A 397,001-nucleotide genomic window follows, 5' to 3' on the forward strand; every position below is an offset into this window, starting at 1 on the left:
TGGTCAGGAAACCATGGAACTTACCGTGCAGGATGATATGCGGCCCCTTGGCTCTCCTGTCGGGTGCGCCAAACCTCGAAAATCGTCGGAATCAGAGCATCTTAAAGGTGCGGGTGGAATTTCGCGTGGCACAGGCGAGGCACACGAGGACCAATCTCAAGATAGTCTTTCCGATTGTCTTCAAGAGGATGGGGCAGATGGTCGTCGTCGCCTTACACATGAGGGACGAGATCAGTCGTCCCTCTCGATTATCAACGGCGCGAGAGCAGGCACAGGATACTCTACCCTCGTAATCGCTTCGTAGAGAGCAGAAATTGGAAACCCACTTCCATAGAAATCACCTACCGAAGCACCACCAGAACCACCTCCCGTCCAACCTCCGAGGGTATAAGTAAGCTCCCGGTCAACACGACCAGCGCGCATGGCATCGCGAAAGTTGTGTCGAAAGCTATGAAAGGCTGTTCGATCCTGCTTCGCGCCCACCTTGATAAGGTATCGCGCGAACCACTTCGAGAAGTAGGCCGACGCGTAGCCAAATCTGTCGAGAGGAAGCTCTGGCCATAAGCGGCTTTCATTCGCTCTCTTCGTTCTGTGCCAGTGTTCAAGGAGGCGGGCTCGGATCAGCGCAGGGTGGATCGGAATGACGCGCTCGCTGGATGCGGTTTTAACCCGCTTGCCGAGTGCGGTATCTGCCTTAACGACGAAGCAGTGCACACCATCGATCTCAACGATGTCATCCACCGTCTGTTGGCAGATTTCGTTCTGCCGTTGGCCGCTGAACAACGCGATCAACGGAACATAGAAGTGCGCCGGAGACTCTGGCCTTGTGCGACCTGCAATGATGGAGAGCAAATCGGCGTAGGGTTCTCCTTGGAAGATGGCGTCCAATTGGTCGATTGAGAATGGCAGCCGCTTTTCTCTGGCCGGAATGGGGTCTGCTATGCGGAGGCCGCGCACCGGATTCCGGGTGGCAAACTCCTCTTTCACGAGCCAGTTCATCATTCCAGCCCAACGCGTCAGATACCCATTGCAATTGGACGCGGCCATTTTTTGAACGGCGTGTTTCTGTCCCAGTTCTATCGCCTCAAAAGGCGTCGCACCGGGCCAACGCCGTTCGTAGTGTCTCGGCAACTGCTGCAACACTTCCATCACCCGACGACAGTCCTGCCGAGCGATGTCAGTAACCAGCTTGTCCTTGCCGAGGACGGCAACCACAAGATTTCTCACAGTCTCGTAAGCCAGCATCGTCTTTCGGGTCCGGGCACTACCGGGATCGGATAGATACCGGTTCCACGCGTCGTAGATCGTCAAACTGTTGGTTGGAGCGATGAATACGCTTGGCGCCATACTGGCCGAAGGTGGCCCATGCGCTGACCAAGTCGCTGCGCCGTCCCGCCGTGCGGATTCGAATGCTTCTGCAATCTCGAACGCCATTGCTCGACCCCTTGGGAGAGCTTCCGGATAGGAGGCGGTCTTCAACGACCGATTGATGTGAGTCTTTCCGACAATGGCCACGAGATCGGATGGGACACGAACTCTGAATTGATAGATTCCGCCTCGGCGCCAAAGACCAGACAGCCGCTTGTGATACACGGTAAGGCGACGACGACCATCTGCCCCATCCTCTTGAAGACAATCGGAAAGACTATCTTGAGATTGGTCCTCGTGTGCCTCGCCTGTGCCACGCGAAATTCCACCCGCACCTTTAAGATGCTCTGATTCCGACGATTTTCGAGGTTTGGCGCACCCGACAATGCTAAAACTTCTGTCGCAGGCAGTGTCGGGACGTCCCTAACTACTCTGTAAAATCAGGGATTTGTCTTCTACCGTGTTCACGGTTGATCGCCCCCGTTTGCCTGTATTTCGTGTCCCATGTGGGGTCGAAAGTTGGAACAATTTTATGGTGTGTAGAACCTATGGCACTGACAGCATTGAAGGTGAAGAACGCCAAGCCTGGTCGCTACGTCGATGGCCGTGGTTTGTGCCTCTTCGTGAAGGAAAGCGGCTCGCGCAGCTGGGTCTTGCGGATGCAGCACAACGGCAGGCGGCGCGACTACGGATTGGGATCAGCACTCGATGTGACGCTTTCCGAGGCGCGGGACGCCGCAGCCGCATTACGCCGCCAGGTTCGCGCCGGGATCGATCCTGTTGCCGAGCGACGGAAGTCGCGCAAGATAGTGCCGAGCTTCGAAACCGCAGCGCGCGAATGCTACGAGGCGTTGAAGGACGGCTGGAAGAACCAGAACTATCGAAACTGGATTTCCAGCATGGAAAACCACGTCTTCCCGCTGATCGGCAGGAAGCCCGTCGATCAGGTGGACAACACCCACGTCGTCGAGGTGCTCACGCCCATCTGGCTCGAGATCCCCGACACCGCCCGCAAGGTTTTGCAGCGCATCGGGGCCGTGCTCGACTTCGCGCATATTAAGGGATGGCGGGAAGAAGAGGCCGCGCTGCGCTCTGTCCGCAAGGGATTGCCGCGCCAGACCGACAAGGTCGAACACTTCAAGGCCATGCCCTATGCAGAGATTACGGCGTTCATGAAGAAACTGGCGACCGCATCACCCACCACTGGCCGCGATGCCCTGCGTTTCACCATCTACAACGCTGTTCGGTCGAGCGAGACGCGAAAGGCCGTCTGGACTGAGATCGACCTCGACAAGGCGGTCTGGACCATCCCCGGCGAGCGCATGAAGGCAAAGGAAACGCATGTGGTGCCGCTCTCTAAGGCAGCGGTTTCCATTCTGCGTCGACGCTGGAAATTGCGCACGAGCGACGAAGGCCTCGTCTTCTCGAACAATGGCGAGAAGCCCATCAGCGACATGACAATGACCAAGCTGTTGCGCGATGCCGGGATCAAGGGCGCAACCGTCCACGGCTTCCGCTCTGCCTTCACCGATTGGGTCGCAGAGAAGACCGACTTTCCGAAGGAAGTGGCCGACAAGGCCTTGGCGCACAAGCTGAGCAACCAGGTCGAAGCAGCCTATCGCCGCACCGACTTCTTCGACAAACGACGTGAGCTGATGGCGATGTGGGCAGAATTTTTGCGTTCCAATGAACCTTACACGAATTGACCTGCGCACATTACTCTGTTGCACAGAGTTTACTCTGTGATATAGAGTCATCATGGATCAAGAGATTGCAAGGGCCGGGCTAGATGAGGTTTCTGCTGCACGGCGGAAGTCCGCTGAGCTTCGAGGCTATCGAGAGATTGGGTCTATTGTATCCGCCTGGGGGGCGGTCTGGCTGAGCGGGTTTGCGGCGCAACAGTTTCTTTCTGAAAGAGCAGAGCTTGTCTGGGCATTCGGCTGGCTCTTTGCTCTTGGCTGGACCTTCACTCGCCCAAAACGTGCCTCTGACAACAGGTCATTTGCATCGTGGCTGATTGCAGTTTCGTTCGTGGTGTTCTTGCTTGCCATCATTCGCCCCGACGTGCGCACAGCGAGTATGGTTTGTGCCATTGTTCTCACCGCAAGCTACGCGTTGCTTGGCGTATGGCTGGGCAGGCGCTTTCTGGTGCTTGCTGCCGTGGTGCTCATTTTTGCCTGCATTGGTTGGTGGCTACTTCCAGGATGGCTTTCGCTTTGTTTGGCGTTTGGTGGTGGTGCATCGCTGATCGTGGGTGGATTCTGGATTCGCCGACCATGACCCTGGGTAACGAGATTATCCATCAGCAACATCGATTGCGCATCATGGCGGCGCTCGATGGTGACCCTGAGCCTCTGGATTTCGCCACTCTCAAGTCAATTAGTGGGGCTACTGATGGCAACCTTGGGGCTCACCTCCAGACACTGGAGAAGGCCGGATACATTTCATTGGAGAAGGAAGCGGTCGGACGACGAAATCGCACGTGGGCCTCTTTGACACCTGAGGGCAAACGAGCTTTCCGAGATCACGTCGCCTTTCTTGAAGACATCCTGAATTTCAACACCGCAAGCGGGAGCAGCAAACCATGAATGCATGGATCTTTCTTGGAATGGCAATTGCGCTGGAAGTGACCGGCACGTTTCTGCTCAAACTCTCAAATGGCTTTGAGAAGTGGCATTGGGGCGCACTTTCAATATTCTGTTACTCGGCCTGCTTCTGGGTGCTTGCCCCGGCGATGAAGGCGCTCCCTGTGGGCGTCGTATATGCCATTTGGGCCGGTGTCGGAATCGTTGCGGCGACAGCGATTGGCGTATTCGCATTCAACGAAAGGCTTGGTGCCATTCAATATATCTGCATTGTTATGGTCTTGATCGGGGCGGTCGGATTGAGGGTAACGACAACCGCTTGAATCCTCCGCTTGCAGATTCTGCTACCGTAAGAGCATCCGTCGCCTCACAAGCTTGCGAAGGCTGGCAGTGGTAACGCGCGTTGCGTTGCCAATCTTTACCGCTTCCAGTTCACCGCTGGAGATCAATTCGTAGAGCTTCGTGCGCCCAACGCCGATCATGCGAGCCGCGTCATTGATCCTGACGCAGATCGGCTCGACAGGTTTATGGCCGCTCATTCCGCCGGTTCCTCTTCACGATAGTGGGCGGGATCGGCAATCCAGCGATTGATGGCAGACTCGTGCCAGCCCGCGCCGTGGATGCTGATCTTGACCTGCGACGGAAACGTGCCCTCTGCGATCTTGCGATAAATGGTGGAGCGGGAAAGGCCGGTGCGGTCGAGCACGGTCTTGAGGCGGATGATGCGTTCGGTATTCGACATAGGGCATTCTCACTTTGATACTGGCGGCCCCTCGCCGGAACATAATGAGAACTTTTCAACGCAACTCAAGGATGTTGGGCAAACAGAACGGGCTTCACGCGCACCCAAATGCAGCTGTAGTTTGGGAAGCAGGACAACTACGCATCTTTCGGGACAACCACGGACTTGAGATCGGGCAAGCTGATCAGACGCAAGATTTTTCTCACCCGGTCCCGGAACTCAATCCGCTGGCTATGCTCGATGGTTGGCGGCGGTATCGTTGCTGAAAAATGCGTGAGGTCAAACCTACATGATTCGCGCTTCCATCCAGGAGTTAGGGTGCGGCTGGTTTGCGAAAGTGCCAAGACGCATAGCCTCGCTTAGTGTTCTGCCGAATCTGTAAACTAGGTCCAAAAGTTCAGCATCAATTCGATTGATGCACCAAGAATTGACAGAACCGCCACTTTGGAGCAAGCGGCTCGCATGAAGCGGTTTGACGCATATGATTCGGATTTGCTTGTTGCCCTAGCGTCGATTTCGGCGGGCTATCCATTCCGTGGCAAGATCGACGCCCTCCCCTCAGGCGACGTTGCCGTGATTCAAATGCGCAACGCCAATCCCGAAACCGGGATCGATTGGGAGGGTCTTGCGCGTGTCGAACTGCCACGAGAATCTGCGAAAGCATTTCTGCGGCCTGGTGACGTCATCCTCTCCACACGCGGTGGACGCAACTTCCCCTATTACATCGAGGAGCGCGACGAGCAGGTGGTCTGCTCGCCGCATTTCTTCGTGATCTGCGTCAGGACCGACGCGATCCTCCCCCAATTCCTAGCTTGGCAGATGATGCAGAAGCCTGCGCAGGACTACTTCGCGGCGGGCGCGACCGGCTCCTACATCCTGAATCTCAAGCGGGAGGTGGTCGAAAATCTTCCGATCGCCATTCCACCGCTCCCACAACAGCAGCATATCGCCGACCTTGATTTGGCTGTGCGCGGCGAACGCGCGATCCTGACTCAACTTATCGACAACAGAGCCGCCGAAATGACGGCCATTGCCCAAGAGCTGCTTGCACCTGCCTTTCAGCGCCCGGAACAGAGAGCATCATGAACGACCAGATCAAACAGGACGAAGTGAACAAGGCCGTATGGGCCGCCTGCGACACCTTTCGCGGGACGGTCTCTGCCGACGTTTACAAGGACTACGTCCTAACCATGCTGTTCCTGAAGTACCTGTCGGATGTGTGGCAGGACCACTACGACGAATACAAGAAGCAGTATGGCGACACGCCCGAGCTGATCGCGGAGCTGATGACGAATGAGCGCTTCATCCTTCCGGACTCCGCGAACTTCACCACGCTCTACAAGGCGCGGCACGAGCCGGGGAATGGCGAGCGGATCGACAAGGCGCTGCACGCCATCGAAGAGGCGAATGTCGGCAAGCTGCGCGACGTGTTCCAGGATATCAGCTTCAACTCCAACAAGCTGGGCGAGGAGAAGCAGAAGAACGACATCCTGCGCCACCTGCTGGAAGACTTCTCGCGCCCCGAACTGAACATGCGCCCGTCGCGCATCGGCAATCTCGATGTGATCGGGAACGCCTACGAATTCCTGATCAAGAACTTTGCCGCCGACGCGGGCCGCAAGGCGGGCGAATTTTACACCCCACCCGAAGTCTCCGAGCTGATGGCCGAGATCATGGACATGGCCGAGGGCGAGGAAGCCTGTGACCCCACCTGCGGTTCCGGCTCGCTTCTCATGAAGTGCGGACGCCGCGTGCAGGCCAAGTTCGGCGGTTCGAAGAAATACGCTCTCTACGGCCAGGAATCGATCGGCAGCACTTGGGCGCTCGCCAAGATGAACATGTTCCTCCACGGCGAGGACAATCACCGCATTGAATGGGGCGACACCATTCGCAACCCCAAGTTGCTCGATGCCGAGGACCGGCTGAAGCACTTCGACGTGGTCGTCGCCAACCCGCCCTTCAGCCTCGACAAGTGGGGCGTCGATACGGCGGAGAATGACAGGTTCGGACGCTTCCGGCGCGGCGTGCCGCCCAAGACCAAGGGTGACTACGCCTTCATCCTGCACATGATCGAGACGATGAAGCCGAAGACCGGACGCATGGCCGTGGTCGCGCCGCATGGCGTGCTGTTCCGGGGATCGAGCGAGGGCAGGATCAGGCAGAAGCTGATCGAGGAGAACCTGCTCGAAGCGGTGATCGGCTTGCCCGAAAAACTGTTCTACGGCACCGGCATTCCGGCCTGCATCCTGATCTTCCGCAAGACCAAGGCGGACGACAAGGTGCTGTTCATCGATGCGAGCCGCGAGTTCAAGTCGGGCAAGAACCAGAACCAGCTCGAACAAGGCCACATCACGAAGATCGTCGAAACCTATCGCAAGCGCGAGAGCGTCGACAAATACGCCTATCTCGCCACGCCCGAGGAGCTGGCCGAGAACGACTACAACCTCAACATCCCGCGCTACGTCGACACCTTCGAGGAGGAGGAGGAGATTGACCTGGTCGCCGTCCGCGCCGAGCGGCTGAAGCTCAAGGCCGAGCTGGCCGCGCTGGAAGAGAAGATGGACGGCTACCTCAAGGAGCTTGGCTACTGATGGCGGGCGAGATCATTCAGTACCAGACGGAGGACGGCGTCACTGTCATTCGCCTTCAGGCGAGTGATGGCAGCGTGTCGCTGAGCCAGGCCGATATGGCCGAGCTGTTTCAGGTTACACCGCAGGCGATCACCCAGCACATCCGGGCAATCTACGAGGATGGCGAGCTCGATCAGGACGCAACCTGTAACGATTACTTACAAGTTCGAACCGAGGGCAAACGCGAGGTTTCCCGCCAGATTGCGCACTACAACCTGCAAATGATCCTCGCGGTCGGCTTCCGCGTGCGGTCGCTGCGGGGCATGCAGTTCCGGCGCTGGGCATCGGAGGCGTTGAGCGAATATCTGGTCAAGGGCTTCGTCATGGATGACGAGCGCCTGAAGGAGCCGGACAACGACTATTTCGAAGAGCTGCTCGCCCGGATCCGCGACATTCGCGCGTCGGAAAAGCTGTTCTACAAGAAGGTGCTCGATATCTACGCCACCGCCGTGGACTATGATCCCAGGGCGGAGGCGAGCACGCAGTTCTTCCAGACGGTGCAGAACAAGATGCACCATGCCGCCCACGGCCAGACGGCAGCGGAAACCAAGCTTGCGCGCGCTGACAGCGCCAAGCCGATGATGGGGCTGACCAGCTGGACCGGCGAGAAGAAGGGCCGCTTGCCCACCAAGCAGGACGCGCAGGTGGCGAAGAACTATCTCGAAACCGACGAGATGGAGACGCTGAACCGCATCACCGTCGCCTTCCTCGAATTTGCCGAGGCGATGGCGAAGAACCGCAAGCCGATGCACATGGCCGACTGGATCGCCAAGCTGGACGACTTCCTGAAGCTGGGCGATCATGAGCTTTTGAGCGGCGCGGGTAAAGTGTCCGCAAAACGCGCAAGCAAGCATGTCGATGCCGAATATGACCGCTGGCACACCCGTGCGATCAACGCGCCAAGCGCGGTCGAGCAGCATTTCATCGAGGCGACCGCCAAGGTGAAGAAGCTCGCCGCTGACGAGCCCGCCAAGGGTAAAGGCCGTGCGAAATGATTCCGGAGGGATGGAAAGAGGCTCGCCTTTCGGACTTGGCGACAATTCGGAGGGGAGCTGGTTCCCAATACCTCAATTACGTGGAACAACCCGAGGACGGAATTCGCCTGATCCGTATCGGCGACTTCCTAGGCAATGATCCGGTCTATGTTCAGCATTCTCGTCACATTGAACGCTTTATACTGACCGCAGGGGACATCCTGATTGCGGGCACCGGCGCAACCGCTGGGATAGTTTTTGAAGTGCCAGATGAGTTTGAAGGCCTCGCGTTTTCATACAATGCACCGCTTATCCAAGTGGCCGACCAAGCCTCCAAGCGGTATATCTACTATGTGCTCACCTCGAACTTGATGAAGCGCCAGCAAGAAGCGTTGTTCACAGGCAATGCCCAACCATTTTTAGATACGAAGGCAATCGGCGGGTTCAGAGTTCCGCTTCCCAAACGTGAAGAGCGCATACGCATTGCCGAAGTGCTTGAAACATGGGACCGCGCTATCGAGACGGTCGAGGCGCTGATCGCCAACGCCCGCGCGCAGAAGCAGGCGCTGATGCAGCAGCTGCTCCCGCAAGGCACCACCCCACCCAAAAAACGCCTCCCCGGCTTCTCGGGGCAGTGGAAGCAGGCTGCTCTTGGGGAGATTGGAGCAATCTCATCGGCAGGGGTCGATAAGAAAATCGTTGAAGGTGAAACGGGGGTTCGTCTCCTCAATTTCCTCGACGCCTACAAACGCGAGTTCATTCATGACGCTGATCTCGAGCACGTCGTCACCGCACCGAAGGCAAAAATTCAGGGCTGTAGCGTAAACAAGGGAGACGTGTTCTTCACGCCGTCCTCAGAAACACGGGATGATATCGCTCTCGCAGCCGTTGCGGCTGAAGACATGCCGGGCGTGGTCTATAGCTATCATGTTGTGCGCTTTCGGCCGACCAAGAGACTCGATCTGAATTTCAGCGCGTTCCTGTTTCAGACCGACGACTTCAAGCGACAAGCTTATCGGTTGGGGGATGGCAGCGGGCAACGCTACGTCATCTCGCAGTCCAACTTCCGCAAGATGCAGGTTTCACTCCCAGATATTGAGGAGCAAGCCGCCATCGGCTCGCTACTTGCTGAGCATTCGAAAAGCATTGCCGAATACGAAACACAGCTGAGCGCCCTCCGCCAGGAAAAGGCCGCGCTGATGCAGCAACTGCTCACCGGAAAACGGCGGGTCAAAGCCCCGGAAAGCGAGGTGGCCTGATGCCGCTGATGACTTTCGCAGAAGCAATCGAGGATTCCGACCAGTACTCTAAGCGGCACCTGCTGCTCGGCAACGGCTTCAGCATCGCTTGCCGTGCTGACATCTTTCACTACGGATCGCTCTTCGCGCAGGCTGATTTCACCCAAGTTCCCGAAGTCGAAGCCGTCTTCGCCGCACTCGGCACCCAAGATTTTGAGCAAGCGATCCGCTCACTGGAAAATGCGGCCAGAATCTTGCCGCCCTATATCGCACATGGTGATGAGGCCATCGCCAAGATGCTCGAGCACGCTGAGGCACTGAAGGAGATTCTCCTCCAGACAATCGCAGGCAATCATCCCCATGTTCCGCCAGATATTCCCGACGAGAAGTTCTGGGCATGCCGTCAATTCCTCGCGAATTTTCTCGCCGGCAACAAGGCAGGTACGGTTTTCACGCTCAACTACGACCTGTTGCTATATTGGACGTTGATGCATGATGACATGCCGTTCGACGATCCGATCAACTTGGCGATAAATGATGGTTTCGGGAACGACGAGGACGAACCCGATGCGGAATACGTTGTCTGGCAGGGAGAAACGAACGCACACAGTGCCTCCGTCATGTTTCTTCACGGCGCGCTCCATCTTTTCGATTCCGGCAAGGAGCTACAGAAGTACACTTGGATCAGGAAAGGTGTCCCGCTGATCGAGCAAGCACGGGCCGCGATCGCGCGTGACGCCTACCCTCTGTTCGTCGCAGAAGGGACTAGTGCTCAGAAGAAGGCCAAAATCCGGCACAATGCCTACCTCTACCAGGGCTTCAAGCAATTCACCGCAAACGTCCAGCAAGGAAAGCACTGCCTGTTCGTTTACGGTCATTCATTGGCCGAGAATGACGATCACATCCTCAAGCGCATTGGGAAGGGTCGATTCAGAAAGCTCTACGTCGGCATCTATGGCGATCCGCTGACGGACGACAATCAAAGGATCATGAACCGCGCGCATGAGTTGGCTGCGATGCGACCTGACCGTTGGCCGCTCGAAGTAGCATTTTACGACGCCGCTTCGGCCAACGTGTGGGGGGTATGAGTATGAGTTGGAATGCACGACGCGAAGGCTGGACACCCCAAGCCGAGGATGCTCGCGAGGATGGGGACATCGATTATGCGCGGGTAATCCATTCAGCTTCTTTCCGGCGCTTGCAGGGCAAGACCCAAATCCTCAATCTTGGCGATAGCGATTTCTATCGCACCCGCCTGACTCATTCCTTGGAAGTGGCGCAGATTGCTGGCGGGCTTGCCAAGCAACTGGCCAAGAGCTTCCCCAAACACCCTGCCACGGAGCATCTGCCTGACCGAAGCATGATCCAGGCGATCGGCTGCACCCACGATCTCGGTCACCCACCTTTCGGCCATGGTGGTGAGGTCGCGCTCAACTACTGCATGCGGTCGCATGGCGGCTTCGAAGGCAACGGCCAAACCTTGCGTATCCTGTCACGGCTTGAGAGCTTTTCGGCCAGCGCCGGAGCAAACCTGTCTCGCCGCACACTGCTGGGTGTTCTGAAATACCCCGTTGCCTTCTCGCAGGCGCGCAATCCTGCCATTGCACCCAAACTTTTCAGCGGTCCAACGACGCTGGACATTATCGACGATCAAGCCAGCAAGCCGCCAAAATGCTACCTCGATTGCGAACGCGATGTGGTGGATTGGATTATCAACCCGCTGTCCGAAGCCGAACGCGAGGAATTTCAGGCCTGCGATCCGAAGAACGGCAAGCATCACGTACCGCGCCACAAGTCCCTCGATTGCAGCATCATGGATGCCGCTGATGACATCGCCTACGGCGTACATGATCTTGAGGACGCGATCGCGCTTTGCCTGATCGACAAGGAAGCGCTGGCAGCAGCCTTGCAAGATAAGTGTCCCTCGTTTCTGGATGCCCTCAAGGAGAAATATCCCGACGAAAGCGCAAACGACGTTTTCACGCACATGGTCGAAGGCCTGTTCGCCAACAGCGGTACACGCAAACGCTTCATCAGCAGGCTGGTGCACCACTTCATCACCGCTGCTGAGTACGAAGAGAAGGAAGTCTTTTCCGAACCCCTCATTCGCTACCGCGTGGTTTTGCAGCAGCCCCAACGCGATTTCCTGAAGGCTCTAAAAGACCTTGTAGCGGGCGAAGTCATCCTCAGCCCCAGTGTCCAGCATCTGGAATTCAAGGGGCAGACAATGGTGGTTTCGGTATTTGAAGCGTTGCAAGCTGACCCGAAGCGCCTGTTGCCGCGCGACGCCTACGCAAAATTCACGGCTGCCAATGATGATCCGCGCATCATCTGCGATCATGTCGCTGGCATGACGGACATCTATCTCCTGCGTACCTATGAGCGGCTCTTCAGCCCCCGCATGGGTTCGGTGTTCGACAAGCTGTGACCGTGAACATCACCCCCAACACCGCCGAGCTTTACAGCTCCCATATCCCAGCCCTCGCAACGCTGGTTTCGCTGGGCTGGGATTATCTCTCACCCGAGGAATGCCTTGCTGCGCGCGGCGGCAATCAGGGTGTGGTGCTGCGCGATGTGCTGGTCGAGCAGCTGCGGCGGCGGACGTTCGACTACAAGGGGCGGACCTATCCGCTTTCAACCAACGCGATCGACCAGATCGTTCGCGAGCTGACTTCCCCGGCTCTCAACGAAGGGCTGATCACCGCCAACGAGAAGCTCTACAACGCCATCACGCTGGGCATCACCGTCACCGAATTCGTCGATGGCAAGAAGCACAGCGTCACCGTGCCGATCATCGACTGGGCGCATCCGCTGGCGAACAGCTTTGTCGCCAGCGAGGAGATGGAAGTGCTTGCCGTGCCGGGCACCCACACGCGGCGGCCCGATATAGTCGGCTTCGTCAATGGAATCCCGTTGCTGGTGATCGAGGCCAAGCGGCCCGACAGCGGCAATCCCAACAAGTCGATGGTGGATGAAGGCATCAGCCAGACGATCCGCAACCAGGGGCAGGAGGAAATCCCGCACCTGTTCGCCTATGCCCATCTTCTGCTGTCCATCGGCATGACAGATGGCCGATATGGCACCACCAAGACCCCGCGCAAATTCTGGGCGCAGTGGCGGGAAGAAGAGTTTCCCGAGGATCACTTCCGCCAGCTCAAGAACGCCGCAAAGGAAATCGATCCGCGCGCGGCGATCCTGAAGAACCATGTGCGTGAGGTGCGCGACCACTTCCAGCATCTGTGGAGCGACGAGCAGGCCGTGACCGCGCAGGACCGCCTTTTGATCGGCCTCTGCACCCCGGAGCGCCTGCTCGAATTCGTCCGCTCCTACGTCCTGTTCGACCGCAAGGTGGACAAGATCGTCGCGCGCCATCAGCAGTTCTTCGGCATCCGCGCGTTGCTCGACCAGATCAGCCGGATCAAGCCCGATGGCGCGCGCGAGGGCGGGGTAATCTGGCACACCACCGGTTCGGGCAAGAGCTTCACGATGGTGATGCTATGCAAGGCGCTGCTGCTGCACGAGAAGCTGAAGGCCTGCCGCCTGGTTGTGGTGACCGACCGCCGCGATCTGGAAAAGCAGCTGGCAGGCAACTTCCTGACCGGCGGAGCCTTCGGCTCGGACATTGGCTCGAAAGATGCAGGGAAGGCCAAGGCGCAATCGGGCCGCGATCTTGCCAAGCGCATCGGCAAGGGCACCGAGCGGATCATCTTCACGATCATCAACAAGTTCGGCAGCGCGGCGCGCCACGCCGAATGCCGCAACGACAGCGCGGACATGATCGTGCTGGTCGATGAAGGCCACCGCAGCCAGGGCGGCGAGAACCACGAGCGGATGCGCAAGGCCCTGCCCAACGCGGCCTATGTTGCGTTCACCGGCACACCGTTGCTGAAGGACGACAAGACGGCCAACAAGTTTGGTAGGATCGTCCACGCCTACACGATGAAGGACGCCGTTTCCGATGGCACGGTGACGCCGTTGCTCTACGAGGAACGCAAGCCGATCCTCGACGTGAACGAACGAGCGATCGACAACTGGTTCGAGAAGGTCACCGCTGGCCTTTCCGATGAGCAGAGGGGCGATCTCAAGAAGAAGTTCGGTACCAAGGGCGCGGTTTATGGCTCAGGTGATCGGATCAATCTGATCGCACTCGATATCGCGACCCACTTCAAGGAGAACTTCAAGGATCTCGATCTCGGCCTGAAGGGTCAGCTGGCAACTGATTCCAAGCGCTCAGCCATCCGCTACAAGAAGGCGCTGGATGCAACCGGACTGGTCAGCAGCGCCATCGTCATTTCGCCCCCTGATACCCGTGAAGGCCATTCGGAGGTCGACGAGGCAGAGCTTCCCGAGGTGCTGCAATGGTGGAAGGAGAATGTCAAAGGCGACGCCGAAGATTACGAGCGCCAGGTGATCGAGGATTTCTCGACAGAGGGCCGACCTGACATTTTAATCGTGGTCGATAAGCTGCTCACCGGATTTGATGAGCCGCGCAACGCGGTCCTCTACATCGACAAGAAGCTCGAACAGCACAATCTGATCCAGGCAATTGCTCGCGTGAACCGGCTGCATGAGCAGAAGAAATATGGTTTGCTCATCGACTATCGGGGCATTCTGAAGGCGCTGGATACCGCGCTCACGGAATATCAGGACCTCGCCGAACGGACTCAGGGCGGCTTCGATCTCGACGACATTGACGAACTCTATGCCGATGTCAGCACCGAGTATAAGCGATTGCCCAGCCTCCACGCCGACCTCTGGGCAATCTTCAAACCGGTCAAGAACAAGGCCGATATCGAGCAGTACCGGCAGTTGCTGGTTCCGCAGACCCGCGAGAGCGAGGACGGAACACCTATCGACCTGAACCAGAAGCTCAGGGAAGATTTCTACGAGGCTCTGACAGCCTACGGCATGTGCCTGAAGATTGCTCTGGGATCGCGTTCGTTCTTCGAAGACACATCAATCACCGAAGGACAGATTGCGGAATACAAACGAGACCTCAAGTTCTTCACTAACCTGCGCAAGATCGTGAAGCAGGACGCACAGGAAACCGTCGACTACAGCGCCTACGAGGATCAGATCAGGAGACTGGTCGATCGCTATGTCGTGGGCGAGGATGTGGAGAACGTGGACGGAGTTCTGATCGTCAACGAGCTTGGAAATCAGCAGGCCGCCGAAACCTGGTCCCCTGAGAAAACACGCAACGAAACTGACATCATCCGATCCAGAGTCCGCAAGACGATCGAGCAGGAACTGGCCGACGATCCCTATGCGCAGCTGTTCTTTTCCGATCTGCTCAAGCGGGCCATTGCGGAAGCATCTGCGCTTTTCGACCACCCTTACAAGCAATACATCTTGTTCAAGGATTTGGAGGAAAAGCTCGCCTCCAAGTCCATCGATGACCTGCCTAAACGCCTCGCAGGTCACCGCCATGCGAGCGCCTATTTCGGGATTATCCGGTTGGAGATAGGGGACGAGCTCGCAAAGGGGGATGAGCAAGAAGAATTCATCCAGGCAGCGCTGGACATGGAGAAGTCCGTCGAGAGTGCCATTGCAGAAAACTCGTTGAACCCGGCAAACATTGAAGCGGCTATCCGAAAAGCTTTGTTGCCGCGCCTGTTCGGCCTGACCGGCTTGGACAAGGCAAAGATTATTACCGAGAAGGTTGTCGAGGTAACCCGCATTGGCCTTGCTCGTGGAAGTGGCGCAAAAGCATGATTGTGCGATACGGCGATCAAGAGGTGTCGTGCCTCGTTCGACAAACCGCAGCTGTCACGGGCCGCATCCGCATCCATGTTTACCCCAATGGTGATGTCGAAATCGAAGCGCCCAGCGATAAGGAAACGGGTCAGATCAGGGCGGCGGCCCAGCGACGCGCAAGATGGATATTCCAGCACCGAAACGCAGCGATCGCCGCGCAGCGAATAGCGCTACCGCGTGAATATGTGAGCGGCGAGACACACTTCTATCTAGGGCGGCGGCATAAGCTTATCGTCAATGAAAGCAGCGTGCAGCCATCTGAAGTCAAACTTTTGCGAGGCAAGCTCGTTGTAACCTTGCCAGTGGCTGATCGAGCCGCCGTCAGACGCAGGTTGAATGCATGGTATGGTGCGCGCGCAGAGGAATACCTGAGCGACAAATTTTCGGAAATCTCAGGCCGGTTGAATTGGATCGAAGCACGCCCACCGCTGAAACTTATGCGCATGAGGACGCAATGGGGCAGCTGTTCCCCGGACGGGGTGATTTACTTGAACCCCGCACTCATACGCGCACCACGTCATTGCATTGAATACGTCATTTTCCACGAACTCTGTCATCTAGTCGAACACAACCACAGCAAGCGCTTCTTCGGCTTGCTCACCAAGCAGATGCCCACATGGGAGGGCGCAAAACGGGAGCTGGACTCGCTCGCCGAATTGGTCCTCGCGGGACACGAACCAGCGTTTGATCGGACGGTATTGCATCAATAGCTCAACCTCTGCGCTTATGGGTTTTCAGCTTCGAACGCCCGTTTGCCCTTGCGCCGGAACAGCACCAGCGCCTGCGCTCCGTCAGGCCCGCGCAACTTGGCGGCGACAGTGAGAAACGCGCCGTAGAGTGCGGCGCGATCATCGTCGGTCAGCTCGACCAGATCGGCTTTTGAAACGAGGCCACCCAGCTCGATCAGTTGCCGGGTCCGTTCGCGTCGTTTGACCTGCCATTCGCGCATGTCGGTTCTTGCCTTTGCCGCCTCAAGCCGATGCCGCGCCGCCGTCGAGCGGAAGAGTGCCTTCCGGCTGCTGGCGAGGTCCGCCCGAAGTGTTGCGTTGTTTGCCCTGAAAGAAGGCCGCGCCGCGCTTGCGCCAGCCCTCCCCTGTCGCCTTGTCTGCATTTGCGGCAGCTTCAAGCAGCGCGCCCGCAAGGGTCTCGACATCGAGCGTGTCGGCACCGGTCGCCGTAACAAGCGCGCCGAGGTCGCGCACGCGACGTTCCTTCAACTGCTTTGCCTTGTCGGCAAGGGCCTTCAGTTCGGAATCAAAATCGCGGGGTTTGCGCATGTGTTGTCTCCATCATTGGTGTGATGGAGCCATGATAATCGTGACCATAATCCAATGCAGTAAGGTCGCCGGGACAGTGTGAAACCGCCTAGTCCCGATCAGGATTTTATCATGAGAGGGCGCGCTTATACGTCGTGCCGACGCAGGCTTTGGGGTGTAACTGGATTGCCGACATGGCAATCTTTCACTTCAGCGCAAAGGTCATCGGACGGTCGAGCGGACGCAGTGCCGTTGCGGCTGCGGCCTATCGTGCAGGCGAGCGGCTCCACGATGAACGCATCGATAGAACCCATGATTTCACCAACAAGGCAGGCGTACTCCATTCCGAAGTGATGTTGCCCAAAGGCGCGCCCGAAGCCTTCGCCGACCGGGCGACTTTGTGGAACGCGGTCGAGGCCGCCGAGAAGCGCAAGGATGCCCAGCTTGCACGCGAGGTCGAGTTTGCCCTGCCGCGTGAGCTGGCGAAGAAGGACAACATCAAGCTGGCGCGCGAGTTCGTCAAAGCCGAGTTCGTCGAGAAAGGCATGATCGCCGATCTCAATGTCCATTGGGATATCGGCGAGGACGGCAAGGCCAAGCCTCACGCGCATGTCATGCTCACGATGCGCGAAGTCACGAAGGACGGCTTTGGCGCAAAAGTCCGCGACTGGAACAAGACCACGCTCATCGAACAATGGCGCGAGCGCTGGGCCGATCATGTCAACCGCGCTCTGGCGGAACGCGACATTGATGCGCGCATCGATCACCGCAGCCTGGAAGCGCAGGGCATTGCGCTGGAGCCGCAGGACAAGATCGGCCCCGCAGCCTCACGCATTCGCGGGCGCGGGCTGGAAGCCGAACGGATCGAGGAACACCGCGCAATCGCCCAGCGCAATGGCCAGCGGATCATCGCCAACCCTGCGCTCGCCTTGGATGCGATCACGCACCAGCAAGCGACGTTCACCAAGCGCGACCTTGCCGCATTCGTTCACCGCCACAGCGACGGCAAGGAACAGTTCGACGCGGCCTACAATGCGGTGCGCGGCTCCACCAATTTGATTGCCCTTGGCCAGGATGGGCGCGGGCAGGACCGCTTCACTTCGCGCGCGATGATCGAGACCGAACAGCGCCTGCACCGCGCCGCCGACGCGATGGCCCAGCGCACCGGTCACGCCGTCAATGATGTGCAGCGGTACGCCGCTTTCGCCAATGCTGCGAAGCGCGGCCTCGTGCTTTCAGGCGAGCAGAAATCTGCCTTCGAGCACGTCACTAAGAAGAGCGGCCTTGCCGTGGTCGTCGGCTATGCCGGGACCGGCAAAAGCGCGATGCTGGGCGTAGCGCGCGAGGCATGGGAAAGCGCGGGCTACACTGTACGCGGCGCAGCACTGTCCGGCATTGCCGCCGAGGGGTTGGAAAACGGCTCCGGCATCGCATCGCGCACCATTGCCAGCTTGGAACATCAATGGGGCAAAGGGCGCGAGCAGCTCACTTCCCGCGACGTGCTCGTCATCGACGAAGCGGGCATGGTCGGCACGCGCCAGATGGAGCGCGTGCTTTCCCATGCCGCCAGAGCGGGGGCGAAAGTTGTCCTAGTTGGCGACCAGCAGCAGCTTCAGGCTATCGAAGCAGGCGCAGCCTTCCGGGCAATCCACGAACGCCACGGTGGTGTCGAGATCACCGAGGTCCGCCGCCAGCTTTCGGCCTGGCAGCAGGATGCAACCCGGCATCTCGCCACGGGCCGAACCGGCGAAGCGGTCCGCACCTATGAAGAATACGGCATGGTCCATGCCGCCGACACGCGCGAGACCGCGCGGGCAGTACTGATCGAGCGCTGGGATCGGGAACGCCAGAACAGCCCTGACGACAGCCGGATCATTCTCACCCACACCAATGGCGAGGTGCGCGAGCTGAACGAGATGGCGCGCGAAAAGATGCGCGAGGCTGGCGCACTGGGTGCCGAGGCCGCGATCAAGGCGGCGCGCGGCGAACGCCAGTTTGCATCGGGCGACCGCATTATCTTCCTGCGCAACGAGCGCGGGCTTGGGGTCAAGAACGGGTCGCTGGGCACGGTCGAAATGGCCAATCCCCAGAGCATGTCCGTGCGCACCGATGATGGCTGCGAGGTTGCCTTCGACACCAAGGACTATGCCCATATCGATCATGGCTACGCGGCCACGATCCATAAGGCGCAGGGCATGACGGTGGATCGTGCACATGTCCTCGCCACGCCGGGGATGGACAGCCATTCTGCCTATGTCGCCATGTCGCGCCACCGCGAAGGGCTGGCTCTGCATTACGGGCGCGATGATTTTGCCGACCAGTCGAAATTGGTTCGCACGCTGAGCCGTGAGCGCGGGAAGGACATGGCTGGCGACTACAAGCCCGAGCAGGCATTCGCCGAACTACGCGGCATCAGCTTCCGCGATCGGATCATGGAGATGGTTCGGCAGGTGCCTGAGAAGGCCAAGTCGATATTTGGAAACTTCCGTCCGCAGTCGCGTCAGCTTGAGCCAATCCTGGTGCAGATGAACACGCAGAACGAGCAGCGCCGTGCGGTCGAACGCTATGCCCGTGCGCTTGGCGATATCGGCACAATGCACGCCCAGGGCTTGCCCGTCTTGCCGCACCAGAAGGCAGCGCTGCAGAAGGCAGGAAAGGCTCTCGAAGCGATCCGGCCCCTTGCTGCCGCCGATCTTGCCAAAACGCTGGAGCGGCGTCCTGAGCTGATTGCAGAGACCGCTAGCGGACGCAGCCAAGAAGTCATGAGCGCCATGCAGCACGAAGCCGCCGCGCGCACCGATCCGACGCTGCGATCCGAACGCTTTGTCAGCGACTGGCAGGAACTGAGCGCGGCCCGCAAGCAGCTTGAGCAGCAAGGCGACCGTGCGGGCGCTGCCCGCGTCTCTGCAAAGCTGAACGAACTGGCAAAGGGGCTTGAACGCGATCCGCAGGTCGAAGGCCTGCTGCGCGGCAAGACCCGTGAACTTGGCATCGATCCGAAGCCCGAACGCAGCATCGCAAACGAACTCACCGCAACCCTCACCCGCGAGCGCTCCCGCGCTTTCGACATAGGCATTTAGGAGAAACGACATGCAAGACGACCACATCGAAGAAGTGCAGCTGGACCTCGAAGTCGAGGAACCGCCCGCGCCGGACCCGGAACCGGAGACCGTGACGGAAACCGATCCCGCGACTGAAGCCTTCTCCCGCCTCGAAGGCGAGATGGCGATGGTGCGCCATACGGTCCGGAACATGGCCAGGGAGCGAGCCGACATCGTGATCCCGGACTACACGGCAACGCTCGGCCAGATGGCCGATCAGCTGGCACAGATCTCCAAGACGTTGACCGCAATCGGCAGCAAGCCTGCCATCGAGCTGACGCCGGAAGACATCGCGGTTCAGATCAAGCGCGCCTCGCTCGATATGCTGCGCGACAGCAGCGACCTGCTCCGGCAGGGACGTAGGGACTTCGACAGCGCAACCGGGCAGCTCAGTGCGATGGTGGGGCGTGTCCGCGCCGAGGCCGAGCAGAAGCGGCAGACCTGGCACTTTGCAAGTATGGGGTTGGTTGCCGGCATCCTGCTGTGGTCGATTCTTCCCGGCACCATCGCCCGCGCCATGCCCGAAAGCTGGCAATGGCCCGAAAGGATCGCTCGCAAGGCGGTTGGCGAACCGACCATTTTGGAAGCGGGCATACGGTTGATCCGGTCACAGAACCCGGAAGCGTGGGAAGAATTGGCGGCCGCGCAGCGCATCTTCAGCGCAAATCGTGAAGCCTTCGAACGCTGCATTGAAAAAGCGGGAAAGGTTGAACGTTCGGTCGGTTGCGAGTTTCAGATCGAGCCGCAAGGACGCCCATGAAATTCCTATCCATTGGTTTCTATCCGGTCTCGAAATCTTGCTCGATCCCTTCTCCAGATAGGCTATAGCGCCTCCATTCGCAGGTAAGGCAGGCAAATCGCCTCTATGGTCGCAATTGACGTGTCAATCGCATCCGACACCTCGTTTTCCTCGCCCGCGGTGCGCTTGTTGGTGGCAAACAATGCCCGGCGAATCTTGACCGTGAAATCGCGGTCGGTGCCGTTGTAATCGTCAACGTAGGCGTCGGCGTATGTCCGCACGATATGGAATTGATGGTGCAGCGTCTCGATCGCGTTTTCCAAGTCCTCGCCGAAGAGCGCGCGCGCCATCGGCAGGCAGTCCTCTAGCTTCGTCCGATCATCGAGCAATTGACTGGCCCGCATGTAATAGGCTTGAGCGGTGATGAGACGCTTTTGCTTTTCCTCGACGATGCTGTTTCGCCATGTCGGCTCACTGCTGTTCAATTTTTCTTCTGCTGCCGCCAGCTCCCCTCCAGACATCCATGGCGATCGAAGGTATCCCAGCGCACGCCTCGCGTTGTAGGCCGCGTGCAGGATGACCTCGGCTTGATCCCGATTCCGCTCTGCCAGCTTTTGACGCTTCCAAGCTGACAAGCCCATCCTTGCGGCAGCATAGACGGCGACCGCCCCGCCAAGCGTTCCCACACCTTGCATCATCGTCCCGGTGGCGGCCCAATCAATATTCGTTGAAGATTCCACAAGGCACATCGTCACTCGCCCCTGATTTGATCGCCTGATTGCAGCTCTAGCCTCAATTCAACGATTGAAGAAAGTTTAGCGCTTGATCGACATCGTTCGTCACCACGCATCTATAGAGCTGATCGAGCCTGAGCCTCTGATGTCTAATAGACCGGGTAATTGCAGCCTCGGTGAAAAACGCATCGCAATAGCCCAGCGCCGCAGCCACATGGCCAAAATCGAATAGATCATTTCCGGTCATCGCCTTGCTGCGATAATCCCAACGAAAGAGGGCATTCAGGCAGGCGTGCACATGGATTGTCGGCAGTCGGCTCCGATGTTCCCCGCCTAGCATGGCGTGCACGAGATTGACGGCCATCTGGCTGTTCTGTTCGGAGCGCTCCACATCAGGTCCGAAATTGCCTAGCCGAGCGATAATCTGCCCAAGAATGGGCTCAGCCACCTCAGCGACGCCTCGCAGCTCATCCGACAGCACGGATTCGAACGATGTCATTTCCGCCTGATGGACACGATTGCCCTCATTGAGCTTGTCGGCCAGCGCGGCCATGTCGCGGGTCATATCGAATTCGGTGCGATCAAGGCTTCCAGCGACGGCGGCGAGCGGCTGCTGCCAGACATGATCGAAGAACGCCTTTTGGATGGCCAACTGCGCTTCAGGCGGGAATCGATCGTCGCTCACATGGAAATTGCCCATGGTGTAGGCGAGGCGCGTCCACACGCGCGGCAGGGCTGTCGCGTTCGGTGCAAGCGACCAGTGAATGACAGCCTCAAGCTCATCCTCGGTTCGCTCCGGCTCGGGCATCAATGACACGCCCAAGCTCAATTCCTCGATGACCTCCAAAGTGGCCTGGCGACGGGCATAATCACCGATTTTCATCAGCTCCAAGAATGTCGTCGCTGAGATCGGGCAAAAGATGCGACCTTGGCGTGCCAGTCGCTCTAGATGATGGACTAGCTTTCTCTCGCGCGGGTCGGTGCGGATGCCGCTGCGGACCTCGCGGGCAATTACCCAAAATCGAAGGTCGAGATAGACCGGCGTGCGCTCGGCAAGGTCATCGCTCAGCGCTTGGCAGCATTTCCCAATGTGCGCCTCGATCGAGACATCGGGATGCGCCATGTGATGCTCTATGGAGGCCATCAAGAGCGAATATCACGAACGGAAAGGTGCAACTAACCTTCTCAGTTGGAAGGTAGAGGCGAATCCTACTCGATCTCCTGCTATGACCGAAAATTGTCTCTCAATTTGACTCCCGGGTTCGGGCCAAGATGTCTCGAACGGCCCCAGAATGTGCTGGAAAAGCCCGCACATTGTGTGGGGTCAATCGTAGGAACGCTTTCTCCAAATCTGCCAAAATTTGTTTGAAAGCAATGCACTAAAGCAGTTGACTGGCGCACCCGACAGGATTCGAACCTGTGGCCTCTGCCTTCGGAGTGCAGAGTTTCCGCACAATGCGGGACAACGTGAAACACTGAACCCCCTGAAATAGCAGCGTTTCCTATCTCTGCTTGTTTCCGATAATCCCTGTATGTATTCCATACGCATTCCATACGGAACGGAATGAGGGAATTGGCAGTGGCATTGGACCTAAGCAAAGTCGGCAACCGGGAGCGATTGAAAGTGCAACGCGAGCCGCACTGGCAGCGGCTTCGCGCAGGATGCTTTCTTGGCTTCAGGCCCTCCAAGCGTGGGGGCAAGGGCACATGGATTGCCCGCGTCTATGACGAGGATTCCAGCCGCTATCAGGTGAAGTCGCTAGGCGATTTCGGCACGCTCCCGGGAAACGAGATGTTCGCAGCGGCCAAGAAGGAAGCCGAGAAGCTTGCCGAGCTTGTGGAATCTGGCGGCGAAATCCGCGCCAAGATCGAGACGGTCGCCGATGCCTGCCGTGAATATGCCAAGGACCGCCCGGAAGCCGAGCAACGCTTCAAGCGCTACGTCTATGAGGATTCAATCGCCAAGGTGAAACTGGACAAGCTGCGTCGCCGTCACGTCAAGGAATGGCGCGAGCGGCTAGAGGCACAACCCGCACTGGTGAGCCGGCGCAAGAAGGGCGATCCGGTCGAGCGCGAGCGGGCACCGTCAACCGTCAATCGCGACATGGCCGTGCTGCGAGCGGCATTGAGCAAGGTCCTGTCTCCCGGCGCACCGAATAGCGAAGCCGCATGGCACGAAGCCTTGAAGGCCATTCCCAACGCCAATGGACGCCGTACGCTCTATCTGGACCGCAAGCAGCGCAAAAAACTGATCGAAAGCACCGACGCAGAGGCCGCGCCCTTTGTCCGCGCCCTGTGCCTCTTGCCGCTTCGTCCCGGCGCTATGGCAGCGCTCACGGCTGGCGACTTCGACAGGCGCACTGCGGAACTCACCATCGGCAAGGACAAGACTGGGAAACCGCGCCGCATTCAGTTGCCGCAGGAGGCAGCTCAACTGCTCGCCAAGCAGGCCAAAAACAAGTTGCCAGGCGCACCGCTCTTCATGCGCGCCAACGGCAAGGCATGGGACAAGGATAGCTGGAAGCGGCCAATCGCAACCGCTGTGTCGGCTGCCGAGCTGCCAGCCGATGCCACTGCCTACACCTTGCGGCACAGCACCATAACGGACCTTGTGAGCGCGGGATTGCCGCTACTCACCATCGCACAGATTTCCGGCACCAGCGCTGAAATGATCGAGCGCCACTATGGGCACCTTGCCAGCGATGCAGCGGTCAAGGCGCTTGGGGAGCTCGCGCTGTGAGCGAAGATGCACCCTACCGAGGGAATGGCCCTACCGGGGGAATGAAAGGGAAGGTCGAGGAAAGCGAAGACCTCAAGGCCATTCGCCGAGACAGAGAGATACATCGCCTCGTTCAGGAATCTTGGCAGGATCTCTATCCTGCTGGTGATAGCTTTCGGCGCGACTTTGAAGCGGTGGCAATTGCCGCACAAGATTGGGATGCGGCCACTTCCTTGGAGAGATTTCGCGCATTGCGCATTCTCGTGAAACGCTTCGGCAGGTTGGACACACTGACCCTGACGCTACTGGCGGCCACCAAGTCGATGCAGGACTGGACCCTAAGCGTTCGCAGACGGAAGCGCTCCGAAAAGTCGGATGGCGGGAAACGTGACCGTGAATTTGAGCGCGAGTTTCTTGCTCAGAAAATCGGCAGGGAAGTCTATCAACGGATGGCCGCTGGCCAATCGAAGTCGGAGGCAATTGAGGCGGTTAAGTATGACTACCGCACCGGCGCACCGTACCCCCAGATTGGCAGCTTCCCAGTCTTCTACCGGCCAAAATTGAATCTTCCTGACATGGATGGAATCGAGAAGCTACTTGCCATCTTTCGTCGCAATGCCCGAATGCGCGGCTATGTCGATCCGTCTGCCCCGTACAGCTTAGGCGTTCTGCGAGAACCTGATTTAAGGCTCAGCGACATCCCCACTCGAGGGCGACCACCCAAGAAATAGGCCGCCAGCGGTTCGTCAGGATTCCATTTTTTGGGCTCCGACTGCGGGGCATCCCTAGCTGTGCCCTGAAGCACGGCGGCATTGGGTTCCGCTCCTGCATGGGCATGGAAAGCACCATGACCACACTCTTGACTGTGGCGGAGTTCAAGAACCGCTACAAAATCAGCCATTCCGCTTTTTATCGCGAGGTGGCCGCCAATCGCATCCCCATCAAGAAAATCGGCCGCGCAACGCGCATCGCACTTGCCGATGCTGAAGCGTGGGCATCGAGCCTTCCGACACAAGGCGGGGAGGCTTCCAATGGATGACCGCAAGAAAGATGCCCCCAGCGCCGCTGCAACGGCTCTGGGGGCGGATGTCGAAGGCGACGAAGCCATTGGACAGGCCGAACCTTACCATTCGCCCAGAACCCCTCGCAAGCGCATTGTCGTGAAGGCAATCGGGCCCAGCGGCCAGCCGTTCACAGTGTCGGGTCAAATTGCGAAGGTACTGTTGGCGCTCATGGAGGCAGGCGAAGAGGGGATCACGCCACTTGCGCCTGAAACTTGGTCGCTTCGGCTCTCTCATCATGTGCGCGAGCTCGAAACACGGCAGAGCCTCGTGATCGCAAGAATGTGGGGAACGCATGATGAAGGGCGCCATGCCCGCTACGTCCTGCGGTCGACAGTGACCATCATCGAAGTGATTTCCAACTGACAAAGCGGATGCAGGCGGGGCGGCTGATAACGGTCGCCCTGTTTCCGTTCGCAGGATCAATCCCGCACATGGGAGTGACTTGCCGTGCGCAAGCGAAACAGAAACAAGCCCAACCAGAAAGGCCGCAACCCTACCTCGCGTTTTGCTAGGCTGGATCATCGCCTTTTGAACTCACCTGCGTATCGTGCGCTCAGCACCGCAGCGCGTGCCCTGCTGGTGGAGCTCACCATGCTGGACAATGGCGAGAACAACGGGAGCCTCTACCTCAGCATCCGTGACGCGGCAGGGCGGCTGGGTATGGCCGACCTTACAGCCGTGCGGAGCGCCTTCGATGAATTGCAGGGACTGGGGCTCATCGAGATGACCGAGAGCGCTTCGTTTCACGTCAAAGCAGCTGAAAAATCCCGCGCTCGATGCTGGCGATTGACTTGGCTCGCTGGTCCAGGTCGCAAAGGCCCTTCTATGGCATTCATGAGTTGCCAGCCGGAACCCGGCACGAAAGCGCACAAACGGATGGAACGCGGAACGCGGGCTTTGAAGGCATTTCGGAAGGCGAGGGATTCTGGCCGATTGCCGGTATTGGATTCCGACACATAGGGCTGAAACAGTGCCAAACTGAAAGTGAAAGCGGTGTTGGTTTCCAATACGCCGAGAGGCCGAAACGGCGGAATTCAGCCATTTCGCTTTGTGTCGGATTCCTACGCACACATAGCTGCCACCATGGGTGGTCTTCCATAACATTGCTCGATCGATGTGCTTCTACAGGCTCTCGAGCGTTTCAGAAGTCAGGTGCAATGATGGACTTTTCGGTCTCCGAGAGACCGTAAGCGCGTGCGACTACGTCCCAAAGTTCCTCCCGCAGCATGTCTGATTTTAACTTCAATCGGCGCCGGTGGGACTCAACTCTTGCTGCCCCTTCCTCGTCAATAACCTCAGTCAATGCATCCACCAGTCCGGCAATCTCACTTGAGCTGGGCAGCATTGGAAACTCTTCAAGCTGCTTCTTTGTGTACCAAGGATGCAATCTATCGTAGATCGCATACTTCGTTCGAAGATACCAAGCACCTAAGGGGCTTGTTAAAACGCCAAGGGCGGTCTTGAGTACTTGGGTGTCATCACTCTTGCTAATTGCAATGTAGAGCGCTTGGTCAATGGCAGCGGACTCTTCAATGTACGCGGCTGATAGAATAGGCCCGAGAGTCTTCCGGAAAACGGCCTTGGGTTTATGCATGAAGTCCGGATCGCGAGGCTCTGCTAACCAGTCGCCATAGGAGACGTATTGGCCCGAATACCGATAGGTTAGCCAGAAGACGTCTCTGCCTCTGACTTCAGGCAGGTAGGTCTTATCCATGGGACTATCGGCATGGTAAGACCGCTCGTCCTTGTCTCGCTTTGTTTGCGGCCCTTTACCGTACGCCGAAGCACCATAGCCGTCAGTGCGGTACGCGTGCAGACCGCGATTCAGTCGAACAAGGGACCCGAAGTTGGCAAACCCCTTGTCTAGTCGAGAGATGATCTTCTCTGCACGCTTCTCATAGTGAGGGTTTATCAATCCTACTCTGTTGATGTCGCTGACATTCAGAGAGTTCACCTGACCGTATTCGACAGGTGACTTGAACTTGATGACGTCGAGGGCCTTCAACGGGGGCGCATTGCGAGTGAAGAATACGGTGTTCTCGATATTCGCATCTTTGAAGACCTTGTAGTCAAAGATGCTCACGCTCTCAGTCGCCCAGTCGTTCAGCAAAGTATGGCGTACGCGTGAAAAATTAGCAGAATTGAGCCATGAGTCGGGAACGATATACGAGATAATGCCGCCATCTTTCAGAAGGTTAATACCCCTTTCAATGAAGTATACATAGAAATCCGTTTGGTACTCCGTAAGCTCGTATCGGTCTTGGTAGTAGAGCGCCTGATCCTTCCCTGCTGAAAAGAGATATGGAGGGTTTCCAATCACGCAGTCGAACCCGCCTGCCCTTTTAAGAAACGGAAATTCGGCTTCCCAGTCGAAGACATTCATCGCGATGTGGTCGTCGTCTGAAAAGAGCGAGTAGGAATATGTCCCATAAAAGTCGCTACCGATAAGCGAATTGCCGCACCTGATATTATGCCCGAGATCAGGTAGCGCCCTTATATGGAAGAAATCCATCTGCCTGGCCATTGCATCTGCTGTTTCGCCTTCCAGAACCTTCAAGAGGAGCGACAATTTCGTGACTTCAACAGCCTGCGTGTCGATGTCCACACCGTAAATGTGGGTGAGCAGGATTCTTCGGCGTTCCGCAATTGTCAGGCGCCAATCGTCCTTTCCGGTCTGCATCAACTTTGGCTCTTTGCCACCAGCATGCTTTGCAGGACCATCGGCGACATACGCGTCGCGGTACCATTCGAGCAAAAACTGGTAGGCGCCAATTAGGAATGAGCCCGACCCGCATGCCGGATCCAGAACGCGAATTGGCGAACGGTCTTTGGCGCGGCCATCTTCTCCTGACGCTTGAGAGGGGGTTTTGCCTTCGAGCAGTTTTCCAAGCGTGTTGTTCACAATGTAATCAACAATGTAAGCTGGCGTATAGTAAACGCCGCCGGCCTTCTTGACCTCAGGTTTCTCTTCAATGATCGCACGAGTTCCTGCGAGCCGAATTACCTTGCCTAAGAAGCGCTCGTAGACTTGACCCAGTATGTCTGCGGGCAGAACTGAGAACTCGTAGGGGCTATCAGGGTAATACAGGCTCTTCAGGATCGACTTTAGAACTTTGTCATCGATCTCAAGGTCGAGCGTGAACGTGTCTAAGGTTTCTGGGGACCCGTCTCCTTTTCGGAAATGAAAGAGACCAGAGTTGTAGCGGTCATCTGCCTTGCGGAACAGGGAGGCGAGCCCTTCGTAAACCTCTTTGCCTGAAGTAAGTGCTTGCAGCTGGCCGTATCTCTCGATCCCTCTGTCTTCCGCGATACGGAGGAAAACGATCCGATCGATTGTTCTCTGAACGGCAGCATTAAGCTCCCGAACATCTAAGTCCTGGTTACGTAGCGCGATGTTACGCGCAAGTGCCGCTCGCCACGACTCGATTTCTTCTAGGAAGGCATCGTCGACCTCTGCTGTTCCTCGCTTGCGCCGATTGTCAGCCGCGTACTTGTCGAACGATCCCTTAAGGACCGCCTCACGAGAGAAGATTGCTTCGATCTCGTCCCATTTGTCGAGATAGTCCTCGAACGTATAGTAGACGGTGCGAGCGACGCTTGCCTTGTCAGTCCTCTCAGGTTTGACCCGGCAATCGTAGACTGCGAACTCTTCAAAATCGGTGAGTATAGATAGGGGTAGCTTGGCGCTCCATGCATACCTGCGAAGTTGGAAGGCTGGTCCAACATCCTGTTTAATGTTTACCGATGGCTTTTTCGCTTCCAGAAAAAACTTTCGCGTGCCTCCGATACGGAAGGCATAGTCGGGGGCCTTGGTATTCCCGCCGATCTTGAGCGCGTCTTCATGCACCACATCCTTGTACGCTTCGGCATAGCCTTGCTCGTTGTCGATGTCCCAACCAAGAGCCTTGAAGAACGGATCGATAAACTCCCTACGGACCTGAGTTTCGTTGTAGGAGCTGGCTTGGTAAGCATCTTTGTGAAGGCGAAAGCGTTCAACTAGATCACTGATTATCTTTGGCGCGGGCATGCATCTCCTATTGCACGCTGCCGGTAAGCCGAAAAGTGACTTCGGCATCAGTCCGGTGGCGGGACGGTACGGTTGGCTAGTGAAAGGCTCCCAATCTCATGCCGCAACCCATTCGCTCGCGCTCCATTGGCAAGAATTCGACTGATCTCCATGGATCACGGGTCAGGTCACACCGGTCTACGCGTCGCAGCTGGGAAATTTGGCAAGCACACCCTACCCCGCGATTTCGGGATGTAAGGCTTTCTAAACCTTCAAGAATAGTGGTTTGGGCGAAAGTCACCCGCCTGCGAGTTGAGCGGGTTTGCGCCGATCCGTAGCCAACTCATTGCGCGACAAGATTCTGAAATCGTGATTGAAATTCGTCAATGTCCGCGAGTTGTCTGCGATCCATACAATTCGCCTGCCTCAAGCTGCCTAGCCGCCGTGGCTCAGACTGTAACTTCTAACTGAACCTAATGCGTCGAAACGGCCCAGCCGGACAAAAAGCGGTCAGCTAGCGCTTCATGCGAGCGCAATAGGCAGGTAGGACCCGCGATTATCTGGACTGCCAGCCGCGCCAAGATTGTCGGATTGCGAGCTCGGCAGGGCATCCGGAAGCTGGGCAAGCCAGACCCCCTGTTTTCCATACTCATTCCATACGGAGCGAGTGGTGCTTCCCTAAGTCATTGAAAAGCTGGCGCACCCGACAGGATTCGAACCTGTGGCCTCTGCCTTCGGAGGGCAGCGCTCTATCCAGCTGAGCTACGGGTGCCAGTCGCCACTGTTGGCAGCGGCGCGCCCGTAGCAATGGCACGCGGCATCGCCAAGCGCAATCTCGCCTTTCGCTGTCCGACCGCGATTATTGGGAACGGGGCAATTGCACCAGTTCGGTGCCGTCTTCCTTGATCACGCGCACGTTGAAGCCGCCGCGGCGCCCGTCGCGCAAGGGATAGTAGCCCACGGTAATCACCTCGCCCGGTGCCAGCGAGCGGCGGTTCCAGCCGAAGCGGCTCAGCGTGTTGGGCGTCATCCCCTCGAACGACCAGCGCCGGTCGCGCGAATCGCGGGCGTAGATGAAGGTGTGCGGATTGGTCCACACCCAGCGCTCCACCGTCATCTGCTCCAGCGTGCTCTCCGATCCCCATTCGAACATGGCGGTGGAATGGTGCGCCGAACCGGGCACGGCCATGCCTGCGACCACGGCCAGGGCAGCCCCTGCGGCCAGCACGGTGCGGCGGAACGGTTTCGTGGTCATGTGTCTCACTCTCTCCGCAAATGGGCAGCCGATCTGCGCCGGTCGCCTCTTGTCGGGAAAGATCATGCCAGCAAGAACCGGACAAAATCAACCCGTCGCTTGACTTGGCCCCGCAAAGCACCGCAACCTCATGCCAAACAGGATCAACATGGGTGAGGAAAACCGGATGAAACTCAACGTAGGATTCCTGCGCGCGGCAGCTGTAACCGCGCTTGCCACGCTGGCCATTCCGGCCGCTGCACAGGAGGGCGACTACACGCCCCCGCGCGCCGAGGGCTATGCGGAGCTGGCGGACCTGCCCGACTGGACCGGCACCTGGCATCAGGACTGGGAACGCCTGTTCGGCGTTACCGTCGCCCCCGTCGTGCTGACGCCAGAGGCGCAGGCGGTGCAGGACGAGTTCGAGGCGCGCTATGCCGAAACCGGGCCGCCGCTGGAAGCCGAGGCGCGCTGCCTGCCGCCGGGCGTGCCGCTGATCATGAGCGTGGGCGGAATGCCGATCGAAGTGCTCTACTCACCCGGCCGCGTGACCATCCTGACAGAGGCATACGGCCAGGCGCGGCGCATTTTCACCGACGGGCGCGACTTGCCGGACGATCCCGAACCCTTCTTCAACGGCAATTCGGTGGGTCACTGGGAAGGTGACGCGCTGGTGGTGGAAACCGTGGGCCTGCACGAGATGAACGGCATCGCGCGCGGCATCTACGTGCCGCATTCGGACCAGATGCGGGTGAGCGAACGGATCTACATGCCGGCCGAAGGCGAACTGGCGGTGGAAATCACCGTCACCGATCCGCCCGTGCTGGCAGAGCCGCACGTGATGCACCTGTTCTACAAGCGGCAGAACGAATTCCCGATCCGTGAATACGTGTGCGAGAACAACCGCCTCGTTACCGGGGAGGACGGCGCCAACATCGACCTAGGGCTGGATGACGAGGGCGACCCCTTCGGACCACCGGTTTCGGAAGATGAGCCCGGCGAGGGCATGGGTGAACCGACCGAGGACTGAGCGCGCTCTATCCGCTTGGATCGCTAACCGATTGGCAACCAGCGCGGCGCTACGGCGTGGGGCATGAATGCACCCTCGGTCAATTTTGCCAATTCCCATTTTCGCTCCACCATCGATGCCAGCAGCACCTCGATGCGCTGGGCCGCGCTTGGCGAGGCGGGACAGGTGGTGGCCATGCTGGCCGGAATGGAACCGGAGCGGCCGAGCAAGGAGATTCGCGACTTCCCCGCCCTCATCCGGAATACGGAGAAGTGGCGGCGCGATCTTGTCGAGAATGGCTGCGCCGATCTTGCCGCGGTAATGGAGCCGGGGATTACCGCGCTGCTGGCCGTGAACGCGCGCGGGGCCAATTGCAGGCCCGCCGCCCTCGCCCTTTGGCGCGAATTCGCGGCTGCGCGCTCCGCCCTGCTTGCACTGCTTCCTTCCACTGGAGAGCACGGCCCGCGCCGCAGCGCCTGAGCGCAAAAGAGTGCCAGCACGGCTTGACCGTGTTCGCTTTTCGTTCCAGTTTCGGGACATGGCCGATTCGCTGATCCAACCCTCCGCACCTGGCGCCGCGCACGATGCGGGCGACGATCCCTTCACCCTTCGCTCTCGTGCCGTGTGCCGGGGCATTTCCCGCCTGTTCGCGCGCAACAATGTCTGGGCCTTGCCAGAAATGCCGCTGCGCAATGGCAGGCGGGCAGACCTGATGGGCATCGATGCCAAGGGCAAGATCGTGATCGTCGAGGTGAAGACCGCGCGCGGAGACCTGATGGGGGACGGCAAGTGGCCCGACTATCTCGACTTCTGCGACCGCTTCTACTGGGGCCTCCCGCCCGAGCTTGACCGCGCCTGCCTCGACGGGCCGGACTTCCGCCCGGAATGCTGCGGCGTGATCGTGGCCGACGAATACGATGCCGAGATCGTCCGCCCCGCCCCCAGCCACCCGCTCGCCGCCGCGCGTCGGCGGGTGGAGGTGGAGCGGTTGTCGCGAACGGCCCTGCGCCGTTTGCAGGTGGCGGCGGACCCGCATTGCAACACCTGGGGCGCGGAACTGGCAGGTTGAACCGCGACTTACGCGGGCCCTGCAACGGGTAATGGAATAATTACGCGGCTTGCGCCATAAGCCTCGCCCAATGCTTCTCGCGATCATCCTTTCGGCCCTTGCCATGACGGCAATCGTCGCCGTGCGCTACCTGCTCACCAGCGGGGGCTTCGCCCTCGCCACGCGTGCCGTGCGTCCCGGTCTCTACAACGGGCTGAACCCGCAGATTCGCAAGGAAATCGGCTGGTCGATGGTGTCGGCGGCGATTTACGGCATACCCGCGGGCGTGGTGGCCTGGGGCTGGCAGGAACTGGGCTGGACGCGCATCTATACCGACCTTGCGGCCTATCCGCTGTGGTACCTGCCGCTCTCGCTGTTTCTCTACCTGTTCGCGCACGACACCTGGTTCTACTGGACCCACCGCTGGATGCACAAACCCAAGTGGTTCCGCATCGCCCACGCCGTGCACCATGCCAGCCGCCCGCCGACGGCATGGGCAGCGATGAGCTTCCACCCGATCGAGGCGATCACCGGCGCGGTGGTGATACCGTTCCTGGTGTTCTTCATCCCCGTTCACGTGGGGGTGCTGGGGCTGGTACTGGCGATCATGACGGTGATGGGCGTCACCAATCACATGGGCTGGGAAATGTTTCCGAAATGGCTTGTTCATTCCCGCGCAGGGAATTGGGTGATAACAGCCAGCCATCACCAGCGGCACCATGACGAGTATCGCTGCAATTACGGCCTCTATTTCAGGTTCTGGGATCGCTTGTGCAAAACGGATCGCGGGCTGGCAAAGCCCTCCTCGCCCTAATGACCGCAGCCATGCTGGGCGCGCCTGCCGCGCAGCTTTCGGCGCAGACTGCCCCTGCCCTGCGCGGCACGCAGGTGGTGATCGAGGTTGCCAACCTGCGCAACACCGATGGCGTGGTGCGCGCCTGCATGACGCGCGATTCGCAGCGTTTCCCGCGCTGCCAGAATTCGGCGCAGGGTTATCGCACGGTCGTGCCCGCCGGTGAGGCCACCACCCTTCGCTTCGCCAACGTGCAGCCCGGCACCTATGCCATCGCGCTGCTGCATGACGAGAACGACAATGGCAAGGCGGACCGCGTGCTGGGCATGATGCCGCGCGAGGGGTTCGGCTTTTCCAACGATGCGCCCGTGAACATGGGGCCGCCCTCGTTCGGCGATGCCGCCATACAGGTGGGCGCGCGCGAACTGCACCAGACGATCCGCATGCGCTACATGCTGTAAAGGCTTGCAGATTTAACGGGCTCAGGCCCGTTTCGTGGGGAATATCCGCCGAAAAGCCCGGCACAACTTCACACAATTTTTACCAAAAATGGCCAAAGGTGTCTTTGTCACAAGGACACATGAAAAGGCGATTTTGGCATGGATACTTTGCGCGGCAGCTTCGAAGCGCTCGACACGGCAGACCTGGGCCCCGGGCTCGATGCCATGGATTACGAGTACGACGACGCGGTGGACAACACCCCGCCGCCGGCCATCGGCACGGACGAGCGCCGGATGCAGGTGCGCGCCTACAATTTCTGGGCCAGCCTGCTCGACAATCGCAATTTTCCGGCCATCGACGATCTCGATCCCGAGGCCCTGCCCGACTTCGGCCCCAACTCGGTGCTGCTGGATTTCTCGCGCGGGCTGGAAAATCCCGAAGTCGCCTATCTCGGTGCCAGCCTGGCGCTGGAATGCGACAGCAATTCCGCCGAGATCAACCAGCTTTCCGACGTGCCTGCCCGCTCGCTGCTGAGCCGCATCACCGACCATTACATGCAGATCATCGCCAACCAGGCACCGATCGGGTTCGAGGCCGAATTCGTCAACCAGCGCGGGGCGACGATCCTCTATCGCGGCATCCTGCTGCCGTTTTCCAGCGACGATGAGACCATCGACTTCATCTACGGCGTCATCAACTGGAAGGAGATGGCGAGCAGCGAGGTATCGGACGAACTCGTGCTGGAAATGGGCCAGGCGCTGGACCACGAAGAGGCCGAGGACGACGCCTGGGCCTCCGAAGCGCGTCGCCCGGCGACGGACGAAATGGTCGACTGGGCCGATGGCCCGGCAAGCCCGGACTTCACGGCAGGCGACATCGCCGAGCCTGAAATTGCGCCTTCCGCCACGCTCGATCCCGCGCAGATGGAACTGGCCGACTGGCTGGCCGCCGCGCGCGAGATGGCGCAGACGGCGCAGAGCAGCGAGGAGCGCACCCGCACCTCGCTCTACGAAGCGGTCAGCCGCGCCTACGATTTCGCCATCGCCGCGCTCGATGCACCGGCCGATTTCTCAGAACTGCTGCGCGATTCGGGCCTGACCATGCAGGAACGCGCGCCCATGACGCCGGTGGTGAAGCTGGTCTTCGGCGTGGATTACGACAAGACGCGCCTCACCGAATATGCTGCCGTGCTGAGCTGGGCGAAGCGCACTGGCGTGGAACGCGGCGCGTTGGCCGAACACCTGAAGACGGCCGAGGGTGGCCTCAAGGGCATCATTGCTGCCGAGCGTGCCTGGCGCCGCGAACAGGACGGCAAGCCCGTCGCCCCCAAGGCCAAGGGGCCGAAGAAGTCCGTCGTGCGCAAGCTGCGCGCCATGGAACCGCGCCGGTTCGAATCGCTGGCGGGCGAAGGCGAGGAACTCGGACTGGTGATGATCCGCCGCACCGAGGATGGCGACGTGGTGATGCTGGGCGAAGTGCCCGCCAACGCCTCGCTCATCGAAAAGGCTGCGCGCGGCCTGTTCGACTGACGGTTCCTGCCGCGAGGCGGAACCGACAGGCTGACATTGCGGTTGGGAAAGGCATGCCCCTTTTCCCGACCCGGCCGCTCCGCATCCAGCCCTATTTCGGCCACCGCAGCCGTTCCCGGCTCGTCCTTTCCGCCCGCGCGCTGCGGGTGAAGGAAGCCAATTTCGACAGGCAGAGCACGCTCGGCGCCATCGGCACGATGCTCGGCCAGTTCATCAGTCACGAAGTGGCGGGCGTTGCCGTCACCCTGGTGGTTCACGGCAAGGACGGCCCGATCCTTTCGCAAGAGATGGAAAGCGACGAGGAAGGCTTCGTGCATTTCGACGTGCCGCTGGAGCCGGAGTGGGACCTGCCCGAACATCCGGCCTGGGAAGTGGTGCACCTGCACTGGAACGCGCCCGACGGCGTGCAGGAGGTGGAGGCGCACGTGCTGGCGCCCGGCTGCGACGGCAGGCTGGCCGTCATCTCCGACATCGACGACACCATCATAGAGACCGGCATCACCGGCGGCATCGGCTCCGTCGCCCGCAACTGGGACCGCGTGTTCGCGCAGATGCCCGGCCAGCGCACCGTGGTGCCTGGCGCGGCCACCTTCTACAGCGAACTGGGCGGCGCTGGCGATAGCGGTAAGGCGGACAAGCCCAGCGAGGCCCTCGTCGCCACGCGGCGGCCGTTCTTCTACGTCTCCTCCAGCCCGTGGAACCTGTTCACCTACCTCGTCGCCTTCCAGCAGATGCGCGGCCTGCCACTGGGGCCGATCAAGCTGCGGGACTGGGGCTTCAACCGCCAGACGTTCGGCAAGTCCAGCCACGGCAGCCACAAGGTGGAGGCGATCGCCGGTATCCTCGCGATGTATCCCGACATGCAGTTCGCGCTGATCGGGGACGATACGCAAGGCGACCTGCCCGCTTTCGCCAATGCGGCAAAGGCGTTCCCCGGCCAGATCGCCGCCGTCTTCATGCGCACGGTCTCGACCGAGGCGCTTTCCGCGAAAGAACAGGACGCCATCGACGCGATCCGTGCCGCGCAGATACCGCTGTGGATGGGCGAGGATTACGAGACCGGGCTGGAATTCCTCGCCGCCAACGGCTTCACTCCCAGCGGAGAGACCCAGCAGATCGTCAAGACGGTCGACCGGGTCGACGATGATGCCGCCGATGCCGAAGGGCAGGCGAGCGGCTAAATCTTCAGTTCCGGTTCATGGCGCAAGCCGCTAGGCTGCGGCCCTCATGGCCATGATAAAAACCCTCGCCGCCCGCCTGCTGGCCCTGCTGGCCGCCATTGCCGTAACCGTGCAGCCTGCTGCCGCGCAAAGTCTCTCCATCCTGCGCGATGCCGAGACGGAACAGTTGCTGCAGGACATGGTCGATCCGCTGGCCGAAGCCGCCGGGCTTGGCGAGGGCGCGGTGGAAGTGGTGCTGATCAACGACAATTCGATCAACGCTTTCGTCGCGGGCGGACAGCGCATCTTCGTGCATTCCGGCCTCATCAACGCCGCCGACAGCGCCAACGAGGTGCAGGGCGTGCTGGCGCACGAACTGGGTCACATCACCGGCGGCCATATCAACCGCTTCTCCGAAGGCGCGGGCAATGCAACGCGCATCACCCTGCTTTCCGCGCTGCTGGCCGTCGGTGCGGCGCTGGCCGGTGGCGGCGAAGCGGCGATGGGCGTGCTGGGCGCGGGGCAGCAGGCCGCAATGGGCAGTTTCCTCGCCTTCAGCCGCGTGCAGGAAGCCAGCGCCGATGCCGCCAGCGTGGAATATATTGAATGCGCCGGGATCGACGGCGCGGGCCTCATCACGTTCTTCGGCAAATTGCAGAACATGGAATACCGCCGCCACATCCCGCAGGACGAGAGCGCAGGCTATTCGCGCACCCACCCGCTGACGGGCGACCGCATCGCCAGGCTGACGGATGCCATCAACAACGGGTCGGGCGGTCCTGAGGCCGATCTTTACGCCGAAGTGCAGGAAGCGCCGTCCGTATCGGGCGGGCAGGTGATCTCGCGCGATCCGGGCATCTGCGCCACCGCTCCCGTCGACACGACCGAGCTGGAAGAGCGGTTCCAGCGGGTGAAGGCCAAGCTCTACGGCTACCTCGCCCCGCCGGAGCGGACGCTGAACAACTACCCCTCCTACATGACCGGCGCGCCCGCCCGTTATGCCCGCGCCTATGCCTACCACCAGCAGGCCAAGGTGGACGAGGCGCTGGCGGAAGTGGACGCGCTGATCGCGATGGACCCGCAGGATCCCTATTTCCTCGAATTGAAAGGGCAGATTCTGCTCGAATCGGGCCGGGTGGAAGATGCCCTTCCCCCGCTGCGCGAGGCCACGCGTCTTACCGGGTCCAACCCGCTGATTGCCGGCAGCCTCGGCCATGCGCTGATCGCCACGGAAAATCCCGCCAATCTCGACGAAGCGGAAAGCGTGCTGCGCGCTGCCGTGGGACGCGACCACGAGAACCCCTTCGCCTGGTACCAGCTGGGCGTGGTCTACGGCCAGCGCGGCGACACGCCGCGCGCCCGTCTCGCCAGTGCGGAACAGCAGGTGATGCAGGGCAATTTCCAGGGTGCGCTGGTGAACGCGCAGGCAGCGGAGAGCAACCTGCCCGTGGGTTCGCCCGACTGGATCCGCGCGCAGGACGTGGCGCTGCAGGCGCGCGGACTGCTTGAACGCCAGCGGGATCGCCAGTAACCCTTTTGCCATGCGCTGGATCATCACCACTGTCGTCGCCGTAATCGCCGGTTTTGCCGGAGCTGCGGCATGGGACTATTCGGGCCTTGCTCCCGACCGGACCCGCGAATCCATCATGGCCAACCCGGAAATGCTGCCCGAAGCGATCGAGGAGCTGCAACGCCGCGAAACCGTAGCCCGGCTGGAGCCGATGCGCTCGGAAATCGAGACGCCCTTCCCCGGCGCCGTGCTGGGTAACCCGAATGGTGAAATCACGCTGGTTGAATTCTCCGATTACGCCTGTGGCTACTGCCGCATGAGCGTCGACCACGTAAACCAGCTGATCGCTGCAAATCCCGACCTGCGTGTGGTCATTCGTGAATACCCCATCCTTTCCGCAGGCAGCGCCGATGCCGCGCGCATGGCACTGGCCGCCGCGCAGCAAGGCAAGTTCGAGGAATTTCACAACGCCATGTTCTCGTTCGAGGGGCTGACGCCCGAGAATATCGAGCAGGCTGCGCAGCAGTCCGGTGTCGACATGGAGCAGGCACGCGCATCCATCGAATCAGGCGCCTTCGAGAGCCAGTTGCAGAACAACGTCTTCCTCGCCCGCAACATGGGCCTTTCCGGCACGCCTGCCTGGGTGGTGGGCGACCAGGTGCTTTCCGGCGCGGTCGGCGTGGCCACGCTGAGCGCAGCGATCGAAGAGGCGCGCGATTCCTGAGGCAAGCCGCCTTGCACGGGAGACAAATCCCGCACGGCAGCCGATGGCAAGCGGCGCGGGCGATACCAGATTGGGCGGCATGAACATGCTGCCGATCAGCCCCCGGCCTTTCTTCGCCGACAAGAACAAGGCGTTCTGGCGGCTGCAATTGCTGGGTTGGGGCGGCGCTTTCGTGTTCCGTTCCGCCACCACCATCGCCAACGAACGGCCGCTCGACTTCCTCATCACCGTGCTAATCACCGCCATCGCGGGCTTTTCCATCAGCACCGTCCTGAGCGTGATCTATTCCAACCTCATCAATCGCCGCCCGTTGATCACCTGGACTTTCACCGCCGTGGTGCTGCTGATGGCCGTGGGCGTTTCCGCTTTCATCAACGCCTGGACGCTCGACGTGTACCAGGGCGGCGCGGAATCGAGCTTTCTCCAGCTGATGCTGGGCGTGGCCTACATCGACATGACGCTGCTCGGCGCGTGGTCGGCGCTGTACTATGCCATCAACTTCTTCCTGCAGGTTGAACAGCAGGCGGACCGGCTCGAGCGGCTGGAAACGCAGGCGACCAGCGCGCAGCTGGCCATGCTGCGTTACCAGCTCAACCCGCACTTCCTGTTCAACACGCTGAATTCCATCTCCACCCTCGTGCTGCTGGGTGAGACGAAGCCCGCCAACGCCATGCTCACCCGCCTGTCCAGCTTCCTGCGGCACACGCTGGTGAACACGCCGGGCGGAAAGGTGACGGTGGCACAGGAAGTGGAGACGCTGAAACTCTACCTCGATATCGAGCGAATGCGTTTCGAGGAGCGGCTGCGCACCGATTTCGAGATCGGCGAACGCGCCGCGCGCGGCTGCATCCCCTCGTTCCTGCTCCAGCCACTGATCGAGAACGCCATCAAGTACGGCGTTTCCGCGCAGGAGGAAGGCGCGCGCATCAGCCTGTCCGCCCACGTGATCGGCAACATGCTGCGGATGATCGTGTCCGACACCGGCCCCGGCTTGCAGGGCGCACAGCGCAACGCCGAATCGCTGGTGCACACGCCCTCGTCCACCGGCGTGGGGCTTGCCAATATTCGCGACAGGCTGGCCCAGGCTTACGGCGAGAACAGTCGCTTCGAGATTGAAACCCCGCCCGATGGCGGCTTTACAGTGATTATCGAACTGCCCTTCGAACCGGCGGAGGCAGAGCAGGAACAGCAAGGCAGGGCGAAACTTCCCCGCGCCTCGCGTGTTTCACACTCACCGGCTGCAACAGGGAACGCACAACCTAACGAAAGCGACGGTGAAACCGTCCCAGCCCCCCGAACCGGAGCCAATGCATGAGCATCCGCACAATCATCGTCGATGACGAAAAACTGGCCATCCAGGGCCTGCAATTGCGCCTGGAACCCTTCACCGATATCGAGGTGATCGAAACCTGCGCCAACGGGCGCGAAGCGATCCGCGCGATCAAGACGCAGAAACCCGACCTCGTCTTCCTCGACATTCAGATGCCGGGGTTCGACGGGTTTTCCGTGGTGAAAGGCGTGATGGACGTCGATCCGCCGCTGTTCGTCTTCGTCACCGCCTACCAGGAACACGCCATCCGCGCGTTCGAGGCGAACGCGGTGAACTACCTGATGAAGCCGGTGGACGAGGACAAGCTGGCCGACACCGTGGAACGCGTACGCCAGCGCCTGGCAGAAATGCGCAGCGCCGAGGAAGCGGAGAAGCTGAAGGACGTGCTGGCCGAAGTCAGCCCCGACAGCCTCGAGGCGATTTCCGAGGGCGAGGATGCCACGGGCCGCTACGAAAAGATGATCAACGTGAAGGACCGCGGCCAGATCTTCCGCGTCGATGTCGACACCATCGAGCATATCGAGGCCGCCGGCGACTACATGTGCATCTACACCGGCGACAACTCGCTGATCCTGCGCGAGACGATGAAGGACCTGGAACGCCGGCTGGACCCCAAGAACTTCCAGCGCGTCCACCGCTCCACCATCGTCAATCTCGACCAGGTGCGACAGGTGAAGCCGCACACCAACGGCGAATGCTTCCTCGTGCTGGATAGCGGCGCCGAGGTGAAAGTCAGCCGCTCGTACAGGGATGTGGTAGCGCGGTTCGTGCATTAGTTTGCAGTGCGAACCCGCCTCCGCGGGTTCGTCCTCGCCAGGCGCGCAGCAAGCTGCGCCCTTGCGGTCGCTGCGCGACCGATGCAGGGACTGCTAATGACCGACTTCCAGATCGAAGGCTTCGACCTTCACGCATTCGTCCGCGAAACGCTCGCCGAAGACCTTGGCGAAGGGCTGCCCGGTGGCGGGGTGGACGTGACGGCCACCAGCGTCATCCCGGCGGACGCACGCTTCCAGGGCGTGATGGACAGCCGCGATGCGATCACTGTCGCGGGCCTGCCCATCGCCGTTGCCTTCTTCCGACACCTCGATCCCGACATGGCGATCGACCTGCTGGTGGAGGAAGGCGCGCAAGTCCAACCCGGCACGGATCTGATGCGCCTGTCCGGTAACGCGCGCGCCATGCTGACAGCGGAGCGAAGCGCGTTGAACACGGTGCAGCACCTCTCCGGCATCGCCACGCTGGTGCGCCAGTATGTCGATGCGATGAGAGATGGGGGAGGCAACGCCGATTGCACGCTGCTCGATACCCGCAAGACCATTCCCGGCCTCAGGCACATCGAGAAATACGCCGTGCGCATGGGCGGCGGCAGCAACCACCGCATGGGCCTGTGGGATGCAGCGATGATCAAGGACAACCACATCCTCGTTGCCGGAAACGTGGGCGAAGCGGTGCGCCGCGCGCGCGATGCAGGCGTCACGAACATCATCTGCGAAGTCGACCGGCTCGACCAAATCGAACCGGCACTCAGCGCAGGGGCGGACCATATCCTGCTCGACAACATGAGCCCCGAAATCCTGCGGGAAGCGGTGGCCATGATTGCCGGTCGCGCGAAGACCGAGGCGAGCGGCGGCATCGATCTCGACACGATCAGGGCGAAGGCCGCGACGGGCGTGGACTACGTCTCCGTAGGCCGCCTGACGCAAAGCGCGCCCGCTGCCGATATCGGACTGGACTTTACTGTAGAATGACATTGGCCAAAGGCCCGCGTCCCTGGCCCATTCGTCTATTCGCCGCTCTTTTTCTCGCGTCTGCGTTTGCAAGACTAGTTCGCGACCTTGGCGAAATCGATCTTGTCATGATCGACTTGGCGAACTGGCTGCCACCGCATCTGGTGACGCCAGACAGTGCCATCATCTGGTCGTTTGCCCAGCTGACGATCGCCTGTATTCCCGTTGCCTTGATCTGGTACTGGGCTAGCCGACTGGCGCGAATCCTCGTCGGGGTCATGGTTGGCCTGTCGCTTGCCACAATTCCCGATCTGTTGTTCGGCTGGCGGGTCTACGGCGTGCTCGATCCACTGGCTCCCGTCCTTATCGCCGCTTCGCTGCTTGGGGCCAGCCTTCTGTTCATACCGCCTGCTCAGCGCTGGTTCAGTCTGCGCGGAAGGCGTGAAGCCGATGCTTTCGAATAGCTTTCGCGCCATCGCCGGACTGGCGCTTACCCTTATGGCGACCACCGCCCACGCCCAAGCCTACCAGTGCCGCGTGCCGAGCGGCCCCGTCTCCCTCCCCCCGGTCGAACGCGACGGCCCGGTGCGCGAATCGCGCGTCACCGGCTACACGCTGGCACTCAGCTGGAGCCCTGAATTCTGCCGCTTCCGCGACGAGCAGCCGCGCCACGCGCGCCAGTGCGGCGGGCGGGCCGGGCGTTTCGCCTTCGTGGTCCACGGCCTGTGGCCCGAAAGCGGACCCGGCCGCTGGCCGCAATGGTGCCCCGCGCCGCGCCAACCGAGTGCGGCTGAGGTGCGCGCCAGCATGTGCATGACGCCGGACCTGTCGCTGCTCGCCCGTCAGTGGGAGAAGCACGGCGCCTGCATGACGCGCGACCCGGACACCTACCTGCGCGTCACCCGCATCCTGTGGAACTCCCTGCGCTGGCCCGACTTCGACCGCCTCTCCCGCCGCGACGGCCTGACGGCGGGGGCGATCCGCGCGACCTTTGCCGAGGCTAATCCCTACTGGGATGCCGAGGACGTAGGACTCGTCGTCAACGAACGCGGCTGGCTGCGCGAAATGCGCCTGTGCTACGATGCGGACTTCATGCCGACCGCGTGCGACCGGCAGCGGTTCGGGCCGGGGGACGGCGAGCGGGTGCGGATCTGGCGGGGGCTTTAGGTTCTCGCGTCACCCCGGATCAAGTCCGGGGTGACGTTCCAACGAATCTAACGCCGCTCCCCAAAAAACGTCCGCAGCAATTCTGCCGCCTCGCCCTCGCCCAGCCCGCTGTAGACCTCCGGCCTGTGCAGGCACTGCACCTGCTGGAACACCCTACTCCCGTGTTCCACCGCGCCGCCCTTGGGGTCGCTCGCGCCGTAGTAGAGCCGCCCGATCCGCGCGTGGCTGATCGCGCCCGCGCACATCGGGCACGGCTCCAGCGTCACGTAGAGGTCGCAGGCGCTCAGCCGTTCGTCGCCCAGCTTCTCCGCCGCCGCGCGAATCGCCACCATCTCGGCGTGGGCCGTGGGATCGTGATGGGTGCGGGTGAGGTTGTGGCCCTCGCCCACCACCACGCCCTCCTTGACCACGACCGCGCCGACGGGCACTTCGCCCGCCGCAGCCGCCTCGTGCGCCAGTTGCAGGGCGCGCCGCATCGGTTCGGGAGTGGACCATTTCGCCATGCGGCAGGGCTACCGCGAAGCTTGACGAATCTCCACCCCCCCTGTATGCGCGCGCCTTTCCCAGCCTAAAAGCTGTTTCGAACAACCGTTGTAAACGAGAGAATTCGCCATGTCGCGCATCTGCGAACTTACCGGCAAGGGCCGCCAGGTCGGCCACAATGTCAGCCACGCCAACAACAAGACCAAGAAGGTCTTCCTGCCGAACCTGCAGAACGTCACGCTGATCAGCGAGAAGCTGGATCGCAGCTTCAAGTTCCGCGTGTCGACCCACGGCCTGCGCTCGGTGGAGCACAACGGCGGTCTCGACAACTGGCTGCTGAAGACCCGCGACGACAAGCTTTCCGGCAACGCGCTGAAAGTGAAGCGCGAGCTGAAGAAGGCAATGGCTTCCAGCGAAGCCGCCTGATCGGCGCTTTCCAGCACTGAAAATCGCGAAAAGCGCGCCCAAAAGCGCGCGGGGTTACGGTTCCTCGCGCGCTTTTTCGTGCGCGTCACGCAGGCTGATCCTTGCCAGCAAGGTCCGCTGGAAGGCAGAAAAGTTGTCGTCCGATATGAGCCAGATTGCCGATGGTCCGCCGCGCCGCGCCTGAACGGCCATTCCTTCGTAATTCTCGCTCGGCAAGATGGCGTCCAGGTTCGCCAGCACTTCGGGCGACCATCGCGCTCCCGGCTCGATGGCGCCCCCCTCCCCGATAGCCAGCACCGTGCGAAACTTCGGCGGGAGCGTCATATCCACTGCCCGCAGCAGGACCAGCACACGTCCGTCGGGCAACAGGGCTGCATCGGTTACGCCGTGATCGCGCACCGGCCAGTCGAGTTCGAACGTCTGCCACCGCGCCCCTTCCACGGGATCGCCGGAAAAGATCAGCCCCTCGTCCGCCCATTCGGGAAACAGCACGAAACGGCCATCGGGCATGCGCAACATGCCTTCGGCGCCGGCGTTCGCGGCCCAGTTCACCTCCTTTTCAAGGTCACGCACCCCGTCAGGGATACCGGCCGCAGTGAAGCGCTGCAGGCCGTGATGGTTTTCGAAGCCAAGCCAGTATTCGCCGCGGGGCGCGGAGACGGCCGATTCGATATCGAAGAAGCGTAGGCCATATCCCGGCTCTACTTCGATCTCGTGCAGGCGAAACTGCGGTCGGGGCCTTGAAGGATCGTCGAAGGCAAGCGTCCAACCCCGGTCGGAGAAGGCGCGGAGCCCATCATCGCTGGACAGCAACGCCGAAAAGCCGCCGAAACCGATGCCTCGCGCCTCGATCTCCCACAAGGCCTCGACCACGACGCCGCTTTGCTCCGCCGATTGCGGAATCGTCAGGGGCTCGGCCAGCAAGGGGCCCGCGTTTTCGATTGGCGTCGAGGTTCGGACCAGCGTGCCTGGCGCTGTTCCCAGGACAAGTAGCAGGGCTGCTGCGACGCGGCTTCTCTTCACGCCCGGCCAGCCGCGATCAGGGCATGGGGCCGGTGAACAGGATGGGGTCGAGGCGGGTGAGATGCCATTTCAGGCTCCAGTGCAGGTGCGGCCCCGTCGCTCGGCCGGAGGAACCGATACGGCCCAGCATCTGCCCCTGCTCCACCCGGTCGCCTTCCTCCACGGCGATGTCCGACAGGTGCAGGAACGCACTGTTGAGGCCCGCTCCGTGGTCGATGATGAGGAGATTGCCCTCGAGGCTGAAGCCCTCCACCGCGAGCGTCACCACGCCGCTGGCTGGCGCCACGAAGGGGTTGCCGCTGCCGCCCGTCGCGATATCGATACCCGAATGGTAGCTGCCCGGTTCGCCGCGATAGATGCGCTGCGATCCGAAACGGCCCGAGATGCGACCGGTCAGCGGCCAGATGAAATCCTCTTTCCACCCGTCGACAGGCGAATCGGCGGTGCGCGCATCCCAGATGGCGTCGAGTTCTGGCTGGCGGCGGCGCATGAAGCTCTCGCTCGAGCCGCCTGCACGGCGCGCCACGTTGACGCGCTCGATTTCCCAGTCGCGCGGGGAGACGGCCAGTTCCTCGGTCACGATGGAGCCATCGGCCATGGTGGCGACCAGCATTTCCGACGTTCCGGCATCCCGGTCGAACGCGGCGAAGAACCTGCCTTGGGCGTCCAGCTTCACCGGCGTCTCGCCCAGCGTGGCGGATACCGCGCCGCTGGGGGCCTTCCCGCGGATCCAGCCGCCCTGCGTCAGTTCCCCGGCGTAGGAGAAATCGTCCTGCACGGCGGGATCAGCCGCAGGGGCAGCAGGGGCGCTGGCACTGACAATATTCTCGGCCTGCGTAGGCTCGTCACCGGCATGGGCGGGCTGCGATGCGCAACCGGCGAGGGCCAGCGCGCAGGCAATGGTGGAAGGAAACCGCGGGGCCTTGATCACAGGTCCTCAAGCGCGCGGCGCGTGGAAAATTCCGCGCTGGCATAGGCTTCCTGCCGCTCCACGCTCCAGTAGCGCAGTTCCTCCAGCGGGACGGGCACGCCGCTCATCGCGCAGACCACGAAGTGGCCGGGTTTCACGACGCGAAAGCCGTTGGGGCCGTACATCAGGGTGGCGGCTTTATCGGATGATGACATCAACATGGTTGCCTATGTAGTGCGTGGAGCCTGTCGGCGCAATTTACAGCAGTTTCGGTTGACCGCTCTCGGGCGCTTCCTTCGGGCGCTTGGGCGTCTTCTTCGGCGCGGAGCCGGGCACCACCTGCAGCGAGCCGTCGGCGAATTCCAGCGTCAGCAGCGGCTGCGCGGCGGCCACCGCCTGCGATTTCACCACCGGATGCCCCTCCGCGCTCACCAGCGCATAGCCGCGCTTGAGCGGAGCCTTGGGGTCGAGCTGGAGCCGCAAGCGTTCCAGCGCCGCGAGGCGTTCGCGGCGCTCAGCTATCGGACGGGTGACAAGGGCAGGGGAGAGCCGCGCGGAAGCGAGCCGCTGGCGCGAATCGCGCAAGGCACCGCGCAGGATCGCGGGCGAGAGGCGCAGGTCGGCGAGCTTCTCGCGGCCCTTCGCCGCCCGGTCCACCAGCCCGCGGCGCAGGCGTTCGCCAAACTCGTCCAGCCGCTGCGCATGGGGTTGCAGCAATTGCTCCAGCCTGGGCAGCCGGTCCGCCCGCGCGGCCAAGCGTTCGCGGCCAAGCTGCACCGGGCGCAGCGCGCACTTGCGCTGGCGCAGGGCGAGGTCGTCTATCGTCGCTTCCAGTTCGCGCAGCACCGGCACGGCGATCTCGGCAGCGGCGGTGGGCGTGGGCGCGCGGCGGTCTGCGGCATAGTCGCACAGGGTCGTGTCGGTTTCGTGCCCCACCGCGCTGATCACGGGGATCGGCGATTCGGCCACGGCGCGAACGACGATCTCCTCGTTGAAACTCCACAGGTCCTCGATGGAGCCGCCCCCGCGCGCCACGATCAACAGGTCCGGCCTCGGAACAGACCCATCCGGTTCAAGCGCGCCAAATCCGCGAACCGCATTGGCGACCTGCTTTGCCGCACCGTCGCCCTGCACCAGCACGGGCCACACGATAACGCGGGTGGGGAAGCGATCCTCCAGCCGGTGCAGGATATCGCGGATCACCGCGCCCGTGGGCGACGTCACGACGCCGATTATGCGCGGGGCGAAGGGCAGGGCGCGCTTGCGGGCAGGGTCGAACAATCCCTCGGCCTCCAGCCGCGCCTTGGTCTTTTCCAGCAGCGCCAGCAGCGCGCCTTCGCCCGCGATCTCCATCCGCTCGATCACGATCTGGTACTTGCTGCGCCCCGGATAGGTGGTCAGCTTGCCGGTCGCGACCACCTCGATCCCGTCCTCGGGCTGGAACGCCAGGCGCGGCACGGCGCTGCGCCACATCACGCCGTCGAGCACCGCCTTCTCGTCCTTCAGCGCGAGGTAGAGATGGCCCGAGGCCGCCCGCTTCACGCCCGATAGCTCACCGCGCAGCCGCACGTAGCCGAAACGATCCTCCACCGTGCGCTTCAGCGCCTGCGAAATCTCGGTGATCGTCAGCGGTGCGGAATTGTCCCCCGCCTCGCTGGTCGCTAGGAGCCTGTCGTCACCTGTATCGTCGTAGGGAGTGTTGGCGGCCATGAATATCCTTGTGCTGGGCGGAGGCGGCCGTGAACATGCCCTGTGCTGGAAGCTGGCGCAATCCGCAGCGATCGCAAAAGAGGGCGGCAAGCTATTCGCCGCGCCCGGAAATCCCGGCATTGCCGAATGCGCAGAGTTGGTGACGCTGGACGAGAAGGACCACGGCGCGGTCGCGGCCTTCTGCTCGGAAAACAAGATCGGTCTCGTCGTGATCGGACCGGAGGCACCGCTGGTCGATGGCCTTGCCGATTCCCTGCGCGCCGCCGACATCGCCGTGTTCGGCCCGTCGAAAGCCGCCGCGCAGCTGGAAGGCAGCAAGAACTTCACCAAGGCGCTGTGCGACCGGGCGAACATTCCCACCGCGGGCTATGTCCACTGCACCTCGCTGGAGCAGGCGAAGCAGGCGCTTTCCACCTTCTCCCCGCCCTTCGTGCTGAAGGCCGATGGCCTCGCGGCGGGCAAGGGCGTGGTGATCGCCGAGAGCGAGGAACACGCACACGAAGCGCTGGAGGACATGTTCGGCGGCGCTTTCGGGTCCGCAGGCGCGGAAGTGGTGATCGAGGAATTCATGGAAGGCGAGGAAGCCAGCTTCTTCGCCCTGACCGACGGCGAGACCGTGATCCCCTTCGGCACCGCGCAGGATCACAAGCGCGTGGGCGAGGGCGACACCGGCCCCAACACCGGCGGCATGGGCGCCTACAGCCCGGCGCGCGTTCTGACGGAGGAACTGGTGGCCGAGACGCTGGAGCGGATCGTTTTCCCCACCGTGCGGCAGATGCGCAAGGACGGCACACCCTATGTCGGCGTGCTCTATGCGGGCCTGATGCTGACGGGCGAGGGCGTGAAGCTGGTGGAATACAACTGCCGCTTCGGCGATCCGGAATGCCAGGTGCTGATGATGCGGCTGGAAAGCGACCTTGCCGAATACACGCTTGCCTGCGCGAGCGGCACGCTCGCCGCGCTGCCGGAACCCACCTTTGCCGAGGATACCGCGATGACCGTGGTGATGGCGGCGAAGGGCTATCCCGGCACGCCGGAGAAGGGCGGGGCAATCGTGCTGGACGATGCCGAGGGGGAGGGCGCCAAGGTCTTCCACGCGGGCACGAAAATGGATGGCGAGACGCTGGTGGCAAACGGCGGGCGCGTGCTGAACGTCACCGCCACCGGCGCAGATACCCGCGCCGCACAGGCCGCTGCCTATGCCGCGGTGGAAAAGGTGGACTTCCCCAGCGGGTTTTACCGCAGCGATATCGGCTGGCGCGAGATCGCGCGCGAGGGGTAAGGGGGTAGGGCGCCTTCAACGGTGTTGGGTTAATTGCCAAGAAGCGACCCAGATTCCTGTCTTGCCAAATCCTAGGAATTAAACTCGCGATTAGTGAGAATCATGAGGCATTCGAAAGGACCGGTTGCAGGATTTAGTCTCGGATCGATTTGCACTCCAACCCAATCGCTCGGAATGTCTCCCGCGTAGATATCTTGCCGTGCTGGTGGACCATCCGTGAGCCGCACGCCTTTGGCTTCGCACGATTCCGCAATGGCGATCATCGGTTCCATTTCATTGCGTGGGCCAACACCGATAATTTGCTTCTCGTCGACCTCGATCCAATTCCCTTCGTAAAAACTGGACGAGAGATCGCAGCCCGCTGGTTCAGCGCTTCTCGGCACCGATGAAAGTGCTGTGGCGACAGGCGAAAGTTCTTTCCAGACCGCGTCATTGGATGACTTCCACGGCAGAAAGCCCGGCGTCATTCGCAGGACAGTCATACTGCCGGAGGTTCCCTCGCAATCTACTGTCCAGCCGTTGTCAGAAGCGACCTCGCGCATCAAATCTATCTGCGACTGCATTCCAAGCGCCATGATTGCGCCATCATCCCCGGTCGCACCGTTTTCCCAAGTTCCTGTCCTCGACACCCACTGGCTTGCGCCCACTAAGACCAATGCAACGATAGCCAGTGCCCAAAACGGCCTGCTCATTGAGTCAAAGTTTCTCATAGCAAATGCTAACACACACTCGTTCTGTCGCAAGGCGTAGTCGCACTAGTAAACGTTGGTAACCCAAAGCGTTTTTGCCGCCGCCCTCAACACCATCGGCTCGGACTAGAAAGGCCGCACCTTTCCTACAACGGACTGGCCTGACACAGCCGGGTCCGCTCTTTCTCGCCGTCCGCTCCCCTCCAGACCGCGTCCTTCCGAACGCGCGAAAAAGGCACGCCTATGGAAGCAGGCGAAACCCCGCGCCTAGCATGTGTTTCATCAACTAAAGTCGCCGCCGCCCGCTCAGCCGAGCTTTTCGGCCATCAGTTTCGCAAGGTCCGTTTCCGGTCGTGCGCCGTAGTGGCTGATGATCTCGGCCGCTGCGATGGCGCCGCGCTTCAGGCAGCGGTTCGGTTCCTCGCCGCGCACGTGGCCGAACAGGAAGCCCGCAGCGAACAGGTCGCCCGCGCCGGTGGTGTCCACCACCTTGTCGATCGGCTCTGCTGCCACCTTGTAGAACTCGCCGCCGGTCGCGCAGACCGCGCCCTTCTCGCTGCGGGTCACGACTAGCGTGGGCACCTTGTCCTTCAGCGCGTCGATCCCCGCGTCGAAATCCTTCTCGCCCGTCAGTGCGCCCAGTTCCACCTCGTTGGCAAAGAGGATGTCGATCAGGCCATCGTCGATCAGTGCGCGGAAATCATCGCCGTAGCGTTCGATCACGAAAGCGTCGGACAGGGTGAAGGCCACCTTGCGGCCCGCCTGCTTTGCCGTCGCGATGGCAGAGCGCATGGCCTTGCGCGGCTCTTCCGGATCCCACAGGTAGCCCTCGAGATAGAGAATCTCCGCACCGCCGATGGCTTCCTCGTTCAGCGCGCCCGCTGGCAGGAACTGCGTTGCGCCGAGGAAGGTGTTCATCGTGCGCTGCCCGTCGGGCGTCACGAAGATGAGGCAGCGCGCGGTCGGCGGTTCGCCCTCGCGGGCGGGCACGTCGAAGTCGATGCCCACGGCGCGAATGTCGTGCGCGAAGACGTTGCCCAGCTGGTCGTCCGCCACCTGCCCCACGAAAGCGCACTGCGCGCCCATGCCGGAAAGGCCCGCCAGCGTATTGGCCGCCGAACCGCCCGAGATTTCCTTCGCCGGGCCCATCGCGTCGTAGAGTTCCTTCGCCTGGTCGGCATCAACCAGCGTCATGCCGCCCTTGGTCATGCCCAGCTCCTCCACCAGTTCGTCCGAAGCGGGGGCCATCACGTCGACAATGGCGTTACCGATGGCAATTACGTCGTAACGGGGGGCAGTCATGCATTCTCCTGAACAATCTACGGCGCGTTTTCCGGTGCGGGCGCGCCACGCGGCGTTGACTTGGCCGATAGGGCGCGCAATCGCAAGGATTGATGGGTTCACTTGCAACTTCCCTGGCACTGGGCCTTCGCCAGATCGCGGACGGCGCGGTGCTGCGCATCCTGCTGAAGAGCCTGGGCGTGACGATCGTCGTGTTCCTTGTCGTTGCCACATGCGGTTGGTTCGCGCTCGACTGGCTGCTGGCCTGGGGCGGGCTGGAGGACGGCCTGTTTGCAGGGGCGGGCGCGGTGCGCGGTGCCGTTTCCGCGCTGCTGGCGGTGATCGGCCTGTGGCTCACCTGGCGCATCGTCGCCATGGCAGTGATCCAGTTCTACGCCGACGAGGTGGTGCAGGCGGTGGAAGCCCGGCACTATCCGCAGCAGGCCGAGATGGCGCGCGACCTGCCTTTCGCAGAGCAGTTGCGCAACGCCCTCTCCGCCGCCGGGCGCGCCCTGCTGGCGAACCTCGTTGCGCTGCCGTTCGCGCTGGTCCTGCTATTCACCGGCGCCGGCACTTTCGCCCTGTTCCTGCTGGTGAACGCCGTGCTGCTGGGGCGCGAGTTGCAGGACATGGTCTGGCTGCGCCATTGCCACGCCGCTGGCGACTGCGCGCCGGTCAGCCGCATGCAGCGTTTCCTGCTGGGCGGCGTAATCGCGGCCATGCTGGCCGTGCCGTTTGCCAATTTCCTCGCGCCGGTGCTGGGGGCGGCATCGGCAACCCACCTCGTCCATCGCAATTCCCGCAATCGGTCCAATCCGTAGAAAGTCGCCTCCTATGCGCCTGAGTGCCGCTCTCCTGCTGGCCGCCACCCTTTCCGCCTGTGTTTCCGCGCCTCGGCAACAGGCACCTGCTCCGCCGCCGATCACGGTCGACCCGAGGCAGGTTCCGCCGACCGATCCCGTGTCTGTACCGCCGCCCACTTCGGGCTTCCGGATGCCGGAAATCATGGAAGGGCCGGGGCTGGCGGGACTTATCCGCGAGCCTGCCTCCACGCTCGTCTCGCGCTTCGGCCAGCCACGACTGGACACGCCGGAGGGCGACATGCGCAAGCTGCAGTTCCGGGGCGAAGCCTGCGTGCTCGACTTCTACCTCTATCCCTTGTCGCTCGGCGCGGAGCCGGTGGCGACCTGGGTGGAAGCGCGACGCTCCAGCGACGGGGCAGCGGTCGACCGCCTCGCCTGCATCCAGGCGCTTTCACGGCGGCGCTGAGGGGCCACTTCGGGCCTCGGTAACGCGAATTTAAGCCTGTTGCGGCATGACCTTCACCGCACAGGAGGATTTGCCCCGATGAGTTTTGAATTCGCCGAGATCGCCCGGAACGCCGCTGCCGATCGCACGATCAGTTCGGAAGAAGTGATGGCCCTGCGCCGCGAAGGCTGGGGCGATGGCCGGATGAGCCGCGAGGAAGCCGAAATGGTCTTCGCCACGCAGCACGCCATCGACGATCCCTCGCGCGAATGGTCCGACTTCTTCGTGGAGGCGATCCGCAACTATGTGCTGAACGGCACCGATCCGCGCGGTTTCGCCAGCGCCGAGGAAGCCGAATGGCTGATCGCACAGGTGGAAGCCGACGGTGCCGTCTGCTCCATGACCGAGCTTGAACTGCTGACCTCCATCATCGAGCGCGCGCAGAACGTGCCCGAAACGCTGAAGAGCTATGTGCTCGGCGTCATGGAACGCGAAGTGCTGGAAGGCACCGGCCCGACCCGCTGCGGCGGCGAACTGTCCGACACCCACGTCAGCCAGGCTGAGTGCCGCATCATGCGCCGCGTGATCTTCGGCCAAGCCAGCGATCGTCCCGCAGCGGTCAGCCGCCGAGAAGCCGAAGTCATGTTCCGCATCAAGGACGCTGTGGCCGGCAACGACAACGCTCCGGAATTCAAGCGGTTGTTCGTGCAGTGCGTCGGCAACTACCTGATGGGTTTTGCCCATACCAGCGGCCAGATCAGCCGCGAGCGGATGCTGGAGCTGGAAGCCTTCGTGGCCGACAACAAGGCGAATATGGGCCGCTTCATGGGCCGCATGGCAAAGCAGGCGCCCAACGCCTTTGGCGTGGTTTTCGGCAAGAAGGAAGCCACCCCCGACCGTGCAGAGCAGGTGGCCGCTGAAGCCGAGGTTACGGGTTACGAACAGGACTGGCTCGACGCCCAGATCGCCCGGAGCGGCGAAGTGGACGAATACGACCAGGCTTTGCTGGAATTCATCGCCGAGGAAACCGGCGAGGCCTGAGCCTTACGGACTTCTTGGCCGGCGAAAAGCCTCAAACCATGAAGCTTTCGCCGCAGCCGCAGGCACCCTTGGCGTTGGGGTTCTCGAACACGAAACCGGCGGTGAAGTCGTCCTCCACCCAGTCCATCGTGCTGCCTACCAGGTAGAGCACGCTGGCACCGTCGATGTAGAAAATGCCGCCGGGCGTCTCGATCTTCTCGTCGAACGCCTGTTCCTCGGTCACGTAGTCGACCGAATAGGCGAGGCCCGAGCATCCGCGGCGCGGAGTTGAAAGCTTCACACCGATCGCATCTTCGGGCGCTTTCGCCATCAGATCGGCCACGCGCTGCTCGGCAGCGGGCGTCAGCACGACGGCGGCTTTCGGGGCGGGGCGGGTCTTGGTTTCGGTCATCACAGCATCCCCAGTTCAAGACGGGCTTCGTCGCTCATCTTGGAGGGGTCCCACGGCGGATCCCACTTCACCACGACCTCGGCATCGCGCACGCCGGGAAGGCCCATCACGCGCATCTCGATTTCGTTGGGCATGGTCTCGGCGACAGGACAGTGCGGCGTGGTGAGCGTCATGGTGACTTTCACGTCAGCATCTTCCGCGACCTCGACATTATAGATCAAGCCAAGGTCATAGATGTTCACCGGGATTTCGGGATCGTAGATGTCCTTCAGCGCATCGATCACCGACTGGTGCAGTTCGCCGCCCGGCTCGCCCGCGGGCACGCCCTCGGGTTTCTTTTGCAAGAAGCCTTCCAGATAGTCGCGCTTGCGCTCCAGCTTTTCGCCAGCAGTTTCCTCTTCGGGCAAGGGCGCGTCGGACACACGGGCACGCGGCGGCTTCTCGACCACGTTCTCGGTGGGCGAGGGCGCTGCCACGAAATCCTTGTCGTCGTTCTGGGTCATGTCTTCGTGATTTGACATCAGCCGAAAATCCTCTTGGTGCGTTCGATGCCGCGGATCAGCGCGGCGACGTCTTCCTCGTCGGAGTAGATCCCGAAGCTGGCACGCGCGGTGGCGGGAATGCCCAGCTTCTCCATCAGCGGCTGCGCGCAGTGATGGCCTGCGCGAATGGCCACGTTCTCTTCATCCAATATGGTGCCCAGATCGTGCGGGTGAACCCCGTCCATCATGAAACTGACGATCCCGGCGCTGTCGTCCGGCCCGTAAAGCGTCACGTCGTTCATGCCGCGAAGGGCCTCACGAGTCTGGCGCACGAGTTCCGCTTCGTGGGCATGGATCGCTTCGAGGCCGAGCTCCGCCACGTATTCGCAGGCGGCCGCAAAGCCGATTGCCTCGACGATGGCAGGCGTGCCCGCCTCGAACCGCTGGGGCGCGGGGGCATAGGTGGTCTTTTCGAAAGTCACCTTGTCGATCATCGCCCCGCCGCCCTGCCAGGGGGCCATGGTGGCAAGCAGATCCGCCCGGCCCCACAACGCACCGATCCCGGTCGGGCCGTAGAGCTTGTGCGAGGAAAAGGCGTAGAAGTCGCAATCGAGTGCGGTCACGTCTACCGGCACGCGGGGCACCGCCTGGCAGCCGTCGAGCAGCAGCTTCGCGCCCACGGCATGCGCAAGGTCGGCGGCGCGTTTTCCGTCCACTACGCTGCCCAGCACGTTGGAAACGTGGGCGAAAGCAACCATCGTATGCTCGCGCGTCAGCATGGCCTCGGCAGCATCGAGGTCGATCCGTCCGTCGTCCGTGATCGGGCACACGTCCACCTGCCACCCGGCTAACTGCCACGGCACGATGTTGGAGTGGTGCTCCAGCTCGCTCAGCAGCACGCGACCCTTTTCAGGGTAACTGTAAGCGAGCAGGTTGATCGCCTCGGTCGCGCCGCGGGTGAAGACGATCTCGTCCTCCTTCCCACCAATGAATTCCGCAACCCGGCGACGCGCTGCCTCGTAACCCAGCGTCATCTCGGCGGAGCGCGAATAGACGCCGCGATGGACCGTTGCGTAGTCGGCACCCAGCGCGCGCGACACCGCGTCGATCACCACCTGCGGCTTCTGCGCCGTCGCGGCGGAGTCGAGGTAGTGCCACGGCTGGCCATCGGCAGTGACCATGCCGGGGAAATCGGTCTTGCGGGACTTCGTGGCAGCGTCAATCAGGCTCATGCGATGCGGTCTCCTGCATCGTCCAGAACATCGAGCGCCGCTTCCAGCAAACGCTCGGCCTCGCCTTCATCTTCCAGCGCGGCAAGCGCATCGGCGATGAAAGCGCGCACCAGCAGCTTCTTGGCGAGGTCTGGCGAAATACCGCGGCTGGCCATGTAATAGCGCGCCATCTCGTCCATCTGGCCGATGGCGGCGCCGTGAGCGCATTTCACATCGTCGGCAAAGATTTCCAGTTCCGGCTTGGCATTGGCGATGGCACCCTTTTCCAGCACCAAGGCCTTGAAATCCTGTGCCGCGTCGGTCCGCTGGCCACCCCGGCCCACGTTGATCGCGCCGAGGAAATTGCCCGTCGCCTCGCCCCAATGGACGGCGCGCACGACCTGGTTGGACGTGGCTTCGGGCAGGTCGTGCGTCGTGCGGGTCACGAATTCACGCACGGCATCGCCGCCGCCAATGGTGACGCCGCCGAATTCGAAATGCGCACCTTCGGCAAGCTCGGTTTCCACTTCGACGCGGGCGTAGTCATTGCCCACGATGACGACGAACAACTCTGCCCGCGCGCCTTCACCCGCCTTGATGCGGATGCGGTGCAGTTCGGGCGCGTCGCCGCCCACGATCATGCAGTGGCGCTTTGTCTCGCCAGCGGCGAGAGTGATCTCTTTCCACTGATCGAGCGCCGCCGCGCCCAGTTTCTCGACTGCGGCGATATCGGAATAGCGCCAGGCTTCGTCTCTGGTTGTCGGCAGATCCGTCATGCCGCCATCACCTCGTCATAGCCCTCGTCCTCCAGCTTCTTCGCGAGGTCCGCTCCGCCCGTCTTCACGATGCGGCCGGCGGAAAGGATGTGCACGAAATCGGGCTGCACGTAGTCGAGCAGGCGCTGGTAGTGGGTGATCAGCAGCACGGCCTTGTCCGGCTTGCGCATGATGGCGTTGATGCCTTCGCCCACCACTTTCAACGCGTCGATGTCGAGGCCGGAATCGGTCTCGTCGAGGACGGCGAAGGCAGGATCGAGGATGCCCATCTGCACCATCTCGTTGCGCTTCTTCTCACCGCCGGAGAAGCCGACGTTCACGTTTCGCTTGAGCATTTCCATGTCGAGCTTCAGCAGCCCGGCCTTTTCCTTGGCGAGCTTCAGGAATTCGCCGCCGGTCAGCGGTTCTTGCCCACGCGCCTTGCGCTGCGAATTCAGAGCTTCGCGCAGGAATTGCACGTTGGAGACGCCGGGAATCTCGACCGGGTATTGGAAGCCCAGGAACATGCCTGCCGCCGCGCGTTCGTGCGGCTCCATGTCCATCAGGTCCTCGCCGTCGAACGTAACGGAGCCTTGCGTGACTTCGTAGCCCGGACGACCGCCAAGCACGTAGGCGAGCGTGGACTTACCAGCGCCGTTCGGCCCCATGATGGCGTGGACTTCGCCCGCGTCCACTTCGAGCGAGAGGCCCTTCAAGATTTCCTTGCCGTCAATCTCGGCGTGGAGGTTTTCAATTTTCAGCATCGTCATTTTCCTGTCTGTCGAACGAGATCGCGACCTTGGCCGCGCCGTCGATAAATCCCTTGTCTGCCCGGTGCGGCCCGTTCGCCGCTTGCCAGAAATAGTCCAGCGCCGGGTCGGCCGTGCCGGCCAGCATGATGTCTGCGGGCATTTCGCCCTCGAAAGTCCACACGTCGGCTTTCGACCAGTGGACCAGCTTTCCGGTCATGCCCTGGCCCTGCGCCAGCGCTACGAGTTTCTCGATGGCCGCACTCATGGCTCACCTGTCGCCCCGGTCCCTGCGCGGCGGACCGTTGCCCGCGCGGTCGTAGCGCGGCTTGGTCTGCCGGGGGTTTTCGGCTTCGTGGCGGCGGCGCGCTTCGCCCTTGTCGGCGATGCGCTGGCGCATTCCGGCGGTGATGCGCTTCAGCACGTCGTCCATGTTCTCGAGAATGTCGGTGGCCTTGAGGTGCATCACCTTCACGCCGACCGCGTCCAGCGACTTGTCGCGGCGGCGATTCAATGCCGGGTCGTCGCCTTCCTCGTCGATCACGATGGCCATGCCGAGGTTGTGGCAATTGAAATCGACAATCGCACTGCCGACCACGGCGAACCGCTTGAAAGTATACTTGCCAAGGTCCGCCTTGGCGAATCGCTCGGCCAGCGCCTTGTGCGCTTCGGAGGCATGGCGCTTCATGTCGCGCGCCTGGTCGTGCAGCGCGTCGAGCCGCTTCTCGGAAATTTCCCAACCGCGCCCACGCTTCTTAAGCGCAGGGGCTTCGGTGGTTTCCGAAGGGTCGCGGAGCTGGAGTTTCTTGCGGTCAGTCATTGAGTAGTTCCGACAATCGCTGCAAGTCAGCCTTTCTTGTCCAACTTGTGTTCCAAATCTCGGCCATAAGTTCCTGGGCAGCCTCGCTTGAATCTTGATGAAATAGTTCTCGAGCCTTCGCTGATCCGGCGAAGAGCTTTTCGAGCACTGCCGCAGGAACACGCTTTGAGTGTTCTCGAAGCCCACTCTCGAAGGAGTCAAAGTGCCAGTCGATATCGTACAGCCAACTGAATTCCTTCGCGATTACCGGCCTCGTAACGGGGCGTGGAAGAAGCAGCATCATCAGACCCCAGAATTCTTTGACATCTTTCAGTCGCCTGAGCGCCGCGCCCCTACTCGCACGTTGCTTTTCTGCCTCATATTCTTGCGTAAAGAACCGCTCTTGCCGCTCGGTCATCTCCCGCGAAACCTTGAGATTCCTAATGAACTGGTCAAATTCTTGATCGACTGCGCGGCTCACCCCACGCTCCCCTCAAGCGAGATCGCCAGCAGCTTCTGCGCTTCGACGGCGAATTCCATCGGCAGTTCCTTCAGCACTTCCTTGGCGAAACCGTTGACGATCAGGGCCACGGCCTCTTCCTCGTCCAGGCCGCGCTGCATGGCGTAGAACAGTTGGTCGTCGCTGATCTTGCTGGTGGTGGCCTCGTGCTCGATCTGGGCACTGGGATTCTTCACCTCGATGTAGGGCACGGTGTGCGCGCCGCACTGGTCGCCCAGCAGCAGGCTGTCGCACTCGGTGCGGTTGCGCACGCCGTCGGCATTGGCCGCCACGCGAACGAGCCCGCGATAGGTGTTGTTCGATTTGCCCGCGCTGATGCCCTTGGAAATGATCGTGGAGCGCGAGCCCTTGCCGTTGTGAACCATTTTGGTTCCCGTGTCGGCCTGCTGGTGGTTATTTGTAACCGCCACCGAGTAGAACTCACCCACGGAATTCTCGCCATTCAGCACGCAAGACGGATACTTCCACGTCACCGCAGAGCCGGTTTCCACCTGCGTCCACGAAATCTTGGAGCGATCGCCCTGGCACAGGCCGCGCTTGGTAACGAAGTTGTAGATCCCGCCGACGCCTTCGGAATTGCCGGGATACCAGTTCTGCACGGTGGAATACTTGATCTCGGCATCTTCCATCGCGACAAGCTCCACCACGGCGGCGTGCAGCTGGTTCTCGTCGCGCATGGGCGCGGTGCAGCCTTCAAGGTAGCTGACATAGCTGCCCTTTTCGGCAACGATCAGCGTGCGTTCGAACTGGCCGGTATTCTCGGCATTGATGCGGAAATAGGTGGAAAGCTCCATCGGGCAGCGCACGCCCTCGGGAACGTAGACGAAGGTGCCATCAGAAAAGACCGCAGCGTTGAGACACGCGAAATAGTTGTCGCGCTGCGGCACGACCTTGCCGAGCCACTTCTTCACGAGGTCCGGGTGCTTCTTCAGCGCCTCGGAAATCGAGAGGAAGATGACGCCCGCGGATTCCAGTTCCTTGCGGAAGGTGGTGGCGACGCTGACCGAGTCGAACACGGCATCGACGGCCACCTTGCGCGCGCCCTTCACCCCGGCGAGCACTTCCTGCTCCGCAATCGGGATGCCCAGCTTGTCGTAGACGGACTTGATCTCGGGATCGAGCTCGTCGAGCGATTCGAGCTGCTCCTTCTTCTTCGGAGCGGCGTAGTAATAGGCATCCTGGTAATCGATTTCGGGGTAGCCGAGCTTGGCCCAGTTCGGCTCCTCCATCTCCTGCCAGATGCGGAAAGCCTTCAGCCGCCAGTCGAGCATCCATTCCGGCTCACCCTTCTTGGCCGAGATGAAGCGGACGGTATCCTCGGTGAGACCCTTCTCCGCAAACTCGGTCTCGATGTCGGAGGACCAGCCGTGTTCGTACTCGGCAGCCTTCTCGGCGGCTTCGCGCGCTTCCCGGTCCATTTCTGGGCGGTCTTTGATGTCGACTTGTTCGTTCATGCCATTTCTTCCGTTCTTGCCAGCTGCACCAGCGAGATATCCGCCAGCGCGCCGCGCAAAGCATTGTTCACGATCGGCCAGTGCGGCTGGACCGCGCAGGTGCCTTCGAGCGCGCAATCGTGCCGCCCTTCGTCGACGCAGGAGGTGAGCGCGATCGGCCCCTCCACCGCCTCGACGATATCGGCCAGGCTGATCGCCGCCGCCGGCCTGGCCAGCTGCAATCCGCCGCCCGCGCCCCTTGCCGACCGCAACAGGCCCGCTGCCGTCAACTTGCTGACCACTTTCTGCACCGTGGGCGCGGGCAGGCCGGTTTCCTCGGCCAGTTCCGCCGCAGACGTGCGCCCGCCGCCACAATGGCGCGCGGCCTGGCTCATCGTGACGACGGCGTAATCTGCAAGATTCGACAATCTCATTTTGGGCGCAATAGCTTAATCAGACCAATTTGTTCCAATTGGCCACCTATGCGTAAATCAGCCGGAATCAACCCATTTCCGCCTGTTGCGAGTCGTTAGCAATTATGCCCGGAGAGCTCAGCCCAATTCGCGCAGGTTCTTCGCGTCGATCAATTCGCGCAGGTACGGCGCATCGCTGTCTGCAAGGCGCGCCGGGGTGCGGCCCACGAACTCGCGGATTTCGTGGATCATGTGCGGCTGGTCGTAGAAGGTATCCTCGATCATCGCCGCTTCCTCAGGTGCCAACTGGGGTTTCGAGAACGCAGCGGCAGCGCGCAGCGCGCGGTATTTCCGGCGCAGGGCGACGGGCGATACGCCGTAATACTGCTGCACCAGCCGCTGTGTCTGTCGGCGGGAGAAACTGCTGGCCGCGTAGAGATCCTCGATATCGGGAAGCAGACTCTGCGAAAGCCAGCGCCCGACCTCGGCAATCAGTTCGAGGTGCGGCGAGCGTGGCAGCTTCGCGTGGGCGAGGATCAGGGCCGCGATATCCTCGACCATCTCCTCTGCGGTGAGCTCCCCGTCGCGATACCCCCGGCACAGCTCCTTGCCGCGCTCGGCAATCTGCGGGGGAAGCCAGTCAGCGGCATTATATAGCCGATTCGCATGCTCTTGCGCATGAAGGCCCGTCAGCGCGGCCCAACCAAGTGGTGTGAGCGCCGCACCGATGGCATGGAACGGCCCTTCCACTTCGATGTGCAAGGCGCACGCGAGCGGCGTCAGCAAGTTAACCTCGTGCGACCAGTCATATTCGCCGTCCGGAAGACTCATGCGCCCCTTTCCGCGCGGGAACAGCGAGAGGTGGCCAATGGCCGCGGGCTGGATATCGCGGATGAGCGAATCGTCGCAGCGGAAGTGATAGAAAGTGGTCACGAATTGCGCCACGTCGCCTTCGGGCGCGAGATAGTCGATCTCGAAACGGCTGGGCGGGGTCAGCTCCCCGATGCCAGGATTTTCCCTCTTCATTGCCGCTTCCCCATCAACAGCCCACTCATCCTGACCGTTATCCAGCCATCGCACCAGCCTTTCGATACGGACGGAAGGTCAGGATAGCGCATATATCGCCCGAGCGAAAAACAGCCGGACGACGAAGCTGGTTCCGGCAACACTGGCAATCGCCACAAGAACAGAGTCTCAATTTCTTGTCGAATTGCCGAAATACAAAAAAAGGGCGGCCCGAACCAGAAGGTTGGCCGCCCTGTTTGAGTAGAGGTCTCGTTGCGACAAACGCATCGAGCCCTTCGGGTCGCGGATGCTGCCTAGCCATTTCTTGCGTTCGGCGCTTGTAAGAAGACGACATTTGCATGGCCCGCGTGTCGTCCCGTGAAATTAAGGGGCAGTCTGTTCGCTTCACCCGGATGGATTGGCGCTGGAAAGCGTTGCGCAAGACGGCCTGCTGCTGCCAAGGGCGTATCCATGCTTTATTCGCTCATCCGCCCGGCCCTCTTCACTCTCGATGCAGAACGTGCCCATGGCCTTGCCATAAAGGCACTGAAGGCCTTGCCGCGCGGCAGGCCGGAGCCCTTGGGAGGCCCGCTTGAGACAGAGGTGGCAGGCATTCGTTTCCCCAACCCTGTCGGCATGGCCGCCGGGTTCGACAAGGATGCCGAAGTGGCAGACGCGCTGCTGGGGCGTGGCTTCGGCTTCGTCGAGGTCGGCTCCATCACCCCGCTGCCGCAACCGGGCAATCCGAAACCCCGCCTGTTCCGGCTGGAGGAGGACCGCGCGGTCATCAATCGCATGGGGTTCAACAATGGCGGTGCCGAGGCCGCTGCCGTGCGCGTCGCCTCTCGCGGGACCCGCCCCGGCGTGCTGGGAATCAACATCGGCGCCAACAAGGACAGCGCGGATCGCATCGCCGACTATGCCGCGATGACACGTATCATGGCGCCTTACGCCGCCTATCTTGCCGTGAATATCTCCAGCCCGAACACACCGGGACTGCGCGCCCTTCAGGACGAAGGCGCGCTGGTGGAACTGCTCGACGGCGTGCTGGAAGCGCGCGGGGCACAGGGCCCGCCGGTGTTCCTGAAGGTCGCGCCCGACCTGCAGAATGCAGACGTCGACGCCATCACCCGCATCGCGATGGACAAGGCGCTGGGTGCGCTGATCGTTGCCAACACCACGATCTCCCGGCCCGAACTTGCATCCGAGCACCGGGGCGAAACCGGCGGCCTGTCGGGCGCTCCGCTGAAGCCGCTGGCGCTGGAAATGGTCCGCGCCTTCCGCAAGGCCTCGGGCGGGGCGATCCCGCTGGTGGGCGTGGGGGGCATCGCGACGGCAGAAGACGCATGGGAGCGCATCCGTGCAGGCGCCAGCCTGGTACAGCTCTACAGCGCAATGACCTATCGCGGGCCAAGCATTGCCCGGCAAATCACCAAGGGTCTCACGAAGCTGATGAAGCGCGACGGCTTCGCCAGCATTGCCGAGGCGGTGGGCAGCGAAGAGGCCTAGGGCTCTCCCACGAGCACCACGCCTTCGCGCCGCGGATCGTAACCGCCGTCGACCTCGCCATCGCGGATCAGCACCGCGTGAACGCCGGAGTCCTCGCCCTGGCCGGGCTGCAGGTCGATACCCCGCTCGGCAAGGCCTGCGATGATCGCCGGATCGAATCGGCTCACCTCGCCGCCGATGCGGTTGCCGCGCGCGACGAGGTTGGGCTGTGCGAGTGCCTCCTGCACGGAAAGCCCCCAGTCGACCGCCGCGACAAGCGTCTTGCCGACATAGGCGGGAATGGAGTTGCCCCCGGCAGAGCCGATCGCTCCGGCAAACTGGCCATCGGCATCCAGCAGGATCAGCGGTACCATCGAAGAGCGGGGCCGCTTGCCGGGTGCCACGGCATTGGGTGCCTCGTCGCCGTCGGGCTGGAGCGGGTTGAAGGAAAAATCGGTCAGCTGGTTATTGAGGAAGAAACCGTCGACCATTCGGCCAGTGCCGAAAATGGATTCAACCGTGGTGGTGATCGAAAGGACATTGCCGCGGGCGTCTCGCACGATGAAGTGCGAGGTGCCCGCAGGCTCCAGCGTCAGGTCTTCGATGGCCAGATCCGCACCCGCTGGCCGTCCCGGCTCCACGTTCTCGGCCGCCACCGGGCCGATCAGCGATGCGCGCGCGTCGAGGTAAGCCGTGTCGAGCAGGCCCTCGACAGGCACGTCGACGAAATCGCCATCGCCGAAGTAGGCATCGCGGTCGGCGTACATCAGGCGGCTGGCTTCGGCGAAGAGATACCAGGCCTGCGGGTCGTCCGGGCCACGCTCGGCAATATCGGTCCGCTCCAGCAGGGCGAGCAGTTCGAGCATCGCGGCCCCGCTCGACGGTGGCGGCGGGGCGCAGACACGGTATTCGCGCCACGGATTGCAGACGGGCTCTCGCCTGATCGGGCGGTAATTGGCGAGGTCCGCCATCGTCATGGTGCCGCCCCGCGGCGCGGCGCGCGTGCGCTGGACGATCTCGGCAGCGGTGCTGCCCTCGTAAAGTGCGGAGATACCGTTGGCGGCCAGCCGCCTGAGGAAATCGGCATATTCTGGGTTTTCCAGCCGGTCCCCCGCGCCCTTGCGCGTGCCATCGGGCCTCGCGAAGTAGGCGGCAGCATCGGGCTGGGCCAGTTGCGGGAAATCGATGCCGAGGAACCGCCCGAGACGCGGGCTGATGATGAAGCCCCGCTCTGCCGTAGCGATAGCAGCGTCGAACAGCCCGTCCCAAGGGAGTGCGCCGTGCTCCTCGTGCAGCATTGCCAGTGCCGCCACCGCGCCGGGGACGCCCGTCGCCCGTCCGCTGACCACGGCTTCGCGATAGCCCAGCGGCTCCCCGTCGGCGTCGAGGAACATCGTGCGGCTGGCCTGTGCCGGAGCCGTCTCGCGTCCGTCGTAGATGATGACGCTGTCGCTCGAGGCATCGTAGTAATTGAGGAACGCGCCGCCGCCCATGCCGGAACTTTGCGGCTCCACGAGCGAGAGCATCGCCTGCACCGCCAGCGCCGCGTCCGCCGCACTGCCGCCGCGCTCCAGCACATCCATGCCGGCCTGCGCCGCCAGCGGGTTGGCCGCGATCACGAACGGGGCGACCTCCTGCTGCGCGACGGGAGCCGATGCCGGCGTTTCGACCGTGGCAGGAACAGGGGCACAGGAGGCGAGAGTCAGCGCGGCGAGAGCGGCGCAAATGCGTGTGAGGACCATGGCGCAAGCCTTAGGCATCAAGCCCGGCGCTGGCAATGAAGCAGGCTTGCCCCCCGCGCGCCTGCCGCCTAACTCCTGTTTTCAAGTCACTGTCCCGGCCAGAAAACAACCAAGGCCGGTCGCAAGGGAGAGCACCGCGCATGCAACTCGCCGATATCGACAATGCCAGCAGCCTCGTCGCGCTGTTCCTGCAGCGCGCCGACGAGCGCGGCGACAAGCCGTTCCTGACGGCGAAGAAGGACGGCGAGTGGGTGTCCATGTCCTATGCCGAGGCGGCCGAGAAGGTCTGCCTGATGGCGGAGAACCTGCGCAAGCTGGGCCTGCGCGATGGCGACAGGGTGGTGATCGTGGCGGAAAATCGCCCGGAATGGTGCATCGCCGACCTTGCCATCATGGCCGCAGGCTGCATCACCACGCCGGCCTACACTACGAATACAGAGCGCGATCACTGCCATATCCTCGATGATTCCGGTGCAAGCGGCGTGGTGCTGGGCAATGCGAAACTGGCAGGGCCACTGTTCCGCGCCATCATGAAAACGGGACGCGGCAAGCAGGTGATCGCGGTCGATCCGGTTTCCTCCTCGCAAAGCGGCAGTATCGAACTCACCAGCTGGGACTCGATTACCGAGGGAGACCCGGTGGCAGCGCGCAAGGCCGTGGACGCGCGCATCGCCGGCTTCAAGCGCGACGACATGGCCTGCATCATCTACACCAGCGGCACCAGTGGCGCGCCGCGCGGGGTGATGCTGCACCACGGCGCGATCCTGCACAACGTCGCAGCCGCGGCCCATGTGATCGAGAACGATTTCGGCTGGGAAGAGGAACGCTTCCTGTCCTTCCTGCCGCTGAGCCACGCGTTCGAGCACACGGCCGGTTTCTACCTGCCGCTGGGGCTGGGCGCGGACATCTGGTTTTCCGAAGGGCTCGACAAGCTTTCCAGCAACCTGGAGGAAGCGAGGCCCACGATCATGGTCGTCGTGCCGCGCCTGTTCGAAGTGCTGCGATCGAAGATGATGAAAGCGATCGAGAAGCAGGGCAAGCTCGCCCGCTTCCTGCTGGGTCGCGCACTTGTGCTGGGCGAGAAGCAGGTGAAGGGCACCACCGGCCTCATCAGCGCGGCGGACGAGGCTCTGCTCTCCGCCACCCTGCGCCCCAAGATCAAGGATCGCTTCGGCGGCCGGGTGAAAGCCCTCGTTTCCGGCGGCGCCCCGCTCAACCCGGAAGTCGGCGGGTTCTTCCAGGCCATGGGTCTCACCATGCTGCAAGGCTACGGCCAGACGGAGAGCGCACCGGTCATTGCGTGCAACTATCCCAGCGCCGGGATCAAGCTCGACACCGTCGGCCCGCCCCTGCGCGGCGTGGAAGTGAAGATCGCCGAGGACGGCGAGATCCTGGTGCGCGGCGAGCTGGTGATGATGGGTTACTGGCAGCGGCCCGACGATACCGAGAGGACACTGGAAGGCGGCTGGCTGCATACCGGCGACGTGGGCCACATCGACGACAAGGGCCGAATCAAGATCACCGACCGCAAGAAGGACATCATCGTCAACGACAAGGGCGACAATGTCGCTCCGCAGAAGCTGGAAGGCATGCTGACGCTGCAACCCGAAATCAGCCAGGCGATGGTCTCGGGCGACAAGAAACCCTACATGGTCGCGCTGATCGTGCCCGATGCCGAATGGGCCGTGGCCTGGGCGCGGGAGAACGACGAGAAGTTCGACATGGCCGCGCTCCAGGACCTGCCCGCCTTCCGCGCCGCCATCAAGGCAGCGATAGACCGCACGAACGAGGATCTCTCGGTGATCGAGAAGGTGCGCAAGTTTGTGCTGGCGGACGAACCGTTCACCGTCGACAACAACATGATGACGCCGACGATGAAGATCCGGAGGATGCAGATCCGCGAGAATTACCAGGATCGCCTGGACGCGCTTTACTGAGACACGGCGGGAGTCAGGCGGCTTCGGCCTCGATCTTTTCCGGATAGAAAGCCGGCTCCTTGCTCGACCATGCGGGCGCAGTGGCGGCTGCCTCGCTCAGCGATTGCAGCAGCATCCGGCGCCGTTCCGGGCGGATCTGGGGAAGGGCGGCCGCAGCGCAGAACGCCGCGGGAAGGAAGGGCCGCACTGCGGCGCCCAGCAGACGCTCGTACAGGAAACGATAGGCAGAGAAGCTGTCGAGCCGTTCCATGGCAAGGTCCTGCGCCGAAATCCGCAGCAGGGTGCCCATCAGGCTTTCGACCCCGTCGAACGACTCCCCTTCGGGAATCAGCGTCCGCAGGTGCTTCAGTTCGCGATAGGCAAGGTACTGGCCGCGGATCGCGCGCTTGTCCTCGGGGCATACGCTCCAGGTCTTGAAGGCATCGCAGCGTCCCAGTGCGATATCGAGCGAGCGTTCGATGAACTCCTGCTCGTATTCGGCAAAGCCTGCAAACTCGCGCATCTCGGCGATGGTGAGAGAGAACGTCTTCGATTCGTGACCCATGATCGGCCCTTCCCTTGCGGTGTCAGGGAAAGGTGTGCGCTCGTATGGTTAATATATTGTTTGCTTCGCGCTGGCCCTGAACGGGCGAGCGAAGTCCTAACTAGATCAATCCCGCCAATGGCGAACTCGGATCGGCATATTTGCGCCGTCCCATTCGGCCGGCAAGGTACGCTTCGCGACCTGCTTCGACAGCCAGCTTCATTGCGCGGGCCATGCGGATGGGGTCTTTCGCCTCGGCGATGGCGGTGTTCATCAGCACGCCGTCACAGCCCAGTTCCATGGCAACGGCCGCATCGGACGCCGTGCCCACGCCAGCATCCACCAGCACCGGCACTTTCGCGCCTTCCACGATCAGGCGGATGGTCACTTGGTTCTGGATGCCGAGCCCCGAACCGATCGGCGCGCCCAGCGGCATGATCGCCACGGCGCCTGCCTCTTCCAGCTGCTGCGCCGCGATGGGATCGTCAGTGCAGTAGACCATCGGCTTGAAACCTTCCTTGGCCAGCACTTCGCAAGCGCGGATGGTTTCCACCATGTTGGGATAGAGTGTCTTCGCCTCGCCCAGCACTTCCAGCTTCACCAGGTCCCAGCCGCCCGCCTCGCGCGCAAGGCGCAGGGTCCGGATGGCATCTTCCGCCGTAAAGCACCCCGCGGTGTTGGGCAGGTACGTGACCTTCTTCGGGTCGATATGGTCCATCAGCACGGGCTGGTTCGGATCGGAAATGTTCACTCGGCGCACGGCCACGGTGACGATCTCGGCCCCGGCAGCCTCCACCGCAGCGGCATTCTGGGCGAAGTCCTTGTACTTGCCCGTGCCCACGATCAGGCGCGAGGTGAAGCGATGGCCGGCAACTTCCCAGCTGTCGTCCTGCGAGTCCGGCGAAATGGTCTGCATCTGCGTCATGCGCGCGGCGGTATCGGCCCGATGACGCAGTGGCAAGGCCGTTGCTGCGCCGATGGCGCGCTCATTTCAGCCACCGCCGACGAAGTGGACGATTTCCAGCTGGTCGCCGTCCGTCAGGGCAACGTCCTCCAGCGTGGAGCGCGGGGCTATCTCGCCGTTGTGCTCCACGGCCACCTTTTCCGGCTTAAGGCCCAGTTCGCGCACCAGTGCGGCAATGGTGGCGGCTTCGGTCCGGCGGGTATCGCCATTGACGGTAATGGAAATCGGCTGGGTCATCACCAGCGGCACATAGGGCCTGTCAGCCGTGGCGCAAGTTGAGGATATGGCCCGCGGCCACCAGTGTCACGCCGATCATGGTCAGCACCGCTTCCTCGAACCCGTGGCCGACGGCCAGCGCGCCGCCCATGAAGGTGAGGCCCGTCATCGCCACGACGAAGGGCTTTGCCCGGCGATGTCTGATCGCTCCCACACCGATGGCGACACCGGCGATGATCGTCGCCAGCAAGAGACCCCAGCGATGGATATCGGGATCGAGCAGGAAGGCACCGCCAAGCCCCATCCCGGCAACCAGCACGAGGCCGAGTACGCAGTGCACGAGACACAGCGCAGACAGCATGACGCCGACACGGTCCAACCGGCCGCGAATCCAGGGGGTGATCGAGCCCATGCGCACCCATCTATGTAACGTCATAACATTGCGCAAGGGCCAGATGGCAATTTCACAGTCGCAAGCGATAGCCTGTGGGATACCTGCACCAAGGTGGGTGCTTGCGTATCCCGCCCTAAAGTTGCAAATCGCCCCCACCATGGTCGCCGCAACCCTATCCGATACCCCGTCCGCCACTGGCACGCCCCGTCCGCTCGCCCTCGCGCGCTGGTTGTTCGCGGTCGCTGCGCTGGTGCTGGTCATGGTCGCAGTGGGAGGCATCACGCGGCTGACCGAAAGCGGGCTTTCCATCACGCACTGGAGCCCAGTCAGCGGCACGCTACCGCCTTTGAGCGAGGCGGACTGGCAGACAGAGTTCGATCTCTACAAACAGACGGGTGAATACCGGAACGTCACCGGTCCAGCCGGGATGGACCTGGCCGCGTTCAAGTTCATCTTCTTCTGGGAGTGGTTCCACCGCCTGCTGGGCCGCGTGATCGGCCTTGCCTTTGCCGTGCCACTAGCGTGGTTCTGGCTGCGCGGCGCCATTCCCGCTGGATACAAGCCGCGTCTCCTCGCGCTGCTGGCGCTGGGCGGCCTGCAAGGGGCGTTCGGCTGGTTCATGGTCCGCTCCGGCCTCGGTGCCGAAATGACGGACGTCTCGCACTTCTGGCTTTCCATCCACCTGCTCACCGCGTTCTTCACGCTGGGTGGCCTTGTCTGGACGGCGCTCGATCTGCGACAGCTCGACGCAAGTGGGCGCGGGAAGCCTGCGCGCTTCACCGGGCTTACTTTCGTCGTGGCGGTGATCCTGTTCCTGCAACTCCTGCTCGGCGCGTGGGTCGCCGGGCTGAACGCGGGGCTTGCCTCCAACACCTGGCCGCTGATGAACGGGCGCCTCGTCCCGGAGGCAAACTGGTCGCAAGGCATCTGGTGGACGTTCACCCACGATCCGTTCTGGCTGCATTTTCTCCACCGCTGGTGGGCCTGGGTGGCCGTGGCGGCGCTGATCGTCATGGCCCGCAAGGTGAAGCCCTTGGACCGGCGCGCCTCGATTGCCATCCACTCGGCGTTCGGCATCCAGATCCTGCTCGGCATCGCGACGGTGCTGACGGGGGTCGATCTCTGGCTTGCCGTGGCTCACCAGGTCGTGGGCGCACTTCTGGTGGGTGCATTCGCCTGGGGTGCGCACGTGCTTGGCAGGCGCTCCTGATGGCGGCGGACGCCAGCAAGGCGGCCTTGATCTGGAGCCCGTTCGGCTCGGTCGAGGAGGGTCGGGAAGTGGCCGATGTCCTGTTGCGGGAAAATCTCGTGGCTTGCGCAAATATTCTCCCGCAGATGACCTCCGTCTTTCGCTATGAGGGACAGGTGCAATCGGCGAGCGAAGTCGGCGTTCTGTTCAAGACCCATGGCAACCTGCTCGCCAGGGCCACAAGACGGCTTACCGAGCTTCACCCATATGATACTCCCGCGATCTGCGGCTGGCTGGCGGACAGCGCCCCGCCAGCCACGCGCAATTGGCTCGCCGGCTTGCTGACCGAGGAACGATCATGACCGCGAGCACCGACAGGAGGGGCACGCTGGTGCTGGGCCTTGCAGCAGCCGTCACGCCTGCTGTGGTCAGTACGCGGGCCCTTGCCCTGCCGGTGGAACGCCTGATCGATCCGCCGGAAGGCCCCATGCGCTACAGCCGCAGCGTGACGCGCGATCTGATCGACGGGACACCCTTCACGGTGACGCGGGATTTCAGCATCGAGTTCCGCCGCTTTTCCGAGGGTTTCATGCTGCGCGGAGAGCAACAGGATGTGCGCATCGACGCGCCCGAAGTTCTGGCGCCGTTTGCCGAACTGGAACGTGCGCGGGACGAAAGCGGACTGTTTCCGATTGCGCTCAATGCCTTCGGCCAGATACTCTCATCGCAGATCGCACGGCAGGACGGCCCATACCTGCGCGAGGCCGTCGACGAAGCGGTTGCCGAGATCGCCTCCCATCCCATCGGCGAAGACGAGCGCGAGCAGGTGGTGCAGTTTCTCCGCGCCCTCCAGCAGGTCGGAAACCGCGTAACGGCGCACCTGCCACCGGACCTATTCGCCCCCGCTTCGCAATCGCGCCACGATGAGCGCGACATAGCCTTGCCGGGTGGCGTCGCAGGCAAGGTAGAAACCGTGTTCGAGGCCGAGCGCGATGAGCGGACAGGGCTGATGCGCGCGGCCAACCGCACGGTGCTGACACGCGTCGCGCAGACCACCCGTGGCACCCGCGAACGCTGGAGCCTGACCGCTTCCTGAGACCCGGCGCGAACCGTCCCGATTCCGGCACGGTATTATTTTACCTCTCCGGTATCGCCCGGATTTGCTTGACTTGCGGCACCCGAAGCGACAAATGCGCGCCTTCGCTGGCCCGCCAGCACGGTGATTCTCCACCACAGTCGGGACGGCGGCGAATTTTCGCACTGATTTGAGGAATTTCAGCCATGAAGGCTCTGACGAAGACCACCCGGTCGATCAAGCCGGCCGAGGTCGAAAAGAAGTGGCACATCATCGACGCCGAAGGTCTCGTCGTCGGGCGCCTGGCTTCGATCATCGCCAATATCCTGCGCGGCAAGCACAAGCCGAGCTTCACCCCGCACGTCGATTGCGGAGACCACGTCGTCGTGATCAACGCCGACAAGGTGAAGTTCACCAGCAACAAGGCTGCCAAGAAGGTCTACTACAAGCACACCGGCTATGCCGGCGGCCTGAAAGAAACCACTGCCGAGAAGATCCTCGACGGTCGTTATCCCGAGCGCGTGCTGGAGAAGGCCGTGGAGCGTATGATCCCCACGGGTCCGCTGGGCCGCGCCCAGATGAAGGCGCTGCACCTCTACAATGGCACCGAGCACCCGCATGACGGCCAGAAGCCCGAAGTGCTCGACGTTGCCTCGATGAACCGCAAGAACAAGGTGTCCGCATAATGGCTACCGAAGAAAACAACACCGCCAACGACCTGTCCGACCTGAAGGACGTGGTGGGCGATGCGCCTGCTGCCGATGCCGGTGAAGGTGAAACCGCCGCTCCCACCGCGCCGCTGCGCGAGCAGGAACTCGACGAGCATGGCCGCGCCTATGCCACCGGTCGCCGCAAGGACGCCACGGCCCGCGTGTGGATCAAGCCCGGCACCGGCAAAGTCACCGTCAACGGCAAGGACCAGGAAGTGTACTTCGCCCGTCCGACGCTGCGCCTCGTGATCAACCAGCCGTTCACGATCTCCGATCGTGAAGGTCAGTACGACGTGATCGCCACCTGTTCCGGCGGCGGCCTCTCCGGCCAGGCCGGCGCGGTGAAGCACGGCATCAGCCAGGCGCTGAGCAAGTTCGAGCCTGCCCTGCGCAGCACGATCAAGGCCGCCGGCTTCCTCACCCGCGACAGCCGCGTGGTAGAGCGCAAGAAGTACGGCCGTGCCAAGGCACGCCGCAGCTTCCAGTTCAGCAAGCGCTAAGTTTCGGCGCGCTACAGCGCGCCTCAAGAGTTTCCTCGACGGAGGAAAATGCGAAGGGCGGCCCCCACGAAGGGTCGCCCTTTTTGCATTGGGGAATGCGATCGGGTCCTAGTGGACCTTCTGGCCTTCGAGCAGCGCGTCGACCTCGCCAAGCAGGCTGTCGATGCTGAGAGGCTTGGCAAGATAACCACCCGCTCCCGCGCGGCGAATACCTTCCTCGTCCAGCTTACCGGCGTAGGCGGTGATTGCCAGGATCGGGATATGCTGCGTGCGCGGATTCTTCTTGATCTCGCGAATCAGCTTGCGGCCCGATACGTGCGGCAGGTGGATATCCATGGTGATGATATCGGGTGAGAAAGTGTCCACCGCGTCCAGCACGCGGGCGCCATCGTCCACGAGCATCAGTTCGTAGCCGCGCTGCTTGAAGACGGCCTCGTAGAACATCCTGTTCAGCAGGTCGTCTTCGACGATAAGGACTTTGGTGGTCATGACGGCAATCTACGATGAATAAGCAGATTCGATCCTGTCGCTGCGACAAAATGGCCCGAAAAGGCGGCGGGCTGACTTTCATCAGTGCTTTTTTGTCGCCATAAACCTTTAGAACTAGGGGATTATGACTAAGCTTTGGAGCTAATTCCCGGCACCATTTGCTATCAATGGACAGGGGGATCGGTACGGGGAACCTTGCCGACAGGCGCCACGGGTTCTCCTTTTTCGCGCGGCGGCATGGCGTCTTCTGGCACATCGCCGATCATCATGTCGCGGGTGCGCACATCTTCCAGGTTGCGCACGCGTACACTCAGGTTATCGCCATCCCAGGTCAGTTCGTTGAAGCTGGGAGGTGTCGAGCGAACCCGCTGCGACAAGGTGCCTGCGCCGATCATGCGAACCTCGCCGTGGACCGTCTCCTCCATGATATCGAATGCGTCGTGCACGTGGCCGGACAAGACTGCGAGCACCGGACGCTGCGCAAGTTCGTTCAGCGCATTCTGTCCGTTCTTCGTCAGCGCCGTTCCCTGGGTGCCGACCTCGCGCAAGGGATGGTGCACGGCCACCAGCGCGCGCACTCCGCTAGGCAGCTTGTCGATCGCTGTCAGGCATCGTTCCAGCGCGGCATCCGTTACCCAGCCTTTCGACCAGTTCAGGCGCGGCTGCCAGCGGCGCACCGTCTTCAGCGGCACGATGGCAAGGCCGGGCAGGTCGATCTCGGCTTCCACCTTGTCGGCAATGCCGCGGATTCGCTTGTACGGATCGAAGAACCGTTCGATCGGATTGAAATAGGGCAAGTCGTGGTTGCCCACTTCCACCGTCACCGGCGCGTCGAGCGACTTGATCCAGCGGCAGGCCGCATCGAATTCCCGGTGCCGTGCGCGCATGGTCAGATCGCCCGTTATGGCAACCGCGTCGGGCTGCCGCTCGGCGATTTCCTGTTTCACCCAGTCGAGCGCGCGGTTGTCCTCCAGACCGAAGTGAATGTCGGAGAGGTGGAAGAGCAGCTTGCGATCAGTCATCGGAGGGCTTCGCTAGCAGGTCCACTTCGCATGTTGCCAGCCGGAACTGCGTTGGACCTGCCGCCTCGGCCGGTTCGCCATCCAGCAGAACGCCGAATTTTTCTGCCCCCACGCTTGCCAGCACAAGATCGTCGGCCTCGCCGATGTGATCGTGCGGCCCCTGGCGAAAATCGTGCTTCGCCAGTGCCAGCAACTGGTCGACGAATTCGGCAGTCGTCTCGGCATGATAGGCATAGAGCGCGACAGTCGCGTCGTGCGGCTCCAGCAGCAGGAGCGGATAGCCCTCGGACCGACCAAGAGGCGGCTCGACGCATCTGAGCGGCTCGTCCTGCAAGGTGCGGGCGAAAGCCTCTTTCGACTCGGTCGCCATGGCCAGAACGTCAGCGTTGCGCATGGCTTCGCGCACGTCGTTCCAGCTGGTGCCAGGCCCGGCGAGCAGCCCGGCGTAGGCATCGCCCAGCGCACTGCGGATTATGCCTGGGCGGCGCACCTGCAGATCGCCTTTGCCCGCAAGGCTCAGCACGCCCTCCAGCTCCATGTCCCCAAACAGGCGATGATAAAGCAGGTTCATTGTTCCGCCGGGCAGCACCAGCACCTGCCCTCCCCAGCCCGACAGGGCGTTGAGCGCGGCATTCACCGTTCCGTCGCCGGCAAAGATGGCCACGAGGTCTATTCCGCCTGCGTCCAGCATCGCAGGCGTGGGCAGGTCGTCGGAGGGGAAGCTGCTGCGATAGGCGGCGCGCAGCCCGCAATCGGCGCAACCGGAGCTCATCCGCTCCAGCGCCTCGCGATCGTTCGAACCGCTGGCATCGTTGTGCACCAGCCAGAGCGCGCGTTCCTGTCCCCTAGCACCTTCCATGTGTCTGAAAGCGCAGCATCGACCGCACGGTTCCCGCTAGAGCCGGCCTGACACGATGGACCACGCCGCGCCCAGGTTGACGAGGAAGTATCCGCCATAGAGCCAGACCCAGTGCACCGCACCGGCCTCGGCAGCATAGAGAGCACCGCACAGCAGCACGAATTCCAGCGCAAGACTTGCCGCGCGGGCACCCTGCAAGGCCCGCGGCGGCATTTCGGAGAGCATCCGGTGCCCGCTGGCGATAACCGCGCGGTGACAGGCAAAATTGCCCATTCCAAGCAGGAAGGTGATGATCAGCGCCATGACTCCGGATGTGCCTGAAGCGCGCAACATTCGCAATGCGTGTGCCGGGATGCTTTCGCAATCTGTCGTTGGTGGAGCGGCATCGACGCTTCGTCGGCCAAGGCACCTGCTGGTCGATTGGGAACGCGTGCAGGTCGACCTGTTGCAGCGCCGAGGCCCGGCCGGGCCTAGATAGGTAATCGCACCGCAGCTGTTCCAGTCCCACCGGCTGCGGTGCGACCCCCCGATGAGGAATTTCAGGGACTTGAGGAGGAGGAGAGAAGACCATGAAGACCCCGAAGATCACTTTCGCCCTGGCCCTTGCCGCTGCAGGAATGGCCGCTGCCCCCACGATGGCGAGCGCCGAAGACAGCCAGACCGTTCGCGTCACTTACGAAGATCTCGATCTCAGCACCCAGTACGGTATCGACGAGCTGGAGAAGCGCATCGAGCGCGCGGCAAGGCAGATTTGCGGCAACGACATCCGCACCGGCACCAATATCCGCAGCCGTGACGCCCGTGCGTGCGTCTATGAGACTAAGCAGCAGATCAGCGAGCAGTTCGCCGAGGTGGTCGCCAACGCCCAGCGCGGTGGCTGACAAGCCCACCAGCGATAACGCAGAAATGAAAAGGGCGCTTTCCCCGGGAAAGCGCCCTTTTTCGATTGTCTCGCGGGGTTGGCAGGAGCGCCGCACGCTAACGTCCGGCCATCGCCTTCACTTGCTTGAGATAGGTGCGCCCGATCCGCAGTTCTTCTCCGTCGGCAAGTTCCGCGCACCAGACACCCAGGCCTTCGTGCTTGAGGCCGGTAATGAAATCCTTGCGCAGGATGGTGGAGCGGTGGATGCGGATGAACTTCTCCGGGTCGAGCTTTTCCTCGAGGCCGGCGATGGTCTGCAGCAGCAGGTAGCTTGTCTCCCCCACGTGCAGGCGCACGTAGTCGCGCTCTGCATCGATGCGATAGACTTCGGCGGCATCGATGCGCAACAGTTCCGAGCGATGCGGCACCCAGAACTCGGCGAGCCACTCACTCTCGTCCTGTGCGCCTCCGGCACCACGCGACTTGCGCGACAGGGCGCGCTCTATCGCTCGCTCCAGCCGTTCTGTCGCGACGGGTTTCAGCACGTAGTCCACCGCTTCGAGGTCGAACGCCTCGACGGCGAAGTTTTCATGGGCGGTGACGAAGATGACGGCGGGCGGCGTTTCCAATTTGCCCGCCTCGGCGGCAACCTGCAATCCGTCCTTGCCCGGCATCGTCATGTCGAGCAGCAGCAAGTCGGGGTTGAGTTTTTCGGACAGGCGCAGGGCGGACTCGCCATCGTTCGCCGTGCCGATCACCTGCAACTGCGGCAGTTCCGCGCACAGCACCTGCATCCGCTCGATCGCGAGAGGTTCGTCATCCACGATCAGCGTGCGCAATGCGCCGTTATCGTTGCTGTTCACGCTGCCACCCTTTCCTTGATGCGTTTCAATGGCATCCGCAGGTGCGTGGCATAGCCGCCGGGTACCTGGCCGGATACGACCGTCGCCTCGTTGCCGAACCGCGCTTCAAGCCGCTGCCTTACGTTGGTGAGGCCGATGCCGAAACCGGGGCGGGTGTCGTCGCGGTCTTCCGCGCTCTGGCCGTCGTCGGAAATTGTCACCACCAGCCGGTCGTATTCCTCGCGCGCGGCAAGGGTGATCGTCACCTGGCCCGAAGAAGGCGCCACGGCGTGCTTCACCGAATTCTCGATCAGCGGTTGCAGGATCATGCCGGGGATCAGCGCATTCTCCAGATCTGCCGGGATGTCATAATGCGTCCGCAGGCGCAGCGGGAAGCGCACGGCCTCGATCTCGAGATAGAGCTTCTGCAAGTGGATTTCCTCGCGCAGCGTCACGTCGGACGTGGTGTCGTCGGCCAGGCTGCGGCGATAGAACGTGCTGATCGTCTGGATCATGCGCTCGGCCGCTTCGGTCTTGCCGGTCAACACGAGCGCGGAGAGCGAATTCAGCGTATTGAACAGGAAATGCGGATTCACCTGGTAACGCAGGGATCGCAGCTCCGCGGCCTTGGCAGCGTTGCGGAACTGCTGCTCGCGCCGTTCGGCATCGCGGGCCTTCTCGCCCGTCAGCAAGGCAAGGTAGAGCGCGCACCACGCCAGCAGCAGGAAGTACCGGCTGAAGGCAATTTCGATCAGCTGCTGGTACGTGCCGATCGTCACCAGTTCGGAAAGGTCTGTCAGCAACGCCTCCCGGCCGCTGTCCGCGTCCAGCCCGCGCGCCTCGGCGAATTCCTGCAACACCTTGTCGTTCAGCGCATTCTGCATGTCGGCGAAGATCACCGTGTTGGCCTGCGCGCACAGCAGGGCGGCCGGCATGGCAAGCAACAGCGCAGCGGCGATCTTCACCCATAAGGGCTTGCCATCGAACGGGCGCAGCACGATCCAAAGGCCCATGGTGATGAGAATGCCGACGGACACCGACAGTACGCGCAACCAGATGATCTGGTCGGCAAAGTCCATGTCCAGCAATTCCGCCCGCAGCGTGACGATGACGAAATAGGTCGCCCACAATCCGAAGATCGAGGCGAGCACGGTCTTGAAAGGCACGCGCGACGTGTGCTTTTCCGGTTTTGCCGCAATTTCCATGCAGCCGGTCTAGCCCAGAGGCGTTACGGCAACCAGTGCGGATAGCGGTTTCCATCGAAGGCCCTGTGTCATTGGTCGAACACGAGCGATGGAAACCGGCCTATTTCGCGCCCAGCAGTTGCTCCTCACGGATTTTTTCGCGCCAGTGCAGAGGGGCGAGGGTGTGGACGTTGTTACCCTGCGAATCGACGGCGACGGTGACCGGCATGTCCTTCACCGTGAATTCGTAGATGGCTTCCATGCCCAGTTCCTCGAAGGCGACGACCTTCGATTCCTTGATGGCACGGGCCACTAGATACGCCGCACCGCCGGTCGCCATGAGGTAGGCGACCTTGAAGCGGCTGATGACTTCCACCGCATCCGCCCCCCGCTCGGCCTTGCCGATCATCGCCAGCAGGCCCTGGTCGAGCATCATCTCGGTGAACTTGTCCATGCGCGTGGCCGTGGTCGGGCCTGCCGGGCCGACGACTTCGCCCATCACCGGGTCAACGGGGCCGACGTAATAGATGGCGCGGCCCTTGAAATCGACAGGCAGTTCCTCGCCTGCATCCAGCATGTCCTTGATCTTCTTGTGCGCGGCATCGCGCCCGGTCAGCATCTTGCCGTTGAGCAGCAGGCGATCGCCGTGCTGCCAACTCGCCACTTCCTCGGGCGTCAGGTTGTCGAGGTCGACACGCCTGGCCTCGGCATCCGGCTCCCAGTGCACGTCGGGCCAGGCGTCGAGATCGGGCTGCGGCAGGTAGGCCGGGCCGCTACCGTCGAGCGTCACGTGTGCATGACGCGTGGCGGCGCAGTTGGGAATCATCGCCACCGGCTTTCCTGCGGCATGGCAGGGCCAATCGAGGATCTTCACGTCCAGCACGGTGGAAAGCCCGCCAAGACCCTGCGCACCCACCCCTTGCGCATTCACCGCGTCGAAGATGTCGATCCGCAACTGCTCGATATCGGTCTGCGCGCCGCGCTGCTTCAGCTGGGCCATGTCGATCGGATCCATCAGGCTCTGCTTGGCGAGCTTCATGCAATGCTCCGCCGTGCCGCCGATGCCGATGCCCAGCATCCCCGGCGGGCACCAGCCTGCGCCCATCGAGGGGATCTGTTCCAGCACCCAGTCGACGATATTGTCGCTGGGGTTCATCATCTTGAACTTGGACTTGTTCTCGCTGCCGCCACCCTTCGCGGCGACATCCACGCCCACTGTCCTGCCCGGCACCATCTCTACCGAGAGGACACAGGGCGTATTGTCGCGCGTGTTGCGGCGCGTGAACGCGGGATCGGCGAGGATCGAGGCGCGCAGCTTGTTGTTCTCGTTGTTGTAGGCGCGGCGCACGCCTTCATCGACCACTTCCTGCAGGCTCTTGTCCGATTCAAGGCGGCAGTCCTGCCCCCATTTCAGGAACACGTTGACGATGCCGGTGTCCTGGCAGATCGGGCGGTGCCCTTCGGCGCACATGCGGCTGTTGGTCAGGATCTGGGCGATGGCATCCTTGGCCGCCGGACCCTGCTCCGCCTTGTAGGCTTCGCCCAGCGCCTGGATGTAATCCATGGGGTGATAGTAGGAGATGTATTGCAGCGCGTCGGCGATCGTTTCGACCAGGTCTTCCTCGCGGATCGTAATCATGTCGCTCATCGCTTGTGCACTCCTCTTGATCGGCCCTTTTCGCCGGCTCGCCCATAGGCGCGGGCTGGCCCGTTCGTCAAAACGCTTTCGTCGACCCTGGATTGCAGCGTGACGAATTGCGACAACCGGGCCATTGCCCGCATCGCCTGCAATCCCTAAGGCACTTTTCGTCCACCAAACGCGAGAGATTCCAGCCGTGATTTCCGATCCGCTTGATTCAGCAGAAGCCGCCAACTCCACGCAGCACCGCGCCCGCCGCGCGATGATCGACAGCCAGTTGCGCACCAGCGGGGTCAACACGCCCTTTGTCATCCGCCGCATGGGGGAGGTTTCGCGCGAGGATTTCGTGCCCGCTGCCAGCAAGGGCGTCGCCTATGTCGACCGCGCGATCAAGCTGGAGAACGGCAGCTGGCTTCCCGCGCCACTGGTGCAGGGCAAAATGCTGGAAGAAGCCGCGCCCAGTGGTGACGAGAAGGCCATCGTTGTCGATGCAGGCTCGGGCTACCTGGCCGAACTGTTTCGCCCGCTGGTGGCCGAACTCACCGTGATCAGCCCCGAGGAAGCCGTGGGCAAGGGCACCAAGGGCAAAGGCGCCGACCTGCTGGTGATCGACGGCGCCGTAGAGGAAATCCCTGCCGCCCTCGCCAGGCGGTTGGCCGATGGTGCAAAGATCGTCACCGGCATGGTCAGCAAGGGCGTGACCCGCGTAGCGGTGGGCCGCAAATCCGAAAGCGGCGTATCCCTGATGCCCGTCTACGATATCGGCATCCCGCAACTGCACGAATTCGACAAGCCGAAGGGCTGGAGCTTCTGACAATGCGCAACTCCCTTCGGCTGGCGACCGCGCTTGCGGGCGTCTGCCTGCTTGCCGCGCCCGCTTCCGCCGATACGCTGAAGGAAGCGCTGACCCGCGCCTACCAGGACAATCCGACGCTCGAAGCCGCGCGGGCCCAGCTTCGCGCGACCGACGAAAACGTGGTGATCCAGCGCGCCCAGGGCCTGCCGAGCGTCAATACCACCACGACCTACAGCGAATTCCTGGTCCAGAACTCCACGAGCTTTATCGCGCCCGAGCGGCAGCTGAATGCCAGCGTCGACCTGGGCGTGCCACTGTATCAGGGCGGCGCGGTGAAGAACGGGGTGCTCGCAGCCGAGAACCGCGTGGATGCCGGCCGGGCAGACCTGCGCGGCACCGAAAGCAGCGTCTTTGCCGACGTCGTGGCGATCTACATGGACGTGATCCTCAACGAGGCTCTCGTCAGCCTCTCGGCCAACAACGTCGAGGTGCTGTCGATCAACCTCGAGGCGACCAGCGACCGCTTCGAGATCGGGGACCTGACGCGCACCGACGTGGCCCAGTCGGAAAGTCGCCTCGCCGTGGCGCGCGGCGATCTGCAGACCGCCGAGGCCAACCTCGTCAACGCCCGCGAACGGTACATCGCGCTGGTCGGCACCGCGCCCACGGACCTGCAGCCGCCGCCGCCGCTGCCCGGCCTGCCTGACAGCGTGCAGATGGCGGTGGACGTGGCGCTGGAAAGCAACCCGGACCTCATCGCCGCGAAAGAGCGGGCCGATGCCGCGGGTTACGATATCGAGGTTGCCGGGGCCGGACGCCTGCCAACCTTCAGCGCTTTCACCAACGGCGGATACCAGAACTTTCTCGGCACGCTTGGCGCCGTTCCCGGTGCAACGGCAGACCAGACTGCCACCAGCGCGACTGCCGGGGTGCGCATGACATTGCCGCTGTTCCAGGGTGGCCGCGTCGCGGCGCAACAGCGCCAGGCAACGGCCCAGGCAGAGGCGGCGCTGGAACAGGTCATCGCGACGGAGCGCAGCGTGATCGCCCAGACCCGCGCGATCTATTCCAGCTGGCGCGCAGCCAACGCCATCATAGCTTCCAGCCAGGCCGCGGTGGATGCTGCAGCGCTCAGCCTGGAGGGCGTGCGGGCAGAGAACACCGTGGGCAACCGGACGATCCTCGACATCCTCGATGCACAGCAGGAATTGCTGCGAGCCCAGGTGCAACTCGTCACCGCGCGGCGCAATGCCTATGTCGCAGGTTTCAATCTGCTGGCGATCATGGGGAAAGCGGAAGCGCGAGACCTGGGGCTGGGCGACGAGGGACTGCTTTACGATCCTGTCGTCAATTATGACCGCGTGCGTGGCATCATCTGGGACTGGCAGCGCGACCCAGAGCCGGAAGCCGACAGTTCACGCACCGTTGACATCCCGCCTGCCGACGGGGAAGTTCCCGACGAAGATCCTCTCGATGAATTCGGGACCGAGATCATCGACTATTCCGATACGGCTCCACCGCCGTTAGAAACGCCCGAGAGCAATCCGTAAGGGGGGACACAATGCGGCAGGAAGGCGAACCGTCGGTCGAGGAGATCCTCGATTCGATCAAGCGGGTGATTGCGCGCGACAATTCCGAGGCCGCAGCACAGGCAACCAAGGCGCGCCGCCGTGAAAACCTGGTCTCCCGCAACGAGGAAAGCCAGCCGCAGGAAGAGGATGTCCTCGACCTCAGCGTTATCGGGTCGGCCCTTCACGAGGATGGTGCTCACGAGGATAGCGCCGAAGACGCCCTGATCGAAGATGATGAGAGCGAGGAAGAGAGCCTCACCACCGATCGCGCCGCCGAAGCCATGCGGCAGTCCCTCGCCGCGCTTGCCATGCTGTCCGATCCCCCCGCGAAGCCGCAGATCGTCCGCTCCGGCGAGACCTCTCTCGAAGGCATGGTGCGCGAGATGATGCGGCCGATGCTGGCGCAGTGGCTTGATGCCAATCTGCCGGAAATCGTCGAACGGCTGGTGAAGGCGGAGATTGCTCGCATCGCCGGGAAAAACCGCTGACAAAGCCGCCGTCCGTGAAGGAAATCGCCAAGGCCGAACGCACGCTGGCCAAGATGGGCGGCGACGGAATCGAGCGGCACATCTTCATCTGCGCCATGTCCGAGAAGGGCAAATGCTGTAAGCGCGACGTGGGCGAGCAGTCGTGGAAGTATCTGAAAAGGCGGCTGAAGGAACTGGGTCTTGCCGGGAAGGGTGGGGTACAGCGAACGAAGGCCGATTGCCTTCAGGTGTGCGACGCGGGGCCGGTCGCTGTCGTCTGGCCGGATGGTGTCTGGTACCGCTCCTGCACGCCCGAAGTGTTGGAACAGATCATCCAGCATCACCTGATCGGCGGGGAGCCCTTGGAAGAATTCCGGCTGCGACCGAAGTCCTGACAGGCCACGGGATCAGCGCTCCGCGCCGTCCTTCCAGCCCATCGTGCGCCGGTCCGCCGGCTTTTTCGACAGGTCGAGCGAATCGAGATCGTTGTCGACCGAGGCGTCGTGGCCAGTCCCACTGGAAAGGAACACCAGCCCCATCAGCGCGCTCATCAGCAGCATCGAGAACCCGATGCCAAGCGCCGTCGCAATGAAGAAGTGCGGCGATACGTTTTCGGTCTGGTTGTAGATGACCGCCATGGCGATGATCACCGTGCCCAGCGTAATACCCATCATCAGCCGCATCAGACGGCGGTATCGCGCCCACGCGAAGGCGGCGTTTTCCGGATTATCGAGCGGAGACGGGTTGGCCATAGGTGCCACATGCCCATCGCACCGGCCGTTTGCAACGTCCCTTTGTACCATGATTTGCCCAGACTCGCTTTCTCGTGGCACAATCGGGACGAAAGCATTCCCGCGTGAGAAATGCCTGGGTGGTCAAACCGGAGGAGAACCTGAATGTCCGTAGCGAAGATTATCGCGAGTCGCGATCACACGATCGTTTCTTGCACGCCGCAAGACAGTGTTTTGCTGGCGGCGAAGCTGCTGGCGGACAAGCGCATCGGCGCTCTGCCTGTCATGGACGGCGACGGGATAGCCGGCATCTTCTCCGAACGCGACCTGCTCTACTGCGTCGCCCGCGACGGTGCGGCGATCCTCGATCGTGCCGTAGGCGATGTGATGACCTCTCCCGCCATCACGATCGACCGCGATACCGATGCCCTTAAGGCCCTTTCGCTGATGACGCGCCGCCGCATTCGTCACCTGCCGGTGATGGAGGGGGAGAAGATGGTAGGCTTCGTCTCGATCGGAGATCTGGTGAAGCATCGCATGGAAATCATCGAGGCCGAGGCGCAGCAGATGCGCGATTACATTACCACGGCTTGAGAGAGCGGCGGCGGAGCACTACATCGACACCCATGACCAGTTCGCTGACCCTTACCGAAGCCGCGGCGTCCCGCGTCGGCCTGATTGCCCAGAAGCAGGGCAAGCCCGCAATCCTGCGCCTCTCCGTGGAAGGCGGGGGCTGCTCGGGCTTCCAGTACAAGTTCGATCTGGACGATGCACCCGAAGCGGACGATGCCGTGAGCGAGACAGATGGTGTCAAGCTGGTGGTCGATCCCGTCAGCCTCGACCTGGTGAACGGCTGCACCGTCGATTATGTCGAATCGCTGGGCGGCGCGGCGTTCCGGGTGGAAAATCCGAACGCGGCGGCAGGTTGCGGTTGCGGTTCCAGCTTCGGCATATAGTGTCCGGGCGATGAAAATCGCCAGCTTCAACATCAACGGTATCAAGGCGCGCCTGCCGCGTCTCAAGGAATGGCTGGAGGAAACCCGTCCAACCGTCGCGTGCCTGCAGGAAATCAAGACCCAGGACGAGGGCTTCCCGGCCTCCGAATTCGAGGACATCGGTTACAAGGCCATCTGGCACGGCCAGAAGAGCTTCAACGGCGTTGCCATCCTTGCCGATGGCGTGGAGCCGGTGGAGATCCATCGCGGTCTTGGCATCGACGGGCCGAAGGATGGCGAGGGCGAACAGTCCCGCTACATCGAGGCCGAGGTCAACGGTGTGCGAATCTGCAACCTCTACCTGCCCAACGGCAACCCGCATCCGGGGCCCAAATTCGATTACAAGCTGGCGTGGATGAAGAAGCTGCGCGCGCGCATGGCGGAACTGTCCGCACTGGAACAGCCCACCGTCGTGCTGGGTGATTTCAACGTTATCCCTCAGGACAAGGACGTCTGGTCGGTGAAGGCGATGCAGGACGATGCCCTGATGCAGCCCGAATCGCGCGATGCCTATGCCCGCCTGCTGGCCGATGGCTGGACCGACGCGATCGATACCCTCAACCCGCGCGGCGGAGTGTGGACCTACTGGGATTACCAGGCCGGCGCCTGGCAGCGCGACCACGGCTTCCGCATCGATCACCTGCTCCTGTCACCCGAAGCGGCAGACCGGATGGTCGCCGCCGGGGTCGACAAGGAATACCGTGGCCGGGAAAAGGCCAGCGACCACACCCCCGTCTGGGTGGAATTGAGGTGATTTTTTTTCATGCGCCCACATCCGTGGGCGCGTCCTCGGTGCTATTCGCTCCGTCCTACGGACTGCGCGGCATCTGCGGGCGGCCCTTCGGCCTGGCGGTCCGCTAGTCGCGGACCGAGCCTGTTCCAGCCTGTCAAGGGTCGCGAGCGGAATCGGATGCGTAGCAACCGCAAGGGCGACCGCCCGCCCGCAGCGGGTGCGGAGCGGAGCGCGTCTAGCGAGGACGAAGCCGCGGAGGCAGCTTCGCAAAACCTACTACCTATCTATAGAACACGTGCCGGTTGATCGTAGCGCGGGCCGTCATCCGGCCGGCCCAGCGCGGGCGCACGTGCGTCGCGTGGAAATACAGCGCGTCGTCGGCAGGGCTTTCCCACAGTTCGCGGTGCGCGATGCGAGCGATGGCCTTGGCGCGGGTCCAGGCGGATGATCCGTGGTTCGGCTCCGGGATGCGGCCACCGCGCACGAAGGAGAACTGCGCGCGCTGGGTGACGACCGAGCAGTAATCGTCGGGGAACGTGTTGCTCTCGGCGCGGTTGATAACCACGCGGGCCACGGCCAGCTGACCATCGAGCGGTTCGCCGCGCGATTCGAAATAGACAGCCTGGGCAAGGCACATCAACTCGCGCGACATCTGGTCGCTGGTGTCGACGGAGCCCACCAGTTCGCGCAGGGATGCGGCGTCGCTGGCGGAGGCTTCGGGTTCTTCCGGCTGCTCGGGGAGCTCCTGCACCACTTCGTTCATGACGAAGCGGACCTGCGGAGCGGCATCCGGAGCCTGAGTGGAATTCTGTTCTTCCTGGACGGCTTCGAGCGCTGCGGGCTCTGCGTCCTGGGCAACGGCACCATTGAGAGCGGTGCCAAAACTCGCGGCGAAAATCACCGTGGCCAGGGCGAGAGCCCCGGTCCGCTTGCTGATAAACGTCATTGAACCTGTTACTCACGGCGGTGAGAGACACGATACAGGCTGGCGGACGCGGCGTTTACCAGTGCCGTCTGTCGCCCGCGTTCCGCACGATGCGGACCTGCCGGTCGTCCCCCCGTCTGCGCATCGAAAACCACCGCGTCATTGCGGTGCCATTCGATCGGCGCTGTGGGAAAGTCGAGGGGGCAGATAGCCGTCGAAGTTCAGATGTCAACTATTGTGCGGTGCAACATCGATGAAGCGTTCCGCATTTTCGATATCCAGCTCGACGATCCAAAGGTCGTCGTCCTGCTCTCCGCGACGCCTGTACCATGCCATGAATTCATGCGGGTTTTCAGGGTCTTGTTCCTTGGAAAGCACCCATTTCCGGGTCCCGTCCAGCTGCGGCATCCGCTCGTAGGCGCGGGCAGGAGTGGCACGATTACAACAGATTACCATCAGTGTGCCGGCCGTGCGTTCACCTTTCGAGATAACCATACCGAAGCCGCCTTCGGCTTCGACGGCGCGGATAAGGCCGCTCACTTCGAGGTGCGCAGGAAGGCGATCGTCGATCATCGCATCAGTCCGGCTGGCGGTAGCCGTCGAGTCCGGAGAGCGCGATGTGCGAGCGCATGAAAGTGCCCGTCCCGCGCCCGATCTCGTCACCTTCCTCGTCCATCAGGTGCGCCTCTGCAATGAACACGCGGCGTTTGCCGCTGATCCACTTGCCCTCGGCGATCACCTTCCCCGTGCGCAACGGCTTGGTGAAATGGAGGTTGAACCCGGTGGTGAGCAGGAAGCGATCCGACACCAGCGAATTGGCAGCATAGAACGCCGCATCGTCCAGCATCTTGAAATATAGCGTGCCGTGGGTTGCCCCGGCGGCATGGAAGTACCGCTCGTTGGCAATGAAGGTAATCCGCGCACGCCCTGCTTCGATGATTTCCAGCTGCGACTGGAACAGGGCGTTCACCGGCGCTGCGGCGTAGAGGCTTTCCAGCGCACGAAAGTGACCGGAAGCTGCGCTTTCGTCGGCCGACTTGGCCGCGCCGCTGCTGCCTTCAGGCGACGTCACGATCCGTCACGTTGGTGAGCACACCATAGAGCGCTTCGGCATCGGGGGCATCGCTGAGCGCGTCGTGCACACCCTCGTCGCGCACCAGTCGGGAGATGGCGGCCAGCGCATGAAGATGCGTCGCGCCGCTGTTGGCGGGCGACAGGAGGCCGAATACCAGGTCCACCGGCAGGCCATCGGCAGCGGCAAAATCGACGGGCTTTTCGAGCTTCATCAGGGCTGCCACGGGGCGCGTGAGGCCTGGCATGCGGGCATGGGGTATGGCCACGCCGCGACCGAAGCCGGTGCTGCCCAGCTTCTCCCGCTCTTCCAGATGCTCCAGCACGGTCGAGGGATCGAGCGCAAACGCGCTGGCGAACATCTCCGCCAGCTGGCGCAGGATATCGTCCTTGCCATCGGCCTGCGCGACGCAAACCGATTCGGGCTTCATCAGAAAAATCGAATCCATGATCTCAGAAAACTCAAACTATCCCGTTCGCGGCGCGGCGCGCGACCAGGCGCGCCGTCCGGTGCTTTTCAACACCTCTCCCCTAGAGGGATCGCCACGAATGCGCGATGCGCGCGGAGGGCGATCAGGACGGTTCGACCCACCCGATTGAACCGTCTTCGCGGCGGTAGACCATATTATGCCTTCCGGTGCCAGCATTTTTGAAAAACAGCGCGTTGGTATGGCGCAAATCAAGCAGCATGACGGCGTCGGAAACGCTTACTTCGGGCACATCGATCCGCGTTTCCGCGATGATCGGCGGCGATTCCTCGCCCGCTTCCTCTTCGGTCGCAGGCTCTTCCGATGCGAAGATGGTGTAGGCCGCTTCCTCTTCCTTGGCGGCGTGGCTGGCCTGCTCGTGGCGATCCTTCAGCCGGCGCTTGTACCGGCGCAGCTGCTTCTCGATCTTCTCGGCGGCCTGGTCGAAAGCGAGGTGCGCGTCCTGCGCCTGGCCATGGCTTTTCAGGATCAGCCCGTGGTTTACGTGAAGGACAATATCGGCCGCGAAGCTGCTGGCCGGGCCCTTGCCGAAGGTAACCGTGGATGAAAGTGCCCGGCTGAAGTGCTTCTCGACGATGTTCTCAAGTCGGTCGGAAGCATGCTCCTGCAGTGCTGATCCTGTATCGACCTGGTGACCGGACACGCGAATATCCATGGGGCGTTGCTCCTTCTTTATCGTTCGCTCAACCCCTCATGTGGGACCTAAGTCTCAAGAGGTCCAGAGGGGAGATTCCAACGATTCGAGAAAGGCTTTGTGCCGCGCCAATTCCTCCGCACTTGCAGCATGGTGGCGCGGTGCGCGGTATTCGCCTGTTTTCGGGACGAAACGTGTCTGCACGGCGGTTTCCGAGGCCGTATTGTCGACCGCCAGTTGCAGGCCGATCTGCCGTCCGCCGGTGAGTTCGACATAGACCTGCGCCAGCAATTCCGCGTCGAGCAGTGCCCCGTGCAAGGTGCGATGACTCCGGTCGACTCCGTAACGCGAGCACAAAGCGTCAAGCGAGTGCTTGGCACCGGGATGACGGCGGCGGGCGAGCACGAGGGTATCGACCATGCGATCGTTACCGATCGCGAGGTGCCCGCACTGACCCAGTTCGAAATTCAGGAAGCCGAAGTCGAACTGCGCGTTGTGCGCAACCAGCGGCGAGTCGCCGAGGAATTCCAGCAGCGCTTCCACTTTCTCGGCAAAGCGCGGCTTGTCCGACAGGAAACTGGCGGAAAGGCCGTGCACCTTTTCCGCCTCCATCGGCATGTCGCGATCGGGATTGAAATACTCGTGGAACGTGCGCCCGGTCGCGACGCGGTTCACCATCTCGATGCAGCCGATCTCCACCATCCGGTCTCCGGTGTTGGGATCAAGGCCGGTGGTTTCGGTATCGAAGATAATCTCGCGCATGGCCACCTTATCGCGCGTGAGGCCTCAAACGCGCAAGTCGGCTTCCAGCTTGTCCACCAATGCCTGAACCTGCGCAGCCGTTTCCTCCAGCGAGGTGCCGGTATCGATCACAAAGTCCGCCCGTGCGCGCTTCTCCGCGTCCGGCAGTTGCAGGGCGAGGATATCCGCGAACTTCTCAGGCGTCATGCCCTTGCGCGCCATCACCCGCGCGCGCTGCATTTCCGCAGGAGCGGAAACCACGACCACGGTATCGACGAATGCTGCGCCGCCTTTTTCGAACAGCAGCGGGATATCGAACACCACCAGCGGCCTGTCGGCATGGTCCTCCAGAAACCGTTCGCGCATTCGGGCGACAGCAGGGTGCACAATCATTTCCAGCCGGGCCAGCGCATCGGCATCGGCAAACACGATTTCGCCAAGCTTTTCGCGCAGCACGCCTTCGGGGCCTGTCGAGCCGGGAAAGACTGCCTCGATCTGCGGCAACAATTCGCCGCCGGGGCCCTGCATGCGGCGAACTTCGGCATCGGCATCGAACACCGGAACACCGGCTGCCTCGAACATCTTCGCGACGGTACTCTTGCCCATTGCGATGGAGCCTGTGAGGCCGATGATATGCGGTCGCGAGTTGCTCACTCGGCCAGGATCCTGCGCAATTCCGCGTCGCCATCGCTGCGCGGCGCAGGCACGCCGAAGAATTTTTCGAATGCCACCGCAGCTTGCCCGATCAGCATGGACAAACCGTCCACCGTGCGAAAGCCCCTGTCCCGCGCCTCGCGCAGAAGCGGCGTTTCGAGCGGTGCAGTCACGATATCGTAGACTAGGCTGCCGGGGGGGACGTGGCTGAAATCGAGCTCTAGGGGCGGCTGCCCTATCATGCCGAGCGGGCTGGCATTGACCACGAGATCGAAACATCCCTCGCGGTCGTCGAATTCGAAATCGGTCGCATCGGAAAAATGATCGAGCGGGGCGACATGGTGTTGTCCATCGGGATCGAGTTCGTCCAGCATGGCGCGCGCCTTCGCCGGATCGCGTCCGGCAAGGACCACGGTGATGCCATGCTCCAACAGCCCCGCGACAATGGCCCGCGCCGCGCCTCCCGTGCCAAGAACCCTCGCCATCCGGAAATATTGCTGCTGCGCGAGATCTTCTGCCAGCGGTTCGAGAAAACCCGCAGCATCGGTGTTGTAACCGGCGAGAGAGCCGTCCGCCTCCCGTACCACCGTGTTCACTGCGCCGATCTGCTTCGCCAGCGGATCAAGCGTGTCCAGATGCTCCATCACCGATAGCTTGTGCGGCATGGTGACGTTGCAGCCTGCCCATTGCGGATCGTCCGCGCGGCGTGCGATGTAATCCGCCAGCGCGTCAGCCCTCACGTGCTCACGGTCGTAATGCGCGTCGATGCCCAGCTGCTTGATCCAGTGATTGTGGATCGCGGGCGACTTCGATTGCGCGATAGGATCGCCGATAACTTCCGCATAGCGTGTCATCGCGGCAATTCCCCCAGATCGCGCAGCGCGCCGAGCACCGGCAGGAGGGGCATGCCCAGCACGGTGAACTGGTCGCCTTCGATGCGCTCGAAGAGTTGTGGCCCGCGCGCCTCGATGCGGAACACACCGACGCAGTGGCCGACCTCGGGCCATTCCGCGTCGAGGTAATTCTCGATGAAAGCATCCGAAAGGTCCCGCACTTTCAGATGCGCGACGGCGGCGTGACGCCAGACCACGACGCCCCCGCGCGCCAGCGCTGCGGCAGAATGGAGATGCATCGTCTTGCCAGAAAAGAACCGCAGGTGCTCGGCAGCCTCGTCCCGGCTCCCCGGTTTGTCGAACCGCTTGCCGCCTGCCACCACGAGTGAATCGCTGCCGAGCACGGGCCGCGAAGGTTCGGCGATGGCCAGAGCCTTGGCCTCGGCCAGCGCGATGGCGACCGCCTCGGGCGCCGCACCTTCCATCCGCGCCTCCAGCGCGCGCTCGTCGAGATCGGCCGCTTCGGCTTCAAAAGCCACACCGGCGGCATCGAGCATCGCCCGGCGCGATGCGGACTTGCTTGCCAGGACAATCATATCGGTTTCGTGCCACTCTGCCGGTCGCGGCTCGTCGCGCGGCGGGCTTCGCGCTCCTGGTATAGCTTGATGATGGCCGCAGCGGTCTCCTCGATCGAGCGGCGCGTGACATCGATCACCGGCCAGCCGTTGTCGGCGAACATGCGCCGGGCGAAGGCGATTTCCTTGGCCACCTTCTCCTCGTCGACATAGGAAGTTTCGGTCTTCTCGTTCAAGGAAAGGAGCCGGTTGCGGCGGATCTGGATCAGGCGGGCAGGGGCCGTGGTGAGGCCCACGACCATCGGCCTTTTCAACTTGAACAGGAGATCGGGCGGGGGGCTTTCCACCACCAGCGGGATATTGGCGACCTTGTAGCCGCGGTTGGCGAGATAGATGCTGGTCGGCGTTTTGGAGGTGCGCGAGACGCCGGCGAGGACGATGTCGGCCTGTTCCCAGTTGTCCCAGGAAATTCCGTCGTCATGGGCGATAGTGAACTGGATGGCATCAACGCGTTCGAAATAGGCTTCGTCCATCTTGTTCTTGCCGCCGGGGCGGCCGTGGGCTTCCTGCCCCAGCCGTTCCTCCAGCGCCTCGACCACAGGGTCGAGCGCAGCGACGTGCGGCAGGCCTTCCTGGCGGCAGAAGTCTTCGAGGCGATCTCGCGTGGCCTCGTTGCTGAGCGTGTAGAGAACGAGGCCCGGATTGGCCTTGAAGTCGTCCACGATCCGCTCGAGATGCTGGACCGAGCGCACCATCGGCCAGAAATGCCGCTGCACTTGGGCATCGCCGAACTGGGCAAGGGCGGCCTTGGCCAGCATTTCCAGCGTTTCGCCGGTGGAATCGGACAGGAGATGGAGGTGCAGTGTCGCCATGTGGATATCTGCTGGCATAAACCACGGGAGCCTTTCGGGGACAAGGTGTTGGTGGACTTAGCCCCCGGTCCGAACCGGAATCGCAAGCCGAGTCATGGACAGGGCGACCGAGTTCTGGACAGGCTGGGGATATCGTGGAGAAGTCTCGTTTGACTCGGCAACATCCATGAGTCGCACTCGCGCAAATGGGTTCTCAAGTCGGGAGAATTCAGGCAAGGGCGCGCAATCCCCGTAATCCACAGGGCCAACAACGTCCTGAATCCTTCTTAATATATATATTTATTGTTTGATTGGACTCTTCGATGCCCGGATGTCTCCTCGATACGCTAGTCGGCCAGCCGAGCGAAAGGCGCCCCGTGTGGTTCATGCGTCAGGCCGGACGATACCTTCCTGAATATCGCGAGTTGCGGGCGGAGAAGGGCGGATTTCTCGAACTGGTCTACGACAGCGAGGCGGCGGCCGAGGTGACAATCCAGCCGATCGACCGCTTCGGCTTCGACGGCGCGATCCTGTTTTCCGACATCCTGATCGTACCCTATGCCCTGGGGCAGGACCTGTGGTTCGAAGCAGGCGAAGGACCGCGGCTGGCCCCTCCACTGGTCGATGGGGCCTGGGAGGGGCTGGAACAGGCCTTCCAGCGCTTTGATGCCGTGTACCGGACCGTGGCCCTGGTGAAAGAGCGTCTGGGCCCTCAGACCACGCTGCTGGGCTTTGCGGGCTCGCCCTGGACCGTGGCGACCTACATGGTGGCGGGGCAGGGGTCGAAAGACCATCATGCAGCGCGCAAGCTTGCCTACCGCGATCCGGCGGCGTTCGCATCGCTGATCGACGCGATCGAGGCGGCGACCATCGAGTACCTGATCGGCCAGATCGACGCGGGCGCGGAAGCCGTGCAACTGTTCGACAGCTGGGCGGGTTCGCTTTCCCCGGCGCAGTTCGAGCAGTGGGTGATAGCGCCCAACGCCCGCATCACCGCGGCCCTGCACGAGAAGCGACCCGGGACGCCGGTGATCGGTTTCCCGAAGGGCGCGGGTGCGAAACTGCCTGCCTACGCCCGCGAGACTGGCGTGGACGGACTGGGGATCGACGAGACGCAGGATCCGGGGTGGATTCACGCGCAGCTACCCGCCGACCTGCCGGTACAGGGCAATCTCGATCCGTTGCTGCTGCTGGCGGGCGGCGATGCGCTGAGTGCCTCTGTGAGCCACATCCTCTCCGCCTTTGCGGAGCGGCCGCACATCTTCAATCTCGGCCACGGGATCGACAAGCAAACGCCGATCGCCCATGTCGAACAGGTTCTGAAACTGGTGCGCGGCTGAGGGGTGACGAAATCGCCTCGCGCTCCTAGATACGTTGCATGCAGGAAGCCCTAGCCATGACCTATCTCTGGCTGAAAGCCGGCCACATCATCTTCGTGATCTTCTGGATGGCCGGGCTGTTCATGCTGCCGCGGCTGTTCGTCTATCACCAGGAGGCACCCGAAGGCTCCGAGGAAGCAGCGAAATTCGCCGAGCGCGAGCAAAAGTTGCTCAAGATCATCCTTTTACCCTCGATCATCGTTGTCTGGGTTCTGGGTATAGCGCTGGCAATCGTGCTGGACGCGTGGAGCCAGGGCTGGCTGCACGCCAAGCTGCTGCTGGTGCTGATCCTGTCGGGCTATCACGGTTACATGTCGGCATACGCGAAGAAACTGGCACACGGAGAGCGGTCGCTGTCGGGCAAGCAATTGCGGTTGCTGAACGAAGTGCCGGGCTTGGCCGTCGCGATCATCGTGGTGCTGGTGATCGTCAAGCCGTTCTGATTCTCCGGCGGGCGACGGGGCCTGCTGATTTTGCGAATTGACCGGGCATGGCGAAAGCCATATTTGCGTTGGCACTCCAACGGCAAAGAGTCGCCTTTCCCATGCGCGACACGGTCTGCTTTCTCCAAGCCCATAAAGGCCAGCCGGCATCCCAACCTACTGGAATACAACGAAAATGCATCTGAAAGAACTCAAGAAGAAGGCGCCGGCAGAGCTGGTCTCGATGGCCGAGGAACTGGGCGTCGAGGGCGCTTCAACGCTGCGCCGCCAGGAACTGATGTTCGCCATTCTCAAGGAAGTGGCGGAAGAAGGCGAGGAAATCCTCGGTATCGGCACGATCGAAGTGCTGCAGGACGGCTTCGGTTTCCTGCGCTCTCCGGAAGCGAACTACCTTGCCGGGCCGGACGATATCTACGTCTCGCCCAACCAGGTCCGCAAGTGGGGCCTGCGCACGGGTGACACCGTGGAAGGCGAAATCCGCGCACCCAAGGATGGCGAGCGATATTTCGCGCTGACGAAGCTGAAGGAGGTCAACTACGAAGACCCCGAGGCCGTGCGTCACCGCACCAATTTCGATAACCTGACGCCGCTCTATCCGGACGAGCGCCTGAATCTCGACACCAAGGATCCGACGGTCAAGGACAAGTCGGCCCGTGTGATCGATCTGATCAGCCCGCAGGGGAAGGGCCAGCGTTCGCTGATCGTGGCGCCGCCGCGCACCGGTAAGACCGTGCTGCTGCAGAACATCGCCAAGGCAATCACCGACAATCATCCGGAAGTGTTCCTGCTGGTGCTGCTGGTGGACGAGCGTCCGGAAGAAGTCACCGACATGCAGCGCAGCGTGAACGGCGAGGTGATTTCCTCGACCTTCGACGAGCCTGCCTCGCGCCACGTGCAGGTCGCGGAAATGGTGATCGAGAAGGCCAAGCGCCTGGTGGAACACAAGAAAGACGTCGTGATCCTGCTCGACTCGATCACGCGCCTGGGCCGTGCCTACAACACCGTGGTTCCGTCGTCGGGCAAGGTTCTCACCGGTGGTGTGGACGCCAACGCGCTACAGCGCCCGAAGCGCTTCTTTGGTGCCGCGCGCAACATCGAGGAGGGCGGCTCGCTATCCATCATCGCAACTGCACTGATCGATACCGGCAGCCGCATGGACGAAGTGATCTTCGAAGAGTTCAAGGGCACCGGCAACAGCGAAATCCAGCTCGATCGCAAGGTCGCTGACAAGCGCATTTTCCCGGCGCTGGATGTCGGCAAGTCCGGCACTCGCAAGGAAGAACTGCTGGTGGATCAGGCGACGCTCAGCAAGATGTACGTGCTGCGCCGCATCCTCATGCAGATGGGCACCGTCGACGCGATGGAATTCCTGCTCGACAAGATGAAGGACTCGAAGACCAACGAGGACTTCTTCGAAACGATGAACCAGTAGGAGTTTTGCCTAAGTTCCTGATCGGAAATGAAAAAGGGGGCCAGAAAGCCCCCTTTTTTGCATCCAGCGATGACCTGTTCAAGACAAGTGTTTTGCGAAGAATTCTGCCGTTCGCCTGTCGGCCAGCGTCGCCGCTTCCTCGTTGCGGCGTTTGCCGAATTCGGTCGCGAAGCCGTGATCCAGTCCTTGGTAGTCGTAGAGCGTGACCTTGGGATGGTCGTCCAGCGCTTCATGCATCTTTGCCTGCGTTTCCTTGGCGACGAAGCCATCCTCGGTCGGGATATGCAGCATGAGAGGGTGGGCAATGGCGTCCTTCTCGCGAAGCAGCTCGTCGATCCCGACGCCGTAGTAGCCCACTGTCGCGTTGGCATCGGTGCGCGCGGCGGTCATGTAGGCGAGACGGCCGCCCAGGCAGTATCCGACTGCTCCGACCTTGCCTGTCGACACTACCGTGCGCGCATACTTGATCGTTGCTTCGATATCGCGGATTGCCGCGTCCTGATTCAGTTTACCCATCAAGTCTAGGGCGCGCTGAAATTCCGGCTCGATGTCGGGATCGAGTTCAACGCCGCGCTCAATCCGCCAGAACAGGTCCGGGGCGAGCGCGAGGTAGCCTTCCTCGGCCAGCTTGTCGCACTTGCGGCGGATTCCGGCGTTCACGCCGAAGATCTCTTGGATTACGATGATCGCCGATTTTGGCTCGCCTTCGGGGCGGGCGATGTAGGCGTCGAACGCGTCGGGACCTTCGAGGGTGGTAATCCGGACTGTCTCACTCATATTATGATCTCCTGGGCGTTGAATTGGTTTATGCATATTCTACGTGCGCAAGCGAGAAAGGTGTCCGCAATGAAGGTCAATATCGAAATCGATTGCTCGCCCGAGGAGGCACGCCGCTTCATGGGCTTGCCCGATATGGAGCAGGCGAATGCCATATACGTCGATTCGATTGCGAACGCGATGAAAGGTGTATCGAACACCGAACAACTTGAGCAATATGCGAAGCAGCTTGCTCCGATGGGGCTGAAAATGTTCCAGAACTTCATGGAAGGAGCTGCCAAGAACGCAGGCACTTCCGGCGGCGCGAAACCGGGCAAGGATAACGCGGACTAACTCATGGATACCATTTTTGCGCTATCCAGCGGGCAGCCGCCTGCCGGGATCGGCGTGATCCGAATGACGGGTCCAAAAGTACGCGCTGCGCTGGAAGCGATCGTCGGCAAAGTGCCGGAACCGCGCCGGGCAACGCGGGCAATGTTCCGCAATGTTTCACGTGAAACACTGGATGACGGCCTCGTGGTATTCTTCCCCGGCCCCAAGTCGGTGACGGGTGAAGACCTCGCCGAGTTTCACTGCCACGGCGGGCGCGCCGTGATTGCCGCTGTCGAAAACAGCCTCGCCGAAATCGACGGATGCAGGCGAGCGGAACCCGGTGAATTCACCCGACGTGCCTTCGCGAATGGCCGGATCGACTTGTCGGAGGCTGAGGGTCTTGCAGACCTGCTGTCTGCCGAGACGGAAATTCAACGTCGAAGCGCCATGGCCATGATGGGCGGAGCTCTGTCACAAAAAGTGGAGTGCTGGCGGGAGGACCTGCTTCAGCTTTCTGCGCAGGTCGAGGCGGTGCTTGACTTCGACGACGAGGATGACGTTGCGGCCTTGCCTGAAGCTTTCGACCAGTCGCTGGCTGCCCTATATTCGTCACTGCTCGAAGCGCTCGATGCGCCTTATGCCGAAACCCTTCGCGAGGGGTTTCGTGTGGCTCTGGCAGGCCCACCAAACGCAGGCAAGTCCACGTTATTCAACGCGTTGGTAGAGAGCGAGGCGGCTATTACTGCGGATATCGCTGGGACGACCCGCGACATCCTGACCCAATCGGTTGCAATTTCCGGAGTGCCATTTACCTTTGTCGATATGGCAGGGCTCCGCGCGGAAGGCGGAGACCAGATCGAAAGCATAGGCATCGCCCGGGCCCATGAGGAGATCGTAAGGGCCGATCTCGTCCTTTGGTTGGGTCCGGAGGGTGAGGGGCCAGAGGGATCGTGGGAAATTGCCGCCCAGGTCGACTGTGATGGGTCCATGAAAAGCGCAGCCGATCTTCGTGTGTCCGCTGTTACGGGGGAGGGTATGGCCCAATTGCGCTCGGCTCTCTTACAGGAGGCCCGCGCTGCCATGCCGCAACCGGGCTCCGCCGCGCTCAACGCGCGCCAGCGAGAGCGTCTGCGTGAAGCGGCACTTTCATTGAAGAAAGCCCAACAGGAGAGCGACCCGCTCTTGATAGCGGAAAACTTGCGCCGCACGCGCCAGGCCTTCGATGCCTTGGTCGGCCGGACTTCGACGGAAGATGTGCTCGATGCTCTTTTTGGTCGCTTTTGCATCGGGAAATAGCCTGTTCCACGTGGAACAGATGAGTTAGAGGCCGTCTCGAAATGCAGCAATTCGATGTAATAGTTGTCGGCGGCGGGCATGCAGGTGCGGAGGCAGCCGCCGCTTCGGCGCGCGCGGGCGCGAGAACGGCGCTCGTCACTTTCGACGTGAGGGCCGTGGGTGCCATGAGCTGCAACCCTGCAATCGGTGGGTTGGGGAAGGGCCACCTGGTCCGCGAGGTAGACGCGTTTGATGGGCTTCTCGGCCGTGCCGCCGATGCAGGAGCAATTCACTATCGGATGCTCAACCGTTCAAAGGGGAGTGCTGTGCAAGGCCCGCGCGTCCAGGCCGATCGCAAGCGTTTTCGCGCGGCTGTTCAGGCAATGCTGGCCAAGCAGGACAATCTCCATATCATCGCAGGCGAGGCTGCAGCGCTCATCCTGCGGAATGATCTTGTCGAGGGAATTCGTCTCGCTGACGGGTCCGAAATGTTTGGCAAGGCGGTTGTCCTTTGCACTGGCACATTCCTTGGTGGAACGCTCTTTAGGGGTGAGGAGCGTTTTGAAGGCGGTCGGATCGGTGAGAATGCGGCGAAGAAGCTCGCAGAGCAGCTGCGCGGTGCGGACTTGCCGATGGCCAGATTGAAGACGGGCACACCGCCGCGTCTCGATGGCAGGACGATCGACTGGGCATGTCTGGAGGAGCAACCCTCCGATGCGGAAGAGTGGACCATGTCCCCGCTGACAGAACGACGCATGAATCCGCAGGTCTTCTGCGCTATTACACGCACCAACGCGAAGTCTCACGAAATCATCGCGCAGAACCTCCATCGCTCGCCTTTGTTCACGGGCGCGATCGGGGCAGCCGGGCCACGCTATTGCCCCTCGATCGAAGACAAGATCCATCGTTTCGCGGATCGTGATGCACACCAGGTTTTCCTGGAGCCGGAAGGGCTGGATACGCACCTTGTCTATCCCAATGGCATCAGCACATCCCTTCCTGTCGATGTTCAGGAAGCCATGCTTCGAACGATGGCAGGGCTAGAAAATGTCGTGATGGAAGTGCCGGGTTATGCGGTGGAATACGACCACATCGATCCCCGCGCCCTGGGGGCTGATCTTCAGTTGAAGGCTATCCCCGGCCTCTACTGTGCCGGACAGATAAATGGCACTACGGGTTATGAAGAGGCCGCGGCACAAGGTTTGATCGCAGGCTTGAACGCGGCGTGCAAAATCCTTGACCGCGCGCCGCCCGCAATCGATCGGGCGAATAGCTATATGGCGGTGATGGTCGATGATCTCACTCTGCACGGTGTAAGCGAACCGTATCGGATGCTCACGGCGCGCGCCGAGTATCGCCTTCGTCTGCGCGCCAACAATGCGACTACGCGGCTTACTCCCCTAGCGCTGAACGCCGGTGCCGTTGGTGCGGAGAGGGCGGACTGGTTCGCGCGACGCGAAGATGAGCGTTCCACGTGGAACACGGACCTTGAGAAGACTGTTGCCGCGACCGACATGGCGAACGCCGGGCTCGCCGTAAAACGTGACGCTGGCCGCAAGACGTTGAAGGAGTGGCTCACCCTGCCAGACCTCCGAATGGCAGATCTATCTCCGTGGCTCTCGACGAACTGCGATCCGTTCTCGCCATTGGCAGAGGAGCTGACCGAGGACGCGGCATACGCACCCTATCTCGCGCGCCAGGAGGCTGAGTTGCGCGACCTGCGCAGTAGCGAAGGACTTGAGCTCGCTGTCGATTTCCCCTTCGCCGAGGTTCCAGGACTGTCGAACGAAATGGTCGAGCGTCTGTCTGCGGCGCAGCCGCGAAACCTGGCTGCGGCTGGCCGGATTCGCGGAATTACGCCCGCTGCTCTTGCGGCCTTGCTTGTCCACGCCAAACGTCGCAATCAGGCTGCATGATAGAGAGCGAAGAGGAGGCCCGGGTGTTCAGCGCTGAGCGTTGCGAATCCGGAGGGATAGAACGCCTCGAGCAATTCATACCCATGCTTGCCGCCGAGAACGATCGGCAAAACCTGGTGTCGAAACCCAGCTTGCAAAGCGTCTGGACTCGTCACATCGCCGACAGTCTGCAACTCCTCGACCACGTTCCACGTGGAACAACGATGCCGTGGCTCGACCTGGGAACGGGTGCAGGCTTCCCCGGCCTGGCACTCGCGCTTGCGCGTCCGTCCTTGTGGATCGTTCTGGTCGAATCGCGCAAACGGCGCGTCGAGTGGCTGCAAGGCGTGACCGATCGATTTCAGCTCGAAAATTGCCGCGTGGTCGGCTCGCGGCTGGAAAGTGTGGAAACTCTCGAAGCGGGCGTAATCACAGCGCGTGCCTTCGCTCCGCTTGGTAAACTCCTCGAGTTATCCGCGCGCTTTTCCACACGCTCTACCACATGGTTGTTGCCGAAAGGACGTTCGGGCGCGATTGAATTGTCAGAGCAACCGCCGGCGATTCGGGCGATGTTCCACGTGGAACAATCTGCCACCGATCCATCCGCCGGTATTCTGGTCGGCAAAGGGAGGCCCGCACTTCGATGATTGTCATAGCCATAGCCAACCAGAAGGGCGGGGTCGGCAAGACCACCAGCGCTATCAACATAGCAACGGCCATGGCTGCCAGCGGCTGGCGCACACTTTTGATCGACCTTGATCCGCAAGGAAATGCCTCGACCGGAGTCGGGATCGCCGCTGCCCAGCGAGATATGTCCAGCTACGATGTGCTGGTGGACGAAGCCTCCGTCGCCGATTGCGCGGTCTCTTCCACCATTCCGGGCCTCGACCTGCTGCCAGCGACCGTCGATCTCAGCGGTGCCGAGGTCGAGCTTGTCGGTGTGGAGGATCGCACCAACAGGTTGCGCAAGGCTCTCGCCAATCACCAGGGGCACGACATCTGCTTCATCGATTGTCCGCCCTCCCTGGGTCTCCTTACATTGAACGCGCTTTGCGCTGCCGATACGCTGCTGGTGCCTCTGCAATGCGAGTTTTTTGCGCTTGAGGGTCTCAGTCAGCTTCTTCAGACGGTCGAGCAGGTACAGCAGCGCTTCAATCCCGACCTGGGCATCATCGGCATTGCCCTCACCATGTTCGACCGGCGCAACCGCCTCACGGATCAGGTTTCCGATGATGTTCGCGAGTGCCTGGGTGATCTGGTGTTCGAATCGGTTATCCCGCGCAACGTGCGCCTGTCGGAGGCACCCAGCCATGGATTGCCTGCATTGATTTACGACCATTCTTGTCCCGGCAGCCGCGCCTACATGGCGCTGGCGCGGGAGCTGATCGGTCGATTGCCGGAAGAAAGGAAAGCGGCATGAGCGAAGCCAAGAAAGCTGCCAACGACGCTGCAACGCGTTCGCCTGCCAATCGTCGCAAGCTTGGCCGTGGACTCGGCGCGCTGATGGGCGACATGAAGCGGGAAGAGCCGCTGGTATCTCCGCGCACCTCGGCAACCGACGGCAACTCGGGCAAGGCTGGCGAGTCCATCGCAGCTTCGCGGACCGACGGACTGGCGATGCTGGCGATCGCCGATATCAAGCCGCATCCCGATCAGCCCCGCCGGTATTTCGACGACGAAGCTCTGGCGGAGCTTGCGGCTTCGATCGCTTCGCGCGGCGTTATCCAGCCCGTCATTGTGCGCCCCATGGCCGCAGGCAAGTACCAGTTGGTGGCTGGGGAGCGCCGTTGGCGTGCTTCCCAAAAGGCGCAACTCCATGAAATTCCTGCGATAATCCGCGACCTCGAAGAGCGCGACGTCATGGCGTTTGCGCTCATCGAGAATATCCAGCGCGAAGACCTGAACCCGGTCGAGGAAGCGCGGGCCTACCAGCGCCTGTCCGAGCTGGAAGACATGACGCAGGCCGAGATCGCCGGACTTGTCGAGAAGTCGCGCAGCCATGTCGCGAACCTCCAGCGCCTGCTTTCCTTGCCGGACAATGTCCTCGACCATCTCGAAGCCGGACGGTTGGACATGGGTCATGGCCGCGCGCTGATCGGGCTTGAGAACGCCGGAGAGCTGGCCGAAAAGGCTGTGAAGGAAAAGCTTTCGGTCCGCGAGGTCGAGAAGCTGGCGCGCAAAGCTCGCAACGGAGGAGAGGCTCCGGTGCGCCGCAAGGCCCGCCCGCCTCGCGATTCGGCCCAGGACGCGGATATTGCGGCTGTCGAGAACCACCTGGAGGAGTTCCTCGGCCTGCCGGTAAAGATTGCCACCGATGAAGACCCGCGCTCTGGTACCGTCACCGTACGCTTCCGCACGCTGGACCAGCTTGACCTGATCTGCCAGCGCCTGACCGGAGGCGGTATTTAAAGAGATTTCAGTGGGTTGGGTCTGCGCGGCTGTTCGAGAACCGTGTAACCCCTTCGTCTAGGCGAGCATTACACGCGGCGAGAAAGCATCGCGGCCAGCGCTTCGATACCTGCCTGGTCGTCGGCGTCGAAACGGGCAAGATCAGGGCTGTCGAGATCAATGACGCCGATGACTACGCCGTCCCGCACGATCGGCACCACCAGTTCGGAGCGGCTCAACGCATCGCAGGCGATGTGCCCGGGAAAGGCGTGTACGTCCTCCACCCGCTGCGTCTCGCCGCTCTTGGCCGCCACGCCGCACACGCCCACGCCAAGCGGGATACGGATGCAGGCCGGCCTCCCGGCAAACGGGCCGAGCACGAGTTCGCCGTCCACCATGCGATAGAAGCCGGTCCAGTTGCAGTCCGGCAGGAATTCGGCCAGCAGGGCGGCGACGTTGGCCATGTTGGCCACACCGTCGCTCTCGCCGCTCGTCAGTGCGTCGGCAGCTGCCAGCAGGTCCTTGTAAAGGTCGGCCTTCGGGGCCGCGGGATCGGGTTTGAAATCGAACATGGCCGCGCTGATAGCGGGCAAAGAGATTGCCGCATAGCCATGGCTAGCCTAATCCTTGCCACATGAGCACATTCAAGAAGATCCTGATCGCAATCCTCGTCCTGCTGCTGATTGCGGGGGGCGTTGTCTGGTACTTGTTGCAGGGCGACCCTGCGCAGTACTCGCTGGAGGAAACCACCGGCACCGACCCTGTCCTGGCGGAACCCGATCCGCAGACGGTGCCGACGGTGGAGATTGCATCGCCCATCGGCTGGCCCGATGGTGCCGCACCCACGCCGGCGGAGGGGCTTTCGGTCAATCGTTTCGCGGAAGGTCTGGACCATCCCCGCGTGGTCTACGCGATGCCAAACGGCGATGTGCTGGTGACACTGACCCGGGCACCCGAATCCGAAGTGACCGGTGGCTGGCTGACGAATTTCGTGGCCGGTATCCTGTTCAGCGAAGCGGGCTCTGCGGGGCCTTCGCCAAACCAGCTTGTTTTACTGCGCGATACCGATGGAGACGGCGTTTCCGACGAGCGCCACGTGCTGCGGGAGGAAGACCTCGATTCCCCCTCCGGCATCGCCTGGGGCGACGGCAAGCTTTACATCGCCAACCACGATGCCCTGCTGCGCTTCGATTACGAAGAGGGGGCCAATGCCGTGACCGGGCAGCCGGAGAAGCTCGCTGACCTGCCGCCCGCGGGCAACCACTGGATGCGCAACATCATCCTCTCCCCGGACGGCGAGCGGCTCTACATCGCCGTTGGGTCTGCCTCCAACGTTGCCGAAGGCGGCATGGAAATCGAGCAAGGCCGCGCTGCCATTCACGAACTGGACCTGGAGACAGGCTCTGCCCGACTGTTCGCTGCGGGGCTGCGCAATCCCAACGGCATGGCATTCAACCCTTGGACCGGCGAATTGTGGACCACGGTGAACGAGCGCGACATGCTGGGATCAGACCTGGTGCCCGATTACCTGTCGAACGTGCCCATCGGCGTGCATTACGGCTGGCCGTGGTTCTACTACGGCGACACCGAGGATACGCGGGTGAAGGGCCGCTTCGGCATCAATCCGGATTACGTTCGCGTGCCCCGCTATGCGCTGGGTGCCCACGTCGCCGCGCTCGGCCTCGTCTTTACCGAGGAAGGCACGACCATGGGCGCTGGTTACGGGCAGGGGGCGTTCATCGCACGCCACGGCTCCTGGAACCGCCTGCCGCCTGCCGGCTATGATGTGGTTTTCGTGGAGTTCGACGATCGCGGCAATCCCGTCGGCGCGCCGCGCACCGTGCTGGAGCCGTTCCTTGCGGGCGAGGGCGAGACCTATGGCCGCCCGACCTGGGTCGAATGGGACAGCACCGGCGCGCTGCTGGTGAGCGACGATACCGCCGGGATCATCTGGCGCGTTACCGCTCCCGGTGTGCAGGGTGCCGCCGCGATCGAACGGGTGCAGAGCGAGCGACTGCCGCCGCGCCGACGCCTGGTGGACGATCCGGCCCGCGCATTCGAGGAAGGTGCGCTGGGCCCCGGCGATATCGGGATGTAGCTGCGCGTCAGCCGAGCGTTTTGCCCGCGCGGCCCGCGAGTTCGGTAATGAAATGCCAGGCGATGCGGCCAGACCTTGCGCCGCGCCGCTTGGCCCATTCCAGCGCTTCCGCCTCGTCGAGGTCCAGTGCGTACTGCTTTGCATAGCCGCGCACGATATCGAGGTATTCGTCTTGGCTGGCATTGTGGAATCCCAGCGACAGGCCGAACCGGTCTGCCAGAGCCAGATTGTCGTCCACCGCGTCGCGCGGGTTGATGGGATCGTCCTGCTCGCTGCCGTGACGCGGCAGGATCGCGCGGCGGTTCGATGTGACGGCAAGACGCACATTGGCGGGCCGGGCCTCGACCCCGCCATCCAGCCAGCTTCGCAAGTGTCGCGGCGTGGTCGAATCGCCCTCGGCAAAGCCAAGATCGTCGATGAAGACGAGGAAGTTGCGCTCTACTTGCGAAAGCTGCGTGAACAGTGCGGGCAGGGTGGCCACGGCATCGGTCGCCACCTGCACCAGAGCGATTGCGCCGCCGGTCTCTTGCGCTGCGGCCACGCTGGCGCGCAGCAGGGCGGACTTGCCCATGCCGCGGGCGCCCCACAGCAGCATGTCGTGCGCCGGATTACCCTTCGCCAACCGGGCGACATTGCCGGTGACGGCGCGCTTCTGCTTGTCGATCCCGCGCAGCAGGTCGAGCGAGGGAGCTTCGATCCGGCCAATGCCGCGCGCGCCCTTTGCGTCCCACACATAGGCCGGGTGTGCCCGCCAGTCCGTGGCGGCGCGGCTATCGGGCGCCAGCTTTTCCAGCGCGGCTGCGATGCGGGCGAGGAGTTCGGCTTGGTCTTCCATCACATTCGTCACTATAGGCGAGGGCGATGAGCGGCAAGCAGACCCTGATTGCGCCCGACGATGCCGGGCTGGCCCGCGCGGCGGAAATCCTGCGCGGAGGTGGTCTTGTCGCCATGCCGACGGAGACGGTCTATGGTCTGGCTGCGCGTGCCGACAGTGCTGAAGCCGTCGCCCGGATCTATCGCACCAAGGGCAGGCCCGATTTCAATCCGCTGATCGTGCACGTCGCGTCGCTGGATCAGGCGCGCGAGTTCGCAGTGTTCGACGAGGCGGCAGAGAAACTTGCGGCGCGCTTCTGGGCAGGGCCTCTGACCTTGGTGCTGCCCTTGCGCAGCGGCGCGGCGATCACGCCTGCGGTGACGGCGGGATTGGGCACGATTGCCTTGCGCCAGCCGGGCCATCCGATTGCGGCGCGCCTGCTGGCGGAAACCGGTCTGCCGCTCGCTGCGCCCTCGGCCAACCGCAGCAACGCGGTCAGCCCGACCCAGCCTAGGCACGTGCTGGAATCGTTCGGTGACACAGCGCCCCCGGTGATCGACGGCGGAGCCTGCGAAGCGGGCTTGGAATCGACCATCGTCGCGCTCGATCCCGAAGGCGGGTGGCGTTTGCTACGGCCCGGTCCGGTGACGGCGGAGGACATAGCGGTGCCACTGGGACCGGAAGCGAAGTCGCGCGGCGCAACTATCGAGGCGCCCGGCCAGCTGGCAAAGCACTACTCGCCCGGAAAGCCGGTGCTGCTGGAGCAGTCGGCGCCTGATGAGGCGGCATTCGTGATCGGGTTCGGCGATGTGCCGGGCGATGTGAACCTCTCGCCCTCAGGCGATCTGGCGGAGGCTGCAGCACACCTTTACGCGGCGCTCCATGCCGGTGCCGCATCCGACAAGCCTGTCATTGCCGTGGCCCCGATCCCGACGCAGGGCATGGGCCGTGCGATCAACGATCGCCTGCAAAGGGCAGCGGCGCGCTAGTCTCTTTCGGGCTCAACAGGGACCATCGGCCGCAGCGCGTCGATTTCCCGGCAAGTAGCCGCGGCTTCGCGACAAGCCTCGTCGTCGCCACCGAGGCAATCGTCTTCCAATTCCGCCAGCTCTTCGTGCAATTCGCCGAGCCGTTCCTCGCGGCGACGAATCTCCCGACCGCGCTCCCTGTCCGCTTCGTCCTGGCTCGTGGTAGCCCAATCGACGACCTGCGATCCAGCCCGGACCGGCGCCGTCACGACGTCAAACGCCGTCTTCGCGACGCAACCCGTCAGCGCAAGCGACGCGGCGGGAAGGAAAATCAGCGCTCTTGCGTGCATTTTGCGAGCCCATGATGGAGGAATCTCTCGCATCATGGACCCGCTCGAATGTGCTGGCAATGAACGAAGGGAGGCGGCGGTCAGGCTTCCTCTTCGGTAGCCTCCACCACCGGCTCCTCGCAGACGAGTTCGCCCGAACCGACCGTGTTCACTTCACAACTGGCGGAGCCCAGCACGCGAACGTCGCCGGAGCCTACGATCGATGCTTCCACGCTGCCGTTCGAAGCGAAGGTCGCATCGCCCGATCCGGCAACGGTGACTTCCGCTCGTTCTGCCTCGAGGCCCTCCATATCGGCGCTGCCACTGCCGGCCACGGTAAGTTCCAGCCGCTCGGCCGTGCCGCTTGCCGAAACCGTGCCGCTGCCTGCCACGGTCACTTCCATGCGCTCTGCCGCGATTCCGTCGGCAGTGATCGTGCCCGAACCCGCCATGGTGATTTCGGCCGTGCTGGCCATCGCATCGACGGTCATGGAGCCCGAACCTGCCATGACAAGCGATTCGGGAGCGGGCATCGTCACGTTGATGGTGGCCACGTCGCCCTCGGCCCAATCACCACCGGCGCGGTGGATCGCGAGCGAATCGTCATCCAGGGCGAACCGCATCCGCTCGCGCGCCTCGGCGCTGCCTTCGACATCGATGGTGAAGTCGTCACCCGTCGTCACGTTCACGCTGTCCGGCGATGCCAGCACCAGGGCGGGCGGCGCCTCGCCGCTCAGGTCCAGTTCGGAAAGGGGTACGCCCTCGTTGTCACCGAACTGCACGTTCACATTGTCGCATCCCGAAAGCCCGGCCGCCGCCACCAGCGCCACGACCGGCGCGATCTTGCCGAGTATCTTCCCCATCCGCATTCCCAACTCCTGTTTCCAACGCGTGTTACAGGTGCAATACAGCAACGCAGACGTTTTCGCAAAGCCGCTGGTCGAGCGAACTCGATGGCCTGCAGAGCAGGCAGCAAAAAGGGCCGCCCGCGTGTTGCGAACGGCCCCTTGCTGTTCCTTGCGGGACCCTTGCAGGCCCACGCGGTACACTTACGCGTCTTCGGTGTTCTCGTAGTACTGCGGAGCATGTTCCTTCAGCACATCGAGGATCTTGGTCAGCGCGGTCGGCTCGTCGGTCTTTTCCATCGCCGCCAGCTCACGGGCGAGACGGCTGGACGCAGCCTCGAAAATCTGGCGTTCGGAGTAGGATTGTTCCGGCTGGTCTTCCGGGCGGAACAGGTCGCGCGTCACTTCGGCAATCGAGACGAGGTCGCCCGAGTTGATCTTGGCTTCGTATTCCTGCGCGCGGCGGCTCCACATGGTGCGCTTTACCTTGGGCTTGCCCTTCAGCGTTTCCATCGCTTCCTTCAGCGTCTTGTCGCTGGACAACTTGCGCATGCCGATCGATTCCACCTTGTTGGTGGGGACGCGCAGGGTCATGCGCTCTTTTTCAAAACGGAGAACGTAGAGTTCGAGCTGCATTCCGGCGATTTCCTCGCTCTGCAGTTCGATGACACGGCCCACGCCGTGCTTGGGGTAAACAACATAATCGCCTACATCGAAGGCGGGCGCATTCGCAGCCATGGACATTCCTTTCTTTGGCAGTGACCGCAGCGAAAAAGCTCTCCACGCCGCAAAGCGAAGCGGCGTCTCAAGAAGAACCATTCCTGTAGCTAAAAGCGGGGACCTGCCTTCCTATCCGCCTGCATATCCGTAAAGAACCATGCAGTTGTCTTATTATATAGCAGATTCGAAGGCTAATTGCGAGTCTTGCAATTGCTCAGCCCCGACTACGGCTCAAGCATCGTCGGCCTGAACCCCGACTGCCGCGATTTCTGCGCCCAGCAGAAGGACATAGGCCGACAGCCACAGCCAGGTCAGCAACACGATCACGGCGCCCAGCGAGCCATAAGTGGCGTTGTAGCTGCCGAAATTCGCTACGTAGAACCCGAAGGCGAGGGTAAGCACCACAAGGCCGATGCTGGCGAAAACCGCGCCCGGCAGCACCTCGCGAAAGTCGGGCGAAACACTGTTTGGCACCCGGCGATACAGCAGCGCGGCGCCAAGTGTCCCCAGCACGCCCAGAACCCCGTAACCCAGCGCCTTGGCCGCGAACTGGCCAGCGCCGGACAGGTCGGGAACAATCTCGGCAAGGGATGCCGTGACGGTGAGAACGACGATCACGATACCCATGCCGAGGATGGCCCCGACGGTGATCGCCAGGGCCAGGGCGTTTCCGCGCAGGAAGCCGCGCTGTTCCTCGTCGTTGTAAGCCAGCGAGATCGCGGTGATGAGAGCACCTGCCCCATTGCGCGCCCCGAAGAGGGCAACCGCAAGCGCAACCGCCAGGCCCAGCCCCTTGGCGGTACCCGACGTTTCCACCATCGATTCAAGTTGTCCGCCGATCAGCTCCGCAGCCGACTGCGGCAATTCCTGCGCCAGGCTGGAAATGTGCGAGGCCACCATCGCCGGGTCCGCGAACAAGCCATAGCTGAGCACGATTGCGCCCAGCAGCGGTACCATGGCGAGAAAGGCGTAATAGGCCACGCCCGCCGCAAGAATGGGAATGTTATCCTCGCCTGCGGCGGCGAAAGCGCGTTTCAGTCTGTCGATAATGCCCATGTCCCGCCAACGCAGTGAGCGGGATATGGTTCAAAATACTTGCCGTGCAGGATGGCCGATCAGTCGCCTTCGCCGGGCTCTTCGGAGAAATACTTCTCGAACTTGCCCTCTTCGCCCTTGTGCTCGTCTGCGTCGGCGGGCGGATCCTTTTTCTCCGTGATGTTCGGCCACTCGGCGGAGAACTTGGTGTTTACTTCCAGCCACTTTTCCAGGCCGCCTTCGGTGTCCGGCAGGATGGCTTCGGCCGGACATTCGGGCTCGCACACGCCGCAGTCGATGCATTCGGAAGGGTTGATGACGAGCATGTTCTCGCCTTCGTAGAAACAGTCCACCGGGCAGACTTCGACACAGTCTGTGTACTTGCACTTGATGCAGGCGTCGGTGACGACATAGGTCATGGTAGCGATTGTCCTTCATGTTCGGCCGGTCGTGGCCGCGTTTGCGCCCCTGCTATGGCGATAGGAGGGTGAGCGTCAAGCTTGCGATAGCACGATTGCGCTTCCGCTGCCGGACCGCGTCGCTCCGGTAAAGCAAGGATTTCTATCACCTGCACATGACGGCCAAGGGGAAGGGTGAGAACGTCGCCCTCCGCCACGGCATGCTGGGCGCGCGAAATCCGCACGCGGTTGCAGCGCATGTGCCCTTCCTCGATCCAGCGTTGCGCGATCGAACGGCTCTTCGAGAAGCGTAGCCGCACGAGGAGCAGGTCGAGCCGCATCAGCCCTTCTTGAGCAGGTCCGCCAGGCCGGCAAATGCCTGTCCGCCGTCGCCCTTGGGTTCGGGCCGACGCGTTGGCGGAGCACCCTTGCGGGGTTTGCCACCGGCCTTCTTACCGCCATCGGCGCGAGGCTTGCGCTGTCCGCCGCGCGGGGTGCCCCTGGCTGGGACGAAGTCCTTGCGCGGGGCACGCCAGGTCCATGGAACGGGGCGAGGCGGGCCGAAGGCGCCCTCGGCGAGTTCCACCGGCTGGCCGGGACGGAACCCTGCGTCCTTCATCAGGCTGCGAAAGCTTTCCGGCAGCAAGCCCATGCTGGTGGCAAGCGCGGTATCGACCGGGAAGCCCCGCACGTCCTTGCTCTGCGGAGCCTTGGCACGCTGCTCGTGCGCGGCGCGGAACAGCTTTTCCGCCATGTCGATGCGGATCGCCTGCTTGCCCGCGCGGCGATATCCGGCAGGCGGCCTGTCCTCGAGGTCGATGACGGCTTCCATGCCCTCACGCACTGGGCGCGAGTCCAGACCGAGCTTTTTCAGCAGGATCCGCGGCGCGGGCTTCAGCAGCGCAGGCACGAACACATCGAGCGAGCCGATGCTGACGCCAAGGCGGCGCAGGAACGGTCGCTTCTCCTTGGGCACGTGGGCAAGGCCTGCATCCTCGCGCCGCGTGGTGCCGTTGCGGTCCGCCAGTGTCAGCAGCAGCGCGCGCACTTCCGTCCCGGCCTCGGGATCGGTCGCCGCGTCCTCCAGCGCCCGCAGCGGAGCGAGCGGGGCAAGCTGCTCCTCCAGCCAGAGTTCCAGCGCGTCCTGCAGGCGGGCGCGGTGCGCCGGGTCGAGCTGGCCCAGTTCCTTCGCCATCACGATCCGCGGGCGGCTGGGGCTCTTGCCCTTTTCCAGCACGGCAACGGGCTGCTCTCCGCGAAGGATCTGCCCGCCAGAGATGCTCAGGTCGCCCAGTTCGTCGGCCACCAGCTTCTGCGCCTTCTGCGCCAGCAGGCTCGCCATGTGCTTCTCGGCAGCGGCAAGCATCAGCTTGCGCTCCTCGCTGGAAGCGTCGGCATCGACCACGAAGCGAAAACCTTCGAGGTGGCCGATCGGCTGGTCTTCCACCGTCACCTGGCCATCGTCCTTCAATTCAACGCGCAAGAGGCCTGCATCCTTTCCCATACCCTTCATCAATACCGAGGTTCGCCGATTTACGAAACGCTCCGTCAATTTCTGGTGCAGGGCGTCGGATAGTTTCGCCTCCGCCTGCCGTGCCCGCGCGGCCATTTCGTCGCGCGCCAGCACCCAGTCGGGCCTCTGGCAGATATAGGCCCAGCTGCGAATACCTGAAAGGCGTCCCTGCAGCGTATCGATATCGCCCGACGTATTGCCGAGCTCGGAAATCCGCGCCGCCACGAAATCCGCGCCGATATGGCCGTTCTTCAGGTCGCTCCACAGGCGTGCGACGAAGCGGGCGTGGGCATCCGGGCCCTGCTGGCGGAAATCGGGGAGCTGGCACGCTTCCCAGAAGCGACGCACGTTGCCCGGTGTCCTGACGTCATCGGCAATGTCGGGCTGCTCGGCCAGACGTTTGAGCACGGCAAGGTCTATCGCCTCGGGTGCGGCGGTGAGGCCGTCCTGCATCGGACGCGCTTCAAGGTCGCCGATCAGCACGCCGAGATTGTCGAAACGGGGATTCGGCTCGCGCCAGTAGAGTTTCGTGATCGGCGCGAAGCGGTGGTTCTCGATCGCGTAGATTTCGTCCTCGGTCAGTTCCAGCGGCGCGCCGCGGCGATTGCCGGAGAGCGTGCCGAAAGTCCCGTCGGTCTGGTGACGCCCAGCTCGGCCAGCGATCTGCGCCATTTCGGCAGGCGTGAGCCTGCGCTGGCGCACGCCGTCGAACTTGGAGAGCGCGGCAAAGGCGACATGATGGACGTCGAGGTTGAGGCCCATGCCGATAGCATCGGTGGCTACGATGTAATCCACTTCACCGGACTGGAACAATTCCACCTGCCGGTTTCGCGTTTGCGGTGAAAGCGCTCCCATAACGACAGCCGCCCCGCCGCGGAACCGCCGGAGCAGCTCGGCCACCTGGTAAACCTGTTCTATCGAAAAGGCGACGATAGCGCTGCGGGGTGGCAGGCGCGAAAGCTTGGCGCTTCCGGAGTAGGTGAGGGTGGAGAAGCGCGGGCGTTCCTCGATTTCAATACCCGGCAGGAGCTTGCGCGCCAGCGGCTCCAGCGTGGCGGAGCCGAGCAGCATCGTCTCTTCCCGGCCGCGTGCATTCAGCAGCCTGTCGGTGAAGATATGCCCACGTTCGCGGTCCGCGCCGAGTTGCGCCTCGTCCAGCGCCACAAAGGCGTGTCCGCCGCCGTCGCGCGGCATGGCTTCTGCCGTGCACATGAAATAGCGCGCGTTCGGCGGCTCGATTCGCTCCTCGCCGGTAATCAGCGCGCAGGCGGCCTCGCCCTTGATCCGGCAGACCTTGTCGTAGACCTCGCGCGCCAGCAGCCGCAGCGGGAACCCGATCGCGCCGCTGGAATGGCCGCACATGCGTTCGATCGCGAGGTGGGTCTTGCCGGTGTTGGTCGGGCCGAGAACGGCGCGAATCCGGCTATCAGTGCGTGGCCTAGTCACAGTGCCTCAGACATGGCCTTTCCCCCGGCGCGGCGCAACCGATGGCCCCGGCTTACCCCCGCCATCACGGTTCGGCGCTGGAGAGACTCGACTCATCGCCGTTAAGTGCAAATTTACTTTATTGCGGCACGCTTTCGGACAATTACAGCGGCCTGAAGTGCAGGCCCGGCATGCCCCTGGACACGGCATGCCATTTTCGCGGCCATCGAAGGAGGGCGCGTTGTTTACCGAACGCGGCAGAGAACGACAGGGATTGACGCAGGGCGACTATCCGCCCGCCGACCTGTCGCTCGCGCATGTGGCAGTCGAAGGGGCATCCAAACCCAAACGTCGCAAACGCAAGGCCTCTACTCTCGGAGAAACTTACGGTGACTGGCGCACCGCGCTCTCGGTCAGGCTTTCTCGGGCAGACCTCGCGCCCGACCTGGGCAGCGATATCGGTTCGCGCCGTTGGCTGCGCGGCGTGGCCACGCTGGTGGGCCTCTCCGCCGTCGCCATCGCCGCATTCCCCGGCTTCTCCGCCGTGGAAGCTGCCCCTGCCATGCGTATCGACGACCGGGTACGCGACGAATTTCGCAGCCAGATGATCCAGCCGCTCGCGCTGGGTGCAGACAGCGGCCGACGCATGGGCGCCACGCTCGCGGTGCAGCCGCTCGCCAGCGCGCCCGAACGCCCGAGCCTCGAACTGGTCGCGACGCTGGCACGAGGCGATGGCTTCGACAGGATGCTCCAGCGCGCCGGGGTAAGCCGCGAAGAGGCCCAACTTATTGCCGGGATGGTGGGCGAAGCGGTTGACCTCGAAAGCATCGCGCCCGGCACGCCTGTCGACATCACCCTTGGCCGCCGCCTCGCACCCGATGCGCCGCGCCCGGTCGATGCCCTTTCCTTCCGCGCCCGGTTCGACCTGGAGCTGGCCGTGGAGCGGCGCGGCGGGAAGCTCACTCTCGATCCGCGCCCGATCATGGTCGACACCACGCCGCTGCGCATCCGCGCGCGCGTGGGAGACAGCCTCTATCGCTCCGCCCGTGCCGCAGGCGCTCCGCCCAGCGCGGTGCAGCAGTTCCTGCGCACCATCGGGCAGGACATGAACGTCAACAGCGACATCGGCGCGGACGACGAGTTCGACCTGATCGTGGACTACCGCCGCGCCGCCACCGGAGAGGTGGAAGTGGGCGATCTGCTCTATGCCGCTATCATTCGCGACAACCGCCCGAAAAAGCAGCTGATGCGCTTCGGGCGCGAGGGCAAGTTCTACGATGCCTCGGGCGAAGGCGTGCAGCAGGACGGGCTCATCGCGCCGGTGCCGGGCGCGATTTCCTCGCGCTACGGGATGCGCCGCCACCCGATCCTGGGCTATCGCCGGATGCACTCCGGCCTCGATTTCCGCGCCCGCCACGGCACGCCGATCTACGCCGTTACCGACGGCACTGTGAACTTCGCCGGGCGAAACGGCGGCTACGGCAATTTCGTGCGCATCCGCCACGGCGGCAACCTGTCGACCGGCTATGCGCACATGAGCCGCATCGCCGTGCGCAACGGCGAATCCGTGCGGCGCGGGCAGGTTATCGGTTATGTCGGATCGACCGGCCTCTCCACCGGGCCGCACCTGCATTACGAGATGTATCGCGGCGGGCAGAAGATTGACCCTGCCAGCGTCCGTTTCGTGACCCGTGCCCAGCTTTCCGGGCAGGAACTGGTGAATTTCCGCGAGCAACTGGTGCGCCTGCAACTGGTAGAGCCCGGCGCTGCGCTGTCCGAGCTCGCGCCCGATCCGAGCCGGGTCGAGGAACCGGTGCGCGAGATCGACCGGATCGAGAGCCGCCAGAAAATCGGCTAGGAAAGCCGGCCAGGCAATAGATTGCCCGGATGGCGCTTTTCCGGCACAGGAACGCCATGAACCGCAGCTATCCCAACACCCGCCTCCGCCGCTCTCGAGCAAGCAGCTGGAGCCGCGCCATGCACCGCGAGACGGTGTTGACCCCGGCAGACCTGATCTGGCCGCTGTTCGTCACCGATGGGAAGGGCGTCGAGGATCCTGTCGCCAGCCTGCCCGGCGTCTCCCGCTGGTCGGTTGACGGGATCGCGAACCGCGCAAAGGAAGCGGTCGACCTCTCCATTCCCTGCATTGCTCTCTTCCCCAACACCCAAGCCGAGCTGCGTAGCGAGAAAGGCGACGAGGCGCTCAATCCCGACAACCTGATGTGCCGCGCGATCAAGGCGATCCGCGATGCCTGCGGCGACGATATCGGCATCCTGACCGACGTGGCGCTCGACCCCTACACCACCCACGGACAGGATGGGCTCGTGAACGAGGGGGGCTATGTCGTGAACGACGATACCGTGGCCGTGCTGGTGGACCAGGCCCTGAACCAGGCCGAGGCGGGCGCCGACATCATTGCCCCGTCGGACATGATGGATGGCCGGGTGCGGGCGATCCGCATGGCGCTGGAAATGGGCGGGCACCACAACGTCCAGATCATGAGCTATGCCGCGAAGTACGCAAGCGCGTTCTATGGCCCGTTTCGCGATGCTGTGGGGTCCAGCGGCGTCCTGAAAGGCGACAAGAAAACCTACCAGATGGACCCAGCCAACGCCTCGGAGGCGCTGGCCGAGGTGGCGCTCGACATTGCCGAGGGTGCGGACAGCGTGATGGTGAAGCCGGGCCTCGCCTACCTCGACATCATCTGGCGGGTGAAGCAGCGCTTCGAAGTGCCCGTGTTCGCCTATCAGGTGAGCGGCGAATATGCCCTGATCGAGGCAGGCGCGGCGGCAGGCGTGGCGGACCGCGATGCGCTGCTGATGGAGAAGCTCGTCGGCTTCAAGCGCGCAGGCTGCTCGGGCGTTCTCACCTATCACGCCCCGGCTGCGGCACGCATCCTGAACGGCTGAAGGACATGAGCGAATTCCGCCACGAAACAGAGCGACTGATCCTGCGCGACTGGCGCGAGGAGGACTGGCCGCGCTTCTGGGAATTGACCAACACGCCAGCCGTCATGCGCTGGCTGGGCGGCGTTGCTAGCGAGGAAACGAAAGCCGCGGCCCGCGCACGGCTGGAAGGCTATCGCGCCAATTTCGGCCACACGTTCTGGGTGCTGGAGCGCAAGGACGATGACGGTCATCTCTCGGGCGAAATGCTGGGATTCTGCGGCCTCAAACGGGCGAACGTGAAAGGCACGCCGGTGTTCGACATGGTCGAGGTGGGCTGGCGCATGCGGGAGGATGCCTGGGGTCACGGTTACGCCAGGGAAGCCGCCATCGCCTCGCTCGATCTGGCCTTCGATCGCTTCGCGGCGGAGCAGGTGATCGCGCTGACGGTGGAAGGCAACGCCGCGAGCTGGGGTCTGATGCGCAGGCTCGGCATGACCCGGCGCGAGGATCTCGATTACCTCGACGACAACTGGCCAGCCGAACTCAATCCCACCATCGTCCACCTGATCACCGCGCAGGAGTGGGCGCAGCGCCACAATGGCTGACCTTGCCGGACCACCGCGCCGCTGGCTGTTCACGCTGGCGATCTTTGCCGGCAGCTTCCTGCTCTTCCTCGTCCAGCCGATGGTCGCGCGCATGGCCCTGCCGCAACTGGGCGGCGCGCCAAACGTCTGGAACAGCGCCATGCTCGTCTACCAGGCGCTGCTGCTGGCGGGGTATGGCTACGCCCATGCAATCGGACGCTTCTCGCTGCGGAGGCAGGGCCTGATCCACTTGGGCGTACTGGTGCTAGCAGGCCTCACACTTCCGCTGGCCTTGGCGCCGGTTTCCGAACCGCAAAGCGGCTGGGAAGTGGTGTGGGTGCCATGGCTGTTCCTGCTGACCGTCGGCCCGGCCTTCTTCGCCGTTTCCGCGCAGGCCCCGCTGATCCAGCGCTGGTTCGCCGCCCATCCGCAGGCGGGCAACCCCTATCCGCTCTATGCCGCTTCCAACCTCGGCAGCTTTGCCGGCCTGCTGGCTTACCCGCTGCTCGCGGAGCCGTTGCTGAGCCTCGGTGCGCAGAGCTGGGGGTGGACGCTGGGCTACGTGGCCATGCTGGGCCTGATCGCTTGGGCGGTGTTCAGCCGCCGGGACGCCTCTATCAATGTAGCTGCCGAGCCTGTCGATAGCGAACAGGTCGGATGGCGGCGGCGGGCGATGTGGCTGCTGTTGCCCGCCGTGCCTTCGGGCCTGATGCTGTCGACGACGACATTCCTCACGACCGACATCATGGCGATTCCGCTGCTGTGGGTGATACCTCTCGGTCTTTACCTGCTCAGCTACACCGTCGGTTTTGCCGAGAACCGCAGCGCGGCGCAGATCTTCCTGTTCCTCGCCCCGCTGGTACTGCTGGTGGATGGCGGCATCGCAATTTTCGCCGCCGGGCGGGCCGACCTGCTGGCCGCCGTTGCCAGCGTGATGCTGCTGTTCGTGGTGGCGACGGCGTTGCACGCGCGCCTCTACGATCTGCGGCCCGGCACCGCACGTCTGTCGCAATTCTATCTCTACATGGCCGCAGGCGGCGCGCTGGGTGGCGTGTTCACCGGCCTGCTGGCGCCCGTGCTGTTCGACTGGACATGGGAGCATCCGCTGCTGATCCTTGCTGCCGCCGCACTGGTGCCGCTGGGCGCATGGCGCGGGCTGATGCGGCTGGTCTCGAAAGACCGCCAGACGACGCGCGTCGTGCTGATCGTCGGCCTGTTCGTTGTCTTCAATGCGGCCCTGCTGCTCTACGCGCGTGTGCAGGCCGAAACGCAGCTTGTGTGGATCGACTGGCTGGCGCTGCTGGTAATCCTGTGCCTTGCCATGGTGCTGGCTGCGCGGCGACTTTCGTTCGTGCTGGCCTGCGCCGCGCTGCTGATGGCGCTGGGCGGTCTCAGCAACCTGCTTGCCAGCATCGACGGGCAGCGCGAGCGCAGCTACTTCGGCACCTATTCGATCACACAGCGCGACGATGGCGACCGCATCCTGATGCACGGTACGACGATCCACGGCATCCAGCGTGGCGGAGAGGATTCACGCGAACCGACCGCCTATTACGGACCCACTTCCGGCGTCGGCCTCGCGCTTGCCAATGCGCAGGCCATCGTCGGCCCCGACGCCCGTATCGGTGCCGTGGGCCTCGGTGTGGGAACACTTGCCTGCTATCGCGAGCCGGGGCAGCAGTGGACCTTCTTCGAGATCGATCCGACCGTGGTGGAATTCTCGCGTGGCGGTGAATTCACGTTCCTCCACCAGTGTACGCCAGATGCGTACCTGCAAATGGGCGACGCGCGCCTGCGCTTGGCCGATCTGCCGCCTGCCAGTTTCGATGTGCTGGTGATCGACGCATTCTCGTCAGATGCCATTCCGCTGCACCTGCTGACGGTCGAGGCCATGGCGATCTACGAACGTGCGCTTGCACCCGGCGGGCTCTTGCTGCTGCATACATCCAACCGCTATGTCCGGCTGGAACCCGTGGTGGCGCGTCTCGCCGAAGTGCGTGGTCTCCACGCCATGGTATGGCAAGACGAGCCGGTGCGGCGGAACGATCTGTATTCATCCACCTGGATCGCCCTTGCCCCTACGCGCGCGCCACTGGATGCGTTATCCTCCACGGCGGACTGGCGCCTGCTGGTGGAACCCGAAGGCCCTGTGTGGACCGACGACTACGCATCCGTCCTGCCCTATCTCGTCTGGGAGAATTTCCTGTGACCATGAACAGCCGCATCAACTCCGACCCCCGCTTCCCGGGCGCGACCATCCTGCCCTTCGATGGCAAGATGCCGCAAATCCACGAGACAGCCTTCGTCGCGCCCGGCGCGCGTATCATCGGCGACGTAACGATCGGACCGGAGGCGAGCGTCTGGTACAATTGCGTGCTGCGTGGTGACATCCACCGCATCGAAGTGGGCGCGCGCAGCAACGTGCAGGACGGCAGCGTCTTCCACGTCGAAGGACCGCGCCCCGATACGGATGGCGAACCGACGATCATCGGGGAAGACTGCGTGATCGGTCACAAGGCAGTGGTCCACGGTTGCCAGTTGGAAGACCGCGCCTTCGTCGGCATGGGCGCCGTCGCCATGGACGGGGCGCGCATTGCGGAAGGGGGCATGCTGGGAGCGGGCGCGCTGCTCAGCCCCGGCAAGACAATCGGCAAGGGCGAGATCTGGATCGGTCGCCCGGCCAAGTATTACCGTACGCAGGACGAGGCGCAGATCGCCAAGATCAGGTTCCAGACGGAACGTTATTGCAAGCTGGCACAAAAGCACCTGGCAGAAGTGCATGCCGCGCCCAAGGATTGACCTGCCCTCGGGCGATGCGATCCGCGCGTTGGCCGATGATCATGGGCGGCTGCCCGTCCGCGTCACCCCCGGCGCAAGGAGTGAGGGGATCGCGATCGAGGCGGGCAGGGTGCTGGTGAAGACTCGCGTGAAACCGCAGGACGGGGCGGCGAACATGGCGGTCATCGCATTGCTGGCAAAGGCGCTGGGCTGCGCGCCTTCTCACATCGAATTGTTGCGCGGCGCAACTTCCCGGGAGAAGGTGTTCGCACTCGGCAGCTAGGCCGAACCGCTCCGGCGCGCCATAACCTCGCTCGCCAGCAGCAGCAGCGCGGCATAGGTCACTGCGATCCACAGTGCGGCCGAAGGAACCTGCTGCGTAGCCATCGCGCCAAGGAAGGCGCCGGCCAGCAGCGCGCCCCACAGCCAAACGAAGGGAGACCAACCGCTTGCCCTGGTGCCATTGATCCGGTCGCCCAGCGCCTGCCCGACGCGGACCAGCGCGCCAGTCATGTAAGTCAGCCCCACGGGATTCCTGCGATTACCGCTAAGGGTCGTGTTGAGCGCGCCCATTGCCAGAACGAGGCAGGCCAAAGAGGGCGCTTGCCAACCCGAAGCGCGCGCGCTCGCGGCACCTACCAGCAAGGCTATGACAGCGGACAGGACGCGGCGTTTGCGATGGGTCTGGCGAAAATCGCCGAGCCACGTGCCCAGCGCAACTCCCAGAACGAAACCGGCAATCAGCAAGGCCGGAACAAGGACACGGCGCGCGCCCGAAGCGATATCCAGCGCCAGCAGCGTCGTGTTCCCTGTCATGAACGACACGTAGTATCCATCGACCTGCAAGAACCCCGTCGCATCGACGAAGCCTGCCAGCAACGCGATGCCGATGGCCATGCGGCGCCGGGGTGGGTCAAACCGATCCATCCCCGGGCAGTAATACCAGGCTAGTCGCGGATCAACGCACGAAGCGCGGCGAGCCTGTCGGCCTCGTGCACCGGCTTGTCCCAGCGGATGCGGTGGATGCGCGGGAAACGCATGGCGAGGCCGCTCTTGTGGCGCTTGCTGGAATGGACCGAATCGAACGCGACTTCGAAAACCAGCGTCCGCTCCACCTCCCGGACCGGGCCGAAGCGGTTGAGAGTGTTTTGCCGCACGAGTTTATCGAGCTTCTTGAGTTCGGCATCGGTAAACCCGGAATAGGCCTTGCCCACGGGCAGCAGTTCCGCCCCCTTGTCGGGGTCTCCGTCCCAGCAGCCGAAGGTGTAATCGGAATAGAAGCTGGAGCGCTTCCCGCTGCCGCGCTGGGCATACATAAGCACGCAATCGATCAGCAGCGGATCGCGCTTCCACTTGTACCACAGACCCGTCTTGCGGCCCGGCACGTAAGGGCTGTCGCGTCGCTTCAGCATCAGGCCCTCGATGGCATCGTCACGCGCGCCCTCTCGGACTTGCGCCAGGTGTTCGAAATCCCGCGCCCCGACCAGTTGGCTGAGATCGAAGTGACTGTCGGGCAACCGCGGCACCAGTTTCTCGAGGCGTTCGCGCCGGGCTTCCCACGGCAGGCCGCGCAGGTCTTCGCCTTCCAGCATCAGCACGTCGTAGAGCCTTACGAAGGCGGGGCTTTCGGTGAGCATCTTCTTGCTCACGGTCTTGCGTCCGAGCCGCTGCTGCAGCGCATTGAAACTCGCCGCACCACCCGCTTCGCCGCCCTGGTGGGCTCCGCGCACCAGCAATTCGCCGTCGAGCACGGCGGGCACATCCAGCGCGTCGACCATTTCGGGGAAGGTCGCGCTGATATCGTCGCCGCTGCGCGAATAGACTCGTGTTTCGCCCGCAACATGAACGAGCTGGACGCGGATGCCGTCCCATTTCCATTCCGCTGCGTAGTCGGCGAGATCGACCACCGTTTCCTCCAGCGGATGGGCCAGCATGAAAGGGCGGAACAGCGGCAGGTTCTCGGTATCGGGCGGATCGGCGCCGTCCGCGCCCCAGGCAAACAGGTCGGCATAGGGCGGCTCCAGCGCGTGCCAGTATTCCTCCACGTCATCCACCGGCACGTCGAAAGCCTGCGCGAAGGCGACCTTGGCGAGGCGGCTGGAAACGCCCACGCGCATGCCGCCCGTCGCCAGCTTGAGCAGGGCGTATCGTCCGGCGGAATCGAGCCGGTCCAGCAAGCGCGGCAGTTCGGTCATCACGGTGGCGCGGGTCATCGCGCCCAGTGCATCCACGGCTTCGCTGACCGTTGGCGGCGGCCCTGCTTCACCCAGTCGTTCCGGCCAGAGGAGCGCGGCGGTTTCGGCGGTATCGCCCACAAAATCGCGGCTGAGGCTCCACAGCACCGGGTCGACCCGCTCTTTCAGCAGGCCGCGGATGGTCGAGCTTTTCACCGCCTTGAAATCGAGCCCGTCAGTCAGCGCCGCAAGCGCCCAGCCACGGTCGGGGTCCGGGGTGTCGCGCAGATACTCCGCGATCAGGCGCAACTTCTCGTTGCGGCTGCGCGTGTAGATCAGCGCGTCGATAAGGGCGGCGAACTCTTCCACCGCTAGTCGTCCTCATCCTCGTAGCCGACCAGTGCGAGGGCGCGGGCGCTGCGCTGGTGGAGCTGGTGCCAGCGCAGCAGCGCTTCCTCTCGCCCGTGCGTGATCCATGTCTCGTGCGGGTTTACTTCCTCGATGGTGCGGGTCAGCTCGTTCCAGTCGGCGTGGTCGGAGATCACCAGCGGCAGTTCGACATTGCGCTGCCGCGCCCGCTGGCGAACGCGCATCCATCCGCTCGCCATGGCGGTGATGGGGTCGGGAAGGCGCCGGCTCCACCGGTCGTTCAGCGCGGATGGCGGACACACGACGATAGATCCGCGCATGTCGTCCTTCTCGTGATCGGAGACGAGCCGCAATTCGCCGAGATCGACGCCGAATTCCTCGTAAAGCCGGCACATCTTCTCCATCGCACCGTGCAGGTAGATGGGCTGCTTGTGCCCGGCCGCGCGCAGTTCCGCGATTACGCGCTGCGCCTTGCCCAGGGCATAGGCTCCCACGAGGACGCAGGAATCCGGATGCGCTTGCAGGCGGCCGAGCAGCTTGGCCATCTCGTCCTCGATCGGGGGGTGGGTGAACAGCGGCAGGCCGAAAGTCGCCTCGGTAATGAAGATGTCGCAGGGCGTTACCTGGAACGGCGGGCAGGTGGGATCGGCGCGGCGCTTGTAATCGCCGGTAATGACAACGCGCTCCCCTGCGTGTTCCAGCAGGATCTGCGCGCTGCCCAGCACGTGCCCCGCCGGAATGTACGTGGCATCGACACCGCCCTTCAGCCGGATCGTCTCGCCATATTCGACCGGGGTCGCACCCTCGCGCGTGTTGTAGCGCAGTTCCATGATCGCCAGCGTTTCCGGCGTGGCGACGGTTGTGCCGTGGCCGCCACGCGCATGGTCGGCATGGCCGTGGGTGACGAGCGCAGTGTCGACCGCTCTCGACGGATCGATCCAGACGTCGGCCGGCACGATGTGAACGCCGTGCGGTTCGGGCCGGATCCATGAGAAAGGTGCTGCCATTGTAGTGGATAAATAATCGATTTCTGTGGAGTTCCCCTTGAGCCGGATTCTTGACACAAGGATTTCCAACAACCGGCGGTCTTGAATACGTGAATCATATGTGCATAGATTCTGTACGACGGACCACCAAAAGGTGGCCGTGCGACCGAGGGATTGTTCTAGTTAGAAGTTGAACGAATACTGGCGTGGCCATCGGCGGGTATGCTCACATACGCTTTCCCACCGACCAAAACGCCAGCGACGATAGGCACGGACAAATACCCGTGGCTCCATAGTCGCCTCCTTTGATCTGAAAGTCGGTGTTAAGGACCGACGCCTCCGAGGGGCCTCGTGCCCCTCGGGCGGCATCAAGAAGCGCCGAGGTTCGGAGGTTCAGAAAAAAGGTGGCCGCACGGCCATCTGCAGATCAGCCTAACGAGGCCGATTCGGTCAAGCGAGGGGCGGACTTATCCCCGACCAGCGGGAGTTGCGCCGCGCGACATTCGTTCCGGGCTAGTTCTCTGTTTCCCGGTTTTGCCAGGCATCGACAGCGGCATCGTATTTCAGGATGCGGTTGTCCGGGTCGGCGAGGAAATGCGCGTCGGCGCTGGGCAGGGTGATCACGCCCCGGCCGCCCGTCATCATCAGCGTGCGGTTGCTGCCGCCCACGCGCACCTCGAGCGGCATTTGGAACGGCAGGTCCGAAGGCGTGATCCATTCGAAAGACACCTTTGCGCCGTCCTGCCTCATGTCGAGCCGGGGCAGGTCTGCCTCATGGAAGTAAGCATCGAAGAACCAGCCGAGGTCCTCGGCGGTGATGTCTTCGAGGATTGCGCGGAAATCATCGGTTGTACGGGTCAGCGGATGAATTTCTCCAGGGACCGGTTGGCTCGTGCCGTAGGTCAGCCGGGTAATGGCCGGGAACAGTGCCCCGTCGCCGACGAGGTAGCGCAGCGTGTGCATGATCCACGCGCCCTTGAAGTAGATGTCGTCACCCCACATCGCCTCGCGGTCGTTGTAGTCGGGCAGTTCGCCTTCGGGCGGCACCAGCGGCACGCGGCTCCAAACGCGCTGGCGCAGCTTCCACATTTCCGCGTCATAGAACATCCGGCCACGCGCGTGTTCGAGATAAAGCGGCTGGGTCCAGGTGGTGATCCCCTCGGCCAGCCACATGTGGTTGACCGAGGCGTTGCGAAGCTGGTTGGCGAACCATTCGTGTGCGAACTCGTGCTGGAGCAGCCAGTCGTGGCCGTAGGCTTCGGGCCGGAAGCCGTTGCCGTAGGCGTTGATGGTCTGGTGCTCCATGCCGAGGTGCGGGGTCTCGACGACGCCTGCCTTTTCGTCACCGAAGGGATAGGGGCCGAACGTCGCTTCCATGAAAGCGATCTGATCGGCCATTTCGCCAAGCAGGCGCTGTGCGCCCTCGGCATTGCCCGGCAAGTGCCAGAAGGCGAGCGGGATCGTATTGCCATAGCTACTGCGATAGTCGCGCCGCGCGACTTCATAGGGGCCGATCTGCAGGGCGACGCCGTAATTACTCGGATCGCGCGCCTGCCAGCGGAAGGTGGTCGTGCCGTTACCATTGGCGTACGTGCCGATCTGGCGACCGTTGCCCGCCGCGACCAACCCATCCGGCACTGTTACCATCAGGTCCAGCGTGTCGATGCGGTGCGAGGAATGATCGATGCAGGGCCACATGAGGTCGCACCCCTCGCCCTGCACCGCGGTGGCGATCCAGGGTTGCCCGTCTTCGGTCTGCGACCACACGAAGCCGCCCTCCCAAGGTGGGTTGATCGCTTCGTGCGGCATCCCTCCGAAATCGATCGAGACCATGACCGGCTCGTTGGCCGAAACAGGCTGGGGCAGGGTGATCGTCAGCAGGCCATCGGGATTGCGCCACTCGCTGCCCGCAAGCTCGACGTTGTCGAATTCCACCCGGCTTACGTTGAAGCGCGGATCGAGATCGAATTGCAATTCGGACAGGTCGGCCTGTGGAACCATGCGGTAAAACCCCGTCCCCTCGATGCGCCTTTGCGAAGGATGCACGGCGATCGAGAGCGAAACGTGTTCGATCTGCATCGCGCCGCGCGGACCTTCGAGCGGAAGGTCGCTCTGCGCGGTTCGTTCGGCCAGCGGCGGCGGATTGTCCTGCGCCCAAACGGAAACGGCGGGAGCGAGAGCCCCCGCCGCCACTATCGCGATTGCGGATTTCAGCTTCATGGCGCGAGATTACCCCGCAGCCATCGCTCCGACTAGTCCTCGGTATCCTTGCTGCCGTCCTTGTCGGCGGCAGGGGTTTCCGGCTTCTTGGTATCCGCCTTTTTTGCCGCAGCCTTGCGCTTGCCCTTCGGCTTGGTCTTGGGCGGAGCGGGCGTCAGCTCGAAAGCGAGCTTCTCGTCCTTCACGGTGACATGAACCTCGCCGCCTGCCGCCAGCTTGCCGAACAGCAGTTCCTCGGCCAGCGGCTGCTTGACCTTCTCCTGGATCAGGCGCGCCATCGGACGAGCACCCATCAGCTTGTCGTAACCGCGCTTGCCCAGCCATTCGCGTGCGTCGCCGTCGAACTGTATGTGCACGTTCTGCTCGGCCAGCTGAAGTTCCAGCTGCAGGATGAACTTGTCGACCACGCGGCTGATCGTTTCCGGGCCGAGATAGCCGAACGGCACAACGGCATCGAGACGGTTGCGGAATTCGGGGGTGAACATCTTCTTCACCGCCTCTTCCGATGCTTCCGTCTTCTGCCCGGCACCGAAGCCGATACCCTGCTTGGCAGCGTCCGCCGCGCCCGCGTTGGTCGTCATGATGAGGACCACGTTGCGGAAATCGACGGTCTTGCCGTGATGGTCGGTCAGCTTGCCGTTATCCATAACCTGCAGCAGGATATTGAACAGGTCCGGGTGCGCCTTCTCGATCTCGTCGAGCAGCAGGACGCAGTGCGGGTGCTGGTCGATGGCATCGGTCAGCAGACCGCCCTGGTCGTAACCGACGTAGCCCGGAGGCGCGCCGATCAGGCGGGAGACGCTGTGCCGCTCCATGTATTCCGACATGTCGAAGCGCTTCAGCTCGATACCCATGATCGAGGCGAGTTGGCGCGCGACCTCCGTCTTGCCGACGCCGGTGGGGCCGGAGAACAGGAACGAGCCGATGGGCTTGTCCGCCTCGCGAAGCCCTGCGCGGCTCAACTTCATGGCGACGGACAGGCGTTCGATCGCCTCGTCCTGGCCGTAGACGACCCGCTTCAGGTCCTTGTCGAGATTGCCGAGAGCCTTCTTGTCGTCCTTGGAAACGGATTTGGGCGGGATGCGCGCCATCGTCGCCACGACCTTCTCGATCTCCTTGGCGGTGATCGTCTTGCGGCGGCGGCTGGGCGGAACCAGCATCTGCATCGCGCCCACTTCGTCGACCACGTCGATAGCCTTGTCGGGCAGCTTGCGGTCGTTGATGTAGCGCGCGCTCATTTCCACGGCGGTCTTCAGCGCATCGGGCGTGTACTTTACGCCGTGATGCTCCTCGAAGGCGCTTTTCAGGCCCTTGAGGATCTTGATCGTGTCCTCGATCGTCGGCTCGTTCACGTCGATCTTCTGGAAGCGGCGCAGCAGGGCGCGGTCCTTTTCGAAGTGGTTGCGGAATTCCTTGTAGGTGGTGGAGCCGATGCAGCGGATCGTTCCGCCCGACAGGGCAGGCTTCAGCAGGTTGGAGGCGTCCATCGCCCCGCCGCTGGTGGCGCCGGCACCGATCACGGTGTGAATTTCGTCAATGAAAAGAATGGCATCGGGCATCTTTTCGAGCTCGTTGACGACCTGCTTCAGTCGCTCCTCGAAATCGCCGCGATAGCGCGTACCGGCGAGCAGCGCGCCCATGTCGAGCGCGTAGATAACCGCAGGCTCGAGCACTTCGGGCACGTCGCCTTCCACGATCTTGCGCGCCAGGCCTTCGGCGATGGCCGTCTTGCCCACGCCCGGATCGCCCACGTAGAGCGGGTTGTTCTTCGAGCGGCGGCAGAGGATCTGTACGGTGCGGTCCACTTCCGGGCCACGCCCGATCAGCGGGTCAATCTTACCGTCCAGCGCCTTCTGGTTGAGGTTCACGCAGAACTGGTCGAGCGCGGAATCCTTCTTGTTCTTGTCCGGCTTCTCTTCGCCGCGCGCCTGCGATTCTTCCTCGCTGCCGGTAGGGGAGCGGTCTTCCAGCTGCCGGCCACCCTTGCCTATGCCGTGGCTGATGAAGCTGACGGCGTCGAGGCGGCTCATGTCCTGCTGTTGCAGGAAATAGACTGCGTAGGAATCGCGTTCGGAGAACAGGGCCACCAGCACGTTTGCACCGGTGACGGTATCCTTGCCGCTGGACTGCACGTGCAGGATGGCGCGCTGGATCACCCGCTGGAACCCGGCGGTGGGCTGCGGATCGGCGTCCTCGTCGGTCTTCAGCGACTGGTATTCTTGGTCGAGATACTGGCGCACCACGCCGCCCAGCTCTTCCATGTCGACACCGCAGGCGTTCATCACCTCTCCGGCGTCCTCATCCTCCACCAACGCGAGCAGCAGGTGTTCGAGCGTGGCATATTCGTGCGCACGATCGATCGCGTGCTGGATCGCAGTGTGGAGGGTCTTTTCGAGGTTTTGCGCGAAACTTGGCATGGTCTTCCTTGGGCGGCCTCAGGCCATTGCGGGAACGGTTGAGAAGGGTGCGTCCGGCTTGGTGAACATCGACCTAACGCGGCGGGTTAACTCGCACGCGGAACGGCCTGCAAGCGGGTGTAACAGGGATATGGTGCGCGTCTGCGCGATTTCGAGGGGTACGAAGGGCCGGGTCCGGCCCATCAGTCCGTCTCTCGCGGCTTGAACAGCGCGTCGGCAAACTTCCGGTGCTGGTCTGCCTTGCTGTGGTGCGCCTTTACGCGCGCGATTTCCGCTTCGAGCAACTGGATACGCGCCATCAGCTCGTCCTGCGAATAGCTGTCGAGGCTTTCTCCGGCCAGCTGGCCGGCGGCGTCGGAACGCATCCGGGGAAGGTCATCTTCCATTGCGATGCAACATCACCATGCAGGCGCTTGCTGTCAATGGTGGGCATCCCTAGGACTGTGCATCACCAGGGCGTTGAACAGGGGGGCTTCTTGGCTGACGAATTGCCGCAAACCATGTCCGTTGTCGCGATCAGCGAGCCGGGCGGGCCGGACGTGTTGCAGATCGAATCGCGCGATGTGCCGGAACCGGCGCAGGGCGAGGTGCTGGTGCGCGTCAGCCATGCGGGCGTGAACCGTCCCGATTGCCTGCAGCGGGCAGGCTCCTATCCGCCGCCCAAGGGCGCGAGCGACCTGCCGGGGCTGGAAATCGCGGGCGAGGTCGTGGCGCTTGGCGAAGGTGTCGATCCGGGCGAACTGGGCAAGAGGGTATGCGCTCTCACCAACGGTGGCGGCTACGCCGAATATTGCATTGCCCGGCCGGAGCACTGCCTGCCGGTGCCTCCCGGCCTTTCCATGGCGGAAGCCGCGGCGATTCCCGAAACGCTGTTTACCGTGTGGCACAACGTGTTCCAGCGTGGTTATGCCCGCGATGGGGAGACGATCCTGATCCACGGCGGCACGTCGGGCATTGGCACGATGGCGACGATGCTGGCCAAGCTGTTCGGCATGACCGTCATCACCACCAGCGGCTCCGAAGAGAAGTGCGCCGCCTCGCGCAAGGTGGGGGCGGACCTGGCGATCAATTACAAGACGCAGGATTTCGTCGAGCACGTGAAGGCCTTCACCGACGGCAAGGGCGCGGAACTGGTGCTGGACGTGGTGGCCGGCGACTATACCCAGCGCAATCTCGACGCACTGGGAGAGGACGGCCGCCTCGTCGTTATCGCGGTGCTGGGCGGGCCGAAGTCCGAGATTAACGTGGCGAAAATGATGGTTCGACGTCAATCCATCACCGGTTCCACGCTGCGCCCACGCTCCAACGTTTTCAAGGGGATGCTGGCGGACGAACTGTTCCGCGAGGTCTGGCCGCTGGTCGAGAACGGAGAGCTGCGCCCGGTGATGGACAAGACCTTCCCACTCTCCGAAGCGGCCGAGGCGCACCAGCGCATGGAAGCGGGCGAGCATGTCGGCAAGATCGTGCTCGACGTGGCCGGGGGTGCGAACTGATGGCCAATTCGCTGCCTGCCACCGCGCACACGCGCGGCGAACTCTGCGCCCGGATGGATGCCTTTCTCGATGCGCTGTCGGCGCGGGATGCCTCGCAAGTAGCATGGGCCGAGCATGTCGTCTTTACCGAGAACAACGTGCAACTGGCCGTTGGCGACGGCATCTGGAACACAGTGACGGCTATCCCGCGCGACTACGACCTGAAGGCAGCCGACCCGGCGACCGGTCAGGTCAGCTGGTTCGGCTTCGTTACGGAAGGGCCGGATACCGCCGTAATGGGCCTGCGCCTGAAAATCGAAGCAGGGCGCGTTGCCGAGGCCGAGGCGATCATCTGCCGCCCGCACGAGCTTGGCCCGTTCCCCGTGATCGACCTCGATCGCCGCCCGCGCGAGAGCCTGCTCGCCGACGTGCCGCAGGAGCAGCGCACCGCGCGCGAGCGGATGATCGCGCTTGCCAACGGCTATTTCGACACGCTGCAACTGAACGACGGCAAGCTGTTCACCCATTTCACCGACAACTGCGACCGGATCGAGAACGGCCTGCAGACGACGAACGTGGAGATCGAGGGCTATCCCATCGCTGCAATGGGCACGGGGGACCAGTTCCGCCTTGGTCAGTACAAGTATGACGACCGCCTGCGCGACCGCCGTTTTCCGCTGGTGGACGAGCAGAAGGGCCTGGTGATCGCCGCCGGTTTCATCGACCATTCGGGCCGCATAACCGAAGTGACATGGACCGACGGCAGCACGCACGATTCCATCTTCCATTTCCCGCACAGCTTCGCCTTGCTGGAAATGTTCAAGATCGTGGACGGCAAGATCGCCGACGTGGAAGCGGTGTTCATCACCGTGCCTTACAACATGCCTTCGCCGTGGATCGCGCCGCAGCCCTACGTGGTGCGCTGACCAAAGGGCGCTGACTCGAAAGCGTCACACTGTCGTCGAAATGCCTCCAAACTGTGGCCAGCGTGTAACATCCTTGAATCATAGGCTGATAGCCAAACAGGCAGCGACGAGGCGCGCATCATGTTTGGCAACTATCTCGACGGTGAATTCGGCAACGGGGGCGGCGTAGGCTGGCGGCTGAAAAGGAAGTTCTACTGGCCCGACGCCCATAACGACATCGTCTGGCGCATCATGAAGCGCGCCAAGCGCGGCACCAGGGTCGTCTACATTCCGGGCAACCACGATGAAATGTTCCGGCAGTTCACCGGCCTCAACTTCGGCGGCATCGAGATCAGGCGAGCAGCTTTCCACGATACGGCGGACGGGCGGCGGCTGATGGTGCTGCACGGCGACGAATTCGATGCCGTCATGCTGTCGCACCGCTGGCTCGCTTTCGTGGGGGACGCGCTCTACCACTTCATGATGGGCGTGAACCACTGGGTGAACGCCGTGCGCCGCAAGCTGGACCTGCCCTACTGGTCGCTTTCAAAGATGGCGAAGCACAAGGTGAAGAACGCCGTCGAATTTATCGGCAAGTACGAGGAAGTGGTTGCCCGGGCTGCGGGAGAGCGCGGCGTGGACGGAGTGGTCTGTGGCCACATCCACACCGCCGAGCACCGTATGTTCACCCACGATGGGAAGCGCGCCGAATACTGGAACGACGGCGACTGGGTGGAAGGCTGCAATGCGCTGGTGGAGCACGCCGACGGCCGCATGGAAATCCTCCACTGGCCCGAGGAAGTCGCGCGGCGCGAAGAGCGAATGCGGCAGGCGGACAGCGCCATTGCCGAAGCAGCGTGACCGGAACAGCCGCATGAAGATCGCTCTCGTCACCGATGCCTGGCACCCGCAGGTAAACGGCGTGGTCCGCACGCTGGAGACCGTGATCAGCGAACTGCGCCAGGGCGGGCACGAAGTCGACGTGACCTCGCCAGACCAGTTCCCTTCGATGCCGGCGCCGTCCTACCCGGAAATCCGGCTGGCATTCACCGGGATGCGCGGCCTGGCCACCCGTTTGGAGCGGTTCGCGCCCGATACGATCCACATCGCGACCGAGGGGCCGCTTGGCTGGGCGGCGCGGCATTACTGCCTGCGCCGAAAGCTGCCTTTCACCACCGCCTATCACACGCAGTTTCCGGACTACGTGGCGCGGCGCACCGGCATGCCCGCCAGCCTATTCTGGCCGATGATCCGCCGCTTTCATGCGCCCGCCGTGCGAACGATGGTGGCGACCGAGACGATTCGTGCAGAGCTGACCGCGCAGGGTATCGGCCCGCTGCATCACTGGAGCCGCGGCGTGGACGTGGGGACGTTCCATCCGGACCATGCGCCGCCCGACCTGTTCTTCACCCTGCCGCGCCCGATACAGCTCTATGTAGGCCGTGTCGCGGTGGAGAAGAACATCGAGGAATTTCTCTCCAACACGCATCCCGGTTCCAAGGTCGTTGTCGGGTGCGGCCCGGCGCTGGAGAGGTTGCAGGCGCAATTCCCGCAGGCACATTTCCTCGGTAAGCAGAGCGGGCACGCGCTGGCCGCCTGTTACGCCGGGGCGGACGTGTTCGTCTTTCCCAGCAAGACCGACACCTTCGGCCTCGTGATGATCGAATCGCTCGCCTGCGGAACGCCGGTCGCCGCCTATCCGGTTCCCGGCCCGCTCGACGTCTTGCAGCCCCAAAGCGGTGCCATGGCGGAGCGGCTGGAAGACGCGATTGCGGAAGCGCTTCGGCTCGATCGCCGCCGTTGCCACGCGCTGGGTCGTGCATTCACCTGGGCTGCCAGCGCAGACCAGTTCCTGGATGGACTGGCCCCCATGGCGCGCGCGATGATACCCGAAGAGCTTGTTCGCGCGTCCGCCTGAGCAGCGCTCCCTACGGCTGGAATCGCCAAAAGCTTGCCGATTGCCCGTAACTGCTCTACATCATCGGGCGACGATGGCCGTCCCGTGAGGGGCGGCCCTTTTATTTTCAGTTTTGGAGAACTGCTGTGGCTAACCAGCCCACGCCCCTGATGCCTCATGCCACCGCCAGCTGGCTGGTGGACAACACCGCATTGAGCTTCACCCAGATCGCCGATTTCTGCGGCCTTCATATCCTCGAAGTGCAGGCGATGGCAGATGACCTGGCGGGTGCCAAGTACACCGGCCGCGATCCCGTGCATTCGGGTGAACTGACGCACGAGGAGATCGAGCGCGGACAGGCGGATCCCAGCTATTCGCTCAAGATGCAGAAGGCTCCCGTCGATGTCAGCCGCACCAAGGGCCCGCGTTACACCCCGGTGTCCAAGCGGCAGGACAAGCCCGACGGCATCGCCTGGATCCTGCGCAACCACCCGGAAATCTCCGACGCGCAGATCGGCCGCCTGATCGGCACCACGCGCAACACGATCAACGCGATTCGCGAGCGCAGTCACTGGAACATCGCCAACATCCAGCCCAAGGATCCGGTGACGCTGGGCCTGTGCTCGCAGCGTGAACTTGATGCTGCCGTGGCCAAGGCCGCCAAGCGCGTTGCTGCCGCCGAACCGGCTGCCGAAGGCGAGGAAATGGTCGAAACCGCCGCACCCTCCGCACCGCGTGACGACAAGCAGGAACTGATCGCCGAACTGCGCCGCGAACGCGAGGAAGCGGCCAAGGCGGCTGCCGAAGCGGCGCAGGAAGCCGAGGCCGAAGCATGGCTGACGGCCAAGCGCGCGGCAGAGGAACAGGGCGAGGGCTAACCTCGCCAATTCGCGCTTCATGAGACGAGGCGCGGACCTGAAGCCCTGAACGAGTTGGGGCGGCCCATCGGACCGCCCCATCCCCTCCACAAACTTGTAAGCCCGGATCAGCCCGCCAGCGTCAGGCCGGGCTGTTTGCCTTCGCCCTGCGCGCCATCGGTGGCGGGCTTGGCCTGGGCCTTGCCGCGCAACGGTGCGAAACGGCCATCGACCGATGCACCCTGCTCGATCGTCAGCGTGTCGTAGCTCACATCGCCCTCGATCTGCGCGCTTTTCAGCACCACCAGGTGCCGCACTTCGATCGTGCCCTTGATCTCGCCGGACAGGCGGGCGCTCTCGGCCTTGATCTCGCCTTCGATCCGGCTGGATTCGCCCTGCACCAGGCTGGCGCATTCGATGTTGCCGATGATCTTCCCGTCGACATGCAGGTCTACCGATGCCTCGATGTCGCCACGGATGGTGACGTCGGGGCCGATTACCGAAAAGGTGCCGCCGGGATTAGCCATCGACTTTGCTTTCGTCGGAGTCGGGGGCGAACTCGGCCCGGACTTGCTCGAGAACATGGGGGGCTGTCTCCAGGAAAGGACGCGGGTTTACCGCGCGGTTGTTGATGCGCACTTCGAAATGCAGGTGCGGGCCCGTGGAACGGCCGGTGCTGCCGATGGCGCCGATCACGTCGCCGGCATCGACAGTGGCACCCACCTGCGCATTAAAGCGCGACATGTGGGCGTAACGGGTAGCGAGGCCCGCGCCATGGTCGATCTCCACCACCTTGCCGTAGCCACCCTTGGTGCCGACGAACGTCACACGGCCATCGGCGGCAGCGTGGATGGGCGAACCCATCGGGGCGCGGAAATCGAGACCGGAATGCATGGCCGCCGTTCCACGAAACGGGTCACGACGATAGCCGAAGCCCGACGAAATCGAATTGAGATCGGCAGGCATGACCTGCGGGATCTGGTCCAGCCCGCGCTCCAGCGCGCTCATCCGCGCAAGGCTGAGGCCCAGGCGCTCGAAACGCGGATCGAGCGAGCCGTCGCTTTCCGATGCGAGACTTTCAAGCGGACCACCCATCGCGCTCTCGTTGGCGCGTTCCACGGCGCGCGGATCGAGACCCAGCTGGCGGATCGCTTCCTCGGCGCGTTCGGCGCGGCGATCCGCGTAGCGGGTGAGCCGCTCCGCGAAAGCGAGCTGCCGCGCTTCCATGCGGGTCAGGCCTTCCGCTTCGGGGAAGACATTGCGGATCATGCTGATGAGCTCTTCGCTCTCGGCAGCGGAATCGGTGACGGTGTCGCCACCTTCGGCCAGAACGTCTTCGGGAAGCATCTCGACAATACCGTCGAGCAACTGCTGCCGCGCTTCGAGGTCGGCCACCGTGGCGGCGATATCGTCGGAGTAGGCGGAGAAGCGGTCTTCGGCGGTGGCCACCTGCGCTTCGCGCTCCAGCAGCGATGCGCGCTCCGTGCTCGCCTGCCACTGGCTGACCGCCATGACGCCCATCGAGACAGCCCAGCCCAGCGTTACCGCCGCAACTGTGCCGGCCGCTGCCATCTGCATTTTCGTGGTTATGGTAAGGAAGCGCACCTGCCCCTGCGAGCGCATGAAGAACTCACGCTCCGGAAACCATGTGCGCAGGCGGTCAAGAATTCCGCCCGTCGATTGCTGTGCCAAAACGACCCCGTCCGTCCGCTTGTTTTGTGTGGCAGCAGGGATACCCAACACTCGCGCGAGGCCAAGCCAGAACGTTAACCTATGGGGCGAGTTGAACCTATCGCGGGATGAAACGTTACATACATGAGAAAAAATTGTGCCGTGCCGGGAACTATTCGGAGGATCGGGCTTTGCGAGCCGCTCTTGCCCCTTCCCGCGATTCGTCCTGACAGGCACGCGCACTCATGTTAGAAGGCGACCCATGACTACAGACACACTGGAAAAAACCGACTACACCCAACTCATTGAAGACCTTGCGAAAAAGGGTCGAGCCGCGCAGCGAAAGCTGGCCCGCGCCAGTGATGCGGAGAAAGCCGCCGGCCTGCGCGCCGCTGCCAAGGCAATCCGTGCCGATTCGGCCAACATCCTGGAAGCCAACGCGAAAGACATGGCCGCTGGCGAAAAGCGTGGCCTGACGGGTGCCATGCTCGACCGGCTGAAGCTTGACGAGGACCGGCTGGAAGCCATCGCCGGTGCCATCGAGAATGTCGCCAAGCTGCCGGACCCGGTCGGCGAAGTGATCGACAACCGCAGCTCGCCCTCCGGCTTCGGGCTGGAGCGCGTGCGCATTCCCATCGGCCTGATCGGCATCATCTACGAAAGCCGCCCCAATGTGACCGCCGACGCCGCAGCCCTGTGCCTGCGTTCCGGCAACGCCGCCCTCCTGCGCGGCGGCAGCGAGGCTATCCATTCCAACCGCGCGCTGCATGCTGCCTTCGCCAAGGGCCTGGAAGAAGCGGGCCTTCCCGCCGATGCCATCCAGCTGATGCCGACGCAGGACCGCGAAGCCGTGGGCGCCATGCTGAAGGCGGCTGGCCTTGTCGACATGATCGTACCGCGCGGCGGCAAGGGACTGGTGGCCCGCGTGCAGGAAGATGCCCGTGTCCCCGTGCTCGCCCACCTTGACGGCATCTGCCACACTTATATCCATGCTGACGCCAACCCGGACATGGCGCGCGAGATCGCAGTCAACGCGAAGATGCGCCGCACCGGCATCTGCGGCGCGATGGAAACGCTGCTGATCGACTCCGGCTTCGCCGAAGGGGACAAGGTGCTCGCGGCCATCGCCGATGCAGGTTGCGAACTACGCGGAGACGAGCGCGCGCAAAAACTCGATACGCGCGTGAAGCCGGCAACGGCTGAGGATTGGGACACCGAATACCTCGATGCCATCCTCTCGGTGGCCGTGGTCGATAACATCGACGAGGCGATGGAGCATATCGCCGCGCATTCCTCGGGTCACACCGAAGCCATCATCACCGACAACGACGAGGCGGCCGAGCGCTTCCTTGCCGAAGTCGACAGCGCCATCGTGATGCACAACGCCTCCACCCAGTTCGCCGACGGCGGCGAGTTCGGGCTGGGCGCAGAAATCGGCATTGCGACCGGCCGCTTGCACGCTCGCGGCCCGGTGGCGCTGGAAGGCCTCACCACCTACAAGTGGCAGGTGAAGGGCAAGGGGCAGGCTCGCCCGTAACAATAGCCCGAGGGGAGGGGCAGGCATGCGCTACAACAGGCTCGGCTATTCCGGCCTCGTGGTTTCCGAACTGTGCCTTGGCACGATGACGTTCGGCACTGCCCCTTCCGGCATTTTCCAGCACGACCTGGATCAGGCGGGCTCCACCGCGCTGGTGAAGCAGGCGCTGGATGCCGGCGTCAATTTCATCGACACGGCGAACCTTTATTCGGCGGGTCAGAGCGAGGCATACCTCGGCCAGGCGCTGCGCGATACCGGCGTGGCGCGCGACCAGGTGGTGATCGCCACCAAGGGCATGGGGCCGATGGGCGAGGGGCCGAACGACAGCGGCTATTCGCGCTATCATCTGCTGAACCAGATCGACGCCAGCCTGGAGCGGCTCGGCCTCGACCATGTCGATCTCTATCAGATCCATGGCTGGGACCCGAACGCGCCGATGGAAGAGGGCCTGCGCGCGGTGGAAGACATCGTGCGTTCGGGCCGCGCGCGCTATATCGGCGTGTCCAACTGGGCCGCCTGGCAGATCGCCAAGGCCCTGGGCATTGCCGAGCGTCGCGGGTGGGACAAGTTCATTTCCAACCAGGCGCTCTATGCCGTGACGGGGCGCGAGCTTGAGCGCGAGCTGGTGCCGATGATGCTGTCCGAAGGCCTGGGGCTCATGGTCTGGAGCCCGCTGCTGGGCGGTTTGCTTTCCGGCAAGTACCAGTTCGAGGACGGCGACGTCAGCGGCGAGGGCCGCCGCGCCAAGCTGGATTTCCCGAGGGCGGACAAGCACTTGGCGGCAAAGGCCGTCGAGGCCATGCGCCCCATGGCGGAGCGGCACGGCGTCACGGTGCCTGCCATTGCGCTCGCCTGGTTACTCCACCAGCCTGTAACCTCTTCGGTTATTGTTGGAGCAAAACGACAGGAGCAATTGGCACAAAACCTTGCTGCGACCGATGTGGAGCTTTCGTCGAAAGAGCTGGCCACGCTGAATGAGATCGGCGCGCTCGAGGACGAATACCCGGCCTGGGCGATCAAGTCGCAGGACAGGCGCCACGGGTTCCGCGTGTCGCCACGACGCAAGCCGAGTTGATGGTGGGCCCCGTTACCGGCCTGCTGGGCGGCAGTTTCAACCCGGCCCACGCGGGCCACCGCCGGATCACCCTGTTCGCCATGGCCGCGCTGGGGCTGGACGAGGTGTGGTGGATGGTCTCCCCCGGAAATCCGCTCAAACCCAGGAAGGGCATGGCCCCGCTCGCCGCCCGCGTCCGCTCCGCCAAAGCCGCCAGCAGGCGTGCCCCGATCAAGGTGACGGCCATCGAGCGCGAGCTGGGCACCCGCTACACCGTCGACACCCTGCGCGCGCTGAAACGCCGCTATCCGCGCCGCCGTTTCGTGTGGCTGATGGGCAGCGACAACCTCGCGCAATTTCACAAGTGGCGGAATTGGCGACAGATCGCGCGGGAAATGCCCATTGCCGTTATCGCGCGTCCGGGGTATGACGATGCTGCTCTTGCGAGCCCCGCAAGAGCCTGGCTGCGCGATTACCGGTTATCCGCAGCCGGACTACGCAACCGGGGCGAATGGAGCGCACCCGCGCTGATAGAGCTGCGTTTCGATCCCGATCCGCGTTCGGCCACACAGATACGCCGGGCGGATCCTCACTGGGCGGAAGACCACGCCGGTCCGCCGCCAAGGGACGAAGTGACGCATTCCCTCATCCATGAAAGTCTCAAGGGGGCGGACGCGTGAGGCGTGCAGCCCTTTACGCTTTTGTCCTTCACCCCATATACGGAGCATGACCTTTCGCGATGAGCCAAGCCGACACAGGAACGCCGCCGCGTTCCGCCGACACGGGCAACCGCCGCGCAACTGCAACCATCCTTTCCATGCCTGATCTAGAAACAACAATTCACGCCGAACCCGGCACGCTCCACGCACTGATCCTCGAACAGCTCGATGACGACCAGGCGCAGGACATCGTCTCCATCCCGCTCGAAGGCAAAAGCTCGATCGCCGATCACATGGTCGTCGCCTCGGGCCGCTCGACCCGGCAGGTCGCCGCAATGGCGATGAAGCTGGCCGAGAAGCTGAAGCAGGCGGGCGAGCCGAGCCCGCGCATCGAGGGTCTTCCCGCTGCCGACTGGGTGCTGATCGATGCGGGCGACGTCGTCGTCCACCTGTTCCGCCCCGAAGTGCGCAGCTTCTACAACCTGGAGAGGATGTGGGGCTTCGGCGAGGACGGCCAGACGCGGCAGATGGGGTCGGCTTGATTTTATCAAGCCCTCAAGCGCCGGGCGCAGCGCGTCCGCGCTGCTTGGCTTTCCTCGCATAAGCTCGGGCGCGCGTTCGCGCTTGCGGTTGCCGCGCAACCGTGTCCCGCGCAGACATCGGCCAATCTCTCTGGCTCGGTCCGCGACCAGCGGATCGCAAGGCCGAACGGCCGCCCGCAGGTGCCGCGCAGCGAAGCGGAGCGAACAGCACCGAGGACGCGCGCGGAGGCGCTTGCGGAAAACAAACTAATCGCGGAAAGCCAATTCAGAGTATCAGGCAGGAGCCGCAACCATTCTTCTTCACATCATCGCCCGCGGCAAGATCGCCCGCTCTCCCGAGCAAGAACTGGTGGAGCGCTATGCCAGGCGCATCCAGTGGCCGCTGAAGCTCACCGAACTGCCCGATACCGGCGGGCGCATTCCCGATCCGCAGACGCCGTTCAAGACCGTCCTGCTTGACGAACGCGGCAAGAACCTCGGCTCCGAGGAGTTTGCGCGCATCCTCGAACGCTGGCGCGACGACGGAATGCGGGAATGTCGCTTCGTGATCGGGGCGGCCGATGGCCATTCGAAGCAGGAGCGCGACGAGGCGGACCTGCTGATATCCTTCGGCAAGGCCACCTGGCCGCACCTGCTGGCCCGCGCCATGCTGGCCGAGCAACTGTTCCGCGCCACCTCCATTCTTGCAGGCCATCCCTATCATCGGGCAGGATAGAGCGCGATGCACCGCGCCGTCCTCCTCCTTGGCTCGATAGCCTTCTGCGCCGCTGCGGCATTCGCCCAACGCGCGCCCGTCAGTCAGAGCCCGGAGGACATGCGCGCCGCCCTCGCCGAAGCGCTGGCCGAACGGGAAAATGCCGAAGCGCGCAGCCAGCGGTTCGAGGAAGAGGCGCAGGAGGCCCAGGACGCCGCCGAACGCGCCGCCCGCGAAGCCGCCGCGCTCGCCGCCCGCGTGCAGCAGGCCGAGGCCGGAATTACCGCCGCCCGCGCCCGCATCGCCATGATCGACCGCGAACAGGCCGTCCTGCGCGAGGAACTTGGGCGCGAACAGCAGCCGGTGGTCGAACTCACCGCCGCGCTCCAGCAATTTTCCCGCCGCCCGCTGGTGCTTTCCGTGATGCGCCCCGGCTCTGTGAAGGACGTGGTGTACCTGCGCGCCATGCTGCACGACACCGTTCCGCAAGTGCAGGCGGGCACCCGCGACCTGCGCAACCGCCTCGACCGTGCCCGCGAGTTGCGGCGAGAGGCTTTCGCCGCCGCGCAGGTGCTGGAGGCGGAAGAAATCGCGCTGGCCGAGCGGCGCGAGGAACTGGTCGAGATAGAGACACGCCAGCGACTCGCCGCACGCGCCGCCGGAGGCGCGGCGAACCGGGAGGCGGATCGCGTGCTGGCGCTGGCCGAGGAGGCGCGCGATCTCGACAGCCTGGTGAGCGAACTCGACAGGGCAGCGGACCTGCGACAGCGTCTTGCCGCCCTGCCGGGGCCGCGTCTTCGCCCTTCGCAACCGGGCGAAGCGCAGCGGGTCAGCCCGCCGTCTCCCACGCCGTCGCAAACGCAGGCACCGGGTGCACCAAGTCCGTACATGCTGCCGGTTTCGGGCCGCACGGTGACCGGCTTCGGCGCACCGCAGGCCTCGGGTCTCAGCCGGGGGCTGACGCTGGCGCCGATCGGCGGGGCACAGGTGGTCGCGCCCGCCGCAGGCCGCATAGCCTTTGCCGGGCCCTATCGTGGCTACGGCAGCATCGTGATCATCGAACACGGCGGCGGCTGGACCAGCCTGGTCACCGGTCTCGCCCGCAGCGACGTGGACGTTGGCGAAACCGTCCAGGCAGGCTCCCCCCTCGGCATTGCCGCGCCGACCGATCCAAGCGTGACGCTGGAACTGCGCCGCGATGGCGAACCCGTGAACCCGATCGCCAACATTCGCTGATTGTCCCTGCCAAGGACGCATTCGTGCCGCAATTCGCCCTCATCTGGCGTTAAGCCGCGCCATGCGATAGATAAGTGACTGGGACTCCCTCCTTGCCGAGGACGATACGTATATGAAATTCGCACCCGCCATCCGCGCTGCCGCCCTTTGCACGGCCGTTGCGCTCGTGCCCGCCACCACTGCCGCCATCGCGCAGGTGGAAGGCCGCGCCTCTCCCGAGTTCGCCAAGCTTTTCGCCACCTACCAGCGGATCAAGGCGAGCTACGTGGAGCCGGTGGAGGACGAGGTGCTGATTCGCGGTGCGATCGACGGCATGCTTGCCTCGCTCGATCCGCATTCGGCCTATCTCGACGGTACGGCGCTGGAACGCCTGACCACGATGATCGACGGCAATTACCAGGGTCTCGGCATTTCGGTACAGATGGAAGACGGCGCGGTGAAGGTCATCTCGCCCTTCCGGGGCAGCCCGGCCGATGCCGCGGGGATCAAGGCCGGCGACTACATCACCCATATCAACGGCGATCTTATCTACGGCATGGAACTGAACGATGCCGTGGCGCAGATGCGCGGGCCTGCGGGCACCGACATCGAGGTGACGATTTTCCGTCCCGGTCGCGAAGACAGTTTCGAGGTTCAGGTTACGCGCGGCGTGATCGAGCTGGAGCCCGTCACCTGGGAACTGGTGGACGGCAACATCGGTCACATCAGCGTGAACGAATTCTCCGCGGATGTGGGTGCCGATGTGCGCCGGGGCCTGCGCGAATTGCAGGAACAGGCGACCGGCCGCCTTGGCGGGCTGGTGCTGGACCTGCGCCGCAATCCCGGCGGCTCGCTGGACGAGGCCGTGGCCCTGTCCGACCTGTTCCTTACCGACGGGCAGATCGTGTCGCAGCGCGGTCGTTCGCGGCGCGAGACGATCTACTACGATGCCGAAACCGTCTATCGCGGCGACGTGGCCGAAGGCCTGCCGATCATCGTGCTGATCGACGAAGGCTCCGCCTCAGCCAGCGAGATCGTGGCAGGTGCATTGCAGGACCATCGCCGCGCGCTGGTGATGGGCGAACGCAGCTTCGGCAAGGGCAGCGTGCAGACGCTGCTGCCGCTCAGCCGCGATTCGGCTCTGAAGCTTACCACCGCGCGGTATTACACGCCTGCTGGTCGCAGCGTGCAGGAAGGCGGGATCGAACCCGATATCCGCGTGCCGCAGTTGTCCGACCCCGATGCCGAGCGTCGCCAGCGCATGGCATTGCGCGAAAGCGACCTGCGTGGGCATCTCGTGGGCGAAATCGGCGTGGAGGACGAGAACCTCGAGCGCGACCGCCTCGACGATCCGCGTTTCCAGCTCACCGCTGCCGAACTGGAAGAGCAGGGTATCGACGACTTCCAGCTCGACTATGCCGTGCGCACCCTGCGCCGGACGTCCGGCGTGAACATGGCCGTCCGTGGCGAGAACGGATCCCGGCGCTGAAAGGCAACTGGGCTTCGACAAGTCCGGGATGAGCCACTAGGGAAAGAAGGATGAGCACACCGCTTTCCCGTTCCGACAGGCTTGCCCAGCGACTGGCGCTCGGCATTCCCGCCATCCTGCTCGCCGGAGCCTACATCTCCGAATACGGCTTCGGCCTGTTCCCGTGCGAGATGTGCTGGTGGCAGCGCTATCCGCATTTCGTGGCCGTGGCACTGGCGTTCGTTTCCTATACGGCCCCGCCAAAGCGCGTGTGGATCGGCCTTGCCGCGCTTGCCATAGCGGTTTCAGGCGCAATCGGCGTGTTTCACGCGGGCGTGGAATACGGCTGGTGGGAAAGCCCCCTGGGCTGCACCTCAACCGATCCCTTCTCCCTGGAATTCGTGCGCTGTGACGAGCCGGCATGGACGCTGATGGGCATTTCTCTGGCGGGCTTCAACGCGCTCCTTTCCATCGGCAGCGCCGTTGCCATATGGATACTGTTGCTGGCCAGGGACAGGCAGATTGGAGAGAAGGCATGACCGACGTTTTCAGGAAAGACCGGTCCGAAATGATCCGCGTGGACCAGGCCGGCGAATTCGGCGCTACGCGCATCTATGCCGGGCAACTGGCGGTGATGGGCGATCGCGGACCGCACTCGGCAGAAATTCGCGGCATGGCGGAGCAGGAAGCGGGCCACCGTGCCGAATTCGACGCGCTGATGGCGAGGCGCGGCGTGCGGCCGACCGCGCTGCAACCGTTCTGGAACCTTGCCGGTTACGCGCTGGGCGCTGGCACCGCACTGATCGGCCCTGAGGCGGCCATGGCCTGCACCGCCGCAGTCGAGACCGAGATCGACAGGCACTATTCACAGCAACTCGACGAGCTTGAGGCGGACGGCGACGATCCGGAACTCGCCGACATGATCCACCGCTTCCGCGAGGACGAACGAGAGCACCGCGATGCCGCGCTCGATGCCGGTGCCGAGAATGCCCCTGCCTACCCGCTGCTATCCGCCGCAATCCGGCTGGGATGCCGGGCGGCGATCAGGATTTCCGAGAAAATTTGACACAAACCAACTTCATCATGCGTTCAACCGGTAAGATGCCATATGCGCCGGAACGCAAAACCGAAGGATCGACCATGACACGCCTGCTAGCCCTGACTGCCGCCTCCGCCATCGCCGCGGCATTGGCCACAACGCCAGCCGCTGCGCAGGACGATGCCGGAGACCGCGTCAACCAGGTCATCATCTACGGCGATGACGAGTGTCCGGAATCGACCGATGACATGATCACCGTCTGCGCCCGTCTCGACGAAAGCGAGCGCTATCGCATTCCGCCGAACCTGCGCACCAGCAGCTCGCCCCAGAACGAAAGCTGGACCCAGCGCGCGCTGGCGCTGGAGGCGGTGGGTGATTTCGGTCCGCTCAGTTGTACCCCGGTGGGTGCCGGCGGCGACCTTGGCTGCACCATGGAAATGATCGAGGCGGCTTATGAAGAGCGCGCCAATTCGAGCGATGTCCGCTTCGCAGAACTGATCGCCGAAGAACGCGCCGAACGCCTCGCTGCCATCGACGCCGATGCGGCCGCGACGCAGGCCCGTGTCGAGGAACTGGAAGAGGCCGAGTTGCAGCGCCGCCGCGAGGCGCAAGGCCAGCCGATCCCCGGCGAGGAAGTGGACCCGTCCGCCCCTCCCGCGACCATCGTCGACCCCGACCGCGTGCCGCCGCGCGACGTGCCGCCGCCCAGCTTCGACGATGACGAGGATCAGGTGCCGCTGGACGCCGCACCCCCCGCAGAAGTGCCCAATTAAGCAACCTGCGCTGGCCTCAGGTCAGCGCGATATCCGGCGCGTCTTCCTGCTTCATGCCGACGACGTGGTAGCCCGCATCGACGTGATGGGTTTCGCCCGTCACCCCCGATGACAGGTCCGAACAGAAATACAGGCCCGCGCCGCCCACGTCCTCGATCGTGACATTGCGCCGCAGCGGCGAATTGAGTTCGTTCCATTTGAGGATGTAGCGGAAATCGCCGATGCCGCTGGCCGCCAATGTCTTGATCGGCCCGGCGCTGATAGCGTTCACCCGGATGTTGTCCGGCCCAAGATCGTTCGCCAGGTATTGCACGCTGGTCTCCAGCGCGGCCTTGGCAACGCCCATCACGTTGTAGTGGGGCACGACCTTTTCAGCGCCGTAGTAGGTCAGCGTGACGATGGACCCGCCCTCGGTCATCAGCGGCGCGGCGCGCTTGGCGGCGGCGACCAGCGAATAGGCCGAGATGTTCATCGTCATCAGGAAGTTGTCGAGGCTGGTGTCGACATACTTGCCGCGCAGTTCGCTCTTGTCGGAAAAGCCGATGGCGTGGACGAGGAAATCCAGCTTGCCCCATTTCGCCTCGATCTCGGCAAAGGCGGTGTCCATCGCGGCCATGCTGGAAACGTCGCACTCGATCAGGAAATCGCTGCCCACCTGCTCCGCCAGCGGGCCGACGCGCTTCTTCAATGCTTCTCCCTGATAGGAAAAAGCCATTTCCGCGCCCTGCTCGTGCAGCTTCTTCGCAATGCCCCAGGCCAGTGACTTGTCGTTCGCCAGGCCCATGATCAGGCCCTTCTTGCCTGCCATCAGTCCAGTCATCGGGCAGTTTCCTCCATTGTCTCTTGCGTACCGCCACGTCCGCTCGCCTCTTGCGCCAGCCGATCTTCCTCCTCCTCGGGCGTTTCGGACAGCGCGGCGTTCAGTTCGGCACCTGCCACAATCCCTAAGCCCACCAGCCAGAAAAAGAAAAGCGTGATCATCACCCCGGCCAGCGATCCGTAGGTCAGGTCATAGGCAAAAACCGTGCGCAGGATCGGTGGGAAGGCGAGCGCGACGAGCGTCCACCAGCCGGTGACAAGCAAGGCTCCCGGCCACTTGCGATACCGCCTGCTGCGATATTCGTGGGGCGTCAGGGCGACAAACAGCATCCAGATCGAGAAGAACAGGCCGACGGCTGTCACTATGCGCGAATAGGACAGGTTGCCCAGCGCGTGGCCGAATTGCGGGAAATTTTCCTGGATGACGTTCTGCGCGGCAGAAATCGTGACCTGCGCAACCAGCGAGAGAATCAGCAGCAAGACGGCGGCAACGATGATCCCGATCGAGCTGATACGGTATTTCCAGAAGGCCTTCGTCGCCCTTGTTCCGTAGGATCGGCGCAGGATGTCGCGAATGGTTTCCACCAGGCTGCCCGCCGTCCACAACCCGAAGAGCGCGCCGATCCACAGCAGCCATCCCGTGCGCGCCTCAATCACCGTGCGGGCCACCGGCTCGATCACGTTGGCGACGGTCGGCGGCAGGGCGGAGACGATGGCGGCAATCGTGGCCAGCCGCTCGCTCTCGTTGCCGATAGCAGAAAGGATCGCGGTCGCCGTGATGAAGAAGGGGAAAATCGCCAGCAGCGACATGTAGGCAAGGTTGCCTGCATGGATGGTACCGTCGTTGAAACAGCCCACGACGACCCTGCGGATGACTTCAAACGCGCGTGTGCTGATCCCGAAGCGACCCCGGAAGGCGGGCGAGTGTCCGCCTGCCAGCACTGTGCGCCGCCGCGCCTCTGGCGAGACATCTGCAGGCTGGCCGTCTTCGGTGTCGACCTCGTGAGCTGCGGATTGCTCCATCACCGGCCGCTTCTAGCACCCCCAGCCTTGCTGTCGAGCGGGGGTTTGGCAAACCTCTGGAATCAAAGGTCCATCTGCTCGCGCGGGTTGCCGCTGTCCTTCCAGCCGTTCAGCTTTTCGGCCAGCTCGGTCACGTCCTCGGGAAGCTGGATTTCCAGCGTCACCAGCTGGTCGCCACGGGAGCCGTCCTTCTTGCTGAAGCCCTTGCCCTTCATGCGCAGGACCTTGCCCGAGCTGGAACCCGCGCCGATCGTCAACATGACCGGACCATCCACCGTCGGCACCTTGACCTTGGCCCCGTTCACGGCCTCGTCCAGCGTGATCGGCAGCTCCACCCGCACGTCGTCGCCTTCGCGGTAGAAGAACGGGTGCGACTGGATATCGACCACCACGATGCCATCGCCGTTGCCGCCGGGGCCCTTGTGGCCCTTGCCTTTCAGCCGCATCGTGGTGCCATCCTCCACGCCTGCGGGCAGGGAGAGGTCGATGGTCTTGCCATCGGCCAGCGTGATGCGCTGCTTGGCGCGCGTTGCCGCATCGACGAACGGCACGGACAGCTTGTAGCGTATATCGGCGCCCTTCTGCGGCGGCGGAGGGGGCGGGCGCCGGAACCCTTGTGAGCCGCCACCCATGCCGCCCATTCCAGCACCGCGCGCGCTGCTGCGCTGGTTGCCGCGTCCGAACAGCCCCTCGAACAGGTCGCCAAGATCAAGGTCTTCCGCGCCGCCGAAGCCTTGGAAATCGCGCGAGGAATAGCTGCCGCTGCCGCCGGGCCGCGCGCCGCCGAAACCGCCGCCGCCCATGCCGAAGGGGCTGGTGGGATTGCCGTCGGCGTCGATCTCGCCCCGGTCGAACTGGGCGCGCTTGTCCTTGTTGGACAGCAGGTCGTAAGCCTGCGTGACCTTGCCGAACTTTTCCGCGGCCTGCGGATTGTCCTTGTTGCGGTCCGGGTGCAGTTCCTTGGCGAGCTTGCGATAGGCGGACTTGATGTCCTGCTCGCTCGCGGAACGGCTCACGCCGAGAGTGGAATAGGGATCAGCCATGGTGTGTTAGCTAGGTAAGGCAATGATATTTGGCAAGCAGGGCCTTTCATACGGCCCAAAGCGGGATTACTCGTCTTCCCATGAGCGACACGGCAAATGCAATCCCCGTCACCGATCCCTTCGCGCTGTTCGATGAATGGTTCACCGAGGCACAGGCGAGCGAGCCCAACGATCCCAATGCCATGGCGCTGGCAACCGCGTCGCCCGATGCAGCGCCCTCGGTGCGGATGGTGCTGCTGAAAGGCCATGATGCGCGCGGTTTCGTGTTCTACACCAACGCGCAAAGCCGCAAGGGTGGGGAAATTCTCGCCAATCCGCAGGCCGCGCTGCTGTTTCACTGGAAGAGCCTGCGCCGCCAGATCCGCATCGAGGGCCCGCTGGAAGAGGTCAGCGAGGAAGAGGCCGACGCCTATTTCCACTCGCGCCCCTTCGTCAGCCAGGTCGGTTCCGCCGCCAGTGATCAGTCGCGCCCGCTGGACAACCGCGCCACATACGATGCGCGGGTGAACGAACTGCGCGCCGTCTATGAAGACGCAGGCGAAGTGCCGCGCCCGCCGCACTGGACAGGCTTCCGCCTTGCTCCGCAGGCCATCGAGTTCTGGCTCGACCGGCCCAACCGTCTGCACGAACGCCGCCGGTTCACGAGCGAAGGCGCGGGCGGATGGTCCAGCACGCTGCTCTATCCATGAGCGATACCCGCGCCTCCCTCACCCGCAGCGCGGCCATGGCATCCATGGTCACGGCCCTGTTCCTGGGCGCGATAAAGGCCTGGGCTGTCTGGCAGACCAGTTCCACCGCCATGCTCGGCAGCCTCGCCGATACGGCGCTCGATTTTGTGGCCAGTATGGCGACATTCGTTGGCGTGTGGGTGGCGGCCCAGCCGGCGGACGAGGAGCACCGCTTCGGCCACGGCAAGGCGGAATCGCTGGCGGCCATGTTCCAGATCATCCTGATCGTCCTGTCTGCCAGCGCGATCGCCTTTCGCGCCGTTCTGCACCTGGTGGAAGGCGGGGAGACGCAGGCGGCGGAGCAGGGGATCATCGTCTCGGTGATCGCCATTCTCGCCACCTTCGCGCTGATCGCGTGGCAGCGCCATGTCGTGCGGCGCACGGGTTCATTGGCGATCAAGACCGACAGCGTCCACTACCAGTCGGACCTGTTCCTGAATCTCGCGGTGATCGCCGCCCTCGTGATCGACCAGTACCTAGGCTTTTCGGAGGCCGACCCGCTGTTCGGCCTGGCCATCGCGGCGTGGCTTTTATGGAACGCGTGGCAGGCCGCGACCGAGGCGATCGATCACCTGATGGACCGCGAATGGCCGGAAGAGAAACGCCGCGCTTTCGTGGAAGCAGCCGCCGTCCATCCGGAGCTGAGCAACCTGCACGACCTGCGCACCCGCACCAGCGGCAGCCACGATTTCGCGCAGTTCCACGTCGACCTGCCCGGCACGATGACTGTGGAACAAGCGCACGACATCATCGAGCGGGTGGAGGAAGACCTGTGCGCCCGCTTCCCAGGCCTCGAATTGCTGATCCACATCGATCCGCTCGGCCATGTGGACGAGCCGGGTAACCCGCTCGCCGAAACCAATGAGTTCGAGCAATTGAAGGATACCCCATGACCCGCAAGTCTATCCGTTACTGGCACGTCGATGCCTTTGCCGAGAAGCCCTTCGCGGGAAACCAGGCGGCGGTGGTGATGGTCGACAAGTGGCCGGATGACGACATTATGCGGGCCATCGCGGACGAGAACATGTTCGCCGAGACCGCCTTCCTGATCGAGACGCCCGAAGGCGATGCCGACTATGCCCTGCGGTGGTTCACGCCCACGGTGGAAGTGGCGCTGTGCGGCCACGCCACGCTGGCTTCCGGCCACGTGCTGCTGAGCGAAAACGAAGGGCGCGATGCCGTCACTTTTTCCACCCGCAAGGCCGGCATACTCGAAGTGCGCCGCGCCGATGCGGGCTACGAGCTGGCGCTGCCCGCGATCCCCACGACGCGGGGAGAATATCCCGAGGCGGTTGCCCTGCTGGGGGCGGAGCCGAAGGAAGTCTGGCGCAATCCCGATGGCTACAACGTGTTTCTGTTCGAGGATGGTGCCGCGATCCGCGCGCTCGATCCGGACCTGCGCGGCCTTGCAAAGCTGGGCGATGAGCAGTTCATCTGCACCGCGCCGGGCAAGGAAACCGACGTGATCAGCCGCAATTTCGTCCCCGGCGACGGTGTGGACGAGGACAGCTTCACCGGCTCCGCCCACGCCGTGCTGACTCCGTTCTGGACAGAACGGCTGGGGCGCGAGAGCTTTACCGCCTACCAGGCTTCCCGGCGCGGCGGCCATGCCACTTGTCGGCTGGAAGGCGATCGCGCCGTGCTGTCGGGTGACTGCGTGACCGTGGTGGAGGGCCGCTTCTACCTGGACGGGTAGAGCGCCACGATATCTTCCAGTTCCTCGACCAGCCGATCACGGTTCTCGTCATCGGTCTTGCCGAGGCGCACCACGGTCAGGCGGCGCTGGGGCGATACCACGATATACTGGCCGAGGTGGCCCACGGCGGCGAAGATATCCTCGCCCAGCGCGCCGCCGAACAGCACGTCCCGCTCTTCGCCGGAGGGGCGATTGAGCCACAATTGCGCGCCATAATCCGGTGAGGCCGGGCTGGCGCGGCGCATGAACTCGATCCACCCGCGCGGGACAATCTGCGCGCCGCGCACCGAACCGTAATTGCGCAGGAACTCGCCGAACTTCGCCCAGTCGCGCGCCGTCGCCCAGAGGTGGCTGCCGCCCACCAGCGTGCCTTGCGCATCGTATTCGCCCACCAGCGAATCCATGCCGAGCGGCACGGCAAGCCGGGCCTCGACATATTCCGCCATCGCCCGCTGGCGCGCATCGGCGCTCTCGCCTTCCGCAATGGTATCGGTGGCAATGTCGGACAGGATTACCGAGGTCGCGGTCGAATACCGGAAGGTCGTGCCGGGCTCATGCTCCAGCGGCTGCGCTTCGGCCCAGCCAGACATGTTGTCGCGCCCATCCAGGAACAGCATCCGTACTTCGGACGATTCGTAGGCCGGATCGCCCCCTTCGGCGTGGCGCAGGCCGGAGCGCATCTGCAACAGGTGGCGCAGGGTCACGCCGCTGCGAGGGTCTCCGGGCCGCTGCCAGTGGGGGACGGGGGCCGGATCGTCCAGCCGCAGGCGACCGTCGGCCACCATCATGCCCAGCAGCACGGCCGTTACGCTTTTCGACATAGACCAACCGGTGTGGCGAATCTCGGCATCGTAACCCTCGCCGTAACGCTCGGCCACGATCTCTCCGCCTTGCAGCACCAGCAGCGCGCGGGTTTCGCCGATGTCGTCTGCCGTGAACAGGTCGTCCACGGCGCGGGCCAGGCTTTCGCGCGGGACGCCGGGATCGTCCACCACGGCGGCCATGGCCTCTTCCGGCACGGGCGGTTCGGGCGGCGGTCCATCCTGCGAACAGGCGGAAAGCAGGGCAATCGCCACAATGCCAGACAGCAGGCTCGACAACGCACTTGGCGAGCGGGCAGGCAGGCGGCTAGGGGAGGATCGAAGCGTCATCGGCGCACACCCTTTCCTGCAGGACTTGGCAAATGGCAACCGCTAAAAAGGCTGGCGACAAACGCGGCACCCCGTGGCTCAAGCTGCTCGCCGTCGTGGTGCTGATCGGTGGCGGGATCGCCTGGTATTATGGCGATATCATAGATGGTTACGCGAAAGCCGGCACCGGATACGCGGCGAAGACGGCCTGCTCGTGCCGTTTCATCGGCGGGCGCGAGATGGGCCAGTGCAAGGACGACCTGATGCCTGGCATGGCAGCGATCTGGCTGAGCGAGGACGATGCCGCGCGAAGCGTGACGGCAAGCGTGCCGCTGGTGGAAAGCACGACCGCGACCTACCGCGATGGCTACGGCTGCGTGCTGGAGCGCTGGGACGGCTAGGAAAGCGACGCAGGGGCCTTTTCTGTCCCCTCGATCCAGCCGCCGCCAACCACCCGGTCTCCGGCATAGATCACCGCGGCCTGGCCCGGTGCGACGCCGAATTCTGGCTCCGCAAAGCGGATTGTCACCTCGGCGCCCTCGCCGAGAGGGCCTTCCAGCGTGATCGGCACCGGCTTCGCCATCGAGCGGACCTTTGCCGTCAGCGGCATGTCGGGCAGGGGGCCAATGCGGTTGGTCTCGATTACCCGCGCGGCGTCCACCGCCAGCATCCGCTTCGGGCCCACCAGCACCTGCGCCGCTTCGGGATCGAGGCCGACGACATAGAGCGGCTCCGGCTGGCCGCCGATTTCCAGCCCGCGTCGCTGGCCCACGGTGTAGTGAATGATTCCGGGGTGCTGGCCCAGCACGTCCCCGGTTTCGGCGTGGACGATCTCGCCCGCGCGCCCGCCCTCGGGGCGCATGGCCTTCACGATCTTGGCATAGTCGCCATCGGGCACGAAGCAGATGTCCTGGCTGTCGGGCTTGTTCGCCACGACGAGGCCGAATTCCTCGGCAATCGCGCGCACTTCGCTCTTGGGCAGGCCGCCCAGGGGGAAGCGCAGGAAATCGAGCTGCGCCTCCGTCGTGGCATAGAGGAAGTAGGACTGGTCCCGCGCCGGATCGAGCGCGCGGTGCAGTTCCGGCCCATGCTCCGTCGGCACGCGGCGCACGTAATGGCCGGTGGCCAGGCAATCCGCGCCCAGTTCCTTTGCCATGCGCAGAAGGTCCGTGAACTTGGGGCCCATGTTGCAGCGGATGCAGGGGATGGGGGTGCGGCCCGCCAGGTATTCGTCGGCGAATGTCTCGACCACTTCCTCGCGAAAGCTGCTCTCGTGGTCGAACACGTAATGCGCGATGCCGAGACGGTCCGCCACCATCTGCGCGTCGCGAATGTCGTCGCCCGCGCAGCAGGCACCCTTGCGTCCGGTGGCCGCTCCGTAATCGTAAAGTTGCAGGGTGATGCCCACCACTTCTGCTCCGCTGCGCGCGGCAAGCGCCGCCACGACGGAGGAATCGACGCCGCCCGACATGGCCACCACGATGCGGCACTCGGGCGCGGGGCGTGGCAGGTCGAAAAGCTGCTCGGCATTAACCGAGACGGGAAGGTCTGCGATGCGGGACATGGTGGCCGCGCCCATACACCAGCATGCGTCCGGGCAAAACCCCGCAGTCGCCTCAACGTTCGGTTAAGGACGGCTTTACCGGTTCTTGACGCTTGTTGGGCTAAGCCTCTCTCCCATGTTCGAAGGCAAACCCATCCCCGCGCCCGACTCGCGCATTTCCGCCGCTGACGAGACGGTGGAGAGCACGCTGTGCGAATTGAGCTGGGCTGACCTCACGGCTCGGCTTTCCGCCGCCCGCGAATTGCGCGCCGAACTTGCGCAGAGCGACGAGGCCGTGCTTGCCAGCTTCAATGCTCACTCGGCGCGTCACATCGCGTCACAACACGAAGGCTTCCGGCACGACGATGGCCAACGGGATGTTAACCCTGATGATTTAGGCAATGGCAAAGGCCACGCGGCAGAACACGAACCACGCGCTGACCGCGAGACACCGGCCACCCGAGGAAATACATGATCGAGAACCAGAAAATCCGCCCGGCGCAAGTCATCGGCCCCCTCGGAGAGCCGCTGACCATCGATGATCTTCCCTCGCCCAAGACAAAGCGCTGGGTCGTACGCCGCAAGGCCGAGGTCGTGGCTGCGGTGAACGGCGGCCTGCTGACCATCGACGAGGTGCTGGAGCGCTACAACCTGACGCTGGAGGAATTCGCCGGCTGGCAGCGGGCAGTCGATCGTTCCGGCATGGCTGGTCTGCGCGTCACGCGCATCCAGCATTATCGCGATCTTTACGAGCGCCAGCTAAAATATTGACCCCTTACAGAGCGCGCGAAATGGCTGTTTGAGCTACATTTCACGCCTGGCCGCAAAGATGGCCCGGAACGTCGCCCTTGTGGCGGCGTTTTCTCTTTCGTAACCCTGATCGTTGGGGGAACTCGAAGGAGGTATGTAATGGGTTGGATTATTGCACTGATCGTGGGCGGTATCGCCGGTTGGCTCGCCAGCATGGTGATGAACCGCGATGCTTCGATGGGAATTTTCTGGAACATCGTTGTCGGTTGCATCGGCTCCGTCATCGGCAACCTGATCGCCGGGCCCTTGCTCGGTGTGAGCGGGAGCGTGCAGGAATTCTCGCTGACCGGCCTCATCATCGCTATCGTGGGTGCCATCGTGCTGCTGGGCATTGTCAATCTCATCCAGCGTGGCCGCGTGCGTTAAACACCGCGCACGACAAAATGATACAATTTGCCCAAAGGGGCGGGAGGCCAAGGCTTTCCGCCCCTTTGGAGCGCTTGGGCCGGACGTTTCATCGGAGACTATCGTGCCTTGGCAGAAGGCTGCATTGCGCGCCGCACCATTAAAGGGCTATGGCGCGCGGGCATGGTCAAAGGGGCCGGTCGCGCGGGTTATCCTGATGTTATAAAGCCCGGCGCGCGCTTAAAGAGGCATGATGCCGATGAATTATGAAACACGAGTCGACATGAGCGACACCGAAGATCGCGTAGAGCTGGATGAGGTATCCGGCCCCGATGCCGCGCGCGAGCGTCGCAAGAAGATGTGGATCGTGATCGCCGTTCTGGTTGCAGGGGCGCTGATCGCTGCCCTGATGCTTTCGGGCGGCGAGGAAGAGGTGCCCTTCGCCGCGCCCGAAAGCGCGACTGCGCCTGCGGTGACGGTGCTGGCACCGGGTGCCGGCACGGTGCAGGGTGCGATCAATGCCACCGGCACGCTGGCTGCGCGGCGAGAATTGCCCGTCGGCGTGGTGGGCGAAGGTGGCCGCGTCGTCTCCGTCAACGTGGAGCCGGGCGATTGGGTCGGCGCCGGGCAGGTGCTCGCCGTGATTGATCGTTCGGTGCAGAGCCAGCAGGAATCCGCGCAGGCGGCGCAGATCGAAGTGGCGCAGGCCGATGCCGATCTCGCCCAGGCTAACCTCGACCGCGCTCTGCAACTGGTGGAGCGCGGCTTCATCAGCCAGGCCGATATCGACCGGCTGACCGCCACCCGCGATGCTGCCGTCGCGCGCGTGCAGGTCGCCCGCGCCCAGTTGGCAGAGCGCCGCGCGCGCAACGCCCAGCTCAACATCGTCGCCCCCGCAGCCGGTCTCGTGCTCACCCGTAACGTGGAGCCGGGCCAGGTCGTCAGCCCCGGTTCGGGTACGCTGTTCAGCATTGCACGCGGCGGGGAGATGGAGCTGCTCGCCCGCATCGGCGAGGTCGAGCTGGACTCGGTTTCCGTCGGCGCGATCGGCACGGTTACTCCGGTCGGGACGGACCAGCAGTTCCAGTGCACCGTCTGGCAGAAGAGCCCGGTGATCGACGAACAGACGCGGCAGGGTACGGCTCGCTGCGCGCTGGGCTATGACCCGGCGCTGCGCCCCGGCGGCTTTGCCAGCATCGAACTGGCGAGCGAAACCGTGGTGGCCCCGCGCCTGCCGGAAAGCGCCATCCTGTCCGATGATCGCGGCAGCTATGTCTACATCGTAGATGAAGACAACACCGTGGTGCGCCGCCCGATCGAGGTCGGATCGATCAGCGACGAGGGCATCGTCGTGGCATCGGGCCTGCAGGGTAACGAGCGCGTCGTGCTGCGCGCCGGTGGCTTCCTGACCGAGGGCGAGACTGTGCGACCCGTTACCCAGGGCCAGGCCGAGTAAAGACATGGATTTCTCGCAGATCTCTGCATGGTCGATCCGTAACCCGATCGTCCCCATCCTGGCCTTCATCGGCCTGATGCTGGCCGGCATCTTCGCGTTCCAGGACATGGAAGTGCAGAACCAGCCGGATATCGAGTTCCCGGTGGTCATCATCTCGATCTCGCAACCGGGCGCAGCCCCGCCCGAAGTCGAGAACCAGATCACCCAGCGCGTGGAAGCCGCCGTTCAGACGCTGGACGGCGTGGAAACCATCCGCTCCACCGCAAGCGAGGGCAATTCGCAGACCGTCATCGAGTTCGCCATCGGCACCGACATCGCCGAGGCCACGAACGAGGTGAAGAGCGAGATCGACAACATCCGCGGCGAACTTCCCGACGGCATCCTCGAACCGCGCGTGTTCAAGCAGCAGACCAGTTCGCAGCCCATCGTCTCTTTCGGCGTGGCTGCGGACGACATGACGCTGGAGCAGCTGAGCTGGTTCATCGACGATACCGTCACCAAGCAATTGCTGACCGTCGAGGGCCTTGCCGAAGTCAACCGCAGTGGCGGCGTCGACCGCGAAATCCTCGTCATTCTCGATCCGGGCCGGATGCAGTCGCTGGGCGTCACCGCCAGCCAGGTGAACAGCGCCCTGCGCCAGCTCAACGTGAACGCCGCGGGCGGGCAGGCGGAAATCGCCGGATCGCGCCAGTCGGTGCGGGTGCTGGGCAACGCCGCAGATGCCTACGAGCTTTCGCAGACGCAGATTTCGCTGGGCGGTGGCCGCTCGGTGAAGCTGTCGGACATTGCCACCGTGCGCGATTCCTATGGCGAGGTGCGCACGCTGGCGAAGCTGAACGGCAAGCAGGTCGTCACCTTCTCCATCACCCGCGCCCGCGGCGCGAGCGACGTGAGCGTTTATGACGACGCCGTCGAGGTGCTGCAGCAGATCGAGGATGCCAATCCCGGCATCACCTTCACCCGCCTCTTCACCGAGGTGGACTATACGCGCGGCGAGTACGAAAGCTCGATGGCGCTGCTGGTGGAAGGCGCATTGCTGGCAGTGGTCGTCGTGTTCCTGTTCCTGCGCGACTGGCGCGCCACGATCATCGCCGCGCTCGCCATCCCGCTCTCCGCCATCCCCACCTTCTGGTTCATCGACATGCTCGGCTTCACGCTGAACACCATGTCCCTGCTCGCACTCGGACTGGTGGCAGGCGTCCTTGTCGACGATGCCATCGTGGAGATCGAGAACATCGTGCGCCATATGCGCATGGGCAAGAGCGCCTACCAGGCATCTATCGACGCGGCGGACGAAATCGGCCTGCCGGTGGTGGCGACCACCTTCTGTATCGTCGCCGTATTCCTGCCGGTCGCGCTGATGCCGGGCATTTCGGGCGAGTTCTTCAAGAATTTCGGCCTTACCGTGGTGGCCGCCGTGCTGGTCAGCCTGGCGGTGGCGCGCATGATCACGCCGATGGCGGCGGCCTATTTCCTGAAGGCGAAGGGCCACGCCAACCACGGCGAGGGCCGGGCGATGGACACCTACATGAAGGTGCTGCGCTGGTCGCTGGATACCACGAACTTCCAGAAGAAGCGGGCGGAAATGGGCCGTGTGAAGACCCGCTGGTTCTACCACCTGCTCGCGCTGGCCGTGGGTTTCTTCGTGCTGCTGGTATTGCCGTCCCTGTTCGGTCTGGTATCCGGCGGGGAGGGTGCAGAGGGTGCTGCGGTCGCTGGCGAGGCGGAACAGGGGCTGTCGCTGCCTTCGTTCGGCACGCTCGTTCTGCTGGCGATCCCGGCCTATCTCGTCGGCGGCATCATCAACCTCGGCATCGGGTTGATCGTCGGCCGGATGAGTGGATTTTCGAACCATTTCAGCCAGCGCTCGCGCTACATCGCAGCGCGCTTTCTCGACCACCGCGTGTGGATGATGCTGATCGGGTTCCTCGCGCTGATCTTTACCGTCCTTATCGCATCCAGCATCCCGCAGCAGTTCTTCCCCGATGGCGACAGCGATTTCTCGCGCGTCTCGATCTCCATGGTGCCCGGCACCACGCTGGAGCAGACCGAGGCCGTGGTTGACGAGATTTCCGCGCGCCTGAGCGAGGAACAGGAAGTCGCGCTGGCGCTGGGAATTGCGCGCGAAGGGTCCGGCAACATCAGCCTGGTGCTGCGCGACGACCGCGAACGCACGAGCCTCGATTTCGAACGCGAACTCACGCCCGTGTTGCAGGACATTCCCGATGCGCGCGTGAACTTCCAGAACAACCAGGGCGGCGGAGGCGGCACGGGCCGTGCCATTTCGATCATGCTTTCGGGTTCGGACCCCGAACTGCTGTACGATACCGCGGCGACGCTGGTGGAACAGATGGAAACGGTCGAGGGCGCGGTCGCTCCGCGTATCGACTACGACCTTCAGCGCCCCGAACTGCTGATCGAACCGCGCGAGGACCTGGCCTCCAGCCTCGGCGTCAGCACCAGTGCTCTGAGTCAGGCGATCCGTATCGCGACATTGGGCGATATCGACCAGAACGCGGCCAAGTTCTCCTTGTCGGACCGCCAGATCCCCATCCGCGTGCGACTGGCGGAGAACGACCGGCGCAGCCTTTCGACCATCGAGAACCTGCCGGTGCCCACCGCAACGGGCGGCTCCGTGCCGCTTAGCCGCGTGGCCGATATCACGCTCGGCATGGGGCCGACCTCGATCCAACGCTACAACCAGAACCGCCGCGTCTTCGTGGGCGTGGACGTTGCGCAGGGCGTTGCCCGCGGCACGGTGCGGACCGCCATCGATGCCTTGCCCATCATGCAGAACCTGCCGACCGGCGTCTCCAACGCGCCCGTGGGTGCAGACGAATGGCAGGGCGACCTGATCAACAATTTCATCACCGCCGTGATCACCGGCCTGCTGCTCGTTTTCTCGGTGCTGGTCCTGCTTTATCGCCGCGTCGTCTCGCCGCTGGTGAACATGAGCTCCCTGGCGCTCGCGCCGCTGGGTGGGTTCCTCGCGCTCTATATCGCCGGCATCGTGGCGACCGGGCAGCCTTACCCGCTTTCGCTGCCGGTGTTCATCGGCATGCTGATGCTGCTGGGCATCGTGGCGAAGAACTCGATCCTGCTGATCGACTTCGCGATCGAGGAGATGGATGCAGGGGCAAGCAAGCTCGCCGCCATCCTGGAAGCAGGGCACAAGCGTGCGCAGCCCATCGTGATGACCACCGTCGCCATGACGGCGGGCATGGTGCCCACCGCACTTTCGCTCTCGGGCGACGGGGCGTGGCGCCAGCCTATGGGCATCGTGGTGATCGGGGGCCTCACGCTTTCCACCTTCCTCACCCTGCTGATCGTGCCCGCGGGGTTCAGCCTGGCGGACGGTCTGGAGAAGAAGCTCGGCCCGTGGCTGCGCGATCGCCTGCTGACCTACAAGCCGGGCGACGAGACCCCCGGCGGCCGGGAGGTTCAGCCTGCCGAGTAAGGGCAGCCTGACGATGCAGGGCGGCGCCCCCCTGCCGCCCGATCGCGCGCGCCGGATGCGAGTCACTGCCACGCTGCTGCTGGTGGCGATGGCGGGGATTTTCCTGCTCGCCCACAACATGCTGACGGTCCACCCGGCCTGGGGTTATGTCCATGCCTTTGCGGAGGCCGCGATGGTGGGCGGGCTGGCCGACTGGTTCGCGGTGACCGCGCTGTTCCGGCACCCGATGGGCATTCCCATTCCGCACACGGCGATCATCCCTGAAAACAAGGACCGGATCGCCGACACCATGGCGCAATTCCTGCGCTCCAATTTCCTCACGCCCGTCGTGGTGGCGCGGCGAATGCGGGACATGAACGTGGCGAAGGCGGCGGGCGATTTCCTGGTCAAACGCGGCGACGATACCGAGGGACGCCTGCGCGCGGGCGCAGCTGGCCTGTTCGTCGAACTGCTCGAATCGCTCGACCCCGAAAGGCTGGGGCTGCAGGTGAAAGCGGGCCTCGCGCGGCAGGCGGAGAAGCTGGATGTTGCGCCGCTGCTGGGCAAGATGCTGGACGCCGCGATTGCCGACGGGCGGCACAAGCCGCTGATGGATTCGATGATCCGCTGGGCCGGGCTCACGCTGGAAGACAACGAGGACATGGTCCGCGACATGGTGCAGGAACGCGCCAATTCGATCATCCGCTGGACCGGGCTGGACGGGCGGCTGGCCAATTCCGTGCTCGACGGGCTTTACCGGCTGCTGGCCGAGATCCTCGTCGATCCCAACCATCCCTTGCGCGGCAAGGTGCAGGAAGGGCTGGAGAAGCTGGCGAACGACCTGCAGCACGACCCGGAGACCCGTGCGAAGGTCGAGCGCATGAAAGTCGACTTGCTCAACAATCCCGCCGTCGCCGACTGGTGGATGGGCGTCTGGGAACGCCTGCGCCGCTCGCTGATCGACAATATCCGCGATCCTGGAAAGGGCATGAGCGGTGAGGTCAGCCACTCGCTGGCGGAACTGGGCAAGACGCTGCAGGGCGATCCGGGGCTGCAACTTCAGGTGAACCGTTTTGCCCGGCGCACGCTGGTGGGCGTGGTCAATCGCTACGGCGAGCAGATCGTCAGCCTTGTCTCGACCACGGTGAGAAGCTGGGACGCCAGCACCATCACCATGCGGATCGAACGCGCCGTGGGCCGCGACCTGCAATTCATCCGCATCAACGGCACACTGGTGGGCGGGCTGGTCGGCCTCACGATCCATTTCTTCGTCGAAGTTTTCTAACTGCCCTCGAACGAAAAACGCCCCCGCGCGATTTCTCGAGCGGAGGCGCTTTTGGTGTCCGGCCGTCAGGGCCGTGCGTTCAGAGCTTCTCGGTCAACTCCGGCACGGCGTTGAACAGGTCTGCGACCAGGCCGATGTCCGCCACCTGGAAGATGGGTGCGTCGGGGTCCTTGTTGATGGCGACGATGGTCTTGCTATCCTTCATCCCGGCAAGGTGCTGGATCGCGCCCGAGATGCCGATGGCGATGTAGACTTCCGGCGCCACGATCTTGCCGGTCTGGCCGACCTGGTAATCGTTAGGCACGTAGCCTGCGTCCACTGCGGCACGGCTTGCGCCAATGGCGGCGCCCAGCTTGTCTGCCAGCGGCGTGATATACTGCTCGAACGTCTCGCCGTCCTTCAGCGCGCGGCCGCCCGATACGACGATGCCTGCGCTGGTGAGTTCGGGACGTTCGCTCTCGACCGCGTCCAGCTTCACGAACTGCGAGAGACCGGCATCGCCGGGGCCGCTCACGGTTTCGGTGCCGGCGCTGCCGCCGGTGGCCTCGGCCTTGTCGAAGGCCGTGGTGCGCACGGTGATCACCAGCTTGGGATCGCTGCTCTCGACGGTCGCGATGGCGTTACCGGCGTAAATTGGGCGAGTGAAGGTCTTGGGCCCTTCAACGCTGATGATGTCGGACACCTGCATCACGTCGAGCAGCGCGGCGACGCGCGGCAGCACGTTCTTGCCGGTGGTGGTGGCAGGGGCCAGCACGGCGTCGTAGCCGTCCATCAGCCTGGCGATCAGCGGGGCGAGGTTCTCGGCCAGGCCATTGGCGTAGGCGGCATCGTCCGCCACCAGCACCTTTTCGACACTGGCGATAGCAGCGTGCGCGTCGCCAGCGGCGGTGGTGAGCACGTGCACCGGGCCGCCAAGAGCGGCAGCGGCAGTGACGGTGGCGAGGGTTGCGTCGGCAACCGCGTCGCCGTGCGGTTCAGCAAATACGAGCGTCGTCATCAGGCAACTCCCAGAGCTTTGAGCTTCGCGACCAGCGCATCCACGTCTTCGACGATTTCGCCTGCCTGGCGAACCGGCGGTTCGGAAACGTTCGTGGTGGTGAGGCGCGGGGCCACGTCGACGCCGTAATCGGCAGGCGTCTTGGTATCGAGCGGCTTCTTCTTCGCCTTCATGATGTTCGGCAGCGAGGCATAGCGCGGCTCGTTCAGGCGAAGGTCGGTGGTGACGATGGCGGGCAGCGTGAGCTTCACCGTTTCAAGGCCGCCGTCGACTTCGCGCGTGACGGACACGGCATCAACGTCGATCTCCACCTTGCTGGCAAAGGTGCCCTGCGGGCGCTCCATCAGCGCGGCGAGCATCTGGCCGGTCTGGTTCGAATCGTCATCGATCGCCTGCTTGCCCAGCATCACGATGCCCGGCTCTTCCTCGGCCGCGATGGCCTTGAGGATCTTGGCGACGGCCAGCGGTTCGACCTGCTCATCGGTCTCGACCAGGATTGCGCGGTCCGCACCCATGGCGAGCGCGGTGCGCAGCGTTTCCTGCGCCTTGGCCGGGCCAATAGACACGGCGATCACTTCCTCGGCCTTGCCCGATTCCTTCAACCGCAGGGCTTCTTCCACCGCGATCTCGTCGAACGGGTTCATGCTCATCTTGACGTTGGCAAGATCGACGCCGGAGCCGTCGCTCTTCACGCGCGGCTTCACGTTGTAATCAATCACCCGCTTCACGGGCACGAGAATTTTCATGGGAATCGCCCTCTCGTTGGTTTCGTGTTCTGCCGCTTATGTAAACTGCTTTACGTATAGGTCAAGCAGGCCCTTTTTGTGACGGTCTTACGCAATCAACAACGGGCTTGGGGCTGCGTTCCGGATCATCGGTTCCGCGCGATCCGACGATGGCAGCGAAACCAGATAGTCGCCAGACGATTTTCTTGTCAGGAGAAACGTTACATGGCCCCATCCGCACCAACGACACCGCGCAGCGTCGGCGACATTCTCGGTGCACTGGACGATCTTGCCGCGAAAAACGAGTCCGTCTCGGCCGGGCAGGTGCTGCAGACTTTTGGTACCCGCACCTTCGGTCCGGCCATCATGGTACCGGCCCTGCTGGAGATCACGCCAATTGGTGCGATTCCCGGAGTGCCGACTTTCCTCGCTGTAGTGGTGATCCTGGTGGCGGCGCAGAAGATGATCGGTCGCAAGACACTGTGGCTGCCGGGGATCATCGCCAACCGCTGCGTGTCGGGTGAAAAGCTCGGCAAATCCGCCGACGAGCTGCGACCCATCGCGCGGTTCATGGACCGGCATTTTCACGGACGCTGGAAACGCATCACCCGCGCGCCGTTCTCGCAAATCGCTGCGGGGATGGTGTGCCTGCTGTGCCTGACCGTACCGTTCCTGGAAGTGCTGCCGTTCGCCAGCAGCGTGCCGATGCTGGCCATCGCGGGTTTCGGCCTCGCGGTGCTGGTACGCGACGGCGTGCTTATGGTGGCGGCGCTCGCGGCCAGCATGATCGCGCTGGGGTTCGGCCTCGATTACTGGAACGGCGGAATGAGCGACACCGAGCAGACCGACGGCATGGTCAGCGAGGAAACGATGGATGCCGCCAAAGAAAAGGCGGAAGAGGCTGGCGATGCCGTGCGCAAGGCCAGCGAAAGTGCTGCCGAGGCGGTGAAAGGCGAATAGCCCGTCAGCGCCCCGGCGCGCTATCAAGGGATCAGGCGGCTTCCTTTACTTCGGCGACGATCTTCTTCGCCGCATCGCCAAGATCGTCTGCCGGGATAATCGGCAGGCCGGAATTGGCGAGTATGTCCTTGCCCTGCTGCACGTTCGTGCCTTCCAGGCGCACGACCAGCGGCACCTGCAGGTTCACTTCCTTCGCCGCGGCAACGATGCCGTCGGCGATGATGTCGCACTTCATGATGCCGCCGAAAATGTTGACGAGGATGCCCTCGACAGCCGGGTCCGACAGGATGATCTTGAAGGCCGCGGTCACTTTCTCGGTGGTGGCGCCGCCGCCAACGTCGAGGAAGTTTGCCGGGAAGGCACCGTTCAGCTTGATGATGTCCATCGTCGCCATGGCAAGGCCTGCGCCGTTCACCATGCAGCCGATGTTGCCGTCCAGCTTGATGTAGGCGAGGTCGTGCTTGCCGGCCTCGACTTCCATCGGGTCTTCCTCGGTCTCGTCGCGCATTTCCTCCACGTCGGGGTGGCGATAGAGCGCGTTCGAATCGAAGCTCATCTTGGTGTCGAGCACCAGCAGTTCGCCGCCTTCGGTTTCCACCAGCGGGTTGATCTCCAGCATGGCGCAGTCGAGCTTGGTGAAGGCCTCGTAGAGCTTCTTCGACAGCTTCTGCGCTTCCTTGGCGAGACCGCCCTCCAGCTTCAGCGCGAAAGCCACGGCCCGGCCGTGGTGCGGCATGAAGCCGGTGGCCGGGTCGATGGTGATGGTGGTGATCTTTTCGGGCGTGTTGTGCGCCACGTCCTCGATATCCATGCCGCCTTCGGTGGAGACGATCATGGCAACGCGGCTCGTCTCGCGGTCGATCACCATGGAGAGGTAGTATTCCTTGGCGATATCCACGCCGTCGGTCACGTAGAGGCGGTTCACCTGCTTGCCGGCATCGCCCGTCTGCACGGTGACGAGGGTGTTGCCGAGCATGTCCTTCGCGTCCTGCTCCACATCATCGATGGACTTCGCAAGCCGCACGCCGCCCTTGGCATCGGCGGGCAGCTCGGAGAACTTGCCCTTGCCGCGGCCACCGGCATGGATCTGCGCCTTCACCACGTAGAGCGGCCCCGGCAGCTTCTTCGCGCCTTCCACGGCTTCTTCCACGGTCATGGCCGGATAGCCGGTGGGCACGCCGATGCCGAATTTCGCGAGCAGTTCCTTGGCCTGGTATTCGTGGATGTTCATGGGTGAGCTGACCTTCGTTCAAAAAATGAGAGTCGGGAGGGGATTTTGCTGGGCGCTAAAGCATTATCGCGCGGCGCTTGCAATCGGTTCCGGCCCGTCGCAAATGCCTTTGCATCCATGATCGACAGCATGAAACTTGAACAGATCTGCCGCGAGGCAGGTTACATGGCGCTTCGCAAGTGGCCGGCGCACGGGCATGACCTTGAAACCTGGGAGAAATCTCCCGGCAGCCCGGTGTGCGAGGCGGACCTGGAAGTGGACGCATTCCTGCGCCGCGAGCTGGGCGCGCTGCTTCCCGCCGCCGGGTGGCTATCCGAAGAAACCGCCGATAGTCCGGAGCGACTCGAAAAGGGCCTCATCTGGCTGGTCGACCCCATCGATGGGACTCGCGACTACATTCGCGGACGCGAGGGCTGGGCGATCTCGGTTGCCCTCATTTCCGGGGGGCGGCCCCTGATCGGTTCGCTGGTGGCTCCGGCGCGCGAGGAAGTGTGGTCGGCCGTCGCGGGCAAGGGCGCCTGGCTCAACGGGCAAAGGCTGAAAGCGAGCACGCGGACGCGGTTTCCCGGTGCGCGCGTGCCTGCGCACGATCTTCCGAAGGAAGACGGCGATCTCACCAAGGTGGAGCAGCCAAACTCGATTGCCCTGCGGGTGGCCATGGTGGCCGATGACCGGGCGGACCTGGTGGCCACCGTGCGGTGGGGGTTCGAATGGGATATCGCCGCCGCCGCCCTGATCGCCCGCGAAGCAGGTGCTGCTGTTACCGACGCCTTCGGCAAGCCGCTGGCTTACAACAAGCGCGACCCACGGGCCTTCGGGTTGCTCGCCAGCGCTCCCGGCATCCACCGCGCGGCGGTCGAGCGGCTGAGCGAGAGGGCCGCGCGGCTGGTGAAGGGATAAGAAAAGGGCGCCCCAAGCGGAGCGCCCTCTCGATCTTCATATTCAAGAGCCAGATCAGTACGCGTCTTCCACGTCGTCCTGTGTAATCGGCGTGATGCGGATTTCCACGCGGCGGTTCTGCGAACGGCCGCTTTCGGTGGAGTTGTCGGCGATCGGGTACTGCTCGCCATAACCGATCGTCTCGATACGAGCGCGGGATACGCCGCGCGAAACGAGGTAGTTGGCAACCGATTCGGCGCGCCTGCGCGACAGGTCGAGGTTGTACTGCTCGCTGCCGGTGGAATCGGTGTGGCCCATCACGTCGATCAGCGACTGCGGGTAGTCGATCATCGACTGTGCCACGCCGTCCAGCGTGTCGCGCATCTGCGGCGAGATGGTGGTGGAATCGACCGCGAAGGTAACGTCGGGGAAATTCACCAGGATGCCGTCACCCTCGGGCGTTTCGCTCACGTCAACGCCGGTGCCGGCGGTGACTTCTTCCAGTTCGCGGATCTGCTCGTCCATGCGATAGCCGACGTATCCGCCCGCTGCCGCACCGATGCCGGCGCCGACGATACGGGCCGTCTTGCCGCCGATCAGGCCGCCCAGCAGGTAGCCGAGGCCAGCGCCGCCGATGCCGCCAATGGCCGTGCGCGAGGCGTATTGTTCGCCCGTATTCGGGTCCGTCACACAGGCGGTGGTGGTGCCGACGAGCGCGAGGGCTGCCGTGGTCGAGACGAGCATCTTGTTGATTTTCATAACGTCCTTCCTCAATTTGCAAGCGGCATGACACATCCCTTGCCGCAGTATTTGCTCCCATCAACGCCAGTGTGTGAAGCCTGTTCCGTGAACGCCAGCTTTCTGGGGCTTTCCCCATCGCTGCGAAACCTGCTAGCGGCAAAGGTCTGATGGACCCGTTTCCCTGGCACTACCTTGCCGCGCTCGCCCTCCTGATCGTGCTCAACGGCGTATTTGCCATGTCGGAGCTGGCGATTGTCTCTGCCCGCACCGCGCGGTTGCGCATGGCGGCGGAGAAAGGCAGCAAGGGCGCCGCCGTTGCCATGCGGCTGGCGGCGGATCCGGGCAAGTTCCTGTCCACCGTACAGATCGGCATTACCCTGATCGGCATCATCGCCGGTGCGGTTTCGGGCGCGACGCTGGGTGAACCGGTCGGCCAGCGGATCGCCGCGCTGGGCGTCGATCCCGACCTTGCCGACAATCTCGGCATTGCCCTGATGATCGGTCTGACGACCTATTTTACCCTCGTGGTGGGCGAACTGGTGCCCAAGCAGCTGGCGCTGCGCGCGGCAGAGCCGATCTCGATGATCATGGCCGTGCCGATGGACCTGCTGGCGCGGGCGACCGCGCCGTTCGTCTGGTTGCTCGACAAGTCGTCCGGGCTGATGCTGTCTGCCCTCGGCATTCGCCACAAGGGCGATCACAACCTGACATCCGAAGAATTGCGCATGATCCTGGCCGACGCCACGCGCACCGGGGTGATCGAGGAGCAGGAGCACGCCATCCTCGCGGGCATCATGAGGTTGCAGGAACGTCCCGTGCGCGAATTGATGACGCCGCGCACAGAGATCGACTGGCTCGATATCGACGCTGACGAATCGGAAATTCGCCTGACCATCGCCGAGTCGCCGCATTCGCTGTTGCCGGTGGCAGAAGGCACGCCGGACAAGGTGCTGGGCGTGGTGAAAGTGCGCGAGGTGCTGACGCTGCTGATGACGGGACAGGCCGTCGTGCTGGATGAAATGCTGCGCAAGAGCGAGGTGATCCCCGACCAGCTCGATGCCATGGATGCGCTGCGCGTCCTGCAGCAATCGGGCACGGGCATGGCCATGGTGCACGACGAATACGGCCATCTCGACGGGATCGTGACGACGGCAGACCTGCTTTCCGCCATTGCCGGCGATTTCGCCAGCCACCAGGACGAAGGCGACACGCCGATGTTCACGGAGCGCGAGGACGGCAGCTATCTCGTCTCTGGCGCGCTGGCGGCGGACGCGCTGGCCGAGCGGCTGGATATCGAGTTTCCCGAGCACAAGGAATTCGCGACGGCGGCGGGTTACGTGCTCTATGTCTTGAAACACCTTCCGGCGGAGGGCGAGCACTTCACGGATCAGGGCTGGCGCTTCGAGATCGTCGACATGGACGGTCGCAAGATCGATAAATTGCTGGTGAGCAAGGCAGGGGACTAGCGCCCGCACGGTAGCGCCAGGGTTCCGCGAGATTGTTTGTTTCGCGAAGCCGCCTCCACGGCTTCGTCCTCGGTGCTATTCGCTCCGCTTCGCTACGCGGCACCTGCGGGCGGCCGTTCGGCCTTGCGGCCCGCTAGTCGCGGACCGTTTCTCGACCTCTCAATCAGAGGGCGGCTAAAGTCTCGGTCGCGATCAGCGACCGCAAGCGCGAATGCGCGCCCGAGCTCATGCGGGGAAAGCCAAGCGGGCCGGACGGCTCGCGCCCGGCGCTTGAGGGACTAAACAAGCAATCAGCCCGGAATTACCGCCCGCGCGGCCTGACCGTCACCCTCGGGCGCGGCGATGATGGCCTGGACTGCCGTGCCCTTGTCCACCGTGTAGGTGTCGACATCGCCAATCGAGGAGCGGATGCCGGGGGCCGCTTCACCGGCCTGGTCCAGCGCGGAGGTTTCCACGTTGCTGCGCGGCGCGCTGCCGCCGAACAGGGCTTCCAGCGCCTGCTGCGAGGCGGTGCCTTCGGCGGGGCGCGGAGCGCCGGGCTGCGGGGGCACGAGGTGGAAATCGGGCGGAACCACCAGCGGGGCCTGGCGCTGCACGGCGAATTCATCGGGACGCTCGCGGTCGATGCTGATGCCACCGCAGGCGGCAAGGCCGAGCACGGCGGTGCAGGCAATGATGGAGCGGGTAAGGTTGCGCATAATTCTCAAGTCTCCGGGCCGGTGGCGGCCATCGGTGTTCTGGCGGTGTTATTCGGTAGCAGCGTCCTGCTCATTGGACGGTTTCTCGCGCATGAACAAGGCGCGGGCAAGGATAATCACGACGCCGATGGTGATCGCCGCATCGGCCACGTTGAAAATCAGGAACGGGCGGAACGTGCCGATGTGGAAATCGGCGTAGTCGACCACGTAGCCGAAACGATATCGATCGACGATGTTGCCCAAGGCCCCGCCCAGCACCAGCGACAGCGCGAGGATTTCGCCCAGCAGCTTCTCGCGCATCATCCACACCAGCACCACCAGCGCGATCAGCGCGGTTACGCCGACGAGGATCCAGCGCATCTCCATGCTAGTCGCCTCGAACATGCCCAGCGACACGCCGTAATTGTTGGTGCGGGTGAAATCGAAGAACGGCAGCAGCGGATAGTGGTCGCCCACGCGGGTGAGCCCCAGCGTGTTCACCACGTAGTCCTTCATCCACTGGTCGGCGGCAAAGATCGCCAGCGCCAGCAGTATGCCGTAAAGGCGGAATTTCGCGAGCGTGCTCATTCGGCAGCATCCATCTGGGCCACGACGTCCTCGCAGCGGTTGCACAGGTCGCCGTCTTCGTCGACTTCCGGCAGCAGGCGCCAGCAGCGGCCGCACTTGGCGTCGTCGGACTTGGCAACGCTAACCGCGTCTCCATCGCCCAGCGTCACTGTGCCGGTGATGAACAGCGTGGCGAGATCGTCCGCCGAGAAACCTTCCGGCACGGCGCTGGCGGGCACCGTCACTTCGGCTTCGAGGCCGGAGCGGATCACCTTTTCGCGGCGCAGCGGCTCGATGGCTTCCATCACCCGTTCGCGCAGCGACCGCAGTGCTTCCCAGCGATCCGCATTCGCATCGGCAGCAGGAATTTCCGGCCATTCGAGCAGGTGGACAGAGCCACCTTCGGGATGGCGCGTGGACCATACCTCTTCCGCCGTGAACACCAGCACCGGCGCGGCGTAGCGGATAAGCGCATTGAACAGCGTATCGAGCACGGTTCGATAGGCGCGGCGTTCCATGCTGCCGGGCGCATCGCAATAGAGCCGATCCTTGCGGATATCGAAGAAGAAGGCCGAGAGGTCCTCGTTCATGAAATCCACCAGCGCGCGGGTGTAGGCGTCGAAATCGTAATTGGCGACGTGGGCGCGCAGCTTGCCGTCGAGTTCGCCCAGCAGCGCCAGCACGTAGCGCTCCAGCTCCGGCATCTGCTCGACGCCGACGCGCTCGTCCTCGCTGAATTCGCCCAGCGCGCCCAGCATGTAGCGGAAGGTGTTGCGCAGCTTGCGATATTGGTCGGCGACGCCCTTGAGGATTTCCGGCCCGATCCGGTGGTCCTCGGTATAGTCGACCGAGAGTGCCCACAGGCGGATGATGTCGGCGCCGTATTCCTCCATCACCTTCAACGGGTCGATCGTGTTGCCAAGGCTCTTCGACATCTTGCGACCGTCGGCGGCCATGGTGAAGCCGTGGGTCAGCACCTGCTTGTAAGGCGCGCGGCCACGGGTGGCGCAGGATTCGAGCAGTGAGGACTGGAACCAGCCGCGGTGCTGGTCACTGCCTTCGAGGTAGAGGTCTGCAGGCGATTGCAGATCGGGCCAGTTGTCGCTTTCCAGCACGAAGGCGTGGGTGGAACCCGAATCGAACCACACGTCGAGAATGTCTGTGACCATCTCGTAGTCCTCGACCGCGTAGTCGGGGCCGAGAAGCTGCGCGGCGTTCTCCTGCGTCCACGCATCGACGCCGTCCTGCCTGATCGCCTCGACGATGCGAGCGTTCACGGCCTTGTCGACGAGATATTCGCCAGAATCGCGGTTCACGAACAGCGTGATCGGCACGCCCCAGGCGCGCTGGCGGGAGAGCACCCAGTCGGGACGACCCTCGACCATCGAACCGATACGGTTCTTGCCCTTGGCGGGAGCGAACCGGGTTTCTTCGATCGCCTGCATCGCGGTCTGGCGCAAAGTGGCGGTGTTGTCGCCCTGCGTGCCCAGCGCAACCGCGCCGCCCAGCGGGCCTGCATCGGCCAGGGCATAGTCGAACGTGCCCAGCGGCTTGTCCATCGGCACGAACCACTGCGGCGTGCAGCGGAAGATCACCTTGGCTTTGGAGCGCCAGCTGTGTGGATAAGAGTGTTGATAGTCCGTGGATGCGCTGAGCAAAGCGCCCGCTTCCTTGAGGTCCGAGCAGATCGGCCCGTCGGGCGCGTTGAACTTGGGGTTGATGACCGAACCGCTACGCTCGTCGGTGCGCGGCAGCCAGCCCCAGTCCTCGCGGTAGCGCCCGTCGTCGTCGACCACGAATTTCGGCGTGATGCCGTTGGCCTTGCACAGGTCGAAATCGTCCTCGCCGTGGTCGGGCGCCATGTGGACCACGCCCGTACCCGCATCGGTGGTGACGAAGTCGCCTGCCAGCATCGGACGCGGCTCCGCGAAGAAGCCGCCGAGATGGTGCATCGGGTGGCGGACCTTGGTTCCGGCGAGGTCGGAGCCTTTGCCGGTCCATACAGGCTCATCGAGTGTGACGCTTGATCGATCTGCGAGCTGATCGATCAAGCCCTTCTCGGCGAGAATCGTCTTTCCAGCCAATCCTGTGACTTCCGGTCCAACATGAACCGAGGAAATGATGCGCCTTGCAGCATACTCAACATCAGGCCCATAAGCCAAAGCCTGGTTCACCGGGATCGTCCACGGCGTGGTCGTCCAGATCACCGCGTGCGCGCCGACCAGGTCCTCGATCGGGCTTTCGACAATCTCGAAGGCCACGTCGATCTGGGTCGAGACGATGTCCTCGTACTCGACCTCGGCCTCGGCCAGCGCGGTCTTCTCGACCGGGCTCCACATCACCGGCTTCGCGCCGCGATAGAGCATGTCGTTTTCGGCGAACTTCAGCAGTTCGGCGACGATGCCCGCCTCGGCCTCGGGCGCCATGGTGAGGTAGGGCTTGTCCCATTCGCCCATCACGCCCAGCCGCTTGAACTGCTCGGACTGCACAGCCACCCATTCGGCGGCGTATTCGCGGCATTCCTGGCGAAATTCGGCGGGCGGAACCTCGTCCTTGTTCTTCTTCTTCTTGCGGTAGGCTTCCTCGATCTTCCACTCGATCGGCAGACCGTGGCAGTCCCAGCCCGGAACGTAGGGCGCATCCTTGCCCAGCAGCGTCTGCGTGCGCACCACCGCGTCCTTCAGCACCTTGTTCAGCGCGTGGCCGATGTGGATGTTGCCGTTGGCGTAGGGCGGGCCATCGTGGAGGATGAACTTCTCGCGCCCTTTGCGCGCCTCGCGCAGCTGCTTGTAGAGGCCCTGCTCTTCCCAGCGCGCAAGGATGCCCGGCTCCTTCGCGGGGAGCCCGGCTTTCATCGGAAAATCGGTCTTGGGCAGGAAGACGGTGTCCCGGTAATCCCGCTTGGCTGTTTCGTCGGTCATCGCGCGGTCAATCCTTTGGGCGGCCACCTAGTAGGTCGCGCGCCCGCGCACAATCCTCTTCCATCTGGCGCTTCAGCGCGTCCAGATCGTCGAACTTCGCCTCGGGCCGCAGGAAGTGGTGGAAGGCGACGTCGATCTCCTGATCGTAGAGGTCGCCGGAGAAATCGAAGAAATAGGGCTCCAGCAGCTCCTTGGGCGGATTGAAACTGGGCCGCACGCCAAGGTTCGCCGCGCCCTGCAAGTGCTGGCCTGTGGCAAGCACGCGGCCCGTCACGGCATAGATGCCGAAACGCGGGCGCAGGTATGCGCCCATATCGATGTTGGCGGTGGGGTAGCCGAGGTCGCGCCCGCGCTTGTCGCCGTGGATCACTGTGCCGCGCACGGTGAAGGGGCGGGTGAGCAATCTTGCGGCAACATCGCATTCGCCCGCCTTCAGTGCATCGCGGATGCGGCTGGAGGAGACGACCTGGCCGCTTTCGCCAACAGGGCCAATGGCGCGGGCCTCAATCCCGCAGGTCGCGCCGACTTCGCGCAGCACCTTCACGTTGCCGCCGCGTCCCTTGCCAAAGGTGAAGTCCTCCCCCGTCACCACGCCGCTCGCGCCGATGTGACCCGCCAGCAGGTCGCGCACGAAGCTTTCCGCGCTCATGGCGGCGAGATCGTCGTCGAAGTCGAACACAAGCATGGCGTCCGCGCCTGCCGCGCGGAACAACTCGTGCCGCTGCTCCAGCGAGGTGAGGCGGAACGGCGGCACGTGCGGCGCGAAATGGCGGACAGGGTGGGGGTCGAAAGTGGCGACGATGGCCGGGCGGCCTTCGGCTCTGGCCCACTCCACCGCTTCGCGCACGACGTGCTGGTGGCCGACGTGGAACCCGTCGAAATTACCGAGTGCGACGACTGCTCCTCGCAGCGCGTGGGGCATGGGATCGCGGTGGGAGAGGCGCGTCATGCCGTAGCACCCGGCAGAGGCTCCAGCCCCATTTCCAGCACGCGCAGGGCGTTGCCGCCCATCACTGCGCGGATTTCCTCTTCGGTAAAGCCTGCATCGATCAGCCCTTGCGTCACGTTGACCAGCCCCGCCGTGTCGAACCGGGTGGTAACCGTGCCGTCGAAATCGCTGCCGAGCGCGACGTGTTCGATGCCGACGAGATCGCGGATATGCGCCATGGCGGCAACGATGGCGGTGGGCGAGGTATCGCACACGGCGCCCTCCCAGTAGCCCACGCCGATCACGCCGCCGGTCGCGGCAAGCCCGCGAATCTCGGCGTCGGTCAGGTTGCGGTTCACCGGACACGTCGCCTGCACGCCGCCGTGGCTGGAGACGACGGGGCGCTGGGCTACGGCTAGCACATCGCCGACGCATGTGTGGCTGCAATGGGCAATGTCGACCACCATGCCCATCGCTTCCATCCGCCGCACGGCCTCGCGGCCCATGTCAGTCAGCCCGCCCTTGTCGACGCCGTGCATCGAGCCTGCGAGTTCGTTGTCGAAGAAGTGCACCAGCCCCGCCATCCGCACGCCTGCGTCGTAGAGCTTGTCCAGATTAGCGAGATCGCCTTCGAGGTTATGCAGCCCCTCGACCGACAGCATCGCTGCCACCGGCGCGCTGCTGGCATCCGGTGCTCGGACCGGCACGATATCGGCGGGCGTGCGCACCAAGGCGAGCTCGCCGTCCGATTCGGCGGCGGCGCGTTCCAGCCGCTCGCCGTGCCACAGCGTGCGCTCCAAGAGCGAGGTCCAGGTGCGCAGCGGCTGCAACTGGCCGATGGCGAGCAGGGTGATGTTGTCGGTCTCGGCGGTGTTGTTGTCGTAGTTCTGGTCGCGCGGGGTCTTGGTGACGCTGGAGAACACCTGCAGCGCGACGTTGCCTTCCTTGAGGCGCGGCAGGTCGATGTGGCCGCGGTGCGCCGCTTCCAGCATGTCGCGCTTCCACAGCAGGGTATCGCCGTGCAGGTCCACGATGGTCAGCGTTTCGTGGAGCGCGCGCGCCTCGTCCGAAACGGGCGGCAGCGGCAGGCCGTCGACCACGTTCATGTCCCGCTCGACGTAACCGGGCGCGAAGATGAAGAAAGCGGCCAGCGCCGCCAGCAGCACGCCGCCGAAGCCGATGGCGAAACGCTTCATGCGGGGCGATGCCTCTCGCCAACTCGCTCGAAGGTCACGAAGTCGTAGGGTGGCCAGCCGTCCTTCGCCGGGCGGCTCTCGCGCGCCACCTCGCGCCAGGTGGGATCGTCCGCCGGATCGCGCATGGTGACCTCGCCCTCGGTATCCTCGAACACCTCGGTCAGTTCGAAAGTCGTGCCCCGGTCCCAGAACAGGTCGAAGATTTCGGCTCCGCCGATCACCGCCACATCGCCATCGCCCGCCATCGCCATGGCCTCGTCAGGCGAGGATGCCACTTCCGCGCCCTCTGCCTGCCAGTCGTCCTGCCGGGTCAGCACGATATGGCGGCGGCCGGGCAGCAGGCCGGGCAGGCTTTCGAAGGTCTTGCGGCCCATGATCATGGGCTTGCCCATGGTGAGGCGCTTGAATCGCTTCAGGTCCTCGCTGATCGCCCACGGTACGTCGCCGTCCTTCGCGATGACGCCGTTGGTCGCCCGCGCGACGATGAAGAGCACGTCGGCGCCCATTTACCAGACCCGCGTGATGTGGCCCATTTTGCGGCCCTTGCGCGCCTCGGCCTTGCCATAGAGATGCACGTGGGCGCGGCCGTCCGACAGGTGGCGGACAAGGTCCAGCGCTTCCTCGCCGATCAGGTTGTCCATCACCATCGAGCCGGAGACGCTGGCGGTGTCGCCCAGCGGCAGGCCGCAGATGGCGCGAATGTGGTTCTCGAACTGGCTGGTGACGGCACCCTCGATGGTCCAGTGGCCGGAATTGTGCACCCGCGGGGCCATTTCGTTGAAGACCGGGCCATTCGGCGTGGCGAAGAATTCCAGCGTCAGCACGCCGACGTACCCCAGCGCGTCGGCCACCTTCCTCGCCATGTCGCGCGCCTTGTCGAGCTGCTGCGCCACGATGGCGGGCGCGGGCAGTTCGCAATGGGCGAGGATGCCGTTCTCGTGGCGGTTGCGGCTGGAATCCCAGAAGCGCACCTCGCCATCGCGGCCACGTACGAGGATGACCGAGAATTCGCATTCGAACGTCAGCCGCGCTTCGTAGACGCAGCCGGTCTCGGGTATGCGCACGCCCTGTGCGTCGGCCCGCTCGTTGATCGCCCACTGGCCCTTGCCATCGTAGCCGTCGCGCCGGGTCTTCAGGATGCCGGGAACGCCGATCCGCTCCACCGCGTCGGCCAGTTCGCTGTCATGGTCGACCACGGCGAAATCGGCCGGCGTGCCGCCCGCGTCCTGCATGAAGCGCTTCTCGCGCACCCGGTCCTGCGCCACTTCCAGCGCGCGGGTGCCAGGTGCCAGCTTGTCCTGCGGCAGGTTGGCGAGGGGGCCGACCGGTACGTTCTCGAATTCGTAGGTGATGACGTCGCAGTCGCGCGCGAAGGCAGCCAGCGCATCGCCGTCGTGCCACGGGGCGCAGGTATAGGCTGCCGCGACATGGGCGGCCACGTTGTCACCCTCGGGCGCGTAGATGTGGCAGCGATAGCCGAGCTGCGCGGCCGACATGGCCATCATGCGGCCCAGCTGCCCGCCGCCGAGGATGCCGATGGTGGAACCGGGAGGAAGCGCGCTCATGGATTGTCGACCGGTTTCTCTGCAACCTTGTCCGTCTGCGCCTGGCGAAAGGCCTTGAGGCGCTCTGCCAGCGCTTCGTCTTCCAGCGCGAGGATCGACGCGGCGAAGATCCCGGCGTTGGTCGCGCCCGCATCGCCGATGGCCAGCGTGCCCGTGGGAACACCTGCGGGCATCTGCACGATGGAGAGCAGGCTATCCATGCCCGAGAGCGCCTTGCTCTGCACCGGCACGCCGAGGACGGGCAGGTGGGTGAGCGCGGCGATCATGCCGGGCAGGTGCGCCGCGCCGCCCGCGCCCGCGATGATGACCTTGAAGCCTTCGTCCGCCGCGCCCTTGCCGAAGGAATGCAGCCGGTCGGGCGTGCGGTGGGCGGAGACGATGCGCGCGTCGTATTGAACGCCAAGCTCTTCCAGCACGGCTGCGGCCTTGGTCATGGTGGGCCAGTCCGACTGGCTGCCCATCACGATTGCGACAGGAGCGCCCATGTCTCAGCTATCCTTCAGGTAGTAGCGCTCGCCCACGGGGGAGGCGCCTTCAAATTCGTAGATGATCGGCTGGCCCGTGGGGATCTCCAGCCCGGTGATCTCGTCGTCCGAGATGTTGGAGAGGTGCTTCACCAGTGCGCGCAGGGAATTGCCGTGGGCGGAGATAATCACCGTCTCGCCCGCCACCAGCTTGGGCAGGATATCGCTTTCCCAGTAGGGCAGGACGCGCTCGATGGTCAGCTTCAGGCTCTCGGTCTGCGGCACGTCGATGCCTTCGTACCGCGGATCGTTGCCGGGATCGTACTCGTCGCCCTTTTCCATCGGCGGGGGCGGCACGTCGAAGCTGCGGCGCCAGATGTGCACCTGCTCGTCACCGTGCTTGTCGCGCGTTTCCTGCTTGTTGAGGCCCGTCAGGCCGCCGTAGTGCCGCTCGTTCAGGCGCCAGTCCTTGGTTTCCGGGATCCACAGCCGGTCGCAATATTCCAGCGCGAGGTGCAGTGTCTTGATTGCGCGCTTCTGCACGCTGGTGAAGGCGATGGTGGGGAACACCCCCTTTTCCTTCAGCAGGCGGCCGGCTTCCTTCGCTTCCTCGACACCTTTTTCGGTGACGTCGACATCCCACCAGCCGGTGAAACGGTTGGCGAGGTTCCATTCGGACTGGCCATGGCGGACGAGGATAAGCTTGGGCACTGTCAGACTCTCCGGTTGCGGGAGGAATGGCGGGAAAGCGCGCCCTAGCCTTCACCGGCGCGATTGGAAAGGCCCGGAGAAGCATGGTCCGAATCGGCGTCGGGCCTGGACGCCTCATCGCTGGCCATCGCCTTCTTCTGCGCCTTGCGTCGTTTCAGGTTCGCACGCAATTGTGCGGCGAGACGTTCCTCGCGGGACAAATCCTTGCTCATGGACACTATATTTGGCCCAAGCGGCGTGTTCACTCAAGCTTGGCTTGACTTTCGCACCTTTGGCGACAATAGCGCGCGCCTGCCCGGCGACACTTGCTTCGCCTTCGGGCCCGGACGCTGCTGTAGCTCAGTGGTAGAGCGCACCCTTGGTAAGGGTGAGGCCGGGAGTTCAATCCTCCCCAGCAGCACCATTTCCCCTACACAATTTGCAGAACGGGACGCTGGCGCGTCGTCGCGTTTCGACGTGACAAAAAAAGGGCGCTTCTTTCGAAGCGCCCTCTTGTTTGCAGCGATCAGTAGTTGAACGCGACTGTCGCGCCGAAAGTGCGCGGCGGCAGCCAGGTGTTGCCGATCAGGCGACCCGTGGCCAGCGCGAAGGTGCTCGACTTGCGATCGACGTCGAACAGGTTCTTCGCCCAGAGCTGCACGCTGAACCGGTCGTCCGCATCGCGGAAGATCGCGCTCGCATCCACCATCGTATAGGCGGCCGAGCTTTCGATCTCGCGCTCGTACTCGGTGAAGTAGACGCGGCTGCGGTGCGTCACGTCGCCCTGCAGCGTCACTTCGGAACCGTTCGCGAAGGGGATGTCGTACTCCGCGTGCACGTTGAACGCCCATTCCGGCGTGTTGCGAACCGCGTTGCCGGCAAGCTGGATCTCGCAGGTCGGCGTGGCGGGATCGAGATCGCCGCTGCAGGGCGCGCCGAAGGCCGTGGGATCGGGGTTGGTCACAGGATCGTAGGCCGGCACGCCGGGCGTTGCCACGTTGCGCGGGTCAAGCGGATCGAGCGTTTCGAAGTCGGCATATTCGGCATCGGTGTAGGACAGCGATCCGCTGAGGCGGAACGTGTCCGTCACGCGCCCGAAGATATCCAGTTCGAGCCCGCGGGCCTCGATGGCTGCCGCGTTTTCGAAGATAGTCTGGTAGCCGCTCGGGCCCCCGGCAATCGTCTTGTTGAGCTGCGCCCCTTCGAGATCGTAGCTGTAGACCGCGAGGTTCACGGAAATGTCGTCAAGCACGGTCGCCTTGATGCCGGCCTCGTGGTTCTGGATCTGCTCCGGGTCCACGATGGTGGTGCTGCCGGCGGAGTTCTCGCCCGAGCCTGCCTTGAAGCCTTCGGCGTAGGTGTAATAGACCAGCACATCCGGGTTGGGCTGCCATTCCAGGCCCACTTCAGGGGTGAAATCGCTGAAGCTGCGCTCCGTGAAAGTGCCTTCCGTCGTGAAGCGGATCACCGGGCCGAGGCCGCCGCGGGCGATGATGATCGCGGGGTTGGCCGAATCGACGTCTTCCTCGCTGTAGCGGCCGCCCAGCTTGAGCGTGAAGGCATCAAGCGCCGGGGTCAACATGCCCAGCCCGATGTTGGCCTGGCCGAAGATCGCCCAGGCATCGGTGCCGAGGTTGGAACGGATGCAGACACGCTTCGGCGCGATCTGCGAGGAGCCGCCCACAACCGTGTCGGGCGAATAGCCGCACAGCGCATAGGCATCGGCCAGGTTGACGCCGGCATCCTGCAACACGTCGATGTTCTGCGCCTGTCCGTTCCTGCGCGCCAGGCCCACGTTGTCGATCGGGCGCTGGCGTTCGTGGAAGTAGAAGCCGCCGACGATGAGATCGAAGTTGTCGAGCGCGACGTTGAACTGCAACTCGTTGGAGTACTGCTCGGAGTCGATACGGCGTTCCTGCACCGTGGTCGACTGGCCGGTGGTGGCAAGGCTGTTGACCACTGCGGACAGGTCGAGATCCTGGAACAGCGAGGATTCGAAGCTGCGATAGTTGGCGATGTTGGTGATGGAAACCACGTCGCTCAGCTCGCTGCGCAGGGTGCCGGTGAAGGCGTAGGTCTCGGTCTTGGTGCCGACGTCGGTTTCCGACGCCAGGTCGCGCGGGTCCTCAGCATAGCCGCCGATGCCCAGCGGCGCGAGGCGCGGCACGTCGGGGAAGGATGCGCGCAGGTAGTGAATCGCGCCGGAGTTGTCGTTCTGGCGGAAGTACTCGCCCGACAGCAGCAGGTCGGTCGTATCCGAGATGTTGAACTGCAGCATGCCGCGAATCATGCGGCGGCTGAGGTCGTCCACCTCGGAGCCGGTGACGGGATTGTCGCCGAAGCCGTCGCGGTTCTCGATCTTGCTGGCCACGCGGAACAGCACCGAATCGGTGATCGGGCCGCTGATCGCCCCTTCGGCGACGATGGCATTGTAATTGCCGTAGGTGAGGCGGCCGTAGCCGGACAGGTAGCTGGTCGGCTTCGCGGTGATGAGGTTGATCGAACCGCCGGTGGCGTTGCGGCCATAGAGCGTGCCCTGCGGACCGCGCAGCACCTCCACCCGCTCGAGGTCGAACAGGCTGGTAAGCTGGGCTTCGGCGCGCGATACCACGGCACCGTCGACGTGCAGCGCCACGCCGGTCGCGTTGCCGGTGGTGGAAGTGTTGGCGCCGACGCCGCGGATGAAGATCTTCGCCTGGTTGAAGTCGTTGCCGAAGCTGACGCTGGGAACGATGGTCTGCAGGTCCTGCAGGCCGTTGACCTGCGAGGTCTGCAGGCGATCGGTGCCGAGCGCGATGACCGAGGCGCTGACATCCTGCAGCGTCTGTTCGCGGCGCTGGGCCGTCACGACGATGGCATTGCCGTCGACCGGCGAGGTCGTGGGATCGGTCACGCCTTCCTGGGCGAAATCACTGGCGGGTGCCTGGGGCGTTTCGGCGGGATCAAGCTGCGAATCCTGCGGCGAAGGGGCATCCGTCTCGGCGGTGCCGGGAGCGTTCTGCGCAAGCGCGGGGAACGACGTGCCGGCCAGCATAAGTGACGCAAAAAGTGCAGTTTTCGATTTCATGGGGTACCTCTCCAGGTTGGACAGTTGCAATTTTGCGCGCGCATTATTCCGATGTTTCCTACCGCGCAATCTTCCCCAAAGGCGGTGATTGAAATTTTCACACAGGTTCCAGGAAGTCGGCTCGGATGGCTGCGAGTGAACGGCCCGGCGATCAAAGCCCCTTTCCAAACGGTGTATCACCCGTATAAGTCACCCTCATGGACACCGAACCGCTCACCAAGCTCGATCCGGCCTATGCCACGGTCATGCGCATCGAAGGCACGCTCACGGTCCTGCCGTTCCTGATCGCTGCGCTGGTCATGGGCGTGGCCGGCGCGCTTCCGGCCCCGTGGACGTGGGCGCCGATGATCGTGCCGCTGCTGGTGGCGCTGGTGATGGTGCTGCTGATCCCGATGAAGCGCTATCGCAGCCGCGGCTACCATATCAGCGATGACAGGCTGCGAGTGGTGAAGGGGGTGATGTTCCATGCCGATACCGTCGTGCCGTTCAGCCGTGTGCAGCATCTCGACGTGGAGCAGGGACCGCTGGAGCGCGCGTTCGGGATTTCCCGGCTGATCCTGCATACGGCGGGCACGCACAATTCGTCGGTAACGCTGCCGGGCCTGCGGCACGCCGATGCCGTGGCGATGCGCGAGGAAATCCGCCAGCACGTGAAACGCGAATCGCTGTGAGCGAGGGCGCTCTGGAGCCTCCGGTAACGCCGGACGTCGAAATTGACGAATGGCAGCGCGTCAATCCGCTCACCATGATGGTGCAGATGGCGCGCACGCTGGCGCAGGCCATCATTCCGGCCATCGCCGTGCTGTATGGCGCCGCCTCCAGCGAACCCGACAGCGAGGGGCTGGCGGCGATCGCACCGTTCTTCGTCCCGATCCTGGGCGCGATCATCGGCATCAACCTGCTGGGCGCGTGGCTATCGTGGCGGCGGCTGCGTTACCGCGTTGGCGAGACGGACGTGCGGGTAGAGCAGGGCATCATCAGCCGCTCCGCCCGCTCGGTTCCCTACGAACGCATCCAGGACGTGAGCCTCGAACAGAAGCTGATCCCGCGCCTGCTGGGCCTTGTCGAAGTGAAATTCGAGACCGGGGCGGGCGGCAAGGAAGAGCTGAAGCTTTCCTACGTATCCGAAGCCGAAGGCGAGAAACTGCGCGAGACGGTGCGGGCCCTGGTGGACGGCGAGGCGGCGAAACCGGCAACGCCCGGCGATGCAGGGGAAGCCAGCCAGCCGGTAGCCGAGCCCGCCGGGCGAACGCTGTTCGCGATGGATACGAAACGGCTGTTCCTGTTCGGCCTGTTCAACTTCTCGCTGGTGGTCTTCGCGGTGCTGCTGGGCGCCTTGCAGCAATTGGAATTCCTGCTGCCGTTCGACCTTTGGGAATACATCGCCGATATCTTCCGCGACGACCGTATCGCCGAGGCGGGCGAACTGGTGAACGGGTACAGCACTGTCGCGCAGGTTCTCGCCATCCTCTATGCCGTGGGGGCCGTAGTCGTGGTGGGCATGGCCAGCGGCGTGGTGCGCACCTTTGTGCGCGACTGGGAATTCCGGCTGGAGCGCACGCCAAAGGGCTTTCGCCGCCGCCGCGGGCTGCTGACGAAGACCGACGTGGTGATGCCGGTGCACCGGGTGCAGGCACTGGTGGTGAAGACCGGCTGGCTGCGTCGCCGGTTCGGCTGGCACGGTCTTTCCTTCATCAGCCTGGCGCAGGATGCGGGCGGCGCGAATCACGACGTGGCACCTTTCGCGCAGATGGAGGAGATCGCCCCCATCGCGCGCGAGGCGGGTTTCTCCCTGCCCGACGACAGCGCCGACTGGCGAAGGGCGAGCGAGGATTACTACTTCGACAGGGCCGTGATGTTCGCATTCGTGCCCGTCGTTGCGGCGATTGTCTTCGCCTTGCAGGGCCACTGGGTATTGACCGTGCTCCTCCTAGGCCTCGCCGCCTTCCTGGCCGCGGGCGAATACTATCGCTGGCGGTTCGTGCGACACGCGCTGGACCCGCAGCAGGTGCTCTCGCGCCGCGGCTGGCTGGCACCGGGCTATCGCATAGCCAGCAGGGTGAAGCTGCATTCGGTGGAGATCAGCCAGAACCCGCTGGCACGCTGGCGCGGCTATTGCACATTGCGCTTCGGCCTGGCGGGTGGCCGCCTCGCCTTTCCCGGCCTGTCGCTGGAGGATGCGCGCGAGATGCGCGCTGCGGCATTGGAGTCCATCGCCGCCGTCGATTTCGCGAAACTGCCGCGCTGAAATGCGAAAGGCCCCGGTTCGCACCGGAGCCTGTCGCTTTGTCAGTGGTGATGACGAGGATCAGTACATCACGCCGTAATAGGCGTAGACGTTCTCCCCATAGTCCCGGTCGAACTCGGGCTGATCGTTACGGCCATAGGAAGGCGCGTCCTTCAGGCGGCCCTTGTCGATGTTGACGATATAGCCGCCGCGCCTCGTGTCATAGTCGAGCGCGTCCCACGGAACGGGATGATACTGCTCGCCGATGCCCAGGAATCCGCCAAAGCTCATTACCGAATATTCGACGCGGCCTGAGCGCTTGCCGATCATCAGGTGATCGATGGTGCCCAGCTTCTCGCCATCGGTCGAATAGACTGCGGTCCCTTCCACCTTGTCCGAGGAAATCAGGTCGTTCGTCTCGTCTCGTTCGAGCGGGCGGGAGCGGTCGAACTGGCTTCTTCGTTCGAGCTCGGCATCGGAATAGGTCGTTCTGTTCTGCATCTGCTGGTCGTGTGCCATTGGCTCTCTCCTCTTGGTCGAACCGGCGGCACGATTTTTTCGGTTTGTGGAAGATCGGCGAACTTTCGCTTCAACCCGCTCTCGTGCGGGGCGCGAGCCGCCGGTGCCACCGGCATTCATACCAGACCAACGAGGGCGGGACCGCCAATGTTCCGAAAAATCCTGATTTTTCAATGGCAGCCGTGAGGTCCGGTGTCAGCTCTCGATATCGGCGCGCACGTCGGCCCATTCGGGGTGCTTGCGGAATTGCACCGCGACATAGGGGCACTGCGGCACGATGGTGAAACCCTTGTCGCGTGCGTCCTGCACCATGAATTCGACGAGGTCGAAAGCGATGCCCTTCCCGCGCGCGGCGGGCGGAGTGAAGGTGTGGTCTGCAATGCGCGCCTCGCCGCGCGCTTTCCACGTCAGCTCCGCCGGGCGATCGCTGCCCTCCACGTCCACGCGGTAGGCGCCGTGAGTGGTTTCATCGGTGACTTCGATCTTCGCCATGAATTTCTCCTTCTTGCGCTGAACGCCGCCCACGGCCATGGCGTTCCGCGATGCAGTTCCTGTCCGACAATGCAGCGCCCGTCCATCCCAAGCTGTGGGAGGCGATGCGCGCTGCCGATGCGCCCGACACCCCTTACGATACCGATGCGCTCAGCCGGGAGCTGGACGCGCGGTTTTCCGCGATGTTCGGGCGCGAGTGCGCGGCGCTGTGGGTGGCGACCGGCACGGCGGCGAACTGCCTTGCGCTCGCCACGATGGTCGATCCCCACGGCGGCGTCGTCTGCCACGAGGAAGCGCACATCGAGATGGACGAATGCGGCGCGCCCGGCTTCTACCTGCACGGCGCGAAGCTGTTGCTGGCGAGCGGCGCGGGCGCGAAGCTGACGGCTGGCTCGATCACCGAGGTGCTGTCCGGCATCACGCGCGGTGTGCACCAGGTTCCGGCGCAGGCCGTCTCCATCACGCAGGCAAGCGAATACGGGCTCTGCTACGCGCCCGACGAGCTGGCGGCGATCGGCGCCCTTGCGAAAGAGCACGGCCTTGGCCTGCACATGGACGGCGCGCGCTTCGGCAACGCCTGCGCCTTCCTCGATATGTCCCCTGCCGAAGTGGCAGGTCCGGTCGACGCGCTCAGCTTCGGCTTCGTGAAGAACGGCGGGATGGGGGCCGAGGCCATGATCCTGTTCGACACCGAAAAGGCCGACATGATCCGCTTCCGCCGCAAGCGCGCCGGGCACCTGCAAAGCAAGGGCCGCTTCCTCGCCGCGCAGATCCACGCCATGCTGGATGACGACCTGTGGCTGGAAAACGCCCGCGCCGCCAACGAAGCGGCGGCCATCATCGCACAGGCGGCAGGCGAGCGCTTGGTCTACCCCGCCCAGATCAACGAGCTGTTCGTTACAATGAGTGCCGAAGAACGTGCCGCGGTGCGCGCGCAGGGCTTCTCGTTTTACGACTGGGACGACACCTGCGTGCGCCTGGTGACGCACTGGGCCACCGATCACGACCACGCGCGCGCGCTGGGCAAGGCCATCGCTTCGCTGTGAGCGCCGCCCCCAACCCGATCCAGGCCGGTATCCTGAGCTGGCGCGTGATCGTGCCCTTCGTGCTGACCGGCACGATCTGGGGTTCGACGTGGTTCGTCATCACCGGGCAGATCGACGGCGTGCCTGCCGCGTGGTCGGTGTTCTACCGCTTCGCGCTCGCCACACCCGCGCTCTTCCTTGTCGCCATGCTGATGAAGCGGCGCCTGCGGCTGACCCGGCCCGAGCAGGTGCTGGCGCTGGGCGTGGGGATCGCGCAGTTCAGCGGCAATTTCCTCTTTGTCTATCACTCGGAGCTTTACGTCACTTCCGGCATCGTCGCGATGATGTTCGGCCTGCTGATGGTGCCCAACGCGCTATTCGCCCGTATCTTCCTGGGCGAGCGCGTGCAGGGCGGCTTCATCCTCGGCAGCGCGGTCGCCATCGTCGGCGTGTCGTTCCTGCTGTGGCACGAATGGCAGGCCAATCCCGATGCGGGCGTGATCGGCGGCAACGTGGGGCTGGGTATCGTGCTGGCGGTGATCGGCATCCTTGCCGCATCGGTCGCCAATGTGATCCAGGCCAACCCCACCGGCCGCGGCGTACCGATGGTAAGCCTGCTGGCCTGGGCCATGCTCTACGGCACGGTGTTCGACCTTGCCTTTGCCTGGATAACAGCCGGACCGCCGCCGCTGCCGACCGGTGCGGCCTACTGGGGCGGCATTGTCTACCTCGCGCTGATAGGGTCGGTGGTGACATTCCCGCTGCACTACAATCTGGTGCGCGAGATCGGTGCGGGCCGCGCGGCCTACAATTCGATCATCACCATCTCCGTCGCCATGCTGCTGTCGACCCTGTTCGAGGGTTACAAGTGGACGTGGCTGACCGCGAGCGGGATGGTGCTGGCCGTCATCGGCATGGTGCTGGCGCTCCGGGCGAGGAAGCAGAAGGGCGTGCAGGTCCAGCAATCGGCGCGCCTTCGTCACGATGCGCCTTCAGAGCAGGGCGAGTAGCCCTTCGCGATAGGTGGGATAGGAAGGCTCCCACTCCAGAATCCGCTTCGCCTTGCCGTTCGCGACACGGCGGTTCTCGGCATAGAAGCCGCGCGCCATTGGAGAGAGGCCCGCTTCCTCGATGGTCTGGAGCGGCGGCGGTTCGACCTGCAACAGTTCACAGGCGAATTCGATCAGCGTATTCTGGCTGCATGGGAGATCGTCGGACAGATTGTAGGCACCCGGCGGTGCGTCGCTCTCCAGCGCCGCCATCACGCCGCTGGCGATATCGTCCACGTGGACCCGGCTGAACACCTGGCCGGGCAGGTCGATCCGGTGTGCCTTGCCCGCCCTGATGCGGTCGAAGGCGCTGCGCCCCGGCCCGTAGATGCCCGGCAGGCGGAACACCCGCGCGCCGCGCTCCAGCCAGTCCGCATCGCATTCGGCTCGCGCGGTGCGCCTTCCGTCGCCGGTGGGCGAAGCCTCGTCCACCCACGCGCCTTGCGCATCGCCGTAGACGCCGGTGGAGGACAGGTAGCCGAGCCAGTGCCCGCCTAGTGCATCGCCGTAGCTATCCAGCACCGGGTCAAGTCCGCTTTCCCGGTCGGGCGGAACGGAGGAGAGGACATGGCTCGCCCGCTCCAGCGTCGCCAGCACCGAGTCGCGATCGGCGAAGTCCACATCGCCGTCCGATCCGGTTGCGGAAACGGTCCATCCCGCAGTCTTTGCCGAGGCCGCAATGCGTTTGGCACTATAGCCGAGCCCGAATATGAACAGATGCGCCATCTCGTGCGTTCTAACCACTCGACGCGGCAACGGAAGAAAATTAGGTCAATCATCATGGATATCGCCCGCACACCCTCGACGCCCGACGGCAACCCCGAACTCGCGGATGCCGCACCCAGCCCGCACGAACCGCCGACCATCCGGCGCGAGGATTACCGGCCGTTCCCGTGGCTGGTGCCCGAGGTGGCTCTCGATTTCGATCTCGGCCTCGATGCGACACGCGTGGTCTCCACGCTGACGGTGGCGCGAAATGCCAAGGCCGATCACTCGTCAACGATCCGCCTCAACGGCGACGGGCTGGAAGTGCTGTCGGTGAAAGTCGACGGCGAGATGTCGAACAGCTGGACGATGGACGGCGACGACCTGTTGGTGACGCTGCCCGGCGACGCGCACGAGATCGCCGTGGCGACCGAGATCGACCCCTCGGCCAACACCCAGCTCATGGGGCTCTATGCCTCCGACGGGATGCTTTGCACCCAGTGCGAGGCGGAAGGTTTCCGCCGCATTACCTTCTTCCCGGACAGGCCCGACGTGCTTTCGACCTACCGCGTGCGGATGACCGGCGATGCGGAGACATTCCCGGTCCTGCTGTGCAACGGCAACCTCGAAGCGAGCGGCAAGAACGACGACGACACGCACTGGGCCGAGTGGCACGATCCCTGGCCGAAGCCGAGCTACCTGTTCGCACTGGTGGCAGGCCAACTCGTCGCCAACACCGACAGCTTCACCACCATGAGCGGGCGCGAAGTCACGCTGAACATCTACGTGCGCGAGGGCGACCTGGATCGCACGGGCCACGCGATGGAATCGCTCAAGAAGAGCATGGAGTGGGACGAGGAGACATTCGGCCGGGAATACGATCTCGACCTGTTCAACATCGTCGCCGTGTCCGATTTCAACATGGGCGCGATGGAGAACAAGGGCCTCAACGTGTTCAACACGAAATACGTGCTGGCGGACGAGGACACCGCAACCGATGGCGATTTCGACGGCGTGGAAGGCGTGATCGCGCACGAATACTTCCACAACTGGTCGGGCAACCGCGTGACCTGCCGCGACTGGTTCCAGCTTTCGCTGAAGGAGGGCTTCACCGTGCTGCGCGACCAGCTGTTCTCGCAGGACATGGGCAGCGAGCCGGTCAAGCGCATCGAGGATGTGCGCGTGCTGCGCGGGGCGCAGTTCCCGGAAGACAGCGGCCCGCTGGCGCACCCGATCCGGCCCGACAGCTACCGCGAGATCAGCAATTTCTACACCGCCACGGTCTACAACAAGGGCGCCGAAGTCATTCGCATGATGCGGACGATGTGCGGGCCGGAACGGTTCCGCAAAGGCACGGACCTCTACTTCGAGCGCCATGACGGCGAGGCCGCGACCTGCGAGGATTTCGTCAAGGCGATCGAGGACGGCGCGGGGCTGGATCTCAAGCAGTTCCGCCTGTGGTACTCGCAGGCCGGCACGCCGAGGGTTTCCGTCCGGGTTGAGCACGAAGGCGACACGGCCACGCTGCGCCTGTCGCAGGTCGTGCCCGCAACGCCGGGCCAGCCCGACAAGCAGCCGATGCCGATCCCGCTGAAAGTGGCCCTGTTCGACCGGGCAAACGGCCAGCATAAGGGCGAGGAACTCGTGATACTCGACAAGGCGGAAGACAGCGTCACCTTCTCGGGTTTTGTCGAAAAGCCCGTCCTCTCGATCAACCGCGGCTTCTCCGCGCCCGTTACCATAGAGCGCGACATTCCCGCTGAAGACCTCGTTTTCCTCGCTGCCAACGACGACGACCCCTTCGCGCGGTACGAGGCCTTGCAGGATCTCGTTGTCCGGCATCTCAAGCAGGCCGTCGAGGGCGAACTGGACGATGCTGACCGGGCCGAGGCGCGCGAGGCCATTGCCGGGGCTTTCCGTGCAGTGCTGGCCGACGAATCGCTCGATGACCTGATGCGCGGCGAACTGCTGGTCCTGCCGACCGAGACCTATCTTGCCGAGACCATGCTGGTCGCCGATCCGGGGCGCATCCATGCGGAACGCCAGGCCCTGCGCGCTGCCATCGGCTCTGCGCTGGAAGAGGAATTTGCCGCCCTGCACACCCGTGCTTCCGCCGTGCCCTACAGCCTTTCGGCAGAGGCCCGCGGCGCGCGCAAGGTGAAGACGCAGGCGCTGCTCTATCTCGCGGCAGGCAACGCGGATCGCGGGCGCGATCTCGCGTGGTCGCAATATTCGGGCGCGGACAACATGACCGACCGGCAGGGCGCGCTGATGGTGCTTGCCGGCATGTCCGGCATCGAGCGGACCGATGCGCTGCTCGACTTCTACAACCGCTACAAGGGCAATGCGCTGGTGGTGGACAAGTGGTTCACCCTGCAGGCAAGTTCGATGCACCCCGATGTGCTGGAGCATGTGAAGGCGCTGGCGGACCACCCGCAGTTCACGATGAAGAACCCCAACCGCGTGCGCTCGCTCTACATGGCCTTTGCCTACAACCCGCACGCTTTCCACGCCGAGGACGGCGAGGGATACAAGCTGGTGGCCGACGTGATCCTGGCGCTCGACCCGATCAATCCGCAAACGGCGGCGCGTTTCGTGCCGCAACTGGGCCGCTGGCGGCGGATCGAGCCGAAGCGTTCGGCCATGATGAAAGCGCAGCTCGAACGGATCGCCGCAGCGCCAAAGCTCTCGCGCGATACCTACGAACAGGTGAGCCGCAGCCTTGGGTAACCCGGCAAAGGTCATCCGCGCGGAGAATATTGCGCTCCCGCACGGCTTCCTCGATGCCGCGCAGAGCGATGCCCATGCGCACGGCCTTGCAGTGGGCGGGGCGGACGTGGTGTTCGTCAAGCAGGTGCATTCTGCCGATGCGATTGCGGTGAGCAAGCCCCTGGCCGAGAGCGACCGGCCCGAGGTCGACGGCATGGCCACGGCCACGCCCGGCCTCGCGCTGGCCATCGTCACCGCCGACTGCGCGCCGATCCTGCTGGCTGACGAAGCCGCAGGCGTGATCGGCGCCGCCCACGCGGGCTGGCGCGGAGCGCAAAGCGGCGTGATCGAGGCGACGGTCGCCCGGATGGAAGAGCTGGGCGCGCAGCGCGACCGGATCGCCGCAGCCATCGGTCCGTGTATCGCGCAGGACAGTTACGAGGTGGGCGCGGACATGCGGGCGAATTTTGCCGCGGCCGAACACCGGTTTTTCGAAGCGACCGGACCGGGAAAGTGGCATTTCGACCTCGAAGGCGTCGTCGCGGCGCGGCTCCTGTCTGCGGGAATCGCGTCGATCTGCCCGCTGGAAATGGACACTTACGCCGCCGCGCGCCGGTTCCATTCCTATCGCCGTGCGACCCATCGCGGGGAACCGACCACCGGCCGCCAGGTTTCACTCATCGCCCTTCCGGGTCAGGGGCCGGGTTAGGCGCGAGCGCCTCAATCCGGAGTGCCGCCGGGCCGCCAGTGGGCCGCTTGTCACATTACCGCTAAAAGGCGGGTTGGCAGCGCGGCATTGCTCGTCTATCAGCCGCGCCAAGCCGCCGCCCGGCAACGGTTCGTCGTGCGGCTTTTTTGGACGAATCTTTTCGCCGCCGGGACTTTGTTCCAAGGGATTTCCGGCAGCGACAGGCAAGGCAAGGGTATGGCATCCACCACTGGCAATGCTGAAGCGACTCCGGAAGTGACCGGCGCAGTCGAAGACGGCGACGGCGTTCGTCGCCGCGATTTCATCAACATCGCTGCCGTTTCCGCGGCAGGCGTGGGCGGTCTCGCCGTGGTCTATCCGCTGGTCAGCCAGATGGCCCCGTCGGCAGACGTGCTGGCCGAGAGCACGACCGAGCTGGACATCTCCACGCTGGAGGCCGGCCAGTCGATCAAGGCCGTCTTCCGCAAGCAGCCTGTCTTCGTCCGTCACCTGACGCAGCGCGAGATCGACGAGGCCAACGCGGTCGACGTCTCCTCGCTGCGCGATCCGGCGACGCTGGACGAAATCACCCAGCCCGGCCACGGCAACATCCTCGTCGTGATGGGCGTGTGCACCCACCTCGGCTGCGTCCCGCTGGGCGCGCAGGAAGGCGAGAACAAGGGCGAGTTCGGCGGGTATTTCTGCCCGTGCCACGGTTCGCACTACGACACCGCCGCGCGCATCCGCAAAGGTCCGGCACCGACCAACCTGGCCGTGCCCGAGTATCAATTCACGTCCGACACGACCATCGTGATCGGCTGAGGCGAGAGAGAAGAACATGAGCTTTCCCTGGGCCAAGGAATACCAGCCGCAGAACGGCGTCACGAAGTTCCTCGACGAGAAGCTTCCGCTGCCGCGCCTCGTCTACAACGCCGTGGGCGCAGGCTATCCGGTGCCGCGCAACCTCTCCTACTTCTGGAATTTCGGCGTTCTTGCCGGGTTCTTCCTGGTGGTGCAGATCGTCACTGGCGTCGTGCTGGCCATGCACTATGCCGCCAACACGCAGGTTGCCTTCGCCTCTGTCGAGCACATCATGCGCGACGTGAACTGGGGCTGGCTGATGCGTTACACGCACGCCAACGGCGCCAGCTTCTTCTTCGTCGTCGTCTACATCCACATCTTCCGCGGCCTGTTCTACGCTTCGTACAAGCCGCCGCGTGAAATGATCTGGCTGCTGGGCGTCACCATCTTCCTGTTGATGATGGCCACCGCCTTCATGGGGTACGTGCTGCCGTGGGGCCAGATGAGCTTCTGGGGTGCGCAGGTTATCACCGGCCTGTTCGAGGCCATCCCGCTGGTCGGCCCGCCGCTGAAGACCTGGCTGCTGGGCGGCTTCGCGCCGGACAACGCCGCGCTGAACCGCTTCTTCTCGCTGCACTTCCTGCTGCCCTTCGTCATCCTGGGCTGCGTGATCCTGCACATCTGGGCGCTGCACATCCCGGGTTCCAGCAACCCGACCGGCGTCGAAGTGAAGAGCGAAAGCGACACGCTGCCGTTCCACCCCTATTACACCGCGAAGGACGGCTTCGGCCTGGGCGTGGCCCTGATTATCTTCATGGCATTCGTGTTCTTCCTGCCGAACCAGCTGGGCCACCCCGATAACTATATCGAGGCGAACCCGCTCTCTACGCCTGCGCACATCGTGCCCGAATGGTATTTCTACCCGTTCTACGCGATCCTGCGTGCGTTCACCTTCGACTTCATCCTGCCTGCGAAGCTGTGGGGCGTGCTCGCCATGTTCAGCTCGATCCTGGTGTGGTTCTTCCTGCCGTGGCTGGACAAGTCGCCGGTTCGCTCGGGCCACTACCGTCCGCTGTTCCGCAAGTTCTTCTGGTTCGGCCTGATCCCGGTCATGGCGGTGCTGTTCTACTGCGGCGGCGCTCCGGCTGAAGAGCCCTACGTGATGATCAGCCAGATCGCGACCGCCTACTACTTCCTGCACTTCCTGGTGATCCTGCCGATCATCTCCTCGATCGAACGGCCCGATCCGCTGCCGTTCTCCATCACCGAGGCCGTGCTGGGCTCCGACAAGAAGGCCGTGCTGGGCGAAAACGCCGAGCCCGCAGTCTGAAAAGCCGAGATTAAGGGAAAGACAAAAACATGATCCGCCTTGTTGGTATCCTGATCGGTCTTGGCTTCACCTTCGTGGTGCTGCTTGCCTTCGTCACCGGCGCCTACACCGCCGCGACCGAGGACGTCGCCCCGACCGCCGAGTACGTCTTCCACGAGGAGAGCCACGGCCCCGAAGCCGGCTATTCCTTCGATGGTCCTTTCGGAAAGTGGGACCTGGCCCAGCTGCAGCGCGGCTACCAGGTTTACAAGGAAGTGTGCGCCGCCTGCCACTCGCTGAATTACGTCGCCATCCGCGATCTCGAAGAGCTCGGCTATTCCGAAGCCCAGGTGAAGGCGGAAGCCGCCAGCTACATGGTGCCCGGCGTCAACCCCGACACCGGCGAAGCCGAGCTGCGCCAGGCGTTGCCGACCGACTACTTCCCCTCGCCCTATCCCAACGACGTAGCCGCGGCTGCTGCCAACGGCGGCAAGATTCCGCCCGACCTCTCGCTGATGACCAAGGCGCGTCACCATGGCAGCGACTACATGTACAACCTGCTGGTCGGGTATCAGGAACCGCCGGCCGAACTGGCCGAACAGTTCCCCGATTTCGCCATCCCCGCTGGCGGCTACTACAACCCGTACTTCGCCTCGCTCGTCATCGGCATGCCTCCGCCACTCACCACCGAAGGCCAGGTGACCTATGCCGACGGAACCGACGCCACGATCTCGCAGATGTCGCAGGACGTTTCGGCATTCCTGACCTGGACGGCAGAGCCCAAGCTGATCGAGCGCAAGGCGACCGGCTGGCCGGTGCTGGGCTTCCTGCTCTTCGCCACCATCCTCGCATGGCTCGCGAAGAAGCAGATCTGGGCGGCCGCCAAGCCGCGCCGTGAAGACTGAGCAGCCTTTTGACGGATCACGGTCCGGGACTGTCGCGCGACGAGCTCAAGCAGCTCGTGCGCACGGTCCCGGATTTTCCGTCTTCGGGCATCCAGTTCCGCGACATCACCACGCTCCTCGCTCACGGTGAGGGGCTTTCTGCATCCGTCGACATGCTGGCCGGAATGGCCGCCGACCTCGGCGCGACCAAGGTTGCCGGGATCGAGGCGCGCGGCTTCATCTTCGGCACGGCGCTCGCCCTGCGCCTGGGCGTGGGCTTCGTGCCCATCCGCAAGGCGGGCAAGCTGCCGGTTGAATGCATCGGCGAGGACTACGCGCTCGAATATGGCGAGGCTCGCGTCGAGCTTGACCCCTCGATCATCGGTTCTGATGACAAGGTGCTGGTGGTGGACGATCTCCTCGCCACGGGAGGCACCGCACTGGCTGCCGTTCGCCTTCTGCGCCGGGCGGGCGCGGAGGTTTCCCACGCGCTGTTCGTGATAGACCTCCCCGAACTTGGCGGGGCCGGGGCGTTGGCGGAAGAAGGCATCACGACACACGCACTCATCGATTTCGCCGGGCATTGAACAAACCCGCATGGGGCCGACCTTGGTCCCGGTGGGAAAGCTTTGTCGCCTCGCGCATTGTTGATCTGTAGACGGGGTATCAGGAAAGCAGGAGACGGATGGAAGAACAGGCGCTAGTCATCGCGCTCGTCGGTGTTCTTGGCATCGGTGCGCAATGGGTTGCCTGGCGAACAGGGTGGCCTGCCATCGTGCTGATGCTGGCGGCCGGTTTCCTTGCCGGACCCGTGCTGGGCATCATGGATCCGGAAAGCGCCTTCGGCGACCTGCTGGAGCCGATGATTTCCATCGGTGTGGCCCTGATCCTGTTCGAAGGCGGCCTGAGCCTCGATTTCCGTGAATTCCGCAAGTACGGCGGCGGCGTGTGGCGCCTCGTTGTCTTTGGCGTGCCGCTGGGATGGTTCTTCGGCTCGCTGGCGGGCTACTACGTCGCTGGCCTCGTCTGGCCCGTCGCCATCCTGTTCGCCGGTATTCTCGTCGTCACCGGCCCTACCGTCGTTATCCCCCTTCTGCGGCAGAGCGCGGTGCAGCAGCGGCCCGCTGCGCTCCTGAAGTGGGAAGCCATCGTCAACGATCCCTTCGGCGCGCTGTGCGCCGTGATCGCCTATGAATATTTCCGCAGCACCGCGACAGGAGGAGGCACCGCCTACGACGTGGTGCCCGAGATCGCCATTGCCGCGGGCATCTCCGGCCTCATCGGCTTTGCTGCGGCATATGTGATCGCGTGGAGCTTCCCGCGCGGACTGGTGCCCGAATTCCTCAAGGTGCCCGTCCTGCTTGTCGCCGTGGTCGGTACATTCGTGCTGTGCAACAAGATCGAGCATGAGGCGGGACTGCTGGCCGTAACCGTCATGGGGATCGCGCTTGCCAACATGCACGTCTCGTCGCTGCGATCCATCCACCCCTTCAAGCAGAACATCGCCGTGCTGCTGGTCTCGGGCATCTTCATCCTGCTCTCGGCAGGACTGGACATCGAACAGTTGCGGCAATTCGAATGGCAGTTCGGCCTGTTCCTGCTCGCCCTCCTGTTCCTCGTCCGTCCGGCCACGGTGCTGCTCAGCTTGCTGTTCTCCGACGTGCCCTGGAACGAGCGGCTGTTCCTGGCCTGGATTGCCCCGCGCGGCATCGTGCTGGTGGCCATCTGCGGTCTGTTCGCCCTCAGGCTGGAGGACCTTGGCTATGCCGACGGCACTATCCTCGTCGGCCTCAGCTTTGCCGTCGTCGTCACGACAATCGTGGCCCACGGCTTCACCGTCGATCTCGTCGCGCGCCTGCTGAAGGTGAAGGGTTTCTCGAGGCCCGGCATGCTGATCGTCGGCTGCACGCCGTGGACCGTGGCGCTGGCGAAACAGATGCACGACCTGGATACGCCAGTGATGATCGTCGATTCCAGCTGGCAGCGGCTGAAGCCCGCGCGGGCCGCCGGGCTGCCGACCTATCACGGCGAGATCCTGAACGAGGCGACCGAGCACAATATCGACCTCACGCCCTACCAGGCATTGATCGCTGCGACGGATAACGAGGCGTACAACACTCTCGTGTGCTCCGAATTCGCGCCGGAGATCGGGACGGACCGGGTCTACCAGCTCGGCGAGAGCGAGCCGGACGACGATCACCGCGCCATTCCCGCCAGCCTGCGTGGCCGTTCGCTGTTCCGCTCCGGCTTCGGCGTGGACGACGTGCAGCAACGGCAGAACGAGGGCTGGGTGTTCCGCCGCACCAAGCTCTCCGACAAGTTCAACGTGGACGATGCCCGCGAAACCCTGCCCGAGGCGACCAGCATGCTACTGCTGATCGAACCCGATGGCGAAATGCGCTTCTTCACCCACGCCTCCGCACCCGAACCGGAGCCGGGCGACACGATCATTTCCTACTCGCCGCCGCGCACCAAGACGCCCGAAGAGCAGGCCGCCAAGCGGGCTGGCAAAGGCGGCCAGAAGCCGAAACCCGCATGAGGATGCAGGACATGAAACCATTTCTTACATTGGCTGGCAGCCTGGCCCTGGCGCTGACGCTGTCGGCTTGCGAAATGCGCCGCGATGGCGAAGCGGAAGAACCCGTTCCGCAGGAAGGTGCCGAAGCGCCCGCCGGCACCGCGACTCCCACGCCTTCCCAGAGCGCATCCCCGGTAGCATCGATCATCCGCGACGCCGCCGCCCCCCTGGCAGAAGATATCGAACTGCCCGTGCAGCCGGTCGAACTGACGTTGCCGTTCCCGGACGGAACGGACATCAGCGCAGCCGTCGAACGCAGGCTCGCCGGGTTGATGGAACGCCGCGCAATCGAGGAGGACTGGCCGGTGATCCTCGCCGGACACACCGATTCGGGCGGTAACGACCAGGCCAACCTGCGCGCTTCGCGGGCGCGGGCAGAGGCCGTTGCGGCATGGCTGGTGGAGCGCGGCGTGGATGACGACCGGATCGAGGTGATCGCGTTCGGCGAACAGAACCCGATCGAACCCAACGCCCTGCCCGATGGAAGCCCCAATGAAGAAGGCCGCCGCGCCAACCGCAGGGTCGAGATTCGCATCGCTCCGCCTGAAGATGAGGCGTCCGAAACCGAGGACGAGAGCGCGACTGCCGATCAGGACGCTTGACGAAAGCCCCGCTCCGGTGGCAAGCGCGGCGAACGGAGCCAAGCGGGTATAGCTTAGTGGTAAAGCCCCAGCCTTCCAAGCTGGTTATGCGGGTTCGATTCCCGCTACCCGCTCCAGCTTCTTCCTTCACTTTCGCATCGCGCCACGCCTGATCCACCGTAGCGCGACTGCGCATTCACGGCTTGAACCGCCCGCCGCGAATATGGGTGAAACGTTTGCCGCTCTCGTCCAGCTCGTACCAGGCGATGGTCTCCACCTCGCGCACGTCGCCTTTCACTGTCGCGCCGAATTCGTAATCCGGCCAGTCAACCAGCGTGGTGAACGTGGTGCGGCAATACATGGCGACGTTGCGCGCCCCGATCAGGACGCCGCGCAACTCGATATGTTCGTCGAGGTGCGCACGCACCTGGCGATAGAAGGCGAGGATGTTCTCGCGCCCTTCTATCCGTTTGCGACTGCCCAGTTCGAACACGACGTCGTCTGCGTAAAAGCGCCCGAAGCCATCGAAATCGGCGCGGTTGAAAGCATCCACGTAAGCGCGGAAATCGTCTTCGGTCATGCTTATACCGCCTTGTTGTCGATAAGCCGGGTGCCGCCGATGCGCGCAGCGACGAACAGGCGGGCATTACCATTATCGCCGTCCAGCAAGGCGATGGAGTCGGCATCGCGCAATTCGGCGTAGTCCACGCTGGAAAATCCAGCGCCGAGCAATTCGTCCTCCAGCATGGCGAGCGTGGGCGCTGCCTCCTGTCCGTCGCGGATGCGGGCAATCGCCTCGTCCATCGCGCGCGGCAGGGTGGCCGCAGCAGCGCGTTGCTCGGGCGAGAGGTAGGCGTTGCGGCTGCTCATCGCCAGGCCATCGGGATCGCGCACGATGGGCACGCCGTGGATCGCGTCAACGTGCGGCTGCGTCAGGTCCAGGTCGCGCGCCATGCGGCGGATGACGGCGAGTTGCTGCCAGTCCTTCTCCCCGAACAGCGCCACATCGGGGCGCACCTGGTTGAACAGCTTGCACACCACCGTCGCCACGCCGTCGAAATGGCCGGGACGATCCGCCCCGCACAGCCCGTCGCTGACGCCCGACACGCTGATATTGGTGGCGTAGCCCTGCGGATACATCGCCTCCGGCCCCGGTGCCCACAGCAAGGCCACGCCTTCCGCCTTCAGCTTGGCGGAATCCTCTGCCAATTGGCGCGGATAGGCATCCAGGTCCTCGTTGGGGCCGAACTGGCGCGGGTTCACGAAGATGGAAACCGCCACGTGATCGGCCAGCCTGGCCGCCTCGCGCACCAGTGTCAGGTGTCCCTCGTGCAGCGCGCCCATCGTCGGGACGAGCGCCAGGGTGTCCCGTTTCGAGTCGCGCGCACGCAATTCATCCACAGCTTGGCGCAGGTGGGGCAGGGTGGTGACTGTTTGCATGGGCGCGAGGCTCCGGTAGACTGGTGTCCACTGGCCTAGCGTCACTCGCCATATGGAGAAAGCCCGCTCGTGACTGCCCCGCATCGTATCGTCTTCGCCAACGAAAAGGGCGGCACCGGGAAAAGCACCACCGCCGTGCACGTTGCCGTGGCGCTCGCCTACCAGGGGGCGAAAGTCGCCGCGCTCGATCTCGACGTGCGCCAGCGCACCTTCTACCGCTATTGCGAGAACCGCGCCGAAACCCAGCGCCGCCGCGACGTGGCCCTGCCGGGCCCGGTGTTCGACGTGTGCCACGGCGACAGCGTGGAGGCGCTGGAGGCAGAGGCCGCGCGCATCGGCGAGGGGATGGATTTCCTTCTGTTCGACACGCCCGGCCGTGACGACCCCTTCGCCCGCCACGTGGCCGCCAGCGCCGATACGCTGGTGACGCCGATGAACGACAGCTTCGTCGATTTCGACCTGATCGGACAGGTGGAGGCGGAGAGTTTCAAGGTCCGCAAGCTGAGCTTCTACGCCGAACTGATCTGGGAAGCGCGCATCAAGCGCAGCCGCGCCACGATCGAGCAGCAGAAGCGCGAGATGGACTGGGTCGTCGTACGCAACCGCACCGGCTACACCGACGCGCGCAACCAGCGCCGCATCGACGAGGCACTGACAGAGCTGTCCAAGCGCGTGGGCTTCCGCGCGGTGCAGGGCCTCTCGGAACGCGTGATCTACCGCGAACTGTTCCCCTCGGGCCTCACGCTGCTGGACAAGGGGCACCTGGGTGAGCTGGGCACCAGCCACCTCGTCGCGCGGCAGGAACTGCGCAACCTGATCGGCAACCTCAACCTGCGCGTGCCCGAACGCGAGGATGCGCCGAGCAAGCCGGTGACGACCCCCGTGGCCGAGCCCGCCTGATCCGTCATGGGCAAGGTCATCGTCATCATCGGGGCGGTGATCCTGCTCTATTATTTCCTGTTCAAGCGCTGGCCGTGGCAGCCGAAGGTGTCTGCCCACGATCAGGCGATGGAAAATGCGCGCAAGGTGCTGGGCGTCTCCCGATTTGCCAGCAGAACTGACATAATTGCCGCGCATAAGCGGCTTGTCGCGATGGTCCACCCTGACCGGGGCGGCACCAGCGCACAGGTGCACGAGGCGAATGCCGCGCGTGACCTGTTGCTGGCGCAATTGCCTGACGACAGACAATAACCGCTGCGCTAGGTTCTCCGGAACCCCAAGGAGCTGTAATGACACACACTTTCGATCCCACCGTGCTGCGCGAATACGACATTCGCGGCATCATCGGGGAAACGCTGGGCGCCGACGATGCGCGGGCCATCGGGCGCGGGTTCGGTACGCTGCTGCGCCGCGACCTGGGAGAGGGCGAGGACGCGCCGATGGTGGCCGTCGGCTACGATGGCCGCGTCAGTTCACCGATGCTGGAACATGCTCTGGTGGAAGGCCTTACCTCCAGTGGCTGCAACGTGCGGCGGATCGGCATGGGACCGACGCCGATGCTCTATTACGCGGAAGCCTCAGCCGAAGATGTACAGGGCGGCATTCAGATAACTGGCAGCCACAATCCCGCCAATTACAATGGCTTCAAGATGGTATTTCGGGGAAGGCCGTTCTTCGGCGCCGATATCGCCCGGCTTGGGGAACTTGGCACCGGGGGCGACTGGCTGGACGGTGCGGGGCGCGTCGAGAGCGTCGACATCCTGGAAGAGTATGTCGAGCGTCTCCTGGCTGCACTCGCGGGGGTGGACACGGCCTCGTTGGCGAGCCTGAAAGTCGGCTGGGACGCCGGCAACGGCGCGGCCGGGCCTGCGCTGGAACTCCTCGCGCAGCGCCTTCCGGGAGAGCACCACCTGCTGTTCACTGACGTCGACGGTAATTTTCCCAATCATCATCCTGATCCCACTGTCGAGGCCAACCTTGCCGACCTCGCGAAGCTTGTCGCCGAGAAGAACCTCGACTTCGGAGTGGCATTCGACGGCGACGGCGACCGGATCGGCGCGATCGACGGCGAAGGCCGGATCATCTGGGGGGATCAACTACTGATGATTTACGCCGAGGACCTCCTCGGAAGACTACCTAGCGCCACGATTATCGCCGATGTAAAGGCCAGCCGCGCGCTGTTCGAGGCCGTGGAAAGGCACGGCGGGAAGCCGCTGATGTGGAAGACCGGGCACTCTCTGATTAAGTCCAAAATGAAAGAAATTTCCTCGCCGCTGGCGGGTGAAATGAGCGGACACGTGTTTTTTGCCGACGATTACTACGGCTTCGACGATGCGCTTTATGCCGGCGTGCGCCTGATCGCAGCAGCGGCAAGGCTGGGCAAGTCGGTGACGCAGCTGCGCGGCGATATGCCGGCCATGCTCAACACGCCCGAATTGCGTTTCCAGGTGGACGAGAGCCGCAAGTTCGCCGCCATCGGCGAGATCGCCGATCGCATTGCCGCCAGCGACGCGGTGGCCGACACCACCGACGGCGTGCGCGTGACCACCGATGACGGCTGGTGGCTGCTGCGCGCCTCCAACACGCAGGACGTGCTGGTCGCCCGCGCCGAGAGCGACAGCGAGGCAGGACTGGAGCGGCTGCTCAGGCAGATCGACGAGCAACTGGCGCTGAGCGGCCTCGAACGCGGCGAGAGCGTGGGGCACTGAGGAAGGAGATGACAGGTATGGTTCGCAAGTCTCTGATCGCGCTTTGCGGCGCTGCCACCATCGCCCTGATGCCTGCCTCCGCCACGGCGCAGCAGGAGCCGGGAGCTGACGAATTTGCCGCCTTTGCCGCCATGTTCGAAGTCGAACCGCTGACGCAGGAGCAGGAGGCCCGCCTGCCGCTCGCCTCACAGATCGTCGCCAGGGTGATGCCCGAAGGCGCGGTGATGGAAGTGATGGGTTCCACCTTCGACAGGATGCTTGGCCCGATCATGGAAATGGCCAATGCCGACACGGGCGCCGCCATGTTTGGCGCGCTTGGCTATTCCGCCGAGGAACTGGCCGTGGACGATGAAGCAAGCGAAGAGATACTCGCCATTGTCGATCCCGCGTGGCGCGAGCGTAACGAGGTTTCGGCCACGATAACGCAGACGATGATGACCGAGATGATGACCGCGATGGAGCCGCTGATGCGCGATGTGATGGCAGAGCTTTACGCGATCCATTTCGACGAGACCGAACTTGCCGATATCGACGCGTTCTTCTCCACCCCCAGCGGCCTTCGCTTTGCGCGCCAGTCCTACGCCATGGCAGGCGATCCCAGGATCATGTCGGTCATGTTCTCCAACCCCGAAGTGGTGTTCGGCGCGATTGGCGAAATGCCCGCCAAGATGGAGCAGGCGCTGGCCGATGTTCCCGCGGCTCGCGGTTTCGACGAACTCTCGTCGGACGAACAGGCGCGGGTGATGGCGCTGACGGGCCTCTCCAAGGCCGAACTGCGCGACGGCATGGCCGCTGCCCCCCAGATGCACGAAGGAGGTATGTAGCAGCGAAACGTATCGCCGGCGCGAGCGATTGTCTGGGGCCCGTCGTTCCCCGACGCAGCCCTCGATGGCTCTTGAACAAAGAGAGTTCCCGCGAATACAGTGCCTTGTGCCTGCGGCTCGACAAGCGATGAAAATAAGTCATACTTTCGCCAGTTCCGGGGGGAATCGATGGCGACAACAGCACCCGCAGGCTTCAGCCTCGTATTGACTGAGAACAAGCTGCTACGGCTGCTAACTCTCCTGCTGTTTTACTTTACGCAGGGCTTTCCCGTCGGACTGTTTTTTTATGCCGTGCCGACCTGGATGGCCGCGAACGGCAGCGGAACGGCGGAGATTGCTTCGGTCGTCGGCATCTCGGCGCTTCCCTGGTCGCTCAAGATTATCAATGGCTTCCTCATCGATCGCTACACCTTTCTGCCGATGGGCAGGCGGCGCGTGTGGATCATCGGAGCGCAAGGCTGCATCGTCCTCGCCTTGCTGGCAGGCGCGGTGGCCTATCCGGAGGCGAGCGATGTCATGCTGCTCTCGGTCCTGGGCTTTGCCGCCAATGCCGCGGTCACGTTCCAGGACGTGGGGATAGACAGCCTCGCCGTAGACATCATGCCGGAGGAGGAGCGGGCCCACGCAGGCGGCGTGATGGGCGGTGCGCAGTTGATCGGTATTGCCGCGACTACGGCAGTGGGCGGCTGGCTGCTTGCCAGCTACGGCATCGCCGTGTGCCTGACGATCGCAGGCATCGTGCCGGGCCTGGTGATGCTTTACGGCGTGGTCATCCGCGAACGCCCGGGAGAGCGCCAACTGCCGTGGACCAGCGGGACAAGCCATCCGCGCAATCTCGACATCCAGGTGGAGGCGTGGTGGCCGCTGCTGAAGAACTCATTTCGCGCCATCGTCATGCCGATCAGCCTGCTGTTCGTGCCGCTGATCCTGGCGCGTGCCGTTCCGTGGGGCGGGTTCGAGGCTTTCCATCCGGTGCTGTTCCAGGAAACCGGCGGCTGGGAACTGACCGAGTACACCAGCTTCATCTCCACCATGGGCTTCATCGCGGGGGTCCTGGGCCTCGTGGCGGGCGGCTGGCTGGTCGAGAAGATCGGGGCGCAGCGGACTGTCGTCTACTGCCTGCTGGTGGGCATGGTGGCCATGACGGCGATGGGCTTTGCGCAAGACCACTGGTCGGATTCGCGCGTGCTTGTCGGCTTCATGGTGGCGATGGAGCTGATGCAGATCTTCTACTTCATCGCCGGCATCACGATGGCCATGCGGCTGTGCAGCCCCGCCGTCGCGGCAACGCAGTTCACCATCTACATGGCGAGCGGGAATTTCGGCCGCCCGATGGGCGCGTGGCTGGCGGCGGAGACCGCGGGGGCAGGCAATCCGCAATGGTTCTACTGGTCGCTGGCGGCAACCTGGGCGGTGGTTCTGGTGATCGCTGTGCTGGTGACGTTCCCGGGAGAGAACCGCGCGCAGCACGAAGTGGCGGAAGGACTGCCGCAGGGTGAGGGACCTGCCCCTCGCGTGAATTAGGCGCGCGTCAACTGGCCGGTTGACGGAACCGGGGCGAAGGGCGAACGCTTTTCCCTGCAGTGACAGACGCGGCCATCCCCCATGAAATCAGCGAATGGTTCGCCAGCCGCGACTGGCGCGTGCGGCGGCACCAGGCGGACATGCTGGCCGCAGCCGACGCGGGCAAGCACGCGATGCTGGTGGCCGATACCGGCGCGGGAAAGACGCTGGCAGGCTTCCTGCCGACGCTTGCCGACTTCTGCCCCTCGCGCATCGGCGATGGAATGCCCCCCGAGGGCCTGCATACGCTTTACGTCTCGCCGCTGAAGGCGCTGGCGCACGACGTGCAGCGCAACCTCGTCATGCCGGTGGAGGAGATGGGCCTCGATGTGCGGATCGAGACGCGCAGCGGAGACACGCCTTCCGATCGCAAGAAACGCCAGCGCACCCGCCCGCCCAATGTCCTGCTGACCACGCCCGAAAGCCTCTCGCTGCTGCTCAGCTACGAGGACAGCTTCACCCTGTTCGCGGGGCTGAAACGCGTGGTGGTGGACGAGATCCACGCCTTCGCCACGCAGAAGCGCGGCGACCTGCTGGCGCTGGCGCTCTCCCGCCTTCAGGCAATAGCGCCGGACATGCAGCGTGCGGCCCTTTCCGCCACCGTGGCCGATCCCGAGGGCTACCGCGCGTGGATCGCCCCTTGGGGTGACATTGACTCCGTGGAGCTTGTGCAAGGCGAAAAAGGCGCGGAGCCGCAGGTGGAAATTCTGCTGCCCGAGGAAGAGCGCGTGCCGTGGGGCGGCCACGCGGCCACGTGGTCCATCCCCCAGCTTTACGAGCGCATTCGCGCCAACAACACCACGCTGGTCTTCACCAACACCCGCTTCCTGGCCGAGTACATCTTCCAGAACCTGTGGGACGCGAACGAGGACAACCTGCCCATCGGTATCCACCACGGCAGCCTTTCGAAAGAGGCGCGGCGAAAGGTGGAAGGGGCCATGGCGCGCGGCGAACTGCGCGCACTGGTGTGTACCGCCAGCCTCGATCTCGGCGTCGACTGGGGCGATATCGACATGGTCGTGCAGATGGGCGCGCCGAAGGGATCCAGCCGTCTCCTCCAGCGCATAGGCCGCGCCAACCACCGGCTCGACCAGCCCAGCCGCGCGCTGCTGGTGCCGGGCAACCGGTTCGAATTCCTCGAGGCGACCGCCGCCATGCAGGCGGTGGACGAAGGCCAGCGCGACGGGGAGGACTTTCGCCCCGGCGGACTCGACGTGCTGGCCCAGCACGTGATGGCCTGCGCCTGCGCCGCCCCGTTCCGGGAGGACGAACTGCTGAACGAGGTCCGCTCCTGCTGGCCCTATGCCATGATCGATGCGGAGCAGTTCGGCCGGGTTCTCGAATTCGTGGCGACGGGGGGATACGCGCTCAAGGCCTACGACAAGTTCAAGCGGATCACGCGCGACAGGGACGGCGTCTGGCGGCTCACCCATCCCGAGCAGGCGTACCGCCACCGCATGAACGCCGGGATCATAGTCGATTCCGAAATGCTCGAAGTGCGCTTTCGCAATGGCCGCTCGCTGGGCAAGGTGGAGGAACGCTTCGCCGCCTCGCTCCGCCCCGGCGACACCTTCCAGTTCGGCGGCGTGAACGTGGAAGTGGAGCAGTTGAAGGACATGGAGCTGATCGTGCGCGGCAGTTCGAAATCCGCAATGATCCCCAGCTATGGCGGTCTGCGCCTGCCGCTCACCACCCACCTTGCGGACAGGGTGCGCGCGCTGCTGGTGGATAGGGCGGGCTGGGCCCGCTTCCCCGACGACGTGCGCGAATGGCTGGAAGTACAGGACTGGCGCAGCCATCTGCCGGGACCGGACAACCTGCTGGTGGAAAGCTTTCCCCACGCGAAGCGGCACTACACCGTCTACTACACCTTCACCGGCTGGAACGCGAACCAGTCGCTCGGCATGCTGATTACGGCGCGGATGGAGGCGATGGGCCTGATGCCGGGCGGCTTCGTGGCGAACGACTATTCGCTGGCGGTCTGGGGCCTGAAGCCGGTCGAAGACCCGCGCCCGCTGCTCTCGCCCGATATCCTGACCGAGGAATTCATCGACTGGGTGCAGGATTCGCACCTGCTGCGCCGCGCTTTCCGCGAAGTGGCGGTGATCGGCGGGCTGGTGGAGCGCCAGCACCCCGGCAAGCGCAAGAGCGGGCGGCAGGTGACTTTCAGCACCGACCTGATCTACGACGTGCTGCGCAAGTACGAGCCCGACCACGTGCTGATCGAGGCCGCATGGGCCGACGCCCGCGCGCGCATGACCGACATCGGCCGCCTCGGCGACCTGCTCGATACCGCGGCCGAACGACTGGACCACGTGAAGCTCGACCGCGTCAGCCCGCTCGCCGTGCCGGTCATGGTGATGATCGGGCGCGAAAGCGTGCCGCAGGGCGCGCAGGACGACGAATTGCTGCTGGAGGCGGAGACGCTGGCGGGCGCGGCGATGCGGGCGGATGGTTTCCCGGAGGGGCTGGAGGATTAGGGCTTTACATGGGAAGCCATTGCAGCGGTTCGGGCAAGTCGTCCGCAGAATAGTCGACCTGAAGAACGCGGCGATGCCCGGATGAATTCGAGCTCTGGGTGGCATGAAGTATCGGGGTTGAATAGCACCATATATCGCCTGCCTTCGCGAGGCAGACGACCCTGCCGCACCGGGCGACTACGTCAGCGATCTGCCTTTCCGGGATAAGGCCGAGCAGATGAGAGCCGGGGGCTACCATCAGCGGGGCATTGTCTTCGCCTACGTCATCGAGATGAAGCCGCAGAGTTACCATGCGCGACAACAGCCGAATTGGCGGTTTGGCGTGTTGGGCACCCAGCTTTTGCACCCGAGAAGAGCTGAAATCCACCGGATCGAAAAGCCGCGTCGTCGTGCATCGGCATGCAGTGCAACAGGCGACGGGAAGGCGCAACCACGACCAGCTGCAGGCCCTCCAGATCGTAGTCCGCGGATTTTGTTCTCGACGGGTATCGCCTAGTCGGCGGCGAATTCGCGGTAGCGTTCGTTGCCGACGAAGGCGAACTTGTCGAGCCGGGCATCGGCGACCGCGTTGATGACACCGACGCTGGCTTCGTAGCTGGCGTTGGCTTCGGGTTCGAAGCGGATGACGGGCATTTCGGGCTGCGATGCGGCGGCGGTGAGGCGGGTGGTCAGCTCGTCCCCGGAGACCGCCTCGCCGTTCCAAAGCACTGCGCCATCCTGCTGCACGACCAGAGCGACGCTTTCGTAGTCGGATGCGGCAGCGGGGCCGGGGCCAGGCAGGTCCACGTCCAGCCGATGCGCGGCGATGGGGATCGAGAGGATCAGCATCACGAGCAGCACGAGCAGGACGTCGATCAGCGGCGTGATGTTGAGCGCGCTCATCGGCTCGGGCTGGCGGTTGAAGCTGCGGTCGAGCAACCTGGAGCGAATGGCCATGGCAATCTCCTCTTCCCCACATTCACGAGAATGAAGGTAATACAATAACATCACACCAGCCCTTATCGGTCAAGTCACGGGACTTCCAGGCACGTTCCCGGCGGATTGCAGGCACAAAAAAGGGGCGGATCGCTCCGCCCCTGATTTGTTCAGATTGCGAGGGAAGGATTACTCCTTGCCGAAGCTGCGATACTTCTCGTTGCCGACGAAGCCGAACTTCGTGACGCCGCTGGCCTTGATGATGTTGAGCACCTTTGCCGACAGGTCATAGCTGGCGTTGGCTTCCGGCTCGAACTGCAGCTCCGGCTCCACCGCGAAGGTGAGCGACTGCTGCAGGTTGCCGACCAGTTCGCCCTGGCTGATGGGCGTGGCGTTCCACAGGATCTGGCCGTTCGGGGTCAGCACGATCTTGTTCTTGATCGGGTCGACGTCCGGCGTGTCCGGGTTATTGGTGGGCGAGGGCAGATCGATGTTGATCGCGTGTGTCGCCACCGGGATGGTGATGATGAACATGATGAGCAGCACGAGCAAGACGTCGATCAACGGCGTCATGTTCATGTCCATCATCGGTTCGCCATCATCGCTGCCGCCTGACATTGCCATGGTAGCTTACTCCTTAAAGTCTATCGTCCGCGTCGTGACCGAGGGCCGGATCAGCCGTTCGGGTCGACGGGGTTGGAAATGAACCCGACGGTGGGATAGCCAGCCGCCTGGACGTTGAAGATCGTGCCGGCAACGCAGCGCCACGGGGCATTCACGTCACCGCGGATGTGCACCTGCGGGATCAGTTCCGGGTTCTGCATGATCGCCTCGGGGCCACCGGCGTTGGTCACGATGGTATCGAGACGCTCGAACGCGCGGTCGTAGAGTTCGCCCGAATCGACCAGCGTGGTGTTGTTGAGGAAGATCCGGCATTCGCCGTCGCGCGTCGCACCCGTGTAAGCGGTGTTCAGCGTGCTCGGCGTGCGGCCTTCCGGGTCGGTGGTGGTCACGGTGATCAGCAGGTTCTCGACCTTGTCATCCGATTCGACCGACTCGAAGATCGGGATCTCGAGCTCTTCGACCGTCTGGATGGCAACCGGAACCGCGATCAGGAAGATGATCAGCAGCACCAGCATGACGTCCACCAACGGCGTGGTGTTGATGTCCGACATGGGCGTTTCGCCGCCGCCGTCTCCCATCGATATGGCCATGTCTCTAGTCCTATCTCAGAATTCGTATCTGGTGGCGGGCGCTCGCATGCGAAAGCGCCCGCCCGGTTCTATGACGTCGCTCGCCTTATGCCTTGGGGGCGTTCGGCGTGGTCGACGTGGCCGTTGCACCTGCCTTGGTGGTGGCGGGCTTGGCAGCGGCCGTCTTCGAGCCAGCGGCCGGAGCCAGCGACGGCTTCACGGCGCCGTTCGAGGTGATGTTCGCCTGCAGATCGGTCGAGAAGCCCGAGAGCATCGACTGGATCTTGCGGTTGCGGCTCATCAGGTAGTTGTAGGCGAACACCGCGGGCACGGCCACGAGCAGACCGATGGCGGTCATGATCAGGGCCTCACCCACCGGGCCTGCAACCTTGTCGATCGAGGCCGAGCCGGACATGCCGATGTTGATGAGAGCGCGGTAGATGCCGATCACGGTGCCGAGCAGGCCCACGAACGGTGCGGTTGCGCCCACGGTGGCGAGGAACGGCAGGCCGCCGTTCAGCTTGGCCATGATGGCGCTTTCCGAACGGGCGAGGGTGCCGTGCAGCCAGTCATGCGATTCCAGGCTGTCGTGCATCTTGGCCGACTCGTCGCCGGCACGGATGCCGTCGTCGACCAGCTGGCGCCATGCGCTGTTCTTGTCGAACTTGGTGGCACCTTCCTTGATGGAACCGGCGCGCCAGAAAGCGGCACGGTTGGTGCGGTATTCCTTCATCACCTTGTTCTGCTCGAAGATCTTGGTGAACAGGATGTAGAACGAACCGACCGACTGGATCACCAGAATCGCCAGGATCGACCAGGCGACGGGGCCGCCCTGTTCCATGGCTTCCATGAAGCCGAACTGCTGGGCTCCAACTTCGGCACCCGTGGGGGCGAGAATTTCGATAAGCATGCGTTTGTGTCCTCTTCCTAGAGAATGTCTGTGTGATCAGTTGATCTGGTAAACAATGTTGGTGGACCAGCTGCCCGTAGTCGGGTTGCCGGCATCGTTCAGGGCCGGATTGAAGCGTGCGTAACGCGTGATGTCGGAACACGCAGCTTCGTCCAGGATCGGATCGGCGGACCGCGTGACGCGGCAGCCCGATACGCGGCCGTCGGGGCCGACAGTCACCGAAACACCGACCGTACCCTCGATTTCGCGGCGAAGGGCACGCGACGGGTAGTTCTCGATGATGCGGCGGGTCCAGCGAGCCTGGCCGTCCGGGGTCGCCGGGCGTGCCTGCGAAGGCGGCGGCGGGGGCGGTGCAGGCGGCGCGGGAGGCGCCGGCGGCGGAACGATCAGCGCAGGCGGCGCGGGCGGCGGAATGTTCGCCTGCGTCCGGATCGGCGGCGGGGCCGGCGCGATGCTGATCGGCGGAGGCGGCGCAACCGGCGGCGGCGGCGCAACTTCCTGTTCGGGCGGCGGTGGCGGTGGCTCCTCCTCCGGCTCCGGCACTTCTTCCTCAATGTCCACGGTGGTCACTCGCTCAGCGATTTCCTTCACCGCCGACATGGCGAGTCCGGAAATGAGCAAATAGCCCACTGCCACGTGGATGAGGGCAACGATGACAATCGAGATAACTCGACTGCCGCTCATTTCTTGGTCAGCGTAAGCCATCCAGTCCCTTCACTCCGTTTCTCAACCGGCCGGATCGAACGATCCAGCCCTCCTGAGACTACCCGGATAGGCTCCGAGCGATCCCGCATGAATGTTTTGCCTATCGCTTGATAACTAGTGACGCGGACCCGGCACAACCAAAAATGTGCCAAAAACGTCACAGCGGGAAATTTTCTATCTTTCTCCCGGACAGACTTGGGCGGCTCTTAACGGGCCATTACGGATGGGGCAAACCCTTTGTTGATTAAGCCCGGATTCAGCGACACCGCGCTGCACTGTTGAAGATGCCGGACCCCTCGCCGGTTCTGGCGCGTTATTGCAATGATCGCCCGCGCGCATATGGCCTGCCCGAGATGGCTCGCCCAAGAAGGAATGACATGCCGACTTCAACCCGCCCCGCCCCTCTACGCGCCTTGCTCGTCGGCCTGCTCGGTACGGCCGCTGCCGCTTGTGCCACCACAGGTCCGGCCATGTCGCAGGACATGCCGGCGGCCGAATTGCCGGCCTCCCAGGCGCCGACCTATGTCGACCTTGTGACGATGGCGATGGCTGCCGATACCGTGGCCATCGTGACGGTGGAGGAGCAGATTCCCTTCCCCCCCGAACGCGCGCCGAACCTCGCACCCTCGAAGGTGCGCCTGTACATCGAGGCGCTGACGCAGAGCCTGCTGGTCGCCCCGCAGGGTGTTGGCGCCGAACTGGTTTACGTGGTGGACCAGGGGCGTGACGACGATGGTGATGCGCCCGACCTGGAAGACCGCACCTTCCTCATCTTCGGGGATCTTTCGCGCAGCCAGCCCGGAGCGATCCAGCTGCTTTCGTCCGATTCCATGCTGCCCGCAGGACCGCAGATCGAATCGCGGGTGCGCCGGGTGCTGACCCAGCTTGCCGCAGCAGACGCGCCGCCGGCGATCACCGGCGTGCGCGACGTGATCTCGGTGCCGGGCAACCTCGCGGGCGAATCGGAAACGCAGATGTTCGTCGAGACCGAGAGCGGCGCGCCCGTATCGCTGTCGGTGATCCGCCGCCCCGGCATGGCACCGGAATGGGGCGTATCGCTGGGCGAGCTGGTGGATGCCTCCGCCACCCCGCCGCAGCCCGAATCGCTCGAATGGTTCCAGTTCGCCTGCTTCCTGCCGCGCGAACTGCCGGCCGATTCGTTCCTGCAGACGGATCGTGCCTCGCAGGAACGCGCGCGCGAGGACTATGCCTTCATCCTCGCCGAACTGGGGCCGTGCGAGCGGCGCTTTACCGGATAGAAGCACGACTGGTCTGGCCAAGCGAGCGCTGCATGCCTAACGGTCCCGCCCCGAACGTAATTGCGAACGTATCAGGACGGGGAATGCAATGGCTGACAATCTGCGAATCGCCTTGGCGGGTCTGGGAACCGTGGGCGCGGGCGTGCTGCGCCTGCTGGCCGAGAACGGCGACCTGATCGCCGCGCGCGCGGGCCGCGCGATCGAGGTGGTGGCGGTCTCCGCGCGCGATCGCGGCAAGGATCGCGGCGTGGACCTGTCGCCCTACGCCTGGGAAGACGACATGACCGCCTTCGCCGCGCGCGACGATGTCGACGTGGTGGTGGAGCTGGTCGGCGGCTCCGATGGCCCTGCGCTGGCCCTGGCACGCAAGGCGCTGGGCGGCGGCAAGGGCCTCGTCACCGCCAACAAGGCGATGGTGGCGCATCACGGGCTGGAACTGGCGCAGCTGGCCGAGGGCAATGATGCGCCGCTGCGCTACGAGGCGGCGGTGGCGGGCGGCATCCCGGTGATCAAAGGACTGGCGGAAGGTGCGGCGGCCAACCGGATCGAGCGCATCTACGGCATCCTCAACGGCACCAGCAATTACATCCTGTCCGAAATGGAGACCACGGGCCGCGATTTCGGCGACGTGCTGAAGGACGCGCAGGCACTGGGCTATGCCGAGGCCGATCCGACATTCGATATCGAGGGCGTGGACGCGGCGCACAAGCTCTCCATCCTCGCCAGCATCGCCTACGGGACTCAGCTGGATTTCGCGGCGGTCGACACCAATGGCATCAGCAAGATCCGCGCGGCCGACATCGCCCAGGCGCGTGCGCTTGGTTACGTCATCCGCCTGATCGGGCTGTCCGATTGCAAGCAGGAGGGCGGCGAGCGCCACCTGTTCCAGCGCGTTGCGCCCTACCTCGTGCCGGTGCGCCACCCGCTTGCCGCCGTGGACGGGCCGACCAACGCCGTGGTGGCGGAAGGCAATCATGTCGGTCGCCTGCTGTTCCAGGGCGCGGGCGCGGGGGATGGCCCGACGGCCAGCGCCGTCGTGGCGGACCTTGTCGACATTGCGCGCGGCACGCGCATGGCGCCGTTCTCGCAGCCGGTGGAGACGCTGGTGGCCAGCACGCCGGCCGATCCCGGCAACCGCCGCAACCGCGCCTACGTGCGCTTCACCGTGGCCGACCGCCCCGGCGTGCTGGCGGAGATCACCGCCGCCATGCGCGATGCGGGCGTCTCCATCGAGAGCATGATCCAGCACGGCCATCCGGACGACGGCAACGAGGAACCGGTGCTGGTGGCGCTCGTCACCCACGAAGGCCCGGAAAGCGGCGTCACCCGTGCGCTGGAATTGCTGGAAGGCTCGCCCGCGCTGGTGGAAGAGCCGCTGGTGATGCGCCTGATCGGTTAGTCTTATTCCGAAAGGTCGATCGGCACGCGCTCGCCGCTCGGCACCGGACTGGTCGGCGTATCGTCAGCCTCGACAGCGGAAACCGCTGCCGCCTCTTCTTCGCTCAGCGGTTCAGGGAAAGCGGACACGTCGATCAGCGGCGGATAGGGCGGGACATAGCCCACGCGCATGCAGGCGAGCGATTCGCCCTGCGTCACCCAGCACGGCGGGTCCGTCAGGCCGGGAACGTGCCGCCTGTCGGACTGCACCGGGCGCGGCAGGGGCGACAGGTAACGCTCCGCCTCGTCCAGTTCGCGGCACACGACGATAGCCCCGTCCTCGCGGACCTCTTCCTCGCAAGGTTTTGCCTCCATCAGCGGCACCGGCTCGTCGCTGTCCGCTTCGCTTTCGAAGTCGCTGGGGCCATAAACCTGCTGCGCCCCGGCGGGCGCGCAGATGGTCAGAGGGGCGAAAAACAGGGCCAGCCGCCTCGACATTGTCATCCCCCCGACCTAAGCGCCCTAGCCAATCATGGTCCGACATTCAGATGGGAGCCTGAATTACCTATGAATTCCGCGAAATCCGCCGACAGCGTGCTCGACCGCGTCCTCGTCATGGAGATGGTGCGCGTCACCGAAGCCGCCGCCATCGCCGCATCGGACCTCGTCGGCCGGGGTGACGAGAAGGCCGCCGATGCCGCCGCCGTCGAGGCAATGCGCAAGAGCTTCGACACGCTCTACATCGACGGCACCGTGGTGATCGGCGAGGGCGAGCGGGACGAGGCGCCCATGCTCTACATCGGCGAAAAGGTGGGTGGAGCGCCGGGCAAAGGTCCCAGGATCGACATCGCATTGGACCCGCTGGAAGGCACCACCATCACCGCCAAGGCCGGGCCCAACGCGCTGGCCGTACTGGCCGCCGCGGAAGAGGGCTGCCTGCTGAACGCGCCCGACGTCTACATGGACAAGATCGCCGTGGGGCCGGGCTATCCCGAGGACGTGATCGACCTTGCAAAAACGCCGACGCAGAACGTGGAGGCCGTGGCCGCCGCGAAGGGTGTGCAGCCCAAGGACATCATCGTCTGCGTGCTCGACCGTCCGCGCCATGCCGAGCTCATCGCGGAACTGCGCGGCATCGGCTGCGGCGTGGTGCTGATCGGTGACGGCGACGTGGCGGGCGTGATCGCCACCACCGACCAGGACACCACCATCGATATGTACATGGGTTCGGGCGGCGCACCCGAAGGCGTGCTGGCCGCCGCCGCCCTGCGCTGCGTGGGCGGGCAGTTCAACGGCCGCCTGCTGTTCCGCAACGACGACGAACGCCGCCGCGCGCACAAGTGGGGCATCGAGGATCTCGACCGCATCTACAAGCTGCACGACCTGGCGAAAGGCGACTGCATCTTCGCCGCCACCGGCGTCACCAGCGGCTCCCTGCTGGACGGCGTGAAGCGCATCAAGCGCCCCAACGGCGAACGCATCATGACGACCGAGAGCGTGGTGATGCGGGCGAGTTCGGGCACCGTGCGCTGGGTGCGGGGCGAACACCGGATCGACTGATGAGCGCACCGCTGCTCCGCGAATTGCCCGGCGCAGCAGGGCAGATGGCGGAAAGGCTGCGCGCGCGATCCCTTTCGGCTGGACGCGCACAATTCCGCCAGAGCGGCACGCTGCGCAATCTGGGCAGCCGGAGATGGATGCGCTTCAGCGCAAGGCAGTGGATGGACCTTGCCGGGTGCAACTTCGATTGGCGCGCGCGGGTCGGTCCGCTCGGCCTCGTACAGGTGCAGGATTCGCTGGTGGAAGGGCACCCCACGGGCGCGGTCAATGTGCTGGGCATCGTGCCGCTCGCCCGGGCCGATGCGTCCGCGCAACTGCTGAAGGGCGAGCTGATGCGCTATCTGGCGGAACTGCCCTGGTGCCCGGACGCCATCCTGTCCAACCCGGCGCTGCAATGGGAGACCGTCGATGACCGCCGCCTCCGCGTGTCGGCATCTCTTGGCGATGCGACGGGCGCAATCGTCGTTACGCACGACGGGGAAGGTTTGCCGCTGGCTATTGCCGGCCAGAGGCCCGCGAAAGAAGGGCAGACCTTCGTGGAGCGTGAATGGCACGGCAGCTTTGCCGACTGGCGCGATTTCGATGGCCGCTGGATCCCGCAATCGGGCCGTGTCTGGTGGATCGTCGATGGAGCGCCATTCGACGTGTGGCGCGGCCGGATCGCGCAATGGCAGGCCCCGCCGGGGTAAACCGGCGGACGCGGAAAAGCCGCCTCCTCACGTTGCAATTCCATGACGCTCCGCTAGGGCGAAGCCATCCGCACCGCCTGAGGGATTCGCATCCATGAAAATCATGTCCGGCAATTCCAACCTGCCGCTCGCCCGTGCCATTGCCGGCTATCTCGAAGTCCCCCTCACCGATGCCAGCGTTCGCCGCTTCGCCGATGAAGAGGTGTTCATCGAGATTCACGAGAACGTGCGCGGGGAGGACGTGTTCATCGTCCAGTCCACCAGCTTCCCGGCGAACGACAACCTGATGGAACTGCTGATCGGGATCGACGCGCTGCGCCGCGCCTCTGCCAAGCGCATCACCGCCGTCGTGCCCTACTTCGGCTATGCCCGGCAGGACCGGAAGCCCGGCCCGCGCACGCCGATCAGTGCCAAGCTGGTCGCCAACCTCATCACCGAGGCAGGGGCCGACCGGGTGCTGGCGGTGGACCTGCACGCGGGCCAGATCCAGGGCTTCTTCGATATCCCGACCGACAACCTCTACGCCGCGCCCACGATGGCCGCCGATATCCAGGCGCGCTACGGCGACAAGGACCTGATGGTCGTCTCCCCTGACGTTGGCGGCGTGGTGCGCGCCCGCGCGCTGGCCAAGCGCCTCGACAACGCGCCGCTGGCCATCGTCGACAAGCGCCGCGATCGCCCTGGCGAGAGCGAGGTGATGAACATCATCGGCGACGTGAAGGGCCGCTGCTGCATCCTGATTGACGATATCATCGATTCGGGCGGCACCTTGTGCAACGCGGCGCAGGCGCTGATGGACCAGGGCGCGAAATCGGTGACGGCCTACATCACCCACGGCGTGCTGTCGGGCGGCGCGGTGGCGCGCATCAACAAGTCCGCGCTGGAAGAACTGGTGATCTCCGATTCCATCCAGCCGACCGATGCCGCCAAGGACTCCGACAATATCCGTATCCTGCCGATAGCGCCCCTGCTGGGCGAGGCGATCCGCCGCATCGCGGACGAAAGCTCGGTCTCGAGCCTGTTCGACTGATGGAAGCGGGGCGGAACGGGTGAACAAGAGAGGGGTTGAGTGCGCATGAACCTCGACGCTGAAATCGCCCTTGCCCACCGCCTTGCCGACGCTGCGCGCAAGGAAATCGTGCCGCTGTTTCGCACAGGCGTGGACAGCGAGGCGAAGGGCGATGCCACGCCCGTCACCATCGCCGACCGCAATGCCGAAGAGGCGATGCGCAGGCTGATCGAGGCGGAGTTTTCCGCCGACGGCATCCACGGCGAGGAGTTCGGGGTGAAGGACGGGGTATCGGGCCGCCAGTGGGTGCTCGATCCGATCGACGGCACCACGGCCTTCCTGGCGGGTCGACCGATCTTCGGCACGTTGATCGCGCTCTTGGTGGAAGGCTTCCCGGTGCTGGGCATGATCGACCAGCCGATTGCGGGCGAACGCTGGCTCGGCATCGCCGGGCAGGGCACCACCTATAATGGCAAGCGCGTGGAGACGCGGCGCTGCCGCGAACTTTCGTCCGCCAGCCTTGCTACCACCGGGCCGCAATACTTCAGCCAGACCGAAGGCGATATCTTCATGATGCTGGCCGCGAAGACCGATCACAAGCGCATGGTGATGGGCGGCGATTGCTACAATTACGCCTGCCTCGCCTCGGGCCACCTCGACATCGTGTGCGAGGCGGGGCTGAAGCTGCACGACTACGCGGCGCTCGTCCCGATCGTCGAAGGCGCGGGCGGGATGATGTGCGACTGGCAGGGCGAGCCGCTTCATGCCGACAGCGACGGCTCCGTGCTGGCGCTGGGCGATCCGGCGCGGCTGGAAGACGTGCTGGAAGCGATGGGCGGCAACTGATGAACCTGTTCGTCTACGGCGTGCTGATCCGCAAGCTGGCGCAGGGCCGCGCCGCCGAACTGGTCGCCGCGCTGGACGACGGTCTGCCCGCCACCACGCGCGGGGCCCTCTACGGCGTGGAAGGCAAGGACGGCGGCTGGTATCCGATCCTGCTGCCCGATCCCGACGGTGACGAAATTCACGGCGTGGTGCACGAGGCAGGCGCAGTCGAATGGCAGGCGATGGACGAATTCGAGGACGCGCATTACGGTCCCGACGCAGAATATCGCCGCGAGACCATCCCGGTCATGCTGCCCAACGCGCTGGTGGTGGACGCACAGGCCTATTGCTATGCCCGCGCCGTTCCCCCCGATGCCGTGCGGATCGAGGGCGGCAGCTTCGCCGCATGGCTGGAGGAGACGGGTCGCAGGCCGATCGCCTCGCGCTAGGCTTTCCTACACAGCCCGGAGCAGGCATGCCCGCCAGTTGCTCTTTCCCGTCACCGGCCCCTTTCGCAGGCAATCACCCCTTCCACCCGGATGTGTTTCATCAACTAACTTGCATTCTTGCGCAGAATCGCTAGATGCGCGCCCTTCACTGACACGTGATTATCTTCCGGTCTGGCTGAAAGGGCTGCCAGGGCTGGTTGGACGTGTTTCTGACAAAGGAGACGAAAATGCCCAAGCTGAAGACCAAGAGCGGCGTGAAGAAGCGCTTCAAGCTCACCGCCACCGGCAAGGTCAAGCATGGTGTCGCCGGCAAGCGCCACCGCCTGATCAGCCACAATGCCAAGTATATCCGCCAGCAGCGCGGCACCAAGGTTCTGGCCAAGGCCGACCAGGCTGCCGTGAAGAAGTGGGCGCCCTACGGCCTCGATTGAGCCGGGTTTACAGGAGATAAGATATGCCTCGCATTAAACGTGGTGTGACCACCCGCCAGAAGCACAAGCGTATTCTCGACCAGGCCAAGGGTTACCGCGGCCGTCGCAAGAACACGATCCGCGTCGCCCGTCAGGCCGTCGAAAAGGCCGGCCAGTACGCCTATCGCGACCGCAAGGTTAAGAAGCGCAACTTCCGCGCCCTGTGGATCCAGCGCATCAACGCCGCCGTGCGTCCCGAAGGCCTGACCTACTCGCAGTTCATGCACGGCGTGAAGCTTGCCGGTATCGAGCTGGACCGCAAGGTGATGGCCGACCTCGCGATGAACGAAGCCGAAGCGTTCGGCCTGATCATCAAGCAGGCCAAGGAAGCGCTGCCCGCCTAAATCGGCAGGCCGCTTCCCGGCACAGCAGAAGGGCGCGGATGGCAATGGCCGTCCGCGCCCTTCGCTTGTGCGGGTCCGGCAAGCGCCAACCGGGATCGCAAACGAGGGCGCCTGCGGGTGTCCCGCTCGGACTATTGCAAGTCCTCGACAGATACCCAGCCGCTGGTCCCGAAATTGTCGGACACCTCGATCCACAGGCCGTCGCGCTGGCCTGAAGGTGTCAGCTGCGTCCCTTCGCGCAGCGACCGGACTTCCGCACTGGCGGCATCGGGCCGTTCTCGCATTACCGTGTCCACGGCCACGACGGCGCCCGGTTCATCGCCCGCTGGCGCGGTAGCGGTCGGCGAGGCTTGCAGCGCCGCACGCTGCTCCACCAGCTGGTTGAACGCGACGATGAAGGCCTCGGTCAGCTTGCGTCCATTGCCGCTCTCGCTGTAGCCGGCGGTATCCGCCAGGCCGCGGTTGTAGGCCCCGTCGGAGCCGCGAAAGCTAAGGCTGGAACGGTTGACAGAGCCGGTGCCTGCAGCCAGCGGCTGTCCCGTAGCCGGGCTTACCACGGTCAATGCGGCAGAAACCGTCGTCCGCCGTCCGCCAAGGCCGCCAAGCATGCCGAGCGCGGCACCGCCGAACGGTACGCGCGAGAGGATGCCCGTCGCCGCGCCGGAGCGCCACAGCGCCTCCTTGGCAACGCCCGTGGCCATGTTGATGCCTTCGTCGACCTCCTCTTGCGATCCGGCAATCGCCGTTACCAGGAAGTTTGCGGCACTGCCATCAGCCCCGGTGTGCGGGGTAAAGCATCCCGACTCCGTGGCCAGCCGGGAGACGAGCATTCGCGGACTGCCGAGGTCCCACTGGCTCCAGCCCGCGGAGGGGCTGTCGACCAGGGCAATCGAGCCGAGGCTCTGCTCGCATCGCACCAGTTCCACGTCATCGTCGTCCGCCAGGGCGGGCGCAGGCGCAAGCGCCACTGCCACTCCCAGAAGCACTGCATTTCTCATAAACGTCATCGGCTTTCCCCCGCTTGTTGCGTCGGGCGTGAGGGAGCCGCAATTGCCGCGCCGAACAAGAGGCAGAACGCAACCTAACAGCGCTTGTCATGTAGCTAACGGCGCTTGTCACGATTTGACCGCCGGATCCCCTGATATTGGTGTCGACCACGCAAGAAACGGTAGCGCTGACTTTGATGCCATTTCGCAACTGGCTTTAAGTGCAGTTGATTTATGGCCAAATCGGATAGAATCGTCCGATCTGGAGTTATTGCCTTGTAGAATGTCGTGAACTTTGGTTTTGGGGCCGCGCTCGCCGGACCTTGCCGGCGAATGGGGGCCAGTATTTCGACAATGCCGGAATTGCACGAAGCGGTTGGAGTTCGGATCTACAGCCTGGGCTCCCGGTTGCAGGATTACTTCACTGCGCTCTATTGCTTCTCCGTCGAGGCCGCCGACGGGGTCGAGGTCGTCGATTGCCATTATCCGGACTGGGCAGCGGTCCATTTCCTCGCCGGAGGTGAGCCGCATCGGGTATCCCTGTGGGGCGAAACGCCGCAGGAGAGGGCCCCTTTCACGGCAAACGGGCCTACCAGCCGCGCTCTCAGCGTCCGCCTGCGCTCGAGCCAGTTCTGGAGCCTCGGGCTCAATCCGGTTGGTTGGTCCCGTTACGCCGAAAGCCCGGCGAGCGGTGTCGCCAACACTATTGTCGATGGCCAGGACCACGCCGCTTTCGCGCGACTGGCACCAATTCTCGAGATCGTTCGCGAAAATCCAGGTGATCCCGACGGCACCGCGCGCCAGATCGAGGACTTCTTGTGCACGGCCCGTTCGACTCGCAGTCCGCACGAGGTGCAGGTCATTGCGCTGCACGAAGCGCTGCGAGACCCGGCAATCGGCGATGTAGAGGGGCTTGTGGACCGCGTCGGCGTCAGCCGCAGGACGCTGGAGCGGCTCGCATCGCGCTATTTCGGCTTCTCGCCAAAGCTGCTGCTGCGCCGCCAGCGTTTCCTGCGCAGCCTCGGCAAGTACACGCGCAGTTCCGATAGCAACTGGAGCACGTCACTCGACGGGCACTACGTCGACCAGGCCCATTTCGTCCGCGATTTTCGCGCCTTCATGGGCATGACGCCGAGCGAATACGTGCAGATGCCACACCCTTTGCTGGAAAGTATTTTCACCCCCCGGCTGGCCGAACAGGGCGCGCACCAGGGCTGACGGAGCACCGTCACGGCGAATTAGGGCTTGGGCACCGGGCGACAGGCGGCTAACAGGCGCGGCCTGACCGTAAGTCATCCCGTCCGTAAATCAAATCGAAGCACCATGTCCGATCACGATCAAACCGCCCGAGAGGCGAGCACCCGCATTGCCGAAGCGGCAGACCTGAACGCGCTGGAAGCGCTGCGCGTCGAATATCTCGGCAAGCAGGGCAGCATTTCCGGCCTGCTGAAGACGCTGGGTAAGATGAGCCCGGAAGAGCGGCAGGAGAAAGCGCCCGCGATCCAGGCGTTGCGCCAGTCGGTTGCCGACGCGCTGGCCGCGCGCAAGGACGAGCTTGAGGCCGCCGAACTCGAAGCGCGCCTCGCCACCGAAACGATCGACCTCACCCTTCCCGCGCCGCAAGCGCCGAAGGGCAGCGTCCATCCGGTCAGCCAGGTGATGGACGAGCTGGCGGAAGTGTTTGCCGACCTCGGCTTCGCTGTCGCCACAGGGCCGGAGATCGAGGACGACTGGTACAACTTCACCGCGCTCAACATGCCCGAAAGTCATCCGGCGCGCGCGATGCACGACACTTTCTATTTCCCGGATACGGCGCCCAAGGGCGGCAAGATGCTGCTGCGCACGCACACCAGCCCGGTGCAGGTGCGCACCATGATGGCGGAAGGCGCCCCGCTGCGCATCATCGCGCCCGGCCGCGTCTATCGGTCGGACAGCGATGCAACGCACACGCCGATGTTCCACCAGATCGAAGGTCTGGTGATCGATAAGGACATCCATCTCGGCCACTTGAAATGGACGCTGGAAACCTTCCTCAAGGCCTTTTTCGAGACGGAGGACATCGTCCTGCGCCTGCGCCCCAGCTACTTCCCCTTCACCGAACCGAGCGTCGAAGTCGACGTCGGCTTCGCTATCGAGAACGGGAAGCGCATCCTTGGCGGCAGCGGCGACGAGCCGGGCCACGGCTGGATGGAACTGCTGGGCAGCGGCATGGTCAATCGCCGTGTGATCGAATTCGCAGGGCTGGACCCCGACGAATGGCAGGGCTTTGCCTTCGGCGTCGGCGTCGATCGCCTCGCCATGCTGAAATACGGGATGGACGACCTGCGCGCCTTCTTCGACGGCGATACCCGCTGGCTGTCGCACTATGGCTTCAGCCCGTTCGACCAGCCCACCCTTTCTGCCGGCGTAGGAGCGAAGGCATGAAGTTCTCGCTCGAATGGCTGACCTATTTCCTCGAGACCGAGGCCAGCGTCGCCGAAATCGCCGCAAAGCTGAATGCCATCGGCATCGAAGTGGAAGATATCGAGGACCCGGCAGAGAAGCTGGAAGGCTTCCGCGTGGCCGAAGTTCTCACCGCCTCGCCGCATCCCGATGCCGACAAGCTGCAGGTTCTCACCGTCTCGACTGGAGAGGGCGATCCGCTCACCGTGGTGTGCGGCGCGCCCAATGCCCGTGCAGGCATGAAGGGCGTGCTGGGCGTGGCAGGCGCCGTGGTGCCCGCCAACGGCATGAAGCTGCGCAAGTCGGAAATTCGCGGCGTCGAATCGAACGGCATGATGTGCTCGGTGCGCGAACTGGAGCTTGGTGACGCGCACGAAGGTATCATCGAACTGCCCGAAGATGCGCCGGTTGGCGAAGACTTCGCCACCTACCACGGGGCATCGCCCGTGTTCGACGTGGCGATCACGCCCAACCGTCCCGATTGCATGGGCGTCTACGGCATTGCCCGCGATCTTGCGGCGGCAGGCATGGGCACGCTGAAGCCACTGCGCGAGCATGACATTGCCGCCACGTTCCCCTGCCCGGTGGAAATCTGCACGGACGATCCCGAGGGCTGCCCTGCGTTCTATGGCCGCGTTATCAAGGGCGTGCCCAATGGCGAAAGTCCTGAATGGATGCAGCAGCGCCTGTTGGCGGCGGGCCAACGCCCGATCAGCGCGCTGGTGGACATCACCAATTACATGATGCTGGCTTTCGGTCGCCCGGCGCACGTCTATGACCTTGCCAAGCTTTCCGGCCCGGTCGTCGCCCGCCGCGCGAAGAATGGCGAGCAGGTGCTGGCGCTGAACGAGAAGACTTACACGCTCGATCCCAGCATGACCGTGATCGCCGACGACAACGGTGTGCACGATATCGCCGGGATCATGGGCGGAGAGCATTCGTCCGTGCAGCCCGAGACAACCGACGTGCTGCTGGAAATTGCGTACTTCGATCCCGAGGCCATCGGCGTGACGGGCCGCAAGCTGGGCCTTGCCACCGATGCCCGGACACGGTTCGAGCGCGGGGTGGACCCGGCCTGGCTGGACGAGGGGCTGGAAAGCCTCACTAGCCTGATCCAGCGTTTCTGCGGCGGCGAGGCGAGCGAGATCGTTCGCGCCGGATCGCCGCCGACCGAGCCGAAGGTGATCGCTTTCGATCCGGCCCTGACCGCGCGCCTTGGCGGTGTCGATGTTCCCGAGGCCGAGCAGAAGCGCATCCTCGAAGCGCTCGACTTCGGTGTTGGCGCGGACTGGAGCGTCACTTGCCCGCTGCGTCGGCATGACATCGAAGGCGCTGCCGATCTCGTCGAGGAAGTGGTGCGTATCCATGGCCTGGATAACGTGGCCAGCGTGGCCCTGCCGCGTGCCGAAGGCGTTGCCAGGCCCACCGCTACGCGGATGCAGGCGCTGGAACGGCGCCTGCGCCGCGGTGCTGCCGCACGCGGCCTGAACGAGGCCGTGACGTGGTCCTTCCTGCCCACCCAGCAGGCAGAGCATTTCGCCGATGGCGAAGCGCTGTGGGTGCTCGACAACCCCATCAGCGAGGACATGAAGGCCATGCGCCCCTCGCTCATCCCCGGCCTGCTGAGTGCGGCCAAGCGCAACGCCGATCGCGGCGCTGCCGCCTCGCGCCTGTTCGAGATCGGTCGCCGTTACCTGCGCGCGAAGGACGGGTCGAGCGACGAACATGCCACTCTCGCTGTCGTACTGGCGGGGGAGAAGACCCCGCGCGGCTGGGCCAATGGCAAGGCTGCGAAGTTCGATGCTTTCGATGCCAAGGCCGAGGCCGAGGCGCTTCTTGCCGAGGCTGGCGCTCCGGTCGACAAGCTGATGGTGATGGGTGGGGCCGGTGGCCAGTTCCACCCCGGCCAGTCCGCCACCCTGCGGCTCGGCCCCAAGAACGTGCTCGCCCGCTTCGGCGCGCTGCATCCCGCAACGCTCGATGCCTTCGATATCGACGGGCCGGTGGTGGCCGTGGAAATCTATCTCGACGCGATCCCTGCCAAGAAGGGCCAAAAGAAAGGTGGGGCCGGGTTCGAGAAGCCGGACTTCGCCCCGCCCGCACTGCAATCGGTGGAGCGCGACTTCGCCTTCCTCGTGCCGCAGGAGCTTGCCGCCGCAGACCTGTTGCGCGCTGTAAGGGGCGCGGACAAGGCGAACATCGTGGATGCCCGTGTGTTCGATGTGTTCGAGGGACAGGGCGTGCCCGAGGGCAAGAAGTCCGTCGCCATCGAAGTGACGCTGCAACCGGGCGAGAAATCGTTCAAGGACGAGGAACTGAAAGCGATCAGCGACAAGGTCGTCGCCGCTGCTGCCAAGCAGGGCGCGGAGCTGCGCGGCTGATCCATGACGTCCAACCGCCGAACTTTCGCGATCATCTCGCACCCCGACGCCGGTAAGACCACGCTGACGGAAAAGCTGCTGCTGCAAGGCGGCGCGATCCATCAGGCAGGGCTTGTGAAGGCGCGCGGTGCCGCGCGGCGGGCGCGGTCGGACTGGATGAAGATCGAGCAGCAGCGCGGCATCTCGGTCACCTCGTCCGTGATGACGTTCGAAAAGGAATACGCCGAACTCAACGGGGGTGAGACCATCACCTTCAACCTGCTCGACACGCCGGGGCACGAGGATTTCTCGGAAGACACCTACCGCACGCTGACCGCAGTCGACTCCGCCATCATGGTGATCGACGCGGCCAAGGGTATCGAGCCGCAGACCCGCAAGCTGTTCGAGGTGTGCCGCCTGCGCTCCGTGCCGATCATCACTTTCGTCAACAAGGTGGACCGCGAAGGTCGCGATCCGTTCGAGACGCTGGACGAAGTGGCCGACATGCTCGCGCTGGACGTGTCTCCGCAGATGTGGCCCATCGGCATGGGCGGCCTGTTCGAGGGGCTGCTGGATTTCAAGACCGGCGAAGTGGCGCGGCCCGAAGGCGATTCGAAGGAATATCTCGGTAAGCGCGAGGCGAATGCCGACATCCCCGAACAGTATGCGGAGGAAGCCGAGCTTGCGCAGGCGGGCTATCCCGAGTTCGACCTCGAAGCCTATCGCAACGGCGACCTGACACCTGTCTACTTCGGCTCCGCGCTGAAGAACTTCGGGGTCGAGGAACTGATAGATGCCATCGCCCATATCGCCCCGCCGCCGCGCCCGCAGCCCGCTGGCGAGACGAAGATCGGCCCGGAGCATGACGAGGTTTCCGGCTTCATCTTCAAGGTGCAGGCGAACATGGACCCCAACCACCGTGACCGCATTGCCTTCATGCGGCAGGTGTCTGGCACCTTCAAACGCGGCATGAAGCTGACCCCCTCGGGCCTCGGCAAGCCCATTGCCGTCCATTCCCCGATCCTGTTCTTCGCGCAGGACCGCGAGATCGCCGACACGGCTGAGCCGGGCGATATCATCGGCATCCCCAACCACGGCACATTGCGCGTGGGCGATACGCTGTCCGAAAAGAACGAGATCCGCTTCACCGGCCTGCCCAATTTCGCGCCGGAAATCCTGCGCCGCGTGCAGTTGAAGGACCCGACCAAGACCAAGCAGTTGCGCAAGGCGCTGGACGACCTTTCGGAAGAGGGCGTGATCCAGGTGTTCTACCCGGAAATCGGCGGCAGCAGCATCGTGGGCGTGGTGGGCCAGTTGCAGTTGGACGTGCTCGTTTCGCGGCTTGGTGCGGAATACAAGGTGGGTGCCGGGCTGGAGGCCTCGCCCTTTGCCACCGCGCGCTGGCTGAAGGGATCGGACGCCGCTCTGCGCGAATTCGAGAGGTTCAATCAGGGCAACCTGGCGCGCGACCGCGACGGTGATCTTGTCTTTATGGCAAAGAGCGCGTGGGACGTGGGCTATCAGGAAGAGAAGAACCCGGACCTGACCTTCTCCGCCACCAAGGAACGGTGACAGGGTGCGGCCTCTCGCGTAGGCTGCCTCTATGTCCGACTTTTTCGACGAGCTGAACTTCAAGCATATCGAGATGATCGAGGACCAGCCGGTCTTCTTCGTCGCGACTGCTGCCGCCGATGCGCGGATCAACCTCTCGCCCAAAGGGCTGCGCGATACCTTCCGCGTGCTCTCTCCCGACCGCGTCGCCTATCTCGATCTTGGTGGATCGGGCAACGAGACGAACGCGCACCTGCTGGCGGACGGGCGGATCACGCTCATGTTCTGCAATTTCCAGCAACCCGCGCTGATCCTGCGCATCTACGGCAAGGGCAAACCCGTGCTGCCGTGGGAAAGCGGCTGGGACGAGATCGCCCAGCACTTCATCCTCCTGCCCGGCACGCGGCAGATCTTCGATATCGAGGTGGAAAGCGTGCAGACAAGCTGCGGCTGGGGCGTGCCCTTCATGGAATACGAGCGGGAGCGCAAGACGCTGCTGAAAGCGCATACCAATGCCGACCCGCAGGAATGGGCAGGCAAGTACAAGCGCCGCCGCGAAAGCATCGACGGCCTGCCGACGCGCACCACGGACCGCTATATCGCCGGGGACGTGCCGCAGGACGGCTGATGCAGCTCACTTTCGCCAGCTACAATATTCACAAGGGCGTGGGGCTGGACCGGCGCCGCGATCCCGATCGCATCCTCTCGGTGATCGAGGAGCTGGATGCCGATGTCATCGCTCTGCAGGAAGTGGACGAGCGGTTCGGCGCCCGGCGCGCCGTGCTCGATCAGGAGGAACTCAGCGAAAACGGCTGGCAGATCGTCGCCCATTCCACCAAGCCTGCCAGCATGGGTTGGCATGGCAACGCCCTGCTGGTGCGCGACAGGCTGGAGGTGCTGGAGGTTGAAGCCGAGACGCTCCCCCAGCTGGAACCGCGCGGAGCGGTGCGGGCGCAATTGCTTTCCCAGGGCCAGCAGATCTGCGTCACCTCGATGCACCTCGACCTCTCCGGCCTCCTGCGCAAGCGACAGTTCGCACACCTGTGCAACAACTCGCGCGCGCCGGGCCTGCCAGCTGTGATGCTGGGCGATTGCAACGAGTGGATACGCCCCATCGGCGGCGAACGCGGCCTGGCAGCACACTGGGACATGGTGGAACCCGGCAAGAGTTTCCCGGCGCGCAGGCCACTGCTGGCGCTGGACCGGCTGATGCACACGCCGCACTGGAAACTGCAAAAGGCCGAGGTCCACGCCAGCCCGCTGGCCCGGCAGGCATCCGACCACTTGCCCATAAAAGTGACATTGAGCCTATCGTAGGCTCGACGCTGCTTAAAAATTAGGCGCGCTGCCTGCGAATTGGGCGCTGGCGGAGCGCCGCATCGCCGAGCATCCCGCCAAGTTCCCGAAAACATTCACGTCCCTCCATTTGGCACGGCTGTTGCAATGCAGCATCTGCGGCCGGGAGCGACCCGGCAAGTCATAGGGGTCAGGGATGAAATTCGTCATCGCCATCATCAAACCATTCAAGCTCGACGAAGTGCGTGAAGCACTCGCCGGCCTGGGCGTCGCCGGCATGACCGTGTCGGAAGTGAAGGGTTTCGGTCGCCAGAAGGGGCAGACCGAGATCTACCGCGGTGCCGAGTACTCGGTGAACATGCTTCCCAAGGTGAAGCTCGAAATCGCTGTCAGCGACGAGCTCATGCCGAAGGTCGTCGAGACCATCCAAGAAACCGCCAGCACGCAAAGCATCGGCGACGGGAAGATCTTCGTGCTCGAACTCGCTTCGACCACGCGCATCCGCACCGGCGAAACCGACGAAACCGCGTTGTGATCAGGGGGTCAGACAAAATGAAATCTGCAATTCTCAAGACTGGCGCCGTCGCTGTGACCGCGCTGCTTGCATCCAGCCCGGCCTTCGCGGCCCCGGCTGCCGATGCCGCCGCCGAAGTGGCGGCCGATGCCGTATCAGGCGGTACGGCCTATATCTTCAACACGCTGCTGTTCCTTATCGGCGGCTTCCTGGTGATGTGGATGGCGGCAGGCTTCGCCATGCTCGAAGCGGGCCTCGTGCGCGCCAAGAACACCTCCACCCAGTGTCTCAAGAACATCGGCCTATATTCCATTGCCGGCCTGATGTTCTGGATTATCGGCTACAACATTGCCTATCCCGGCTTTGCCGAAGGCAGCTCCGGCCTGTTCGGCATGGCTGGCACGGCCTACGGCATGCAGGGCGTGGGCGAGGCGGACCTGGAAACGGGTTACTCGGTTGCCTCCGACTGGTTCTTCCAGATGGTCTTCTGCGCCACCACCGCCTCGATCGTCTCGGGCACGCTGGCCGAACGCATCAAGATCGTTCCGTTCTTCATCTTCGTGACCGTGCTGACCGGCGTCATCTATCCGGTGGTCGTCAGCTGGGAATGGGGCGGCGGCTACCTCGACAGCGCATGGGGCTTCTCCGACTTCGCAGGTTCCACCCTGGTCCACTCGACCGGCGGCTGGGCTGCCCTCGTCGGTGCCATCATTCTCGGCGCGCGCCTCGGCCGCTATACCGATGGCAAGGTCAACGTGTTCCCCGGCACCAACATCCCGCTGGCAACGCTGGGCACCTTCATCCTCTGGCTCGGCTGGTTCGGCTTCAACGGCGCCTCGCAGCTTGCGATGGGCACCGTGGGTGACGTGTCGGACGTGTCGAAGATTTTCGTGAACACCAACATGGCTGCCTGTGGCGGCGTGGTGATCGCGATCATCCTGACGCAGCTTCGCTACAAGAAGGCCGACGTGACGATGGCCATGAACGGCGCGCTGGCCGGCCTCGTGTCGATCACCGCGGAGCCGCTGGCTCCGACCGTAGGTCAGTCGATCCTGATCGGCATGATCGGCGGCGCCATCGTGGTCTTCACCGTTCCGCTGCTCGACAAGTTCAAGATCGACGACGTCGTCGGCGCCATCCCGGTCCACCTGTTTGCCGGTATCTGGGGCACGCTGATCGTGGCCTGGACGGGCGATGCGACCTTCATGGGCCAGCTCGTGGGCGTCCTGCTCACCGCAGTCTGGGTCTCGGTTGCCTCGGCCATCGTGTGGTTCATTCTCAAGGCGACCATGGGCCTGCGTCCCTCCGCCGAGATCGAGACCGCTGGCCTCGATGTCCACGAAACCGGCGTGGAAGCCTATCCGGATCTCGCCCGCCAGGCCTGATCCTTCACCGAATTGGCGGGGGCGGGAACCACCTCTCCTCTCCCACCCGACCCCGCCAACACTCGTTCCTCCTGCGAACGTACAACTTAGCAAGGGCCGGAGCCGTAAAGCTCCGGCCCATTTTTTTGTTGCACGTGGGGGCCGGTGTCCGGTTACAAGGCCGCCGTGTCCCGCCCGGCGTGGCGGGGATCAGAACCTACAGGGGAACCGCGCATGAAAATGGTCGTCGCAGTCATCAAGCCGTTCAAGCTGGAAGAGGTGCGCGAAGCGCTGGCCGTTATCGGCGTCGCGGGCATGACCGTGTGCGAGGCCAAGGGCTTTGGCCGCCAGAAGGGGCAGACGGAGATCTACCGCGGCGCGGAGTATGCCGTGAACATGCTGCCGAAGGTGCGGCTCGAAATCGTCGCCAGCGACGAGATCGCCCCCAAGATCGTCGAGACCATTCGCGAGGCAGCCAACACCGGGTCGATCGGCGACGGCAAGATATTCGTCCTGGAAGTCGGCGATGTAACCCGCATAAGGACCGGTGAAACCGGCGAACTTGCAGTTTGATTTCAAGGGGATTGATCGCTCTGTTGACCGGGGGAGACATGCGGCGAAAAAATTTCACCTCATGTAGTCTTTTTACAACTGCAATCCGCCAACCAAATCTCCTTGCCGCTTAAGCATCTGATAATCGGATGAAATTCCCAGAAGGCGCGCGCGGGCTTCGTTGGCCGGTATGCGAATACTTCGGTTTGCGGGTCGGGATATTTTCGTTTGTTGCTGCATTGGCGCAATCGATGATCTAGTATTGTCAGTCTTACAGCGAGAGGTAGATCAACAAATGAAGAAGCTTCTTATCAGCGCCTCGATGGTAGCGCTTGCCATCCCGGCGACCGCCCATGCTCAGGTATACATCGGTGTCAGTGGGGGTGTTGCCGCCAATGAAAACGCCGAGAACGAGGGTGAGTTCACTGCGACCCTCCCGGCCCAGGGCCCGGTTGCGGCCGTTCCGACCGGGACAGAATATGAATTCGAAACCAATGTCGGCGTGGGCTGGACGGCCGGCGCGCAGCTTGGTTACGCGTTCGACAACGGCTTCCGTGTCGAACTGGACGGCAACTACCAGGCGATGGATATCGAATACCATCGCGGCCTGACTGTCGGCGGCGCCAACATCGATGACAGCGATCTTGGCCGCGTGCTGCTGCGCCAGGAACCCACCAACAGTTCGATCGGCGCCTTCCTTGCCGATGGCACGGGCGACGTGGAAACCTACGGTGTCTTCGCGAACGTCCTGTACGATATCCAGCTGGGCAACATCGAACCATACCTCGGCGTCGGGGCGGGTCTTTTCTGGGTCGATCTCGACTATGCGCCGAGCGGCGTGGAGCTGGTGAACGACAATGACGCGACCTGGGCCTACCAGGGCATCGCTGGTGTTTCGGGCAACATTGCCGACAACGTGCAGCTGTTTGCCGAGTACAAGTATCGCCGGATTTTTGCTGATTCCGACAGCTATGATGTCTCGGTCCTCCCGATTACGCTGACGACCGATTTCGCCCAGCACTCGGGCACGATGGGCCTGCGGTTCATGTTCGGTGGCGAAGAAGCGCCGCCGCCGCCTCCCCCGCCGCCGCCGCCCCCGCCGCCGCCTCCTCCGCCCCCGCCGCCTCCGCCGCCGCCGCCTCCGCCGCCGGCTCCGGTCTGCGAGCAGGGCCCCTACATCGTGTTCTTCGATTGGGACGAGTCCACCATCACTCCGGAAGCAGCCACCGTGCTCAACTCCGCCATCACCGCCTACGGCGATTGCGGCACCGCAGCCATCATGCTAGCCGGCCACACCGACCGTTCCGGCTCGGTGGAATACAACATGGGCCTGGCAGAGCGTCGTAACGCATCGGTCCGCGAATACCTCACCGGTCGCGGCATCCCGGGCGGTCGCATCTCCAGCGAAGCATTCGGCGAAAGCATGCCCCGCGTGCCCACCGCCGACGGCGTGCGCGAACTGCAGAACCGCCGCGTGGAAATCACTTACGGTCCGGGCTCGGGCATGTAAGCGGTTTCACACCGACACATACGAAAAGGGCCGGGAGCAATCCCGGCCCTTTTTGTTTGCCTATTGTCCGTCCCGACCCTCCAGCCAGCGCCGCCTAATCATTTCAGACGTTTCGCGGCTGCCATCGTGACTCCAGCCCGGCTCTCGCCATAGGTAGGAGAGCTTGTGGCGCCACGGCGCTTTCCAGACGTCGCTGGCGATGCCGATCCATTCGTGGAAGACGGCATAGAAGAGGTTGAATGTGCCCAGCTGGCTGACGATGCCATAACGGATACGCTCCTCGTCGTCCTCGGGCGTGAAGGTGCCGAACAGCTTGTCCCACACGATGAAAGTGCCCGCATAATTCCGGTCGAGGTAGCGGGCATTCACGGCATGGTGGACCCGGTGGTGCGACGGCGTGTTCATCACCGCTTCGAACCATCGCGGCAGGCGCTTCACCGTCTCGGTATGGATCCAGAACTGGTAGACGAGGTTCACTCCCGCGCAGACGAGGATCATCCCCGGCTCGAACCCCACCAAGGCGAGCGGCAGGCGAAAGATGAAGGACAGGGCGACGAAGCCAGTCCAGCTCTGTCGCAGCGCGGTGGAGAGGTTGTAGTGCTGGCTGGAGTGATGATTGACGTGGCTCGCCCAGAACCACCGCACCCGGTGGGCGCTGCGATGAAAAACGTAGTACGCCAGGTCATCCAGTATGAAGCACAGCGGCCAGGCCCACCACGCCCACCCGATCGAAAGCGGCGCGAACCCGTGGACCCACCCCAGCAGGGCAGCCGTCAAACCGCCCGTGATTGCGCCTGCCACGGTGCTGCCGAGGCCTATGGCGAGTGACGTGCCGGTATCTCGCCACTCATATGCGCGGGCATCACCGGCAAAGCGCGTCCAGAGCAGCTCGCCAAGAATGAGCGCCACGAATACGGGAATTGCATAGGCGACAGGGTCGAAAGGCATCAGGCGCTATTATCACCACTGTCAGCAGTGGCCCAGACCCCCACGCCTTCGCCGATGGTGATCCGCATTCCTGGCAGGCACGCTATGACTAGCGAATCACCCTTCGCCTCGATTGCTATGCCCGGGGGGAGCAGCCTGAAGACGAACTGGTTGCCATGCGGCATCAATATGGCCAGCCGCCCATCAGCATCGCGGGCAATCGCCGCGCCGCCTTGGGTGTCCAGGGCTAGATCGACCGGCTCGAAACCTCCGGGCGCCAGCCTGAACAGTTCGCGCGCTTCCTTCTCGTCGGAAAGGTGTGCGCCTTGTCGGGAGCCGACGAGCCAGGCGAGGGCGACGATTGCCGCGACGGCTGCCAGAGAGCCGAGGAATTGCAGCAGCGCGGCCGGCACCGGGTCAGTCGTGGCTGTTCGCGGAGAGCATTTCCAGTGTCGGCCTGATGCCGCTGATATCGTATCCGGCGGCAGCGGCTGCGCGCGTCAACGCATCCGGATCCTTGCCCCGATGCGCTTCTGCCAACGCCCAGAGGAATGTCGAACGGGTGCCGGAACGGCAATATGCAAGGACCTTTCCATTCGCCTTTTCAATCGCCTGCGCCATGGCTTCGACCTGTGGCTGGCTGAAGCCGGAATGGTCCACGGGGATGGCGGCATAGTCCATCCCCCTGTCGCGCGCCGCCTCCTCTATCGCCTGGCCATCGGGCTGGCCTTCGGATTCGCCGTCCGGCCTGTTGTTGACTATCAGGCCGAATCCCTGCGCGGCCGCCTCGCTTACATCGTCAACACTGAGCTGCGGACTGGCCCACACGGTATCGGTCAGTCGCTTGAATTCGGCCATTGCGTGTCCCTTGCTGGCGAGCGGCACGTGCCGCGTTATCCTCGGGAAGGGAATGCGATAACCTGTGCTGAAGGGCAAGAGCAGGCCGTTGCAGCAGTGTCACAGTGGCGTAATCTTAAATCGTTCGCGTCGGGGCGCTTTCTCCGTTATACATGCACGCAGGAGCGACAGGGCAGGTCCGTCGCACCCGGTCGATGGAAAGTTCGCTCGCGCCATCGGCTGCAATTTTCGACGAGGGCGGGATTGAAGGTTTTACGTATACATGGGTTATGATCGAGGGCGTCGCGGTCGGGGGCGCGACAAGCGGGACAATATCGGCGAAGAAGGTTTCGATCCCTTCATGGACGGACCTCCGCCCATGGAAGGCGGCGGCTGGCGCGATGGCGGGAATGACCGCTTTGGCGGCGGTGGCCGCTTCAACGATGATCGTGGCGGCGGCTACGGCGGCGGAGACCGCGGTGGTTTCGGCGGCGGCAACCGGGGCGGTGGCTTCGGTGGCGGCGGTGGCCGTGGCGGTCCGCGCGGCGGCGGTGGCGGCATGCCCGCCCAGGTCGTCGGCACGGGCCAGGGCAAGGTAAAGTTCTTCAACGCCCAGAAAGGCTTCGGCTTCATCCAGCGCGATGAGGGCGGCGAGGATGTGTTCGTCCACATCAGTCAGGTCGAACGCGCCGGGCTGGAAGGGCTGGCCGAAGGGCAGGAATTGCAGTTCAACCTCGTGGATCGTGGCGGTAAGGTTTCTGCTGCCGATCTCCAGGTGGTTGGCGATGTGATCGAAGTGCAGTCCGCACCCAAGGGCCCGCAGCGCGAGCTGACCGGTGAAAAGGCCGTGGGCACGGTGAAGTTCTTCAACACCATGAAGGGCTTTGGCTTCATTACGCGCGACGATGGCAAGGAAGACGCTTTCGTGCACATCAGCGCGGTAGAACGTTCGGGCCTCCCCGGCATTGCCGAAGGAGGCCGATTCGAATTCGATCTCGAAGTCGATCGACGAGGCAAGTACTCGGCCGTCAACCTGGTGCCGGTGCAGGGCTGAGCCCGCGCCCACCAGCCAAGGTAGTGGCGGCCGTGTATGTTTGACCGGTCGCCACCACCCTCCTAGATGAGAGCTATTGGCGGTCCGGCGAGGCCGCTTTTTTGATTGCACGCTTGCTCAAGGAAAATCCCAATGTCCATCACTCCGCTGATGCCCGTCTATCCACGGTGCGGCGTCCGGCCCGTCGAGGGCGACAATTGCCACCTGATCGACGAAGACGGCACCCGCTACCTCGATTTCGCCGCCGGCATCGCAGTGAACCTGCTCGGCCATTCGCATCCCGGCCTGATCGGGGCGATCCAGCAGCAGGCCGCCAAGCTGATGCACGTTTCGAACCTCTACGGCAGTCCGCAGGGTGAGGAACTGGCGCAAAAGCTGGTCGACACCACCTTCGCCGATACGGTGTTCTTCACAAACTCCGGCGCCGAAGCGGTCGAGTGCGCGATCAAGACAGCGCGCGCCTATCACCAGCATGCGGGGAACGAAGAGAAGTACGAACTGATCACGTTCAAGAACGCCTTCCACGGCCGCACGATGGCCACGATCAGTGCGTCGAACCAGGAGAAGATGCACAAGGGTTTCAACCCGCTTCTGCCCGGTTTCAAGTACGTCGAGTTCAACGATCTGGAAGCTGCAAAGGCGGCAATCGGGCCGCACACGGCAGGCTTCCTGGTCGAGCCTATCCAGGGCGAAGGCGGCATCCGCCCGGCCACGCAGGAATTCATGACCGGCCTGCGCCAGCTGTGCGACGAGCATGACCTGATGCTTGTACTGGACGAAGTCCAGTGCGGTGTGGCGCGCACCGGTACCCTCTATGCTTACGAGCAGTACGGCATCGAGCCGGATGTGCTCGCGACAGCGAAGGGTATCGGCGGCGGCTTCCCGCTTGGTGCGTGCCTCGCCACGGAAAAGGCAGCGCGCGGCATGGTGATCGGCACACATGGTTCCACCTATGGCGGCAATCCGCTGGCCATGGCGGCAGGCAATGCGGTGATGGATACCGTTGCCAACGAGGAATTCCTGGCCGAAGTGCGTGCTAAGGGCGAGCGGCTGCGCAGCAGGCTGGAGCAGTTTATCGGCAACTATCCCGAACTGTTCGAAAGCGTGCGCGGCATGGGTTTGATGCTGGGCATCAAGATGAAGGTAGAGCCGAGACCGTTCATGGTTCACCTGCGTGACAATCACCAGTTGCTTACCGTGGCCGCGGGCGATTCCACGTTGCGGCTGCTGCCGCCCCTCGTGATCGAGGATGCCGAGATCGACGAGTTCTTCGAGAAGCTTTCCGCAGCCGCTGCAGATTTCGAGGTTCCGTCAGACTCATGACCGACAAGCCCCCGCTCGACGTTGCGCCGGTGGTGCGCAATTTTCTCGACCTGTCGGATGCCGGTGGCCACGCCATCGCGGCGATGATCAACGATGCGCAGGATCGCAAGCGCGCCCGGCGTGGCTGGCCCAGAGGCATGCCCGACACGGACCAGCCGCTCGCGGGCCATGTATTGGCGATGGTGTTTGAGAAAAGCTCCACCCGCACGCGGGTCAGCTTCGATATCGCCATGCGTCAGCTTGGCGGTTCGGCCTTGATCCTGGACGCAGGCACGTCGCAACTCGGGCGGGGGGAATCGATTGCCGATACGGCGCGTGTGCTAAGCCGGATGGCCGATGCCATCATGGTTCGCACCGACGATCACGGCAAGATCGAGGAAATGGCGCAATATGCGCATGTGCCGGTCATCAACGGCCTGACGGATCGCTCGCACCCTTGCCAGATTGTCGCCGACCTGCTGACCGTGATCGAGCATCGCAAGGCGCTACCGGGCCTCGAGGTGGCGTGGTTCGGCGATGGCAACAACGTGCTGCATTCGATTCTCGAGGCAGCGGCCTTGATGAAGTTCAACGTGCGGGTGGCAACGCCGGCAGGTTTCGAACCCGAAGCGGAATTCGTGCAGATGGCGCGTTCCGCCGGCTCGAGGGTCACCCTGACGCAGGACGCTGCCGAAGCGGCTTCAGGAGCCGACGTCATCGTCACGGACACGTGGATCTCGATGGGTCAGGCGCACGCCGAGGAAAAGCTGGCGGCAATGGAGCCGTACCGGGTGGATGGGGCATTGATGGCCAGGGCCAAGCGCGATGCCATCTTTCTGCACTGCCTTCCCGCCCACGTCGGCGACGAGGTGAGTGCGGATGTCTTCGAGGGGCCGCAATCCGTTGTCTTCGACGAGGCGGAGAATCGCATCCACGCGCAGAAGTCTGTCTTGCTGTGGTGTTTCGGAAAGCTGGGCTGAGCGCGCTTCACAAAGCCACACCGCGCCCCATATGAGGCGCATGAGCGATACCCAATCCGAGACATTCTCCGACGAACTGCTGGGCTTCTCCATCCCCTCGCGCGATTCGCGCGGGCGGGCTGTGCGGCTTGGCCCCGTCCTGGAAGACGTGCTGTCCGCGCATGATTATCCTCCCGCGCTCAAGCACGTGCTGGCGGAGGCTCTTGTTCTGGTAACATTGATGGGTGGGCTGCTGAAGGACGAGGGCGACCAGCTTACCATGCAGGCGCAAGGCGAGGGCGGTATCGTAAGCCTTTTGGTGTGCGATTACCGCGACGGCCAGATCCGCGGTTACGTGGAGCACGACGAGGAACAGATGGCAGCCGAGGGCGCCAATCCCTCGCTCGAGGCGCTGTTCGGCAAGGCGCATCTTGCCATCACTTTCGATATCGCGAAGACCGGCAAGCGTTACCAGGGCATCGTTCCGCTGGAAGGCAACTCGCTTTCGGCGGCCGTGGAGAGCTATTTCGCCCAGAGCGAGCAAATTCCCACGCTGATCCGCACGGCCATTACTTCCGGTTCAGGACGAACGACTGCGGCAGGATTGCTGGTCCAGCACCTGCCGGAGGGTGAGGAAGGACGCGAACGCCTCCATGTTCGCATGGACGATCCCGAGTGGGAGCACGTGTCCGTGATGGCGGAGAGCCTGCGGCACGAGGAACTGGTCGAGGCCGGTCTGTCGCTCGAGGAAATGATCTGGCGTCTCTATCACGAAGAGGAAAAGGTGTTGATCAGCCCGGGGGCGTCCCTTTCCAAGGGTTGTCGCTGTACCGTCGAGCATTTCGAAGATGTACTGTCGCGGTTCCCCAAGGAAGATCGCCGCGACATGGCCGACGAGGATGGGATAATACTCGTCGATTGTGCGTTCTGCTCGAAAGTCTTCCCAATTCTGGACTAACAGTTCGTCGTAACTGCAGTGCAATTGGTCGTTCATCTAATTCGTGCTACACAGCCTGTTGAAGGAGCAGAATACCGTGTCAGGCATCAAGGGCAGGTTTGGTATTGCGAGCGCGGCAGTGGCGACTGCCATGGCGCTGACCCCTGCCTCTGCCCAGGCGCCCGAACTGGCGATGCTCAATTCCCTCGACAAGGGCGCGTGGGAATTGCGTCTGCGTCCCGAAGGGACAACTCAGCGAATCTGCCTGCGCACTGGCCGGGAATTCATCCAGTTGCGCCATCGCCAGCCGAATTGCGATCGCTTCGTTGTGCAGGATGAGCGGAACGAAGTCACGGTACAGTATACGTGTCGGGGCAACGGGTATGGCCGCACGACCATTCGCCGCGAAGGACCCGACGTGGTGCAGATACGCAGCCAGGGTATCCACGGCGGCGCGCCGTTTTCCATTGAAGGCGAGGCTCGGCACGTCGGCTCCTGTTGACAGGCGGCTTCCGCTTGCCCGCGGCAGCTTGAATGCCTAGCGCGCAGACATGACCGATAACACGAAGATCGCCGTCGTCCTTCTCTCGGGCGGACTGGATTCCATGGTGACGGGCGCTCTGGCCCGTGAGCAGGGCTACCGGCTTCATGCGCTATCGATCGACTATGGCCAGCGCCACCGGCGGGAGCTGGAAAGCGCGAGGGTTATTGCCGAGAAGCTCGGGGTAGAGCGGCACGTGCAGTTGCCGCTGGACCTGCGCCAGTTCGGCGCCTCGGCTCTTACGGACGATATCGATGTTCCCAAGGGCGGCCTGGGAGAGGATATCCCTGTCACCTATGTCCCGGCGCGCAACTTGTTGTTCCTGGCCCTGACAACGGCCTTTGCCGAGAGTTCGGGTTCCAGCGACATCTTCATCGGAGTGAACGCGCTCGACTATTCGGGCTACCCGGATTGCCGACCCGAGTTCATTGCCAGCTTCGCGGAAACCGCGCGTCTGGGTACGAAGCAGGGCGTGGAAGGCCGTCCCTTCGAAATACACGCGCCCCTTCAGCATATGACGAAAGCGGATATCGCCAGCGAATGCGACCGGCTCGGCCTGAACCCGGCATGGAGCTGGTCTTGCTATGATCCCACGCCTGACGGGCAAGCCTGCGGACTTTGCGACAGTTGCCGCCTTCGCCTGAAAGGCTTTGCCGAAGCGGGCGTGCAGGACACGACCCGCTACGCCTCCAAGCCTGATTGAGCGACCTCAGCTGCGGGAGAAGACGCCGCACGCCACGCGGCTGCCCGCTGCGCCTGCCGGGTCGCTCATGTAGTCGTCCGCGCCTTCGTGGACTACCAGGGCGGTGCCATCGGCGTCGAATATCTGCGGGATCACGGTTGCGCTGGAACCGCGCAGTGTCGTGCTGACCGTCCCGATGCCCGCGCTGGAGACTTCGGCGTTGGGCAAGTCGCCAAGGTGCGCGCCTTGCGGGTTCTGCGTACCGTGCTGGTTGCCCATCGGGTTCAGGTGGCCGCCGGCGGATGTGAAATCGCTGGCGCTGCAATCGCCGGTCGTGTGCAGGTGGACGGCGTGGGTACCTTCGGAAAGGCCCTCGAGCGAAACGGACACCATTACCTCGCCATTCTGCGAATAGAGCATGGCCGTGCCGACATCGTTGCCCGAACGATCCTGGATCATGGCGCTGCCGATTTCCGTGGCTTCCTGCTCGTAGGGAGTGGCGCAGGCAGCGGTGGCGAGAACGGCAATTGCGGCGAGGGGGAAGGTATGGCGGTGCATGGCGTTTCCTTTGGACTGTATTCCCCTGTCTTACGCATCAGGCGCCCAAAGTTTCCATTACGAATCGGGCAGGATGCCCAGCGATTCGAGAGCGCCGACAATATCGGCAATTGCTGTACGCGCTTCCGCGTCGATCGTGCTGCCGCCATCGGGAAGGGCGACCGGAGTTGCCCGGTGCCAACCGTCGGCAAAGCGCACCGTGCAGCCGGCGGCCTTGTCGAACAGGGTGAGACCTTCGGAGGGCATGAGGAACAACCAGGTGCCCCCCTGCCGACAGGCGATCGCACCTGCTTGGCCGGACCATTCGCCGGATGGTTCCGCGCCCACGATCCAGCATTCGCCATCTGCGGGAGAGGCGGGCGGCTCGCTCGCCTCGCCTTCGGCGGCGATGTGGAGAAGGGCATCGATGAGGGCGAAGGCCTCGTTCACGGTAAATTCCTTCTGCGCCTGTGCGGCAGGCGTAACCATGTTGCGGACCGCGCAGGCTTTCCGGCTCGCTGGCGGAATAAAGCGTTGCCTGCGCGCCATTGGGCCAGGTCAGTCGCCGCAGCGAGGGCTCGAATTCCGGCCCGTCCGGGTAGAGGTGGCAGGCGAGAATGCCGCTTTCGCCTTCCACCATCACCGCCCGTGCTTCCGCGATGGATCGGGTGACGAGGGCGATGCGGGCATCGGGGTTATCCTCCGCCACGTGGCGCACCCATTCGGCCCCGGCGCGGGTCTTGCCGAAGCCGCGACCGGCACAGATCAGCCACAGCCGCCAGCTATCGGCAGGAGGCATCTGCTCGCGCCGAGCCCACAGGGGCCAGTGGTATTCCAGCAGGTCGCGTTCTGCCGCGTTCAGTTCGTCGAGGAAATCATAGCGTTCCGGGTCTTCCGCCTTGGCGAGCGCTTTGCCGCGCTCAATTTCCTCCATTGGCTCCAACTTCGCTAACACCCTTCACGACGCCATCCTCCTTCAACAGCTTTTCCGCCGCGGCACGGCGTGCGCGCATCCGGTCCAGCTTGGCATTCAGGCTGGCGAGCACGGTGGCCTTGTCGCGCTTGCCCTGCCGGGCCTTTTCCTTGGCCGCTGCCTCGCGGTGAGCGGTCAGCAGGCGCAGGGCATTGGCGATATCGAATTTCGTTTCGCCCGGCGGCGTGCCGAAGCGCAGCCGCTCAAGCGTTTCCATTTCAAGGTGCTCGTAACCCTCCAGCAGCGCCGCGCTCCACTGGGCGCGGAATTCCGGGTTTTCCCGGCGCCACTTGTAGACGTAGGACGTCATGGCTCCGGCCTTCTGCGCTGCCTTCGTGACGTTCGAGGTTTCGGCCAGCTCTTCCAGGAAGACGTGCTTCCAGTTCTGTTTCAGGTTCTGGCCCCGCTGTTCCTTGCGCGGTTTTACGCGTTTCGACATGTGATCCCGCCCTTGTCCTGAGCGATTGCCGAGCGCGGCGTGCGGGCACGAAAAAGGGCGGCTCCCGTAACGGGACCGCCCTTGAAGCGCCTCCTCAATGGGTCGGCGCCGACTCGGTTTATCGCGATGTTCCGTTTCTCTAACCAAACAGTGTGACGATGTCAATATGAAAGTGCCAAATAGGTTATTTTGTTGGAATGTCCTTGCACTTGCGGGGCGGGTGAACCTGCCGTAGATGCCGCGAAACCTTCAGGGATCTTCCATGCTTCGCGGACTGTACAACTGGACGATGGCCAAGGCCGCGCATCCCCACGCGCAGTGGTGGCTGGCGTTCTTCTCGTTCATCGAATCGAGTTTCTTCCCCATTCCGCCGCACCCGCTGCTGGGCCTGATGTGCCTGGCAGAGCCGAAGCGGGCGATCCGGTTCGCGCTGATCTGTACCATTGCCTCGGTGCTGGGCGGCCTGTTCGGCTACCTCATCGGATACTTTCTCTACGAGGCGGTGGGCGAATGGCTGATCGGCGTGCTGGGCCTGACCGACAGCTTCCCCAAGGCCGCCTGCTATATCCGAGAACAGGGCGCGGCCGCGGTGTTCCTGGCGGCAGGCACGCCGATACCGTTCAAGCTGATGACCATCACCGCCGGGTTCATCGAGATGAACCTCGTCACCTTCATCCTCGCCGCGATCGCGGGCCGGGCGCTGATCTTCATGGTGGTGGGCGTGCTGTTCCAGTTCTTCGGCGCGCCGATCAAGGCGATTATCGACAAGTACCTGGGCACCGTCACCACGGTGTTCGTCGTACTGGTGGTGGCCGGTTTCATCGCCATCACCCAGCTGGGCGGCCACGAGGGCGAGGCGGATTCGTCCGATCCATGCGCCAACGTCACGTCGATGGAACAAATTTAATTCGATAGTAGTCGAAATAACGCTTGCGCTGGCGGGCTGATATTTCGATAAGCGTCGAAATGAAGCAGCAAGACGTTATCGCGGCCCTTGGGGCGCTCGCGCAGGATTCGCGGCTGGAGGTGTTCCGCCTGCTCGTGCGCACGGGCAAGGATGGACTGGCCGCAGGCGATATTGCGCAGCGGCTGGGTATCCCTGCATCCTCGCTATCGTTCCACCTTTCACAGTTGCACGAGGCCGGGCTTGTTACACAACGGCGAGAGGGTCGCTCGCTGATCTACAGCGCGGACTACCCACGCATGAACGCGCTGATGGCATTCCTCACAGAGAACTGCTGCGAGGGGGAGGGCTGCGAAGCCAATGACGGCCTTCGCTCTGGCGACCCGCGCACTGCCGGAGCCTGCTGACTCCATGCGCAACGTGCTGTTCCTTTGCACCGCCAACTCGGCCCGCTCGATCCTTGCCGAGGCGATCCTCCGCGATGCCGCACCGGGGCGCTTCGCCGCGTTTTCCGCCGGCAGCACACCGCGCGGCGTGCCCAACCCGCTGGCGCTGGAATTGCTGGCGGCGAAGGGGCACGCGGTGGACGGCCTCTCGTCCAAGAGCTGGGATGTCTTCGCACGACAGGGCGCGCCGGCCATGCACGCCGTCATTACCGTGTGCGACAATGCAAAAGGGGAGAGTTGTCCGGTATGGCCCATGAATCCGGAATTTGGCCATCCGGTGCAGGCACACTGGGGCATCCCCGATCCCGCCAGCGTGGCGGCGGACGGCACGCATATCGACGGTGACTTGTCCGGTTTCGAAACCGCCTATGCGCGCCTCACCCAGCGGGTCGAGGCGATGCTGGCGCTGGACGAAGATTCGATGACGGCGCGCGAATGGCGCGATGCACTGATCGACATCGGCAAGCAAAGCGAGGGGGCGACCTGATGGCATCGTTCGAACGCTACCTGTCCGTCTGGGTCGCACTCGCCATAGCTGCGGGCGTGACGCTCGGCCTGATCGCGCCCGGAGTGGCGGCGGGCCTTGCGGGGCTGGAATATGCCTCGGTCAATCTCGTCGTCGCGGTGCTGATCTGGGCGATGATCTACCCGATGATGGTGGCCGTCGATTTCGGCGCGATCCGCGATGTCGGCACGAAACCCAAGGGACTGATCATCACCTTGGCGGTAAACTGGCTGGTCAAGCCTTTCACGATGGCGGCCCTTGCGGTGCTGTTCTTCGATTACCTGTATTCCGGCCTGATCGCGCAGGACGAGGCGCAGCAGTACATTGCCGGGCTGATCCTGCTGGGAGCCGCGCCGTGCACCGCGATGGTGTTCGTGTGGTCACAGCTCACGAAGGGCGATCCGGCCTATACGCTCGTGCAGGTGTCGGTGAACGACCTGATCATGATCGTCGCTTTCGCGCCTATTGTTGCTCTGCTGCTGGGCGTTACGGACATCGTGGTACCTTGGGATACGCTGCTGCTGTCTGTCGTGCTCTACGTTGCCATACCGCTGCTGGCCGGCTGGCTGACGCGCCGGGCGATCACCGCGCGGGCGAAAGGCGACGCGCACGCTGTCGAGGCATTTACGGCGCGCCTGAAACCGTTCTCGATCCTCGGATTGCTCGCCACCGTCGTGCTGCTGTTCGCCTTCCAGGCAGAGACGATCGTCGGCCAGCCAGTGCTGATCGTGCTGATCGCCATCCCGATCATCATCCAGTCCTACGGCATCTTTGCCGTGGCCTACGCCGCGGCCTGGGCGTGGCGCGTGCCGCACGCCATCGCGGCGCCTTGCGCGCTGATCGGCACGTCGAACTTCTTCGAGCTGGCCGTGGCGGTGGCCATCGGCCTGTTCGGGCTTTCCAGCGGGGCCGCGCTGGCCACGGTGGTCGGCGTGCTGGTGGAGGTTCCGGTGATGCTGTCGCTGGTGGCGCTTGCCAACCGGTCGCGGGACAAGTTTCCCGGCTGACCGATTGGCAAAGCCCGATCAGCCCTCGAACTTCGTCTCCAGGGTAATCTCGGTATCGAGCAGGCGGGAGATCGGGCAGCCTTCCTTGGCCTCCTTCGCCAGTTCCTCGAACTTCGCCTGGTCCAGCCCCGGCACCTTGCCCTTGGCGCTCAGCGCCGACTTCGTCACCTTGAAACCGGCATCGTCCTTTTCCAGCGTGACTTCGGCATGGGTGACGACCGAACCATCGGTATGCCCGGCCTCTGCCAGCTTGAAACTCAGCGCCATGGTGAAGCAGCTGGCATGGGCCGCCGCGATCAGTTCTTCCGGGTTGGTGCCGGGCTCGTCCTCGAACCGGGTCTGGAACCCGTAGGGCTGCGCGGGGAGCGCGCCGGAGCCGGTGGACACGTGACCCTTGCCGCCTTTGCCAAGGCCCTCGTAAGTCGCGCTGCCGGTGTTGGTCGTCTTCATGGGAAAATCTCCTTTCCCGATCAAGACGAGCAGTTCGCGGCACCGTTCCGGATCAGATGATACCCACGGCCTTCCCGGCGCGTTCGAACATGCCGAGAATGGTTTCCACCTCTTCGTCCGAATGTTCGGCGCACAGCGAACAGCGCAGCAGCGTCATGTTGGCGGGCGTGGCCGGCGGGCGGGCGAGGTTGACGTAGAGCCCCTCGGTCAGCAGCGCGCTCCACATGGCCGCGCCCTTTTCCAGGTCCGGCATGATGACCGCGACGATGGCGCTCTGCGGCTCGTCGGTGCCCAGCTTGAAGCCGAGCTCGGTCAAACCGGAGTGCAGCCGCTGCGAGTTCTTCCACAGGTGCTCGCGCTTGTCCTTCGCCGTCATCAGCTTGCGGATCGATGTTGCCGCCGTGGCCACCACGCTGGGCGGCAGGCTGGCGGTGAAGACGTAAGGGCGGCACACCAGGCGCATGATCTCGAACTTTGGATGGTTGGAGACGCAGAAGCCGCCCACCGTGCCCACGCTTTTCGAGAACGTGCCGATGATGAAATCGACATCGTCGATGACGCCTGCCTGCTCCACCACGCCGCGACCGTGTTCGCCGATGAAGCCCATCGAGTGCGCCTCGTCCACCAGCACCATCGCGCCGTTGTCCTTGGCGATCTTCACCATTTCCTTCAGCGGGGCGATGTCGCCCAGCATCGAGTAGACGCCTTCCAGCACCACCAGCTTGCCCGCGCCCTCGGGAATGCGCTTCAGGCGCTTTTCCATCGCGGCAATGTCGTTGTGCTTGAACGGCACGATCTCGGCGTTGCCCATCGCGCAGCCATCCCAGATGGAGGCGTGGCTATCGATGTCGAGCACGACGTAGTCGCCCTTGCCCGCGATAGTGGAAATGATGCCGAGGTTCGCCTGGTAGCCGGTGGAGAAGACCATCGCGTGGTCCATGTCGTAGAACTCGCGCAGCGCGTCCTCGCACTCCTTGTGGCCCTGGTAGGTGCCGTTCAGAACGCGGCTGCCGGTGGTGCCGGAGCCGAAATCGGCCAGCGCCTTCTGCCCGGCGGCCACCACGTCCGGATCGAACGTCATGCCCATGTAGTTGTAGGTGCCCAGCAGGATCGTGTCGCGCCCGTTGCAGATCGCGCGGGTGGGAGAGAGAACTCGCTCCATAACCAGCGAGAACGGGTCTTCCACGCCGCTGGCGAGCAGATCCTCGCGCAGCTTGATGGTGTCGTCGAACTTGCTGAACAGGTCGGGCGTGTCGCCCGTGCGCTCGGGCGGCTGGTCCGCCTGCATGATGCCTTCGCTCATAGTGTCCTCAGCTGCTCACCAGTTCGTGCACGGCATCGACGAGCTGGCCGTACTTCTCGATCTCGGCCTGCTGGTTCATCGAGATGATGATGTCGAATTCGTCCTCGATCTCGGCGACGAAGTCCATCACCGTCAGGCTGTCGAATTCCAGGTCGCCGGCGAAGGTCGTGTCCTCGGTGATGGCGATGCCCTTCTTGTTGAAGGGCTCTATAATCTTGCGAATGCGGGAGTCGACTTCGGCGCGGTCCATGCAGGAAATGTCCTCAAAGGCTACTGTTGTTGCGCCCCCCTATAGGGGAGGCGAACGCCCGCGGCAAAGCTTTCGCGCCGCTGCTTGTCAAGCCGTTTGGCTCTTGGCAGGTTCACGAGGAGCGCCGCAGTTAGGCGGCCGCAATGGCGGGGGCACGATGAACGAGACGAAAACCGGCGAGCCGCGCAAGTTTGCCGCCAATTCGGTGCAGATGTTGCGCACGGTGCAATCGAACACGCTGGCCCTGTCGCAGATGGCGGACCAGAAGGCCTCGATCCTGATGGGTGCGACCTTCGTGGTGTTCTCCATCGCGATTGGCCGCGCGCTGGAAGGGGAGATGCCGTGGTCGCTCACGATCCTCGCCGTCTTCGCGTTCCTCAGCTCGCTGTCGGCAGCGTGGGCGGTGATGCCGTCTATCCTCAGGCCGCCGCAGGTGCCGAACGGGCAGCAGAACCCGCTGTTCTTCGGCCACTTCACCTTTCGCGACGAGGAGGAGTGGGCGGACGAATTCCTCGGCCGGATGCAGGACGAGGAAACGATGTTCCGCATGATGCTGCGCGATCTCTACCAGAACGGGCTGGTGCTGCAGCGGCGCAAGTATCGCTACCTGACCTATGCCTACAGGCTGTTCATCGCCGGGATGGTGCTGACGCTGGCGGTGGCCGCCATCGAATACACTGTCTGACGCAGGCTAGCTGGCAACCGCCTTGGGCGTGCCATCGACGAGGCCCCTTACTGCCGCCATGAAGGGCCCGATGGAGACAGGCTTCGCAAGGTAGCCCTCGGCCCCGGATTCGCGGATGCGCTGCTCATCGCCCTTGCCGGCATAGGCCGTGACCGCCAGCACTGGCACTTCGCACAGGTCGGCATCGTGCTTGAGAATGGATATGAGGTCGAGGCCGGAGACATCCTGCAACTGGATATCCATGACGACCAGGTTGGGCGTGAAAGCGCGGGCGGCCTCGATGGCGAGATTGCCATCGGCCACCGGCTCGACGGAAAAGCCACCTGCCTGCAGCACGTCGCAGAAAAGTTTCCGGTTAAGATCGTTGTCCTCGACAACGAGGATACGCTTCGTCATTTAGCCCCCGAACCCCTCCGACCCGATGGAGGGACAACCAAACACTTATATTTATTTACGGACTGCCAACCATTCTTAACACAGGTGAAGATTACGTAAAGGATGCTTCGGCATTGGCCCTTGCCGCCCTCGGCTGGGTTCTGGCGGACGAGCGCCGGGCGCACCGCTTTCTCGATCTGACTGGCCTTTCCCCCGATGGCCTGCGCGAATCGATCGGCGAGATTTCCACGCACCGCGCCGTGCTCGATTTCCTCAGCCAGCACGAGCCGGACCTGCTGGGCGCGGCAGAGGCGCTGGACGTGCCGCCTGAAACGCTTGTGGCTGCCCGAAAGGACCTGCGCCGATGACCCCACTTTCCAACACTGGTCGCCCCCTCGTCGTCACCGATTGCGATGAAGTGCTGCTGCACATGGTCCGGCATTTCCGCGACTGGCTGGATGCCGAGCATGATATCGAGTTCCAGCTGGAAGGCGATCCCTTCGTCCAGTCCATGCGCCGTCGCGGCAGCGAGCAGGCGATGGAGGAGAAGGAGGTCTGGTCCCTGCTGGGCGGTTTCTTCGATACGCAGATGGACAGGCAGGAGCCAATCGAAGGCTCGATAAACGCGATCCAGGAATTGCAGCGCGAGGCCGACGTGGTGGTGCTCACCAACCTCGTCGACGAACGCAACGAGGCGCGCCGCCGCCAGCTGGAATCGCTCGGCATCACAGCGCCGGTCTACACCAACCAGGGGCCGAAAGGCGGGGCACTGTCGCGCATCGTGGAAGAGCACGGATCGCAGCGGATCGTCTTCGTGGACGATATCGCCAAGCACCACGAATCGGCGATGGAGACGATCCCCCACGTCCATCGCCTGCATTTCGTGGGCGAACCGGCCATTGCCCCGCATGTGCCCTGCGCGCACAAGGCCGGCCACGCCCACGCGCGGATAGACAAGTGGACGGATGCCCTGCCATGGATCATGGAAACCCTGCACGGAGAGAAACAATGAGCATCGAGGCGCGCCTTCAGGAACTCGGTATCGAACTGCCGGAAGTCTCTCCTCCGCTGGCCAGCTACGTGCCGGTGATGGTGCAGGGCGATCTCGCTTTCGTGTCGGGGCAGCTCCCTTTCATCGATGGCGAGGTGGTGACCGGCACGCTGGGCAAGGACGTCGATCTCGACAAGGCAATTGCCGCCGCGCGGGCCTGCGGCCTGATGATCCTGGCGCAGCTTCGCCACGAGATCGGCTCGCTCGACCGGGTGGAGCGGATCGTCAAGCTGGGCGGCTTCGTCGCCTGCACGCCCGATTTCACGGACCAGCACAAGGTGGTGAACGGCGCGTCCGACCTGATGGCCGAGGTTTTCGACGACAAGGGCCGCCACGCCCGCGCCGCCGTGGGCGTACCCAGCCTGCCGGTGGGTGCGGCGGTGGAAGTGGACGCGGTGATCGCCATTGGGCCACGCTGACCTCGAACGGCCTGGCAAACTCGCCGCGCTGCATTCGGGCGCCTACGCCCATCGCGGGCTGCACGATACCGGTGTGCCGGAAAACTCGCTGGCAGCATTCAGGGCGGCCAGCGCGGCGGGCCTCGGCATCGAGTGCGATATCCGCAAGAGCAGCGACGGGCGTGCCATGGTTTTCCACGATGCGGACCTTGCGCGGCTGACGGGGCGGGAAGGGGCCATGGGCGCTCTTCCCGTCGGCGAGCTTACCGCCATAACGCTGACCGGCAGCGAAGAAACCATCCCCACGCTGCGCGACCTGCTGGATCTCGTCGACGGGAAAGTGCCGCTGCTGCTGGAACTCAAGAGCGACGACCGTCGCCCCGTCGCTGCCTTGTGCCGCGCCGTGCGCCGCGATCTCGACGGGTACACGGGCGCGGTAGGCGTGATGAGCTTCGACCCGCGCATCCCGCGCTGGTTCGCCGGCAAGGAGCCGGAAGTGCTGCGCGGGCTGGTGGTGACAGAGCAAAATGCGCGCACGTTGATCGACAGCATCAAGCGCCGCCTGTCGGTGTCCCATGCGAAGCCCGATTTCCTCGCCCTCGACATTCGCGACCTGCCCAGCGGCCTCGCAAAGACGCAAACGCGCAAGGGCCGGGCGCTGTTCACATGGACCGTGCGCAGCGCCGCCCACGTGGAAACCGCCTTGCAGGCAGGGGCGGTGCCCATAGCCGAAGGTCCGGGGGTGGCAGCATGGGAGGCGGGTGCCTAGATTAAGGCCGATGGCCGAATCCTCCCTCACCGCCAGAGTAGCCCCGGCAGTCGGCGACGTTCCCGCCGCCCAGTGGGACGCGCTGGCGGGCAAGGACAACCCCTTCACTAGCCATGCCTTCCTCTCCCTGCTCGAGGAATCGGGCAGCGTCGGTCCCGGCACGGGCTGGCAGGCCGCCCCGCTGCTGCTGGAGGATGCCTCGGGCAAGCTGGTGGGCGCACTTCCCAGCTACCTGAAGGGCCACAGCCAGGGCGAATACGTGTTCGACTACGCCTGGGCCGATGCCTGGCACCGCGCGGGCGGGGAATACTATCCCAAGCTTCAGGTGAGCGTGCCGTTCACGCCCGGCACGGGGCCGCGCCTGCTGCTGGCGGACGATAGCTACGCCCCGCTGCTGCTGGGCGCGGCGGAGCAACTGGTGCAGCAGAACGGCTGGTCGAGCGCGCACGCGACGTTCATCGAGCCTGCCCAGCAACAATTGTTCGAGGATGCCGGCTGGCTGCGGCGCGAGGATATCCAGTTCCACTGGTACAACCGCGATTACGACAGCTTCGAGGCGTTCCTCGCCGATCTCACCAGCCGCAAGCGCAAGGACCTGCGCAAGGAACGGCGCGCCGCGAACGAGGGGCTGGAGGTAAAGGCGCTGACGGGCGACGACATCCGACCCGAGCACTGGGACGCTTTCTGGCTGTTCTACCAGGATACCGGCGCGCGCAAATGGGGCACGCCCTACCTGACGCGCGCGGCGTTCGACCTGATGGGAGAGCGCATGGCGGACCGCCTGCTGCTGCTGCTGGCCTACGAAGACGGCAGGCCCATTGCGGGTGCGCTCAATTTCATTGGCGGGCAGGCGCTCTATGGCCGGTACTGGGGCTGCCTGTCGGACAGGCGCTTCCTGCATTTCGAGCTGTGCTACTACCGCGCCATCGACGCGGCGATAGAACTGGGGCTGGACCGCGTGGAAGCGGGCGCGCAGGGCGGGCACAAGCTGGCCCGCGGGTATGAACCGGTGGCGACGGTGTCGATGCACTACCTCGCCGATCCGGGGTTTCGCGACGCGGTGGAGGATTTCCTTTCCCGCGAGCGCATGGGCGTGGGCATGGACCAGCTTCACCTGGCCCAGCGTACGCCGTTCAAGAAAGGTTAGGCAGCGTCAGCCTCGCCGCGCAGCCACTCGCGCGCACGGCGCTGGGCTTCGGCGATCTCGCGGGCGGTCATCTCGTCCGACACGTCGGCGCGGCACCAGCAGGCAGCTTCGTGCCCCTGCGCCGCGGCAAGGTTGAACCACTTGTGCGCCTCGACCAGATCGCAGTCCACGCCGTGGCTGCCGGTGGAATAGGCCACGCCCAGGTCGTAGTAGACATTGGTATCGCCTTCTGCGGCGGCGGCCAGGCAGCGCGCCACCAGCATGTCGGCTCCCGACACGTCGGCCGGTTCGATCTTTGCAAAAGTCTCGATCTTGGCAAGTTCCATGATCGTTCGTCCCCATGTTGCTGTGCCGGACCAATGCCCGGACAGGGCGATGTTTTGATGAACGTGGTCAAGAAATGGTTAACACGGCGGCAGAATTGTTGATTCTGCCCTTGGCGGTGGGCTTCTCGAGATTGCCGCTTGTGCCGACTTTGCGTGAGCCCTATAGGCGCGCCGGACGACGGCTTCAGCAGCCGGGGGGATAGATCCCGCTTCAAAGACGGGACGGTCGCCGGGTGCAGCAGGGGAAGCTTTCACCAATCCGTTTTTCGGAGTGACTGAATGGCCACCGCCACCCATGACGATATCGACATCCTAGCCAAGGCGAAGCGCGCCCTGCCCGCTGATTACTCGCCCAGCGAAGATGAAGAGTACATGTCGGAAAAGCAGCTGAACTACTTTCGCGTCCTCTTGCTGGAGTGGAAGCGCAGCATCGTGCAGGCATCGGAGGGGACCCTGCAAAGCCTGCAGGACGGCCCCATCCGCGAACCCGACCTCAACGATCGGGCCTCGAGCGAAACCGACTGGGGCATCGAGCTGCGCACGCGCGACCGGCAGCGCAAGCTGATTTCCAAGATCGATGCCGCGCTGCGCCGTATCGACGAGGGCGAATACGGCTGGTGCGACAAGACGGGTGAACCCATCGGCATCAACCGCCTGATCGCGCGTCCTATCGCCACAATGACCGTGGAAGCGCAGCAGGCGCACGAGCGGCGCGAGAAGGTTTCCCGCGACAACTGAGACCCTGACTGTCCCGGATCGGGGCAGGCGGAACCTTGGTTGCAGGTCTTTACAACTCGTTAGGCAATTGCGCTGCATCCCGTGCGCGTCATCCGCTCGAGGGGCCCATGATCGTGTCGCAACGGTAACGAAGAGCAACCAGCCATGAGCAATATCGATACCCGCCAGGTCGATCGCGACAGCCTGTTCCTGCTCGCGCAACTGCGCGTCGACGGGCGCGACGAGATGTACCGTGTTAAGGTGCGCAACCTGTCGGCGGGCGGCATGATGGCGGAAGGCGACGTGAAAGTGATGCGCGGCGCGCTCGTGGAAGTGGAACTGCGCAACATCGGCTGGGTCGATGGCACTGTCGCCTGGAAGCAGGACAACCGCTTCGGCATCGCTTTCGTGGACGAGATCGACCCCAGGCGCGCCCGCGCGTCGGTCAGCGGCTCTACCGTCAATCACGGGGCCGGCCCGAAACAGGTGTTCGGCACCGACGGCAAGCGCGTGCTCAAGCTCTAGGCCTGTTACCAAGCCCGGTTGAAGAGGCCCGCGACCGGGCCTATCGCAGCGGGCATGGTCGCCCGGCGATTCCTCCCTCTTGCAGCACTTTGCGCAGCCCTTGCCGCCTGCGGTTCGGCGGACGATGGCGCCGTGGACGTGGCGCTGATCGGTTCACCGGAAAGCGTGCTGACCACCAGCCTGCGCCTTTCCGCTTCCGCCCAGCACGTGCGGGCCGCCACGCAGTCGGGCCTCGTCGCCCTCAACCCGCAGGGCGAGACCGTGCCCGCGCTGGCGGAACGCTGGATCGTGACCGACGACGGGCGCAGCTTCATCTTCCGCCTCCGCGAGGGCACCTGGCCCGATGGCTCCGAACTCACCGCCGCCAGCGCGCGCGATGCGTTGGAGGATGCGATCGAGGGGCTTGAGGGGACGTCCCTCGCGCAGGACCTCGCTCCTGTGGAGGAAGTGCGCGCCATGGCCGGACGGGTGATCGAACTGCGGCTCTCCACGCCCGAGCCATACCTGTTGCAGATCCTCGCCCAGCCGGAGCTGGCGCTGCGCCAGCCGGGCGGGGAAACCGGTCCCATGACGATGCAGCGCGAAGGCGATGCCATCACGCTGAATTTCAAGCCGCCGCTGGAACGCGGCCTGCCCGACGACGAGGAATGGCAGGAAAGTGTGCGCGAAATCCGCCTGCATCCCCTTCCGGCGGAAGAGGCCATCGCCATGTTCGACAGCGGCGAGGCGGAAACCGTGATCGGCGGCACGCTGGGCAACTTTCCGCTTGTGGAAACGGGCCCGCTGTCATCGGGCACCCTGCGGCTGGACACCACCTACGGCCTGTTCGGCCTGCAGGTGCGCGCCGATGGCGGCCTTTTGTCCAACACCGGGGTGCGCGAGGGGCTGGCGATGGCGATTGATCGCCCGGCGCTGATGGCGCGCTACAACATCAGCGGCTGGGTGCCCACCACGCGGCCCGTTTCCCCCGGCCTGCCGGGCGATCCGGGCTTGGTGAACGAACGCTGGGTGGACCAGCCCATCGAGGAGCGGCGCGAGGAAGCCGCCGCGCGCATTTCCGCCTGGCGCGCCCAGTTCGACGAGGGCGACCTGTCGCAGCCTGCCACGATCAGCCTCGCCATCGGCGATGCTCCCGGCTGGGAGCTGCTCTACCGCGACCTTGCGGCCCAGCTTGCCACAGTGGGCCTGCGGCTGGAGCGGGCGGATGACGCGCGCGATGCGGACCTTGTCCTGGTAGACCGCGTGGCCCGCTATCCCGCGCCGCGCTGGTTCCTCAACCAGTTCCACTGCAGCCTTGGCCGCGGCCTGTGCGACGAGAACGTGGACACCCTGGTGGAGATCGCGCTGGCCGAAACCGATCCCGTCGCCCGCGCCCGCACACTGGCGCAGGCGGAGGCGGAACTGACGCTGGCCAATGTCTATATCCCCATCGGCGCGCCGCTGCGCTGGTCGCTGGTGCGCGGCAGCGTGGATGCCTTCCTGCCCAACCCCTACGCCTTCCATCCCTTGCCGGAGATGGCGCAAATCCCCAGATAGAGGCCAAGGAGATGCCTCTTCATGGCCGACAAGCCGGAAACGAACCTGACTGCCCTGCAGCCCAAGACCGAGGGCGAGCGCGGGCGTGCGCGCCGCATGAACACCATGCAGGACTTGCCCATCGGTAACGATCCCGCCTCCATCCGCCGCCGGATAGAGGCGATGGAAATGGTGCTGGAGCGCAGCTTCGTGATCCCCGGCATCAATCGTCCCGTCGGCCTCGACGCGATCATCGGCCTGGTGCCGGTGGTGGGCGATATCATCGCCATGGGGCTGGGCGCGTGGATCGTGTGGGAAGCGCGCAACCTCGGCCTGCCCAAGTGGAAGCTGTGGCGCATGGCCGGCAACGTGGCGTTCGACAGCGCGGTGGGCGCGGTTCCGGTGGCGGGCGACCTGTTCGACTTCATGTTCCGCTCCAACACGCGCAACCTCAGAATCGTGAAGAAGCACCTCGACAAGCATCACCCCGCGTCGAAGGTGATCGACCAGTAGTTTCTTTCGTGACCGCTTTGGCGTAGGCGAGGGCATGGCCAAGAGCGACGTCACTTACTCATCCTACCTCGATCTCGAGCGTATCCTGTCGGCGCAGCATCCTGCGTCCGATGCGCACGACGAGTTCCTGTTCATCATCGTCCACCAGGCCAGCGAGCTGTGGCTGAAGCTGTGCCTGCACGAGCTGGAGGCCGCCCGCGAACTGGTGATCGCGGACAATCTCGGCCCTGCCTTCAAGATGCTGGCCCGCGTGGCGCAGGCGCAGCGGCAGCTGATCTCCAGCTGGGACGTGCTTTCCACCATGACGCCGCACGACTATTCACTCGTGCGCCCGCACCTCGGCAATTCCAGCGGCTTCCAGTCGGCACAGTACCGGCTGATGGAATTCATCCTCGGCGGCCGCAATCCCGACATGGTGACCATGCACGAGGCGACGCCCGAAGTGGCGGACAAGCTGAAGGCCGAACTAGCACGGCCCAGCCTCTATGGCGAGGTGCTGCGCCTGCTCCAGCGGCGCGGGTTCGACCTACCGGACGATATCTTCGACCGCGACCTGAAAGCTCCGCACGAACCGCTGGACGTCGTGATCGAGACATGGGCCAAGGTCTACCGCGACCCGCAGCAATACTGGGACCTCTACGAACTGGCGGAAAAGCTGGTGGACCTCGAATACCACTTCCAGCGCTGGCGTTTCGGCCACCTGAAGACGGTGGAGCGGGTGATCGGCTTCAAGCGCGGCACCGGCGGCACGGCGGGGGTGCCCTACCTCGAAAGCGTGCTGAAGCTGGGCTTTTTCCCCGAACTGCTGGCCGTGAGGACGCAGATTTGACCCGCTGGCAGGAAGAAGCCGCGCGCCTCGATGCCGCTGATCCGCTGGCCGATTTCCGCGCGCATTTCCTGATCGACGACGATCTTGCTTACCTCGACGGCAATTCGCTGGGCGCCTTGCCCAAGGCGACGCCCGATCGGGTGGCCGAAGTGGTGCGCGCAGAATGGGGCGAGGGGCTGATTTCCAGCTGGAACGCGGCGGGCTGGATAGACCTGCCGCAACGCATCGGGGCGAAGATCGCACCGCTGGTGGGCGCGCAGCCGCACGAGGTGGTCGTGGCGGATTCGGTTTCGGTGAACCTGTTCAAGCTCATCAGCGCGGCGCTGGCCATGCGACCGGGGCGCAAGGTGGTGCTGAGCGAACCCGGCAACTTCCCCACCGATCTCTACATGATCGAGGGGCTGGAGAAGCAGGGCCTTGCCGAGCGGCGGCTGGCGGAGCGGGACGGCATCGAAAGCGCGCTGGGTGGCGACGTTGCACTGCTGCTACTCACACATGTGCATTACAAGACCGGCGAAATGTTCGACATGGCGCGCCTGACGAAGGCGGCGCACGATGCGGGCGCGCTGGTGCTGTGGGACCTGTCGCACTCGGTCGGCGCGGTGCCGGTGGACCTGGATGGCGCGGACGCGGATTTCGCTGTCGGCTGCGGCTACAAGTACCTGAACGGCGGCCCCGGTGCCCCGGCCTTCGCCTTCGTGGCGGAGCGGCATCAGGCAGATTTGCAGCAACCCCTGAGCGGCTGGATGGGCCATGCGAAGCCGTTCGAGTTTTCCGACGATTACGAACCCGCGCCGGGCGTCGACCAGCTGCTGTGCGGCACCCCGCCCATCGTGTCGATGAGCGCGCTGGAAGTGGGCGTCGACCTGATGGCAGGCATCGGGATTGCGGCACTGGTGGCAAAATCGCGCAAGCTTTCCGAATTCACCCGCGCAGCCATGGCGGACATGGTGCCGGAACTGCCGTGCATTTCGCCGGATGATCCGGAAGTGCGCGGCAGCCAGCTCTCCTTTCGTGCGCGAAACGCCTACGAATTGTGCCAGGCCCTGATCGCGCGCCGGGTGGTGGGCGATTTCCGCGCGCCCGATGTGCTGCGCCTTGGCTTCGCACCTGCCTACGTCCGCTTTGCCGATTGCTGGCGCGCGGTGCAGACCCTGCGCGATATTCTCGATAGCGGGGAATGGCGGAAGGCCGAATTCGCCGAGCGTTCGGCAGTTACCTGACGGGTCAGATATCGAAGCCCGGTTGCGGCGTGACCTCGGCAAGGTCGATGCGGATGATGGCGGTGCTCTCGGGATTGAACTCGCGCGTCAGGAACGTGCCCAGCACCGCGGCGCTCGCCACCATCACCAGCAGCATCAGCGCGCACCATGCCCGCCCGGCCATGCCGAGTCCTTCGCGCTCTTCCGGTCCGATGGAGTCCCGATCACCCATGGAGGGAAGCCTAGGAATTGCGGGTTTAGGAGCCGTTAAGACGGATCGGCACCTTTCCTACGCTGGCGAGTTCGCGCCACGTTTCGGGAATGATTGCCAAGGCCCGAACACGACCCGCAAACGAAAGGTTACAGGTCCAGCGCCGGATGCGACTGCAAACCGTTGTCTTTTCTTGTGTAATTGCCCGGCCGAAGTTTTTGAAAACGCCCCTGTCGGCGTTCCACATTACCGTCTTACTCTTCCAGCTCGATGTCCCAGTACAACCAGTCGCGCCAGGTTTCGTGGAGGTAATTGGGCGGAAAGGCCTTGCCGTGCTGCTGCAATTGCCAGCTCGTGGGGCGGATGGGCTTCACGTAAAGCTGCATCCCAGCCTCTTTCGGCGTGCGCCCGCCCTTCTTCATGTTGCACGGCGCGCAGGCGGTTGCGATGTTCTCCCACGTGGTCTTGCCGCCCTGTCGGCGCGGGATCACGTGATCGTAGGTGAGGTGCTGCTGGCTGCCGCAGTACTGGCAGGTGAACTTGTCGCGCAGGAACAGGTTGAAGCGGGTGAAGGCCGGGAACTCGCTGGTCTTCACATATTGCCGCAGCGCGATGACGCTGGGCACCTTCATGTCCAGCGATTGCGAATGCACCGCCCGGTCGTAGCTGGCGACGATATCGACGCGCTCGAGGAACACTGCCTTGATCGCGGTCTGCCAGGGCCAGAGGCTGAGGGGGTAGTAGGAGAGCGGAGTGTAATCCGCATTGAGCACGAGCGCCGGGCAGCTCTCCAGCGTCCGGGTCGGGTCTTCTGCCGCGCTCCGGAATCTCGCGGCCCGTTCGATCAGTTCGGCTTTGAACACGCCTGTGTCCTCCCTGATACGCCTAGAAATGCACTTGCACGCGGATGCGTCAACCCTGTTACAGACAGGCTATCCACAGTGATATTCACAAGGCGCTGCCTAATGTCCTATGCGGATCGCGCATGATCGTTACCCGTTTCGCCCCCAGTCCCAATGGCCCGCTGCACCTCGGCCACGCCTATTCCGCCGTGGTAGCGCACGATCTGGCGCGGGAGCGGGGCGGACGGTTCCTGCTCAGGATCGAGGATATCGACGGGGCCCGGTCCCGCCCCGAGCTGACGGACGACTTTCGCCGGGATCTCGAATGGCTGGGGCTGGAATGGGACGAGGTGCCCGCGCAGTCTACCCGGCTGGACAGCTACGAAGCGGCGGCGCGGCGCCTGATGGACGATGGCCTGCTGTACCGCTGCACCTGCACGCGGGCGGAGATCCAGGCACTGGAACCGCGCATGGGGCCGGAAGGGCTGGTCTATCCCGGCACCTGCAAGGGCCGGCACCTCGACCTTGCGCGTCCTAGCGCCCTGCGGCTGGATATGGACGCCGCCATGGCCCGCGCCGGCGAGATTTTCTGGGAGGACGAGACCGCAGGCCGCATCGCCGCCGATCCGCGCGAACTGGGAGACGTCGTTCTGGTGCGGAAGGATGCGCCCGCCAGCTACCACCTTGCGGCGACGCTCGACGATGCGGCAGACGGCGTCACGCTGGTCACGCGCGGGGCGGACCTTTTCTTCGCCAGCCACATCCATCGCCTGTTGCAGGAACTTCTGTGCCTTCCGGTGCCCACCTGGCACCACCATGCGCTGCTGCTGGAGGAGGACGGGAAGAAGCTGGCGAAAAGCCGCCGGTCGGGCGAGCGCGGACTGGGCCTGAAAGAGATGCGCGAAGCGGGAGAAGACGGCAGCGCGCTTGCCCAAAACCTGCGCATGGGCCAAATGCCGTGTGGCATTGCCCTGTCACGCTTCCCACATGGTGAAACATGAATACATTCCTCATCATCCTTCTCGCCATCTTCGCCATTCTGGCGGTCATCTCGCTGGTGCGCGGCATCGTCGCCTTCCTGCAGACCACCAAGCTGGACCTTGAAAGCGGCGGAGAAAACTCCAAGGAATTGATGGAGCGCCAGAACAAGGCCATGTTCGCGCGCATCAAGTACCAGGCGCTGGCGATCGTCGTCGTCGCGGTGCTGCTGATGGTGAACAGCTGAACGCCTGCGGTTGACCGGAGGCGCGGCAGATCGGCGTGGACTGGGGGGCATGATGGTGAAGTTGAACAAGATCTACACCCGCACGGGTGACGACGGGACAACTGGCCTTGTTGATGGCTCTCGCCTGCCCAAGCATGCGCCGCGGATGCAGGCGGTGGGCGAAGTGGACGAGGCGAACGCCGCGCTCGGTCTCGCCGTGGTCGTCGCCGACGGTTACATAAAATCCGACCTCGTGCGCTTCCAGAACGCCCTGTTCGATCTCGGCGCAGATCTGGCGACGCCGCTTGGCGAAGTTGGCGGTGAAGACTTCGAGCCTTCGGAAATGGTCCTGCGTATCGTCGCCTCGCAGGTCGAACACGTGGAAAACCGTATCGACGGCCTCAACTCGGGTCTTCCGCCACTGACCAGCTTCGTGCTTCCCGGCGGCAGCGAACTCGCCGCGCGGCTGCACCTGGCGCGCACCGTGGCCCGCCGCGCAGAGCGTGCGATGACGGCGCTGGCCGAGGTGGAGCCGGTGAACCCCGCTGCGCTCGCCTTCATCAACCGGCTGTCGGATTACCTGTTCGTCGCCGCCAGGATCGCGAACCACAGCGGCAGGGGCGATGTCCACTGGGTGCCCGGCGCAAATCGCTAGCCAGCGGTTCGGAACCTGCCCCCTTTGCCGCCCGTTATCATGGCAAAGGAGATTTCCATGACCGAGAAGAATTCCGAATCGAAAGAAGAACGCATGGCCGACCTCGCGCCGGAGATGCATAACGACGAGCAGGACGACCATCGCATGCAAGCACAGGAAGTGTCCGAGGAAGCCCGTCGCACCACGGTGACGACGCGGATGCCGACCGAAAGCGAACGCGATCCGAACGGCACCGGCATTTTCGGCAACCCGACGCAGGACACGGTCGATCGGATGCGCGACATGGAAAGCAGCGGCCGCATCGACATGAACGCCTTTGCCGGCGAGGCCAATCACGATGACAACGTCGACAAGTTCGGCAAGGACGCAAAGCCCGATGGCCTGCGCGGTGACGGCACCTGATCGCCTAGCCGATGCCGGAGGCGGTAGCCTCGTCGAGTACCCAGAGGGCAGCGATCAGCAGCCCCGCACCAAAGCTGATGGCGTAAGCGATCAGCTTGATGTGCGGCAGTTTCGGAGTGTCGACGCTGTGTGACGACAATCTCTCAAGCGCACGGGTGGCGCGCCGTTCGGCGCCGATTGCAAAGACGATGGACAGCGCGATGAACCCCGTGGCGATTGCTCGTGCCAGCCACGGTGGTTCGAACTCGCCGAACAAGGCATTGAAACCGATCCCTATGGCGATCGCTGCAAACGAAGTGCGCATCCAGCCGGCAAAGGTCCGCTCCAGCGCCATGATCGTGCGATCTTCGGCCCAGTCGGTGCGGTTCTCGGCCCACTCCGTGCTGGGATCATCCTTATCTTGCGGATCGTCTTGCGCCATTAACGAAGTCTAGGACTCAAATTCTGGCTTGCCAATGCCTTAGCTGTCCCCGGCCTCCCGCTTCAGCTGGTACAGCAGGTCCAGCGCATCGCGTGGCGAGAGGGCGTCAACGTCCGTCTCTCGCAGTTTTTCCCGCAAGGTGTCGCACTGCTCCTCTTCGGCAGCGATGCTGGCGGCGAACAGCGGCAGGTCGCCGAGACCCGCTGCCAAACCGCCCGTTTCGGCGCGTCCCTTCTCCAGCTTGTCGAGCACGCTGCGGGCGCGTTTCACAACGGGCGCAGGCACGCCCGCCAGCTTGGCGACGGCAAGACCATAGGACCGGTCCGCCGCGCCTTCCGCCAGTTCGTGGAGGAGCACGAGATCGCCTTTCCATTCCTTGGCGCGGACGTGATGCAGCGAGAGCGCTTCGCACGTTTCGGCCAATCGCGCCATCTCGTGATAGTGAGTCGCGAACAGGCAGCGGCTGCGGTTGGCTTCGTGGATCGCCTCGGCCACGGCCCAGGCCAGCGCCAGCCCGTCGTAAGTGCTCGTGCCGCGACCGACCTCGTCGAGGATCACGAAGCTTCGCTCTGTCGCCTGGCTGAGTATCGCCGCAGTCTCGACCATTTCGACCATGAAAGTCGAGCGTCCGCGGGCGAGATTGTCCGACGCGCCGACACGGCTGAAAAGCTGGTCGACGAGGCCGATGCGAGCGGCCCGTGCGGGGACGAAGCCGCCAGCCTGCGCCATCAGCACGATCAGCGCATTCTGGCGCAGGAAGGTCGATTTGCCGCCCATGTTCGGCCCGCCGACCAGCCACAGCCTGTCCTCTTCGGCCAAGGCACAGTCGTTGGCCACGAACCGTTCGCCGTTGGCGGCCAGCGCCGCTTCCACCACCGGGTGGCGGCCCGCTTCGATCGCCAGCATCGGCTCGTCGGACATGGCCGGGCGACACCATTCGCCATCGCTCGCCCGTTCGGCCTGCCCCGCCGCCACGTCCAGCCGTGCCAGCGCGGCGGCGGTTGCTGCAATGGCTTCGCGCCGGGCGGCGACGCGCTCGGTCAGTCCCTCAAAATGCGCTTCTTCGGCTGCCAGAGCGCGGCCACCGGCTTCGGCAATGCGGTTGGCTTCCTCATGCAGGGTGAGCGAGTTGAAGCGCACGGCGTTGGCCATCGTCTGGCGATGGGTGAAGCCGCTTTCGGGCGACATCAGCTTGTCGGCGTGCTTGCTCGGCACCTCGATGAAATAGCCGAGCACGCCGTTGTGCCTGATCTTGAGCGATGGCGTGCCGGTCTCTTCCCGGTAGCGCGCTTCCATCGCTGCGATCGCGCGCCGAGCATTGCCCGACACTTCACGCAGATCGTCGAGCGCCGCGTCGTAGCCCTCGGCGATATAGCCGCCCGATTGCCGCTCCGTCGGCGGGGAAGGGACCAGCGCGCGGGCTAAGAGATCGGTCAGTTCACCGTGCCCCCTGAAGTGCGGCAGCAGGGAATCCAGCAGGGGCGGCCGGTCAGCCTTGCCTTGCAGCAGGTCGTGGATACGGCGCGCCTCGGAAAGGCCATCGCGTATCTGGCCCAAGTCGCGCGGTGAGCCGCGTCCGGCAACCAACCGACCAAGCGCACGGCCGATGTCGGGCAGGCTGCGCAGCATGGCGCGCAGGTCCGATCGCAGCAGTGGATCGCGCAGGATGTAGTCGACCAGCGCCAGCCGTGCCTCGATTGCGTGCCGGTCGGCCAGCGGCGCGGAAAGGTCCTCGGCCAGTTGCCGCGCGCCAGCGCCTGTCACGCAGCGATCGATCGCGGCAATGAGGCTGCCGCTGCGCCCGCCCTGCTGGCTGGCGAGGATTTCCAGCGAGGCGCGCGTAGCCTCGTCCATGGCCATATGCTCTCCACTCGCCCGCGCCGTGGGAGGCAGCAGGAGCGGCAAGGTCCCGCGCCCCGCGTGTTCGAGATAGGCCACCATACCGCCCGCTGCTGCCAGCATGGCGCGACTGAACTGGCCGAACCCGTCGAGCGTGGCGACGCCGTGAATCTTCTTCAGCCGCGCCTCGCCATTATCGCTGGAGAAATCACCGCGCGGGCGCATCACGGCATCGAACGGGGCATCGTCCCATCCCTCCGGGGCGACAACCTCGCTCGCGCCGATGCGCGCCAGCACGGCGGGCAGGCGTTCGGGCGCGCAGTCCTCCAGCGTCATCGAGCCGGTCGAAATGTCGCACGCCGCGACGCCGCAGGTGCCGCGCACATCGCACACGGCGGCCAGCATGTTCGCGCGGCGAGGTTCCAGCAGCGCTTCCTCGGTAAGCGTGCCGGCCGTGACGAAGCGCACGATGTCGCGCTTCACCAGCGCTTTCGACACGGGCGATCCTTCGCGCCTGGCGCGCTCCTTGGCCTCGTCCGGGGTTTCCACTTGCTCGGCAATGGCGACGCGGCATCCGGCGCGGATCAGCCTGGCGAGGTAGTTCTCCGCTGAATGCACGGGCACGCCGCACATCGGCACGGGATCGCCGCCGTGTTCCCCGCGTGTGGTCAGCGCGATATCGAGGACTCCCGCCGCCGTCTTCGCATCGTCGAAGAACAGTTCGAAGAAGTCACCCATGCGGTAGAACAGCAGGCAGTCGCCGGCCTCGGCCTTGAGGTCGAAATACTGCTGCATCATCGGGGTTGCTGCGTTGGCCATGAAGCGGCGGGGTTACAGCCACGCGCGCCGATTCGGGAAGAGCGGACGTGCCGCTTTCCCCTATCGCGGAGGACAATCGGCCTCTATGGCGGGGGCCAATAGGGAGAAATCGCTTGGCCGACGAAACGAATACCAGCTTCACCGCCCGAGAGGCGCTGTTCTACCACGAGACGATCCGCCCCGGTAAGATCGAGATCATCGCCTCCAAGCCGATGACGACGCAGCGCGACCTGAGCCTGGCCTACTCGCCCGGCGTCGCCGTGCCGGTAGAGGAGATCGCGCGCGATCCGGCTCTTGCCGCGCGCTACACCGCCCGCTCCAACCTCGTCGCCGTCATCTCCAACGGCACCGCCATCCTTGGCCTCGGCAACCTCGGCGCGCTGGCATCGAAGCCGGTGATGGAAGGCAAGGCCGTGCTGTTCAAGCGCTTCGCCGATGTCGATTCCATCGATATCGAGCTTGATACCGAAGACCCCGATGCCTTTATCGAGGCAGTCGCGCTGATGGAGCCGAGCTTCGGCGGCATCAACCTCGAAGACATCAAGGCGCCCGAATGCTTCATCATCGAGCAGGCCCTGCGCGAACGCATGAACATCCCGATCATGCACGACGACCAGCACGGCACCGCGATCATCGCCGCGGCCGGCCTGATCAACGCCTGCCACCTGACGGGACGCGACCTGAAGGACGTGAAAATGGTGGTGAACGGCGCGGGCGCATCGGCGCTGGCCTGTACCGCGCTGATCAAGTCCGTCGGTGTGCCGCATGAAAACGTGATCGTGTGCGACCGATCCGGCCCGATCTATCCCGGTCGTACCGACGTCGACCAGTGGAAGAGCGCCCATGCCGTTCCCACCGAGGCGCGCAGTCTGGAGGAGGCGCTGGAGGGCGCCGACATCTTCCTCGGCCTGTCCGCCGCAGGTGCGCTGAAGCCGGAATGGGTGGAGAAGATGGCCGACAGTCCGATCATCTTCGCAATGGCGAACCCCGTTCCCGAGATCATGCCGGACGAGGCCAAGAAGGTCCGGCCCGACGCGATCATCGCGACCGGGCGCAGCGATTTTCCCAACCAGGTCAACAACGTGCTGGGCTTCCCCTTCATCTTCCGCGGCGCGCTGGACGTGCGCGCAACCGCGATCAACGAGGAAATGAAGGTCGCTGCCGCCCGCGCCATCGCGGAGCTGGCGCGCGAGCGGGTGCCCGAGGAAGTGGCCGCCGCCTATGGCATGAACCACCAGTTCGGCCGCGAGTACATCATTCCCGCCCCGTTCGATCCGCGCCTGATGGAACGGGTGTCCTGCGCGGTTGCCAAGGCCGCGATGGATTCGGGCGTTGCGCAAGATACGATCGAGGACTTCGACGAATATACCCTGCGCCTGCGCAGCCGCCTGAACCCCACCACGGCAGCGCTCACCCGCGTGTACGAAGATGCCAAGGCCAATCCCAAGCGGATGGTCTTTGCCGAGGGCGAGGAGGACGTGTCGCTGCGCGCCGCGATCCAGTTCCGCGATTTCGGCTACGGCACGCCGATCCTGGTGGGCCGCACCGAGCGGGTGCTCGAGAAGCTGCGCGAACTCAAGGTCGACGACCCCGAAAGCTACGAGATCGCCAACTCGGCGAACTACGACGAGATCGAGCCGATGGTGGACTATCTCTACAAGCGGCTTCAGCGGCGCGGTTATACCGAGCGCGACGTTCGCCGGATGGTGAACCAGGAACGCAACGTCTTCGCCGCCCTGCTGGTGGCGCTGGGCAAGGGCGATGGCATGATCACCGGTCTTACCCGGCCTTTCAGCCAGTCCGCGCGCGACGTTGCCAAGGTGCTCGATGCCAAGGAAGGGGCGACGCCTTTCGGCATCCACATGGTGCTTGGCAAGAACCACACTACGTTCCTCGCCGATACCACGATCAACGAACGCCCGACGTCGGAGCAACTGGCGCACATCGCGAAGGAAACCGCCGCCGTCGCCCGACGCATGGGGCACGAGCCGCGCGTGGCCTTCCTGTCATACTCCACTTTCGGCAACCCGTCGGGCCAGTGGCTGGGCAACATCCGCGATGCCGTGGCCATCCTCGATGCCGACGAAAGCGTGAACTTCGAATACGAAGGCGAGATGGCGCCCGATGCCGCACTTAACTCCAAGGTGATGGCGCTCTATCCCTTCAGCCGCCTGTCTGGCCCTGCCAACGTGCTGATCATGCCGGGCCTGCAATCGGCCAACCTCTCGGCAAAGCTGCTGCGCGAGCTTTCCGGCGACGCGGTTATCGGGCCGATGATGATCGGTTCGGAAAAGCCGGTGCAGATCGCTCCGATGACGTCACTGGCGCCGGACGTCCTGACGCTGGCGGTCCTGGCGAGCGCGGGCATCGTGGGCTGACCATCCGGGGCGGTTCGCCAGTTTGCCGGCCCCTCGTTCGGCGTGCCCGTGCCGGCATGGGGCTGACGGCCTGCGCTTCGGCGGTGGCTTGCCAGTTCAACTGCCGGAACCGCTCGAGGCGCGCCTCGAGTACCGTCGTTCGCGATACGACGACGTTGCCGACAGCGATTTCGGTCACGCAAAAACCGATCAGGTGATCGCGGGCCTCCGCTTCTGGTTCTTGAACATAGGTCTGGGCTGCCTCGCGGTAGGCGGCCCAGCCTATTTCCGCCGGTAGCGGAAGTACCAGACTTCGTGGCCCATCTTGGTCCGGGCCTTGTGCTCGTATCGCGTCTCGCACCAGCCCGACGGACGGTTGCGGAAATCGTCCGGACCTTCTGCCACCCATTCGAACAGGTGTGTAAAGCGGCGCATCACCATTAGCGCGTGACGCACGTAGACCGGGTGATCGGTGCCGAAACGGAACTCGCCGCCCGGTTTCAGCTTGTCGGCGATCATCTGCACCGGCCCGTCGTTCATCATGCGCCGCTTCGCGTGCTTCGCCTTGGGCCACGGATCGGGATGGAGCAGGTAGGCCATCGTCAGCGCGCCATCGGGAATGCGCGCCAGCACCTGCAGCGCATCGCCGTTATGCAGCCGGACATTCTCCAGCGAACCGTCGCGCACGTGCGTCAGCGCCTGGGCCACGCCGTTGAGGAACGGCTCTGCGCCGATGAAGCCGTGGTCCGGCAGCAGGTCCGCGCGGTAGGCAAGGTGCTCCCCGCCGCCGAAGCCGATCTCGAAATGCAGCGGGCGATCGTCGCCAAACAGGCGCTCCGCCGTGACCGGGCCTTCCTCCGGTACAGCGATGCGCGGAAGCAGGGTATCGACCAGCTCCTGCTGGGCCGCGCGCAGGGGTTTGCCGACAGAGCGGCCGTAAAGCCGGTTGAGAGTGGTGGGATCGCCGTCCTTGTATGCCGTCATGGCAGGCTCGCTAGAGCGGCAGGGGGCGGGTTGTCCAGCACCGGCTTTGCGTTTAGGCGCACCCGCCATGGAACAGGCACTCGCTCTTTTCGACGCGCAGCCGGCTTGGGCACAGGCCGCGATCGGCCTTGCCGTGCTGGCGCTGGTGGCGCTGCTGATCAATTTCCTGCTCAAGAAAGTGATCCTGCGGCTTGCCGCGCCCTTCCTCGACACCCGCACGAAGACTGCGGACAAGGCCGCCGCGCGCCTCGCCACGGTTGCCCCGCTGCTGATCGTGGCCAACGGCATCGAACTGGTGCCCCACCTGCCCGAGGCGGTGTGGCTGCTGATCCAGAACATTGCCGAAGCCAGCATCGTGCTGAGCGTAGCCATGGCGATCAGCAAGGCGCTCGATTACGTCGAGGAGCTCTACCGCCGCCGCCCCGATGCCCACATGCGCCCGATCAAGGGCTATGTGCAGGTGCTGAAGATCCTCGTCTACTGCGGCGCGGTCATCCTCGGAATTTCGGCCCTGATAGAGCAATCGCCGCTTCTCCTCCTCTCCGGCCTCGGCGCGATGGCCGCGGTGCTGCTGCTGGTGTTCAAGGACACCATCCTCTCGCTCGTCGCCTCGGTCCAGCTCACCAGCAACGACATGCTGCGCGTCGGCGACTGGATCGAGATGCCATCGATGGACGCCGACGGCGACGTGATCGACATCGCCCTGCACACGGTGAAGGTGCAGAACTTCGACAAGACCATCACCACCATTCCCACGTACAAGCTGATCGCCGAGAGCTATCGCAACTGGCGCGGCATGAACGATGCCGGGGGGCGGCGGATCAAGCGGGCTTTGCCGCTGGACCAGAACTCGGTGCGGTTCCTGGCGAAGGAGGAAGTCGACGACCTGCGCCGCTTCCGATTGCTGACCGACTATCTTGTAGGCAAGGACGAAGAGCTGGCCGAATGGAACGCGCGCGAACTGGCAGGCGATGCGAACCCGGTGAACGCCCGGCGGATCACCAATATCGGCACCTTCCGCGCCTACGTGATCGCCTACCTGAAGGCGCATCCGGAACTGACCGACAAGGGCTTCACCCTGCTGGTGCGCCAGTTGCAGCCGACCCCGCAGGGGCTGCCGCTAGAGGTCTACACCTTCACCAACACCACCGAATGGGCGGAGTATGAGCGTATCCAGGCCGACGTGTTCGATCACCTGATCGCCATCCTGCCCGAGTTCGGCCTGCGCCTGTTCCAGGAGCCGAGCGGGCTGGACCTGCAGGGCCTCAAGCTCGGCTGAAAAGACGACAACGCCCCGGCAGGCGATCCATCCTGCCGGGGCGCTGGTCCCCCCGCTATTGGCGGGTGCGTTCTTACTCTTCCATCAGGCGGCTTCCGTTTCCTCGACTGCATCGGGATCACGCAGCACGTAGCCGCGGCCCCATACCGTCTCGATGTAGTTGTCGCCGCCGCAGGCGCTGGAAAGCTTCTTGCGCAGCTTGCAGATGAACACGTCGATGATCTTGAGTTCGGGTTCGTCCATGCCGCCATAGAGGTGGTTGAGGAACATTTCCTTCGTCAGCGTGGTGCCCTTGCGCAAGCTGAGCAGCTCCAGCATCGCGTATTCCTTGCCCGTCAGGTGGACGCGCGCACCGTCGACTTCAACGGTCTTGGCATCGAGGTTCACCGCCAGCTTGCCGGTGCGGATGACCGACTGGCTGTGCCCCTTCGAACGGCGCACCACGGCGTGGATGCGGGCCACCAGTTCGTCGCGGTGGAAGGGCTTGGTCACGTAGTCGTCCGCGCCGAAGCCGAAGGAGCGGATCTTCGAATCCATCTCGGCAATGCCGGACAGGATCAGCACCGGCGTCTGCACCTTGGCGACGCGCAGCTTCTTCAGCACGTCGTAGCCGTGCATGTCGGGCAGGTTCAGGTCGAGCAGGATGATGTCGTAATCATACAGCTTGCCCAGATCCAGGCCTTCCTCGCCCAGGTCCGTCTGGTAGACGTTGAACCCCTCGGTCGTGAGCATCAGCTCGATCGCCTTGGCGGTCGTCGGCTCGTCTTCGATAAGCAGAACGCGCATCGTATTACCCCTTCGTGTGTCCCCGCAGGCCTGCCCCGTTCGGAGATATGACCCGGTATTAACCACGCAATTTCTCACCGAAAAAGGTTAACAAAGCGTTTCGGGCGTTAAGACTTTCTGGGTGAGTCCTTTGGGTTACAGTGTTTTTTGAGGCCTCAAGCGCCGGCGGTCGCGTCCGCTCCCTTGGCTTTCCTCGCTTCCGGGCAGGCAAGCTGCCCACGCTGCGGGCGGCCGTTCGGCCTTGCACTCGCTTCGCTCGCGTTTGGGGCGACCGGTCGCTTGGGCGCTGCTCGTTAAGAGGTTTGCAGCAAGGTCTTAACATCGTGGTTCCAACTAACCTGGAACACATGGAACAGTGTCCAGGGGCAAAAACCGCGATTGTGTCACCTTGGGCAGGGGAAGTGTGACCTTCGAACGCGAAGTGTGACCTTGCAGGCGGAGAAGTGTCCTTCTCGTAGGGATTGATGGGCAGGTGGTCGGCAGGCTGGGTCATGACGGAGTGAGAGGCACGGAACGGTGCTTGTAGGAAAGGGAGAGAGCCTAGGCGCGCGCCAGGATGGCCCGCCGCTAATCACCACGTCCGCTCAGCCTGAGCTTGTCGAAGGCCACGCGCTGAGGCTGGCCGAACCCGATGAACTTTCACGCCTACCTCCTGCGCTGCTACGACGGCAGCTACTACGCAGGTCACTCTGACAATCTCGAATTCCGCATGGCCCAGCACGCGAGCGGCGCGCTGGGCGGTTATACTGCGCAGCGTCTGCCCGTCGCCCTGGTTTGGTCCGAAAGCTTCCCCCGCGCGACGTGGCTCTCGCCGCCGAACGCCGGATCAAGGGCTGGAGCCGGGCGAAGAAGGAGGCTCTGATTGCGGGCGACTGGGAGCTGGTATCGCGGTCGGCGCGTAACCGTCAGGGGTAGTTGGTGCTTGGGGTTGGCGGGTGTGCGGGCCTTCGACTGGCTCACGCTGAGCGGGGTTTGGATTTTGGCAAAGCTGCCAGTCCGCTTCTAGGCGGGTCGCCCTCCTCCCCAAACGTCTGATTATGGGTGGTTAGCTGCCGTCCTGACTTTCGGACTTATTTTCATCCAGCCGCATTTGAGCGCGCCTGCGATTGCTTCGCCGGGTAACGCGTTCCGAACGAGAAGTAGAGAACGCTCCCAAACCATTCAGCCGACGAAGATGTATCCAGATGATCAAGATTGCGTAGGCAACCAAGCCAACCACAAGCGTCGATACGCCCAGAGCATACGACAACTGTTCTAAAATCATCGCGGGCACAAGCAAGATGAAGACGGGCACAAAGGCGATCAGGTGATGGCGCAGCGTGGGCATTCCTGCCCATCCCACTCTGATCCATTCCTTGTCTATAGCGGCACGAAGACTTTGGATTGGACCTTTCATTTTTCCAACTTGCAGGAGGTTCCCAATGTCCGCAACCGGGTCGTTCGCGGAATGGCAGCTTTTTGATCGTCAACCCGCATAAACAGACGAACCCCGTTCACCCCATGGCCGCCAGCTTCTTCGCTCGCCGCCGCTGCACACTCGATCCGATCCCGATGGCCTCGCGGTATTTCGCCACGGTGCGCCGGGCGAGGTCGAAGCCTTCGGCCTTCAGCAGTTCCACCAGCTTGTCGTCCGAGAGGATTTTCTTCGGGTCTTCGGCATCGGTCAGCGCCTTGATGCGGGCCTTCACCGCTTCCGCGCTCGCGCCCTCGCCGTCCGCGCCCCCGCCGACGCCGCTGGTGAAGAAGTACTTCAGCTCGAACGTACCGCGTTCGCAGTGAAGGAACTTGTTCGATGTGACGCGCGATACCGTCGACTCGTGCATATCGATCGCTTCGGCCACGGTCCTCAGCGTCAGCGGGCGCAGCTCGCTCACGCCCCTTCTGAAAAACCCGTCCTGCTGTTTCACGATCTCGGCGGCGACCTTGAGGATGGTCTTCTGCCGCTGGTCCAGCGCCTTGATCAGCCAGTTGGCATCGGCCAGCTTCTCGCTCAGCCAGCCTTTCGCGTCCTTGCTGGTCGCGCCTGCGCGCAGTTCGACATAGTAGCTGCGGTTCACCACCAGGCGGGGGAGGGTGTCTTCGTTCAGCTGGATATCCCAGCCATTGTCCTTGGCGCGCAGCAGCACGTCGGGTACTACCGCGCCGCTGGGAGAGCCGCCGAATTTCAGGCCCGGCTTTGGATCGTAGCCGCGCAATTCGGACAGCATTTCGGCAAAGTCCTCGTCGTCCACGCGGCAGATGCGCTTGAGGTGCGCGACCGCGCCCTTGGCGACGAGTTCGAGGTTGTCGATCAGCACTTCCATGCACGGATCGTAACGGTCCGCCTCGCGCGCCTGGAGGGCGAGGCATTCGGACAGGGTGCGCGCGCCGACGCCCGTGGGGTCGAGCGACTGGACCACGCCAAGCGCCTCCTCCACCCGCGCCAGTGGCACGCCCAGGCTCACGGCAATGTCGCGCAGGTCCGTGCTGAGGTAGCCCGCCTCGTCGAGCAGGCCGATGATGTGGCGGGCGATGAACTCGGTGACGGCATCGAGCGAGGCCGGGCCGACCTGCGCTTCGAGGTGGTCGGCCAGCGAGAGGTCTTCGTTGCTGCGGTTTTCCAGATCCGGCGCTTCGCCCGCCGCGCCAGCGCCGGAATGTTCGGCGGACCAGTCCCCGGTATCGCGATCGGTATCGAGCGAGCCGGGATCGATATCCAGTGCCTCGTCGCCGCCGCCCGGTGTGGCATCGTGGATTTCCGGCTGGTCGCTTTCCGCCGGTGGATCGCGATCCTCGGCGCGCACTTCGCCCGCTTCCAGCAGCGGGTTGGCTTCCAGCGCCTCGCCCACGAAAGTCTCGATCTCGAGGTTCGACAGCGCCAGCAGCTTGATCGCCTGCTGCAACTGCGGCGTCATCACCAGCGATTGCGATTGCCTGAGGTCTAGTCTTGGCCCCAGAGCCATGTCAGACCTCCCGATACGAATTCCCCCTCCCGAAAAATCATTGTCGGAAAGGCATCACAGTTCGAAACCCTCGCCAAGGTAGAGGCGGCGCACGTTCTCGTCCGCCACCAGTTCCTGCGGGGAGCCTGCAAACAGCACCTGCCCGCCGTAGATGATGCAGGCACGGTCGACGATATCCAGCGTCTCGCGGACATTGTGATCGGTTATCAGCACGCCGATGCCGCGTCGCTTCAGGTCTTTCACGAGGTCGCGGATGTCGCTGATCGAGAGCGGGTCGATCCCGGCGAAGGGTTCGTCCAGCAGCATGATGCTGGGCTTCGCCGCCAGCGCGCGGGCGATTTCGCAGCGGCGCCGTTCACCGCCGGACAGCGCCATCGCCGGGCTGTCGCGCAGGCGGGTGATGTGGAATTCCTCCAGCAGCCGCTCCAGCTCCTGCTGGCGGACTTCCTTGTTGGGCTCCACCATTTCCAGCACGCAGTTGATGTTCTGCTCCACCGTCATGCCGCGGAAAATGCTGGTTTCCTGCGGCAGGTAGCCAAGTCCCAGGATCGCGCGGCGATACATCGGCAGCTTGGTAACATCGACGCCGTCCATCAGGATGCGGCCGCTGTCGGGCTTCACCAGTCCCATGATGGAATAGAAGCACGTGGTCTTGCCCGCGCCGTTGGGGCCGAGCAGGCCCAGCACCTCGCCCTTGGCGACGGTGAGGGAGATATCGGTCAGCACCGCGCGCTTGTCGTAGCTCTTGGCGATGGAGACCACTTCCAACCCGCCGCTTTCCGGCAGGTCGGGCGCGGCGTTGCTCGGCGCATCGGCCATTGCTTCTGCCAGGGCCTCCTCGTCGAGGAATTCGTCGTCCAGCGCGCTCATGCCTGATCCTTCGTCATGCAGGCCATCTAGCACGAAAGTGCGTGGAATGAAGGGTGCTTGGCAAGATTCGTGCATGTGCCCCGTACACGTGCCGTTCGCACCGGCTTGCATCGGGCCGCACGAAGTGGAATACTTCGACTCGGGACTGGAACAGAGAGGGAAGCCTGATGAACAAGGCACTCGAACAGACAGAGCAGGCTCGCGAAGAGACTGCCCGCAAGATCGACTGGCGTCGCCGCATCAGCGATCACGTCGCCTATGGCCTGCTGATCTACACCGGCCTGCACATCTTCCTTACCCTGACGCAACTGAAGTCCGGCAACGGCTCCATGCTGCCTTACCTTGCGCTGGTCGTGCTGGTGGCGGCGATCATTCCCGCCTGCCGCTGGTTCGAAATGCGCTGGAGCGACCTGCCCGATGTGAAGGCGCACGATCCGGCACTTGCACCTGCTTTCCGGCGCGAGGTGGCGCTGATGTGGCTGGCCGTGTTTGGCCTCCCGGTGCTGCTGACACTCGGCTTCAAGGCCGGCTCCACACTCTTCTGACAAGCACCCTGCGCCTGCTTGCCGCGCTGCTGCTGGCACTGTTGCCGGCCTCTGCGCACGCGAGCGCGCTGCTGCCCGAAGCTGCCCCTGCCGAAGGGGCACCTGCGACACCTGCGCCCACCGCCGGTTCGATAGAGATCGACCAGGCCGCCGGGCAGGACGAACGCATCGCCGCGCGCCTGTCCGACATCTTCGCCAACGTGCCCAGCCTCTCGCAGGTGGAGGTCTCCGTTCGCCAGGGCGTCGTCACGCTCACCGGCACCGCGCCCGACGATGCCGCGCTGGCGCGGGCGGAGGCGATTGCGGGCGGCGTGGAAGGCGTCGCCACGGTGGAGAACGATATCGAGCGCGACGTGTCCGTCGATATCGGGGAGGGCATCGGCGGCCTGGGCGACCGGATCGAGCAGATCACCCGGATGCTGCCGCTGGTGGGCCTCGCGCTCCTGGTGGCGCTGGCGATTTCCGCGATCGGCTACCTGCTCGCCTCGTTCACCGGGCTGTGGCGGCGGGTGGCGACCAATACCTTCCTTGCAGAACTGATCGCCAGCGCCCTGCGCTTCGTCTTCGTGATCGCGGGCGTGGTGATCGCGCTCGACATGATCGGGGCCGGCGCGCTGATGGGCGCGGTGCTGGGCGGGGCAGGCGTGATCGGCATCGCGCTGGGCTTTGCCATGCGCGACACGGTGGAGAACTACGTCGCCAGCCTGATGCTGAGCCTGCGCCAGCCCTTCCGCGCCAACGATCACGTGGTGATCGACCAGCACGAGGGCCGGGTGATCCGCCTTACCAGCCGTGCCACCGTGCTGATGACGCTGGAAGGCAACCACCTGCGAATTCCCAATTCCACGGTCTTCAAGGCGGTGATCGTCAATTACACCCGCAACCCGCAGCGCCGCTTCGATTTCGAGCTGGGGGTGGACGCGGACGACGATGCCGAGGCCGCGCGCCAGCTAGGCCGCGACACGCTGGCTTCGCTGGACTTCGTGCTGGACGATCCCGCGCCCGAAGTGCGGATAGACCGGGTGGGCGATTCCAACGTGGTGCTGGTGTTCCTGGGCTGGATCGACCAGCGCGAGGCCGATTTCTTCAAGGCCCGCAGCCGCGCCATCGCCGCCAGCAAGCGGGCGCTGGAAGACGGCGGCTTCGCCCTGCCGGAGCCGATCTATCGCCTGCGTTTCGATCAGCGCACCGTGCCGCTGCCGTTCGAGAATGTGGGGGAAGGCCGCGCTGCTCCCGCGCCATCCGCGCCGCCGGCACCGCCGCGACCTTCGCCGGCGCCTGCTCCGGTCGCCACGGATGCGCAGGACGTCGCACCCGAAGACGAGATTGCGAAGATGGTGGACGAGGAGCGGGCGAACACGCCTGGGCAGGAAAAGGACCTGCTGGATAGCGGACGACCCGTCGAGTGAATCCATAGCCCCCCACATCGGGCGGCTTCAGGCGGGATCCATTCTTTCAGACTTGCGGCGATCGACGCTTGATCGCCTCTCGGACACGCGCCTTTCCGCGCCATCGTAGGACGCCCGGCTGTCGCTTCGCTGATCGGCAATCCTGCGGTCGCTGCCAGAGCGGCGGTTTCCTGCCTCCATCGACCCTCTCCTCCCTGTTCAATCGCGAATGGCGCGCAACCCGCGGATGGGCGGGAGTTCGCGCCCGAACCGATCCCTCGGCACGAAATCCTCCATTCTGCCCGCGACGGGCCTGAAGCCCATCTGCAGCACGACGGCAGGGTGCAGTTCGCTTGAAAACTTGATGCCCGCGTACCGGTCGCTATTCCACACCACTGTCCCTTCGGTGCCTACGCCGTTGAGGAACTTCAGGTAAACCTTCTCTCCGGGAGATATTCGGGCATTGCCGGTGTCGATGCAGCAGCCATCGACGCAGATATCATAGATCTTGAGGGAGATGCTTTCACCCTGCACGAAGCATTCGACCTGCACTTCTACTACGTGCCTTTCGTGCCGTCGCTCGTGGCGTTCGCTATCAACTTCGTGATCCATGACAAATATTTGCCATCGACTCGTGAAAATATAATAAAACTGCGGCCCAGAACCATTGAGACAAGTCGGTCGCAGGCTGGCCGGAGTCGATTGTACGAAGAAGCGTAGTGGCTAGAGGCCGTTGTTCCAGTCGGCCCTGGCGCGGATCATGTCCGGGTTCAGTCCCAGGCTCCGCGCTTCTTCTGCGACTTCGCGGAACTCGGCCACTTCTTCATCGGTCATGCGGTCATCGAACGCCAGGCCGCATTCGTGGCCTTCTCGCCAGACAATGGACGCGAACATGGTCGATCCGCCGATGGTCAGCCGGACGAATTCGCCGATAGGGGGAAGACCGGTGCCGGACACTCTTGCGCCCGCGGCCGAGATGTCCTCGAACACCACGGACTGGCTGTTGAAGGGTGTCGCGAGCTTACCGGGCAGCGACACGTGCGAGCGCGGCCTGCCGCGCTTTCCCGTCCGGATGCCTCGACCGTCATTCCTGCTGGCGGCAAAACGTTTCACTGCGCCTCTCCAATCGTTACCAATAGATATGGCAGGAAATCATAAACACGCGGTTTAGCTATTCGTACGGGTCTTGTTAGGTTCTTGTGAACCCTGATTTGAAACAGCCTTCACAAGAGACTTGTTGTCCGCGGTTCTTTGCTGAACCTTCCCGCTACTGATTTCAGGGGGAGAGAACCGATGGAATTCGTTCAGCAATCGCGGTGCGAGGCGGCCGCCCTGCGCGCCGAGGCAGAGCTCGCGACGGCAGCGGCCGTTCGCCAATCGAAGCTTGTTGCCGCGCGCGAGCTTGAAGCGAGGGCCAGGGAAGTGGAGATCGTCATCGGTCCGAGCGGAGAGTCCGCAATCGGCGACTGGCTCGACTAGGTCAGCCGGGCCGGACGGGCGATTGCCACGGCCCGTTCCCTCCAACCGCAAGAACGCCACACCGGAACTACCACCCAGGAACAAGGCAGGCATGGAACGGCGACACTTCAAGCGTCACGACGCAAGGGCACCCGTAGATGTGCTTGTGCGCGGTGGCAGGGTGAGGGCCGAGATGGACAACCTCTCCGTCAGTGGATGCCGGGTTGCCTATCGGCTGGGCTGGCTCGCGCCGGGAGAGCCGGTTACCGTGCGCCTGTCCGGCAAGGTGAATGTCGACGGGGAGATCGCCTGGATCTTCCGGGATTGCGTGGGGGTGCGTTTCGCAGAGCCCCTGTCGCCGGCAATCGTGCTGGATGCGCGCTTGCCATAGGCTGCGGCTTCCTGGCGACCCGATCCAGACCGGCTGCAAAGGGCGGCGCGACCCGATCAGGCCGCGCCCGGCACCTTACTTATTGTTGACCCTTATTTCTTGTTGGCTTCGTAGCGCTCGATCGCTTCCAGCGTGATGCGCTTGGCTTCCGCCGCATCACCCCAGGCGCCGATACGCACCCACTTTTCCTTCTCCAGGTCCTTGTAGTGGGTGAAGAAGTGCTCGATCTGCTGGAAGATGATCGAGGGCAGGTCCTTCGTTTCGCCCACGTCGGAATAGTAGGGGAAGGTGGTGTCCACCGGCACGCAGACCAGCTTCTCGTCGCCGCCGTGCTCGTCTTCCAGGTTCAGAACGCCGATGGGGCGCGCGCGAACAACGCAGCCGGGGATGAAGGGGGAACGGGCGATCACCAGTGCATCCAGCGGGTCGCCGTCGGGCGACAGCGTGTGCGGCACGAAGCCGTAGTTCGCCGGGTAACGCATGGGCGTGTGCAGGATGCGGTCGACGAACAGCGCGCCGCTTTCCTTGTCGAACTCGTATTTCACCGGCTCCCCGCCGGTGGGAACTTCGATGATGACGTTCAGGCTTTCCGGCGGATTGTCGCCCGTCGGCACATATTCGATACGCATGGATGCTTTATCCTCTTGCGGGTTTGACGCACCCTCTCCCAGAAACTCAGCGGCGCGCCTAGCGCACGTGGCCGCGCTTGCCCAGACCAATTGTCTTTGTTTGCGAACAGGGGCACAGTTCGCGCACCTGACGCAAAGAGAGTCGCGAAAAGGCTCCGACGTGATCGAGAGGAGAGGGACAATGCATGTAGGCTTGGCAAGCGGGTTCGCGCACCAGGGTGGGTATACCGGCACAGATGCGGATTTCGTCCGGCAGGAGGTGGACCTGCTGGTGATGGCGGAGGACCTGGGGTTCGATTCGGTGTGGATCACCGAACACCATTTCTCCGACTATTCGATGTCGAACGATCCGCTGCAATTGCTCACCTACATCGCGGCGAAGACCAGCCACGTGAAGCTGGGCACCCAGTGCATCATCGTGCCGTGGCACAACCCCGTGCGGCTGGCGGAGAAGATCGTCAATCTCGATATCCTGTCGGGCGGGCGCGCGATCCTGGGCTTCGGCGGCGGGCTGGGCGCGCACGAATTTGCCGGTCTGGGCGTGGACCAGTCCGATAGCCGCGCGCTCTATAACGAGGTGCTGGACCTGCTGATCCCGGCGCTGGAAACCGGCGTGATCGAGGGCGAGGGGACATACGGCACAATCGCCCGCAGCGAGCTGCGCCCGCGCCCGGAGCGCAGCTTTGCCGGGCGCAAGTTCTGCGGTTCGCTTTCGGGTTCCTCGATGTATTCCGCCGCGCGGCACGGCTTTGGCAACATGGTGCTGATGCTGCCGCAGCGCGGGGCGGAAGCGCCGCCCAACCAGTACCGCGAGGTATGGCAGGAAGTTCACGGCGACGGCAGCGAGCCGCCCCCGCCCATGCTTTCCGGCAATTTCTATATCCACGAGGATGCCGATTACGCAGCCGAGCAGGGGGAGAAATACCTCGCCCACACGATGCGCGCGGCGGTGAAGAACTACCACCTCGATACGCCCGGCACCTATGCGAACGTCGAGGGCTACGAACAGTACGAGAAGATGATGCTCGATAGCCCCGAGGCGATTGACGACTATTGCACCAAGTTCGGCAAGTCCGCCGTCACCGGCACGCCGCAGATGATCCTGGAGCGGTTGTGGGAGCTGAAGGAAATCTACAACCCGCAGGGATTTTTCCCGCACCTCTACTTCGGCGGGATGCCGCGTGATGATGCCGTGCGGGCGATGCGGCTGTTCGCCAGGGAAGTGCTGCCCGAGCTGAAAAGCTGGGAAGCGGAAACCAGCATCGACGAGCGGTTCCTGGAAGCGGCGGAATAGTTGCGCGCTTGCGGGGCGCGGCCTAAGGGCTGCGTCCCATGAGCAAGACCAAGACTCCGCAGGCGATCCGCGGCACGCAGGACATTTTCGGACCCGACGCGGAAGCCTTCGCTTTCGTCGTCGAAACCTTCGAGCGCGTGCGCAAGCTCTACCGCTTTCGCCGGGTGGAAATGCCCGTGTTCGAGAAGACCGAGGTGTTCAGCCGCGCCATCGGCGAGACGACCGACGTGGTCTCGAAGGAAATGTACTCGTTCGAGGACCGCGGCGGGGAATCGCTGACGCTGCGCCCGGAATTCACCGCCGGGATCGCGCGCGCCTTCCTGACGAACGGCTGGCAGCAGCACGCCCCGCTGAAGGTGGCGACGCACGGCCCGCTGTTCCGCTACGAGCGGCCGCAGAAGGGCCGCTATCGCCAGTTCCATCAGATCGACGCCGAAATCATCGGCGCGGCCGAACCGCAGGCGGACGTGGAACTGCTGGCCATGGCCGACCAGGTTATCCGCGAACTGGGCATCGCGGACGTGACCCTGCATCTCAACACGCTGGGAGACGGCGACAGCCGCGAGGCGTGGCGCGCGGCGCTGATCGAATATTTCGGCGCGGTGCGCGGAGAATTGTCCGAGGATTCGCAGGAGCGGTTGGACAAGAACCCGCTCCGCATCCTCGATTCCAAGGACCCGCGCGATCGCAAGTTCGTAGGAGACGCGCCGAAGATCGACGCTTTCCTCTCGGACGACGCACAGCGGTTCTTCGACGATGTCACCAGCGGGCTGGACGCGGCGGGCGTGAAATGGACCCGCGCCGAAAGCCTCGTGCGCGGGCTGGACTACTACCGCCACACGGCGTTCGAATTCATCCCGGACGAAGGCTCCGCAGCGGCTGGCGCCTTGGGTTCGCAGAGTACGATCCTTGGCGGCGGGCGCTACGACGGGCTGATGGAATCGCTCGGCGGCGCGCCGACGCCTGCCGTTGGCTGGGCTGCGGGGATCGAGCGACTGGCGATGCTGGTGGGCGAGAAGGGCGAGGCCAACGCCGATGTCATTGTCGTGGTCGAGGACGATACTCCCATAGCTCAAACCCATGCTTGGCACGTGCTGAGCGTTCTTCGAGGGGAAGGTTTCAAGGCCGAAATGATTGCGACGGGATCGCCGCGCAAGCGCTATGATAAAGCCGTGAAGCGCGGAGCTGATGCAATCTTCAAATGCGCGGAAAATGGGCACGGTATCAGCGTTGATGGCGCAACTGATTCTGATCTTATCGCATTGTTGGAACGTCTAAGTTGACCATCCCAGCCGAACGCCTTCGCCAGATCGCCAATCGCTTCGCCGAACTGGAAGCCCGCATGGCGTCGGGGCAGCTCGAGGGCGAGGAGTTCGTCCAGGCCAGCCGCGACTATGCCGAGCTCGAGCCGGTGGCGAAGATCGCCGCCGAAGTCTCCGCCATGCGTGAGGAGATCGCAGGGCTGGGCGACATGCTCTCCGATCCCGAAATGCGCGCCATGGCGGAGGAGGAGCTCGCCAGCCTCAAGAAGCAGTTGCCCGAGGCCGAGCGCAAGCTGGCGCTCGCCATGCTGCCGCGCGATGCCGCCGATCAGCGCCCCGCCATGCTGGAAATCCGCGCCGGCACCGGCGGTGACGAGGCGGCGCTGTTCGCAGGCGACCTGTTCCGCATGTACGAGAAATACGCCGCAGAGCAGGGCTGGAAGGTCGAGCCGGTCAGCGTGGCCGCCGCCGAAGTGGGCGGCTACAAGGAGATCGTCGCCAATGTCACCGGCACCGGCGTGTTCGCCAAGCTGAAGTTCGAGAGCGGCGTCCACCGCGTTCAGCGCGTGCCCGTGACCGAGAGCGGCGGGCGCATCCACACCAGTGCGGCGACCGTGGCGGTGCTGCCGGAGCCGACGGAAGTCGACGTCTCCATCGACGAGAACGACCTGCGCATCGACATCTACCGCTCCAGCGGGGCGGGCGGACAGCACGTCAACACCACCGATTCCGCCGTCCGCATTACCCACGTGCCCACCGGCATCGTGGTGGCGATGCAGGACGAGCGCAGCCAGCACAAGAACCGCGACAAGGCGATGAAAGTGCTGCGTGCGCGCCTCTATGAAAAGCGCCGCGAGGAAGCCCACGGGGCCGAGGCCGAGGCGCGCAAGGCGATGGTGGGCAGCGGCGACCGCTCCGAACGCATCCGCACCTACAATTTCCCGCAGGGCCGCGTGACCGATCACCGCATCGGCCTGACCCTGCACAAGCTGCCCGAAGTGCTGGAAGGCACCGGCCTTGGCGAACTGATCGACGCGCTGATTGCCGAGGACGAGGCGAAGCGCCTCGCGGCGATGGATGCGTGACAGTAGCTGAGGCCATCCGCAAGGCGGTGCAGCGCCTTGCCGCCACCAGCGATACAGCGCGGCTGGATGCCGAATTGCTGATGGCCCACGCGCTGGGCTGCTCGCGCTCCGACGTGCTGCTGCGTCACATGCAGGGCGACGCGCCCGCAGCTTTCGCCGCGCTGGTGGATCGCCGGGCCACGCGCGAGCCTGTCGCCTACATCCTCGGCACGCAGGAGTTCTACGGCCTCGATCTCGCCGTTTCGCCCGCCGTGCTGATCCCGCGCGGGGACAGCGAGGCCATCGTGCGCGCCGCCTTGGCTGCCGCGCCGGAAGCGAAGCGCGCGCTGGACCTCGGTACCGGTTCGGGCGCGCTGCTGCTGGCGGTGCTGAGCGAACTGCCCCTGGCGCAGGGAGTCGGCATCGACGCCTCCGCTGCCGCTCTCGAAATCGCGCGCCGGAATGCGGACAGCCTCGGCCTTGCGGACAGGGCGGTGATGCAGGCGGGCGACTGGACCAGGCCCGGCTGGGCGGACGACCTGGGCCTGTTCGACCTCGTGATCGCCAACCCGCCCTATGTCGAGGATGATGCGCGGCTCGACCCCGACGTGCGCGATTACGAACCTGCCAGCGCGCTCTTTTCCGGTCCCGAAGGGCTGGACGATTACCGCATAATCATCCCCCAATTGCCGGGACTGTTGACAGAAACGGGCGTCGCCGTGCTCGAAATCGGCGCCACGCAGGCAAGTGAAGTCACCGAAATCGCACGCGAACACGGCTTTACCGCGACTGCACATCGGGACCTTGGAGGGCGCGACAGGGCGCTGGAATTGCGATTAACACTTGGCAAAGGCGAATCGAGTAGCTAACTCTTGCATCAGGTCGACAGCGCAGGGCGCTGGACCGAACTCCAACATTTGCCATTCCAGCGGGACGGTTCCCGCTCGCAAGCATGCAGATGATGGGACGTAAATGCCTCGTGACGGGGGTGTAACCACGAGGGGTCATATGGCGATGCGGCACGAAGTCGCAGCCAGATTGAGGAAGCGAAGTTCCCTTGAATAGCAATCGAAACAACAATCGTCGTCGCGGCCGCGGTAGCAATCGTGGTGGAGGCGGTGGTGGTGGAAACCAGTCCAACCGGATCGATTCCCGCGCCCGGGGCAATGCCCCGCAGATGCTGGACAAGTACAAGAAGCTGGCTCACGAAGCCTCCTTGAACGACGACCGGGTGCAGACCGAGTACTACCTGCAGTTCGCCGATCACTACTTCCGCGTGATCGCGGATGCCAAGGCGCAGAAGGAAGAGGCCCAGGCCAAGCGCAACGCAGAGCGCGGGCAGGACAATTCCGACGATGACGACGATGACGACAACGACGATCGCGACAACCGTTCGCAGGATCGGCAGAAGGGTCGCCAGGATCGCCGTGGCAAGAGCGGCAGCCGCCGCAACGATTCCGATCCGGAGGAAGGCCACGAAGGCCAGCCGGGCGATCAGGAAGACGACGACAATCCCTTCATCAAGCAGGACAAGCCCAAGAAAGCGCGCAAACCTGCTGCCCGCAAGCGCAAGTCCGACAGCGAAGATGCCGTGAACGACGACGGCGGTCTCGATCCGGACATGCTGCCGCCCGCCATCGCGCGCGGTTCGCACGGCGACGATGATGACGGCGAGGCGGAAGAAAAGCCGCGCCGCAAGACGACGCGTGCGCGCCGCAAGCCTTCGGACGATAGCAATAACGACGGCAGCGAAGACGGCGGGGAAGCGCTCGAAGCGGTCAACTGACCGTTCAAGTACCGGGACGGAATTCTACGCGGCAGGAAGCGACAGCAATGGCCAGCGGGCGTTCCGTCTTGACCCTTATCGAAAATCATCCGCGCCTCGCCGCGCTTGCGCTCGGCCTGCTGGCAGCGACCGGGTTCCAGCCGCTCGGGCTCTGGCCTGTCGCCCTGCTGGCCATCGGGCTGTTCGCCGTTCTTGCCGCCCGCGCCGCCACGCCGCTGCGCGCGCTTGGCCTTGGCTGGCTGTTCGGCTTCACCCATTTCACGCTGGGCAACAACTGGATTGCCTCGGCCTTCACCCACCAGTCGGAAATGCCTGCCATACTCGGCTGGGCGGCCGTGCCGCTGCTGGCGGTGTACCTCGCGGTCTATCCCGCGCTGGCGGCCATGCTGGCGCGGCTGCTGGTGCGAAACGGCGGGGCGTGGGCGTTTGCGCTGATGTTCTCCGGCGCGTGGATCGTGACCGAGTGGATGCGCGGCTGGGTGTTCACCGGCTATTCGTGGAACCCGCTGGGCATGGTGCTGCTCGGCCCGTTCGACCGGCCCGGCATCGCCGCGCTTTCACCCCTCATGGGCACCTATGCCCTGTCCGGCCTCGCCGTGCTGCTGGGATGCGGCATCGTGCTGCTGCTGCGTGAGCGCAACTGGCTGGCGAGCGGCGCGGTGGCCGTGCTGCTGGCGCTGGCGATGTACTGGCCCGCAGGCGCGGCGCGCGAGGGCACCTTGCCCGTCACCATCGCCAAGCCCGATATCCCGCAGGACGCGATCAGCGATCCGCGCTTCTACGAGGCCAATTACGCACGCCTCGCGCAGCTCTCCCCGCGTCTTGACGACAGCAGCGACCCGCGACTGGTGCTGTGGCCCGAATCGGGCATGGCGGACTACCTGCGAGAAGGATATCCGCAGCGATACTACGATCGCACCACGGCGCTGGGCGATCCTCTCTACGCGCGGCGCCGCCTGGGCGCGACCGTGGGCGAGAACAGCGCACTGATGACGGGCGCGGTGGACCTGGAGATCGGCGCCGACGAGACAGGGTTCGTGCGCGCGCTGGGCGCCCGCAACGCGGTGACGGCACTGAGCGCGGAGGGCGAGATCATCGGCAGCTATGCCAAGGCGCACCTCGTGCCTTACGGCGAATACCTGCCCCTGCGCGGCATTCTCGAACCGCTTGGCCTGTCGCGACTGGTGGCGGGCACGATAGACTTCTGGCCCGGCCCCGGCCCGCGCACGCTGGACCTTGGCCGGTTCGGCCGGGCAGGCATCCAGGTCTGCTACGAGATCGCCTTCCCCGGACAGGTGGTGGACCGCGAGGACCGGCCCGAGTTCATCTTCAATCCGTCGAGCGAGGCATGGTTCGGGACTTTCGCGCCGCCGCAGTTCATGGCGCAGTCCCGCATGCGCGCGATCGAGGAAGGGCTGCCCGTCCTTCGCGCCACGAACAGCGGTATCAGCGGGGTGATCGACGCGCGCGGCGTCGTGCGGGAATACCTTGGCCGCGAAGAGCCGGGCCGGATCGATGCCGTGGTGCCTCCGGCAGCGGGCCCCACGCTGTTCGCGCGGCTGGGCAACATGCTGTCGCTTGTCTGGGCCGGTTTGTTTCTTCTCGCCGGTTTTGTTGCAACGCGGCAGCGGGCCAGATAGAGCCGGGTAACAGAAATCCCCTACGAGTTTTTACGAGAAGGCAATCTCCAACATGCGCCAATCCTACCTGTTCACGTCCGAATCCGTCTCCGAAGGCCATCCGGACAAGGTTTCCGACCAGATTTCCGACGCCATTGTCGACCTGTTCCTTTCCAAGGATCCCGAAGCACGTGTCGCCTGCGAAACGCTGACGACGACGCAGCGCGTTGTGCTGGCCGGCGAAATCCGTGGCAAGGGCATCATCGAAGGTGACGAGTGGGCACCGGGTATCGAGCAGGAAATCGAGGACACCGTGCGCGGCGTGGTGAAGGACATCGGTTACGCGCAGGAAGGCTTCCACTGGGAAACGCTGACTTTCGAGAATTTCCTTCACGGCCAGAGCGTCCACATCGCGCAGGGCGTGGATGCCAGCGGCAACAAGGATGAAGGCGCGGGCGACCAGGGCATCATGTTCGGCTTTGCCTGCGACGAGACGCCGGACCTGATGCCGGCGACCATCGATTACAGCCACAAGATCCTCCAGCAGATGGCAACCGACCGCAAGAACGGCACCGCCTCGTTCCTGGAGCCGGACAGCAAAAGCCAGGTCACGCTGCGTTACGAGAACGGCAAGCCCGTTGCATGCACTGCCGTCGTCGTCTCCACCCAGCACGCGCCGGGCTATGACGAGGGCGAGAAGGAAGCCGAGCTGCACGAATACGTGAAGGGCGTTGTCGGCAAGATCCTGCCCGAAGGGTTCATCACGGACGAGACCCAGTGGCACATCAACCCCACCGGCAGCTTCGTGATCGGTGGCCCCGATGGCGACGCCGGCCTCACCGGGCGCAAGATCATCGTCGATACCTATGGCGGCGCGGCACCGCACGGCGGCGGCGCGTTCAGCGGCAAGGACCCGACCAAGGTTGATCGCAGCGCGGCCTACATCACCCGCTACCTGGCGAAGAACGTCGTCGCGGCGGGCCTTGCCACCAAGTGCACGATCCAGATTGCCTACGCCATCGGCGTGTCTCAGCCGCTTTCGCTCTATGTCGACACCCACGGCACCGGCACCGTGGCCGACGACAAGATCGAAGATGCCATTCGCGGGATCGAGAAGCTGGGCGGGCTGACCCCGCGCGGCATCCGCACGCACCTTGGCCTCAACAAGCCGATCTACCGCGGCAGCGCCGCCTACGGCCACTTCGGCCGGACGGCAGAGGGCGACCTGTTCCCGTGGGAACGCACCGACCTTGCCGCCGACCTGAAGGCGGCGCTTTCGTAAGGGCATGACGGCGTGAGCGTTTCGGGCACCGCCCTTACCGCCGCGCCTTCTTCCCGAAAGCGCATTACCGCGCTCGACGCATTGAGAGGCGTGGCGGTCATCGGCATCGTGCCGATGAACGTCATCGCCTTTTCGATGCCCGCCAACGCCTATTTGAACCCGCGCGTCTGGGGCGGCACCGGGGAGTTGGAGGTGGCGCTCTGGGCGATCAGCTCCGTCCTTGTCGAAGACAAGTTCCGTGCGCTGTTCGCGATGATGTTCGGCGCCGGCATCGCGATCCTGCTGGGCAAGAAGAGCGACCACCCGCTGCGCGCGCACACCGCTCGCATGGCGGTGCTGCTCGCCATCGGACTGGCCCACGCAATCGTGCTCGCCAACAACGACGTGCTGCGCATCTATGCGGTGTGCGGCCTGCTGCTGCCGCTGGCGGTGAACTGGCCGGTAAGGCGCTTGCTGTGGGCGGCAGGGCTGCTGATCGCCGGGCAGCTCGCCGTGTCGGGCTATTACGCGTGGGGCTGGCTGGATTACTGGTATCAGCGGGTGAGCGGCCTCACGATCGATCTCGCGCCGTTGGACATGGCGGAACGCACCTACGGCGGCCATCCCGATACCACCGCCGCCTCGCTGGCGCGCGGGCAGGAGGGGCTTTCCGAACGGCTGGTGCGGCGCGTGTCCGATCCGATGCTGCAAGTCCGCTTCATCGTCGCCTCCATTCCATCGGCGCTCGCCTCGATGCTGCTGGGCGTGGCGCTTTGGCGCGGCGGCCTGCTGGCAGGCGAGTGGGAGCCACGCCGCGCCCTGCGGCTGACGCGGGCCTGTGCGCTGGCTGGCATTCCCGTGCTGATCGCGCTCATGGCGTGGTCGATCCTTTCCGGCTTCGACCCCATCGTCACCGCAGCCAACGCGCTGGTGTGGTCCGCCCCGTTCGATATCGTGCTGGGCACCGGCTACGCCGCGCTCGCCATGGCTTTGTTCGGCGGGGCTATGAAAGACCATCGAGCCACTCGCCTGTTCGCCGCCGCCGGGCGAATGGCGCTGACGAACTACCTCGCCAGCAGCGTGATCTTCGCCGCGCTGTTCGCGGGCTGGGGCCTCGGCCTGTTCGGAGAGGTGTCGCGCGGCAAGGCGCTGCTCCTCGCGCTCATTCCCATCGCCGCCATGCTGGCATGGTCGCCACCCTGGCTCGCCCGTTTCCGGCAAGGGCCGGCGGAGTGGGCGTGGCGCAGCCTTTCTGGCCTCAAGCGCCTTCCGCTGCTGCGGGATCGGGGGCGGGAACGGGCACCCTGACCCGTTCCATGTCGCCCGCCAGCTTGCGCGCGGCGAGGAAATAGTGCGCCGAGGCCCAGACGTAGGCGAGGCCGGTGATCGCCATTGCCGTCGCCAGCCCGCGTGCGGGCCCTTGCGTGATGGCGAAGCTGTCGCTCATCCAGCCCAGCAGTAGCGGGCCAAGGCCACCGGCAATGCCGTAGACCACGTTCAGCAGTGCCACCGTGGTGGCGCGCATGCGCGGGTGCATCAGGTTCTGGATGGTGGCGAAGGTGATGCCGAGGTAGCCGAAGTTGAGGAACGTCGCCACGCTCACCAGCGCCAGCAGCAGCGTCAGCCCCTCCTGCCAGATGGCGAGCGCGTAGATCGGTCCGCCCACCAGCAGCATCGCTCCGGGAATGAGGGCGTAGGCGGCAGGATTGCCCGGCCCCCAGCAGTCCCCCATCCAGCCGCAGGCGACGACGGATAGCGCGGCGGGCAGGCTGGCGATCAGTCCGGTGTAGAGCCCGGCCTCTCCCAGCGCGAGATCGAACTCGCGGATCATCAGCGAGGTGAAGAAGTAGTTGAGGCCGAAGCCGAACATGGCCGCCAGCGCCGAGCCGATCACCAGGTTGCGCGCGCTCGGTAATACGAACAGGCGATAGAGCACGGCGGAGATCGGCGGCACGTCGTCGCCCGCGCCCGGATCGTGCTGGCCGCGTCGTGGCTCCGCCACGAACAGGTAGGCGATGACGGAAAGAATGAGGCCTGGCACGGCGGCGATCAGGAAGGTCGTGCGCCAGTTGAACTCCTGCGCGATCCACCCGCCGCCCACGAAGCCGACGAAAGCCCCCACCGGCGGGGCCAGCATCAGCACGGAGAGCGCGAGGCCGCGTTTCGTGGCCGGGAAATAATCCGCCAGCACCGATTGGTTGCCGGGCAGGCCGACGACTTCGCCAAATCCCACGCCCACTCGCGCCACCAGCAATTGCGCCCAGCTTCCCGCCAGCCCGCAGGCGGCGGTGGCGACGGACCAGACCGCGGTGCCGAGCGAGATGAGAGTAAGACGGCGCTTGCGCTCCGCCAGCCGCGCGGCGGCTATGCCCACCCCGATGTACATGAGCGCAAAGGCCATGCCCATCAGCGAGACCTGCGTGTCCGACAGGCCGAACTCGGCCTTCACCGGCTCCACCAGCACGTTCACCACGATGCGGTCGATAAAGCCCACGGTGCTGACCCCGGTCAGGACGACCAGGGCCAGCCACGGCGATGTGCTGCGTGATTTCATGTCCTCTCCCGGCAAAGAGGCATAAACGAAAATGGCGGCCCCGCAATGGAGCCGCCATTTCAACGCGGTGAAGTTTGCCCGTCAGGCGATCTTCGCGCCGTGGTTCTCCCGCACCCAGCGGCCCACCTTGCGGCCGTAGCGGGCGATCATCTGCATGTTGAAGAAGTGCCAGCAGCCCAGCACCAGCACGGCGAGCCCCACCTTGGTGGCGACGAAGCGGATGGCTTCGGCCAGCGTCGTCGGCTCGCTGCCGAGGCTGATCGTCAGCAGGATGAAGCCCACGTTGACGAGGTAGAACCCCACCACCAGAAGGTGATTGGTGCTGCGCGCCAGCACCTCGTCATGGCCGAAGCAATCGACCAGGAACACCTCCCCGTTCACGCTCAACGTGCGCGCCACCCAGCCGGTGGGGGCAATGGCGATGAGGAGGTAGGCGAAATAGCTCAGTTCGGTCATCGTGCTTCTCCTGCTTAGTAAATCATGTCGTGATAGGGGTTGGTTGGGTGTTCGGGATCGGTGGCCTGACGGACCCGTTCTTCGCGATGGGCACCCCAGACTCCGCCAGCAACCGCACCGGCAAACGCGCAAAACAGACCGGGAAACAGGGCGGCGAAAAAGAGGCTGCTATTGAAGCCGCCCATAAGCCAAGCGGAGAACAGCACGCATTCGAGTATGCCCCCGACTATTCCTGCACCGGCATAGATAGAGGCTTCCTCACGCCCGAAGTGGCGCAACAAGAAGGTGACGAGCAGGCCAAAGGCGAGCATCCCCAGAAGGGTGCCCGCCAGAGCTAGACCCAAAGGAAGGAAGGCGACGACCAGCCCGCCGGGTTCGCCATCGCCGATAAGCATCGCCAACCCGATGGGCACGGTAAAGATGAGCAGGAATCCGCCTCCCGCCAATGCGCCCCATCCGATTGCGCGGAAGAACGCTCCGATCATCATTGCAAGCTCTCTGTCAGTCATTTCTGTAAAATCAGAAACCAGTTCGTGTGGATCGGCAGTCATGGCATGTGATCCTTCCTGAGGGTGGTCAGTCCCGTGGGTTGCGGGCGGGGATGAAGCGGGCGACCTTGCTGCCCAGCTTCATCAGCGAGACTAGCGTGCCCTTGGGCAACTTGCGGACATCGTCGAACCAGCCGGTCAGCGTGCCCATGAATTCGTGCATGCGCCCGATGCGCTGGGCGATGTGCGGGGGCACGTCCTTGCGGCCTTCGAGCCTGGCCGACAGGTCCGACAGCACTTGCAGCGTAGGGTCGATCTCGCGCTTCTTGCGCTCCACCGTGATGCGCATCAGCATTTCCCACAGGTCCGTCTCGGCCACGAAGTGATCGCGCCGGTCGCCGATCACGTGCTGGCGGCGCACGATGCCGTAGCCCTGCAATTCCTTCAGCGCGGTGGAGACGTTGGAGCGGGCGAGGCCCAGCGTGTCGCAGATTTCCTCTGCATGGAGCGGCCGATCGCTGAGATAGAGCAGCGCGTGAACCTGGCTGACCGAGCGGTTCACCCCCCAGTGCGAACCCATCTCCCCCCAATGGAGGATGAACTGTTCGGCTTCGGGGATATCGGTGACTTTCACGGCGCTTCCGACTCGCATTCCTCAATTTCTGTAATTTCAGAAATAGCAGCACGAGCGGACGAGTCAAGTCGCCTTGCATTGCCAGCCGTGCGGGTGCGATAGTGTGCGAGGTCGCGCAGCATCAAAGGGGGGAAGCTGGATGACCATTACCGATTTCGCCGGAACCATCGTCACCCGCGAGGACGAGGATTTCGAGACTGCTCGCTTCGGCTGGAACGGCATGATCGACCGCGAGCCGGCGATGATTGCGCGCTGCGCCAGCACGGCGGACGTGGCGGCGGCGGTTCGCCATGCTGCGGAAAACGGTCTGACAGCGGTGGCGCGCTGCGGCGGGCACTCGGTCTCGGGGGCCTCGCTGCCGCAGGGCGGGTTGCTGGTCGACCTCTCCGGCCTCAAGGACATCCACGTAGATCCCGGAACGCGCATGGCCCGCGTCGGCGGCGGTGTGCTGCTGGGCGAACTCGACGCCGCCTTGCAGGCGCATGGCCTGGCGGTGACGGCGGGCGTCGAACCGGAAACCGGCGTGGGCGGCCTGACGCTGGGCGGCGGCATCGGTTTCCTCGCCCGCAAGCTCGGCCTGACCATCGACAGCCTGGTGGGGGCCGAAGTCGTGCTGGCGGACGGCTCCGTGGTCGAAGCCAGCGAGGACAATCACCCCGACCTCTTCTGGGCTCTGCGCGGCGGGGGCGGGCAGTTCGGCATCGTCACCCGCTTCGATTTCCGCGCGACGCCGGTGGGGCCGGAAGTGGTCGTGGCGCAGGCCTTCTATCCGCTGGACAAGGCGCGTGACGTGATGCGTTTCGTGCGCGAGTTCATGCACGATGCGCCGGACGACCTGACCATGGTGCCGGTGTTGATGACGGTGCCGCCCATCGATCCGTTCCCGGCCGAATGGCAGGGCAAGCACACGGTGGCGATCATCGCCTGCCATGCGGGCGAACAGGAGGCCGCCAAGGTGCAGGTGCAGCCGATGCTGGAACTGGGCGACATGATCCTCGGCTTCGTCGCCCCGCAACCCTATGTCGAATTCCAGAAGACCTTCGGTGGGGCATCCCCCCACGGCGGGCGCTATTACTGGAAGTCGGTCTTCGTCGACGACCTGAGCGACGAACTGACCGACGTGCTGGTGGAGGGCCTGAAATCGCTGCCGGGCGAATATTCGCAGATCTTCATGGAATCGCTGGGCGGCGCGGTTTCGCGGGTAGGGGTGGAGGACACCGCCTTCGCCAATCGCAAGGCGCGCTACAACCTCGGCATCTCTGCCGGGTGGTCAGACCCTGCGCGCGATGACGAGATCATGGGCGCGGCGCGGGCGACCTATGACAAGCTCAAGCAGTTCTCCGACGGCACCGTATACCTGAACTATCTCGACCGCGACGAACTGGGGCGCGCAAGGGAAGGCTTCGGCCCCAATTTCGCGCGCCTTCAGCAGATGAAGCAGCGGTACGATCCGGACAACGTGTTCGGCGGTGTGCTTGGCGCAGCAGGCTGAACCCTAGTCGGTGACGTAGTGGGCCGTGGTCTTTTCGGCCACTTCCTCCGCCGTTACGCCGGGAGCCAACTCGACCAGCCTGAACGGGCTGTCGTGGTCCGGACGCTGGAACACGGCGAGGTCGGTGATGATCATGTCGACCACGTTGGTGCCGGTCAGCGGCAGGGTGCATTCCGGGATGAACTTGGGATCGCCGTGCTTGCTGGTGTGCTCCATCACCACGATGATCTTCTTCACGCCCGCGACGAGGTCCATCGCGCCGCCCATTCCCTTCACCATCTTGCCCGGAATCATCCAGTTGGCAATGTCGCCATTCTCGGCCACTTCCATCGCGCCCAGCACGGTAAGGTCGATATGGCCGCCGCGGATCATGGAGAAACTGGTGGCGCTGTCGAAATAGGCGGAGTGCGGCAGTTCGCTGATGGTCTGCTTGCCGGCGTTGATCAGGTCGGCATCCTCCTCGCCCTCGTAGGGGAACGGGCCAATCCCGAGCATGCCGTTCTCGCTCTGCAGCGTCACCTGCATGCCTTCGGGGATGTGGTTCGCCACCAGCGTGGGGATCCCGATGCCGAGATTGACGTAAAAGCCGTCCTCCAGCTCGTTCGCAGCGCGGGCGGCCATTTCGTCGCGGGTCCAGGGCATAAGAGGTGTTCTCCTTGGAGGAATGGGGGTGGGGCGGGGGTTAGCCGCCGACAGGGTTTTCGATCAGGAACCAGCCATTGCCGAGCAGCAGCTCGAGATTGCGGGCATCGCCGGGTTCGCGGATGTAGTTGTAGAGATCGTCGAAGTCCGAACGCTCGTCTCCGGCCAGCGCAATCACGCACTGGGTTTGCGCCAGCGCCGCGCGGCGGGCCTGCTTGGTCTCGCCCGGATAACGCTCGACATAGAGGGAATCCTGCGAGTTCGGGTCGAGGCCGGAGGCAACGAGGCGATCACGCACGGCGCGCGCGTCGATCGGGCCGCGATCGGTGATCCAGGCGATCTGCACGTCGCGCAGGCGAAGGTCCGCCAGGATGCGAGCGAGATCGGTGTTCACCGGCAACGGGCCGACGATCGGCACCACGCCGCCTTGCGGATCGAGATCGATCACCACGGTCGGCGTGTTTTCCTGGCAGTCGCGCCGCACGGGTTGCAGGCTGGTGGGATCGGCCAGCATGGCTGACGGCAGCGGGAGGCCGCCGCCAAGCGTGCGCAGCGCATAACCGCGCAGGCTGTCATAGCCACCGAGGCCGCCACTCGCCTGGGCACTGGCCGTGACGGCAGGCGCTGGCGGTTCGGCCACGGACGGAGCTGCGCTGGCAGAAGCGGCGAGCGCCTCCGTTTCCGGTTCTTCGCTGCGCGCGGGTGCGGCAGGTTCGAGCGCCTCGGGCTGTACCTGCGCAGGCCGGGCGGGTGCGAGGCTGGCGGCCGTTTCCCGGGCCGCTGCCCAGGCATCCGATACCGCGCTGCCTGCGGCCGGTTCCCCGGCGGGTGCTGCCGCCAGAGCCGCATTATCCTGCGGCGGCGTTTGCCGCGAAGCGGTCGGCTCTGCTGCGGGTGTCGCAGCGGCGACGGCTGGCGCAGGGGTCGTGGTCGGCGAGGGGGTTGCAGCCGGCGCAGGAGCAGCGCGGCTGTCGTCCAGTGTGGAAACGATGACGGGTTCTGCAGCGCCCAGCGCCAGTTGCGCCTGTTCCGTAGTGGCGGAAGGAGCGGGCGCTGGAGCTGGAGCGGCGGTGCTCACCAGCTCGGTAGGCCGGGTTGCCGCGAGTGCGGGCGTGGGCGTGGGCGCAGGCGTCGGCGTGGCAGCGGGCGGAGGGATCACCGCCGCCTGTTCGCGCCGGCCCGAGCGGGCATCGTCCGAGACCGTGTCGCGCACCAGCGCCCCGCCCCCTGCCACGATGGGTATCGCCGCAGCGGCGATGCAGCCCTGTAGAGCGATGGAGGAAAGGCCAAGAAGCAATAGGTTACGAGGGGTCATCGGTTCTCAAATCCTGCAACGTTTCCACTGCGTTGGTATTGCCTGTGCGCGGCGAGTCGAGGGTTTTTCCGGAATTTGCATTCCTGCAGGCCCTCGCAGCCTCGCATCAGGCGTTCTCGCGCTGCCGGGTCGTGACGAATTCGATCTTCTTGTCGTAGGGCGCGCCCACCACCATGCGGTTGATGAAGACGCCGGGCAGGTGGATGCAATCGGGATCGAGCGAGCCTGCAGGCACCACCTCTTCCACTTCGGCCACGCAGATCTTGCCGCAAGTGGCGGCGGGCTGGTTGAAATTGCGCGCGGTCTTGCGGAATACTAGGTTGCCGGTCTCGTCGGCCTTCCATGCCTTGATGATGGAAAGGTCGGCGAAGATGCCTTTTTCGAGGATGTAGTCCTCCGGCCCGTCGCCGGTGTCGAACTGCTTCACTTCCTTGCCCTCGGCCACCTGGGTGCCGACGCCGGTCTTGGTGTAGAAGCCGGGAATGCCCGCGCCGCCTGCGCGCATGCGCTCTGCCAAGGTCCCTTGCGGGCAGAATTCCACTTCCAGCTCGCCGGAAAGGTACTGCCTCTCGAACTCCTTGTTCTCGCCCACGTAGCTGGAGATCATCTTCTTCACCTGCTTGGAACGCAGCAGCATGCCGATGCCTTCGTTATCGATCCCGGCGTTGTTGCTGGCGAAGGTGAGGTTCTTCACGCCCGAATCCTGGATAGCCTTCAGCAGTCGCTCGGGAATGCCGCACAGGCCAAAGCCGCCGCTGGCAATCAGCATGTCGTCCCGCAGCACGCCTTCCAGGGCGGCTTCGGCGGAAGGATAAAGTTTCTGCATGGCGGCTCCTCGATTCAGGTTCGGTCGATCTGGTGTCGTTTGAGACTATGGCGTGAGGCATTAGAGCCCCGCGCCCGTGATGTCACCAGCACAGGCTCTATACCGCGTCGCGGGAGAATGCGTCAAAAAAGGTGAATGACCATTCAATTTCGTGAAACGCTGACAAGCGTGTCAGCTAGAAAAGAGCGCAGATTCAGGGTCAAAGCGCCTATGTTGCGTCCAGTGCAACATCCTGTGCTCTTTTCGCACTTGCGAGATAGGGCGGATTCGAACATATCTCTCCCTGCCTTTCAGGCATCCTCTCCCAAAACTTCCAAGGCCCGGTCGGCAACGACCGGGCCTATTTTTTTGCCCGCTCTGCATGCTGCCGCTGCGGTCGCATTTTTCGGCACGTTTCCCCCTCCGGCAGGTTTGCAATAATGGCGGGCGCTTCCTAGTTCCGCTGTACAAGAGGATTCCAAGAGGAAACGACAGGCATGGCCGAAGCGGATGCAGCGAAAGTCGAAGAAGGCACGGTAAGGCTGCAGGTGGCCGCCGCCAGGCAGGAGGAATCGGGACGCGGCGTCGTGCGCATGCCGCGCAGCGCGTTCCAGAAGCTTGGCATTACGGAGGGCGACGCGGTCGAGATCGAAGGCAAGCGATCCACCCTTGCCGTGGCCGTGCCCAGCTATGACGAGGACGAGGCGCTCGACGTGATCCGCCTCGATGGCCTGCAGCGCGGCAATGCCGAGACGTCCAGCGGAGAGCACGTGCTGGTTCGCCGCGCGGAGACCAAGCCTGCCACACGCGTCGTCTTCGCGCCCGCGCGCCGCGAGATGCGCCTGCATGGCCCCAGCGAGGCGCTGAAGCGCGTGTTCTTCAAGCAGCCGCTGACCACGGGCGATCTCGTCGCCACCCACGGCCAGCAGCCGGTGCAGAACGTGCCGCCCGAAGTGCGCCGCATGTTCAACGCGCCCGCCTATGCGCTCACCCAGATCCGCCTGCAGGTCGTCTCCACCAGCCCCAAGGGCTTCGTCCATATCGATGAGAATACGGAAGTGGAGCTGCGCACCGAGTTCGAGGAGCCGCGCGATGCGCGCGGGCTCATCAACTACGACGACGTTGGCGGCATGGAAGAAACCATCAAGGCCCTGCGCGAGATGGTGGAACTGCCGCTGCGCTATCCCGAACTGTTCACCCGCCTCGGCGTCGATCCGCCCAAGGGCGTGCTGCTGCACGGCCCTCCCGGCACCGGCAAGACCCGACTGGCGCAGGCCGTGGCGAACGAATCGGACGCAGAGTTCTTCACCATCAACGGCCCGGAAATCATGGGCAGCGCCTATGGCGAATCGGAAAAGCGCCTGCGCGAGGTGTTCGAGGAAGCCGAGCGCAGCCAGCCTGCCATCGTCTTCATCGACGAGATCGATTCGATCGCTCCCAAGCGTGAGCGGGTGCAGGGCGAGGCGGAGAAGCGGCTCGTCGCCCAATTGCTCACCCTGATGGACGGCCTGCAGGCCCGCTCCAACCTCGTCGTCATCGCCGCCACCAACCGGCCCGACGCCATCGACGAGGCATTGCGCCGCCCCGGCCGGTTCGATCGCGAGATCGTGATCGGCGTGCCGGACGAGAGCGGCAGGCGCGAGATCCTTGCCATCCACACCCGCGGAATGCCGCTGGGCGAAGGCGTGGACCTTGGCGAGCTGTCGCGCTCCACCCACGGTTTCGTCGGCGCGGACATTGCCGCGCTGGCGCGCGAGGCCGCCATCGAGGCGGTGCGCCGCATCATGCCACGGCTCGATCTCGACGCGCGCGAAATCCCCGCCGAAGTGCTGGAGGAACTCTGCGTCGAGAAGCAGGACTTCCGCGAGGCGCTGAAGCGCGTGCAGCCGAGCGCCATGCGCGAGGTGATGGTGCAGGCTCCGACCGTGGGCTGGGAAGACCTGGGCGGCCTTGATGAAGCAATCTCTTCGCTCAAGGAAGGCGTCGAACTGCCGCTGAAGAACCCGCGTGCATTCGAATCACTGGGTATTCGCCCGGCCAAGGGCTTCCTGCTCTACGGCCCTCCCGGCACCGGCAAGACCCTGTTGGCAAAGGCGGTGGCCAAGGAGGCGGAAGCCAACTTCATCTCGATCAAGTCGAGCGACCTTCTTTCGAAGTGGTACGGCGAGAGCGAGCAGCAGATTGCCCGCATGTTCGCCCGCGCCCGCGCGGTGGCACCTTGCGTCATCTTCATCGACGAGATCGACTCGCTGGTCCCCGCGCGCGGTTCGTCCATGAACGAGCCACAGGTAACGGCGCGCGTGGTGAACACCATCCTTGCCGAAATGGACGGGATGGAGGAGCTGTCTTCCATCGTGGTGATCGGCGCGACCAACCGCCCGACGCTGGTCGATCCGGCATTGCTGCGACCAGGGCGGTTCGACGAACTCGTCTATGTCGGCGCGCCCGACCAGGCGGGCCGCGAGCACATCCTCAAGATCCACACTTCCGCCATGCCGATGGCGGCTGACGTGAACCTTGCGGCAGTAGCTAAGGAAGCCGAACGCTTCACCGGCGCGGACCTGGAGGACGTTGTCCGCCGTGCGGGCCTCAACGCCATCCGCCGCACGCAGGGCTCGCCCGACGCAGTGACGAAGGCCGACTTCGAGCAGGCTCTGAAGGATTCGCGACCCACCGTCACCCCGCAGATGGAAACCGAGTACCGGAAGATGAAAGGCGAGCTGAAGAAGCGCGCGCTGGAAGTGAACCCCATCGGCTTCATCACCGAGGGCATGGTGGAATCGACCCGCGACTCCAAACACTAGTCGCGGTTCGAGGTCTTCCCCGGCTCGCCAGCTTCCCAGATCGCTTCGGCTGCCGAAGCCACGCGGCGAACGGCGATCGCTTCGGGCATGTTCTCGCGGATGAAAGCAAGCATGCCCTCGCGGATCTGGCATCTCAGGTCGAACGCGGTGGGCGCATCCTTCGCGCTCATCAGCAGGCGCAGTTCCATCGAATCGAGCGTCGTTTCCGTGACCTGGACGGCCTTCACGCGCTTGTCCCAGTTCTCGTTCGCCTCCACCTGCCGTTCGAACTCCGCGCGCAGGCGGTCCACGTCGGCGAGTGGGTCCAGGTGCAGGAAGACGGTGCCCAGTAATTCGGACCCCTTGCGCGTCCAGTTCTGGAAAGTCTCTTCCAGGAACTTGTTCACCGGCACCACCAGCCGCCGCTCGTCCCAGATGCGGACCACGACATAGGTCGTGCGGATATCCTCGATCTTGCCCCATTCGCCGTCGATGATGACGACGTCGTCGATGCGGATCGGCTCGGTCAGGGCCATTTGCAGGCCGCCGATGAGAGCCTTCAGCGCAGGCTGCGCGGCGGCACCCACCGCCAGCGCGGCGAGGCCGGCGGACGCCATCAGCGTTACCCCGATATCGCGCACGCCGGGGATGGACAGCAGCATCAGGCCAATGGTGATGAACACGATCACGAAAGTGCCGATGCGGCTGAAGATGGCGAGGCGCGTGCGGCGCCGACGGGCGGACAGGTTGTCCGCCACGTCGATATCGGCGCGCAGTTCCATCGCCGCCACCAGCGCGCGCATGATGGCAAGAGCGATCCAGCCGATCAGCGCGGGCATCACGAAGCCTGCGATTTTCTCCCACCCGGCCTCCAGCGCGGGCACCTCCCGCGCGGCAAGGACGATGCCGAGCGCCACCATCGCCCACTTGCTGGGGCGGGCGAGATGCCGCACCACGATGTTGTCGGCATCGTTGTCGCTCGAACTGGCGAGTTTCTTGAGGATGCGAAAGACGATGTGGTGGACGACCAGCGCCACCAGCACGCCGACACCGGCGGCTAGCGCCGCCACGAACCACGTTTCCCAGCCTTCGGGAATGGTCTCGCGCAGCGGGTTCACCCAGTCAGCCATCAGTGCGCCGCGTCCCAGCTTGCCCCGGTGCCGATTTCGATACCCAGCGGCACGCTGAGCTCGACAGCGGGAAGGGCGGCTTCCGCCATGACTTTCTCGATCACCGGAGAGGCAGCCTCCACGTCGCCTTCGGGCAGTTCAAAGACCAATTCGTCATGCACTTGCAGCAGCATCCGCACATCGGGCAGGCCCGCTTCGGCAAGCGCGGGGAGCATCCGGGTCATGGCGCGCTTGATGATGTCGGCGCTGGTGCCCTGGATCGGCGCGTTGATCGCGGCGCGTTCACTGCCCTGTCGCTCCGCCTGGTTCTTCGAATTGATGCGCGGGAACCACGTCTTGCGCCCGAACAGCGTTTCCGAATAGCCCTTGGCGCGCACGGTCTCCAGCGTCTGGTGGATGTAGTTCTGGATGCCGGGGAAGCGCTTGAAATAGGTGTCGATCACTTCCTGCGCCTCGTCCGGTTCCACGCCCAGGCGGCCCGCAAGGCCCCAGCGCGAAATGCCGTAGAGGATGGCGAAGTTGATGGTCTTGGCCTTGGCGCGCGTGTCACGGTCGACTTCGCCGTACATTTCCTTCGCGGTGCGCGCGTGGATGTCCTCGCCCGCTTCGAAGGCCTCTTTCAACTGCGGGACGTCGGCCATGTGCGCGGCAAGGCGCAATTCGATCTGGCTGTAGTCCGCCGCCAGCAGCACGTTGCCATCGTCAGGGACGAAAGCCTTGCGAATCTCGCGCCCGATCTCGGTGCGGATGGGGATGTTCTGCAGGTTGGGATCGGTGGAGGACAGACGCCCGGTTTGCGCGCCGACCAGCGAATAGCTGGTGTGGACGCGGCTGGTGTTGGGATTGATCGCCTGTTGCAGCGCGTCGGTATAGGTGGATTTCAGCTTCGAGAGCTGGCGGTATTCCAGCACCTTGTCGGCAATGGTCGCGCCCTGCTGCGAAAGCTTCTCCAGCACCGACTGGTCGGTGGAATACTGGCCGCTCTTGCCCTTCTTCCCGCCCTTGTAGCCCATCTTCTCGAACAGGACGTCGCCAAGCTGCTTGGGGCTGCCGATGGTGAATTCCTCGCCCGCTTCGGCATGGATTTCCTTTTCGATGCGCGCGGTCGTCTCGGCGAACTGTTCGGACAGGCGCGATAGCGCGGCGCGGTCCACCTTGATGCCTTCGCGCTCGATGCCCGCCACCACCGGGATCAGCGGCCGGTCGACCCGCTCGTAGATGCGCGTCGCGCCTTCCAGCGGCAGGCGGCGGTGGAGGTGCTGGTAGAGCCGCCAGGTCACGTCCGCATCCTCGGCCGCGTATTCGGTGGCCTTGTCCAGCGGCACCTGGCCAAAGGGGATTGCCTTCTTGCCGGTGCCGCAGATGTCTTTGAACTTGAGGCAGGTGTGGCCGAGGTGACGCTCTGCCAGTTCGTCCATCCCGTGGCCGCCGCCGATGCCGCTTTCCTCGCGGCCCGCGTCCATCGCGAAGCTGATGACCATTGTATCGTGAATGGGCGCGACGTGGATGCCGTGGCGGGCCAGCACGTTGAGGTCGTACTTGATGTTCTGGCCGACTTTCAGCACCGCGTCGCTTTCCAGCAGCGGCTTGATCGCGGCGAGCGCGGTCTCCCGCGCGATCTGTTCCGGCTTCTCGTCGAACATGTCGCCGGTGCCGTGGGCGAGCGGCACGTAGCACGCATCGTTCGGACCGAGCGCGAGGCTGAAGCCGACGAGGTCGCACAACATGCAGTCGAGATCGCTCGTCTCGGTATCGAAAGCGACCAGCCGCGCGGCGAAGGCGCGCTCGATCCAGTGCTCCAGCCGTTCCAGAGTCTGCACGCATTCGTAGGTGCTGCGATCGACATCCGGCCATTCGGGCAGCGGCTGGCTGTTGCCGTCGGGCGAGGCGTCGGCCCCCTTGTTGTCGGCCTTGGCGGGATTGAGATCGTTGGGCTTGTCCGGGCTGCCCGTTCCGGCATCGAGGCGGCGCAGCAGGCTGGCGAACCCATGCGTTTCGAGAAACTTTGCCAGCGGTTCGGGCGGTACTCCGTCGAGCCTGAAATCCTCCAGGGGCTGGGGAAGCGCGCAGTCCTCCTTCAGCGTCAACAGCACGCGGCTGAGTTCGGCATCGGCGCGATGCTCGATCAGGCGCTCTTTCAGCTTGGACTTCTTCATGCCCTCCGCCGCGTCGAGTGCGGCGGTCAGGTCGCCGTGTTCGGCAATCAGCTTGCTGGCGGTCTTGGGGCCGACGCCGAAGATGCCGGGGATGTTGTCCACCGAATCGCCCATCAGCGCGAGAACGTCTCCCACCTTTTCCGGCGGGACGCCGAATTTCTCCTCGACCTCGTCGATGTAAATGCGCGCGTTCTTCATCGTGTCGAGCATGTCGATGCGGGCGCCGTCGACTTCGCCCACCAGCTGCATCAGGTCCTTGTCGCTGGAGACGATGGTCACGTCCCACCCCTGCCGCTGCGCGGCGCGGGCATAGGTCGCGATCATGTCGTCCGCCTCCACGTCGGGTTCCTCGATGCAGGGCAGGCTGAAGGCGCGGGTGGCATCGCGAATCAGGGGGAACTGCGGCACCAGGTCTTCCGGCGGATCGGGCCGGTGGGCCTTGTATTCGCTGTAGATCTCGTTGCGGAAGCTCCGGCTCGACTTGTCGAGAATCACGGCAAGGTGCGTGGGGCCTTCCGCCTTGTCGAGATCCTCGGCCAGCTTCCACAGCATCGTGGTATAGCCGTAGACCGCGCCGACCGGGGTCCCTTCAGGGTTGGTAAGCGGCGGCAGGCGATGGTAAGCGCGGAAAATATAGGCCGAACCATCGACCAGGTAGAGATGCTGTTTTTCGGCCATTTGCGCCTGCTAGCACGCCCTTCAGCCGCCTGTAAGCACCAAACATTCTGCCTTATTCTCGCCCTCGCTTCGCCGCATTGTCGCCACAATATGCTTGCGTGGGCCCAAATGTGGCATTATTTAGGCATCAGAGCCGGGGGGAAAACCGGCTTCGGGACAGGCGCCACGCCTTTTCCAACATTATGCAATTCAAGGATTTGTACCTATGCGTAAGATCGCTCTCGTCGCTGCCGCTGCTGCTGGCGCCCTGACCCTGGCCGCTTGCTCGGAAGGCACCGAAGACGCCGCAGAAGCCACCGCTGAAAGCGCTGCAGCCGACACCGAAGCCAACATGGAAGCCATGGGCGAAGCTGCTGAAGACGCCACCATGGAAGCTGAAGCTACCATGGAAGAAGGCATGGCCGAAGCTGGTGAAGAAATGCAGGAAGCCGGCGCCGAAATGGAAGCCGAAGCTGCCGAAGCCGAGTAATCGGTTCAGCCTTCACGGCTTACAGAACAAAGGGCGTGGCCAGCGATGGCTGCGCCCTTTTTCTTTGTCCTTACGGCTATAGGCTAATCAGCGCGCCGCCGCGGCCGACTGGTGCTGTGCGCTGGCATACTGGCGCGCATTCGCACGCTCGGCATAGCCATCGTAAAGCGCGCGGGCGATGGAAGCGATGCGGGCATCGCGCAGGCGGCGTGCCTCGGACTTGTTGGCGTTCTCGTGTGCCTGAGATGCACTTTGACCGGTCACGAAAATTGCCATGGCAATCGCGCGGCCATCGGGCATTTCGACAATGCCGATATCGCCAGCCATGCGATTGAGCGTACCGGTCTTGTGCGACACCGTGACGCCCGCAGGCATCATGCCGCGGATACGATTGCGACCGGTGCGGGTTCGCTCCATCGCATTGAGGATCACGTCGCGGCTTTCCGCGCTCAGCCATTCACCCTGATAGATGCCCGCCAGCAACCGGACCATAGTTTCCGGAGTAGCAGCGTCACGCGGGTCGATATGGTAGGTGGGGTCGAACTCGCCGTCGTCGCGCACCAGCGTGGCGATATCGCGGTCGAGGCTGAAACCGGTGAGGCCGGCACGCCGTGCCCAGTCGTTCACCGCAGACGGGCCGCCCACCGCCGCCAGCAGGGCGTCGGTCGCGGGGTTGGAACTGCGGGTAATCATCAGGTCGATGAGCTGGCTCGCGGGCAGGTATTCGCCTTCGCGAACCGGCGCGACGCGGGTGGAGAAGCGCTGGGAGCGCACGGCCCACAGCAGCGGGAACTCGCTCGTCAGGCTCCAGCGGCCCTGGTCAACGCCTTCCAGGAAAGTCGCGGCAATGGCGATCTTGCTGGTGGAGGCCATGGGGAACAACTGGTCCCCCAGCACCGATACCTGCTCGCCCGTGGCGAGATCGATGGCGGCGACACCGATACGACCGTCGCGGCCATTGGCGATCTGCGCAATCCGCCGTTCCAGCGGGCTGTCCGGGTCGGGAAGGAACTGCTCGGGCTCGCGCACCTCGGTGCCGAATGCGGAGTCGAACGCGCTTTCCAGATCCTGCGCCTGTGCAGGCGCGCTTGCGAAGGGGGCCAGTGCCAGCGCCAGCGGCGCAACAATACGAGTAAGTGCCGATCTGTTCATATGTCTCACGCTGCCAGAAACGTGCTTATTAATTGCTTAATATCACAACTGCTGGCGAATCCCGCGCGATGAATCGCGCGGGATTGACGACGTGATGAGCCTGGATTGCCGATTGCGGCGCAAAAAAGGCGCAAAATCAGGCGTTGGCGAGCACCTTTTCGATGCGGTCGAGCGGTTCGTGCGTCAGGGCCTTGTCCAGTTCACCCACGAGGCGCTTTTCCAGTTCGACGTGATAGTGCCTGCGCATTTCGCCAAGGGTCTTGGGGTCGGCGATCACCACGAGTTCCTCGAATTCGCCCGCAATCGCCTTGCTGTTGAGCCATTCCGCCGCGGCGGCCCCGTGGGCCAGTTCGTTGAGATCGGTGTTGCCGCTCATCTGGCTGCCGCTGTCCTGGTGCTTCACGCCGGCGCTGAAATTGGTGGCGTCGAGGTCCGGCTCGGCGACCTTGGACAGCTTCGGCTCGAAAATCTGTCCGTCGTTGCGCAGCAGCACGAAACGCTCTCCATCGACCAGCGCGACATGGGCCTTGTGCGGAACTTTCATGTGGGTTCTCTCCTGCCAATTGGTGTTCTCTCAAGGGAACGGGCAACAGCCCGTTTGGTGCCGCAAAACCGCTCCTATTCGGGCTTTTTCAGGCGCCAGGCGAACTGGTCCGTCATGCCGCGAATGGAATCGTCGAAGACGTTGGCGGTGCGCGGGTCGTCGGGCCGGGCGTAAAGGTCTGATTCCTCTTCCAGCTCGAAGCCCACGCCGGTCAGGGCGTCGAGCGCCAGCTGGCTGTCCATTCGGTGCACGGTGTTGGCCGCCTCGACCCCGCCGCCTTCGACAGCCCGGTGATCGACCACCACCAGCGTGCCGCCGGGTTTCAGGGAATCGTAAAGCATCTGCACCGCCTCGTCCGCCGTGCCCTCGGGAAAATCGGTCAGGTAAAGGTCGTGGAAGTTCATTACCGTGATGATGGTATCGAGCGGTTCGGGCCAGCCCGGCTGCGCAATCGGGCCGCGCAGGGGGAAGACGTTGACCGGGTTGCCATCGTTATCGGCGTAGGGAGCGACAGCGGCATCCTGCTCCTCCGCGTACTCCGGCCGGAAGGCGATGAATTCCTCCGGCTGGAACGCGTAGACCTTGCCGTTTGCGCCCACGGCTGTCGCCAGCAGGCGGGTGAGGTATCCGCCGCCCATGATGTAGTCGCCGACGACCTCGCCCTTGTCGATCTGCGCGAAGGCCAGCAATTCGGCGGGCTGCCGTGTTTCGTCGAACTCCCTGTCGTCGATGCGCGCAATGTCGTTGACGGCCTGCATGTACTGGCGTGCGGAATAGCTGGCGTTTTCGCTTTCGACAGGCTCCGTCTCGCTGCCGCAGGCCGCAAGGCCGATCAGCAGGGCGCCCGCGATGATGGCGTTGCGCATCATGCAATTCTCCCCTCGTTGCTCCGTGAGGGCAAGCTATCGCCATGCGCCTTGCCCGGCAAGTGGCACCCGCCGCCCTGCATGGGCCAATGTCCACGCTTGACGCGGGCGGAGTTTCCGGTCCCTATAGGTGCGAATGAAACCAGTCCCGGGAATCGCTTTTACATGAATGATCGCAACCGCTTCGCTGCGGGCGTCTCGCTCGCCGCCCTCCTGCTTGCCAGTGCCACCGGCGTCGCCGCGCAGGACGTGTCCATCGTACAGCCCGGCCCCATCGGGGCAGAACCGCGCACGCTGAGCGAGGAGGAGGCGACGCAGCTGGCGCGCAACGGCTATTCCCCGGCGGACGTTGCTTTCATGCAGGGCATGATCGTGCACCACCAGCAGGCGGTCGACATGGCCGCGCTGGTGGCAGACCGCACCAACACGCCGGAAGTGCTGGCCGTCGCCCGGCGCATCGACGCCTCGCAGGAAGACGAGATCGAATTCATGGAAAGCTGGCTTACCGAGCGCGGCGAGCTGGTGGAAATGGCAGGGATGGGCCACGCCGCCCATTCCGGCATGGAAGGCATGGCCACCCCCGAACAGCTCGAGGCGCTGGCCGCCGCGCGCGGCACCAATTTCGACCGCTATTTCCTCGAACTGATGGTGCGCCACCACCAGGGCGCGATCACCATGGTGAACGAACTGCACAACCAGCGGGGCACGGCGGCGGACCCGGTGATGTACGAATTCACCAGTGAAGTGGTGAACGACCAGAATGCCGAGATCGAGCGGATGAACGCTTTTCTCGCCAGCTTGTCGGACGATCCGCGCGCCACGCTGGCCGCAGGCGTGTTCGATGCGGGCGAGGCGATCAGCAACCTTCGCCACGTCGCATTCCTGCGCAAGCCTGCCGGTTTCTTCGACCCCGAAAACCCGGCATCCCTGCGCCCGCGCATCGATGCCGAAGAAGAGGAAGCTGAAACCGGCGAAGAAGCCGGCGAAATGGACCATTCCCAGCACGCCGGGCACGCCGGGCATGGGGGCCAAGCGATGGCGTCTGCCGACCCGCGCGATGAAGACGAAGAGGAAGCCGAGCCCCGCTTTGCCGAGCGTGGCGGCCTGCTGGACTTTGCCAACACCGACATTGCCTTCTCCGGCGACCTGATGGTGGCGGGCAACTATCACGGCTTCAACGCCTATCGCCTCGGCGCCGATGGCGTGCCGCAACTGGTCAGCTCCGTGGTGTGCCCCGGCGGCCAGGGCGACGTGTCCATCGCGGGCGACCTGCTGATCATGAGCGTGGAGGAAACGCGGGGCCGCACCGATTGCGGCCTTGAGGGCGTGACCGACCGCGTGAGCGAGGAGCGCTTCCGCGGTCTTCGCATCTTCGACATTTCCGATGTCACCCGCCCGCGCCAGGTCGGCCAGGTGCAGACCTGCCGGGGCAGTCACACCCACTCCATCGTCACCGAGACCGATTCGAGCCTGATCGTCTACAACTCGGGCACCGGCTCCGTGCGCGAGACCGAGGAACTGGAATTCTGCATCGGCGACGTGCCGGGCGACGAGCGCACGGCGCTGTTCAGTATCGACGTGATCGAGATCCCGCTCGCCAATCCGGGCGACGCGCGCATCGTCTCCAGCCCGCGCGTTTTCGCCGATCCGGAAACCGGGCGCCTTGCCGGCCTGTGGCTGGGCGGGGATCACGGCGAGCAGACGCAGGACACCCGCCGCACCGACCAGTGCCACGACATCACCGTGTTCCCGGCGCGCAACATCGCGGCGGGCGCGTGTTCTGGCAACGGCATCATCTTCGACATCTCCGACCCGATGAACCCTGTCCGCATGGACGAGGTGGTCGATCCCGGTTTCGCCTACTGGCACTCGGCCACGTTCAACAACACCGGCGACATCGTGCTGTTCACCGACGAATGGGGCGGCGGCGGTCGTCCGCGCTGCCAGGCCAGCGACCCGCGCGAATGGGGCGCCAACGCCTTCTACGCCATCGAGGACGGCGAGCTGGAATATCGCGGCACCTTCAAGCTGCCCGCACCGCAGGGCGACACCGAGAACTGCGTCGCGCACAATGGCTCGATCATTCCCGTCCCCGGGCGCAATATCTTCGTCCAGGCGTGGTACCAGGGCGGGGTTTCCGTGATCGACTTCACCGATCCGGCGAACCCTTACGAAATCGCCTTTTTCGACCGTGGACCGATCGACAAGGACCAGCTCGTCACCGGCGGTTACTGGTCGGCCTACTGGTACAACGGGCGCATCTACGCGACGGAGATCGCGCGCGGGATCGACGTCTTCGCGCTGGAGCCGAGCGAGCACCTGACCGCTGCCGAGATCGCGGCGGCGGAAGCTGCCAGCTTCCAGGACGGCGTGTTCAACCCGCAGACGCAGTATCCGGTCATCTGGAGCGAGGACGTACTGGAAGCGGTCGAGGAAAGCAGGATGGGCGGGTAACGCCCCCGGCTTGGCTATCTAGAACCAGAAACGCAGGCCAAGCAGCACGGTCACGCCGTCGGGGTCTTCCCCGGCGGCGCGGATGTAGTCCGCCGTCTGCCCGGTCGCCGCTTCGTATTCCACGCCGATGTAGGGGGCGAATTCGGGCAAGAATTCATAGCGCAACCGGGCGCCCACCTCGACCTTCGACAGGCCCGCGCCCACGCCGCGCTCGGGAATGTCCTGCGCAGACAGTTCCGCCTCGATGCGCGGTTGCAGGATCAGCTTCTGCGTGAACTTCATGTCATGCTCGGCCTCGATCCGTGCAGTCAAGTCACCTTCGTCGGACACGAAGGCCGCGGCATCGAAATGGATCATGTAGGGGGCAAGGCCCGCAACGCCCACGGCGAGGTGGGCCGTGGTTTCCGGCTCCACGTCCAAGCGCACCCCGGCCTGCAAATCGATGAACGGGCCGATGGCGTGGCCCCACAACAGCTGCATCTCGGCATCCTCCACGGCGCCGCCGTCAAGTTCCCCTTCCCCTTCGGTCTTGAATACGACCTTGTCGACGGACGTGCCGTACCATGCGCTGACGTCCCACAGGTAGGCGTCGTGCCCGTCAGAAAGCCGCGCTTCCAGCCGTTCGGCCAGCACCGTGCCGGTGGTCATGTTGCCGTGGGAGACGTGGTTGTATGCGCGGGCGGCGGCCATGCGTTCGCGGTCGAAGAACAGTTCGGCGGCGTGGGCAGGCCCCTCGAAAGCGCGCGGCGGAGGCGGTCCTTCGGGGATTTTCATGTCGCCATGGTCCATCTGGGAATGGTCCATCTGCGAATGGTCCATCTCGCCGTGGTCCATCCGGGAGTGATCCATCTCGCCGTGGTTCATGGACGAGTGGTCCATCCCTTCGTGCTGCGAGTGGTCCATTTCGCCGTGCGAGGAATGGTCTTCCTGCGCCGGGACGTCGTGGCCTTCGTGCGCGGAATGGTCCTGCGCGGCGGCGGGTGCGCCGATCAGCGCGGCGGTCGCGAAAAGCAGGGCGCGCATCAGGCGTCTCCCTCTTCGGGGAAGGGGCGTACTGTCACGGTCTGCATCATGCCTGCGTGCATGTGGTAGAGCAGGTGGCAGTGGAAAGCCCAGTCGCCCGGCTCGTTCGCGGTGAGGTCGAACGTCGCCGTACCGCCCGGCTGCACGATCACGGTGTGCTTCAAAGGCTGGTTCATCATGCCGGCACCATTCACCAGTTCGAAGAAGTGTCCGTGCAGGTGAATGGGGTGGGCCATCATGGTGTCGTTCACCAGCTTCACCCGCACCCGCTCGTCAAAACCGAAGCGGATCGGATCGTCGGTGACGGCGCTGAACTGCTTGCCGTCGAACGACCACATGTAGCGTTCCATGTTGCCGGTGAGATGGATTTCAATGCTGCGCGTGGGCATCCGGTGCGGGTTGGCGTTCTTCGCCTTAAGGTCGGTATAGCGCAGCACGCGGTGGTCGACGGCGTTGAGGCCGAGGCCGGGAAAGTCCATCCGGTCTATTGGCATGGGGGCAACCATGTCGACGCCGGGGCCGACCTTTACGTCGGGCGGCAGCAGCGAGGTGTCGCGCATGGAGTGATCCATGCTGCCACCTGAATCGGTCGAGCCGTTGGCCATGCCTTCCATGTTTCCGTGGCCCGAATGGTCCATCCCGCCCATGCCCATGTCGGCCATGGTCAGCGTCACCGGCTCGCGCAGCGGTGGGGCTTCGGCCTTGTGGCCCGCATGCGAGGTGAGGCTGGCGATCCCCATGCCGGAGCGGTCCATCGCCTCTGCCACGAAAGCGTGGCTGCCATCGGTGGGCTCGACAATCACGTCGTATGTCTCGGCAACGCCGATCTGGAACTCGTCCACCGGCACCGGGTCCACCTCCTGCCCGTCGGCGGCGATCACGGTCATTTCCACGCCGGGAATGCGCACGTTGAAGAACGTCATGGCGGACCCGTTGATGATGCGCAGGCGCACGCGCTCGCCCGGCTCGAACAGGAATTCGAGATCGTCAGCGGGGCCGTGTCCGTTGACGAGGAAGGTGTAGGTCGCGCCCGTCACGTCCGAGATATCGCGCGGGTTCATCCGCATTGCGCCCCACATCAGGCGATCCTCAAGGCTCATCTCGCCGCTGCCGACTGTCATCATCTGGCGGTTGAAGTAGTGTTCGCCCACCTGGAGCATCCGCGCGATCTCGTGCGGGTGGCGCGGGGTGAACTCGCTCAGCAGGACAACGTAGTCACGGTCATAGCGCGGGTCCGGCATGTGGTGGGCGTGCTCGCCCTCGATCACGATGGGGCCGTAATGCCCCGCCTGTTCCTGCAGTCCGGAATGGCTATGCCACCAGTAGGTGCCGGTCTGGCGCACGGGAAAGCGGTAGGTGAACGTCTCGCCCGGACGGATGCCAGGAAAGCTGACGCCGGGCACGCCGTCGAACTGGAACGGCAGCAGCAGGCCGTGCCAGTGGATCGAGCTGTCCTCGTCCAGGTTGTTGGTGACGTTCAGCGTCACGTCCTGCCCTTCGCGCAGGCGGATCAGGGGGCTGGGAACCGTGCCGTTGACGGCAATGGCATGGCCGCTTCGCCCGCCGGTGCTGAAGTGGTGGTTGCCGATGGAAAGGTCGATCATGTCGCCCGAAAGCTCGCCGAAACCCTGCCGCGCATGGGTGAGCGACTGTCCGCGCGCCCACGATGGAATGGCGAGACCTGCGGCCGCCAGTGCGCCGGTACCCAGCAGGCCTCGCCGGGAGATGAGGGGCCGGGAAATCAGGGGTTGTTTCATGCGCTTTAACTACATACCCTAGGGGGGTATTTCAAGGGGACGAAAGAACGTGGTCCAGCAAACGAAGTCACTGATAAACCGCCTCGGCCGGATCGAGGGGCAGGTGCGCGGGGTGCGCGCCATGGTGGAGCAGGATCGCTACTGTATCGACATCCTGCACCAGATCCAGGCGGTGAAGGCAGCGCTGGCCAAGGCCGAGGACGAGATCCTCAAGACCCACGCCTCGCACTGCGTGGCAGAGGCCATCGCCTCCGGCGATGAAGAGGAACAGCGCGCCAAGTTCGGGGAGCTGGTGGACCTTTTCGCAAAGGCGAAGCGTTAAGGGCAGCGGAAGGAGGCACAATGCAGAACGAAGGAAACTACAAGCGCTTCATGGCGATGGTGGGCACCTCCACGCTCATCATGCTGGGGCTGATGTATCTCAACACCTACGTGATCGACCATGTTTTCTGGAGCGAGACGCGCTTCTGGATGATGTTCGTGATGGGCGCCGTCATGGCCGTGGTCATGCTGACTTTCATGTGGGGCATGTACAAGAACAAGGTGAAGAACTGGTTCATCATCGGGGTGGCCGTGGTGACATTCGCGCTCTCGCTGTTCCTCGTGCGCAGCCAGACGACGATTGACGACAGCGACTACATGTCGGCCATGATCCCGCACCACTCCATCGCGATTCTTACCAGCGAACGCGCCGGGATCGAAGACGTGCGCGTGCGCAAGCTGGCGAACGACATCATCCGCGCCCAGCGCCGCGAGATCGACGAGATGCGCTGGCTGCTGAACGATATCGACGCAAACGGCATCGCCGCGACGCAGGCCGAGGCCGAAGCGCGCGCCGTTCCCGAGTTCGAAGCCCAGGTGAACCCGGGCACGCCGACGCCGGGCGAATAACGGCCAGCCAGGGAACTGCCGCGATCTGGACCGCGCCCGATGCCACCGCCCGCCAATAATTGACATCTACCGGCTGCACCTTAGGGCGCTTCGCAACGATGCACCGCCAGTTGCCCTTGGTCCTGCAAGTCATGCTCCTTGTCTCGCTCGCTGTCCGGCTGGCGGTCGGTGCGCCGTGCTGCCTTTCGATGGACGAGCGGGTTTCTGCCACTGAGCCTGCGGCAATGGAGCACGGACCGGGAAAGCATCACATGGCGATGGGCGAGGAGGAAGCTCCGTCCGGCCATGACGATCACGAGGGCGACAACACCGCCAATCCATGTTGCAGTGCCTGTGGCCCCACGCTGCCGCAACAGCCGCCCAGTCTGGCGCGCGTTGCCGCCCCGCCTGCGGTCTTCGTCTCCGCTCCGGAGCATCCGGCTCCCTCGCTGGAGGCCATTCGTGCCTATCTCGCCACGGGGCCACCCTCCCGCGTCTGAATTCCATCACATTCAGACAAACGGAGATATTCATGAAAACCTTTACGAAGGCGGCGCTCGGCGCTGCCTGTTCGCTCGTATGCGTGCCGGTAGCGGCCCATGCGAATGAACCGAACGGCGGTGCCGAACAGGACGCGGCGCTGGCCGATCTCATCCTTGTCACGGGCAAGCGGCGAACCACGGAAATGGCCGACGAACTTGCCCCTCCGCCGGGTATTGCCCTGCCAGCAGACACGGCCGCCATTGCCGCCCGAATTCCCGGTGGTGCGCTGGTCGGCAATGGTGCCCTGTCGGGCCAGCTGTCATATCGAGGACTGACCGGGGAGCGCGTGCTGGGCCGCATCAACGGCCAGCGTTTCGCAACAGGCGGACCCAACGCGATGGACCCGCCGCTTCACTATGCGCCCTCCGTGCTGGTGGATCGCGTGCTCGTCGCTCGCGGCGTTGCGCCGGTATCGCAGGGCCCTTCGCTCGCCGGGGCCACGGATGCGCAGCTTGTGCAGGCCCGGTTCGCACAAGGTAGCAGCCTGGAGCCGCAGGCACACTTCGCGGCGCAGTACCGAAGCGTGGACGACAGCTATGCCGTGGGCGCCATGCTTGGCCTCGCGTCAGGCGACTGGCGCTTGGGCGTCATCGGCAGCCGCGAGGAGGGTGAGGACTACGATTTCCCCGGCGGTACGGCGGGTGGCACGTCTTTCGAGCGAGACCTCTATGGCGCGCACGCTGGCTACCGCATCGGCGATGGCGAAGTGTTCCTCGAATACCGGCGCAGCGAGACAGGCCCGACCGGCAATCCGCCCTTCGCCCTCGATATCGTCTATTTCGATACCGACTTTCTGCAAGGCGGATACACCGGCGAGGTTGTCCCGAACGTGACGCTTGACTTGCGCCTCGGGCACGTCGCCGTGCGTCACTTGATGGACAACCAGACGACGCGCCTTCCCGCCGCTCCCGCGATGATGGCACGGGCCACCTTTGCCGATGCCGACACCACGACGGCCGAGGCTTCGCTGCGCTTCGGATCGCAGGCGTCCTATCTGCAGGTCGGCGGAGACGTGGAACTGGTCGAGAAGTTCGTCACGATCACCAACCCGGCAAATGCGGCCTTCTTCATCGAGGCGCAGCCCGATTTGCAGTCCGACAGGTATGGCGCATTCGTGCAATGGCGCGGCTCCGCCGGAGCGGCCCGGTTCGAACTGGGCGCGCGGATCGACAGGACGGAGCAATCGGCGGGCATTCCGCAACTGGGCGCTGCCATACCCATGGGGCCGCGCCCGCTGGCGGCGGCTTTCGCGGCAGCGGACCGGGAGCGCCGGGCCACGACGGTGGACGCGGTGGCGCGCTTCTGGGCTCCCATGGGAGCGATCACGCCGCGCCTGACACTGGCGCGCAAGGAGCGCGTGCCGAGCCTGCTGGAACGCTTCGGCTGGCTGCCGACCGAGGCCAGCTTCGGACTGGCGGACGGCAACATCTATGTCGGCAACCTCGACCTCGAGCCGGAGACCGCCCTCATGGCAGAGGCAGGCTTCGATCTCGCCGCTGACGGATTCTCGATAAGACCGACGGTCTACTATCGGCGCGTCGACAACTTCATCCAGGGCGTGCCTTACGATGATACCGTCGGCGTGGTCGACAGCCCGGTGGAGATGGTTGCCGCGATGAACGGCGATCCCACTCCCCTGCGTTTCGACAACACGGATGCGGAGCTGATCGGGGCCGACCTGGACTTCGCGCTTCGGCCCGCCGATCGGCTGGAGATTGCCGGCACGGCCAGCTTCGTGCGCGCGCGTCGCCGGGATATCGACGACGATCTTTACCGGATTCCTCCTGCGAACCTGCGACTGTCCGCGGTGTGGAGCGAGGATCGCTTCTCCTTCGGTACGGAGTTGCTCGCGGCATCCGGCCAAGGCAGGGTCTCCGTCTCGAACGACGAGCAGCCGAGCGATGGCTACGCGGTCGTCGGCGTGTTCGGGCGGTATCGCCTTGGCGAAGGCGTCATGCTGGTGGCCGGTCTCGAGAACCTGTTCGATGCATACTACCAGCCGCACCTTTCCGGCCGCAGCCGGGTGGGTGCTTCCGATGTGCCTGTCACAGAGCGGTTGCCCGGTCCCGGCCGCGATGCCTGGGTCAGGATGAGCGCGCGGTTCTAGGCTGGCGGGGAATGGCGGAAGGCAAGCCGGTGGTCCCGGCTTGCCTTCCGTATCCTCTTCACACCTGCCGGACGCGGATCGCCTCCACGTCGGTGCCGGATCGGCGAGCCAGCAGGTACGCGATCCCGCCTGCTGCCAGGATGCCGAGCGTCGGCAGGGCGGCGCTCCACGGGACTTGCGCCAGAAGCCACAGGTTGAAGACCAGTGCAGAGGCGACAATTGCCGCCCATCCGGGGCCAAGTTCCCCGGCGATTTCGCCGACATTGCGCTGCCACATGACGGCGAACGCGACGATCGAAGCGACGATCACCAGCGTCTCTGCAGCCACCAGGAGGGTGGCCAGCGACTGGAATGTGCCCGTGAGGGCAAGCAAGGCGACAACCGCGGCGTAAATGGAAATCGCGAACCAGGGCGTCTCGAAACGAGGCGACAGGCGGGCGAAGCGGGCAGGCAGGAGGCCGCGTCGACCCATGCCGTAAAGCAGGCGTGGCATGGTCACGAAATAGCCCAGTTGCCCGGTCCCGATGGAGAAGATGGCGGCGACCGCGATCAGGCTGCCGCCCCACGATCCGAACACGGTTTCCCCCGCCGCCGCCAGCGGCGTGTCGACACTGGCCGCCTCGGGCGCGATGGCGACGTAGGCCAGCAGCACCAGCGCATAGAGCGCGGCGACGATGGCAAGATTGATGTACATCGAGAGAAACACGGTGCGATGCGGGTTCTTCGTCTCCCCCGCCGATATCGTGGCCACGCCCCCACCGGAGAAGGCATAGGCCAGCAGCAGCGCGGTCGCTTCCACTTCGCTGAACTGCGGTGCGACGTAAGTCGACGGCAGCCCGTTCACCAGCAGTCCCGCGAAGCAGAGTAGCAGGATCGGGGTTATCTTCAGCGCGGTGCCTGCCCACAGGGCGCTGATGGATCGCCGGGTGCCCCAGATTGCGAGGGCGGAAAACATGACGATCAGCGCGAGGATCGTCAGCAGCCGCAGCACGGGATCACCGAACACCGGGAAAATCGCGGCGAGGTAGGACGCGATGACATGGAAGTTCGCCGCCCGCGCCGCGATATTCGCGCCCAGCATGCACCATCCGGCCTCGAACCCGGCGAAACGGCCGAAGGCGGTTTCCACGTAAAGCTGCGGGCCGCCAGACTGTTCGAACAGCGTGCTCAGCTTGCCGAAAACGCCCAGCGTGGTCGCGGTCAGCAATGCGAAGGCAAGTATGGCCAGTGGGGCAAGGCTGCCGGCACCGGCATACAGCAGCGCGGGCAGCGCGAAGATCCCGGCTCCCACCACGCCGTTGAGATTCAGCAGCACGGCTCCGCCAAGGCCGATGGCGCGCGGCGGCCTTTTGCCTGTGTCCATGTCCTGTGCCCCCCCCCTGTGTGGCCCCAGAGGACGCGAACGCGGCAGGCTTGTCAAATGCGCAGCCGGAGAGGGCAAAGAAAAGGGCCGGAAGGATTGCTCCTCCCGGCCCCGTTTCTGTTCGTCGGTATGACGGTGGGGGTCAGGCTTAGAAGCCCATGCCGCCCATGCCGCCCATGCCGCCCATGTCGGGCATGCCGCCGCCGCCAGCGGGCTTGTCTTCGGGGATTTCCGAGATAGCCGCTTCGGTGGTGATCAGCAGGCCGGCAACCGAAGCTGCATCCTGCAGGGCAGTGCGCACGACCTTGGTCGGGTCGATCACGCCGGCAGCCACCAGGTTTTCGTAGGTGTCGGTGGCAGCGTTGAAGCCCATGGTCTCGTCATTGCCGTCGATCAGCTTGCCTGCGACGACAGCGCCGTCGTGGCCAGCGTTCTGGGCGATCTGACGGATCGGGGCCTGCAGAGCACGGCGCACGATGTCGACGCCGCGGGTCTGGTCATCGTTCGCGCCCGAAACGCCTTTCAGCGCCTTGGTGGCGTAGAGCAGCGCGGTACCGCCGCCCGGAACGATGCCTTCTTCCACGGCAGCGCGGGTGGCGTGCAGAGCATCGTCCACACGGTCCTTGCGCTCCTTCACTTCGACTTCGGTGGCACCGCCGACCTTGATCACGGCAACGCCGCCAGCAAGCTTGGCGAGGCGTTCCTGCAGCTTTTCCTTGTCGTAGTCGGACGAGGTCGTCTCGATCTGCGCACGGATCTGCTCGACGCGGGCCTTGATGGCTTCGCCGTCACCGGCGCCGTCGACGATCGTCGTGTTGTCCTTGTCGATGGTGACGCTCTTGGCTTCACCCAGCATCGACAGGCCGACGTTCTCCAGCTTGATGCCGAGATCTTCGGAGATCATCTCGCCGTTGGTGAGGATGGCGATGTCCTGCAGCATGGCCTTGCGACGATCGCCGAAGCCCGGTGCCTTCACGGCAGCAACCTTCAGGCCGCCACGCAGCTTGTTCACCACGAGGGTAGCCAGCGCTTCGCCTTCGATGTCTTCGGCGATGATGAGGAGCGGACGCCCGGCCTGCACCACGGCTTCCAGCACGGGCAGCATGGCCTGCAGGTTGGAAAGCTTCTTCTCGTGGATCAGGATGTAGGGGTTTTCCAGCTCGACCGTCATCTTCTCCGGGTTGGTGACGAAGTAGGGCGAGAGGTAGCCGCGGTCGAACTGCATGCCTTCGACGGTTTCGAGCTCGAATTCGAGACCCTTGCTCTCGTCGACGGTGATCACGCCTTCCTTGCCGACCTTGTCCATGGCTTCAGCGATCTTCTCGCCGACTTCACGGTCGCCGTTGGCGGAGATGATGCCGACCTGGGCGATCTCGCCCGAGCCGGACACGTCCTTCGAACGAGCCTTCAGGTCCGCGATGACCTTTTCCACGGCGAGGTCGATGCCGCGCTTCAGGTCCATCGGGTTCATGCCGGCAGCAACCGACTTCATGCCCTCGCGGACGATGGCCTGGCCCAGCACCGTGGCGGTGGTGGTGCCGTCACCGGCGGAATCGTTGGCCTTGCTGGCGACTTCGCGCAGCATCTGCGCGCCCATGTTCTCGAACTTGTCCTTTAGTTCGATGTCCTTGGCGACGGTCACGCCGTCCTTGGTGATGCGCGGTGCGCCGAAGCTCTTGTCGAGCACGACGTTGCGGCCCTTGGGGCCCAGCGTCACCTTCACGGCGTTGGCGAGCGTGTCCACGCCCTTCAGGATGCGCTCGCGCGCATCACGGCCGAACTGTACGTCCTTTGCAGCCATAATAGTTTCTCCTCGAATATCGTTGTGCTGGGAAAGCGGTCGGGGGAGGGGCTATCAGCCCAGCACACCCATGATGTCGCTTTCCTTCATGATGATCAGGTCTTCACCGTCGATCTTCACCTCGGTGCCGGACCACTTGCCGAACAGCACGCGGTCGCCGGCCTTCACGTCGAGGGCGGTGACGGTGCCGTCTTCGGCCTTGGAGCCGTTGCCGACGGCGACGACTTCGCCTTCGCTCGGCTTTTCCTTGGCGCTATCGGGAATGATGATGCCACCGGCCGTCTTTTCTTCGGCTTCGAGGCGGCGGACCAGTACGCGGTCGTGCAGCGGACGGAATGCCATGTCTATGACCTCTTCCTAATATGAGTGTTGTTACGATTGGCACTCTCTTGCGGGGAGTGCCAGCGGCGCGCATTTGGGAGTGCGTTCACACGGAGTCAATGGGCGCGGGGAAGAAAAAGTATGTCTTCGCGGCAGGGCGAGCGGCTGACGCGCTACTTTACTCCGCGCGCGGTGAGGCCGAGGTCCTCGCGCCGATGCCAGCGCCACAGCAGCAGGACCGCGGCAAAGGTAAGGCCCGTGGCGAGCCCGATCCAGACGCCTTTCCCGGCGAGCGGCGTGCCAAGCCCCAAGCCCGCGGCCAGACCGAATCCGGGCACCCAGTAGGAAAACACCGCGATCCACATTGGCACGCGCGTATCCTTCAGCCCGCGCAGCGCGCCAGCCGCCACAGCCTGCACCCCGTCCGACAGCTGGAACGCGGCGGCGATGGCGAGAAAGCCGGTGGCGATCACGATCAGTTGGCCGTTCGCCGGGTCGGTGGGATCAATGTAGAGCGACAGCAGCGCTTCGGGGGCGACGATCATCGCCGTGGCGGTCAGCACCATGAAGCCCGTTCCCATGGCGACGCCCATCCACCCCGCGCGGGCAATCCCCTGCGGATCGCGCGAGCCGAAGAAGTAGCCCACCCGGATGGTCGCAGCCTGTCCCACGCCGAACGGCACCTGGAACGCGAATGCCGCCAGGTTCAGCGCCACGGTGTGCGCGGCCAGCTCCAGTCCGCCCACGCGTCCCATCAGGAAGGCGGCTGCACCGAACACGCCCGCTTCTGCCAGCACGGTGATGGCGATGGGCGTCCCGATGCGCAGGATTTCGACGAAACGCGACCAGTCGGGTCGCCAGAAGAAGCCCATGATCCGGTAGCGGTGCAGGCGCGGGTCGAACCGGATGGCGGCGGCATACATGGCGGCAACCGCGACGGACGTTATGAAAGTGGCGACGGCGGCGCCGGGCAGGCCCATCTCCGGCGCACCCAGATTACCGAAGATAAAGGCATAGTTCCCCAGCGCGTTCACGCCGATGCCGAGGGCGGTAATCACGGTGGCGAAGATCGGTCGCCCCAGCGCGGCGACGAAGTTGCGCTGTACGCCTGCCACGATCATCAGTGGGGCAGACCACACCAGCACGTCCATGTAACCGCTCGCCAGCGCCGCGATGTGCGGCTCCTGCCCGGTCAGCTGCATCAGCGGGCCGATCATCATGCACACGCCCATACCCGCGACCGAGACGATCCCGGCGAGCCAAAGCGCCATGCGCGTTGCCCGCCGCACGGGCCTCAGCGCCGGACCGCGCGCGCCCAGTTCTGCAGCGATGATCGGAGCGACTGCTCCGGTCAGGCTTTGCAGCGACCACAGGACGAGGCCGAACAGCGCCACGGCCAGCGCGGATGCGGCCAGTTCGTCCGGCCCCAGCCGCGCGATGAACATCACGTCGATGGCGTAGGTCAGCATCTGCAGCAGGTTGGCGAGCGCCAGCGGCCCCGCGAGGCGGAGCGTTTCGCGACCCTCGGCTTTCCAGCCGGGCGTGGGGGGATGGGCGACAGGGCGCATATGGTTTCTGCCGAAAGCAGCCGGACCGGATAGGCGCAGCGGCGCAGTCGGGGAAGAGCGAAGCGCGCTCGCCGTCGAATTTGCGAAGCGGGTGCGGCCAAGCGGTAACAAGTCTTGCCGAATGTGATGCTCGGCGACTAAAGGACATTGTCAACGTTTCATGGGAGTGTTCCTTTGCGTATCCATATTGCCCTCGCTACGAGTACCGCGCTCGCCCTCGCGCTTTCCGCTTGCGGTGGCCCGCCCGAGAGTAATGACGCAGGCGATACCGCCGCGACGGAGGAAGAGGTCGAGGTCGAAGTTCCCGAGACCATGCCGGAAGGCGATGCCGACTCCGTCGACGGCGCTGCTGTCGAAGACGAGACAGAGGCCGAAGAGGCCGAGGCGCCCGAGCCTGTCGCCAGCGCCTCGCCCACTCCGACGCCCACGGCCACGCGCACGCCCACACCGACCCCGACACAGGTTGCCGCAGCCACGCCGCCGCAGTCCTTCACCACTTGCGGCGTGTGCCACTCGGTAGAGCCGGGGCAGAACATGATCGGCCCGTCCCTGGCTGGCGTTGTCGGTCGCCGCGCGGGCAGCGTGGCTGGCGCGAATTACAGCCCGGCCATGAAGAGCGCCAACATCACCTGGACCGAGGCGAACCTGCGTCGCTATATCGTGGATCCCAATGCCGTCGTGCCGGGTGGCACGATGCCCGCGCCCGGCGTGAACGCTGCACAGGCGCAGGCCATCGTAAACTACCTGAAGACGCTTTAGGCGATCCGGAATTACTGGCGGGCGATGATCGCGTCCGCCAGCCAATCCAGCACCGCACGGTGGCCCGCAACAGGGTCGCTTTGCGGGAAGACTTCCGCAGGCCAGTGCGGGGCGATCCCCCTGCCTTCGTAAAGGGTGCCGTCGGGCGCGCGGAAAGCCTCGTTCGAAAGCTCCAGATACCAGCCGTTCGGCAGCGGTTTGGGCAACGGCGTCGAGAAAGCGCCGCGCGTCGTCCCGCCGACCTGCACGACATTCGGGTTCTGCCGCAGGGCGAGCGTTGCCAGTTCGCCGCCCGACACGGTCACGTCGCTGGTGAGCAGGTAGACCGGGCCTTCGAACCGCGGCTGGGGCGCGACGTCCACGAAATAGGGGACCGGCTCTCTGCCGCCCCTGTTGGTTACGGTATAGCCGAGATAGGCGCTGCCCGTCAGGCGGGAGGCCAGGCGACGGGCGATCACATCGTACCCACCGCGATTGTTAGACAGGTCGAGGATCAGCGCCTTCACCCCGGCATCCGCGAAACCTGCCAGGATCGTGTCGAAAGCCTGATCGAAGGCGGCGACTTCGGCGTCGGCCCATTCCTGGGTTCCCGGCGCAAAGCTCTCGTCAAAACCACCCATGGTGAAGACCTGCACGTAACCGATGCGTCCGTCCGCCAGCGTTCCCTGCACGATCCGCCCGTTGGCGAGCATCGAGGAGCCGGGATCAAGCACCTCGTCCTGCAATTGCGTGACGAGACCCTGCAGCCATGCGCCTTCGCCGATACCCGCGCGCACCATCGGCAGGGTTGTGCCGAGGCCGCCCTGGGCTCGCTGGCGTTCATCGTCGATTTGCGCGGTGAGCTTGGTGTGCGAATCGCCCAGTGCCTCGATCATCGCGCCCAGCACGTCGAACAGCGCGGCCTCGCCCATTCCGTCGCGGACGCGGGGACGGGCTTCGTCCACCAGCGCTCGCCAGTCGATGCCGCGCTCTTCGAAGAAGCCGTAGTGGCGTTCCATGACCGCGGCGAAGGTTTCAAACGCGTCCGACTCGCCGGCCAGGTCGCTTGCGCCGCAATTCGTCGGAAGCTGATCGAGCCGCTCGAAGCGCATGGGGGTGTCGCCGTCGATATACTGGAAGATGGCTTCATCGCGCCCTAGCGGTGTCATCAGCCGGAATTCGATCTGGCCCATCAGGCCCGCGGCGCCGTCACCCTGGTCTGCGCGGTAGCAGCCGGTCGGAGCGTCCTGCCATCGGGCGATACCGCCTTCATCGATTTCGAGAATCCAGCCATTGGCGCGCGAGTGCCATACGCCGCGCGCTTCAGTTATCACCGCGCCGTCCTGCACGATCAGCAGCGGCTCATCGGGCAGGTCCGCCGACGCGGGAGGGGCAAAGAGCGCGGCCAGCGCAAGAAGTGGCAGTGTGCGAGCGATCATCGGATTCCCTGCAAATCCACATACGAAAAGGGCGGCTCCCTCAATAGAGAACCGCCCTTCGCGAAATCAATCGGTGAGGTGAACCGGAAACCGATCCGCCTCGACAGATTACTTCAGCTCGACCGTGCCGCCAGCGGCTTCGATCTTGCTCTTGATTTCTTCGGCTTCTGCCTTGTTCACGCCTTCCTTGATGGCCTTGGGCGCGCCTTCGACGAGAGCCTTGGCTTCGGTCAGGCCGAGGCCGGTGATGCCGCGGACTTCCTTGATGACCTGGATCTTCTTGCCACCGTCGCCGGTCAGGATGACGTCGAATTCGTCCTTCTCTTCGGCAGCGGCTTCACCAGCGCCACCGCCGGCGGGGCCAGCGACAGCAACAGCAGCAGCGGCGCTAACGCCCCACTCTTCTTCCAGGGCCTTGGCGAGTTCGGCCGCTTCCATGACGGTCAGCGACGACAGTTCTTCAACAAGCTTGGCAATGTCAGCCATGATGTATCACTCCAATTTGGGCGGGGCGGTTCAAAATGCCCCTCTAATGTTTCGTCTCGTGTGTGCGAGAAAGCGTCTGTTACGCCTGATGAAATCAGGCGGCGTCCTTGGCGCCATAGGCACCGAAGACACGGGCAAGCTTGGCTGCCGGCTCGTTGACGACGCGGGCGATCTTCGTCGCCGGCGCGTTGACGAGGCCAACGATCGTGCCGCGCAGTTCGTCGAGGCTGGGCATCGAGGCCAGGGACCTGATACCGGCTTCGTCGAGAACCTGCGTGCCCATCGAACCACCGACGATTTCCAGCTTGTCGTTCGACTTCGCGAAATCGACAGCAACCTTGGCGGCTGCGACCGGGTCTTCCGACCAGGCCAGCGCGGTCGGGCCGACGAGATATTCGTCGATCCCGGTGTAATCGGTGTCCTTCAGGGCGAGCTTGGCCAGACGGTTCTTCGCAACCTTGTAGGACGCTCCAGCTTCACGCATCTTCGTGCGCAGTTCGGTGGACTGGGCCACCGACAGGCCGAGGTTACGGGTGACAACCACCACGCCGACCTCTTTGAAGACGTTGTTCAGCTCGGCGACCGCTTCGGTTTTCTGCGAACGATCCATGCCGTACTCCTTCACTATGGCCGACCGCGTCTTCGTGCGGACGACCGGCTCAAGTTGCCATGCCGCTCATGCGACATGGCATAGGTGTTGCCAGATGCGCTCACCGCGATCTGGCGTGTCCATTGATGGGGAAGGAGGTGCGTGACGCATCACGCTGGAAGCGCGCCGCATGAGCGGAGCGCGAAAACTCTTTTCCCCGTCTAGGCTGGAAATTAAGACCGGCACATTCCGGTCACCAACTGTCTCGGACGGATGACTGCAAAAGCAATCGGGGCGGGCAGATAGCTGCCACGCCCCGAAAGTCAAGCCGAAAGCGCGCGGGTTGGGCGCGCCCGGCAGGAAGAAATGCCGATCAGATTTCGTCGGCGGTTTCTTCGAGCACTTCGGCTTCTGCTTCGAGATCGGCCTCGGCAGCTTCGTCGCCCATTTCGTCGGCCAGTTCGGCTTCGGCTTCGGCAACGCCTGCTTCGGCGTCCATCACTTCGGCTTCCATCTCGGCGATGTCGTCGGCCTGTTCGCCAGCTTCTTCAGCCGGGCCGCCGCAGGCGGTGAGGGCGAAAGCGAGGGGAGCGGCGACGAGCATGATCTTCTTCATAATGATTTCCTGTCCTTGAACCCTGAAATCCGGGCGCCCAGCGATTGCCACACTGTCGCCACAATTCCAAGAGCCTACTTTCCCTCGTAGCCCAGCAGGTCGCCCGGCTGGCACTGCAGTTCCCGGCAGATCGCCTCCAGCGTGGAGAAGCGGATGGCCTTGGCCTTGCCGGTCTTCAGGATGGAGAGGTTGGCAAGCGTGAGGCCCACGCGTTCGGCCAGTTCGGTGAGGGTCATGCGGCGATCGTGCAGCAGGTCGTCCAGCCGGATCACGATCCCGGTTCCTTCGGCATCGGCACCCATCACACGGTTCCTTCCAAGTCTTCGCGCATCGCGGCACCGTGACGGAACACGCGGGCGAGGATGAACAGGATGACGACCAGGAGGATCCCGGTGAGGTCGAACCCGCCATCGACGGTAAAGTTCGCGTCATCCAGTTCGTCGGCGAATTGCGCCAGGCGGATGCCCAGGGCGACGGCCGGGATCAGCGCCAGTTGTACGCCGAGCATGAGCCAGCCCATCAGAGAGAGTCTGTCTGCATTGGCGGGCGCGAAGGGATCGCCCTCGCCAACCGTGCCGATAATTCTCCGCAGCGTTCCGAAGAAGACGAACAGCATGGCGACGATCGCGAGGCCGATCAGCATGACCCCAAGCAGGGTGAAGACCGGGAAGACGGCATTCGGATCGCCCGCCTCTGCCGCATATTCGGCAATGATCGTGCCTCGCCAGAACAGCATTGCGGCAGATGCGACGATAAGCGCAAAGGCCCCGATGGCCATGGCTGCCTGCATGAACAGGCAGAGCACTTTCCCGGCCAGCAGCAAGATATCGTTGGGGCGGTGTAAAGCCTGGGTCATCGCTTGTCCTCCTTTGCGGTGTGCGCCGATCAGGCCAGCGCCGGAGCGGCGATGGCGATACCCTGCTGCGTCGGCACGGTGGTGATGGCGCCCAGCGAACTGATCGCGATGACGATGGCAGCAAATGCAGCGAGCGAATTGTTGAGCAGACGGTTCATTTATCGATCTCCTTGAATGGGGTTATTGAAAATCGATATGGCCGAGTCGGGGCATATTGTCAATCGATAATATCGAAAAACAATATGGCCCTTATCGTTTCCCGTCCAAAGGAAGTGGGAGGGTGCTCGAGCAGGTGTAAGGGCCTGCGGCATCGCCCCCGAGGTTTCGGCCTCCGGGGAGCTTCATTATCGTCATTGCCGAAAGCTCAATGCTCTTCGAGGTAACTACCCATCGCGAGCACGCCCTTGTCGGTGAGACTGAGGAAGGAAACGCGCCTGTCCGAGGGCGATCGCTCCCGGCGGATAAGGTCCAGCCTCTCCAGTTCGTCGATATAGCGCAGCGCGGTGGTGGCCGGGGCGTGCGAGGCATGGCAGAGGCTCTTCACGGAAACCTTGGCGCCGCCGGCATACTGCATGAACAATTCCAGCAGCATGTCCCAGGCCGGTTCGGCAAGCAGAGCGGCTGGAACGAAGTTTCTCCGCTTCTCGCGATTCTGATGAATGCATTTTGCCTTCCACGCGAGGTTCACCGCGTTTCGCTCGATGCGATGCAATCTGTTGGGCCATCTGAAAATGGACTGGCTGTTGGAGCCGTCCCAGCCTTGCTCGATCGAATCGGCAAGGCGAAACAGGGTAGCTGCGAGATCCCTGATTTGTGCGGGTTTCCAATCCTCGGCGAGGGAGTCGAGGATTGTCCGTGTTTCTCTACTCAGGGTGGTCCCCATTCGATTATGCCCTTCTCCGCACGATGCCGACTCTGGTGCTGAGCGGCTCCCGCTCTTTTCGCCCGACAGCATCGCCTGCATTTTGTCAAAATCTGCGAAGGAGATTCCCTATACTCTGAGGTAATGTACAGATAAGACTTGGTTAATCGTGCGAGACAGAGGTATTTATCCTGCATTATCGAGGTAATTTTCCTATTTGCGGTGTTGGTCGGAGCGGCGTGGGCCTGATTTCTCGATGGCGCTGCCCCCATTGACCCGACTCGGAGCCTTACCTATACGGCTGCCATCGCCGGAATGGCTTCGAGCAAGGTGTGCCTTACGCGGGGGCGCATCACAGGACGGAAGCTTCCGGCATCTGCGTGAGACACGGATGAACAAGGCTGCGGTGGCAGAACCCCTCGGGGCGTGCCCTCCTGCGGTCGTTTTTGCGTCTCACGTCCCTCCCGCTTGTGAACATTTCTCGGCGCTCCTCATCCGCAAGAGGGGCGCGCACACGCGAAGATAAGGCCAAGGGCTCTATAATATGGCGAACAAGTCTCTCCCGGCGACTGCTGGCACGAAGAAGAAGCGCATCCGCAAGATTTTCGGCGACATTCACGAAGTCGTGCAGATGCCGAACCTGATCGAGGTGCAGCGCGAAAGCTACGAGCAGTTCCTGCGCTCCGATCCCTCGATCGGCTATGTCTCCGGCCTGGAAAAGACGCTGCGCAGCGTCTTCCCGATCCGCGACTTCGCCGGCACGGCGGAGCTGGACTTCGTTCATTACGAGCTGGAAGAGCCCAAGTACGACACCACCGAGTGCCGCCAGCGCGGCATCACCTATGCCGCCCCGATGAAGGTGACGCTGCGCCTTATCGTGTTCGAGGTGGACCAGGAAACCGAGACCCGCTCCGTGCTCGATATCAAGGAGCAGGACGTCTACATGGGCGACATGCCCCTGATGACGGGCAACGGCACCTTCCTCATCAACGGCACCGAGCGCGTGATCGTGTCGCAGATGCACCGTTCGCCCGGCGTGCTGTTCGACCACGACCGTGGCAAGACGCACTCCAGCGGCAAGTTCCTGTTCGCCGCCCGCGTGATTCCGTACCGCGGCTCGTGGCTGGACTTCGAATTCGACGCCAAGGACATCGTGAACGTGCGTATCGACCGCAAGCGCAAGCTGCCGGTCACCGCGCTGCTCTATGCCCTGGGCCTCGATAGCGAGGACATCCTCGACTACTTCTACGACAAGGTCACCTGGAGGCGTTCGACCGGCAAGTCCGGCGAAGGCTGGGAAATCCCCTTCGTCGCCGAGAACTGGCGCGGTGCAAAGCCCGCCTTCGCCCTGGTTGACGCCAAGACCGGCGAGGAAGTGTTCCCCGCTGGCCAGAAGGTTTCGCCCCGTGCTGCCAACAAGGCGGCCAAGGACGGGCTTGAAACCCTGCTGATCCCGACCGAGGAAATCTTCGGCCGCTATGCCAGCGCCGACCTTATCGACGAGAAGACCGGCCGCATCTATATCGAGGCGGGCGACGAAGTGTCGCCGGAAAACCTCGAGAAGCTGGACGCTGCCGGTATCGACCAGCTCGACCTGCTGGATATCGACCACGTCACCACCGGCCCGTGGATCCGGAACACGATGGAAGCCGACAAGGCCGAAAACCGTGACGAGGGCCTGGAGGCGATCTACAAGGTCATGCGTCCCGGCGAACCGCCGACCAAGGAAACCGCCGAAGCGCTGTTCGAAGGCCTGTTCTTCGACGCCGAGCGTTACGACCTGTCCGCCGTGGGCCGTGTGAAGCTGAACATGCGCCTCGGCCTCGACGCCGAAGACACCGTCACTACCCTGCGCAAGGAAGACATCCTCGCCGTGGTGAAGGAACTTATCGACCTGAAGGATGGCAAGGGCGAAGTCGACGACATCGACAACCTCGGCAACCGCCGCGTGCGTTCGGTGGGCGAACTGCTGGAAAATCAGTACCGCGTCGGCCTGCTGCGCATGGAGCGCGCCGTGAAGGAGCGCATGAGCTCCGTCGACGTCAGCACCGTGATGCCGAACGACCTGATCAACGCCAAGCCCGCCGTGGCTGCCGTGCGCGAGTTCTTCGGCTCCAGCCAGCTGTCGCAGTTCATGGACCAGACCAACCCGCTGTCCGAAGTCACCCACAAGCGCCGCGTTTCGGCGCTTGGGCCGGGCGGCCTCACGCGTGAGCGCGCAGGCTTCGAAGTCCGCGACGTTCACCCGACGCACTATGGCCGTATCTGCCCGATTGAAACGCCGGAAGGCCCGAACATCGGCCTGATCAACTCGCTGTCGACCTTCGCGCGTGTGAACAAGTACGGCTTCATCGAAACGCCCTACCGTTCCGTGAAGGATGGCAAGGTCTCGGGCGAGGTGAACTACCTCTCCGCGATGGAAGAGCAGAAGCACACCGTTGCCCAGGCATCGGCTGCGCTCGATTCAGAAGGCCGCTTCGTGGAAGAGCTGGTCTCGACCCGCGAGAACGGCGAATTCGCGATGAGCCCGAACGAGAACGTCACGCTGATGGACGTCTCGCCCAAGCAGCTCGTCTCGGTCGCCGCATCGCTCATCCCGTTCCTGGAAAACGATGACGCCAACCGCGCACTGATGGGCTCGAACATGCAGCGCCAGGCCGTGCCGCTGGTAAAGGCCGAGGCCCCGTGGGTGGGCACCGGCATGGAAGAAACCGTGGCCCGCGACTCCGGCGCCGCGATTGCCGCCAAGCGTGCCGGCATCGTCGACCAGGTCGACGCTGGCCGTATCGTGATCCGTGCCTCGGGCGAAGTCGACACGACGAACCCGGGCGTCGACATCTACACGCTGCAGAAGTTCCAGCGTTCCAACCAGAACACCTGCGTCAACCAGCGTCCGCTGGTGAAGGTGGGCGAGACCGTGAACGAAGGCGATATCATCGCCGACGGTCCCTCGACCGACCTTGGTGAACTGGCGCTGGGCAAGAACGCGCTCGTCGCCTTCATGCCCTGGAACGGCTACAACTACGAGGACTCCATCCTCATCTCCGAGCGTATCGTGAAGGACGACGTCTTCACCTCGATCCACATCGAGGAATTCGAAGTCATGGCGCGCGACACTAAGCTGGGCCCGGAAGACATCACCCGCGACATTCCCAACGTCGGCGAGGAAGCCCTGCGCAACCTCGACGAGGCGGGCATCGTCTACATCGGTGCAGAAGTGCATCCGGGCGATATCCTGGCCGGCAAGATCACGCCGAAGGGCGAAAGCCCGATGACGCCGGAAGAAAAGCTGCTGCGCGCCATCTTCGGCGAAAAGGCCAGCGACGTGCGTGACACCTCGCTCCGCCTGCCGCCGGGCGTTGCCGGTACCGTTGTCGAGGTGCGTGTGTTCAACCGCCACGGCATCGAGATCGACGACCGTACCCGCGCCATCCAGAACGAGGAAATCGAACGCCTCAAGAAGGATAGCGAGGACGAGCGCGCCATCCTCAACCGTGCCACCTACAACCGCCTGCGCGACATGCTGGTGGGCCAGACCGCTTCGGCAGCGCCCAAGGGCGTGAAGAAGGGCACGGAAATCACCGACGAAGTGCTCGACAACGTCGATCGCAACGACTGGTTCAAGTTTGCCGTCGCCGACGACAACATGCAGAGCCAGCTGGAAGCGGTGAAGGGCCAGTACGACGAGGCCGTGAAGGCCATCAAGGACAAGTTCGAGGACCGCAAGGAGAAGCTCGAACGCGGTGACGAACTGGCACCGGGCGTGCTCAAGATGGTCAAGGTGTTCGTGGCGGTGAAGCGCAAGCTGCAGCCGGGCGACAAGATGGCCGGCCGTCACGGCAACAAGGGCGTGATCTCGCGCATTCTGCCGGAAGAGGACATGCCGTTCCTCGAGGACGGTACGCCGGTCGACATCGTGCTGAACCCGCTGGGCGTGCCTTCGCGCATGAACGTAGGGCAGATCTTCGAGACGCACCTGGGCTTTGCCGCGCGTGGCCTCGGCCACCAGATTGCCGAGCAGCTTGACGAATGGCGGGCGAACAACCCGGACATCACCGCGGGCAAGCCGCCCGAGGCGCTGATGAGCAAGCTGAAGGACGTCTACGGCGAGAACTACTACGACGATCTCGACAGCCGTACGAACGAGGAAGTGGCCGAACTGGCCGAGAACCTGCGTCGCGGCGTTCCGATGGGCACCCCGGTGTTCGACGGTGCGCGTGAAAGCGACGTGACCGATATGCTGCTGAAGGCTGGCTACGACGCATCGGGTCAGTCCACGCTGTATGACGGCCGCACGGGCGAGGCGTTCGACCGCAAGGTGACCGTGGGCATCATATACATGCTGAAGCTGCACCACCTGGTCGACGACAAGATCCACGCCCGTTCGATCGGCCCGTACTCGCTCGTCACCCAGCAGCCGCTGGGCGGCAAGGCGCAGTTCGGCGGACAGCGTTTCGGCGAAATGGAAGTCTGGGCGCTGCAGGCCTACGGCGCGGCCTACACCTTGCAGGAGATGCTGACGGTGAAGTCCGACGACGTGGTCGGCCGCACCAAGGTCTACGAAGCCATCGTCAAGGGCGACGACACCTTCGAGGCCGGCATTCCGGAAAGCTTCAACGTGCTCGTCAAGGAAATGCGCTCGCTGGGCCTCAACGTCGAACTGTCCTCGCTGTCCGACGGCGAAGACGAGGACGAGGACGGCTTCGGCCAGATCGCTGCTGAATAACAGGGGCCGGCGGCCTTCAGCGGGCCGTCTCCCCGCCAACCCCTGTTAATCCCCCCAAGGGAAGTGAAGACATGAACGAACTGACCAAATTCACCAACCAGCTGGCCAAGCCGGAAACCTTCGACCAGATCCAGATCGGCATTGCCTCGCCCGAGCGCATCCGCTCGTGGTCGTTCGGCGAGATCAAGAAGCCGGAAACCATCAACTACCGCACGTTCAAGCCCGAGCGTGACGGCCTGTTCTGCGCCCGCATCTTCGGTCCGGTGAAGGACTACGAGTGCCTGTGCGGCAAGTACAAGCGCATGAAGTACAAGGGCGTCGTCTGCGAAAAGTGCGGCGTCGAAGTCACCGTCACCAAGGTTCGTCGTGAGCGCATGGGCCACATCGAACTGGCCGCGCCCGTCGCGCACATCTGGTTCCTGAAGTCGCTGCCCAGCCGCATCGGCCTGCTGCTCGACATGCAGCTGAAGCAGCTCGAGCGAGTGTTGTACTTCGAAAGCTACATCGTCACCGAGCCGGGCCTCACGCCGCTGGAGAAGTTCCAGCTGCTGACCGAGGACGAACTGCTCGAAGCGCAGGACGAATACGGCGAAGACGCCTTCACCGCCGGCATCGGTGCCGAAGCGGTGAAGATCATGCTGATGGATCTGGACCTCGAACAGGAGCGTGCGGACCTGCTGGAAGAGCTGGAAACCACGAAGTCCAAGCTGAAGCCCGCCAAGATCATCAAGCGCCTGAAGGTCGTCGAAAGCTTCATCGACTCCGGCAACCGCCCGGAATGGATGATCCTCGAAGTCGTGCCGGTCATCCCGCCCGAACTGCGCCCGCTGGTGCCGCTGGACGGTGGCCGCTTCGCGACGTCGGACCTCAACGATCTCTATCGCCGCGTCATCAACCGTAACAACCGCCTGAAGCGCCTGATGGAACTGCGCGCGCCCGACATCATCGTGCGCAACGAAAAGCGCATGCTGCAGGAATCGGTCGATGCGCTGTTCGACAACGGCCGCCGTGGCCGCGTGATCACGGGTGCTAACAAGCGCCCGCTGAAATCGCTGTCCGACATGCTGAAGGGCAAGCAGGGCCGCTTCCGTCAGAACCTGCTCGGCAAGCGCGTCGACTATTCGGGCCGTTCGGTCATCGTGACCGGCCCGGAGCTGAAGCTGCACCAGTGCGGCCTGCCCAAGAAGATGGCGCTCGAACTGTTCAAGCCGTTCATCTACGCCCGTCTCGATGCCAAGGGTCTCTCCATGACTCTGAAGCAGGCGAAGAAGTGGGTGGAGAAGGAGCGCAAGGAAGTCTGGGACATCCTCGACGAAGTGATCCGCGAGCACCCGGTTCTGCTGAACCGCGCGCCGACGCTTCACCGTCTCGGCATCCAGGCGTTCGAGCCGGTCCTCATCGAAGGCAAGGCCATCCAGCTGCACCCGCTCGTCTGCTCGGCCTTCAACGCCGACTTCGACGGTGACCAGATGGCCGTCCACGTGCCGCTTTCGCTGGAAGCCCAGCTGGAAGCGCGCGTGCTGATGATGTCGACCAACAACATCCTCTCGCCCGCAAACGGCAAGCCGATCATCGTGCCCTCGCAGGACATGGTGCTGGGCCTCTACTACCTCTCCATGGACCGCGAAGGCGAGCCGGGCGAGGGCCGCGTGCTGGCCGACATCGACGAGGTGCACCAGGCGCTTCACGTCGGTGCCGTCACCTATCACTCGAAGATCACCACCCGCGTCCCGCAGACGGACGAGGACGGCAACACCTACATGCAGCGCGTGGATACGACGCCCGGCCGCATGCTGATCGCCGAGTGCCTGCCGAAGAGCCACAAGGTGCCCTTCGAGGTGGTGAACCGCCTGCTGACGAAGAAGGACATCGGCGACGTGATCGACGAAGTCTATCGTCACACCGGCCAGAAGGACACGGTGCTGTTCGCCGATGCCATCATGTCGCTCGGTTTCCGTCACGCGTTCAAGGCCGGCATCTCGTTCGGCAAGGACGACATGATCATTCCCGACAGCAAGGAAGGGATGATCGAGGAGACCAAGGCGCTGGTTGCCGATTACGAGCAGCAGTACCAGGATGGCTTCATCACCCAGCAGGAAAAGTACAACAAGGTCATCGACGCTTGGTCGCGTTGCGGTGACCAGGTTGCCGCTGCCATGATGGAAGAGATCAAGGCCACACCCAAGGACGAGAACGGTCGCGAGGCGCAGGTCAACTCGATCTACATGATGAGCCACTCCGGCGCCCGTGGTAGCCCGGCCCAGATGAAGCAGCTGGCCGGTATGCGCGGCCTGATGGCCAAGCCTTCGGGCGAGATCATCGAGACGCCGATCATCTCGAACTTCAAGGAAGGTCTGACCGTTCTTGAATACTTCAACTCCACCCACGGCGCGCGCAAGGGCCTGGCGGATACGGCGCTGAAGACGGCCAACTCGGGTTACCTGACCCGCCGTCTGGTCGACGTGTCGCAGGACTGCACGATCGTGGAGACGGACTGCAAGACCGAGAACGCGCTGGAAATGCGCGCCATCGTTCAGGGCGGTTCGGTCATCGCATCCCTGGGCGAGCGTATCCTGGGCCGCACCGTGGCCGAGGACATCGTGAACGTCTCCACCGACGAGGTGATCGTGAAGGCCGGTGAGATGGTGGACGAGCCTATGGCCGCCGCCATCGAGGCAGCCGAAGTGCAGCAGGCAAAGATCCGCTCTCCGCTGGTCTGCGAAGCCGAACAGGGCGTTTGCGCCACCTGCTACGGCCGCGACCTTGCTCGCGGTACGCCGGTGAACATCGGTGAGGCCGTCGGCGTGATCGCCGCACAGTCCATCGGTGAGCCGGGCACGCAGCTGACCATGCGTACCTTCCACATCGGCGGCGCGGCGCAGGTGAACGAAACCTCGCACCTCGAATCCATCTCGGACGGCAAGGTCGTGTACCGCGACATGCCGACCATCATGGACAAGAAGGGCCGTCGCCTGTCGCTGGCTCGCAACGGCGAAATGGTCGTGGTCGACGCCGAAGGGCGCGAGCGCGCCATCCACCGCGTGCCTTACGGTACGGTCCTCATGTTCGAGGACGGTGCCGAGGTGAAGGAAGGCGATCGTCTGGCCGAGTGGGACCCGTTCACCCTGCCGATCATCACCGAGCAGGCCGGTATCGTGCGTTACCAGGACCTCGCCGAAGGCAAGACCCTGGAAGAGCGCGTGGACGAAGCCACCGGCATCGCGCAGCGCGTTGTCACCGAATATCGTGCCGCGGGCCGTTCGAAGAAGGAAGACCTGCGTCCGCGCATGACTCTCTTTAACGAAGCCGGGGACGAGAGCGAAGCCGCGCGCTACATGCTGGCGCCGGGCACCACGCTCTCGGTCGAGGACGGTCAGGAAGTGCAGGCAGGTGACATCCTTGCCCGTGCTTCGCGTGAAGCCGCCAAGACCCGCGACATCACCGGTGGTCTGCCGCGTGTGGCCGAACTGTTCGAGGCCCGCGTGCCGAAGGACGCTGCCGTGATCGCCAAGATCAGCGGCCGGATGGAATTCATCCGCGACTACAAGGCCAAGCGCAAGATCGCGATCGTTCCGGAAGAGGGCGATCCGGTGGAGTACCTGGTGCCGAAGACCAAGGTGATCGACGTCCAGGAAGGCGACTTCGTCAAGAAGGGCGACACGCTGATCTCGGGCAGCCCCAACCCGCACGACATCCTTGACGTGCTGGGCGTGGAAGCCCTGGCCGAGTACCTCGTGAACGAGATCCAGGAAGTCTATCGACTCCAGGGCGTGAAGATCAACGACAAGCACATCGAGGTGATCGTTCGCCAGATGCTGCAGAAGGTCGAGATCACCGACGGCGGCGACACCACTCTGCTGCCGGGCGAACAGGTCGACCTTGCCGAGATGAACGAAGTGAATGCCAAGCTGTCCAAGGGCAAGGACCCTGCCAAGGGCACTCCGATCCTGCTGGGCATCACCAAGGCATCGCTGCAGACGCGTTCGTTCATCTCTGCCGCTTCGTTCCAGGAAACCACCCGCGTACTGACGCAGGCGGCGGTCGAAGGGAAGAAGGACACGCTCGTTGGCCTGAAGGAAAACGTGATCGTGGGTCGCCTGATCCCGGCGGGCACGGGTGCGGGTATGAACCGCATGCGCGTGACGGCTTCTTCGCGTGATGCTGCGCTGCGTGCACAGTACAAGAAGATGCAGGATGCCCTGGTCGCGGCCGAGGAAGCCAAGGCTGCGGAGAAGGAAGAAGCTGTCGTTGCAGCCGATTCCGCCACCGAGCAGCACGAGGCTGAACTGGCCCGTGATCCGGCAGATGCCGCCACCGGCGATGCCACCATGGCAACCATGGTGGACAGCGGCGAAGGCACCGATGCCGACGCTGGCGAATACAAGCGCGACGACGAAGGCGAAGAGCCCGAAGCCATCGCCAAGAAGGACGATGCCGAGGATTGATCGGTAAAGTCCTGATCGCAATTGAAGAGGCCCCGGCGGAGCGATCCGCCGGGGCTTTTTCGTGTCTTGTGCGTTGTGATGGCATGAGGCTTGCTGCTCTTGTCGTCATGCTGGCGCTCCCAGCCTGCACTCCGGAACCGGAGGGCGAGGGCGAGCAACTGACGACCCTGCCCGCGAAAGAGGGGGTGGAGAATTCCGCACCGCCGCCACCCACCACCGCCATTTCACCTATCGATACGCTTGCCGGAGAATGGCGCGTTGCCGGGATCGACGGGGAGCCCTTCGACGAACCTTACGGGCTGGCGCTGAGCGCAGACGCGGAAGAAATCTGGTGGGAGCCGCGCTGCGCGAACTTCGCTTTCAGCTATCGGATCGAGGGACTTCGCATAACCACCGGTGAGGGCAGGCCGAGCAATCCGGTCGAACCGGGCGCACCGCCGCCGCCGGTCTGCACGGTGGGCATCCCGCCGCGACTGGACGAAGTGGCCCGTGCGCTGGACCTTGCCGATACCGTTGGTCGCCTGCCCTCGAACGGTATCCTGATCGAAGGTGGCGGGCACAGCGTTACCCTGTTCTCCCAGTAGGCGAACAGAAGCGCTAATGCGAATGAGTTGCAATTAGATTGCAGCACGTTAGGCTGGTTCTCGAATCGCCGCCACAAAAGGTCCGCCCATGTCCCGCTCCAACGCTCCCATCGCCGCCGCCCTGCTGCCGAAAACCTCCCGCGCAATGCTGGTCGATGCCTTGCAGCGGCCCGTCGTCGCCAGCCAGTTCCCCGCCCACGCCGTAACCTTGGTACTGAGCGTTCGCCTGCTGGCTGGCAGCATTGCTGCAAAGCGCGATCCGTTGGTGGACCTGTCGCAGCGCCTGAACTCTTTCACGGCTGCGCGCGCCGTGCTGGATTTCTCGCAAGCCTGCTCCCGCGCCTGGCCAGAAAACGCCATGGTCAGCCGGCCCTGCTGTCATGCGCTGACGCCGGACGAGACCGTATTCGCCCAGATGGCCGAAGCGGCGCGCGGCGGCGACCGGCAGGCATTCGCGGCGGTGCTCGACGGGCTGGTTCGCCGCGAACGCCATGAACGCCTCTATGAGATAACCAGCCACGCCGTAGCGGAACTCTCCGCCGCCGACCCGACCATTTGAACCGCGTCGCTAAGCTGGGGGCAGCGTATCGCTTGTGAGCAATCGCCAAGCGGGCTAACCGCCTTGGCCATGACCACGATTACCCGCTTCGCTCCTTCGCCCACGGGCCGGCTGCACGTCGGCAATATCCGCACCGCGCTGCACAACTGGATGCTGGCGCGCAAGGCGGGCGGGCGCTTCGTGCTGCGGATCGACGATACCGATGCCGAGCGTTCCAAAGAGGAATACGTCGAGGCTATCCGCGAGGACCTGGATTGGCTGGACCTCGCCCCCGATGTCGAGGAGCGCCAGTCGGCACGACTTGCCCTTTACGAAGATGCATTCGAAAAACTGCGTGCTGCGGGGCGGATCTACCCGGCATACGAAACGCAGCAGGAGCTGGAGCTCAAGCGCAAGATTCAGCTCGGGCGCGGGTTGCCCCCGATCTACGATCGTGCGGCATTGAAACTGACAGACGATGAACGCGCCGCGAAAGAGGCAGAAGGCATCGCCCCGCACTGGCGCTTCATGCTCGACCATGAGGAAGCCATCACCTGGGAAGACGGCGTGCGCGGCCCGCAGAAGTTCGACTCGAGCCAGCTTTCGGACCCGGTGATCCGCCGCGCCGATGGTTCGTGGCTCTACATGCTGCCGAGCGCCGTGGACGATATCGACATGGGCATCACCGACGTGCTGCGCGGCGAGGACCATGTTTCCAACACGGCCGTGCAAATACAGATGTTTACCGCACTCGGCGCCGCGCCGCCCCGCTTCGCGCACGAGGCGCTGCTGGTGGGCAAGGAAGGCAAGCTCTCGAAGCGTCTCGGCTCTTTGGGATGCGACGCATTCCGCGAGCGCGGCACCGAACCCGAAGCGCTGGTAGCCCTGCTGGCGCGGCTCGGCACCAGCCAGCCGGTGGAGCCAATTGCTGCGCGGGAAACGCTTGTAAACACATTCGATCTTTCCACCTTTGGGCGCGCGCCGGCGAAGTTCGACGATGCCGAGCTGGATCGCATCAACACCGCCATCGTGCACCAGTTTGACTACGCGCGCGTGGCTGACCGCCTGCCTGAAGGCATGGACGAGGCCGCATGGCACGCCATCCGTCCGAACCTGGAGCGGGTCGGCGATGCAGGCGAGTGGTGGTCCATCGTCACCGGCCCGGTCGAGCAACCCGCGTTCGACGACGAGACGCGGGCCTATCTGGCGCAGGCCGCCGAAGCGCTCGAATGGTCCGCGAACCCGTGGGGGGACCTGACTGCGCGCCTGAAGAATGAAACCGGCCGCAAGGGCAAGGCGCTGTTCCTGCCGCTGCGTCAGGCGCTGACCGGCATGAACCACGGCCCCGACATGGGCGAACTGCTCCCGCTGATCGGTGAGACAGAGGCGCGCGCCCGTCTGCAATCCGCCGCGCGCGGCTAACTTCCGGCCTTTTTCGCACTTGCTCACTTGACGTTCAGCGCGCTTTCTCTAGATGCGCGATGTTACATCGTTACCTGAACTGAGAGAATTGCCCAATGATCCGCAAGACCGCCCTGCTTTTGGCAAGTGTTGTTATTCCATCACACGCGCTGGCGCAGGAAGCTCCGCAGCAACCCGCCTCCAGTGAGGTTGAGGCTGTTGACGAGCGCGGCGAAGTGGCGAACGACGACTTTCACGGCGCCATCTATGTCACCGCCAGCGGCGTCGACCGGCTGGACGTGATCGCCGGCACTTCCGTCCTTTCCGGCATGCAGTTGCAGCGCGAAAGCGCGGGGCAGGTGGGCGATATCGTCGCCAGCCTGCCTGGGGTTGAGGCCAGCGGCTTCGCGCCGGGCGCCTCCCGTCCGATCCTGCGCGGCTTCGGCGGGGACCGAGTCCGCGTCCTCCTTAACGGCATCGGCACGATCGATGCCTCAGGCGCATCGGACGACCACGCGGTGGCCGCCGATCCACTGATCGCCGAGAGCATCGAGGTCCTGCGCGGCCCCGCCGTCCTGCTCTACGGCAGCCAGGCCATCGGCGGCGCAGTGAACGTCATCACCAAGCGTATCCCGCCCGGCATCCCCGACGAGCCGTTCCATCTCGACATGCTCGGCGGGGTGGATAGTGCCACGGGCCTCTGGGAAGGCGGCGTCTCGCTCGATACGAGGGTAACGGACAACATCGTATTCCACGTCGACGGTTCCTATCGCAACACCGACGACATCGAGATTCCCGGTTTCGCCGCTTCCGACGCCCTGCGCGCCGACCTGCTGGCCGACGCTGCCGAGGAAGAGGAAGAAGGCGCCTTCGAGGAAGCCGAGGAACTGCGCGAGGCCGCCAATATCTCCGGCACCGTGCCCAACACCTACAGCGAAACATGGTCCGCCGGGACGGGCATCGCCTTCTTCTCCGGCGAGAGCAATTTCGGGGTTTCGTTCGACTATTACGACACCGAATACGGCGTTCCCGGTGCTCCGGGCGTGGGCCACCATCACCACGGCGAGGAAGAGCATGGTGACGAAGACCACGAGGGCGAGGAAGATCACGATCTCGAAGGAGAGGAAGAAGGCGAGGAAGCCGTCTCCATCGGCCTGCGCCGTTACCGCGCCGATTTCCGCGCCAACATCGATCTTGGCGAGGGGTTCTTCGATTCCGTCCAGTCGCGGATCGGCTATTCCGACTACACCCATACCGAGTTCGAAGGTGAGGAAGTTGGCACCGTATTCGAGGTCAAAGGCGTGGAGGGCCGCGTAGAGCTGGTGCAGTCGCGCCGCGGCGGCTGGAGCGGGGCCACAGGCGCGCAGTTCTCGGCGCAGGACTTTGTCGCAACGGGAGCGGAAGCCTACATTCCGCCCAACAACGTCGAGACACTGGCGCTGTTCACCTTGCAGGAATTATACTTCGGCCCCTTCGAACTGGAAGCCGGTGCGCGTTACGAGAACACCGAAATCGAAGCCTCGACGCTGGGTCTGGAGCGTGATTTCGACACCGTCTCTGCCTCGGTCGGCGGCAGCTACGCGTTCTTCAACGATTTCCGCGCAGGGCTGAACGTCTCCCACACGGAACGCGCGCCCACGGCGGCGGAACTCTACGCCGAAGGGCCGCACATCGCCACGCAGCAGTTCGAGATCGGCAACCCCGACCTGAACATCGAGCGCAGCTGGGGCGCGGAAGGCTACGTTCGCGGCGAGATTGGCGAGATCAAGATCAACGCCAGTATCTATCGCAACTGGTTCGACGATTTCATCTACCTTGCCGGCACCGGTGATGAGGAAGACGACCTGCCGGTCTTCGCATTCCTGCAACAGGATGCGGACCAGTGGGGCGCTGAAGCACAGATCACTTTCCCGGTCATCGAAGGCCGCGACTTCTCGCTTCTGGGTGATGTGCGCGGTGCCTACACCAGCGTGGAGTTCGACGATGGAACCAACGCCCCGCGCATCCCGCCGTTGAGCCTCTATGGCGCCTTGGAAGGCCGGTGGGACCACTTCGACCTGCGCGGCGAAGTGGAGTGGTACGACAGCCAGACCGACGTGGCTCCATTCGAGACCGCCACCGACGGGTTCACCATGGTCAACGCCTCGCTGGGTTGGCACCCGTTCGAAGGGCGCGAGAACCTGACGATCATCGCTCAGGTGGACAACATCTTCGATGTCGAAGGCCGTCGCCACACCAGCTTCACCAAGGAGTTCGTGCCGATGACCGGGCGCAACTTCAAGCTGACCGCGCGGGTCAGTTTCTAGTCGATCGGTGTCGCCGCGAGCGCGTTTGCGCGCGTTCGCGGCGAGCCCTCAAACCTCGTCGTAATGGAACGGCGCGATCACCGCCTTGGGGTGCGCTTCGTATTCAAACGTCTGCGGGCGGTCCGGGCTTATGCCCTCGGTCGAGCGAAGGAGGGGAACGCCGCCCTTGTGCCAGCCCTCGTCGTATTCGCAGTAGAAATTGATGATCCCGTGCAGGGACGCGATGCGCCACTTGCCGCGCTCTCGCACGTAGGTGTTCTCGTAGGTCGCCTCGCCCCAGCGGCCGACTTCGGCTTCCATGATCCCCACCATCATCAGCGTGCGCCAGCGGCCCTTCGCGGTGCCTGCCTCGCTGTCGATGTGCAGAACGGGCTGCAACTGCATGTGGTTGAAGATCACGCCGTCGCGGTATTCGGGCAGGCACTTCAGGTATTCGCGAACTCGTTCGCGCCCCACGTAGACACCGCGTCCGGCGATCTCGAGCGTGCCTTCCTCCGCGAACAGGTCCGCCGCCTTGTCCCACAGGCCCTTGTCGACATAGTAGCCGTAGGCGGCCTGCAGGTTCATCAGCACGCGATAATCCTCCGCCGCGGTCGCGCGCGCTTCCAAAGCCTCGATCCGGGCGAGCAGGTCTTCGTTTGTCGGCATCATCTCTCCCTCGATAACTATGCGAACGTATCATCGGTGCGCAAACTGCGGACCACAAGGCCGAACCGCAGCGGGCGCAGCTTGCCTGCGCGTCTAGCGAGGACGAACCCGCGGAGGCGGGTTCGCAGAACAAACTACAGTCTCGGCAGCGTCACCCCGCGCTGGCCCATGTATTTGCCCGCCCGGTCGGCATAGGTGACTTCGGGCCGTTCGTTGCCCTGCAGGAACAGGAACTGGCACGCGCCCTCGTTCGCGTAGATCTTGGCGGGAAGCGGCGTGGTGTTGGAGAATTCCAGGGTCACGTGGCCTTCCCAGCCCGGCTCCAGCGGCGTGACGTTCACGATGATGCCGCAGCGGGCATAGGTGCTCTTGCCGAGGCAGATCACCAGCACGTCTTCGGGAATGCGGAAATATTCCACCGTGCGCGCAAGAGCGAATGAGTTGGGCGGGATGATGCAGACGTCGGTTTCCCGGTCCACCAGGCTGTCGCCATCGAAATTCTTGGGGTCCACCACGGCTGAATTCACGTTGGTGAAAATCTTGAACTCGGGCGCCACCCGCGCGTCGTAGCCGAAGCTGGAAAGGCCGTAGGATATGCACCCGTCGCGCCGCTGGGCCTCCACGAACGGCTCGATCATGCCTTGCGACGTTGCCTGTTCCCGAATCCACTTGTCTGAAAGAATCGCCATGCAAGAGGGATTCCCGAAGAGGCGGGGCGGGGCAAGTGGGGCGCAAGGTTATCCCCCTTAACGACGATCGGTGTGGCAGGAAAAAGCAGGCCGGACAGGGATTTGGCCAGTCTGTTCTTTACCGGATTTCAATCATGCGCGGCGATTTTGGGGGCGGAGGTCTTCCGTGCTGCCCAGAATCGCCAGTCTCGACCAGTCTGCTTTCTCACTCGTCGATCGGCGAAGTGCGAAGCGTCGCACGCTCAAGCTGGGTTTCGACACGGCTGCGCGTCGCGGCAGGGCCCGCGTCCTCATCATGGATATTTCCACCACCGGGATGCGGTTGCAGACGTCCGCCAGCTTCGAGATCGGCGAGCAGATCCAGATTGTCGTGCCAGAGGCGGGGACGGTGACGGCCACGATCGTCCGGGAAAGCTATTCCGATATCGGCTGGGAATTCGGCGCGGCCTTCGACGAACCGATAACGGAGGCCGCGGTCAGCGCCGTCCTGCTGGCCGCGCCCGCCTTTGCGCCGCCCATACCGGAAGAGGAGGCAAAGCAATGGGTGCGCGAGGCACGGGCAAGGTATCCCGAACCCTCCCCGATGCCCGACCTGCTCCTGGCAATGTTCGCAGTCCTGAGCCTGCTGCTCGCAGGCAGCTTCGTCTACGCGCTGGGATTTCTCTCGCCAGCGATCGGCTGACCCTTAACGTTATCCTCCCGCCAGCAGGCTCGCGTTGCCGCCTGCTGCCGTGGTGTCGATCGTCGTCACCCGCTCCGTGGCGAACCGCGTCACATAATGCGGGCCACCCGCCTTGGGACCGGTGCCCGACAGGCCTTCGCCGCCGAACGGCTGGCTGCCCACCACCGCGCCGATCTGGTTGCGGTTGACGTAGAAGTTGCCGACCTTCGCGCGCGCTTCCACGAAGCGGCGGGTCTCGTCGATGCGGCTGTGCAGGCCCAGCGTCAGGCCGTATCCGGTGGAGTTGATGTCATCCAGCACCTTGCCGAGGCTGCCTGCCGGATAGCGGCAGATGTGCAGGATCGGGCCGAACTGCTCTTCGTCGAGGTCGAGAATGGAGCCGATCTCGATGATGGTGGGCGAGAAGAAATTGCCCTGCTCGCACTCTGTCGGCATCGAACGGCGCCACACGGGGAAGCCCGCGTCGATCATTTCCTGCACGTGTTTCTGCAGTTTCTCGCGCGCTTCGGCGTCGATCACCGGGCCGATGTCCGTGCTCAGATTGGCGGGATCGCCGATCACCTGCGCCTTGAACGCGCCCTTGATCATTTCCAGCATCTCGTCCGCCACATCTTCCTGCAGGTACAGAACGCGCAGGGCCGAACAGCGCTGGCCTGCGCTCTGGAAGGCAGACGCAATCACGTCGCGCGTCACCTGTTCGGGCAGGGCGGAGGAATCGACCACCATCGCGTTCATCCCGCCGGTCTCGGCGATCAGCGTACCGATGGCGCCCTCTCGCGCGGCGAGCGAGCGGTTGATGGCGTGGGCCGTCCCCGTGGAACCGGTGAAAGCCACGCCCGTCACGCGTGGATCGGAAGTGAGCGCCGCGCCGACCTTGCCGTCGCCGGGGAGGAGTTGCAGCACGTCCTTGGGGATTCCGGCCTCGTGGCACAGGTCGATGGCGAGCGCGGCGATCAGCGGTGTCTGCTCGGCTGGCTTGGCCACTACCGTATTGCCTGCGGCAAGCGCGGCGGCGGCAGGGCCCATGAAGATCGCCAGCGGGAAGTTCCACGGGCTGATCGTGGCGAACACGCCGCGCCCGTGCAGGCGCAGCAGGTTCTGCTCGCCCGTCGGGCCGGGCAACGGCTGCGGGGCACCGAACAGCATGCGCGCCTCGCAGGCGTAGTAGCGCAGGAAATCCACGGCTTCGCGCACTTCCAGCACGCCGTCCATCATGGTCTTGCCCGCTTCCCGGCGGCACAGGTCCATGAAGCGGGCCATGTTGTCTTCCAGCAGGTCCGACGCCTTGATCAGCAGGTCCGCGCGGGCCTGACCGCCCATCGCATCCCACATCGGCTGTGCTGCCACGGCGCGGGCGAGGGCGAGGTCCACGTCGCGCTCGCTGGCCATCACCTGGTGGCCCACGACCTTGCCCGATTGCGGGGCGCGGACTTCGTGTTTCTCGTGCTCCACGTCTGCCATCAGGGTGGGGCGAGCGACGGGATGATCCTGCCGCCAGTAGGCGAGCTTTTCCTGTAATTCCTCGAACTCGGGCGGATGGGCAAGGTCCACGCCCATCGAGTTGCGCCGGTTGGGATAGATATCGATCGGCAGCGGAATAGCCGGGTTGCGATAGGGGCGCATCGCGGCAAGGTCGCTGATCGGGTTCGTCACCAGTTCCTCGACCGGCACATCGGCATCGGCCATGCGGTTGACGAAACTGGAGTTCGCGCCGTTTTCCAGGAGGCGGCGGACGAGATAGGCCAGCAGTTCCTTGTGCCCGCCGACAGGCGCGTAGATGCGCACCGGCGTTTTCCTGTCGCCCTGCATCTTGGCGAGTGCGCCGTATATTTCCTCGCCCATGCCGTGCAGGCGCTGGAATTCGAACGGGGTATCCCCCGCCATCGCGAGGATCGCGCCGATGGTATAGGCATTGTGCGTGGCGAAGGCGGGATAGATCGAGTCCTCGGCCTTCAGCAGCTCGTTGGCGCAGGCGAGAAAGGATACGTCGGTGCCCACCTTGCGGGTGAACACGGGAAAATCGGTGTGCCCGCCAACCTGGGAAAGCTTGATCTCGGCGTCCCAGTAGGCGCCTTTCACCAACCGCACGAACAGCTTGCGTTCGTGCCTGCGGGCAAGCTTCGCCACCCATTTGCACAGCGGCACGCCGCGCTTCTGGTAAGCCTGGATGGCAAGGCCGAAGCCGGTCCAGCCTTCCTCGGTGCCGTCGTCGAACAGCTCGTCGTCCTTCATCAGGTCTTCGAAGATGTCGAGGCTGAGTTCCAGCCGCTCGGCCTCTTCGGCGTCGATGGTGAAGTGGATGTTCGCCTCGCGCGCCTTGATCGCCAGTTCCTTGACGATGGGCACGATGGCCTTGCGGGCCGCCTCGGCGTGGTAGAAATCGTACTTGGGATAGAGCGCCGACAGCTTCACCGAAATGCCGGGGCCGGTGTGCACGTCGCCAGGTTCCTCGGCGAGCCGCTCGATCGCGTCCCAGTAAGCATTGGCGTACTTCTCGGCATCGTCAAAGGTCATCGCCGCTTCGCCGAGCATGTCGAAGCTGTGTGTCAGTCCGCGCTTCTTCTCCGGCTTGGCGCGGCCCATCGCTTCCTCGATGGTGCGGGCATAGACGAACTGGCCGCCGATGATGCGCATGGCCTGCCAGGTGGCGTTGCGGATAACCGGCTCGCCCATGCGGCCCGTCGCGCGGCGCAGCGCATTGGCGAGGCCCTTCTCCTGGCTCTTGCCGCCGCGCAGCACTTCGCCGGTCAGCATCAGGGAGAAGGTGGCGGCGTTCACGAACACGCTGCCGCTCTCGCCGATGTGCTCGGCCCAGTCCTGCGTCGCCACCTTGTCGCGGATCAGCGCGTCGGCGGTTTCCTCGTCCGGCACGCGCAGCAGCGCCTCGGCAAGGCACATGAGGGCAATGCCCTCGTCCGTGTTCAGGCCATAGCTGTGCAGGAAGGCGTCCAGCCCGCTGCTTTCGCGTTTTCGCGCATCGAGGATCAGCTTGCTGGCGAGACTGGCGGATTTCTCGTGCAGCTGGTTGACGATGGAAGCCTGTTCCATCCGTTCGGCCAGGCAGGTGTCCTCGTCCTGGCGGTAGGCATTGCGAAGCGCGGTTCTATCTAGGGCCATTGGGTGGGACATGGACATGGTTTCCGAAGTTATCAAGCAAAGTCGAGGGTGTAGCGACGCCGTGCGATTGCTAGGGCGTGATTGATGAGAATGGTCCTGAGCCGCAAAGGTTTCGATTCTTCTGCCGGAGGGGGTCCCTCTCCTGTGGTCGATAAGCGCCCGAAAAGTCTTCCGATTCCGGCGAGCGGAGGGCTTTCGCGCACTCGTTACGGCGATCTCGGTCTGGGCGAACTTGCCCGTGCCGCCAGTCGCGGAAAGCTGGGCGCGACGGACCTTTGCCACCACGATCCGATGTTCCTGCACGATGGCCGCGCCATCCTCGGCCAGTGCGGCGCGGCGCAGACTCACCTGGAGCGGCAGGGAGTCGGCGCAGGCGATGTGTTCGTGTTCTTCGGCCTGTTCCGGGAAGAAGGCGGCAAGCCGCACCACCGCATTTTCGCGTACCTGGAAGTGGAGGAGGTGCTGCCGCTGACCGATGCGCCGCCCGCGAGGGTGGAAGAACTAGAGCGACTGGGCGTTCCCCATGCCATTGGTCTGCACGCCGCGAACGACACAGCCTATCTCGGTAACGGCTGCACGGCTGCGCGCGCCAGCGATGCCTTGCGCCTGACGGTGCCGGAGGGGCCGCCCAGCCTGTGGCAGGTGCCCGGCTGGCTGCGCGAGACGGGGCTATCCTATCACGACCGGGCGGATCGCTGGCGGGAGGGCGACCGCCTGCAAAGCGTGGCGCGGGGGCAGGAATTCGTGGCCGATATCGGCGAGCGCGGGGACGCTCGCGAATGGCTGGCCGCCATTATCGCGGAGATCGAGAGCTAGGGCTGCTCCGCGACCTCGGGTGGATTGAGCGCATTCATCGCGGCGTGGGTGCGCGCTTCTATTTCCGCGCGAGGCAGGCCCGGTTCTATCGGTTCGCCGAAGTGATAGGTGATCGTGCCGGGGCGCTTCCACTTGCGGTGGTAGTTCGGCCCGCTGTCCACCGCCACGGGCACCACCGGCAGGCCCAGCAGCTTGTAGAGCGCGGCAAAGCCGGCTCCCAGCTTCGGCTGCGTGCCGTGGCGAACGCGGGTGCCCTCGGGGAAGATCACGATGGGACGGCCCTGGTCGATGAACCGGTTCGCTTCGCGGATCATCGCGCGCAGTGCCTTCGCGCCTTCTTCGCGCGCCACGGGGATCACGCCGTATTCGCGAGCGGCCGTGCCCCATCCGGGAATGTCGAACAGTTCCTGCTTGGCGAACAGGGCCGGGTAATCGAACCCATGCGGCAGGTCGATCGCCTCGAAAAAGCTCTCGTGCTTGATGGCGTAGAAGGCCCGGAAGTCTGGCCGCGTGCCCGTCTCGACCACGCGGATGCCCAGCAGCTTCTCGCACGCCCAGCGGTGCAGGGCGGACCAGTTGTCGCACACCCCGCGCACCTTGCCTGGCGCAATGCGAGCAGCCAGCACAGCCGCCAGCACCATGAAGATGGAGCCGCCGTAGAAGACGATGTAAAAGGCAATGTTGCGCAGGTAGATCATCCCAGGATTTGCAGCGTCCTTACCGCGATCAGCTTGTGATATTCCATGAACAGGGTGGCAAGGCTGGGTTCGGACCGCACCGCATCGCGCAGAACGGTCACGTTATCCGGCAACTGGTCCTCCAGCTCGGCGGCAGCGCGGCGCATGTGCCAGTCTGCAGTGACGAGGCGCAGCGAGTGATAATTGCGCTCGTCCAGCCACTCTGCCGTTTCGCGCGCGTTGCCGCGGGTGTCGAGAGCGGAAAAGCCGAGCGTGACGCAGCAGTCCATCACCCGCTGCGGCACGGCGAACTGCTCCACGAACTCACCCGGCTGCACGCTGGCATCGACGCCCGTCACCAGCATCTGCTCCGCCGCGCCCGCCTGCAACATCTCCAGCCCGCGCTGAATGCGCCCGCCGCTGCCCGTGGGCACCACGATGGCATCGGTGCGCGACTGCGGCGCAGGCTGCGGCAGGGCGACGGTGAACCAGATGAAACCCAGCGCCCACGCGATCAGCGGCACGGCAAGGATGCGGCGAAGAGTCATGGCATCCTCCGAAGCGCGCCGATGACGGTATAGCGCGCGGTCAGCACGGCCAGCGCCACACCGATCACCGGCACGGCGGCAATGGCGAGCCAGTCCTGCCAGTGCAGCGCGCCGCCCGCGACAAGGCCGGAGCCGAGGCCGGTGAACTGCTGTCCCAGCACGAAGATCGCGCCGGTACCCAGCGCCAGCCCTGCCGCGCCGCCAAGGGCCGCGTCCATGCCGATGGAACGCTGGAAGATGCGGGCGATCTGCCCGTCGGTCCCGCCAAGGTGGTGAATCACGTCGATCGTCTCGCGGTTGGAGCCAAGCGCGCTGCGCGCGGCCAGCCATACAGCGGCAATGCTGGTAAAGGCCAGCAGTACGATCAGGCCGATGGCAAGGTATTGCAGCGAACGGATGGCATCGAACACCGGGGCAAGCCAGCCCGCCTGTGCGTCCAGCCGGGCAGCGGGCACTTCGCGCACCAGTTCGGCGCGCAGGTCCTGCAGCCGCCGTGCCGTGACCGGGCCGGACAGGCGCACGTCGATCAGCGCGGGTGTGGGCACGGCCTCGCTGTTGGTGGCCGCCGGTCCCAGCCACGGCTCCAGCAGGACGGCAAGTTCCTCGTCAGGTACGCGGCGAACGGAGGCGACATCCCCGCGGCCCGTCAGGAAAGTGACGGCGCGCCGGGCCTGGCGCTCACGCGCGGCCGGTGCGCCTTCCACCACCTGCACGGTTACACCGCCCGCAATTTCCGCCCGGGCGTTGGACGCGATATTGTTCAAGGCCAGCCCCGCGCCTGTCGCCATGACGGTAAGCGCGATCATGATGGCGATCACCCACGGCATCGGTCCGGCAATGCGCGCCTGCGGCATCATTCGCGCGGAAGACCCGCCGAACCGCGGCGCACCGCGACGTATGACTGCGCCGAGCGCCATCAGGCCCGAACCTCTCGCCTGGGCGGATAGCGCAGCGCGCCCGTGGGATCGGACAGCTTGCCCTTGTCCAGCCGCATGATCAGCGAATCCGGCACCTTGCGCAGGAGGTGTACGTCGTGGGTCGCCACCACCACCGTGGTGCCGAGCCGGTTGAGCGCTTCGAACAGGCGCAGCAGCTTCACCGCCATTTCCGGGTCGACGTTGCCGGTCGGCTCGTCCGCCACCAGTATCTCGGGCCGGGCTATCACTGCGCGGGCGATGGCAACGCGCTGCTGTTCGCCCCCTGACAGCGTGGCCGGGCGCGCGTCGCTGCGGTGGGACAGGCCCACCCATTCCAGCATGTCGGCCACGGGCTTCTGGATCTCGCCTTCCGCCATGCCGGAAATGCGTAAGGGAAGGGCCACGTTATCGAACGCGGTCAGGTGCGGAATCAGCCGGAAATCCTGGAAGACGGTGCCGATGCGCCGCCGGAAAGCGGGCAGCGCCTTGCGCGGCTGGGTGATCAGGTCGTGCCCGAACATGCGGATCGCACCGCGCGTGGGGCGCTGGGCGAGATAGAGCAACTTCAGCATCGAAGTCTTGCCAGCACCACTCGCGCCGGTGAGAAAATAGAAGCTGCCGGGGTATAGCGTGAAGGAGATATCGCTCAGCACCTCGCGATCGGTGCCGTAACGCAGCCCGACATTGTCGAACTGGACGATGGAGTCCCCCCACTCTCTTCCGGCCGCGCTCATGGCCGCTTGCTAGTGCCTTCTCGGGGCGCGGGAAAGAGCGTTGCGGCCATCGGCGCCGGATATATGCGCTGGTGCTTGTGGAAAAAAGGCGCAACCGTGCCCCTGTTGCGACCCCGCACGCTTGCCCGCAGGCGATCGCTGGGCCTAGGGGTTATGTAGTGCAATGATAATTCAGTGCCCCGCCTGCTCGACGCGTTACGTCGTGCCCGATACCGCCGTCGGCGTGGAGGGACGCACCGTGCGCTGCGCGAAGTGCCGCCATAGCTGGTTCCAGGAAGGGCATGACCTGGCAAGGCCCGCCAGCGACGCAGCTTCGCCCGAGCCGGCGCCTCAGCCCGAACAGGCGCCGCCGCCTCCACCCCCGCCGCCGCCAGAGTCGGACGAGCAGACCGAACCCGAACCTCCGGTCGTCGCCCCGCCGGAGCCTGAGCCTGAGCCTGAGCCCGAACCGGAACCGGAACCGGAACCTGAGACAGAGGAGCCCGTGGCCCCGCCTCCCGTGGTGGAGCCCCAGGGTTACGGCGTATTGGCAGATGACGAGGGGCAGTCGCCTTTCGATGCGGAGCCGCCTTTCCGCCCCCGCCGCAACCCGCTGAAGATGTGGACCTGGGCGGCGGCCATCTTCGCCGCCGTCGTCGCCGGCACGATTTTCGCCGTGAGTTATTGGGGCCTGCCCGACTGGGTGCCGGTGGAGCGTCCCACCTTCGCTGCCGACCAGCCCGACCTGCAACTGGACTTCCCACCCGAAGAGCAGGAGCGCCGGACGCTGCCCAACGGCACCGAATTCTTCGGTGCGAGCGGGCGCGTCACCAACATCGGGACCGAGACCCGCACGCTGCCCACCATCCTGATCGTGCTACGCGATGCCCGCGACACCATCGTCTTCAGTTACGAAATCCCGCCGCCGCAGCGTGAACTGGCACCCGGCGAGACGGTAACGATCAACGAAGCCGTGACGGATATCCCGCGCCGCGCGGCCTTCGCCGAATTCGGCTGGAAACCCGAGTAGCCGCAGCCTTTTTCGCGCCGCGTCATTTCGCTGCAAGAGTCTGCTTGCAGCGGGGATGCCTTCTTGCTAGTGGCGCGCTCCTACCACGGCGGGCTGCGGCCCGCCTGTCTGTATCGGTGTGCGGTCGTGGCGGAACTGGTAGACGCGCAACGTTGAGGTCGTTGTGGCCGAAAGGCCGTGGAAGTTCGAGTCTTCTCGACCGCACCAAACAGTCCAAAAATCAGCGAAGAACCAGACCGCGCCGGGATTAGCGTGGCCCAACCGTCGCCGGTCCAGGGTAGCGCGTCGTCGCGCGTGAAAGCGTTCCCGCGATAGGAATTCCTAAACTTGGAACGGGGGCGCTCCGAAACTGCTTCTCGATGGTACTCGAATCATCGAAAGCATTCAGTTTGCACATTATTTCTCTCGCACTGGGAGGGTGTATCAAGGCGCCTCCCGTCCGTTACGGGCTCACCGAGGATACAGGCGGCCACATCGCCTATATCCTTGGCGAGATGGCGGCGCTTGCGGCCCATCCGAAGGTGGAAAAGGCCGAAATCGTCACGCGCCTGTTCGACGATGACAGCCTCGGCGCGGACTATGCCCGGTCGCGTGAAGTCCTGCCCTGCGGACCCTCGATCACCCGCATCGACAGCGGCGATCGCCGATACCTGGCCAAGGAAGCACTGGCCGCGGATCGCGCCGGATTCACCGAGGCTTTCATCGCCGAACTGCAATCGCGCGACCGGTTGCCTGACCTGATCCACGCCCATTTCGCCGATGCTGCCGACGTGGCCTGCGAAGTGCGCAGGCGGCTGGGTATTCCCTACGTCTACACCGCGCACTCGCTTGGGATCGACAAGCTGCGCTCGATGCAGCACGGCGCTGCCGCCGGTTTGCAAGGTCGCATCGCCGAAGAAACGCGCGCTGTCTGCCACGCCGATGCCATTGTGGCGTCGTCGCGCGATGAGTGCGAGCGGCAGTTGCTGCAATACGACGGCTGCGAGCCGACGCGCGTCCACCGCCTGCGACCGGGGACGCTCGCGGCTTCAGCAAAGCCCGATTTCGCCCCAGCCGAGCGCCTTATCGCCCCGTTCCTGCGAGAGCCGGACAAGCCCGTGATCCTCGCGATCGCCCGTCCTGTGGCGAAGAAGAACCTGCACGCGCTGGTCGAGGCATACGGCAGGAGCGAGTCGCTGCAGCGCGCGGCCAACCTCGTGATCCTTGCCGGGCTTCGGTCCGGCCTCTCCAGCGGGGAGAGGGAGCAGCGCGGCGTGATTGCCGGTCTTGTCGACCTGATCGACCGGCATGACCTTTATGGAAAGGTTGCCTATCCCCCCCGCCATACGCAGGAGGATGTCCGCTCGCTCTATGCCCTGGCCAGCGCCTCGGGCGGCGTGTTCGTCAATCCCGCGCTTACCGAGCCATATGGCCTGACCCTGATCGAGGCGGCGGCGCACGGTCTGCCGGTCGTTGCAACCCGTAATGGCGGGCCGAGCGATATTCTTGACGAGCTCGAACATGGAGCGCTGGTCGACCCGACGGATATCGAGGCGATCGGCTCTGCAACGCTGAACCTGCTCACCGACCGCGAGGCCTGGCTGCGGGCCGCGCGCAACGGGCGCGAGAATTGCCGCGACATGAGCTGGGATGTGTATGCCGATGGCTTCGTGCAGCTTGCGGGAGACGTGTTGCAACGCCGCCGATCGTCCCCATCGTCCTGTCCTGCCGAGGAGCTACTCGTCTGCGACATAGACAACACGTTGACCGGCTGTGCAGCAAGCGCGCAGCGCTTTCGCCGGTATGTCGAACGGCGCCGCGACCTGTCCTTTTGCGTTGCGACCGGGCGCAGCCTTGTCGAGGCGCGGCGGATCCTGCGCGAATGGCGGTTACCGCAGCCAGACATCTTCATCACCAGCGTTGGTAGCGAGGTCTACCGGCAGGGCGATAGCGGACTGGAGCTGGATCAGGACTTCGCCAGCTCAATCGGCGCGAACTGGCATCCTGAGGAAATCGACGCCCTGCTCGCCACGGTGCGCGGGCTGACGCCGCAATCGGCTGTCGAGCAGCGCCGTTGGAAGCGATCCTATTTCGCAGACGATCCGGCAGTGGCGGGCCGTGTCCGTCGCTTGCTGGCCGCATCGGGCATCGAGGCAAAGGTGATCTACAGCCACCAGCGCCTGCTCGATGTCCTGCCCGCACGGGCAGGGAAGGGCGCCGCAATGCTGCACGTCGCCCGGCAGACCGAGATCGCACCGCACCGCATCGTGGCGGTCGGTGACAGTGGCAACGATTTCGACATGCTGCAGGAATGCGCTAACGCAGTGCTGGTGGGCAACCACGACAGCGATCTCGACCGACTGGTGTCGGCACCGAACGTCTACGTCGCCCGCCGGTCGCACGCGGGCGGCGTTCTGGAGGGGCACCTGATCCACTCACGGCGGCGGCGATCCATCTCCATGCAGGCGGAGAAAGCAGCATGAGCAAGCGACCCATAGGCTATTTCGTCCACCATCAGGGCCGCGGCCATGCCGAACGAGCCGCGGCCCTTGCAAACGAACTGGTGACGCAGCGGCCGATCACGCTGTTCTGCGCGCGGGACGATATATTTCCCGCGCTGGACGAGCGGGTGCAGGTGACAACCATCCCCTCGCTTTTCGAACCCACGGGCGACGAACCGGCGGCGCTTTCCGATCACCGGACCCCGGAAACGCTGCATTGCGCACCGCTGGGATGGCGTTCCGTCCGTCATGCGACAGCCACCTTGCTGCAATGGTTCGACCAGAACGACGCGGCGCTGTTCGTCACCGATGTTTCTGCCGAACTCGGGCAACTGGCGCGCATAGCCTCGGTGCCGCATGTCGCAGTGCTGCAGCACGGCGAGCGGGACGATATGGGGCACATGGCCTCTTACGAAAGCGCCGTCGGCATCCTTGCGCCCTATGCCGCGAAGCTGGAACAGCCCGGCAGGCCAGCCTGGATGCTGGGCAAGACGCACTATGCACCCGGCCTCGGCATCAGCACCGGCCGGATGCCCTCGCGCGAAGAGGCACGCCGCCGGCTCGACCTGCCGCAGGACAAGCGCATCGTGCTGGTCGTGGCAGGAAGCGGTGGGGGCGGCATGCCCACTGCGCCGCTGACGCTGGGCGCGCGCGACGATTGCGACGCGCTGTGGATCACCATCGGCGAAATCAGCAGCGAGTGGCACGAAACGCCGCCCGGCAACCTTGCCCACAAGGGCTGGGTCGACAACCCGGCAGACTGGATCGCGGCTGCCGATGGCATCGTCTCGAGCTGCGGGAACACCACGGTCCACATGGTCTGCGCGGCCGGGAAGCCGTGGATCGTGGTTCCGGAGTGGCGCTATTTCGACGAGCAACTGTGCAAGGCCGAGGCCCTCACCGATGCCGGACTTGCGGCCGTAACGAAGACCTGGCCCTCCCACACCGGATCATGGCGCAAGCTCTGGGACGCCGCGTCCCGGCTCGACACAGAGGCGCAGCAAGCGCTGATTGACGAGCACGCCGCGAGACGCGCCGCCATCTGGCTGGACGAACTCGCGACACGGATCTGGGCCGGCACGGGGGTGCAGGCCGAGAGGCAAGAGTTGCCGACATGAAGGTATCCGTCTGCACACTGGCCCACGGCCGCGACGAACACCTGCGCAATCTCGTGACTGGGTTATCGAACTCGCGCAGGCCGCCGTGCGAACTGGTGATCGCGGTGATGCAGCACCAATCCTATCGCCTGCCCGAAGCCAGCTTCCCGATCCGCCAGATCGTGCTCGGCAGCGACGGCATACCGCTTGCCGCCGGGCGCAATCGCGCGGCGCGCGAGGCACGCGGCGACCTGCTGGTCTTTCTCGATGTCGATTGCATCCCCCATCCCACGCTGATCGAGGACTATGCCGGTGTGGCCCAGGATCACGACGGGGTGCTGATGGGAGAGGTCGGCTACCTGCCTGCCGCAGCTACCGAAGGCGGGATCGACTACGCCCGGTTCGAACGATTGGCCGAGAAGCATTCCGAACGCGCCGGACCGCCGGAAACCCGCTCAGCCCCCTGCCGCGACTACCGCTGCTTCTGGTCGCTCAATTTTGCCATCGGCGCAGCGGATTTCGAACGCTCCGGCGGGTTCGACGAGTGCTATGACGGCTATGGCGGGGAGGACACCGACTTTGGCCGCGCAGTCCAGACGGCGGGCCTGCCGATCTGGTGGGTGAGGGGCGCCAAGGCCTATCACCAGTATCACCCGCATCACATGCCGCCCGTCCATCACCTGGAAAGCGTCATCGCCAACGCGCAACGTTTCCAGGAGAAATGGGGGCAACCGACCATGCAGCACTGGCTGCGCGCCTTCACGCTGATGGGTTTGATCGAACGGTCGGGGGATGGGTGGCGCGTGCTGCGCCAGCCGGACGAGGCCGATTTCGCCCTGACCCGGCAGCAGGAGATGCAGCCCTATGCCAGCAGCGCCGCCGTTCTGGAGCAGCTGGAGGCAGAGGCTGCCGCACCGGTGGCAGCGGCCCCGATGGCTGCGCGATAGACGCTTTCGTAAGCGGCCACCATCGCTTCGGCGGAAAAGCGGCTGACGGCGCGCTCGCGGCAGGCAGCGCGGTCGAATCCATCGGCGCGCATGATGGCTTGTGTCAGGTCATCAACCGATCCCGCTTCCACCACGACGCCGCACGGACCCACCACCTCGCGCATCGCCCCGCGGTCGAAAGCGAGGACGGGAACGCCGCTGGCCAGCGCCTCTGCCGCGACAAGTCCGAACGGTTCGTCCCACATGGGCGTAACCAGTGCCGCCTTGGCGCGGCGGACGAGCGCGCGCAGTTCCTCGCCGTGGAGTTGCCCGAGGAAACGGATGTCGGCATCCCCGGTGGCCGCCATGCAGGCAGCGAGATATTCTCGATCTTCGGCCTGTCCCGCGATATCCAGCGCGGCGCCTGCCCGGCGCACCGCTTCGACGGCCTCCAGCAAACCCTTGTTCGGCGTGATGCGACCTGTCCAGACCAGGCGCCCCGAGTGCTTCTCTCCCGGGTGCCAGATGCGGCAATCGATACCGTTGTAGACGACGCTGGCATTCGATGGTTTCTGCGCGAACCACAGCGGCACCTGGCTCTCGGAAACGAAGGTGATCCGGGCCGCATCGTCGTTCTCGGCCCGCCGCACGGCTTCCGCCATCCTGGCGAAAGGAGGAACGTGCTGCGTCGTTACCGTGGGAATGCCGTCCCGACGCGCCCAGTCGATCAGCGCCGGGAACAGCGAATTGTTGTGAACCACGTCGAAGCGGCCCGCCCGCACGATTTCGAACGCGGCGGCATAGGCCCGCCTCTGGAAATCTTCGAGTTGCCGGGTGCCGCGATAAATGTCCCACGGCAGTTCCGCTTCGTAGGGAGCTGGGCAGATCGGCGCGAGGCAGGCGTCGTCGCTTTCTCCTGCGGCCAGCAGCGTTACCGCGTGCCCTGCCGCGCGCAGTTCGCGGCATAACAGGTGGGTGTGGGCTTCCATCCCGCCCATGAACGGTTCGGCTACCGCGTGGCGATTGTGGGCGATTACGGCAACATGCACCTACCGCGAACGGGCTGTCAGCCCGCGCGTTCCGCCGGGAACCGATACCGCGCCTGAAAAATTGGTCCGCAGGAAGGAGCGACGAGGGAACACGTTGATGGCACGAGAGAACCAGGCCTATCCGAAGACGGAAGCATTTCTGAAGAACCGCCTTCGCCACCTCATGACGAGCGAGGAAAAGGCCCTGCTGGAGGAGGTCTGCGCAGTCGAGGAGAGTGTCGCCTCCGGCACCGTCGTGCTCGAGGCCGGACGCGTATACGACAAGAGCATGATCCTGATCGAGGGATTCATGCTGCGCACGCTGGAGGCCGAGGGCAGGAAGCACATCGTCGGCCTGCAGGTTCCCGGCGATTTCGTGGACCTGCATTCCTTTGCCCTCAAGCGGCTCGACCACAACATCGAGGCGCTGGGGCCGTGCCGCGTTGCCTACGCGCAGCATACCCACCTTCGGGAGGCGATACAGGGCAATGCTCACTTCGCGCGCGTCCTGTGGTTCGCCACCTTGCTGGACGCCGCCATCCACCGCGAGTGGATCCTCAAGTCGAAACAGTTGCGCGCCGATGCCCGCGCCGCGCACTTCATGGCTGAAACCTGGGCGCGGCTGGACCTCGTCGGCTGCGCGAAGAAGGACGGCTTCACCAGCCCCCTCACACAGGGCCACATCGCCGAGATCTGCGGAACGACGCCGGTTCACCTCAGCCGCTGCATGAGCTCCCTCAACGCGATGGGGCTCGGGGAATTCCGCCGGGGCCGCTTCTACTGCAACGACCGCGCAGGGCTGGAAGCTTTCGGCAAGTTCGACCCGGCCTATCTCTACGGCGATGACACTCTCGGCATGGTCGAGGAATTGCAACCGGGATGACCGCACCGGACTTCCGTCGCTACCTGTTCGTCGGCGGATTGCACCGCACCGGCACCAGCCTGATCGCGAGGTTGCTGGCAGACCATCCGGAGATCGACGCGATCACGGATGCCCCCGTGCCGGAGAACGAAGGCGTCTTCCTGCAAGGCGCCATCCCGCACACCGCACGCCACGGCGTCCCCGGCCATTTCGCGACCGATCCCGCGCAGCACCTTGTCGAGCAGTCGCGCTATGACAGTCTCGAGACTCGCCGCCGTCTCGAACACGACTGGGACCCATGGTTCAGCGAGGGCGGAAGCTGGCGGGTCGAGAAATCACCGGTCAACCTCACGCGGATGCGGCTGTACCAGCAGTTGTTCCCGCTCAGCCAGTACGTCGTCGTCCTCCGCCATCCCGAGGCCATGGCGGCCGCGCTGGCCAAGTGGACGGACCGCCCGGCGTCCGACCTGGTCGACTATGCCCTGTCCGCCTACGAGCTCGCCTACCGCGATCTCGAATACATCCACGCAGCCATGGTGGTGCGGTACGAGGATCTTGTCGCTGACCCGCAAGGCTGGATCGGTAGCGTGGCGCGGTTCTGCGGCCTCGATCCGGTCGAGGTCGGGGCCTCGCTGTACGACGGCAACCGGCATTATGCGGGAGCAACGAAAATGACGGGCGAGCAGGCCGCGCGCGCTGGGTGCTACGGTTATGCGCCGGGTTTGAAAGTCACCCCCGTCGCACCGCGGGTCCAGCATCCGCTACGGTCGATCCGCGACGCGGCGTAGAGCCACTTTGATTTTTGCTAAAGGCGGAACATCCGCCTTGCCGAGGGGCTGTTATCCCAAAGAGTTGGAGAGCCTCATGGTGATGACACAAGACGCCGCGAGCGCTGATAAGCTGTTCGCGCAATACATTCAGAACAAGGGTTTTCCCTGCCTCGGCGCCAAGTCCGCCCTGGCGACGGGCAACCTGCGCGTTGTCAAAGCGCGGGACATGACGAGCGCCTGGAACGACGTGGCCATTCACGAGGCGCTGCTGGAATGGGCCTTTGCCTACAGGAAGGACCCGGAGGGCCTGCGCAGCCTCGCCGTGGTGTTCGAAGGCCCGGAAAACCTTTCGGAAGAAGAGTTCGAAACTTGCCTGTGGGAGCGGCTGCAATCGCTGGCGGACAAGGATCACTGGCGCGGTCAGGAATACGATGCGCGCGTCAGCGCCGATCCCGGCAGCCCGCATTTCAGCCTCAGCTTCGGGGGCGAGGCCTTCTTCGTCGTGGGAATGCATCCGAACGCCTCCCGCCCGGCGCGCCGGTTTCCGAAGCCTGCACTGGTGTTCAACCTTCACGATCAGTTCGAGCGGCTGCGCGAACGCGGTAAGTACGAGCGGATGCGCGAGGCCATTCTCGAACGGGACAGGAAACTGGCAGGCGACCTCAACCCCATGCTCTCCCGCCACGGCGAAGCCAGCGAGGCGCGCCAATACAGCGGGCGAATGGTCGACGACGAATGGAGCCCGCCGTTCGAGGACGTGCGATCATGAGCGGCGATATCGTGAGAATCGAATCGCGCAGCGGAACGGCCTTGAAGCTCAAGCGCGGCCAGCACCTGGAAGTGATCGACCTCGAAGGCGGACAGGTGTCGGACTTGCTTGCCTTTGCCAGCGACGATCCGCGCGAAAGCCTGTCTAACGGGCGAACCTTCGATTACGAGGAGACGATCAGGCTGACCACCGGCAGCACCCTGTGGTCCAACAGGTCGAACCCGATGCTGAAGATCACGCACGACGATGTGGGATCGCATGATTTCCTCCTCACGCCTTGCAGCAAGGACACGTTCCGCCACTTCTACCCTGACAAGCCGGTGCACCGCGGTTGCTTCGGCAACCTCGCCGCCGCACTGGAGCCGCACGGTATCGCGCCCGACGACATCCCTTGCGCGTTCAACGTTTTCATGAACGTTCCCGTCGATGGGGAGACCGGCAAGCTGTCCGTGGAGCCGCCCATTTCAAAGGCGGGTGACGCGCTGAGGCTGGAGGCGCAGATGGACCTGGTGATCGGGCTCACCGCCTGTTCGGCCTACGCGTCGAACGGCGGGACTTTCAAACCCATCGGCTACCGGGTGACATGAACCGAAGCGAGTTTTCCCTGTTCGAGACCAGCTGGGCGCAGCTTGGTGAAGTGGCGCTGGCGGCAGTGCTGGCATACCTGGCGATCATCCTGATCGTACGCGTGAACGGCTCTCGCACCACCAGCCAGCTCAACAGCTTCGACTGGATCATCAACGTGATGATCGGCAGCCTCGCGGCGAGCGGCGTCCTGCTGGAAGACGTATCACTGCTGGCCGCCCTTGTCGCGATCGTCGTGCTCACCGGACTGCAGTTCCTCCTCACGTGGATCACCCGCAAGTCTTCCACTGCCGAAGCCGTGGTGAAGCAGGAGCCTGTCCTGCTGACGCACAAGGGGCAGTTTCTGGAACAGGCGATGACGAAGACGAGAATCAGCAAGGACGAGATCATGACCGCCCTGCGCGGAAACGGCATGACCTCGGTGCGCGATGCCAACTGGGTGGTGCTGGAAACCAATGGCACGCTCAGCGTCATTCCGCGCCAGGACGATCTTTCCATCGAGGATGCCGACGCGGTGAAGGACATGCGGATGGCGCGATCACTGAGGAACGACTGAGACCGCCTTTCCCGGCGGAACCATTGCCGCGTCTTGCCCGTTTAACGGGGCAAAGGAGATTTCACATGATTGGCAAGCTGATAGGCGCCGGGATCGGCGCAAAACTGGGCAACGAAAGCCGCAAGATGGGCGGCACCACCGGCGCCGTCCTTGGTGCGGTTGCCGTACCGCTGGTGCGCCGCCTGCGCCTTCCCACCCTGCTGGCATTGGCCGGCGGTGGCTACCTGGTGAAGCGCCTGGCGGACAAGTCCAAGGAAGAAGCAGCCGCGCCCGCCGCGCCCAGGACACCGAAGACGCCCAAGACGCCTGCGGCCTGATCGCAAGGCACCACAAGACGCGTAGAGGGAGCGGCCCGCAGGGTTCGCTCCCTTTTCTTTTTCGGACAGGAGTTCGTGCCTGTCATCGCCAGCCCGTCGTTGAGAAGGCCGCCGCGTCGCTTGCACCGAATCGGCTCGGTTCCTACCTGACTCGCTCCACAAGCGAATCGAGACAACCATGACCACCCATCGCACCCGCATGCTCATCATCGGCTCCGGCCCCGCCGGCTACTCCGCCGCCATCTACGGCGCGCGCGCCGGGATGGAGCCGATCGTCGTGCAGGGCCTGCAACCCGGCGGCCAGCTGACCATCACCACCGACGTGGAGAACTATCCCGGCTTTGCCGACGTGATCCAGGGCCCTTGGCTGATGGAGCAGATGCAGGCGCAGGCAGAGCACGTTGGCACGCGCATGATGTGGGACACCATCGTGGAAGTGGACCTCGAAGGCGGCTCCCCGTTCAAGGCCATTGGCGATTCGGGCGATGAATACGTGGGCGACGTGCTGGTGATCGCCACCGGCGCGCAGGCCAAGTGGCTGGGCGTGCCGGGAGAGCAGGAACTGGGCGGCAAGGGCGTTTCCGCCTGCGCCACCTGCGACGGGCTCTTCTACCGTGGCAAGAAGGTGGCCGTAATCGGCGGCGGCAACACCGCCGTGGAGGAAGCGCTCTACCTCACCAACCACTCGGACGACGTGACCCTGATCCACCGCCGCGACGAACTGCGCAGCGAGAAGATCCTGCAGGAGCGCCTGTTCAAGTCCGACAAGATCACGCCGATGTGGAACAAGACGGTGGAGCGCTTCGTGGCGGGCGAAAACGGTGCGCTGGCAAAGCTGGAACTGGTCGACACCGTCACCGGCGAGAAGAGCGAACTGGAAGTGGACGGGGCCTTCGTCGCCATCGGCCACGCCCCCGCGACCGAACTGTTCAAGGGCAAGCTGCCGATGGACGACAGCGGTTACCTGCTGGTGGAACCCGGCACGCCAAAGACCGCCATCCCCGGCGTGTTCGCCTGTGGCGATGTGATGGACCATACCTATCGCCAGGCGGTGACGGCGGCGGGCACTGGCTGCATGGCCGCGCTCGATGCCGAACGCTTCCTCGCCACGCTGGAATTCGCCGAGAAGGAAGCGGCGGAGTAAGCCTGCCCTGCCAGACTAGTCGTGATCGTGGCGACCGAAGTCCGGCCGCGCGTCGTCCTGTCCGTGCTCGATGATCCGGCGACGGATGGCGCGGGTCTTGGAGAACTGGTCGAACATCGTCTCACCATCGCCCGCCTTGATCGCCTCGCGCATCATCGCAAGGTCGGTGAGGAACCGGTCGAGCATGTCGAGCACGGCGTCGCGGTTGTTGAGGAAGACGTCGCGCCACATGACAGGGTCGCTGGCAGCGATGCGGGTGAAATCACGAAAGCCCCCGGCGGAGTACTTGATTACTTCGCTGCGGGTTACTTCCTCAAGGTCGCTGGCCGTGCCCACGATGGTGTAGGCGATCAGGTGAGGGATGTGGCTGGTGACGGCCAGCACGCGGTCATGGTGGTCGGCATCCATGATCTCGACCGTGGAACCAAGACCGCGCCAGAACGCCGTCAGCGCCTCCACCTTGTCCGTCGGCGCGCTTTCGGGCGGCGTGATAATGCACCAGCGATGGTGGAACAGGCTGGCAAAGCCCGCGTCCGGTCCCGATTGCTCGGTGCCCGCAACCGGGTGGGCGGGAATGATGACATGCTCCGGCAAGGCGCGCGCAAGGCTTTGCGAGACGCTGATCTTGGAAGAGCCGACATCGCTCACCACTGCGTCCGGCTCGAGCCCCGGCGCAATGGCCGTGGCGGCCGCTTCCATCGCGCCCACGGGCACGCACAGAATGACAAGGTCCGCCCCGCGCACGGCTTCTACCGGATCGTCCGCGATGGTGCCTGCAAGGCCGCGCTCGCGGGCACGCTCGCGGACCAGGGGGTCGGCGTCATAGCCGGTGGTCATGACCTCGGGCAGGTGCTCCTTGACCGCAAGACCGATGGAGCCGCCCAGCAGGCCGAGGCCGATGATGGCGACGTGGTTGAAGCTCATGCGTCGGCCTCGCAAAGCTGGCGTAGAGCGTCCGCTATGTCGGCCATCTGCGCGTCGGTGCCGATGGTGATGCGCAGGGCGTGGGGCAGGCCCTGTCCCGGCAGGTGGCGCACGGCGTAGCCCGCCTCGGCAATGGCGTGGAGCGCGGCTTCGGCTGTCACCGAACCCTCGAACAGCACGAGCACGAAGTTCGCCTCGCTCGGAACGGCGCGCAGGCCGTGATTCCCGAGGCCCTCCACCGCTTCCGTGAACCGCGCGCGGGCGGCGGCGTTGTGCTCGCGGCTGCGGGTGACGAAATCCTGGTCGCCCATGGCCGCGATCCCGGCGCGCTGTCCGCTGGTGGTGACGTTGAACGGCCCGCGAATACGGTTCAGCGCGTCGATCAGGCCCGGCGCGCCGGTGGCCCAGCCGATGCGTTCACCGGCGAGGCCGTAGATCTTGGAAAAGGTGCGCGTCACCAGCACGTTCTCATGGGCGGCCGCCAATTCCATCCCGCCATCGTCCATGTCGGCGGTCACGTACTCGCCATAGGCCTGGTCGATCACCAGCAGCACGTCTGCCGGAAGTCCGGCGTGCAGGCGGGCGATCTCCCCGCGCGGCAGGAAAGTGCCGGTGGGATTGTTGGGATTGGCGATGAATACGACGCGCGTAGCGGGCGTAACGGCCGCCAGCAGCGCATCGACATCGGCGGTGTAATCGCTGTCGTCCACTTCTACCGGAGTGGCGCCGCAGCGGCGCGCGGCGATATCGTAGACGGAGAAGCTGAAGCGACTGAACATCACCTCGTCACCCGGTCCAGCAAAGGCCTGAGCCGCAATATTGAGCAGTTCGTCGGACCCGGTGCCGCATACGATTCTCGCAGGGGCAATCCCGTGCACCTCGCCGATGGCTTCGCGCAGCGCGGTGGAGCCGGGATCGGGATAGGGCGCGGGCGATTGCACCTGTTCCAGCGCTTCCAGTGCCTTTGGCGCGCAGCCCAGCGGGTTCTCGTTCGCGGACAGCTTGACGAGCTCGCGCCCGTCGGCGGATTTCGACTTGCCCGGCACATAGGCGTGGATCGCCTCGACATAGGGCTTCATCCGGGGCTTCGTCTGGGTGCGGGTGTTTTCAGCCATGGCGCGGGTCTCGTCAGTTGCGAAGGCGCGCATAGCCTCCCTTCGCGGCGATTGACAGTGTGCTTTGCCTCCCCCAATTGCGCCAGACCGAGATCATGGCCACGACAACCGCAATCGACTTTCGCAGCCTCACGCTGGATGCGCCGCTCCCGCTGGATAGCGGGCGCGAACTGGCCGGCGTGCAGGTCGCCTACGAAACCTATGGCGAGCTGGCGGCGGACAAGTCCAATGTGGTGCTGATCTTCCACGCGCTGACGGGGGACCAGTTCGTGGCGGGCACCAATCCCGTTACCGGCAAGCCGGGCTGGTGGGAACGCATGGTCGGCCCCGGCAAGCCCATCGATACAAATCGCTTCCACGTGATCTGCGCCAACGTGATCGGCAGCTGCCTTGGCTCCACCGGCCCCTCCAGCACAGGACCGGATGGCAAGGCTTACGGCATGGAATTCCCGGTCATCACCATCCGCGACATGGTGCGCGCGCAGATGGCCATGCTCGACATGCTGGGCATCGAGAAACTGCACGCGGTCGTCGGCGGATCGATGGGCGGGATGCAGGCGTTGTCCTGCGCGGCGAATTTCCCGGAACGCACGGACCGGGTGCTCGCCATCGCCACCACCGCGCGCCACACTGCGCAGAACATCGCCTTTCACGAGATGGGGCGGCAGGCGATCATGGCCGATCCCAACTGGCAGGGCGGCGACTATTACCATGGCGAAGCGCCTGCGAAGGGCCTGGCCGTTGCGCGCATGGCGGCCCACATCACCTACCTGTCGGAAGAAGGGCTGACCGAGAAATTCGGGCGGCGTCTGCAGGACAGGGAAGCCAAGAGCTTCGGCTTCGATGCCGATTTCCAGGTGGAAAGCTACCTGCGCTACCAGGGGCTGAGCTTCACCGACCGGTTCGACGCCAACAGCTATCTCTACATCACCCGCGCGATGGATTATTTCGACCTTGCCGAGGAACACGGCGGCCTGCTGGCCGATGCCTTCCGCGGGGCGAAGGACACGCGCTTCTGTCTCGTCAGCTTCGATACCGACTGGCTCTATACCACCGCCGACATGCGCGAGGTGGTCCACGCGCTCAACGCCGTGGCTGCACCGGTCAGTTTCGTGGAACTGTCCGCGCCATACGGGCACGACAGCTTCCTGCTCGACGTGCCCGCGCTGGACCGTGTGGTGGAAGGCTTCATCGCATGACGCTTCGCGCAGACCTTGCCAAGATCGCTGCCCACGTACCTTCCGGCAGCCGTGTTCTCGATGTCGGATGCGGCGAGGGCGACCTGATGGAGGCGCTGCAATCGCAAAGCGGCTGCGATGCGCGCGGCATGGAAATCGATCCGGAGGCGGTCGCCGCGGCGGTGGCGCGCGGGCTTTCGGTGGTGCAGGGCGATGCCAACCGCGACCTTGCCGATTACCCCGACGGGGCATTCGACGTGGCCATTCTCAGCCAGACCCTGCAAACGGCGCAGCGCCCCGATTGGCTGCTGGAGCAATTGCTGCGCGTCGGGCGCGAGGCTTTCGTCAGCTTTCCCAACTTCGCCTACTGGCGCATGCGCCTGGCGCTGCTGCGCACCGGGCGGATGCCGATTTCGCGCCACCTGCCGGGCAGCTGGTACGAAACCGCCAATATCCACCACCTGACCATCGCCGACTTCCGGGAATTCCTGGCCGAACGCGACGTGAAGGTGGCGGGTAACTGGTTCTTCGCCAACGGGCAGGAGATCGGCAGCCGGAACGCCAACTGGCGCGCCGAGCACGCGGTTTTCCAGCTCAGCCGCTAGGCAGCGGCGCGTTCGGGCAGAGGCTCCCGCCTGGGGGCGGGCCGCGAGGCGTTGCCGATGCAAACGCGGTTACGTCCGGAGTTCTTGGCCTCATAAAGCGCCCGGTCTGCCGCGATCATCGCCTGCGACAGGGGAATGTCCCTGCCGCACGGCGCCACGCCGAAGCTGGCGGTGATCCGGTAATCGTCGGCAAGTTCGATGACCTTGAGCGACATCAGTTCGTGACGAAGCTTCTCGGCGTGCAGTCGCGCGTCCTCGACACTGGTGCGCGGCATCCAGATTGCGAATTCCTCCCCGCCGATGCGGGCTGCCATGCCGCGGCCTTCCAACAGCGAGGCGACGGCGCGGATCACTGCATCGCCCGCGGAATGGCCGAAGCCGTCGTTGATGCGCTTGAAATTATCGATGTCGCAAACCACCAGCGAGCCGGTGCCACGTGTGCGATGCCCGGCGACACTTTCGAACGCGCGGCGGTTGGGCAGGCTGGTGAGGAAATCGTGTTCGGCCCGAAGCCTGTAGGTCTGCAGGGCGTTCGAGATCACGCGCCCGAGCGTCAGGAATACGACAGCTGGCACCAGCACCGCGAAGGCCACGATCAGCATGTCTTGCAGGGTCTGGCGGGGAATTGCGACGATGGGGGATTCGAGGCCCACGAGCACGGGGAAGACCGGCACACGAACGATGTAAATGGCGGTGACGAGAGACAGTGTCACGGCAAGGCCGACATCAATGAAATCGCCCTTGCGCCCGTCCTGGCGCACGACGGCCACGGCCCTGGCCAGCGCGGCTGCGCCGACGAGTTGCGCGGGCAGGAATTGCAAGACAGGCGGCAGCGGCGTTAGCAGGAGCAGGAGCGACGCGAGCACCGCTGCGCCGCAAATTGTGAAGCATCGCCATGAGGATTGCGTGCGGCCATAGGCGCTGCGAATGGATTCGCCCACGCAGACATAGGACATCGGTACCGTCGCTGCGGTCAGCCACAAGTCCAGCCGGGAAATGTCGCCATCCTTGAGCGCGAGGCTTTCCAGAACGCCGATCGCCAGCGCAATGGCCATCCAGGCCACGGACGAATTGCGATGCAGAGCGGCGAAGGCAATGGCGCAGACCACGCACAGGCCGGCGACGAGAGCTGTCATTGCGATGATCGCGCTGATTGTCACAGGGAATCTGGCGACATGAGGTGCATGATGCCAAACCTCCTAGGCGCGCCAGGTAAACACTATCCTTATGCCCTGCGGGTTGGACGCTTGCGGCTCAAAAAGCGGCGAGGCCGGTTCCGGCGAGGGCCGAAAGCGAAATCGCAGGGAGCATTCCCAGCATGCTGGCCGCGAGGAAGGCGCGCATGGTCATCGGCGTTGCAGCACACCCGGCTGTCACCACCACGTGCGGCACACCGCCGAGCCTCGCCCCCACCACATAAATCGGGCCGCGCCGGGCCAGATGTCCCTGCACGCCCTGGAGTTTCGCCCCGAAACGGCGCTGCATCCGTTCGCCCAGCCAGCGCCGCGTGGCCAGGAACAGGAGGTGGGTGCCAAGTGCGCACCCCAGCACGACGACGAAGATGCCGCCGACGCCCAGCACAAGGCCGCTCAGGAACGACATCGTATTGACCGCGCCGGGCACCGACATGGCCACGAGCGAGGCGGTGACAGCAGCGATGATCGCGGGAAGGGCGAAGGGCCCGATGGGCATGGCGGCGAGACTGTCGAGCAGTGTCAGTGGCAACAGTGCTGATATCGTCGCGTCCATGTGAAACTAGCGCCGGATGAGAGAACAGGTTCCCTGCTATACGAAAAGTGCTGCCAAATTGTTGCAGCCCTGCCACATGGCTTATGCGGTCGCGGCTCCGTCGTTCACGCACAGCACGCTGTCGTCGCGCGCCAGGCACCACAGGCTGAGCCGCGCCGCACGCGCACGCTCCACCGCCATCGACGTCGGCAGCGATATGGTGACGAGCCGCGTGGCGCCAGCCCGCACGGCCTTCTCCACGATCTCGTAGGAGCAGCGGGCGCTGGAGAGGATGAACCCGTCCGCCGCGTCCTGCCCTGCCAAGGCGAGCGCACCGACGAGCTTGTCCATCGCGTTGTGCCGTCCCACGTCCTCGCGTGCATGCAGGATCGTGCCGTTGGCAGAGCAGAAGGCGGCGGCGTGGGCCGCGCCCGTTGCCTTGGTCAGCGGCTGGTGATCCCGCAGCTTGCCGAGTGCGGCGAAGATGGCTTGCGGATCGAGCGCGTCGTGCGCAGCCACCGCGGGCAGGGGCGTGCTGACCGCTTCGAGGTTCTCGATGCCGCACAGCCCGCAGCTCGACTCCGCCACGCGGGTGCGTACGCGCTCGGTCAGCTTCTCGATGCCGAGGCCGGTCAATTGCGCGCGGGCGATCCAGCCGTGTTCGACTTGGGCCACGGCAATGTCGGTAATGTCGGCGAGGGACTTTGCCAGGCCCTCGGTCAGGGCAAAGCCGCGCGCGAAATCTTCCAGGTCGTGCGGGCTGGCCATCATCACCGCGTAGGACAGCCCATTGTATTCGAGCGCGACCGGGACTTCGGGGACCCAATCGCGCTCGACTGATTTCGTGCTGCCGTCGGCAGCGTGCTGGATCGGCTTATCCGGCATCCGAATTGTGCAATTCGCCCTTCTTGGAGAAGTCCGTTGCGCGGGTCTGCGAACCCGGATTGCCCTTCTTCATAAGGTGCTCGATGGCTTCCGCCGCGATCGGGTCCAGCCCGGAGGGGTCGCCGTTGAAGATGCCCGCCTTCATGCGCGGATCCCAGAAGCTGTCGATATGGTCCGCCGTCGCCAGCACCGCCTTGTCGTGCCCGATGGCGACGAAGTTCTTGGCGATCTGGTTGGCGAACCGGATCAGCGTTTCGTGGGTGGACTTGCTCATTCCGCCGGCTCCATCGAATCCTCACCGGCAATTCGGCGCGACTTCTCGGACCAGCTTTCGTAGCTTTCCTGCCAGTCGGTGGGGCCGTTGCTGGGCGTGACCTGCACCGCCGTCACCTTGTACTCGGGACAGTTGGTGGCCCAGTCGGAGAAGTCGGTGGTGACGACGTTGGCCTGCGTCGCGGGGTGGTGGAACGTGGTGTAGACCACGCCCGGAGCCACCCGGTCCGTCACTTTCACGCGCAGCGTCGTCTCGCCCGTGCGGCTGGCAAGCTTGGCCCAGTCGCCGTCCTTCAGGCCGCGGTTCTCGGCATCGGTGGGGTGCACTTCCAGCAGGTCTTCCGGGTGCCACACGGTGTTGGCCGTGCGCCGCGTCTGCGCGCCGACGTTGTACTGGCTGAGGATGCGGCCCGTGGTCAGCAGCAGCGGGAAGCGCGGGCCGGTCTTTTCGTCGGTGGGCACGTAGTCCGTCACCACGAACAGGCCCTTGCCGCGCACGAAGCCTTCCATGTGCATGACGGGCGAGCCGTCGGGGTGCTTCTCGTTCACCGGCCACTGCACACTGCCGCGCTCGTTCAGCATGTCCCACGAAACGCCGGCAAAGCTGCCGGTGAGGCGGGCGATCTCGTCGAGGATTTCGCTGGGGTGCGTGTAGTTCCACTCCGCACCTAGCGCATTGGCGAGCAGCTGCGTGACTTCCCAGTCCTCGTAACCGTTGGCGGGCGACATCACCTTGCGCACCGGCTGGATGCGGCGCTCGGCATTGGTGAAGGTGCCGTTCTTCTCGAGGAAGGTCGAACCCGGCAGGAAGACGTGCGCGTAGTTGGCGGTCTCGTTGAGGAAGAGATCGTGCACGATCACGCATTCCATCGCCGAGAGGCCATCGGCCACGTGCTGGGTGTTGGGATCGGACTGCAGGATATCCTCGCCCTGGATGTAGATCGCCTTGAAGGTGCCATCCACGGCGGCATCGAGCATGTTGTTGATGCGCAGGCCCGGATTGGGATCGAGCGATACGCCCCAGTCCTTTTCGAACATCGCGCGGGTCTCGCCGTCCGACAAGTGGCGATAGCCCGGCAGTTCGTGCGGGAAACTGCCCATGTCGCAGGCCCCCTGCACGTTGTTCTGGCCGCGCAGCGGGTTCACGCCCACGCCCTTGCGACCGATGTTGCCGGTGCACATGGCAAGGTTGGCAATCGCCATCACGGTGGACGAACCCTGCGAGTGCTCCGTCACGCCGAGGCCATAGTAGATCGCGGCATTGCCGCCGGTGGCGTAGAGGCGCGCGGCTTCGCGCAGGTCTTCGGCCGGAACGCGGGTGACGGGCTCCAGCGTTTCGGGCGAGTGACGCTCGTCGGAAACGAAGCGGGCCCATTCCTCGAAAGCGTCGACTTCGCAGCGCTCCTCGATGAACTTGCGGTTCTCCAGCCCCTCGGTGATGATCACGTGCGCCATCGCGGTCAGCACGGCGACGTTGGTGCCGGGCTGCAAGGGCAGGTGATGCGCCGCCTCCACGTGCGGGCTGCGTACGAGGTCGATGCGGCGCGGATCGATCACGATCAGCTTCGCCCCTTCGCGCAGGCGCTTCTTCAGGCGGCTGGCGAAAACGGGGTGGCCGTCGGTCGGGTTGGCGCCGATTACCAGGGCAACATCGGTGTGCTGCACGGAATCGAAATCCTGCGTGCCGGCGCTGGTGCCGAACGTCGTCTTCAGGCCATAGCCCGTCGGCGAGTGGCACACGCGAGCGCAGGTGTCGGTGTTGTTCGAACCGAAGACGGCACGGATCAGCTTCTGCACGAGGAAGGTTTCCTCGTTTGTGCAGCGGCTGGAGGTGATGCCGCCCAGCGCCATCGCGCCATGCTCTTCCTTCAGCTTCTTCAGCTTGGTGCTGGTGAATTCCAGCGCCTCTTCCCAGGTCACTTCGCGCCACGGATCGGTGATCTTGTCGCGCACCATCGGCGTGGTGATGCGATCCTTGTGGTTGGCGTAGCCATAGGCGAAGCGGCCCTTCACGCAGGAGTGGCCGCGGTTGGCCTTGCCGTCCTTGTAAGGCACCATGCGCACAAGCTGTTCGCCGCGCATTTCGGCGCGGAAGGTGCAGCCAACGCCGCAATAGGCGCAGGTCGTGACGACGGAACGCTCGGGCTTGCCGACTTCGATCACGCTCTTTTCCATCAGCGCGCTGGTGGGGCAGGCCTGCACGCAGGCACCGCACGAAACGCATTCGCTGGAAAGGAAGTTGTCCTCGTCCTGTCCGGCGGAGATGACGCTGGCAAAGCCGCGCCCGTCAACGGTCAGCGCGAAAGTGCCCTGCACCTCGCCGCAGGCGCGCACGCAGCGCGAGCAGACGATGCACTTGTCGGGCTGGAAGGCGAAATAGGGATTGGACGTATCGTCCGCCGTGCCGAGGTGGTTGGCACCTTCATAGCCATAGCGCACGTCGCGCAGGCCCACGGCGGCGGCCTCGTCCTGCAGTTCGCAGTCGTTGTTGGCGGAGCAGGTGAGGCAGTCCAGCGGGTGATCGGAGATGTAGAGTTCCATCACGCCGCGGCGCAGCTTTTCCAGGCGCGGCGTCTGCGTCTTCACCACCATGCCGTCGCTGACGGGGGTGGTGCAGCTGGCAGGCGTGCCGCGCGCGCCCTCGATTTCCACCAGGCACAGGCGGCAGGAGCCGAAGGCCTTCACGTTGTCGGTCGCGCAAAGCTTGGGGATGTGGCCACCGCTTTGTGTGGCCGCGCGCATCACGCTGGTGCCGGCGGGCACCGTCACCTTGCGCCCGTCGATCGTCAGGCTGACCGTTTCGTCCGACTCGACTGCCGGAGTGCCGAAATCCTTGGGGGCTTCGTATCCCATAACTATCGCTCCATCGCCGCAAGATCTGCGGGAGTATTTATATTTGCTGGCACATCGTCGCATTGAACCGGCCGTGCCCTGACGGCCTCTGCGAAAGCGAGCATCGAATGGCGTCCTTCACTCTGGAGGATGGCCGAAACGACGGATGCGTGGTTGCTCTTCCAATGCCCGATAACGGGCTGAGTTTCAAGATATGCCGGGGCTGGTGAAAGAACCGACAAGAGGTTTTCGGGCAGCGCGACCGAATCGACCGCGCAGGTCAGCACGCTGTCGAAACCCTCGGCCTCTGCGCGGCGCAAGGCACCGGCGATGCCGCCCAGCGGACCCATGTGGGGGCGGGGCCAGTCTGGCACGGTCGGGGCGGGCGCTTCGTCCCGGCCCACCACGACCACACGGTCGCAATAGCTGCCAAGCGTATCGACCGCGCGCGCGATCAGCGAACGGCCGCCCAGTTCGGCAAGCGCCTTGTCGCTGCCGAAACGTGAGGACCTGCCGCCCGCAAGGACCGCGCCCAGGATCATTACTCCGCCGCCTCGGGCAGGGGCTGCTTCACCAGTTCGGGGTTGCGCGTGAAATCTTCCGGCCATTGGCGCAGCGCGCTCATCACCGGATAGGGCGTGAACCCGCCCAGCGCGCACAGCGAGCCGAACTTCATCGTTTCGCACAGGTCCGTCAGAAGGCCGATCTCGTCTCCCGCGTCGCGTCCGCTGTCCTTCTTGGTGTTGTGCATCTGCGGGGCCAGCTCGATCACGTCGCGCTCCCGGCCACCGGCCTTGATCCGGTCGAGGATTTCCACGCCGCGCACCGCGCCGATGCGGCAGGGCGTACACTTGCCGCAGCTTTCGACCGAGCAGAACTCCATGGCGAAACGCGCCATTTCCAGCATGTCCGCGCTGTCATCGAACACGGTCACGCCGCCGTGGCCGATCAGGGCCTCTGCCGCGGTGTAGGTCTCGTAATCGAACTCGATATCGAACTGGTCGGGGTGGATATAGGCTCCCAGCGGGCCGCCCACCTGCACTGCCTTGACCGGGCGGCCCGAGGCGGTGCCGCCGCCGATCTTGTTGACGAGATCGTCCAGCGTGATGCCGAAGCCGACTTCGTAGAGACCGCCGTGCTTGATATTGCCCGCCAACTGGATCGGCATGGTGCCGCGCGAGCGGCCGAAGCCTGCGTTCTTGTACTGCTCTGCGCCGCCTTCCATCAGGATGTGCGGCACGGCCTGCAGGCTGAGCACGTTGTTGACCACGGTGGGCTTGCCGAGGAAGCCTTCGAGCGCCGGAAGCGGCGGTTTCGCGCGCACTTCGCCGCGTTTGCCTTCAAGACTGTTGAGCAGGCTCGTTTCCTCGCCGCAGACATAGGCACCCGCGCCGACGCGCACCTCGCACTTGAAGGGGGCGATGATATCCGCGCAAAGCTCCAGCGCGGCGTTCAGCTTGCGGATCGCATCGGGATATTCGCTGCGCAGGTAGATATAGCCCTGGTTCGCGCCCACGGCCTCGCCTGCAATCGCCATGCCTTCGATCAGCGCGAAGGGATCGCCTTCCATCGCCATGCGATCGGCAAAGGTACCGCTGTCGCCTTCGTCGGCGTTGCATACGATGTATTTCTGCGGGCCCGGCGCTTTCATCACGGTGTCCCACTTGATGCCGGTGGGGAAGCCGGCACCGCCGCGACCACGCAGGCCGGAGTGCTTGACCTCTTCCACGATCGCTTCGCTCCCGATCTGGCGTGCGCGCTTCAGGCCCGCCCAGCCGCCGGTCGCCTCGTAGTCTTCCAGGCTGAGCGGACGGGTCTTGCCGGCGCGCTTGAAGGTGATGCGCGTCTGCGTGGCGATGAAGGGGTGGTCTTCGATCGTGCCGATGGACTTGTCCGACTTGCCATCGAGGATGGCATCGACATCGTCGAGCGTCGCGGGGCCGAAGCCCTCACCGTCGATCTCCACCAGCGGCTCCAGCCAGTGCATGCCCCAGCTGGAGGTGCGATGGACTTCGCAGCCCTTCTTCTCGAATGCTGCGGCCAGCTTGTCTGCGCCGCCCGCTCTGGCGAGGGCGTCGTCGGAAATGCGAACGATGGTCATGCGTTTTCTACCAGCTTGGTGATGCCAGCCTCGTCGAGGCGGATGTGCAGGTCGTCACCCGTGCGCGCGGCGGGGCCTGCGCTGCACAGGCCGAGGCAGTAGACCGTCTCGATCTTCACCCGCTCGCCCGCGGCGGCGGTGGCCTTGTCGATGATGCGTTCGACGCCGCGCGCCTTGCACGCCTCTGCGCGGCACACCTGCACCACGGGGCGCGGGTCCGCCTTGGTCTTGTAATCGTGGTAGAAGCTGACCGTGCCGTGCACGTCGGCGCGCGACAGGTTCAGCCCCTTGGCGATCAGCGCCTCGCTTTCCGCATCGACGCAGCCGAGTTCGGCCTGGACGTCGTTGAGGATGGGCAGCAGCGGCCCCTCGCGGTGGTGGTGGCGGGCGATGATCTCGCCCAGGAGTTCGCTCTTGTCGCTCATGCCTTGAGCCTTTCTGCGTGCCATTTGATATGCTCGGCGATGAAGGTGGAGACGAAGAAGTACGAGTGGTCGTATCCTTCCTGCATCGCGATGCTGGCGTTCATGCCGGCCTTGCGCACCGCGTCCTCCAGCAGCCAGGTCTTGAGTTCGTCGTCGAGGAAGTTGTCGGCGCGGCCCTGTTCCACCAGCAGGTGATCGATCCGCGCGCCGTCCTCGATCAGGGCGCATGCGTCGTATTCGCGCCAGGCATCGCGATTGTCGCCGAGATAGCCGGTCAGCGCCTTTTCACCCCACGGGCAGTTCATCGGGCTGACGATGGGGGAGAACGCACTGGTGGAGCGGAAGCGACCGGGATTGCGCAAGGACACGGTCAGCGCGCCATGGCCACCCATGGAATGGCCGGAGATGCCCTGCCGCTCCATGTCGACCGGGAAGTTGTCTGCCACCAGTGCGGGCAGTTCCTCCTCGACATAGCGCCGCATCTGGAAATTCTTCGCCCACGGTTCCTGCGTGGCGTTCACGTAGAAGCCCGCGCCCTGGCCGAAATCGTAGGCCTCGTCATCGGGCACGTCCTCACCGCGCGGGGAAGTGTCCGGGCCGACCAGGATTACGCCGTGTTCGGCGCAGGCCTGGTGGTAGTGGCACTTGATCATCGCGTTTTCGTGCGTGCAGGTGAGGCCCGACAGCCACCAGAGAACCGGCAATTTCTCGCCTTCGCGGTGCTCGGGCACGAACACCTGGAACGTCATGTCGGTGCCGGTGGAACTGCTGGCGTGCTTGTAGACGCCCTGGTTGCCACCGAAGCACTTCGTTTCGCTGACGGTTTCAAGCGTCATCAGGATGCCTCGCGGTGCATGGCGCACAGCTTGTTGCCATCGGGATCGCGCAGGTAAGCGAGGTAGAGGCGGCCGAAGTCGTTCTGGCGCCAGCCGGGCGGATCCTCGATGGAGGTGCCGCCTGCCGCTGCCCCCGCGTCATGCCACTCGTCGGCCTGCTGGGTGCTTTCCATGGCGAAGCCGATGGTGGCGCCGTTGGCGCACGTCGCCGGGTTGCCGTCGATCGGCTTGGTGACAAGGAAGACAGCGCCGTTGTGCAGATAGACGAGCCGGCCCTTGCTATCGATCACGCCTTCCTTGGCACCGAGCACGCCGAACAGCGCGTCGTAGAAGGTCTTGGCTTTATCGAGGTCATTCGACCCCACCATCATGTGGCTGAACATCGGCGCTCTCCCGATCAGGCGTTTTCGTTCGGGCAGAAGACGCAGATCTTGTTGCCGTCCGGATCGCGCAGGTAGGCGCCGTACATCTGGCCGGGACTGTTCTCGCGAACGCCCGGTGCGCCTTCGTCGGTGCCGCCGTTGGCGAGACCGGCCGCGTGCCAGGCGTTAACTTCGTCGTAGTTCTTCGCCTTGAGGCCCAGCGTCGCGCCGTTCGAAACAGTGGCCGCTTCGCCGTTGGCGGGCTTGCCCACGGCAACCGCGCCGCCTTCGTTGGCGTAGATCGTGGCGTGGGGCAGCTCGTTCACCGGCTTCACGCCGATCGCGTCCATGGTGGCATTGTAGAAAGCGCGCGACTTCTCGACATCGTTGGTGCCCAGGAAAACGTGGTTCAGCATGGGTGTTTCGTCCTCTCTTCCAATGGCGCACGGCAACGCATCGCCGAACGCGATTCTCTCATTTCATCACATAGCCGAAATTTTCAGCATTGTGAAAGAATGATTGGCCGGACCGCCCGATTTTTGCAATCTGCCCTTAGGGCGGCCCTGAATGGGGTTGCCTCAGAACACCACGACCGAGCGGATCGACTTGCCCTCGTGCATCAGGTCGAACGCGGTGTTGATCTCTTCCAGGCCCATGACGTGGGTGATCATCGGGTCGATCTCGATCTTGCCCTGCATGTACATGTCCACGATCTTCGGCACGTCGGTGCGGCCCTTGGCGCCGCCGAAGGCCGTGCCGCGCCAGTTGCGGCCCGTCACCAGCTGGAACGGGCGGGTGGAAATTTCCTTGCCCGCCTCGGCCACGCCGATGATGACGCTGGTGCCCCAGCCGCGGTGGCAGGCTTCCAGCGCGGTGCGCATCACTTCGGTGTTGCCGGTGGCATCGAAGGTGTAGTCCGCGCCGCCGTCGGTCATTTCCACGATCTTGGCGACGATCTCCTCGCGGCTCATGCCAGAGGTGTTGAGGAAATCGGTCATGCCGAACTTGCGGCCCCATTCCTCGCGATCGGGGTTGATGTCGACACCGATGATCTGGTTCGCCCCGGCAAGGCGCGCGCCCTGGATCACGTTGAGGCCGATACCACCGAGGCCGAAGACCACCACGTTATCGCCCACCTGCACCTTGGCGGTGTTGGTGACGGCGCCCACGCCCGTCGTCACGCCGCAGCCGATGTAGCAGCTGGTCTGGAACGGTGCGTCCTCGCGGATCTTCGCCACCGCGATTTCGGGCAGCACGGTGAAGTTCGAGAAGGTCGAGCAGCCCATGTAATGGTAGATCGGCTTGCCCTGGTAGGAGAAGCGCGTGGTGCCATCGGGCATCAGGCCCTTGCCCTGCGTTGCGCGGATTGCGGTGCACAGGTTGGTCTTGCCCGAAAGGCACGACTTACACTGGCGGCATTCCGGGGTGTAGAGCGGGATCACGTGGTCGTCCGGCTTCACGCTGGTGACGCCGGGGCCGACCTCGCGCACGATGCCGGCGCCTTCATGGCCCAGGACCGAGGGGAATATCCCCTCCGAATCGTGGCCGTCCAGCGTGTAGGCATCGGTGTGGCAGATGCCGGTCGCCATGATCTCGACCAGCACCTCGCCCTCCTTCGGGCCTTCGAGGTCCAGTTCGACGATCTCGAGCGGCTTCTTGGCTTCGAAAGCTACGGCGGCACGGGTTTTCATTACTGCATTTCCTTTGTCGGGACCTTGTCGGTTGTGATCGGCGCGGCGACCAGGTCGTCACCCTCGCGTTCCGGCAGCAGCAGGAACAGGATCAACGAGACGATCGAGCCCATGGCCATGATGATCGAGACCACCAGCAGTTCATCGTCGCCGAGCCACGCGAACAGCGCACCGGCCAGCAGCGGACTGCCCGCTGCGCCGAGGCGGCCGACGCCCAGCACGAAGCCGGTGCCGGTGGCACGGGCATAGGCGGGGAAGCCGCGAGCGAAGGCGGCGTAGTATCCGCTGATCGCTGCGTTGGTGAAGAAGCCGGTGAGGATCGTTGCCCACTGCCAGCCGTCCAGCGTCTCGCGGCCCATGCCGAAAGAGACGACCATGACGCTGCCGATCAGCAGCATCAGCGCAGTCGGCCACCTGATGCCGAAACGCGCCATGACGAAGCCGAACAGCGCGGAGCCCAGGAAGCCGCCCACGTTTGCCCAGGTCAGCACGGTCGCCGCATCGCTGGGTTCGTAGCCCGGCGGATAGTCGGCCACGATCTGCACGGCGAACTTCAGGATGTAATAGAAGGTGACGGTGTGGAACATGTAGCCGAAGGCCAGCAGCAGCGTGACAGGGCGTAGCTGCGGGTTCGACAGGATATCGGTGACCTTGGGCTTTTCCCGGTCGGCGGCGGCGGCCGGCAGCGAACCGATGGCCGGCTTGCCGAATGCGCCCAGCGTCTTGTTCACGCCTGCAAGGTTGTCCTTGCTGGCGTGATAGGCGGCGGTTTCGGGCACCACCAGCATCACAACAGGGATGAGAGCGGCGGTAACGATGGCACCGAAGTCGAACACGCCGCGCCAGCCGTAGGCGTCGAGCAGCCATTCCGAAGCTGCAATGCCACCCAGGATCGCGCCCAGCGGATAGCCCGCCACGTAAACCGCGATGCAGGCCTTGCGCCACTTGCTGTTGGTGCTTTCCGCCGTCACCGCATTGGTGGCCGTCAGCATGCCGCCGATGCCGATGCCGGTGATGAAGCGATAGACGAACATGTCGCCAACGCCGTTGGCGTGGCCTGCCATCCACATGCCCCCCGCCATCGCGACGAGGCAGGCGATCATGGTGTTCTTGCGCCCGAACTTGTCCGCCGCGCCGCCCAGCAGGACGGAGCCGAAGCCCATGCCCACCAGCTCTGCGGAAAGGACGATGCCCAGCTCGCTGCGGGGAATGCCCCAGTCAGCGGTAATGCCCGGCGCGGCGAACGCGCTGGAAAGCACGTCGAACCCGTCGAGCGCGTTGAGCAGCACCATCAGCACCACGACGGCCCATTGCCGCCAGTGCATTTCGGTATCGTTGATTACGTTGATGGGGTTTGCACCCCCGCCTGACGGTCCGGCCATAATTGACTTTGTCCTCTCCCTGGGAAAGCCCCTATTCGTGGATTCTGCTCAGCATTTCCACCAATTTTTCGACTTCATCGGCTGTGAAGCGGCTTTTCAGCCATGCTTCATGCTCTTCGATGCATTGTTTTGCCTGCTGCAGCGCCTGCTCGCCCTCATCGGTAAGGTGGAGCGATTGCTTGCGTCCATCGCTGCTGCTTTTCTCCCGCCGCAGGTATCCGCGCTCCTGCAGGCGATTGACGATGGTCATGGTCGTGGCCCGGTCCATCCGCAGGCGACTGCCCAGCTCAATCTGCGCCACGCCCGGATTCGCGCCCACCAGCCACAGCACGCTGACCTGTTTCTGGGTCATGCCCAGGGCGGCGAATGTCTCCGTGAAATGGCGGTAGACCGCGCCGTGCGCAAGGCGGATGTGGAAGCCGACGATCCCGTCGAGCTCGCCGAACTCTGGCGCTTCTTCGTCGGGTTTGTTTTTGGTCAATGCGGCTTGGGCCAAGGTCCTGCTCTCGTCTTGCTTGCGATTTTGTTAGTAAAGCATACAATCTTCCGCAAGGAGAGGACTTAAAATGGCGCAATTCCCCGATACCCCGAACTACACTGGCTTCAACACGCCCAGCCGGATCGAGGCCGACATCGAGAACCTGCAGCATACCGGCGAAATCCCGCCGGAACTGGACGGTGCGTTCTTCCGCGTGCAGCCCGATCCGCAGTTCCCGCCGCGACTGGGGGATGACATTTCCTTCAACGGCGATGGCATGATCACCCGGTTCCACTTCCACGACGGCCAGTGCGATTTCCGCCAGCGCTGGGCGCAGACCGACAAGTGGAAGCTGGAGAACGAGGCGGGCAAGGCGCTGTTCGGCGCCTATCGCAACCCGCTTACCGACGACGAAAGCGTGAAAGGCAAGATTCGCGGCACGGCCAACACAAACGCCTGGCTCTACGGCGGAAAGCTGTGGGCGCTGAAAGAGGATTCGCCCGCGCTGGTGATGGACCCGGCGACGATGGAAACGCAGGGTTACGAAAAATTCGGCGGCAAGATGACCGGCGAGACGTTCACCGCGCACCCAAAGATCGACCCCGACACCGGCAACATGGTTGCCATCGGCTATGCCGCCAGCGGCATGCACACCGACGACGTGACCTATTACGAGGTCAGCCCGGAGGGCGAACTGGTGCGCGAGGAATGGTTCAAGGTCCCGTACTACTGCATGATGCACGACTTCGCGATCACGCCCGATTACCTCGTGCTGCACATCGTCCCCAGCATCGGCAGCTGGGAACAGCTGGAGGAAGGCAAGCCCGCCTTCATGTTCGACACGACCAAGCCGGTCTACCTCGGCATCATCCCGCGCCGCGAGGGGCTGAAGGACGAGGACATCCGCTGGTTCAAGCGCGACAACTGCTTTGCCAGCCACACGATGAACGCCTGGCAGGACGGGACGAAGATCCATTTCGTGACGCCGGAATCGAAGAACAACTTCTTCCCCTTCTTCCCCGATATCCACGGCGCTCCGTTCAATCCGCAGGAATCGGTGACGCATCTCACCGAATGGGTGGTGGACCTTGCCAGCAACGGCGACGATTTCGCCGAGATCAACCGGCTGAGCGACACCTTCAGCGAATTCCCGCGGATCGACGATCGTTTTACCGGGCGCAAGAACCGCTACACCTGGGGCCTTGAAATCGACATGGCCCGCCCGCTCAACCTGCCGGGCGGCAGCGCCAGCGGCGCGCCGATGAACTGCCTGTTCCATAAGGACATGGAAACCGGCAAGGAACAGCACTGGTGGGCAGGGGAGACCAGCACCTTGCAGGAGCCCTGCTTCATCCCGCGCAGCAAGGACGCGCCCGAAGGCGACGGTTGGATCGTCATGGTCTGCAACCGTCTGGCCGAACATCGCAGCGACCTGCTGGTGTTCGACGCGCTCGACATCGAGAAAGGCCCGATCGCCACGATCAACGTGCCGATCCGCCTGCGCTTCGGCCTGCACGGCAATTTCGCCCGCAGCGAGGATATCGGACTGAAAGTGCCCGAAGCGGCCTGATCCTGATCAGGGGGGAGGAATGTGATGATCGATTTCAGGCTGTTGTCGTGCGTGGCTGGGCTGGCCCTGGCGGCGACCACGGCGCCAGCCTTTGCGCAGGACGAGGACTGGCAGGCGTGGGACGTGGTCGGGGGTTGCCGGGGCCTCGCTCCGCTCGATAACGTCGAGACCGGGCCCTCGCTGGCCTTTCGTGACCCTTCGCCGGCCACCATCGCCATGCGCCGCGAACTGCTCAACCCGGCGGTCAATTCCTTCACCTTTCGCGAGGCAGGCGAGGTCTTCGCCCACCGCCCGGTAAGCGCCGCCGCAGAGCCGTCCGACCTCAGCGAGGCGGAAGGGTTCCTGATGCCCGGCGACTACGCCGCTTTCGCCCATGCCACCCACACCGATGCCATGCTGGTGATGCGCGACGGGGCGATCGTTTTCGAGGACTATCGCAACCGCTACTCCCCGGACGAGCGCCACATCGGTTTCTCCATGTCGAAGACGATCGTCGCGATGCTGGTGGGGCAGGCCCTGGCGCGAGGCGAAATCGCCTCGCTCGACGATCCGGCGACACGGTACTGGCCTGCGCTGGAAGGCGGCGGCTACGATGGTGTGACGATCCGCAATCTCCTAGAGATGCGCAGCGGCGTCGATATCGAGGAACGTTACGACTTTGGCGAGAACCCCAGCCTAGCCGCGTGCATCCACGATACCGCCATCGTCCTCAACCGCGCCCGCTTCGCCGATTTTGGCATTGCCGCAGGACGGCGGGACGAACCCGGCAACACCTTCAATTACGCAACGCTCGACACCGCCGTGCTGGGCCGCGTTGTAGAGGAGGCGACCGGTCTGCCACTGGAGCGGTTGACTGCCGCGCGTTTGTGGGAGCCGCTGGGCGCTGCGCACGAGGCTTTCTGGCTGGCTGACGGGCCGCAGGGCACCGGACGCGCTCTCGCCGGGATGGGCTTCAACGCCACGCTGCGCGATTTTGCCCGGCTCGGCCAGCTCATGCTGGACGATGGTATCGTGAACGGTGAGCGCGTCCTTCCGGAAGGCTGGGTGGATCGGATGACTGCGATGCGCCCGCTCGATCCGGAAAGCCCGCGCCCCGGCTACGGTTTCCAGACCTGGCAACTCGGACAAGAGCCGGACGCTTACTCGGCCATCGGGCTGGCCGGACAATACATCTACGTCCACCCGCAAAGCCGCACGGTCCTCGTGAAACTGAGCCATTATCCGCCCGGCGCCGAGCTGGACGACGTGGTGGCGGACTATTTCGCGCAGGTGGCGAATACGCCGATGTAGCTTAGCTGCGGGGAGGGCGACGCAGCTAATCTAGGGCGATGTAATCCTGCGTATTCGCGTCCTACTGGAAGGCCGTGCCGATGGGCGAATCCAGCAGGTGGAGCCAACGGTCGTCGGCGTTGAGCACCGAACCAAGGGCAACGTAATGCGGCTTGGCGCCGTCACGCTCGTCCTGCGCGATGCCTTCGTCGGTTCCGCGGATGCGCCACCCGCTGTCGGGATAGCGATCACCCTCCTGCGTCATGTCCGGCTCTTCACGGTAGAGATAGTCGGCATGGCTGCGCCCGCGCAGCACGCAATCGTCGACGAAGCACCGGTCCCAGTACTCTCGCGGCTCGGGCACCGTGGGCCTGGGGTTGTCCTTATGGAAGGTCGTGCCGATCGCATGGGTGAGCGGCACCCGGACGCGGTCGCCTTCGCGGATCAGGCTCATGCCGGCGGGCTGGTTGTCCAGGGTGCCGGTGACCATTCCATCGTCGACGCTTTCGATCAGCACCCACATGCCTTCAGCGGAATATTCCGGCTCGCCTTCCGTCTGGCGAAAGATGATCTGGATACCATCCAGCGGCTTAACCGCCGCCAGTTCGTCCGCATGGGGAAGGAAGAACGTGTAGGGGTTCGCCGCCGCAATCGGGCGCGGGTCGTCAATGGCAATGCCCCTTGGCAAAATCGAAGCGGTCATCGCGATATATTAGCGCACACTGGTTGACGTTTTGGACTGCTGCACGGAACAGGGGGCAGGAAGAGGAGACGCCGATGATCGAACCCGGACTGGAATTTGTCTACGAAGCCAGCGGAGAGCTGGAGGAACCGCGCCAGATCGGCGAGACTTACGATGGCACTCGGCGCATCATCCCGATCCTGTCGGGCGGCTATGTGAAGGGGCCGAAGATATCGGGCAAGCTGATGGGCAATTCCGGCGACTGGCAGCTCACCCGCTCCGACGGGGTGACGGTGGCGGATGCGCTTTATGCCATCGAGACCGACGATGGCGCGCTGATCCAGATCCGCAATCGCGGGCTGCGCCACGGACCGGTGGACGTGATGCGCCGCCTCGTTGCCGGGGAGGATGTCGACCCCAGTGAATACTACTTCCGCACGGTGCCCGAATTCATCGCGCCCGACGGGAAATACGATTGGCTCAACCGCTCCATCTTCATCTGCAGCGGGGCGCGTTATGCCAACTCTATCAAGCTGTGGGTGTGGCGCGTGACCTGAGTTCGCGCTGAGTAGCTGGATGTAAAGAACGGCGCGGGAATGATTCCCGCGCCGTTTCTTGCGCGCATGAAAAAGGGGCGGCCCTCGCGAGCCGCCCCCTCTTACCCGTTCGGGCTATCCGGCGCCTGGCCGGATTTCCTTACCAGGTGACCTGGAAACCGGCGCGCGCGCCGACTTCGCCTTCGTCGAAGCCGATGCCGAAGCCACCGGTGAAGGCCGCATTGTCGTTGATGCGGGCAGCAAAGCTGGCCGAACCGGCAACGCGGTTGTTGTAGTAGCCAAAGCCGCCGGCAACACCGAAGCTATCGGTCGGCATGAGGACCGGCGATTCCATCGACAGCGCTATGGCGACACCTTCGTTCGCTTCCCGTACGCCCTTGGCGTTCTGCGACGTGAGGTCGAGATCGATTCAAAGCCCGTGGCTTCCGAGTTTTCACCGCAAGCCAGTGCGTCTTCGCTGGTGGAGGTCGCACCGTTGTCGGTGTCGGCGGGATCGGCAACCCCGTTGTCGTTGGTGTCGAGAAGACACTCGGCTGCGCTGGCATTTTCAGGGCTCGCACCCACCATCGCGATGGTAGCAAGAGCAAGACCCGACGCGCCCAGCGCCATGGTCGTCATCTTACGGAAAGATTTCGAATCCGAATTTCTCATTTATTCCTCCTGTGTGGTCGAACCGGGCCGCGAAAGGACGGTACGACGGCAGGAGGGAAGAACCCTGACTCTCCATGTGAATACTCCCCCTGTTGCGCGTCGCAGCCCCCCGACTGCGGTGGTTACCCGATTCTGGGCGACGCACAAGCCACGCCATTTTTCACGAATTGCAGCCCCCCAATGCGAAAATTTTCGCAAAATGAAGGGAATACAGGGGATAGGAAAGGTAAGGAGCGCGGTTAACGGCGGGGTAACTTCGTAAACACGGCGCTAACGCCTCAGGCAATGCGCAGGTCGAGCAGCGTCGGCTTGCTGGCGCCGAAACTCCATTCCAGAGCTGCGTCGAGATCCTCGACCGTGTCGACCCGGCGGCCGGCTACGCCGTGTCCCTCGGCAATCTTCACGAAATCGAGGCCGGTAAGGTCGCAGCCGGGCACGTGGTTCATCCCGAATTCGCCGGAAAAGCCCGTAAGCGCGGCGTAGGCCGAGTTGTTCATGATGACGAAACTGATCGGCAGCCTCTCCTGGAACGCGGTGAACATGCCCTGGACCGTGTACATGGCTGCGCCGTCACCCAGCACGGCAATCACCTTGTCATCCTGGGCCATCGCCACACCCAGCGCGCCGGGCAGCGAATAGCCGAGGCCGCCGCTGGCGCAGGAATAGAAGCCGCCCTCTCGCGTGATCGGCAGGGTAACGTGTTCCGGCCCGCGCGCGGTGGGCGATTCCTCGACGATGATCGCATCTTCCGGCCGCAGCGCTGCAATGCGTTTCAGCACATAGGCTGCGGTCATTTCCGCAGGTGGGTCGATCAGCTGGTGGGTGGGGCCGGAATAGGCCCGCTTGTTGGTCCGTTCTGCCAGAAGGGCCAGCCCGTTGTCCACGTCGCCCAGCACGCCGCCCCCGCCGGGAAGGTTGGCGAGGTGTTGCGGATCGTCGGACAGGGCCATCAGCCTGGCATGGGGCGGCCAGTGCGGACCGCTGCCCTCGACGTGATAGGTGAAGACCGGGGCGCCTGCCACGAGGATGGCATCGAACGGATCGAGCGCGTCACGGATCTGGTCCCGCCAGGCGTTGAGGAAGCCTGCAAACTGCGGGTGGTCTTCGGGAAACGTCTCGCGCGCGGCGTAGGGCGCTGCGAACACCGCGCACCCGGCTTTTTCTGCCAGCGCGATGGCGCTTTTCCAGCCACCCGCATTGGCAACGCCGGTGCCCAGCACCAGCGCGGGGCGTTCGGCAGCGTCCAGCATCGCGGAAAGCCGATCGATCCCGGTGGCAGATGGCACGGTGACGGCATCGACATCCGGCAAGCCGGGCATCTCGCACTCCCGTTCCCAGTCGTCCACGGGGATGGACACGAACACCGGACCCATCGGCGGGGTGAGCGCGGTGATGAAGGCGCGGATCAGGGCCAGCGGCACGTCCTCGGCGCGGGCGGGTTCGATCGCGAACTTGACATAGGGACGCGGGAATTCGCTCGGCCGCTCGGCATAGAGGAACGGGTCGAAAGGGAGGATGGAGCGCGCCTGCTGACCCGCCGTCACCACGATGGGCGCATTGTTCTTCCACGCGGTGAACAGGTTACCCAGCGAATGCCCGGTGCCCGCCGCGCTGTGAAGGTTGACGAGAGCGGGCTTGCGGGATGCGCGGGCGTAGCCATCGGCCATGCCCATCACCACCGCTTCGTTGAGGCCCATGACGTAAGGGAACGGCATCCCCTTTAGCATGGGCAATTCGGTAGACCCCGGGTTGCCGAACAGGCGATCCACGCCGAAATGCTCGAACACCGCGAACGAAGCTTCACGCACCGTTGTCATCTTGTTGTCAAACCTCCTCGCCGCCGCGCCGCGCGCGGTCGAGCATGCCTGCTTCGTCCTTCTTGTACCGCGACAGCACGATCAGCAGCAGCACCACGATGAACGGACAGACGAGGTTGAGCGTGATAAGCGCCTGCGCCAGGTCGCCGCCGTTCTGATCCGAAATGATCCCCACGAAATAGGGGCCGAGGCCCTGGCCCAGCAATGTCATGATGACGAGGTAGGTGGAGAAGATGATCCCGCGCATCCGCGGCAGGGCGAGGCCCAGCAGCAAGGTGTAGGTAGGCGGCAGCCACAGCGTGAGGATCAGCGAGTAGATCGTGTAGCGCACGTAAAACTCGGTCAGCGTTTCGGCGCTGTACGTCCAGATGCCGAAGAATGGCGAGATGCCCAGCGACAGGATGACCAGGATGATCATTCCCTTGGCTCCCATTCTTGCATGCAGCCAGTCCGCCAGCGGGCCTGCAACCAGCGCGCCGATTGTTGCGAGCAGGGCAGAAAGCAGACCGAACTGGAGGCCGACGTCGGCCATCGACAGGCCGAACTGGCGGATGAGGATCTGCGGGCTGGCAAACATTACACCGTAGTTGATGGCGGTCTGCAGGCCGCCCAGCACCATGATCATCAGCAGCGAGGGATTGAGCACCACGTTGAACGTCGGCTTGTCGGTAAGACGGAAATTCTGGAACAGGTTGAGCACCACGAATGCGCCGAAGCCGAATACGCCCCACTGGAGCACGTGCGGGCTGAGCGAGACGGCACCGAAATCCAGAGCCGGGCGCGGCGAATAGGTGGAGGTGAGGTTCACCATGAGCGCGCAGAAGCCGAGAATTACGGCCAGCCCAATCAGGTTTATTGCCCACTGCCGCGCCCCCGCATCGCGGCGCCACAGGTTCATCCAGTTGGTGCCCGGCGTGACGGCACCCAGCACCCCTGCACTGGCGCGGAAGGGAGCGGGATCCTTCTTCGTGGTGATGCCGTCCATCGCCCCGCGTTCGGGCTCGCGAAGCTTGTAGATCAGCCATGCCAGCGGGAAGCCGGGCAGGGCGGCGACGATGAAAGCGAACTGCCAGCCGCGAAAGCCCAGCGGCGCGCCGCCATCGGCATAGCGCAGATCCCACCACTCGGCGGCAATCCCGCCCAGCGCCATGGAAAGGCCGAGTCCCAAGGCAAGGCCCACCCCGAGACCGCCCATGGCAAGGCCGCGCCGGCTCTTGGGCAGCGAATCGAACAGGATGGAATTGGCCGCAGGCTGCGTCGCTGCCTCGCCCACGCCCACGCCGAGGCGGGAAATGGCGAGCAGGGTGAACCCCTGGGCAAAGGCGGCGAGCCCTGCGAAGAAACTCCACCCGGCAAGGCAGATTGCCAGCAGCTTCGTGCGTGTCCAGCCGTCTACCAGACGCCCCAGCGGGAGCGAGAACAGGGCATAGAACAGCGCAAAGACAGTGCCGTAGAGCAGCCCCATCTCGGCATCGCCGATGCCCAGGTCGTTGCGGATATCGTTTGCCAGGATGGAGAGGATCTGCCGGTCGAGCAGGCTCATCATCTGGGCGGACGACATCAGGATGATCGCATGCCAGCCATAGCGGCTGATGCGGTTGTCGGCCTTGGCTTCTCCCGGCGCGGCAGGCGAAAGCGGAACGCCGGGGGCCGAACCTGCCGCAGGCGGCGTCGTCGAAGGGCTATCGCTCACAGGCCGAACAGCTTCTCTGCATTGGTCTGGAAGAACTTGACCTTCTGTTCCTGCGAAATGTCCATCGCGTCCAGCAGCCGCACTTCATCGGGCACGTACTGGTAGGGATAGTCCATCGCGTAGAGCACGCGGTCCTCGCCCATCACTTCCATCATCAACTTGATGCTGGCCGGGCTGGGCAGGCCGGAGTTCGTGCCCCAGACGTTGTTACGCAGGTAGTGGTGCAGGCTGTGCTGCAGCGGCTTCAGCCTGTCGTACCGCTGCGAGCGGACGCCGGCGTTGAACATGTAATTGAAGCGGTCGATCCAGAACGGCAGGCCCTCGCAGCCGTGGCCCAGCACCAGCTTCAGAGAAGGATAGCGGTCGAACACGCCCGTCGTCAGGATGCGCAGCGCGTGGTAGCTGGTTTCCATCGCGAAGCCGAAGATCGCGCCTTCCAGCCCTGCGTCCACCATGCCGCCGATCATCTCGTCGGGCGGGCCCTGCGGGTGGATGTAGAGCGGGATGTCCATGTCGGCGCAGGCGCGCAGGATGGGGTCGAACTGCTCTTCGTCGAGGTAATGGCCATGCGTGTGGCTGTTCACCTGCACGCCGACGAAGCCCAGCTCTTCCTTGCCGCGCTTCAGTTCCTGCGCGGACCATTCGGCGTCCTGCGGGCAGATCGCGGTCATGCCGATGAAACGGTCCGGATGGTTCTCGCAGGCGGCGGCGAGGCGATCGTTGGCGCGCGATGCGATACCCTTGCCTTCCTCGGCGTCGTGCAGGGATTGCGTGCCGGGGCTGGTAAGCGCCAGCACGGCCTTGTCGATCCCGGCCTCGTCCATCGCGGCGAGGCGCAGGTCGCCAAGATCAAGCAGCCGCTCACGGATGAAGGTGGTCCGCTCGCTTGGGCTGGTGCCGTAGAAACCCCACAGCGAAACCGTGCCCTTGTCGGCGCGGCCTTCCTTCACCAGCCGCAGGATTGCGTCCATCTGCTCCTCGGTGGCGAATGCCTCCTCGGTCGCAATCCGCAGGTAGCCATGCTGGCCGCCGGTTTTCAGTTCACTCGTCATGCGCCATCCTCTCCCATCAAGCGCGTTTCAGTATTCAGCCCCGGCCGATCAGCCTTCGTGGACCGCTTTCACGACCATGCAGGCCTTCACGCCCTCGGGACCGTCCTCGCTGCCGTGGCCGGACCACTGGACACCCTGGAACGGCGCGTCGGGCCCTGCGATCATGTGCGTGTTGATCCCCATCATGCCGACTTCCACTTCGTCGGCCAGCCGGCGCTGGCGCTTCACGTCGTTGGTCCAGGCATAGCCCGCCAGGCCATAGGGCAGGCGGTTCGCCTCGGCGATCATGTCGTCCTCGGACTTGTAGGGATTGATGAGGGCGAGCGGGCCGAACGGCTCCTCGTTCATCACTTCGGCATCCAGCGGGATTTCGCTCAGCACGGTCGGCTGGAAGAAATAGCCCTGGTTGCCGATGCGTTCGCCGCCGGTGTTGACGCGCGCGCCCTTGTCTTTCGCGTTGGCGACGAATTTTTCCATCGCATCGGGGCGGCGCGGATTGGCCATCGGGCCCATCTGCGTGCCGTCCTTCAGGCCATCGCCGACGACGGTGGCGGCCAGACGCTCCGCCATGCCGTCGCGGAACTTTTCGAACACGTTTTCCTGCACGATGAAGCGCGTGAGGGACACGCACACCTGCCCGGCGTTGCGGGTCTTGCCCGGAGCGGCGGTGGCGAGCACCGTGTCCACGTCGGCATCGTCAAACACCAGCACCGGGCCGTGACCGCCAAGCTCCATGGTGGTGCGGATCATGTTATCCGCCGCCAGCTTGGCGAGATGCTTGCCGACGACCGTAGAGCCGGTGAAGCTGAGCTTCTTGATGATGGGGCTGGCGAGCAGGTGGCTGCTTACCTTGTCGGGCACGCCGAACACGGCCTGCGCCACTTCCTTGGGCAGGCCCGCATCGTAAAGACATTGCAGGATGCCCAGCGCCGAGGCCGGGGTTTCTTCCGCACTTTTCAGGATGATCGAACAACCCGCCGCCACGGCTGCGCCCAGCTTGCGGCTGGGATTGCCGAGGGGGAAGTTCCACGGCGCGAAAGCGGCAATGGGGCCGACCGGCTCCCACCGCACGACGCTGCGCTGACCCACCGGGCGCACCAGTTCGCGGCCGTAGAGGCGCTGGCATTCACCGGCGGCGAAATCGAACCATCCGGCAGAGGCCATGCATTCGATCTTCGTCTCGCCCACCGGCTTGCCCTCTTCCATCGTGGCAATGCGGGCAAGGTCGTCGGCGCGCTGGCGGATCAGGGCCGCCGCACCGTGCAGCACTTTCGCTCGTTCCGCCGCGGGCGTGTAGCGCCAGATCCTGTAGCCGCGCTGCGCGGTTTCCAGCGCACGGTCGAGATCGGCCTTGTCGGCCAGCGGCAGTTCGGCCAGCGTTTCGCCGGTAACGGGGTTTACGACATCGAATGTGCGCCGGCCCCCGCCGGAAACCTTCTCGCCGTCGATCACCATGTGGAGGGCTGGGTACTGTGTCATGGAACTCCTCTCGAGACATCGCCGCGACCCGCTTCCACGGAGGCTGTCGCAAGTCCGTCCTTTTATTATCCGGTCAATTCCGGCTGCCTAGATGCAAAGGCAGCCCTTCGACAAGTGCATAGCAGGCGACAAGGACCGTTGCTCCTCCTGCCTTTCCGCGCTCGTGCCAGTCGGAGTGGCCTCGCGGCTCTCGGACATTCTCGACTCTCCCAAATCGTAAGTTGTGCTTACAATTGTGGGAGCGGGCGGATAGAGTCAACGAGATTGGGGACGCGGCGGCAAATTGGCTGAAGGCGCAGGTTAAGCTTGGACGCGCTAGGAGAGTAACCATGATCCGAACTGTCATCGCCGTCGCGCTTGCAATCACCCCGTCGCTTGCCCTTGCGCAGACGCCGCAGCTCAGCCTCGATCACCGGATGCTGGTGCGCTGCTCCGCCGCCTTCGCCATCGTCGCCAATGGTCAGGCCAACGGCAATGCGGACGCCTTGCGCTATCCCGACCTCTCGCAGCGCGGGCGCGAATTCTTCGTCCGGGCATCGGCGCAGGTGATGGACGAGGCCGGCCTCAGCCGCGAGGAAATCTCCGCCGCGCTTTCCGCCGAGGCGCAGGACCTGTGGGACGAAGGCACGATCGACGAGGTCATGCCCGTGTGCCTCACCCTTTTGCCCGCAGAATAATCGTCGACCATTCGCTCTGGGCGCTGGACCCGAAACGCCTGTTGCGGCATTAGCAACAGGCAAGCATGTGGCAACTCTACTACTTCCCGCTCTGTCCATTCAGCCGCAAGGTACAGCTGGTGCTTTCCGAAAAGAAAGTGCCCTATACTTTGCAGAAGGCCTACCCGTGGGAAGATGACGACGCCTTTCACGCGCTGAACCCGGCGGGCAAGACCCCGGTGCTGCACCATGCCGAACGGCGGCTGGTGCTGATCGACAGCCAGGCGATCTGCGAATATTTTGAGGAAACCGAAAGCAAGAGCCCCCTGATCCCCGGCTCCGCCGCCGCACGCGCCGAAGTGCGCCGCCTGACGGCGCTGTTCGACGACGGCCTCTACGGCGACGTGACCGAGCCGCTGATCTACGAGAAGATGAAGAAGCGCCTGATCCTGCGCCAGTCGCCCGACAGCGGCACCTTGCGCGCGGCCATGCGGCTGACGCACGAGCATCTCGACTACATCGACTGGCTGATCGACAACCGCCGCTGGCTGGCAGGGGCCCAGCTCAGCCTCGCCGACTTTGCCGCCGCCGCACAGCTCTCGGTGATCGACTATCTCGGCGGGATCGACTGGACCGGGCATGACCAGTCCCATGCATGGTACCGCGTGATGAAGAGCCGCCCCAGCTTCGCTCCGCTGCTGAGCCAGAAGATGGAAGGACTTCCCGCACCGCGACACTACGCCGATGTGAATGCGTGATTTGTAGGTCCCTCAAGCGCCGGGCGCAGCGCGTCCGCGCTGCTTGGCTTTCCTCGCATAAGCTCGGGCGGCCGTTCGGCCTTGCGGTTCGCCTTCGGCGAACCGATATTCTTCTTAAACGTTAGAGCCTTTAGCAGTTCGGCCTGCCCCTAGCAGGCCGCAAGGGCGAATGCCCGCCCGCAGCGGGCGCGCAGCGAAGCGGAGCGCATCTAGCGAGGACGCTCCCACGGAGGTGGGAGCGAAAAACAAACACGGAGTATTCCTGATGTCGGACAAACTTAATCTCACCGAAGCCGAATGGCGCGAGAAGCTGACCCCGGAACAGTACCGCGTGCTGCGCGAGGCGGGGACCGAACGGGCCTTCACCGGCAAGTACGAGAAGAACAAGGCCGAGGGCGAATACAAGTGCGCCGGTTGCGGGCAGCCCTTGTTCGAAAGCGAAGCCAAGTATGACAGCGGCTCCGGCTGGCCCAGCTTCACCGCGCCTGCCGACCAGTCGGCGGTGGAGATGAACCAGGATGTCTCGCACGGCATGGTTCGCACCGAAGTGGTGTGCAGCAAGTGCGCCGGACACCTGGGCCACGTTTTCCCCGACGGGCCGGGGCCGGAAGGGCTGCGCTACTGCATCAATTCTGCAGCGCTGCAATTCGAACCGGAGGAAAAACCGGGCGAATGATCGTGCCGGGCGTTCACCCTGCATTACGTTTGCCCTATGCATGGCGGTGCCGAAGCTGAAGGATTGCGCTTGCCAAGCGCGCGATTGCAGGATTTTGACGACTGATGTCGAAGCGTCGGGGCAGCAGCTCCAACAAAAGAGGAACCCGTTCGCGCCGCGCCGCATCGAAGGCGCGTGAGCGGGAAGCTGCCGAGCGTGGTTTCAAGGCGACCTTCTGGCGCTGGACGAAGCGGGCGGCCATCGGCGGCGTGCTGGTGGCACTGCTCGCCGCCATCGGCCTCGCCACGGCAGTGTTCTTCGCCTCGCGCAGCCTGCCGTCCTACGCCTCCCTTCGCGAAAGCCAGAACGGGCAGACCATCCTCGTGCGCGCCCGCGACGGTTCGCAGATCGTGGAACTGGGGCCGAGCTATGGCCAGTGGCTGGAAGCGGACGAAATTCCCGGTGTGATGAAGCAGGCGATGATCTCGGTGGAGGATCACCGCTTCTATTCGCACTTCGGCGTCGACCCGATGGGCCTCGCCCGCGCGGTCTACAACGCCACGATCGAGGATCGGCAGGTTTCGGCCACCTCCACCATCACCCAGCAGCTGGCCCGCAACGTCTTCCTCAATTCCAATCGCACGCTGGACCGCAAGCTGCGCGAAGCGGTGCTGGCGATGGCGCTGGAATGGCGTTTCTCGAAGGAACAAATCCTCGAGCTGTACCTGAACAAGGTCTATTTCGGCGGCGGTGCCTACGGCATCGATTCCGCCAGCCGCAAGTTCTTCAGCCATTCCGCCCGCGACCTTAGCCTGGAAGAAGCCGCGATCATCGCCGGTCTGGTGAAGGCTCCCAGCCGCTATTCCCCCACCGCAGACGTGGAAGCCGCCGTGGGCCGTGCCAACGTGGTGGTTGGGCAGATGGTGCGCTATGGCGACCTCGACCCGGCCGTGGCGCGGCAGGTGAACGTGGATGCGGTGAAGCTGTCCACCACCGAGGGGCAGAACTCGATCCGCTATTTTACCGACTGGGCCCTGCCGCAGCTCGACCTGCTGCTGCCCAGCGGTACGTTCGAGCCGATCGAAGTGTGGACCACGCTGGATGTGGGCATGCAGCGTGCGGCAACCACGGCCATCCAGTCCAACGTGCCGGGGCAGGCTCAGGGCGCGCTTGTCAGCTTGGACCGCGACGGGGCGATCCTCGCGCTGGTGGGCGGCACCGACTACGTCACGTCCAACTACAACCGCGCCACCGATGCGATGCGCCAGCCGGGCTCTGCGTGGAAGCTGTTCGTATACCTCGCCGCGCTGGAAGCGGGCTACACCCCGGACGACCGGGTGCAGGACGTGCCGGTGACGATCAACGACTGGAGCCCGCGCAATTCCGGCGGCACCTATGCCGGCGAGATCGACGTGCGCAGTGCCTTTGCCTATTCGAAGAACACCGTTGCCGCGCAGCTCGGCAACGAAGTGGGCTTTTCCAACGTTGCCAGCATGGCGCGCCGGTTCGGCATCACCACGCCGATCAGCACCTATCCCTCGATGGTGCTGGGCACATCGGAAGTGCGTCTGATCGACATGGTGCGCGCCTTTGCCGCGGTATCCGCGGGCGGGCGCTCCATCGAGCCCTATGGCATCATGCGCGTCACCACCGCCGATGGTGAAGAGCTCTACACCCACAAGGAATCGCGCGCCTACACGTTGGTGCCGGACTATGTCGCGGCCGGGATCACGGACCTGTTGCAGACCTCCGTTGCCACCGGCACCGGACGTGCGGCGCAGATCGGACGCCCCGTCGCAGGCAAGACCGGCACTACCAGTTCGAACCGCGACGGCTATTTTGTCGGCTTTTCCAGCGGCATCACCACCGGCGTGTGGATGGGCATGGACAACAACGATCGCGTGCCGGCGCTGCAGGGCGGTCGCGCCCCGGCGCAGGCCTTTGCCGCCTTCATGCGCTATGCCGTGCGCGACCGCCCGGTGGAGGAATTCGACACCGACCTGCAACTGCCCGAGTGGCAGCTTGAGCCGGACGATGAATTCTACTTCGGCGAGGACGAGGATTATTACTTCTACATCGACGAGCAGGGCAACCTGGTGGATCCGAGCGGGAACCAGGGCCGCTATGGCGAAGGCTTCGATGTCGAAGGCGAGGGCGAGAACGTGGTGCGCGATCCGCTGGATCCGCGCGGCATGGACGTGCGGCCCGGCCAATTACCCGAACCCGCGCCCACGCGCGCGCAGCCCCCGCGCCGCGCCAATCCGCCTCCTGCTGCGAGCGACGATTTCCTGGAGCGCGCGACGGGTCAGGACCTGCCGCGCGACGACCGGCAGCAGAACTATCGCCCGGCGCCCAGCGGGATTATCGAACAGCGGTTCTAGGCTGGCACCCCTCGCGGCGGAAAACTGGCCAGAAACGATGAAGGGGCGGTAGCCTTGCGGCTCCGCCCCTTCGTATTTCATTCCGATACGATGATCGGGCGGCTGCCTGCCTAGTCTTCCATGAAGCGAACCGGAACCGATTGCGTGGTGCCCTGGCGGCTGCGAACGCGCAGCAGCACGGCTTCGCGGCCATCGTTCTGCACGGCGCGCAGCACCGCTTCGAGTTCCTCGACACTGGCGATTTCGCGTCCGTTCGCAGACAGGATCATTACCCCGCGTGCGAGGCCCCGGCGTGCAGCATCGGATGCCGGATCGACCGCGAGGATCGCGAGACCCGTGGTGTCGGCAGGCTGGCCGAGCTGACGAGCGATCTGCGGCGTGATCTCTACCGCCTGAATGCCCAGCACCTCTTCCATCAGGCCGCTGCCGCTTTCCTCCGGTTCGGGCGCGGGCATGCTTTCGTCCTCGCCCTGGAACATGTTCTGCCGCATCAGCTCTTCCTCGCTGGGGCGGCGGCCCACGGTCAGGTTCACGCGGCGTCGCTCGCCATTGCGGATGAAGGTGAGCGGCACGGTGGTGCCCGGTTCGATGTTGGCGACGATGCGCGACAAGGTATTGTCGGGCGTCACTTCCTGGCTGTTGACCGATACCACCACGTCGCCCGGCTGAAGGCCAGCGCCTTCGGCGGCTTCGCCGGGCTGCACGCCCTGAACCAGTTCGCCAACACCTTCCTCGATGCCGAGAGCTTCGGCGATATCCTCGTCCACCGGCTGGATCTGCACGCCCAGATAGCCGCGCTCGATCGCTTCACCCGCGATCAGGGTGCGCACGATGGGTGCTGCGTCCTCTGCGGGGATGGCGAGGCCGATGCCCACGCTGCCGCCCGAAGGCGAGAGGATGGCGTTGTTGATGCCGATGACGTTGCCCTGCATGTCGAACAGCGGGCCGCCGGAGTTGCCGCGGTTGATGGCGGCGTCTGTCTGGATGTAGCGGTCGAACGCGCCGCCCGAGCCAGTGGAACGCTGCACAGCGGAAACGATACCGCTTGTCACCGTCCCCCCAAGGCCGAAGGGATTGCCGATGGCGATCACCCAGTCCCCCACGCGCGCCTGCGCGCTGTCGCCGAAGTTGACGAAGGGGAAGGGTTCGGGACGGCTGATCTTCAGTACGGCAAGGTCGGACGAGGGATCGGTGCCGACCAGTTCGGCTTCGTATTCGGTGCCGTTGGGCAGAGTGACCGTCACCTCTTCCAGCGTTGCGCGCGCATCGGGCGAGACGACGTGGTTGTTGGTGACGACGTAGCCGTCGGCAGAGACGATGAAGCCCGAGCCGAGCGAGGTCGCCTCGCGCCGCTGCGGTCCGCCGCGGCGCTGGTTGAAGAACTGGCCGAAGGGCGTGCCCTCGAACGGGTTCTGCGCCTGCGGGATAGTGATGGACTGGCGGGTGGAGATGTTCACCACCGCCGGTTGCAGCGCCTCCGTCAGGTCCGCGAAGCTGGCAGGCGCACCTGCAACCGGCACGGTGTTCTGCATCTGGATACGGTCGTTCTGTGCGACCTGGGCACCTGCGGGAAAACCCGTCAACAGTGAAATGGCTGCCCCGCCTGCCAGCAGGGCCGATGTGAAAGCGTATGAATAGCGCACTGGCTTCACGTCCTTTGTATCCTCTTGGTCTTCACGCGTCCTCCTGATGCATTCGCATGGGGGCGCAATTGGTTCCGTCCCGAGACGCGCCTTCCACCCGAAACCGGCTGAACGCGCGTTTAACGACAAGTGTAGTCGTCAATCCCGCCCCGGTCAGCGACCGGGATTGCGGAACTGGCGGAGGTATTCGTTATCCGGGCTCAGGATGATCGAGCTTTCGCCTGAGCCGCCCTCGAAAGTGGAGCGATAGGACTGCATGGCCCGGAAGAAGTCGTAGAAGTCGGGGTCCTGGTTGTACGCTTCGGCATAGATCTGCGCGGCGTTGGCTTCCGCCTCCGCCCGGATGATCTGCGCATCGCGGCGGCCACCGGCGCGGATCGTTTCGGCTTCTTCCTGACGATCCGATTCCATGCGGTTGAACGCGGCCTGCAGCGGCGTGCCCTGCGGCAGGTCCGCGCGCTTGATACGCACGTCCAGCACCTGCGCGCCGTACTGCCGGGCCTGCCGGTCCAGCGCTGCGCGAATGTTGCTCATGGCCGTGCCGCGTTCCGGCGTCAGTAGGCTGGCGAAAGTCCGCCGGCCAAGCTCCTGCCGCAGCACCGAGGTGAGGATGGGTTCGAGCTGGTTGACCAGCTGCTCCTCGCTCGATGCGCTCTGCACGAACAGCACGGGATCGAAGATGCGATACCGGGCATAGGCGTTCACTTCGAGACGCTGCTGGTCGTTCGAGAGGACGGTTTCGCCTTCCATGTCGAGATCGAGCACGCGCCGGTCCACCATCTGCACGCGTTCCAGGATCGGAATGCGCCAGGAGAGGCCCGCTCCGGTCTGGCCATAGGGCTCGTCCGGATCGAAGCGATTGATGACCCGGTTGGGTTCACCGGTGCGGATCACGACGCCCTGATGCGTCTCGGGGACGATCACCATCATGGACATGGCCAGCACCGCCAGCACGGCAACGGCGACGATTGCGGTCTTGTAGCGTTCCCACATCTTACTGCCCTCCCTGCTGGCCGGAGACGGTGAGCGACGGACCCTGCGCTTCCTGCGAACGGCGGCGCACTTCGGGCAGCGGCAGGTAGGGGGTCACGCCATCGGCTTCGACAATGGTCTTGTCGGTATCGCGCAAGACACGCTCCATGGTTTCGTAATACAGGCGGCGCCGCGTCACTTCGGGCGCGAGGCGGTACTGCGAGTAGATTTCGTTGAACTCGGCCGCGCTACCCTGGGCAGAAGCGAGCAACTGCTGTTCGTAGCGGCGCGCCTCGTTCAGGTTGCGCTCGGCGTCCTGGCGCGCGGCAAGCACGTCGTTGAACGCCTCGATCACCTGCTGCGGGGCTTCGGTACGGGCGATTTCCACGCCCTGAACGGCAATGCCCGCGCCGTAGGAATCGAGCAGCGTCTGCATCCGTTCGCGCACCCGCGTTTCCACCTGTTCGCGGCCCGCACCCGAGAGCACGGTGTCGAGATCGGTTTCCGCGATGGCGGCGCGCATGGCGCTTTCGGCGGATTCGCGCAGGGTTTCCTGCGGATCGGCCAGCTGGAATTCGTAAAGAACCAGATCCTTGATGTTCCAGCGCACGAGGTAGGAGAGGTCGACGAGGTTCTGGTCCCCTGTAAGGATCAGGTTCTCGGCCCCGTCGCCGATCGTCTCGCGGCGGATTTCGCTCACGTTTTCCACGCTCACCGACTGGATCGGCCAGGGGAAGGTCCATTCCGTGCCGGGGTTGAGCGTGCGCGAATACTTGCCGCCAAGCCACGTGACGGTGGCCTGCTCGCGCGGCTGGATGAAGTGGATGGAGGTGGCCAGGACCCACACGCCGATGATGGCGGCGATTGCCAGTGGGAACCAGCTGCCGCCACCGGGACGCTGCGGGATGCGGAAGTTCGGTCCGCCCGGACCGCCGCCACCGCGACGGCGCGGGCCTTCGGGGCCGCGGTTCTTGAAGATGTCCTCGATATTGGCGCTGCGCCGTCCGCGATCCGAGCCGCCACCAGCGGAGCCGCCGCCGGGCAGCCACGGGTTGCGCGGTCCGCGCGGGGGCGGTGCATCGTTCCCGCCGGCCGGCGCGTCATCCCCGCCATCGCCGCCGGAGCCGCCATCGTCGTTACCACCACCAGAGCCGCCGGGGGGCTTCCCCCAGGGATTGCGCTTTCCAGCCATTGCCAGGCCGAACCTTTCGAAAAACCCACCCAAAGATGTCATGCACCTATCTATAGGTAAGGTTTCGACAAAAAACAGGGGGTCGAAGGTCCAATATTGCTGACCTTGGCCGACGAAGGCGCTAGCAGTCCCCGCCATGAGTAGCGATAAAGACGTCACCGCCGCCATTCCGCCCGAACTTTCCGGCATGGTGAAATCCGCAAAGTTCAGGGACGGGGTGGCCACGATCATCGCCGACGCCGGCGGCCTTGGCCGCAGCGCCGCGGCGCAATTGCAGCGCGAACTGGAAGAAGCCGTGGGCGCGGTCGAAGGCGTGGACGAGGTCCGCGTCGCGTTGATGGCGGACAAGGTGCAGCGCCAGATCATCGCCGTGGGTTCGGGCAAGGGCGGCGTGGGCAAGTCCACGCTCACCACCAACCTTGCCGTGGCGCTCGCCAATCAGGGCGTCAAGGTCGGCGTGGTGGATGCCGATATCTACGGCCCCTCGCAGCCGCTGCTGCTGGGCACCGCGAACGAGAAGGTGCGGGCAGAGGGGCAGACACTCATCCCGACCGAGAGTGAGTTCGGCGTCAAGGTCCTGTCGATGGGCCAGCTGATCGAACCGGGCAAGGCCATTGCCTGGCGCGGCCCTATGGTGGGTCAGGCGCTGGCGCAGCTGATGGACGCAGACTGGGGCGATACCGAACTGCTGATCGTGGACCTGCCGCCCGGCACCGGCGACGTGCAGCTTACGATGCTGCAGAAGTTCAAGCCCGCAGGTGCCGTGGTCGTCTCCACCCCGCAGGATCTCGCCCTGATTGACGCGACGCGCGCCATCGACCTGTTCAAGCAGGCGCAGGTGCCGATCGTCGGCCTGGTGGAGAACATGGCCGGATACCTGTGCCCCGAATGCGGCGCGATCAGCAATCCGTTCGGGCAGGGCGGAACGGAAGCCGCAGCGCAGGCGCTAGGCGTGCCGTTTCTTGGCCGCATCCCGCTCGCCATGGAAATCCGGGTGGCCAGCGACACCGGCCAGCCGCCTGCCGCCAACGATACCGAGCACGGTCCGCATTTCGCGGGTATCGCGGCAGGGCTGGCCGACTATCTCGGCAAGGCGAAAGGCTGACGGCGGGTGAAGGTCTCGCGGCGCGGATTGCTGGCAGGCGCGGCGGTCGGCGGTGGCCTGCTGGTGGCGTGGAGCCTGCTTCCGCGCGAGTTCGAGAACCCGCTCGCACCCGGTGAAAACGAGTTTGCGGTCGACGCCTGGCTGAAGATAGGCGCCGATGGCGTGGTAACGGTTGCCGTGCCGCAACTGGAGATGGGTCAGGGCGTCACCACCCTGCTGCCGCAGATCGTGGCAATGGAACTGGGCGCGGACTGGCGGCAAGTCGCGGCCGAGCCTGCGCCGGTCAGCGGGGCCTATGCTAACCTGCCGCTCGCCGCAGAGTGGGCACCGCTGTGGAAGCCGGTGATCCCGGCGCTGGCGGATGATCCGGACGATGCCCTGCTGCGCAACTGGGCGCAGGACGAACGCTTTACCGTCACCGCCCGCGGCACCACGCTGGCCGCCTACGAGGCCGCTTGCCGCGATGCGGGCGCCGCCGCGCGGGCCATGTTGCAACAGGCGGCGGCAGAGCGATGGGATGTGTCGTGGGAACAGTGCCGGGCGGAAAACGGCGTGGTCTATCACGACGACAAGGCCGCCAGTTTTGCCGAACTGGCGCTGGATGCCGCGCGCTTCGATCCGCCCGACCCGCCGCCGCTCAAGACCGAGGCACCGGTCGATCAGGCGGTGCTGGCGGGCATACAGGATACGGACATCGCGCCTGCCTTTCCCCGCGTAGATCTGCCTTCCAAGGTGGACGGCAGCCACGTCTTTGCGGGCGACGTGCGATTGCCGGGCATGGTCTTTGCCGCCATCCGGCACGGCCCGCACGACAAGGCAGAACTGCTCGATTTCGACGCATCGCTCGCCAGCGGGCAGCGCGGCGTGATCCAGCTGGTGCGCGGCAAGCGGTGGCTGGCCGCCGTGGCGGACAACTGGTGGGCAGCCGAGCAGGCGCTGCAATCCATCGCCCCGCGCTTCGGCATAGATCGCCCGGCGCGAAGCTCTTCCATCAACGAGGCGCTCGGGCGTCACCTGGCCGAGGGGCCGGGCACTGTGTTCGAGAAGCGCGGCGAGGGCATCGAGGGCTACACCCCCACCATGTCGCGCCGCTACGATATTTCGCCCGGTGTCCATGCCACGATCGAGACGACCAGCGCGACCGCGCGGCTGATGGACGGTATCCTCGAACTGTGGCTGCCCACGCAGGCACCGGAGCAGGCGCGCAAGGCTGCCGCCAGGGCGCTGGGCATGAGTGCTGGCAAGGTCGTGCTCTACCCGGTTTCGGCAGGCGGCAGCTTCGACAGGCGGCTCGATAACGAGGTGGCCATCGAAGTCGCCCTGCTGGCGCGCGAAGTGGGCAGGCCGGTGCAGCTGACATGGTCCCGCTGGCAGGAAATGGTCGCCAGCAAGCCGCGCCCGCCCGCCGCTGGCCTCGTCGCCGCGCAGACCGACGACGAAGGCAATATCGCCGCCCTGCGCCTGCGCGTCGCCAGCCCGCCGACCATGCGCGAATTCGGCCGCCGCCTGTTCGAGAACGAGGTGAGCTGGGCCGCGATCGACGCGCTGGAAGGTGAGGCCGATCCCTTTGCAGTCTCGGGACTGGCCGGGCCATACGGCGTGCCCAACCTCTCGGTTGAGCATGTGCCGGTCGTCACCATGCTGCCGAGTGCTCCGATGCGCGGGCAGGCCGATGGCTACAACTGCTTCATGCGCGAATGCTTCATCGACGAACTGGCGCAGGACCATGAGCGCGAGCCGATGAGCTACCGCATCGCCATGCTGGGCGGCGATCCCGCCATGGCGGACGTGCTGCAACGCGCCGCGCGCCTTGCCAGCTGGGACGGCGGGCGGCCCGGCAGCGGGCAGGGCATGGCCTGCCACCGGATGCAACTGGGAGACGCTGTTGGACGCATCGCCGTAGTGGCGGAGGCTGGCGCCGGCGAAGGCGGCCTGCGCGCGCGGCGGCTGTTTGCCTGCGTCGACATCGGCCGGGTGGTGAACCGCGACATCGCCCTGCAGCAGATAGAGGGCGGCATGGTGTTCGGCCTTGCCATGGCGCTGGGCTGTTCCACCGACTATTCCGAGGGCCTGCCAACGCACCAGCGGCTCTCTGCGCTGGCCATGCCCACGCTGGAGGATTGCCCCGAGATCGTGATCGAACTGGTCGCCAGCGACGCGGAGCCGTTCGACCCCGGCGAAATCGGAGTGCCCCCGGTCGCCCCGGCTGTCGCCAACGCCTTTGCCAGCGCAACAGGGGTTCGCCTGCGCCGCCTTCCGCTGCTATCGGCGCTTCCATGACCTGGACCGCGCAACAGCTTCCCCAAGACCATCCACCTGTAAAGTCAGGCCGAATCGGCGTCCTCGTAGTCAACCTGGGCACGCCCGAAGCCCCCGAAACCGGGCCGGTGCGCCGCTACCTGGGTGAATTTCTGTCCGATAGGCGCGTGATCGAGATACCGTCTTTGGTCTGGCAGCCGATCCTGCGCGGCATCATCCTCAACACCCGCCCGAAGAAAAGCGCCGCCGCCTACCGCGAGGTGTGGACCGACAAGGGCTCCCCGCTCGCCGCCATCACCGCCGATCAGGCGGCGGGCCTGCAGGCGCGGCTGGGTGAGGACGTGATGGTGGAAAGGGCCATGCGCTACGGCGAGCCTGCCATTCCGGCCCAGCTTGAAAAGCTGATGGACGCCGGGTGCGACCGCATCCTGCTCGCCCCGCTCTATCCGCAATACTGCGCCGCGACGACGGCAACGGTGGTGGACAAGGCAGCGGACTGGCTGCGCGAAAAACGCTGGCAGGCGAGCCTTCGCACGCTGCCGCCCTATCACGACGATTCCGCCTATATCGAGGCGCTGGCAACGGACCTTGGCCGTCAGCTGGACGCGCTGGATTTCAGGCCCGAAGTGCTGCTGCTGAGCTTTCACGGGATGCCGCAGCGCACGCTGGACCTTGGCGATCCCTATCACTGTCATTGTCGCAAGACAGCGCGGCTGCTGGAAGCGAAAATGGCGCGGCCCGACATCCGCATGATCACCACGTTCCAGAGCCGCTTCGGCCCTGCCAAGTGGCTTGAGCCCGCCACCGATTCCACGCTGATGGCGGAAGGCGAGAAGGGTACGAAACGCCTCGCCATTGCCGCGCCCGGTTTCTCCGCCGATTGCCTGGAGACGCTGGAAGAGTTGGCCATCCAGGGCAAGGAACAGTTCGAGGAAGCGGGCGGCGAGGAGTTCGCCACGCTTTCCTGCCTCAACACCAGCGATGCCGGCATGGCCATGCTGGAGACGATGATCCGGCGCGAGTTGGGCGGGTGGATCTGACTTTCGGCGCCGCATCGGGCGGCGTCACCCAATTCCTGATCCTGTTCGGCGTGGTCTATGCCATCAACCTGCTGCCTGCCTTCGGTCCGCCGACATGGTCTGTCATCGTGCTGTTCGGGCTGAACACAGAAATGCCGGTGCCGGGTATCGTGGGGGTAGGGGCGCTGGCGGCTGCGTCGGGTCGTTTCACCCTGGCTAACGGCTTCCGCCTGCTGGCAAACTACGTGCCGCAGAAGACCAAGCGCAGTCTCGCCGCAGCGCGCGCCGCGTTCGAGCGCAAGAAGCGCAACGGCCTTGCGGCGCTGGCACTTTTCGCAGTGTCTCCCGTGCCATCGGCGCAACTGTTCGCCGCCGTCGGGCTCGCGGGCATTCCCATCGCCGCCTTCACCGCTGCGTTCTTTGCCGGGCGGCTGGTGTCCTATTCGATCTATGCCGGCTCCGCGCAACTGATCGCGCATTCATCGTTGGGCGACGTGTTTCGCGATTCGCTGTCCAGCCCATGGGGCATCGCCTTGCAGGTGCTGCTGCTGATCGGCCTGGTGTTGCTGTTGCGGATCGATTGGGAGAAAGTCTTCGGACCCGCTCCCGAACATCGCGACGAGTCCTAGAAGTCGATCGCGATCCCGTCCTTGACCCAGTCGCCATAGCGGGTGGGGCTGAGTTCCTCGTCCACCTTGCCCTTTTCCGGCGCGGGCGGCGGATCGTTGGTCCAGTGGGCGGGCTTGGTAAAGCCTTCAGGTCTTTTCGTCGCTCTTTTCATAGCGGCCCCTACATGGGCGCTCTGGCGCTGGGGCGCAACTGGCCCTAGGGGCATGTCATGACCAGAACCCCCGGACTGCAACCGCGCCGCGCCGCGCTCAAGATGCTCGATGCCGTGCTGCGCCGGGGCGAAACGCTGGAGCAGGCGGGCGGAGCGGCGAACGGCCTGCCCGCTTTTTCCGACCGCGCACTGGCGAAGGCGCTGGCCGGCGAAGTGCTGCGCTGGCTGGTCGATCTCGATGCGCTGATCGATTCCGCCACGAAGAACCCTCTCCCGGACGATGCCAAGGCGCGCATGGTGCTGCGGTTCATGCTGGCAGGCTGGCTACGGCTGGAAACCCCGCCGCATGCCGTAATCGCCACCGCGCTGCCCCTGCTGGACGGCGGACCGAAGCGGCTCGCGCACGGCGTCTTTGCGACTTTGACCCGGCAGGAGGCAACCCTGCCTGCGGTGCCGACCCTCCCCGAAGCCGTCGCTATGCGCTGGGGCGAGCGGGCGTCTGCCATCGCTTCCGGGATCGCCGCACCTCCGCCGCTCGACCTGCGGCTTAAAGCGCCCGAACTCACCGATGAAATGGCGGCGCGGATGCAGGCCGCCAGCCTCGCGCCCGGCCACCTGCGCCTGCCGCGCGGCACCTCCGTCACCGACCTCCCCGGCTACGAGCAAGGTAGCTGGTGGGTGCAGGACCTGGCGGCGGGCATCCCGGCCAGTTTATTGGGCGCAGGCGAAGGAAAACGCGTGCTTGACATCGCCGCTGCTCCGGGCGGCAAGACCATGCAGCTTGCCGCGAACGGCTGGGACGTTACCGCACTGGATGCTCACCCGAAACGCATGATGCGCCTGCGTGAGAATCTCGCCCGCACCGGGCTGGACGCGTACACCGTGATCGCCGACGCGCTGGATTGGGAGCCGGACGCGCCGTTCGATGCCGTGCTGCTGGATGCGCCCTGCACTGCCACGGGCACCTGCCGTCGCCATCCCGAAGTGGTCCACCGCATCGGGCCGCGCCAGATTGCCGAGATGGCCGAATTGCAAGCGAAGCTGCTGGCCCGCGCGAGCGGGTGGGTGAAGCCGGGCGGGGCACTGGTCTATGCCACCTGCTCGCTGGAGCGCGAGGAAGGCGACGACATTGCTGCCGCCTGCACCCTCACCCCTTATCCCATCCGCGCCGACGAACTGCCTGCCGGATTGCAGCCGACCGAGGCTGGGTACGTTCGCACAGATCCGGGAATGTTGCCGGACGATGGCGGGCTGGACGGCTTTTTCGTCGCCCGCTTCAAGGTATGAAGTGCTTAGCCTCAGGGCGGCAGGGTTAACACAGATAGTTAACCACAGCCGGACGCAGACGGCCCGCGCACCGCGCAGACCCGCCACCGAACTGAAAAAGCAGCATTAACTCGAGCAAGGTTGAGGTGATTCACATTCTGGCCGGACAGGCTGGTAGGTGACACACCTCATGGCCTGCTTCCAACGGTACTCGCCGCTTGTATCGATGCGTCGGGCTGGGCTAGACGGCGTCAGGGAAAAGAGGTGTGTATTATCGTGACCAAGCTTCCATTGATCGTCGCAGCTTCGCTTTTGACTGCCGCCTGCGTGACCGATCGCGAAACGGATAGTCTTACCGAGAGCGAGGCCGAGGGCAGGGCTTTCGCCCAGGCGAACTGTGCCAGCTGCCATGCACTGGATGACGGCGTATCGCCCCACCGGGATGCCCCAAGCCTGCGCCGTGCGGCACATCGCCTGCCGAGTTGGGCTGTCGAGGCTTCGTTCGAGCGCGGCGTGCAGGTCGGCCACTCAATGGAAATGCCGGTCTTCGTTTTCGAAGATGGCGATATCGCGAACCTGCTCGCCTACCTCGACGCGCTTCGGGAACGGGATTGAGGGCAAGGGAGAAAGCGGGGGCGATGCTCCTGCATCTTTCCCCCGCGCAACGCTCTCAGCCCTTCACCTTGTCGGCAAAGCTCTTCCTCAGCTTCATCAGCTTGGGCGGAATCACGGCCATGCAGTAGGGATTGCGCTGACCTTCGCCCTCCCAGTATTCCTGGTGGTAGTCCTCCGCCGGATACCACTCGCCGCTCTCGATGGTGGTCACGGCCTTGCCGTCGTGGCTGTCGTTCCAGCGCGCGATGGCCGCTTCGGCCTCGGCCTTCTGCTCGTCCGACAGCGGGAAGATCGCGCTGCGATATTGCGTGCCCACGTCGTTGCCCTGGCGGTTGAGCTGGCTGGGGTCGTGCGTGCCCATGAACATGTCGTAGATTTCGGGCAGGGTTACGGTCTCGGTATCGAACGTCACTTTCACCGCCTCGGCATGGCCGGTGCTGCCGGTGCAGACTTCCTTGTAGGTCGGATTCTCGGTGGTGCCGCCGATGTAACCGCTTTCGACGCTTTCCACGCCGATCACGTCCTTGAACACAGCTTCCGTGCACCAGAAGCATCCGCCTGCGATGATTACCGTTTCACTCATCTTGGGTCTCCTTTGGCCTGCCACATGGGGGCCCTAAGTCCGCTTGTCATCCCGCCCATAGGTCCTAAACTGCGAACGGTTATCGTTTTAGGAGAGAATTGCCGTGCGCCTTGCCCCCCTATTCGCAGCTCTTGCCATTTCGGTTTCCGCCCCCGCGCTGGCTGACGACCATGCCGAGGCGCCTTCGCTGGAGGACGTGCTGGCGATGGACGCTCGTGCGCAGGATGCGCCCCGCGACCGGTATCGCAATCCGGCAGAAACCCTCGGGTTCTTCGGTGTCGAGCCGACGATGCGCGTTGTCGAATACGGCCCCGGCGGCGGCTGGTATACCCGCGTTCTGTTGCCGTGGATCGCGCCGCAGGGCACCTACATGGCGATGCAGGCCGACACCGGCGCGCCGGAGGAAGGCACGCCGCCGTGGACGCAGCGCTTCACCACCGCCGCCAGCGGCTGGACCGGTATTCCTGCCGAGGAAATCGCGGCGTTCGAAACCGACGAGATCACCGAGGACATGCACGGCACCGTCGACCGCATCCTCGTGTTCCGCTCGCTCCATGGCCTGCTGAACAACGAAGCCGCCGATACCCAGCTGCGCGCCATGCGCCGCCTGCTGGCCGACGATGGCATGGTAGGCGTGGTGCAGCACCGCGCGCCCGAGGATGCGAGCTACGACGATGCCAACGGGTCGCGCGGATACCTGCGCCAGGCCGACGTGATCCGGCTGTTCGCCGTGCACGGGTTCGACCTTGTCGCTGCCAGCGAGATCAACGCCAATCCGGACGATCCCGCCGACTGGGAGCGCGGTGTCTGGACCCTGCCGCCCGTGCTGGCGGGCGGGGACGAGGACCGTGAGCGCCTGATGGCAATCGGCGAAAGCGACCGAATGACCCTTCTTTTCCGAAAGGCCGACTGATGCGTATTCCTGCAATTCTCGCCGGGGCCGCCGTGGCCCTTTCCAGCCCCGCGCTGGCAGACAACCACCAGTCCGACGACGCGCAGATGGAAAACGCGCTCAACCTCGAAAGCGTGCTGCTCCACCCGCGCCGCGCCGAGGACCGTTCGCGCGACGATGCCCGCAATCCGGCAGAAACGCTCGCCTTCTTCGGTGTCGAACCGGGCATGACCGTGGTCGATTACATGCCCGCTGGTGGCTGGTACTCGCGCGTGTTGATTCCCTACCTCGGGGAGGAGGGCACCTACATCGGCCTCAACCCCGAACTGCACCCATCGCTGACCGGCTACTGGGACATGTACCGCAATGCCACCACGCGCATTCCGTCCGACGCTGCCGAATGGGTAGGGGATGACGGCGCACAGGTGATCGGCCTCAACACCGATGACGATCTTGAAGCCCATGCCGGCACCGCGGACATGGTGCTGGTGTTCCGCGAGATGCACAACATGCGTCGTTTCGGCTGGACGCACGACTCGATGATGGCCTTCCGCACTCTTTTGAAGGACGGCGGCATGGTGGGCGTGGTGCAGCACCGCGCGAAAGAGGATGCGCCGGTCGACTACGCGATGGGCCAGAATGGATACCAGCGGCAGGAAGACGTGATCCGCCTGTTCGCGATCTACGGGTTCGACCTCGTCTCTGCCAGCGAGATCAACGCCAACCCCGCCGACCCCGCCGACTGGGAAGGCGGCGTATGGAGCCTGCCACCCAGCTATCGCGGCGCGCCTGAAGGCAGCGAGGAACGCGCCCGCCGCGCCGAAATCGGCGAGAGCGACCGGATGACGCTGCTGTTCCGCAAGGTCGATTGATGCGCTTCGCTTTCTTTCTCGCAGGCGCGGCGGCGCTGGCTGCCTGCACGCCAGAGCCGGAACCTGTCGAGGCGGCGACCGCCGATAGGGTCGCCGCGCCGCAAGTCTCGGCAATCGAGGCGGTGATGGAGGATAGCGCCGCGGGATGGAACGAGGGCGACATGGATCGCTTCCTCGCCATCTATTCCGATGCGCCGGAAACCAGCTTCGTCGGCTCCGGCGGGCTGATGCGCGGAAAAGCCGCGATGGAAGAACGCTACCGCGAGGCCTACGACTGGTCGCAGCCGGACCCGGCAGAGCGCGGCGTGCTGTCGTTCGAGACCGAGGACTTCCGCCCGCTGGGTGACGGCCACGCGCTTTACATCGGGCGCTACATCCTCACCTACCCCGATGGGCGCGAACCGGCGACGGGGTTCACCAGCCTGATCTTTGCGCGCGAGGATGACGGCTGGAAGATCGTAGCGGACCACAGCTCGTAAACCGCCTTTCCGCCGACCCTCAGGAGGCTGCCCATTCCGAGGCAAGCGACCAACGCGGCGAGAGTGCAAGTGGACTTCGCGACAGTAGGGAAGTAACGCCTTCGCGCATGACCAAATTGACTGTCGCCGCTCTCCAACTCGAACTTTCGCGCGATGACGAGGGCGAGAATATCGCCGCCGTCGCCGACCTCGTGGCAGAGGCTGCGGGCAAGGGCGCGCAGGTCGTCCTGCCGCCGGAACTGTTCTCCGGACCCTACTTCTGCCGCGAGGAAAAGGACGAGTTCTTTGCCCTCGCCCGACCGACGGCGGAGCATCCCTCCGTTATCGCCATGCGCAAGCTGGCGAAGCAACTGGGCGTGGCGATCCCCACCAGCTTCTTCGAACGGGACGAGCACCACTATTACAACACCCTCGCCATGATCGATGCCGAGGGCGAGATCATGGGCACCTACCGCAAAAGCCACATTCCCGACGGGCCGGGCTACGAGGAAAAATTCTATTTCCGCCCCGGCAACGACGGGTTCAAGGTGTGGGACGTGCCAACGACTTCTGGCGTCGCGCGCATCGGCATCGGCGTGTGCTGGGATCAGTGGTATCCCGAAACCGCCCGCTGTCTGGCGCTGAAGGGCGCGCAAGTGCTGTTCTACCCCACCGCCATCGGCAGCGAGCCCAAGGACGCGGACATGGACACCAGCCGCATGTGGCGCCGGGCGATGATCGGCCATGCGGTGAGCAATTGCATGCCCGTGGTCGCCGCCAACCGCATCGGTCACGAGGGCAGCCAGGAAGCGGGCAACACCTTTTACGGCCACAGCTTCATCTGCGACGAATGGGGCGACTACATCGAGGAATTCGGGCGCGAGGAAACCGGCGCGCTCGTCACCACGCTGGACCTGGAAGCGGGCCGCAAGCACCGCGCCAGCTGGGGTTTCTTCCGAGATCGCCGTCCGCAGCTCTACGGCCGTATCGCCGAAGACATTTGAGCCAGCACCGCTATCTGATCGCGCTGGGCAGCAACCAGCGCCACCCGCACTTCGGCATGCCGCGCGAAGTGCTGCGCGTTGCGGCGGAGATACTGGACGAAACGCTTGGCACGGTGGTCGGGCTTTCGCCCATCGTTGAGACAGCGCCTGTCGGCCCCTCGCTGCGCCGTTATGCCAATGCCGCGCTGATGCTGGATTCGCACCTGCCGCCCGCCGGACTGCTCGCCTGTTTGCAGGCTGCCGAGGCGGCGTTCGGACGTCGCCGTCTGGGCCAGCGCTGGCGCTCGCGCGTGCTGGATCTCGATATCGCCCTGTGGAGCGGCGGAACGTTCCAAGCGTCCAACCTCGCCATCCCACACCCGCTGTTCCGGGAACGCGACTTCGTGCTCGGCCCGGCAGCCCGGATCGCCCCCGACTGGCGCGACCCCGAAACCGGCCTTTCGCTGCGCCAGCTTCATGCCCGCTTGACCCGCAACGGCCCCGCCCCTAGGTGAGCGCTCGCAGCGCATCGCGCTGCCATCCCGTGGGGGCCCTTAGCTCAGTCGGTAGAGCAACTGACTTTTAATCAGTAGGTCGCTGGTTCGAACCCAGCAGGGCTCACCACATTTTCCGAAATCACTGAAAACCTTGAAAAACCGTCGCCAGAACGGTCTCAAACGCGCGTTTTCTACACAAACCTTCTACACAATCGCCCCAATGGTGCCCCCGCAAACCCTACGGAATCCTCGGGAAATCATCGATGTGAGCTTCCCGCAAACCTTCTACACAAACGAGGTTTTGGGCTCACCAAGAAGGGTGGGAACTATCATGTCCGCAAGCGTGTCCCGACCGACCTGAAAGCGACCATCGGCAAAGGTGAGGTGTGGCAGTCGCTCAAGACGGATAGTCTTCGGACTGCTCGACGCAGGGCCTTCGTCGCATTGGCCGAAATCGAAGGCCGCTTCGAACAACTACGCGGCCAACTCGGGATGCCGTTCGATCCGACGCTTCAACGACCGTCAGGAGACGGTCCCGGTGGGGTTCCAGCCTACGCTGTGCAGGACGGTGGTCGGACGCTGCCGGGGATGACCCCTGACCCTCCCGTTTCAGTCCTGACTTTCGGGGAAGTCTACGATCGCTTCATGTCCGACCCCACTCAAGATTGGTCGCCACGGACGAGGCTCGCCTATCAGACAACGCAAAGGCTCGCTGTTTCGATCATCGGTGCGGACCTCCCGATGGATCAACTTAATCGCGCTGTTTGCCGGGATTTCTTGGAGACGCTGCGATACCTTCCGAAGCAAGTCAGCCGCGCATTCCCTGATCTGTCGCCCAAGGAGGCTGCTGCAAAAGCCAAATCCGAAGGGCTGACGAACCTGATCAGCGCTGCGAACATCAACATCTATCTGAACAAGCTATGCGTCGTCCTCAACTGGGCGGTGAGGGAAGAGTTTCTGGTCCGGAATCATCTCAAGGGACTGCGCGTCGCGGACCCGGTAAACCAACGGGATAAGCGCCTGCCGTTCGAAGGCTGGCAGCTTGAATCGATCTTCTCCGCCCCGCTATATACGGGCTGCTTGAATGAGGCCGAGGGTTACGCCCGACGCGGCGATCTCCGCCCTCGGGGAACCCGCTTCTGGATTCCACTGCTTGGGCTTTGGCAGGGTCTTCGCCTCAACGAGGCGTGCCAACTCGATGTCACAGATGTGCGCGATCTCGATGGAATCTCGTGCCTCGTGGTTACAGCGGACTCCCTTGTCGGCTCGACGGACAAGCGGTTGAAGACTTCCAGCAGCGAACGGATTGTGCCCCTCCATCCGTTTCTGCACGATCTCGGGTTTTCAGATTTCGTTCGCTGCAAGGCCGATGATGGCAAAACCAAGCTGTTCGACGACATCAATCCGGGTGCCGATGGCATCCGATCAACCTCGTTCAGTAAATGGTTCATCCTTTTCCTCGGTCATGCCAAAGCTGTGAAACCCAAAACCAGTTTCCACTCGTTTCGTCATTGCTTCCGAGATGCGCTTCGAGATGCACGCGTTGATCGGGAGGTCGCGATGGCACTCGGGGGATGGGGAAGTGGTTCGAAATCAGGCTTCGATGTGTCCGACTATTATGGCCGGGGATACGAGCCGAGCTTCCTCCGAGAGGAGATCGCCAAAATCGATTTCCACCGCGTAAAGGCGCTGGCACGCCTTTCGTCACATCGATGATTTCCCGAGGATTCCGTAGGGTTTGCGGGGGCACCATTGGGGCGATTGTGTAGAAGGTTTGTGTAGAAAACGCGCGTTTGAGACCGTTCTGGCGACGGTTTTTCAAGGTTTTCAGTGATTTCGGAAAATGTGGTGAGCCCTGCTGGGTTACCCGAGGGCATGATGATCTCGCCACCATTTTCGTCCGTTTCCAGCGTCTG

The 397,001-nt window shown here is 64.1% G+C and carries 411 protein-coding genes, 5 tRNA genes and 1 pseudogene; 229 read left to right on the forward strand and 188 right to left on the reverse strand.

Going from position 1 to position 397,001, the window contains the following annotated elements:
- Positions 1-231 precede the first annotated feature (231 nt).
- Positions 232-1,593, reverse strand: a complete 1,362-nt coding sequence (locus ABFX23_RS00005; RefSeq protein ID WP_346031093.1) for a DUF6538 domain-containing protein — start codon at positions 1,591-1,593, stop codon at positions 232-234.
- Positions 1,594-1,838: 245 nt separating this feature from the next.
- Between ABFX23_RS00005 and ABFX23_RS00010 the strand changes: the two genes are divergently transcribed.
- From ABFX23_RS00010 to ABFX23_RS00025, 4 genes are read left to right on the forward strand one after another with little or no spacing between them, the layout of a single operon-like run.
- Positions 1,839-3,074 (forward strand): tyrosine-type recombinase/integrase, encoded by a 1,236-nt coding sequence (locus tag ABFX23_RS00010; RefSeq protein WP_346031094.1) that lies wholly within the window; start codon positions 1,839-1,841, stop codon positions 3,072-3,074.
- Positions 3,075-3,126: 52 nt separating this feature from the next.
- A complete protein-coding gene (locus ABFX23_RS00015; protein ID WP_346031095.1) occupies positions 3,127-3,648 on the forward strand; it encodes a hypothetical protein in 522 nt (173 codons plus the stop codon).
- Positions 3,645-3,956: a winged helix-turn-helix domain-containing protein gene (locus ABFX23_RS00020; protein ID WP_346031096.1), complete on the forward strand. Its 312-nt coding sequence runs from the start codon at positions 3,645-3,647 to the stop codon at positions 3,954-3,956. The genes ABFX23_RS00015 and ABFX23_RS00020 overlap by 4 nt, the downstream gene beginning before the upstream one ends.
- Positions 3,953-4,276 (forward strand): DMT family transporter, encoded by a 324-nt coding sequence (locus ABFX23_RS00025; RefSeq protein ID WP_346031097.1) that lies wholly within the window; start codon positions 3,953-3,955, stop codon positions 4,274-4,276. The genes ABFX23_RS00020 and ABFX23_RS00025 overlap by 4 nt, the downstream gene beginning before the upstream one ends.
- Positions 4,277-4,297: 21 nt before the next feature.
- Here the strand turns inward: ABFX23_RS00025 and ABFX23_RS00030 are convergent, their stop codons facing one another.
- Together ABFX23_RS00030 and ABFX23_RS00035 are read right to left on the reverse strand one after the other, a co-directional pair.
- Positions 4,298-4,492 (reverse strand): helix-turn-helix domain-containing protein, encoded by a 195-nt coding sequence (locus ABFX23_RS00030; RefSeq protein WP_346031098.1) that lies wholly within the window; start codon positions 4,490-4,492, stop codon positions 4,298-4,300.
- Positions 4,489-4,695 (reverse strand): helix-turn-helix transcriptional regulator, encoded by a 207-nt coding sequence (locus ABFX23_RS00035; RefSeq protein WP_009802104.1) that lies wholly within the window; start codon positions 4,693-4,695, stop codon positions 4,489-4,491. The genes ABFX23_RS00030 and ABFX23_RS00035 overlap by 4 nt, the downstream gene beginning before the upstream one ends.
- A gap of 462 nt (positions 4,696-5,157) precedes the next feature.
- On the opposite strand from ABFX23_RS00035, the gene ABFX23_RS00040 reads away from it, so the two are divergent.
- From ABFX23_RS00040 to ABFX23_RS00075, 8 genes are read left to right on the forward strand one after another with little or no spacing between them, the layout of a single operon-like run.
- Entirely contained in the window at positions 5,158-5,781 is a 624-nt protein-coding gene (locus ABFX23_RS00040; RefSeq protein WP_346031099.1) for a restriction endonuclease subunit S, read from the forward strand.
- Positions 5,778-7,286 carry a type I restriction-modification system subunit M gene (locus ABFX23_RS00045; protein WP_346031100.1) on the forward strand — a complete coding sequence of 503 codons (1,509 nt, stop codon included), beginning with the start codon at positions 5,778-5,780 and terminating at the stop codon, positions 7,284-7,286. Before ABFX23_RS00040 ends, ABFX23_RS00045 begins: the two co-directional genes overlap by 4 nt.
- Positions 7,286-8,320 carry a virulence RhuM family protein gene (locus ABFX23_RS00050; protein WP_346031101.1) on the forward strand — a complete coding sequence of 345 codons (1,035 nt, stop codon included), beginning with the start codon at positions 7,286-7,288 and terminating at the stop codon, positions 8,318-8,320. Before ABFX23_RS00045 ends, ABFX23_RS00050 begins: the two co-directional genes overlap by 1 nt.
- Positions 8,317-9,558, forward strand: a complete 1,242-nt coding sequence (locus tag ABFX23_RS00055) for a restriction endonuclease subunit S (protein ID WP_346031102.1) — start codon at positions 8,317-8,319, stop codon at positions 9,556-9,558. Before ABFX23_RS00050 ends, ABFX23_RS00055 begins: the two co-directional genes overlap by 4 nt.
- Complete coding sequence (locus ABFX23_RS00060; protein WP_346031103.1) at positions 9,558-10,625, forward strand: DUF4917 family protein; 1,068 nt, start codon at positions 9,558-9,560, stop codon at positions 10,623-10,625. The genes ABFX23_RS00055 and ABFX23_RS00060 overlap by 1 nt, the downstream gene beginning before the upstream one ends.
- 2 nt (positions 10,626-10,627) lie before the next feature.
- Positions 10,628-11,965: an anti-phage deoxyguanosine triphosphatase gene (locus ABFX23_RS00065; RefSeq protein WP_346031104.1), complete on the forward strand. Its 1,338-nt coding sequence runs from the start codon at positions 10,628-10,630 to the stop codon at positions 11,963-11,965.
- A 2-nt stretch (positions 11,966-11,967) separates the two neighbouring features.
- Positions 11,968-15,252 (forward strand): type I restriction endonuclease subunit R, encoded by a 3,285-nt coding sequence (locus tag ABFX23_RS00070; protein WP_346031105.1) that lies wholly within the window; start codon positions 11,968-11,970, stop codon positions 15,250-15,252.
- Complete coding sequence (locus ABFX23_RS00075) at positions 15,249-16,004, forward strand: M48 family metallopeptidase (RefSeq protein WP_346031106.1); 756 nt, start codon at positions 15,249-15,251, stop codon at positions 16,002-16,004. Before ABFX23_RS00070 ends, ABFX23_RS00075 begins: the two co-directional genes overlap by 4 nt.
- 14 nt (positions 16,005-16,018) lie before the next feature.
- Here ABFX23_RS00075 and ABFX23_RS00080 read toward each other — a convergent pair whose 3' ends face one another.
- Together ABFX23_RS00080 and ABFX23_RS00085 are read right to left on the reverse strand one after the other, a co-directional pair.
- Entirely contained in the window at positions 16,019-16,243 is a 225-nt protein-coding gene (locus tag ABFX23_RS00080; protein WP_346031107.1) for a conjugal transfer protein TraD, read from the reverse strand.
- Between the two features lie 22 nt (positions 16,244-16,265).
- Positions 16,266-16,571, reverse strand: coding sequence for a conjugal transfer protein TraD (locus ABFX23_RS00085; RefSeq protein WP_346031108.1), 306 nt, complete (start codon positions 16,569-16,571; stop codon positions 16,266-16,268).
- A 173-nt stretch (positions 16,572-16,744) separates the two neighbouring features.
- Between ABFX23_RS00085 and traA the strand changes: the two genes are divergently transcribed.
- Both traA and ABFX23_RS00095 read left to right on the forward strand, forming a co-directional pair.
- Positions 16,745-19,630 (forward strand): Ti-type conjugative transfer relaxase TraA, encoded by a 2,886-nt coding sequence (traA, locus tag ABFX23_RS00090; RefSeq protein WP_346031109.1) that lies wholly within the window; start codon positions 16,745-16,747, stop codon positions 19,628-19,630.
- Between the two features lie 91 nt (positions 19,631-19,721).
- On the forward strand, positions 19,722-20,411 hold the full coding sequence (locus tag ABFX23_RS00095) for a DUF6118 family protein (RefSeq protein ID WP_346031110.1): 690 nt from the start codon (positions 19,722-19,724) through the stop codon (positions 20,409-20,411).
- 62 nt (positions 20,412-20,473) lie between these two features.
- Here ABFX23_RS00095 and ABFX23_RS00100 read toward each other — a convergent pair whose 3' ends face one another.
- Together ABFX23_RS00100 and ABFX23_RS00105 are read right to left on the reverse strand one after the other, a co-directional pair.
- A complete protein-coding gene (locus tag ABFX23_RS00100) occupies positions 20,474-21,139 on the reverse strand; it encodes a hypothetical protein (protein ID WP_346031111.1) in 666 nt (221 codons plus the stop codon).
- A 43-nt stretch (positions 21,140-21,182) separates the two neighbouring features.
- Positions 21,183-22,247: a hypothetical protein gene (locus ABFX23_RS00105; protein WP_346031112.1), complete on the reverse strand. Its 1,065-nt coding sequence runs from the start codon at positions 22,245-22,247 to the stop codon at positions 21,183-21,185.
- 456 nt (positions 22,248-22,703) lie between these two features.
- Here ABFX23_RS00105 and ABFX23_RS00110 point away from each other — a divergent pair, with 456 nt between their 5' ends.
- The 5 genes from ABFX23_RS00110 (at position 22,704) to ABFX23_RS00130 (ending at position 25,867) form a co-directional block, all read left to right on the forward strand.
- Positions 22,704-23,864 (forward strand): tyrosine-type recombinase/integrase, encoded by a 1,161-nt coding sequence (locus tag ABFX23_RS00110; RefSeq protein ID WP_346031113.1) that lies wholly within the window; start codon positions 22,704-22,706, stop codon positions 23,862-23,864.
- Between the two features lie 41 nt (positions 23,865-23,905).
- Entirely contained in the window at positions 23,906-24,574 is a 669-nt protein-coding gene (locus ABFX23_RS00115) for a hypothetical protein (RefSeq protein WP_346031114.1), read from the forward strand.
- Between the two features lie 116 nt (positions 24,575-24,690).
- Complete coding sequence (locus tag ABFX23_RS00120; RefSeq protein WP_346031115.1) at positions 24,691-24,882, forward strand: helix-turn-helix transcriptional regulator; 192 nt, start codon at positions 24,691-24,693, stop codon at positions 24,880-24,882.
- On the forward strand, positions 24,875-25,270 hold the full coding sequence (locus tag ABFX23_RS00125) for a winged helix domain-containing protein (RefSeq protein WP_346031116.1): 396 nt from the start codon (positions 24,875-24,877) through the stop codon (positions 25,268-25,270). Before ABFX23_RS00120 ends, ABFX23_RS00125 begins: the two co-directional genes overlap by 8 nt.
- An 84-nt stretch (positions 25,271-25,354) precedes the next feature.
- Entirely contained in the window at positions 25,355-25,867 is a 513-nt protein-coding gene (locus ABFX23_RS00130) for a hypothetical protein (RefSeq protein ID WP_346031117.1), read from the forward strand.
- A gap of 181 nt (positions 25,868-26,048) precedes the next feature.
- Here the strand turns inward: ABFX23_RS00130 and ABFX23_RS00135 are convergent, their stop codons facing one another.
- The 3 genes from ABFX23_RS00135 to ABFX23_RS00145 form a co-directional block, all read right to left on the reverse strand.
- Positions 26,049-28,934, reverse strand: a complete 2,886-nt coding sequence (locus ABFX23_RS00135; protein WP_346031118.1) for an Eco57I restriction-modification methylase domain-containing protein — start codon at positions 28,932-28,934, stop codon at positions 26,049-26,051.
- Between the two features lie 674 nt (positions 28,935-29,608).
- Positions 29,609-29,685: transfer RNA gene (locus tag ABFX23_RS00140), tRNA-Arg, on the reverse strand.
- Positions 29,686-29,772: 87 nt separating this feature from the next.
- Positions 29,773-30,168, reverse strand: a complete 396-nt coding sequence (locus ABFX23_RS00145; protein WP_346031119.1) for a DUF6152 family protein — start codon at positions 30,166-30,168, stop codon at positions 29,773-29,775.
- Between the two features lie 166 nt (positions 30,169-30,334).
- Between ABFX23_RS00145 and ABFX23_RS00150 the strand changes: the two genes are divergently transcribed.
- The 14 genes from ABFX23_RS00150 to ABFX23_RS00215 all read left to right on the forward strand — a co-directional run bounded on the left by ABFX23_RS00150 (position 30,335) and on the right by ABFX23_RS00215 (position 42,585).
- A complete protein-coding gene (locus ABFX23_RS00150) occupies positions 30,335-31,177 on the forward strand; it encodes a hypothetical protein (protein WP_346031120.1) in 843 nt (280 codons plus the stop codon).
- Positions 31,178-31,240: 63 nt separating this feature from the next.
- On the forward strand, positions 31,241-31,636 hold the full coding sequence (locus ABFX23_RS00155) for a hypothetical protein (protein WP_346031121.1): 396 nt from the start codon (positions 31,241-31,243) through the stop codon (positions 31,634-31,636).
- Between the two features lie 58 nt (positions 31,637-31,694).
- Positions 31,695-32,225, forward strand: coding sequence for an MmcB family DNA repair protein (locus tag ABFX23_RS00160; protein WP_346031122.1), 531 nt, complete (start codon positions 31,695-31,697; stop codon positions 32,223-32,225).
- 70 nt (positions 32,226-32,295) lie between these two features.
- Positions 32,296-33,018 (forward strand): sterol desaturase family protein, encoded by a 723-nt coding sequence (locus tag ABFX23_RS00165; RefSeq protein ID WP_346031123.1) that lies wholly within the window; start codon positions 32,296-32,298, stop codon positions 33,016-33,018.
- The gene (locus ABFX23_RS00170) at positions 33,018-33,458 is read left to right on the forward strand and encodes a DUF2141 domain-containing protein (protein ID WP_346031124.1); all 441 of its coding nucleotides are present in this window, start codon (positions 33,018-33,020) and stop codon (positions 33,456-33,458) included. The genes ABFX23_RS00165 and ABFX23_RS00170 overlap by 1 nt, the downstream gene beginning before the upstream one ends.
- 138 nt (positions 33,459-33,596) lie before the next feature.
- Positions 33,597-34,967: a PAS domain-containing protein gene (locus ABFX23_RS00175; RefSeq protein WP_346031125.1), complete on the forward strand. Its 1,371-nt coding sequence runs from the start codon at positions 33,597-33,599 to the stop codon at positions 34,965-34,967.
- A 53-nt stretch (positions 34,968-35,020) separates the two neighbouring features.
- Entirely contained in the window at positions 35,021-36,148 is a 1,128-nt protein-coding gene (locus ABFX23_RS00180; RefSeq protein WP_346031126.1) for a phosphatase domain-containing protein, read from the forward strand.
- A 52-nt stretch (positions 36,149-36,200) separates the two neighbouring features.
- The gene (locus ABFX23_RS00185) at positions 36,201-37,658 is read left to right on the forward strand and encodes a M48 family metalloprotease (protein ID WP_346031127.1); all 1,458 of its coding nucleotides are present in this window, start codon (positions 36,201-36,203) and stop codon (positions 37,656-37,658) included.
- A gap of 10 nt (positions 37,659-37,668) precedes the next feature.
- Complete coding sequence (locus tag ABFX23_RS00190; protein ID WP_346031128.1) at positions 37,669-38,361, forward strand: DsbA family protein; 693 nt, start codon at positions 37,669-37,671, stop codon at positions 38,359-38,361.
- A gap of 79 nt (positions 38,362-38,440) precedes the next feature.
- Positions 38,441-39,676 carry a sensor histidine kinase gene (locus ABFX23_RS00195; protein ID WP_346031129.1) on the forward strand — a complete coding sequence of 412 codons (1,236 nt, stop codon included), beginning with the start codon at positions 38,441-38,443 and terminating at the stop codon, positions 39,674-39,676.
- Positions 39,673-40,467 carry a LytR/AlgR family response regulator transcription factor gene (locus ABFX23_RS00200; protein WP_346031130.1) on the forward strand — a complete coding sequence of 265 codons (795 nt, stop codon included), beginning with the start codon at positions 39,673-39,675 and terminating at the stop codon, positions 40,465-40,467. The genes ABFX23_RS00195 and ABFX23_RS00200 overlap by 4 nt, the downstream gene beginning before the upstream one ends.
- A gap of 96 nt (positions 40,468-40,563) precedes the next feature.
- A complete protein-coding gene (gene nadC / locus ABFX23_RS00205) occupies positions 40,564-41,439 on the forward strand; it encodes a carboxylating nicotinate-nucleotide diphosphorylase (RefSeq protein ID WP_346031131.1) in 876 nt (291 codons plus the stop codon).
- 107 nt (positions 41,440-41,546) lie between these two features.
- The gene (locus tag ABFX23_RS00210) at positions 41,547-41,882 is read left to right on the forward strand and encodes a hypothetical protein (protein ID WP_346031132.1); all 336 of its coding nucleotides are present in this window, start codon (positions 41,547-41,549) and stop codon (positions 41,880-41,882) included.
- Positions 41,869-42,585 carry a ribonuclease T2 family protein gene (locus tag ABFX23_RS00215; protein WP_346031133.1) on the forward strand — a complete coding sequence of 239 codons (717 nt, stop codon included), beginning with the start codon at positions 41,869-41,871 and terminating at the stop codon, positions 42,583-42,585. The genes ABFX23_RS00210 and ABFX23_RS00215 overlap by 14 nt, the downstream gene beginning before the upstream one ends.
- Before the next feature lie 47 nt (positions 42,586-42,632).
- Here ABFX23_RS00215 and ABFX23_RS00220 read toward each other — a convergent pair whose 3' ends face one another.
- Complete coding sequence (locus ABFX23_RS00220; RefSeq protein ID WP_346031134.1) at positions 42,633-43,088, reverse strand: nucleoside deaminase; 456 nt, start codon at positions 43,086-43,088, stop codon at positions 42,633-42,635.
- 109 nt (positions 43,089-43,197) lie between these two features.
- On the opposite strand from ABFX23_RS00220, the gene rpmB reads away from it, so the two are divergent.
- Positions 43,198-43,494 (forward strand): 50S ribosomal protein L28, encoded by a 297-nt coding sequence (rpmB, locus tag ABFX23_RS00225; protein ID WP_120076190.1) that lies wholly within the window; start codon positions 43,198-43,200, stop codon positions 43,492-43,494.
- A 54-nt stretch (positions 43,495-43,548) separates the two neighbouring features.
- Here rpmB and ABFX23_RS00230 read toward each other — a convergent pair whose 3' ends face one another.
- The 4 genes from ABFX23_RS00230 to xseA all read right to left on the reverse strand — a co-directional run bounded on the left by ABFX23_RS00230 (position 43,549) and on the right by xseA (position 47,137).
- Positions 43,549-44,418: an esterase-like activity of phytase family protein gene (locus ABFX23_RS00230; RefSeq protein ID WP_346031135.1), complete on the reverse strand. Its 870-nt coding sequence runs from the start codon at positions 44,416-44,418 to the stop codon at positions 43,549-43,551.
- 115 nt (positions 44,419-44,533) lie between these two features.
- Positions 44,534-45,448, reverse strand: a complete 915-nt coding sequence (locus tag ABFX23_RS00235) for a M23 family metallopeptidase (RefSeq protein ID WP_346031136.1) — start codon at positions 45,446-45,448, stop codon at positions 44,534-44,536.
- Positions 45,445-45,648, reverse strand: a complete 204-nt coding sequence (locus ABFX23_RS00240) for a DUF2093 domain-containing protein (RefSeq protein ID WP_346031137.1) — start codon at positions 45,646-45,648, stop codon at positions 45,445-45,447. Before ABFX23_RS00240 ends, ABFX23_RS00235 begins: the two co-directional genes overlap by 4 nt.
- Positions 45,649-45,685: 37 nt before the next feature.
- On the reverse strand, positions 45,686-47,137 hold the full coding sequence (gene xseA, locus ABFX23_RS00245; protein ID WP_346031138.1) for an exodeoxyribonuclease VII large subunit: 1,452 nt from the start codon (positions 47,135-47,137) through the stop codon (positions 45,686-45,688).
- Here xseA and purD point away from each other — a divergent pair.
- Positions 47,136-48,419 carry a phosphoribosylamine--glycine ligase gene (gene purD / locus ABFX23_RS00250; RefSeq protein WP_346031139.1) on the forward strand — a complete coding sequence of 428 codons (1,284 nt, stop codon included), beginning with the start codon at positions 47,136-47,138 and terminating at the stop codon, positions 48,417-48,419. The two genes, xseA and purD, sit on opposite strands and share 2 nt — an antisense overlap.
- A gap of 71 nt (positions 48,420-48,490) precedes the next feature.
- On the opposite strand, the gene ABFX23_RS00255 is transcribed toward purD, so the two are convergent.
- Together ABFX23_RS00255 and ABFX23_RS00260 are read right to left on the reverse strand one after the other, a co-directional pair.
- The gene (locus ABFX23_RS00255; protein WP_346031140.1) at positions 48,491-49,129 is read right to left on the reverse strand and encodes a hypothetical protein; all 639 of its coding nucleotides are present in this window, start codon (positions 49,127-49,129) and stop codon (positions 48,491-48,493) included.
- 285 nt (positions 49,130-49,414) lie between these two features.
- Positions 49,415-50,410, reverse strand: coding sequence for an adenosine kinase (locus tag ABFX23_RS00260; RefSeq protein ID WP_346031141.1), 996 nt, complete (start codon positions 50,408-50,410; stop codon positions 49,415-49,417).
- A gap of 92 nt (positions 50,411-50,502) precedes the next feature.
- Between ABFX23_RS00260 and ABFX23_RS00265 the strand changes: the two genes are divergently transcribed.
- The 3 genes from ABFX23_RS00265 to ABFX23_RS00275 all read left to right on the forward strand — a co-directional run bounded on the left by ABFX23_RS00265 (position 50,503) and on the right by ABFX23_RS00275 (position 52,678).
- The gene (locus ABFX23_RS00265) at positions 50,503-51,210 is read left to right on the forward strand and encodes an EI24 domain-containing protein (protein ID WP_346031142.1); all 708 of its coding nucleotides are present in this window, start codon (positions 50,503-50,505) and stop codon (positions 51,208-51,210) included.
- A 13-nt stretch (positions 51,211-51,223) separates the two neighbouring features.
- Positions 51,224-51,658: a hypothetical protein gene (locus ABFX23_RS00270; RefSeq protein WP_346031143.1), complete on the forward strand. Its 435-nt coding sequence runs from the start codon at positions 51,224-51,226 to the stop codon at positions 51,656-51,658.
- A 78-nt stretch (positions 51,659-51,736) separates the two neighbouring features.
- Positions 51,737-52,678: a hypothetical protein gene (locus ABFX23_RS00275; RefSeq protein ID WP_346031144.1), complete on the forward strand. Its 942-nt coding sequence runs from the start codon at positions 51,737-51,739 to the stop codon at positions 52,676-52,678.
- Positions 52,679-52,709: 31 nt separating this feature from the next.
- Here the strand turns inward: ABFX23_RS00275 and ABFX23_RS00280 are convergent, their stop codons facing one another.
- From ABFX23_RS00280 to ABFX23_RS00330, 11 genes are all read right to left on the reverse strand, one after another.
- Entirely contained in the window at positions 52,710-53,069 is a 360-nt protein-coding gene (locus ABFX23_RS00280; RefSeq protein ID WP_346031145.1) for a HesB/IscA family protein, read from the reverse strand.
- The gene (locus ABFX23_RS00285) at positions 53,069-53,572 is read right to left on the reverse strand and encodes an SUF system Fe-S cluster assembly protein (protein WP_346031470.1); all 504 of its coding nucleotides are present in this window, start codon (positions 53,570-53,572) and stop codon (positions 53,069-53,071) included. The genes ABFX23_RS00280 and ABFX23_RS00285 overlap by 1 nt, the downstream gene beginning before the upstream one ends.
- A 17-nt stretch (positions 53,573-53,589) precedes the next feature.
- The gene (locus ABFX23_RS00290) at positions 53,590-54,783 is read right to left on the reverse strand and encodes an aminotransferase class V-fold PLP-dependent enzyme (protein ID WP_346031146.1); all 1,194 of its coding nucleotides are present in this window, start codon (positions 54,781-54,783) and stop codon (positions 53,590-53,592) included.
- On the reverse strand, positions 54,780-55,538 hold the full coding sequence (locus ABFX23_RS00295) for a SufD family Fe-S cluster assembly protein (protein WP_346031147.1): 759 nt from the start codon (positions 55,536-55,538) through the stop codon (positions 54,780-54,782). Before ABFX23_RS00295 ends, ABFX23_RS00290 begins: the two co-directional genes overlap by 4 nt.
- Entirely contained in the window at positions 55,535-56,281 is a 747-nt protein-coding gene (gene sufC / locus ABFX23_RS00300) for a Fe-S cluster assembly ATPase SufC (protein WP_346031148.1), read from the reverse strand. Before sufC ends, ABFX23_RS00295 begins: the two co-directional genes overlap by 4 nt.
- Positions 56,268-56,534: a hypothetical protein gene (locus ABFX23_RS00305; protein WP_346031149.1), complete on the reverse strand. Its 267-nt coding sequence runs from the start codon at positions 56,532-56,534 to the stop codon at positions 56,268-56,270. Before ABFX23_RS00305 ends, sufC begins: the two co-directional genes overlap by 14 nt.
- A gap of 3 nt (positions 56,535-56,537) precedes the next feature.
- Positions 56,538-57,086, reverse strand: a complete 549-nt coding sequence (locus ABFX23_RS00310; protein WP_346031150.1) for a DUF559 domain-containing protein — start codon at positions 57,084-57,086, stop codon at positions 56,538-56,540.
- Positions 57,079-57,546 (reverse strand): hypothetical protein, encoded by a 468-nt coding sequence (locus ABFX23_RS00315; protein WP_346031151.1) that lies wholly within the window; start codon positions 57,544-57,546, stop codon positions 57,079-57,081. Before ABFX23_RS00315 ends, ABFX23_RS00310 begins: the two co-directional genes overlap by 8 nt.
- A complete protein-coding gene (sufB, locus tag ABFX23_RS00320; RefSeq protein ID WP_346031152.1) occupies positions 57,543-59,039 on the reverse strand; it encodes a Fe-S cluster assembly protein SufB in 1,497 nt (498 codons plus the stop codon). The genes ABFX23_RS00315 and sufB overlap by 4 nt, the downstream gene beginning before the upstream one ends.
- Complete coding sequence (locus ABFX23_RS00325; protein WP_346031153.1) at positions 59,036-59,452, reverse strand: SUF system Fe-S cluster assembly regulator; 417 nt, start codon at positions 59,450-59,452, stop codon at positions 59,036-59,038. The genes sufB and ABFX23_RS00325 overlap by 4 nt, the downstream gene beginning before the upstream one ends.
- A gap of 117 nt (positions 59,453-59,569) precedes the next feature.
- Positions 59,570-60,457 carry a helix-turn-helix transcriptional regulator gene (locus ABFX23_RS00330; protein WP_346031154.1) on the reverse strand — a complete coding sequence of 296 codons (888 nt, stop codon included), beginning with the start codon at positions 60,455-60,457 and terminating at the stop codon, positions 59,570-59,572.
- A gap of 450 nt (positions 60,458-60,907) precedes the next feature.
- Between ABFX23_RS00330 and ABFX23_RS00335 the strand changes: the two genes are divergently transcribed.
- Positions 60,908-61,945, forward strand: coding sequence for a quinone-dependent dihydroorotate dehydrogenase (locus ABFX23_RS00335; RefSeq protein WP_346031155.1), 1,038 nt, complete (start codon positions 60,908-60,910; stop codon positions 61,943-61,945).
- On the opposite strand, the gene ABFX23_RS00340 is transcribed toward ABFX23_RS00335, so the two are convergent.
- Positions 61,942-63,666, reverse strand: coding sequence for a gamma-glutamyltransferase family protein (locus ABFX23_RS00340; RefSeq protein WP_346031156.1), 1,725 nt, complete (start codon positions 63,664-63,666; stop codon positions 61,942-61,944). The genes ABFX23_RS00335 and ABFX23_RS00340 overlap by 4 nt on opposite strands.
- Positions 63,667-63,806: 140 nt before the next feature.
- On the opposite strand from ABFX23_RS00340, the gene ABFX23_RS00345 reads away from it, so the two are divergent.
- Positions 63,807-65,603, forward strand: coding sequence for an AMP-dependent synthetase/ligase (locus tag ABFX23_RS00345; protein WP_346031157.1), 1,797 nt, complete (start codon positions 63,807-63,809; stop codon positions 65,601-65,603).
- Between the two features lie 13 nt (positions 65,604-65,616).
- Here ABFX23_RS00345 and ABFX23_RS00350 read toward each other — a convergent pair whose 3' ends face one another.
- From ABFX23_RS00350 to ABFX23_RS00360, 4 genes are all read right to left on the reverse strand, one after another.
- Entirely contained in the window at positions 65,617-66,147 is a 531-nt protein-coding gene (locus tag ABFX23_RS00350) for a hypothetical protein (protein WP_346031158.1), read from the reverse strand.
- Positions 66,148-66,247: 100 nt separating this feature from the next.
- Entirely contained in the window at positions 66,248-67,051 is an 804-nt protein-coding gene (locus tag ABFX23_RS00355; RefSeq protein WP_428831629.1) for a thiazole synthase, read from the reverse strand.
- 66 nt (positions 67,052-67,117) lie between these two features.
- Complete coding sequence (gene thiS, locus ABFX23_RS17720; protein ID WP_428831630.1) at positions 67,118-67,327, reverse strand: sulfur carrier protein ThiS; 210 nt, start codon at positions 67,325-67,327, stop codon at positions 67,118-67,120.
- A gap of 22 nt (positions 67,328-67,349) precedes the next feature.
- Positions 67,350-67,718 carry a MerC domain-containing protein gene (locus ABFX23_RS00360; protein ID WP_346031159.1) on the reverse strand — a complete coding sequence of 123 codons (369 nt, stop codon included), beginning with the start codon at positions 67,716-67,718 and terminating at the stop codon, positions 67,350-67,352.
- Between the two features lie 139 nt (positions 67,719-67,857).
- Between ABFX23_RS00360 and ABFX23_RS00365 the strand changes: the two genes are divergently transcribed.
- The 5 genes from ABFX23_RS00365 to rpsI all read left to right on the forward strand — a co-directional run bounded on the left by ABFX23_RS00365 (position 67,858) and on the right by rpsI (position 71,174).
- On the forward strand, positions 67,858-68,910 hold the full coding sequence (locus tag ABFX23_RS00365) for a COX15/CtaA family protein (RefSeq protein ID WP_346031160.1): 1,053 nt from the start codon (positions 67,858-67,860) through the stop codon (positions 68,908-68,910).
- Positions 68,910-69,251, forward strand: a complete 342-nt coding sequence (gene cutA / locus ABFX23_RS00370) for a divalent-cation tolerance protein CutA (protein WP_346031161.1) — start codon at positions 68,910-68,912, stop codon at positions 69,249-69,251. The genes ABFX23_RS00365 and cutA overlap by 1 nt, the downstream gene beginning before the upstream one ends.
- Positions 69,248-69,985, forward strand: coding sequence for a hypothetical protein (locus ABFX23_RS00375; protein WP_346031162.1), 738 nt, complete (start codon positions 69,248-69,250; stop codon positions 69,983-69,985). Before cutA ends, ABFX23_RS00375 begins: the two co-directional genes overlap by 4 nt.
- 185 nt (positions 69,986-70,170) lie before the next feature.
- Entirely contained in the window at positions 70,171-70,650 is a 480-nt protein-coding gene (gene rplM / locus ABFX23_RS00380) for a 50S ribosomal protein L13 (protein ID WP_120076218.1), read from the forward strand.
- Positions 70,650-71,174: a 30S ribosomal protein S9 gene (gene rpsI / locus ABFX23_RS00385; protein ID WP_346031163.1), complete on the forward strand. Its 525-nt coding sequence runs from the start codon at positions 70,650-70,652 to the stop codon at positions 71,172-71,174. The genes rplM and rpsI overlap by 1 nt, the downstream gene beginning before the upstream one ends.
- Before the next feature lie 108 nt (positions 71,175-71,282).
- On the opposite strand, the gene ABFX23_RS00390 is transcribed toward rpsI, so the two are convergent.
- The 4 genes from ABFX23_RS00390 to ABFX23_RS00405 all read right to left on the reverse strand — a co-directional run bounded on the left by ABFX23_RS00390 (position 71,283) and on the right by ABFX23_RS00405 (position 73,847).
- Complete coding sequence (locus tag ABFX23_RS00390) at positions 71,283-71,663, reverse strand: response regulator (RefSeq protein WP_346031164.1); 381 nt, start codon at positions 71,661-71,663, stop codon at positions 71,283-71,285.
- A gap of 164 nt (positions 71,664-71,827) precedes the next feature.
- Entirely contained in the window at positions 71,828-72,685 is an 858-nt protein-coding gene (locus ABFX23_RS00395; RefSeq protein ID WP_346031165.1) for a metallophosphoesterase family protein, read from the reverse strand.
- Positions 72,678-73,544 carry a diacylglycerol kinase family protein gene (locus ABFX23_RS00400; protein ID WP_346031166.1) on the reverse strand — a complete coding sequence of 289 codons (867 nt, stop codon included), beginning with the start codon at positions 73,542-73,544 and terminating at the stop codon, positions 72,678-72,680. The genes ABFX23_RS00395 and ABFX23_RS00400 overlap by 8 nt, the downstream gene beginning before the upstream one ends.
- A gap of 36 nt (positions 73,545-73,580) precedes the next feature.
- Positions 73,581-73,847 carry a hypothetical protein gene (locus ABFX23_RS00405; protein ID WP_346031167.1) on the reverse strand — a complete coding sequence of 89 codons (267 nt, stop codon included), beginning with the start codon at positions 73,845-73,847 and terminating at the stop codon, positions 73,581-73,583.
- Positions 73,848-74,113: 266 nt separating this feature from the next.
- On the opposite strand from ABFX23_RS00405, the gene ABFX23_RS00410 reads away from it, so the two are divergent.
- Positions 74,114-74,425, forward strand: a complete 312-nt coding sequence (locus tag ABFX23_RS00410; protein ID WP_346031168.1) for a UrcA family protein — start codon at positions 74,114-74,116, stop codon at positions 74,423-74,425.
- Positions 74,426-74,522: 97 nt separating this feature from the next.
- Here ABFX23_RS00410 and ABFX23_RS00415 read toward each other — a convergent pair whose 3' ends face one another.
- The 3 genes from ABFX23_RS00415 to ABFX23_RS00425 form a co-directional block, all read right to left on the reverse strand.
- Positions 74,523-75,269, reverse strand: a complete 747-nt coding sequence (locus ABFX23_RS00415; protein ID WP_346031169.1) for a LytR/AlgR family response regulator transcription factor — start codon at positions 75,267-75,269, stop codon at positions 74,523-74,525.
- Positions 75,266-76,453: a sensor histidine kinase gene (locus tag ABFX23_RS00420; protein ID WP_346031170.1), complete on the reverse strand. Its 1,188-nt coding sequence runs from the start codon at positions 76,451-76,453 to the stop codon at positions 75,266-75,268. The genes ABFX23_RS00415 and ABFX23_RS00420 overlap by 4 nt, the downstream gene beginning before the upstream one ends.
- A gap of 100 nt (positions 76,454-76,553) precedes the next feature.
- On the reverse strand, positions 76,554-78,080 hold the full coding sequence (locus ABFX23_RS00425) for a fumarate hydratase (RefSeq protein ID WP_346031171.1): 1,527 nt from the start codon (positions 78,078-78,080) through the stop codon (positions 76,554-76,556).
- Between the two features lie 187 nt (positions 78,081-78,267).
- Between ABFX23_RS00425 and ABFX23_RS00430 the strand changes: the two genes are divergently transcribed.
- Genes ABFX23_RS00430 through ABFX23_RS00445 form a run of 4 tightly spaced genes read left to right on the forward strand, consistent with a single transcriptional unit; the run spans position 78,268 to position 81,300 of the window.
- Positions 78,268-78,885: a protein-L-isoaspartate O-methyltransferase family protein gene (locus ABFX23_RS00430; RefSeq protein WP_346031172.1), complete on the forward strand. Its 618-nt coding sequence runs from the start codon at positions 78,268-78,270 to the stop codon at positions 78,883-78,885.
- A 2-nt stretch (positions 78,886-78,887) separates the two neighbouring features.
- Complete coding sequence (locus ABFX23_RS00435) at positions 78,888-80,417, forward strand: TolC family outer membrane protein (protein ID WP_346031173.1); 1,530 nt, start codon at positions 78,888-78,890, stop codon at positions 80,415-80,417.
- 11 nt (positions 80,418-80,428) lie between these two features.
- Positions 80,429-80,926: a DUF2497 domain-containing protein gene (locus tag ABFX23_RS00440; RefSeq protein WP_346031174.1), complete on the forward strand. Its 498-nt coding sequence runs from the start codon at positions 80,429-80,431 to the stop codon at positions 80,924-80,926.
- Between the two features lie 53 nt (positions 80,927-80,979).
- Positions 80,980-81,300, forward strand: a complete 321-nt coding sequence (locus tag ABFX23_RS00445) for a (2Fe-2S) ferredoxin domain-containing protein (RefSeq protein ID WP_346031471.1) — start codon at positions 80,980-80,982, stop codon at positions 81,298-81,300.
- 12 nt (positions 81,301-81,312) lie between these two features.
- Here the strand turns inward: ABFX23_RS00445 and ABFX23_RS00450 are convergent, their stop codons facing one another.
- The gene (locus ABFX23_RS00450; protein ID WP_346031175.1) at positions 81,313-81,657 is read right to left on the reverse strand and encodes a hypothetical protein; all 345 of its coding nucleotides are present in this window, start codon (positions 81,655-81,657) and stop codon (positions 81,313-81,315) included.
- Between the two features lie 144 nt (positions 81,658-81,801).
- Here ABFX23_RS00450 and ABFX23_RS00455 point away from each other — a divergent pair, with 144 nt between their 5' ends.
- Genes ABFX23_RS00455 through xth form a run of 3 tightly spaced genes read left to right on the forward strand, consistent with a single transcriptional unit; the run spans position 81,802 to position 83,385 of the window.
- Positions 81,802-82,230, forward strand: coding sequence for a CBS domain-containing protein (locus ABFX23_RS00455; RefSeq protein ID WP_346031176.1), 429 nt, complete (start codon positions 81,802-81,804; stop codon positions 82,228-82,230).
- A 32-nt stretch (positions 82,231-82,262) separates the two neighbouring features.
- Positions 82,263-82,592, forward strand: a complete 330-nt coding sequence (gene erpA / locus ABFX23_RS00460; RefSeq protein ID WP_346031177.1) for an iron-sulfur cluster insertion protein ErpA — start codon at positions 82,263-82,265, stop codon at positions 82,590-82,592.
- Positions 82,593-82,602: 10 nt separating this feature from the next.
- Positions 82,603-83,385 carry an exodeoxyribonuclease III gene (gene xth, locus ABFX23_RS00465; protein ID WP_346031178.1) on the forward strand — a complete coding sequence of 261 codons (783 nt, stop codon included), beginning with the start codon at positions 82,603-82,605 and terminating at the stop codon, positions 83,383-83,385.
- 259 nt (positions 83,386-83,644) lie between these two features.
- Here xth and ABFX23_RS00470 read toward each other — a convergent pair whose 3' ends face one another.
- The 10 genes from ABFX23_RS00470 to ABFX23_RS00515 form a co-directional block, all read right to left on the reverse strand.
- Positions 83,645-84,310, reverse strand: coding sequence for a cell wall hydrolase (locus ABFX23_RS00470; RefSeq protein WP_346031179.1), 666 nt, complete (start codon positions 84,308-84,310; stop codon positions 83,645-83,647).
- Positions 84,311-84,517: 207 nt separating this feature from the next.
- Positions 84,518-84,862, reverse strand: a complete 345-nt coding sequence (locus ABFX23_RS00475) for a DUF1491 family protein (protein ID WP_346031180.1) — start codon at positions 84,860-84,862, stop codon at positions 84,518-84,520.
- 4 nt (positions 84,863-84,866) lie between these two features.
- Complete coding sequence (locus tag ABFX23_RS00480) at positions 84,867-85,361, reverse strand: PaaI family thioesterase (RefSeq protein WP_346031181.1); 495 nt, start codon at positions 85,359-85,361, stop codon at positions 84,867-84,869.
- On the reverse strand, positions 85,348-85,809 hold the full coding sequence (locus ABFX23_RS00485) for a PTS sugar transporter subunit IIA (protein ID WP_120076235.1): 462 nt from the start codon (positions 85,807-85,809) through the stop codon (positions 85,348-85,350). The genes ABFX23_RS00480 and ABFX23_RS00485 overlap by 14 nt, the downstream gene beginning before the upstream one ends.
- Before the next feature lie 124 nt (positions 85,810-85,933).
- The gene (hpf, locus tag ABFX23_RS00490) at positions 85,934-86,503 is read right to left on the reverse strand and encodes a ribosome hibernation-promoting factor, HPF/YfiA family (RefSeq protein ID WP_120076236.1); all 570 of its coding nucleotides are present in this window, start codon (positions 86,501-86,503) and stop codon (positions 85,934-85,936) included.
- Between the two features lie 54 nt (positions 86,504-86,557).
- Positions 86,558-87,244: a DNA polymerase III subunit epsilon gene (gene dnaQ / locus ABFX23_RS00495; RefSeq protein WP_346031182.1), complete on the reverse strand. Its 687-nt coding sequence runs from the start codon at positions 87,242-87,244 to the stop codon at positions 86,558-86,560.
- Between the two features lie 24 nt (positions 87,245-87,268).
- Positions 87,269-87,877: a dephospho-CoA kinase gene (coaE, locus tag ABFX23_RS00500; RefSeq protein ID WP_346031183.1), complete on the reverse strand. Its 609-nt coding sequence runs from the start codon at positions 87,875-87,877 to the stop codon at positions 87,269-87,271.
- Positions 87,874-88,731, reverse strand: coding sequence for a shikimate dehydrogenase (aroE, locus tag ABFX23_RS00505; RefSeq protein WP_346031184.1), 858 nt, complete (start codon positions 88,729-88,731; stop codon positions 87,874-87,876). The genes coaE and aroE overlap by 4 nt, the downstream gene beginning before the upstream one ends.
- Positions 88,728-89,306 (reverse strand): Maf family protein, encoded by a 579-nt coding sequence (locus tag ABFX23_RS00510; protein ID WP_346031185.1) that lies wholly within the window; start codon positions 89,304-89,306, stop codon positions 88,728-88,730. The genes aroE and ABFX23_RS00510 overlap by 4 nt, the downstream gene beginning before the upstream one ends.
- Positions 89,303-90,157: a pyruvate, water dikinase regulatory protein gene (locus tag ABFX23_RS00515; RefSeq protein WP_346031186.1), complete on the reverse strand. Its 855-nt coding sequence runs from the start codon at positions 90,155-90,157 to the stop codon at positions 89,303-89,305. Before ABFX23_RS00515 ends, ABFX23_RS00510 begins: the two co-directional genes overlap by 4 nt.
- Before the next feature lie 302 nt (positions 90,158-90,459).
- Between ABFX23_RS00515 and hemE the strand changes: the two genes are divergently transcribed.
- From hemE to rho, 3 genes are all read left to right on the forward strand, one after another.
- A complete protein-coding gene (hemE, locus tag ABFX23_RS00520; protein ID WP_346031187.1) occupies positions 90,460-91,476 on the forward strand; it encodes a uroporphyrinogen decarboxylase in 1,017 nt (338 codons plus the stop codon).
- A 56-nt stretch (positions 91,477-91,532) separates the two neighbouring features.
- The gene (gene hemJ, locus ABFX23_RS00525; RefSeq protein ID WP_428831631.1) at positions 91,533-91,958 is read left to right on the forward strand and encodes a protoporphyrinogen oxidase HemJ; all 426 of its coding nucleotides are present in this window, start codon (positions 91,533-91,535) and stop codon (positions 91,956-91,958) included.
- A gap of 175 nt (positions 91,959-92,133) precedes the next feature.
- On the forward strand, positions 92,134-93,390 hold the full coding sequence (gene rho, locus ABFX23_RS00530; protein ID WP_120076243.1) for a transcription termination factor Rho: 1,257 nt from the start codon (positions 92,134-92,136) through the stop codon (positions 93,388-93,390).
- Between the two features lie 78 nt (positions 93,391-93,468).
- On the opposite strand, the gene ABFX23_RS00535 is transcribed toward rho, so the two are convergent.
- Positions 93,469-94,167 (reverse strand): dienelactone hydrolase family protein, encoded by a 699-nt coding sequence (locus ABFX23_RS00535; RefSeq protein ID WP_346031189.1) that lies wholly within the window; start codon positions 94,165-94,167, stop codon positions 93,469-93,471.
- Positions 94,168-94,170: 3 nt separating this feature from the next.
- Here ABFX23_RS00535 and ABFX23_RS00540 point away from each other — a divergent pair, with 3 nt between their 5' ends.
- Genes ABFX23_RS00540 through ABFX23_RS00565 form a run of 6 tightly spaced genes read left to right on the forward strand, consistent with a single transcriptional unit; the run spans position 94,171 to position 100,058 of the window.
- Positions 94,171-94,500 carry a DUF6489 family protein gene (locus tag ABFX23_RS00540; protein ID WP_346031190.1) on the forward strand — a complete coding sequence of 110 codons (330 nt, stop codon included), beginning with the start codon at positions 94,171-94,173 and terminating at the stop codon, positions 94,498-94,500.
- Positions 94,501-94,503: 3 nt separating this feature from the next.
- Positions 94,504-95,775, forward strand: a complete 1,272-nt coding sequence (gene mnmE / locus ABFX23_RS00545; protein WP_346031191.1) for a tRNA uridine-5-carboxymethylaminomethyl(34) synthesis GTPase MnmE — start codon at positions 94,504-94,506, stop codon at positions 95,773-95,775.
- A 41-nt stretch (positions 95,776-95,816) separates the two neighbouring features.
- Entirely contained in the window at positions 95,817-97,670 is a 1,854-nt protein-coding gene (gene mnmG, locus ABFX23_RS00550) for a tRNA uridine-5-carboxymethylaminomethyl(34) synthesis enzyme MnmG (RefSeq protein WP_346031192.1), read from the forward strand.
- Entirely contained in the window at positions 97,667-98,296 is a 630-nt protein-coding gene (gene rsmG / locus ABFX23_RS00555; protein ID WP_346031193.1) for a 16S rRNA (guanine(527)-N(7))-methyltransferase RsmG, read from the forward strand. Before mnmG ends, rsmG begins: the two co-directional genes overlap by 4 nt.
- Positions 98,293-99,069, forward strand: coding sequence for a ParA family protein (locus ABFX23_RS00560; RefSeq protein ID WP_346031194.1), 777 nt, complete (start codon positions 98,293-98,295; stop codon positions 99,067-99,069). Before rsmG ends, ABFX23_RS00560 begins: the two co-directional genes overlap by 4 nt.
- Positions 99,066-100,058: a ParB/RepB/Spo0J family partition protein gene (locus tag ABFX23_RS00565; RefSeq protein ID WP_346031195.1), complete on the forward strand. Its 993-nt coding sequence runs from the start codon at positions 99,066-99,068 to the stop codon at positions 100,056-100,058. Before ABFX23_RS00560 ends, ABFX23_RS00565 begins: the two co-directional genes overlap by 4 nt.
- Before the next feature lie 68 nt (positions 100,059-100,126).
- Here the strand turns inward: ABFX23_RS00565 and ABFX23_RS00570 are convergent, their stop codons facing one another.
- On the reverse strand, positions 100,127-100,609 hold the full coding sequence (locus tag ABFX23_RS00570) for a GAF domain-containing protein (protein WP_346031196.1): 483 nt from the start codon (positions 100,607-100,609) through the stop codon (positions 100,127-100,129).
- Positions 100,610-100,671: 62 nt separating this feature from the next.
- On the opposite strand from ABFX23_RS00570, the gene ABFX23_RS00575 reads away from it, so the two are divergent.
- Positions 100,672-102,135: a PQQ-dependent sugar dehydrogenase gene (locus tag ABFX23_RS00575; protein ID WP_346031197.1), complete on the forward strand. Its 1,464-nt coding sequence runs from the start codon at positions 100,672-100,674 to the stop codon at positions 102,133-102,135.
- Positions 102,136-102,142: 7 nt separating this feature from the next.
- Here ABFX23_RS00575 and ABFX23_RS00580 read toward each other — a convergent pair whose 3' ends face one another.
- Positions 102,143-102,970 (reverse strand): ATP-binding protein, encoded by an 828-nt coding sequence (locus ABFX23_RS00580; protein ID WP_346031198.1) that lies wholly within the window; start codon positions 102,968-102,970, stop codon positions 102,143-102,145.
- Positions 102,971-102,996: 26 nt separating this feature from the next.
- Between ABFX23_RS00580 and ABFX23_RS00585 the strand changes: the two genes are divergently transcribed.
- Positions 102,997-103,938, forward strand: coding sequence for an L-threonylcarbamoyladenylate synthase (locus ABFX23_RS00585; RefSeq protein ID WP_346031199.1), 942 nt, complete (start codon positions 102,997-102,999; stop codon positions 103,936-103,938).
- Here the strand turns inward: ABFX23_RS00585 and ABFX23_RS00590 are convergent.
- The 7 genes from ABFX23_RS00590 to ABFX23_RS00620 all read right to left on the reverse strand — a co-directional run bounded on the left by ABFX23_RS00590 (position 103,935) and on the right by ABFX23_RS00620 (position 110,203).
- Complete coding sequence (locus tag ABFX23_RS00590; protein ID WP_346031200.1) at positions 103,935-104,267, reverse strand: hypothetical protein; 333 nt, start codon at positions 104,265-104,267, stop codon at positions 103,935-103,937. The genes ABFX23_RS00585 and ABFX23_RS00590 overlap by 4 nt on opposite strands.
- Positions 104,268-104,347: 80 nt before the next feature.
- Positions 104,348-105,109 (reverse strand): head GIN domain-containing protein, encoded by a 762-nt coding sequence (locus tag ABFX23_RS00595; RefSeq protein WP_346031201.1) that lies wholly within the window; start codon positions 105,107-105,109, stop codon positions 104,348-104,350.
- A 186-nt stretch (positions 105,110-105,295) separates the two neighbouring features.
- A complete protein-coding gene (locus ABFX23_RS00600) occupies positions 105,296-105,829 on the reverse strand; it encodes a CarD family transcriptional regulator (RefSeq protein WP_119586336.1) in 534 nt (177 codons plus the stop codon).
- Between the two features lie 213 nt (positions 105,830-106,042).
- Positions 106,043-106,867, reverse strand: coding sequence for a YihY/virulence factor BrkB family protein (locus tag ABFX23_RS00605; protein WP_346031202.1), 825 nt, complete (start codon positions 106,865-106,867; stop codon positions 106,043-106,045).
- A 59-nt stretch (positions 106,868-106,926) separates the two neighbouring features.
- Complete coding sequence (gene fdxA, locus ABFX23_RS00610; protein WP_346031203.1) at positions 106,927-107,265, reverse strand: ferredoxin FdxA; 339 nt, start codon at positions 107,263-107,265, stop codon at positions 106,927-106,929.
- Positions 107,262-107,585 carry a S4 domain-containing protein gene (locus ABFX23_RS00615; protein ID WP_346031204.1) on the reverse strand — a complete coding sequence of 108 codons (324 nt, stop codon included), beginning with the start codon at positions 107,583-107,585 and terminating at the stop codon, positions 107,262-107,264. Before ABFX23_RS00615 ends, fdxA begins: the two co-directional genes overlap by 4 nt.
- Positions 107,585-110,203, reverse strand: coding sequence for a helicase-related protein (locus ABFX23_RS00620; RefSeq protein ID WP_428831632.1), 2,619 nt, complete (start codon positions 110,201-110,203; stop codon positions 107,585-107,587). Before ABFX23_RS00620 ends, ABFX23_RS00615 begins: the two co-directional genes overlap by 1 nt.
- A 220-nt stretch (positions 110,204-110,423) precedes the next feature.
- Here ABFX23_RS00620 and ABFX23_RS00625 point away from each other — a divergent pair, with 220 nt between their 5' ends.
- Genes ABFX23_RS00625 through ABFX23_RS00650 form a run of 6 tightly spaced genes read left to right on the forward strand, consistent with a single transcriptional unit; the run spans position 110,424 to position 116,716 of the window.
- The gene (locus ABFX23_RS00625) at positions 110,424-112,040 is read left to right on the forward strand and encodes a M23 family metallopeptidase (protein ID WP_346031205.1); all 1,617 of its coding nucleotides are present in this window, start codon (positions 110,424-110,426) and stop codon (positions 112,038-112,040) included.
- 56 nt (positions 112,041-112,096) lie between these two features.
- On the forward strand, positions 112,097-113,092 hold the full coding sequence (gene hemB, locus ABFX23_RS00630; protein WP_346031206.1) for a porphobilinogen synthase: 996 nt from the start codon (positions 112,097-112,099) through the stop codon (positions 113,090-113,092).
- Between the two features lie 5 nt (positions 113,093-113,097).
- On the forward strand, positions 113,098-113,676 hold the full coding sequence (locus tag ABFX23_RS00635; RefSeq protein ID WP_346031207.1) for a GNAT family N-acetyltransferase: 579 nt from the start codon (positions 113,098-113,100) through the stop codon (positions 113,674-113,676).
- Entirely contained in the window at positions 113,669-115,864 is a 2,196-nt protein-coding gene (locus tag ABFX23_RS00640) for a fused MFS/spermidine synthase (protein WP_346031208.1), read from the forward strand. The genes ABFX23_RS00635 and ABFX23_RS00640 overlap by 8 nt, the downstream gene beginning before the upstream one ends.
- A 2-nt stretch (positions 115,865-115,866) precedes the next feature.
- On the forward strand, positions 115,867-116,454 hold the full coding sequence (locus ABFX23_RS00645) for a gamma carbonic anhydrase family protein (protein ID WP_346031209.1): 588 nt from the start codon (positions 115,867-115,869) through the stop codon (positions 116,452-116,454).
- A complete protein-coding gene (locus tag ABFX23_RS00650) occupies positions 116,435-116,716 on the forward strand; it encodes a DUF167 domain-containing protein (RefSeq protein ID WP_346031210.1) in 282 nt (93 codons plus the stop codon). Before ABFX23_RS00645 ends, ABFX23_RS00650 begins: the two co-directional genes overlap by 20 nt.
- On the opposite strand, the gene ABFX23_RS00655 is transcribed toward ABFX23_RS00650, so the two are convergent.
- The 6 genes from ABFX23_RS00655 to ABFX23_RS00680 form a co-directional block, all read right to left on the reverse strand.
- Positions 116,713-117,330: a YoaK family protein gene (locus ABFX23_RS00655; protein ID WP_346031211.1), complete on the reverse strand. Its 618-nt coding sequence runs from the start codon at positions 117,328-117,330 to the stop codon at positions 116,713-116,715. The two genes, ABFX23_RS00650 and ABFX23_RS00655, sit on opposite strands and share 4 nt — an antisense overlap.
- 50 nt (positions 117,331-117,380) lie before the next feature.
- Positions 117,381-118,976 (reverse strand): cisplatin damage response ATP-dependent DNA ligase, encoded by a 1,596-nt coding sequence (locus ABFX23_RS00660; protein ID WP_346031212.1) that lies wholly within the window; start codon positions 118,974-118,976, stop codon positions 117,381-117,383.
- Between the two features lie 2 nt (positions 118,977-118,978).
- Positions 118,979-119,983: a ligase-associated DNA damage response exonuclease gene (locus tag ABFX23_RS00665; RefSeq protein ID WP_346031213.1), complete on the reverse strand. Its 1,005-nt coding sequence runs from the start codon at positions 119,981-119,983 to the stop codon at positions 118,979-118,981.
- A 492-nt stretch (positions 119,984-120,475) separates the two neighbouring features.
- Entirely contained in the window at positions 120,476-122,182 is a 1,707-nt protein-coding gene (locus ABFX23_RS00670; RefSeq protein WP_346031214.1) for a M1 family metallopeptidase, read from the reverse strand.
- Between the two features lie 32 nt (positions 122,183-122,214).
- Positions 122,215-124,599, reverse strand: a complete 2,385-nt coding sequence (gene clpA / locus ABFX23_RS00675) for an ATP-dependent Clp protease ATP-binding subunit ClpA (RefSeq protein ID WP_346031215.1) — start codon at positions 124,597-124,599, stop codon at positions 122,215-122,217.
- 182 nt (positions 124,600-124,781) lie between these two features.
- The gene (locus tag ABFX23_RS00680) at positions 124,782-124,985 is read right to left on the reverse strand and encodes a DUF1192 domain-containing protein (RefSeq protein WP_120076267.1); all 204 of its coding nucleotides are present in this window, start codon (positions 124,983-124,985) and stop codon (positions 124,782-124,784) included.
- A 90-nt stretch (positions 124,986-125,075) separates the two neighbouring features.
- On the opposite strand from ABFX23_RS00680, the gene ABFX23_RS00685 reads away from it, so the two are divergent.
- The 5 genes from ABFX23_RS00685 to ABFX23_RS00705 all read left to right on the forward strand — a co-directional run bounded on the left by ABFX23_RS00685 (position 125,076) and on the right by ABFX23_RS00705 (position 129,751).
- Complete coding sequence (locus ABFX23_RS00685) at positions 125,076-126,092, forward strand: NAD(P)H-quinone oxidoreductase (RefSeq protein WP_346031216.1); 1,017 nt, start codon at positions 125,076-125,078, stop codon at positions 126,090-126,092.
- Entirely contained in the window at positions 126,092-126,997 is a 906-nt protein-coding gene (locus ABFX23_RS00690) for a DUF8021 domain-containing protein (protein ID WP_346031217.1), read from the forward strand. The genes ABFX23_RS00685 and ABFX23_RS00690 overlap by 1 nt, the downstream gene beginning before the upstream one ends.
- Before the next feature lie 120 nt (positions 126,998-127,117).
- On the forward strand, positions 127,118-127,837 hold the full coding sequence (locus tag ABFX23_RS00695; RefSeq protein WP_346031218.1) for a UDP-2,3-diacylglucosamine diphosphatase: 720 nt from the start codon (positions 127,118-127,120) through the stop codon (positions 127,835-127,837).
- Positions 127,838-127,850: 13 nt separating this feature from the next.
- A complete protein-coding gene (locus tag ABFX23_RS00700) occupies positions 127,851-128,894 on the forward strand; it encodes a glycosyltransferase family 4 protein (RefSeq protein WP_346031219.1) in 1,044 nt (347 codons plus the stop codon).
- A gap of 149 nt (positions 128,895-129,043) precedes the next feature.
- Positions 129,044-129,751 (forward strand): DUF1013 domain-containing protein, encoded by a 708-nt coding sequence (locus ABFX23_RS00705; RefSeq protein WP_346031220.1) that lies wholly within the window; start codon positions 129,044-129,046, stop codon positions 129,749-129,751.
- Positions 129,752-129,858: 107 nt separating this feature from the next.
- On the opposite strand, the gene ABFX23_RS00710 is transcribed toward ABFX23_RS00705, so the two are convergent.
- Entirely contained in the window at positions 129,859-130,257 is a 399-nt protein-coding gene (locus tag ABFX23_RS00710; protein WP_346031221.1) for a bactofilin family protein, read from the reverse strand.
- Complete coding sequence (locus ABFX23_RS00715; protein WP_346031222.1) at positions 130,250-131,422, reverse strand: M23 family metallopeptidase; 1,173 nt, start codon at positions 131,420-131,422, stop codon at positions 130,250-130,252. Before ABFX23_RS00715 ends, ABFX23_RS00710 begins: the two co-directional genes overlap by 8 nt.
- A gap of 241 nt (positions 131,423-131,663) precedes the next feature.
- On the opposite strand from ABFX23_RS00715, the gene ABFX23_RS00720 reads away from it, so the two are divergent.
- The 10 genes from ABFX23_RS00720 to ABFX23_RS00765 all read left to right on the forward strand — a co-directional run bounded on the left by ABFX23_RS00720 (position 131,664) and on the right by ABFX23_RS00765 (position 140,382).
- On the forward strand, positions 131,664-132,938 hold the full coding sequence (locus ABFX23_RS00720; protein ID WP_346031223.1) for a glutamate-5-semialdehyde dehydrogenase: 1,275 nt from the start codon (positions 131,664-131,666) through the stop codon (positions 132,936-132,938).
- A 25-nt stretch (positions 132,939-132,963) separates the two neighbouring features.
- The gene (locus ABFX23_RS00725; protein WP_346031224.1) at positions 132,964-134,013 is read left to right on the forward strand and encodes an aldo/keto reductase; all 1,050 of its coding nucleotides are present in this window, start codon (positions 132,964-132,966) and stop codon (positions 134,011-134,013) included.
- Positions 134,013-134,672, forward strand: coding sequence for a nicotinate-nucleotide adenylyltransferase (locus tag ABFX23_RS00730; RefSeq protein WP_346031225.1), 660 nt, complete (start codon positions 134,013-134,015; stop codon positions 134,670-134,672). Before ABFX23_RS00725 ends, ABFX23_RS00730 begins: the two co-directional genes overlap by 1 nt.
- Before the next feature lie 137 nt (positions 134,673-134,809).
- On the forward strand, positions 134,810-135,193 hold the full coding sequence (rsfS, locus tag ABFX23_RS00735) for a ribosome silencing factor (RefSeq protein WP_346031473.1): 384 nt from the start codon (positions 134,810-134,812) through the stop codon (positions 135,191-135,193).
- A 292-nt stretch (positions 135,194-135,485) separates the two neighbouring features.
- Positions 135,486-135,908 carry a 23S rRNA (pseudouridine(1915)-N(3))-methyltransferase RlmH gene (locus ABFX23_RS00740; protein WP_346031474.1) on the forward strand — a complete coding sequence of 141 codons (423 nt, stop codon included), beginning with the start codon at positions 135,486-135,488 and terminating at the stop codon, positions 135,906-135,908.
- Positions 135,909-135,914: 6 nt separating this feature from the next.
- Positions 135,915-137,123 (forward strand): murein hydrolase activator EnvC family protein, encoded by a 1,209-nt coding sequence (locus ABFX23_RS00745; RefSeq protein ID WP_346031226.1) that lies wholly within the window; start codon positions 135,915-135,917, stop codon positions 137,121-137,123.
- Positions 137,124-137,235: 112 nt separating this feature from the next.
- On the forward strand, positions 137,236-138,591 hold the full coding sequence (locus ABFX23_RS00750) for a S41 family peptidase (protein WP_346031227.1): 1,356 nt from the start codon (positions 137,236-137,238) through the stop codon (positions 138,589-138,591).
- 50 nt (positions 138,592-138,641) lie between these two features.
- Entirely contained in the window at positions 138,642-139,109 is a 468-nt protein-coding gene (locus ABFX23_RS00755) for a disulfide bond formation protein B (protein WP_346031228.1), read from the forward strand.
- Complete coding sequence (locus ABFX23_RS00760; protein ID WP_346031229.1) at positions 139,106-139,636, forward strand: demethoxyubiquinone hydroxylase family protein; 531 nt, start codon at positions 139,106-139,108, stop codon at positions 139,634-139,636. The genes ABFX23_RS00755 and ABFX23_RS00760 overlap by 4 nt, the downstream gene beginning before the upstream one ends.
- 74 nt (positions 139,637-139,710) lie before the next feature.
- Positions 139,711-140,382, forward strand: a complete 672-nt coding sequence (locus tag ABFX23_RS00765; protein WP_346031230.1) for a hypothetical protein — start codon at positions 139,711-139,713, stop codon at positions 140,380-140,382.
- A gap of 16 nt (positions 140,383-140,398) precedes the next feature.
- On the opposite strand, the gene fabI is transcribed toward ABFX23_RS00765, so the two are convergent.
- The 3 genes from fabI to ABFX23_RS00780 all read right to left on the reverse strand — a co-directional run bounded on the left by fabI (position 140,399) and on the right by ABFX23_RS00780 (position 143,267).
- Entirely contained in the window at positions 140,399-141,202 is an 804-nt protein-coding gene (gene fabI / locus ABFX23_RS00770; protein WP_346031231.1) for an enoyl-ACP reductase FabI, read from the reverse strand.
- On the reverse strand, positions 141,199-142,224 hold the full coding sequence (locus ABFX23_RS00775; RefSeq protein ID WP_346031232.1) for a YihY/virulence factor BrkB family protein: 1,026 nt from the start codon (positions 142,222-142,224) through the stop codon (positions 141,199-141,201). The genes fabI and ABFX23_RS00775 overlap by 4 nt, the downstream gene beginning before the upstream one ends.
- Before the next feature lie 62 nt (positions 142,225-142,286).
- A complete protein-coding gene (locus tag ABFX23_RS00780; RefSeq protein WP_346031233.1) occupies positions 142,287-143,267 on the reverse strand; it encodes a DnaJ C-terminal domain-containing protein in 981 nt (326 codons plus the stop codon).
- 80 nt (positions 143,268-143,347) lie between these two features.
- Here ABFX23_RS00780 and pdxH point away from each other — a divergent pair, with 80 nt between their 5' ends.
- From pdxH to ABFX23_RS00795, 3 genes are read left to right on the forward strand one after another with little or no spacing between them, the layout of a single operon-like run.
- Positions 143,348-143,956: a pyridoxamine 5'-phosphate oxidase gene (gene pdxH, locus ABFX23_RS00785; RefSeq protein WP_346031234.1), complete on the forward strand. Its 609-nt coding sequence runs from the start codon at positions 143,348-143,350 to the stop codon at positions 143,954-143,956.
- A complete protein-coding gene (locus tag ABFX23_RS00790) occupies positions 143,953-144,888 on the forward strand; it encodes a cation diffusion facilitator family transporter (RefSeq protein WP_346031235.1) in 936 nt (311 codons plus the stop codon). The genes pdxH and ABFX23_RS00790 overlap by 4 nt, the downstream gene beginning before the upstream one ends.
- Entirely contained in the window at positions 144,885-145,691 is an 807-nt protein-coding gene (locus tag ABFX23_RS00795) for a PhzF family phenazine biosynthesis protein (RefSeq protein ID WP_346031236.1), read from the forward strand. The genes ABFX23_RS00790 and ABFX23_RS00795 overlap by 4 nt, the downstream gene beginning before the upstream one ends.
- On the opposite strand, the gene ABFX23_RS00800 is transcribed toward ABFX23_RS00795, so the two are convergent.
- A complete protein-coding gene (locus ABFX23_RS00800) occupies positions 145,676-146,842 on the reverse strand; it encodes a serine hydrolase domain-containing protein (protein WP_346031237.1) in 1,167 nt (388 codons plus the stop codon). The two genes, ABFX23_RS00795 and ABFX23_RS00800, sit on opposite strands and share 16 nt — an antisense overlap.
- Before the next feature lie 32 nt (positions 146,843-146,874).
- On the opposite strand from ABFX23_RS00800, the gene ABFX23_RS00805 reads away from it, so the two are divergent.
- On the forward strand, positions 146,875-147,222 hold the full coding sequence (locus tag ABFX23_RS00805) for a hypothetical protein (protein ID WP_346031238.1): 348 nt from the start codon (positions 146,875-146,877) through the stop codon (positions 147,220-147,222).
- Here ABFX23_RS00805 and mnmA read toward each other — a convergent pair.
- Positions 147,219-148,385, reverse strand: a complete 1,167-nt coding sequence (gene mnmA / locus ABFX23_RS00810; protein ID WP_346031239.1) for a tRNA 2-thiouridine(34) synthase MnmA — start codon at positions 148,383-148,385, stop codon at positions 147,219-147,221. The two genes, ABFX23_RS00805 and mnmA, sit on opposite strands and share 4 nt — an antisense overlap.
- 115 nt (positions 148,386-148,500) lie before the next feature.
- Here mnmA and ABFX23_RS00815 point away from each other — a divergent pair, with 115 nt between their 5' ends.
- The 6 genes from ABFX23_RS00815 (at position 148,501) to ABFX23_RS00840 (ending at position 155,696) form a co-directional block, all read left to right on the forward strand.
- Positions 148,501-148,839 (forward strand): hypothetical protein, encoded by a 339-nt coding sequence (locus ABFX23_RS00815; protein ID WP_346031240.1) that lies wholly within the window; start codon positions 148,501-148,503, stop codon positions 148,837-148,839.
- Entirely contained in the window at positions 148,836-149,135 is a 300-nt protein-coding gene (gene sciP / locus ABFX23_RS00820; protein WP_346031241.1) for a CtrA inhibitor SciP, read from the forward strand. Before ABFX23_RS00815 ends, sciP begins: the two co-directional genes overlap by 4 nt.
- 138 nt (positions 149,136-149,273) lie before the next feature.
- A complete protein-coding gene (locus ABFX23_RS00825; RefSeq protein ID WP_346031242.1) occupies positions 149,274-149,540 on the forward strand; it encodes a GlsB/YeaQ/YmgE family stress response membrane protein in 267 nt (88 codons plus the stop codon).
- A 262-nt stretch (positions 149,541-149,802) separates the two neighbouring features.
- The gene (locus ABFX23_RS00830) at positions 149,803-150,975 is read left to right on the forward strand and encodes an efflux RND transporter periplasmic adaptor subunit (protein WP_346031243.1); all 1,173 of its coding nucleotides are present in this window, start codon (positions 149,803-149,805) and stop codon (positions 150,973-150,975) included.
- 4 nt (positions 150,976-150,979) lie between these two features.
- The gene (locus ABFX23_RS00835) at positions 150,980-154,432 is read left to right on the forward strand and encodes an efflux RND transporter permease subunit (RefSeq protein ID WP_346031244.1); all 3,453 of its coding nucleotides are present in this window, start codon (positions 150,980-150,982) and stop codon (positions 154,430-154,432) included.
- Positions 154,433-154,445: 13 nt separating this feature from the next.
- Positions 154,446-155,696, forward strand: a complete 1,251-nt coding sequence (locus ABFX23_RS00840; protein ID WP_346031245.1) for a DUF445 domain-containing protein — start codon at positions 154,446-154,448, stop codon at positions 155,694-155,696.
- 79 nt (positions 155,697-155,775) lie between these two features.
- Here the strand turns inward: ABFX23_RS00840 and ABFX23_RS00845 are convergent, their stop codons facing one another.
- A complete protein-coding gene (locus ABFX23_RS00845) occupies positions 155,776-156,693 on the reverse strand; it encodes an electron transfer flavoprotein subunit alpha/FixB family protein (protein ID WP_346031246.1) in 918 nt (305 codons plus the stop codon).
- Complete coding sequence (locus ABFX23_RS00850; RefSeq protein ID WP_346031247.1) at positions 156,693-157,439, reverse strand: electron transfer flavoprotein subunit beta/FixA family protein; 747 nt, start codon at positions 157,437-157,439, stop codon at positions 156,693-156,695. Before ABFX23_RS00850 ends, ABFX23_RS00845 begins: the two co-directional genes overlap by 1 nt.
- A 204-nt stretch (positions 157,440-157,643) precedes the next feature.
- Between ABFX23_RS00850 and ABFX23_RS00855 the strand changes: the two genes are divergently transcribed.
- On the forward strand, positions 157,644-158,378 hold the full coding sequence (locus ABFX23_RS00855; RefSeq protein WP_346031248.1) for an exopolysaccharide biosynthesis protein: 735 nt from the start codon (positions 157,644-157,646) through the stop codon (positions 158,376-158,378).
- A gap of 31 nt (positions 158,379-158,409) precedes the next feature.
- Here the strand turns inward: ABFX23_RS00855 and sucC are convergent, their stop codons facing one another.
- Entirely contained in the window at positions 158,410-159,609 is a 1,200-nt protein-coding gene (sucC, locus tag ABFX23_RS00860) for an ADP-forming succinate--CoA ligase subunit beta (protein WP_346031249.1), read from the reverse strand.
- Positions 159,610-159,726: 117 nt separating this feature from the next.
- Here sucC and ABFX23_RS00865 point away from each other — a divergent pair, with 117 nt between their 5' ends.
- Complete coding sequence (locus tag ABFX23_RS00865; RefSeq protein WP_346031250.1) at positions 159,727-160,509, forward strand: 3'(2'),5'-bisphosphate nucleotidase CysQ; 783 nt, start codon at positions 159,727-159,729, stop codon at positions 160,507-160,509.
- A gap of 54 nt (positions 160,510-160,563) precedes the next feature.
- Here ABFX23_RS00865 and ABFX23_RS00870 read toward each other — a convergent pair whose 3' ends face one another.
- A complete protein-coding gene (locus ABFX23_RS00870) occupies positions 160,564-161,247 on the reverse strand; it encodes a YiaD family glycine zipper/OmpA-like lipoprotein (protein ID WP_346031251.1) in 684 nt (227 codons plus the stop codon).
- A 149-nt stretch (positions 161,248-161,396) separates the two neighbouring features.
- Between ABFX23_RS00870 and ABFX23_RS00875 the strand changes: the two genes are divergently transcribed.
- Positions 161,397-162,695, forward strand: a complete 1,299-nt coding sequence (locus ABFX23_RS00875) for a hemolysin family protein (RefSeq protein ID WP_346031252.1) — start codon at positions 161,397-161,399, stop codon at positions 162,693-162,695.
- Between the two features lie 290 nt (positions 162,696-162,985).
- On the opposite strand, the gene ABFX23_RS00880 is transcribed toward ABFX23_RS00875, so the two are convergent.
- Genes ABFX23_RS00880 through ABFX23_RS00925 form a run of 10 tightly spaced genes read right to left on the reverse strand, consistent with a single transcriptional unit; the run spans position 162,986 to position 171,936 of the window.
- On the reverse strand, positions 162,986-163,393 hold the full coding sequence (locus ABFX23_RS00880; protein ID WP_346031253.1) for a DUF3035 domain-containing protein: 408 nt from the start codon (positions 163,391-163,393) through the stop codon (positions 162,986-162,988).
- Between the two features lie 48 nt (positions 163,394-163,441).
- Positions 163,442-163,960: a signal peptidase II gene (gene lspA, locus ABFX23_RS00885; protein ID WP_346031254.1), complete on the reverse strand. Its 519-nt coding sequence runs from the start codon at positions 163,958-163,960 to the stop codon at positions 163,442-163,444.
- Positions 163,957-166,860 carry an isoleucine--tRNA ligase gene (gene ileS, locus ABFX23_RS00890; protein WP_346031255.1) on the reverse strand — a complete coding sequence of 968 codons (2,904 nt, stop codon included), beginning with the start codon at positions 166,858-166,860 and terminating at the stop codon, positions 163,957-163,959. Before ileS ends, lspA begins: the two co-directional genes overlap by 4 nt.
- Before the next feature lie 7 nt (positions 166,861-166,867).
- A complete protein-coding gene (locus ABFX23_RS00895) occupies positions 166,868-167,809 on the reverse strand; it encodes a bifunctional riboflavin kinase/FAD synthetase (protein WP_346031256.1) in 942 nt (313 codons plus the stop codon).
- A complete protein-coding gene (locus tag ABFX23_RS00900; RefSeq protein WP_346031257.1) occupies positions 167,806-168,984 on the reverse strand; it encodes a dipeptidase in 1,179 nt (392 codons plus the stop codon). The genes ABFX23_RS00895 and ABFX23_RS00900 overlap by 4 nt, the downstream gene beginning before the upstream one ends.
- Positions 168,981-169,490: a dihydrofolate reductase gene (locus ABFX23_RS00905; RefSeq protein WP_346031258.1), complete on the reverse strand. Its 510-nt coding sequence runs from the start codon at positions 169,488-169,490 to the stop codon at positions 168,981-168,983. The genes ABFX23_RS00900 and ABFX23_RS00905 overlap by 4 nt, the downstream gene beginning before the upstream one ends.
- Positions 169,491-170,549 (reverse strand): 5-(carboxyamino)imidazole ribonucleotide synthase, encoded by a 1,059-nt coding sequence (locus tag ABFX23_RS00910; RefSeq protein ID WP_346031259.1) that lies wholly within the window; start codon positions 170,547-170,549, stop codon positions 169,491-169,493.
- The gene (purE, locus tag ABFX23_RS00915; RefSeq protein WP_346031260.1) at positions 170,546-171,034 is read right to left on the reverse strand and encodes a 5-(carboxyamino)imidazole ribonucleotide mutase; all 489 of its coding nucleotides are present in this window, start codon (positions 171,032-171,034) and stop codon (positions 170,546-170,548) included. The genes ABFX23_RS00910 and purE overlap by 4 nt, the downstream gene beginning before the upstream one ends.
- Positions 171,035-171,037: 3 nt before the next feature.
- A complete protein-coding gene (gene gpmA, locus ABFX23_RS00920; RefSeq protein ID WP_346031261.1) occupies positions 171,038-171,724 on the reverse strand; it encodes a 2,3-diphosphoglycerate-dependent phosphoglycerate mutase in 687 nt (228 codons plus the stop codon).
- 44 nt (positions 171,725-171,768) lie between these two features.
- On the reverse strand, positions 171,769-171,936 hold the full coding sequence (locus tag ABFX23_RS00925; protein ID WP_346031262.1) for a hypothetical protein: 168 nt from the start codon (positions 171,934-171,936) through the stop codon (positions 171,769-171,771).
- Between the two features lie 116 nt (positions 171,937-172,052).
- On the opposite strand from ABFX23_RS00925, the gene ABFX23_RS00930 reads away from it, so the two are divergent.
- Positions 172,053-172,127 (forward strand) — tRNA-Thr (locus ABFX23_RS00930).
- Positions 172,128-172,229: 102 nt separating this feature from the next.
- On the opposite strand, the gene ABFX23_RS00935 is transcribed toward ABFX23_RS00930, so the two are convergent.
- A complete protein-coding gene (locus ABFX23_RS00935; protein WP_346031263.1) occupies positions 172,230-174,770 on the reverse strand; it encodes a TonB-dependent receptor in 2,541 nt (846 codons plus the stop codon).
- 197 nt (positions 174,771-174,967) lie between these two features.
- Between ABFX23_RS00935 and ABFX23_RS00940 the strand changes: the two genes are divergently transcribed.
- The gene (locus tag ABFX23_RS00940) at positions 174,968-175,441 is read left to right on the forward strand and encodes a PH domain-containing protein (protein WP_346031264.1); all 474 of its coding nucleotides are present in this window, start codon (positions 174,968-174,970) and stop codon (positions 175,439-175,441) included.
- On the forward strand, positions 175,438-177,018 hold the full coding sequence (locus ABFX23_RS00945; RefSeq protein ID WP_346031265.1) for a PH domain-containing protein: 1,581 nt from the start codon (positions 175,438-175,440) through the stop codon (positions 177,016-177,018). Before ABFX23_RS00940 ends, ABFX23_RS00945 begins: the two co-directional genes overlap by 4 nt.
- Before the next feature lie 60 nt (positions 177,019-177,078).
- On the opposite strand, the gene ABFX23_RS00950 is transcribed toward ABFX23_RS00945, so the two are convergent.
- Positions 177,079-177,516: a PRC-barrel domain-containing protein gene (locus ABFX23_RS00950; protein WP_346031266.1), complete on the reverse strand. Its 438-nt coding sequence runs from the start codon at positions 177,514-177,516 to the stop codon at positions 177,079-177,081.
- A gap of 195 nt (positions 177,517-177,711) precedes the next feature.
- Positions 177,712-178,008, reverse strand: coding sequence for a GNAT family N-acetyltransferase (locus tag ABFX23_RS00955; RefSeq protein ID WP_346031267.1), 297 nt, complete (start codon positions 178,006-178,008; stop codon positions 177,712-177,714).
- Between the two features lie 50 nt (positions 178,009-178,058).
- Between ABFX23_RS00955 and ABFX23_RS00960 the strand changes: the two genes are divergently transcribed.
- The gene (locus ABFX23_RS00960) at positions 178,059-179,054 is read left to right on the forward strand and encodes a threonine aldolase family protein (RefSeq protein WP_346031268.1); all 996 of its coding nucleotides are present in this window, start codon (positions 178,059-178,061) and stop codon (positions 179,052-179,054) included.
- The gene (locus ABFX23_RS00965; protein WP_346031269.1) at positions 179,051-180,043 is read left to right on the forward strand and encodes a DMT family transporter; all 993 of its coding nucleotides are present in this window, start codon (positions 179,051-179,053) and stop codon (positions 180,041-180,043) included. The genes ABFX23_RS00960 and ABFX23_RS00965 overlap by 4 nt, the downstream gene beginning before the upstream one ends.
- Here the strand turns inward: ABFX23_RS00965 and ABFX23_RS00970 are convergent.
- Entirely contained in the window at positions 180,026-180,808 is a 783-nt protein-coding gene (locus ABFX23_RS00970; RefSeq protein WP_346031270.1) for a Rossmann-fold NAD(P)-binding domain-containing protein, read from the reverse strand. The two genes, ABFX23_RS00965 and ABFX23_RS00970, sit on opposite strands and share 18 nt — an antisense overlap.
- A gap of 54 nt (positions 180,809-180,862) precedes the next feature.
- Here ABFX23_RS00970 and pepN point away from each other — a divergent pair, with 54 nt between their 5' ends.
- The 9 genes from pepN to ABFX23_RS01015 all read left to right on the forward strand — a co-directional run bounded on the left by pepN (position 180,863) and on the right by ABFX23_RS01015 (position 190,474).
- Positions 180,863-183,517: an aminopeptidase N gene (gene pepN / locus ABFX23_RS00975; RefSeq protein ID WP_346031271.1), complete on the forward strand. Its 2,655-nt coding sequence runs from the start codon at positions 180,863-180,865 to the stop codon at positions 183,515-183,517.
- Complete coding sequence (gene pgeF / locus ABFX23_RS00980; RefSeq protein ID WP_346031272.1) at positions 183,510-184,205, forward strand: peptidoglycan editing factor PgeF; 696 nt, start codon at positions 183,510-183,512, stop codon at positions 184,203-184,205. The genes pepN and pgeF overlap by 8 nt, the downstream gene beginning before the upstream one ends.
- Positions 184,206-184,421: 216 nt before the next feature.
- The gene (petA, locus tag ABFX23_RS00985) at positions 184,422-185,006 is read left to right on the forward strand and encodes a ubiquinol-cytochrome c reductase iron-sulfur subunit (RefSeq protein ID WP_346031273.1); all 585 of its coding nucleotides are present in this window, start codon (positions 184,422-184,424) and stop codon (positions 185,004-185,006) included.
- 16 nt (positions 185,007-185,022) lie between these two features.
- Positions 185,023-186,315 carry a cytochrome b gene (locus ABFX23_RS00990; protein ID WP_346031274.1) on the forward strand — a complete coding sequence of 431 codons (1,293 nt, stop codon included), beginning with the start codon at positions 185,023-185,025 and terminating at the stop codon, positions 186,313-186,315.
- Between the two features lie 29 nt (positions 186,316-186,344).
- The gene (locus ABFX23_RS00995; protein WP_346031275.1) at positions 186,345-187,199 is read left to right on the forward strand and encodes a cytochrome c1; all 855 of its coding nucleotides are present in this window, start codon (positions 186,345-186,347) and stop codon (positions 187,197-187,199) included.
- A gap of 29 nt (positions 187,200-187,228) precedes the next feature.
- Positions 187,229-187,765 (forward strand): adenine phosphoribosyltransferase, encoded by a 537-nt coding sequence (locus ABFX23_RS01000; RefSeq protein WP_346031475.1) that lies wholly within the window; start codon positions 187,229-187,231, stop codon positions 187,763-187,765.
- A 98-nt stretch (positions 187,766-187,863) separates the two neighbouring features.
- Complete coding sequence (locus tag ABFX23_RS01005; protein ID WP_346031276.1) at positions 187,864-189,717, forward strand: cation:proton antiporter; 1,854 nt, start codon at positions 187,864-187,866, stop codon at positions 189,715-189,717.
- 11 nt (positions 189,718-189,728) lie between these two features.
- On the forward strand, positions 189,729-190,358 hold the full coding sequence (locus ABFX23_RS01010) for an OmpA family protein (protein ID WP_346031277.1): 630 nt from the start codon (positions 189,729-189,731) through the stop codon (positions 190,356-190,358).
- A 42-nt stretch (positions 190,359-190,400) separates the two neighbouring features.
- Positions 190,401-190,474 (forward strand) — tRNA-Gly (locus ABFX23_RS01015).
- Positions 190,475-190,533: 59 nt separating this feature from the next.
- Here the strand turns inward: ABFX23_RS01015 and ABFX23_RS01020 are convergent.
- The gene (locus ABFX23_RS01020; protein WP_346031278.1) at positions 190,534-190,917 is read right to left on the reverse strand and encodes a nuclear transport factor 2 family protein; all 384 of its coding nucleotides are present in this window, start codon (positions 190,915-190,917) and stop codon (positions 190,534-190,536) included.
- A 2-nt stretch (positions 190,918-190,919) separates the two neighbouring features.
- The gene (gene panC / locus ABFX23_RS01025; protein ID WP_346031279.1) at positions 190,920-191,777 is read right to left on the reverse strand and encodes a pantoate--beta-alanine ligase; all 858 of its coding nucleotides are present in this window, start codon (positions 191,775-191,777) and stop codon (positions 190,920-190,922) included.
- Positions 191,778-191,846: 69 nt separating this feature from the next.
- Here panC and ABFX23_RS01030 point away from each other — a divergent pair, with 69 nt between their 5' ends.
- The 6 genes from ABFX23_RS01030 (at position 191,847) to ABFX23_RS01055 (ending at position 199,292) form a co-directional block, all read left to right on the forward strand.
- Positions 191,847-192,677 (forward strand): division plane positioning ATPase MipZ, encoded by an 831-nt coding sequence (locus ABFX23_RS01030; protein ID WP_346031280.1) that lies wholly within the window; start codon positions 191,847-191,849, stop codon positions 192,675-192,677.
- A gap of 6 nt (positions 192,678-192,683) precedes the next feature.
- Positions 192,684-192,968, forward strand: a complete 285-nt coding sequence (locus ABFX23_RS01035) for a J domain-containing protein (protein WP_346031281.1) — start codon at positions 192,684-192,686, stop codon at positions 192,966-192,968.
- A gap of 38 nt (positions 192,969-193,006) precedes the next feature.
- The gene (gene pgmG, locus ABFX23_RS01040) at positions 193,007-194,425 is read left to right on the forward strand and encodes a phosphoglucomutase/phosphomannomutase PgmG (RefSeq protein WP_346031282.1); all 1,419 of its coding nucleotides are present in this window, start codon (positions 193,007-193,009) and stop codon (positions 194,423-194,425) included.
- 17 nt (positions 194,426-194,442) lie between these two features.
- Positions 194,443-195,249, forward strand: a complete 807-nt coding sequence (locus tag ABFX23_RS01045) for a DUF2059 domain-containing protein (RefSeq protein ID WP_346031283.1) — start codon at positions 194,443-194,445, stop codon at positions 195,247-195,249.
- 168 nt (positions 195,250-195,417) lie between these two features.
- Complete coding sequence (locus ABFX23_RS01050) at positions 195,418-196,773, forward strand: MFS transporter (protein WP_346031284.1); 1,356 nt, start codon at positions 195,418-195,420, stop codon at positions 196,771-196,773.
- A gap of 59 nt (positions 196,774-196,832) precedes the next feature.
- Positions 196,833-199,292, forward strand: coding sequence for a ligase-associated DNA damage response DEXH box helicase (locus tag ABFX23_RS01055; protein ID WP_346031285.1), 2,460 nt, complete (start codon positions 196,833-196,835; stop codon positions 199,290-199,292).
- 4 nt (positions 199,293-199,296) lie between these two features.
- Here ABFX23_RS01055 and ABFX23_RS01060 read toward each other — a convergent pair whose 3' ends face one another.
- The 6 genes from ABFX23_RS01060 to ABFX23_RS01085 all read right to left on the reverse strand — a co-directional run bounded on the left by ABFX23_RS01060 (position 199,297) and on the right by ABFX23_RS01085 (position 202,994).
- Positions 199,297-199,584 carry a phytanoyl-CoA dioxygenase family protein gene (locus ABFX23_RS01060; RefSeq protein WP_346031476.1) on the reverse strand — a complete coding sequence of 96 codons (288 nt, stop codon included), beginning with the start codon at positions 199,582-199,584 and terminating at the stop codon, positions 199,297-199,299.
- A 200-nt stretch (positions 199,585-199,784) separates the two neighbouring features.
- On the reverse strand, positions 199,785-200,228 hold the full coding sequence (locus tag ABFX23_RS01065) for an ExbD/TolR family protein (RefSeq protein ID WP_346031286.1): 444 nt from the start codon (positions 200,226-200,228) through the stop codon (positions 199,785-199,787).
- A gap of 168 nt (positions 200,229-200,396) precedes the next feature.
- Positions 200,397-200,831 carry an ExbD/TolR family protein gene (locus ABFX23_RS01070; protein ID WP_346031287.1) on the reverse strand — a complete coding sequence of 145 codons (435 nt, stop codon included), beginning with the start codon at positions 200,829-200,831 and terminating at the stop codon, positions 200,397-200,399.
- A 50-nt stretch (positions 200,832-200,881) separates the two neighbouring features.
- Positions 200,882-201,421 carry an ExbD/TolR family protein gene (locus ABFX23_RS01075; protein WP_346031288.1) on the reverse strand — a complete coding sequence of 180 codons (540 nt, stop codon included), beginning with the start codon at positions 201,419-201,421 and terminating at the stop codon, positions 200,882-200,884.
- An 85-nt stretch (positions 201,422-201,506) separates the two neighbouring features.
- The gene (locus ABFX23_RS01080; protein ID WP_346031289.1) at positions 201,507-202,310 is read right to left on the reverse strand and encodes a MotA/TolQ/ExbB proton channel family protein; all 804 of its coding nucleotides are present in this window, start codon (positions 202,308-202,310) and stop codon (positions 201,507-201,509) included.
- 36 nt (positions 202,311-202,346) lie between these two features.
- Positions 202,347-202,994, reverse strand: a complete 648-nt coding sequence (locus ABFX23_RS01085; RefSeq protein ID WP_346031290.1) for an energy transducer TonB — start codon at positions 202,992-202,994, stop codon at positions 202,347-202,349.
- A gap of 398 nt (positions 202,995-203,392) precedes the next feature.
- Here ABFX23_RS01085 and ABFX23_RS01090 point away from each other — a divergent pair, with 398 nt between their 5' ends.
- Together ABFX23_RS01090 and ABFX23_RS01095 are read left to right on the forward strand one after the other, a co-directional pair.
- A complete protein-coding gene (locus ABFX23_RS01090; RefSeq protein ID WP_346031291.1) occupies positions 203,393-204,274 on the forward strand; it encodes a hypothetical protein in 882 nt (293 codons plus the stop codon).
- Positions 204,275-204,362: 88 nt separating this feature from the next.
- Positions 204,363-205,673, forward strand: coding sequence for a homoserine dehydrogenase (locus ABFX23_RS01095; RefSeq protein ID WP_346031292.1), 1,311 nt, complete (start codon positions 204,363-204,365; stop codon positions 205,671-205,673).
- A gap of 2 nt (positions 205,674-205,675) precedes the next feature.
- Here the strand turns inward: ABFX23_RS01095 and ABFX23_RS01100 are convergent, their stop codons facing one another.
- A complete protein-coding gene (locus ABFX23_RS01100) occupies positions 205,676-206,155 on the reverse strand; it encodes a hypothetical protein (RefSeq protein ID WP_346031293.1) in 480 nt (159 codons plus the stop codon).
- Positions 206,156-206,218: 63 nt separating this feature from the next.
- Here ABFX23_RS01100 and glpX point away from each other — a divergent pair, with 63 nt between their 5' ends.
- The 7 genes from glpX to rplT all read left to right on the forward strand — a co-directional run bounded on the left by glpX (position 206,219) and on the right by rplT (position 210,997).
- Positions 206,219-207,211, forward strand: coding sequence for a class II fructose-bisphosphatase (gene glpX, locus ABFX23_RS01105; RefSeq protein ID WP_346031294.1), 993 nt, complete (start codon positions 206,219-206,221; stop codon positions 207,209-207,211).
- Positions 207,211-207,900, forward strand: a complete 690-nt coding sequence (locus tag ABFX23_RS01110; protein WP_346031295.1) for a DUF6544 family protein — start codon at positions 207,211-207,213, stop codon at positions 207,898-207,900. Before glpX ends, ABFX23_RS01110 begins: the two co-directional genes overlap by 1 nt.
- A 94-nt stretch (positions 207,901-207,994) precedes the next feature.
- The gene (locus ABFX23_RS01115; protein WP_346031296.1) at positions 207,995-208,930 is read left to right on the forward strand and encodes a ribose-phosphate pyrophosphokinase; all 936 of its coding nucleotides are present in this window, start codon (positions 207,995-207,997) and stop codon (positions 208,928-208,930) included.
- 45 nt (positions 208,931-208,975) lie between these two features.
- Positions 208,976-209,755 carry an inositol monophosphatase family protein gene (locus ABFX23_RS01120; protein WP_346031297.1) on the forward strand — a complete coding sequence of 260 codons (780 nt, stop codon included), beginning with the start codon at positions 208,976-208,978 and terminating at the stop codon, positions 209,753-209,755.
- Positions 209,755-210,183 carry a gamma-glutamylcyclotransferase family protein gene (locus tag ABFX23_RS01125; RefSeq protein WP_346031298.1) on the forward strand — a complete coding sequence of 143 codons (429 nt, stop codon included), beginning with the start codon at positions 209,755-209,757 and terminating at the stop codon, positions 210,181-210,183. Before ABFX23_RS01120 ends, ABFX23_RS01125 begins: the two co-directional genes overlap by 1 nt.
- Before the next feature lie 227 nt (positions 210,184-210,410).
- On the forward strand, positions 210,411-210,614 hold the full coding sequence (gene rpmI, locus ABFX23_RS01130) for a 50S ribosomal protein L35 (RefSeq protein WP_048884691.1): 204 nt from the start codon (positions 210,411-210,413) through the stop codon (positions 210,612-210,614).
- A 23-nt stretch (positions 210,615-210,637) separates the two neighbouring features.
- The gene (gene rplT, locus ABFX23_RS01135; protein ID WP_120076368.1) at positions 210,638-210,997 is read left to right on the forward strand and encodes a 50S ribosomal protein L20; all 360 of its coding nucleotides are present in this window, start codon (positions 210,638-210,640) and stop codon (positions 210,995-210,997) included.
- A gap of 131 nt (positions 210,998-211,128) precedes the next feature.
- Here the strand turns inward: rplT and ABFX23_RS01140 are convergent, their stop codons facing one another.
- A complete protein-coding gene (locus ABFX23_RS01140; protein WP_346031299.1) occupies positions 211,129-212,004 on the reverse strand; it encodes an SH3 domain-containing protein in 876 nt (291 codons plus the stop codon).
- Between the two features lie 312 nt (positions 212,005-212,316).
- Here ABFX23_RS01140 and ABFX23_RS01145 point away from each other — a divergent pair, with 312 nt between their 5' ends.
- The 10 genes from ABFX23_RS01145 (at position 212,317) to ABFX23_RS01190 (ending at position 223,572) form a co-directional block, all read left to right on the forward strand.
- Positions 212,317-213,201 (forward strand): helix-turn-helix domain-containing protein, encoded by an 885-nt coding sequence (locus ABFX23_RS01145; protein ID WP_346031300.1) that lies wholly within the window; start codon positions 212,317-212,319, stop codon positions 213,199-213,201.
- A gap of 105 nt (positions 213,202-213,306) precedes the next feature.
- Positions 213,307-214,407 (forward strand): phenylalanine--tRNA ligase subunit alpha, encoded by a 1,101-nt coding sequence (gene pheS / locus ABFX23_RS01150; protein ID WP_346031301.1) that lies wholly within the window; start codon positions 213,307-213,309, stop codon positions 214,405-214,407.
- The gene (gene pheT / locus ABFX23_RS01155; protein WP_346031302.1) at positions 214,404-216,806 is read left to right on the forward strand and encodes a phenylalanine--tRNA ligase subunit beta; all 2,403 of its coding nucleotides are present in this window, start codon (positions 214,404-214,406) and stop codon (positions 216,804-216,806) included. Before pheS ends, pheT begins: the two co-directional genes overlap by 4 nt.
- A gap of 3 nt (positions 216,807-216,809) precedes the next feature.
- Positions 216,810-218,357 carry a peptide chain release factor 3 gene (locus tag ABFX23_RS01160; protein WP_346031303.1) on the forward strand — a complete coding sequence of 516 codons (1,548 nt, stop codon included), beginning with the start codon at positions 216,810-216,812 and terminating at the stop codon, positions 218,355-218,357.
- 31 nt (positions 218,358-218,388) lie between these two features.
- Positions 218,389-218,964 (forward strand): pyridoxamine 5'-phosphate oxidase family protein, encoded by a 576-nt coding sequence (locus tag ABFX23_RS01165; protein WP_346031304.1) that lies wholly within the window; start codon positions 218,389-218,391, stop codon positions 218,962-218,964.
- The gene (locus ABFX23_RS01170) at positions 218,964-219,653 is read left to right on the forward strand and encodes an endonuclease/exonuclease/phosphatase family protein (RefSeq protein ID WP_346031305.1); all 690 of its coding nucleotides are present in this window, start codon (positions 218,964-218,966) and stop codon (positions 219,651-219,653) included. The genes ABFX23_RS01165 and ABFX23_RS01170 overlap by 1 nt, the downstream gene beginning before the upstream one ends.
- A gap of 175 nt (positions 219,654-219,828) precedes the next feature.
- The gene (locus ABFX23_RS01175; protein ID WP_120076376.1) at positions 219,829-220,167 is read left to right on the forward strand and encodes a P-II family nitrogen regulator; all 339 of its coding nucleotides are present in this window, start codon (positions 219,829-219,831) and stop codon (positions 220,165-220,167) included.
- Between the two features lie 17 nt (positions 220,168-220,184).
- Positions 220,185-221,531, forward strand: coding sequence for an ammonium transporter family protein (locus ABFX23_RS01180; protein WP_346031306.1), 1,347 nt, complete (start codon positions 220,185-220,187; stop codon positions 221,529-221,531).
- 213 nt (positions 221,532-221,744) lie between these two features.
- Positions 221,745-222,083 carry a P-II family nitrogen regulator gene (locus ABFX23_RS01185; RefSeq protein WP_120076378.1) on the forward strand — a complete coding sequence of 113 codons (339 nt, stop codon included), beginning with the start codon at positions 221,745-221,747 and terminating at the stop codon, positions 222,081-222,083.
- A 274-nt stretch (positions 222,084-222,357) separates the two neighbouring features.
- On the forward strand, positions 222,358-223,572 hold the full coding sequence (locus tag ABFX23_RS01190) for an OmpA family protein (RefSeq protein WP_346031307.1): 1,215 nt from the start codon (positions 222,358-222,360) through the stop codon (positions 223,570-223,572).
- Positions 223,573-223,632: 60 nt separating this feature from the next.
- Here ABFX23_RS01190 and ABFX23_RS01195 read toward each other — a convergent pair whose 3' ends face one another.
- Genes ABFX23_RS01195 through ABFX23_RS01205 form a run of 3 tightly spaced genes read right to left on the reverse strand, consistent with a single transcriptional unit; the run spans position 223,633 to position 225,357 of the window.
- The gene (locus ABFX23_RS01195; protein WP_346031308.1) at positions 223,633-224,520 is read right to left on the reverse strand and encodes a sterol desaturase family protein; all 888 of its coding nucleotides are present in this window, start codon (positions 224,518-224,520) and stop codon (positions 223,633-223,635) included.
- A complete protein-coding gene (locus ABFX23_RS01200) occupies positions 224,520-224,912 on the reverse strand; it encodes a hypothetical protein (protein ID WP_346031309.1) in 393 nt (130 codons plus the stop codon). The genes ABFX23_RS01195 and ABFX23_RS01200 overlap by 1 nt, the downstream gene beginning before the upstream one ends.
- 4 nt (positions 224,913-224,916) lie before the next feature.
- Positions 224,917-225,357, reverse strand: a complete 441-nt coding sequence (locus tag ABFX23_RS01205; protein ID WP_346031310.1) for a protein tyrosine phosphatase family protein — start codon at positions 225,355-225,357, stop codon at positions 224,917-224,919.
- Positions 225,358-225,619: 262 nt separating this feature from the next.
- Between ABFX23_RS01205 and ABFX23_RS01210 the strand changes: the two genes are divergently transcribed.
- The 6 genes from ABFX23_RS01210 to queC all read left to right on the forward strand — a co-directional run bounded on the left by ABFX23_RS01210 (position 225,620) and on the right by queC (position 230,832).
- Positions 225,620-226,390, forward strand: coding sequence for a cold-shock protein (locus ABFX23_RS01210; protein ID WP_346031311.1), 771 nt, complete (start codon positions 225,620-225,622; stop codon positions 226,388-226,390).
- A gap of 132 nt (positions 226,391-226,522) precedes the next feature.
- Positions 226,523-227,713 (forward strand): aspartate aminotransferase family protein, encoded by a 1,191-nt coding sequence (locus tag ABFX23_RS01215; RefSeq protein WP_346031312.1) that lies wholly within the window; start codon positions 226,523-226,525, stop codon positions 227,711-227,713.
- Positions 227,710-228,672 carry an ornithine carbamoyltransferase gene (argF, locus tag ABFX23_RS01220; RefSeq protein ID WP_346031313.1) on the forward strand — a complete coding sequence of 321 codons (963 nt, stop codon included), beginning with the start codon at positions 227,710-227,712 and terminating at the stop codon, positions 228,670-228,672. The genes ABFX23_RS01215 and argF overlap by 4 nt, the downstream gene beginning before the upstream one ends.
- A 40-nt stretch (positions 228,673-228,712) precedes the next feature.
- Entirely contained in the window at positions 228,713-229,609 is an 897-nt protein-coding gene (gene hslO, locus ABFX23_RS01225) for an Hsp33 family molecular chaperone HslO (protein WP_346031314.1), read from the forward strand.
- Positions 229,610-229,685: 76 nt separating this feature from the next.
- The gene (locus tag ABFX23_RS01230) at positions 229,686-230,090 is read left to right on the forward strand and encodes a DUF3617 domain-containing protein (protein WP_346031315.1); all 405 of its coding nucleotides are present in this window, start codon (positions 229,686-229,688) and stop codon (positions 230,088-230,090) included.
- Positions 230,091-230,139: 49 nt separating this feature from the next.
- Complete coding sequence (gene queC / locus ABFX23_RS01235; protein WP_346031316.1) at positions 230,140-230,832, forward strand: 7-cyano-7-deazaguanine synthase QueC; 693 nt, start codon at positions 230,140-230,142, stop codon at positions 230,830-230,832.
- A gap of 6 nt (positions 230,833-230,838) precedes the next feature.
- On the opposite strand, the gene ABFX23_RS01240 is transcribed toward queC, so the two are convergent.
- The 4 genes and pseudogenes from ABFX23_RS01240 to ABFX23_RS01255 form a co-directional block, all read right to left on the reverse strand.
- The gene (locus tag ABFX23_RS01240) at positions 230,839-231,369 is read right to left on the reverse strand and encodes a superoxide dismutase family protein (RefSeq protein WP_346031317.1); all 531 of its coding nucleotides are present in this window, start codon (positions 231,367-231,369) and stop codon (positions 230,839-230,841) included.
- A 57-nt stretch (positions 231,370-231,426) separates the two neighbouring features.
- Positions 231,427-231,837, reverse strand: coding sequence for a DUF2793 domain-containing protein (locus tag ABFX23_RS01245; protein WP_346031318.1), 411 nt, complete (start codon positions 231,835-231,837; stop codon positions 231,427-231,429).
- 52 nt (positions 231,838-231,889) lie between these two features.
- Positions 231,890-232,282, reverse strand: a pseudogene (locus ABFX23_RS01250) (terminase large subunit domain-containing protein); the annotation flags it as partial.
- Complete coding sequence (locus tag ABFX23_RS01255; protein ID WP_346031319.1) at positions 232,269-232,760, reverse strand: hypothetical protein; 492 nt, start codon at positions 232,758-232,760, stop codon at positions 232,269-232,271. The pseudogene ABFX23_RS01250 and the gene ABFX23_RS01255, both read right to left, overlap by 14 nt.
- 262 nt (positions 232,761-233,022) lie before the next feature.
- Between ABFX23_RS01255 and ABFX23_RS01260 the strand changes: the two genes are divergently transcribed.
- From ABFX23_RS01260 to arsB, 4 genes are read left to right on the forward strand one after another with little or no spacing between them, the layout of a single operon-like run.
- Complete coding sequence (locus ABFX23_RS01260; RefSeq protein WP_346031320.1) at positions 233,023-233,667, forward strand: YqaA family protein; 645 nt, start codon at positions 233,023-233,025, stop codon at positions 233,665-233,667.
- A gap of 59 nt (positions 233,668-233,726) precedes the next feature.
- Positions 233,727-234,071: an ArsR/SmtB family transcription factor gene (locus tag ABFX23_RS01265; RefSeq protein ID WP_346031321.1), complete on the forward strand. Its 345-nt coding sequence runs from the start codon at positions 233,727-233,729 to the stop codon at positions 234,069-234,071.
- Positions 234,025-234,597 (forward strand): arsenate reductase ArsC, encoded by a 573-nt coding sequence (locus tag ABFX23_RS01270; RefSeq protein WP_346031322.1) that lies wholly within the window; start codon positions 234,025-234,027, stop codon positions 234,595-234,597. Before ABFX23_RS01265 ends, ABFX23_RS01270 begins: the two co-directional genes overlap by 47 nt.
- On the forward strand, positions 234,597-235,622 hold the full coding sequence (gene arsB / locus ABFX23_RS01275) for an ACR3 family arsenite efflux transporter (protein ID WP_346031323.1): 1,026 nt from the start codon (positions 234,597-234,599) through the stop codon (positions 235,620-235,622). The genes ABFX23_RS01270 and arsB overlap by 1 nt, the downstream gene beginning before the upstream one ends.
- Before the next feature lie 18 nt (positions 235,623-235,640).
- Here arsB and ABFX23_RS01280 read toward each other — a convergent pair whose 3' ends face one another.
- From ABFX23_RS01280 to ABFX23_RS01290, 3 genes are read right to left on the reverse strand one after another with little or no spacing between them, the layout of a single operon-like run.
- The gene (locus ABFX23_RS01280) at positions 235,641-236,072 is read right to left on the reverse strand and encodes an OsmC family protein (RefSeq protein WP_346031324.1); all 432 of its coding nucleotides are present in this window, start codon (positions 236,070-236,072) and stop codon (positions 235,641-235,643) included.
- A 52-nt stretch (positions 236,073-236,124) separates the two neighbouring features.
- Positions 236,125-237,375: a serine palmitoyltransferase gene (gene spt, locus ABFX23_RS01285; protein WP_346031325.1), complete on the reverse strand. Its 1,251-nt coding sequence runs from the start codon at positions 237,373-237,375 to the stop codon at positions 236,125-236,127.
- A 7-nt stretch (positions 237,376-237,382) separates the two neighbouring features.
- Positions 237,383-237,625 carry an acyl carrier protein gene (locus tag ABFX23_RS01290; RefSeq protein ID WP_346031326.1) on the reverse strand — a complete coding sequence of 81 codons (243 nt, stop codon included), beginning with the start codon at positions 237,623-237,625 and terminating at the stop codon, positions 237,383-237,385.
- Positions 237,626-237,782: 157 nt separating this feature from the next.
- Between ABFX23_RS01290 and ABFX23_RS01295 the strand changes: the two genes are divergently transcribed.
- On the forward strand, positions 237,783-238,310 hold the full coding sequence (locus ABFX23_RS01295; RefSeq protein ID WP_346031327.1) for a Pycsar system effector family protein: 528 nt from the start codon (positions 237,783-237,785) through the stop codon (positions 238,308-238,310).
- A gap of 6 nt (positions 238,311-238,316) precedes the next feature.
- Here ABFX23_RS01295 and ABFX23_RS01300 read toward each other — a convergent pair whose 3' ends face one another.
- A complete protein-coding gene (locus ABFX23_RS01300) occupies positions 238,317-238,706 on the reverse strand; it encodes a response regulator (protein WP_346031328.1) in 390 nt (129 codons plus the stop codon).
- Between the two features lie 71 nt (positions 238,707-238,777).
- On the opposite strand from ABFX23_RS01300, the gene ABFX23_RS01305 reads away from it, so the two are divergent.
- From ABFX23_RS01305 to ABFX23_RS01325, 5 genes are read left to right on the forward strand one after another with little or no spacing between them, the layout of a single operon-like run.
- Positions 238,778-239,053, forward strand: a complete 276-nt coding sequence (locus ABFX23_RS01305) for a DUF3572 family protein (protein ID WP_346031477.1) — start codon at positions 238,778-238,780, stop codon at positions 239,051-239,053.
- Positions 239,050-239,697 carry an HAD family hydrolase gene (locus tag ABFX23_RS01310; RefSeq protein ID WP_346031329.1) on the forward strand — a complete coding sequence of 216 codons (648 nt, stop codon included), beginning with the start codon at positions 239,050-239,052 and terminating at the stop codon, positions 239,695-239,697. The genes ABFX23_RS01305 and ABFX23_RS01310 overlap by 4 nt, the downstream gene beginning before the upstream one ends.
- On the forward strand, positions 239,694-240,155 hold the full coding sequence (locus tag ABFX23_RS01315) for a RidA family protein (RefSeq protein ID WP_346031330.1): 462 nt from the start codon (positions 239,694-239,696) through the stop codon (positions 240,153-240,155). The genes ABFX23_RS01310 and ABFX23_RS01315 overlap by 4 nt, the downstream gene beginning before the upstream one ends.
- Entirely contained in the window at positions 240,142-240,903 is a 762-nt protein-coding gene (locus ABFX23_RS01320) for a glycerophosphodiester phosphodiesterase family protein (RefSeq protein ID WP_346031331.1), read from the forward strand. Before ABFX23_RS01315 ends, ABFX23_RS01320 begins: the two co-directional genes overlap by 14 nt.
- 10 nt (positions 240,904-240,913) lie before the next feature.
- Positions 240,914-242,050 (forward strand): GNAT family N-acetyltransferase, encoded by a 1,137-nt coding sequence (locus ABFX23_RS01325; RefSeq protein ID WP_346031332.1) that lies wholly within the window; start codon positions 240,914-240,916, stop codon positions 242,048-242,050.
- Here ABFX23_RS01325 and ABFX23_RS01330 read toward each other — a convergent pair.
- A complete protein-coding gene (locus tag ABFX23_RS01330; protein ID WP_346031333.1) occupies positions 242,047-242,376 on the reverse strand; it encodes an SEL1-like repeat protein in 330 nt (109 codons plus the stop codon). The genes ABFX23_RS01325 and ABFX23_RS01330 overlap by 4 nt on opposite strands.
- A gap of 279 nt (positions 242,377-242,655) precedes the next feature.
- Here ABFX23_RS01330 and dksA point away from each other — a divergent pair, with 279 nt between their 5' ends.
- The 6 genes from dksA to kynU all read left to right on the forward strand — a co-directional run bounded on the left by dksA (position 242,656) and on the right by kynU (position 247,698).
- Complete coding sequence (gene dksA, locus ABFX23_RS01335; RefSeq protein ID WP_346031334.1) at positions 242,656-243,114, forward strand: RNA polymerase-binding protein DksA; 459 nt, start codon at positions 242,656-242,658, stop codon at positions 243,112-243,114.
- Positions 243,115-243,258: 144 nt separating this feature from the next.
- Positions 243,259-243,618, forward strand: a complete 360-nt coding sequence (locus ABFX23_RS01340; protein WP_346031335.1) for a PilZ domain-containing protein — start codon at positions 243,259-243,261, stop codon at positions 243,616-243,618.
- A gap of 54 nt (positions 243,619-243,672) precedes the next feature.
- Positions 243,673-245,154 (forward strand): ABC transporter substrate-binding protein, encoded by a 1,482-nt coding sequence (locus ABFX23_RS01345; RefSeq protein ID WP_346031336.1) that lies wholly within the window; start codon positions 243,673-243,675, stop codon positions 245,152-245,154.
- Positions 245,155-245,250: 96 nt separating this feature from the next.
- Positions 245,251-245,646, forward strand: coding sequence for a DUF4112 domain-containing protein (locus tag ABFX23_RS01350; protein ID WP_346031478.1), 396 nt, complete (start codon positions 245,251-245,253; stop codon positions 245,644-245,646).
- A 34-nt stretch (positions 245,647-245,680) separates the two neighbouring features.
- Positions 245,681-246,475, forward strand: coding sequence for a tryptophan 2,3-dioxygenase (locus ABFX23_RS01355; RefSeq protein ID WP_346031337.1), 795 nt, complete (start codon positions 245,681-245,683; stop codon positions 246,473-246,475).
- On the forward strand, positions 246,472-247,698 hold the full coding sequence (gene kynU / locus ABFX23_RS01360; RefSeq protein ID WP_346031338.1) for a kynureninase: 1,227 nt from the start codon (positions 246,472-246,474) through the stop codon (positions 247,696-247,698). Before ABFX23_RS01355 ends, kynU begins: the two co-directional genes overlap by 4 nt.
- A 4-nt stretch (positions 247,699-247,702) precedes the next feature.
- Here the strand turns inward: kynU and ABFX23_RS01365 are convergent, their stop codons facing one another.
- The gene (locus ABFX23_RS01365; protein ID WP_346031339.1) at positions 247,703-247,909 is read right to left on the reverse strand and encodes a hypothetical protein; all 207 of its coding nucleotides are present in this window, start codon (positions 247,907-247,909) and stop codon (positions 247,703-247,705) included.
- Positions 247,910-248,142: 233 nt separating this feature from the next.
- On the reverse strand, positions 248,143-248,751 hold the full coding sequence (locus ABFX23_RS01370) for an HNH endonuclease (protein WP_120076424.1): 609 nt from the start codon (positions 248,749-248,751) through the stop codon (positions 248,143-248,145).
- Between the two features lie 122 nt (positions 248,752-248,873).
- Here ABFX23_RS01370 and gluQRS point away from each other — a divergent pair, with 122 nt between their 5' ends.
- From gluQRS to ABFX23_RS01390, 4 genes are read left to right on the forward strand one after another with little or no spacing between them, the layout of a single operon-like run.
- Positions 248,874-249,731 carry a tRNA glutamyl-Q(34) synthetase GluQRS gene (gluQRS, locus tag ABFX23_RS01375; protein ID WP_346031340.1) on the forward strand — a complete coding sequence of 286 codons (858 nt, stop codon included), beginning with the start codon at positions 248,874-248,876 and terminating at the stop codon, positions 249,729-249,731.
- On the forward strand, positions 249,728-249,955 hold the full coding sequence (locus ABFX23_RS01380) for a hypothetical protein (RefSeq protein WP_346031341.1): 228 nt from the start codon (positions 249,728-249,730) through the stop codon (positions 249,953-249,955). Before gluQRS ends, ABFX23_RS01380 begins: the two co-directional genes overlap by 4 nt.
- Positions 249,956-250,007: 52 nt before the next feature.
- Positions 250,008-250,589, forward strand: a complete 582-nt coding sequence (locus ABFX23_RS01385; protein WP_346031479.1) for a cob(I)yrinic acid a,c-diamide adenosyltransferase — start codon at positions 250,008-250,010, stop codon at positions 250,587-250,589.
- A 57-nt stretch (positions 250,590-250,646) separates the two neighbouring features.
- Entirely contained in the window at positions 250,647-250,991 is a 345-nt protein-coding gene (locus ABFX23_RS01390) for a hypothetical protein (RefSeq protein WP_346031342.1), read from the forward strand.
- A 4-nt stretch (positions 250,992-250,995) separates the two neighbouring features.
- Here ABFX23_RS01390 and ABFX23_RS01395 read toward each other — a convergent pair whose 3' ends face one another.
- Positions 250,996-251,412 carry a YidH family protein gene (locus tag ABFX23_RS01395; protein WP_346031343.1) on the reverse strand — a complete coding sequence of 139 codons (417 nt, stop codon included), beginning with the start codon at positions 251,410-251,412 and terminating at the stop codon, positions 250,996-250,998.
- A gap of 39 nt (positions 251,413-251,451) precedes the next feature.
- Positions 251,452-254,070 (reverse strand): DNA mismatch repair protein MutS, encoded by a 2,619-nt coding sequence (gene mutS, locus ABFX23_RS01400; protein ID WP_346031344.1) that lies wholly within the window; start codon positions 254,068-254,070, stop codon positions 251,452-251,454.
- A gap of 113 nt (positions 254,071-254,183) precedes the next feature.
- Between mutS and ABFX23_RS01405 the strand changes: the two genes are divergently transcribed.
- Positions 254,184-256,448: an NADP-dependent malic enzyme gene (locus tag ABFX23_RS01405; RefSeq protein ID WP_346031345.1), complete on the forward strand. Its 2,265-nt coding sequence runs from the start codon at positions 254,184-254,186 to the stop codon at positions 256,446-256,448.
- 261 nt (positions 256,449-256,709) lie between these two features.
- On the opposite strand, the gene trmB is transcribed toward ABFX23_RS01405, so the two are convergent.
- On the reverse strand, positions 256,710-257,411 hold the full coding sequence (trmB, locus tag ABFX23_RS01410) for a tRNA (guanine(46)-N(7))-methyltransferase TrmB (protein WP_346031346.1): 702 nt from the start codon (positions 257,409-257,411) through the stop codon (positions 256,710-256,712).
- A gap of 67 nt (positions 257,412-257,478) precedes the next feature.
- Here trmB and ABFX23_RS01415 point away from each other — a divergent pair, with 67 nt between their 5' ends.
- The gene (locus ABFX23_RS01415; protein WP_346031347.1) at positions 257,479-258,690 is read left to right on the forward strand and encodes a mechanosensitive ion channel family protein; all 1,212 of its coding nucleotides are present in this window, start codon (positions 257,479-257,481) and stop codon (positions 258,688-258,690) included.
- 84 nt (positions 258,691-258,774) lie between these two features.
- Here ABFX23_RS01415 and ctrA read toward each other — a convergent pair whose 3' ends face one another.
- Positions 258,775-259,476, reverse strand: coding sequence for a response regulator transcription factor CtrA (ctrA, locus tag ABFX23_RS01420; protein ID WP_346031348.1), 702 nt, complete (start codon positions 259,474-259,476; stop codon positions 258,775-258,777).
- A gap of 631 nt (positions 259,477-260,107) precedes the next feature.
- Between ctrA and ABFX23_RS01425 the strand changes: the two genes are divergently transcribed.
- Complete coding sequence (locus ABFX23_RS01425) at positions 260,108-260,338, forward strand: GIY-YIG nuclease family protein (protein WP_346031349.1); 231 nt, start codon at positions 260,108-260,110, stop codon at positions 260,336-260,338.
- A 183-nt stretch (positions 260,339-260,521) separates the two neighbouring features.
- Here ABFX23_RS01425 and ABFX23_RS01430 read toward each other — a convergent pair whose 3' ends face one another.
- The 3 genes from ABFX23_RS01430 to lptB form a co-directional block, all read right to left on the reverse strand.
- Positions 260,522-260,872: a hypothetical protein gene (locus tag ABFX23_RS01430; RefSeq protein ID WP_346031350.1), complete on the reverse strand. Its 351-nt coding sequence runs from the start codon at positions 260,870-260,872 to the stop codon at positions 260,522-260,524.
- A gap of 97 nt (positions 260,873-260,969) precedes the next feature.
- Entirely contained in the window at positions 260,970-262,418 is a 1,449-nt protein-coding gene (gene rpoN / locus ABFX23_RS01435; protein ID WP_346031351.1) for an RNA polymerase factor sigma-54, read from the reverse strand.
- A 54-nt stretch (positions 262,419-262,472) separates the two neighbouring features.
- Entirely contained in the window at positions 262,473-263,237 is a 765-nt protein-coding gene (lptB, locus tag ABFX23_RS01440; RefSeq protein WP_346031480.1) for an LPS export ABC transporter ATP-binding protein, read from the reverse strand.
- Positions 263,238-263,455: 218 nt separating this feature from the next.
- Between lptB and ABFX23_RS01445 the strand changes: the two genes are divergently transcribed.
- Together ABFX23_RS01445 and ABFX23_RS01450 are read left to right on the forward strand one after the other, a co-directional pair.
- Entirely contained in the window at positions 263,456-263,833 is a 378-nt protein-coding gene (locus ABFX23_RS01445; RefSeq protein ID WP_346031352.1) for a hypothetical protein, read from the forward strand.
- 41 nt (positions 263,834-263,874) lie between these two features.
- Positions 263,875-265,242, forward strand: coding sequence for a mechanosensitive ion channel domain-containing protein (locus ABFX23_RS01450; RefSeq protein ID WP_346031353.1), 1,368 nt, complete (start codon positions 263,875-263,877; stop codon positions 265,240-265,242).
- Positions 265,243-265,440: 198 nt separating this feature from the next.
- On the opposite strand, the gene ABFX23_RS01455 is transcribed toward ABFX23_RS01450, so the two are convergent.
- Together ABFX23_RS01455 and ABFX23_RS01460 are read right to left on the reverse strand one after the other, a co-directional pair.
- Positions 265,441-265,833, reverse strand: coding sequence for a PilZ domain-containing protein (locus ABFX23_RS01455; RefSeq protein ID WP_346031354.1), 393 nt, complete (start codon positions 265,831-265,833; stop codon positions 265,441-265,443).
- A gap of 111 nt (positions 265,834-265,944) precedes the next feature.
- Complete coding sequence (locus tag ABFX23_RS01460; protein ID WP_346031355.1) at positions 265,945-266,334, reverse strand: PilZ domain-containing protein; 390 nt, start codon at positions 266,332-266,334, stop codon at positions 265,945-265,947.
- A gap of 180 nt (positions 266,335-266,514) precedes the next feature.
- Between ABFX23_RS01460 and ABFX23_RS01465 the strand changes: the two genes are divergently transcribed.
- Both ABFX23_RS01465 and ABFX23_RS01470 read left to right on the forward strand, forming a co-directional pair.
- Entirely contained in the window at positions 266,515-266,700 is a 186-nt protein-coding gene (locus tag ABFX23_RS01465) for a hypothetical protein (protein ID WP_346031356.1), read from the forward strand.
- Between the two features lie 91 nt (positions 266,701-266,791).
- Positions 266,792-267,070 carry a PilZ domain-containing protein gene (locus tag ABFX23_RS01470; RefSeq protein WP_346031357.1) on the forward strand — a complete coding sequence of 93 codons (279 nt, stop codon included), beginning with the start codon at positions 266,792-266,794 and terminating at the stop codon, positions 267,068-267,070.
- A 92-nt stretch (positions 267,071-267,162) separates the two neighbouring features.
- Here the strand turns inward: ABFX23_RS01470 and ppa are convergent, their stop codons facing one another.
- The gene (gene ppa / locus ABFX23_RS01475; RefSeq protein WP_346031358.1) at positions 267,163-267,699 is read right to left on the reverse strand and encodes an inorganic diphosphatase; all 537 of its coding nucleotides are present in this window, start codon (positions 267,697-267,699) and stop codon (positions 267,163-267,165) included.
- A gap of 181 nt (positions 267,700-267,880) precedes the next feature.
- On the opposite strand from ppa, the gene ABFX23_RS01480 reads away from it, so the two are divergent.
- The 8 genes from ABFX23_RS01480 to ABFX23_RS01515 all read left to right on the forward strand — a co-directional run bounded on the left by ABFX23_RS01480 (position 267,881) and on the right by ABFX23_RS01515 (position 277,293).
- On the forward strand, positions 267,881-268,993 hold the full coding sequence (locus tag ABFX23_RS01480; RefSeq protein WP_346031359.1) for an LLM class flavin-dependent oxidoreductase: 1,113 nt from the start codon (positions 267,881-267,883) through the stop codon (positions 268,991-268,993).
- A 38-nt stretch (positions 268,994-269,031) separates the two neighbouring features.
- Positions 269,032-270,276: a histidine--tRNA ligase gene (hisS, locus tag ABFX23_RS01485; protein ID WP_346031360.1), complete on the forward strand. Its 1,245-nt coding sequence runs from the start codon at positions 269,032-269,034 to the stop codon at positions 270,274-270,276.
- Entirely contained in the window at positions 270,273-271,340 is a 1,068-nt protein-coding gene (gene prfA / locus ABFX23_RS01490) for a peptide chain release factor 1 (protein ID WP_346031361.1), read from the forward strand. The genes hisS and prfA overlap by 4 nt, the downstream gene beginning before the upstream one ends.
- Positions 271,337-272,188 carry a peptide chain release factor N(5)-glutamine methyltransferase gene (prmC, locus tag ABFX23_RS01495; protein WP_346031362.1) on the forward strand — a complete coding sequence of 284 codons (852 nt, stop codon included), beginning with the start codon at positions 271,337-271,339 and terminating at the stop codon, positions 272,186-272,188. The genes prfA and prmC overlap by 4 nt, the downstream gene beginning before the upstream one ends.
- 188 nt (positions 272,189-272,376) lie before the next feature.
- The gene (locus ABFX23_RS01500) at positions 272,377-273,105 is read left to right on the forward strand and encodes a DUF4167 domain-containing protein (protein WP_346031363.1); all 729 of its coding nucleotides are present in this window, start codon (positions 272,377-272,379) and stop codon (positions 273,103-273,105) included.
- Between the two features lie 68 nt (positions 273,106-273,173).
- On the forward strand, positions 273,174-274,745 hold the full coding sequence (gene lnt, locus ABFX23_RS01505; protein ID WP_346031364.1) for an apolipoprotein N-acyltransferase: 1,572 nt from the start codon (positions 273,174-273,176) through the stop codon (positions 274,743-274,745).
- Positions 274,746-274,797: 52 nt separating this feature from the next.
- Positions 274,798-276,006, forward strand: coding sequence for a methionine adenosyltransferase (metK, locus tag ABFX23_RS01510; protein ID WP_346031365.1), 1,209 nt, complete (start codon positions 274,798-274,800; stop codon positions 276,004-276,006).
- A gap of 12 nt (positions 276,007-276,018) precedes the next feature.
- Positions 276,019-277,293, forward strand: a complete 1,275-nt coding sequence (locus ABFX23_RS01515; protein ID WP_346031366.1) for a DUF418 domain-containing protein — start codon at positions 276,019-276,021, stop codon at positions 277,291-277,293.
- On the opposite strand, the gene ABFX23_RS01520 is transcribed toward ABFX23_RS01515, so the two are convergent.
- The 4 genes from ABFX23_RS01520 to ABFX23_RS01535 form a co-directional block, all read right to left on the reverse strand.
- Positions 277,244-278,539 (reverse strand): MFS transporter, encoded by a 1,296-nt coding sequence (locus ABFX23_RS01520; protein WP_346031367.1) that lies wholly within the window; start codon positions 278,537-278,539, stop codon positions 277,244-277,246. The two genes, ABFX23_RS01515 and ABFX23_RS01520, sit on opposite strands and share 50 nt — an antisense overlap.
- 81 nt (positions 278,540-278,620) lie before the next feature.
- Positions 278,621-278,995 carry a hypothetical protein gene (locus tag ABFX23_RS01525; protein WP_346031368.1) on the reverse strand — a complete coding sequence of 125 codons (375 nt, stop codon included), beginning with the start codon at positions 278,993-278,995 and terminating at the stop codon, positions 278,621-278,623.
- A 14-nt stretch (positions 278,996-279,009) separates the two neighbouring features.
- Complete coding sequence (locus tag ABFX23_RS01530; RefSeq protein ID WP_346031369.1) at positions 279,010-279,546, reverse strand: hypothetical protein; 537 nt, start codon at positions 279,544-279,546, stop codon at positions 279,010-279,012.
- A gap of 25 nt (positions 279,547-279,571) precedes the next feature.
- Positions 279,572-280,117 carry a GbsR/MarR family transcriptional regulator gene (locus ABFX23_RS01535; RefSeq protein ID WP_346031370.1) on the reverse strand — a complete coding sequence of 182 codons (546 nt, stop codon included), beginning with the start codon at positions 280,115-280,117 and terminating at the stop codon, positions 279,572-279,574.
- A 139-nt stretch (positions 280,118-280,256) separates the two neighbouring features.
- Here ABFX23_RS01535 and ABFX23_RS01540 point away from each other — a divergent pair, with 139 nt between their 5' ends.
- Positions 280,257-281,609, forward strand: a complete 1,353-nt coding sequence (locus ABFX23_RS01540; protein WP_346031371.1) for an FAD-binding oxidoreductase — start codon at positions 280,257-280,259, stop codon at positions 281,607-281,609.
- Between the two features lie 3 nt (positions 281,610-281,612).
- Here ABFX23_RS01540 and ABFX23_RS01545 read toward each other — a convergent pair whose 3' ends face one another.
- The 3 genes from ABFX23_RS01545 to ABFX23_RS01555 all read right to left on the reverse strand — a co-directional run bounded on the left by ABFX23_RS01545 (position 281,613) and on the right by ABFX23_RS01555 (position 284,392).
- On the reverse strand, positions 281,613-282,251 hold the full coding sequence (locus tag ABFX23_RS01545) for a CoA transferase subunit B (protein WP_346031372.1): 639 nt from the start codon (positions 282,249-282,251) through the stop codon (positions 281,613-281,615).
- Positions 282,252-282,291: 40 nt separating this feature from the next.
- Positions 282,292-283,566 carry a hypothetical protein gene (locus ABFX23_RS01550; protein ID WP_346031373.1) on the reverse strand — a complete coding sequence of 425 codons (1,275 nt, stop codon included), beginning with the start codon at positions 283,564-283,566 and terminating at the stop codon, positions 282,292-282,294.
- Positions 283,567-283,672: 106 nt separating this feature from the next.
- Entirely contained in the window at positions 283,673-284,392 is a 720-nt protein-coding gene (locus ABFX23_RS01555) for a CoA transferase subunit A (RefSeq protein WP_346031374.1), read from the reverse strand.
- A 476-nt stretch (positions 284,393-284,868) separates the two neighbouring features.
- On the opposite strand from ABFX23_RS01555, the gene ABFX23_RS01560 reads away from it, so the two are divergent.
- Positions 284,869-287,175: a CDC48 family AAA ATPase gene (locus ABFX23_RS01560; RefSeq protein WP_346031375.1), complete on the forward strand. Its 2,307-nt coding sequence runs from the start codon at positions 284,869-284,871 to the stop codon at positions 287,173-287,175.
- Here the strand turns inward: ABFX23_RS01560 and ABFX23_RS01565 are convergent.
- A complete protein-coding gene (locus tag ABFX23_RS01565; protein ID WP_346031376.1) occupies positions 287,172-288,284 on the reverse strand; it encodes a mechanosensitive ion channel family protein in 1,113 nt (370 codons plus the stop codon). The genes ABFX23_RS01560 and ABFX23_RS01565 overlap by 4 nt on opposite strands.
- Positions 288,284-291,118, reverse strand: a complete 2,835-nt coding sequence (gene polA, locus ABFX23_RS01570; RefSeq protein ID WP_346031377.1) for a DNA polymerase I — start codon at positions 291,116-291,118, stop codon at positions 288,284-288,286. The genes ABFX23_RS01565 and polA overlap by 1 nt, the downstream gene beginning before the upstream one ends.
- Before the next feature lie 205 nt (positions 291,119-291,323).
- On the opposite strand from polA, the gene ABFX23_RS01575 reads away from it, so the two are divergent.
- Entirely contained in the window at positions 291,324-291,587 is a 264-nt protein-coding gene (locus ABFX23_RS01575) for a hypothetical protein (RefSeq protein ID WP_346031378.1), read from the forward strand.
- Positions 291,588-291,674: 87 nt separating this feature from the next.
- Here ABFX23_RS01575 and ABFX23_RS01580 read toward each other — a convergent pair whose 3' ends face one another.
- The 3 genes from ABFX23_RS01580 to ABFX23_RS01590 all read right to left on the reverse strand — a co-directional run bounded on the left by ABFX23_RS01580 (position 291,675) and on the right by ABFX23_RS01590 (position 294,152).
- Positions 291,675-292,739, reverse strand: a complete 1,065-nt coding sequence (locus ABFX23_RS01580; RefSeq protein ID WP_346031379.1) for a serine hydrolase — start codon at positions 292,737-292,739, stop codon at positions 291,675-291,677.
- 136 nt (positions 292,740-292,875) lie between these two features.
- Entirely contained in the window at positions 292,876-293,283 is a 408-nt protein-coding gene (locus tag ABFX23_RS01585) for a baeRF12 domain-containing protein (RefSeq protein ID WP_346031380.1), read from the reverse strand.
- Between the two features lie 74 nt (positions 293,284-293,357).
- A complete protein-coding gene (locus ABFX23_RS01590) occupies positions 293,358-294,152 on the reverse strand; it encodes a class I SAM-dependent methyltransferase (protein ID WP_346031381.1) in 795 nt (264 codons plus the stop codon).
- A 162-nt stretch (positions 294,153-294,314) separates the two neighbouring features.
- Here ABFX23_RS01590 and ABFX23_RS01595 point away from each other — a divergent pair, with 162 nt between their 5' ends.
- On the forward strand, positions 294,315-296,603 hold the full coding sequence (locus tag ABFX23_RS01595; protein ID WP_346031382.1) for a DUF305 domain-containing protein: 2,289 nt from the start codon (positions 294,315-294,317) through the stop codon (positions 296,601-296,603).
- A gap of 18 nt (positions 296,604-296,621) precedes the next feature.
- On the opposite strand, the gene ABFX23_RS01600 is transcribed toward ABFX23_RS01595, so the two are convergent.
- Positions 296,622-297,626, reverse strand: a complete 1,005-nt coding sequence (locus tag ABFX23_RS01600; protein ID WP_346031383.1) for a copper resistance protein B — start codon at positions 297,624-297,626, stop codon at positions 296,622-296,624.
- Positions 297,626-299,383, reverse strand: coding sequence for a copper resistance system multicopper oxidase (locus tag ABFX23_RS01605; protein ID WP_346031384.1), 1,758 nt, complete (start codon positions 299,381-299,383; stop codon positions 297,626-297,628). Before ABFX23_RS01605 ends, ABFX23_RS01600 begins: the two co-directional genes overlap by 1 nt.
- 49 nt (positions 299,384-299,432) lie before the next feature.
- On the opposite strand from ABFX23_RS01605, the gene ABFX23_RS01610 reads away from it, so the two are divergent.
- The 4 genes from ABFX23_RS01610 to ABFX23_RS01625 all read left to right on the forward strand — a co-directional run bounded on the left by ABFX23_RS01610 (position 299,433) and on the right by ABFX23_RS01625 (position 302,903).
- Positions 299,433-299,705 carry a metal-sensitive transcriptional regulator gene (locus tag ABFX23_RS01610; RefSeq protein WP_346031385.1) on the forward strand — a complete coding sequence of 91 codons (273 nt, stop codon included), beginning with the start codon at positions 299,433-299,435 and terminating at the stop codon, positions 299,703-299,705.
- 20 nt (positions 299,706-299,725) lie between these two features.
- Entirely contained in the window at positions 299,726-300,274 is a 549-nt protein-coding gene (locus ABFX23_RS01615) for a DUF305 domain-containing protein (protein ID WP_346031386.1), read from the forward strand.
- 98 nt (positions 300,275-300,372) lie between these two features.
- A complete protein-coding gene (locus ABFX23_RS01620; RefSeq protein ID WP_346031387.1) occupies positions 300,373-300,753 on the forward strand; it encodes a hypothetical protein in 381 nt (126 codons plus the stop codon).
- Positions 300,754-300,785: 32 nt separating this feature from the next.
- On the forward strand, positions 300,786-302,903 hold the full coding sequence (locus tag ABFX23_RS01625) for a TonB-dependent receptor plug domain-containing protein (RefSeq protein ID WP_346031388.1): 2,118 nt from the start codon (positions 300,786-300,788) through the stop codon (positions 302,901-302,903).
- 58 nt (positions 302,904-302,961) lie between these two features.
- Here the strand turns inward: ABFX23_RS01625 and ABFX23_RS01630 are convergent, their stop codons facing one another.
- From ABFX23_RS01630 to ABFX23_RS01645, 4 genes are all read right to left on the reverse strand, one after another.
- Positions 302,962-304,266 carry an APC family permease gene (locus ABFX23_RS01630; RefSeq protein ID WP_346031389.1) on the reverse strand — a complete coding sequence of 435 codons (1,305 nt, stop codon included), beginning with the start codon at positions 304,264-304,266 and terminating at the stop codon, positions 302,962-302,964.
- Positions 304,267-304,414: 148 nt separating this feature from the next.
- Positions 304,415-306,067 carry a chaperonin GroEL gene (gene groL / locus ABFX23_RS01635; protein WP_346031390.1) on the reverse strand — a complete coding sequence of 551 codons (1,653 nt, stop codon included), beginning with the start codon at positions 306,065-306,067 and terminating at the stop codon, positions 304,415-304,417.
- A gap of 54 nt (positions 306,068-306,121) precedes the next feature.
- Positions 306,122-306,409: a co-chaperone GroES gene (groES, locus tag ABFX23_RS01640; RefSeq protein WP_119586592.1), complete on the reverse strand. Its 288-nt coding sequence runs from the start codon at positions 306,407-306,409 to the stop codon at positions 306,122-306,124.
- 152 nt (positions 306,410-306,561) lie between these two features.
- Positions 306,562-307,956 carry an MATE family efflux transporter gene (locus ABFX23_RS01645; protein WP_346031391.1) on the reverse strand — a complete coding sequence of 465 codons (1,395 nt, stop codon included), beginning with the start codon at positions 307,954-307,956 and terminating at the stop codon, positions 306,562-306,564.
- A gap of 174 nt (positions 307,957-308,130) precedes the next feature.
- On the opposite strand from ABFX23_RS01645, the gene ABFX23_RS01650 reads away from it, so the two are divergent.
- The gene (locus ABFX23_RS01650; protein ID WP_346031392.1) at positions 308,131-308,715 is read left to right on the forward strand and encodes a c-type cytochrome; all 585 of its coding nucleotides are present in this window, start codon (positions 308,131-308,133) and stop codon (positions 308,713-308,715) included.
- 11 nt (positions 308,716-308,726) lie between these two features.
- On the opposite strand, the gene ABFX23_RS01655 is transcribed toward ABFX23_RS01650, so the two are convergent.
- The 8 genes from ABFX23_RS01655 to ABFX23_RS01690 all read right to left on the reverse strand — a co-directional run bounded on the left by ABFX23_RS01655 (position 308,727) and on the right by ABFX23_RS01690 (position 313,644).
- Entirely contained in the window at positions 308,727-310,133 is a 1,407-nt protein-coding gene (locus tag ABFX23_RS01655; RefSeq protein WP_346031393.1) for a S41 family peptidase, read from the reverse strand.
- Positions 310,134-310,241: 108 nt separating this feature from the next.
- Complete coding sequence (gene rplL, locus ABFX23_RS01660; protein WP_346031394.1) at positions 310,242-310,619, reverse strand: 50S ribosomal protein L7/L12; 378 nt, start codon at positions 310,617-310,619, stop codon at positions 310,242-310,244.
- 94 nt (positions 310,620-310,713) lie between these two features.
- Complete coding sequence (gene rplJ, locus ABFX23_RS01665; protein WP_346031395.1) at positions 310,714-311,229, reverse strand: 50S ribosomal protein L10; 516 nt, start codon at positions 311,227-311,229, stop codon at positions 310,714-310,716.
- Positions 311,230-311,581: 352 nt separating this feature from the next.
- Positions 311,582-311,824, reverse strand: a complete 243-nt coding sequence (locus ABFX23_RS01670) for a hypothetical protein (protein WP_346031396.1) — start codon at positions 311,822-311,824, stop codon at positions 311,582-311,584.
- A 74-nt stretch (positions 311,825-311,898) separates the two neighbouring features.
- The gene (locus tag ABFX23_RS01675) at positions 311,899-312,126 is read right to left on the reverse strand and encodes a helix-turn-helix domain-containing protein (RefSeq protein WP_346031397.1); all 228 of its coding nucleotides are present in this window, start codon (positions 312,124-312,126) and stop codon (positions 311,899-311,901) included.
- Positions 312,126-312,680: a DUF2975 domain-containing protein gene (locus ABFX23_RS01680; RefSeq protein ID WP_346031398.1), complete on the reverse strand. Its 555-nt coding sequence runs from the start codon at positions 312,678-312,680 to the stop codon at positions 312,126-312,128. Before ABFX23_RS01680 ends, ABFX23_RS01675 begins: the two co-directional genes overlap by 1 nt.
- A 29-nt stretch (positions 312,681-312,709) precedes the next feature.
- A complete protein-coding gene (locus tag ABFX23_RS01685; protein WP_346031399.1) occupies positions 312,710-312,838 on the reverse strand; it encodes a hypothetical protein in 129 nt (42 codons plus the stop codon).
- A 206-nt stretch (positions 312,839-313,044) separates the two neighbouring features.
- Positions 313,045-313,644, reverse strand: a complete 600-nt coding sequence (locus tag ABFX23_RS01690; protein WP_346031400.1) for a MarR family winged helix-turn-helix transcriptional regulator — start codon at positions 313,642-313,644, stop codon at positions 313,045-313,047.
- A 442-nt stretch (positions 313,645-314,086) separates the two neighbouring features.
- On the opposite strand from ABFX23_RS01690, the gene rpoB reads away from it, so the two are divergent.
- The 6 genes from rpoB to ABFX23_RS01720 all read left to right on the forward strand — a co-directional run bounded on the left by rpoB (position 314,087) and on the right by ABFX23_RS01720 (position 327,542).
- Complete coding sequence (rpoB, locus tag ABFX23_RS01695; RefSeq protein ID WP_346031401.1) at positions 314,087-318,268, forward strand: DNA-directed RNA polymerase subunit beta; 4,182 nt, start codon at positions 314,087-314,089, stop codon at positions 318,266-318,268.
- A gap of 71 nt (positions 318,269-318,339) precedes the next feature.
- On the forward strand, positions 318,340-322,713 hold the full coding sequence (gene rpoC / locus ABFX23_RS01700) for a DNA-directed RNA polymerase subunit beta' (protein WP_346031402.1): 4,374 nt from the start codon (positions 318,340-318,342) through the stop codon (positions 322,711-322,713).
- A gap of 83 nt (positions 322,714-322,796) precedes the next feature.
- Positions 322,797-323,297, forward strand: a complete 501-nt coding sequence (locus ABFX23_RS01705; protein ID WP_346031403.1) for a hypothetical protein — start codon at positions 322,797-322,799, stop codon at positions 323,295-323,297.
- 88 nt (positions 323,298-323,385) lie between these two features.
- Positions 323,386-323,856: a hypothetical protein gene (locus ABFX23_RS01710; RefSeq protein WP_346031404.1), complete on the forward strand. Its 471-nt coding sequence runs from the start codon at positions 323,386-323,388 to the stop codon at positions 323,854-323,856.
- Positions 323,857-323,925: 69 nt separating this feature from the next.
- Positions 323,926-325,257: a glutamate--tRNA ligase gene (gene gltX, locus ABFX23_RS01715; protein ID WP_346031405.1), complete on the forward strand. Its 1,332-nt coding sequence runs from the start codon at positions 323,926-323,928 to the stop codon at positions 325,255-325,257.
- Between the two features lie 95 nt (positions 325,258-325,352).
- Positions 325,353-327,542 (forward strand): TonB-dependent receptor, encoded by a 2,190-nt coding sequence (locus ABFX23_RS01720; protein WP_346031406.1) that lies wholly within the window; start codon positions 325,353-325,355, stop codon positions 327,540-327,542.
- A 48-nt stretch (positions 327,543-327,590) separates the two neighbouring features.
- Here the strand turns inward: ABFX23_RS01720 and ABFX23_RS01725 are convergent, their stop codons facing one another.
- Positions 327,591-328,190, reverse strand: coding sequence for a nuclear transport factor 2 family protein (locus tag ABFX23_RS01725; RefSeq protein ID WP_346031407.1), 600 nt, complete (start codon positions 328,188-328,190; stop codon positions 327,591-327,593).
- Between the two features lie 134 nt (positions 328,191-328,324).
- On the reverse strand, positions 328,325-328,879 hold the full coding sequence (dcd, locus tag ABFX23_RS01730) for a dCTP deaminase (protein WP_346031408.1): 555 nt from the start codon (positions 328,877-328,879) through the stop codon (positions 328,325-328,327).
- A 166-nt stretch (positions 328,880-329,045) separates the two neighbouring features.
- On the opposite strand from dcd, the gene ABFX23_RS01735 reads away from it, so the two are divergent.
- Complete coding sequence (locus ABFX23_RS01735) at positions 329,046-329,561, forward strand: PilZ domain-containing protein (RefSeq protein WP_346031409.1); 516 nt, start codon at positions 329,046-329,048, stop codon at positions 329,559-329,561.
- Positions 329,562-329,570: 9 nt separating this feature from the next.
- Here ABFX23_RS01735 and putA read toward each other — a convergent pair whose 3' ends face one another.
- Entirely contained in the window at positions 329,571-332,678 is a 3,108-nt protein-coding gene (putA, locus tag ABFX23_RS01740) for a bifunctional proline dehydrogenase/L-glutamate gamma-semialdehyde dehydrogenase PutA (protein WP_346031410.1), read from the reverse strand.
- Between the two features lie 90 nt (positions 332,679-332,768).
- Between putA and ABFX23_RS01745 the strand changes: the two genes are divergently transcribed.
- Positions 332,769-333,494 carry an Nmad3 family putative nucleotide modification protein gene (locus ABFX23_RS01745; protein WP_346031481.1) on the forward strand — a complete coding sequence of 242 codons (726 nt, stop codon included), beginning with the start codon at positions 332,769-332,771 and terminating at the stop codon, positions 333,492-333,494.
- Here ABFX23_RS01745 and ABFX23_RS01750 read toward each other — a convergent pair.
- The 4 genes from ABFX23_RS01750 to ftsE are packed head-to-tail and all read right to left on the reverse strand — an operon-like array spanning position 333,491 to position 336,370.
- Positions 333,491-334,192: a lysophospholipid acyltransferase family protein gene (locus tag ABFX23_RS01750; RefSeq protein WP_346031411.1), complete on the reverse strand. Its 702-nt coding sequence runs from the start codon at positions 334,190-334,192 to the stop codon at positions 333,491-333,493. The genes ABFX23_RS01745 and ABFX23_RS01750 overlap by 4 nt on opposite strands.
- Positions 334,189-334,719, reverse strand: coding sequence for a YdcF family protein (locus tag ABFX23_RS01755; RefSeq protein ID WP_346031412.1), 531 nt, complete (start codon positions 334,717-334,719; stop codon positions 334,189-334,191). Before ABFX23_RS01755 ends, ABFX23_RS01750 begins: the two co-directional genes overlap by 4 nt.
- Entirely contained in the window at positions 334,716-335,576 is an 861-nt protein-coding gene (locus ABFX23_RS01760) for a cell division protein FtsX (protein ID WP_346031413.1), read from the reverse strand. The genes ABFX23_RS01755 and ABFX23_RS01760 overlap by 4 nt, the downstream gene beginning before the upstream one ends.
- Before the next feature lie 59 nt (positions 335,577-335,635).
- Complete coding sequence (gene ftsE / locus ABFX23_RS01765) at positions 335,636-336,370, reverse strand: cell division ATP-binding protein FtsE (RefSeq protein ID WP_346031414.1); 735 nt, start codon at positions 336,368-336,370, stop codon at positions 335,636-335,638.
- Between the two features lie 163 nt (positions 336,371-336,533).
- Between ftsE and ABFX23_RS01770 the strand changes: the two genes are divergently transcribed.
- The 5 genes from ABFX23_RS01770 (at position 336,534) to ABFX23_RS01790 (ending at position 341,903) form a co-directional block, all read left to right on the forward strand.
- Complete coding sequence (locus ABFX23_RS01770) at positions 336,534-337,379, forward strand: zinc-ribbon domain-containing protein (protein WP_346031415.1); 846 nt, start codon at positions 336,534-336,536, stop codon at positions 337,377-337,379.
- Positions 337,380-337,499: 120 nt separating this feature from the next.
- A tRNA-Leu gene (locus ABFX23_RS01775) sits at positions 337,500-337,586 on the forward strand.
- Positions 337,587-337,768: 182 nt separating this feature from the next.
- Positions 337,769-339,841 (forward strand): HAD-IIB family hydrolase, encoded by a 2,073-nt coding sequence (locus ABFX23_RS01780; protein WP_346031416.1) that lies wholly within the window; start codon positions 337,769-337,771, stop codon positions 339,839-339,841.
- On the forward strand, positions 339,838-340,977 hold the full coding sequence (locus tag ABFX23_RS01785) for a hypothetical protein (protein WP_346031417.1): 1,140 nt from the start codon (positions 339,838-339,840) through the stop codon (positions 340,975-340,977). Before ABFX23_RS01780 ends, ABFX23_RS01785 begins: the two co-directional genes overlap by 4 nt.
- The gene (locus tag ABFX23_RS01790) at positions 340,974-341,903 is read left to right on the forward strand and encodes a glycosyltransferase family 2 protein (RefSeq protein ID WP_346031418.1); all 930 of its coding nucleotides are present in this window, start codon (positions 340,974-340,976) and stop codon (positions 341,901-341,903) included. The genes ABFX23_RS01785 and ABFX23_RS01790 overlap by 4 nt, the downstream gene beginning before the upstream one ends.
- On the opposite strand, the gene ABFX23_RS01795 is transcribed toward ABFX23_RS01790, so the two are convergent.
- A complete protein-coding gene (locus ABFX23_RS01795; RefSeq protein WP_346031419.1) occupies positions 341,819-342,931 on the reverse strand; it encodes a glycosyltransferase in 1,113 nt (370 codons plus the stop codon). The two genes, ABFX23_RS01790 and ABFX23_RS01795, sit on opposite strands and share 85 nt — an antisense overlap.
- 97 nt (positions 342,932-343,028) lie before the next feature.
- Between ABFX23_RS01795 and ABFX23_RS01800 the strand changes: the two genes are divergently transcribed.
- The 7 genes from ABFX23_RS01800 to trxB all read left to right on the forward strand — a co-directional run bounded on the left by ABFX23_RS01800 (position 343,029) and on the right by trxB (position 347,913).
- Positions 343,029-343,793 (forward strand): Crp/Fnr family transcriptional regulator, encoded by a 765-nt coding sequence (locus tag ABFX23_RS01800; protein ID WP_346031420.1) that lies wholly within the window; start codon positions 343,029-343,031, stop codon positions 343,791-343,793.
- Positions 343,790-344,560, forward strand: a complete 771-nt coding sequence (locus ABFX23_RS01805) for a sulfotransferase family protein (RefSeq protein WP_346031421.1) — start codon at positions 343,790-343,792, stop codon at positions 344,558-344,560. The genes ABFX23_RS01800 and ABFX23_RS01805 overlap by 4 nt, the downstream gene beginning before the upstream one ends.
- 82 nt (positions 344,561-344,642) lie before the next feature.
- Entirely contained in the window at positions 344,643-345,311 is a 669-nt protein-coding gene (gntA, locus tag ABFX23_RS01810; RefSeq protein ID WP_346031482.1) for a guanitoxin biosynthesis heme-dependent pre-guanitoxin N-hydroxylase GntA, read from the forward strand.
- Complete coding sequence (locus ABFX23_RS01815) at positions 345,308-345,898, forward strand: DUF1989 domain-containing protein (RefSeq protein ID WP_346031422.1); 591 nt, start codon at positions 345,308-345,310, stop codon at positions 345,896-345,898. Before gntA ends, ABFX23_RS01815 begins: the two co-directional genes overlap by 4 nt.
- Positions 345,895-346,452: a DUF421 domain-containing protein gene (locus ABFX23_RS01820; RefSeq protein ID WP_346031423.1), complete on the forward strand. Its 558-nt coding sequence runs from the start codon at positions 345,895-345,897 to the stop codon at positions 346,450-346,452. The genes ABFX23_RS01815 and ABFX23_RS01820 overlap by 4 nt, the downstream gene beginning before the upstream one ends.
- A 65-nt stretch (positions 346,453-346,517) precedes the next feature.
- Positions 346,518-346,769 (forward strand): hypothetical protein, encoded by a 252-nt coding sequence (locus tag ABFX23_RS01825; protein ID WP_346031424.1) that lies wholly within the window; start codon positions 346,518-346,520, stop codon positions 346,767-346,769.
- Between the two features lie 178 nt (positions 346,770-346,947).
- Positions 346,948-347,913, forward strand: a complete 966-nt coding sequence (gene trxB, locus ABFX23_RS01830; RefSeq protein ID WP_346031425.1) for a thioredoxin-disulfide reductase — start codon at positions 346,948-346,950, stop codon at positions 347,911-347,913.
- Between the two features lie 15 nt (positions 347,914-347,928).
- Here the strand turns inward: trxB and ABFX23_RS01835 are convergent, their stop codons facing one another.
- Together ABFX23_RS01835 and hisC are read right to left on the reverse strand one after the other, a co-directional pair.
- On the reverse strand, positions 347,929-348,837 hold the full coding sequence (locus tag ABFX23_RS01835; protein ID WP_346031426.1) for a prephenate/arogenate dehydrogenase family protein: 909 nt from the start codon (positions 348,835-348,837) through the stop codon (positions 347,929-347,931).
- Positions 348,834-349,952 carry a histidinol-phosphate transaminase gene (hisC, locus tag ABFX23_RS01840; RefSeq protein WP_346031483.1) on the reverse strand — a complete coding sequence of 373 codons (1,119 nt, stop codon included), beginning with the start codon at positions 349,950-349,952 and terminating at the stop codon, positions 348,834-348,836. The genes ABFX23_RS01835 and hisC overlap by 4 nt, the downstream gene beginning before the upstream one ends.
- A gap of 95 nt (positions 349,953-350,047) precedes the next feature.
- Between hisC and metX the strand changes: the two genes are divergently transcribed.
- Both metX and metW read left to right on the forward strand, forming a co-directional pair.
- On the forward strand, positions 350,048-351,151 hold the full coding sequence (gene metX, locus ABFX23_RS01845) for a homoserine O-acetyltransferase MetX (RefSeq protein WP_346031427.1): 1,104 nt from the start codon (positions 350,048-350,050) through the stop codon (positions 351,149-351,151).
- Positions 351,148-351,735 (forward strand): methionine biosynthesis protein MetW, encoded by a 588-nt coding sequence (metW, locus tag ABFX23_RS01850; protein WP_346031428.1) that lies wholly within the window; start codon positions 351,148-351,150, stop codon positions 351,733-351,735. Before metX ends, metW begins: the two co-directional genes overlap by 4 nt.
- Here the strand turns inward: metW and ABFX23_RS01855 are convergent.
- The 14 genes from ABFX23_RS01855 to ABFX23_RS01920 all read right to left on the reverse strand — a co-directional run bounded on the left by ABFX23_RS01855 (position 351,732) and on the right by ABFX23_RS01920 (position 364,746).
- Positions 351,732-352,871, reverse strand: coding sequence for a GGDEF domain-containing protein (locus ABFX23_RS01855; RefSeq protein ID WP_346031429.1), 1,140 nt, complete (start codon positions 352,869-352,871; stop codon positions 351,732-351,734). The two genes, metW and ABFX23_RS01855, sit on opposite strands and share 4 nt — an antisense overlap.
- Positions 352,872-352,989: 118 nt before the next feature.
- Positions 352,990-353,484: a VTT domain-containing protein gene (locus ABFX23_RS01860; RefSeq protein ID WP_346031430.1), complete on the reverse strand. Its 495-nt coding sequence runs from the start codon at positions 353,482-353,484 to the stop codon at positions 352,990-352,992.
- Between the two features lie 81 nt (positions 353,485-353,565).
- Positions 353,566-354,348 carry a formate dehydrogenase accessory sulfurtransferase FdhD gene (gene fdhD, locus ABFX23_RS01865; protein WP_346031431.1) on the reverse strand — a complete coding sequence of 261 codons (783 nt, stop codon included), beginning with the start codon at positions 354,346-354,348 and terminating at the stop codon, positions 353,566-353,568.
- Positions 354,338-354,622: a formate dehydrogenase subunit delta gene (locus ABFX23_RS01870; RefSeq protein ID WP_346031432.1), complete on the reverse strand. Its 285-nt coding sequence runs from the start codon at positions 354,620-354,622 to the stop codon at positions 354,338-354,340. The genes fdhD and ABFX23_RS01870 overlap by 11 nt, the downstream gene beginning before the upstream one ends.
- The gene (gene fdhF, locus ABFX23_RS01875) at positions 354,619-357,474 is read right to left on the reverse strand and encodes a formate dehydrogenase subunit alpha (RefSeq protein ID WP_346031433.1); all 2,856 of its coding nucleotides are present in this window, start codon (positions 357,472-357,474) and stop codon (positions 354,619-354,621) included. Before fdhF ends, ABFX23_RS01870 begins: the two co-directional genes overlap by 4 nt.
- Positions 357,475-357,476: 2 nt before the next feature.
- Positions 357,477-357,995, reverse strand: a complete 519-nt coding sequence (locus tag ABFX23_RS01880) for a molybdenum cofactor guanylyltransferase (RefSeq protein ID WP_346031434.1) — start codon at positions 357,993-357,995, stop codon at positions 357,477-357,479.
- Positions 357,995-359,554: an NADH-ubiquinone oxidoreductase-F iron-sulfur binding region domain-containing protein gene (locus ABFX23_RS01885; protein ID WP_346031435.1), complete on the reverse strand. Its 1,560-nt coding sequence runs from the start codon at positions 359,552-359,554 to the stop codon at positions 357,995-357,997. The genes ABFX23_RS01880 and ABFX23_RS01885 overlap by 1 nt, the downstream gene beginning before the upstream one ends.
- A complete protein-coding gene (locus tag ABFX23_RS01890; RefSeq protein WP_346031436.1) occupies positions 359,551-359,979 on the reverse strand; it encodes an NAD(P)H-dependent oxidoreductase subunit E in 429 nt (142 codons plus the stop codon). The genes ABFX23_RS01885 and ABFX23_RS01890 overlap by 4 nt, the downstream gene beginning before the upstream one ends.
- Positions 359,976-360,815 carry an S-formylglutathione hydrolase gene (gene fghA, locus ABFX23_RS01895; RefSeq protein ID WP_346031437.1) on the reverse strand — a complete coding sequence of 280 codons (840 nt, stop codon included), beginning with the start codon at positions 360,813-360,815 and terminating at the stop codon, positions 359,976-359,978. The genes ABFX23_RS01890 and fghA overlap by 4 nt, the downstream gene beginning before the upstream one ends.
- Complete coding sequence (locus ABFX23_RS01900) at positions 360,815-361,198, reverse strand: VOC family protein (RefSeq protein WP_120076513.1); 384 nt, start codon at positions 361,196-361,198, stop codon at positions 360,815-360,817. The genes fghA and ABFX23_RS01900 overlap by 1 nt, the downstream gene beginning before the upstream one ends.
- A gap of 14 nt (positions 361,199-361,212) precedes the next feature.
- Positions 361,213-361,593 (reverse strand): VOC family protein, encoded by a 381-nt coding sequence (locus tag ABFX23_RS01905; protein WP_346031438.1) that lies wholly within the window; start codon positions 361,591-361,593, stop codon positions 361,213-361,215.
- A 162-nt stretch (positions 361,594-361,755) separates the two neighbouring features.
- Positions 361,756-362,868 (reverse strand): S-(hydroxymethyl)glutathione dehydrogenase/class III alcohol dehydrogenase, encoded by a 1,113-nt coding sequence (locus ABFX23_RS01910; protein ID WP_346031439.1) that lies wholly within the window; start codon positions 362,866-362,868, stop codon positions 361,756-361,758.
- Positions 362,868-364,250, reverse strand: a complete 1,383-nt coding sequence (locus ABFX23_RS01915) for an MFS transporter (protein WP_346031440.1) — start codon at positions 364,248-364,250, stop codon at positions 362,868-362,870. Before ABFX23_RS01915 ends, ABFX23_RS01910 begins: the two co-directional genes overlap by 1 nt.
- Positions 364,251-364,281: 31 nt before the next feature.
- Complete coding sequence (locus ABFX23_RS01920) at positions 364,282-364,746, reverse strand: Saro_0803 family transcriptional regulator (protein ID WP_346031441.1); 465 nt, start codon at positions 364,744-364,746, stop codon at positions 364,282-364,284.
- A gap of 70 nt (positions 364,747-364,816) precedes the next feature.
- Between ABFX23_RS01920 and ABFX23_RS01925 the strand changes: the two genes are divergently transcribed.
- Positions 364,817-366,298 (forward strand): lignostilbene-alpha,beta-dioxygenase, encoded by a 1,482-nt coding sequence (locus ABFX23_RS01925; protein ID WP_346031442.1) that lies wholly within the window; start codon positions 364,817-364,819, stop codon positions 366,296-366,298.
- 402 nt (positions 366,299-366,700) lie between these two features.
- Positions 366,701-367,588 carry a serine hydrolase domain-containing protein gene (locus ABFX23_RS01930; protein ID WP_428831633.1) on the forward strand — a complete coding sequence of 296 codons (888 nt, stop codon included), beginning with the start codon at positions 366,701-366,703 and terminating at the stop codon, positions 367,586-367,588.
- Positions 367,589-367,649: 61 nt separating this feature from the next.
- Here ABFX23_RS01930 and ABFX23_RS01935 read toward each other — a convergent pair whose 3' ends face one another.
- A complete protein-coding gene (locus ABFX23_RS01935; protein WP_346031444.1) occupies positions 367,650-368,270 on the reverse strand; it encodes an immunity protein Imm33 domain-containing protein in 621 nt (206 codons plus the stop codon).
- Positions 368,271-368,344: 74 nt separating this feature from the next.
- On the opposite strand from ABFX23_RS01935, the gene ABFX23_RS01940 reads away from it, so the two are divergent.
- Positions 368,345-368,806, forward strand: a complete 462-nt coding sequence (locus ABFX23_RS01940) for a DUF3237 domain-containing protein (RefSeq protein WP_346031445.1) — start codon at positions 368,345-368,347, stop codon at positions 368,804-368,806.
- Between the two features lie 139 nt (positions 368,807-368,945).
- Here ABFX23_RS01940 and ABFX23_RS01945 read toward each other — a convergent pair whose 3' ends face one another.
- The 6 genes from ABFX23_RS01945 to ABFX23_RS01970 form a co-directional block, all read right to left on the reverse strand.
- Positions 368,946-369,140 (reverse strand): YadA-like family protein, encoded by a 195-nt coding sequence (locus ABFX23_RS01945; RefSeq protein WP_346031446.1) that lies wholly within the window; start codon positions 369,138-369,140, stop codon positions 368,946-368,948.
- An 8-nt stretch (positions 369,141-369,148) separates the two neighbouring features.
- Positions 369,149-369,457: a hypothetical protein gene (locus tag ABFX23_RS01950; protein WP_346031447.1), complete on the reverse strand. Its 309-nt coding sequence runs from the start codon at positions 369,455-369,457 to the stop codon at positions 369,149-369,151.
- A gap of 278 nt (positions 369,458-369,735) precedes the next feature.
- Positions 369,736-371,274, reverse strand: a complete 1,539-nt coding sequence (gene mdlC / locus ABFX23_RS01955; RefSeq protein ID WP_346031448.1) for a benzoylformate decarboxylase — start codon at positions 371,272-371,274, stop codon at positions 369,736-369,738.
- 7 nt (positions 371,275-371,281) lie between these two features.
- Positions 371,282-372,967 (reverse strand): MFS transporter, encoded by a 1,686-nt coding sequence (locus ABFX23_RS01960; protein ID WP_346031449.1) that lies wholly within the window; start codon positions 372,965-372,967, stop codon positions 371,282-371,284.
- Entirely contained in the window at positions 372,964-374,019 is a 1,056-nt protein-coding gene (locus ABFX23_RS01965) for an amidohydrolase family protein (RefSeq protein ID WP_346031450.1), read from the reverse strand. Before ABFX23_RS01965 ends, ABFX23_RS01960 begins: the two co-directional genes overlap by 4 nt.
- Positions 374,020-374,067: 48 nt before the next feature.
- Entirely contained in the window at positions 374,068-375,498 is a 1,431-nt protein-coding gene (locus ABFX23_RS01970; protein ID WP_346031451.1) for an NAD-dependent succinate-semialdehyde dehydrogenase, read from the reverse strand.
- 329 nt (positions 375,499-375,827) lie between these two features.
- On the opposite strand from ABFX23_RS01970, the gene ABFX23_RS01975 reads away from it, so the two are divergent.
- The 4 genes from ABFX23_RS01975 to ABFX23_RS01990 all read left to right on the forward strand — a co-directional run bounded on the left by ABFX23_RS01975 (position 375,828) and on the right by ABFX23_RS01990 (position 379,948).
- Positions 375,828-376,175, forward strand: coding sequence for a hypothetical protein (locus tag ABFX23_RS01975; protein WP_240624660.1), 348 nt, complete (start codon positions 375,828-375,830; stop codon positions 376,173-376,175).
- A 65-nt stretch (positions 376,176-376,240) separates the two neighbouring features.
- The gene (locus ABFX23_RS01980; protein WP_346031452.1) at positions 376,241-376,912 is read left to right on the forward strand and encodes a glutathione S-transferase family protein; all 672 of its coding nucleotides are present in this window, start codon (positions 376,241-376,243) and stop codon (positions 376,910-376,912) included.
- Between the two features lie 265 nt (positions 376,913-377,177).
- Positions 377,178-377,588, forward strand: coding sequence for a peptide-methionine (R)-S-oxide reductase MsrB (gene msrB, locus ABFX23_RS01985; RefSeq protein WP_346031453.1), 411 nt, complete (start codon positions 377,178-377,180; stop codon positions 377,586-377,588).
- Positions 377,589-377,692: 104 nt separating this feature from the next.
- Positions 377,693-379,948 (forward strand): transglycosylase domain-containing protein, encoded by a 2,256-nt coding sequence (locus tag ABFX23_RS01990; protein ID WP_346031454.1) that lies wholly within the window; start codon positions 377,693-377,695, stop codon positions 379,946-379,948.
- 110 nt (positions 379,949-380,058) lie between these two features.
- Here ABFX23_RS01990 and ABFX23_RS01995 read toward each other — a convergent pair whose 3' ends face one another.
- The 3 genes from ABFX23_RS01995 to hflK all read right to left on the reverse strand — a co-directional run bounded on the left by ABFX23_RS01995 (position 380,059) and on the right by hflK (position 383,755).
- The gene (locus tag ABFX23_RS01995) at positions 380,059-381,591 is read right to left on the reverse strand and encodes a Do family serine endopeptidase (RefSeq protein WP_346031455.1); all 1,533 of its coding nucleotides are present in this window, start codon (positions 381,589-381,591) and stop codon (positions 380,059-380,061) included.
- A 153-nt stretch (positions 381,592-381,744) separates the two neighbouring features.
- On the reverse strand, positions 381,745-382,584 hold the full coding sequence (gene hflC, locus ABFX23_RS02000) for a protease modulator HflC (protein WP_346031456.1): 840 nt from the start codon (positions 382,582-382,584) through the stop codon (positions 381,745-381,747).
- 1 nt (position 382,585) lies between these two features.
- Positions 382,586-383,755, reverse strand: a complete 1,170-nt coding sequence (hflK, locus tag ABFX23_RS02005) for a protease modulator HflK (protein WP_346031457.1) — start codon at positions 383,753-383,755, stop codon at positions 382,586-382,588.
- A gap of 136 nt (positions 383,756-383,891) precedes the next feature.
- Here hflK and ABFX23_RS02010 point away from each other — a divergent pair, with 136 nt between their 5' ends.
- The 4 genes from ABFX23_RS02010 to ABFX23_RS02025 are packed head-to-tail and all read left to right on the forward strand — an operon-like array spanning position 383,892 to position 388,767.
- Positions 383,892-384,860, forward strand: a complete 969-nt coding sequence (locus ABFX23_RS02010; protein ID WP_346031458.1) for an Mrp/NBP35 family ATP-binding protein — start codon at positions 383,892-383,894, stop codon at positions 384,858-384,860.
- A gap of 6 nt (positions 384,861-384,866) precedes the next feature.
- Positions 384,867-387,140, forward strand: a complete 2,274-nt coding sequence (locus tag ABFX23_RS02015) for a xanthine dehydrogenase family protein molybdopterin-binding subunit (RefSeq protein ID WP_346031459.1) — start codon at positions 384,867-384,869, stop codon at positions 387,138-387,140.
- Positions 387,137-388,159, forward strand: a complete 1,023-nt coding sequence (hemH, locus tag ABFX23_RS02020; RefSeq protein WP_346031460.1) for a ferrochelatase — start codon at positions 387,137-387,139, stop codon at positions 388,157-388,159. The genes ABFX23_RS02015 and hemH overlap by 4 nt, the downstream gene beginning before the upstream one ends.
- Positions 388,150-388,767, forward strand: a complete 618-nt coding sequence (locus tag ABFX23_RS02025; protein ID WP_346031461.1) for a hypothetical protein — start codon at positions 388,150-388,152, stop codon at positions 388,765-388,767. Before hemH ends, ABFX23_RS02025 begins: the two co-directional genes overlap by 10 nt.
- Here ABFX23_RS02025 and ABFX23_RS02030 read toward each other — a convergent pair.
- Positions 388,764-388,919, reverse strand: coding sequence for a DUF1674 domain-containing protein (locus tag ABFX23_RS02030; RefSeq protein ID WP_120077516.1), 156 nt, complete (start codon positions 388,917-388,919; stop codon positions 388,764-388,766). The genes ABFX23_RS02025 and ABFX23_RS02030 overlap by 4 nt on opposite strands.
- Before the next feature lie 57 nt (positions 388,920-388,976).
- Between ABFX23_RS02030 and ABFX23_RS02035 the strand changes: the two genes are divergently transcribed.
- Positions 388,977-390,206 carry an RsmB/NOP family class I SAM-dependent RNA methyltransferase gene (locus ABFX23_RS02035; RefSeq protein WP_346031462.1) on the forward strand — a complete coding sequence of 410 codons (1,230 nt, stop codon included), beginning with the start codon at positions 388,977-388,979 and terminating at the stop codon, positions 390,204-390,206.
- A gap of 255 nt (positions 390,207-390,461) precedes the next feature.
- Positions 390,462-390,800 carry a c-type cytochrome gene (locus tag ABFX23_RS02040; protein WP_346031463.1) on the forward strand — a complete coding sequence of 113 codons (339 nt, stop codon included), beginning with the start codon at positions 390,462-390,464 and terminating at the stop codon, positions 390,798-390,800.
- 55 nt (positions 390,801-390,855) lie between these two features.
- On the opposite strand, the gene msrA is transcribed toward ABFX23_RS02040, so the two are convergent.
- Positions 390,856-391,383 carry a peptide-methionine (S)-S-oxide reductase MsrA gene (gene msrA / locus ABFX23_RS02045; RefSeq protein WP_346031464.1) on the reverse strand — a complete coding sequence of 176 codons (528 nt, stop codon included), beginning with the start codon at positions 391,381-391,383 and terminating at the stop codon, positions 390,856-390,858.
- A gap of 103 nt (positions 391,384-391,486) precedes the next feature.
- Here msrA and ABFX23_RS02050 point away from each other — a divergent pair, with 103 nt between their 5' ends.
- The 7 genes from ABFX23_RS02050 to ABFX23_RS02080 all read left to right on the forward strand — a co-directional run bounded on the left by ABFX23_RS02050 (position 391,487) and on the right by ABFX23_RS02080 (position 396,801).
- Positions 391,487-392,296, forward strand: coding sequence for a class I SAM-dependent methyltransferase (locus tag ABFX23_RS02050; RefSeq protein WP_346031465.1), 810 nt, complete (start codon positions 391,487-391,489; stop codon positions 392,294-392,296).
- Positions 392,296-393,147 carry a class I SAM-dependent methyltransferase gene (locus tag ABFX23_RS02055; protein ID WP_346031466.1) on the forward strand — a complete coding sequence of 284 codons (852 nt, stop codon included), beginning with the start codon at positions 392,296-392,298 and terminating at the stop codon, positions 393,145-393,147. Before ABFX23_RS02050 ends, ABFX23_RS02055 begins: the two co-directional genes overlap by 1 nt.
- Entirely contained in the window at positions 393,147-393,626 is a 480-nt protein-coding gene (locus ABFX23_RS02060; RefSeq protein WP_346031467.1) for a YybH family protein, read from the forward strand. Before ABFX23_RS02055 ends, ABFX23_RS02060 begins: the two co-directional genes overlap by 1 nt.
- A 107-nt stretch (positions 393,627-393,733) precedes the next feature.
- On the forward strand, positions 393,734-394,609 hold the full coding sequence (aguB, locus tag ABFX23_RS02065; RefSeq protein ID WP_346031468.1) for an N-carbamoylputrescine amidase: 876 nt from the start codon (positions 393,734-393,736) through the stop codon (positions 394,607-394,609).
- The gene (gene folK, locus ABFX23_RS02070; RefSeq protein ID WP_346031469.1) at positions 394,606-395,103 is read left to right on the forward strand and encodes a 2-amino-4-hydroxy-6-hydroxymethyldihydropteridine diphosphokinase; all 498 of its coding nucleotides are present in this window, start codon (positions 394,606-394,608) and stop codon (positions 395,101-395,103) included. The genes aguB and folK overlap by 4 nt, the downstream gene beginning before the upstream one ends.
- A gap of 33 nt (positions 395,104-395,136) precedes the next feature.
- Positions 395,137-395,212: transfer RNA gene (locus ABFX23_RS02075), tRNA-Lys, on the forward strand.
- Positions 395,213-395,223: 11 nt separating this feature from the next.
- Positions 395,224-396,801, forward strand: coding sequence for a DUF6538 domain-containing protein (locus ABFX23_RS02080; protein ID WP_346031484.1), 1,578 nt, complete (start codon positions 395,224-395,226; stop codon positions 396,799-396,801).
- Positions 396,802-397,001: the final 200 nt, after the last annotated feature.

Origin of the sequence: Erythrobacter westpacificensis, assembly GCF_039542285.1 — a bacterium.
GTDB classification, from domain to species: domain Bacteria; phylum Pseudomonadota; class Alphaproteobacteria; order Sphingomonadales; family Sphingomonadaceae; genus Alteraurantiacibacter; species Alteraurantiacibacter westpacificensis.

What these genes read in the sequence shown, in the direction of transcription:
- ABFX23_RS00015 (WP_346031095.1), top strand. Translation starts at nt 3,127, where the DNA reads ATGGATCAAGAGATTGCAAGGGCCGGGCTAGATGAGGTTTCTGCTGCA.
- ABFX23_RS00020 (WP_346031096.1), top strand. Translation starts at nt 3,645, where the DNA reads ATGACCCTGGGTAACGAGATTATCCATCAGCAACATCGATTGCGCATC.
- ABFX23_RS00025 (WP_346031097.1), top strand. Translation starts at nt 3,953, where the DNA reads ATGAATGCATGGATCTTTCTTGGAATGGCAATTGCGCTGGAAGTGACC.
- ABFX23_RS00030 (WP_346031098.1), bottom strand. Translation starts at nt 4,492, where the DNA reads ATGAGCGGCCATAAACCTGTCGAGCCGATCTGCGTCAGGATCAATGAC.
- ABFX23_RS00035 (WP_009802104.1), bottom strand. Translation starts at nt 4,695, where the DNA reads ATGTCGAATACCGAACGCATCATCCGCCTCAAGACCGTGCTCGACCGC.
- ABFX23_RS00040 (WP_346031099.1), top strand. Translation starts at nt 5,158, where the DNA reads ATGAAGCGGTTTGACGCATATGATTCGGATTTGCTTGTTGCCCTAGCG.
- ABFX23_RS00045 (WP_346031100.1), top strand. Translation starts at nt 5,778, where the DNA reads ATGAACGACCAGATCAAACAGGACGAAGTGAACAAGGCCGTATGGGCC.
- ABFX23_RS00050 (WP_346031101.1), top strand. Translation starts at nt 7,286, where the DNA reads ATGGCGGGCGAGATCATTCAGTACCAGACGGAGGACGGCGTCACTGTC.
- ABFX23_RS00055 (WP_346031102.1), top strand. Translation starts at nt 8,317, where the DNA reads ATGATTCCGGAGGGATGGAAAGAGGCTCGCCTTTCGGACTTGGCGACA.
- ABFX23_RS00060 (WP_346031103.1), top strand. Translation starts at nt 9,558, where the DNA reads ATGCCGCTGATGACTTTCGCAGAAGCAATCGAGGATTCCGACCAGTAC.
- ABFX23_RS00065 (WP_346031104.1), top strand. Translation starts at nt 10,628, where the DNA reads ATGAGTTGGAATGCACGACGCGAAGGCTGGACACCCCAAGCCGAGGAT.
- ABFX23_RS00075 (WP_346031106.1), top strand. Translation starts at nt 15,249, where the DNA reads ATGATTGTGCGATACGGCGATCAAGAGGTGTCGTGCCTCGTTCGACAA.
- ABFX23_RS00080 (WP_346031107.1), bottom strand. Translation starts at nt 16,243, where the DNA reads ATGCGCGAATGGCAGGTCAAACGACGCGAACGGACCCGGCAACTGATC.
- ABFX23_RS00085 (WP_346031108.1), bottom strand. Translation starts at nt 16,571, where the DNA reads ATGCGCAAACCCCGCGATTTTGATTCCGAACTGAAGGCCCTTGCCGAC.
- traA (WP_346031109.1), top strand. Translation starts at nt 16,745, where the DNA reads ATGGCAATCTTTCACTTCAGCGCAAAGGTCATCGGACGGTCGAGCGGA.
- ABFX23_RS00100 (WP_346031111.1), bottom strand. Translation starts at nt 21,139, where the DNA reads ATGTGCCTTGTGGAATCTTCAACGAATATTGATTGGGCCGCCACCGGG.
- ABFX23_RS00105 (WP_346031112.1), bottom strand. Translation starts at nt 22,247, where the DNA reads ATGGCGCATCCCGATGTCTCGATCGAGGCGCACATTGGGAAATGCTGC.
- ABFX23_RS00115 (WP_346031114.1), top strand. Translation starts at nt 23,906, where the DNA reads ATGAAAGGGAAGGTCGAGGAAAGCGAAGACCTCAAGGCCATTCGCCGA.
- ABFX23_RS00120 (WP_346031115.1), top strand. Translation starts at nt 24,691, where the DNA reads ATGACCACACTCTTGACTGTGGCGGAGTTCAAGAACCGCTACAAAATC.
- ABFX23_RS00125 (WP_346031116.1), top strand. Translation starts at nt 24,875, where the DNA reads ATGGATGACCGCAAGAAAGATGCCCCCAGCGCCGCTGCAACGGCTCTG.
- ABFX23_RS00135 (WP_346031118.1), bottom strand. Translation starts at nt 28,934, where the DNA reads ATGCCCGCGCCAAAGATAATCAGTGATCTAGTTGAACGCTTTCGCCTT.
- ABFX23_RS00145 (WP_346031119.1), bottom strand. Translation starts at nt 30,168, where the DNA reads ATGACCACGAAACCGTTCCGCCGCACCGTGCTGGCCGCAGGGGCTGCC.
- ABFX23_RS00150 (WP_346031120.1), top strand. Translation starts at nt 30,335, where the DNA reads ATGAAACTCAACGTAGGATTCCTGCGCGCGGCAGCTGTAACCGCGCTT.
- ABFX23_RS00155 (WP_346031121.1), top strand. Translation starts at nt 31,241, where the DNA reads ATGAATGCACCCTCGGTCAATTTTGCCAATTCCCATTTTCGCTCCACC.
- ABFX23_RS00160 (WP_346031122.1), top strand. Translation starts at nt 31,695, where the DNA reads ATGGCCGATTCGCTGATCCAACCCTCCGCACCTGGCGCCGCGCACGAT.
- ABFX23_RS00165 (WP_346031123.1), top strand. Translation starts at nt 32,296, where the DNA reads ATGCTTCTCGCGATCATCCTTTCGGCCCTTGCCATGACGGCAATCGTC.
- ABFX23_RS00170 (WP_346031124.1), top strand. Translation starts at nt 33,018, where the DNA reads ATGACCGCAGCCATGCTGGGCGCGCCTGCCGCGCAGCTTTCGGCGCAG.
- ABFX23_RS00175 (WP_346031125.1), top strand. Translation starts at nt 33,597, where the DNA reads ATGGATACTTTGCGCGGCAGCTTCGAAGCGCTCGACACGGCAGACCTG.
- ABFX23_RS00180 (WP_346031126.1), top strand. Translation starts at nt 35,021, where the DNA reads ATGCCCCTTTTCCCGACCCGGCCGCTCCGCATCCAGCCCTATTTCGGC.
- ABFX23_RS00185 (WP_346031127.1), top strand. Translation starts at nt 36,201, where the DNA reads ATGATAAAAACCCTCGCCGCCCGCCTGCTGGCCCTGCTGGCCGCCATT.
- ABFX23_RS00190 (WP_346031128.1), top strand. Translation starts at nt 37,669, where the DNA reads ATGCGCTGGATCATCACCACTGTCGTCGCCGTAATCGCCGGTTTTGCC.
- ABFX23_RS00195 (WP_346031129.1), top strand. Translation starts at nt 38,441, where the DNA reads ATGAACATGCTGCCGATCAGCCCCCGGCCTTTCTTCGCCGACAAGAAC.
- ABFX23_RS00200 (WP_346031130.1), top strand. Translation starts at nt 39,673, where the DNA reads ATGAGCATCCGCACAATCATCGTCGATGACGAAAAACTGGCCATCCAG.
- nadC (WP_346031131.1), top strand. Translation starts at nt 40,564, where the DNA reads ATGACCGACTTCCAGATCGAAGGCTTCGACCTTCACGCATTCGTCCGC.
- ABFX23_RS00210 (WP_346031132.1), top strand. Translation starts at nt 41,547, where the DNA reads ATGATCGACTTGGCGAACTGGCTGCCACCGCATCTGGTGACGCCAGAC.
- ABFX23_RS00215 (WP_346031133.1), top strand. Translation starts at nt 41,869, where the DNA reads ATGCTTTCGAATAGCTTTCGCGCCATCGCCGGACTGGCGCTTACCCTT.
- ABFX23_RS00220 (WP_346031134.1), bottom strand. Translation starts at nt 43,088, where the DNA reads ATGGCGAAATGGTCCACTCCCGAACCGATGCGGCGCGCCCTGCAACTG.
- rpmB (WP_120076190.1), top strand. Translation starts at nt 43,198, where the DNA reads ATGTCGCGCATCTGCGAACTTACCGGCAAGGGCCGCCAGGTCGGCCAC.
- ABFX23_RS00240 (WP_346031137.1), bottom strand. Translation starts at nt 45,648, where the DNA reads ATGTTGATGTCATCATCCGATAAAGCCGCCACCCTGATGTACGGCCCC.
- purD (WP_346031139.1), top strand. Translation starts at nt 47,136, where the DNA reads ATGAATATCCTTGTGCTGGGCGGAGGCGGCCGTGAACATGCCCTGTGC.
- xseA (WP_346031138.1), bottom strand. Translation starts at nt 47,137, where the DNA reads ATGGCCGCCAACACTCCCTACGACGATACAGGTGACGACAGGCTCCTA.
- ABFX23_RS00255 (WP_346031140.1), bottom strand. Translation starts at nt 49,129, where the DNA reads ATGAGAAACTTTGACTCAATGAGCAGGCCGTTTTGGGCACTGGCTATC.
- ABFX23_RS00260 (WP_346031141.1), bottom strand. Translation starts at nt 50,410, where the DNA reads ATGACTGCCCCCCGTTACGACGTAATTGCCATCGGTAACGCCATTGTC.
- ABFX23_RS00265 (WP_346031142.1), top strand. Translation starts at nt 50,503, where the DNA reads ATGGGTTCACTTGCAACTTCCCTGGCACTGGGCCTTCGCCAGATCGCG.
- ABFX23_RS00270 (WP_346031143.1), top strand. Translation starts at nt 51,224, where the DNA reads ATGCGCCTGAGTGCCGCTCTCCTGCTGGCCGCCACCCTTTCCGCCTGT.
- ABFX23_RS00275 (WP_346031144.1), top strand. Translation starts at nt 51,737, where the DNA reads ATGAGTTTTGAATTCGCCGAGATCGCCCGGAACGCCGCTGCCGATCGC.
- ABFX23_RS00280 (WP_346031145.1), bottom strand. Translation starts at nt 53,069, where the DNA reads ATGACCGAAACCAAGACCCGCCCCGCCCCGAAAGCCGCCGTCGTGCTG.
- ABFX23_RS00285 (WP_346031470.1), bottom strand. Translation starts at nt 53,572, where the DNA reads ATGACCCAGAACGACGACAAGGATTTCGTGGCAGCGCCCTCGCCCACC.
- ABFX23_RS00290 (WP_346031146.1), bottom strand. Translation starts at nt 54,783, where the DNA reads ATGAGCCTGATTGACGCTGCCACGAAGTCCCGCAAGACCGATTTCCCC.
- ABFX23_RS00295 (WP_346031147.1), bottom strand. Translation starts at nt 55,538, where the DNA reads ATGACGGATCTGCCGACAACCAGAGACGAAGCCTGGCGCTATTCCGAT.
- sufC (WP_346031148.1), bottom strand. Translation starts at nt 56,281, where the DNA reads ATGCTGAAAATTGAAAACCTCCACGCCGAGATTGACGGCAAGGAAATC.
- ABFX23_RS00305 (WP_346031149.1), bottom strand. Translation starts at nt 56,534, where the DNA reads ATGAGTGCGGCCATCGAGAAACTCGTAGCGCTGGCGCAGGGCCAGGGC.
- ABFX23_RS00310 (WP_346031150.1), bottom strand. Translation starts at nt 57,086, where the DNA reads ATGACTGACCGCAAGAAACTCCAGCTCCGCGACCCTTCGGAAACCACC.
- sufB (WP_346031152.1), bottom strand. Translation starts at nt 59,039, where the DNA reads ATGAACGAACAAGTCGACATCAAAGACCGCCCAGAAATGGACCGGGAA.
- ABFX23_RS00325 (WP_346031153.1), bottom strand. Translation starts at nt 59,452, where the DNA reads ATGAGATTGTCGAATCTTGCAGATTACGCCGTCGTCACGATGAGCCAG.
- ABFX23_RS00330 (WP_346031154.1), bottom strand. Translation starts at nt 60,457, where the DNA reads ATGAAGAGGGAAAATCCTGGCATCGGGGAGCTGACCCCGCCCAGCCGT.
- ABFX23_RS00335 (WP_346031155.1), top strand. Translation starts at nt 60,908, where the DNA reads ATGCTTTATTCGCTCATCCGCCCGGCCCTCTTCACTCTCGATGCAGAA.
- ABFX23_RS00340 (WP_346031156.1), bottom strand. Translation starts at nt 63,666, where the DNA reads ATGGTCCTCACACGCATTTGCGCCGCTCTCGCCGCGCTGACTCTCGCC.
- ABFX23_RS00345 (WP_346031157.1), top strand. Translation starts at nt 63,807, where the DNA reads ATGCAACTCGCCGATATCGACAATGCCAGCAGCCTCGTCGCGCTGTTC.
- ABFX23_RS00350 (WP_346031158.1), bottom strand. Translation starts at nt 66,147, where the DNA reads ATGGGTCACGAATCGAAGACGTTCTCTCTCACCATCGCCGAGATGCGC.
- ABFX23_RS00355 (WP_428831629.1), bottom strand. Translation starts at nt 67,051, where the DNA reads ATGACGCAGATGCAGACCATTTCGCCGGACTCGCAGGACGACAGCTGG.
- thiS (WP_428831630.1), bottom strand. Translation starts at nt 67,327, where the DNA reads ATGACCCAGCCGATTTCCATTACCGTCAATGGCGATACCCGCCGGACC.
- ABFX23_RS00360 (WP_346031159.1), bottom strand. Translation starts at nt 67,718, where the DNA reads ATGGGCTCGATCACCCCCTGGATTCGCGGCCGGTTGGACCGTGTCGGC.
- ABFX23_RS00365 (WP_346031160.1), top strand. Translation starts at nt 67,858, where the DNA reads ATGGTCGCCGCAACCCTATCCGATACCCCGTCCGCCACTGGCACGCCC.
- cutA (WP_346031161.1), top strand. Translation starts at nt 68,910, where the DNA reads ATGGCGGCGGACGCCAGCAAGGCGGCCTTGATCTGGAGCCCGTTCGGC.
- ABFX23_RS00375 (WP_346031162.1), top strand. Translation starts at nt 69,248, where the DNA reads ATGACCGCGAGCACCGACAGGAGGGGCACGCTGGTGCTGGGCCTTGCA.
- rplM (WP_120076218.1), top strand. Translation starts at nt 70,171, where the DNA reads ATGAAGGCTCTGACGAAGACCACCCGGTCGATCAAGCCGGCCGAGGTC.
- rpsI (WP_346031163.1), top strand. Translation starts at nt 70,650, where the DNA reads ATGGCTACCGAAGAAAACAACACCGCCAACGACCTGTCCGACCTGAAG.
- ABFX23_RS00390 (WP_346031164.1), bottom strand. Translation starts at nt 71,663, where the DNA reads ATGACCACCAAAGTCCTTATCGTCGAAGACGACCTGCTGAACAGGATG.
- ABFX23_RS00395 (WP_346031165.1), bottom strand. Translation starts at nt 72,685, where the DNA reads ATGACTGATCGCAAGCTGCTCTTCCACCTCTCCGACATTCACTTCGGT.
- ABFX23_RS00400 (WP_346031166.1), bottom strand. Translation starts at nt 73,544, where the DNA reads ATGGAAGGTGCTAGGGGACAGGAACGCGCGCTCTGGCTGGTGCACAAC.
- ABFX23_RS00405 (WP_346031167.1), bottom strand. Translation starts at nt 73,847, where the DNA reads ATGGCGCTGATCATCACCTTCCTGCTTGGAATGGGCAATTTTGCCTGT.
- ABFX23_RS00410 (WP_346031168.1), top strand. Translation starts at nt 74,114, where the DNA reads ATGAAGACCCCGAAGATCACTTTCGCCCTGGCCCTTGCCGCTGCAGGA.
- ABFX23_RS00420 (WP_346031170.1), bottom strand. Translation starts at nt 76,453, where the DNA reads ATGGAAATTGCGGCAAAACCGGAAAAGCACACGTCGCGCGTGCCTTTC.
- ABFX23_RS00425 (WP_346031171.1), bottom strand. Translation starts at nt 78,080, where the DNA reads ATGAGCGACATGATTACGATCCGCGAGGAAGACCTGGTCGAAACGATC.
- ABFX23_RS00435 (WP_346031173.1), top strand. Translation starts at nt 78,888, where the DNA reads ATGCGCAACTCCCTTCGGCTGGCGACCGCGCTTGCGGGCGTCTGCCTG.
- ABFX23_RS00440 (WP_346031174.1), top strand. Translation starts at nt 80,429, where the DNA reads ATGCGGCAGGAAGGCGAACCGTCGGTCGAGGAGATCCTCGATTCGATC.
- ABFX23_RS00445 (WP_346031471.1), top strand. Translation starts at nt 80,980, where the DNA reads ATGGGCGGCGACGGAATCGAGCGGCACATCTTCATCTGCGCCATGTCC.
- ABFX23_RS00450 (WP_346031175.1), bottom strand. Translation starts at nt 81,657, where the DNA reads ATGGCCAACCCGTCTCCGCTCGATAATCCGGAAAACGCCGCCTTCGCG.
- ABFX23_RS00455 (WP_346031176.1), top strand. Translation starts at nt 81,802, where the DNA reads ATGTCCGTAGCGAAGATTATCGCGAGTCGCGATCACACGATCGTTTCT.
- erpA (WP_346031177.1), top strand. Translation starts at nt 82,263, where the DNA reads ATGACCAGTTCGCTGACCCTTACCGAAGCCGCGGCGTCCCGCGTCGGC.
- xth (WP_346031178.1), top strand. Translation starts at nt 82,603, where the DNA reads ATGAAAATCGCCAGCTTCAACATCAACGGTATCAAGGCGCGCCTGCCG.
- ABFX23_RS00470 (WP_346031179.1), bottom strand. Translation starts at nt 84,310, where the DNA reads ATGACGTTTATCAGCAAGCGGACCGGGGCTCTCGCCCTGGCCACGGTG.
- ABFX23_RS00475 (WP_346031180.1), bottom strand. Translation starts at nt 84,862, where the DNA reads ATGATCGACGATCGCCTTCCTGCGCACCTCGAAGTGAGCGGCCTTATC.
- ABFX23_RS00485 (WP_120076235.1), bottom strand. Translation starts at nt 85,809, where the DNA reads ATGGATTCGATTTTTCTGATGAAGCCCGAATCGGTTTGCGTCGCGCAG.
- hpf (WP_120076236.1), bottom strand. Translation starts at nt 86,503, where the DNA reads ATGGATATTCGCGTGTCCGGTCACCAGGTCGATACAGGATCAGCACTG.
- dnaQ (WP_346031182.1), bottom strand. Translation starts at nt 87,244, where the DNA reads ATGCGCGAGATTATCTTCGATACCGAAACCACCGGCCTTGATCCCAAC.
- aroE (WP_346031184.1), bottom strand. Translation starts at nt 88,731, where the DNA reads ATGACACGCTATGCGGAAGTTATCGGCGATCCTATCGCGCAATCGAAG.
- ABFX23_RS00510 (WP_346031185.1), bottom strand. Translation starts at nt 89,306, where the DNA reads ATGATTGTCCTGGCAAGCAAGTCCGCATCGCGCCGGGCGATGCTCGAT.
- ABFX23_RS00515 (WP_346031186.1), bottom strand. Translation starts at nt 90,157, where the DNA reads ATGGCGACACTGCACCTCCATCTCCTGTCCGATTCCACCGGCGAAACG.
- hemE (WP_346031187.1), top strand. Translation starts at nt 90,460, where the DNA reads ATGCCCGGATGTCTCCTCGATACGCTAGTCGGCCAGCCGAGCGAAAGG.
- hemJ (WP_428831631.1), top strand. Translation starts at nt 91,533, where the DNA reads ATGACCTATCTCTGGCTGAAAGCCGGCCACATCATCTTCGTGATCTTC.
- rho (WP_120076243.1), top strand. Translation starts at nt 92,134, where the DNA reads ATGCATCTGAAAGAACTCAAGAAGAAGGCGCCGGCAGAGCTGGTCTCG.
- ABFX23_RS00535 (WP_346031189.1), bottom strand. Translation starts at nt 94,167, where the DNA reads ATGAGTGAGACAGTCCGGATTACCACCCTCGAAGGTCCCGACGCGTTC.
- ABFX23_RS00540 (WP_346031190.1), top strand. Translation starts at nt 94,171, where the DNA reads ATGATCTCCTGGGCGTTGAATTGGTTTATGCATATTCTACGTGCGCAA.
- mnmE (WP_346031191.1), top strand. Translation starts at nt 94,504, where the DNA reads ATGGATACCATTTTTGCGCTATCCAGCGGGCAGCCGCCTGCCGGGATC.
- mnmG (WP_346031192.1), top strand. Translation starts at nt 95,817, where the DNA reads ATGCAGCAATTCGATGTAATAGTTGTCGGCGGCGGGCATGCAGGTGCG.
- rsmG (WP_346031193.1), top strand. Translation starts at nt 97,667, where the DNA reads ATGATAGAGAGCGAAGAGGAGGCCCGGGTGTTCAGCGCTGAGCGTTGC.
- ABFX23_RS00560 (WP_346031194.1), top strand. Translation starts at nt 98,293, where the DNA reads ATGATTGTCATAGCCATAGCCAACCAGAAGGGCGGGGTCGGCAAGACC.
- ABFX23_RS00565 (WP_346031195.1), top strand. Translation starts at nt 99,066, where the DNA reads ATGAGCGAAGCCAAGAAAGCTGCCAACGACGCTGCAACGCGTTCGCCT.
- ABFX23_RS00570 (WP_346031196.1), bottom strand. Translation starts at nt 100,609, where the DNA reads ATGTTCGATTTCAAACCCGATCCCGCGGCCCCGAAGGCCGACCTTTAC.
- ABFX23_RS00575 (WP_346031197.1), top strand. Translation starts at nt 100,672, where the DNA reads ATGAGCACATTCAAGAAGATCCTGATCGCAATCCTCGTCCTGCTGCTG.
- ABFX23_RS00580 (WP_346031198.1), bottom strand. Translation starts at nt 102,970, where the DNA reads ATGGAAGACCAAGCCGAACTCCTCGCCCGCATCGCAGCCGCGCTGGAA.
- ABFX23_RS00585 (WP_346031199.1), top strand. Translation starts at nt 102,997, where the DNA reads ATGAGCGGCAAGCAGACCCTGATTGCGCCCGACGATGCCGGGCTGGCC.
- ABFX23_RS00590 (WP_346031200.1), bottom strand. Translation starts at nt 104,267, where the DNA reads ATGCACGCAAGAGCGCTGATTTTCCTTCCCGCCGCGTCGCTTGCGCTG.
- ABFX23_RS00595 (WP_346031201.1), bottom strand. Translation starts at nt 105,109, where the DNA reads ATGGGGAAGATACTCGGCAAGATCGCGCCGGTCGTGGCGCTGGTGGCG.
- ABFX23_RS00600 (WP_119586336.1), bottom strand. Translation starts at nt 105,829, where the DNA reads ATGGCTGCGAATGCGCCCGCCTTCGATGTAGGCGATTATGTTGTTTAC.
- ABFX23_RS00605 (WP_346031202.1), bottom strand. Translation starts at nt 106,867, where the DNA reads ATGGGCATTATCGACAGACTGAAACGCGCTTTCGCCGCCGCAGGCGAG.
- fdxA (WP_346031203.1), bottom strand. Translation starts at nt 107,265, where the DNA reads ATGACCTATGTCGTCACCGACGCCTGCATCAAGTGCAAGTACACAGAC.
- ABFX23_RS00615 (WP_346031204.1), bottom strand. Translation starts at nt 107,585, where the DNA reads ATGCGGCTCGACCTGCTCCTCGTGCGGCTACGCTTCTCGAAGAGCCGT.
- hemB (WP_346031206.1), top strand. Translation starts at nt 112,097, where the DNA reads ATGAACCGCAGCTATCCCAACACCCGCCTCCGCCGCTCTCGAGCAAGC.
- ABFX23_RS00635 (WP_346031207.1), top strand. Translation starts at nt 113,098, where the DNA reads ATGAGCGAATTCCGCCACGAAACAGAGCGACTGATCCTGCGCGACTGG.
- ABFX23_RS00640 (WP_346031208.1), top strand. Translation starts at nt 113,669, where the DNA reads ATGGCTGACCTTGCCGGACCACCGCGCCGCTGGCTGTTCACGCTGGCG.
- ABFX23_RS00645 (WP_346031209.1), top strand. Translation starts at nt 115,867, where the DNA reads ATGAACAGCCGCATCAACTCCGACCCCCGCTTCCCGGGCGCGACCATC.
- ABFX23_RS00650 (WP_346031210.1), top strand. Translation starts at nt 116,435, where the DNA reads ATGCCGCGCCCAAGGATTGACCTGCCCTCGGGCGATGCGATCCGCGCG.
- ABFX23_RS00655 (WP_346031211.1), bottom strand. Translation starts at nt 117,330, where the DNA reads ATGGCCATCGGCATCGCGTTGCTGGCAGGCTTCGTCGATGCGACGGGG.
- ABFX23_RS00665 (WP_346031213.1), bottom strand. Translation starts at nt 119,983, where the DNA reads ATGGCAGCACCTTTCTCATGGATCCGGCCCGAACCGCACGGCGTTCAC.
- ABFX23_RS00670 (WP_346031214.1), bottom strand. Translation starts at nt 122,182, where the DNA reads ATGAAGCTGAAATCCGCAATCGCGATAGTGGCGGCGGGGGCTCTCGCT.
- clpA (WP_346031215.1), bottom strand. Translation starts at nt 124,599, where the DNA reads ATGCCAAGTTTCGCGCAAAACCTCGAAAAGACCCTCCACACTGCGATC.
- ABFX23_RS00680 (WP_120076267.1), bottom strand. Translation starts at nt 124,985, where the DNA reads ATGGAAGATGACCTTCCCCGGATGCGTTCCGACGCCGCCGGCCAGCTG.
- ABFX23_RS00690 (WP_346031217.1), top strand. Translation starts at nt 126,092, where the DNA reads ATGGCCAATTCGCTGCCTGCCACCGCGCACACGCGCGGCGAACTCTGC.
- ABFX23_RS00695 (WP_346031218.1), top strand. Translation starts at nt 127,118, where the DNA reads ATGTTTGGCAACTATCTCGACGGTGAATTCGGCAACGGGGGCGGCGTA.
- ABFX23_RS00700 (WP_346031219.1), top strand. Translation starts at nt 127,851, where the DNA reads ATGAAGATCGCTCTCGTCACCGATGCCTGGCACCCGCAGGTAAACGGC.
- ABFX23_RS00705 (WP_346031220.1), top strand. Translation starts at nt 129,044, where the DNA reads ATGCCTCATGCCACCGCCAGCTGGCTGGTGGACAACACCGCATTGAGC.
- ABFX23_RS00710 (WP_346031221.1), bottom strand. Translation starts at nt 130,257, where the DNA reads ATGGCTAATCCCGGCGGCACCTTTTCGGTAATCGGCCCCGACGTCACC.
- ABFX23_RS00720 (WP_346031223.1), top strand. Translation starts at nt 131,664, where the DNA reads ATGACTACAGACACACTGGAAAAAACCGACTACACCCAACTCATTGAA.
- ABFX23_RS00725 (WP_346031224.1), top strand. Translation starts at nt 132,964, where the DNA reads ATGCGCTACAACAGGCTCGGCTATTCCGGCCTCGTGGTTTCCGAACTG.
- ABFX23_RS00730 (WP_346031225.1), top strand. Translation starts at nt 134,013, where the DNA reads ATGGTGGGCCCCGTTACCGGCCTGCTGGGCGGCAGTTTCAACCCGGCC.
- rsfS (WP_346031473.1), top strand. Translation starts at nt 134,810, where the DNA reads ATGCCTGATCTAGAAACAACAATTCACGCCGAACCCGGCACGCTCCAC.
- ABFX23_RS00745 (WP_346031226.1), top strand. Translation starts at nt 135,915, where the DNA reads ATGCACCGCGCCGTCCTCCTCCTTGGCTCGATAGCCTTCTGCGCCGCT.
- ABFX23_RS00750 (WP_346031227.1), top strand. Translation starts at nt 137,236, where the DNA reads ATGAAATTCGCACCCGCCATCCGCGCTGCCGCCCTTTGCACGGCCGTT.
- ABFX23_RS00755 (WP_346031228.1), top strand. Translation starts at nt 138,642, where the DNA reads ATGAGCACACCGCTTTCCCGTTCCGACAGGCTTGCCCAGCGACTGGCG.
- ABFX23_RS00760 (WP_346031229.1), top strand. Translation starts at nt 139,106, where the DNA reads ATGACCGACGTTTTCAGGAAAGACCGGTCCGAAATGATCCGCGTGGAC.
- ABFX23_RS00765 (WP_346031230.1), top strand. Translation starts at nt 139,711, where the DNA reads ATGACACGCCTGCTAGCCCTGACTGCCGCCTCCGCCATCGCCGCGGCA.
- fabI (WP_346031231.1), bottom strand. Translation starts at nt 141,202, where the DNA reads ATGACTGGACTGATGGCAGGCAAGAAGGGCCTGATCATGGGCCTGGCG.
- ABFX23_RS00775 (WP_346031232.1), bottom strand. Translation starts at nt 142,224, where the DNA reads ATGGAGCAATCCGCAGCTCACGAGGTCGACACCGAAGACGGCCAGCCT.
- ABFX23_RS00780 (WP_346031233.1), bottom strand. Translation starts at nt 143,267, where the DNA reads ATGGCTGATCCCTATTCCACTCTCGGCGTGAGCCGTTCCGCGAGCGAG.
- pdxH (WP_346031234.1), top strand. Translation starts at nt 143,348, where the DNA reads ATGAGCGACACGGCAAATGCAATCCCCGTCACCGATCCCTTCGCGCTG.
- ABFX23_RS00790 (WP_346031235.1), top strand. Translation starts at nt 143,953, where the DNA reads ATGAGCGATACCCGCGCCTCCCTCACCCGCAGCGCGGCCATGGCATCC.
- ABFX23_RS00795 (WP_346031236.1), top strand. Translation starts at nt 144,885, where the DNA reads ATGACCCGCAAGTCTATCCGTTACTGGCACGTCGATGCCTTTGCCGAG.
- ABFX23_RS00800 (WP_346031237.1), bottom strand. Translation starts at nt 146,842, where the DNA reads ATGACGCTTCGATCCTCCCCTAGCCGCCTGCCTGCCCGCTCGCCAAGT.
- ABFX23_RS00805 (WP_346031238.1), top strand. Translation starts at nt 146,875, where the DNA reads ATGGCAACCGCTAAAAAGGCTGGCGACAAACGCGGCACCCCGTGGCTC.
- mnmA (WP_346031239.1), bottom strand. Translation starts at nt 148,385, where the DNA reads ATGTCCCGCATCGCAGACCTTCCCGTCTCGGTTAATGCCGAGCAGCTT.
- ABFX23_RS00815 (WP_346031240.1), top strand. Translation starts at nt 148,501, where the DNA reads ATGTTCGAAGGCAAACCCATCCCCGCGCCCGACTCGCGCATTTCCGCC.
- sciP (WP_346031241.1), top strand. Translation starts at nt 148,836, where the DNA reads ATGATCGAGAACCAGAAAATCCGCCCGGCGCAAGTCATCGGCCCCCTC.
- ABFX23_RS00825 (WP_346031242.1), top strand. Translation starts at nt 149,274, where the DNA reads ATGGGTTGGATTATTGCACTGATCGTGGGCGGTATCGCCGGTTGGCTC.
- ABFX23_RS00830 (WP_346031243.1), top strand. Translation starts at nt 149,803, where the DNA reads ATGAGCGACACCGAAGATCGCGTAGAGCTGGATGAGGTATCCGGCCCC.
- ABFX23_RS00835 (WP_346031244.1), top strand. Translation starts at nt 150,980, where the DNA reads ATGGATTTCTCGCAGATCTCTGCATGGTCGATCCGTAACCCGATCGTC.
- ABFX23_RS00840 (WP_346031245.1), top strand. Translation starts at nt 154,446, where the DNA reads ATGCAGGGCGGCGCCCCCCTGCCGCCCGATCGCGCGCGCCGGATGCGA.
- ABFX23_RS00845 (WP_346031246.1), bottom strand. Translation starts at nt 156,693, where the DNA reads ATGACGACGCTCGTATTTGCTGAACCGCACGGCGACGCGGTTGCCGAC.
- ABFX23_RS00850 (WP_346031247.1), bottom strand. Translation starts at nt 157,439, where the DNA reads ATGAAAATTCTCGTGCCCGTGAAGCGGGTGATTGATTACAACGTGAAG.
- ABFX23_RS00855 (WP_346031248.1), top strand. Translation starts at nt 157,644, where the DNA reads ATGGCCCCATCCGCACCAACGACACCGCGCAGCGTCGGCGACATTCTC.
- sucC (WP_346031249.1), bottom strand. Translation starts at nt 159,609, where the DNA reads ATGAACATCCACGAATACCAGGCCAAGGAACTGCTCGCGAAATTCGGC.
- ABFX23_RS00865 (WP_346031250.1), top strand. Translation starts at nt 159,727, where the DNA reads ATGATCGACAGCATGAAACTTGAACAGATCTGCCGCGAGGCAGGTTAC.
- ABFX23_RS00870 (WP_346031251.1), bottom strand. Translation starts at nt 161,247, where the DNA reads ATGAAAATCAACAAGATGCTCGTCTCGACCACGGCAGCCCTCGCGCTC.
- ABFX23_RS00875 (WP_346031252.1), top strand. Translation starts at nt 161,397, where the DNA reads ATGGACCCGTTTCCCTGGCACTACCTTGCCGCGCTCGCCCTCCTGATC.
- ABFX23_RS00880 (WP_346031253.1), bottom strand. Translation starts at nt 163,393, where the DNA reads ATGCGCAACCTTACCCGCTCCATCATTGCCTGCACCGCCGTGCTCGGC.
- lspA (WP_346031254.1), bottom strand. Translation starts at nt 163,960, where the DNA reads ATGAGCACGCTCGCGAAATTCCGCCTTTACGGCATACTGCTGGCGCTG.
- ileS (WP_346031255.1), bottom strand. Translation starts at nt 166,860, where the DNA reads ATGACCGACGAAACAGCCAAGCGGGATTACCGGGACACCGTCTTCCTG.
- ABFX23_RS00895 (WP_346031256.1), bottom strand. Translation starts at nt 167,809, where the DNA reads ATGACGCGCCTCTCCCACCGCGATCCCATGCCCCACGCGCTGCGAGGA.
- ABFX23_RS00900 (WP_346031257.1), bottom strand. Translation starts at nt 168,984, where the DNA reads ATGAAGCGTTTCGCCATCGGCTTCGGCGGCGTGCTGCTGGCGGCGCTG.
- ABFX23_RS00905 (WP_346031258.1), bottom strand. Translation starts at nt 169,490, where the DNA reads ATGGGCGCCGACGTGCTCTTCATCGTCGCGCGGGCGACCAACGGCGTC.
- ABFX23_RS00910 (WP_346031259.1), bottom strand. Translation starts at nt 170,549, where the DNA reads ATGAGCGCGCTTCCTCCCGGTTCCACCATCGGCATCCTCGGCGGCGGG.
- purE (WP_346031260.1), bottom strand. Translation starts at nt 171,034, where the DNA reads ATGGGCGCTCCTGTCGCAATCGTGATGGGCAGCCAGTCGGACTGGCCC.
- ABFX23_RS00925 (WP_346031262.1), bottom strand. Translation starts at nt 171,936, where the DNA reads ATGAGCAAGGATTTGTCCCGCGAGGAACGTCTCGCCGCACAATTGCGT.
- ABFX23_RS00935 (WP_346031263.1), bottom strand. Translation starts at nt 174,770, where the DNA reads ATGAAATCGAAAACTGCACTTTTTGCGTCACTTATGCTGGCCGGCACG.
- ABFX23_RS00940 (WP_346031264.1), top strand. Translation starts at nt 174,968, where the DNA reads ATGGACACCGAACCGCTCACCAAGCTCGATCCGGCCTATGCCACGGTC.
- ABFX23_RS00950 (WP_346031266.1), bottom strand. Translation starts at nt 177,516, where the DNA reads ATGGCACACGACCAGCAGATGCAGAACAGAACGACCTATTCCGATGCC.
- ABFX23_RS00955 (WP_346031267.1), bottom strand. Translation starts at nt 178,008, where the DNA reads ATGGCGAAGATCGAAGTCACCGATGAAACCACTCACGGCGCCTACCGC.
- ABFX23_RS00960 (WP_346031268.1), top strand. Translation starts at nt 178,059, where the DNA reads ATGCAGTTCCTGTCCGACAATGCAGCGCCCGTCCATCCCAAGCTGTGG.
- ABFX23_RS00970 (WP_346031270.1), bottom strand. Translation starts at nt 180,808, where the DNA reads ATGGCGCATCTGTTCATATTCGGGCTCGGCTATAGTGCCAAACGCATT.
- pepN (WP_346031271.1), top strand. Translation starts at nt 180,863, where the DNA reads ATGGATATCGCCCGCACACCCTCGACGCCCGACGGCAACCCCGAACTC.
- petA (WP_346031273.1), top strand. Translation starts at nt 184,422, where the DNA reads ATGGCATCCACCACTGGCAATGCTGAAGCGACTCCGGAAGTGACCGGC.
- ABFX23_RS00990 (WP_346031274.1), top strand. Translation starts at nt 185,023, where the DNA reads ATGAGCTTTCCCTGGGCCAAGGAATACCAGCCGCAGAACGGCGTCACG.
- ABFX23_RS00995 (WP_346031275.1), top strand. Translation starts at nt 186,345, where the DNA reads ATGATCCGCCTTGTTGGTATCCTGATCGGTCTTGGCTTCACCTTCGTG.
- ABFX23_RS01005 (WP_346031276.1), top strand. Translation starts at nt 187,864, where the DNA reads ATGGAAGAACAGGCGCTAGTCATCGCGCTCGTCGGTGTTCTTGGCATC.
- ABFX23_RS01010 (WP_346031277.1), top strand. Translation starts at nt 189,729, where the DNA reads ATGAAACCATTTCTTACATTGGCTGGCAGCCTGGCCCTGGCGCTGACG.
- ABFX23_RS01020 (WP_346031278.1), bottom strand. Translation starts at nt 190,917, where the DNA reads ATGACCGAAGACGATTTCCGCGCTTACGTGGATGCTTTCAACCGCGCC.
- panC (WP_346031279.1), bottom strand. Translation starts at nt 191,777, where the DNA reads ATGCAAACAGTCACCACCCTGCCCCACCTGCGCCAAGCTGTGGATGAA.
- ABFX23_RS01035 (WP_346031281.1), top strand. Translation starts at nt 192,684, where the DNA reads ATGGGCAAGGTCATCGTCATCATCGGGGCGGTGATCCTGCTCTATTAT.
- pgmG (WP_346031282.1), top strand. Translation starts at nt 193,007, where the DNA reads ATGACACACACTTTCGATCCCACCGTGCTGCGCGAATACGACATTCGC.
- ABFX23_RS01045 (WP_346031283.1), top strand. Translation starts at nt 194,443, where the DNA reads ATGGTTCGCAAGTCTCTGATCGCGCTTTGCGGCGCTGCCACCATCGCC.
- ABFX23_RS01050 (WP_346031284.1), top strand. Translation starts at nt 195,418, where the DNA reads ATGGCGACAACAGCACCCGCAGGCTTCAGCCTCGTATTGACTGAGAAC.
- ABFX23_RS01060 (WP_346031476.1), bottom strand. Translation starts at nt 199,584, where the DNA reads ATGGTAACTCTGCGGCTTCATCTCGATGACGTAGGCGAAGACAATGCC.
- ABFX23_RS01065 (WP_346031286.1), bottom strand. Translation starts at nt 200,228, where the DNA reads ATGGCCATTCGCTCCAGGTTGCTCGACCGCAGCTTCAACCGCCAGCCC.
- ABFX23_RS01070 (WP_346031287.1), bottom strand. Translation starts at nt 200,831, where the DNA reads ATGGCAATGTCAGGCGGCAGCGATGATGGCGAACCGATGATGGACATG.
- ABFX23_RS01075 (WP_346031288.1), bottom strand. Translation starts at nt 201,421, where the DNA reads ATGGCCATATCGATGGGAGACGGCGGCGGCGAAACGCCCATGTCGGAC.
- ABFX23_RS01080 (WP_346031289.1), bottom strand. Translation starts at nt 202,310, where the DNA reads ATGCTTATCGAAATTCTCGCCCCCACGGGTGCCGAAGTTGGAGCCCAG.
- ABFX23_RS01085 (WP_346031290.1), bottom strand. Translation starts at nt 202,994, where the DNA reads ATGAGCGGCAGTCGAGTTATCTCGATTGTCATCGTTGCCCTCATCCAC.
- ABFX23_RS01090 (WP_346031291.1), top strand. Translation starts at nt 203,393, where the DNA reads ATGCCGACTTCAACCCGCCCCGCCCCTCTACGCGCCTTGCTCGTCGGC.
- ABFX23_RS01095 (WP_346031292.1), top strand. Translation starts at nt 204,363, where the DNA reads ATGGCTGACAATCTGCGAATCGCCTTGGCGGGTCTGGGAACCGTGGGC.
- ABFX23_RS01100 (WP_346031293.1), bottom strand. Translation starts at nt 206,155, where the DNA reads ATGACAATGTCGAGGCGGCTGGCCCTGTTTTTCGCCCCTCTGACCATC.
- glpX (WP_346031294.1), top strand. Translation starts at nt 206,219, where the DNA reads ATGAATTCCGCGAAATCCGCCGACAGCGTGCTCGACCGCGTCCTCGTC.
- ABFX23_RS01110 (WP_346031295.1), top strand. Translation starts at nt 207,211, where the DNA reads ATGAGCGCACCGCTGCTCCGCGAATTGCCCGGCGCAGCAGGGCAGATG.
- ABFX23_RS01115 (WP_346031296.1), top strand. Translation starts at nt 207,995, where the DNA reads ATGAAAATCATGTCCGGCAATTCCAACCTGCCGCTCGCCCGTGCCATT.
- ABFX23_RS01120 (WP_346031297.1), top strand. Translation starts at nt 208,976, where the DNA reads ATGAACCTCGACGCTGAAATCGCCCTTGCCCACCGCCTTGCCGACGCT.
- ABFX23_RS01125 (WP_346031298.1), top strand. Translation starts at nt 209,755, where the DNA reads ATGAACCTGTTCGTCTACGGCGTGCTGATCCGCAAGCTGGCGCAGGGC.
- rpmI (WP_048884691.1), top strand. Translation starts at nt 210,411, where the DNA reads ATGCCCAAGCTGAAGACCAAGAGCGGCGTGAAGAAGCGCTTCAAGCTC.
- rplT (WP_120076368.1), top strand. Translation starts at nt 210,638, where the DNA reads ATGCCTCGCATTAAACGTGGTGTGACCACCCGCCAGAAGCACAAGCGT.
- ABFX23_RS01140 (WP_346031299.1), bottom strand. Translation starts at nt 212,004, where the DNA reads ATGACGTTTATGAGAAATGCAGTGCTTCTGGGAGTGGCAGTGGCGCTT.
- ABFX23_RS01145 (WP_346031300.1), top strand. Translation starts at nt 212,317, where the DNA reads ATGGGGGCCAGTATTTCGACAATGCCGGAATTGCACGAAGCGGTTGGA.
- pheS (WP_346031301.1), top strand. Translation starts at nt 213,307, where the DNA reads ATGTCCGATCACGATCAAACCGCCCGAGAGGCGAGCACCCGCATTGCC.
- pheT (WP_346031302.1), top strand. Translation starts at nt 214,404, where the DNA reads ATGAAGTTCTCGCTCGAATGGCTGACCTATTTCCTCGAGACCGAGGCC.
- ABFX23_RS01160 (WP_346031303.1), top strand. Translation starts at nt 216,810, where the DNA reads ATGACGTCCAACCGCCGAACTTTCGCGATCATCTCGCACCCCGACGCC.
- ABFX23_RS01165 (WP_346031304.1), top strand. Translation starts at nt 218,389, where the DNA reads ATGTCCGACTTTTTCGACGAGCTGAACTTCAAGCATATCGAGATGATC.
- ABFX23_RS01170 (WP_346031305.1), top strand. Translation starts at nt 218,964, where the DNA reads ATGCAGCTCACTTTCGCCAGCTACAATATTCACAAGGGCGTGGGGCTG.
- ABFX23_RS01175 (WP_120076376.1), top strand. Translation starts at nt 219,829, where the DNA reads ATGAAATTCGTCATCGCCATCATCAAACCATTCAAGCTCGACGAAGTG.
- ABFX23_RS01180 (WP_346031306.1), top strand. Translation starts at nt 220,185, where the DNA reads ATGAAATCTGCAATTCTCAAGACTGGCGCCGTCGCTGTGACCGCGCTG.
- ABFX23_RS01185 (WP_120076378.1), top strand. Translation starts at nt 221,745, where the DNA reads ATGAAAATGGTCGTCGCAGTCATCAAGCCGTTCAAGCTGGAAGAGGTG.
- ABFX23_RS01190 (WP_346031307.1), top strand. Translation starts at nt 222,358, where the DNA reads ATGAAGAAGCTTCTTATCAGCGCCTCGATGGTAGCGCTTGCCATCCCG.
- ABFX23_RS01195 (WP_346031308.1), bottom strand. Translation starts at nt 224,520, where the DNA reads ATGCCTTTCGACCCTGTCGCCTATGCAATTCCCGTATTCGTGGCGCTC.
- ABFX23_RS01205 (WP_346031310.1), bottom strand. Translation starts at nt 225,357, where the DNA reads ATGGCCGAATTCAAGCGACTGACCGATACCGTGTGGGCCAGTCCGCAG.
- ABFX23_RS01210 (WP_346031311.1), top strand. Translation starts at nt 225,620, where the DNA reads ATGGGTTATGATCGAGGGCGTCGCGGTCGGGGGCGCGACAAGCGGGAC.
- ABFX23_RS01215 (WP_346031312.1), top strand. Translation starts at nt 226,523, where the DNA reads ATGTCCATCACTCCGCTGATGCCCGTCTATCCACGGTGCGGCGTCCGG.
- argF (WP_346031313.1), top strand. Translation starts at nt 227,710, where the DNA reads ATGACCGACAAGCCCCCGCTCGACGTTGCGCCGGTGGTGCGCAATTTT.
- hslO (WP_346031314.1), top strand. Translation starts at nt 228,713, where the DNA reads ATGAGCGATACCCAATCCGAGACATTCTCCGACGAACTGCTGGGCTTC.
- queC (WP_346031316.1), top strand. Translation starts at nt 230,140, where the DNA reads ATGACCGATAACACGAAGATCGCCGTCGTCCTTCTCTCGGGCGGACTG.
- ABFX23_RS01240 (WP_346031317.1), bottom strand. Translation starts at nt 231,369, where the DNA reads ATGCACCGCCATACCTTCCCCCTCGCCGCAATTGCCGTTCTCGCCACC.
- ABFX23_RS01245 (WP_346031318.1), bottom strand. Translation starts at nt 231,837, where the DNA reads ATGGTTACGCCTGCCGCACAGGCGCAGAAGGAATTTACCGTGAACGAG.
- ABFX23_RS01255 (WP_346031319.1), bottom strand. Translation starts at nt 232,760, where the DNA reads ATGTCGAAACGCGTAAAACCGCGCAAGGAACAGCGGGGCCAGAACCTG.
- ABFX23_RS01260 (WP_346031320.1), top strand. Translation starts at nt 233,023, where the DNA reads ATGCTTCGCGGACTGTACAACTGGACGATGGCCAAGGCCGCGCATCCC.
- ABFX23_RS01265 (WP_346031321.1), top strand. Translation starts at nt 233,727, where the DNA reads ATGAAGCAGCAAGACGTTATCGCGGCCCTTGGGGCGCTCGCGCAGGAT.
- ABFX23_RS01270 (WP_346031322.1), top strand. Translation starts at nt 234,025, where the DNA reads ATGACGGCCTTCGCTCTGGCGACCCGCGCACTGCCGGAGCCTGCTGAC.
- arsB (WP_346031323.1), top strand. Translation starts at nt 234,597, where the DNA reads ATGGCATCGTTCGAACGCTACCTGTCCGTCTGGGTCGCACTCGCCATA.
- ABFX23_RS01280 (WP_346031324.1), bottom strand. Translation starts at nt 236,072, where the DNA reads ATGAAGACGACCAACACCGGCAGCGCGACTTACGAGGGCCTTGGCAAA.
- spt (WP_346031325.1), bottom strand. Translation starts at nt 237,375, where the DNA reads ATGAGCGAAGGCATCATGCAGGCGGACCAGCCGCCCGAGCGCACGGGC.
- ABFX23_RS01290 (WP_346031326.1), bottom strand. Translation starts at nt 237,625, where the DNA reads ATGGACCGCGCCGAAGTCGACTCCCGCATTCGCAAGATTATAGAGCCC.
- ABFX23_RS01295 (WP_346031327.1), top strand. Translation starts at nt 237,783, where the DNA reads ATGAACGAGACGAAAACCGGCGAGCCGCGCAAGTTTGCCGCCAATTCG.
- ABFX23_RS01300 (WP_346031328.1), bottom strand. Translation starts at nt 238,706, where the DNA reads ATGACGAAGCGTATCCTCGTTGTCGAGGACAACGATCTTAACCGGAAA.
- ABFX23_RS01310 (WP_346031329.1), top strand. Translation starts at nt 239,050, where the DNA reads ATGACCCCACTTTCCAACACTGGTCGCCCCCTCGTCGTCACCGATTGC.
- ABFX23_RS01315 (WP_346031330.1), top strand. Translation starts at nt 239,694, where the DNA reads ATGAGCATCGAGGCGCGCCTTCAGGAACTCGGTATCGAACTGCCGGAA.
- ABFX23_RS01325 (WP_346031332.1), top strand. Translation starts at nt 240,914, where the DNA reads ATGGCCGAATCCTCCCTCACCGCCAGAGTAGCCCCGGCAGTCGGCGAC.
- ABFX23_RS01330 (WP_346031333.1), bottom strand. Translation starts at nt 242,376, where the DNA reads ATGGAACTTGCCAAGATCGAGACTTTTGCAAAGATCGAACCGGCCGAC.
- dksA (WP_346031334.1), top strand. Translation starts at nt 242,656, where the DNA reads ATGGCCACCGCCACCCATGACGATATCGACATCCTAGCCAAGGCGAAG.
- ABFX23_RS01340 (WP_346031335.1), top strand. Translation starts at nt 243,259, where the DNA reads ATGAGCAATATCGATACCCGCCAGGTCGATCGCGACAGCCTGTTCCTG.
- ABFX23_RS01345 (WP_346031336.1), top strand. Translation starts at nt 243,673, where the DNA reads ATGGTCGCCCGGCGATTCCTCCCTCTTGCAGCACTTTGCGCAGCCCTT.
- ABFX23_RS01350 (WP_346031478.1), top strand. Translation starts at nt 245,251, where the DNA reads ATGAACACCATGCAGGACTTGCCCATCGGTAACGATCCCGCCTCCATC.
- ABFX23_RS01355 (WP_346031337.1), top strand. Translation starts at nt 245,681, where the DNA reads ATGGCCAAGAGCGACGTCACTTACTCATCCTACCTCGATCTCGAGCGT.
- ABFX23_RS01365 (WP_346031339.1), bottom strand. Translation starts at nt 247,909, where the DNA reads ATGGGTGATCGGGACTCCATCGGACCGGAAGAGCGCGAAGGACTCGGC.
- gluQRS (WP_346031340.1), top strand. Translation starts at nt 248,874, where the DNA reads ATGATCGTTACCCGTTTCGCCCCCAGTCCCAATGGCCCGCTGCACCTC.
- ABFX23_RS01380 (WP_346031341.1), top strand. Translation starts at nt 249,728, where the DNA reads ATGAATACATTCCTCATCATCCTTCTCGCCATCTTCGCCATTCTGGCG.
- ABFX23_RS01385 (WP_346031479.1), top strand. Translation starts at nt 250,008, where the DNA reads ATGGTGAAGTTGAACAAGATCTACACCCGCACGGGTGACGACGGGACA.
- ABFX23_RS01390 (WP_346031342.1), top strand. Translation starts at nt 250,647, where the DNA reads ATGACCGAGAAGAATTCCGAATCGAAAGAAGAACGCATGGCCGACCTC.
- ABFX23_RS01395 (WP_346031343.1), bottom strand. Translation starts at nt 251,412, where the DNA reads ATGGCGCAAGACGATCCGCAAGATAAGGATGATCCCAGCACGGAGTGG.
- mutS (WP_346031344.1), bottom strand. Translation starts at nt 254,070, where the DNA reads ATGGCCAACGCAGCAACCCCGATGATGCAGCAGTATTTCGACCTCAAG.
- trmB (WP_346031346.1), bottom strand. Translation starts at nt 257,411, where the DNA reads ATGACGGCATACAAGGACGGCGATCCCACCACTCTCAACCGGCTTTAC.
- ABFX23_RS01415 (WP_346031347.1), top strand. Translation starts at nt 257,479, where the DNA reads ATGGAACAGGCACTCGCTCTTTTCGACGCGCAGCCGGCTTGGGCACAG.
- ctrA (WP_346031348.1), bottom strand. Translation starts at nt 259,476, where the DNA reads ATGCGCGTTCTGCTTATCGAAGACGAGCCGACGACCGCCAAGGCGATC.
- ABFX23_RS01425 (WP_346031349.1), top strand. Translation starts at nt 260,108, where the DNA reads ATGAACTTTCACGCCTACCTCCTGCGCTGCTACGACGGCAGCTACTAC.
- ABFX23_RS01430 (WP_346031350.1), bottom strand. Translation starts at nt 260,872, where the DNA reads ATGAAAGGTCCAATCCAAAGTCTTCGTGCCGCTATAGACAAGGAATGG.
- rpoN (WP_346031351.1), bottom strand. Translation starts at nt 262,418, where the DNA reads ATGGCTCTGGGGCCAAGACTAGACCTCAGGCAATCGCAATCGCTGGTG.
- lptB (WP_346031480.1), bottom strand. Translation starts at nt 263,237, where the DNA reads ATGGCCGATGCGCCGAGCAACGCCGCGCCCGACCTGCCGGAAAGCGGC.
- ABFX23_RS01445 (WP_346031352.1), top strand. Translation starts at nt 263,456, where the DNA reads ATGAACAAGGCACTCGAACAGACAGAGCAGGCTCGCGAAGAGACTGCC.
- ABFX23_RS01455 (WP_346031354.1), bottom strand. Translation starts at nt 265,833, where the DNA reads ATGGATCACGAAGTTGATAGCGAACGCCACGAGCGACGGCACGAAAGG.
- ABFX23_RS01465 (WP_346031356.1), top strand. Translation starts at nt 266,515, where the DNA reads ATGGAATTCGTTCAGCAATCGCGGTGCGAGGCGGCCGCCCTGCGCGCC.
- ABFX23_RS01470 (WP_346031357.1), top strand. Translation starts at nt 266,792, where the DNA reads ATGGAACGGCGACACTTCAAGCGTCACGACGCAAGGGCACCCGTAGAT.
- ppa (WP_346031358.1), bottom strand. Translation starts at nt 267,699, where the DNA reads ATGCGTATCGAATATGTGCCGACGGGCGACAATCCGCCGGAAAGCCTG.
- ABFX23_RS01480 (WP_346031359.1), top strand. Translation starts at nt 267,881, where the DNA reads ATGCATGTAGGCTTGGCAAGCGGGTTCGCGCACCAGGGTGGGTATACC.
- hisS (WP_346031360.1), top strand. Translation starts at nt 269,032, where the DNA reads ATGAGCAAGACCAAGACTCCGCAGGCGATCCGCGGCACGCAGGACATT.
- metK (WP_346031365.1), top strand. Translation starts at nt 274,798, where the DNA reads ATGCGCCAATCCTACCTGTTCACGTCCGAATCCGTCTCCGAAGGCCAT.
- ABFX23_RS01520 (WP_346031367.1), bottom strand. Translation starts at nt 278,539, where the DNA reads ATGAAATCACGCAGCACATCGCCGTGGCTGGCCCTGGTCGTCCTGACC.
- ABFX23_RS01525 (WP_346031368.1), bottom strand. Translation starts at nt 278,995, where the DNA reads ATGACCGAACTGAGCTATTTCGCCTACCTCCTCATCGCCATTGCCCCC.
- ABFX23_RS01530 (WP_346031369.1), bottom strand. Translation starts at nt 279,546, where the DNA reads ATGACTGCCGATCCACACGAACTGGTTTCTGATTTTACAGAAATGACT.
- ABFX23_RS01540 (WP_346031371.1), top strand. Translation starts at nt 280,257, where the DNA reads ATGACCATTACCGATTTCGCCGGAACCATCGTCACCCGCGAGGACGAG.
- ABFX23_RS01545 (WP_346031372.1), bottom strand. Translation starts at nt 282,251, where the DNA reads ATGCCCTGGACCCGCGACGAAATGGCCGCCCGCGCTGCGAACGAGCTG.
- ABFX23_RS01550 (WP_346031373.1), bottom strand. Translation starts at nt 283,566, where the DNA reads ATGACCCCTCGTAACCTATTGCTTCTTGGCCTTTCCTCCATCGCTCTA.
- ABFX23_RS01555 (WP_346031374.1), bottom strand. Translation starts at nt 284,392, where the DNA reads ATGCAGAAACTTTATCCTTCCGCCGAAGCCGCCCTGGAAGGCGTGCTG.
- ABFX23_RS01560 (WP_346031375.1), top strand. Translation starts at nt 284,869, where the DNA reads ATGGCCGAAGCGGATGCAGCGAAAGTCGAAGAAGGCACGGTAAGGCTG.
- ABFX23_RS01565 (WP_346031376.1), bottom strand. Translation starts at nt 288,284, where the DNA reads ATGGCTGACTGGGTGAACCCGCTGCGCGAGACCATTCCCGAAGGCTGG.
- polA (WP_346031377.1), bottom strand. Translation starts at nt 291,118, where the DNA reads ATGGCCGAAAAACAGCATCTCTACCTGGTCGATGGTTCGGCCTATATT.
- ABFX23_RS01575 (WP_346031378.1), top strand. Translation starts at nt 291,324, where the DNA reads ATGCGTAAGATCGCTCTCGTCGCTGCCGCTGCTGCTGGCGCCCTGACC.
- ABFX23_RS01580 (WP_346031379.1), bottom strand. Translation starts at nt 292,739, where the DNA reads ATGAACAGATCGGCACTTACTCGTATTGTTGCGCCGCTGGCGCTGGCA.
- ABFX23_RS01585 (WP_346031380.1), bottom strand. Translation starts at nt 293,283, where the DNA reads ATGAAAGTTCCGCACAAGGCCCATGTCGCGCTGGTCGATGGAGAGCGT.
- ABFX23_RS01590 (WP_346031381.1), bottom strand. Translation starts at nt 294,152, where the DNA reads ATGATGCGCAACGCCATCATCGCGGGCGCCCTGCTGATCGGCCTTGCG.
- ABFX23_RS01595 (WP_346031382.1), top strand. Translation starts at nt 294,315, where the DNA reads ATGAATGATCGCAACCGCTTCGCTGCGGGCGTCTCGCTCGCCGCCCTC.
- ABFX23_RS01600 (WP_346031383.1), bottom strand. Translation starts at nt 297,626, where the DNA reads ATGCGCGCCCTGCTTTTCGCGACCGCCGCGCTGATCGGCGCACCCGCC.
- ABFX23_RS01605 (WP_346031384.1), bottom strand. Translation starts at nt 299,383, where the DNA reads ATGAAACAACCCCTGATTTCCCGGCCCCTCATCTCCCGGCGAGGCCTG.
- ABFX23_RS01615 (WP_346031386.1), top strand. Translation starts at nt 299,726, where the DNA reads ATGCAGAACGAAGGAAACTACAAGCGCTTCATGGCGATGGTGGGCACC.
- ABFX23_RS01620 (WP_346031387.1), top strand. Translation starts at nt 300,373, where the DNA reads ATGCACCGCCAGTTGCCCTTGGTCCTGCAAGTCATGCTCCTTGTCTCG.
- ABFX23_RS01625 (WP_346031388.1), top strand. Translation starts at nt 300,786, where the DNA reads ATGAAAACCTTTACGAAGGCGGCGCTCGGCGCTGCCTGTTCGCTCGTA.
- ABFX23_RS01630 (WP_346031389.1), bottom strand. Translation starts at nt 304,266, where the DNA reads ATGGACACAGGCAAAAGGCCGCCGCGCGCCATCGGCCTTGGCGGAGCC.
- groL (WP_346031390.1), bottom strand. Translation starts at nt 306,067, where the DNA reads ATGGCTGCAAAGGACGTACAGTTCGGCCGTGATGCGCGCGAGCGCATC.
- groES (WP_119586592.1), bottom strand. Translation starts at nt 306,409, where the DNA reads ATGGCATTCCGTCCGCTGCACGACCGCGTACTGGTCCGCCGCCTCGAA.
- ABFX23_RS01645 (WP_346031391.1), bottom strand. Translation starts at nt 307,956, where the DNA reads ATGCGCCCTGTCGCCCATCCCCCCACGCCCGGCTGGAAAGCCGAGGGT.
- ABFX23_RS01655 (WP_346031393.1), bottom strand. Translation starts at nt 310,133, where the DNA reads ATGATCGCTCGCACACTGCCACTTCTTGCGCTGGCCGCGCTCTTTGCC.
- rplL (WP_346031394.1), bottom strand. Translation starts at nt 310,619, where the DNA reads ATGGCTGACATTGCCAAGCTTGTTGAAGAACTGTCGTCGCTGACCGTC.
- rplJ (WP_346031395.1), bottom strand. Translation starts at nt 311,229, where the DNA reads ATGGATCGTTCGCAGAAAACCGAAGCGGTCGCCGAGCTGAACAACGTC.
- ABFX23_RS01670 (WP_346031396.1), bottom strand. Translation starts at nt 311,824, where the DNA reads ATGAAGAAGATCATGCTCGTCGCCGCTCCCCTCGCTTTCGCCCTCACC.
- ABFX23_RS01675 (WP_346031397.1), bottom strand. Translation starts at nt 312,126, where the DNA reads ATGGGTGCCGATGCCGAAGGAACCGGGATCGTGATCCGGCTGGACGAC.
- ABFX23_RS01680 (WP_346031398.1), bottom strand. Translation starts at nt 312,680, where the DNA reads ATGACCCAGGCTTTACACCGCCCCAACGATATCTTGCTGCTGGCCGGG.
- ABFX23_RS01685 (WP_346031399.1), bottom strand. Translation starts at nt 312,838, where the DNA reads ATGAACCGTCTGCTCAACAATTCGCTCGCTGCATTTGCTGCCATCGTC.
- ABFX23_RS01690 (WP_346031400.1), bottom strand. Translation starts at nt 313,644, where the DNA reads ATGCAGGCGATGCTGTCGGGCGAAAAGAGCGGGAGCCGCTCAGCACCA.
- rpoB (WP_346031401.1), top strand. Translation starts at nt 314,087, where the DNA reads ATGGCGAACAAGTCTCTCCCGGCGACTGCTGGCACGAAGAAGAAGCGC.
- rpoC (WP_346031402.1), top strand. Translation starts at nt 318,340, where the DNA reads ATGAACGAACTGACCAAATTCACCAACCAGCTGGCCAAGCCGGAAACC.
- ABFX23_RS01705 (WP_346031403.1), top strand. Translation starts at nt 322,797, where the DNA reads ATGAGGCTTGCTGCTCTTGTCGTCATGCTGGCGCTCCCAGCCTGCACT.
- ABFX23_RS01710 (WP_346031404.1), top strand. Translation starts at nt 323,386, where the DNA reads ATGTCCCGCTCCAACGCTCCCATCGCCGCCGCCCTGCTGCCGAAAACC.
- gltX (WP_346031405.1), top strand. Translation starts at nt 323,926, where the DNA reads ATGACCACGATTACCCGCTTCGCTCCTTCGCCCACGGGCCGGCTGCAC.
- ABFX23_RS01720 (WP_346031406.1), top strand. Translation starts at nt 325,353, where the DNA reads ATGATCCGCAAGACCGCCCTGCTTTTGGCAAGTGTTGTTATTCCATCA.
- ABFX23_RS01725 (WP_346031407.1), bottom strand. Translation starts at nt 328,190, where the DNA reads ATGCCGACAAACGAAGACCTGCTCGCCCGGATCGAGGCTTTGGAAGCG.
- dcd (WP_346031408.1), bottom strand. Translation starts at nt 328,879, where the DNA reads ATGGCGATTCTTTCAGACAAGTGGATTCGGGAACAGGCAACGTCGCAA.
- putA (WP_346031410.1), bottom strand. Translation starts at nt 332,678, where the DNA reads ATGGCCCTAGATAGAACCGCGCTTCGCAATGCCTACCGCCAGGACGAG.
- ABFX23_RS01745 (WP_346031481.1), top strand. Translation starts at nt 332,769, where the DNA reads ATGGTCCTGAGCCGCAAAGGTTTCGATTCTTCTGCCGGAGGGGGTCCC.
- ABFX23_RS01750 (WP_346031411.1), bottom strand. Translation starts at nt 334,192, where the DNA reads ATGATCTACCTGCGCAACATTGCCTTTTACATCGTCTTCTACGGCGGC.
- ABFX23_RS01755 (WP_346031412.1), bottom strand. Translation starts at nt 334,719, where the DNA reads ATGACTCTTCGCCGCATCCTTGCCGTGCCGCTGATCGCGTGGGCGCTG.
- ABFX23_RS01760 (WP_346031413.1), bottom strand. Translation starts at nt 335,576, where the DNA reads ATGATGCCGCAGGCGCGCATTGCCGGACCGATGCCGTGGGTGATCGCC.
- ftsE (WP_346031414.1), bottom strand. Translation starts at nt 336,370, where the DNA reads ATGAGCGCGGCCGGAAGAGAGTGGGGGGACTCCATCGTCCAGTTCGAC.
- ABFX23_RS01770 (WP_346031415.1), top strand. Translation starts at nt 336,534, where the DNA reads ATGATAATTCAGTGCCCCGCCTGCTCGACGCGTTACGTCGTGCCCGAT.
- ABFX23_RS01785 (WP_346031417.1), top strand. Translation starts at nt 339,838, where the DNA reads ATGAGCAAGCGACCCATAGGCTATTTCGTCCACCATCAGGGCCGCGGC.
- ABFX23_RS01790 (WP_346031418.1), top strand. Translation starts at nt 340,974, where the DNA reads ATGAAGGTATCCGTCTGCACACTGGCCCACGGCCGCGACGAACACCTG.
- ABFX23_RS01800 (WP_346031420.1), top strand. Translation starts at nt 343,029, where the DNA reads ATGGCACGAGAGAACCAGGCCTATCCGAAGACGGAAGCATTTCTGAAG.
- ABFX23_RS01805 (WP_346031421.1), top strand. Translation starts at nt 343,790, where the DNA reads ATGACCGCACCGGACTTCCGTCGCTACCTGTTCGTCGGCGGATTGCAC.
- gntA (WP_346031482.1), top strand. Translation starts at nt 344,643, where the DNA reads ATGACACAAGACGCCGCGAGCGCTGATAAGCTGTTCGCGCAATACATT.
- ABFX23_RS01815 (WP_346031422.1), top strand. Translation starts at nt 345,308, where the DNA reads ATGAGCGGCGATATCGTGAGAATCGAATCGCGCAGCGGAACGGCCTTG.
- ABFX23_RS01820 (WP_346031423.1), top strand. Translation starts at nt 345,895, where the DNA reads ATGAACCGAAGCGAGTTTTCCCTGTTCGAGACCAGCTGGGCGCAGCTT.
- ABFX23_RS01825 (WP_346031424.1), top strand. Translation starts at nt 346,518, where the DNA reads ATGATTGGCAAGCTGATAGGCGCCGGGATCGGCGCAAAACTGGGCAAC.
- trxB (WP_346031425.1), top strand. Translation starts at nt 346,948, where the DNA reads ATGACCACCCATCGCACCCGCATGCTCATCATCGGCTCCGGCCCCGCC.
- ABFX23_RS01835 (WP_346031426.1), bottom strand. Translation starts at nt 348,837, where the DNA reads ATGAGCTTCAACCACGTCGCCATCATCGGCCTCGGCCTGCTGGGCGGC.
- hisC (WP_346031483.1), bottom strand. Translation starts at nt 349,952, where the DNA reads ATGGCTGAAAACACCCGCACCCAGACGAAGCCCCGGATGAAGCCCTAT.
- metX (WP_346031427.1), top strand. Translation starts at nt 350,048, where the DNA reads ATGGCCACGACAACCGCAATCGACTTTCGCAGCCTCACGCTGGATGCG.
- metW (WP_346031428.1), top strand. Translation starts at nt 351,148, where the DNA reads ATGACGCTTCGCGCAGACCTTGCCAAGATCGCTGCCCACGTACCTTCC.
- ABFX23_RS01855 (WP_346031429.1), bottom strand. Translation starts at nt 352,871, where the DNA reads ATGACAGCTCTCGTCGCCGGCCTGTGCGTGGTCTGCGCCATTGCCTTC.
- ABFX23_RS01860 (WP_346031430.1), bottom strand. Translation starts at nt 353,484, where the DNA reads ATGGACGCGACGATATCAGCACTGTTGCCACTGACACTGCTCGACAGT.
- fdhD (WP_346031431.1), bottom strand. Translation starts at nt 354,348, where the DNA reads ATGCCGGATAAGCCGATCCAGCACGCTGCCGACGGCAGCACGAAATCA.
- ABFX23_RS01870 (WP_346031432.1), bottom strand. Translation starts at nt 354,622, where the DNA reads ATGAGCAAGTCCACCCACGAAACGCTGATCCGGTTCGCCAACCAGATC.
- fdhF (WP_346031433.1), bottom strand. Translation starts at nt 357,474, where the DNA reads ATGGGATACGAAGCCCCCAAGGATTTCGGCACTCCGGCAGTCGAGTCG.
- ABFX23_RS01880 (WP_346031434.1), bottom strand. Translation starts at nt 357,995, where the DNA reads ATGATCCTGGGCGCGGTCCTTGCGGGCGGCAGGTCCTCACGTTTCGGC.
- ABFX23_RS01885 (WP_346031435.1), bottom strand. Translation starts at nt 359,554, where the DNA reads ATGACCATCGTTCGCATTTCCGACGACGCCCTCGCCAGAGCGGGCGGC.
- ABFX23_RS01890 (WP_346031436.1), bottom strand. Translation starts at nt 359,979, where the DNA reads ATGAGCGACAAGAGCGAACTCCTGGGCGAGATCATCGCCCGCCACCAC.
- fghA (WP_346031437.1), bottom strand. Translation starts at nt 360,815, where the DNA reads ATGACGCTTGAAACCGTCAGCGAAACGAAGTGCTTCGGTGGCAACCAG.
- ABFX23_RS01900 (WP_120076513.1), bottom strand. Translation starts at nt 361,198, where the DNA reads ATGTTCAGCCACATGATGGTGGGGTCGAATGACCTCGATAAAGCCAAG.
- ABFX23_RS01905 (WP_346031438.1), bottom strand. Translation starts at nt 361,593, where the DNA reads ATGCTGAACCACGTTTTCCTGGGCACCAACGATGTCGAGAAGTCGCGC.
- ABFX23_RS01910 (WP_346031439.1), bottom strand. Translation starts at nt 362,868, where the DNA reads ATGAAAACCCGTGCCGCCGTAGCTTTCGAAGCCAAGAAGCCGCTCGAG.
- ABFX23_RS01915 (WP_346031440.1), bottom strand. Translation starts at nt 364,250, where the DNA reads ATGGCCGGACCGTCAGGCGGGGGTGCAAACCCCATCAACGTAATCAAC.
- ABFX23_RS01925 (WP_346031442.1), top strand. Translation starts at nt 364,817, where the DNA reads ATGGCGCAATTCCCCGATACCCCGAACTACACTGGCTTCAACACGCCC.
- ABFX23_RS01930 (WP_428831633.1), top strand. Translation starts at nt 366,701, where the DNA reads ATGCGCGACGGGGCGATCGTTTTCGAGGACTATCGCAACCGCTACTCC.
- ABFX23_RS01935 (WP_346031444.1), bottom strand. Translation starts at nt 368,270, where the DNA reads ATGACCGCTTCGATTTTGCCAAGGGGCATTGCCATTGACGACCCGCGC.
- ABFX23_RS01940 (WP_346031445.1), top strand. Translation starts at nt 368,345, where the DNA reads ATGATCGAACCCGGACTGGAATTTGTCTACGAAGCCAGCGGAGAGCTG.
- ABFX23_RS01945 (WP_346031446.1), bottom strand. Translation starts at nt 369,140, where the DNA reads ATGGAATCGCCGGTCCTCATGCCGACCGATAGCTTCGGTGTTGCCGGC.
- ABFX23_RS01950 (WP_346031447.1), bottom strand. Translation starts at nt 369,457, where the DNA reads ATGAGAAATTCGGATTCGAAATCTTTCCGTAAGATGACGACCATGGCG.
- mdlC (WP_346031448.1), bottom strand. Translation starts at nt 371,274, where the DNA reads ATGACAACGGTGCGTGAAGCTTCGTTCGCGGTGTTCGAGCATTTCGGC.
- ABFX23_RS01965 (WP_346031450.1), bottom strand. Translation starts at nt 374,019, where the DNA reads ATGACGAGTGAACTGAAAACCGGCGGCCAGCATGGCTACCTGCGGATT.
- ABFX23_RS01970 (WP_346031451.1), bottom strand. Translation starts at nt 375,498, where the DNA reads ATGACACAGTACCCAGCCCTCCACATGGTGATCGACGGCGAGAAGGTT.
- ABFX23_RS01975 (WP_240624660.1), top strand. Translation starts at nt 375,828, where the DNA reads ATGATCCGAACTGTCATCGCCGTCGCGCTTGCAATCACCCCGTCGCTT.
- ABFX23_RS01980 (WP_346031452.1), top strand. Translation starts at nt 376,241, where the DNA reads ATGTGGCAACTCTACTACTTCCCGCTCTGTCCATTCAGCCGCAAGGTA.
- msrB (WP_346031453.1), top strand. Translation starts at nt 377,178, where the DNA reads ATGTCGGACAAACTTAATCTCACCGAAGCCGAATGGCGCGAGAAGCTG.
- ABFX23_RS01990 (WP_346031454.1), top strand. Translation starts at nt 377,693, where the DNA reads ATGTCGAAGCGTCGGGGCAGCAGCTCCAACAAAAGAGGAACCCGTTCG.
- hflC (WP_346031456.1), bottom strand. Translation starts at nt 382,584, where the DNA reads ATGTGGGAACGCTACAAGACCGCAATCGTCGCCGTTGCCGTGCTGGCG.
- hflK (WP_346031457.1), bottom strand. Translation starts at nt 383,755, where the DNA reads ATGGCTGGAAAGCGCAATCCCTGGGGGAAGCCCCCCGGCGGCTCTGGT.
- ABFX23_RS02010 (WP_346031458.1), top strand. Translation starts at nt 383,892, where the DNA reads ATGAGTAGCGATAAAGACGTCACCGCCGCCATTCCGCCCGAACTTTCC.
- hemH (WP_346031460.1), top strand. Translation starts at nt 387,137, where the DNA reads ATGACCTGGACCGCGCAACAGCTTCCCCAAGACCATCCACCTGTAAAG.
- ABFX23_RS02030 (WP_120077516.1), bottom strand. Translation starts at nt 388,919, where the DNA reads ATGAAAAGAGCGACGAAAAGACCTGAAGGCTTTACCAAGCCCGCCCAC.
- ABFX23_RS02035 (WP_346031462.1), top strand. Translation starts at nt 388,977, where the DNA reads ATGACCAGAACCCCCGGACTGCAACCGCGCCGCGCCGCGCTCAAGATG.
- msrA (WP_346031464.1), bottom strand. Translation starts at nt 391,383, where the DNA reads ATGAGTGAAACGGTAATCATCGCAGGCGGATGCTTCTGGTGCACGGAA.
- ABFX23_RS02055 (WP_346031466.1), top strand. Translation starts at nt 392,296, where the DNA reads ATGCGTATTCCTGCAATTCTCGCCGGGGCCGCCGTGGCCCTTTCCAGC.
- ABFX23_RS02060 (WP_346031467.1), top strand. Translation starts at nt 393,147, where the DNA reads ATGCGCTTCGCTTTCTTTCTCGCAGGCGCGGCGGCGCTGGCTGCCTGC.
- aguB (WP_346031468.1), top strand. Translation starts at nt 393,734, where the DNA reads ATGACCAAATTGACTGTCGCCGCTCTCCAACTCGAACTTTCGCGCGAT.